The organism is Trinickia sp. NRRL B-1857, assembly GCF_050470685.1.
GTDB lineage: Bacteria > Pseudomonadota > Gammaproteobacteria > Burkholderiales > Burkholderiaceae > Trinickia.
Window position 1 is genome coordinate 2,868,685 of the sequence record NZ_JBFLUK010000001.1, and the last position, 461,373, is coordinate 3,330,057.

The 461,373-nt window shown below is 62.0% G+C and carries 395 protein-coding genes, 10 tRNA genes, 6 rRNA genes, 3 pseudogenes and 1 riboswitch (2 of these 415 cut by a window edge); of the genes and pseudogenes, 248 read left to right on the top strand and 166 right to left on the bottom strand.

Annotated elements, in window-relative coordinates; translation table 11 throughout:
• Positions 1-61, top strand: partial view of an NAD(P)H-dependent flavin oxidoreductase gene (locus tag AB1286_RS12805; protein ID WP_430363639.1) — the final stretch only. The gene continues 1,055 nt to the left of window position 1, outside the view; 61 of the gene's 1,116 nt are visible here — the last part of the coding sequence; its start codon lies beyond the left edge, outside the window; it ends in the stop codon at positions 59-61.
• Positions 62-518: 457 nt separating this feature from the next.
• A complete protein-coding gene (locus AB1286_RS12810; protein ID WP_430363640.1) occupies positions 519-1,667 on the top strand; it encodes a branched-chain amino acid ABC transporter substrate-binding protein in 1,149 nt (382 codons plus the stop codon).
• A gap of 134 nt (positions 1,668-1,801) precedes the next feature.
• On the opposite strand, the gene AB1286_RS12815 is transcribed toward AB1286_RS12810, so the two are convergent.
• A complete protein-coding gene (locus AB1286_RS12815; protein ID WP_430363642.1) occupies positions 1,802-3,004 on the bottom strand; it encodes an MFS transporter in 1,203 nt (400 codons plus the stop codon).
• A gap of 154 nt (positions 3,005-3,158) precedes the next feature.
• On the opposite strand from AB1286_RS12815, the gene AB1286_RS12820 reads away from it, so the two are divergent.
• The 3 genes from AB1286_RS12820 to AB1286_RS12830 all read left to right on the top strand — a co-directional run bounded on the left by AB1286_RS12820 (position 3,159) and on the right by AB1286_RS12830 (position 6,028).
• A complete protein-coding gene (locus AB1286_RS12820; protein WP_430363643.1) occupies positions 3,159-3,824 on the top strand; it encodes a HugZ family protein in 666 nt (221 codons plus the stop codon).
• Positions 3,825-4,230: 406 nt separating this feature from the next.
• Positions 4,231-4,530, top strand: coding sequence for an H-NS family nucleoid-associated regulatory protein (locus tag AB1286_RS12825; RefSeq protein ID WP_116138250.1), 300 nt, complete (start codon positions 4,231-4,233; stop codon positions 4,528-4,530).
• 307 nt (positions 4,531-4,837) lie between these two features.
• Positions 4,838-6,028 (top strand): cation diffusion facilitator family transporter, encoded by a 1,191-nt coding sequence (locus tag AB1286_RS12830; RefSeq protein ID WP_430363644.1) that lies wholly within the window; start codon positions 4,838-4,840, stop codon positions 6,026-6,028.
• 39 nt (positions 6,029-6,067) lie between these two features.
• Here the strand turns inward: AB1286_RS12830 and AB1286_RS12835 are convergent, their stop codons facing one another.
• From AB1286_RS12835 to AB1286_RS12845, 3 genes are all read right to left on the bottom strand, one after another.
• Positions 6,068-6,526: an Lrp/AsnC family transcriptional regulator gene (locus AB1286_RS12835; protein WP_102644038.1), complete on the bottom strand. Its 459-nt coding sequence runs from the start codon at positions 6,524-6,526 to the stop codon at positions 6,068-6,070.
• Between the two features lie 90 nt (positions 6,527-6,616).
• Positions 6,617-7,270 (bottom strand): exonuclease, encoded by a 654-nt coding sequence (locus tag AB1286_RS12840; protein ID WP_430363645.1) that lies wholly within the window; start codon positions 7,268-7,270, stop codon positions 6,617-6,619.
• Entirely contained in the window at positions 7,267-7,911 is a 645-nt protein-coding gene (locus AB1286_RS12845; RefSeq protein ID WP_430363646.1) for an MBL fold metallo-hydrolase, read from the bottom strand. The genes AB1286_RS12840 and AB1286_RS12845 overlap by 4 nt, the downstream gene beginning before the upstream one ends.
• A gap of 635 nt (positions 7,912-8,546) precedes the next feature.
• Here AB1286_RS12845 and AB1286_RS12850 point away from each other — a divergent pair.
• Positions 8,547-9,146 carry a septal ring lytic transglycosylase RlpA family protein gene (locus AB1286_RS12850; protein WP_430363647.1) on the top strand — a complete coding sequence of 200 codons (600 nt, stop codon included), beginning with the start codon at positions 8,547-8,549 and terminating at the stop codon, positions 9,144-9,146.
• Between the two features lie 152 nt (positions 9,147-9,298).
• Here AB1286_RS12850 and rsmI read toward each other — a convergent pair whose 3' ends face one another.
• Positions 9,299-10,180, bottom strand: coding sequence for a 16S rRNA (cytidine(1402)-2'-O)-methyltransferase (rsmI, locus tag AB1286_RS12855; RefSeq protein WP_430363648.1), 882 nt, complete (start codon positions 10,178-10,180; stop codon positions 9,299-9,301).
• Between rsmI and AB1286_RS12860 the strand changes: the two genes are divergently transcribed.
• The 9 genes from AB1286_RS12860 to AB1286_RS12900 all read left to right on the top strand — a co-directional run bounded on the left by AB1286_RS12860 (position 10,179) and on the right by AB1286_RS12900 (position 17,055).
• Positions 10,179-10,670: a YraN family protein gene (locus AB1286_RS12860; protein WP_430363649.1), complete on the top strand. Its 492-nt coding sequence runs from the start codon at positions 10,179-10,181 to the stop codon at positions 10,668-10,670. The two genes, rsmI and AB1286_RS12860, sit on opposite strands and share 2 nt — an antisense overlap.
• 87 nt (positions 10,671-10,757) lie before the next feature.
• Positions 10,758-11,345 (top strand): SIS domain-containing protein, encoded by a 588-nt coding sequence (locus AB1286_RS12865; RefSeq protein WP_430363650.1) that lies wholly within the window; start codon positions 10,758-10,760, stop codon positions 11,343-11,345.
• A 20-nt stretch (positions 11,346-11,365) separates the two neighbouring features.
• On the top strand, positions 11,366-12,166 hold the full coding sequence (locus AB1286_RS12870; protein ID WP_430363651.1) for a BON domain-containing protein: 801 nt from the start codon (positions 11,366-11,368) through the stop codon (positions 12,164-12,166).
• Complete coding sequence (locus AB1286_RS12875) at positions 12,166-12,528, top strand: c-type cytochrome (RefSeq protein ID WP_430365055.1); 363 nt, start codon at positions 12,166-12,168, stop codon at positions 12,526-12,528. The genes AB1286_RS12870 and AB1286_RS12875 overlap by 1 nt, the downstream gene beginning before the upstream one ends.
• Before the next feature lie 77 nt (positions 12,529-12,605).
• Positions 12,606-12,681, top strand: a tRNA-Ala gene (locus tag AB1286_RS12880).
• Between the two features lie 174 nt (positions 12,682-12,855).
• Positions 12,856-14,064, top strand: coding sequence for a tyrosine-type recombinase/integrase (locus AB1286_RS12885; protein ID WP_430363652.1), 1,209 nt, complete (start codon positions 12,856-12,858; stop codon positions 14,062-14,064).
• A 47-nt stretch (positions 14,065-14,111) separates the two neighbouring features.
• Positions 14,112-15,263, top strand: coding sequence for a hypothetical protein (locus tag AB1286_RS12890; protein ID WP_430363653.1), 1,152 nt, complete (start codon positions 14,112-14,114; stop codon positions 15,261-15,263).
• A 130-nt stretch (positions 15,264-15,393) separates the two neighbouring features.
• Positions 15,394-15,591, top strand: coding sequence for a helix-turn-helix transcriptional regulator (locus AB1286_RS12895; protein WP_430365056.1), 198 nt, complete (start codon positions 15,394-15,396; stop codon positions 15,589-15,591).
• Positions 15,592-15,930: 339 nt separating this feature from the next.
• A complete protein-coding gene (locus AB1286_RS12900; RefSeq protein ID WP_430363654.1) occupies positions 15,931-17,055 on the top strand; it encodes a hypothetical protein in 1,125 nt (374 codons plus the stop codon).
• 124 nt (positions 17,056-17,179) lie between these two features.
• Here AB1286_RS12900 and AB1286_RS12905 read toward each other — a convergent pair whose 3' ends face one another.
• A complete protein-coding gene (locus AB1286_RS12905; RefSeq protein ID WP_430363655.1) occupies positions 17,180-17,902 on the bottom strand; it encodes an HNH endonuclease in 723 nt (240 codons plus the stop codon).
• The gene (locus AB1286_RS12910; RefSeq protein WP_430363656.1) at positions 17,899-19,149 is read right to left on the bottom strand and encodes an AAA family ATPase; all 1,251 of its coding nucleotides are present in this window, start codon (positions 19,147-19,149) and stop codon (positions 17,899-17,901) included. The genes AB1286_RS12905 and AB1286_RS12910 overlap by 4 nt, the downstream gene beginning before the upstream one ends.
• Before the next feature lie 136 nt (positions 19,150-19,285).
• On the opposite strand from AB1286_RS12910, the pseudogene AB1286_RS12915 reads away from it, so the two are divergent.
• Positions 19,286-20,430 (top strand): annotated as a pseudogene (locus AB1286_RS12915) (IS3 family transposase); the annotation flags it as partial.
• Between the two features lie 288 nt (positions 20,431-20,718).
• Here AB1286_RS12915 and AB1286_RS12920 read toward each other — a convergent pair.
• From AB1286_RS12920 to AB1286_RS12940, 5 genes are all read right to left on the bottom strand, one after another.
• The gene (locus AB1286_RS12920) at positions 20,719-21,765 is read right to left on the bottom strand and encodes a hypothetical protein (protein WP_430363657.1); all 1,047 of its coding nucleotides are present in this window, start codon (positions 21,763-21,765) and stop codon (positions 20,719-20,721) included.
• A gap of 469 nt (positions 21,766-22,234) precedes the next feature.
• Positions 22,235-22,810 carry a hypothetical protein gene (locus AB1286_RS12925; protein WP_430363658.1) on the bottom strand — a complete coding sequence of 192 codons (576 nt, stop codon included), beginning with the start codon at positions 22,808-22,810 and terminating at the stop codon, positions 22,235-22,237.
• Between the two features lie 388 nt (positions 22,811-23,198).
• Positions 23,199-23,540: a hypothetical protein gene (locus tag AB1286_RS12930; RefSeq protein WP_430363659.1), complete on the bottom strand. Its 342-nt coding sequence runs from the start codon at positions 23,538-23,540 to the stop codon at positions 23,199-23,201.
• 14 nt (positions 23,541-23,554) lie between these two features.
• Entirely contained in the window at positions 23,555-23,869 is a 315-nt protein-coding gene (locus AB1286_RS12935; RefSeq protein WP_430363660.1) for a hypothetical protein, read from the bottom strand.
• 213 nt (positions 23,870-24,082) lie between these two features.
• A complete protein-coding gene (locus AB1286_RS12940; RefSeq protein ID WP_430365057.1) occupies positions 24,083-25,819 on the bottom strand; it encodes a hypothetical protein in 1,737 nt (578 codons plus the stop codon).
• Positions 25,820-26,125: 306 nt separating this feature from the next.
• Between AB1286_RS12940 and AB1286_RS12945 the strand changes: the two genes are divergently transcribed.
• The gene (locus tag AB1286_RS12945) at positions 26,126-26,494 is read left to right on the top strand and encodes a helix-turn-helix domain-containing protein (protein ID WP_430363661.1); all 369 of its coding nucleotides are present in this window, start codon (positions 26,126-26,128) and stop codon (positions 26,492-26,494) included.
• On the opposite strand, the gene AB1286_RS12950 is transcribed toward AB1286_RS12945, so the two are convergent.
• The 9 genes from AB1286_RS12950 to AB1286_RS12990 form a co-directional block, all read right to left on the bottom strand.
• A complete protein-coding gene (locus AB1286_RS12950; protein ID WP_430363662.1) occupies positions 26,491-26,808 on the bottom strand; it encodes a hypothetical protein in 318 nt (105 codons plus the stop codon). The two genes, AB1286_RS12945 and AB1286_RS12950, sit on opposite strands and share 4 nt — an antisense overlap.
• Before the next feature lie 34 nt (positions 26,809-26,842).
• Positions 26,843-27,142 carry a hypothetical protein gene (locus AB1286_RS12955; protein WP_430363663.1) on the bottom strand — a complete coding sequence of 100 codons (300 nt, stop codon included), beginning with the start codon at positions 27,140-27,142 and terminating at the stop codon, positions 26,843-26,845.
• Between the two features lie 126 nt (positions 27,143-27,268).
• Positions 27,269-28,078 carry a DUF4942 domain-containing protein gene (locus AB1286_RS12960; RefSeq protein ID WP_430363664.1) on the bottom strand — a complete coding sequence of 270 codons (810 nt, stop codon included), beginning with the start codon at positions 28,076-28,078 and terminating at the stop codon, positions 27,269-27,271.
• A 64-nt stretch (positions 28,079-28,142) separates the two neighbouring features.
• Positions 28,143-29,195 (bottom strand): hypothetical protein, encoded by a 1,053-nt coding sequence (locus tag AB1286_RS12965; protein WP_430363665.1) that lies wholly within the window; start codon positions 29,193-29,195, stop codon positions 28,143-28,145.
• Complete coding sequence (locus AB1286_RS12970) at positions 29,192-30,127, bottom strand: phage capsid protein (RefSeq protein WP_430363666.1); 936 nt, start codon at positions 30,125-30,127, stop codon at positions 29,192-29,194. Before AB1286_RS12970 ends, AB1286_RS12965 begins: the two co-directional genes overlap by 4 nt.
• A gap of 85 nt (positions 30,128-30,212) precedes the next feature.
• Positions 30,213-30,440 (bottom strand): hypothetical protein, encoded by a 228-nt coding sequence (locus AB1286_RS12975; RefSeq protein WP_430363667.1) that lies wholly within the window; start codon positions 30,438-30,440, stop codon positions 30,213-30,215.
• 12 nt (positions 30,441-30,452) lie between these two features.
• Entirely contained in the window at positions 30,453-31,448 is a 996-nt protein-coding gene (locus AB1286_RS12980) for a YqaJ viral recombinase family protein (protein ID WP_430363668.1), read from the bottom strand.
• 86 nt (positions 31,449-31,534) lie between these two features.
• Entirely contained in the window at positions 31,535-32,500 is a 966-nt protein-coding gene (locus AB1286_RS12985) for a DUF932 domain-containing protein (RefSeq protein WP_430363669.1), read from the bottom strand.
• Between the two features lie 117 nt (positions 32,501-32,617).
• Positions 32,618-33,391, bottom strand: a complete 774-nt coding sequence (locus AB1286_RS12990) for a hypothetical protein (RefSeq protein ID WP_430363670.1) — start codon at positions 33,389-33,391, stop codon at positions 32,618-32,620.
• A 376-nt stretch (positions 33,392-33,767) separates the two neighbouring features.
• On the opposite strand from AB1286_RS12990, the gene AB1286_RS12995 reads away from it, so the two are divergent.
• Both AB1286_RS12995 and AB1286_RS13000 read left to right on the top strand, forming a co-directional pair.
• Entirely contained in the window at positions 33,768-36,821 is a 3,054-nt protein-coding gene (locus AB1286_RS12995) for a UvrD-helicase domain-containing protein (protein ID WP_430363671.1), read from the top strand.
• Positions 36,822-37,370: 549 nt separating this feature from the next.
• Positions 37,371-38,162 (top strand): hypothetical protein, encoded by a 792-nt coding sequence (locus AB1286_RS13000; RefSeq protein WP_430363672.1) that lies wholly within the window; start codon positions 37,371-37,373, stop codon positions 38,160-38,162.
• Positions 38,163-38,382: 220 nt separating this feature from the next.
• On the opposite strand, the gene AB1286_RS13005 is transcribed toward AB1286_RS13000, so the two are convergent.
• From AB1286_RS13005 to AB1286_RS13015, 3 genes are read right to left on the bottom strand one after another with little or no spacing between them, the layout of a single operon-like run.
• Positions 38,383-39,498, bottom strand: a complete 1,116-nt coding sequence (locus tag AB1286_RS13005) for a type VI immunity family protein (protein WP_430363673.1) — start codon at positions 39,496-39,498, stop codon at positions 38,383-38,385.
• Between the two features lie 5 nt (positions 39,499-39,503).
• Positions 39,504-40,274, bottom strand: coding sequence for a nuclease (locus AB1286_RS13010; RefSeq protein WP_430363674.1), 771 nt, complete (start codon positions 40,272-40,274; stop codon positions 39,504-39,506).
• The gene (locus AB1286_RS13015) at positions 40,271-40,798 is read right to left on the bottom strand and encodes a PAAR domain-containing protein (RefSeq protein ID WP_430363675.1); all 528 of its coding nucleotides are present in this window, start codon (positions 40,796-40,798) and stop codon (positions 40,271-40,273) included. The genes AB1286_RS13010 and AB1286_RS13015 overlap by 4 nt, the downstream gene beginning before the upstream one ends.
• A gap of 197 nt (positions 40,799-40,995) precedes the next feature.
• Between AB1286_RS13015 and AB1286_RS13020 the strand changes: the two genes are divergently transcribed.
• The 6 genes from AB1286_RS13020 to AB1286_RS13045 all read left to right on the top strand — a co-directional run bounded on the left by AB1286_RS13020 (position 40,996) and on the right by AB1286_RS13045 (position 50,792).
• The gene (locus tag AB1286_RS13020) at positions 40,996-41,214 is read left to right on the top strand and encodes a hypothetical protein (RefSeq protein WP_124083985.1); all 219 of its coding nucleotides are present in this window, start codon (positions 40,996-40,998) and stop codon (positions 41,212-41,214) included.
• A complete protein-coding gene (locus AB1286_RS13025; RefSeq protein WP_430363676.1) occupies positions 41,211-42,116 on the top strand; it encodes a DUF4007 family protein in 906 nt (301 codons plus the stop codon). The genes AB1286_RS13020 and AB1286_RS13025 overlap by 4 nt, the downstream gene beginning before the upstream one ends.
• Positions 42,109-45,567 carry a hypothetical protein gene (locus AB1286_RS13030; RefSeq protein ID WP_430363677.1) on the top strand — a complete coding sequence of 1,153 codons (3,459 nt, stop codon included), beginning with the start codon at positions 42,109-42,111 and terminating at the stop codon, positions 45,565-45,567. Before AB1286_RS13025 ends, AB1286_RS13030 begins: the two co-directional genes overlap by 8 nt.
• A complete protein-coding gene (locus AB1286_RS13035; protein WP_430363678.1) occupies positions 45,545-46,372 on the top strand; it encodes a phosphoadenosine phosphosulfate reductase family protein in 828 nt (275 codons plus the stop codon). The genes AB1286_RS13030 and AB1286_RS13035 overlap by 23 nt, the downstream gene beginning before the upstream one ends.
• A gap of 111 nt (positions 46,373-46,483) precedes the next feature.
• Positions 46,484-48,844, top strand: coding sequence for an ATP-binding protein (locus AB1286_RS13040; RefSeq protein ID WP_430363679.1), 2,361 nt, complete (start codon positions 46,484-46,486; stop codon positions 48,842-48,844).
• The gene (locus AB1286_RS13045) at positions 48,831-50,792 is read left to right on the top strand and encodes a hypothetical protein (protein ID WP_430363680.1); all 1,962 of its coding nucleotides are present in this window, start codon (positions 48,831-48,833) and stop codon (positions 50,790-50,792) included. The genes AB1286_RS13040 and AB1286_RS13045 overlap by 14 nt, the downstream gene beginning before the upstream one ends.
• Before the next feature lie 776 nt (positions 50,793-51,568).
• Here the strand turns inward: AB1286_RS13045 and AB1286_RS13050 are convergent.
• From AB1286_RS13050 to AB1286_RS13090, 9 genes are all read right to left on the bottom strand, one after another.
• Entirely contained in the window at positions 51,569-52,552 is a 984-nt protein-coding gene (locus AB1286_RS13050; RefSeq protein ID WP_430363681.1) for a BsuBI/PstI family type II restriction endonuclease, read from the bottom strand.
• A gap of 6 nt (positions 52,553-52,558) precedes the next feature.
• The gene (locus AB1286_RS13055) at positions 52,559-53,599 is read right to left on the bottom strand and encodes a DNA cytosine methyltransferase (RefSeq protein ID WP_430363682.1); all 1,041 of its coding nucleotides are present in this window, start codon (positions 53,597-53,599) and stop codon (positions 52,559-52,561) included.
• A 337-nt stretch (positions 53,600-53,936) separates the two neighbouring features.
• Positions 53,937-55,073, bottom strand: a complete 1,137-nt coding sequence (pqqE, locus tag AB1286_RS13060) for a pyrroloquinoline quinone biosynthesis protein PqqE (RefSeq protein ID WP_430365058.1) — start codon at positions 55,071-55,073, stop codon at positions 53,937-53,939.
• Between the two features lies 1 nt (position 55,074).
• A complete protein-coding gene (gene pqqD / locus AB1286_RS13065) occupies positions 55,075-55,356 on the bottom strand; it encodes a pyrroloquinoline quinone biosynthesis peptide chaperone PqqD (protein ID WP_116138235.1) in 282 nt (93 codons plus the stop codon).
• The gene (gene pqqC, locus AB1286_RS13070; protein WP_430363683.1) at positions 55,353-56,078 is read right to left on the bottom strand and encodes a pyrroloquinoline-quinone synthase PqqC; all 726 of its coding nucleotides are present in this window, start codon (positions 56,076-56,078) and stop codon (positions 55,353-55,355) included. The genes pqqD and pqqC overlap by 4 nt, the downstream gene beginning before the upstream one ends.
• Positions 56,079-56,098: 20 nt before the next feature.
• Positions 56,099-57,028 carry a pyrroloquinoline quinone biosynthesis protein PqqB gene (gene pqqB, locus AB1286_RS13075; protein WP_430363684.1) on the bottom strand — a complete coding sequence of 310 codons (930 nt, stop codon included), beginning with the start codon at positions 57,026-57,028 and terminating at the stop codon, positions 56,099-56,101.
• Positions 57,029-57,096: 68 nt separating this feature from the next.
• Positions 57,097-57,171, bottom strand: coding sequence for a pyrroloquinoline quinone precursor peptide PqqA (gene pqqA, locus AB1286_RS13080; RefSeq protein WP_006410019.1), 75 nt, complete (start codon positions 57,169-57,171; stop codon positions 57,097-57,099).
• Between the two features lie 345 nt (positions 57,172-57,516).
• Complete coding sequence (locus AB1286_RS13085) at positions 57,517-59,505, bottom strand: sigma-54-dependent Fis family transcriptional regulator (protein WP_430363685.1); 1,989 nt, start codon at positions 59,503-59,505, stop codon at positions 57,517-57,519.
• A 206-nt stretch (positions 59,506-59,711) separates the two neighbouring features.
• Positions 59,712-62,057, bottom strand: coding sequence for a TonB-dependent receptor (locus AB1286_RS13090; RefSeq protein WP_430363686.1), 2,346 nt, complete (start codon positions 62,055-62,057; stop codon positions 59,712-59,714).
• Positions 62,058-62,571: 514 nt separating this feature from the next.
• On the opposite strand from AB1286_RS13090, the gene AB1286_RS13095 reads away from it, so the two are divergent.
• The 5 genes from AB1286_RS13095 (at position 62,572) to exaC (ending at position 69,759) form a co-directional block, all read left to right on the top strand.
• A complete protein-coding gene (locus AB1286_RS13095; protein WP_430363687.1) occupies positions 62,572-64,299 on the top strand; it encodes a methanol/ethanol family PQQ-dependent dehydrogenase in 1,728 nt (575 codons plus the stop codon).
• A gap of 101 nt (positions 64,300-64,400) precedes the next feature.
• Positions 64,401-65,696 carry a c-type cytochrome gene (locus AB1286_RS13100; protein WP_430363688.1) on the top strand — a complete coding sequence of 432 codons (1,296 nt, stop codon included), beginning with the start codon at positions 64,401-64,403 and terminating at the stop codon, positions 65,694-65,696.
• Between the two features lie 11 nt (positions 65,697-65,707).
• Complete coding sequence (locus tag AB1286_RS13105) at positions 65,708-67,102, top strand: sigma-70 family RNA polymerase sigma factor (protein ID WP_430363689.1); 1,395 nt, start codon at positions 65,708-65,710, stop codon at positions 67,100-67,102.
• 69 nt (positions 67,103-67,171) lie between these two features.
• On the top strand, positions 67,172-67,972 hold the full coding sequence (locus AB1286_RS13110; RefSeq protein ID WP_430363690.1) for an energy transducer TonB: 801 nt from the start codon (positions 67,172-67,174) through the stop codon (positions 67,970-67,972).
• Between the two features lie 260 nt (positions 67,973-68,232).
• Positions 68,233-69,759 (top strand): acetaldehyde dehydrogenase ExaC, encoded by a 1,527-nt coding sequence (gene exaC, locus AB1286_RS13115; RefSeq protein ID WP_430363691.1) that lies wholly within the window; start codon positions 68,233-68,235, stop codon positions 69,757-69,759.
• A gap of 62 nt (positions 69,760-69,821) precedes the next feature.
• Here the strand turns inward: exaC and AB1286_RS13120 are convergent, their stop codons facing one another.
• Together AB1286_RS13120 and acs are read right to left on the bottom strand one after the other, a co-directional pair.
• Entirely contained in the window at positions 69,822-70,895 is a 1,074-nt protein-coding gene (locus AB1286_RS13120) for a porin (protein ID WP_430363692.1), read from the bottom strand.
• A 246-nt stretch (positions 70,896-71,141) separates the two neighbouring features.
• Positions 71,142-73,145, bottom strand: a complete 2,004-nt coding sequence (gene acs, locus AB1286_RS13125) for an acetate--CoA ligase (protein ID WP_430363693.1) — start codon at positions 73,143-73,145, stop codon at positions 71,142-71,144.
• Positions 73,146-73,530: 385 nt separating this feature from the next.
• Between acs and AB1286_RS13130 the strand changes: the two genes are divergently transcribed.
• The 3 genes from AB1286_RS13130 to AB1286_RS13140 all read left to right on the top strand — a co-directional run bounded on the left by AB1286_RS13130 (position 73,531) and on the right by AB1286_RS13140 (position 75,622).
• Positions 73,531-73,956, top strand: a complete 426-nt coding sequence (locus AB1286_RS13130) for a TOBE domain-containing protein (protein ID WP_430363694.1) — start codon at positions 73,531-73,533, stop codon at positions 73,954-73,956.
• 214 nt (positions 73,957-74,170) lie between these two features.
• Entirely contained in the window at positions 74,171-74,440 is a 270-nt protein-coding gene (locus AB1286_RS13135; RefSeq protein WP_430363695.1) for a MoaD/ThiS family protein, read from the top strand.
• A gap of 42 nt (positions 74,441-74,482) precedes the next feature.
• Entirely contained in the window at positions 74,483-75,622 is a 1,140-nt protein-coding gene (locus AB1286_RS13140; RefSeq protein ID WP_430363696.1) for an exo-alpha-sialidase, read from the top strand.
• Positions 75,623-75,644: 22 nt separating this feature from the next.
• On the opposite strand, the gene AB1286_RS13145 is transcribed toward AB1286_RS13140, so the two are convergent.
• Complete coding sequence (locus AB1286_RS13145) at positions 75,645-76,073, bottom strand: GNAT family N-acetyltransferase (RefSeq protein WP_430363697.1); 429 nt, start codon at positions 76,071-76,073, stop codon at positions 75,645-75,647.
• Between the two features lie 459 nt (positions 76,074-76,532).
• Between AB1286_RS13145 and AB1286_RS13150 the strand changes: the two genes are divergently transcribed.
• Positions 76,533-82,118 carry a putative Ig domain-containing protein gene (locus AB1286_RS13150; protein WP_430363698.1) on the top strand — a complete coding sequence of 1,862 codons (5,586 nt, stop codon included), beginning with the start codon at positions 76,533-76,535 and terminating at the stop codon, positions 82,116-82,118.
• A gap of 63 nt (positions 82,119-82,181) precedes the next feature.
• On the opposite strand, the gene AB1286_RS13155 is transcribed toward AB1286_RS13150, so the two are convergent.
• Entirely contained in the window at positions 82,182-83,066 is an 885-nt protein-coding gene (locus AB1286_RS13155; protein WP_430363699.1) for a LysR family transcriptional regulator, read from the bottom strand.
• Positions 83,067-83,197: 131 nt separating this feature from the next.
• Between AB1286_RS13155 and argC (AB1286_RS13160) the strand changes: the two genes are divergently transcribed.
• Entirely contained in the window at positions 83,198-84,124 is a 927-nt protein-coding gene (gene argC, locus AB1286_RS13160) for an N-acetyl-gamma-glutamyl-phosphate reductase (RefSeq protein WP_430363700.1), read from the top strand.
• A gap of 83 nt (positions 84,125-84,207) precedes the next feature.
• On the opposite strand, the gene AB1286_RS13165 is transcribed toward argC (AB1286_RS13160), so the two are convergent.
• From AB1286_RS13165 to AB1286_RS13175, 3 genes are all read right to left on the bottom strand, one after another.
• Positions 84,208-85,464 carry an MFS transporter gene (locus tag AB1286_RS13165; RefSeq protein WP_430363701.1) on the bottom strand — a complete coding sequence of 419 codons (1,257 nt, stop codon included), beginning with the start codon at positions 85,462-85,464 and terminating at the stop codon, positions 84,208-84,210.
• A gap of 262 nt (positions 85,465-85,726) precedes the next feature.
• A complete protein-coding gene (locus AB1286_RS13170) occupies positions 85,727-87,091 on the bottom strand; it encodes a sigma-54-dependent transcriptional regulator (RefSeq protein WP_430363702.1) in 1,365 nt (454 codons plus the stop codon).
• Entirely contained in the window at positions 87,088-89,112 is a 2,025-nt protein-coding gene (locus AB1286_RS13175) for a sensor histidine kinase (RefSeq protein ID WP_430363703.1), read from the bottom strand. Before AB1286_RS13175 ends, AB1286_RS13170 begins: the two co-directional genes overlap by 4 nt.
• An 871-nt stretch (positions 89,113-89,983) precedes the next feature.
• On the opposite strand from AB1286_RS13175, the gene AB1286_RS13180 reads away from it, so the two are divergent.
• The 3 genes from AB1286_RS13180 (at position 89,984) to AB1286_RS13190 (ending at position 98,249) form a co-directional block, all read left to right on the top strand.
• A complete protein-coding gene (locus tag AB1286_RS13180) occupies positions 89,984-95,785 on the top strand; it encodes a YadA-like family protein (RefSeq protein ID WP_430363704.1) in 5,802 nt (1,933 codons plus the stop codon).
• 205 nt (positions 95,786-95,990) lie between these two features.
• A complete protein-coding gene (locus AB1286_RS13185) occupies positions 95,991-96,308 on the top strand; it encodes an outer membrane protein assembly factor BamE (protein WP_430363705.1) in 318 nt (105 codons plus the stop codon).
• Positions 96,309-96,365: 57 nt separating this feature from the next.
• Positions 96,366-98,249, top strand: coding sequence for a tetratricopeptide repeat protein (locus AB1286_RS13190; protein ID WP_430363706.1), 1,884 nt, complete (start codon positions 96,366-96,368; stop codon positions 98,247-98,249).
• On the opposite strand, the gene AB1286_RS13195 is transcribed toward AB1286_RS13190, so the two are convergent.
• Both AB1286_RS13195 and AB1286_RS13200 read right to left on the bottom strand, forming a co-directional pair.
• Positions 98,246-98,929: a DUF2182 domain-containing protein gene (locus tag AB1286_RS13195; protein WP_430363707.1), complete on the bottom strand. Its 684-nt coding sequence runs from the start codon at positions 98,927-98,929 to the stop codon at positions 98,246-98,248. The genes AB1286_RS13190 and AB1286_RS13195 overlap by 4 nt on opposite strands.
• A 124-nt stretch (positions 98,930-99,053) precedes the next feature.
• Positions 99,054-99,818, bottom strand: coding sequence for a DUF899 domain-containing protein (locus AB1286_RS13200; protein ID WP_430363708.1), 765 nt, complete (start codon positions 99,816-99,818; stop codon positions 99,054-99,056).
• A gap of 145 nt (positions 99,819-99,963) precedes the next feature.
• Here AB1286_RS13200 and AB1286_RS13205 point away from each other — a divergent pair, with 145 nt between their 5' ends.
• Positions 99,964-101,184, top strand: coding sequence for a helix-turn-helix domain-containing protein (locus AB1286_RS13205; RefSeq protein ID WP_430363709.1), 1,221 nt, complete (start codon positions 99,964-99,966; stop codon positions 101,182-101,184).
• A gap of 10 nt (positions 101,185-101,194) precedes the next feature.
• Positions 101,195-101,881 carry a glutamine cyclotransferase gene (locus AB1286_RS13210; RefSeq protein WP_430363710.1) on the top strand — a complete coding sequence of 229 codons (687 nt, stop codon included), beginning with the start codon at positions 101,195-101,197 and terminating at the stop codon, positions 101,879-101,881.
• A 41-nt stretch (positions 101,882-101,922) separates the two neighbouring features.
• Here AB1286_RS13210 and AB1286_RS13215 read toward each other — a convergent pair whose 3' ends face one another.
• Positions 101,923-103,623 (bottom strand): carboxylesterase/lipase family protein, encoded by a 1,701-nt coding sequence (locus tag AB1286_RS13215; protein WP_430363711.1) that lies wholly within the window; start codon positions 103,621-103,623, stop codon positions 101,923-101,925.
• Positions 103,624-103,762: 139 nt separating this feature from the next.
• On the bottom strand, positions 103,763-104,176 hold the full coding sequence (locus AB1286_RS13220; protein WP_430363712.1) for a winged helix-turn-helix transcriptional regulator: 414 nt from the start codon (positions 104,174-104,176) through the stop codon (positions 103,763-103,765).
• 129 nt (positions 104,177-104,305) lie between these two features.
• Between AB1286_RS13220 and AB1286_RS13225 the strand changes: the two genes are divergently transcribed.
• Positions 104,306-105,085, top strand: a complete 780-nt coding sequence (locus tag AB1286_RS13225) for an SDR family oxidoreductase (RefSeq protein ID WP_430363713.1) — start codon at positions 104,306-104,308, stop codon at positions 105,083-105,085.
• A gap of 39 nt (positions 105,086-105,124) precedes the next feature.
• Here the strand turns inward: AB1286_RS13225 and AB1286_RS13230 are convergent, their stop codons facing one another.
• Positions 105,125-105,889 (bottom strand): ArsR/SmtB family transcription factor, encoded by a 765-nt coding sequence (locus AB1286_RS13230; RefSeq protein WP_430363714.1) that lies wholly within the window; start codon positions 105,887-105,889, stop codon positions 105,125-105,127.
• A 185-nt stretch (positions 105,890-106,074) separates the two neighbouring features.
• Here AB1286_RS13230 and AB1286_RS13235 point away from each other — a divergent pair, with 185 nt between their 5' ends.
• The 3 genes from AB1286_RS13235 to nirK all read left to right on the top strand — a co-directional run bounded on the left by AB1286_RS13235 (position 106,075) and on the right by nirK (position 110,729).
• Positions 106,075-107,472 (top strand): MFS transporter, encoded by a 1,398-nt coding sequence (locus tag AB1286_RS13235; protein WP_430363715.1) that lies wholly within the window; start codon positions 106,075-106,077, stop codon positions 107,470-107,472.
• Between the two features lie 93 nt (positions 107,473-107,565).
• Positions 107,566-108,873, top strand: coding sequence for a DNA topoisomerase IB (locus AB1286_RS13240; protein WP_430363716.1), 1,308 nt, complete (start codon positions 107,566-107,568; stop codon positions 108,871-108,873).
• Between the two features lie 344 nt (positions 108,874-109,217).
• Complete coding sequence (nirK, locus tag AB1286_RS13245; protein ID WP_430363717.1) at positions 109,218-110,729, top strand: copper-containing nitrite reductase; 1,512 nt, start codon at positions 109,218-109,220, stop codon at positions 110,727-110,729.
• Between the two features lie 17 nt (positions 110,730-110,746).
• Here the strand turns inward: nirK and AB1286_RS13250 are convergent, their stop codons facing one another.
• The 3 genes and pseudogenes from AB1286_RS13250 to AB1286_RS13260 all read right to left on the bottom strand — a co-directional run bounded on the left by AB1286_RS13250 (position 110,747) and on the right by AB1286_RS13260 (position 113,825).
• The gene (locus AB1286_RS13250) at positions 110,747-112,054 is read right to left on the bottom strand and encodes an Nramp family divalent metal transporter (RefSeq protein WP_430363718.1); all 1,308 of its coding nucleotides are present in this window, start codon (positions 112,052-112,054) and stop codon (positions 110,747-110,749) included.
• 107 nt (positions 112,055-112,161) lie between these two features.
• Positions 112,162-113,154: pseudogene (locus AB1286_RS13255) on the bottom strand (pyridoxamine 5'-phosphate oxidase family protein); the annotation flags it as partial.
• 29 nt (positions 113,155-113,183) lie between these two features.
• Entirely contained in the window at positions 113,184-113,825 is a 642-nt protein-coding gene (locus tag AB1286_RS13260; RefSeq protein ID WP_430363719.1) for a glutathione S-transferase family protein, read from the bottom strand.
• 153 nt (positions 113,826-113,978) lie between these two features.
• On the opposite strand from AB1286_RS13260, the gene AB1286_RS13265 reads away from it, so the two are divergent.
• Positions 113,979-114,911, top strand: a complete 933-nt coding sequence (locus tag AB1286_RS13265) for a LysR family transcriptional regulator (RefSeq protein ID WP_430363720.1) — start codon at positions 113,979-113,981, stop codon at positions 114,909-114,911.
• Here AB1286_RS13265 and AB1286_RS13270 read toward each other — a convergent pair.
• Positions 114,884-115,816: a helix-turn-helix domain-containing protein gene (locus AB1286_RS13270; protein WP_430363721.1), complete on the bottom strand. Its 933-nt coding sequence runs from the start codon at positions 115,814-115,816 to the stop codon at positions 114,884-114,886. The two genes, AB1286_RS13265 and AB1286_RS13270, sit on opposite strands and share 28 nt — an antisense overlap.
• 177 nt (positions 115,817-115,993) lie before the next feature.
• Here AB1286_RS13270 and AB1286_RS13275 point away from each other — a divergent pair, with 177 nt between their 5' ends.
• From AB1286_RS13275 to AB1286_RS13285, 3 genes are all read left to right on the top strand, one after another.
• Complete coding sequence (locus AB1286_RS13275; protein WP_430363722.1) at positions 115,994-116,902, top strand: DMT family transporter; 909 nt, start codon at positions 115,994-115,996, stop codon at positions 116,900-116,902.
• 159 nt (positions 116,903-117,061) lie between these two features.
• The gene (locus AB1286_RS13280; RefSeq protein ID WP_430363723.1) at positions 117,062-117,796 is read left to right on the top strand and encodes an Hpt domain-containing response regulator; all 735 of its coding nucleotides are present in this window, start codon (positions 117,062-117,064) and stop codon (positions 117,794-117,796) included.
• Positions 117,797-117,977: 181 nt separating this feature from the next.
• On the top strand, positions 117,978-119,000 hold the full coding sequence (locus AB1286_RS13285) for a class I fructose-bisphosphate aldolase (RefSeq protein WP_430363724.1): 1,023 nt from the start codon (positions 117,978-117,980) through the stop codon (positions 118,998-119,000).
• Between the two features lie 47 nt (positions 119,001-119,047).
• Here AB1286_RS13285 and AB1286_RS13290 read toward each other — a convergent pair whose 3' ends face one another.
• The gene (locus AB1286_RS13290) at positions 119,048-120,694 is read right to left on the bottom strand and encodes an NRAMP family divalent metal transporter (RefSeq protein ID WP_430363725.1); all 1,647 of its coding nucleotides are present in this window, start codon (positions 120,692-120,694) and stop codon (positions 119,048-119,050) included.
• A 95-nt stretch (positions 120,695-120,789) separates the two neighbouring features.
• Positions 120,790-120,942, bottom strand: coding sequence for a hypothetical protein (locus AB1286_RS13295; protein ID WP_430363726.1), 153 nt, complete (start codon positions 120,940-120,942; stop codon positions 120,790-120,792).
• Positions 120,943-122,095: 1,153 nt separating this feature from the next.
• Between AB1286_RS13295 and AB1286_RS13300 the strand changes: the two genes are divergently transcribed.
• Positions 122,096-123,604 (top strand): carbohydrate porin, encoded by a 1,509-nt coding sequence (locus AB1286_RS13300; RefSeq protein ID WP_430363727.1) that lies wholly within the window; start codon positions 122,096-122,098, stop codon positions 123,602-123,604.
• On the opposite strand, the gene AB1286_RS13305 is transcribed toward AB1286_RS13300, so the two are convergent.
• Positions 123,582-124,391 carry a Mut7-C RNAse domain-containing protein gene (locus AB1286_RS13305; RefSeq protein ID WP_430363728.1) on the bottom strand — a complete coding sequence of 270 codons (810 nt, stop codon included), beginning with the start codon at positions 124,389-124,391 and terminating at the stop codon, positions 123,582-123,584. The genes AB1286_RS13300 and AB1286_RS13305 overlap by 23 nt on opposite strands.
• A 105-nt stretch (positions 124,392-124,496) precedes the next feature.
• Here AB1286_RS13305 and AB1286_RS13310 point away from each other — a divergent pair, with 105 nt between their 5' ends.
• Together AB1286_RS13310 and AB1286_RS13315 are read left to right on the top strand one after the other, a co-directional pair.
• Positions 124,497-125,366 carry an NAD(P)-dependent oxidoreductase gene (locus AB1286_RS13310; RefSeq protein WP_430363729.1) on the top strand — a complete coding sequence of 290 codons (870 nt, stop codon included), beginning with the start codon at positions 124,497-124,499 and terminating at the stop codon, positions 125,364-125,366.
• A gap of 149 nt (positions 125,367-125,515) precedes the next feature.
• Positions 125,516-126,151: a LysE family translocator gene (locus AB1286_RS13315; RefSeq protein ID WP_430363730.1), complete on the top strand. Its 636-nt coding sequence runs from the start codon at positions 125,516-125,518 to the stop codon at positions 126,149-126,151.
• Positions 126,152-126,272: 121 nt separating this feature from the next.
• On the opposite strand, the gene AB1286_RS13320 is transcribed toward AB1286_RS13315, so the two are convergent.
• Entirely contained in the window at positions 126,273-127,526 is a 1,254-nt protein-coding gene (locus tag AB1286_RS13320; RefSeq protein WP_430363731.1) for a DUF3443 domain-containing protein, read from the bottom strand.
• 13 nt (positions 127,527-127,539) lie between these two features.
• Positions 127,540-128,001 carry a DUF2844 domain-containing protein gene (locus AB1286_RS13325; RefSeq protein ID WP_430363732.1) on the bottom strand — a complete coding sequence of 154 codons (462 nt, stop codon included), beginning with the start codon at positions 127,999-128,001 and terminating at the stop codon, positions 127,540-127,542.
• 500 nt (positions 128,002-128,501) lie between these two features.
• Here AB1286_RS13325 and AB1286_RS13330 point away from each other — a divergent pair, with 500 nt between their 5' ends.
• Positions 128,502-128,993, top strand: coding sequence for a response regulator (locus tag AB1286_RS13330; protein WP_430363733.1), 492 nt, complete (start codon positions 128,502-128,504; stop codon positions 128,991-128,993).
• 164 nt (positions 128,994-129,157) lie between these two features.
• On the opposite strand, the gene AB1286_RS13335 is transcribed toward AB1286_RS13330, so the two are convergent.
• The 4 genes from AB1286_RS13335 to AB1286_RS13350 all read right to left on the bottom strand — a co-directional run bounded on the left by AB1286_RS13335 (position 129,158) and on the right by AB1286_RS13350 (position 133,676).
• Positions 129,158-129,994: an OmpW/AlkL family protein gene (locus AB1286_RS13335; protein ID WP_430363734.1), complete on the bottom strand. Its 837-nt coding sequence runs from the start codon at positions 129,992-129,994 to the stop codon at positions 129,158-129,160.
• Positions 129,995-130,111: 117 nt separating this feature from the next.
• Positions 130,112-131,350 carry a DUF2957 domain-containing protein gene (locus AB1286_RS13340; RefSeq protein WP_430363735.1) on the bottom strand — a complete coding sequence of 413 codons (1,239 nt, stop codon included), beginning with the start codon at positions 131,348-131,350 and terminating at the stop codon, positions 130,112-130,114.
• A gap of 664 nt (positions 131,351-132,014) precedes the next feature.
• The gene (gene argC, locus AB1286_RS13345; RefSeq protein WP_430363736.1) at positions 132,015-132,965 is read right to left on the bottom strand and encodes an N-acetyl-gamma-glutamyl-phosphate reductase; all 951 of its coding nucleotides are present in this window, start codon (positions 132,963-132,965) and stop codon (positions 132,015-132,017) included.
• Positions 132,966-133,106: 141 nt separating this feature from the next.
• The gene (locus AB1286_RS13350) at positions 133,107-133,676 is read right to left on the bottom strand and encodes a YbhB/YbcL family Raf kinase inhibitor-like protein (RefSeq protein WP_430365059.1); all 570 of its coding nucleotides are present in this window, start codon (positions 133,674-133,676) and stop codon (positions 133,107-133,109) included.
• A gap of 269 nt (positions 133,677-133,945) precedes the next feature.
• Between AB1286_RS13350 and AB1286_RS13355 the strand changes: the two genes are divergently transcribed.
• Complete coding sequence (locus AB1286_RS13355) at positions 133,946-134,710, top strand: response regulator (RefSeq protein WP_430363737.1); 765 nt, start codon at positions 133,946-133,948, stop codon at positions 134,708-134,710.
• A gap of 29 nt (positions 134,711-134,739) precedes the next feature.
• Here the strand turns inward: AB1286_RS13355 and AB1286_RS13360 are convergent, their stop codons facing one another.
• Complete coding sequence (locus AB1286_RS13360) at positions 134,740-135,426, bottom strand: orotate phosphoribosyltransferase (protein WP_430363738.1); 687 nt, start codon at positions 135,424-135,426, stop codon at positions 134,740-134,742.
• Positions 135,427-135,729: 303 nt separating this feature from the next.
• Between AB1286_RS13360 and AB1286_RS13365 the strand changes: the two genes are divergently transcribed.
• The 3 genes from AB1286_RS13365 to AB1286_RS13375 all read left to right on the top strand — a co-directional run bounded on the left by AB1286_RS13365 (position 135,730) and on the right by AB1286_RS13375 (position 142,694).
• Positions 135,730-138,000, top strand: a complete 2,271-nt coding sequence (locus AB1286_RS13365) for an NADP-dependent malic enzyme (RefSeq protein ID WP_430363739.1) — start codon at positions 135,730-135,732, stop codon at positions 137,998-138,000.
• Between the two features lie 205 nt (positions 138,001-138,205).
• A complete protein-coding gene (locus AB1286_RS13370) occupies positions 138,206-140,974 on the top strand; it encodes a TonB-dependent receptor (RefSeq protein WP_430363740.1) in 2,769 nt (922 codons plus the stop codon).
• A gap of 130 nt (positions 140,975-141,104) precedes the next feature.
• Complete coding sequence (locus tag AB1286_RS13375) at positions 141,105-142,694, top strand: thioredoxin family protein (protein ID WP_430363741.1); 1,590 nt, start codon at positions 141,105-141,107, stop codon at positions 142,692-142,694.
• A 165-nt stretch (positions 142,695-142,859) separates the two neighbouring features.
• Here the strand turns inward: AB1286_RS13375 and AB1286_RS13380 are convergent, their stop codons facing one another.
• Positions 142,860-146,447, bottom strand: a complete 3,588-nt coding sequence (locus AB1286_RS13380) for an indolepyruvate ferredoxin oxidoreductase family protein (RefSeq protein WP_430363742.1) — start codon at positions 146,445-146,447, stop codon at positions 142,860-142,862.
• Positions 146,448-146,815: 368 nt separating this feature from the next.
• Here AB1286_RS13380 and AB1286_RS13385 point away from each other — a divergent pair, with 368 nt between their 5' ends.
• Positions 146,816-147,115, top strand: a complete 300-nt coding sequence (locus AB1286_RS13385) for a hypothetical protein (protein ID WP_430363743.1) — start codon at positions 146,816-146,818, stop codon at positions 147,113-147,115.
• A gap of 63 nt (positions 147,116-147,178) precedes the next feature.
• Here the strand turns inward: AB1286_RS13385 and hppD are convergent, their stop codons facing one another.
• Positions 147,179-148,276 carry a 4-hydroxyphenylpyruvate dioxygenase gene (hppD, locus tag AB1286_RS13390; protein WP_430363744.1) on the bottom strand — a complete coding sequence of 366 codons (1,098 nt, stop codon included), beginning with the start codon at positions 148,274-148,276 and terminating at the stop codon, positions 147,179-147,181.
• A gap of 154 nt (positions 148,277-148,430) precedes the next feature.
• Between hppD and AB1286_RS13395 the strand changes: the two genes are divergently transcribed.
• Positions 148,431-148,922, top strand: a complete 492-nt coding sequence (locus tag AB1286_RS13395) for an Lrp/AsnC family transcriptional regulator (protein ID WP_430363745.1) — start codon at positions 148,431-148,433, stop codon at positions 148,920-148,922.
• A gap of 113 nt (positions 148,923-149,035) precedes the next feature.
• On the opposite strand, the gene AB1286_RS13400 is transcribed toward AB1286_RS13395, so the two are convergent.
• From AB1286_RS13400 to paaA, 7 genes are all read right to left on the bottom strand, one after another.
• Positions 149,036-149,707: a GNAT family N-acetyltransferase gene (locus AB1286_RS13400; protein ID WP_430363746.1), complete on the bottom strand. Its 672-nt coding sequence runs from the start codon at positions 149,705-149,707 to the stop codon at positions 149,036-149,038.
• 251 nt (positions 149,708-149,958) lie between these two features.
• Positions 149,959-150,558 (bottom strand): TetR/AcrR family transcriptional regulator, encoded by a 600-nt coding sequence (locus tag AB1286_RS13405; RefSeq protein ID WP_430363747.1) that lies wholly within the window; start codon positions 150,556-150,558, stop codon positions 149,959-149,961.
• Between the two features lie 156 nt (positions 150,559-150,714).
• Positions 150,715-151,803: a 1,2-phenylacetyl-CoA epoxidase subunit PaaE gene (paaE, locus tag AB1286_RS13410; protein ID WP_430363748.1), complete on the bottom strand. Its 1,089-nt coding sequence runs from the start codon at positions 151,801-151,803 to the stop codon at positions 150,715-150,717.
• Between the two features lie 2 nt (positions 151,804-151,805).
• Complete coding sequence (gene paaD, locus AB1286_RS13415) at positions 151,806-152,351, bottom strand: 1,2-phenylacetyl-CoA epoxidase subunit PaaD (protein ID WP_430363749.1); 546 nt, start codon at positions 152,349-152,351, stop codon at positions 151,806-151,808.
• A gap of 37 nt (positions 152,352-152,388) precedes the next feature.
• The gene (gene paaC / locus AB1286_RS13420; protein WP_430363750.1) at positions 152,389-153,192 is read right to left on the bottom strand and encodes a 1,2-phenylacetyl-CoA epoxidase subunit PaaC; all 804 of its coding nucleotides are present in this window, start codon (positions 153,190-153,192) and stop codon (positions 152,389-152,391) included.
• A 7-nt stretch (positions 153,193-153,199) separates the two neighbouring features.
• Positions 153,200-153,484 carry a 1,2-phenylacetyl-CoA epoxidase subunit PaaB gene (gene paaB / locus AB1286_RS13425; RefSeq protein WP_277431271.1) on the bottom strand — a complete coding sequence of 95 codons (285 nt, stop codon included), beginning with the start codon at positions 153,482-153,484 and terminating at the stop codon, positions 153,200-153,202.
• A gap of 67 nt (positions 153,485-153,551) precedes the next feature.
• Positions 153,552-154,550 (bottom strand): 1,2-phenylacetyl-CoA epoxidase subunit PaaA, encoded by a 999-nt coding sequence (gene paaA / locus AB1286_RS13430; RefSeq protein WP_430363751.1) that lies wholly within the window; start codon positions 154,548-154,550, stop codon positions 153,552-153,554.
• Positions 154,551-154,739: 189 nt separating this feature from the next.
• Here paaA and AB1286_RS13435 point away from each other — a divergent pair, with 189 nt between their 5' ends.
• Positions 154,740-154,922: a hypothetical protein gene (locus tag AB1286_RS13435; RefSeq protein ID WP_430363752.1), complete on the top strand. Its 183-nt coding sequence runs from the start codon at positions 154,740-154,742 to the stop codon at positions 154,920-154,922.
• A gap of 21 nt (positions 154,923-154,943) precedes the next feature.
• Here the strand turns inward: AB1286_RS13435 and AB1286_RS13440 are convergent, their stop codons facing one another.
• The 3 genes from AB1286_RS13440 to AB1286_RS13450 are packed head-to-tail and all read right to left on the bottom strand — an operon-like array spanning position 154,944 to position 156,278.
• Complete coding sequence (locus tag AB1286_RS13440) at positions 154,944-155,423, bottom strand: lytic transglycosylase domain-containing protein (protein ID WP_430363753.1); 480 nt, start codon at positions 155,421-155,423, stop codon at positions 154,944-154,946.
• 36 nt (positions 155,424-155,459) lie between these two features.
• A complete protein-coding gene (locus AB1286_RS13445; RefSeq protein WP_430363754.1) occupies positions 155,460-155,879 on the bottom strand; it encodes a hypothetical protein in 420 nt (139 codons plus the stop codon).
• Positions 155,880-155,894: 15 nt separating this feature from the next.
• Positions 155,895-156,278, bottom strand: coding sequence for a hypothetical protein (locus AB1286_RS13450; RefSeq protein WP_430363755.1), 384 nt, complete (start codon positions 156,276-156,278; stop codon positions 155,895-155,897).
• 252 nt (positions 156,279-156,530) lie between these two features.
• On the opposite strand from AB1286_RS13450, the gene AB1286_RS13455 reads away from it, so the two are divergent.
• The 59 genes from AB1286_RS13455 to dsbD all read left to right on the top strand — a co-directional run bounded on the left by AB1286_RS13455 (position 156,531) and on the right by dsbD (position 210,239).
• Complete coding sequence (locus AB1286_RS13455; RefSeq protein ID WP_430363756.1) at positions 156,531-157,823, top strand: SGNH/GDSL hydrolase family protein; 1,293 nt, start codon at positions 156,531-156,533, stop codon at positions 157,821-157,823.
• Positions 157,824-158,266: 443 nt separating this feature from the next.
• Positions 158,267-159,797 (top strand): 16S ribosomal RNA (locus tag AB1286_RS13460).
• Between the two features lie 65 nt (positions 159,798-159,862).
• Positions 159,863-159,939 (top strand) — tRNA-Ile (locus AB1286_RS13465).
• Positions 159,940-159,989: 50 nt separating this feature from the next.
• Positions 159,990-160,065 (top strand) — tRNA-Ala (locus tag AB1286_RS13470).
• Between the two features lie 289 nt (positions 160,066-160,354).
• A 23S ribosomal RNA gene (locus AB1286_RS13475) occupies positions 160,355-163,236 on the top strand.
• Between the two features lie 145 nt (positions 163,237-163,381).
• Positions 163,382-163,495 (top strand): 5S ribosomal RNA (gene rrf, locus AB1286_RS13480).
• Together the 16S, 23S and 5S rRNA genes with 5 tRNA genes alongside form the textbook arrangement of a ribosomal RNA operon.
• A gap of 156 nt (positions 163,496-163,651) precedes the next feature.
• Positions 163,652-163,737 (top strand) — tRNA-Tyr (locus tag AB1286_RS13485).
• A gap of 43 nt (positions 163,738-163,780) precedes the next feature.
• A tRNA-Gly gene (locus AB1286_RS13490) sits at positions 163,781-163,854 on the top strand.
• Between the two features lie 15 nt (positions 163,855-163,869).
• Positions 163,870-163,944 (top strand) — tRNA-Thr (locus tag AB1286_RS13495).
• A 62-nt stretch (positions 163,945-164,006) separates the two neighbouring features.
• The gene (tuf, locus tag AB1286_RS13500) at positions 164,007-165,197 is read left to right on the top strand and encodes an elongation factor Tu (RefSeq protein WP_430363757.1); all 1,191 of its coding nucleotides are present in this window, start codon (positions 164,007-164,009) and stop codon (positions 165,195-165,197) included.
• A gap of 63 nt (positions 165,198-165,260) precedes the next feature.
• A tRNA-Trp gene (locus AB1286_RS13505) sits at positions 165,261-165,336 on the top strand.
• A gap of 36 nt (positions 165,337-165,372) precedes the next feature.
• A complete protein-coding gene (gene secE, locus AB1286_RS13510; protein ID WP_430363758.1) occupies positions 165,373-165,753 on the top strand; it encodes a preprotein translocase subunit SecE in 381 nt (126 codons plus the stop codon).
• Position 165,754: 1 nt separating this feature from the next.
• Positions 165,755-166,312 carry a transcription termination/antitermination protein NusG gene (gene nusG, locus AB1286_RS13515; RefSeq protein ID WP_102611112.1) on the top strand — a complete coding sequence of 186 codons (558 nt, stop codon included), beginning with the start codon at positions 165,755-165,757 and terminating at the stop codon, positions 166,310-166,312.
• Positions 166,313-166,465: 153 nt separating this feature from the next.
• On the top strand, positions 166,466-166,897 hold the full coding sequence (gene rplK / locus AB1286_RS13520; protein WP_102611111.1) for a 50S ribosomal protein L11: 432 nt from the start codon (positions 166,466-166,468) through the stop codon (positions 166,895-166,897).
• Complete coding sequence (gene rplA / locus AB1286_RS13525) at positions 166,898-167,596, top strand: 50S ribosomal protein L1 (protein WP_430363759.1); 699 nt, start codon at positions 166,898-166,900, stop codon at positions 167,594-167,596.
• A gap of 302 nt (positions 167,597-167,898) precedes the next feature.
• Positions 167,899-168,396 (top strand): 50S ribosomal protein L10, encoded by a 498-nt coding sequence (rplJ, locus tag AB1286_RS13530; protein WP_116137223.1) that lies wholly within the window; start codon positions 167,899-167,901, stop codon positions 168,394-168,396.
• 78 nt (positions 168,397-168,474) lie between these two features.
• Positions 168,475-168,852: a 50S ribosomal protein L7/L12 gene (rplL, locus tag AB1286_RS13535; protein ID WP_205971632.1), complete on the top strand. Its 378-nt coding sequence runs from the start codon at positions 168,475-168,477 to the stop codon at positions 168,850-168,852.
• A gap of 383 nt (positions 168,853-169,235) precedes the next feature.
• Positions 169,236-173,342, top strand: coding sequence for a DNA-directed RNA polymerase subunit beta (rpoB, locus tag AB1286_RS13540; protein WP_430363760.1), 4,107 nt, complete (start codon positions 169,236-169,238; stop codon positions 173,340-173,342).
• Positions 173,343-173,363: 21 nt separating this feature from the next.
• A complete protein-coding gene (rpoC, locus tag AB1286_RS13545) occupies positions 173,364-177,623 on the top strand; it encodes a DNA-directed RNA polymerase subunit beta' (protein WP_430363761.1) in 4,260 nt (1,419 codons plus the stop codon).
• A 348-nt stretch (positions 177,624-177,971) separates the two neighbouring features.
• Complete coding sequence (locus AB1286_RS13550) at positions 177,972-180,296, top strand: filamentous hemagglutinin N-terminal domain-containing protein (RefSeq protein WP_430363762.1); 2,325 nt, start codon at positions 177,972-177,974, stop codon at positions 180,294-180,296.
• 181 nt (positions 180,297-180,477) lie between these two features.
• On the top strand, positions 180,478-182,025 hold the full coding sequence (locus AB1286_RS13555) for a methyl-accepting chemotaxis protein (protein WP_430363763.1): 1,548 nt from the start codon (positions 180,478-180,480) through the stop codon (positions 182,023-182,025).
• Between the two features lie 162 nt (positions 182,026-182,187).
• Complete coding sequence (locus AB1286_RS13560; protein ID WP_430363764.1) at positions 182,188-183,099, top strand: bestrophin family protein; 912 nt, start codon at positions 182,188-182,190, stop codon at positions 183,097-183,099.
• Between the two features lie 188 nt (positions 183,100-183,287).
• Positions 183,288-186,128, top strand: coding sequence for a hypothetical protein (locus tag AB1286_RS13565; RefSeq protein ID WP_430363765.1), 2,841 nt, complete (start codon positions 183,288-183,290; stop codon positions 186,126-186,128).
• Positions 186,129-186,256: 128 nt separating this feature from the next.
• Positions 186,257-188,104, top strand: coding sequence for a DNA helicase RecQ (gene recQ / locus AB1286_RS13570; RefSeq protein WP_430363766.1), 1,848 nt, complete (start codon positions 186,257-186,259; stop codon positions 188,102-188,104).
• 335 nt (positions 188,105-188,439) lie between these two features.
• Positions 188,440-188,820 carry a 30S ribosomal protein S12 gene (gene rpsL / locus AB1286_RS13575; protein ID WP_006998493.1) on the top strand — a complete coding sequence of 127 codons (381 nt, stop codon included), beginning with the start codon at positions 188,440-188,442 and terminating at the stop codon, positions 188,818-188,820.
• Positions 188,821-188,991: 171 nt separating this feature from the next.
• Positions 188,992-189,462, top strand: coding sequence for a 30S ribosomal protein S7 (gene rpsG / locus AB1286_RS13580; protein ID WP_008343817.1), 471 nt, complete (start codon positions 188,992-188,994; stop codon positions 189,460-189,462).
• 122 nt (positions 189,463-189,584) lie between these two features.
• On the top strand, positions 189,585-191,687 hold the full coding sequence (gene fusA / locus AB1286_RS13585; RefSeq protein ID WP_430363767.1) for an elongation factor G: 2,103 nt from the start codon (positions 189,585-189,587) through the stop codon (positions 191,685-191,687).
• Between the two features lie 44 nt (positions 191,688-191,731).
• Positions 191,732-192,922: an elongation factor Tu gene (tuf, locus tag AB1286_RS13590; protein WP_430363757.1), complete on the top strand. Its 1,191-nt coding sequence runs from the start codon at positions 191,732-191,734 to the stop codon at positions 192,920-192,922.
• A 187-nt stretch (positions 192,923-193,109) separates the two neighbouring features.
• Positions 193,110-193,421 (top strand): 30S ribosomal protein S10, encoded by a 312-nt coding sequence (rpsJ, locus tag AB1286_RS13595; RefSeq protein ID WP_006998489.1) that lies wholly within the window; start codon positions 193,110-193,112, stop codon positions 193,419-193,421.
• Between the two features lie 243 nt (positions 193,422-193,664).
• Positions 193,665-194,324 (top strand): 50S ribosomal protein L3, encoded by a 660-nt coding sequence (gene rplC / locus AB1286_RS13600; protein ID WP_430363768.1) that lies wholly within the window; start codon positions 193,665-193,667, stop codon positions 194,322-194,324.
• Positions 194,324-194,944 (top strand): 50S ribosomal protein L4, encoded by a 621-nt coding sequence (rplD, locus tag AB1286_RS13605; protein WP_430363769.1) that lies wholly within the window; start codon positions 194,324-194,326, stop codon positions 194,942-194,944. Before rplC ends, rplD begins: the two co-directional genes overlap by 1 nt.
• Positions 194,941-195,255: a 50S ribosomal protein L23 gene (gene rplW / locus AB1286_RS13610; RefSeq protein ID WP_207005393.1), complete on the top strand. Its 315-nt coding sequence runs from the start codon at positions 194,941-194,943 to the stop codon at positions 195,253-195,255. The genes rplD and rplW overlap by 4 nt, the downstream gene beginning before the upstream one ends.
• A gap of 2 nt (positions 195,256-195,257) precedes the next feature.
• A complete protein-coding gene (gene rplB, locus AB1286_RS13615) occupies positions 195,258-196,085 on the top strand; it encodes a 50S ribosomal protein L2 (protein ID WP_430363770.1) in 828 nt (275 codons plus the stop codon).
• Between the two features lie 10 nt (positions 196,086-196,095).
• Positions 196,096-196,371 carry a 30S ribosomal protein S19 gene (rpsS, locus tag AB1286_RS13620; RefSeq protein ID WP_004199273.1) on the top strand — a complete coding sequence of 92 codons (276 nt, stop codon included), beginning with the start codon at positions 196,096-196,098 and terminating at the stop codon, positions 196,369-196,371.
• A 12-nt stretch (positions 196,372-196,383) separates the two neighbouring features.
• Positions 196,384-196,713 (top strand): 50S ribosomal protein L22, encoded by a 330-nt coding sequence (gene rplV, locus AB1286_RS13625; RefSeq protein WP_004199272.1) that lies wholly within the window; start codon positions 196,384-196,386, stop codon positions 196,711-196,713.
• A gap of 11 nt (positions 196,714-196,724) precedes the next feature.
• Entirely contained in the window at positions 196,725-197,525 is an 801-nt protein-coding gene (gene rpsC / locus AB1286_RS13630) for a 30S ribosomal protein S3 (RefSeq protein WP_430363771.1), read from the top strand.
• A gap of 2 nt (positions 197,526-197,527) precedes the next feature.
• The gene (gene rplP, locus AB1286_RS13635) at positions 197,528-197,944 is read left to right on the top strand and encodes a 50S ribosomal protein L16 (RefSeq protein WP_102611091.1); all 417 of its coding nucleotides are present in this window, start codon (positions 197,528-197,530) and stop codon (positions 197,942-197,944) included.
• A gap of 10 nt (positions 197,945-197,954) precedes the next feature.
• Positions 197,955-198,149 carry a 50S ribosomal protein L29 gene (gene rpmC, locus AB1286_RS13640; RefSeq protein WP_102645110.1) on the top strand — a complete coding sequence of 65 codons (195 nt, stop codon included), beginning with the start codon at positions 197,955-197,957 and terminating at the stop codon, positions 198,147-198,149.
• Positions 198,146-198,418 (top strand): 30S ribosomal protein S17, encoded by a 273-nt coding sequence (gene rpsQ / locus AB1286_RS13645; RefSeq protein WP_102645111.1) that lies wholly within the window; start codon positions 198,146-198,148, stop codon positions 198,416-198,418. Before rpmC ends, rpsQ begins: the two co-directional genes overlap by 4 nt.
• 283 nt (positions 198,419-198,701) lie before the next feature.
• Positions 198,702-199,070, top strand: coding sequence for a 50S ribosomal protein L14 (rplN, locus tag AB1286_RS13650; RefSeq protein WP_102645112.1), 369 nt, complete (start codon positions 198,702-198,704; stop codon positions 199,068-199,070).
• A gap of 9 nt (positions 199,071-199,079) precedes the next feature.
• Positions 199,080-199,388 (top strand): 50S ribosomal protein L24, encoded by a 309-nt coding sequence (rplX, locus tag AB1286_RS13655; protein ID WP_430363772.1) that lies wholly within the window; start codon positions 199,080-199,082, stop codon positions 199,386-199,388.
• An 18-nt stretch (positions 199,389-199,406) separates the two neighbouring features.
• Positions 199,407-199,946 (top strand): 50S ribosomal protein L5, encoded by a 540-nt coding sequence (rplE, locus tag AB1286_RS13660; RefSeq protein WP_430363773.1) that lies wholly within the window; start codon positions 199,407-199,409, stop codon positions 199,944-199,946.
• Positions 199,947-199,953: 7 nt separating this feature from the next.
• Complete coding sequence (gene rpsN / locus AB1286_RS13665) at positions 199,954-200,259, top strand: 30S ribosomal protein S14 (protein ID WP_085228311.1); 306 nt, start codon at positions 199,954-199,956, stop codon at positions 200,257-200,259.
• Between the two features lie 14 nt (positions 200,260-200,273).
• Entirely contained in the window at positions 200,274-200,669 is a 396-nt protein-coding gene (rpsH, locus tag AB1286_RS13670; RefSeq protein WP_430363774.1) for a 30S ribosomal protein S8, read from the top strand.
• A 21-nt stretch (positions 200,670-200,690) separates the two neighbouring features.
• Positions 200,691-201,221 carry a 50S ribosomal protein L6 gene (rplF, locus tag AB1286_RS13675; RefSeq protein ID WP_430363775.1) on the top strand — a complete coding sequence of 177 codons (531 nt, stop codon included), beginning with the start codon at positions 200,691-200,693 and terminating at the stop codon, positions 201,219-201,221.
• Positions 201,222-201,233: 12 nt separating this feature from the next.
• Positions 201,234-201,599, top strand: a complete 366-nt coding sequence (gene rplR / locus AB1286_RS13680; protein ID WP_430363776.1) for a 50S ribosomal protein L18 — start codon at positions 201,234-201,236, stop codon at positions 201,597-201,599.
• A 15-nt stretch (positions 201,600-201,614) separates the two neighbouring features.
• On the top strand, positions 201,615-202,133 hold the full coding sequence (gene rpsE / locus AB1286_RS13685) for a 30S ribosomal protein S5 (RefSeq protein ID WP_430363777.1): 519 nt from the start codon (positions 201,615-201,617) through the stop codon (positions 202,131-202,133).
• 16 nt (positions 202,134-202,149) lie between these two features.
• A complete protein-coding gene (gene rpmD, locus AB1286_RS13690) occupies positions 202,150-202,332 on the top strand; it encodes a 50S ribosomal protein L30 (RefSeq protein WP_430363778.1) in 183 nt (60 codons plus the stop codon).
• Between the two features lie 29 nt (positions 202,333-202,361).
• Positions 202,362-202,796, top strand: coding sequence for a 50S ribosomal protein L15 (gene rplO / locus AB1286_RS13695; protein WP_102611082.1), 435 nt, complete (start codon positions 202,362-202,364; stop codon positions 202,794-202,796).
• 61 nt (positions 202,797-202,857) lie between these two features.
• A complete protein-coding gene (secY, locus tag AB1286_RS13700; protein ID WP_102645120.1) occupies positions 202,858-204,207 on the top strand; it encodes a preprotein translocase subunit SecY in 1,350 nt (449 codons plus the stop codon).
• An 8-nt stretch (positions 204,208-204,215) separates the two neighbouring features.
• Positions 204,216-204,434 carry a translation initiation factor IF-1 gene (gene infA, locus AB1286_RS13705; protein WP_004521905.1) on the top strand — a complete coding sequence of 73 codons (219 nt, stop codon included), beginning with the start codon at positions 204,216-204,218 and terminating at the stop codon, positions 204,432-204,434.
• A gap of 20 nt (positions 204,435-204,454) precedes the next feature.
• Positions 204,455-204,571 (top strand): 50S ribosomal protein L36, encoded by a 117-nt coding sequence (gene rpmJ / locus AB1286_RS13710; RefSeq protein WP_004199844.1) that lies wholly within the window; start codon positions 204,455-204,457, stop codon positions 204,569-204,571.
• Between the two features lie 41 nt (positions 204,572-204,612).
• Positions 204,613-204,978, top strand: coding sequence for a 30S ribosomal protein S13 (gene rpsM, locus AB1286_RS13715; RefSeq protein WP_430363779.1), 366 nt, complete (start codon positions 204,613-204,615; stop codon positions 204,976-204,978).
• 28 nt (positions 204,979-205,006) lie between these two features.
• Positions 205,007-205,411 (top strand): 30S ribosomal protein S11, encoded by a 405-nt coding sequence (gene rpsK, locus AB1286_RS13720; protein WP_006052224.1) that lies wholly within the window; start codon positions 205,007-205,009, stop codon positions 205,409-205,411.
• 162 nt (positions 205,412-205,573) lie between these two features.
• Entirely contained in the window at positions 205,574-206,197 is a 624-nt protein-coding gene (gene rpsD / locus AB1286_RS13725; RefSeq protein WP_430363780.1) for a 30S ribosomal protein S4, read from the top strand.
• A 124-nt stretch (positions 206,198-206,321) separates the two neighbouring features.
• Positions 206,322-207,299 (top strand): DNA-directed RNA polymerase subunit alpha, encoded by a 978-nt coding sequence (locus AB1286_RS13730; RefSeq protein WP_102645123.1) that lies wholly within the window; start codon positions 206,322-206,324, stop codon positions 207,297-207,299.
• Between the two features lie 162 nt (positions 207,300-207,461).
• Positions 207,462-207,857 (top strand): 50S ribosomal protein L17, encoded by a 396-nt coding sequence (gene rplQ / locus AB1286_RS13735; RefSeq protein ID WP_430363781.1) that lies wholly within the window; start codon positions 207,462-207,464, stop codon positions 207,855-207,857.
• A 212-nt stretch (positions 207,858-208,069) separates the two neighbouring features.
• Positions 208,070-208,396 carry a divalent-cation tolerance protein CutA gene (gene cutA, locus AB1286_RS13740; protein WP_430365060.1) on the top strand — a complete coding sequence of 109 codons (327 nt, stop codon included), beginning with the start codon at positions 208,070-208,072 and terminating at the stop codon, positions 208,394-208,396.
• 37 nt (positions 208,397-208,433) lie between these two features.
• Positions 208,434-210,239, top strand: a complete 1,806-nt coding sequence (gene dsbD, locus AB1286_RS13745; protein ID WP_430365061.1) for a protein-disulfide reductase DsbD — start codon at positions 208,434-208,436, stop codon at positions 210,237-210,239.
• A 109-nt stretch (positions 210,240-210,348) separates the two neighbouring features.
• On the opposite strand, the gene hemB is transcribed toward dsbD, so the two are convergent.
• Positions 210,349-211,347 carry a porphobilinogen synthase gene (gene hemB, locus AB1286_RS13750; protein ID WP_430363783.1) on the bottom strand — a complete coding sequence of 333 codons (999 nt, stop codon included), beginning with the start codon at positions 211,345-211,347 and terminating at the stop codon, positions 210,349-210,351.
• A 302-nt stretch (positions 211,348-211,649) separates the two neighbouring features.
• Positions 211,650-212,306 (bottom strand): ribosome biogenesis GTP-binding protein YihA/YsxC, encoded by a 657-nt coding sequence (yihA, locus tag AB1286_RS13755; protein WP_430363784.1) that lies wholly within the window; start codon positions 212,304-212,306, stop codon positions 211,650-211,652.
• A 319-nt stretch (positions 212,307-212,625) separates the two neighbouring features.
• Between yihA and AB1286_RS13760 the strand changes: the two genes are divergently transcribed.
• The 5 genes from AB1286_RS13760 to msrQ all read left to right on the top strand — a co-directional run bounded on the left by AB1286_RS13760 (position 212,626) and on the right by msrQ (position 218,833).
• Positions 212,626-213,285 carry a c-type cytochrome gene (locus AB1286_RS13760; RefSeq protein ID WP_430363785.1) on the top strand — a complete coding sequence of 220 codons (660 nt, stop codon included), beginning with the start codon at positions 212,626-212,628 and terminating at the stop codon, positions 213,283-213,285.
• A gap of 199 nt (positions 213,286-213,484) precedes the next feature.
• On the top strand, positions 213,485-215,710 hold the full coding sequence (locus AB1286_RS13765) for a cytochrome c biogenesis protein ResB (RefSeq protein WP_430363786.1): 2,226 nt from the start codon (positions 213,485-213,487) through the stop codon (positions 215,708-215,710).
• A gap of 15 nt (positions 215,711-215,725) precedes the next feature.
• Positions 215,726-216,907, top strand: a complete 1,182-nt coding sequence (gene ccsB, locus AB1286_RS13770) for a c-type cytochrome biogenesis protein CcsB (protein ID WP_430363787.1) — start codon at positions 215,726-215,728, stop codon at positions 216,905-216,907.
• Positions 216,908-217,099: 192 nt separating this feature from the next.
• Positions 217,100-218,104, top strand: coding sequence for a protein-methionine-sulfoxide reductase catalytic subunit MsrP (gene msrP, locus AB1286_RS13775; RefSeq protein WP_430363788.1), 1,005 nt, complete (start codon positions 217,100-217,102; stop codon positions 218,102-218,104).
• A gap of 18 nt (positions 218,105-218,122) precedes the next feature.
• Complete coding sequence (gene msrQ / locus AB1286_RS13780; RefSeq protein ID WP_430363789.1) at positions 218,123-218,833, top strand: protein-methionine-sulfoxide reductase heme-binding subunit MsrQ; 711 nt, start codon at positions 218,123-218,125, stop codon at positions 218,831-218,833.
• A 76-nt stretch (positions 218,834-218,909) separates the two neighbouring features.
• Here msrQ and lysA read toward each other — a convergent pair whose 3' ends face one another.
• Together lysA and lptM are read right to left on the bottom strand one after the other, a co-directional pair.
• Complete coding sequence (lysA, locus tag AB1286_RS13785; protein WP_430363790.1) at positions 218,910-220,172, bottom strand: diaminopimelate decarboxylase; 1,263 nt, start codon at positions 220,170-220,172, stop codon at positions 218,910-218,912.
• A 14-nt stretch (positions 220,173-220,186) separates the two neighbouring features.
• Positions 220,187-220,465, bottom strand: coding sequence for an LPS translocon maturation chaperone LptM (lptM, locus tag AB1286_RS13790; RefSeq protein WP_430363791.1), 279 nt, complete (start codon positions 220,463-220,465; stop codon positions 220,187-220,189).
• Between the two features lie 43 nt (positions 220,466-220,508).
• On the opposite strand from lptM, the gene cyaY reads away from it, so the two are divergent.
• Positions 220,509-220,826 (top strand): iron donor protein CyaY, encoded by a 318-nt coding sequence (cyaY, locus tag AB1286_RS13795; RefSeq protein ID WP_430363792.1) that lies wholly within the window; start codon positions 220,509-220,511, stop codon positions 220,824-220,826.
• A 16-nt stretch (positions 220,827-220,842) separates the two neighbouring features.
• On the opposite strand, the gene AB1286_RS13800 is transcribed toward cyaY, so the two are convergent.
• A complete protein-coding gene (locus AB1286_RS13800; RefSeq protein WP_430363793.1) occupies positions 220,843-223,275 on the bottom strand; it encodes a penicillin-binding protein 1A in 2,433 nt (810 codons plus the stop codon).
• 215 nt (positions 223,276-223,490) lie between these two features.
• Between AB1286_RS13800 and AB1286_RS13805 the strand changes: the two genes are divergently transcribed.
• From AB1286_RS13805 to ugpQ, 12 genes are all read left to right on the top strand, one after another.
• Positions 223,491-224,294: a hypothetical protein gene (locus AB1286_RS13805; protein WP_430363794.1), complete on the top strand. Its 804-nt coding sequence runs from the start codon at positions 223,491-223,493 to the stop codon at positions 224,292-224,294.
• Entirely contained in the window at positions 224,291-224,971 is a 681-nt protein-coding gene (locus AB1286_RS13810) for a hypothetical protein (RefSeq protein WP_430363795.1), read from the top strand. Before AB1286_RS13805 ends, AB1286_RS13810 begins: the two co-directional genes overlap by 4 nt.
• Before the next feature lie 113 nt (positions 224,972-225,084).
• Positions 225,085-225,873: a hypothetical protein gene (locus tag AB1286_RS13815; RefSeq protein WP_430363796.1), complete on the top strand. Its 789-nt coding sequence runs from the start codon at positions 225,085-225,087 to the stop codon at positions 225,871-225,873.
• Complete coding sequence (locus AB1286_RS13820) at positions 225,870-227,519, top strand: type IV pilus secretin PilQ (RefSeq protein ID WP_430363797.1); 1,650 nt, start codon at positions 225,870-225,872, stop codon at positions 227,517-227,519. Before AB1286_RS13815 ends, AB1286_RS13820 begins: the two co-directional genes overlap by 4 nt.
• 151 nt (positions 227,520-227,670) lie before the next feature.
• Positions 227,671-228,177 (top strand): shikimate kinase, encoded by a 507-nt coding sequence (locus tag AB1286_RS13825; RefSeq protein WP_430365062.1) that lies wholly within the window; start codon positions 227,671-227,673, stop codon positions 228,175-228,177.
• Positions 228,174-229,250, top strand: a complete 1,077-nt coding sequence (aroB, locus tag AB1286_RS13830) for a 3-dehydroquinate synthase (RefSeq protein WP_430363798.1) — start codon at positions 228,174-228,176, stop codon at positions 229,248-229,250. The genes AB1286_RS13825 and aroB overlap by 4 nt, the downstream gene beginning before the upstream one ends.
• A gap of 108 nt (positions 229,251-229,358) precedes the next feature.
• Positions 229,359-230,522: a deoxyguanosinetriphosphate triphosphohydrolase gene (locus tag AB1286_RS13835; RefSeq protein ID WP_430365063.1), complete on the top strand. Its 1,164-nt coding sequence runs from the start codon at positions 229,359-229,361 to the stop codon at positions 230,520-230,522.
• A gap of 88 nt (positions 230,523-230,610) precedes the next feature.
• On the top strand, positions 230,611-231,942 hold the full coding sequence (gene ugpB / locus AB1286_RS13840) for a sn-glycerol-3-phosphate ABC transporter substrate-binding protein UgpB (RefSeq protein WP_430363799.1): 1,332 nt from the start codon (positions 230,611-230,613) through the stop codon (positions 231,940-231,942).
• 230 nt (positions 231,943-232,172) lie between these two features.
• Positions 232,173-233,057 carry a sn-glycerol-3-phosphate ABC transporter permease UgpA gene (gene ugpA, locus AB1286_RS13845; RefSeq protein WP_430363800.1) on the top strand — a complete coding sequence of 295 codons (885 nt, stop codon included), beginning with the start codon at positions 232,173-232,175 and terminating at the stop codon, positions 233,055-233,057.
• Positions 233,054-233,899: a sn-glycerol-3-phosphate ABC transporter permease UgpE gene (gene ugpE, locus AB1286_RS13850; RefSeq protein WP_430363801.1), complete on the top strand. Its 846-nt coding sequence runs from the start codon at positions 233,054-233,056 to the stop codon at positions 233,897-233,899. The genes ugpA and ugpE overlap by 4 nt, the downstream gene beginning before the upstream one ends.
• Positions 233,900-233,918: 19 nt before the next feature.
• Positions 233,919-235,004 carry a sn-glycerol-3-phosphate import ATP-binding protein UgpC gene (locus tag AB1286_RS13855; RefSeq protein ID WP_430363802.1) on the top strand — a complete coding sequence of 362 codons (1,086 nt, stop codon included), beginning with the start codon at positions 233,919-233,921 and terminating at the stop codon, positions 235,002-235,004.
• A gap of 10 nt (positions 235,005-235,014) precedes the next feature.
• Positions 235,015-235,809: a glycerophosphodiester phosphodiesterase gene (ugpQ, locus tag AB1286_RS13860; protein WP_430363803.1), complete on the top strand. Its 795-nt coding sequence runs from the start codon at positions 235,015-235,017 to the stop codon at positions 235,807-235,809.
• A gap of 58 nt (positions 235,810-235,867) precedes the next feature.
• On the opposite strand, the gene AB1286_RS13865 is transcribed toward ugpQ, so the two are convergent.
• On the bottom strand, positions 235,868-236,245 hold the full coding sequence (locus tag AB1286_RS13865) for a DUF883 family protein (RefSeq protein ID WP_430363804.1): 378 nt from the start codon (positions 236,243-236,245) through the stop codon (positions 235,868-235,870).
• A 319-nt stretch (positions 236,246-236,564) separates the two neighbouring features.
• The gene (locus AB1286_RS13870; protein ID WP_430363805.1) at positions 236,565-237,287 is read right to left on the bottom strand and encodes an OmpW/AlkL family protein; all 723 of its coding nucleotides are present in this window, start codon (positions 237,285-237,287) and stop codon (positions 236,565-236,567) included.
• Between the two features lie 187 nt (positions 237,288-237,474).
• Here AB1286_RS13870 and AB1286_RS13875 point away from each other — a divergent pair, with 187 nt between their 5' ends.
• The 4 genes from AB1286_RS13875 to thpR all read left to right on the top strand — a co-directional run bounded on the left by AB1286_RS13875 (position 237,475) and on the right by thpR (position 245,463).
• Complete coding sequence (locus AB1286_RS13875; RefSeq protein ID WP_430363806.1) at positions 237,475-238,197, top strand: transposase; 723 nt, start codon at positions 237,475-237,477, stop codon at positions 238,195-238,197.
• A 369-nt stretch (positions 238,198-238,566) separates the two neighbouring features.
• A complete protein-coding gene (locus AB1286_RS13880) occupies positions 238,567-243,267 on the top strand; it encodes a glutamate synthase-related protein (protein ID WP_430363807.1) in 4,701 nt (1,566 codons plus the stop codon).
• Between the two features lie 158 nt (positions 243,268-243,425).
• Complete coding sequence (locus tag AB1286_RS13885) at positions 243,426-244,892, top strand: glutamate synthase subunit beta (protein WP_430363808.1); 1,467 nt, start codon at positions 243,426-243,428, stop codon at positions 244,890-244,892.
• Positions 244,893-244,896: 4 nt separating this feature from the next.
• Positions 244,897-245,463 carry an RNA 2',3'-cyclic phosphodiesterase gene (gene thpR, locus AB1286_RS13890; RefSeq protein ID WP_430363809.1) on the top strand — a complete coding sequence of 189 codons (567 nt, stop codon included), beginning with the start codon at positions 244,897-244,899 and terminating at the stop codon, positions 245,461-245,463.
• A 68-nt stretch (positions 245,464-245,531) separates the two neighbouring features.
• Here thpR and AB1286_RS13895 read toward each other — a convergent pair whose 3' ends face one another.
• A complete protein-coding gene (locus AB1286_RS13895; RefSeq protein ID WP_430363810.1) occupies positions 245,532-247,295 on the bottom strand; it encodes an ABC transporter ATP-binding protein/permease in 1,764 nt (587 codons plus the stop codon).
• Between the two features lie 325 nt (positions 247,296-247,620).
• A riboswitch (TPP riboswitch) is annotated at positions 247,621-247,753 on the top strand.
• Positions 247,754-247,889: 136 nt separating this feature from the next.
• Between AB1286_RS13895 and AB1286_RS13900 the strand changes: the two genes are divergently transcribed.
• From AB1286_RS13900 to tatC, 29 genes are all read left to right on the top strand, one after another.
• Entirely contained in the window at positions 247,890-249,062 is a 1,173-nt protein-coding gene (locus AB1286_RS13900) for an FAD-dependent oxidoreductase (protein WP_430363811.1), read from the top strand.
• Between the two features lie 37 nt (positions 249,063-249,099).
• Positions 249,100-249,297: a sulfur carrier protein ThiS gene (gene thiS / locus AB1286_RS13905; protein WP_430363812.1), complete on the top strand. Its 198-nt coding sequence runs from the start codon at positions 249,100-249,102 to the stop codon at positions 249,295-249,297.
• A 145-nt stretch (positions 249,298-249,442) separates the two neighbouring features.
• Positions 249,443-250,267 (top strand): thiazole synthase, encoded by an 825-nt coding sequence (locus AB1286_RS13910; RefSeq protein WP_430363813.1) that lies wholly within the window; start codon positions 249,443-249,445, stop codon positions 250,265-250,267.
• 79 nt (positions 250,268-250,346) lie between these two features.
• A complete protein-coding gene (thiE, locus tag AB1286_RS13915) occupies positions 250,347-251,447 on the top strand; it encodes a thiamine phosphate synthase (protein WP_430363814.1) in 1,101 nt (366 codons plus the stop codon).
• Positions 251,448-251,581: 134 nt separating this feature from the next.
• Positions 251,582-252,406, top strand: a complete 825-nt coding sequence (locus AB1286_RS13920; protein WP_430363815.1) for an ABC transporter ATP-binding protein — start codon at positions 251,582-251,584, stop codon at positions 252,404-252,406.
• Positions 252,403-253,170, top strand: a complete 768-nt coding sequence (gene mlaE / locus AB1286_RS13925; protein WP_430363816.1) for a lipid asymmetry maintenance ABC transporter permease subunit MlaE — start codon at positions 252,403-252,405, stop codon at positions 253,168-253,170. Before AB1286_RS13920 ends, mlaE begins: the two co-directional genes overlap by 4 nt.
• A 44-nt stretch (positions 253,171-253,214) precedes the next feature.
• Positions 253,215-253,778 (top strand): outer membrane lipid asymmetry maintenance protein MlaD, encoded by a 564-nt coding sequence (gene mlaD / locus AB1286_RS13930; RefSeq protein WP_430363817.1) that lies wholly within the window; start codon positions 253,215-253,217, stop codon positions 253,776-253,778.
• A 55-nt stretch (positions 253,779-253,833) separates the two neighbouring features.
• The gene (locus AB1286_RS13935; protein WP_430363818.1) at positions 253,834-254,733 is read left to right on the top strand and encodes an MlaA family lipoprotein; all 900 of its coding nucleotides are present in this window, start codon (positions 253,834-253,836) and stop codon (positions 254,731-254,733) included.
• 126 nt (positions 254,734-254,859) lie between these two features.
• On the top strand, positions 254,860-255,492 hold the full coding sequence (locus tag AB1286_RS13940; RefSeq protein WP_430363819.1) for an MlaC/ttg2D family ABC transporter substrate-binding protein: 633 nt from the start codon (positions 254,860-254,862) through the stop codon (positions 255,490-255,492).
• Positions 255,489-255,803 (top strand): STAS domain-containing protein, encoded by a 315-nt coding sequence (locus AB1286_RS13945; RefSeq protein ID WP_430363820.1) that lies wholly within the window; start codon positions 255,489-255,491, stop codon positions 255,801-255,803. The genes AB1286_RS13940 and AB1286_RS13945 overlap by 4 nt, the downstream gene beginning before the upstream one ends.
• 197 nt (positions 255,804-256,000) lie before the next feature.
• On the top strand, positions 256,001-256,927 hold the full coding sequence (locus AB1286_RS13950) for an ABC transporter ATP-binding protein (protein WP_430363821.1): 927 nt from the start codon (positions 256,001-256,003) through the stop codon (positions 256,925-256,927).
• Entirely contained in the window at positions 256,924-257,679 is a 756-nt protein-coding gene (locus AB1286_RS13955) for an ABC transporter permease (protein ID WP_430363822.1), read from the top strand. Before AB1286_RS13950 ends, AB1286_RS13955 begins: the two co-directional genes overlap by 4 nt.
• Positions 257,680-257,699: 20 nt before the next feature.
• Complete coding sequence (locus tag AB1286_RS13960; protein WP_430363823.1) at positions 257,700-257,939, top strand: BolA family protein; 240 nt, start codon at positions 257,700-257,702, stop codon at positions 257,937-257,939.
• A gap of 88 nt (positions 257,940-258,027) precedes the next feature.
• Complete coding sequence (murA, locus tag AB1286_RS13965; RefSeq protein ID WP_430363824.1) at positions 258,028-259,311, top strand: UDP-N-acetylglucosamine 1-carboxyvinyltransferase; 1,284 nt, start codon at positions 258,028-258,030, stop codon at positions 259,309-259,311.
• A complete protein-coding gene (gene hisG / locus AB1286_RS13970; protein WP_102645167.1) occupies positions 259,308-259,982 on the top strand; it encodes an ATP phosphoribosyltransferase in 675 nt (224 codons plus the stop codon). The genes murA and hisG overlap by 4 nt, the downstream gene beginning before the upstream one ends.
• A gap of 69 nt (positions 259,983-260,051) precedes the next feature.
• Positions 260,052-261,374: a histidinol dehydrogenase gene (hisD, locus tag AB1286_RS13975; RefSeq protein WP_430363825.1), complete on the top strand. Its 1,323-nt coding sequence runs from the start codon at positions 260,052-260,054 to the stop codon at positions 261,372-261,374.
• 2 nt (positions 261,375-261,376) lie between these two features.
• A complete protein-coding gene (hisC, locus tag AB1286_RS13980) occupies positions 261,377-262,450 on the top strand; it encodes a histidinol-phosphate transaminase (protein ID WP_430363827.1) in 1,074 nt (357 codons plus the stop codon).
• A gap of 20 nt (positions 262,451-262,470) precedes the next feature.
• Positions 262,471-263,058, top strand: coding sequence for an imidazoleglycerol-phosphate dehydratase HisB (gene hisB / locus AB1286_RS13985; RefSeq protein ID WP_430363828.1), 588 nt, complete (start codon positions 262,471-262,473; stop codon positions 263,056-263,058).
• A gap of 59 nt (positions 263,059-263,117) precedes the next feature.
• Positions 263,118-263,738 (top strand): MarC family protein, encoded by a 621-nt coding sequence (locus tag AB1286_RS13990; protein ID WP_430363829.1) that lies wholly within the window; start codon positions 263,118-263,120, stop codon positions 263,736-263,738.
• Between the two features lie 15 nt (positions 263,739-263,753).
• Positions 263,754-264,392, top strand: coding sequence for an imidazole glycerol phosphate synthase subunit HisH (hisH, locus tag AB1286_RS13995; protein ID WP_430363830.1), 639 nt, complete (start codon positions 263,754-263,756; stop codon positions 264,390-264,392).
• Positions 264,393-264,560: 168 nt separating this feature from the next.
• Entirely contained in the window at positions 264,561-265,313 is a 753-nt protein-coding gene (hisA, locus tag AB1286_RS14000; RefSeq protein ID WP_430363831.1) for a 1-(5-phosphoribosyl)-5-[(5-phosphoribosylamino)methylideneamino]imidazole-4-carboxamide isomerase, read from the top strand.
• A 120-nt stretch (positions 265,314-265,433) separates the two neighbouring features.
• Positions 265,434-266,207: an imidazole glycerol phosphate synthase subunit HisF gene (gene hisF, locus AB1286_RS14005; RefSeq protein ID WP_430363832.1), complete on the top strand. Its 774-nt coding sequence runs from the start codon at positions 265,434-265,436 to the stop codon at positions 266,205-266,207.
• Between the two features lie 2 nt (positions 266,208-266,209).
• Positions 266,210-266,620, top strand: coding sequence for a phosphoribosyl-AMP cyclohydrolase (hisI, locus tag AB1286_RS14010; RefSeq protein WP_430363833.1), 411 nt, complete (start codon positions 266,210-266,212; stop codon positions 266,618-266,620).
• The gene (locus AB1286_RS14015; RefSeq protein WP_430363834.1) at positions 266,617-267,012 is read left to right on the top strand and encodes a phosphoribosyl-ATP diphosphatase; all 396 of its coding nucleotides are present in this window, start codon (positions 266,617-266,619) and stop codon (positions 267,010-267,012) included. The genes hisI and AB1286_RS14015 overlap by 4 nt, the downstream gene beginning before the upstream one ends.
• A 47-nt stretch (positions 267,013-267,059) precedes the next feature.
• The gene (locus AB1286_RS14020; RefSeq protein WP_430363835.1) at positions 267,060-267,437 is read left to right on the top strand and encodes a DUF4870 family protein; all 378 of its coding nucleotides are present in this window, start codon (positions 267,060-267,062) and stop codon (positions 267,435-267,437) included.
• A 36-nt stretch (positions 267,438-267,473) separates the two neighbouring features.
• Positions 267,474-267,836 (top strand): histidine triad nucleotide-binding protein, encoded by a 363-nt coding sequence (locus tag AB1286_RS14025; RefSeq protein ID WP_430363836.1) that lies wholly within the window; start codon positions 267,474-267,476, stop codon positions 267,834-267,836.
• Positions 267,837-267,941: 105 nt separating this feature from the next.
• A complete protein-coding gene (gene tatA / locus AB1286_RS14030; RefSeq protein WP_430363837.1) occupies positions 267,942-268,190 on the top strand; it encodes a Sec-independent protein translocase subunit TatA in 249 nt (82 codons plus the stop codon).
• A gap of 97 nt (positions 268,191-268,287) precedes the next feature.
• Positions 268,288-268,836 carry a Sec-independent protein translocase protein TatB gene (tatB, locus tag AB1286_RS14035; RefSeq protein WP_430363838.1) on the top strand — a complete coding sequence of 183 codons (549 nt, stop codon included), beginning with the start codon at positions 268,288-268,290 and terminating at the stop codon, positions 268,834-268,836.
• Between the two features lie 99 nt (positions 268,837-268,935).
• Positions 268,936-269,715: a twin-arginine translocase subunit TatC gene (gene tatC / locus AB1286_RS14040; RefSeq protein ID WP_430363839.1), complete on the top strand. Its 780-nt coding sequence runs from the start codon at positions 268,936-268,938 to the stop codon at positions 269,713-269,715.
• A 130-nt stretch (positions 269,716-269,845) separates the two neighbouring features.
• On the opposite strand, the gene AB1286_RS14045 is transcribed toward tatC, so the two are convergent.
• A complete protein-coding gene (locus AB1286_RS14045; RefSeq protein ID WP_430363840.1) occupies positions 269,846-271,075 on the bottom strand; it encodes a Do family serine endopeptidase in 1,230 nt (409 codons plus the stop codon).
• A gap of 19 nt (positions 271,076-271,094) precedes the next feature.
• Here AB1286_RS14045 and AB1286_RS14050 point away from each other — a divergent pair, with 19 nt between their 5' ends.
• The 9 genes and pseudogenes from AB1286_RS14050 to AB1286_RS14090 all read left to right on the top strand — a co-directional run bounded on the left by AB1286_RS14050 (position 271,095) and on the right by AB1286_RS14090 (position 278,809).
• Complete coding sequence (locus tag AB1286_RS14050) at positions 271,095-271,841, top strand: Nif3-like dinuclear metal center hexameric protein (protein WP_430363841.1); 747 nt, start codon at positions 271,095-271,097, stop codon at positions 271,839-271,841.
• Positions 271,842-272,125: 284 nt separating this feature from the next.
• The gene (gene petA, locus AB1286_RS14055; protein ID WP_430365064.1) at positions 272,126-272,746 is read left to right on the top strand and encodes a ubiquinol-cytochrome c reductase iron-sulfur subunit; all 621 of its coding nucleotides are present in this window, start codon (positions 272,126-272,128) and stop codon (positions 272,744-272,746) included.
• Complete coding sequence (locus tag AB1286_RS14060; RefSeq protein WP_430363842.1) at positions 272,747-274,129, top strand: cytochrome b; 1,383 nt, start codon at positions 272,747-272,749, stop codon at positions 274,127-274,129.
• A 22-nt stretch (positions 274,130-274,151) separates the two neighbouring features.
• Complete coding sequence (locus tag AB1286_RS14065) at positions 274,152-274,919, top strand: cytochrome c1 (protein WP_430363843.1); 768 nt, start codon at positions 274,152-274,154, stop codon at positions 274,917-274,919.
• A gap of 101 nt (positions 274,920-275,020) precedes the next feature.
• A complete protein-coding gene (locus AB1286_RS14070) occupies positions 275,021-275,632 on the top strand; it encodes a glutathione S-transferase N-terminal domain-containing protein (RefSeq protein WP_006052302.1) in 612 nt (203 codons plus the stop codon).
• 79 nt (positions 275,633-275,711) lie between these two features.
• Positions 275,712-276,221, top strand: a complete 510-nt coding sequence (locus AB1286_RS14075; RefSeq protein WP_430363844.1) for a ClpXP protease specificity-enhancing factor — start codon at positions 275,712-275,714, stop codon at positions 276,219-276,221.
• Between the two features lie 19 nt (positions 276,222-276,240).
• Positions 276,241-276,316 (top strand) — tRNA-Thr (locus tag AB1286_RS14080).
• Between the two features lie 171 nt (positions 276,317-276,487).
• Positions 276,488-277,705: pseudogene (locus AB1286_RS14085) on the top strand (tyrosine-type recombinase/integrase).
• Between the two features lie 108 nt (positions 277,706-277,813).
• A complete protein-coding gene (locus AB1286_RS14090; protein WP_430363845.1) occupies positions 277,814-278,809 on the top strand; it encodes a helix-turn-helix transcriptional regulator in 996 nt (331 codons plus the stop codon).
• Between the two features lie 5 nt (positions 278,810-278,814).
• On the opposite strand, the gene AB1286_RS14095 is transcribed toward AB1286_RS14090, so the two are convergent.
• Positions 278,815-279,726: a hypothetical protein gene (locus tag AB1286_RS14095; RefSeq protein WP_430363846.1), complete on the bottom strand. Its 912-nt coding sequence runs from the start codon at positions 279,724-279,726 to the stop codon at positions 278,815-278,817.
• Between the two features lie 904 nt (positions 279,727-280,630).
• On the opposite strand from AB1286_RS14095, the gene AB1286_RS14100 reads away from it, so the two are divergent.
• A complete protein-coding gene (locus AB1286_RS14100) occupies positions 280,631-281,908 on the top strand; it encodes a hypothetical protein (RefSeq protein WP_430363847.1) in 1,278 nt (425 codons plus the stop codon).
• A 50-nt stretch (positions 281,909-281,958) separates the two neighbouring features.
• Here AB1286_RS14100 and AB1286_RS14105 read toward each other — a convergent pair whose 3' ends face one another.
• Complete coding sequence (locus AB1286_RS14105; RefSeq protein ID WP_430363848.1) at positions 281,959-282,855, bottom strand: hypothetical protein; 897 nt, start codon at positions 282,853-282,855, stop codon at positions 281,959-281,961.
• A 468-nt stretch (positions 282,856-283,323) separates the two neighbouring features.
• On the opposite strand from AB1286_RS14105, the gene AB1286_RS14110 reads away from it, so the two are divergent.
• The 3 genes from AB1286_RS14110 to AB1286_RS14120 are packed head-to-tail and all read left to right on the top strand — an operon-like array spanning position 283,324 to position 289,573.
• On the top strand, positions 283,324-284,721 hold the full coding sequence (locus AB1286_RS14110) for a hypothetical protein (protein WP_430363849.1): 1,398 nt from the start codon (positions 283,324-283,326) through the stop codon (positions 284,719-284,721).
• Positions 284,718-286,742 carry a hypothetical protein gene (locus AB1286_RS14115; protein WP_430363850.1) on the top strand — a complete coding sequence of 675 codons (2,025 nt, stop codon included), beginning with the start codon at positions 284,718-284,720 and terminating at the stop codon, positions 286,740-286,742. Before AB1286_RS14110 ends, AB1286_RS14115 begins: the two co-directional genes overlap by 4 nt.
• A complete protein-coding gene (locus AB1286_RS14120; RefSeq protein ID WP_430363851.1) occupies positions 286,739-289,573 on the top strand; it encodes a helicase-related protein in 2,835 nt (944 codons plus the stop codon). The genes AB1286_RS14115 and AB1286_RS14120 overlap by 4 nt, the downstream gene beginning before the upstream one ends.
• 369 nt (positions 289,574-289,942) lie before the next feature.
• Here AB1286_RS14120 and AB1286_RS14125 read toward each other — a convergent pair whose 3' ends face one another.
• The 3 genes from AB1286_RS14125 to AB1286_RS14135 form a co-directional block, all read right to left on the bottom strand.
• Positions 289,943-290,656, bottom strand: coding sequence for a hypothetical protein (locus tag AB1286_RS14125; RefSeq protein WP_430363852.1), 714 nt, complete (start codon positions 290,654-290,656; stop codon positions 289,943-289,945).
• A 139-nt stretch (positions 290,657-290,795) separates the two neighbouring features.
• Positions 290,796-292,637, bottom strand: coding sequence for a cell wall anchor protein (locus AB1286_RS14130; protein ID WP_430363853.1), 1,842 nt, complete (start codon positions 292,635-292,637; stop codon positions 290,796-290,798).
• Between the two features lie 239 nt (positions 292,638-292,876).
• The gene (locus AB1286_RS14135; protein WP_430363854.1) at positions 292,877-293,230 is read right to left on the bottom strand and encodes a hypothetical protein; all 354 of its coding nucleotides are present in this window, start codon (positions 293,228-293,230) and stop codon (positions 292,877-292,879) included.
• 65 nt (positions 293,231-293,295) lie between these two features.
• Between AB1286_RS14135 and AB1286_RS14140 the strand changes: the two genes are divergently transcribed.
• Positions 293,296-293,553 (top strand): helix-turn-helix domain-containing protein, encoded by a 258-nt coding sequence (locus tag AB1286_RS14140; RefSeq protein WP_430363855.1) that lies wholly within the window; start codon positions 293,296-293,298, stop codon positions 293,551-293,553.
• Positions 293,554-293,562: 9 nt separating this feature from the next.
• On the opposite strand, the gene AB1286_RS14145 is transcribed toward AB1286_RS14140, so the two are convergent.
• The 11 genes from AB1286_RS14145 to AB1286_RS14195 all read right to left on the bottom strand — a co-directional run bounded on the left by AB1286_RS14145 (position 293,563) and on the right by AB1286_RS14195 (position 303,133).
• Positions 293,563-293,859 (bottom strand): hypothetical protein, encoded by a 297-nt coding sequence (locus AB1286_RS14145; RefSeq protein WP_430363856.1) that lies wholly within the window; start codon positions 293,857-293,859, stop codon positions 293,563-293,565.
• Positions 293,860-294,262: 403 nt separating this feature from the next.
• The gene (locus AB1286_RS14150) at positions 294,263-295,066 is read right to left on the bottom strand and encodes a DUF4942 domain-containing protein (RefSeq protein ID WP_430363857.1); all 804 of its coding nucleotides are present in this window, start codon (positions 295,064-295,066) and stop codon (positions 294,263-294,265) included.
• A gap of 323 nt (positions 295,067-295,389) precedes the next feature.
• Positions 295,390-296,442, bottom strand: coding sequence for a hypothetical protein (locus tag AB1286_RS14155; protein ID WP_430363858.1), 1,053 nt, complete (start codon positions 296,440-296,442; stop codon positions 295,390-295,392).
• Entirely contained in the window at positions 296,439-297,362 is a 924-nt protein-coding gene (locus tag AB1286_RS14160) for a phage capsid protein (protein ID WP_430363859.1), read from the bottom strand. Before AB1286_RS14160 ends, AB1286_RS14155 begins: the two co-directional genes overlap by 4 nt.
• Before the next feature lie 34 nt (positions 297,363-297,396).
• Positions 297,397-298,392 carry a YqaJ viral recombinase family protein gene (locus AB1286_RS14165; protein WP_430363860.1) on the bottom strand — a complete coding sequence of 332 codons (996 nt, stop codon included), beginning with the start codon at positions 298,390-298,392 and terminating at the stop codon, positions 297,397-297,399.
• A 74-nt stretch (positions 298,393-298,466) separates the two neighbouring features.
• Positions 298,467-299,435, bottom strand: a complete 969-nt coding sequence (locus tag AB1286_RS14170) for a DUF932 domain-containing protein (protein WP_430363861.1) — start codon at positions 299,433-299,435, stop codon at positions 298,467-298,469.
• Between the two features lie 90 nt (positions 299,436-299,525).
• A complete protein-coding gene (locus AB1286_RS14175; RefSeq protein ID WP_430363862.1) occupies positions 299,526-299,819 on the bottom strand; it encodes a hypothetical protein in 294 nt (97 codons plus the stop codon).
• A gap of 160 nt (positions 299,820-299,979) precedes the next feature.
• Positions 299,980-300,147, bottom strand: a complete 168-nt coding sequence (locus tag AB1286_RS14180) for a hypothetical protein (RefSeq protein ID WP_430363863.1) — start codon at positions 300,145-300,147, stop codon at positions 299,980-299,982.
• A 186-nt stretch (positions 300,148-300,333) separates the two neighbouring features.
• Positions 300,334-300,663: a DUF6527 family protein gene (locus AB1286_RS14185; protein ID WP_430363864.1), complete on the bottom strand. Its 330-nt coding sequence runs from the start codon at positions 300,661-300,663 to the stop codon at positions 300,334-300,336.
• On the bottom strand, positions 300,663-302,054 hold the full coding sequence (locus AB1286_RS14190; protein ID WP_430363865.1) for a ThiF family adenylyltransferase: 1,392 nt from the start codon (positions 302,052-302,054) through the stop codon (positions 300,663-300,665). Before AB1286_RS14190 ends, AB1286_RS14185 begins: the two co-directional genes overlap by 1 nt.
• Positions 302,051-303,133 carry an E2/UBC family protein gene (locus tag AB1286_RS14195; protein WP_430363866.1) on the bottom strand — a complete coding sequence of 361 codons (1,083 nt, stop codon included), beginning with the start codon at positions 303,131-303,133 and terminating at the stop codon, positions 302,051-302,053. The genes AB1286_RS14190 and AB1286_RS14195 overlap by 4 nt, the downstream gene beginning before the upstream one ends.
• Positions 303,134-303,273: 140 nt before the next feature.
• Here AB1286_RS14195 and AB1286_RS14200 point away from each other — a divergent pair, with 140 nt between their 5' ends.
• From AB1286_RS14200 to AB1286_RS14220, 5 genes are all read left to right on the top strand, one after another.
• Positions 303,274-303,927: a hypothetical protein gene (locus AB1286_RS14200; RefSeq protein WP_430363867.1), complete on the top strand. Its 654-nt coding sequence runs from the start codon at positions 303,274-303,276 to the stop codon at positions 303,925-303,927.
• 4 nt (positions 303,928-303,931) lie between these two features.
• On the top strand, positions 303,932-304,450 hold the full coding sequence (locus AB1286_RS14205) for a hypothetical protein (RefSeq protein ID WP_430363868.1): 519 nt from the start codon (positions 303,932-303,934) through the stop codon (positions 304,448-304,450).
• Between the two features lie 2 nt (positions 304,451-304,452).
• On the top strand, positions 304,453-307,887 hold the full coding sequence (locus AB1286_RS14210) for an ATP-dependent helicase (protein WP_430363869.1): 3,435 nt from the start codon (positions 304,453-304,455) through the stop codon (positions 307,885-307,887).
• 115 nt (positions 307,888-308,002) lie between these two features.
• Positions 308,003-309,136 carry a metallophosphoesterase family protein gene (locus AB1286_RS14215; protein WP_430363870.1) on the top strand — a complete coding sequence of 378 codons (1,134 nt, stop codon included), beginning with the start codon at positions 308,003-308,005 and terminating at the stop codon, positions 309,134-309,136.
• Positions 309,133-311,775, top strand: coding sequence for an AAA family ATPase (locus tag AB1286_RS14220; protein WP_430363871.1), 2,643 nt, complete (start codon positions 309,133-309,135; stop codon positions 311,773-311,775). The genes AB1286_RS14215 and AB1286_RS14220 overlap by 4 nt, the downstream gene beginning before the upstream one ends.
• A gap of 299 nt (positions 311,776-312,074) precedes the next feature.
• Here AB1286_RS14220 and AB1286_RS14225 read toward each other — a convergent pair whose 3' ends face one another.
• A complete protein-coding gene (locus tag AB1286_RS14225; RefSeq protein ID WP_430363872.1) occupies positions 312,075-312,395 on the bottom strand; it encodes a type VI immunity family protein in 321 nt (106 codons plus the stop codon).
• Here AB1286_RS14225 and zorA point away from each other — a divergent pair.
• Genes zorA through AB1286_RS14245 form a run of 4 tightly spaced genes read left to right on the top strand, consistent with a single transcriptional unit; the run spans position 312,351 to position 320,495 of the window.
• Positions 312,351-314,363 (top strand): anti-phage ZorAB system protein ZorA, encoded by a 2,013-nt coding sequence (zorA, locus tag AB1286_RS14230; RefSeq protein ID WP_430363873.1) that lies wholly within the window; start codon positions 312,351-312,353, stop codon positions 314,361-314,363. The two genes, AB1286_RS14225 and zorA, sit on opposite strands and share 45 nt — an antisense overlap.
• A gap of 3 nt (positions 314,364-314,366) precedes the next feature.
• The gene (locus AB1286_RS14235) at positions 314,367-315,092 is read left to right on the top strand and encodes a flagellar motor protein MotB (RefSeq protein ID WP_430363874.1); all 726 of its coding nucleotides are present in this window, start codon (positions 314,367-314,369) and stop codon (positions 315,090-315,092) included.
• Positions 315,089-316,729 (top strand): EH signature domain-containing protein, encoded by a 1,641-nt coding sequence (locus tag AB1286_RS14240; protein WP_430363875.1) that lies wholly within the window; start codon positions 315,089-315,091, stop codon positions 316,727-316,729. Before AB1286_RS14235 ends, AB1286_RS14240 begins: the two co-directional genes overlap by 4 nt.
• Positions 316,730-316,733: 4 nt before the next feature.
• Positions 316,734-320,495 (top strand): SNF2-related protein, encoded by a 3,762-nt coding sequence (locus tag AB1286_RS14245; RefSeq protein ID WP_430363876.1) that lies wholly within the window; start codon positions 316,734-316,736, stop codon positions 320,493-320,495.
• A 106-nt stretch (positions 320,496-320,601) separates the two neighbouring features.
• Here the strand turns inward: AB1286_RS14245 and AB1286_RS14250 are convergent, their stop codons facing one another.
• From AB1286_RS14250 to AB1286_RS14270, 5 genes are all read right to left on the bottom strand, one after another.
• Entirely contained in the window at positions 320,602-321,816 is a 1,215-nt protein-coding gene (locus tag AB1286_RS14250; protein WP_430363877.1) for a DUF3396 domain-containing protein, read from the bottom strand.
• Between the two features lie 24 nt (positions 321,817-321,840).
• The gene (locus AB1286_RS14255; protein WP_430363878.1) at positions 321,841-322,599 is read right to left on the bottom strand and encodes a VRR-NUC domain-containing protein; all 759 of its coding nucleotides are present in this window, start codon (positions 322,597-322,599) and stop codon (positions 321,841-321,843) included.
• Positions 322,596-323,120, bottom strand: a complete 525-nt coding sequence (locus tag AB1286_RS14260) for a PAAR domain-containing protein (protein WP_430363879.1) — start codon at positions 323,118-323,120, stop codon at positions 322,596-322,598. The genes AB1286_RS14255 and AB1286_RS14260 overlap by 4 nt, the downstream gene beginning before the upstream one ends.
• Before the next feature lie 490 nt (positions 323,121-323,610).
• Positions 323,611-323,970: a type II toxin-antitoxin system HicB family antitoxin gene (locus AB1286_RS14265; RefSeq protein ID WP_430363880.1), complete on the bottom strand. Its 360-nt coding sequence runs from the start codon at positions 323,968-323,970 to the stop codon at positions 323,611-323,613.
• Positions 323,967-324,170 carry a type II toxin-antitoxin system HicA family toxin gene (locus AB1286_RS14270; protein WP_430363881.1) on the bottom strand — a complete coding sequence of 68 codons (204 nt, stop codon included), beginning with the start codon at positions 324,168-324,170 and terminating at the stop codon, positions 323,967-323,969. The genes AB1286_RS14265 and AB1286_RS14270 overlap by 4 nt, the downstream gene beginning before the upstream one ends.
• Before the next feature lie 382 nt (positions 324,171-324,552).
• On the opposite strand from AB1286_RS14270, the gene AB1286_RS14275 reads away from it, so the two are divergent.
• Entirely contained in the window at positions 324,553-326,388 is a 1,836-nt protein-coding gene (locus AB1286_RS14275; RefSeq protein ID WP_430365065.1) for an AMP-dependent synthetase/ligase, read from the top strand.
• Positions 326,389-326,473: 85 nt separating this feature from the next.
• On the opposite strand, the gene AB1286_RS14280 is transcribed toward AB1286_RS14275, so the two are convergent.
• The 6 genes from AB1286_RS14280 to AB1286_RS14305 all read right to left on the bottom strand — a co-directional run bounded on the left by AB1286_RS14280 (position 326,474) and on the right by AB1286_RS14305 (position 336,922).
• Complete coding sequence (locus AB1286_RS14280; RefSeq protein WP_430363882.1) at positions 326,474-327,067, bottom strand: rhomboid family intramembrane serine protease; 594 nt, start codon at positions 327,065-327,067, stop codon at positions 326,474-326,476.
• A 195-nt stretch (positions 327,068-327,262) separates the two neighbouring features.
• Positions 327,263-328,159: an oxidoreductase gene (locus tag AB1286_RS14285; RefSeq protein ID WP_430363883.1), complete on the bottom strand. Its 897-nt coding sequence runs from the start codon at positions 328,157-328,159 to the stop codon at positions 327,263-327,265.
• Between the two features lie 98 nt (positions 328,160-328,257).
• The gene (locus AB1286_RS14290) at positions 328,258-328,884 is read right to left on the bottom strand and encodes a LysE family translocator (RefSeq protein WP_430363884.1); all 627 of its coding nucleotides are present in this window, start codon (positions 328,882-328,884) and stop codon (positions 328,258-328,260) included.
• Positions 328,885-329,025: 141 nt separating this feature from the next.
• Entirely contained in the window at positions 329,026-331,527 is a 2,502-nt protein-coding gene (locus AB1286_RS14295) for a filamentous hemagglutinin N-terminal domain-containing protein (protein ID WP_430363885.1), read from the bottom strand.
• A gap of 303 nt (positions 331,528-331,830) precedes the next feature.
• Positions 331,831-334,314 carry a filamentous hemagglutinin N-terminal domain-containing protein gene (locus AB1286_RS14300; RefSeq protein ID WP_430363886.1) on the bottom strand — a complete coding sequence of 828 codons (2,484 nt, stop codon included), beginning with the start codon at positions 334,312-334,314 and terminating at the stop codon, positions 331,831-331,833.
• Between the two features lie 136 nt (positions 334,315-334,450).
• Positions 334,451-336,922 carry a filamentous hemagglutinin N-terminal domain-containing protein gene (locus AB1286_RS14305; RefSeq protein ID WP_430363887.1) on the bottom strand — a complete coding sequence of 824 codons (2,472 nt, stop codon included), beginning with the start codon at positions 336,920-336,922 and terminating at the stop codon, positions 334,451-334,453.
• A 316-nt stretch (positions 336,923-337,238) separates the two neighbouring features.
• Between AB1286_RS14305 and AB1286_RS14310 the strand changes: the two genes are divergently transcribed.
• Positions 337,239-339,707: a GcvT family protein gene (locus tag AB1286_RS14310; protein ID WP_430363888.1), complete on the top strand. Its 2,469-nt coding sequence runs from the start codon at positions 337,239-337,241 to the stop codon at positions 339,705-339,707.
• A gap of 153 nt (positions 339,708-339,860) precedes the next feature.
• Here AB1286_RS14310 and AB1286_RS14315 read toward each other — a convergent pair whose 3' ends face one another.
• From AB1286_RS14315 to AB1286_RS14335, 5 genes are all read right to left on the bottom strand, one after another.
• On the bottom strand, positions 339,861-340,898 hold the full coding sequence (locus tag AB1286_RS14315; RefSeq protein ID WP_430363889.1) for an extracellular solute-binding protein: 1,038 nt from the start codon (positions 340,896-340,898) through the stop codon (positions 339,861-339,863).
• A gap of 7 nt (positions 340,899-340,905) precedes the next feature.
• Positions 340,906-341,712 (bottom strand): ABC transporter permease, encoded by an 807-nt coding sequence (locus AB1286_RS14320; RefSeq protein WP_430363890.1) that lies wholly within the window; start codon positions 341,710-341,712, stop codon positions 340,906-340,908.
• Positions 341,699-342,598: an ABC transporter permease gene (locus AB1286_RS14325; protein WP_430363891.1), complete on the bottom strand. Its 900-nt coding sequence runs from the start codon at positions 342,596-342,598 to the stop codon at positions 341,699-341,701. The genes AB1286_RS14320 and AB1286_RS14325 overlap by 14 nt, the downstream gene beginning before the upstream one ends.
• Positions 342,599-342,782: 184 nt before the next feature.
• On the bottom strand, positions 342,783-343,772 hold the full coding sequence (locus AB1286_RS14330; protein WP_430363892.1) for an AraC family transcriptional regulator ligand-binding domain-containing protein: 990 nt from the start codon (positions 343,770-343,772) through the stop codon (positions 342,783-342,785).
• A gap of 19 nt (positions 343,773-343,791) precedes the next feature.
• Complete coding sequence (locus tag AB1286_RS14335) at positions 343,792-344,214, bottom strand: GNAT family N-acetyltransferase (RefSeq protein ID WP_430363893.1); 423 nt, start codon at positions 344,212-344,214, stop codon at positions 343,792-343,794.
• A 377-nt stretch (positions 344,215-344,591) separates the two neighbouring features.
• On the opposite strand from AB1286_RS14335, the gene AB1286_RS14340 reads away from it, so the two are divergent.
• Positions 344,592-345,521 carry a LysR family transcriptional regulator gene (locus AB1286_RS14340; protein ID WP_430363894.1) on the top strand — a complete coding sequence of 310 codons (930 nt, stop codon included), beginning with the start codon at positions 344,592-344,594 and terminating at the stop codon, positions 345,519-345,521.
• Between the two features lie 408 nt (positions 345,522-345,929).
• Complete coding sequence (locus tag AB1286_RS14345; RefSeq protein ID WP_430363895.1) at positions 345,930-346,169, top strand: response regulator transcription factor; 240 nt, start codon at positions 345,930-345,932, stop codon at positions 346,167-346,169.
• A 44-nt stretch (positions 346,170-346,213) separates the two neighbouring features.
• Here AB1286_RS14345 and AB1286_RS14350 read toward each other — a convergent pair whose 3' ends face one another.
• Complete coding sequence (locus AB1286_RS14350) at positions 346,214-346,639, bottom strand: acyl-CoA thioesterase (protein WP_430363896.1); 426 nt, start codon at positions 346,637-346,639, stop codon at positions 346,214-346,216.
• 203 nt (positions 346,640-346,842) lie between these two features.
• Between AB1286_RS14350 and AB1286_RS14355 the strand changes: the two genes are divergently transcribed.
• From AB1286_RS14355 to AB1286_RS14380, 6 genes are read left to right on the top strand one after another with little or no spacing between them, the layout of a single operon-like run.
• Positions 346,843-347,952 carry a 3-deoxy-7-phosphoheptulonate synthase gene (locus AB1286_RS14355; protein ID WP_430363897.1) on the top strand — a complete coding sequence of 370 codons (1,110 nt, stop codon included), beginning with the start codon at positions 346,843-346,845 and terminating at the stop codon, positions 347,950-347,952.
• Between the two features lie 11 nt (positions 347,953-347,963).
• Entirely contained in the window at positions 347,964-349,223 is a 1,260-nt protein-coding gene (locus AB1286_RS14360; RefSeq protein ID WP_430363898.1) for a Rieske 2Fe-2S domain-containing protein, read from the top strand.
• The gene (locus tag AB1286_RS14365; protein WP_430363899.1) at positions 349,224-349,751 is read left to right on the top strand and encodes an aromatic-ring-hydroxylating dioxygenase subunit beta; all 528 of its coding nucleotides are present in this window, start codon (positions 349,224-349,226) and stop codon (positions 349,749-349,751) included.
• A 12-nt stretch (positions 349,752-349,763) separates the two neighbouring features.
• Positions 349,764-350,114 carry a non-heme iron oxygenase ferredoxin subunit gene (locus AB1286_RS14370; RefSeq protein ID WP_430363900.1) on the top strand — a complete coding sequence of 117 codons (351 nt, stop codon included), beginning with the start codon at positions 349,764-349,766 and terminating at the stop codon, positions 350,112-350,114.
• Positions 350,111-350,398 carry a DUF1330 domain-containing protein gene (locus tag AB1286_RS14375; RefSeq protein WP_430363901.1) on the top strand — a complete coding sequence of 96 codons (288 nt, stop codon included), beginning with the start codon at positions 350,111-350,113 and terminating at the stop codon, positions 350,396-350,398. The genes AB1286_RS14370 and AB1286_RS14375 overlap by 4 nt, the downstream gene beginning before the upstream one ends.
• A gap of 36 nt (positions 350,399-350,434) precedes the next feature.
• Positions 350,435-350,764: a DUF1330 domain-containing protein gene (locus tag AB1286_RS14380; RefSeq protein ID WP_430363902.1), complete on the top strand. Its 330-nt coding sequence runs from the start codon at positions 350,435-350,437 to the stop codon at positions 350,762-350,764.
• Between the two features lie 110 nt (positions 350,765-350,874).
• Here AB1286_RS14380 and AB1286_RS14385 read toward each other — a convergent pair whose 3' ends face one another.
• From AB1286_RS14385 to AB1286_RS14425, 9 genes are all read right to left on the bottom strand, one after another.
• Positions 350,875-352,413: a DHA2 family efflux MFS transporter permease subunit gene (locus tag AB1286_RS14385; protein WP_430363903.1), complete on the bottom strand. Its 1,539-nt coding sequence runs from the start codon at positions 352,411-352,413 to the stop codon at positions 350,875-350,877.
• A 1-nt stretch (position 352,414) separates the two neighbouring features.
• Positions 352,415-353,629 (bottom strand): efflux RND transporter periplasmic adaptor subunit, encoded by a 1,215-nt coding sequence (locus AB1286_RS14390; protein WP_430363904.1) that lies wholly within the window; start codon positions 353,627-353,629, stop codon positions 352,415-352,417.
• Positions 353,626-355,077, bottom strand: coding sequence for an efflux transporter outer membrane subunit (locus AB1286_RS14395; RefSeq protein ID WP_430363905.1), 1,452 nt, complete (start codon positions 355,075-355,077; stop codon positions 353,626-353,628). The genes AB1286_RS14390 and AB1286_RS14395 overlap by 4 nt, the downstream gene beginning before the upstream one ends.
• A gap of 224 nt (positions 355,078-355,301) precedes the next feature.
• Positions 355,302-356,030 (bottom strand): hypothetical protein, encoded by a 729-nt coding sequence (locus AB1286_RS14400; RefSeq protein ID WP_430363906.1) that lies wholly within the window; start codon positions 356,028-356,030, stop codon positions 355,302-355,304.
• Between the two features lie 2 nt (positions 356,031-356,032).
• Positions 356,033-357,172, bottom strand: coding sequence for a bifunctional chorismate mutase/prephenate dehydratase (locus tag AB1286_RS14405; protein WP_430363907.1), 1,140 nt, complete (start codon positions 357,170-357,172; stop codon positions 356,033-356,035).
• Positions 357,173-357,231: 59 nt separating this feature from the next.
• Positions 357,232-358,224, bottom strand: a complete 993-nt coding sequence (locus AB1286_RS14410) for an NAD(P)H-dependent flavin oxidoreductase (protein WP_430363908.1) — start codon at positions 358,222-358,224, stop codon at positions 357,232-357,234.
• A gap of 15 nt (positions 358,225-358,239) precedes the next feature.
• Entirely contained in the window at positions 358,240-358,644 is a 405-nt protein-coding gene (locus AB1286_RS14415) for a thioesterase family protein (protein ID WP_430363909.1), read from the bottom strand.
• Positions 358,645-358,677: 33 nt separating this feature from the next.
• On the bottom strand, positions 358,678-359,823 hold the full coding sequence (locus AB1286_RS14420) for an acyl-CoA dehydrogenase family protein (protein WP_430363910.1): 1,146 nt from the start codon (positions 359,821-359,823) through the stop codon (positions 358,678-358,680).
• A 97-nt stretch (positions 359,824-359,920) separates the two neighbouring features.
• Positions 359,921-360,898, bottom strand: coding sequence for an NAD-dependent epimerase/dehydratase family protein (locus AB1286_RS14425; RefSeq protein ID WP_430363911.1), 978 nt, complete (start codon positions 360,896-360,898; stop codon positions 359,921-359,923).
• 100 nt (positions 360,899-360,998) lie between these two features.
• Here AB1286_RS14425 and AB1286_RS14430 point away from each other — a divergent pair, with 100 nt between their 5' ends.
• Positions 360,999-361,961 (top strand): LysR family transcriptional regulator, encoded by a 963-nt coding sequence (locus AB1286_RS14430; protein ID WP_430363912.1) that lies wholly within the window; start codon positions 360,999-361,001, stop codon positions 361,959-361,961.
• On the opposite strand, the gene AB1286_RS14435 is transcribed toward AB1286_RS14430, so the two are convergent.
• Positions 361,871-362,788, bottom strand: a complete 918-nt coding sequence (locus AB1286_RS14435) for a LysR substrate-binding domain-containing protein (RefSeq protein WP_430363913.1) — start codon at positions 362,786-362,788, stop codon at positions 361,871-361,873. The genes AB1286_RS14430 and AB1286_RS14435 overlap by 91 nt on opposite strands.
• Positions 362,789-362,955: 167 nt before the next feature.
• On the opposite strand from AB1286_RS14435, the gene AB1286_RS14440 reads away from it, so the two are divergent.
• Positions 362,956-364,524: an MFS transporter gene (locus AB1286_RS14440; RefSeq protein ID WP_430363914.1), complete on the top strand. Its 1,569-nt coding sequence runs from the start codon at positions 362,956-362,958 to the stop codon at positions 364,522-364,524.
• A gap of 221 nt (positions 364,525-364,745) precedes the next feature.
• Here the strand turns inward: AB1286_RS14440 and flhC are convergent, their stop codons facing one another.
• The 3 genes from flhC to glcC all read right to left on the bottom strand — a co-directional run bounded on the left by flhC (position 364,746) and on the right by glcC (position 366,627).
• Positions 364,746-365,270, bottom strand: a complete 525-nt coding sequence (flhC, locus tag AB1286_RS14445; protein ID WP_430363915.1) for a flagellar transcriptional regulator FlhC — start codon at positions 365,268-365,270, stop codon at positions 364,746-364,748.
• 13 nt (positions 365,271-365,283) lie between these two features.
• Complete coding sequence (flhD, locus tag AB1286_RS14450; protein ID WP_430363916.1) at positions 365,284-365,601, bottom strand: flagellar transcriptional regulator FlhD; 318 nt, start codon at positions 365,599-365,601, stop codon at positions 365,284-365,286.
• A gap of 258 nt (positions 365,602-365,859) precedes the next feature.
• Entirely contained in the window at positions 365,860-366,627 is a 768-nt protein-coding gene (glcC, locus tag AB1286_RS14455) for a transcriptional regulator GlcC (protein ID WP_430363917.1), read from the bottom strand.
• A gap of 217 nt (positions 366,628-366,844) precedes the next feature.
• On the opposite strand from glcC, the gene glcD reads away from it, so the two are divergent.
• The 6 genes from glcD (at position 366,845) to AB1286_RS14485 (ending at position 375,232) form a co-directional block, all read left to right on the top strand.
• Positions 366,845-368,344, top strand: coding sequence for a glycolate oxidase subunit GlcD (glcD, locus tag AB1286_RS14460; protein ID WP_430363918.1), 1,500 nt, complete (start codon positions 366,845-366,847; stop codon positions 368,342-368,344).
• Positions 368,344-369,411, top strand: coding sequence for a glycolate oxidase subunit GlcE (gene glcE / locus AB1286_RS14465; RefSeq protein ID WP_430363919.1), 1,068 nt, complete (start codon positions 368,344-368,346; stop codon positions 369,409-369,411). The genes glcD and glcE overlap by 1 nt, the downstream gene beginning before the upstream one ends.
• Before the next feature lie 20 nt (positions 369,412-369,431).
• Complete coding sequence (gene glcF / locus AB1286_RS14470; protein ID WP_430363920.1) at positions 369,432-370,664, top strand: glycolate oxidase subunit GlcF; 1,233 nt, start codon at positions 369,432-369,434, stop codon at positions 370,662-370,664.
• 35 nt (positions 370,665-370,699) lie between these two features.
• A complete protein-coding gene (locus AB1286_RS14475) occupies positions 370,700-371,104 on the top strand; it encodes a heme-binding protein (protein ID WP_430363921.1) in 405 nt (134 codons plus the stop codon).
• Positions 371,105-371,165: 61 nt separating this feature from the next.
• A complete protein-coding gene (locus tag AB1286_RS14480) occupies positions 371,166-373,340 on the top strand; it encodes a malate synthase G (RefSeq protein ID WP_430365066.1) in 2,175 nt (724 codons plus the stop codon).
• 239 nt (positions 373,341-373,579) lie between these two features.
• A complete protein-coding gene (locus AB1286_RS14485) occupies positions 373,580-375,232 on the top strand; it encodes an L-lactate permease (RefSeq protein WP_430363922.1) in 1,653 nt (550 codons plus the stop codon).
• Between the two features lie 106 nt (positions 375,233-375,338).
• Here AB1286_RS14485 and AB1286_RS14490 read toward each other — a convergent pair whose 3' ends face one another.
• The 3 genes from AB1286_RS14490 to AB1286_RS14500 form a co-directional block, all read right to left on the bottom strand.
• Positions 375,339-375,878, bottom strand: a complete 540-nt coding sequence (locus tag AB1286_RS14490) for a hypothetical protein (RefSeq protein ID WP_430363923.1) — start codon at positions 375,876-375,878, stop codon at positions 375,339-375,341.
• Between the two features lie 77 nt (positions 375,879-375,955).
• Positions 375,956-376,492, bottom strand: a complete 537-nt coding sequence (locus tag AB1286_RS14495) for a hypothetical protein (protein ID WP_430363924.1) — start codon at positions 376,490-376,492, stop codon at positions 375,956-375,958.
• A 34-nt stretch (positions 376,493-376,526) separates the two neighbouring features.
• Positions 376,527-377,024, bottom strand: coding sequence for a hypothetical protein (locus AB1286_RS14500; RefSeq protein ID WP_430363925.1), 498 nt, complete (start codon positions 377,022-377,024; stop codon positions 376,527-376,529).
• Between the two features lie 446 nt (positions 377,025-377,470).
• On the opposite strand from AB1286_RS14500, the gene AB1286_RS14505 reads away from it, so the two are divergent.
• Both AB1286_RS14505 and AB1286_RS14510 read left to right on the top strand, forming a co-directional pair.
• Entirely contained in the window at positions 377,471-379,303 is a 1,833-nt protein-coding gene (locus tag AB1286_RS14505; protein ID WP_430363926.1) for a putative bifunctional diguanylate cyclase/phosphodiesterase, read from the top strand.
• A gap of 266 nt (positions 379,304-379,569) precedes the next feature.
• On the top strand, positions 379,570-381,483 hold the full coding sequence (locus tag AB1286_RS14510) for a methyl-accepting chemotaxis protein (protein WP_430363927.1): 1,914 nt from the start codon (positions 379,570-379,572) through the stop codon (positions 381,481-381,483).
• 122 nt (positions 381,484-381,605) lie between these two features.
• On the opposite strand, the gene AB1286_RS14515 is transcribed toward AB1286_RS14510, so the two are convergent.
• Positions 381,606-382,190, bottom strand: coding sequence for a hypothetical protein (locus AB1286_RS14515; RefSeq protein WP_430363928.1), 585 nt, complete (start codon positions 382,188-382,190; stop codon positions 381,606-381,608).
• A gap of 193 nt (positions 382,191-382,383) precedes the next feature.
• Between AB1286_RS14515 and AB1286_RS14520 the strand changes: the two genes are divergently transcribed.
• Complete coding sequence (locus tag AB1286_RS14520) at positions 382,384-383,529, top strand: methyltransferase (protein WP_430365067.1); 1,146 nt, start codon at positions 382,384-382,386, stop codon at positions 383,527-383,529.
• Positions 383,530-383,602: 73 nt separating this feature from the next.
• On the opposite strand, the gene AB1286_RS14525 is transcribed toward AB1286_RS14520, so the two are convergent.
• A complete protein-coding gene (locus AB1286_RS14525) occupies positions 383,603-383,926 on the bottom strand; it encodes a DNA-binding protein (protein WP_116135361.1) in 324 nt (107 codons plus the stop codon).
• Positions 383,927-384,266: 340 nt separating this feature from the next.
• Here AB1286_RS14525 and AB1286_RS14530 point away from each other — a divergent pair, with 340 nt between their 5' ends.
• Positions 384,267-385,103 (top strand): class I SAM-dependent methyltransferase, encoded by an 837-nt coding sequence (locus AB1286_RS14530; protein WP_430363929.1) that lies wholly within the window; start codon positions 384,267-384,269, stop codon positions 385,101-385,103.
• Here AB1286_RS14530 and AB1286_RS14535 read toward each other — a convergent pair.
• Together AB1286_RS14535 and AB1286_RS14540 are read right to left on the bottom strand one after the other, a co-directional pair.
• Positions 385,100-385,714: a DUF1415 domain-containing protein gene (locus AB1286_RS14535; protein WP_430363930.1), complete on the bottom strand. Its 615-nt coding sequence runs from the start codon at positions 385,712-385,714 to the stop codon at positions 385,100-385,102. The two genes, AB1286_RS14530 and AB1286_RS14535, sit on opposite strands and share 4 nt — an antisense overlap.
• Positions 385,715-385,742: 28 nt before the next feature.
• Entirely contained in the window at positions 385,743-386,405 is a 663-nt protein-coding gene (locus AB1286_RS14540; protein WP_430363931.1) for a TetR/AcrR family transcriptional regulator, read from the bottom strand.
• A 248-nt stretch (positions 386,406-386,653) separates the two neighbouring features.
• Here AB1286_RS14540 and AB1286_RS14545 point away from each other — a divergent pair, with 248 nt between their 5' ends.
• Positions 386,654-387,949, top strand: coding sequence for an MFS transporter (locus AB1286_RS14545; protein WP_430363932.1), 1,296 nt, complete (start codon positions 386,654-386,656; stop codon positions 387,947-387,949).
• A 36-nt stretch (positions 387,950-387,985) separates the two neighbouring features.
• Here the strand turns inward: AB1286_RS14545 and AB1286_RS14550 are convergent, their stop codons facing one another.
• Positions 387,986-389,458 carry an MFS transporter gene (locus tag AB1286_RS14550; protein ID WP_430363933.1) on the bottom strand — a complete coding sequence of 491 codons (1,473 nt, stop codon included), beginning with the start codon at positions 389,456-389,458 and terminating at the stop codon, positions 387,986-387,988.
• 190 nt (positions 389,459-389,648) lie between these two features.
• On the opposite strand from AB1286_RS14550, the gene AB1286_RS14555 reads away from it, so the two are divergent.
• Positions 389,649-390,899: an Hsp70 family protein gene (locus AB1286_RS14555; RefSeq protein WP_430365068.1), complete on the top strand. Its 1,251-nt coding sequence runs from the start codon at positions 389,649-389,651 to the stop codon at positions 390,897-390,899.
• Between the two features lie 128 nt (positions 390,900-391,027).
• Here AB1286_RS14555 and AB1286_RS14560 read toward each other — a convergent pair whose 3' ends face one another.
• Positions 391,028-391,231 carry a cold-shock protein gene (locus AB1286_RS14560; RefSeq protein ID WP_430363934.1) on the bottom strand — a complete coding sequence of 68 codons (204 nt, stop codon included), beginning with the start codon at positions 391,229-391,231 and terminating at the stop codon, positions 391,028-391,030.
• A 441-nt stretch (positions 391,232-391,672) separates the two neighbouring features.
• Between AB1286_RS14560 and AB1286_RS14565 the strand changes: the two genes are divergently transcribed.
• On the top strand, positions 391,673-393,265 hold the full coding sequence (locus tag AB1286_RS14565; protein WP_430363935.1) for an APC family permease: 1,593 nt from the start codon (positions 391,673-391,675) through the stop codon (positions 393,263-393,265).
• Between the two features lie 136 nt (positions 393,266-393,401).
• Here AB1286_RS14565 and AB1286_RS14570 read toward each other — a convergent pair whose 3' ends face one another.
• From AB1286_RS14570 to hemA, 7 genes are all read right to left on the bottom strand, one after another.
• Positions 393,402-394,184 carry a DODA-type extradiol aromatic ring-opening family dioxygenase gene (locus tag AB1286_RS14570; protein ID WP_430365069.1) on the bottom strand — a complete coding sequence of 261 codons (783 nt, stop codon included), beginning with the start codon at positions 394,182-394,184 and terminating at the stop codon, positions 393,402-393,404.
• Between the two features lie 148 nt (positions 394,185-394,332).
• Positions 394,333-394,929, bottom strand: coding sequence for a UbiX family flavin prenyltransferase (locus tag AB1286_RS14575; RefSeq protein WP_430363936.1), 597 nt, complete (start codon positions 394,927-394,929; stop codon positions 394,333-394,335).
• 60 nt (positions 394,930-394,989) lie between these two features.
• Positions 394,990-395,301 (bottom strand): Grx4 family monothiol glutaredoxin, encoded by a 312-nt coding sequence (gene grxD, locus AB1286_RS14580; RefSeq protein WP_430363937.1) that lies wholly within the window; start codon positions 395,299-395,301, stop codon positions 394,990-394,992.
• Between the two features lie 86 nt (positions 395,302-395,387).
• Complete coding sequence (locus AB1286_RS14585; RefSeq protein WP_430363938.1) at positions 395,388-397,469, bottom strand: PAS domain-containing protein; 2,082 nt, start codon at positions 397,467-397,469, stop codon at positions 395,388-395,390.
• 166 nt (positions 397,470-397,635) lie between these two features.
• Positions 397,636-398,511: a peptide chain release factor N(5)-glutamine methyltransferase gene (gene prmC, locus AB1286_RS14590; RefSeq protein WP_430363939.1), complete on the bottom strand. Its 876-nt coding sequence runs from the start codon at positions 398,509-398,511 to the stop codon at positions 397,636-397,638.
• A gap of 10 nt (positions 398,512-398,521) precedes the next feature.
• Positions 398,522-399,604 (bottom strand): peptide chain release factor 1, encoded by a 1,083-nt coding sequence (gene prfA / locus AB1286_RS14595; RefSeq protein WP_430363940.1) that lies wholly within the window; start codon positions 399,602-399,604, stop codon positions 398,522-398,524.
• A gap of 84 nt (positions 399,605-399,688) precedes the next feature.
• Positions 399,689-400,984 carry a glutamyl-tRNA reductase gene (gene hemA, locus AB1286_RS14600; RefSeq protein ID WP_430363941.1) on the bottom strand — a complete coding sequence of 432 codons (1,296 nt, stop codon included), beginning with the start codon at positions 400,982-400,984 and terminating at the stop codon, positions 399,689-399,691.
• A gap of 379 nt (positions 400,985-401,363) precedes the next feature.
• On the opposite strand from hemA, the gene AB1286_RS14605 reads away from it, so the two are divergent.
• From AB1286_RS14605 to AB1286_RS14615, 3 genes are read left to right on the top strand one after another with little or no spacing between them, the layout of a single operon-like run.
• Positions 401,364-401,618: a hypothetical protein gene (locus AB1286_RS14605; protein ID WP_430363942.1), complete on the top strand. Its 255-nt coding sequence runs from the start codon at positions 401,364-401,366 to the stop codon at positions 401,616-401,618.
• 15 nt (positions 401,619-401,633) lie between these two features.
• The gene (locus AB1286_RS14610) at positions 401,634-403,469 is read left to right on the top strand and encodes a M24 family metallopeptidase (protein ID WP_430363943.1); all 1,836 of its coding nucleotides are present in this window, start codon (positions 401,634-401,636) and stop codon (positions 403,467-403,469) included.
• Positions 403,470-403,493: 24 nt separating this feature from the next.
• Positions 403,494-404,120, top strand: a complete 627-nt coding sequence (locus AB1286_RS14615) for an HAD family hydrolase (RefSeq protein WP_430363944.1) — start codon at positions 403,494-403,496, stop codon at positions 404,118-404,120.
• Between the two features lie 47 nt (positions 404,121-404,167).
• On the opposite strand, the gene ettA is transcribed toward AB1286_RS14615, so the two are convergent.
• The 5 genes from ettA to AB1286_RS14640 form a co-directional block, all read right to left on the bottom strand.
• The gene (gene ettA / locus AB1286_RS14620) at positions 404,168-405,835 is read right to left on the bottom strand and encodes an energy-dependent translational throttle protein EttA (RefSeq protein WP_430363945.1); all 1,668 of its coding nucleotides are present in this window, start codon (positions 405,833-405,835) and stop codon (positions 404,168-404,170) included.
• 258 nt (positions 405,836-406,093) lie between these two features.
• Complete coding sequence (locus AB1286_RS14625; RefSeq protein WP_430363946.1) at positions 406,094-406,315, bottom strand: hypothetical protein; 222 nt, start codon at positions 406,313-406,315, stop codon at positions 406,094-406,096.
• Positions 406,315-406,449, bottom strand: a complete 135-nt coding sequence (locus AB1286_RS14630; RefSeq protein WP_430363947.1) for a hypothetical protein — start codon at positions 406,447-406,449, stop codon at positions 406,315-406,317. The genes AB1286_RS14625 and AB1286_RS14630 overlap by 1 nt, the downstream gene beginning before the upstream one ends.
• Before the next feature lie 55 nt (positions 406,450-406,504).
• Positions 406,505-406,780 carry a hypothetical protein gene (locus AB1286_RS14635; protein WP_430363948.1) on the bottom strand — a complete coding sequence of 92 codons (276 nt, stop codon included), beginning with the start codon at positions 406,778-406,780 and terminating at the stop codon, positions 406,505-406,507.
• A 143-nt stretch (positions 406,781-406,923) separates the two neighbouring features.
• Positions 406,924-407,586, bottom strand: a complete 663-nt coding sequence (locus tag AB1286_RS14640) for a TetR/AcrR family transcriptional regulator (protein WP_430363949.1) — start codon at positions 407,584-407,586, stop codon at positions 406,924-406,926.
• Positions 407,587-407,684: 98 nt separating this feature from the next.
• Here AB1286_RS14640 and AB1286_RS14645 point away from each other — a divergent pair, with 98 nt between their 5' ends.
• On the top strand, positions 407,685-408,974 hold the full coding sequence (locus AB1286_RS14645) for a glycosyltransferase (protein WP_430363950.1): 1,290 nt from the start codon (positions 407,685-407,687) through the stop codon (positions 408,972-408,974).
• 85 nt (positions 408,975-409,059) lie between these two features.
• Here the strand turns inward: AB1286_RS14645 and AB1286_RS14650 are convergent, their stop codons facing one another.
• The 3 genes from AB1286_RS14650 to ychF all read right to left on the bottom strand — a co-directional run bounded on the left by AB1286_RS14650 (position 409,060) and on the right by ychF (position 411,192).
• Positions 409,060-409,569, bottom strand: a complete 510-nt coding sequence (locus tag AB1286_RS14650; protein WP_430363951.1) for a type II toxin-antitoxin system YhaV family toxin — start codon at positions 409,567-409,569, stop codon at positions 409,060-409,062.
• Positions 409,566-409,913: a type II toxin-antitoxin system PrlF family antitoxin gene (locus tag AB1286_RS14655; protein ID WP_430365070.1), complete on the bottom strand. Its 348-nt coding sequence runs from the start codon at positions 409,911-409,913 to the stop codon at positions 409,566-409,568. Before AB1286_RS14655 ends, AB1286_RS14650 begins: the two co-directional genes overlap by 4 nt.
• Positions 409,914-410,097: 184 nt before the next feature.
• Positions 410,098-411,192 (bottom strand): redox-regulated ATPase YchF, encoded by a 1,095-nt coding sequence (gene ychF, locus AB1286_RS14660; protein WP_430363952.1) that lies wholly within the window; start codon positions 411,190-411,192, stop codon positions 410,098-410,100.
• 518 nt (positions 411,193-411,710) lie between these two features.
• Between ychF and AB1286_RS14665 the strand changes: the two genes are divergently transcribed.
• Together AB1286_RS14665 and AB1286_RS14670 are read left to right on the top strand one after the other, a co-directional pair.
• Positions 411,711-413,219: a sensor domain-containing diguanylate cyclase gene (locus AB1286_RS14665; RefSeq protein ID WP_430365071.1), complete on the top strand. Its 1,509-nt coding sequence runs from the start codon at positions 411,711-411,713 to the stop codon at positions 413,217-413,219.
• 151 nt (positions 413,220-413,370) lie between these two features.
• Complete coding sequence (locus AB1286_RS14670; RefSeq protein ID WP_430363953.1) at positions 413,371-413,682, top strand: cupin; 312 nt, start codon at positions 413,371-413,373, stop codon at positions 413,680-413,682.
• Between the two features lie 72 nt (positions 413,683-413,754).
• Here the strand turns inward: AB1286_RS14670 and AB1286_RS14675 are convergent, their stop codons facing one another.
• A complete protein-coding gene (locus AB1286_RS14675; protein ID WP_430363954.1) occupies positions 413,755-417,126 on the bottom strand; it encodes a hypothetical protein in 3,372 nt (1,123 codons plus the stop codon).
• A gap of 278 nt (positions 417,127-417,404) precedes the next feature.
• On the opposite strand from AB1286_RS14675, the gene AB1286_RS14680 reads away from it, so the two are divergent.
• The 4 genes from AB1286_RS14680 (at position 417,405) to AB1286_RS14695 (ending at position 422,224) form a co-directional block, all read left to right on the top strand.
• Complete coding sequence (locus tag AB1286_RS14680) at positions 417,405-418,577, top strand: UbiH/UbiF family hydroxylase (RefSeq protein WP_430363955.1); 1,173 nt, start codon at positions 417,405-417,407, stop codon at positions 418,575-418,577.
• A gap of 128 nt (positions 418,578-418,705) precedes the next feature.
• Positions 418,706-419,434: a DsbC family protein gene (locus AB1286_RS14685; protein WP_430363956.1), complete on the top strand. Its 729-nt coding sequence runs from the start codon at positions 418,706-418,708 to the stop codon at positions 419,432-419,434.
• A 99-nt stretch (positions 419,435-419,533) separates the two neighbouring features.
• The gene (locus AB1286_RS14690; protein WP_430363957.1) at positions 419,534-421,381 is read left to right on the top strand and encodes a M61 family metallopeptidase; all 1,848 of its coding nucleotides are present in this window, start codon (positions 419,534-419,536) and stop codon (positions 421,379-421,381) included.
• A gap of 240 nt (positions 421,382-421,621) precedes the next feature.
• Positions 421,622-422,224: an FMN-dependent NADH-azoreductase gene (locus tag AB1286_RS14695; protein WP_430363958.1), complete on the top strand. Its 603-nt coding sequence runs from the start codon at positions 421,622-421,624 to the stop codon at positions 422,222-422,224.
• Between the two features lie 48 nt (positions 422,225-422,272).
• Here the strand turns inward: AB1286_RS14695 and AB1286_RS14700 are convergent, their stop codons facing one another.
• The 8 genes from AB1286_RS14700 to rpe all read right to left on the bottom strand — a co-directional run bounded on the left by AB1286_RS14700 (position 422,273) and on the right by rpe (position 429,542).
• A complete protein-coding gene (locus AB1286_RS14700) occupies positions 422,273-423,010 on the bottom strand; it encodes a uracil-DNA glycosylase (RefSeq protein ID WP_430365072.1) in 738 nt (245 codons plus the stop codon).
• An 86-nt stretch (positions 423,011-423,096) separates the two neighbouring features.
• Positions 423,097-423,723: a CYTH domain-containing protein gene (locus AB1286_RS14705; RefSeq protein ID WP_430363959.1), complete on the bottom strand. Its 627-nt coding sequence runs from the start codon at positions 423,721-423,723 to the stop codon at positions 423,097-423,099.
• A gap of 60 nt (positions 423,724-423,783) precedes the next feature.
• Positions 423,784-424,569, bottom strand: coding sequence for an indole-3-glycerol phosphate synthase TrpC (gene trpC / locus AB1286_RS14710; RefSeq protein WP_430363960.1), 786 nt, complete (start codon positions 424,567-424,569; stop codon positions 423,784-423,786).
• A 55-nt stretch (positions 424,570-424,624) separates the two neighbouring features.
• On the bottom strand, positions 424,625-425,656 hold the full coding sequence (trpD, locus tag AB1286_RS14715; protein ID WP_430363961.1) for an anthranilate phosphoribosyltransferase: 1,032 nt from the start codon (positions 425,654-425,656) through the stop codon (positions 424,625-424,627).
• A 67-nt stretch (positions 425,657-425,723) separates the two neighbouring features.
• A complete protein-coding gene (locus AB1286_RS14720; RefSeq protein ID WP_430363962.1) occupies positions 425,724-426,308 on the bottom strand; it encodes an anthranilate synthase component II in 585 nt (194 codons plus the stop codon).
• Between the two features lie 13 nt (positions 426,309-426,321).
• Positions 426,322-427,815 (bottom strand): anthranilate synthase component I, encoded by a 1,494-nt coding sequence (gene trpE / locus AB1286_RS14725; RefSeq protein WP_430363963.1) that lies wholly within the window; start codon positions 427,813-427,815, stop codon positions 426,322-426,324.
• A gap of 300 nt (positions 427,816-428,115) precedes the next feature.
• Positions 428,116-428,853, bottom strand: a complete 738-nt coding sequence (locus tag AB1286_RS14730) for a phosphoglycolate phosphatase (protein ID WP_430363964.1) — start codon at positions 428,851-428,853, stop codon at positions 428,116-428,118.
• On the bottom strand, positions 428,850-429,542 hold the full coding sequence (gene rpe, locus AB1286_RS14735) for a ribulose-phosphate 3-epimerase (RefSeq protein ID WP_430363965.1): 693 nt from the start codon (positions 429,540-429,542) through the stop codon (positions 428,850-428,852). Before rpe ends, AB1286_RS14730 begins: the two co-directional genes overlap by 4 nt.
• Before the next feature lie 226 nt (positions 429,543-429,768).
• Here rpe and apaG point away from each other — a divergent pair, with 226 nt between their 5' ends.
• Together apaG and mltA are read left to right on the top strand one after the other, a co-directional pair.
• Positions 429,769-430,143: a Co2+/Mg2+ efflux protein ApaG gene (apaG, locus tag AB1286_RS14740; protein ID WP_430363966.1), complete on the top strand. Its 375-nt coding sequence runs from the start codon at positions 429,769-429,771 to the stop codon at positions 430,141-430,143.
• 155 nt (positions 430,144-430,298) lie between these two features.
• Positions 430,299-431,477 carry a murein transglycosylase A gene (gene mltA / locus AB1286_RS14745; RefSeq protein ID WP_430365073.1) on the top strand — a complete coding sequence of 393 codons (1,179 nt, stop codon included), beginning with the start codon at positions 430,299-430,301 and terminating at the stop codon, positions 431,475-431,477.
• 124 nt (positions 431,478-431,601) lie between these two features.
• On the opposite strand, the gene paaK is transcribed toward mltA, so the two are convergent.
• The 5 genes from paaK to paaN all read right to left on the bottom strand — a co-directional run bounded on the left by paaK (position 431,602) and on the right by paaN (position 437,376).
• Positions 431,602-432,900, bottom strand: a complete 1,299-nt coding sequence (paaK, locus tag AB1286_RS14750; protein ID WP_430363967.1) for a phenylacetate--CoA ligase PaaK — start codon at positions 432,898-432,900, stop codon at positions 431,602-431,604.
• Positions 432,901-433,032: 132 nt separating this feature from the next.
• Positions 433,033-433,509, bottom strand: a complete 477-nt coding sequence (paaI, locus tag AB1286_RS14755; RefSeq protein ID WP_430363968.1) for a hydroxyphenylacetyl-CoA thioesterase PaaI — start codon at positions 433,507-433,509, stop codon at positions 433,033-433,035.
• A gap of 1 nt (position 433,510) precedes the next feature.
• Positions 433,511-434,302, bottom strand: coding sequence for a 2-(1,2-epoxy-1,2-dihydrophenyl)acetyl-CoA isomerase PaaG (gene paaG, locus AB1286_RS14760; protein ID WP_430363969.1), 792 nt, complete (start codon positions 434,300-434,302; stop codon positions 433,511-433,513).
• Between the two features lie 64 nt (positions 434,303-434,366).
• Complete coding sequence (gene pcaF, locus AB1286_RS14765; RefSeq protein ID WP_430363970.1) at positions 434,367-435,569, bottom strand: 3-oxoadipyl-CoA thiolase; 1,203 nt, start codon at positions 435,567-435,569, stop codon at positions 434,367-434,369.
• A 97-nt stretch (positions 435,570-435,666) separates the two neighbouring features.
• Positions 435,667-437,376, bottom strand: coding sequence for a phenylacetic acid degradation protein PaaN (gene paaN, locus AB1286_RS14770; protein WP_430363971.1), 1,710 nt, complete (start codon positions 437,374-437,376; stop codon positions 435,667-435,669).
• A gap of 162 nt (positions 437,377-437,538) precedes the next feature.
• On the opposite strand from paaN, the gene AB1286_RS14775 reads away from it, so the two are divergent.
• From AB1286_RS14775 to rrf (AB1286_RS14800), 6 genes are all read left to right on the top strand, one after another.
• The gene (locus AB1286_RS14775; RefSeq protein WP_430363972.1) at positions 437,539-438,315 is read left to right on the top strand and encodes an enoyl-CoA hydratase; all 777 of its coding nucleotides are present in this window, start codon (positions 437,539-437,541) and stop codon (positions 438,313-438,315) included.
• Positions 438,316-438,806: 491 nt separating this feature from the next.
• Positions 438,807-440,337: ribosomal RNA gene (locus tag AB1286_RS14780) — 16S ribosomal RNA — on the top strand.
• 65 nt (positions 440,338-440,402) lie between these two features.
• Positions 440,403-440,479 (top strand) — tRNA-Ile (locus AB1286_RS14785).
• A gap of 50 nt (positions 440,480-440,529) precedes the next feature.
• A tRNA-Ala gene (locus AB1286_RS14790) sits at positions 440,530-440,605 on the top strand.
• Positions 440,606-440,894: 289 nt separating this feature from the next.
• Positions 440,895-443,776, top strand: a 23S ribosomal RNA gene (locus AB1286_RS14795).
• 145 nt (positions 443,777-443,921) lie between these two features.
• Positions 443,922-444,035, top strand: a 5S ribosomal RNA gene (rrf, locus tag AB1286_RS14800).
• A 148-nt stretch (positions 444,036-444,183) separates the two neighbouring features.
• On the opposite strand, the gene AB1286_RS14805 is transcribed toward rrf (AB1286_RS14800), so the two are convergent.
• Positions 444,184-445,386: a M20 aminoacylase family protein gene (locus AB1286_RS14805; RefSeq protein WP_430363973.1), complete on the bottom strand. Its 1,203-nt coding sequence runs from the start codon at positions 445,384-445,386 to the stop codon at positions 444,184-444,186.
• A 164-nt stretch (positions 445,387-445,550) separates the two neighbouring features.
• Here AB1286_RS14805 and AB1286_RS14810 point away from each other — a divergent pair, with 164 nt between their 5' ends.
• From AB1286_RS14810 to murG, 13 genes are all read left to right on the top strand, one after another.
• Positions 445,551-447,635 carry a molybdopterin-containing oxidoreductase family protein gene (locus AB1286_RS14810; protein ID WP_430363974.1) on the top strand — a complete coding sequence of 695 codons (2,085 nt, stop codon included), beginning with the start codon at positions 445,551-445,553 and terminating at the stop codon, positions 447,633-447,635.
• Between the two features lie 121 nt (positions 447,636-447,756).
• Positions 447,757-449,469, top strand: a complete 1,713-nt coding sequence (locus AB1286_RS14815; protein WP_430363975.1) for a long-chain fatty acid--CoA ligase — start codon at positions 447,757-447,759, stop codon at positions 449,467-449,469.
• Positions 449,470-449,654: 185 nt separating this feature from the next.
• The gene (coq7, locus tag AB1286_RS14820; RefSeq protein WP_430363976.1) at positions 449,655-450,302 is read left to right on the top strand and encodes a 2-polyprenyl-3-methyl-6-methoxy-1,4-benzoquinone monooxygenase; all 648 of its coding nucleotides are present in this window, start codon (positions 449,655-449,657) and stop codon (positions 450,300-450,302) included.
• Between the two features lie 377 nt (positions 450,303-450,679).
• Positions 450,680-451,108 (top strand): division/cell wall cluster transcriptional repressor MraZ, encoded by a 429-nt coding sequence (gene mraZ / locus AB1286_RS14825; RefSeq protein ID WP_121277287.1) that lies wholly within the window; start codon positions 450,680-450,682, stop codon positions 451,106-451,108.
• A 25-nt stretch (positions 451,109-451,133) separates the two neighbouring features.
• Positions 451,134-452,075, top strand: a complete 942-nt coding sequence (gene rsmH, locus AB1286_RS14830; RefSeq protein ID WP_430363977.1) for a 16S rRNA (cytosine(1402)-N(4))-methyltransferase RsmH — start codon at positions 451,134-451,136, stop codon at positions 452,073-452,075.
• Positions 452,072-452,452, top strand: a complete 381-nt coding sequence (ftsL, locus tag AB1286_RS14835; protein ID WP_430363978.1) for a cell division protein FtsL — start codon at positions 452,072-452,074, stop codon at positions 452,450-452,452. Before rsmH ends, ftsL begins: the two co-directional genes overlap by 4 nt.
• Positions 452,449-454,314 carry a peptidoglycan D,D-transpeptidase FtsI family protein gene (locus AB1286_RS14840; protein WP_430363979.1) on the top strand — a complete coding sequence of 622 codons (1,866 nt, stop codon included), beginning with the start codon at positions 452,449-452,451 and terminating at the stop codon, positions 454,312-454,314. Before ftsL ends, AB1286_RS14840 begins: the two co-directional genes overlap by 4 nt.
• Positions 454,311-455,852 (top strand): UDP-N-acetylmuramoyl-L-alanyl-D-glutamate--2,6-diaminopimelate ligase, encoded by a 1,542-nt coding sequence (locus AB1286_RS14845; protein WP_430363980.1) that lies wholly within the window; start codon positions 454,311-454,313, stop codon positions 455,850-455,852. Before AB1286_RS14840 ends, AB1286_RS14845 begins: the two co-directional genes overlap by 4 nt.
• On the top strand, positions 455,849-457,297 hold the full coding sequence (locus AB1286_RS14850) for a UDP-N-acetylmuramoyl-tripeptide--D-alanyl-D-alanine ligase (protein WP_430363981.1): 1,449 nt from the start codon (positions 455,849-455,851) through the stop codon (positions 457,295-457,297). The genes AB1286_RS14845 and AB1286_RS14850 overlap by 4 nt, the downstream gene beginning before the upstream one ends.
• 15 nt (positions 457,298-457,312) lie before the next feature.
• Positions 457,313-458,482 (top strand): phospho-N-acetylmuramoyl-pentapeptide-transferase, encoded by a 1,170-nt coding sequence (gene mraY / locus AB1286_RS14855; RefSeq protein ID WP_430363982.1) that lies wholly within the window; start codon positions 457,313-457,315, stop codon positions 458,480-458,482.
• Positions 458,483-458,522: 40 nt separating this feature from the next.
• The gene (murD, locus tag AB1286_RS14860; RefSeq protein WP_430363983.1) at positions 458,523-460,058 is read left to right on the top strand and encodes a UDP-N-acetylmuramoyl-L-alanine--D-glutamate ligase; all 1,536 of its coding nucleotides are present in this window, start codon (positions 458,523-458,525) and stop codon (positions 460,056-460,058) included.
• Positions 460,055-461,335 (top strand): putative lipid II flippase FtsW, encoded by a 1,281-nt coding sequence (gene ftsW, locus AB1286_RS14865; protein ID WP_430363984.1) that lies wholly within the window; start codon positions 460,055-460,057, stop codon positions 461,333-461,335. Before murD ends, ftsW begins: the two co-directional genes overlap by 4 nt.
• Positions 461,332-461,373, top strand: partial view of an undecaprenyldiphospho-muramoylpentapeptide beta-N-acetylglucosaminyltransferase gene (murG, locus tag AB1286_RS14870; RefSeq protein WP_430363985.1) — the 5' portion only. It continues 1,065 nt past the right edge of the window; 42 of the gene's 1,107 nt are visible here — the first part of the coding sequence; it begins with the start codon at positions 461,332-461,334; the stop codon falls past the right edge of the window. The genes ftsW and murG overlap by 4 nt, the downstream gene beginning before the upstream one ends.

The following is a 461,373-nucleotide window of genomic DNA, read 5'->3' on the forward strand; positions in this document are numbered from 1 at the left end:
CCTCGACGCTGAATGGCGAGCTTGCGCGAATGCGGTTTCGCGTATCGGGATGACCGAATAAAGGCTCTACGGATCGACGTCGTATAAGCCGCTCGTCTACGGAACGACTGAATGGCGTTTGTATGTTTTCTTAAGCGGTTTTTTGATTCGGCTCAACCGCTTAGCCGGTCGAATTCTCAATTGAGCGCCGCACTGTTGCGCGGCCGCCGCACTGCCGACTGCTCGAAAACCCGCATGCTTAGTGGCTTTCCGGGCAGTCGGCTCGCTTTCCGCAAGCATATTTTGCGAAGCGCGCTATTAGTAGTCTTCCCACTTTCTCAAAAAAATCCCCAACTTTAATTTGTTGCCCTACACTTGCGCGCAGCACGCAGGCACGGCTTGTCACGAACTCGCCGGCTCACGTGCACCACCAAGTGCATGACGATGCATCCGACGTAATTGCCCCTTCGACAAAGACAAGAGGGAAGGCGGGGATTCGGGCGATCACGTCGTTTTTGGGACCGAAACCGGAGACTTACATGAATATCAAGATGCAAAAACTGTTGCCGATTACCGCGGCTGCAATGTTGTTCGCGACGATGGCAACGGGTGCCGTGGCAGACGAGATCGTCAAGATCGGTCACGTTGCGCCGCTGACGGGCCAAATCGCCCACCTCGGCAAGGACAACGAAAACGGCGCTCGTCTGGCTGTCGAAGAAATCAACAAGAAGGGTCTCGTCATCGGCGGCCAAAAGGTCACGCTGCAATTGGACGCGCAAGACGACGCGGCTGACCCGCGTACGGCTACGCAAGTTGCGCAGAAGCTCGTCGACGACAAGGTTGTCGCCGTGGTCGGCCACTTGAACTCCGGTACGTCGATTCCGGCATCGAAGATCTACAGCGATGCAGGCATCGTGCAAATCTCGCCGTCGGCAACGAACCCGCAATATACGCTGCAAGGCTTCAAGACGACGTTCCGCGTCGTGGCGACGGACGCGCAGCAAGGTCCCGCTCTCGCAAACTACGCAGCGAAGGATTTGAAGCTGAAGAAGGTCGCGATCGTCGACGACGCTACGGCATACGGCCAAGGCTTGGCGAACGAATTCGAAAAGACGGCGAAGTCGCTCGGCATGACGGTGCTCTCGCATGACGCGACGAACGATAAGGCTGTCGACTTCCGCGCGATTCTGACGAAGATCAAGGGCGAAGGCGCCGACGCGATCATGTACGGCGGTATGGACGCCACCGGCGGCCCGTTCGCCAAGCAAGCGAAGCAACTCGGCATCAAGGCGAAGATCCTGGCAGGCGACGGCGTCTGTACCGACCAGCTCGCCACGTTGGCCGGCGACGCGACCGACAACGTCGTGTGCTCGGAAGCGGGCCGCTCGCTCGAGAAGATGGGCAAGGCCGGCGAAGAGTTCCAGGCCAAGTTCAAGGCGCGTTTCGGTGTGCCGATCCAGATCTATGCACCGTTCACGTATGACGCGATCTACATCATCGTCGACGCGATGAAGCGCGCGAACTCGACCGATCCGGCGAAGATCCTCGCGGCGATGCCGGCGACGGACTACAAGGGTGTGATCGGCGAAACGCAATTCGACGCCCACGGCGACCTGAAGCACGGCGTGATCTCCTTGTATGACTACAAGGACGGCAAGAAGTCGCTGCTGAACGAAGTCAAGATGTAATCGACGCGAGCACGACCGATCGATGCAGGCAAACCGTTTCGGCGGTTTGCCCGGCGGAGAAAGGACGCGCGATCGACGGGCGTGTACGCGGTAGCGTATGCGCCCGTCGTGTTTTGGCGCGGGCGCTTTGCTGCTTAAACGCCGAGCCGTTTGAGCACGCGCGGGCCGATGAACGCGACGAGCGCCGCGCAGAGCGCCACGACGGAAAGACCGATCGATAGATTGGTCGCTTGCGCCACGCCGCCGATGAGCACGGGGCCGAACAGCAGGCCGACATAAGCGATGCTCGCCACGTGCGCGAGTCCTTCGGCCGCGTGAATCCCTTTTACGCGCATGGCGGCGGCGAACAGCACCGGCATCATGTTGGCCAGGCCAATGCCCATCATCGCGAACCCGACGAGCGCCGTCATCGAAAACGGCAGCACCAGCGCGCCGACCATCCCGGCGCAGGCCAGCGCTGCACTTACGAACACCAACTGCACGGCACCGAAGCGCGCGCGGACGGCGTCGCCCGCGAAACGCCCGGCCGCCATGGCGCCCGTGAACGCGGCATAGCCCGCACTGGCAAAGGCCGGCGTCGAGTGGACGATGTCGCGCATGTAGACGGCGGCCCAGTCGTACATGGCGCCCTCCGCGATCAACGCGATGAGCGCGACCGCACCGAGCGCCCATAGCACCGGCGAGCGCCAGCGGCTCGAGCGCGTCCCTTCGTGATGGCTCTCGCTATGCGGTACGTGCGGCAACACGACCGGGCACGCCACGGCGAGCACGCCGGCGCAAACGAGTCCTGCGAGCAGCATATGAACCGTACTCGGAACGCCGCGTCCGAGCGCGAGCCCGCCGACCCCGGCGCCGATCATGCCGCCGATGCTGAACATGCCGTGCAGCGAAGACATGATGGGCCGCCCCAGTGCTTGCTCCACCGCACTCGCTTCGGCGTTCATCGCAACGTCCATCGTTGCCATCCCCGCGCCGAACGCGGCGAGCACGGGTAACATCAGCGCATAGGTGGGCGCCACCAGAATGAGCGCCATGCTGACCGACATCACGAGGCCACCCACAAGGCATGCCCTGCGCGTACCGGCACGTGCGATCCATTTCGCATTGCCGACGGTGGCCGCGATCGAACCGCCCGTTAAGACGAACAGCGCGAGCGACAGCGTGGCCGGGTCGAGATTGAATTTGTCGCGTACGGTCGGAACATGCACGCCCCACGAGGCGTACGCCATGCCGGCGATGAAAAAGAGGGCCATCGTGGCGTACCGCGCGCGCTCGCGTGCGGCCGGAGCGAGATTGCGATGCGCGGCGGGAGCGGGCGAGGAAGTGGTTTGAGACACTTGTGCGAGACTAGAAAAAAGGGGCGTGAACGAGCGAAAATCCGGGCATCCGGATTCGCGCGCAAACGCTACGATGAATGGGAATCGCCGATTCTAACGGACGCCTTAACACCTCGCTCAGAGACCGAAGCGACCCGAAACCGGGCTAGACGCCATGAACATTTCCGCACACGCACCGCTGCATTTACTGCACCGCAAGCCCACTGGCGCATTGGCGAGCCATGCGCGCGAGCCGCTCGGCTACCCGTATCCGACGGCGTTGCCGTTCGCGCCCGATGCCCGACATCGGCCGGTCGTGCTGGTGAGTCGCTTGGCCGAGCATTCGCGCAACCTCGAGGCCGATGCGCGAGCGGGTTTTCTCGTGGTCGATACGCCGCCCAACGAGGACGTGCTGAACGGCGAGCGTTTGACCTTGCTGGGCCGTTTCGTACCGGGTGGACTCGAGCCGCCGCTCGTGCGGCGTTACTTACGCTATCACCCTGACGCGGAACGCTATCTCGCACTCGGCGATTTTTCGTTTCGCGTGCTTGAAATCGAGCGAATGCGATACATCGGGGGATTCGGTGCAATGGGCTGGCTCGACGCCGAGGAACTCGATCCGCTTGAACCGTTGACCGATGAAGACGAAACCGCGTTGATCGAATACTTCGATCGACACGTGAGCCGTCCCGCGGTAGTCCGTTTGGCAGGCGTGGATCGCTACGGGGCCGATTTGAAAGTGGACGGTCAGCGCCGGCGCTATGCATTCGATTCGGCAAAAGCAGATATGTCCTCGCTCGAACAAGCGCTCGCCCGCTGCATCGCCGATCACGCCGAATAGGTAGCGCGGCCGCGATGCGGTAATAGGGAAAATGCTGATAAGGCCAGTTGAAAACTGGCCGCCGATCGCCTCGAAAGCCGCGCCGGTGCATGATCCTATCATTCTATGAAAACTTTCTCCGGTATATGCCGAATCGATCTCATAATCTGAAAGTTATCAGGACGTTCAGTTCGCTCTAGCGTGGAAATATGAGATGAAAGTTGCATTGGGTAAATTGAGATCGACGCGCAGATGACGAATGAGTGAAACAATTCAATGAAGTTATTTTAAGCTGATGGTCTTTTCGGGCTTTTCGTTCGCTTGTCTTTTGTGCTAATCTCGCTTCCGAAATATCCGAGGCACCCAGCATTGAGGTGGCAAAACCGGCAAGAGATCGGCGCCATTTACTGAAACCACAAGGGAACATATGTCTTCTTACAAGGAACTTCTCGCCCAACGAGAGAAGCTGGAGAAGCAGATCGAAGAGGCGAAGGCGCGTGAATACGCCGAAGTGCTGAACGAGATCAAACAGAAAATGGCCGACTACGGCATTACGCTCGCAGAACTGGGCGGCGGCCGCGGCAAGCACGCCAAGGCTGGCCGTCCGCGTGCCGGCGTTGCGCCGAAATATCGTGATCCGGCAAGCGGCAATACGTGGTCGGGCCGTGGCAAGCCGCCCCGGTGGATTGCCGGTCAGGATCGCGATCAGTTCCTGATTCAAAAGTAATAGGCCTATCGGCGTAGCAGTCGGTCCGCCGACGCTATTGCGGGCAGCAGTCTAAATGAGAGCCGCGTAACCCAATGGGGTGCGCGGTTTTTATTTGTCTAATGAATGATTTCATTCGCCACGACATTGAGCCCTCGGACTCGGACGATTAAACCCGTCGCGAGACCTCGGAGCGAGACGCGAACAAGAATACGTCGCGTTCTCATAACCTCCTGATTGAAAAGGGAAAATCGCTGAAACTGTCACAGCGGCGCCGCGCCGTGCGCGATACAATTGAACGATAAACACCCGTCGCTGACCGTAGCCGATGCACTCTCACGCCCCCACCGAACTCCGATCCAGCGAAAAACAAGCCGTCGCGCGTAAAAGCACTTTTGCGAGCGTCGTGGTCAATATCGTTCTGATGAGCTTGCAGATCACGATAGGTTTTTTCGCTCATTCCCAGGCCTTGATCGCGGACGGGATTCATTCGCTGGCCGATCTGATCTCGGACTTCATCGTTCTGATCGCCAATCGGGCGAGCGCCGAGAAGCCCGACGCCGACCACAACTATGGCCATGCGCGCTACGAGACCGTCGCCTCGCTGTTTCTTGGTGCGCTGCTCGTGGCGGTCGGGGTGGGCATGCTATGGCGCGCCGGCACGCGGCTCGCCGATTTGGAGAACATTCCGGCGGTCCATGCCAGCGCGCTGATCGTGGCCGTCGTCGTATTGATTTCGAAGGAAGCCCTTTTTCGTTTCATGCTGCGCCAAGCCGAGCGCGTGCGTTCGGCGATGCTGATCGCGAACGCTTGGCATGCGCGCTCCGATGCGGCTTCGTCGCTCGTCGTCGCGGTCGGTATCGTCGGGAGCTTGTTCGGCGTTCGCCTGCTAGACCCGATCGCCGCCGCGATCGTCGGCTTCCTCGTGGCGCGGATGGGGTGGGTGTTCGGGTGGGATGCGCTCCAGGATCTCTCGGACCGTGCGCTGGACGAAGCGGCGACGGGCGACATCCGCAAGTTGCTGATGGCGACCCCCGGCGTGCGCGATGTGCACGAACTGCGTACGCGCAAGACCGGCGATCTCGCGTTGGTCGATGCGCACATTCTTGTCGACCCGCTGATCTCCGTCTCGGAGGGGCATTACATCGCCGAGTCCGCGCGAGCGCGCGTCATGATCGATAAGCGTGTGCTCGATGCGTTGATTCACGTCGATCCCGAGAACGACGCCGTGGCGCACCCACCGACGCGCCTGCCCGCGCGAGCCGCCGTGGCGACGCTCGTCGATGCGGAGTTGGCGAAGTACGGGCTGCGCGCTAGCGCGTTGAATGTGCACTATCTGAGCACCGGTCTCGATTTGGAAATCACGCTTGCGGCGGATCCGCTAAGCGGCCGCGAGCACGATGCCCAACTGGCGGATCGTGTGGACTTGAGCGCGTTGAAAGAGAAATTGGGGGCGCGCAATGTCACGCTTGCGCGCGAGATCGGAGCCGCGAAGGCGCGGGTGCCGGGGCACGCATAGCGGTGCGCCGCGCGGGCAAGCGAAGAGCGCTACGCCTCGTCAAAGCGGCAATTGCGTGTCGAATTTCACTTCACGCAGCACGACGCTCGTGCGGACTTGCGCGACAGCGGGGATCTTGAAGATCCGATCGTGCAGGAACGCGTCGTACGCTTTGATGTCGGGCGCGACGATTTTGAGGATGTAATCGGCTTCGCCTGTCGTGCTATAGCACTCGGTCACTTCGGGACAGGTGGAGATTTCGCGCTCGAACTGCTCGACGCCGCCTTCCGTATGCCGGGTCAAATGAATGTGCGCTAACGCGCAGACATGCAGCCCCAGCTTCTCGCGATCGAGCAGCGCCGTGTAGCGCTGAATGATGCCCGATTGCTCCATGTCCTTGATCCGTCGCCAGCAAGGCGTACTCGACAGCCCTACCTGATCGGAAATCTCCTGCACCGAACGTCGCGCGTCGAGCTGCAAAAGGCGCAGGATCCTTTGAGAAAACGTGTCGAGCGCCATCCGCGCCTCCATTACGACAGCCACTGCGTCCGATATTAGTGGCGGAAGAAACAAAAGGCAATCGAATGGCGGAAGGGCGAGGGATTTTCCCTAATTTGGCGGGCTCTCGGCGTCGTTTTGACCTACTCCCGTGGCGGCGACTTTCGCGTCGAGCGCTTTCGATTCGGCGACGTCGGCCGACGATTGCTGCATTACACGTAAATCTTTGAGCATGTTGCAAAAAAGCGCGCCTTGTTCGATCGCGTCGTCGAGCGCCACATGCGTGTGCGGGTGATCGTCGAACCAATGCTTGGGCATGCGCGGCTTGATGCATTTGCGATAGGGCAATCCCGTCATCGCAAAGGCCAGCGTCTTGATATCGAGCGCCGACCACGAGAACGGGCAGCGTCCGGCGAAGCGCATCATGTACCAGAACATGAACGAGAAATCGAAGCCGGCCGGCATGCCGACGAAGACGGGCTTGCCCGGCAGCGCCTCCACCCACTCTACATAGGCCACGAGCGCTTGCTCGGGGCGCCGCAAATCCGAGCGGCATGCCGCCCAAGCCTCGGGTTGCGTTTTCCACCAGGCTTCTTGCACGGGGTGGGCTTGCGCGCCGGGCAGCGTTTCGAGATTGGCCGAGAACGTGGCGATCAACTGCTTATCTTCGGTGTAGGCCGCCGATGCGAAACTGAGCATCGAATGGGGGCCGGGGATCGGGCCGTCGGCCTCGATATCGGTACTGACGTAGATTTCGGAACTCACGCGCTGACTCCATCGGCGACGTAGGGATTCGTGCGCCGCTCTTCGCCGAAGGTCGACGTGGGGCCGTGGCCGGGGACGAACGTGATGTCGTCGCCGAGCGGCCAGAGCTTCATGCGGATCGAGGCAATGAGATCGGCGTGGTTGCCGCGCGGGAAATCGGTTCGGCCGATCGAGCCCGCGAAGAGGACGTCGCCCACGAACGCAATGCGATGCCGGGTGCTGACGAACACGACGTGGCCCGGCGTATGGCCGGGGCAATGATAGACGTCCATCGTTTCTTCGCCGAATTGGACCGTGTCGCCGTCGTCGAGCCAGCGATCGGGCTCGAACGCTTGCGCGGCCGGAAAGCCGAAGCGCACGCTTTGATCGGGCAGTTTTTCGATCCAGAATCGCTCATCGCGATGCGGGCCCTCGATCGGCACCCCGTAGTGAGTGGCGAGCGTTTTCGCGCCGGCGCAATGATCGACGTGGCCGTGCGTGAGAAGGATCTTCTCGACGGTCGCGCCGTTTTCGGCCACGGCGCGTTGAATCAGTTCGAGGTCGCCGCCGGGATCGACGATGGCCGCACGGTTGGTCGCCTCGCAGATGACGAGCGAGCAGTTCTGCTGAAACGGCGTGACGGGAATGAGGAAGACCTTCATTGCGATGAGCCCGGACGGCAAAAAGAAGGATGGTACCAGCCGCGAGATGCCCGCGCTGCTTGGCCGAAAGACCGATACGCGATTTGTATTGTTACGGCCATAGGCAGAATCAATCGGGGGATCGAACCGTGCGCCCGGGATTGATCGATCTTTCTGCTATAATGCTTCAGCTTTCGCGCGAGGTATGCTCGCGCAGCTCTACCAGCGATCCGGCCCTTGTGTGAACTTACGCCCGCCGATCGCAGTCAATTGAAGTCCGAAGCCGTGGTGTAAGCGGCTTCTATCCGTGTCGACGAAGTTCGATGCACACGTCTTGTCCAGCCAGGCGCCGCGCGCCTGACACGGCCATCGGCCGTTACGCTGGGCAGGCCTACGCCGCCGTTCCTCGTGCCGTTAGGCGCGCAAGAACGTGGATGCCATGTTCGATGGCGGCGTTTGGGGTCTGGTCAAGCTGAAGGGGACAGCCGCGCCAGACGTGAATACCAACCGGGCTGAATGCGGCCGTATGTGGCCGCAGCCGAGTGTTTTGTCGCGCACACGCTTTGAGCGTGGGTGGCGTGTTGCACTCGATCGCCCGAGCCGTTCGTGCAGCGAAACGCTGGCTGCGTCGGCTCGACAGATTGGCTAAACGTCATATGAAACATCGATTTCGTCGATCGCTGGGGCTCCTTTTTGTCTTCGGCGCCTTCACGGGTTGCGCCATGCAACCGACGACCCAAACCGGGAGCGCAAGCCGCGTTCCCGCCGTCGCGCAGGGCGCGAACGCGCCGGTCGCGTTCGGTGCTGCCTCGGCGTTGCCGAATGCCGGCGACAAGTCCACGTCGCTGGCCGATGCCAAGCCGCTCGACGACGGCACGCCGGATATTTCCGACTTCAAGCAAGTCGGCCGCGCTTCGTGGTACGGCGGCCGCTTTGTCGGCCGTCGCACGGCGAGCGGCGAGCGGTTCAACACGCACGCCTTGACGGCTGCTCACAAGACGCTGCCTCTGGCCTCGTACGTGCGCGTGACGAATATGTCGAACCACAAGGTGGTCGTCGTGAAGATCAACGACCGCGGTCCGTATGTGCGCGGGCGCGTGATCGATTTGTCCTATGCGGCCGCCAAGGTGCTCGGATTGCAGCATGTCGGCACAGCGCGTGTGCAGATCGAAGGACTGTCGCAAGAAGAAGCGCGCGCCGAGCGTGCGGAAATGCTGGCGAGCAACAACACCGCGTCGAAGGGTGACGGTAACTAATCAGCGACTCGAAGTTTGAGCCGGAACGTTTAAGTCCGGCTGTGGACGGCGCCTTTAGGGCGCCGTTTTCGCATGAGTGAGGATATTCAGGATTACTAACTAATTTCCTGAAAATGGTGTGCGCCCGCGATCGATCGGGCGCCTGATTGGGCTTAGTCCTCGTGTTTTGAGAGCGTCAGGGCTCGTGCGTAAAGCGTATTGCGAGACGCCCCGGTTATCGAAGCCGCAAGCCGCGCCGCGGCGCTGACCGACACTTCCTCGAGCAGCATCGACAGCAATGCATCATGTGCCGATTCGTCTTGCTCGGCTTGTTCGGGTGCGCCTTGAACGACGAGTACGAATTCTCCGCGTTGCCGATTGGGATCTTCGGCCAGCCATGTTGGCCCTTCGGCCAAGGTGCAACGATGCACGGCCTCATGTAGCTTCGTCAGTTCCCGGGCAATCAGCAATTGCCGGCCGCCGCCGAGCGTATCGGCCAGCGCTTGCACGGTTTCGACGATGCGATGCGGCGCTTCGTAAAAGACCATCGCAAACGGGTGGCCAACCAGCGTTTGCAGATGGGCCGCGCGCTGTTTCGCTTTTGTGGGCAAGAAACCGACGAACGAAAACGCGCCGACGAAATCGCCGGCAGCGGAGACGGCTGTCGTCACCGCGCTCGCGCCCGGGAGCGGAACGACGGCGAGGCCTGCATTGCGCACGGCGTCGACGAGCTTCGCGCCGGGGTCCGAGATGCCGGGTGTGCCGGCGTCGGAGACATAGGCGACGCGCTCGCCGGCGCGCAGGCAATCGACGATCCGTTCGGCGGCTTCGCGTTCGTTGTGCTCGTGTACCGCAAGCAGCGGCTTCGAGACGCCGTAGAGCGCGAGCAGTTGGCCGGTGTTGCGCGTGTCCTCGGCTGCGATTCGGTCGACGAGGCCGAGCACGTGCAGCGCGCGCAGGGTGATGTCGGCGGCATTGCCGATCGGCGTCGCGATGACATACAGCGTGGCGGACGGGTACTGCTGCCGCTGCGCGAGATCGAGGAGGTTGGACATGAAGCGAGAGACGCGAACGAGCGAGGGAAGGCCGTCATTGTGCCACGCTCCGCCTGAGACGACGCCTGGGGCGGGGAGGCGTTCGATGCCGCAACAGCCGGGTGGCAAGGCGGCCGACAACTTTTCGGGGCGGCGCGAGTCGAAACGGATCGGTACCGCGTTCGAAGAGCAGGCGCTGACCTACCTGCGGCGGCAGCGTATGCGTCTCGTGGCGCGCAACGTGACGTGCCGAGGCGGCGAGATCGATCTCGTGATGCGCGACGTGGATGGCGTGCTGGTGTTCGTCGAAGTGCGGGCGCGGGCCGGGAGCCGCTATGGCGGCGCGGCGGCGAGCATCGGTCTGCACAAGCGGCAGCGCATTTTGTTCGCTGCGCGGTATTTTTTGTCGGTGCGGGGAGGAGCGGTTGGGCCTTGCCGGTTCGACGCCGTGGTATTCGAGGGGCGCAAGTTGGTTTGGCTGCGCGATGCCTTTCGAGAGGACGGTAGTTGAAACGTGCGGCTGGGTATGGCGAGTGCGTTAAACTTGCGCGCTGACGAAACGGCCGCGGATAGGCGGGGCCGGTAGAGCAGGGAAACGATGTCAGTCGAACGAATTCAACAGCATTTTCGCGAAAGCGCGGCATTGAAACTCGAGGCGCTCGACGCCCTATCCATGCCGATAGCGGCGGCCATCGATACGATGTTTGGCGCGCTTGCGAACGGCAACCGGATATTTGCGTGCGGCAATGGCGCGGGCGCCTCCGAGGCGCAGCGTCTTGTCGCGCATCTCACCGCGGGCTTCGAGCGCGAGCGACCTAGCTTGCCCGCTATCGCGTTGACTGCGGATAGCACCGTGCTGACGGCGCTGAGCGCGGGCGACGGTTTCGCTTCCGTCTACGCCAAGCAGCTTCGCGCGTTGGGACATGCGGGCGACGTGTTGATCGTCGTGGCTTCGATGGGCGATGCGGCCAACTTGGCTGAAGTGATCGCCGAGGCGCACGAACGAGAGATGTTCGTCGTTGCGCTGACGGGCAGCGGCGGCGGTAAGGTAGGCGAAGCGCTTGTTGAGACCGATATCCAGATTTGCGTGCCGTCGCAGCGGGCGGCGCGTATTCAAGAAGTGCACTTGTTGGCCATTCACTGCTTGTGCGACGGCATCGATGCCATGTTGCTCGGGGAAGATTGACTTCGAAGGGGAGTTCGTTGATGAGGGCAAATCGCGTCATGAAGACGCTTGTGCGAAGCACGCTGGCGGCGGCGACGGCGGCAGCATTGATCACGTCGTTGCAAGGGTGTGTGCTGGCGGTGGCCGGCGCGGCGGGCGGTGGGGCGCTGATGGCGACCGATCGACGCACCCTCGGCACGCAAACCGCCGACCGCGAGATTCAGGTGAAGGCGTACTCGCAGATCGCTAACCAGCTCGGCAATACGTCGCATGTCGATGTGACGGTGTTCAACCGGCGAGCGCTGCTGACGGGTGAAGTGCCCACCGATGCGGCGAAGCAGCAGGCGGAGCAGATTGCTCGCGGCGTGGGCGACGTCGAAGCGATCGTCAACGAGTTGAAGGTTGGGCCGATTACGGACTTTTCGGATCGGGCTAACGATTCGTATCTCGTCACGCGCGTGAAGACGATGCTGATCGCCGAGAAAGGGATTTCGGCGAACGACTTCAAGGTCGTGGGCGAGGCCGGGAACATCTATTTGATGGGGCTTGTGACGGAGCACGAGGGGAACCTTGGCGCGGCTGTCGCGGCGAACGTGCCCGGCGTGAAGAGTGTCGTGAAGGTGTTCCAGTACGTGCAGCCGGAGCAGGCGCAGGCGGTGTCGGCGACGGCTTCGCAGGCCGCCAGCGCGCCGAGTTCGGCGCAGTCGGCGGATGCTCAGCCTACGGTGGGGGCGGTGCCGATTGGTGGCGGAGTGACCGAACAGCCGCTCGATTCGCAGACGCCGGCGCCGGTGAGTAACTCCACGCAAGTGCATCCCGGTAGCAACGGGCAGGTGAAATGATGGTGGGTGCTCGTTGGCTGGGGATGGCGGCTGTCGTGGCGGTGGTTCTTGGCGCTGGTGTATGGTCGGAAGGGGCGTTGGCCGCTTCTTCGCCTGCCGGGTTTGACATCGCGACGAAGAACGCCTGCTTAGGGTGTCATGCCGTCGATCGGAAACTCGTCGGGCCGGCCTTTCGCGATATCGCCGCTAAGTACAAAGGTGACGCGCAAGCACAGGCTCGGCTCGAGAAGAAGGTGAGAGACGGCGGCTCCGGGGTTTGGGGCGTTATTCCTATGCCCTCGCACCCCAGAATGAGCGACGCCGATATCCATACGGTCGTTGGTTGGGTGCTTGCCGGTGCGCCCACCACCGCGGCTAAGTAGCTGCGACCGTTGGGGATTTTCATGCGGAAAGGGGCTTGTCAAACCCCTTAACCCCATGACAGAATTGCAGCTTCGTTGGGGCGGTAGCTCAGCTGGGAGAGCGTCGCGTTCGCAATGCGAAGGTCGGGAGTTCGATCCTCCTCCGCTCCACCAACAGAACATCCTAAGTTGTCCGAGAAGGTCCTGAAACCCCGCAGCCACAAAGGCTAGCGGGGTTTTTTATTTCCAACGACGTTCGATGACATCCATTGACATCCGGGGGCACCCGGGGGCATTTTAGGGGGCACTGTTGATGCCCCTAAAGGCGATGCCCCCACGGAGTCCCAAATGCCCCTTACCGACCTCGAAGTCCGGAACCTTCGCCCGCGAGATAAGGCGTACCGCCTTACCGACGGCTTGGGCATGTATCTCGAAGTGTCCCCGGCGGGTGGGAAGTATTGGCGGTTCAAATACCGCTTCGCTGGAAAGGAAAAGCGGTTGGCACTCGGCGTCTATCCGGAGATCGGTCCGAAAGAGGCGCGGTCTCGCCGTGATGAAGCCCGCCGACTGCTTGCCAACGGCATCGACCCCGGTATTGAGCGGAAAGTGCAGAAGGCCGCCAGCGTCGAACGTTCTTCGAACAGCTTCGAATCGGTTGCGCGCGAGTGGTTCGCTAGGCACGCGCCGGGGTGGGCGGCGAGTCATGCTGACAAAATCATGGCGCGTTTAGAGAATGATGTCTTCCCATGGTTGGGAGGTCGGTCGATCGCCGAGATCAAGGCACCCGAAGTGCTCGCGGTACTTCGACGTGTGGAGGCTAGAGGCGCACTTGATACGGCTCATCGCGTTCATCAGAACTGCGGCCAAGTTTTTCGCTATGCTGTTGCCACGGGGCGGGCGGAACGCGATGTTAGCTCCGACCTCAGAGGGGCACTCCCGGCAGCTCGTCATACGCATTTCGCATCCGTTACGGAGCCATCGGAGGTCGCGGCTCTTTTGCGGGCGCTAGACGGCTTTAAGGGAACATTCGTCGTTCAATGCGCCTTGCGCCTCGCGCCATTGCTGTTTGTTCGTCCGGGCGAACTCAGAACGGCTGAATGGGCGCAGTTCGACCTCGACAAACAGCAATGGCGTTACACCGTCTCGAAGACAAAAACCGAGCATCTGGTGCCGCTCGCAACCCAAGCTACAGCGATCCTGCGAGATCTACATGCGCTGACAGGTCGCCGGCAGTACGTGTTCCCAGGAAGAGACGTCAAGAAGCCAATGAGCGGCGCAGCAATCAACGCGGCTTTGAGGCGGCTCGGCTTTGATACGAAGACCGAAATCACTGGGCATGGATTTCGTGCAATGGCGCGTACGATCCTTCACGAGCAATTGCGCTTTCCGGCCGAAGTCATCGAGCACCAACTCGCACATAAGGTTCCGGACGCACTTGGCAATGCGTACAATCGAACGAAGTTTATTGACGACCGCGTTGCAATGATGCAGCAATGGGCTGATTACCTCGATAAGCTGAAGGCGGGGGCGGACGTTATTCGGATCGCCAATAAATAATTCAGTTCGACGACGTGCTTCTATCGGTGGGCGCCAAGGGGAACACAATGGCAAAACTCAAGAATTCTTCGGCAACAGCGGCAAAAAGCGCGCAGACCAGTGCGTCGGCGTCTTCCAAGCGCACAGATGCGGGATATACGTCGGCCACGCCAAATACCTCACGCCCATCGGTGGTGGAAAGCGAGTTTTTTACCAGCCAAGCGCCCTACTACCGTATCGATCAGGCAGCGGAACTACTTGGATGTTCCAGTGGTGAACTGCTGACCCTCGGGGCAACTGGGTATGTCGAAGTCATGGCTCCGATTCTCGGGGCGGTTTCGTTCGAACTTGGCCGAGCCCATTCGATCGCTCCATTTGTCGAGATTGACGAAATATTGCGAGCAGATTTTTTTTCATGGGATCGGGTGATAATCAGCCGCTTCGACCTCGCACACATTGAGGCTCTTGGTTGGGTCATTCCTACTTCATTTAGATGTCCGGGGAAAGCAGAGGACGTTATCCGGAAATGGCTATCAGAGCACGGTGAGCTTACGGACGACGAGCGCTACCGCGTGCTACAGGACCGCCTCGCCTCTCAAATTTGCGAGGCCCGAGAGGGTATGCAATTTCCGAAGGAAATAAGGTCAGTCGAGAATGCGCCCTCGCTTTTTACGGGAGAAAACGGGCAGGCACCCTCGGCGACTTATCCACCGTTCGACCCTTATGTCGGTATTCTACATGCGAAACGGGCGGCGTTGTATGGTTTATGGACGGTCGCAGAAAACGCTGTTGAGGAAATCGGGCGAGTAACAGAAAGCCATCTCTTCATTTCGCGTGCCGAAATTTGGCGGCTCTACTGTGGAGGCCAGTCCCAATCTCCAGCGTTGACACTCGACACAAAGCCTTTAGATCGAGCCTCGTTCCACGGCAACGAGTGGCGATTCTCCAATGAGCGCGAGGCAGTACTTCGTGTCGCCATTTATGCTGCTTCGCGAAATCCCCAGGTCATGGAGACCGCGACGAAATGGGCAGACGCGATTGAGCAGCGTTGGACGCAAGTATTCCGCGAGGAGGCTCCTCCCGAAGTGCATCCCGATGAGCTCCCTTACCAGCTTGACCTCAACGTGGCGCGCAGATGCCGAGAGGGCCCCATTCGGCAACGTGCCGGCATCGAAAAATTGTTACGAGAGGTGATGATGAGGAGAGCATCCGGAGAATAGTCGCTAGCAAGTAAATTTAGTCGGTCGAACTCACCCGCATCTGCCCGTTATCGTCTCAGCCATGCCGGTACGTCCCGGTGTGTGCTTAAGGAGAGCACCTATGGCTGAGCAAACCTCTTTTCCCATCGTTATGCTGCGTCGGTCCGACTTGTTGGCATGCACGGGGCTGTCGAAAGCTGCCGTGTACGACAAGATGAATCCGAGATCGCCTCGCTACGACCCGACGTTCCCTAAGCAAGTGAAGCTGGGTGCCAAATCTGTCGGTTGGCCACAGCACCTCGTGATGCAGTGGCTCCAGTCTCGCATCAACGCAAGTTGCGCCTCATAGCGACAGGCCGCCGGCGTCGTGTGAGCAAGTTCCATGACGCTCGCCACGCATACAAGATGAGGGGCAGCCACTACAAGTTAGCGGACGATTGTCCAACTAGGTCCCACTAGTTCGGGCCTTCGCGCCGCCGTGCCTTGCGGTCCCACGCAGTTCCCGTCTCTCGAGGCGGCGCGGGCCAGACCTTAGCTACCCCGGTAATTGTGTAAGTCGAAAAAGATGTTCGACGTCGGGAGTGAGCCGATAACCGGGATGTGTCGTCCATGGGGAGGCGTGGTGATCGCGTTGCGCGAATTATGGATTTTAATGTTATTAAGATAGATTAATTGAAATGAGAGTGATATGTCTGGGGATGATCTTGGTGAAATGAATGATGAGTTCGATGTGAATCATTTTGATGATTTCTCTGACTCGGCATTATTTGAGGCTATCGACTGTGACATGAATATGGCAAGTGAAGAGGTCGATGGCAAAGAGGTGATGATCTATGCTCTTGATTTTGCAAATGATCTCTTGGTCATAGAGGATTTCGTTCGTGATGCTGTTTTCACAACTGATGCTGCATTTGCGATAGATGAACATCGTAGTCGAAGAGTGGCAACGATCAACAAATGGTTTGATCGATACCATCGATCTTTGACGGCTTTATCATCCATTTGTCGCCCTCAGTATCAGTACAGCCCTAGAGTTGAACTTGTATTTTCTTTGGCGCGAGAGTTTGATTTCTTGAGTGATCTATCTCGCAATCCGAATGCTCTCGTGGGATGTGCGGAAGAGATTCTGAATGGATCTCGGACAATTGTTGCGGACTGCTACAATGACCTCATTGAAAGGCTCAGGGGTGAATACAAAAAAAGAAAGATTGGTCGAAAGATAAGTAAGAGAATTGAGAATGCGAAAAATAATTATGTTGATGCTTGTCACTATGTAGATTGGATCATGGCGCGTTTTGCACGAATCGCCGTGGTTCGTCTGGATGTTGGTTATCGTAAGGAGGATACCGTCGAGACGACGCTCGAGTGCGCTATGAACGACTACCGGAAGCTCATACAGAAACGTAGAGGAAAACAAAGTGTGTTCGGTGAGATGGTGGGCTACGTAGCGAAGTTGGAGTATTCAAGCGTTAAGGGGTATCACTTTCATTTCATGTTGTTCTTCAATGGAGCGAAGAAAAGAAATCATTCATACTTGGCAGAGCAGATTGGTACGTATTGGCGGGATGAGGTAACTTTGGGTGCGGGAACCTATTACAATTGCAATAGAAGTATGAACAAATATAAGCGCTGCGGTATCGGATTAGTGGACCATTGGGACGCTGCAAAACGCAGCAATTTGTTGTTTGCGCTTAGCTATCTAACGAAGAGCGAGCAGTACGTGCTTGTCAAAACAAAGTCGGGCCAGCGGACTTTCTTCAAGGGGCACAAGAGAAAACACTCGCAAAAAGGCGGGCGCCCAAGACGAAAATGAAGAACAGCCAGGGGCTGCGTTGCAATTGCAGGCCGAGGTCGGTCGGGGCCTTCGCTTTCGGTTTCTCTTCTACCATAGCGGGCGAGCGGAGCGTGCGCGATCTACGGCAGCTCAGCTTATACCGCTAGCCGAGGCGATAGATCCTGGATCTGAGTGTGCAAAGGAGGGCGCCTAGTTCACTCTCCGAATCACTGGCCTGTACGTTTGCGAGTGCGTCGTTCATTCGTCGATGGAGTGCCGCTAGATCGTCATTGACACTATCGATGATCGTCGATCGCTCGATGTCGGCAAACTGCAGCTTGTTGTACGTTGCCCGGCCGGTTTCGCTTGTCGGTCGGTATTTCACGAAGCAAATTTCCTCGGTCGCGAGGTGAACGAGGTTAATATGATCGCCATAGCGGAACCCATTCGCGACCGGGTCGATGATCGTTAGGCCCCCGGTGAGCGTCCCCCGATCGACGCGCGCAGCTTTCCATTGGTTGCAGTCGGTACAACCGATTGTGAGATTCCCTAAGGCAAAGGTGCGCTCAGGGTAGCTCGCCTTGGGATAGACGTGCTCGATGTGCCAGCCATATCCGTAATGCCCTACCGGGCGCTTGCAGTAAGCGCAAGCACGTCGGGCTTTGAACTCCAGATGATCGACGACTAGCTTTTTAAGTGACTTCAGCGCGGCTAGCTCGTTGGCATTAAAGACGACCGGTGGCTGGTTTTCGTCGTAGCGATACCTAGCGACGGGCGATGAAAAACAACGCCAAGCCGTGGTGCCTGTCAAAGGCCCATTTACGGCGAGTTGCGAAAGTCTGCGAAGTGCCGCTTTCTCAACTTCAGTTGTTGCCAAAGTCATCATTGTCTGTCTTCCTCCGTTCCAAACGCAGGCGCGTGGTTCCGAACAACCTTGACTGCGGCACGGATATTCCTCTTATCAGCGTTGGACAGTCCTTGCTTTCCGCTCATGGATTCGAGCCTAGCTACCACGTCGTCACTGGTACCAGGTTCTTCTATTGCATTGAGGACCGACTCAGCGATCTCGACGTCGACGGAAGTGGTGCGATAAGTTGCCGTATTAAAATCCCTGAGCACGAGCCGTTCGTGGCTGGCAATGTCGCCGAACTTGTGATGTCTAAATGTCAGGGGCTGCTTGTCTTCTAGCTGCCCTCGCTCCAGTACGACAACCATCGCGTCCGTGCTGTCTGCCTTTGTTCGCGCTCCTTCAGAAATGATGACGGGCGAGTGTGTCGCGACGACGACGTGATACCGCCTTTGTCCTTGCAAGAGGGCGCGAAGCGAACGATGGAAGTCTCTCTGCCAATGTAAATGAAGACTGATTTCAGGTTCATCGATAAGAATCAGCGCGCCCTCCTGTGCGACCGAAAGCACCTTGGCGTAAGTGAGGGCCCGGTTTTGCTCCCCAGTACTTAATTGGTCGAAATCGATCGTTGTGCGGATGCCATCGCGGCGACGAACGAAGATGTTGACCTCCGGATTGAGGCTCATAAACTTCTGAAGCGAGGTGGCTTGAGCAATCGATAAAGCGGAGAAGGATACGTGTCGCCCGAAAAGCTCCTTTACGGTGGCTTGTTCGGCTCGGTCCAGGGTAGACGAGATAGGGTCTCCCTTGAGCTTCCGGCGATCAACAAGTTTTTGGAGATCGATCTTGCCGCTTTCAGGACCACGCAGGGAGAACATGAAATTCATTTCGAGCGTCGCCTCTAGCCTGCGCACAGCGCTCCGGTTGCGAACAATTCCCTTCAATATAATTTTCGAGAGCTGACGATCGATTGCAGCATGAAATACTGCGTTGCCCGATGTGCGCGCGCCTAGGTACTCGATGCACCCCCGGTTCGTTAGAGTGAAGCGGTCGTACACGGCGTTTGAGATGCAGCCGACAATCTGAGGCGTGTCTTGTGAATCGGAAAAGTGGCTGGCGATCTTAGCGAGCTGACGGCTTTTGCCGGTGCCGTTGTTGCCGATGACGTACGTGTAGTGAGGGCCTTTGCCCGTCCTCAACGACGCCTCTATTCCTTCGAGTAAAAACCCGAACAGCTTGTCTTCCGGAGCTTGCGGTACATCCACGTCTGCGTTTGCTAGATCCATCTTGTCCCCGTTAACGGCTAGCGGCTTATTGGGCCCATAGTTCTTTCGCTGTACTCGCCAAGCGCTTCAGCGACAAGGATATTGAAGTTGACCCGCGAAAACGGACACCTATTCTTTTTGAAGAGGAGGTGCCGTTATGGGCAAGCATCGGAAGGCGTACCCGGCGGAGTTCCGGGCGCAGATGGTGGAGTTGGTGAAGGCGGGACGTACGCCTGAGGAATTGGCGCGCGAGTTCGAGCCGACGGCGCAAAGCATCATCAACTGGGTCGTGCAGGCCGATCGCGATTCGGGCGTGCGCCAGGACGGACTGACGACGGCCGAGCGGCAGGAATTGGCGCGGCTGCGTCGTAAGGTGCGCCAACTCGAGATGGAGCGCGACATACTCTCTCACGCGGCTGCCTGGTTCGCTCGGGAGACGGGGGCCGTACCGCCGAAGGGTACGGATTCATGAAAGCGAACCGGGCCCGCTGGCCCATTGCCACGATGGCGCGGCTGCTGCGAGTCTCCACCAGCGGCTACTACGCGTGGCTCGTGCGGGAACCCTCGAGGCAGGCATGCAGCGATGCGCAGTTGCTCTCGCGCATTCGCATGCTGCACGCCAGTTCGCGCGGCACCTATGGCGCGCCGCGTATCCATGCCCAGCTCAAACGCGAAGGCGTGCATGTCGGGCGCAAGCGCGTCGCGCGACTCATGCGTCTGGCCGGCCTGTGCGGGGCTAGTCGCAGGCAATGGAAATGCACTACGCGACAACGCGCGGGAGCACGGCGTGCCCCTGATCTGGTGCGTCGCCACTTCAGCGCCGCAGCGCCGAACGTGCTGTGGGTTGCAGACGCCACCTACATTCCAACCGGCGAGGGATTCCTGTATCTGGCCGTCGTGCTCGATGTGTTCAGCCGCCGCATCGTAGGCTGGGCAATGTCCAATCATCTGTACACGGAACTGATGCTGCGTGCGCTCGATATGGCGCTCGCGCAACGTCGAGCTCGCGGGGTCATTCTGCATTCCGATCAGGGCTGCCAATATACGTCGATTGCCTTCGGACGGCGCTGTCGTGAAGCCTGTGTGCAGCCTTCGATGGGTACGGCTGGCGACTGTTACGACAACGCGATGTGCGAATCCTTCTTCGGCACGCTCGAATCGGAACTGCTTATGCGCGAGCACTTCGATACGCACGAACAGGCGCGAGGACGTTTGTTCTGGTTCCTCGAGGGCTGGTACAACCTGCGCCGCCTGCACAGCAGCATCGGCTACCACTCGCCGCTCGAGTTCGAAGACGAGCACACAAAAAACGAAATCATGTCCCCGTGCGGGTTGCCCACCGCCGGGCGTCGTCGTGGTCGTGACAGGCGACCCGCCGCCCGTCCGTGGACAACCCGCGACTTACCGCTTAACGGAGGTTAAATCACATATCGATCGCTACTGCAAATCCGTCCGTAGAAGCGGGTCAACTTCATATTATCACTGGACTCTCCGCATCCAGGGGCTTGCAACCGGTGACACCAAACGTGGATGGAATGGATGCGTCCCAAGCATAGAGCCCGGTTGGGCCTTTCCTGGCCAGAAGCCCGTCTACGAACAAGAGAACACCTGCGGCGGGTGAGTGGTAGTGATTCCAAACCAACCACCAGGGCCAATGCCTTGTTTTGACATCTGCGCGAACACCAGTGCATCGAGTACGGCAAGGTTGGGGATGTCTGGGCGTAACGCGTGAACTCGAATGAGCGCCGATCGAAGGCAGTCTTCCACAGCGAGGTAGTGCGGAATGTACTGGAACGTGTATTTGTTCGTCACCAGTACCGTACCGAAGAATTTTTGCCAGCGGGAATCCAGCGGAACCACGTTGTGAGCCAAACCAGAATTCACCAAAATGTTCCGCACTTGCTTGTTTCCAATATGCGGAAAGGCCGAATGATCGATTGTTCGACTAAACGCCGCTGACGTGACTAATTCACGATCGTTGATGTCATTGCGAGCTAGGTCCCAGAACAGCTTCAACGCCCCTGGCTCTCTGCATAAGTCACGAAGCAAGTCAGTAGGACTGCCTGCTCTGTAAAAGTGCCCATATGACCCGATCACAAGGCCGATCTTGTTGCGCAGCTGCCGCTTCAGGTGCGCGCGGATTTGTTGGGTCACCCACGCCTCGTCGCAGCCGTTGGTCGTCACCTGTGTAAGGTCGAGCAGTGGGCTGTTTGCTGCGACGAATCTGCTGAGTGCGCTTCCCTCTTCACTGTCCTCTTGGCTCGAGAATCCGCAGATAATGAATTGCTGCCAAAGGTCCCCCAAGGTCCTTTTCGGATTCTTTTGCAGGTGAAGCCTCGCGATGGCGTTAGGCTCGCCAGTCGCTTCGGGAAGAGCGAGAATGGCGTTAGCTAAGACATCGATCGCGTTCTCGGGGATTGAGAACGCGCGCTTCTGCCGCTTGTTGCCGGTGATCCCGGACTGAGACTTTCGTGATGACCTCCCAGCGAGTCGGCGTTCTTCCTTGACCTGCTCACAGTTACACACGACATTTAGATTGTCCCGCGTTGCGGCGTTTTGCTGTAGCGTCGCCACTTCTTCCTCGGAGAGAAGACGGATTTTCTCAACGGTCCACTCGATCTTCGGCTTGTCGTTCATGGGGCATCATTTGTCGGTGACGAAATCCGTGCGGCCGCTCCCTGCGATGCTGATAGGGGGCTCGACTCGATAATTAGCTGCGTACCTTGCGGTCGCAGTTCGACGAAAGGGAGCGCGCGGGTATTTCAGAGAGATGTACATGGGTTCGGCGTTGTTTCGAGGAACTGAAATGGGCTAACCGTGCCGCGCGCGATGACATCACTCCGGCATCGTGGGTGCAAGCGATGCGAAGCGGTCCCTCGCAGCGAGAAATACTTGAACAGCTGGGCGCGCCCTATCTCGCGCTTGTAGGGTTGACAGGAGGGAGTCAACCCTCCATGCGACTCGGACGGGAGGTTTCGCCATGCTTTCGCCAGAGGAATTCGTATTCTAGGACGGCGGTGCACCGAATTGTCTCGAGTCTGATATCGGTCTTGGCAAGCGTGACCGGTGACCATGTCAGGACAATAGGGGCTACTTGTGGTCATGCTCACAGCTTCATAGTGAGTGTTGCAGTTTTTTTTTGCTCTTTCACCTCAGGTTTTGCTGCCAGCGCAAGTTGTAACTGAATGGGAAAGAATAAAAATAACAGACATAATTTTATTCTTTCCGGAGTTTTTTGATCCGAAATTCCGTGCAAAATTTCAGAATTGTTTTTTATGGTTACGTCGGATGGTGCGAAGGTTGATAGATCGGATATGAGATCCTTTAAGCTGCTGGATTTCCCATGTGGAATATCCCTGTAGTCAAAATTATGTGAAAATTCGTTTCTTAAATCATTGATTGATTTAAAAAACTTAAATGCCGGTATCGGAAGAGATAAATTTCTAGCAATGGCAAGTTTATTTGAAAATGTAAGCTTCAATTTGACTGGGCTATCGAAAAAATCAACTCTTTCGATGCTCGCGCAAACCCACGCCTCCAAAATGCTCTCGCACATGAGATGGACTCGCAGAACAACCAGCACATCATCTGCGGCATAATTAATTAATTTTTTTAGTTCCTCTTGGAGATTTATGCGTTTTATTTTTTCACTATATATAAAATCATTAAATTTTCCAACCATCAGTCAGCTCCGTTTTAAAAATCACAACCCGCAAACCTATTTTCGCACTCGCCCTCATATAAGCGGGATTGGCATCCATAATGCCATCTCTTGACGACCAACGACGCAGATCTAAGCGAATCGCCGGTCAACCTCAGCTATGGCCGATCGCTGAACCGTGAATGACGGCACGGAATGACCGTTTCGTTTTGATACCTGTCCCCGGAACTGCGGCGGGTCGACCGGCAGCTTCGGGTCGACTGCCGAAGTCCGTGCCTGTTGGAGATCGCTGACTCGGGTGAGGCTGACGATGGCATGTTTCTCGCACCTGATGGACGTGGGCGCGCGCAAAAAACCGGGCGCGACGGATGGTAGAAGCTCACCCGTCGACCGTCGAGGCTCATGGAATTTACTGGGGCGTTGAAGTCGCGACGCAGTTTCGATACGCGACAGCGTCAAAGTCATTCTTTTTGGCCCAGCCTGCGAACGAGTATGCCGGATTCTTTTCGTAGTAGCGTGGATCTGCGAGCTTGATGAAGCCGTTTTTTGTCGCGATCACGTAGTACGCACCGACGTCGGTTATCTGGTGGGATTCCGATTTCGCGTCCGGCTCTCGATAGACTGTAATCGGATGTGCGAGTGCGAGGTTGTAGTTCGGAAGTGTCTTCGTCTTCGTGTAGACGCAGGACAACCCGGCGTAGGCATTCGAGAGCGAACTTGCGGCGGCGAGCAGTACGAGGAAGCGCTTCATGGGAATGTCTCATTTCAAAACGTGAAGTTGAAGGTGCCGTCATCCGTTTCGACGGCGACTTTCGATACGTCGTCACAGTTGGCGCGCACGTCGACAGCCGTCGAGTTTCCGTGTCGAACCGTGCGAGGAAACCGCTCGGAACTGATGAGTTCGCAGTCACCGCCGTTGACTTGGACATTCTTGATCGTCACGTCCTGGCCAACGGCGGTGATGCGCAGTTGCGGAAACATGGGAAGGTATGCGTCACGTTGGAGCGTGAGCTTCAGATGGCTGTCTGAGCAGCCGACGAGCGCCAGCGTCGCGCACAATGAGGCAATGAGCGTTTTCATGGGGATGGGGCTTGAAGTGAAGAGCCGTCGAGGGCGGCTCGTGGAAGGAAAAAGACGCCGACCGGCGAACCGGTCGGCGCAAGGGTTCTGGCGATCCGAGGGCTGACTTGCATTGCCAGAACCAGATACAAATCGTCGTGGGCGATCAGCCGCAACATGTTTCGGCACTGCGTAAGATTGCAGTGGCGCCGATACGCGTGAGGCTACCGTGCGTTACGGGTTCTGCGTGAGGCCGATCTTCGCCGCCGCCGCGCGCATCGACGCCGCGATGGTATCGGTGACGGACGAAGGGAACTGTGCGACAGTCGCCAGCGCGTTGGCGGGCAGCATGAAGCCTCCCATCAGTTTGCCGTTCACCAGCCCTACAACGAGTGAGCCGCCCGCGTTGATGGTGTTCTTGATCGTGTCTTCGATCGGCACGTTGGCTGCACCGATCGCCTTCGGCAAGCTGATCCTGATGACGTTGGCATTGCGCGGGTAGACCGACCAGCTTCCCGTCACCGGGAATGAGAGCGGCTCGTTGGCGTAGTTGCATCCCAACTTTCCGCTTTCGACGATCTGAGCAACACCGCCGGTCTGGATGCTCAGCAGCAGGCAGCCGCCGGCGATGTCCGTCTGCGTCCCAACAGCCTGTTGCACCGACGTGTAAGTCGTGTTCGGATCCCCAAGGCTGTATAGCACGGAGCCATTGACGGTTGTCGACGAGTTCACGTCCGCGCCATTCACCCAAGCCTGACCGAGCCCCTGGTTCACGAGCATCAGTCGATCATTGGTATAGGCGGTTGTTGCAAGGTAGGCGGTAGTGCCTGAAGGAAATGTGCCGGTCATCGCACCTCGAACCGGATTGCGATAGTCGATCTGCAATGCCGAAGACAACGGCTGGCCGCTGACGTCCGTTGTCCGATACGAGACGGTGACCGTGTCGCCCGTGTTCGGATCGGTGCCGACAAAGTTCGTGCCGGCCGTCGACAGGCTATAGGACGGGTGCAGTTGCGCCGCCGTCAGCCAGTTCGTCCACGAGCCATCGGCCCTCATCTCGTACGCGCCCACGCCGCCATCGAGCGAAATCCAGGATCCGCTGAACCCCGCGTCGTAGCTACCGACGGGCGAGGCTGCGGACCAGTTTCCGCTTGACTGAATCTCTTGCGTGACCGACAGCGTCGAGCCATTGAGTGTGAAATTTTCACGAACAGGCGAGAGCGCTACGGAAAAGTTGCTGCTGCCGAAGATGAATTGCGTCAGGTCGCCGTCGACGGTATAGAGCGGATTGGCAAGTGCTGCGGTCGCGTCGATTGCTTTGCTGAAGGCTGGATTGGCGAGCTGCGAATCGACGTCCGATTGCTGGACGCCCGCGACATTGCCTTTGGCTGCGTAGGCATTCATCGTGGCTTGCACCTGCGCCCAGGAGATTGCACCTTGGCCGGCGAGTGCGGTCATGTGACTGACCATGCTTGCTGCGACCGAGGCGGTACCGCTGTCGCCGTTGGAAACGTAGTCTGCGTTGGGATCGACGCTGCTTCCGACAAGGTTTTGCACAGCCTGCTTAGCCTGGTCCGATGTGAGTCCGGCGTTGAGTTGCGAGACAACCATCGTCGTGAGCGGTGTGACGTTCTGCGAGGTCCCCGAGACGATGGCCGAAAGCGTGAAGGTCGACGTGAACGGTGTCGTGGGATTCGACAGGTCGGTTGTGCTCGGGGTAACGATGACGTCGATCTGCTTACCGGTAGCGTTTCCAGTGACCTTGAGGGTGTAATTGCCGCTCGCGTCGGTGGTCGTGGACGGCAGTGAGGTGTCGCATGCGCCTGCCCCGTTATCGAAGCACACCGTGGCGCCGGATAAGTATCCGTCGATCGCTTTGCCTGAGAGCTGCGAAGTCAATATCGGCGTGGACGTGGAGCTTGACGACGAACCGCCGCCTCCACCGCCGCATGCGGCCAGCGACACCGCCATGGAAGCGGCGATCGCAAGCTTCGTCAAACGTGCATTACGAATAGGTTTCAATTTTCAAGTCCTTTTCTTCAATGATTGCCCCTAAAAGTAGGGGCGTCCCTTTGCCCCGCAATTTTGCGGGGTGCTCAATGGCCGCTTGCCCCGCTCCCCAGCGCTAATCGTTGTCATGGCAGGTACCTCGTGCCCGCTAGCTATGGGCCGTCGATGAATATATCGGCAAATCGCCTAAAAAGTTGAATATCACCCCTAAAAGTCCTTCATGTCAAAAGGATGGTGCTCGACCATTCCAGTTGACCGGGAGAGACCATGCCGAAATCGGGCACTGAAGATCTAGCCGTGGCGGTGGGGCGAGCCATCGCGAAGCAGCGCGTTACGAGCGGATTGACGCAGGAACAAGTGGCGGAGCGTCTGGGCATTGGCCTGGAGGCCGTGTCGCGGATGGAACGAGGGACCGTCATCCCCACCGTAGTGCGCCTCTTCGAATTGGCGGACATCTTCGCCTGCGATGCGGCAGACCTTCTAACTGAGGCCAGCAGCCGATCGAGCGACCAGGCAAATCACCTGGATCGGTTAATGTCGCGGCTTTCTACGGCTGATCGAACAATGTTGCTGGAGGTCTTCGAACGCCTGTCAACGCGTTTAACTCGCCGCCAAGCGGATACGGGCCGTCGCTAACGGCCGTGTAGTGTGTCGCTCAAGGACCGCTCCAGCTTAGAATCCTCAGCCGGCAATAGGACGACAGTTGCTGACCGCCCGCCGGTTGTTTGGATCCAAACCTTTTGTCCGCTCGATAGGACGTAACTCGACAGCAGGTAGTCTCCGGTCGCGTAAGCCTTTTCGTTGCGCTGCCAGTCCTCGTCGCTCAATCTGCCCCAATCGCCGCGCATGTGGCGAATGAGGAAATGGACGAGCGGGACCTGGACGGCGTCCAGGGCCGTGAGCACGCCCAAAGAGACAAGGACGCAGCCGGGTTGGACGCGCGTCTGCATGCGGATCTTGGATGGGAGACGGTTGGCCGGCATTTCAATAGTCCCCCGGCAACAAGAAGGTGGTGGATGAGCGGTCCGCTTCCGTGACGAGCCATACTGTATGGCGGTTCACGAGGACGTAGCTCGACAAAATGCGGTTCCCGGTTGCAATTGCCAGTTCGTTTTGCGCCCGGTCGGACTCCGCGATCTCGCCGAAATCGCCTCGCAGGTGCCGAATCAGTAGGTCGACGATTGAGACGCCGGCATCGGCGATGATTTCCAGCGCACCGGGCGTGGCAAGGATGCGGCCGAGCTTGAAGCGCGGGCCGGCGTGACGAGTCGAAGGAACATTCAAGATAAATTTCTCCTGGAAACGGTCGAGCGCTGGCCTCCGGTCATGCCGGATGCGAGAGCGTTGAAACAATGGGAAAAGGACTGAGACGCGATGCGCGTCTGTGGACAGCGAGGGGAAGGGAGCGAGCTACCGGGTTTCTGCGGCGAGTGCGTTTGGGTAGTGCTTCGCGAGAATCAGGTTCATGCGCTCAACCAGATCGGCTCGCGCGAACGTCAGATGCCCGTTTCCGTTCTTGAACCAACGTAAATGGAAATAGGCGTGTTCGGCTTCGCTGTGTCGTGCTTGTCGAGCGTCCGAGACGAGGGCATAAGCCCCAAGCCGATGATCCGGCTCGGGCTTGCCGTCGAGTATGCAGAACGCACGCACGAGGTCGTCCAGTTCATTGGTGACGCGGTGATTCGTGCAGCCGTCCGACAGCAGGCGCTTGACGATGATTCGTTTGCCGAACTTGAAGGGCCGATTGGTCTTGTAATCCCACGACAGTCGCCGAAAACACTGGATCACGCCACGCTCGAACATATCCCCGCGTGCGCCGTAGAGTTGTGAGAACGTCGCTTCGATATTGGCCGCTGAGAGTTCGGGCACATCGCCTTCGGAGAGTTGCCGGTCCCATTGCTCTCGGGCTTGAGCATCCATGAAAGTGCGCAAGCCTGACTCGGAGAGCAGATAACTCCAGCCTCGAACGTCGATTACACGCACGATGGCGCCCTCAGCCTCGTCGCGTTTGGCGTATTCCCCGGTAACGCTCGGCCTGCCGCGACAGGCGTAAGCGTCGTCGAGCACGAGTCGCGGGAAGCCCAGATGGGCTGCCCTCGCGAGCTGTTCGGCTTCGTTGAGTAGATCGAGCGCGGCATGCACGCGTTCGACGACGGCGGCACGCTGGTTGGCGAGATTGGTAATGCTGACACTCTTGACGAGGTCGGTGGTCGTATCCATGACGTTGGGCGTGATAAAAGGTTAGAAAGGTTGGAAAGAAAACGCCGGGCGCGAGGCCCGGCGTCTATGCCGTTGCGTGATGTGCGGCGAGCTGGCGGCGGAGTGCGGCTGCCTTCGCCTGAGAGCATCCGAGATGACGACGGATCTCGGCGACGGTGGGACGCAGACGACCCGCAGCGATGTCGCGGAGCAGCCGGGCCACATCGTCACCGGAGGAGCCGACGTCCGGTAACGGCGTAAGCGGATCGTCACGCGGGGCGCGACTGGGAGTCGTGCTGTCGTGACTGGGCAATACGCCTTCGTGATTCGCGGTCTCGTCGACGTGACTTGCCGCAGCGCTCGTTACCACGGGTTCGGTCTCGGCAGTCACGGCCGCGACCGGTGCGACTCTGCTTGGCGTCGGCTCACTCACGACGGAGGCGGGCACCGGTAACGGCGACGCCTCCAGCGTGAGCATCCACAGTAGACAGGCCACGCCTTCCAGGACTGCGGCGAACATCAGTCCCGACAGTAGATCGATGCGCGGGGCAGTCGTACCGAGTAGCCCAGCGAGTCGCGACGTGACCGGGTCGGCGAGTAACGCGTCACGCTGCGCCGTGACTCGATCGGTGACTGCCTCCTGACGCCGGATCTCGCTGGCTTCGGCGTTGAGCGCATCGAGCCGTGCAGTGAGCGATGCGCGACGCACCCGCAGGCTTGGGCAGTCCCGCACGCAACGCCGAACATCGGCGGCCGTAAGCTGTGCGGTCACGATGGCACGCTCGTCCATGACGGCCGTGAGACTGCGGCCAGGCGACATGACAGGTGGCGGCACCGCCGCTGCGCGCCGTTCGCCCGCATGGGCTTGCGCAATGAGAAAGAAGACCGCATGGCCATAGACAGCCGCCCCCATGCAGCCCGCCCACAACCCGGCGGCAACGAGTTGTACCCGCAAGTTGGCCGAGCGCGCGAGTGCCGGTAGGAGGTGCGCGGTGACGACCAGCACGACGCCGATCGCGACCCACACCAGCCGCTCCGGCAATGTGCCGCCACGCTGCCAGCCAGATAGGACGGATAGCGTGACGGCCGTACTCGTGGCCGCGACTGCTAGGGCAAACGCCCCGCGTTGCGTTGTCATGCCGCCGCTCCCCCGAGCAGTACCGCTTGACGATCCAGCTTCTCGCGTAGCGTCGGACGTGTGACTGATCCGCTCTCAGTGGGATGCGGATTGCCATCCGATTTCGGCGGTTCCTTCTGCTGCTCCGACGGCGGATAGAATTCCTCCGCCACGGCTGCCTGCTCCTCAGCGCTGTCCTCGAATGCTCCATTGGCGAAGCCTAGCCGGGCGACGGCATCGAGCGCGGCTTGATCGAAACCAGCCGCCTTGCGCCGGGCGTCCAGTTCCCGCGCCTGCCCGAGCGCTTCTTCGAGCGTGCTACCCGCGCGTACCGATAGATCGACGTAGTAGATCGCCGAGCGGTAGCTTTGCGTCGTCGACTTGCCCCTGATGACTAGCTGAAGCGGTAGGCAAGCGAGAAGGTTGCCCGATACGGCGCTGAAATAGTGCAGGCGCGCAGCTAGCGTACGGATCGAGTTCCAGGATGTCGTGCGAAATATGAACGAGCCAAGCTCGTCTCCTCCTTCGTCACCAATAAGTACGTTTAGCCGTGCATACGGTTTGCAGCCGCCTTGCCGGCCGAACGTGCAGCCGTCAGGCGAGGCGCACGGCAGTGCCTCGATGCCTTTGTCAGTCGTACGCTTGCATGTCTGACCGTCGCCGACGCACACGGGACGGCCGGTGTCGCGATCGAACAGGCTGTAGTCGGCCCGTAGGTTCAGGTCCGGATCGTTGAAGAGCACACGCACCGGTATCGCGCGCAGCTTGCCCGACGTGGCTTTGCGTAGTTGTTCGTTGAGCGGGTGAAGCAACCATTCGCCGCGCTGCTGAACTTGGGTTGTCAATGTGAATTGGTCGTCCTTCTCGGGCAGACGCTTGCCGGCCTTCTCGACGATACGTCCGATGGCAATGCGCCCAACGACGGGCGGGGTAATGGCTAAACCTTTGAGCATGATGGTCCTCAAATTGGAAGGGAGTGCGGGGGACGAGGAGGGAGTCACCGCGCCTGGTTGTCGATGCAAATCGCTTGGCGGGCCGCTACTGAGCGAAGTGAGCCTCGAGCTTTTCGTGAATCTCTTTGGCGACGAGCTGCCAAGCGTTGGCGCCGATCATCGGGTGATCGCCGAATTTCTCCTCCAACTGTTCAAGCGGCATCTGCGCGATGTGCTCGGCGTGCTTGCTCAGTGCGTCCATGACGAACGCTTGCGCGAGCGCGCCGTACTGAGAAAAAGTCATAATCTGCGCGAGGCATTCGAGATTCGTCACGGCCCACTCCGATCAGGTGGAAATGAGAAAGCGGCGCGAACCGGGTTTCGACCCGGCGTATTGCTGTTCCAACTCGGGGTGATCGGCGAGCAGCCGAGCCAGGTCGACGGTGGATGAATCTCGGCTGCGCTTGAACGAGACTTGCCCCGTCTCGAACACCGCACGCGTTGCCTCGCCCATCGCCTGCTGGATCGTTTGCTTTAACTGTGCTTCGATCGCTTGCTGCGTTTCGATCTGCGCGCGCACGGCAACGAGGTCGGCAAACACCGACGAGAGCTGCCGGTCGTCCGTAAAGTCCACGGCGCCGCCGTTACCGGGATAGAGATGCCGCAAAGCACGGTCTGCCGATTCGGAGCCGTCCGCAGGCGGCGGCGTATCGGATTCGACGTAATGCCAAAATCGCGCTTCGAGTTCGACGAGCCGGCCGATCAGTGCGTCGTCTCGTTCGATGCGATAGATCTCTAGCGCCTGCCCACACAGTAAGACGGCAACATGTGCTGCCTGCTTGCCGGTGACCGCGAGCTGATGCTGTACCTGTAACTCGACGTATTCGGGCACGCCCGCTCGCCACAGACGCGCGCCGAACTCGCCCGCCGTTTTGCACTCCAGAAGTTGAACATCGCAGCAGCCCACCACTTCACGGTCGACGTTGGCGAGCATGAAGGGGATCGTGGGGTGACGCAGAACGGCGTTGACCCGTCGAACCCTATTGCCGGTTTGCTTGGTATAGGACGCCGCGACGATGGGTTCGAGCAGCGTCCCCCAGTAGGTGGGCGATGTCGTATCGTCGGGAGCCGGGCGGGGCATGCCTTCGGCTCGTCCCGTTTTGTCGAGCCAAAGCTCTAAGGCGCTCATGTACGGATTGAGTCCCACGGCAGCGGCGGCGTCTGATCCGCCGATACCAGTGCGGCGCACGGCGAGCCAATCTTCGCGGCTCAGTTCTTGTGTCTTGACGAGCTTTAGTGCAGGCCGACGACGGCTCGGTCGGTCGGGTTGAATGGCACTCATACGACCTCCAGAAATGAGGTGGCCCGGCGAGCAGATGTTCGGCAGGGCCCAAAATGGAGAAAGATGGAGCGGAGAAGGACGGTGATCTACACCACGAGCTTGAGTGCTTCGTCCCACGCCTTTTGCTTGAGCAGCGCACCTTGGCCGAACCAAGCGGCATCGCGTCGATGATCGTCGCTTCGCGCCCGACGATGAAAATCCACATACTCCGTAACGGCGTTCACCAAACCCCAGGCGGTGCCCGATGCGGACGCCATGTCCGACCCCTTGCCTCGTCCGGCATAGAGCTCGCCAACGGCCTTGATGGCGCGCTCGTTCACGGCAAGCGTTGAGCGATCGGTGAGATGCGTGGCGGGATACGTCAGAACGCGCCGCAAGAACGCTTCGGCTGTCGAGTCGGACACCTTTCGATCGGCGAGCGCCTTCGTACGCACCATGAATGCATCCCACGACGATATTGCGATGCCAAGTTGGCGCTTGACCGCCTGCGGATCGAATTGCGAGCGATGGGGGACCTTGACCGCGCCGGTGCTGTCGCCCAGCGCGATTTGCAAGGTGTTATTGCAGACGACGCGCACGGACGTGAACTGCGCGGTGGTGGCGAGCGTGCCGTCGCACGCGGTAGCGAGCAACAGATAGCCGCTCACCTTGTCTTTGCCCTTCAATAGCCCGGATTGCCCGGTCTTGGCCAACGCCCAGAACTTGCGACCTTCCTTGAGCACGCCAGCGGTCTCCAGTTCGAAGCCGCCGACTTCGGTTAGGTCCCGATAGAACTCCAGAATCTCCCGAGGTTGAACGATCTGATAGCGGGCGGAGACGACGGAGAGCGGCGCTTTCGTGTCGGACCGATAAAGCACTTTCTGATCGGCGAACGCGTGAATCGCGCCGATTCCGGAGGAGCCGGTCACGTATCGGACTTCCGATGCCTCGATGGTCCAGTTCATGCCCGCGCGATCGGCCCAGACTTCGATAGGCTGCTTGGGGGCGAGCTTGTTGCCGAGGCCATGCCACGGTTCTTGGCCGACGTAGGCCATGGATTGGACGAGATGCACTGAATACTCCTGTTCGATAGAGAAGGCATAACGCCCGGCACATGCCGGGCAGCTTGGTGGAGATGAAAGGCAGTCTGAGAAGACGCAAGGTCAGGACGAGTGTCGCGAGAGCGACGATCAAATGTGTTGTGCGCCGAACGACGAGCCGCACGATAGGCACCGGTAGTTGTCGAGGATGTTGTCGTCGATGACCGCACCTACAGCAGAGCCGGCTGCCGATCCGGCTGCACTGCCGAGGAGGCCGGCGATCACGGCACCTGCTATTCCGCCGAAGATCGAGCCGACCGGCCCTCCGATCGCACCGACTGTGGCGCCGGTTTCTGCTCCCGACAGCGCCATCGCTACGCAACTGGTTGCGCCGGCCACGCTGCCGATCGTGCTGCCTGCTTTGCGGCCAACATTTAGCGTGTCTATGCGAGCGGATTGACAATGCGGACACTGAAGCGGTGAATCTCTGCTCGGGAGAGCTTCGGCCGTCCACCCCGGCGAGAACGGGAAAAACGAGGAATGGTCCGGTTCAGATTCGGTGACCACAGGCGCTCGATGACGAGGGGTGGACGGATTGCCGGGTTCGTGTGCCTCGCCCGCGCCGGCCGTTGAGAGTTCGGATGACCGGTAGTGCGAGTCGATTTCCGATGGATGGCGCGAAAGCGATAAGGGACTGTGAATCGCGTCCAGTGCATGAGCCGGATAGGGGGCGTGCGCTTCCCACTCGCCGTCGAACGGATCCCACGAAGCGGCACTCGATGCGGACGCTGCTGCGGCCGAGACGGGTGGAAACGACGGCGAAGTCGGCACTACCTGCCGCCTGCGCCAGATCAAGAATGCGATGCCTGTTGCGACAACAATAACCGCTGTATTGACTGCGGCGAAGATGACGGTGGGGGACATGAAACCTCCTGAGCGACGTGCGCCGAAGCGAGATTGCGTCGACGGAGCAGCCGTAGCTGGGCGTGCTCAAGGAAGTGATATAGGTTCGAAAAGATCTGGAATCAGTGCGATGCCGGGGCCGGCGAGCAGGTGCGACCGACTTGGTGCCAAGTTCGATACCCTGTCATGTTTGACAGTTACATCCTGGTCGCATTCGGGCACTGTTTCGCTCTGGCGGGACCCCTGTTGGCAGCCGCAATGAAAACGATATAGGAAAAGGCAGGCGGATCGGACCGGCGGTGGCCGAATTGCTCCGGATGAGGCGTGGCCGGGTGACACGCGGGTTTCCAGAATAAAAAATTGATTGAATTAGTAAGCTTTGCGACAGGAAGTGAAGTTGAAAATAGAAAATCGTATTCGTTCCCAACGTTTTGCGGAAAATTGGTGGCACGCGCTCTTGTGTGGTCGTCGCCCAACGGAGCTAATCGTACAGCTTTCGTCTCCGTACCACCTGGTCGGTGTGCAGTCCGAATCAATCTCCTTGGAGAAGGTCGTTTCTGCGGAGATCGTTGGTGGGCCCTTCTGGCTTCGCTGGCTGGGGCTGGAGAAGTTGGACCTGACGGTGCAGCGCACCGAGCGCCAAGTATTTCCGAACGCTTATATTGCCCGGGGGTCGGTAGTACGCGAACTGCGTAAGAGCATTGTCGCAGCGATCGAAGCAGCTCTGACGGACGAGCGGATTCGGATCGATGAGGCGTTGACCAAGTTTGACGAAGAGAGGAATGCGCTCTTTGACGCATCGCGCTATGTGCGCTACAGCGGGGTCGAGCAACTAGTTGCTACCCATGCCGACTTGAACTCGAAGGCAACCCGTGATCGATTCAACGCGTGGAGCGGGCATCCGTTCCTTACGCCAGCGCCTGTCAATGAGGCGTTGAGGCAGCGCTTTGATGCGGTCAAACTGTTCTTCACGAAGCCGCACGAAGCGCGCGCCAAGCACAACGAGGAATTCGTCTTACGCGAGTCAAAAGCGCAGGCTGCGTACTTTTCTCACATCGAAGCGACCGCTTTGACCGGCGAGCAGGTGGACGCCTCGTTGCGCTTCGACGATGCCAACGTCACCGTCGCGGCGGCTGGGTCAGGGAAAACATCTGTCATGGTCAGCAAAGTGGGGTATGCGCTCAAGGCGGGCCACTTTGCCGATGACGAGATTTTGGTGCTCGCGTACAACAAAGCAGCAGCCAAGGAGCTTCGTGAACGGATCGAGGAGAACGTTGGTCGCGAGCTCGATCGCCCGATTCATGTGGAGGCGCGGACCTTCCATTCGCTTGGCCTGAAGCTGTGGATGCAGAAGCAGCGCGAGCGCGGTAAGTCGAGTCGGCCGCGAGTGATTGACTTTGCGGGCTCTGCGGGAAAGAGGCTGTTGCGATCGATACTGCTCGATCTTGTACAGGCCAACGATAGCTCTGGGTTTGCCGATGCCCTCTTGAACTGGGCGGGCGCCTATCGCTTCCCCGTTCCAGAGCTTGAACCGTTCGATGAGGCTTCGCTCGCCGAACGCGAATCCCGCTACGAGGCGATGTGCAAACGTATCGCACGCAACGCACGGCGCGATGCCAAGCCATTCGAGGCCACTGTGCCGACCTTTGTGCCTGACCTCTATGTGCGCTCTAGCGAAGAGGCGCGAATCGTCAATTGGTTGCATTTGCGCGGGGTCGATTTCCAGTACGAGCAGCCAGCGCCGGCTTGGATCACCGAGGAAATTAACCGTGATCTGCCGGAGGATGAACAGGTTCGTGTCTATCGGCCGGACTTTTCGTATGCCAACCCCGTTGACCCGAGCCGGCGAATCATTCACGAACACTTCGGGCTGGACGCGCAAGGGCGTGCTCCCGCGTTCCTTGGAGCATCCTACGAGGCACGAGCCAGGCACAAGCGGGGGGTGCTCCAACGTATTTCTCTGGGGGGGAGAGGGACCGTTTCTCGATTTTTTGAGACACGGAGCGGGCAATTCACCGACGGCAGCCTTTTTGCCAATCTCGAACGAGAGCTAGTCGCTAGGGGCATTTCGATTCCGGCCGTGGACCAGAGTCGCCGTGTGCGAGCTTTGCTCGAACTGGCACAGGAGGACTCGATCATCGATCTCATTTCCGATTTCGTGTCGAGGTTCCGGGATTCCGGCCTAACCTTTGAAGACATTCAGGCTCGCGCGGATCGCCTTGACGACGCCAATCGAGTGCGCGCGATGTCTTTTCTTAGTTGGATGCGCGAGTTACTTCGCGCGCTCGATCTTCGAATGGAGGAGTCTGAGCGCGAGGGCAAAAGGCCGCTCATCGACTACGCCGGAATGATCAGCGGAGCGGTTGCCGCCCTGTGCGCTGCCACGAAGCCTTTGACCTCGTACAAGCTCATTCTTGTGGACGAATTTCAAGATATCTCGCGCCTGCGAGCACAATTCGTACAGGGCTTGCTCGATCAACATGCCAAAGACTCGGTGCTGTTCTGTGTCGGCGACGACTGGCAGTCGATTAACCGCTTTGCCGGTTCAGACGTGGGAATCTTCCGCAGTACGTACGATGGCCTTGCGAGGACGCTTGCGGCTGCTGGTGCTTCGCCATTACGGCCCAGATGGACGGCCCCTTCCATGCTGAAGAAGACGTTCCGCTGCGCACAAGGCATCGCCGATGTCGCCCGCTGGTTTGTTATGCGCAGCGGTCCAGGCGCGCTGATTGATAAGCCGGTGCAAGCGAATAACCCCTCGAAGGAGTCGGTGGTGCGAGTGGTTGAGCACGCGGATTCAGCGGTCGCGCGCATGGCTGCGTTAGAGCAGGAATTAGAGCGCATTGCAAAGATCAACGCCGCTCGCGGCGAGCCGGCGACGGTCTTTATTCTGACGCGCAATCGGCAGAAAAAGCATCTTCCCGAAGGACTGACACAAGCCGTGCTTGACGACTTGACGGCGAGGTTCGAGCCACGCGGTTTGTTGCTTTCGCACCATTCTCTACATGGCTCGAAGGGGCTTGGTGCCGACTTCGTTGTCATGGTAGGGCTTGACGCGGGGAAGGGGGGCTATCCACGCGATGGTGTTCCCGAGCCGTTAACTGAACTGCTATTGCCGACGCAGAAGAATCGGCACGAAGAAGAGCGCCGGCTGTTCTATGTGGGGCTTACACGGGCCAAGCGTCAAGTGACTTTGTTGTGTGTGGGCGCGCGTCCGAGCATGTTTGTTCATGAGTTGGAGCAGTATCCGGTGCGAGGCGTCGTGCAGTTCGAGCGGATGACCGGCGTCGTGCGGCATCTTTGCCCGCATTGCAGGTTCGGGTGGCTTCGTCGGCGCAGAAACAGGTTGAACAAGGTCGCTTGTTCTCGCGCGCCGTACTGCGGTTTTGTGGGGGAAGAAAACCGTTTTCCGGGATTGGCTCTGCCAGATGAGGAGGCGGCCATCGCATAGCTATTCGGCGTCGGGTGAAGCGCGATGGATCGGCCTTGGCGGGTGGGACGGACGAAAACGAGAGCTGCTGTGGTCTGTAGTGGAGTACGGCAGTCGCATCCCAAGGCGAGGCCCCACGATAGTTGCGACGATTACCAACTCGGCATTGGGATCAGGCTGCGTCCTGGATCCTTTCTCGATCACAGTGATGTGTGCAATTGCTTTGGCGCTCGCTCGGGGACTGCTAGCAATGCAAGATCGATCGCACGGTGACCGCCACTCTACAAGTGACGAGATCAACTGCCTCCGGTTGCGAATTGAGGCAGGTGTATAAATTTTCGGGGGAACGTGTACGTGTCACATTTTGGTTGGATCAACTGGAATCGACTCCACGCAAGTTATAAGGCCGGCGTTTTGCCGCATGGGCTGGAAAGAGAAGCCTTGAAGTATCTTCACCGGAAATCGTCACTTCGCCTACTCGCTCGGCGAATCGCGTCAGCCTGTCCGGGGTTAGCTGTGCGCGTTGAGTCGATATGGATTGACGGAACTCCGCAGGCGACGTTCACCGACATGACGGGCCAGATCGCCAACTGCGAGCTCGCTGATCTGCTGCTCATCGTTAGGAAGGAACTACCGACCGGCCATTTGATCGACGAGAATGCTCTGCTTTTACAAGCCAAGGTTACACCGAAGTACAACCGACTAACGAGCGGGTCGTCCACGAAACTTGAGCGGCGATTGCTTGAAAACGTCAATAGAACGTTGCACATCCATCTCCATCGGGACACGCAAAAAACAAATCTCATCAACTCTTATGTGCTTGGCCCAGGTGCGTATGGCGCAATTGGTCTGAAAGACTGTGCCCGCTATCTGCTCGCGCCTAAAGGAGCTGCGTGGGCTAACGCGGCATTCTCGTTTCCACCGTATCAGGTTGGTTGGCCACGTTCGATGCCGGGCCCTTTTCTGACTAAGCCAAGCGGTTTTGTCGACGCCGTGTTGGGTGTTGGTGTGAAAGGTACTTTGGGGCGTCTGGTCACCACCCCGCCAGGGAACGTCTGGTCCCAGATGGTATCTGACCTACGTGGCGCGTACGTTGGCGTTGTGATGCCGGGGTACGGTCAAGATCGGATTCACATCGGGGCCGCATTCATGACTGCTGCCGGCCCGACATCGATTACCAGCACGCTTCCGTTTGTCGGGCCGAGGCGGGCTTTCATGTCACGTGGTGATTTGCCGCCACTGGATATTGCGCATCTGGCAGATCGACCGCCAGCGATTCCGATAGTCGTTGTCACGTTGTCGGGCGACGAGGAGTCGTTTGGCGTGGCCAGAACATCGGTTTCGCGACGCGAGGAGGGATAATCGGGCGCACGACCGGCGTCGCCGACTATACAAGTTCGCAACCCATCTGGATCCTAGGTCTAGACAGCCGTCTACCATGAGCAACGATTTCAAGAGTTCGGCGATGAGCGGAGCCCACATCGATCTCTGGCCCGAAGCGGCGTGCGTAGAAATGCTCGCGCCGCTTCGCTGAGCTAGCGGAGGTCATTGACCACGCGTTATCGTTGAGTTTGAGTTGCACTTACGATGACGGCGAGAGCCTTGGCGTTTTATGCAACTCGACCCAGTACCCGTTGATCTCATCGTCAGGTACGTTGAAGCGCCGCAACCATGCCTCGCTCGCAATCGTGGTGCTTAGAAGCGGTGCTGTACTTTTGATCGTGCCATCTTGCAGGCTGTCGATAGTGTCGGCAACGATCGCACGCAGCGCGTGATTCAATAGCACATATGTGACTGGCGGTCTTGGCGATTGTCCCTTGCCCATTGAGACACCTGTTTGCGGTTCCGCCCCCGCTTGAATGACCACACGGCCCCCAGCAAGCGGCGTTTTGTTGAACCAATCGGGGGGGAGCATCAGGTCATATGGCCAGCCCACGCGGCGAGCTAGGTCGGCATCGATTGCCACCAGCCAATCGACGGTCTTGATTCGGTCTACTAGACCACGTACGCAGGTGCGTCTTGGGCTACCAACGTCGAGACCGGGGCCGTACAGCCGCGCCCAAAAATATTCGCTTGCCTCATTCGGTTCTCGGCCCATTGGAGGCAGGTTGACCGCGTAGCCGGCATGTCCATGAACCGTCGGAAGTGACGCTGCAAAGTCGGCGAACAACTTCTCGAAGGTCCCAGGGCACCGTTGAAGGAAGCCGCGCGGAGCGCTGAATGTCATGACATCGAGACTGCGGCCAGCATCAGCCTCCCAGTCCTCTAGGCAGAATACCGAGAAGTCGTAGAAACCAGCCGCGAGCTTATGGTCGGCACTGGTCGTGCTCGAAACAAGCGCCGCGCTACTAGGAAGCCGCTTTGCAAGGCCGGGGAAGCCGGCAGATTTTTCGAACGCGACCGGGTTTTCTCCCTCCGCGTAAAACCAGTGCATTGGGCTGGTTTTCAGCGACTCGCGGCCTTCGATTTCTGTTACGGCCACCTCGTATGCTTCGATCGCCGCCATGTAGCGGTCGTAGCATTGCGCAAGTGTTTGGCGCACGGGGGCCGAGTGGCCGTTCTTGAAGTACAGCACGCCCCGCACTACAAGGGCAGCACCGACGATCCCTTTTTGATAGGGAGGCTCGAACAGCCCGAAAGGCAATGTATCTTGGCGTCGCGGGTCGTTGGCCCAAGCTGCCAGTTCGTCTTTTGTCATGATGTTCAGGGAATAGCGTAGCCGGGAAACACTACGGGACCGTTCGGCGGCTGAGGGGGAAGCGCCTGATTCGCTCCGCCGGAGCCTAGGCCGAAGATTTCTTCCGCGTCGGACTGTGTTTGCGTTGACTGTGCGGGCTTCTCGTCTGGATCCTCGTTGCGGCACCCACAGTCTGCCGGTCGCAGTGTCACTACCTTTTTATCGCCCCCGGCGATGCGGACGTAAGCATCCCTTTGTCGATCACGATATTCGTCTTCGAACTTCATTTCGACAACGGTCTTGATATTTGACTGCACGGGCGGCTGAGTAGGGTCTTGCACAATGACGACGTCGGGACGGCGAATTTGTTCGAGTCCGGCGTCCTTCCCCGCACGGTAGCCTTTCATTCCGCCTGGCCAGTTGTCGATAATCCAACGCACCATCGAATTGTGCGGGGCTAACGAATCTTCCTCCGACATGATCGGGACCGGTGGCGCTGGCGGCTTTGGGCTCATGTCGTAAGCAACTTCCGGACGGTATTCCGTCGGTGCTCCGAACTGCGCAATGGATGATTCGTTCATTGCATTCAACCGTTGTTCGACGCATTTCTGCCTCATGATTCGCGCGCCGTCGCGCATTGGGCGCGTCGCAACACCGATTCGACTGCACGGGCACATGACACCGCAAAGCACTTCCTCGTCCTTGCCGGACAACCGGCTGTTGAGGCCGACGACGGTCGTGTGTCCTTCGCCGCTACTCATGTTGCCGGGTGCTGAGCTGCCAGAGTAACCGCTCATCCCTTGCTCGCCCCGGCCGTCCCTGGTTGGTTAAACATGAGCGATGATGCCTGAGAATTGTCCAGCCAATCCGTATACCCGCTGTCGTCGGTCACGCCTTCGATCGTTTGACCGTCTGCGGAGGTGACGGTGTAGGGATGGCCTGCGACGGGTTTGCGTGTTACATCGTCCAGCACCTGGAAACGCCCGCGATATGGCGTTTGCGGGTTCGTCTCGGATAGCACGCTCTTCCCGCCGCCTACGGAGCTGCCGCTGGTAGGCTCAGCCGTCGTATTGTTTTGCGATGCGATGAGCGTGGCGCCACATGCCGTTGTATCGCCTTCGGAGGCGACGGGCCGACCATCGAACGTCACACCGAGGTTCTTGACCCCGACGATCGGGTAGATCCCACCACACTTGGGGCACGACACTTTGTCGCCCAAGAGCGCGAGGGGGACGCCGTCCGACTTATTCTCCGGCGAACACGCAAGCACTCGACCACCGTGCGACGTCGTGTCGCCTTCGCGAATGAAAGAAAAACCCATAACGCATGCCCTCTCTTTTTTTTTTTGACCGCGCGAATGTAGCACAGAGGGTTTTCCCGAGGCCATCCTGTCAATGTTGGCAGGGCGGGCGGCGTACGGATGTCCCTCACTCGCGGCAGGAAACACACCTGATGATGACTTTATTAAGTTAAGATGTACCCAAATTTCAGACTAGGTTTCGCTTCGATGGGTACTTTATGAAGGTTCATTTTGGTACAAAAAAAGTACAGAAAATGGGGCGAGTCGCGCTGACAGAGGCGTTGCTGCGTAACGCTGGAATCCAGGAAGGCGACTCAGTCGATCTGTACTTCGATGCGACCACCAAGGTCATCATTATCGAGCGCACGCCGACATCCAGCGATGTGGAGTTGCCCACAAAGGCAAAGCGCGCAACAAGCAAATCGCGAGCGTCATGAACATCACAGATCGTTTTTCCGGGCACGAGTCCTTCGTCTGTCGATATGGCTGGTTGCCTAAGGCATATCAAGCAGTGTCAACGGATCCTGATCTCCTTCGGGACGAAGCGCGCGCAATGCATACGCTTGGCATCGGCCGCAACATGGTCAGGTCGATACAATTTTGGTGCGAGGCTACTGGGGTGTTGGTGCCTATATCTGGCCAAGGTCACCGTCCTGGGCCTATCGGGCGCAAACTGCTTGATCCCGCCGACGGTTGGGATCCTCATCTGGAGTCGCTGGAGTCGTTGTGGCTGCTGCACTGGCGATTGTGTACGTCCGCGGCGCTTGCTGCTTGGTCTGCCGTATTCGGCGATGGCCGGCTAATGCGCTTCGATCGCCAGCGGCTGATAGCTGCGCTGGCGGAGCGCGCCGAGGGCGCTGCTAGGCCGCTAGCGGCCAGTACGCTGGAGCAGCACGCTTCAATTTTCCTGCAGACTTACTACCAGCCGGAACGCAATGGCGACGATACGTCCTGGTGTCCGCTTCAAGACCTTTCACTGCTGCGCGCGACAAAGGAAGAGGATGGTCGCATGGTCTTCAATACTGACCTTCGAGCGCCCGTCGGGTTGAGCTTGAGAGTGTTTGCTATCGCACTCGTGGAGTACGTGGCTTCTGGCGAAGGCGGCTCGTCGTCGGTTGATTTCCAGCGCCTTCTTAAAGGTGCAAACAGCCCCGGCGTCGCATTTCGTTTGGATGAGCACCAACTGCGCACGTTTGTCGAGAATCTTGCGCAAGGGCCCTTGCACGGGGCGCTGCGCTTCGTGGATACATCCGATACCCAGAGCGTTGTACTCGATCGAAATCGAGTCGACCAGCTCTACCTGCTGACGGCAGACCAGGAGGCTTCCGCACATGCTTGAACGAATCATCGACGGCCTGGAGCTGCGCGCGCAGCATACGCGGTCGATCTCCCTAAGCCGCGACCTTTACGACGAAGCGGCGATCGCTAGCTACTTGCCTACGCCCAACGCGATCCAGGCGCTTAAGCAGATCGGGACAGCGTTTGCGAACGAGCATGTCCAGCGCGCATGGAAGGTGGTTGGTCCATACGGGAGCGGGAAGTCTGCCCTGGGCATCGTGCTTGCCCAGTTGCTTAGCGGGCCCGGTGCCTATCCCGCAGTGCACGAAATGCTGCGCGCTGCCTCGGGGTCGGTTGCGGGACTATTCGCGGCATCCAATCGTTTCGCGATGGCCATCGTGGGTGCCCGGCTATCTATCGGCCTGGCGCTAGAGGCGGAAATCCATCGCGCGCTCGTCCGCTGGCCTCACGCCAAAGGCGTGAACGCGGTCAAGAAGCACCTGTCTGAACCCGGCTACTATAAGGGCCGCCCGATCAACTCGGTGGCTGGCGAGTTGATGCGAGATTTCTGTTCTATTGCTCGCGCCCAGGGGTTTGCAGGCGTGGTGCTGTTCATCGACGAAGTGGGAAAGTTCGTTGAGCATGCGGCGATGCATCCAGAGGCCGGAGATTTGATTGCCCTGCAGCAGTTGGCCGAAGATGCTTGCCGACAGTCTGACGACTCCCTCGCGGTAGTCGTAATGCAGCATCAGCATTTCGCAAGTTACGCCGCCGGCATCGGGCGTGCGCTGGATGACGAATGGCACAAGGTTGCGTCGCGGTTTGAGGAAATTCCATTTGATGAACCCGTCGAGCGCTATGTCCATTTTGCGGCTCATGCGCTCGGTGTGAAACCGGCTTTAAGCCGCGATGCGACGCTCATCGAATCGGCGCGGGCGCTTTTCGATACGGCACTCGAGCGAGCCGTTCTCCGTGCCCCCACGGCGATCGACCGGCGCTTATTCCTGCACCCTGAGAAGCTGTATCCCCTCCACCCGCTAACACTCGCAGCGCTGGCAATCATTTCCAAGCGCTACGGTCAGAGCGAGCGCTCGTTCCACGCTTTCCTCAACAGCAACGAGCCAGCAGCACTGCGAGATTTCGCGCAGGTCACGGCTATGGAGGGGCTTCCTTGGTATCGCTTGACCGAAGTCTTCGATTACTTGGCCTCGGGCCACGGGTTGCGCTTTCGTGACTTGGCTGCTGAGCGTCGTTGGGCGTTCGCAGTAACAAGTATCGAGCGGCAGGCGGATGACGCGGACGCGCTGGTGGCGATGAAGACGATCGCCGTCATGGAACTCGTTCAAGCGCCCTTAAGGTTGCAAATCACGCCGGAACTGATTGCGTATGCGCGAGGGGAGCAAGAGGTAGCAAAGGTAAGGGAGCTGCTTGATCGCTTGGTAACTCGGGGACTGTTGATTCGTCGCCACAATCGCTCGGAGTATGGTTTTGCGGTGTCCGACGCGGTCAATATCGAAGCACTGTATGAGCATGCGGCGCAAACCAGCGAGTCCGAACTCGTAGTCCGAGGTGCCGCGCATGCACTTGGAAGTCGGTTCGTCATAGCGAACAAGCACTATGACCGACGCGGCACAATTCGGACCTTGGTAATCGAAGTTGGAACTATTTCCGCTTGGCCCGGTGAAACTGTCAAGAAGAAGGACAGCGATGGACAAGCCGACGGGCGGCTTCGTTTGATCCTGACGATGGCCGGTTCAAAGGAAGAGCGTTTGGCGTTGGAGCGGATTCGCGGCCTTGATGATCCGTTAAGCGTTTACGGTTGTCTCACACTGTCTACGCAGGGGCGTGCTGCACTCGCCGAGTTGGCGATATGGCTAGCTGTGCGACAGGACGTGACCAGCAAGCGGCTCGATCCATGGACTAGCCAATATGTCGATAGTCGCCTTCTCCAAGCCAAGGAGGACGTTGACGCCTTAGTATTGTCCGCGCTCGCGCCGAGCCCCGGTATCTCCGGTCCGATGTATTGGCACCAAGGGGCGATCGTGCCGGGTGGGGAATCCATGAACGTCAATCAGGTGGCGTCCTGGCTTTTTGAAAAGGTGTTTTCGCACGCGCCATGCATCGTGAACGAGCTCATCAATAAGGACCGTCCGGCGTCTGCGATCGTGCTCGCTCGGCAGCGACTATTGGACATCTTGCTGGCAGGCCCCACTGACGCACCGATCTTTGGCGAGAATGAGTACCCGCCAGAGCGACTAATCCACGCTACTCTCTTGCGGGACACCGGTATTTGGGAGGCTGATGGCAATGACTGGCGTTTGGTTCGCCCGAAAGAAGGCGCTCCCGTCGATATTAGTGCGGTTTGGACGGAAATTTCGCGCGTCTTGATGTGCGAAGAGCCTCCTACGTTCGAGCAAGTCTTGCAAGCGCTTGCCGCACCTCCTTTGGGGATTCGCAACGGGCCTGCGAGTGTCTGGGTAACGCTATATCTGCTGATTCATCGCAGTCGGTGCGCCCTGTTTGAGCGGGGGACGCTTGTTTTGGAGGTGACGAGCGAATACCTCCAGCGCATGTTCAAGAATCCACACACGTTCCAGTTGCGCGAATTGCCGCAGGAGCAAGGAAGTGTTGACTTACTGCGCGACTACAGCAATGTCCTTGCGTCTCTTGGAGCATTGCCTGGCGGTGAGACAACCTATCTGGGGCTCGCACGCTCTGTCTATCGTTGGTTCACTCGGCTGTCGGACTTCGCAAGACAGACGGGGCATGTCGGCAAAGATGCTGTGTTGGTCCGCACAAGTTTGGCGAAGGCGCAAGATCCGATCGAACTGTTGGCTGCCACACTTCCAAAAGCACATTTGCAAAGCAAGACGACGTCGTCATTCGTGGACTGGCTGGCTGCGGCTCTGACGGACTTGGGTATGAGCCAGCGCAAGCTACAAGAGACCGTTGCGGTCGAGCTTGGACGAATCTTTGGAATTGCAGGTCCACTTAGTCGTATTCGCAGCCAATTGCAGACCGAATGTGCGGGCGCTGCAACCGGTCTGGCCGATGCGCGGCTTAAGAGTTTTATTCTGCGTTGCACGGACCTTACGCTTACCGACGAGAAGTGGCTCGATTCTATCGCGAGCCTGTTGGTGCAGCGGCCACTCGATACTTGGACGGACGAGATGATTGAACGCTTTGCGCAAGCAGCTACAGAGATAGGTGGGCACTATCGACGCTGGCTGCGCTTGGTCATGCAGCGTAAGGGTGCTCCCCGCGCGGCCGAACGTTTTGTGAGCCTTACCTTAACGAGTGCAGCAGGGCAGGAGTCTGCGCTGTTTGTTGCCAAGACCGATCAGTCCACCAGACTAGCTCGGAGCGTGCTGGATCTGCTTGTCCAGCAGTCTGCCGACGACCCGCAAACGGCCGCGGCCGCCTTGGCGCAGGCGCTGCAAGAATTGGATGTGATGCAGGCGCAGTTGACCCCGACTAAGGAGAAAAATCATGGCGAGCGGGAAGCGGGTTAGGCACATTCTCAGCTTGTCCGGCGGGAAGGACAGTGCTGCGCTGGCCATTTATCTTCGCGACCGGATCCCTGAGATGGAGTACATCTTCAGTGATACGGGGAAGGAGTTGCCCGAAACTTACGAATACCTTCAGCGTATTTCGGATTACCTTGGCAAGGGCGTGACCCGCCTTAACGCCGATGTAGGTTTCGACCATTGGTACGAGATGTACGGTGGCATGATTCCATCCAATCACAGGCGTTGGTGTACACGGGCACTGAAGCTGAAGCCTTTCGAACAGTACTGCGGCGACGACGACGTTGTGAATTATGTTGGCTTGCGTGCCGACGAAGACCGTAGCGGATATATCAGCCACAAGCCGAACATCGAAGCCGTCTATCCGTTCCGCGAGGACGGCTTGGTGCTGCGCGACATTGAGGAGATCCTCCGCAACTCAGGCGTGGGCATGCCCCCGTACACGCGTTGGGGCCGTACACGGTCAGGCTGCTACTTCTGCTTCTATCAGCAGAAGATTGAATGGGTGAGGCTTAAAGAAACGCACCCGGACTTATTCGAAAAGGCGAAGGCGTACGAAAAACCTTACGAGAAAACCGGGAATTTCTTCACCTGGAGCCAGGGTGAAAGTCTTGCTGAGCTCGAACAGCCCCAGCGCATGGACCAAATCAAGCGTGAGCATGTGATTCGCATCGAACGCAAAGCACAACGCCGCGAAAACGTCACCTTGTTGGAAGTCTTTGCCCAAGCGGACTCTGCCGAGATTCCGGAGGAGGATGACGACCAAGGGTGCCTCGTATGCCAGTTGTAGCTGGTGGTGGACATCTAGTTGTCTTATCGGTTAACGTCTGTATCTCATTTTTCAGCTTTTAGCGCCACCGATAGGTGATTGTCTGTGGGAATAACAGTTAAGGCCCGCGTCTTGCTCGAACTTGGCGCGGAGCTAATCAGCTCGGACCAGATCGCCATCTATGAGTTGGTGAAGAACTCATTGGATGCGCGCGCAACGCGCATTGAGGTGCATGTTCGTGTCGTGCTGCCGCGCAGTGAATACCTAAGTATTCGTCAAAAGCTTGAGCGGTCAGATCAGAAGAAGGGTGAAAGTATCTCTCCAGATACGGTTCGGCAAATGCTTGAGGCGGGCATGGAGCCCACGGCGTCTCAGGTGAACCGAGACGCGTTCCTAAAGATGGCGTTGTCATCATCGAATGGAGATTACATCCATTCGTTGGACGATGCCTATATCCAATGCAACTGCGTCGAGATTGTGGATGACGGTGGCGGTATGTCGTTCGAAGATCTAAGTGGCGTCTACCTGACGATTGGCACCACGCACCGTCTGGACGACAGGCAGCGGGGTGGCACCCACACGGTACTTGGAGAAAAAGGCATCGGCCGGCTTTCTGCTGTTCGTCTTGGCGATCAGCTTCACGTCTTAACGTCAAAGAAGGGTGACAAAGCGCTACACGAGCTCAAGATCGATTGGTCTGCGATCAAGCGCAATCCGCACATGAACCTTGACGACTTCCCGGCAGCTCCTAACGTTGGGTCGAAGAAGAACAAGGCGTCCGACCAAGGCACGATCATTCGGATGTCCAATCTGACAAGCGAGTGGACGATCGATAAGATGGAGTCTCTTGCGAAGACGGATTTCGCAAAATTGGTGGACCCGTTTCTCAATACATTTAGTCGTCCTAATGTACGACTGTATTTTAACGAGCAGCCTGTTGACATTCCATCGTTTCAGATGCGTCAGCTTGCGTACGCGCATGCCCGATGTTCTGCGAGTTTTACACTTGATGCTGATGGCCAGCCTGTCCTGTCGGGCGAGGTGACGTACAAGTCTTATGGCCAAAGCAAGACCTTCAGGTTGGAAGGAATGCACCTTCTGAGCGCGCTGACCCTGAAAGGCAAGCGTCCAAAGACGGGCGAGGTGTTCCGGCCTGCGGGCACGCTGATGCAGGGGCTTTCAAGCCTTGGTCCCTTCGAGATGGAGGCACACTGGTTCAATCGACAGAAGCTGCGCCTAGACAAGCCGGACGGCTACGAGGCGGCTCTCCAATGGCTGACGCACTGGGGGGGAGGGCTATTGCTCTATCGCGACCACTACCGCGTATATCCATACGCCGAGCCGCGCGACGATTGGCTCGACCTGGACGGCATTGCGTTGGCTACGCAGGGCTACAAGATGAATCGGAAGCAATTGGTAGGTGCCGTCCGCATCTCCAGCCGTGGCAATCCTCATCTACAGGACCAGACCAATCGGGAAGGCTTGCGCGACTCAGAAGAGAAGGCTGCGCTGATCGCACTCCTGCGCCACATATTGGTGGTCGAGTTCAAGAGCTACCTAAACGCGGTTGAGGGAGCGCAGGACGAGTCCGCGGCGAAGGAGTTTCCGAAGTTGGAGAAGCGTCTAGAAGAGGCTCAGAAACAGGCCCTCAAGCAGGTCCAACATCTGCGGACTAAGGTGACCGCTCCAGAGGACGTATCCGCGATCAACACCCTACTCGCGCGAATGACGGACATGTCCGAAGCTTGGGAGCGTTCAAAGATGGCGGTACGCGCCTACGAGGAGGACATCGACAAGTACGTCCATCTCGCAGGCGTCGGCTTGATGACGGAATTCATCTTCCATGAATTGGCGCGGCTTTCGGCGAATGCCTTGAAACTGCTCCAGACCTACAAGCCAAGCAGCGCGACCGAGAACCGCCAGATTCGGAACTTGCGAGATCAGTTGGGCACTCTGGAAAGGAGGATCCGGGTCCTCGATCCGTTGTCGACGCCGGGGCGTCAGCGAAAGGAGTCGTTTGATCTAGTCCAGATGCTGAGGGACGTTGTTGAGATGCATGGGCCGCAGTTTGAGCGTCATAAGGTCCGCGTCGACACGGCCGGTCTAGGCAATGCATCTGTGCTAATTCATGCGGTCCGCGGACAGGTTCTGCAGATCGTGGAAAACTTTGTTTCCAACTCGGTCTACTGGCTTAAGCTGTTGGCAACGACGAAAAACATTGTGCCAGTCATAAGCTTCAGTATCGACAAGGCGGCCAATACGTTCACTGTCTTGGACAACGGCCCTGGAATATCGGAAGACCGCGGAGACGAAGTCTTCAATGCTTTCTTTACGACCAAGCCTTCCGGTGAAGGTCGAGGGATGGGCTTGTATATCGCTAGAAAGCTTGCGGAAGGCAATGCGATGGAAATCGCACTTGCGGAAGCGGATGAAGATCGGATCCACCATGGATTCGTCGTGAACTACACGGGGGCAAGGAATGGAGGCTCTTGAAGAGACGTTAGCCAAGCAGTTGAAGAAAGTGGTCGTAATCGATGATGCGTATGCACCGGCTGACCCGGCCGACATCGATGGCGACGCAGTATCTCGCTTTCGCGATGCTTTACTCGACGTTCCCAAGCGGCTATCGCAGATCAAAAGGGAGTTTCGACGTGAAGTACTCGATCCGTCGATCCCGCAGCATCTCGAAGAACTCCTTCAAGACGCTGCTACTGTGGGCCGGCTATGGGCGTTGCGAGAGAGGCAGGCTTGGTCATGGTTAATCGATACGTTGTTTCGCGCATACGTCGAGGACGTAGAAGAGAAGCGAGAGGCGCTCACGGGCCTTGAGGGTTTCTTGGATTCGCAGAAATGGCGTGTCACTCGGATTCCGAAGTTCGACCCCGCGACACTCGACGTGACCGGATGCCAAGTCATATTTCTGGACTTCTATTTGAAAGGCGAGACTGGCTCGGAGCGCTCATTGAAAAGAGCCGCAGAGCTTGCGCACCTCATCATTGAGGCACGACAACAAGGTACTCTCAAGCAGTACCCGCTGATTATCCTGATGTCGTCGAGACCGGGCGCGACGGAGCAGCAGGGGACTTTCAAGGAGCGAACGGGGCTTCGCGCGGACTTCTTCTGCTTCGTTGAAAAGAAGGAGATCGCCCAACAACTTGCTCCGAAGCTTAAGCGCATGCTTGAAGGGTATCAGGGTAAGCAGTCATGGGCGCACATGTTGGACGAGTTCTGGCTTGGCGCAATTCGCGCAGCCACAATGCTGCGACACAACCTGTCGAAGATTGAGCCTTCGGAAATTGCGTTGCTTCACGAGGCGGAACTTGCAGTCGAAGAGGCTAGGTTGCCTGACTACCTGTCATGGCTAGTTTCAGAGTCGCTGGCGAGCGCATTGCTTGAGGATGCGGGCGTCCGCGCATTGGGAATACAATTGCCAGATTTGATCGGGCACAGTGCGTTTCCTGGGACGGTCCCTCCGAGCAGTCGGCTGGCCGAAATGCACGTTCGATCAGTTATGCGGCCCGACATTACCGATGACGTTCCGGAGACCAAGGATTCGCCGGTGCAGTTGGGGGATCTCTTTGCCAGACTGAATGCGGACGGTACTCCGAAGGAGTTCCTTCTCGTGGTCGATCAGAGCTGCGATCTTGCAAGGCCGCACTCTAGCAAGAAGACGGCGGTGCTTTGTTTGCGTTGCGCACCGCAAGAAATCAGCGACGTGGCCCTCGCGTTCTATCGGACCGCATACGGGGCGGTTGATCTGGTCGGCATGACCTTTGGCGAAGTGCGCAGATATTACTTAGCAGCCTGGGATCTCGTGAACCCCACCACGCCGGATCTCGCGGAGTTATCGCAGCGCGATGCTCGCATTAAGCGGCTGGCTCGATTGAAACCCGTTGCGGCACTAGCACGCCAAGAGGACCTGACTCAACGCGTTGGCCGGATTGGTCAGCCCGTTGCGCCTCCTTCGGTGACGGCGTATCGCGCGAAGCTGGTCCTGATCGGGAAGGACGGGTTCCAGAAGGAATTTGACGCCACCAAGGAGTCTTGGGCTGCCGTGATAATTGTGCAAGGCCGTCATATGCCCAAGCCAGATCCCGCAGAAGCAGCTGCACCATCGAAGAAGAAGCCGCAAACAACGACGACCTTGAGCCTAACCTCGGACTTTGCTGAATGGCTCGCGGGTAAGCTCGAACGGGCGCAGTTGCCCGACGCCCAGGCGGCCGGTCAAGCCAAACTGCTGAAAGAACATTTGGCGGCAGGCACGGTACAGCGGGTAGGCTTTGAGGCCGCACAGCAGATAGCCGCGAGTCTGGGGCAGCTTTGGAGAAAGGCGACCCTTAAGAAGCCGCAGGCCGCTCTTCATTGCGTCTTTGACAAGGCCATACCAAGCGATTTAACCGACGCAATGATCGTGTTGCTCTTGACCCCTTACGAGCACTAAGTCCGAAAAAACGTCTCTGCTGATGCGGCGGGGACCATCGCCGTAAGGGTGAAGTGGAGGAGGCTGGCGATGCACCCCGCCGGCCTATCGCCGTGGTGATAGGATTGCACGGCCTGAGTAGCTGCTAGGGGTGTTGTTTTTCTGCAACTTCAGTATACTGCCGTCTGTGCATTGCTCAGCAAAGTTTGAAACCGGCTAAGCATGTTGGAGCTGGGGGCATATTTGGGGGCATGTTTCTATGTGAGCTTCTTCAGAGCCTTTTCCTGCGGGAGATTCACGGGATTGTTTGATAGTCCTCCGCCCACCAACGGATATCTAAGCAGGTCGATAGTATTGTGCAAACCCCGCGTGGCTTAAGGCTCGCGGGGTTTTTGCTTTGGTGTTGTGAACTTGGTTTCCGTTCATAGCCGGTCTACACCGTCTTTCTCGCCGCACGGGAAGCCACAGCAGCTCGGCGCGCGGTTCAATCGATCCGCGCCGGCGTCAAATGTGCTCGTTCGTCAGCCTTGCGTCGGATACCCAGCTGACACATCTCCATTCGGTTTTTTCGCGAATGGCTGGTCGACTTCGGCGACACGGCTTATTCGGCTATGTGCCGCGTCCATGACGAAGGCGTGACGATTTTAACCATCAGACATCAACGTGAAGAACGGACATTGAAACGGGGCGAGTCGTCGCGACCGCAGTCCTTCATTCTTGAGACCGCCCCACCTTCGTCGGCGACCAGCGAAAGCTTCTTTGCAAACACCGTTGCCATCTGCGGTCGGCTTCGATTTTCAACTATGAGGCCCCAAGAATTTGTCCCCATTGAAATGGATCATGTGATCCGGATTGTCCGCGATCCAGACCTCGCTTTCCCATGCAATATCTTTTGCAAATTTGCGGAATGTGGTTCTGTCGAGAAAAGCTGTTATAAAAACAATTCCAGCGGTACACGGACGAGTCAGTTGCTCTAGAGTTCTTTTCCTAATTTCAGTAATTGGATTGGCGGAATCAACCGCTTCAATAAGATAAATCCAATCCTTTGATTCGGAAAAGGCGATGACATCCGGCAATTTTCCATGAGCTAAGTCAAAAAAATTCAATTTCTTAAGGCCGGCAGTATCCTTGTACAGATCCTTGTCAGCCGTGTCCCCGACATACAACACTTTCGCCCCAAAACCGAACCGTGGCAGGAAAAGTTCGATGATCGCTTTTTGGAGTCGATTGTGGGCGCCCGGGCTGAAAACTATTTCTTTTCCTTCAATACTGACAGGAATCATTGAAAGCGCTCGACGTTTTGCCAACTCGTCGCGCAGGGTTTGCTTTCCTTCCATGAATCCTGGCAGTGATGCGTCCCAATCTGGGGTGCCGAACTTGCGCATTTGGGCTGCATATTGCGGGTGGATTGCGTAGCTACGGGTGCCGTCGTTCGTTTTTGCATCATCCTTGCCGGCACTCTTCAAAATCATACCCGCCTCTACTGGGTAGATCAGATCCTTACGGCGAATGTCATCGTACGAACCCGGGGAAATATTTTCGCCGAGGTAGGCGTTTAGCCATTCAATGATTTCGCGAGTTCTCAACGGGCGAACGTCGCCATTGCCTTTGACGCTGTCCCACGATTTTCCGGGTCTCAAACCAGCCACTGCGAGTAAAACTTTGGCAGCCCGAATGCGACGATGCGCGGTTAGCTCTTGCAGCGGAATTCCAAAAGCATCGAGTATGTCTAACGCTTCGCGTGTCAGCTGCTCTACTTGTTTTTGCTCTTCGCTTGTCATTATCGACTAGGCCGTTTCGGTGAAGGAAAGTTGCTGTTGAATTGCGCTGCTTCGCGCACTCTCCTCTGCTTCCCGAACATCTCCCGTCAGGTATTTGCAGACAGCTTGGGCGAGCTGAAAAGCAAGCATCGGCGGCACGGCATTGCCGACTTGATTATATTGACTCGTCTCCGTGCCATTAAACGTAAACCAATCCGGGAAACTTTGCAGCCTAGCACCCTCGCGCACGGTTAGCCGCCGACGCCGGCCGTCCGGCAACTTCACGCGCAGCATATCGCCGGTGGCTCCCGCTAGGTTACGACAAGTCAAGGTGCGTGCAGGACGATCTAAGTGAAGGTCGCGCGGCGTGATGCATTTCGATGCGATCTCATATTTTCGAATGTAGGCATCCATACTGGGCGTCAGGTACTTCCCATCCGCCGGCGTCTGGCGGGCGAGTTCGCCCAACGCATCCCCCGCGGTTACCGTGTAGGGCAGTTCGCTTGGGAAGTTGAAGTCGCCGTCGTGTCCGAACACAATGAGCCGCTCGCGGTTTTGAGGCACACCATAGTGTGAAGCCTTCAACAAACGGGCGTCGACGACGTAGCCCAGAGACTCCAGACGTTCGATAACTTGGTCAAGATACCAACGATTGCGATACATCAGCCCACGGACGTTTTCGAACATCCACAGTTTGGGCCTTAGTTGCTCCACCGCTGAAATGAAAACTGGGAAACCATCGCGCGAGTCTTGAAGGCCGTGCTGGTTGCCACCGACACTGAATGGCTGGCAAGGCGGTCCGCCGATCACGATTTCGGCCTTTGGAAATCGGTATTCGGGAGTGAGGAAAACCTCGTGGCATTCCCCTCTCAAATTCTGACGATAGGTAGCGCAGCAATCAGCATCATGTTCGAATCCGATGGTTCGAATGCCAGCGGCTTCGAAGCCCAATGCCAAGCCTCCGCATCCGGCAAACAGGTCCAACGCCGTGGCGGTATCTGTAGCAGCGGGGCGCAGCATTTCGTTGAGCTGTTCGGGATAGTCACCTATGGAGCTGTTTCGGGACATTTCTCAATTTTCAAAGCTGCGGCCAATGTTCGCACGAGCGGTCTTAACGGCCGCATCGGCACGAGACATATTAGTAACTTGGGAACGTGAACTGAAGGACGCCGCTGAACTTCCGGGCGGGTGCAGTGGCGTCGGTGCGATTATAGAACGAATCCGGGCCCACAGCGGCCCTGGCCGCTGGCGGCTCCCGGTAGCGCAAGCACCCGTTCGTCCTGAGAATTTCAGTCCTACTTTTATGAGGCGTGGATCCGGCGAGGAGCACCTTTGACGGCGGTTGTAGTTCACACCGGCCCGCCGCTCAGTAAAGACATCGCAGCGCAGCATCGCTCACCGCGACTCACCCCCGCTTCATACTCCGAAACACCAACGGCCGTTCCTCACGCACCCCAGCATCCCGCGCGAACGCCACAACCTTTTCCACCTCCGCATGATGCGGCGATTTCCCACAAACCGGATCCGCCGCCCTAGCATCCCCCGTCAGTGCATAAGCCTGACACCGGCATCCGCCATGGTCCTTCGAACGCTCATCGCAGCTTCGACAAGGCTCCTGCATCCAAGCCTCACCGCGAAACGCATTAAACGCATCGCTCCGATACCAAACGTCGGAAAGCGACATCTCCCGCACATTCGGCAGCACCAACCCGGGCAGCGACCGCGCAGCATGACAAGGCAACGCCGCCCCGTCCGGCGCAACGCCAAGGAACACCGACCCCCAGCCATTCATACAGGCTTTAGGCCGCGTCTCGAAGTAGTCCGGCACAACGAACAAAATCTTGCACCGCTCCCCAACCATCGCCCGATACCGATTAACCGTATCTTCTGCTTCGCGTAGGGCCTCTTGCGTAGGCATCAACTGCTCGCGGTTGAGCATCGCCCACCCGTAGTACTGCGTATTCGCCAGCTCGAGGTACTCAGCGCCGATATCGAGCGCCATCTCAATGATCTGCCCGACATGCGGCAAGTTGTATCGATGCAAGACGCAGTTGAGCACCATCGGATACCCATGCGCCTTGATCAACCGAGCGACCTTCCGCTTAAGCTCAAACGTCCGGGTACTCGAAAGGAAGTCATTCAACTCCCGCGACGAGTCCTGAAACGAGAGTTGAATATGATCGAGCCCAGCGAGCTTCAGCGCTGCGATCCGCGTCTCCGTCAGCCCGACTCCGGACGTAATCAGGTTCGTATAAAACCCGAGCCCTCGAGCATGCGCGACAAGCACTTCCAAATCATCGCGCACGAGCGGCTCCCCGCCGGAAAACCCGATCTGCACAGCGCCCAACGCACGCGCTTCGCTAATGACTCGCAGCCAATCCTCGGTATCGAGTTCAGGCCCATGGCTTGCGAAATCCACCGGGTTATAGCAAAACGCACAATGAAGCGGACAGCGGTACGTCAGCTCGGCCAGCAGCCAAAGCGGCGGCGACCCCGATGCTGCTTCGGCGCTCGATTCGGCACCCTGAACACGAGCATCCATCTCAAGCCACCCACCCGCGCTGCCGCGCATGATCCAAGAACCGATAAACATCGGCAGCCAGGTCCTGCGCATTGAACAACTCCTCGAGCTCGCTGATGATGTCATCGAGCTCCCGAGTCCCATCGCACCGCACGAGTATCTGCCCGGCGCTAGGATTGAGCTTCACCATTCCCTCGGGATAAAGCAGAACATAAGCGTCCTGCTCGGTTTCCCATTGCAGCCTGAACATCGGCAAGAGCCGAGGCCGTAGCGGCGCCCCGCTCGTGGCGTTGGCGTAGGTCATCGCGTGGTTGCCTTTTCGACGGCGTCGAGCATCGACCACAAAATGTCGAGCTTGAACTTGAGGATGTCGAGCGCACGCTGTTGCATCGCGCTCGTCTTGAAGTAATCGAGCGTGACGGCGAGTCCATGTTCGACATCGCGCGTCGCCAGCGGAATGCGGCTTCGGAAATAATTCAGCCCTTGCGGATCGATCCAAGGATAAAGAGAAGGCCATCCCGAGAGCCGGTCCTTGTGTATCTGCGGGGCGAACATCTCGGTCAGCGACGAGCAAACGGCCTCTTGCCAAGGCACGCGACGTGCGAAATTCACATAAGCGTCGACAGCGAACCGAACCCCAGGCACCACGTGTTCGAGCGACCAAAGTTCATCGCGCGACAAGCCCACCGCATCGGCGAGGCAAGCCCAAGCTTCGATGCCGCCGGGATCGTCGCCGTAGCCGTCGTGATCGAGAATGCGTTGCACCCATAGGCGCCTAGTTTCGCGATCGTCGCAATTGGACAAGATCGCCGCATCCTTCAACGGGATATTGATTTGGTAGTAAAAGCGGTTTGCCACCCAGCCACGAATTTCATCGGGCGAACACTGGCCGCTATTGAGACGTACGTTGAACGGATGATGAATGTGATAGCGCACGCCGAGCCCGCGCAATTGCGCCTCGAACGCCTCGCGTGTCCATGGCGCGTCGTCCTTGCGCATCGAAGGCTCAGCTTGCGTGGCCGCCATGGCCTGTTCCTGTATCGCGCTCAAGGCTTCACCTGTAATTGCATTCCGTCTTCGGCGATCTCGATGCCGTGTTCGTGCAACGTGGCACGGGCGTCGGAGCTGGGATCGAGAATCGGGTTCGTGTTGTTGATATGAATGAGTACTTTGCGCGTCGTATTCGGCAGCGTATCGAGCAGCGCCACCATTCCGGCGTTGCCGTTCGCAGGGCATTGCGCCAGATGACCCATGTCGGTTGCGCGCTTCTTAGAAAGACCGAGATCGATCATCTCGGTGTCGGTCCAAAACGTGCCGTCGACGAGGACGAGTTGCGCCGAACGCATCGCCCAAACGACCTCATCCGACGCGTGAGCGAGGCCCGGCGCATAAAACGCACGCGCACCCGTCTTCACGCTTTCGATCAGCAGTGCGATGTTGTCGCCGGGAACGGGTGCGTTCCGATGCGGCGAATAGGGCGGCGCGGCACTATCGATGGCAATCGCCGTGAACCGCACACCGGCCAGCGCCTTGATGATGAACGGCTCATCCAGCACGATCGGATGCTGCTCGACACCGCAGTAATGGCCAAGCAATGGAATCAGCGGAAAGGCACTCGACAAATCGTCGAGCACGGGACGCGTTGCGTAAAGCGGCAACGGACTTGTGCGTTCGCGCAGCATCAGCAATCCGGTCACATGATCGATCTGCGCATCGCACAGCATGACCGCGGCAATGCCGCTGTCGCGCAATGCGCGGGCAGGTTGCAGTTCGGGATGCGCGCGTAGCTGAGTCAGCAAGTCGGGCGATGCATTGATGAGCAACCAATCTTCGCCGTTCTCGCTCACCGCTATCGATGATTGAGTGCGAGGTTTGAAGCCGCTTGTCAATGCGCGCGTTCGCGTGCAATTCGCGCAATTGCAGTTCCATTGCGGCAGGCCGCCGCCTGCACCGGAGCCGAGAACCTTGATCAACATGGCAATGCCTTTGGAAGCGGCCGCGCACGAGGAGAGTCGGCCTCGCGCACGGCGTGCTCACCTACCCCTTAGCGGTTGGCGATATACATCGTGATTTCAAAACCGAAACGCAGGTCGGTATAGGCGGGCGTGGTCCATTGCATGGCTGTCTCCTTGATTGAGTTGAAACATCGTTGAAGCTGCGTAACCGCGTCGTTCGATAGGCGGTCGAATCTTTAAAGCAAGGGCTGTGCCGATAGCAACGCGTAGACCGCTGGCTCATCACGCAGCGAAAACGAGGGCACCGGTGAGAGGGAGAGGGGAATAAGCCGATCCGCGATCGATGCGCGATCAGCGAGCAAACTGAATCGATGAAGTCACGCGCAAGTCAGCGCGGACACAATCGTGCGACAGGGGGTGTCTTAATCGGCGACACCTCTGTCGCAAAATGCGACAGAGGTTGAAGCAAGGCGGGATACGGCAGTGGGGGACAGGTGTGCGAGCGGATCTCAGTCCTCGTCGTCGCTCTTCGTCGGGGCGACGGCGGGCATCTTGCGGTAGAGCGTTGCACGCGAAACGCCGAGTGCGCGGGCGGCTGCCGAGACGTTGCCGCCATGCAGAGCGAGCGTGGCGGCGATGGCTTGGGCCTCGACGTCCTGTAGTCGCGTGCCTTGCTGCACGGGCATTTCCGCAGGGACAGCCGTCACGGCGGGCTGCTCGTCGATCTTTTGCAGATCGTCGAAGAAATCGTCGGGCAGGTGTTCGCGGCGTATTTCGCCGTCATCGTCCACCATTGCGGCGGCGGTGCGCAGCAAGTTGCCGAGTTGCCTAAAGTTGCCGGGCCACGTGCAGTGTTCGAACAGCGTCATCACTTCGCGCGCGACCGACAGGTGCTGGCCCGCGCCGCCTCGAAGCGCCTCCCGCTCGAGCATCTTGCCGATGACGACCGCAAGATCCTTGCGCTCGCGTAGCGGCGGCAGCTTCACGACGAGCCCGTTGAGCCGGTAGTACAAGTCCTCGCGGAAGCGGTTTTGCGCAATCATCTCGCGCAAATCGCGGTGGGTGGCGCAGACAATGGCGATATCGACGGGAATGGTCTTCGTCGAGCCGAGCGGGTTCACGATGCGCTCTTGCAGCACGCGCAACAGCCGCACTTGCAAGGGGTAGGGCATATCGCCGATTTCGTCGAGGAAGAGCGTACCGCCGTGCGCTTGCACGATTTTGCCGACCGCGCCTTTGCGGCGCGCACCGGTGAAGGCCCCTTCCTCATAGCCGAATAACTCCGATTCGATCAGCGTCTCGGGGATCGACGCGCAGTTGACGGCGACAAAAGGCCCGGAGCGTCGAGGCGATTCGTTGTGAATCGCCTGGGCAAGCAACTCTTTGCCGGTGCCGGTTTCGCCCGTGATCAAGAGCGGAATGTCTTTGCCGATTACCTTGCGCACCTTCGCAATCACCGTCGACACTTGCGGATCGCCCGTATCGAGCTGATCGAGTCTCAACGTGCGCAGGGTCGTCCGCACGGTCGATACCGTGCTCGTCGGCGCTTGGCCGCTCGTTTCGCGGCGGGCGTCGGTCGGCCAGGTACCGGCCGTCTGCAACGCGCGCCGGAACGTGACGCTCGCGCAGACGGTCGCGCCGGTGTAAAGGTTCAGCGACAGGATCGGCTCGCGGCTCGCGCGCAGGCGATCGACGAGTTCGGCGCTCGTGAGGCCAAACAGCGACGAGAGCGTATGTGCGCGCAGCGCGGACAGCGGCAAGCCGAGCTGGAATTGAGCGCTGCGATTCGCGGAGAGAAAGCGTCCGTCGCCCGTGAAGGCGGCAATGCCTTCCATCAACGTGCCCAGAAACTCGGGGCGGGAATGGAAACCCACCTGCAAAGTGTCGCGAAACGTCGATGAAAACAGATGATTCTCGATCATCTGTACGGACATCTTCGCGAGCGCCATCGTGTGCTGATGGTAGCTGCGGTAGTCGCCGGTCACGTCGAGCACGCCGATTACGTCGCCGTACGGATCGAGAATCGGCACGCTCGAGCAGGTCAGAAAGCGATTGGCTTCGAGAAAATGCTGGTCGCCGTGCACGACGGTCGCGCTACGCTCGGCCAGCGCCGTTCCGATCGCGTTGGTGCCTTGCCGGTCCTCCGACCATTGCGCGCCGGGCCGCAGCGCGACTTTCTCGGCGCGGGCGAGGAAATCGTCGTCGCCGATCGAATGCAAGATCAACCCCTGCGCATCGGTCAATACGACCATGCTTTCGGTGTTGACGATCTGATCGCGCAGCGTTTCCATGACCGGCATCGCATGCGCGCAAAGGATGCGGTTTTGCTCGACCTTCAGGGCGAGCTCGGATGTGGGCAGAATGTCGTAGTCGGGACGCGCGCCCGTCAGCAGGCCGTATCCCTGCGAGCGTTCATGTGCCTTCTGGATGCACGGCGTGGGCCAACTCGACTCGCCACCTGCCACGGCGCGCCCGGGGCGATGAACGACGTTGCGCATTGTCTCCTCCTGATCGAGCGTCGGCTGCCGCCAAAACGCTTTTGACTCCGACAAGAGCAAAAAATGCGCCAGCTTGCAGCCGCGTGCGATACCGTGCTGTCAAAGCGCAATCGTCCGGCATCGATCCAATACGATGACGTTCGATGGCGCAAAGGCATATGAGGGATATCCCGATCCCTCTCATGGAAACAATGATTGTGTCGCGGCTAATCCCACGCGTAGCGAATGCCTATCCACGCTCCTCTCGGCGCTCCTGGCCCGACGAATTGCTCGTTGACGGGCGCCTGGCCGTCAAACGTATGATTCGGACCATTGAAAAAGTTTTGGCCGAGCACGCCGTAGCTCGCGTAGCGCTTGTTCAATAGATTCGTTACGGTCGCGAATATACGCAGGCGTTTCGTCACGTCGTAGGCGGTATCGAGATCGATCAAGATATAGCCGGGAATCTTGCCGTTCACATCTTCGTTGTTTTGGTCGCCCTGCGCATAGACGCCGTCGCGGTAAGTCAGGTTCGTTCCGATGGACCACTTCGCCGTTGCCGCGTAATCGAGCCGAAGCTTGACGGTATTGGCCGGAATGCCGGGAATGCGATTGCCGGGCCGAACCGTGATATTGCCGCTCGCGTTCGCACTCGAGTTGCTTGGACTGTTGGCGGTCCATGTCGAGCGATAGGTCGCATCGGTGTAGCTATAGCTCGCGGTCACGCCGAGTTTGCCCAACTGCGTATGGCCCGATAGCTCGACGCCTTGACGGCGCGTCTTGCCGACGTTCTGAAAGAATCCTTGCGCCGAGGTGGGCGCGCTAATGAATTCGATGTCGTCGTAAAGCGTCGTGCGATAGACGGCCGCACTCCAAGTCGTATTGCCGCCAATCTTTCCCCGCGCGCCGGCTTCGAGCGTCTTCGAGACGACTTTCGCGAGCTCGGGATCGGAGACGAAATCGTTGGGCAGCGAGCAGGGCGCGGACGGATCGGCACAGGTGAGCTCGATGGCGGTCGGCGTGCGCATCCCTTCGTTGTAGCTGGCGTAAGCGGTGAAGCTCGGCGTAGGGTTCCACGTGAGACCGATCGCCGGATTCAGTCGCGAGAACACATGGTTGCCGTCCAGTTGCGGCTGCACGCCGCTCTCGTCGCCGATCGTGGCCTTCGCCCAGTCGTAGCGGCCCGACAGCGTCAACGTCCATTGTTTCGTCAGCGAAAGCGTGTCTTGCAGATAGGCGGCGAGATTGGCATCGCGCGTTTTCGCATTGACCTGCTGTCTGTAGTCGCCGATGCCGATCGTCGCCCGCGAATCCGTGAAAAAGGCGTCCTGGGTCGATTCGGTGTAGTGCGAGTTGGCAAAATCGGCCGCCACGCCTGCCACGAATTGGTTTTGCATGCCTCCGAGCTTGCCGAGCAGCGTCAATTGCAGGCTCGCGCCGTAGCTGTCGGTGCCGACCATCGACTTCACGTTACTGCCTTGGAGCGTATCGACCGAGCCGTCGGCGCTCACCGTTCCGTAATCGGTGTTGTTGTTGCTGCTGAAATTTCTGCTGACGAATCGGCGAAAGTAGACGTTGCCGCTCAACTCGGTGTTGTCGTTGAAATAATGCTGGCCCGAAAGCGTGGCGTAGCCGGCGCTGTTCAAGTTCCGATCGGGGTAGGTGTAGGCCTGCCGGAAGTCGTTTAGAAACGAGCGCGGGATTGTCTGCGTGCCTTGCAAATCGTTGTCGGCACCGCCCACCGAAAAGGCAAGGGTGGTGTCGGCATCGGTATAGCGCAGCTTGCCGAAGGCCTGGCGCACGCGGCTCGAATTGTGGCTGGCCCAGCCGCCGTCGTTCGCGACGTTGCCGGTCACGTAGTAGTCGAGGTTTTGACCGATCGTGCCGCCTTGCTCGATCTGCGCGGTCTTGCGGCCCCATGCGCCGCCCGAAATGTCGATGTCGCCGCCCGGGTGCGTCTTGCCGTCTTTCGTCGAAATCGCCAATGCGCCGCCAAGCGTGTTCAAGCCGAACGTCGGGCTCGAGCCGGGAACGAGTTCGATCGTATCGATCGCTTGTTGCGGGACCCAGTCCCAGTTCACGACATTGCCGAACGGTTCGTTGATGCGCACGCCGTCCATGAAAACCGAGAGGCCTTCGGGCGTCCCGAGCAACGGCGAAGCCGTGAAGCCGCGATAGTTGACGTTGGCCTGATACGGGTTGCCTTGCGCATCGTTGATGTCGACGCTCGGCAGATTCTTCTCGAAGTAGTCGGTCAGCGTCTCGCGATGCTGCGCCTCGAGTTGCCGTGCATGGACGACCTGGACGTTGGCCGCTACCTGCTTCAGAGGCAAGCCGATGCCGACGAGTGGCGTCGTCCCGATGACGAGCACGGGCTCGAGCGTCGCGACGACGGTCGGGGGGGCCGCGGGCGCAGCGGGCAGCGGCCGCTCGGGCGCGGTCTGCGCGCTTGCGGGAAGTGCGCAGACCGCAGCGGCGATCGCGACGCCGTACCACGCGAAGCGCGCGAACTGTTTCCAAGGATACAGGCGATAGGGCTGCGTTCGATTGACATGAGTAGGACTCCTAATCATTCGGCTACCCGCCGCACGTACTGGTCCGTCGTCTTCGACCGTTTCATTGTCTCCTCCATTTGGGCCCTCCTTTTTGTCGTTCACAGCGTGGATCCCTTCAAGGCGAGAAGCGTGCCAATACTTGTTCGGTGAAGCACGCGCGGGCGTGCCGCCTCCCTGCGACACGATGTCCGTAAGAGGGCACGCCGCGTGGCAGGTGTCTCACCGAGCGGGCGGTGTCTCGTTTCGCGACACTCGCGCCCTCGAAGGTGTTTCAGTTTTTGACGGACGGGGTGCGCGGACACCTTGGCGCCCATGCTCGATGAATGCAGGCGGCAAACGGCCATGCGCGCTTGGCGCGGCGCCGGTACGACGATGGCACACCATTTGCGTTCAGCGTGGCCCGCGGCCATTCGTCGCGCGTCGAGTCTCCACACTCGACACCGTCGCGCCGCGATAAATCGACGAACCTAGCTTGGCATGGGACCGGCATTGGGCACTGACGCGCCCAGGCCGGCCGACATAGGAGACACACATGAATCGAAGGTCCTCTTCGGCCATTTGGCGGAAGGCGCTCGCAGCTTGCGCACTCACCGCCATCGGCCTCGCCCCGCAACTCTCGCACGCGGCCGACGACTATCCCGCGGTCACCTACGACCGCTTGACGAACGCGCAGAGCGATCCGGGTTGGCTCACCTACTATCGCAGCTACGACGGGCAGTCTCATTCCCCGGCAAAGCAGATCGATACGTCGAACGTGAAGAAGCTCGGGCTCGCATGGAGCTACAAGTTCCCGGCCGATTTGCAGCAGGGTTTCGAGGCGACGCCGATCGTCAACGGCCGCTACATGTTCGTGACGACGCCGAAGGACAACGTCTATGCATTCGATGCGATCACGGGCAAGCAGCTTTGGAAGTACGAGCCGAACCTAGGCCCCGAGGCGTTCAAGAACGCATGCTGCGATGTCGTGAATCGCGGTGTCGCGCTGTACGGCAAGAACGCCTATATCGCGATGCTCGACGGCGAGATCGTCGCGCTCGACGCCCAATCGGGCGCGGTCGCATGGAAGAAGCGGATGTTCGATCCGGGCACGGGCTACGCCTTCTCGCTCGCGCCGCTGGCGATCGACGGTGCGATCGTCGTCGGCAATTCGGGCGGCGAATACGGCGCGCGCGGCTTCATCGCCGCGCTCGACCCCGAAAACGGCAACGTGCTTTGGAAGCGCACGACGATCCCCGGCGCGAAGGAGAAAGGCGGCGATACGTGGCCCGACGGCATGCAGGAGCATGGCGGCGGCGCCTCGTGGCTGACGGGCACGTTCGATCCGGCCACGAAGACGTTGTTCTGGGGTGTCGGCAATCCGGGACCGTGGCTCGCGTCGCTGCGTCCGGGCAGCAACCTCTATAGCGACTCGTTGCTCGCGCTCGATCCGAAAAACGGCGAGATCAAATGGCACTACCAATACACGCGTAACGACACGTGGGACTACGACGGCGTGAACACGCCGATCCTCGCGAAGATCGAGCACGGCGGCAAGGACTACGACGCGATCATCCACGCCGATCGCAACGGCTTCTTCCACGCGATCGATCGCTCGACGGGCAAGCTGATTTATGCGAGCCCGTTCGTGAAAGCCACCTCGGTCACGGGTTACACGGCCGACGGCGAGCCGATTGAGGATCGCTCGAAGTTCCCCAATGTCGGCACGACGATCGATACCTGCCCGAGCTTCTTGGGCGGCAAGAACTGGTGGTCGGTTTCCTACGATCCGGAGAAGCACCTGGCGTTCGTGCCTTCGCTGCATGCGTGCATGAGCTTGTCGGGTAAGTCGGTGAGCTACATGGAAGGGCTGCCCTATCTCGGCGAAGGCTTCGAAATCAAGCCGGAACCGGGCAGCAAGGGCTATGGCGAGCTGCAAGCGATCGACGTGAACACGGGCAAGAAGGTGTGGAGCCACTGGAGCAAGATGCCCTGGAACGGCGGCGTGGCCAGCACGGCCGGCGGACTGGCCTTCAGCGGTTCGCTCGACGGTCACCTCTACGCATTCGACGCGGCGACGGGCAAGGTCCTCTGGCAGAGCCCGAAACTCGCGAGCGGCATCATCGCCCAGCCGTCGGTCTTCGAAGCGGACGGGCAAGAGTATGTCGCCGTGCTCGCCGGCTACGGCGGCGCGAACCCGATCTGGGGAGGCCCGATGGCGAAGACGGCGGACAAGGTCCCGCGCGGCGGCACGCTCTATGTGTTCGCATTGCATCACGGCTAATGGGCTCGGCCTCGGTTAGCTAGCCTTATCCAAAGCGCTCGATGTCGCGGCCGCTTGCTTGGCGCGGCGGCCGCGATGCAGCACTCATCGGAAGTACGATCATGAAAACGCATCTTCATCAGTTTGCGGCGGCGGCGATGACCGTTGCCGGTCTCGCTATCGTTTCGTCGCCGGCCGTGGCGGCTACGCCGATTCGCATTTGCACGTTCCCCGGTAGCCCCTCGGCGGCGCTCGACAAAGCCGTCGCCCAAGACGCGTTCAAGACGGCGGGTATCGCCGCCACGCTGGTCGAGAACGGCATCGGCGGCGACGATGACGACGGTGTCTCGTTGAAGGAATTGCACCGTACGCTCGGACACGGCTGCGATGTCATCGCGGGCTTCCCTCGTTCGTCGGTCGCCGACGGTTCGGGCAATGCGATGCGGTTCTCTCGCGGTTACTTGCAGGCGAACTATGTCAGTGTCGCTGCGAGTTCGCGCACGCAAGCAGCTACGGCGGATCAAGTGGTCGCGGCCACCTATGGCAGCCCCTCGCAGTTGATCGCGGTGCAAGAGAAACATGTTCATTTCGATCTCGAGAACACGCCCGAGTTGACGGTCGACGCCGTGGCGAGCGGCCGTGCGGTCCGCGCCATCGTGTGGTATCCGGCTGTCGTCGCCTATCGGCAAGCGCATGGCGCGCAGCAGAAATTCGATGTGACCAAGACGCGCTCGCCGTATTCGGACTGGCAGCTTGTCTTCGCTTTCGATGCCAGTGCGGCGGCGTTGCAGCGCAAGCTCGACGACGCGCTTAATGCGATGGCGGCCGATGGACGACTCGCCGCGCTGACGCAAGCATGGACGCTGCCCGCATCGAGCGAAGCCGCGCAGGCGAGCAAGCCCGCGTTTGCTTATCTCGACGGGCCCGTCCCGGCCAAAGGCCACGGCATGTTGCGCAACGCGGGTTATACGGCGGGCAATACAGGGCATATGGTCAAGATATCGGCCGAGGCGGCCGAACCTTCGGTCGCGAGCGCACCGTCGTTCGACCGCGTACAGGTTGCGCACGGTAAGAGCCTTTACGGTAGCGCCTGCGCCAAATGCCATGGCGCGAACTTGCAGGGGATCACGGCGCCGGCGCTAAGTGGGCCCGCGTTTGCACCGGTGTCGGGGTCGCATCTGACGATCGGCGGCATCTACAGTTATTTGTCGACGAACATGCCGGCCGATCGCCCCGGCAAGCTCAAGGATGCAGAGTATGCCGACATCATGGCGTACTTGCTGAGCGAAAACGGCTACGGCCCGGGCAAAGCGAAAATGACGGCCGACGTTGCGCGCGCTTCGACGACGCTGCTCAACGCGGGTCCGCTCGGCGCGGCTCACGCGGCGGGCGGCACCTCCACCGCATCGGCGAAGTGAGCATGTGACCGATGGGCATCCTGGCAAACGAGCAACAAGCGGGGCGCTCGACGCTGAACGATACCGTCGCGCTCTATCTGCGCGAGATGGCCGCCACGCCGCTGCTCACGCGCGACGAGGAGCTTGCCTTCGCGCGTCGAATCGAAGCCGCGCGCGTTGCCGGCATGATGCAGTTCACGCGTCATCCGGCGGCGCTAGGTGAGTTGGCGTTCATTCGACGCGAGATCGTCGACGGTAAAGTGCCCTTGAGCAGCTACGTCTTCGGCTTCTGTATGGATGAGCCGGATCCGGCGTTCGGCGACGGTGCGGCGGGATCCGGCGAGGGCGAAGCGGAGGACTCGCCCGAGCGGCGCGCGGCGCTCGTCGCGCAATTGGCGAGCATCGAGCAAAGCGCCGGAACACTGCGAGAGGCCATAGAAGGCGCCGGATACGGTTCGGCACCCTATCGGCGTGCGCGGCGCGAATTGCGTAAGCAAATGGCGGCGCTGCGTTTCACGGGACGAGCGATCGAGCGCATGGCCCAAGCATGCGTGCAGCGCCATGCCGGTTCGCCCGAGCCTAGGTCGCAGGAACAGACACCGGCGCGAGCCGCTCCGCTTCCCGCGGAGACGATCCTTCCGAGGCTGGCGCGTCGTATCGATGACAGGCTGCAAGCCATCGATCGCGGCGCACAGCAAGCACGCGTGGGTTTGCTGAAGGGCAATTTGCGCTTAGTCGTCTCGATCGCCAGGCGATATACGGAGCGAGGGCTGGCGCTCGCCGATCTCGTGCAGGAAGGCAACATCGGACTCATGAAGGCAATCGAGCGATACGATGCCGGGCGGGGCTTCAAGTTTTCCACGTACGCGACGTGGTGGATACGCCAGTCCGTGCTCTATGCGCTCGGCGATCAGGCGAGGATGATTCGTGTGCCCGTGCATACGGCCGATACGCTGAGCAAGTTGAGCCGCGTGACGCTCGATCACGTGCACCGTGTCGGCGGCGTGCCGACCCATGCGGCGTTGGCGAAGAAGATGGGTATGCCGCTCGATAAAGTGCGTGAGCTGACGAACATCGTGCGCGATCCCGTTTCGATGGAGTCGCTAGCCGCGCCGGGAAGCGATGCGACGATCGGCGACTTCATCGCCGACGACGCCATGCCGACACCCGAAGAAGTCGTGACGGCGCATCGTATGCGCCGCGCGGTGACGGCCGCGATCGATCAATTGCCGCCGCGCGAGGCGGATGTACTGCGGTTGCGTTTCGGCATCGGCGTCGCGGACGAACATTCGCTGCGCGAAGTCGGCCGGCAATTGAACTTGTCGGCAGAGCGGGTGCGGCAGATCGAGGTCAGGGCGTTCGAGCGGTTAAAGGGCGAGCCGGGTTTTGCGCGGCTGAAGGCGTACGTGACGGCGCGCGGGCATTGATGGAGGCGCCGAGTGTCGCGAGAATCGATTGGCATGGCGGTCTGCGAACGCGAAGCGTCCGGGTGCGCTATGGCCATACCGGCACCGGCGATCTGTGAACGAGGCGAGCGCAGACGGCTTAGCGCGATCGCCTTGGTCGTGCTGGCGCTGCACGGCGTCGTTGCGATGTCGCTTTACCATCGCGGCTTCGATCCCGCCGACGTGACCGTGCCGCATCGCGTCCCCATCGTCATCCACCTCATGCCGGTGACGGACATATCGCCCGCCAAAGCCTCGTCTCCGATGACCGCGATTAGCGCACCCAAGCGCACGGCACATCGTCGGGAGGACGCCGCGAAGCACAGCGTGGCTCACGTCGATGCGGTCGACCGCCATGCGGCGCTCGACCGCACCGTGCAACCGAAACGCGAGTCGGCGCCGAGGAGACCGTCTTCTGAGCCTACGCGGATGCAGAGCGAACAAGCGACGCCGACGGAGCGCGCGGCGCAGCCTGTATCGAGTACGCCCACGGCCTCATCGGTAACGCAAGGACGCGGCGAAGACGGCCAGCAGGCTCACCCATCCGCGCAGCGGCAGGCGCACGATGCCGATACCGCACCGCTGTTCGACGCCGCCTACCTACACAACCCCGCTCCCGACTACCCGCCGATGGCGCTCCAGCGTGGGTGGGAGGGACGAGTGCTACTGAACGTGCACGTTCTCGCGAGCGGCAGCGCGCGGGAGGTGACGGTGGTCGCCTCGAGCGGTCACGAGTCGCTGGACGACGCGGCGCGTCAGGCCGTTGCCGACTGGCGTTTCGTGCCCGCGCGCCGAGCGGGGCAAGCGGTCGACGCTTGGGTGCACGTACCTGTCATATTCAAGGCCGCCTGAGCCTTGCGAACGCGCTGCGCGTCGACGGAAGCGATCTGGTGCGAACGCTTAGTTAAATCACAGCCCTGTCTAAATTTGAAACACGTCGAGCGCCCGACTATGGTTGTTGTGCCGAATTGAAACACCGCGATGCGATCGAGCCATCCCGGCTTGCCGGTTTTCAATGCTTCGTCTTTGGCATGCTTGTTGCCTAATCTTGCCGACAGCCGATTGGCGCTGTGATTCCCATTTCAGAGAACGCAATCGAAAGGAGACACACGATGGACCTGTTTGATCTGAAACAACTCGGCCTGGACGTCGAATACCCGTTCCGCAAGCAATACGACAACTACATCGGCGGCAAGTGGGTTGCCCCCGTCAGCGGCGAATACTTCGAGAACGTGTCCCCGATCAACGGCAAGCCGTTCTGCCGCATTCCGCGCTCGAGCGCCGAAGACATCGAACTCGCGATCGATGCCGCGCATGCTGCGCGTCGCAAATGGGCCAAGACGTCGACTACCGAACGAGGCAATCTGTTGCTCGCGGTCGCCGATCGGATGGAAAAGAATCTGAAGCTGCTCGCCGTGGCCGAGACGATCGACAACGGCAAGCCGCTGCGCGAGACGATGGCTGCCGATCTGCCGCTGGCCGTCGATCACTTCCGCTATTTCGCCGGTTGCATTCGCGCACAGGAAGGCGCGATCTCCGAGATCGACGACAACACGGTGGCCTACCACTTCCATGAGCCGATGGGCGTCGTCGGTCAAATCATTCCGTGGAACTTCCCGCTGCTGATGGCGGCGTGGAAGTTGGCCCCTGCGCTTGCGGCCGGCTGCTGCGTCGTGATGAAACCGGCCGAACAAACGCCGGCTTCCGTGCTCGTGTTGATGGAAATCATCGGCGATCTGTTCCCCGCCGGCGTCATCAACATCGTGAACGGCTTCGGTAAGGAAGCGGGCGAGGCTTTGGCGACGAGCAAGCGTATCGCGAAGATCGCCTTCACGGGCTCGACGCCGGTCGGCAAGCACATCCTGCGTTCGGCGGCCGATAACCTGATTCCGTCGACGGTCGAACTCGGGGGCAAGAGCCCGAACATTTTCTTCGCCGACGTCCTCGATCAGGACGATGCGTTCCTCGATAAAGCGCTCGAAGGCCTCGCGATGTTCGCGCTGAACCAAGGCGAAGTCTGCACGTGTCCGTCGCGTGTGCTGATTCAAGAATCGATCTACGAGCGCTTCATCGAAAAGGCGATCGGGCGCGTCGGCAAGATCAAGGCCGGTCACCCGCTCGATATGCAAACGATGATCGGAGCGCAAGCGTCGCAGCAACAGCTCGACAAGATCTTGTCGTATATCGACATCGGTCGCGGCGAGGGCGCGCAATGCCTGACGGGCGGCAGCCGCACGGCGCCGCTGGCCGAACTCGGCGACGGCTTCTACATCCAGCCGACGATGCTGCTCGGTAACAACAAGATGCGCGTCTTCCAGGAAGAAATCTTCGGGCCCGTGGCCTCGGTGATGACGTTCAAGGACGAGCAAGAGGCGATCGAGCTGGCCAACGACACGTTCTACGGCCTCGGCGCCGGCGTGTGGACCCGCAACGGTACGCGCGCGTATCGCATGGGCCGCGAGATCGAGGCGGGCCGCGTGTGGACCAACTGCTATCACCTGTATCCGGCGCACGCGGCGTTCGGCGGCTACAAGCAGTCGGGTATCGGCCGCGAAACCCATAAGAAGGCACTCGAGAACTACCAGCAAACGAAGTGCTTGCTGGTGAGCTATCAAGCGGAAGCGCTCGGCTTCTTCTAATCGTCGATCGGTATTCGCTCGAGTGCCGTGGCTGCAACGGGCACTCGAGCGAAGCGCTACGGCTAGAACGTGTGACGCACGCCGATATCGACACCGACCGTCGTTCCCGACAATTCGTATAGCGTGTTATCGCTGAGGCCGAACCCGGTGTTCATCGCGCCGTGGTTATTGACCACCGCGGCTTGCGCATAGAGCTGCGTCGCTTTCGACAGGCTATAAACGCCGCCGAGCGCACCGAGTATCGAGTGGTTCTTCGTATCGTTGCGATCGCTCGTGAACCAGACGCCTGCGTTCAAATCGAGCGCCGGCCCGGCTTGATAATCTACCCCGCCGTTATAGACGTTGTTGCTGAACGATCCCGCCACCTTGTAGCTCGTTACGGACGCCTTCGCCGTGAGCGCCCCGAGTTGATAGGCGGCGCCGAGCGTGCGGCCCACGAATGCGACCGTGCTTGAGAGCGGCGTGATTGCCGTGCCGCCGCTATTGCCGTCATAGAACGCGGCATTGAGCATCAAGCCGCCGTTCTGATAGCTCAGGCTGCCGGAGTATTGGCGTCCCGCCTGAAAATTGCCCGCCTGCCCGCCGAGCGCGATCATCGCGCTGCCCGTCAGGCCCGCGAACGTCGGGCTCGTGTAGGAAATCGCATTCGAGTTGAACAGGCCCGTGGCGAGCACATTGTCGACATAGGTAATCAGTCCGCTACCGAAGTGCGCGAAGTTGCGTGGGTCCGAGTTGTCGATCGCGAGCAGAAACGGCGAGAACTGCACGCCCGCTTTCGCCTCGCCGAACGCGCTGTCGAGTGCGACCCAAGCTTGCCGTCCCCAGTAGTTGCCGTTCGAATGGCTGAGCGCGCCGTTGGCCACGCTGATGCCGCTCTCGAGTTGGAATTTCGCTTTCATGCCGCCGCCCAAATCTTCGGTGCCCATCAACCCGATCGCCGTGGGCGTCAGGCCCGTATCCATGAACGAAAACTGGCGCCCGGCGTTTTGGCCGGGGTTCGCACCCGGCGTGCGGTTCGTGTAGACGAGGCCCGCGTCCAGATCGCCGTAAAGCGTGACGCTGCTTTGCGCGAAGCTCGGTGCGCTGGCCACGGCGCCGAGCAAGGCTGCCGACCACATCATCTTCTTGCTGCTCATTTGTCTACCTCCAAGAGTTGGTATCGATTCGTCGAACGAAACATTCGATCGATTAAATAGGATTACTAATTAAGTGATTGAGACTTCGGCAAAGCGAAGGCGCGACGAGGGTGGGTCGGGCGCTCGCGCGGCCGGTCATCGCCGGTGGGCGATGCGTTCTGGAGAGTCCTCGGCACGCGGGCCGAGGATCGGCTGAGATGCCGATATCCGCGGGTGGCGGGTATCGGCTTGAAGGCGCGGGCGGTGTTAGACGGCCCGGCCGAGTTGATCGAGGATGTCGGGGTTTTCGAGCGTGGAAGTGTCCTGCGCGATCGCATCGCCTTTCGCGAGCGAGCGCAACAGGCGGCGCATGATCTTGCCCGAGCGCGTCTTCGGAAGGTTGTCGCCGAAGCGGATTTCCTTGGGTTTCGCGATGGGGCCGATCTCCTTGCCGACCCAGTCGCGCAACGCCTTGGCGAGTTGCGCGGCTTCGTCGCCTTCGGGGCGCGTGCGTTTTAGCGTGACGAAGGCCACGACGGCTTCGCCCGTCGTCGCGTCGGGCCGGCCGACGACGGCCGCTTCCGCGACGAGTTCATGTGCGACGAGGGCCGATTCGATTTCCATCGTCCCGAGCCGGTGGCCCGAGACATTGAGCACGTCGTCGATCCGGCCCGTGATCGTGAAGTACCCGGTTTCTAGATCGCGCACGGCGCCGTCTCCGGCGAGATAGAGCTCGCCGCCGAGTTCTTGCGGGTAGTAGCTGGCTTTGAACCGCTCGGGATCGCCCCAGATGGTCCGAACCATCGACGGCCATGGCCGCTTCACGACGAGTATTCCGCCCTGACCGTCAGGTACGTCCTGGCCCGTTTCGTCGACGACGGCGGCCATGATGCCCGGCAGCGGCAACGTGCACGAGCCGGGTACCGTCGGCGTTGCGCCGGGCAGCGGCGCGATCATGTGTCCTCCGGTTTCCGTCTGCCACCACGTATCGACGACGGGGCAGCGTTCGCCTCCGACATGCTTGCGATACCACAACCACGCCTCGGGATTGATCGGCTCGCCGACGGTGCCGATGATGCGCAAGCTCGTCAGGTCGTAGCGCGCGGGGTGGACGCTCTCGTCGGCATCGGCGGCCTTGATGAGCGAGCGGATCGCGGTCGGTGCCGTGTAGAAGAGCGAGACGCGATGGTCGGCGATCATTTTCCAAAAGCGCCCGGCATTCGGATAGGTGGGGACGCCCTCGAACACGAGTTGCGTCGCCCCCAGTGCGAGCGGCCCGTAGGCGATATACGTGTGGCCTGTGATCCAGCCGATATCGGCCGTGCACCAGAAGACGTCTTCGGGCTTCCAGTCGAACGTCCACTTCATGGTTTGCGCGGCCCAGAGCAGGTAGCCGCCCGTGCTGTGCTGCACGCCCTTCGGCTTGCCGGTCGAGCCGGAGGTATAGAGGATGAAGAGTGGGTGCTCTGCGCCGACCCATTCGGGCTCGCAGGCGTCGGGCTCGTTCGCGACGACGTCATGCATCCAGCAGTCGCGGCTCGCGTTCCAGGCAATCTCGCCCCCTGTGCGGCGATAGACGATGACCGTGCGTACCGCGTCGCAGTTTCCCATGGCGAGCGCCTCGTCGGCGATCTGCTTTAGCGGCAGCGTCTTGCCGCCGCGCACTTGTTCGTCGGCGGTGACGAGCGCTACGGCGCCCACGTCGACAAGACGCTCGTGCAACGATTTTGCGGAGAAGCCGCCGAAGACGACCGAGTGCGTGGCGCCGATGCGGGCGCACGCCTGCATGGCGACGATGCCCTCGATCGACATCGGCATGTAGATGACGACTCGGTCCCCGCGTTTGATGCCGCGGCGTTTCAATGCATTGGCGAAGCGCGCGACGCGTGCGAGCATCTGTGCGTAGGTCACGCGTGTGACCGTGCTGTCGTCGGCCTCGAAGACGATTGCGACGCGCTCGCCATGGCCCGCGGCGACATGACGATCGAGGCAGTTGTACGAGGCGTTCAGCTCGCCGTCGTCGAACCAGGTGAAAAAAGGCGCTTTCGACTCGTCGAGTAGGGTGGAGAACGGCTTGTGCCATTCGATCGTCTCGCGAGCAAGGCTGCCCCAGAATCCTTCGTAATCGCGCACGGCGTCGGCCATCAAGGCGCGATACGCATTCATGCCGGCGACATTCGCGGCGCTTTCGAGGGCGGCCGGCGCTTCGAAGCTTCGCTGCTTTTGAGGAATCGATTCGGTCGTGGTCACTGGTGTCTCCGCTAATGTCATGCTGTGTCGATGCGGCGCCACGGACGCAACATGTATGCCAGTCATCGGAATTGCGCGACGGTGCGCGTGACCATAGGTCGCAGCGTGGACAACGGACGCCGACTTGATCGAGACTGCCTCAGAATGCGACGAAGAGGTGTTTCAGGCCGCGACAGTGACGTGCGCGCCAGCCGTCCGGCGTTGACGCATCTGCCGATCGCTGAAGGACAAGTCCGTATTCATCGCTATATAGTTTTCGCTATAACGATTTTCCGGAAATAATGCCTGGTCGCCATTCCGAGTATTGGCAATTTGCGCGATACATCCGTGCCGATCGCAGTACACTTTGCGCGGCCCCGGGTTTTTAAATCCTATCGGGGAATGCAAAACATTTCGGAGAAAAATTATGCGAACCAGTGCGCGCAATCATTTCGTCGGTAAAGTCACTGCGGTCAAAGCCGGCGCGGTCAACGACGAAATCACACTGCGTACTCAAGACGGACTTGAACTTGCGGCGATCATCACGCACGCAAGCGCCGCATCGCTCGGCCTCGAAGCCGGCGTCGAGGCGTTTGCGTTGGTCAAGTCGTCATCGGTGATTGTGATGGTGGATGCGGACCCGAGTAAGGTCTCCGCGCGCAATTGCGTTGCGGGCACGGTGACTTCGGTCGAAAAGGGCGCAGTCAACGCGGAGGTCGTAATCGAAGCCGCGGGAGGAGCGCAGATCGTCTCGATCGTCACGAACGATAGCGTCGATCGCCTCGGGCTCGTCGTCGGCGCTCGCGCGTCGGCCATTTTCAAGGCATCGAGCGTAATCGTCGGCGTGAATTAATCGTTCACGGCCGCAGTCGAAAAAAGTGACTTCGTGCCGTCGATGGCGCCGCGAGAGTAGGGCAGTTTCGTAAGCGCTGGGGCCATCGACGTCGAACATTTCAGCCTGCCGCCGAAAAGTGCGAATAGTTTGCGCATCGGCGCCCGCGCGAGAAAAATCCATCCTATCGGGTTCGACTACACTTAAACACCTCAGCCGAAACGCCCGACCCGTTATGGCGCATCTGTTTTTCGCTGCCTCGATTCAACGGCACATCGCCATGCCCGAACGCGATGTCAGCGCGCGCTCGGTCGACGAGGCGCTATCCCTCGTTTTTGCCGACGAACCGCGTTTGCGCGGCTACATCCTCGACGATCAAGGCGGATTGCGCCGGCACTTGTCCGTATTCGTCGACGGTAGACCGCTGCGCGATCGCCGCCGTTTATCGGATCCGGTCGGAGTCGACTCGCGAATCTATGTGGTGCAAGCCCTCTCGGGCGGCTAATCGCGAGCGGGCCATTATGACAACGCAGACGGAGACATGACCGTGAACGACGACCGCTTGATCGTGGGGACCCGCAAAGGGCTGTTCGTGTTCGAGCGGGACGATGGGAACGAACGCCGGTGGACGCAAGCGGCACTGCATTTCATCGGCGAGCCGGTCACCTCGGCGCTTGCCGATCCACGCGACGGCACGCTATATGCCGCGCTCAATCTCGGTCACTTCGGCGTGAAGCTGCATCGTCTGCGCGCGGGCGCGAGCGATTGGGAGCCATGCACGACGCCGGCTTACCCGCCGCAGCCGGAGGGGCAGGAGGCGGTCGACGCCGTCGCCGCCGGCGGTGAGGGCGCACCGGCAAGTGAACCGCTCTGGTCGCTCGAACAGATTTGGACGCTCGAGACGGGCGGCGCGGACGAACCGGGCACGCTGTGGGCGGGCACGATTCCGGGCGGACTATTTCGGTCGGACGATAGCGGCGCGACGTGGGCGTTGAACCGTTCGTTATGGGATCGTCCCGAGCGCCGCGAGTGGGGTGGGGGCGGTTATGACCATGCGGGTATTCATTCGGTATTGGTCGATCCGCGCGATAGCCGCCATGTGACGATCGGCGTCTCGTCCGGGGGTGTCTGGCAAACCCACGATGGCGGGGCGACATGGCGTCCGTCGTCGAAAGGCATGCAGGCCGACTACATGCCGCCCGAGCGGCGCGAGGAAGAAAACGCGCAAGACCCGCACCGTGTCGTTCAATGCCCTGCTGCCCCCGAAGTGCTCTGGACGCAACACCATTGCGCGATCTTCCGCTCGACCGACGGTGGCGAGCGTTGGACGCGCGTGGAAGCGAAGCCGTCGAACTTCGGTTTCGCCGCGGCCGTTCATCCGAGTGACCCCGACACCGCGTGGTTCGTACCGGCGGTCAAGGATGCCTGCCGACTTCCTGTCGACGGCAAGTTCGTCGTCACGCGCACCCGCGACGGGGGGCGTACGTTCGAGGCGTTCTCCGAAGGCCTGCCGGCGGCACCCGCCTACGATTTGGTCTATCGCCACGCGCTGGCCGTGGATGCGACCGGTACCCGCCTGGCCATGGGTTCGACGACGGGCGGTTTTTGGACCTCCGACGATGCGGGGGAACACTGGCGCGAAGTATCGGCGCATCTGCCGCCGATTTATCACGTGAGCTTCGCGTGAATGCGCGTGACAGGGGCGATTGCTACGCGAGGGGGCGCTCCATGACAATGAGTTCGCCGAGGAATCTCTCATTGTTGACTCGGTAGAGCGTTTCGAACCCTTCTCGTTGCCAAAACGAAAACGCTCTCCGATTGCTGGAAACGACAGCGAGCCGCATTCGCGTACAACCCCATCGCCGCACCATCTCGTCGATCAGACCAAGTGCGGCCTTGCCGTAGCCACGGCCTTGGTGCGTTTCCGCGAAAAGTAGCAATCCGATGAACGCACATGCGCTGTCGGGGTAGGCGCGGATCACGTCGGCGCATCCGACGATATCGTCATCCGCGAATAGCCCAATCGTGAATTTGTCGACGGCGGTTTTTCCCGGCGGCATCCCTTCGAAAAAATCGTCGACGTCGAAGCCCGACGGAGCGCGTCCTTCCACCAACTGTATATAAGAAGCGGCTTGCATGAAGACGCTTAGGACCTGAGCCGCATCGCTTGCCGAATCGCGGGATAGTAGGCGAGGGGTGAGCATAAGTTATCTCTGCACAAACTGTAAAAAACGCATTCGTTAAATAAGCTAAATTGCGCCGGCGTCGCGCATCGGATTCGATGCGGGGCGAGGCGCGTCGGCGGAAAAATCGCCTGTGCGTGCTCCCGTTCCGAGGGCGACGTATTCAATCTATCCACGTCGCCACGGTACGTCATTGGGTTTGGCACCTAGCGCAGCCCATCTTTCTCAAGCGAAGGACATTGCCTGCTTTTCGGAAAACGAGAATGCGGGCAGGGCGGCGCTTTGCCTCGCGATCGGTTATGGCGAATGACATACGGCGCACATCAACACAGACCGATCAGAGCGCGCGATACGAATTGTCTGACATTAAATAAACCGGGCAAAGCAGTCCGATAAGAAGACGGGTAGGGGTGTATGCGGAAATTGCGTGGATGGGAATGGCCGGTCTTCGGCCGCATGGTCCGCCTAAAAACCGGATGGCTCTCGGCTCTGCTGTTGGTCTGCCTGGGCTTGGCGGCGGGGCGAGCCCAGGCAGACACTTGCCAAACCAACTTCACGGTGATGTCCGGCGCCAGCTTCAGCTACGACACCTCGACATGTACCTACAACCAGGGTGCAACAACCGTGAACAATGTGCCGGACCCGGGAACGGGCGCTGGGATTACGGCCTCGACGGTGCACGGTACCGTCACGGCCAACGGTCAGTTCGCCGACACGACTTTGACCTATACGAACAACGGTGACGGTTACTCCTCGGATAACTTCTATTGGACCGATGCTTACACGGGGACAGGGCATGTCGTCATCATTACGGTCCTTCAGCCGCTATCGATTACGACGAACACCGTGGCGAACACCGCGATCGGGGGCACGTACTCGCAGACAATCGGTGCCCGCGGCGGCACGCCGCCCTATCGGTTCGCGGTCTCGTCGGGGGCGTTGCCGGCGGGACTCGGTCTCTCAAGCGGAGGTCTTCTCTCGGGCACGCCTACCGCGGCGGGGACATTTTCGTTCACGGTGTCGGTCACGGATGCGGCCAATACCGTCGTCACCAAAACGTACTCGGGATTTTCGGTCGCGGCGCCCACGCTGACGCTAACGCCCGCATCCCTGCCGAGCGGCACGCAAAACAGTGGTTATAGTCAGTCGCTTTCGGCCAGCGGCGGCACGGCCCCTTACACGTATGCGGTCACGAGCGGCGCGTTACCGAGCGGTATGACGCTCAGCGGCGGCCTGCTTGCGGGTACGCCCACCGCATACGGCACGTTCAATTTCACGGTCAAAGCGACGGATAGCACTACCGGTACAGGCCCCTTCTCGACGAGCACGAGCTATACGCTGTCGCTTACTCCCGCCACGCCGGTGATTACGACGAGTTCGCTGTCGAGCGCGACAGTGGGCGCGAGCTATAACCAGGCGATCGCTGCAAGTGGCGGCAACGCGCCCTATACGTTTGCGGTCGTGTCGGGCAACTGGCCGCCGGGTCTAAGTCTGAGCAGCGGCGGCGTGATATCGGGCACGCCCACATCGAGCGGCAGCTACGCGTTCACGATCAAGCTCACGGACGCGGCCGGCACGATCGTGACGCAAACCTACTATTCCGGCATCGTCGTCGGTGCACCTTCGATCGCCGTCACGCCTTCATCGCTGCCCGGTGCCACGCAAGGTTCCAGCTATAGCAGGACGATCGCCGCCAGCGGCGGCACTGCGCCTTACACCTATGCGATCACGGGCGGCAGCCTGCCCAGCGGCCTTGCCTTGTCGAGCGCTGGCTTACTGAGCGGCACGCCGACGGTGTCCGGCAACTTCAGTTTCACCGTTACCGCCACCGATAGCAGCGGCGGCAGCGGGCCATATACGGGAACTGCCACCTACTCGCTCAGCGTGGCCGCCAATATGCCTTCGATTTCCACGAGCACGCTCGCGAACGGCGAGATCGGCGCGACCTATAACCAGACGATCACCGCGGGCGGCAGCACGGGCCCTTATACGTTCAGCGTCGTGTCGGGCAGCTTGCCGGCTGGCGTCACGTTGACGAGCGGCGGTACGCTTTCGGGGATCCCGACGGCGAGCGGCAGTTCGAACTTCACCGTGCAAGTCAGGGATGGGAACAACAATACGGCGACGCAAGGTTTCGCGTTGACCATCGCGGCGGCACCCGCGATCGGAACCGTCACGTTGGCAGCAGCCGAGGTCGGCGCTGCCTATAACCAAACGATCAACGCGAGCGGCGGCGTCGCGCCCTATACGTTCAGTCTGTCGTCGGGCAGTCTGCCGTCGGGCGTAACTTTATCGAGCGCCGGCGTCTTGTCTGGCACGCCGAGCGCAGGCGGCAATGTCACGTTCTCCGTTCAGCTCAAGGACGCGAACAACGTGACAGCGACGCAAAGCTATACCGTCGCGGTCGGCGCCGGACCGAGTATCGCGACGGCGAGCCTGCCCGGCGGTGAAGTCGGCGTGGCCTACAGTCAGACGCTCAGCGTGAGCGGCGGCGCGGCGCCGTACACGTTTGCCGTATCGTCCGGTACGCTGCCGGCCGGCTTGTCGCTCGCGAGCGGCGGCACATTGTCGGGCACGCCGAGCGCAAGCGGGAACGCCGCTTTCACGGTGCACGTACGCGATGCGAACGGTGCGACGGCGACGCAAAGCTACACCATCTCGATGGTCGCCGGTCCTGTCGTCAGCCCCACCACGTTGCCTGCCGCCGAAGTCGGCGTGAGCTACAGCCAAACGATCGGCGCGAACGGGGGCACCGGGCCCTACGCCTTCACAGTCTCGTCGGGCGCGTTGCCGGCGGGGCTCTCGATGTCGAGCGGCGGCGCGCTCTCCGGCACGCCGCTGACGAACGGAAGCGCGTCGTTCACGGTGCAAGTTAAGGATGCCAACAACAACACGGCAATACAGAGCTACACCATTTCCGTAACGGCAGGGCCGATCATCGGCACCACGACGTTACCCGGTGGCGAAGTCGGCGTCGGCTATAGCCAGACGCTCAGCGCTAGTGCCGGCGTAGCGCCCTACACGTTCAGCGTGTCGTCGGGCAGTTTGCCGGCGGGGCTATCGCTTGCAAGCGGCGGCGCGCTTACCGGCACGCCGACGGCAGCCGGCAGCGCGACATTCGCGGTCCAACTCAAGGATGCGAACGGAGCCACGGCGACGCAAAGCTACACGATCGCGGTCCGCGCTGCGCCGACCATCGGCGTGACGAGCTTGCCCGGCGGCGAGATCGGCATTGCCTACAGCGCGACGCTCAGCGTAAGCGGCGGCTTAGCGCCGTATGTATTCAGCCTGTCGTCGGGCGTGCTGCCGGCCGGCTTGTCCCTGACAACCGGCGGTGCATTGACGGGCACGCCGACGTCAAGCGGCAACGCCGCTTTCACGGTCCAAGTGCGCGATGCGAACGGTGCGACGGCAACGCAAAGCTATGCGGTCTCCGTGGTCGCAGGGCCGGTCATCGGTACGTCCAGCTTGCCTTCGGGCGAAGTCGGCGTCGGCTACAGCCAAACGCTCGCCGTGAGCGGCGGGACGGCGCCGTATCGGTTCGGCATCTCATCGGGTGCCTTGCCGGCAGGTTTATCGATAACAAGTGCGGGCACGATTTCGGGCACGCCGACGACGAGCGGCAGCGCGACTTTCACCGTACAGGTCAACGATGCGAGCAACAACAGCGCGACGCAAAGCTACACGGTCGCGGTAACGGCAGGACCTGTCATCGGTACGAGGACGTTACCGGGCGGCGAAGTGGGTGTCGGATATAGCCAAACGCTCACTGCGAGCGCCGGCGCGGCGCCGTACACGTTCAGCGTGTCGTCGGGCAGTTTGCCGGCGGGCTTGTCGCTGACGAGCGGCGGGACCCTTTCGGGTACGCCGACGACGGGCGGCAACGCGGCATTCGCGGTGCAAGTCAAAGATGCAAACGGTGCCACCTCGTCGCTAAGCTACACCGTTGTGATCGCGGGCGGTCCGGTCATCGGCATCACCGGCTTGCCCAACGCGGAAGTCGGCGTCGCTTATAGCCAGACGATCGTTGCAAGCGGCGGCTCGGCGCCATACACGTTCAGCGTAGCTTCGGGCACGTTGCCCTCGGGCCTCTCGCTGACGAGCGGCGGCGTGCTGTCGGGTATGCCTGCAACGAGCGGCAGCACGGCGTTCACCGTGCAAGTCAAAGATGCGAATGCGATGACGGCGATGCAGCGCTACACCGTGACGGTTGCCGGGACGCTCGTCATCGGCACGGCGACACTGCCGGACGGCGTGGTAGGCGCAGCCTATAGTCAAACGCTGACCGCGAACGCGGGGGTAGCACCGTACACGTTTGCGTTGTCTTCGGGCTCGCTGCCAGCAGGGCTAGCACTTGCTTCGAGCGGTGCATTGACGGGCAAGCCGACTGCGTCCGGCAGCACCACCTTCACACTGCGCGTGACGGATGCCAATAACGCGAGCGCCACGCAAAGCTATACGGTGACAATGAAGGTGGCGCTGCCCGCGGTGCCGCCGCAGCGCCAGGTGAACGTCGCGGCTGCCACCACCGCCACGGTCGATATCACCGATGGCGCGTCGGGCGGGCCGTTCACCGGGGCGGTGATCGTCTCGGTCACGCCGGCATCGGCGGGTGTCGCAACGATTGTCTCGGCACCCGCGGCGACCGTCGTTTCGGCCTCTGCCGTCATGCAGGCCAACGCGGCGCTGGTCTCGGGCAGTACCTATAGCGTCCGCTTCGTGCCGGCGGCGTCGTTCGCGGGCACGGCGGTCATCGCCTATACGTTGAGCAACGCATCGGGCAGTTCCAACCCCGCCGTCCTCGACGTTGCGATTGCGCCGCGCGCCGATCCGTCGAGCGACCCCGACGTTGTGGGCCTCATCAACGCGCAGGTCGAGGCGGCGCGCCGCTTCGCGGATGCGCAGATCGCCAACTACAGCGCGCGCCTCGAAAGTCTTCACGGCAGCGGACGCTCGCGATTGTCGACGGGCATTTCCGTAGCAACGGCGGCCCGCCCGGCCGGCACGTCGCCGCTTCCCTGCCCGAGCGCGCTCGCGACGGCGTCCGGGTGTATCTCGCCGGACACGCTTCGAAGCGGTGCCGTCCGGGCGTCGGACACGCAAACCGGTGCGAGCGGCGCGGCCGGCGGCGCACCAGCGTACGACGCGACGACAACGAATACCGACGCGCCCGCGTTGGCATTCTGGAACGCAGGCACGGTCGATTTCGGTTTCGCCAATCCGGGTGCCCAGCGTTCGGGATTCCGCTTTACGACGGGAGGGATTACGCTCGGCGCGGACTATCGCCTATCGGAGCATTTCACGTTCGGGGCGGGGATCGGCTACGGACACGATCGCAGCGATATCGGCAGCGACGGTACGACTAGCACGGGCGACGCCATAAGCATCGCACTCTATGCAAGCTATCGTCCGCTACCGACGTTGTTCGTCGATGGCGTTGCCGGCTACGGCACGCTCAATTTCGATTCGCAGCGCTGGGTGGGCGATATGAACGCGTTTGCGGTCGGTAAGCGCAGCGGCAACGAAATGTTCGCCTCGCTGACGGCCGGCTATGAGCATCGCACGAGCGCTTGGCTCGTCTCACCCTACGGCCGCATCGCCGGTACGAGAGCGACGCTGCACGCATTCACCGAAAACGGCGCGGGCATCGACGCGCTGACCTATTTCGGTCAAACGGTCGATACGGTCTCGGGCACGTTAGGCCTGCGCACCGAGTACGCTCGACCGACGAGATGGGGTGTGCTCCTGCCGTACGCGCGGATCGAGTTCCAACATGATTTCGCGCGACAAAGCACGGCGGGTCTCGCCTATGCGGATCTGGCATCCGCAGGTCCCGCCTATTACGTGACCGGAACGCCGTTCGGTAGCAATCGGACTCAGGTCGGTGTCGGGGCGAAGTTTGCGGCGGGCACGACGCTGTTCGGGCTCGGGTACGACGCGCTATTCGGCGCGCACAGTCTCGACCAGGGCGTGCGCGTCTGGTTCTCGTCCGCGTTCTAAGCGCCGATGGGCGCCGCAGGCGATGGCGGGGCGAACGCCCCCGCGTCCCCGCGCCCGCAAGCACTAACGCGCCTTGAGCGCCCACAAGGCATCGAGCACGTGGCCGGTCGCGCGCTCGACGTCGCCTGCTCTGTGCGCGATCCCGAGTTCGCGCCATAGCGCGGGACGCAGCGGTCGCATCGCGATGCGCGCATCCGAGGGCGGCGCACCGGCCTCGTGCGGCAGCAGCGTCGCACCATAGCCGGCGGCGACCAAGCTCTTGATCGCGTCGTTGTAATTCAATTCGATCCGCGCTGTGGGCCGATACCCGCCGAGCGCGAACCATTCCGACGTCAGCCTCGATAGCCGCGTATTCGCATCGTTCAAGATCAGCGGCCGGGTGGCGAGCCAAGCGGGCGTGACGCGGGCCGGCAAGGGCCAATCAGCGGGTAAGAACGCGATGACCGGATCGCGCCGCCACGGCCGTATCGCGAGCCCCGCGACCGTCGATTGCGGCAAGGCGACGATGCCGACATCGAGCGTACCTTGGGCCAAGCGCGCCAGCGTCTCTTGCGAGGTAAGCACGACGATCTGTACGTCGATGGCCGGATGATGCTCGCGCAGATGCGCAATCGCTTGCGGCAATAGATGCGCGATCGCGCCCGTCGAGGCACCTAAACGCACGCGGCCCGCGAGGCCCTGCACTTGCCGGCTCACATCGTCGAGCGTCGCTTCGACTTCGGCGAGCAGCCGCCGCGCACGTTCGACGAGGACCTCGCCGGTCGGCGACGGGCGTACGTTGCCGCGCTTGCGCGAGAGCAGCGGCGTGCCGATACGGCTTTCGAGTTCGGCGATGTGCAGGCTCACCGTCGGCGGCGCGAGATGGAGCACGTTCGCAGCGGCCGCGAACGAACCATGGTCCGCGATTGCGACGAGCGTACGCAAACGGTCCAAGCTGATCTCTCGCATTGCTTTCTCCGTAGTCGCAAGATTCAGAAATCATGAATCACGGCGTCATGAAACTCAACTTTTCATACGATGGGTGCGGGCGCACGATACGGGCTCCATTTCCGCAAATCGAATTCGAGGAGGGCGATCGCATGCGTATTCCGACGGTTTTCATCGATGGCGACCAGGGCACGACCGGGTTGCAAATCCACGAGCGCCTGCGTGGCCGAACCGATATACGTCTGGCGACGCTGCCGGCCGACGAGCGCAAGAACCCGGATCGCCGGCAAGCGGCCATCAACGATTGCGATATCGCCATTCTGTGTCTGCCCGACGCGGCTGCGCGTGAAGCCGTCGGTTATATCCGCAATCCCGAGGTGCGCGCGATCGATGCGAGTTCGGCGCACCGCACGCAGCCGCAATGGGTGTATGGGTTACCCGAATTGGACGAAGGACAGGCGCAGCGGATCGCGCGCGCGAAACGTGTGACGAACCCCGGCTGTTATCCGACGGGGGCGATTGCGCTGCTACGTCCGCTGATCGACGAGGGTTGGTTGCCGCGCGACTATCCGGTGACGATTCATGCGATCTCCGGGTATTCGGGCGGAGGGCGCGCGGCGATCGACGAATACGAAGCAAACGACGCGCCGATTGCGACACCGTTCAAGGTGTACGGTCTTGGGCTCGAACACAAGCACACGCCCGAGATCGAATTGCATACGGGCCTCGCGCATCGTCCGTTTTTCGTGCCGGCCTACGGGGCGTACCGGCAAGGCATCGTTCTGACGATCCCCATCGCATTGCGTTTGCTCTCGCCGGGCACGGATGGCGAGCGGCTGCATGCGTGTCTTGCGCAACGCTACTCGGGCACGAGCCACGTTAAGGTCATGCCGCTGGCCGATGCCCGTGCGATGGCGCATCTCGATCCGCAGGCGTTGAACGGGACGAACGACATGCGGCTGGGCGTCTTCGTCAACGCGGAGCGCGGGCAGGTTTTGCTGTCCGCGGTCTTCGACAATCTGGGTAAAGGTGCGTCCGGCGCGGCCGTGCAGAATCTTGATTTGATGTTGGCGGCTTAACGCGAGCGGCGCGAAAAAAAGGCGGCAACGCATCCATGCGATTGCCGCCTCTGCGCTATATCGTGCGCCTAGCGAATCGCTCGTTAGTGGGCCGCACCTGCGATTTTCGTATGGCCGAGTCCGGCATCCGCTGCGTTTGCTTCACCCGCATCGATCTGCACGCCACGATGCTCGCGTCCCAGGCTGATCAGAACCGAAATCACCACGGCGACGGTGCCGGCGACGATCGCCATCGCCATCCCGTAGTTATCGCCGTTGCGGTGTGCGATGCTAGCCTGAATCGTGGCGTTCGCCGATGCGAGCAGATTGCCGAGTTGATAGACGAGCCCCGGGAACGTAGCGCGCACTTCGGGCGGCGACATCTCGTTCAAGTGCGCCGGGATGACGCCCCAGGCACCCTGTACCGAAATCTGCATGAGGAACGCGCCGATCGCGAGCGCTACGCTGCCGCTCGCGAAAGCCCACAGCGGCAGCACCGGCAGCGCGATGAGCGCGGCGATCGCGATCGCCTTGCGTCGCCCGATCTTCTCCGACAGCGAACCGAACACGATGCCGCCGATGATCGCGCCGATGTTGTAGACGATCGCGATCACGCTAACCGTGTGCGTCGTGAACTTGTGCTGGACGAGCAGGAACGTCGGGTACATGTCCTGCGTGCCATGGCTGAAGAAGTTGAACGCCGTCATCAAGACGATCATGTAGACGGCCAACTTCCATTCCCGTGCCAACACGGCGAGGATGCTCGGGCGGTTGCCGGCGCGCTGCCCGCGTTCCCAACTCGGCGATTCGGGCACGTTGCGGCGGATGAAGAGCACGAGCAGCGCGGGCAGCACGCCGATCATGAACATGCCGCGCCAGCCGATCGAGTCGTGCAGCAGGCCGAACACGACCGATGCAAGCAGATAGCCCGACGGGTAGCCGGCCTGCAAGATCCCCGACATGATGCCGCGCGATTTCGGCGGAATCGACTCCATGGTCAGCGCCGAGCCGACGCCCCACTCGCCGCCCATGGCGACGCCGAACAAGCTCCGCAGCACGAGCAGCATCGTGAGGCTCGTGGCAAAGCCGGAAGCGAGATCGAGCAGTGAGAACAGCACGATGTTCGCCATCAATACCGGGCGGCGCCCGTAACGGTCGGCCAGCCGGCCGAAGATGAGTGCGCCGAGCGGGCGCAAGGCAAGCGTCAAGGTGATCGCGACCGTGACGCTCGTCATCTCGGCGCCGAACGCTTTGGCGATGTCCTTGAGCACGAACACCATGAGGAAGAAGTCGAATGCGTCGAGTGTCCAGCCTAGGTAGCTGGCGAAGGCGACGCTACGCTGCTGCTTGGTCCAAGCCATGAATCTGTCTCCTGTCGATTGATCGTAGTCGTGGCGATGGGCGAGGCATTTCGCCTTCGCCGTGGCGCTCGATAACGCAGGAGCCGTGCCAATCGTTAGTCGTGGCTAATGCCTTGATTTAACGAGGCTCGCAGGGCGCGATGTTGGACGCTTGCGCGGAAAACCGCCCGGCGCAGGCCAATCGCTGTGCGGAAATCGTGACGTGCGGCGTGCGCGTAAACCCTAGAGGGTGCAGATGGGTGAGCCGGCTCGCGCCTTCGCTTCAACGAAAATCGTCGGACATGATCGAGAGTCGGCGCATCTTGTCGTAGAGCGTTTTCTTTGGCAGACCTAAACGTTCGCAAGCGAGCGAGGCCCGGCCTTGGCAGGCCCGCAGCGCTTCTTCGATCAGATGCCGCTCGAACCGGTTCACTTGTTCCTCGAGCGTACGCGGGGCGGCGCCGATCGAATCGTCGGCGTCGTTCAGATCGGCAAGCAAGCCCAGCGTGAAACGCTCGGCGACGTTGCGCAACTCGCGCACGTTGCCGGGCCACGGTCGCGACATCAACGTATGCATCTGCTCGGGGCTCGGCGCCTCGGGCACCGGGCGGCCGTAGCGGGCCGACGCCTGCAAGACGAAATGCTCGAATAGCAGCGGAATGTCCTCGCGGCGCTCGCGCAGCGGCGGCACTTCGAGTACGACGACACCGAGCCGGTAGTAGAGGTCGTCGCGAAACCGCTGCTCGCGCGCCAACGCCAACAAGTCGGCTTTCGTGCCGGCGACGATCCGGCAATTCATCGGCAGCAACTCGTTCGATCCCACGCGTTCGAACGCGCGCTCTTGCAAGACGCGCAGAAACTTCGCCTGCAACGACATCTGCATCGTCTCGATTTCGTCGAGAAAGAGCGTACCGCCGTCCGTGTATTCGAGTTTGCCGATGCGCCGCTTCATCGCGCCCGTGAAGGAGCCCGCTTCGTGGCCGAACACCTCGCTCTCGAACAGCATCTCGGGGATGCCCGCGCAATTGATCGCGGCGAAGTTCGCGTTGCGCCGGCGGCCGGCTTCGTGCAGGGCGCGCGCGACGACCTCCTTGCCGGCGCCGGTTTCGCCGAGCACGAGCACGTTCGTGTCCGTATCTGCGAGATCGAGAATGACGCGGTGCAATTGCTTGATCGCCGGCGATTGGCCCAGGATCTTCGCCTCGATCCGATCGCGGGCGCTGACTTGGCGCCGCAGCGTATCGAGTTCGAGCGTGAGGTGGCGTTTATCGAGCGCGCGCTGCGCGACGTCCGCCAAATGCTCCGACGAAAACGGCTTTTCGATGAAATCGTAGGCGCCGCGCTTCATCGCTTCGACGGCCATGGAGATATCGCCGTGGCCCGTCACGAGGATGACGGGCAAATCGGCATCGATCGCCCGCACCTGTTCGAGCAGCGCGAATCCGTCGATACCCGGTAACCGCACGTCGGTGACGACGATCCCCGGAAAGCCGAGGCGAATCTGCCGCAGCGCGTGCTCGGCGCGCTCGAACGCCTGTACGTCGATACCGCGCAGCTGCAAGGCCTGAACGCCGCCGAGCCTGACGGCCGGCTCGTCCTCGACGAGCAAGACCTTGAGCCCATCGTGTTCGCTGTGCGCGTGCGTCATCTCGGTTCCTCGTAGGCGGCGCCATGACCGGCGCGGTTCGTATCGGATTGGGGGTGTTCGGCGCTCGTCTCGCCCGGGGCGCGACGTAGACGCAATATGAACGACGCGCCGCCGGCCGCGGCGGGGGCATCCGCTTTCAGCGTGCCGCCGAGCTCGCGCATGATGCCCGCGGAGATGGCCAGGCCAAGCCCCAGGCCGGCCCCAGGCGGCTTGGTCGTGAAAAACGGCTCGAACAGCCGTTCGCGCGCGGCCTCTAGGATGCCTGCGCCGGTATCGGAGACGACGATTTCGACCCACGTATCGTCCTCGGCATCGGCTCGCACGGCGATCGAGAGTTTCCGCACCGGGCACCCAAGCATCGCATCGAGCGCATTGGTCAGGAGGTTCACGAGTACTTGTTCGAGACGGTTCGCATCGGCGAGGACGATGAGCGCCGTCTGCGCGCGCCCCGAGTCGTCTCGGTCGCGCACGACCTCGACCTCTTCCTTTCGTAACCGCGGTTCGACGAGAAACAATGCATTGGCGAGCGTGCGTTCGACTGCCACCGGCACGCGTTCGGCCGGCGCCTTGCGCGAAAAGCGCCGCAATTGCGCCGTGATCTTCCCCATGCGCTCGATGAGCCCGGCGATCACGCGCAAGTTGTCCTCGGCCTCGTGTTGCCGCCCCCGTTGCAGAAACAGCAGCGCATTGTCCGATAGCGTGCGCAGCGCGGCGAGCGGTTGATTGAGTTCGTGTGTGATGCCGGCGGACATTTGACCGATCAGCGCCATCTTGCCCGCTTGCACGAGTTCTTCGAGTGTCGCCTTCAGCGTGGCTTCGGTGCGTTTGTGCTGCACGATCTCGTTGCGCAGGTTCTTGTTGGCCCGCGCGAGCGCCCCTGTGCGCCGCGCTACCTTGCGCTCGAGTTCGTCGTTCATCCGCTCCAGCGTTTCGCGCATCGCAAGCCGCTGTGCGATCGCACGGCGCCGCTGCAACACGTAGAGCGTGCCGATCATGGCCAGCGAGAGGCCGAGCGCCGCGACGAGCGCCGCGTAGCGCGCGCTCTTGCGGGCCGGCGCGATATCGGTCAACGACATGATGCGCCAATCGGTGCCCGCCACGGTCCGGCTCACGACGACGAAATCGATCGCGCGCTGCTCGTGCGCGGTGCCGCCGAGCAGCGAGTTGGGCGGCGATACGCAATCGATTTCTGCGTTTGACGTGAGCCGGCGGCGCGATACGAGCCCAATGTCCGCGAGTGCGCCGGGGCCGCCGTACTGGCGTTTTGCATCGATGCGCGCACGAGCGGCGGCGGAAAGCGGGTGCAACGTGCGGTATTTCCAGCCGGCGAAGGACGACAGAAACACGACGCCGTTGGCATCGGCGACGAGCACCGTTTCGTCGCCGCGTTTCCAGAGCGCTTCCATCGAGTCCAAGCTGATCTTGGTGGCCACGACGCCGAGCTCGCGCCCGCCCGCGCCGATACGCGCGGCGTAGAAGTAGCCGGGCAGACGGCTCGTCGATCCGAGGCCGTAGAAACGGCCGGTGCCGTTGTGCAGGGCGTCGATGAAATACGGACGATACGAAAAATTCTGCCCGACGAAACTCACGGGCTGATCCCAGTTGCTAGCCGCAAGCGTGGTGCCGCTTAGGTCGAGCACATAGATCGCGGCGGCCTGCGAATCGGTCGTGACGTCCGCGAGATAGCGATTGACGCGGGCGGTCAGCACCGGATCGGTGGGATGGCGAAGCAGGTCCGCGATGTCGGGGTTCAGACTCAGCAAAGCCGGCAGGTAGTCGTAGCGCGTGAGCTCGCCTCTGAGCGTGCTTTCGTCGACATCGAGCCGATGCGCCGCGCGTTCGATGATCGCGCCGATTTCGGCGCGCTGTGCGTAGCGATACGCCGTCCAAGCACCGGCCGCGACGAGCGCGGCGAACGCGAGCGCCTTCACCGTTTGGGAAGGAGTCGGGAGGTGCGAGACGATGCGCAACGGCCAACGCAGCGGTCGCGGCGAGGGCGCGCCGGGCCTGACTGAAGTCATGGAAAAGCGCTTCGGGCTAAGAGGCTACTGCCGGAAGCGCGCAGTTTAACGAATCCGGTGCGACTCGGCGATGAGGGTAAGCAGGGGCGGCTGGAAGTGCGTATCCGATGGGCACCCCTTGGAAGCCGTACGGCGTTTCGGCCGTCAAGCTAGGCTCGATTTAGTCGGCTTGATCGGCCATTGCGTCTTGGACGCGATGACGCTTATCGATCAATTCATAACCTTTCAAAAACTCTCAACAATTGCAAAAACCCCATTTAGTGGGATTTTTCAGACAAAAGATTGCCAGTATTTGATTGATCAACGAGAATCCCACGAAAGCTGCCGGTATCGGTACCAGTCTCACAGTTACAGATGGTGCTCGTACCTCGAGAATGCCGCGCAGCGATATGGGCCGGGCCGCCCATGACTAAGATCCCGGAAGGTACATCCCGCACTTGTCGAGGCACGATAACGATGGACAGCTCGATTTACGGAATTTACGGAAGTAGGCAAACGTTTGACTTGTCCTGCACAGGGTGTGGGCGGTGCCCTGTCGCTGGTGCTCAAGGCGCCGTCGACGAGCGATAGGCGGGGCGTTCGGGCCGGTTTTTCTGTTGTTCTTGTAGTGCGTTTAGTGCGTCCGGGGCGCTAGCCTCAACTGAACAAGCTCGATTTCCGATCGGATAGTTAGTTCTACTAACTAGATGAGGGCGGCTTTTTGTTCGAAATCGTCTAAGCAAGGTCGATTCCCATTCGAATTTCAATCGTCATCGATTGAATGACGTTGGGATGACGAGGCTTGCGTGAATGGTTTTGGGCGGCATCGCCGGCGGTTGCGACCGCGTTCTTTGCGCTTGTTCGAATTCAATGACAATCGTGTGGAACAAAAATGAACAAGTCATTTAAAACGATCTGGAACGAAGCGCTCGGCGCCTGGGTGGCGGCATCCGAGCTGGACCGGGCAATGGGCAAGCGTGGAACCGCCGCGGTACGCGCGCTTGCTCCTCGAGCCGACGGCCGGACCGGCGCCGGCAGGTCCATGACGCTGATCGCCGCCGCCGTGGCGCTTTGGGGCGCCGCTGCCCCTGAGCACGCGCATGCGCAATACAACGCCGGTACCGGCTCCGTTGCCAGCGCGGGCAACGCCGCTGCGGTCGGTATTTCGGCGACGGCCTCGGCGGTCAACGCATCGGCGTTCGGCAACTTCGTTACCGCAAGCGGAACAAGCTCTGTTGCGATCGGCGCCTTTAGCGGTGCGGGAAATTATGCCGTCGCGATCGGTAATTCGGCACAGGCGACGCAAAGCGGGGCGGTGGCAATGGGAAGCGGGGCGAGCGCGACCGGCGTCAGCGCTACCGCGATCGCCAATGGCTCCACGGCGTCGGGTCAGCAATCGGCGGCCTACGGTTGGGGATCTCTTGCCTCCGGGGCGTTCGCGACCGCGCTGGGCAATCAAGCGACGGCAAGCAATACTGCCGCAGTGGCTTTCGGTAATTTATCGACGAGTTCGGCCGCCGCCGCGGTGGCGTTGGGAAGCGGCGCCTTTTCAAGCGGAGTGTCTGCCATTGCGCTGGGTGTGAATAGCGGCGCGGCAGGCTTGGCCTCCATCGCCATCGGCGCGGGGGGAACGGCCGGCGTTCCGGGATCGGGGACTCAAGCTTCGGGTGACAAATCCATCGCGCTCGGGTTCAACACCATCGCCAGCGGTATCTATGCCGCTGCGTTGGGGCAGTTGGCAACGGCTTCCGGCACAAGTTCGGTGTCCATCGGCGTTAACTCGACGGCATCGGCGCAGTTCGGTGTTGCCCTGGGCAATCTTGCACAGGCGACCAACACCTCCTCGACGGCGTTGGGTGCCGGCGCGACAGCCTCGGGTAGCGGCTCGGCCGCGCTCGGCATCAACGCCGCGGCAACAGCGGGCGATGCGCTTGCCGCAGGGGCAAGTGCCGCCGCGTCGGCGAACCAGGCCGTCGCGCTCGGTGCGGCCAGCACGGCAAGCGGCATCGACGGCGTCGCCCTTGGCGTGTCCTCCACGGCGAGTGCGCTCAATGCAATAGCACTTGGGCCTACGTCCACGGCCTCGGGCACCGGATCGACCGCGATCGGAAACGCATCCAAGGCGCTGGCCGCCTCGACGCTCGCGATCGGAGACGCGAACACCGTCGCCGCGGCCGCGGGAACGGGTTCCATCGCAGGCGGGCACGGCTCGCAAGTGACGAGCGGCACGGGCGCCGTCGCCCTTGGCCAGGCCCAAACCGCAAGCGGCAACGGCGCGGTCGCGATCGGCGATCCTGGCTCGGCGATCGGTACGGGTGCCGTCGAATTAGGCTCGAACAATATCGCCAACGGCAACGGTACGGTCGCCATCGGCAATAGCAACAACGCGCAGGGTCAAGGTTCGGTTGCGCTGGGCAACGCTTCGAGCGCGGCAGCGGCCGGAGGTATCGCGCTCGGGGCGAGCGCGCTTGCAAGCGCGGGTAACGGCGTCGCACTCGGTTCAGGCGCCGTGGCAACGAACGCTAACGACGTCGCATTGGGCGCCGGTTCGACGACGGCAGCCGCGAACCCGACGCCTACGGGCTCCGTCGCCGGCAGCACGGTCAACTTCGCCGGCGGCAATCCGACAAGCGTCGTCAGCGTGGGCACGAGTACCGCGCCGAGGCAGGTCACCAACGTAGCCGCGGGGCAGATCAACGGTTCGAGCTTGGACGCGATCAATGGGTCGCAGCTTTTTGCGACCAATCAAGCGGTCACCACGGTCTCGACCGCGCTGACCGGCTTGACGACTTCGTTCAATACGCTTAACAGCGACGCGGTCAAATACGACATGACCGGCGGCACGGTCAATTACAACAGCGTCACGCTGAATCCGGGCGGTTCGTCCACGCAAATTCACAACCTTGCGCCGGGCGCACTGACGTCGACGAGTACCGATGCGATCAACGGATCGCAACTGTTTGCGACGAATCAAAACGTCACGAACCTCGCGACGACAGTCAATAACATCCAGAACGGCGCGGGCATTAAATACTTCCATGCCGATTCCACTGCCGCCGATAGCCAAGCAACGGGTACCGATAGCGTTGCGATCGGCCCGCTTGCGGTGGCAAGCGGCACCGATAGTCTTGCCGCAGGCAACGCTGCGCAAGCGTCCGGGGCGGGCGCGCTAGCGTTGGGCAACAACGCGCGTGCGAGCGCGGCGAACTCGATCGCACTTGGTGCGAACGCAACGACGACGGCCAGCCTTGGGCAGGCCGCTTACAACCCGGGTACGGCTGCCTTGGCAGGTACCGCCCCGGTGGGGGAACTATCCGTCGGCTCGGCCGGAAACGAGCGGCGCGTGACGAATGTCGCCGCGGGCGCCGCGCCGACCGATGCGGTCAACGTGAGTCAATTGCAATCGCTGCAATCGCAACTGACTCAAACGCAAAGCGATGCACTGCTGTGGGATCCCGCCGCCAACGGCGGGACCGGTGCGTACAACGCCAATCACGCGGGAAGCGGGCCGAACAAAATCACAAACGTTGGACCGGGCGCGTTGACGTCGACGAGTACCGATGCGGTCAACGGCTCGCAACTGTTCGCGACGAATCAAAACGTCACGAATCTGACGACCGCCTTGGGTACGACGAACCAGAACGTCACGAATTTGACGACCGCCTTGGGCACGACGAACCAGAACGTCACGAATCTGACGACCGCCCTAGGTACGACGAATCAAAACGTCACGAATCTTGCGACCACCGTCAACAACATCGAGAGCGGCGCCGGCATCAAGTACTTCCACGCCGATTCGACAGCCGCCGACAGTCAGGCCACCGGGACCGACAGCGTAGCGATCGGCCCGCTGGCTGTCGCGAGTGGGACAGATAGTCTCGCGGCGGCGAACGGTGCCCAAGCGCAAGCCGCGAATGCGACGGCTCTCGGCTCGCTCTCGACCGTTTCGGTCGCGGGCGGGGTCGCCATCGGCTCAGGGTCGATCTCGAACCGGACGGTGGCTTCCTCGCAGGGTTCGATCGCGGCGGGGAGCCACTCGATTCCGTTCAACACGACCGATGCCACGTTGCTCGGGGCGGTCTCCTTCGGCAATTCGGCGGCGGGCAGTCAAAGCTATCGGCAATTGACCAACGTAGCGGACGGCACTGGGCAGAGCGACGCCGTAACGGTGCGGCAGCTTGCCGGTGCGCTTCAGGCCTTCTCGGCTACGCCGACCGCATACTTTCACGCGAATTCGGCGGCAGCCGATTCGCTCGCGGTCGGTTCGCAATCGATCGCCGTAGGCCCGACGACCGTGGTCAACGGCGACAACGGCGTCGGCATCGGCAACGGAGCGATCGTCAGTATCGGTGCGCCCGGCGGCGTGGCCATCGGTGAAGCCGCGAATTCGGGCCAAGCGGATGCGATCGCGCTAGGCAGCGGATCAAAGGCGAACGGCGCACAGTCGATCGCACAAGGAGCGAACGCGAACGCCGTACTGGCAGGTGCTGTCGCGATCGGCTCCGGCGCAACGAGCAGCGCGGTGGACGCGATCGCGTTCGGCGCGGGGGCAAACGCCACCAATGCCGACGCCCTCGCGCTCGGCAGCAATGCGCACGCGAGCGCGGCGAACTCCGTGGCGCTCGGCGCAAACGCGACAACTATGGCGAACCTCGGGCAGGCTGCGTACAACCCCGGTACGGCTGCCTTGTCAGGCACGACGCCGGTCGGCGAAGTGTCCGTCGGTTCGGCCGGCAACGAGCGGCGCGTGACCAATGTCGCCGCAGGCGCCGCGCCGACAGATGCCGTCAACGTGAGCCAATTGCAATCGGTCGAGACCCAAGTCACCCAGGTACGAAACGACGCGCTATCGTGGGATCCGACCGCCAATGGCGGGACCGGTGCATACAACGCCGATCACGGGGGAAGCGGCCCGAACAAAATCACGAACGTAGCGCCGGGCGCCCTAAGCGCGACGAGTACCGATGCGGTCAACGGTTCGCAACTTTTCGTGACGAACCAAAACGTCAGCAATCTTGCGACCTCGTTGACCGACATTCAGAACGGCGCGGGTATCAAGTACTTCCACGCAGACTCGATCGCGGCCGATAGCCAGGCCACAGGGACCGACAGCGTGGCGATCGGCCCGCTGGCCGTGGCAAGTGGCGCGGACAGCCTGGCGGCCGCGAACGGCGCGCAGGCTCAAGCCGCAAATGCGATAGCCCTCGGCTCGCTCTCGACGGTGTCGGTCGCGGGCGGCGTGGCGATCGGTTCGGGCTCGATCTCGAACCGGACGGTGGCCTCCTCGCAGGGTTCGATCGCGGCCGGCAGCCACGCGATTCCGTTCAACACGACCGATGCCACGTTGCTCGGCGCGGTCTCTTTCGGCAATTCGGCGGCCGGCAGCCAAACCTATCGACAATTGACCAACGTAGCCGACGGCACCGGACAGAACGATGCGGTAACCGTGCGGCAGTTGTCCGGCGCGCTTCAATCGTTCTCGGTCACGCCGACGATGTACTTTCATGCGAACTCGACGGCGGCGGACTCGCTGGCCGTGGGATCGCAATCGATCGCCGTGGGACCGACGACGGTCGTCAACGGCGACGACGGTGTCGGCATCGGCAACGGCGCCATCGTCGGGCAAAACGCGCCCGGCGGGATAGCGATCGGCGAGGGCGCGAATTCGGGACAGGCCGACGCGCTCGCGTTAGGGAGCGGATCGAAGGCGAACGGCGCGCAGTCGATCGCGCAAGGAGCGAACGCGAGCGCGGCGCTTGCCGGCGGCATCGCGATCGGCTCCGGGGCGGCAAGCACGGCCGTCGATGCACTTGCCCTGGGCGCGGGGGCGAGCGCAACGTTCGCGAACAGCGTCGCACTAGGCGCGGGTTCGTCGACGACGATCGGCGCATTGACCAATTACATCGCATACGGATTGAGTAGCCCGCAAACGTCGATGGGCGAGGTCAACGTCGGCGGACGCCAGATTACCGGCCTGGCCGCGGGGCGCCTCGGTACCGATGCGGTCAACGTCTCGCAGCTACAGGCGGTTCAGCAGCAGTTGACCGCATTGATCGGCAAGGGGGGAACCTTTACTTCGAGCACGGGCACCGCGCCGCCATCGCCGACCGGCTCGAACTCTTCCGCGGGCGGCACCGGCGCGGTGGCCTCGGGCTCCAGCAGCACCGCCATCGGCAACAACTCGCAGGCGAGCGGTACCGGCACGACTGCGCTTGGCGTCGGCGCGAGCGCGACCGGCAGCGGGTCGACGGCAATCGGCTCCGGCAGCAACGACGGAGGACGTTCGGACGTCGTGGCCGTGGGCTCGAATACGTCCACCCGGCAAATCATCAACGTTCAAGCCGGTACTGCGGCCAACGATGCCGTCAACGTGCAGCAGTTGAACAACACGTTGACGCAAGCGAACAGCTACACCGATAACCAGATCGCCGGACTGCGCGGCAATCTCGATTCGTACCGGCACGATGCCGACGGAGGCGTTGCGACCGCGATGGCGGTCGCGGGCTTGCCTCAGCCGACGGGGCCGGGCCGGAGCATGGTGGCGATCGCGGGCAGCGTCTATCGCGGGCAGTCGGGGCAGGCGCTCGGCGTCTCGACGATCTCGGAGAACGATCACTGGGTGTACAAGGCGGCCGTGTCGACGAATACGCGCGGCAGCTACGGCGCCGTGGTTGGAGCGGGATACCAATGGTGATGCGCGAGCGGCGATGGAGCCGCTGGGCGGACCGGGTGATCAGTCGCGTGCGTCCCCGTCGCCCTTGCGATACGACGTCAATCAATTCGAGGTCCTAAACACTATGAACAAGCGATTTGCCACGACTTGCCTCGTTGCGTTGTCATGCATGACCGGCCTCGCGGCGTGCGTCGGTCCGACCGATACTTCGTTTCCGCGGAAAGATATGGCCACGACATCCGCGGGCTCGTTCCCGAACGTGGAGAACTTGCGGACGATCGATCTCGGCATGACCAAGAATCAGGTTTATCCGTTGATCGGTGCGCCGCATTTTCATGAGAGCGTCTTTCGTGTGCGCGTCTGGAACTACCTGTTTCACTTCCGCTCCGGCAACGACACGGTGACGTGCGAATACCAGATCCAGTTCGACGATAGCGGCCGCATTGCGCGTACGCGTTGGGACGATCCGGCGTGCGAGCGGTTCGCGCCTGCTAAGATCGCAGCCGACGCCGAGACGGCCGGCACCACGGAGAAGCTTCAATGAAGGGAATGGCAGGTACATGTCGGCTGGCCGCGAACGATCTCTGCCGATCTTCCGTCCGTGTCCGGTGAACGAGACGAAGCCGTGCCGTCGGGGCAAGTCCGCGTGAGTCCGGCAACGGTCGATGCTTGTGCGCAATGGACGGCATTTCGCGACTACGCGGATGCCGGGGCGTTGATCGAAGCATTCGAGCTCGTCGCCGGCTGGTTGGCGCAGTCGCCGGACGATGTCGATGCCGCCACGGCCCAAGCCGAATTGCTGCGCTTGTGCGGACGCTACGAGCAGGCGCAAGCGTGGCTCGATCGCGCAATCTTGGCGGCGCCCGCACATGCCCCGGCTTGGGTTGAGGCGGCGCGCGTGGCGATGCGAATGGGCGCAACGGAACGTGCGCTCGAGTGCTTCGAGCGTGCGCATCGCGCGGCTCCGCATAGTACGGACGGGCTCGCGGAGTGGGCGGCGCTCGCGCACTCGATCGCGCGCGTGGACATCGGCGTCGCCGTGGCGACGCGATGGTGCGAGCTCGCGCCGGCGCATGCGGATGCCTGGTTCTCGCTCGGTCTCGCTCAACAGCAGGCCGGCGCGCTTGATGCGGCGCTCAACGCGTATGAGCGGGCCGTGTCGATCGATACCGATTTGCCGATGCTGCGCAATAACCTCGCTGCGCTGCATTACAACCGGGGCGACTATCGGGCGGCGTTGGCGCTGGGTATGCAGGCGCTGCGGGCCGAGCCCGATCATCACCTGGCATGGACGAATCTCGCTAACGTATGGCTCAGATTGCACGAGCCGGACAAAGCGTTGATCGCCGCGCGGCGGGCCTGCACCTTGGCGCCGGAATTCGGCCTCGCGCAACTCGCATTGAGCAATGCAGCTCGCGAATCGCAGCAATGGAGCGAGGCATTCGATGCCGTCGTGCGGGCCGCGAAGTTGCCGGGCGCCGAGCCGAAAATCCAGTTCTCCGTCGCAATGCTGCAATTGATGCAAGGCGACTGGCGCAACGGGTGGATCAATTTCGAAGCACGCTGGCGTGGTTCGCCGGAACTCGACCACGTCCAGGGCTTTTGCCCAGAACGGCGTTGGCACGGCGAAGCGCTTGCCGGAAAAACGCTGCTTGTATGGGGCGAACAAGGGCACGGCGACGCGATTCAATTCGTTCGTTTTTTGCCGCAGCTCATCGAGCAAGTCCGCAGTGCCGGGGGCAAGCTCATCTGCTGTTGCTTCCCCCCGCTCTACACGCTGTTCAAGCGGAGCCTGGCATCGTATGAGATCGAGGTTTTGCCGAGCGACGTGCCGCGTTTGCCGCCGTTCGACTATCAGCTACCGCTGGCGAGCCTGCCGTTGGCGCTCGGGGTCACGCTCGAATCGCTTGCGGCGCCGGCGTTCTACCTGATCGCGGATGCGGCTAGCGTTGCACGCTGGCGCGACGAGACGCATCGAGGCGAGCGACTCAAAGTGGGGCTGGTATGGACCGGCAGCCGGAACCATCAACGCAATCCGTTGCGGGCGATCGAACCCGAGCGTTATGCCGAAGTCCTGCGGACGATTCCGGGTATCGATTGGTACAGTTTGCAGCCGGGCGCTGGCGAGGACGTCGAGCGCATTACGCGTGCGGGTTTGCCGATTATCGATCGAACGAGCGAGTTGACGAGTTTCGACGATACGGCCGCGCTCGTTTGTGCGCTCGATGTGGTCGTGACCGTGTGCACGTCCGTGGCGCATTTGGCGGCCGCATTGGGTAAGCCCACTTGGTTGCTGCTCGACGTGAATCCGCACTGGGTGTGGATGACCGCGCGCGCGGATAGCCCGTGGTATCCAAGCGTGAGGCTCTATCGTCAGCATCGCCATCGAGATTGGACGACGCCGCTCGATGCGGTGGCCACGGACCTGCGGCAGGCGGCGGCATGTATGAGCGGCGCGCGGCGGGTCGACGATCCGGCGAGTTAGCGAAACGCCGTTGCAACCGCCCGCGCGACGATGAGCATGCCTATCGCCATGATCGCGGCTCCCACGCCGCGTGCCGTGCGTCCATCCGCGGGCACGAGGCGCTCGACGGTCATAGCTACCGTCGCCGCGGCCATCGCCATCCAATCCATGATGCCGATCGCCAGTACGACGGCCATGAGGTTGGCGCAGCAATAGCCTTCGTGCAGGGCCAGCCGGAGCCCGAACTGACATGCGGCTCGAATGGTGCGGATTGGGCCGAGGTCATCGAGCCGCACCGCGGGCCGGCACTTCACGCGACGCCGGCTCGACGCCGCGCACTGGGCGACGCCCGCGACGACGAGTGCGATGCCCGACGATAGGGGCACCGCGCGTGCCAGCGCGCCTGCGTACGGCAGCTCGATTTCTAGCGCATTGCCTACGCAAAACACGAGCGTGCCGGCGAGCGCCCACGCCGATAGATAACAGGTACCGGCGAGCAGCGACGGCCACGCAAGACGCACCATTCGGCATGCCAGCCAGCACCGCCGCCATTGCGGTGTCGACGAAGGCAGCATCATCGTAACCATCATCACGGTCCACATCTGCGCGAATGCCGCGGCGGCGGCAAGCCATGTCTGCCCGCACATCGGCGCCCAGACCGACGACATCGACCATCCGCCCGGCATCGGCGTCTCGCCCATCGCGGCCATCGATCGGCATGACGCTATCGTTGCGGCAGCGGTCACACTGAATAGGAAGCCGAGCAGGGCGTCGAATCTTGCGCTCGCGTCGGGCCACGCTCGCGAGCACCGCGGCGCGCCAATCTCAGTCGTGCCCATACTCGTCGTGCCGTTTCCACCACACGCCGGTCTCGTTGCGGCCGAGCGGCGCGCGATCGAGCCATGCATACATGCCCCACATCGCATCGAGGCCGCGGGCATAGGTCGAGTACGTGTGATAGACCACGCCGTCCTCAAGGACGAACGCACTCATCCCAGGTCTGTCTCTCGCGTAGGTTTTCGCATCCGTTCCGCAGCTACGAGCGAATTGTTCGACCGGGGCCGGTGCCGGGTCGGCGTCCATGGCGTGGCTGCCGCGCTGATAGTTGTATTCGACCTCGCCGTCGCGCTGCTGCATCGGCGTGAACGATACGTTGAAGTCGAAATTGAAATCGTTGTCTCCGGAACTGGCCCACGGAAACGTCCATCCCATGCGCCGCTTATACGATTGCAGCTTTTCGAGCGAGGCGCGCGAGACGGCCGTCAGCGTCACGTCGTGCTGCGCCAAATGCACGCTAAAGCCGTTGAACGAATCGGCGATCGACGAGCACGAAGGGCATCCCGCTTGGTAGTCGGGGCCGAACATGAAGTGATAGACGATCAGTTGCGAACGTCCGTCGAATAGATCGGCGAGCGACGCGGGGCCTCGCTCCGTGTCGAACCGATAGGCTTTGTCCACGCGCACCCAAGGCAAGGCTTGCCGCTGCCGGGCGAGTTCGTCGCCGCGTCGCGTGAGCGCCTTCTCGGCTTGCAGCAATTGAAGGCGTGCGTCCAGCCATTGCTCGCGCGTTCCTGTTGCATGTGTCGTCATCGTTTTCTCCGTTGAATGAGGGGTAGCAACGGCTGCGCATCGGTTGATGCGATCCCGCCTTGCCATCCGCATGTCTCGAGATGGCACGTGCTAGATTAGTGACCGGCACCCATCCGGGGGGAGTGACAAATATGGCGGGATTCGCATGGATGCGTTGATTGCGTCCGCCGCGCGCGCCCTTGCGATGGGCGATGCACTCGGCGCCTTGAATCGCATTGCGCTGCGCGAGGACCCGCCGGCGCTGGCGTTGCGCGGCATTGCGATGGCGCAGCTTGGCGAACTGGTGCGCGCGAAGGTATTGCTGCGCCGCGCCGCGCGCGCATTCGGGAGCGACGATCCGCTGGCGCGTGCGCGCTGCGTCGTGGCCGAAGCCGAAGTGGCGTTGGCCGCTCGCGATTTGAACGGGCCTCGAAAATCGCTCGGCGCGGCTCACGCGGCACTCGACGCAGCCGGCGATCGAATCAACGCCGCGCATGCGCGTTGCCTAGAGGCGCGATGTCTACTGTTGATGGGATTGCCCGACCAAGCGCAACAGACACTGGCGATCGATGCGGCGGCCACTCTGCCTGCGGCGCTGCGAGCGGCGCGCGCCCTGGTGGCGGCGGGCATCGCGCTGCGCCGTCTGCACGCCGCGCAAGCGCGCGCCGCGTTGCGCCGTGCCGAGCAAGCCGCGCGCGAATCGGGCATCGCCGCCCTGATCGCCGAGGTGGACCGGGCGACGCATTCGCTCGCGGCGCCGGCCGCACGCGTGATCGCCCGAGGTCGTGCACGCCCCGTGACGCTCGAGCAAGCGCAAGCGCTGTCGTCGCCCCATCGATTGATCGTCGACGGATGTCGCTACGCTGTCCGCGTGGCCGACACGAGCATTTCTCTCGCCTCGCGTCCGGTGTTGTTTACGCTCGCCTGCCTGCTGGGCGAGGCGTGGCCCGAGGATGTGCCGAGACAGGCGCTAATCGCCGGCGCCTTCCGCGCCAAAGCGATCGACGAGTCGCATCGCGCGCGCCTGCGCGTCGAGATCGGCCGCTTGCGCGCACAGCTACGCCCGATGGCCGACGTCACGGCGACGAAGCGCGGATTCGCATTGATGCCGACGCTCGCATCCGAAGTCATCGTGCTCGCACGGCCGGTCGACGAGAAACACGCGGCCGTGCTGGCGCTGCTCGACGACGGCGAGTCGTGGTCGAGTTCGGCGCTTGCGCTCGCGTTGGGGGCGAGTCAACGCTCGGTGCAGCGCGCGCTCGATGCGCTGGCCTCGGCCGGCAAGATCCAATCGGTGGGGGCGGGGCGTACGCGGCGCTGGATGCTGCCGGCCGTCATCGGTTTCGCGACGACATTGTTACTCCCCACGCCGTGGACAAACGAATAGGATGGCCGTCATGAAGCGATCGAATGCCGAAATCCTGAATGAGTTCGGGCCGCTGCCGGGCGTCGGTAACGTGGCCGGCGTGACCTATGACGGTGAGCAAGTCTGGTGTGCCGCCGGCGATAAGCTGTGCTCGCTCGATCCCGCGAGCGGTCAATTGGGGCGCTCGCTCGACGTTCCCGCGTCGGCGGGTACTGCCTTCGACGGCAAGCACTTGTTTCAGCTTGCCGGCGACGTCATTCGTCGGATCGATGCTGCGACGGGACAGGTGCTTGCGACGATAGCGACGCCGCCCGGCGGCGGGTTTTCGGGGCTCGCCTGGGCCGAAGGATTCTTGTGGATCGCGCAGTACGGCACGCGCAAGATCCACCAGCTCGATCCGCAAACCGGTGCCGCGCTGCGCACGATCGAATCGAACCGGTTCGTGACGGGCGTCACTTGGGTGGACGGCGAATTGTGGCACGGCACGTGGGAAGACGACCGTAGCGAAATCCGGCACGTGGATCCGCGATCGGGCGAGGTGATCGAAGCGCTCATCATGCCGGACGGCATGATCGTGTCGGGGCTAGAGTCGGACGGCGGCGATCGCTTCTTCTGCGGTGGCGGCACGAGCGCGAAGGTGAGAACGGTGCGCCGTCCGGCGCGCCGGGCCAAAGCCGAGGGTGCGTCGCCGGTTGCGAGCGACGCACCGAACGAGTGATCGGTGGGCCGCGTGCCGGAGCGCCTATCTAGGGCTCCTAACTAGTTTTGACCTCGCCCGCTCATGATCCGCTGGATGAGCGCTTGGCGCTCTGCACCCGGATCCTCGATCGTATGCGTGTCCAGCGCGATCACTTGGCGGGTGATCCCATCGCGACCGAGCTGCACGGCGGGCCAATTCGGCGCCGTCTGCCGATTCGTCGAACGCCAAACCTTGGTGAAGTTCGCCTGCTTATCGATGTGGCCGTTAGGATTGCCGGTTTTGACGAACTGTTCGATGTACCCGGAGAAGATCCGCGCGACCGCGTGATCGTCGTTCGTCCATGGGTAGCGCCCGTCTTGATCGAGATTGCCGAGCGCATAGACGATTTCCGATCGATGCGGCGCGCCGGTGCTCGCGGCAGGCTCGTACTCGGCATCCTTGGCCGCGCGGACAATGGGCGGCGGACGGCGATGCGTGAACAAATAGAAGTAGACGGGCGCGCGACCCGTCTGCCGATGCAGGTCCATCCAACGCCAAGTGCTGTGGCCCATCGTCAGGTCGTTCGCAAGCACGGACGCCGACCGGGTGATTCCTTCCGCATCGCTGCCCGGGTAGAACTTGCGGGCTTCGGACGTGTCGTTGCCGAAGACCGCTTGCAAGATGACCGACCAGTTTTCCTCCGTCAACTCGAACGGCCCCGATACGGTTCGGAAGTGACTTTCCTGGGAGTTCGAGCCGACGAGCAGCGGCACCGGCGTTTGACCGCCCGCTCCGAAGATCGCCTCGGGCGTATCGGTTAAGAAATGGCCGTCGATCGTGGGCCAGAAGATCAACGCGGGTTGGTTTGGGCGCTCCGTCGCTTGTTGCAGTTTTTCGGCGGGCATCGCACGCAACGCCTGGAGCGAATCCGCCCCGGCCTGTTCCGAGAACGTTCGCGCAACGCGCTCCGCTTTCTCGCGTCGCCAAAAGGCATTGGGTGTGAACGCGCCGCCGCTTTCGCCGATCGCGCGAGCAAAGAGACCGCGCGAGGTCGGCGAGGCCATATGTGCGCTGACGGCCATTGCGCCCGTCGTCTCGCCGCCGATCGTCACCTGCTCGGGGTTGCCGCCGAAGCGTGCGATGTTCTCGCGCACCCAGCGCAAGGCCGCTTGCTGATCGAGCAGCCCATAGTTGCCCGTGGCGCCGGCGCCGCCCTCAATCCTCGCGTCGGGGTGCATCATGAATCCGAATGCGCCGAGCCGATAGTTGATCGTCACGACGATCATCCTGCGCGCCGCGAGGTGCGCGCCGTCGTAGCGCGGCTCCGATCCGTCGCCGAACGCAAAGCCGCCGCCGTGGAAATACACGAGCACGGGAAGCTTGCCGTCCGCGCTCGTAGCCGGCGCCCAGACGTTCAGATACAGACAGTCCTCGCTCATCCGCTGCGAGCGGAACGTGAGGCCGGGCATCTCCCCTTGCATGCAACGGGGCGCGAAGTGCTTAGCCGTGCGCACGCCGCTCCAGCGAGCCAGCGGTTGCGGCGCGTGCCAGCGAAGCGGGCCGACCGGCGGCGCGGCGTACGGGATGCCGCGAAAGACGTTCAGTTGATGGATGCCGCTCATGGCGCGATCGCCGGCGACGGTGCCTTGGGCGAGTTCGACTTGCGGCGGCTGCATGACCGGCGCCGTGGCGGCGGCGATCGGGAACGAGCACAGCAGCGTCAGAGCCGATGCCGCGACGCGCGTTCGCGATGATGGCCTGATCGTGAATGATCGGTTCATGGTTTGCCCCTTTTGGGTTGATCGATACGGACTAGCGGTTGTCCACCGGACGGTGGGCCAGTCGATCTTCGTCCCAGGTCGGGGATCGCGCGCCGCGTCGGCTAAAAAGCCGGACGCATTGCCGTGCGCGACGCCGCTGTTATGCCGATACGTCTCGCTGCCGCAGCGACGCCAACTGCGTATAGTGCTTTTCGGCCCAGAGCCATACGCCGCAAAACGCGGCGCATAGGCTGTGGCCGAGTTCGGTCAGTTGATATTCGACGCGCGGCGGCACTTCGGGATAGACGGTGCGCGTCACGAACCCGTCCTCTTCGAGCTGACGCAACGTCTTCGTCAGCATGCGCTGGCTAATGCCGCCGACGAGCTCGCCGATCCGCGTAAAACGCAGCACGCCGTTTTGCGCGAGCACTTCGAGTACGCACATCGTCCACTTGTCGGCAATACGACCGATCACTTCCATGACGACGTTGTCGAGCTCCGGGGTGGAGCGTTCGCCCGTCGGCGATTCGAAAACGACCGCGCGCCCGGCAACGGGAGGTTTTGCTTTGGGCATATCCTTGATCCGATCCAATACTTACTTAGATGTGCGTACAGCACATTATGGTGCCTACTTCCTAACTGAGAGTATTGTGATTACTCTTGCTTCCGTCAATCGAAAATCGTCAACGGAAGGAGAAAGATCATGCAAGTGACTGGAAACACGATTCTCATCACGGGCGGGGGCTCCGGCATCGGGCGTGCGTTGGCCGAGGCATTTCACCGTCGCGGCAACGAGGTCATCGTAGCGGGGCGTCGAGAGCAAGCGCTGCGTGAGGTGGCCGATGCGAATCCGGGAATGAAGACCGCGGTCCTCGACGTGCAAGACGCGAAGAGCATCGAAGCGTTTGCCGCGCGTATGGCCGAGCAATTCCCGACGCTCAATGTCGTCATCAACAACGCCGGCATCATGCAACTCGAAAACTGGCGAGCCGACCACGTCGATCTCACGACTGCCGAGGCGACGATCACGACGAACCTGCTTGCGCCGATTCGCTTGTCCGCGGCGTTGCTGCCGCAGCTCAAGCGTCAGGCGCGCTCGACCATCGTGACGGTCACGTCGGGCTTGGCGTTTCTGACGCTCGCGCATACGCCGGCTTACAGCGCGACGAAGGCGGCCATCCATGCGTTCAGCGACGCACTGCGCTACCAACTGCGCGACACGAACGTCGGCGTGGTCGAGATCGCGCCACCCTATGTGCAGACGGAACTCATGGGCGAGCAGCAAGCGAGCGATCCGCAAGCCATGCCGCTGGCCGAATTCATCGACGAGGTGATGCACATTCTCGAGACCCAGCCCGAGGCGCGCGAGGCGCTCGTTGGGCGCGTGCATCCGCTACGGTTTGCCGCCGAGCAAGGTTACGAGAAGTACACGGCGCAGTTTCACGCGTTCAACGACCACTTCGGCGCGGCGCTCGAAGGCTGACGTCGCTTCCCGTTGTCGTTGTCGCTGTCGTCATCGTCGTTACGATGCGCAAGCTCGGTCGGCCGCGACAGGGGTGTCGCTACGATGCTCGGCGGCCGACGCGCGCATGACGGCGATGGCGTCGATGCCAAGCATTTCGCGCAGCAATGCCGCGCCTTTCGGCGTCACCTGGACGGCGCGCGATGCCTTGGATCGAATCAGCCAGCCTTGTTCGCAAAGCAATCCGAGCAGGCGTGTGCCGAGCGGTCCGGCGACATGGTGTTCGCGCTCGGTCCAATCGAGGCACTGACGCGCGATGCCGGCGCGTCCCGGTTTGATCGAGGCGGTATCGAGTCCTAGCCGCGCGAACCAATCGGCGCCGGCGGCCGTCACCTCGAAGCGTTTATCGGTTCCGTCGTGCAGATAGCCGCGTGCGACGAGCGCTTGTGTCATCGCGACGCCTAGGCTGCCTGCTAGATGGTCGTAGCAGCACCGCGCGAACCGTAGCCGCTCGGCGCTCGCGCCAAGCGGGCGCCGCTGCACCTGCGGTTCGGGGCCGATCGAGGCGAGAATTTCGAGGGCATGCGCCACATGCTCGCCGGCCAATCGGTAGTAGCGGTGCCGACCTTCGGTCTCGACGGTCAAAAGCCCGCCCGCCAGCAGCTTCGCGAGGTGGGAGCTGGCCGTTTGCGCCGTGATACCGGCAGCGTAGGCTAGTTCGCCGGCGGGGCGTGCGCGTCCGTCGACGAGACTCATCAGCATGGCCGAGCGGGCGGGATCGGCGATCAAAAAGGCGGCGGAGGTGAGATTCAGCTGCAAGGGCATGCGGCGCTCTCCATCGGATGCGAGCGGGGACGAGAACTACGATAGCAGCAATCGCGCAGGCATGATTCGACCGGCGTCGAAGCATGAACGCGCACCGCGCGCCTAGACTCGCCTTCATCACATGGACGATGGAGGCTGGCGATGAACGATCGACAAACAAGCGGTGACGTCGCGAGGGATCGGCGATGACCGCCGACATTTCCTTGCAGCGCCGGCGCGTGCTCGCGGCCACCAGCATCAGCTACTTCATCGTTATTCTCGATACGTCGATCGTCAACGTCGCGCTCGAGCGGATCGCGACGGCGCTGTCGATGCAGATCGACGGACTGCAATGGGTGACCAACGCTTATACGCTCGTTTTCGCGGCGTTGCTGCTGACGGGCGGTACGCTCGGCGACCGCGTCGGCGCGCGCAACGTCTACCTGGCTGGCCTCAGTGTCTTCACGCTGGCCTCGGCGGCCTGCGCGCTGTCCGGCGCGCTGCCGATGCTCGTTGCGGCGCGCGCGGTGCAGGGCGTCGGCGCGGCGATGCTCGTGCCTTGCTCGCTCAAACTCATCAATCAAGCATGCCCCGAGCCGGAGGCGCGCGCCCGCGCGATCGGACTTTGGGTCGGATGCGGCGGCGTGGCGATGGCGGCCGGCCCCATCGTCGGGGGAGCGCTGATCCATTGGGTCGGCTGGCGCAGCATCTTTTTCGTAAACGTGCCCGTCGGCATCGTCGGCGTGGCCTTGACGCGCCGCTTAGCGCGCGACGTGCGCGCTGCGGCGGCGCGCCGCTTCGACCCGCTCGGGCAACTCGCGGCCATCTTGGCGCTCGCGTCGCTGATCGGCGTGCTGATCGAGGGCGCCCCGCTCGGGTGGGGCTCGCCCGCGATCGTCGCGGGCGCGGTCACCGCGCTATTTGCGTGGGCGGCGTTCCTCTTCGTGGAGTCGCGCAGCAAGGACGCAATGCTGCCGATGGCCCTTTTTCGCAGCGGTGTTTTCTCCGGCTCGACGCTCGTTTCGATGGCATCCGCGTTCGTGTTCTACGGCTTGCTGTTCGTCGCGAGCTTGTACTACCAACGCGTACGCGCGTACTCGCCGCTCGCGACGGGCTTGGCTTTGTTGCCGATGACGACGATGGTGGCCATCGGCGGCGTGTTGTCCAATCGACTGTCGCGCTTCAAAGGCTCGCGTGCCTCGATGTGCATTGCGTTCGGGCTCTATGCGGCCGGCGCGCTCGCGCTCCTTGTCCTGCTGTTGGGGGCGCCGGCATGGACGGCCGTCGTGCCGCTTGTAGCCATCGGCCTTGCCGCCGGCTACGTGACGCCCGCCGCGACGGCGCCCGCGCTCGCGACAGTCGACGAGCGGCATGCCGGCGTGGCGGCCGGGGTGCTCAATTCGGCGCGGCAGTCGGGCTCCGCGCTTGGGGTGGCCGTATTCGGTTCGGTAATCGGTTCGGGCATGCCGTTCGTTGCTGCCATGCGGATCGTTCTATGCGCGGCCGCAGTTGTGGCGCTCGCCGCGGCGCTCGTATGGTGGCGCGCGAACGGCATCGCGACGCGCCGCGATGTGCGCCCGCGTGCCGATTCCTCTTACGGCTGACGCGAGCGCGCAGGCTTGAATCTCAGGCGTCGTGGCACAGCGCTTGCATCGTTGCAGCGAACTGCATCGTCGCGGCTTGTGTCCGTTTCTCCTATGTCTACTCCTCGTCGAGCGAAGCGTGCGCAACCGGGCAAGGCGGGCGCGGACGCCGAATCGGGCGCCCAGCCGCAGCCGCGGGCAATCCCTATCGATTTGCCCAAGGACCTTCGCTATGTCGACGACCGCCGGCCCGGCATCACACGCAAGTTGGTACGAGGGCGGTTCGTCTACTTCGATCCGAGCGGCCGGCGCATCAGCGACGACGACGACCTAGCTCGCATCCGCGCGCTCGCGGTTCCGCCGGCCTATTCCGACGTATGGATCTGCCCCGATCCGCTAGGCCATTTGCAGGCCACCGGCCGAGACGCGCGCCGCCGCAAGCAGTACCGCTATCACGTCCGTTGGCGCGAGATACGCGATGCGACGAAGTACGAGCGGATGGCCGAATTCGGCAACGCGCTACCGAAGATCCGTGCGCGCGTCGCGCGGGATCTACGCGCGCCGGGCATGCCATGGGAAAAAGTCGCGGCAACGGTCGTCCGCTTGCTCGATCTCACGCTCGTGCGCGTCGGTAGTGCCGAGTACGCACGCGAGAACGGCTCGTTCGGGCTCACGACGCTGCGCAAGCGGCACGCGGCGGTGCGGGGGACGCATCTGCGTTTTCGCTTTCGCGGCAAGAGCGGGATCGAACACGATGTCGACGTCGACGATCCGCGGATCGCCCGCATCGTGCGCCAGTGCATGGATTTGCCGGGACGCGAACTCTTTCAATATGTCGACGACGAAGGCGAACACCGTCCCGTGGGCTCCTCGGACATCAACGAATACTTGCGCGAGGCCAGCGGCGCCGATTTCACGGCCAAGGACTATCGGACGTGGGCGGGCAGCGTGTTCGCTTTGGCAGCGCTTAGACGGGTCGAGCCGCGCAGCGCCGCCGAGGGGCGCAAGCATCTACTGCAAACCGTGAAAAGCGTTGCATCGACGCTGCGCAATACGCCTGCCGTATGCCGTCGCTGCTACATCCATCCGGTCGTCGTCGAGGCATTCGAAGCCGGCGCGCTAGGCGATTTACCGAAGGGCGGATCTCGCCGGGGATTGAAAGCCGACGAGGCGGCTTTCGCAACGCTGCTTGCGCGCGAAGCGAGGCGGGTCAAACGCGAGGCCAAGCGCAGCGAAGCCGTGGCGAAACAAGCGGAGCGCACGCACAAAAATGCGAACGGAAAATCGCGCGCGACCGCTCGATCGCCCGATATGCCCGAGGTGCCTCGCGAAGACACTCGTCTCGTGCGCTTGCTGGCGAAATCGAGGCGTGTGGCAAAACCGCACGGTGTAAAGGTACGGCCCGCGTCCCGCAACGCCTGACCCGAATTAGGTAAAGAGGTTGTCGATAGCCGGGGCATCAACGTGCGCGGCCGTCGCCGCCGATCGAGCAGTCGCGCCCATATCGATTCGCGGCTACCGGAAATGGCAGCTTGCGAATGCGGTCCGATCAGAGTCGAATTTGATCTGTTTTTTTGCTTGATAACTGTCAATTTAATTAATCGAGGCGCCCTGTACGATCCATTGCGTATACATAAACATCGCAATGCATTGAACGCGGCGCGTGCGATGGGTTCGCATTCCTTGCCGTTAAGGCAATACGCAATTTAGTTAGGAATCCAAATCGATTTAGCCGCGGAAAACTCAATTCGGCTATGGAGCACAGCATGTGCAAGTTCCGTATCACCGCCCCGATTTATCTCGCCGTCGCGCTACTGGCGGCGGGCGGTACCAGCGTCGGCTTTGCCGCCAATTCATCCGCCGCATCGGCGCACGCGGTTCAAACAGCCGCGGCCACCGGTCACGTTCGCCACTTCGTATTGAAGACGAATATTGCGGACGGCAAGCTCGTCTATGAAGACGAACATGGGAATACCGATCCCGATCTCAAAGTTCAATTGGGCGATACGGTGGAGATTTCGATTGTCAGCAGCGAAGGCGCGGAACATGACATTACGTTCCCGGATTTGAAAGTCGAATCGAAACGCTTCAGCGGTGCGACCGGTGGGACGACGCTACGCTTCGTCGCATCACGTGCGGGCGAGTTCAACTATTTTTGCAGCGTACCGGGTCATCGCGAAGCGGGCATGGAAGGCAAGCTGATCGTAACCGGTACGAGCGCGTCGCCCGTTGCCGCGCACCATGACATCGGCGGTGTGGGCGGGGTCGAACCGGCAGCGGCCGCAGGCGGTATGGACGGCCATGCGATGCCGATGCCAACGGTGCAAGCGCCGGCAGCCGCTGCGTTGCCGGCCGACCCGAATGCGGTCAGCGTCGCGGGCGATCCCGCTGCGGTGCCGCCGCCGGTCGGCGCTCGGGCGCCGGAGACGATCAAGTACCGGATCGAAACCGACGAAGTGACAGGCAAGCTCGACAACGGCACGAGCTTTACGTACTGGACTTTCGATAAAAAAGTGCCGGGACCGATGTTGCGCGCGCGCGTGGGCGATACGATCGAGCTGACGCTTTCGAACGCCGCCACGAGCAAGATGACGCATTCGATCGACTTGCACGCCGTAACCGGCGGGATGGGCGGCGGCGCCGACACGCAGGTCGCGCCGGGCCAACAAAAGACCTTCACGTTCAAGGCGTTGCATCCGGGCCTGTTCGTCTATCACTGCGCGACGCCGCTCGTGCCCGAGCACATCGCCGCGGGCATGTACGGCATGATCTTGATCGAGCCGGCGGGCGGCCTGCCGAAGGTCGATAAGGAGTACTACGTGATGCAAGGCGAGATGTACACGAGCCAACCGTTCGGTGCGCACGTTCACCAGCAAGTCGATATGGCGAAACTGTCTGCCGAGCAACCCGAGTATTACGTGTTCAACGGCGCCGTGGGCTCATTGACGAAGACGCACGAGTTGACTGCCGACGTGGGGCAAACCGTGCGCATCTACTTCGGCGTGGGCGGGCCCAACAAGATATCGTCGTTCCATATCATCGGCGGGGTATTCGATACGGTCTATGAGGACGGTTCGCTGAGCGGCGTGATGCACGACGTGCAAACGACGCTCGTGCCGCCGGGGGCCGCCGCGATCGTCGAGATGAAGATGCAATACCCGGGCAAGTACATGCTCGTCGATCATGCGCTGACGCGCGCCGGAAAAGGGCTCGTGGGCGTGTTGGACGTTCGCGGCAACGCCGATCCGACGGTGTACCACGTCGGATCGGCGCAATAGCCGAAGCATACGGCGCGTCAGTGCATGAGCCCCAGGCTCTGCAATACGAGCACGACGTTCAGGGCGAGGATCACGAGCGTCGCCGCCGCGGCGGCGACCGTGACGCGCCGGCTGTTGGCGAAGGCGCCCATGATCTCGCGCCGGCTCGTGACGATCACGAGCGCGATCATCGGCACGGGCAGGGCGAAGCTCAGTGCGACTTGGCTATAGAGCAACGCGTCGGTCGCATTCACGCCGAGCGCCACGACGATGAAGGCCGGCACCATCGTCAGCAACCGGCGCGCGCCGACGGGGATGCGAAAACCGACGAAGCCTTGCATGACCATTTGTCCGGCCATCGTGCCGACGACCGAGCTGGAAATACCCGAGGCCAGCAGCGACACGAGGAACACGGCTGCCGCGCCCGCGCCGAGCAGCGGCGTCAGGCTGCGATAGGCCGTTTCGATTTCGGCGACGTCGGCATGGCCGGCGTGAAAAGCGCCGCTCGCCATGATGACCATCGCCACGTTGACGAGGCCCGCGACCGACAGCGCGACGACGACCTCGCGATTGGAAAAGCGCAGCAGCTTACGGCGCCCGGTATCGTCGATCGCCGGCGCGCGGTTTTGCGTCAAGCCGGAATGCAGATAAATCGCGTGCGGCATGACCGTGGCGCCGAGAATCCCGACGGCGACGGAAAGCGCGCCCGGGCCTTGCAACTGCGGCACGACGGCGCCGTAGGCCGCGGCGGACCAATCGACGTCGACGAGCATCAGTTCGACGACATAGGCAAGCGCCACGGTGCCGATCAAGGAGCCGACGATGAGCTCGAGCGGACGAAAGCCCTGACGCTCGGCGGCGAGGATCGCGTAGGTGACGATCCCCGTCAAACCCATGCCGACGAGCAGGGGCACATGGAGCAGCAGCGACAAGCCGAGGGCGCCACCGAGGAATTCGGCGAGGTCGGTCGCCATCGCGGCGACTTCGCTGATCCCCCACATCGCATATACGACAGGCAACGGGAAGTGGGCGCGGCTCACTTCGGCGAGATTGCGGTTCGTGACGATCCCGAGCTTCGCGGAGAGGCCTTGGAACAGCATCGCGATGACGTTCGCGGCCACCACGACCCACAGCAGCGAATAGCCGTACTTGGCGCCGGCCTGCAAATTCGTGGCGAAGTTGCCGGGATCGACGTAGGCAATGGAGGCGATCACCGCCGGCCCCGCGAAAAGCAGCGCCGAGCGGGCACGCGCGAGCGGGCCGCGTCCGCCCCGGCCGGCGAGGGCGTCGCCGATCGCGAGCGTCGTGCGTTCGCTCAAGCCCAATTGCATCTGCGCAGTCGTCATGGCGCACCTCGTCAGTCTTTGTTCTTGGTGTCCATGATAAAAGCTATCGATATGAGAATGATAATTGTTTTTATAAATCGACGCGATGCGGTGTCTTACTCGGCGTTCATTGCCCGCCATTGCGGCGCGTAGTCGACCTCGGACCAGCGAAACGGCAGCGCAACTGGGCTGCGGCGGATCTCGTCGACCTCGAATCGCACGAGCCGTTCGGCGCCGGGAAACGCTTGGCGCGCGGCTTCGTCCCAGACGATCTCCGCGTGGGCGGCAACGTAGAGCAAGTCGCCTCGCTCGAAGTCGATGAACACGAGACCGGCGCGCGCGTCGACGGCGAGATTGCCCAGTGTGTTGAAGAATAGGTTGCCGCGGTAATCGGGCGCGACGAAGGTGCGGTCGTTTTCGACGCGAACGAACCCGGGCAATCCGCCGCGGTGGGAGACGTCCACGCCCCCGGCCGCGCCGTCTTCGCCAAGGCTGCTCCGCGTGGCAATGAAGTAGGTATCGCTGCGCTCGATCAACGCGCGGTCCGCGGCATCGAGCGCCGTAGCTCGCTCCGGCCGCGGCGCCGATGCGGCGGCAGGGTTCGATCCATCGATGCGCGTGGGCGTGCGGCTTTGAATGTACTTCGCGCAGTTGCCGAAGCTTTGACGCACCGCGACCGTCATCGCATCGCCCTCGATGCGCACGACGGTGCCGTTGACGCGATTGCGCCGGCGCGTCGGCAACTCGATGCCGAGCCCGCCGAGCGCCGAGCCGGCTTGCCAAGCGTCCGCGAGCGGATCGCCGGGCAACGCCTCGCCGGCAATGAGCAGCGTTCTCGCGTCGGGCGAGGAAACGAATCCCGGCTCTCCGATGCGCAGCGTTGCCCACGGTTGCCCGTGCGCGTCGATCCCTCCAAGGACGATGAACGGCAGTTGCCCGAAGAACTGGCGGTGCTGCTCGGGCATGAAGCGCCGGATGCCGCGCCGTCCGCCGACCTCGGCCTTCGCCTGAACGCCCGCCCGCGTTTGCACGGCGATTTCACCGGCATGGAACGGGGTTTCGTCGAGATCCCAGCCGGAGACCGGCGCTTGGGCGATGAGTGAGTGGGGCGCGGTGCTCATGTCGTGCGTCCGTCCTAGTAGGAGAAGCGTTACTGCGCGTTGGCGGGAATCGCGGACGCCGGCATGGCGACGAAACCCGGTAGCGCTTCGATGCGCGCGAGCCAGGCGCGAATGTTCGGATAGGGGGCGAGCGAGACGCCGCCCTCCGGAGCATGGGCGATATAGCTATAGGCGGCGACGTCGGCGATCGTCGGTTGCTCGCCCACGGCGAACGGCTGTTTGCCGAGTTCCGGTTCGATGGCCTCGAAGAACCGCGCGGCGATACGAACGGCCACGTCATGATCGAGCTTCGCGCCGAACACTTTCACGAGGCGCGCCGCACACGGGCCGTATGCGATGGGGCCGGAGGCCATCGACAGCCACTGCTGCACGCGCGCCGCGCCGATCGCATCTTCGGGCAGCCACGACGGATCGCCGTAACGCTTCGCCAGATAAACGAGGATGGCCGTCGAATCGAAAATCACCGTGTCGCCGTCTTCGAGCACCGGCACTTGACCGAACGGGCTCATCGCCAAGAATGCCGGACGTTTTTGTTCGCCGGCCGCGAGATCGACCTCGATCGTGTCGAACGGCAGGCCGAGCAGGCTTAGGAACAGCGCGGCGCGGTGCGTATGGCCGGAAAGACGCATTCCATGCAGGCGAATGGGCTGGTCTGGGCGGGAAAGCGGCATGGCTCGTTCCTTATGGCGGTGGCGTTGAGAGGGACCTCGGCGCGGCGGGAAACCCATACTCCGCCAGGTTCGAAGGAAGTCTATCGCTGCACGATTGAATAGATAAGATGGATAATCGGGCAATCACAGTCCACTCTTAATGAACAATCGACCATGCCCGATTTGCGCGACGTGAACCTGAATCGTCTTGTGGTTTTCGCCGCTGTCGTGGAGGCGGGATCGCTCAGTGCGGCCGCCGAGCGGCTCGGACTCGCCAAAACGATGGTCAGCGCCCACATTCAGCGGCTGGAAGCGGAAGTCGGCGTGACACTGATCGTGCGAACGACGCGCCGTTCGAACTTGACCGAGGCCGGACGGACCCTCTATGAAGCGAGCCGGGCGTGTCTACGCACGGCCGCCGACGCGCTCGAGACGATCGCCTCCACTTCGGGCCCACTGCGTGGCGCCGTTCGCGTGGCCTCTCCCGTCGATTACGGGGAGTTGGTCGTCGCGCCGGCTCTGGCCGCGCTCCAGCGCGACCATCCGGACTTGGGCGTGGAATTGATCTGCGGCGAAGGCTATGTCGATCTCGTCGCCGAGCGCATCGACGTGGCCGTGCGCTTGGGCAATTTGAAGGATTCGAGCTATCGATCGGCGCGGCTCGGTCAGTACTTGCGCTGGATCGTCGCGAGTCCCGCCTTTCTCGAAGGCCGGCGCCCGCCGAAGTCGCCGAGCGAGCTCGCCGAGCTGCCGTTCGTCGGGCTATCGACGCTCGGTCACCCTGACACGCTGACGCTGCGCGATGCGAGCGGACGGCGCGCGACCGTCCGCTGCAACCGCGCGTTCATGTCGAACACGGCCAGCGCAGGGCGCGCCGCCACGTTGGCGGGGGCGGGGTTCGGGCTTCTGACGGACTTTTCGATCGGCGAGGACTTGGCGGCGGGGCGCCTCGTGCGGCTGCTTCCCGAATGGGCCGGCGAGCCGGCCGCCATTCAAGCGATTTTCCCCTCGACGCGCCAGCCGTCCGCGAAGGTCGCGGCCGTGATCGACGCATTGCGCGCGCATTTGGCGCGCACGGATCACGCGGGCATGAGCGCTCGGCGATAGGCGAGCGGCGACGCACCGACGGCGGCCCGGAAGCGATGACCGAAGTGGCTTGCGTTGGCGTAGCCGGTGCGCGCGGCGATCTGATCGAGCGGCAGCGTCGTCGTGCGCAGCAATTCGCGCGCGAGGTCGGCACGCCGTTCGGCGATCCAAGCATGGGGCGCCATGCCGAACGAGGCGCGAAACATCCGCGACAGATGAAATTCCGACAGACAAGCCACATCGGACAGATCGCCCAGCGTGACCTTATCGGCCAAATGCGTATCGATGTAATCGCGCAGTCGCCGTCTGACGACCGGTGCCAGACCGCCTTTCAACGACGCATCGTCGCGTCGCGCGGCTTGGCTGCGCAGCAGCAGACTCAGAATCTCATGGGCCGCTTCGTTCGCGCGCAACCGGTCGTCCGGCCCCTCCCACGGCAGCGCCGCGAGCGAGCGGCATAGGGCGGCCATATGGGCGTCTTCGAAATACGTGCGGTCGGCGAGCGTCAGTTCGCGCGGCTCGCGATCGAGCTCGTGCACGGCGCGCCGGGTGAAGTGCTCCGGCAGAAAGTAAAGATGCAAGAAGTGCATGTGGCCGCGCACCCACCAGCGCGATTCGTGATCGCCCGGCAGCGCGCATAGCCGCTGCGGCGCGCCGTACTGCCCCGGCAGCTTTTGCCGCTCGGTGCGGTAGCCGCCGTTCAAGTAGCACGAGAGCGTGTGGTGGCCCGGCTGGTCGTACGCCGTCTCGTCTTCGACGATGTCGCGCCGCCAGACAGCCGCTGCGAGCCGGTCGCCCAGCCAGGCGAAGCGTTCGAGCGTCGCATTCGCGTTGGCGAGCGTCACGCCCACCGACTGCATGCCGAACGGCGGTGGGTCGGCGCGCGAGGCGTCGGTGATAGCAGGGGCGAAAGGGCTCGCGTTCACGGCGGGGGCGATGCGAATCGGGTCATGACGGGATGAGTATAGAGAAAGTGGCCGCGGCACGCCCGGCACGCCCGAATAAAACCGCAAAGTTAGACAACGCGGCAGGCGAGGGGCGGCGGCATAGTGGCGGGACCGGGGGAGCCGTGTCGGCTCGCTCAACGCCGTTCGAGTGCCGTCATGAACTTAGCGCTTTATTTCGCCACCGTGCTCATTTGGGGCACGACCTGGATCGCCATCAAATGGCAGACCGGCGTCGTCGCGCCGCCCGTCTCGATCGCTTTCCGTTTCATCCTCGCGTCGATCGTCATGCTCGCGCTCGTGCGGCTTATGCGCCGCCCGATGCGGCCGCCGCGCGCCGCTTGGCCGCTGCTTTTCGGGCAGGGTCTTGCGCTCTTTTGCTGCAACTTTCTGTGCTTCTATTACGCCGAGCAAATCGTGCCGAGCGGGCTCGTCGCGGTCGTCTTCTCCACGGCGCCGCTGTTCAATGCCGTCAACGGCCGCATTTTCATGGGGCGGGCATTGCAGCCGAGCGCGATCGTCGGCGCGGTGCTGGGACTGATCGGCATCTTGTGCCTGTTCGCGCCGCAAATGGCCGAGCACGCCGGCGACCGGACGATGTGGGTCGGTTTGGGCATCACGCTCGTCGGCACGATGTGCTTTTCGATCGGCAATCTGCTCTCGAGCCGGATGCAATCGATGGGTCTGCATCCCACGGTCACGAACGGGTGGGCGATGTTGATCGGCGCTTGCGTGCTGACGGTGGGTAGCCTCGCGGCCGGATTCTCGTTCCAGCCCGAATGGACGCCGCGCTATATCGGCGCGCTGCTTTACCTGGCCGTGCCCGGTTCCGTGATCGGCTTCACGACTTACCTCATGCTCGTCGGCCGCATCGGCCCCGAACGCGCCGCGTATTGCACGGTGCTGTTTCCGTTCGTGGCGCTGGCCGTGTCGACCGTCTTCGAGGGATATCGATGGTCGGTGCCGGCGGGAGCGGGCTTGGCCCTCGTCGTGCTCGGCAACCTCGTCGCATTCAAGGTGTTTCGGCAATTGCCGATGTTCCGTACGCGTGAACGGGCGCTGAGATAAGTTTCGGTCCTGTCCGCGGATCGGCTCGCGCTGTCGACGGCCGGCCCGCGGTCCTTTTTTTTCGCATGGCAGCGCGGCGGCGCGAATCGAGCGTTACCTTCGTCGATCGTTCGCGGCGAGCGTGTCGAAGCAGGGCGCGGCGCACGCACGGAGGCCGCCATGCTCGAGAGACACGATTCGACCGAAATCGACGCACTTTCCGACGCGCGCATTCTCGTCGTCGACGACGATGCGCTCGCGCGTTTCATCCTCGCCGACCAATTGGATGCGCTCGGCTGCCGCGGCGTCGATACCGCATCGGACGGCGTGGATGCGCTCACTCGCGCCCTCAGCCGTCGCTACCACCTTGTCATCACCGATCTGTGCATGCCCAAGATGGATGGCCAAGCGCTATTGACGGCGATGCGGGCCCACGGGTTGTCGATGCCCGTCATTGCGGGAACGGCGTGGCGCGAGCCGATATCGGCCGGCGCCCAAGCAGGCGGCTTGCCGTTCGCGACGGAGCCGCCTTGCGGCTTTGCCGCCGTGCTGCGCAAACCGTTTTCGATGACGCAATTGCGCGGCTTGCTGCATACGCACATCGGCCGCGCGCCGGACGATACGCTCGCGGCTCGCGCCGCCCAGCGCGCGCTCCAAGAAGCGTTCGCCGCTACTTGGCCCGACGACGAACGCGCGCTACATGCCGCGCTTGCCGCGGCGGACCCCCAGGCATTGCTTGCGCGGCTCCATCGGCTGCACGGCGTGCTTGCCATGATCGGAGCGGCGCGTGCGCGCGAGGCTTGCGCCCAATTGCAGCGCCATCTGCATGGCGAGGGTGTCGAGTCAAACGCGCGGCGAATCGCGCGCTTTTTGCAGCTTTGCGCCCGAGTCGGGCGGCGCACGAGGCGCGCTTGACCTATCGAGGCCGGGCGCGTCGGCGCTTCGTATCGGCGGCACGCCGCTTGCGTGCCTAGCCTTTCGTACTGAGCGGTCGAACGCACAGCGGCGGCGGCGCCGTGCCGCGCACACTGAATCCGAGCATGTCGAGTGCGCGCGCGTCTCGCGCCGCGCGCCCTTTTGCTTAAGGAGCCAGACGATGCAAAACGAGAGCGCATTGCAATCCACCATCGACGCCATCGTCCAAGATGGCAAGGGCCTGCTGGCCGCCGACGAAAGCGGCGGCACGATCGCCAAGCGATTCAAGACGATCGACGTCGAATCCACCGAGGAGAATCGCCGCGCTTGGCGCGCGCTTCTGCTGTCCACGCCGGGCCTCGGCCAATACGTGAGCGGCGTCATTCTGTACGAGGAAACGCTGGGGCAGCATGCCGACGACGGCGAAGCGCTACCGAGCTTGGCTGCGCGGCAGGGCATCGTGCCGGGTATCAAGGTCGATACGGGCAAAATCGCGCTCGCGCATGCAAGCGGCGATGAAATCACGCAGGGGCTCGACGGCCTTGCCGCGCGCCTCGAGAAATACAAAGCGCAAGGGGCCCGTTTTGCGAAGTGGCGCGCCGTCTACAACGTGTCCGAGACTTTGCCGAGCCGGCTCGCCATGCAGGCGAATGCCGAATCGCTCGCGCGCTATGCCGCGATTTGCCAGGAAGCGGGCGTGGTGCCGATCGTCGAGCCGGAGGTGCTGATGGACGGGGGACACTCGATCGACCGCTGTGCGGAGGTGACCGAACGCGTATTGCACGAGGTGTTTCATGCGTTGCACCGTCATGCGGTCGTGCTCGAGCATATGCTGCTTAAGCCCAGCATGGTCCTTGCCGGCAAGGACCACGAGCGGAAAGCGAGGGTCGACGAAGTGGCCGCGCGTACCGTCGCGATCCTCGGCAGGACGGTCCCGCCGGCCGTCGCCGGGATCTATTTCTTATCGGGTGGGCAAACGCCGCAAGAAGCGAGCGCTAACCTCAATGCGATCAACCGCACCGGGCGGCGCCCATGGCCGCTCAGCTTTTCTTACGGACGCGCATTGCAAGAGCCCCCGCTTGCCGCATGGCGGGGTAAGTCCGAAAAGGTGAAGGCCGCCCAACAGGCGCTGCTCGAACGCGCGCGCTTGAATGGCGCGGCTGCGCGCGGACGCTATGACGCGAAGGAAGAAGGCCGCGCGTGACCTGTGGCGAGGACGGCGCCGGACGAAGCCGGCACCGTCGCCATTGCTCAATGCATCGCCAGTTGCACGACTTTGACGATGACGAGTCCCACCGCGATCACGAGGTAACCGCGCAGCGCACCCATCCACAGCCGGGTCGCGAACGTGAGCTTCGGTGCCGCCAATTCGTCGAGAGGCGGCATCCGCCATGTGTCGCGCAATGCGCGCTTCGCCCCATCGGACATTTCATCGGCCGGGCCCGCGCTGTCCTGGCGCCGAAGCCATTGCGAACCGAGATAGGCGAGTACGAAAAATCCGATGCCGCCGATGAGGATCTCGACGATCGCCGTGCCGGAAATATCGGGAAACACGGTCGCGGCCGTCAGGATGATCGAGAGCACGACGAGGACGGCGATGACCGCGCCCGTGAAGAGGTTCAAGCGCTTGGAGTTGACCCAAGGTCCGAGCACGGCTTTATCGTTGCACAGCAGCAGCAAGAATACCGTGGCGCTCGGCAGCAAGACGCCGGCGAGCGTTTGCACAGCTTCGGTCAAGAGGCCGAGCGGGCTGCCCGGCATCAGCACGAGCGCGGCGGCGAGCGCCACGATACCGAAGTAGACGAGGTAAAAGCCTTTGGCGTCGAGCACGCTACGATGCAGCGAATGACGGATGCCGAACACGTCGCCGATCGCATAGGCGGTCGACAACGAGACGGCGGCCGCGCCGATGATCGACGCATCGAGCAATGCCACCGCGAAGATCGTGGCCGAGGTCTCGCCGACGTATCGATGCAGGCCCGAGATGACGGCGCGCGCATCGGTGAATTGACCGAACTCGGCGCGGCCGTGGAACAGCGCGGCCGTGAAAGCCATCATGGCCACGGCGCCGACGATGACGAAGCCGATCCCGAGCCACAGGTCGATCTTTTCGTACTTCATGAAGCGCGGCGTAATGCGCTTATCGATGACGTAGCTTTGCTGGAAGAACAACTGCCACGGCGCGACCGTCGTGCCGACGATGCCGATGACGAGCAGCATGACGTCGGAAAGCTTCGAATGCGCGGGCCAGCTCGGCACGGCGAAGTCGCGAGCAATCACTGCGACCGGCGGGTGCACGGAGACGAGCACCGGCACGAGCAAGAGGCTCAACAAGCAGAGCACGATCGCAAAGCGCTCGAAGCGCCGGAAGTCGCCCGTGCTGACAGCAGCCATCGTCAATACCGCCGCGATGCACACGCCGAGCACCTTCGATACGCCGAGGAAGTCGAGTGCGAACGTGATGCCGATGAATTCGGTGACGATCGTCAGCGCGTTCAGCAGGAATAGATCGATGACGCTGAAAGCGCCCCAGAACTTGCCGAAACGCTGAAAGATCAGCCGCGCATGGCCAACACCCGTCACGGCGCCTAAACGCAGCACCATTTCTTGGTTGACGTAGAGCACGGGGATCAACAGCGCGAGCGTCCATAAGAGCGTCGTGCCGTAGTTTTGGCCTGCTTGCGTGTAGGTGCCGAAGGCGCCGGCGTCGTTATCGCCGACCATGACGATGAGCCCCGGGCCAAGAATGGCGAGCAGGGTGCGCAGGCGCGCCGACCAATTGCGGCGGGGGGCCGTGTCGTGATGGGCGATCGTGCCGAAGGCCCCTTTGATGTCGCCGATGTGGGCGTCGTCGAGCACGGCGCTACGTGCGGACGAGACGTTTGCTGGCGTGGACATAGGTCTTTATTCCTTAGCGATGCTTTTTTTGTATTCGTCGTGCGGCTCGGGCCGCCGGCCATCGGCCGGTCGAACCCGTGCTCTCGAGGGCGTCGTCAGTGCGCGCGCATGCGCATCGGCAGCGTGCGAAGCCAGGCGAGGCAGCGCGCTGCGCCCGAGAGGCGCGTTGCCCGCGCAAGCGGGTCGGGATAGTGGCCGCGCGCGTCGTTCAAATGCGGCAGTTGCGAGACGAGGAGGGCGAAGTGCATGGCGATTCCTTCCATTTGCATCGTTGAAACCGGATCGAGGCGGCCTGATCGCTTGCTGCCGTGCCGGTTTCCGCTCGCCTGCGCCGTTATCGGCAGGATCAGGCGGGAAGGAACGCAGGTGGCCGCGGTTCAGGCGGTGCGTGCGGCGTGCGTGGCACGCCTTGTCGTAGATCGACTAGGGTCGGGGTCGGTCATCGAGGACTCCTTTCTCGCAAGGTCCGCACGCGAGGCGCGTACGAACGTGTTCATCGGCACGGCCGGCGCATGGCTTTAGGCCATGCACGCGGCCGGTGCTTTAGTGAGGCGTCGCGCGCAAACGCGGCGCGCGGCGACGAACCGTCGGCGGCCCGCTGTGCGCGAAAACGAACGCAAAGCGGCAACCGAACGGCACGGTGGCCATTCGAAATCGATGCGCGAAAAAGCTAGGAAGTGACTGCGATGCGCACCGTCTGCCTATTGGCTGGACGGCGGCTAAAGGAAGAATTCAGCTGACGTCGTGCCGATCAGGCGGAAACACTGTTCGAAGGTCGACTACTGCAACTGTCCAAGGCATATGCCCCACTTGTGGAATTGATGAAATTTTAGTTGTCGCGTCTGACGGGCGTCAACCCGCGATTTTGATCCAAGTAAAAATATTTGCGCTCGTCCGTGGGCTAGCGTGCACCTCGCTCGCGATTCCTTGGGGCAGGGGGCATCGCCGCATCGGCCTGCTGCCGCCAAGTGTCAGATGGGCGCAACAACATCGGCGCATGATGCGGGCCATCGCGTTCGACGGGCGGCACATTTCGCGAATCGGAGGTCCCGTTTCGCTCGGACGTGAATGAGATTGCGCTTGCATCGCCAAAATAGGTGCGCATAGAATCCGCCCTGTTTTAGTTCTGAGGAGAGTCCCTCGTGGACGCAGGCTCTTGTAGTCGATCTCGTTCGCCGGCCCATGCCGGCAACACATTCGCAATCGCGCGTTAGCCACGCCGGATCTCCCGTGCCGCTGACTCGCATTGCCGGGTCAGCGCGCTTTCAATCGGACCGTCCCTAGGACGTTCCGTCGGTCGCACGCTCCAATCGTTACGAATGACCGCCGCGCTTGTACGAGCGCGAGCTTGATGTCGTTCATATAGCTCGTCCGGCGCGAATCCGGACGAACGGGGGCTTTATGGATATCGATCGTTTCTTGCGCGTGTCGCGCGCCTATCTCGGCCTACCGGCCGATCTTCAATCGTCGGACGATGCGGCGGCGTTTTCGCCGCGCGCCATCCACCCTGCCACGGCCATGCTCGCCGCGCTTGCGATCGCGGGCGGTGCCTCTGCGCAGGCAAACGCGCAAGCGGCGCCCGCCGAGGGCGCGAGCGCACTGAGCGATGCGGCGCCGACAGGACTATGGGACCGCCCGACCCTGCTGGGCGGCATAGGCGGCGTGCGGCCTTGGCTAGACGATCACGGCATCACGTTCACCTTGCAGGAGACGAGCGAGCTGATGGGCAACGTCTCCGGCGGAACGCGGCGCGGCCTCGCCTACGATGGCGCGACGCAGTTCGGTTTGAGCGTCGATATGGGCAAGGCGCTTGGGCTGTCGGGCGGGCAGTTTTTCGTCGATGCCTTGCAGATTCACGGGCGAGGGATCACGGCGTCGCATTTGTCGACGCTGCAAAGCGCAAGCGGCGTCGAAGCCGAGGCGACCACGCGACTCTGGGAGCTCTGGTACCGGCAGTCGTTCGGCGATGCGTGGGACGTCAAGGTCGGCCAGCAAAGTCTCGATCAGGAGTTCATCGTCAGCCAGTACGCGAACACGTTCTTGAATGCGACGTTCGGCTGGCCTGTGCTGCCTGCCGCCGATCTACCGGCGGGCGGGCCGGCGTATCCGCTTTCGTCGCTGGGCGTGCGCGCCCGCTACAAGCTCGGCGATGCGGTGACGATCCTCGGCGGCGTCTTCGACAGCAATCCCGCACCCGGCAACGGCGATCCGCAGCGGTTGAACGGTAGCGGCACGCGCTTCAACGTGCACGACGGGCTACTCGCTATCGGCGAAATGCAGTATGAGATCGGCCAACAGCCGGCGGCCGGGGCGCCATCTGCCGCCGGGGTGTTGCCGGGTACCTACAAGATCGGCTTTTGGTACAGCAACGCGCGCTTCGCCGATCAGCGCGAAGGCACGGACGGCCTGTCGCTCGCCGATCCGGCGTCGAACGGCCAGCCGCGCATGCGGCACGGCAATTTCAGCCTTTATGCCGTAGCGGATCAAATGGTTTGGCGACCGAACCCCGACTCGGCACGCTCGATCGGTGTGTTCGCGCGCTTGATGGGGGCACCGGGCGATCGCAACGCCGTGGATTTCAGCGCCAATGCGGGCGTGGTTCTAAAGGCGCCGTTCGCTGGCCGCGACAACGACTCCGTAGGGCTTGCGCTCGGCTATGCCGACGTCGGCTCTCATGCGAGCGCCTTCGATCGCGACACGGCGGCCGCCGGGACGCCGGGCTATCCCGTGCGTACCGCCGAAACGGTCTTGGAGGCGACCTATCAATACCAGGTCGCGCCCTGGTGGGTCGTGCAGGCGGATCTACAGTATTTCTTCCGCCCGGGCGGCGGCGTGCCCAATCCGAGCGCGGGTGGCGCGCGTATCGGCAATGAAGCCGTGGGTGGCGTTAGGACGGTTTTGACGTTCTGACGTCGGGGTCTTCTTGTCGCGGCTCGGTGTCGCGCGCGCGATGTTCGGGGACCAGCGAATCGATCAACGTGCGCATGCGTCTCCAGTGCGAGCCTTCCCAAAAGACGCGCCGGCAAACGTCGCAGGTGACGAACTGCGAGTGGCGCTCGAGTACGCCTTCGGGCGCGCGACCGAGCGCTTGCGCTTTGTCGATGCGCCGCAGCGGGGCGTTACATGACAGGCACAGCCGGAACGCATGGATGGCGCCGGCCAAATCGAGCCGATCGATGATCTCGCGCAACTGCGCCTGCGGCTTGAGCGCTCTGACGTAGCAGCCGTGCGTGATCGTCCGGCGTTTGAGCAGCTCGCGATCGCGCGTGAGAACGATGCGCGCTTGCTCCATCGCGAGCGCCTCGATTTCGGCGTCGGCGAAATGATTGTCGTACAGCGTATCGAAGCCGGCCAGGCGCAGCAGTTGCGCGAGTCCGCCAAGATGGGCGTCGGCGATGAATTTCACGGTACGCAGCGGACGCTCGCGCACGCGTAGCAGCGGCGAGATATCGAGCGCTTCGAATTTCGGATAGACGGCGACGCGATCGCCGTCTTCGAGCACGCGGTCGAAGCCGACCGATTCGCCGTTGACGACGATGAGTTCGACCTCGGTGTGCGGCACGCCGAGCGCCTCGATCATGTGTTTGGTCGTGGCGCTGTGCGCGCAGGCGCAATCGAAGGCGCGAGCGCGGAGCGGCCGGGCGAGAAAATCGTTCAGCTCTTCGTAAAACCGGAACGTGGCGGTGACGGTCGGCATGACGCGAGTATGGCACCGCAGGCGGTAAAGCGTGCGTGGCTGCCGGCACGTTCTTTTCACTCGTGCTCTACTTCCGACTTTTGAGCGAAGCGAAGGAGCGAGTCAATGGATATCGGCTTTATCGGCCTTGGCAATATGGGCCATGCGATCGTCGAAAACATGCTGAAAGCCGGACATGGGGTGCGCGTGTGGAACCGCACGCGCGAGCGCGCGCAGCCGCTCGCATCGCTCGGAGCAACCATCGTCGACGAGCCCTCGGCCGCGTTCGCCGGCGATGCCGTTTTCTCGATGCTGGCGGACGATGCCGCCATGACGCGCGTCATCGATGCGGCGCTGCTCGATTCGGCGCCGCGCGGCCTAGTGCACGTGAACATGGCGACCGTCTCGGTGGCGTTGGCCGAGACGATGGCACGCGAGCACGCCTCGCGCGGGATTCATTACGTCGCCGCGCCCGTCATGGGCCGGCCCGACGTGGCCGCGGCCGGCAAGCTGACGATCATGGCCGCCGGCCCAGCGGAGGCTATCGACCGCGTTCAGCCCATCTTCGATGTGATCGGACAAAAGACTTGCCGGATCGGCTCGCTTGCCCAGCATGCGAACGTGATCAAGCTGGCGGCGAATTTCACGCTCGCATCGGCGATCGAGGCGTTGGGCGAGGCGTCGTCGCTGTTGGCCGCTTATGGCGTTGCGATGACCGACTATCTCGACGTCATTACCTCGAGCGCATTCCCTGGCCCCGTTTATGCCGGGTACGGCAAGCTGATCGCCGAGCGGCGCTATGAACCCGCGCTGTTCAAAGCCTCGCTCGGGCTCAAGGATGTCCGGCTGGCCATGGCGGCGGCGGAGGCCGTATCGACGCCGATGCCGCTCGCGAGCCTCGTGCGAGACAATCTCGTCGAGGTCATGGCTCGCGGCGAGGGCGAGAAGGACTTCGCCGTGCTCGGCGAAGTCGCGGCGCGACGCGCGGGGCGCTGACGACGGTTCGTCGGCTGCACGGTCGAAGGGCCGACGGGTATGCAGCTACGAATCTTCGTAGAAAATGCACGGCAAATGCCAACGGCATACGTGAGTCGGCGATCGAGCGCATAATCGCCGACTCACGTCTTTACCGGAGGCTTTGCGTCATGAATCTGCATACGTGGTGGCTGTTCGTCGCTACCGTCTTCGTCGTCTGCGCCATTCCCGGTCCGAACATGCTCGTCGTGATGACGGCTAGCGCACAGCATACGATTCGCCGTGCCAGCGCCACGATGGCCGGCTGTTTGTCGGCGCTCGTCTTGATGCTCTCGATCTCCGCCGCGGGGCTGGGCGTATTTCTGAAGGCGTGGCCGACGATGTTCGACGCTTTGCGACTGATTGGCGCGGCGTACCTGATTTATCTTGGCGTGAAGTCTTGGCGAGCCAAAGTCGACGATGGCGCGAACGCGGCGGCGCAAGAGCCGTCGACCCGGCCGGCGCGTTCGCTCGGCGCGCTTTATCGCAACGGCTTTCTCGTCGCGAGCAGCAATCCGAAGGCGATCCTGTTCGCCGCAGCGCTGTTGCCCCAATTCATCGATGCATCCAAGGCGACGCTGCCGCAATTCGGCGTCCTCGTCGTGACGTTCGCCGTGATCGAGGTGAGTTGGTATCTCGTCTACGCGATTTGCGGGGCGCGGATCGGCTCGACGCTCAAAAGCGGGCGCGTCGCACGCGCATTCAATCGGTTGACGGGCGGCGTGTTCGTCGGGTTCGGCGCGATGATGGCGCTCGTGCGGCACTGAACGCCGGTTGTTGCAGGCTAAATAAGAAGGGGGCGACGCAGCCGATGCGTCGCCCCCTTTTTTCGTGCGGCCGAGATTCGTTAGGACACCCAATCGTCGTAGCGAACCCGGTGCCGTCCGATCAATACGCGAAGTAGGGGCCGGCGCCGCCCGGGGTGGACTGCTGCTCAATGGCCGTGTAGACGTTGCGGCCGTAGAAGAACGGCAATCCCCAGTCGAAATCTTGCGAGCCGACGAACGCGGGACCGGCGAATAAGGGCATCGCCGCGCCGCCGCCCGATGCCTGCCAAATCTGCGCGGCGTTGCCGACGCTGAAGCTGACGGTGCTGGTCTGACCGTTACTGCCGGTGTTGACGGCGCTCAATTGCTCGGTGCCGCTCGGACAGTAGTACGCCTGGTCGGGGCTCGCGCATGCCGACATCAAATTGGTGTCGAAAAACAGCCCCGTCGAGCCGCTGTCGATGAAACCGCGCGTGTAAGTCGTGCCGTTTTGCGTCGTCGTGAACACGCCGCGGATGGGATCGACGGCGACGACCTGCGCCGTCGCGAGCCCATTGTTGCTCTGCGTGCCGATCCCGAAAATGAGCTGTCCGCTTACGCTCGCCGCGCTGCCGCCCGGTACGGCGGGCAAGCTGACGATGACGCCGTTGCCGTCCGTCCCGAAATAAGGCACCGGATTGGCGACTTGCAATGATTCGGCCACGGCCGTCGATGTGCAGTTCGTGCCGGAGCAAGTGTAATAAGTGCCGGCGATCGGTTGTGTTGCGCACGCGGCCCCGCAGTCGTGCTTGAACACGCCGATGCCGAGGATGCCGTTGGCGGCGAGCGCGCTCGCCGTGTTGCGGGGGGCGCCCACATTGGCGCAGGTGCCCGGTACGGCTGCGTAGTTCGGATCGATGACTTGAATCGGCAGCGATTGCGCGCGCTCGCCGCCGATTTGAACGTCGGCTTGGCGCACCGAGCCCCAGGTGTAGCCGTCGTAGAACTGCATGCATTCCGCGAGGGCGCCGCCGTTGCCGTTCGTTTGCTGCGGGAGGGCCACCGAGGCGGGCAGTTGCGACGCGAATACGCGCAGGCCCCACGAGCCCGTGTCGACGAGGACATGGTCGATCGTTTGGCAATTGCCGGTGCCGGGTGCGCAGACCGTCACGCTCACGAACGGCATGTTGGGTACGCCCGATACGCCCTGGTCGACGGTGATCGTCGCGACATTGGCGGCCGGCGCCGGCGCTGCCGACGGAGAGGCGGACGTGTTGCTGATCGAGCCGGACGCGGAGTCGGAACCCCCACCGCCCCCGCCGCATGCGGCGATTGAACAGGCGATGAACCAGGCTGTGGCCAGCTTGACGATTCTTGACGTGCTCAAGCGAATCATCGTTCGTCCCCCCTTAGCGCACCGCACCGGCATCGACGCCGGCGGGCAGAGCGTGAGGTAGGTAGGCCCGCCCGGAGAAGGCGCGCAGATGTCCGCCCGAGTAGACGACGAGGTCGTCGGCCGACACCGCGAGCGGACCGCCGCCGCGCGTCGGATTCGCGCCGGCGAAGCGATCGAACGCGGTGCCCAGCGTCGTTTTTAGATCCGGGAGCGTAGGCCCTTCCCAGGCGACGCCGAAGACGATGCCGTCCGCCCCGACGTACTCGCGCACGACGGTGCCCGAAGGCAGCGTGATGGTGTGGACGGTGTAGGGGCCTTGCACGATGCTTGCGTGGGCTACTGCCGTGAGACGCGTGGCGTCCGTGGCGACACTGGCGACGTGCTGGCCGAGCGTGGCCAGGGCGTCGGGGGCGGCGATCAGGCTTGCCGCGGCGAGCGCGGCAGCCATTGCGCTCGAGAAGAGATGCGATTTCACTGCGTTTCCTTCGTTCTAGATGCACCGGCGAGACGGCCTCGAGGGGGCGTCGCACCGACGGGCAGTGGCCCGCCCAGCCGGCGTCGCGCGAGCAATGCCGTAACCAGTGCGTTGAACGGACGCGCGGCGCCGAACTTTAGGCCTCGGTCATTGCTTTTCGCGGAGGGCTAGGCGGCGGTGAGGGCAATGTGAGGACGCGAGCGTAGCGACGTCGCGTTTCAATGAGGGAGCGAAGGCCGCATGGGATAAGGCTGAGGCCGTTGTCGAGCGGCGTTGGCGCGTTTAAATCGGACGGATGACGCGACGCCTTGTCGCGTTGCTGAAAAAAATTTTGCGTATGTCAGCAGAAACCCTTATTTTTAATCGAGTGCTGAAGTTGGTCTCCAAACGCTCGTTTAACTGGGATGTGACGATATCCGTGTCAACGCGAAAGATCATAGGCAGTTCGAGCCGGGTGCGCCCGGCGGGCTCGATAGGCACTGTGCAACGAGGATGAAGCAATGAAATCCGATGGGTACGGCGCGCAAGGGACGGTCGCGAACGAAACGGACGAACGCGGCGGAGCAACCGGATGGCACGATCATGCGGGCGGTCGCGACGCGTGCGCGGCGCCCGCTGCGGCTTGTCATCGCAAGAAGGTGCTCATCGCGGATCGCGACGACACCGCTCGCCGAATGCTGGTCAATCTGGTCGAAAGTCTGGGCTACGAAGCCGTCGCGGCGAAGGGCGTCGAGGAAGCACTCGAGTTGGCCCGCCGGCTGCCGCCCGATGCGGCCTTGATCGACGTCGGCGCGCCGATGCTCGACGGCTTGTCCGCGGCACGCGCGTTGCGTGAGTTGGGTGGACAATCCGCATTGCTACTGATTGCGCTCACCGGATGGGGCCAGCCGCAGTATCGCGACATGGCGCTGGCCGCCGGCTTCGATGTACACCTGGTGAAGCCGGTCGGCGTCGATCAATTGGGCTTTTTGCTTTCGTTGACGCTCGTATGACGGAACGGTCTTTTAGCGCAAACGTGTTGCGTGTAGGCAACGCGGTCGAGGCGGGTCAATAGGGTCTGTTGCATCGCATCAAACGGTTTGCTAGAGTGAAAGTGTCTCCTCCATGTCTCCTCTGATATGGATTCAGCCCGCCCTTTAGGCGGGCTTTTTTTTGCCTAGAACTTGTACGACACCGCCACGTAGGTGATGAGCGGATCGGCCGTCAGTTGCGCTTTCGTCGTGCCGAGCAATGTGCCGTCGGCGGCACGCACGTAGACGGTCGACATCGTCTTGAGCGGAATGTAGGTGAGCGACGCGTTTACGCCCCAGTGTTGCGTGAAGTCGTAGGACGCACCGACATTGAATACGGGTGCCCATGAGGGCGACGCCTTGGCCGATACGCTCGTCACGCCGGGCCGCGCCGCGCCCGCGGCGAGCACCGAACCGAGATTGTTCTGAGTCGAGGTGACGAAGTTCGGATTGAGTTCGATGTTCGTGAAGAAGTTGTACGACACCCCCACGCCGACGAACGGCCGAAACTTCGCCGTCGGCGCGTTGAAGTAGTACTGGATCATCATCGCCGGACTCCATTGGCGCACGCTCTTCACGATCGGTTCGTTAGCGGGATCGTCGAGATTCTCGGTGCCGAGCGCCCCGGCGGGCCCCGGCGGCACGATCGCGCCGCGCCCTTTTAGCTTGAAAGTCGGCGGCACGCCGGCAACGGTCGTCAGTGCGATGTGGTCGGTCAGAAAGTGACTGATGACGAGCCCAAGGGTGTCGGCGTTCGTCGTCGACAGTCCGGTACCTTCCGAGGTGAACGCGCTCGGCAGCCGTAGCGGCGTATCGATCGGCTGCGGCGTGACGTAAGTCGTCATGGGCGTGCTCGAGTCTTGCGGCATGACGTGAAACCAGCCGAGCGTGACGACGTTATCGCCCGCGTGCTGAGCGTGCGCGCTGCCGGCGAACGCGAGCGATAACGCCGCGCACGCGGCGGCACGTGTTTTCTTATCCATGTTTCCTCCCTGTCTGCCTTTTTTTGTGCGATCGCGCGCTTGTCCCTGCTTGCCTCGCCTGAGTCGGCAAGGAGGGACAAGACGATGCGAGCGTCGATGCGAAGCCGTGCGCGTGCGTTATTGGACGAACGCGTTGATCGTGAAATAAGGCGATGAATTCTCGTTGTAGAGATAGCCGAACACGCCACCGGTGAAGACGAGCTTGCCCGTCGCCGTGTTCGACGACGCGTCATGGACGGCCGAGGTGACCACGCCCGGCACGGCGTTCGCGAAGCTCAGATCGAGCGGTGTCGCAAGTGAGGCATTGGACGGCTGATACGGGTCGAGCATCGTCGCTTCGGTTCCTTCGAGGGCAGTTGCCCGGTAGGCGAACTGGCTATCGACGCCGATGTATTGGCCGTTTTGCGTATCGACGGCGATCGGCGTTTGCGGCCCGAGAATGGAGATGCCGGACTCGTCGTCGGCCTGGAACGTCGAAGGATTCGCATAGCCGGTACGGATCAGGATCGGTACCAACTGATTGCGCAGCTTGCCGACGATCATGAAGCCCTTGCCGGCGGGCGCGACCGCGTTGGTCGGCTTGGCCTGGCTTTGGAACGAATCGGTTTCGAAGGCCCCGCTGCCGTCGCTGGACTGCACCCAGTTGGTCCCCGCTTGCTGCGTCTTGCCGGCGTTGACGCCGACGTTGTCCGTCTCGCTCCAGGTGCCGTCCGCATGGATCGCGATGGTGGCGTCGACGGGCACCGTCGCGTAGTTCTGCGACGGAATGATGTGATAGCCGATCTGGTTGTAGGTACCGGCCACATTGGCGAGGTTCGTCTCGAGCGACGAGAAGCCGATGAACGGGAAGTACGGAAACTTATTGTCGGGCACGGCGCCGAATCCGGCGATGCCGTTGTACTGAATCTCCTTGCCCGGGATCGTGCCGCCGAGCACGCCTTCACCGACAAAGATGCGGGCCGGCTTGTTCGGATCGAGGCTCGCGCCTTGCAGGTAGTACGCGCATTCGTTCTGCTTTTGCGTCGGCAGCAGCGTTTCGGGCGCGAGCGTACCGCTTTGGGTAGTACCCGCGCGCGAGGGGGTGACGGTACCGGTGCTTGCGGGGATGGCCGATTCGACGTATGTCACTTGCCACGTCATCTTCGTCGTGTCGATCTGCATCTTCGCGAGTTCGCCGTCGCCGCCGCCGCCCGTGAAGACGGTGCCGTAATCGAGCGAGGCGGGGCAGAGCCGATCGACGGCTGCGGCCGAATTACCGGCGGCGCCGCCACCGCCGCCACCGCCGCCGCCGCCACCACCGCATGCGGATAAGAATGGCGCAACGAGCGCCAGCGCAAAAAGGGCGTTCCGGGTCATGACGTTCCTCCATTGGCTTTATCGTTATCGGGCTGCCGGCTCCCTGTCGGCTGCCGCTTGATTTAGTTCGTTGTACTAACCGATTGTTTGTTAGGCGTTCTCCTGCGGGATGGGGGTGGGACATAAGCATGCACATTTGAGGACGGCGCGCATGCGGCGTATCGAACGACAGCGATCGATCGGGGAGAGGGCTAGCGGCGCGCCGGCATACGGCGGCCGAGCTTGGGCGCGGGTCGAACCCAGGCGCGCAGGCGGCAATAGCGCGTCGGCGGCAGTCGCGTCGCGCGCGATGGAACGGCGTCGAGTGCGCCGTCCGTCTCCCTGATCCATCTAGTTATGCGGACTAATTTCGTCTCGCATTTTTCGGCTGTCAATTGACAAAGCCGTCTAAAAAGCTCGATTCAAAAATCGCGATTGCAATGAGAATGAGGCCTGAAAAGGCCAGCGAGGCGACATTGAAACAAAAAACGCGTTTCAAGCGCTCGCCTGCAAAGTGCCGCTTCGCGCGAGCCTGCACGATGTTTGCAAGGCGGCGCGCAGGGCGTTTATGGCGGCTCGATCGGCGTTTGATCGGATGATTGCGGCAGCAATTGCCGCGTATAAGAAAAAAGCCGGCTTCAAAAGCCGGCTTTCATTTTGCATTCGATTTACGATGCAAGGCGTATCAGCGTTGCAATCCCGTCTGCTCATCGGCACCGATGGCGAGATTCATACATTGGATGGCCGCGCCCGATGCGCCCTTGCCGAGATTGTCGAGCCGCGCAACCGTCACGAAACGCTCCTCGCTGCCGAAGACGAACAAGTCCACACGATTCGTATCGTTGTTCGCTTGGACGTCGAAGAAGCCGTCGTCGAGATTGTCTTGTTCGTCGAACGGCGCTACGCGCACGAACGCTTCGCCCTCGTAGTACTCGGCGAAAAGCGCCTGTACGTCGCGCGGGCCCACGCGCTTGCCGAGTTGCTCGGGCGTGAAGTAGGTCGTGACGGCCAGCCCCTTGTAGAACGGGCCGACGATCGGCGTGAAGATGGGGGCGCGCGCAAGTCCCGTGTGCGCCGCCATTTCGGGCAGATGCTTGTGGCCGAGCGCGAGCGCATAGGCACGCGGGCTTTGGAGTTTGGGATTGGGCTGAGCGGCCTCGTAATCGGCGATCATCTTCTTGCCGCCGCCGCTGTACCCGGTGATCGAGTAGGCGTGGGCTGCGAAATCGGGCGTGACGAAGCCGGCCTCGACGAGCGGGCGCATGGCCAGCACGAAGGCCGACGCATGGCAGCCCGGCACGGCGATTCGCTTGGCCGTGCGCAGCCGTTCGCGCTGCGCGCCCATGAGCTCGGGCAGGCCGTAGGCCCAATCGGCGTGGGTGCGAAAGGCCGTGCTTGCGTCGATCAGCACCGTGTGGCCGTTTTCGACGAGGCCGGCCGATTCGCGCGAGGCGACATCGGGCAGGCAGAGGAACGTGACGTCCGACGCGTTGATCAACCGGCGGCGCTCGTCCAAGTCCTTGCGCTTCGCCTCCTCGATCCGGAGCACTTCGACGTCGGTCCGGCGCGACAGGTACTCGAAAATCTTCAGACCCGTGGTGCCTTCCTGTCCGTCGACAAAAACCTTCGTGCTCATTTCGATCTCGCTATGTGGCCGGTGAAAGAGCGCCGCAGCAACGGCGCCAAAGCCATGATTTTACGGGTTGTTAATCGACATTGCTGTGAAAATTCGTTGCGACGCCGTACGTTGCCGGAAGAAGCGGCCGGCGCTCGGCGCTCAGCGTTGATAGGTGACGGTCAAGCTGGCTTTCGCGAGGAGAGCCGTATTGATCTCGTGATCGAACATGAGTGCGTGTCGCCCCGTCGCGAGCCGCAGATCGGCCGTGTTCAGCGCGAATACGGTCACGATGTAGCGATGCGGCTTGCCGGGCGGCGGGCAAGGACCGCCGTACCCGACGTCGCCCCAGTCGTTGCGCGCTTGCATCGCCCCGATCGTGTCGAGGTAGCCCGAGCCGCTCGCGTTCGCCGGTAGCGCCGTCACGTTCGGCGGAATGCCGGCTACGGCCCAGTGCCACCAGCCGGGGCCCGGGGCGTCGACGTCGAAGATCGTGACGGCGAAACTCTTCGTGCCGGCCGGCGCGTTGCGCCACGACAGCTGCGGCGAGGTATTGCCGCCCTTGCATTCGCCGTGGTCATAGACCTGGGCTTTGCCGATCGCGGCGCCGTCGTGCAAGTCGCTGCTCGTCACGGAGAAAGCCCCTTGCGCCGCGGCTTGACCCGCGTTCGCGGTGAGCCAAACGGCGAAAAGGGCGGCGATGGCCAGCGCCACACCCTTGGACGAGCACATGAGCAAAACGGATCCGACGAGTTCGCGATAGCTGCGCATGAACCGATCTCTTCTCCGGGAGGGACCTCGTTACGGCCGAATATTTGCCGACATCGCGTCGCGTTGCGTAAGTCAGTCTAACATCGGCCGCTACGCCACCGTTGCGGCCGAAAGCCCGACGCCGTTACGCGGCATGCGGCGCTCGGTGTGCGGACAAACCACGCTTCGTGCATTCACGGCCGGTGGGCAATCGGCCGAATGCATCGATATTTCGCATCGGTACCTGCCTTATGAGCTCAATCGTTTCGCGTTTTCCCACGGGCTGCGCGCCGCCGCTGCGCCGCACCCGCGTCGTCGCCGCCGACGATCATCCTGTCATCTTGCTCGGCGTGCGCCATGCGCTCGAGGCGTTCAACGATATCGCGTTGCTCGCCCAAGCTAGGCAATCGACCGAACTCGTCGAGTCGCTCCAGCGCGTGCAGGCCGACGTGATCGTGACCGACCTGTCGATGCCATCCGGCCAGTACGGCGACGGCCTCGCGCTGATTGGATACTTGCGGCGGCACTTTCCGACGGTTCGCATCGTCGTTCTGACGATGCTCGGCAACGGCGCGCTATTGCGGAGATTATTCGAGGCGGGCGTCTCGGCTGTCGTCGGCAAAGGCGACGATCTGGCCCATATCGGACTCGCCGTGCGCCATGCCATGCGCGACGTTCGCTACGTGAGTCCTTCGTTGCGCGCGGTGCTCGAGCATAGCGGCGCGCGCGATGGCCGGGCCACGGGAGCGCCTCTATTGTCGCCGCGCGAGATCGAGGTGCTGCGGCTGTTCGCGTCGGGCTTGAGCGTCAGCGAAATCGGCACGCGGCTCAATCGCAGCGTGAAGACGGTCAGCTCGCACAAGGTGGCGGCGCTGCGAAAGCTCGGTGTCGCGGGCGACGCCGAGTTGATCGAGTATGCGCGTGCGAACGGTCTCGCGCATAGGGCGATGACCTATGCAGAGGCGCCGGAGGAAGTCGCGGGATGCGCGGGCTTAACGCCCGCGCATCCGCGCTAGGACTGCGTTGTTGCGGCGTTGTTGCAGCGTTATTGCGGCGTGGACGTCGCGCCGCCGTGCGCGGCCGACCATTCGGCCGGCGCGTGCAGGAATTTCTCGACTTCGTCGAGGGTCTTCGTGTCGAAGTAGCCCGATGCCTTGGCGACGCGCAGCACATCCCACCAGGTCGCGAGCGCGTGCAGATCGACGTCGATGTCTTTCAGCACCGACACGCTTTCCTTGAAGATGTTGTAGTGGAACAGCACGAAGCAGTGGTTCACGCTCGCGCCGGCCGTACGCAGGGCATTGATGAAGTTGATCTTGCTGCGGCTGTCGGTCGTCAAGTCTTCGACGAGCAGCACGCGCGAGCCTTCTTCGAGATGACCCTCGATCTGCGCGTTGCGGCCGAAACCCTTCGGCTTTTTGCGCACGTATTGCATCGGCAGCATCATGCGGTCGGCGATCCAGGCCGCGAACGGAATGCCGGCCGTTTCTCCGCCGGCGACGGCGTCGATCTGCTCGAAGCCGACGTCGCGCAGGATCGTCGTTTCGGCCATCTCCATCAGGCCGCGGCGCACGCGCGGGTACGAAATGAGCTTGCGGCAGTCGATGTAGACCGGGCTTGCCCAGCCGGACGTGAAGATGAACGGCTTTTCGGCGTTGAAGTGCACCGCCTGCACTTCGAGCAGGATCTTGGCGGTCGTATCGGAGATCGTTTGACGATCGAAGCCTGTCATGGGCAAATCCTTGGATGTAAAGCGGGAGATGGGCGGGTTCGCCCTCGGGCGGCAGGCTGGGCTGCTGCGCGCGTAGGCGGGTATTTTACCCGAGTTCCGCGCCCGCCCCTCTGGAATCGCGGTTTAGGGGGTGTACACTAGTCGCCCCGCAAATCGCTCACGCGCCGTCCAGCCCCCGGCGCCGCGCCTACCCGGCGCGTAGTCCGGCCGCCGCAGTCGCTACCTCGCCGACTTGCAAGCGTGGCGCCCGGCGCGAGCGTGTCGGCCCAAATTCAATATCAATAACGTCTCGCAGGCTCACTCATGGACGAACAACTCAAGCAAAGCGCTCTCGCCTACCATCAAAACCCGCGACCCGGGAAGATTTCGGTCACGCCCACGAAGCCGCTGTCGAACCAACTCGACCTGTCGTTGGCCTATTCGCCGGGCGTCGCCGCCGCGTGCGAGGCGATTCACGCCGATCCGCTCGATGCGCAAAAGTACACGTCGCGCGGCAATCTCGTCGGCGTCGTGACGAACGGCACCGCCGTGCTCGGCCTCGGCAACATCGGCCCGCTCGCCGCCAAGCCCGTGATGGAGGGCAAGGGGTGCCTGTTCAAGAAGTTCGCCGGCATCGACGTGTTCGACATCGAACTGTCCGAGTCCGACCCCGATAAGCTCGTCGAAGCCATTGCCATGCTCGAGCCGACGCTCGGCGGCATCAACCTCGAGGACATCAAGGCGCCCGAGTGCTTCTACATCGAGCAAAAGCTGCGCGAACGTATGAAGATCCCCGTCTTCCACGACGATCAGCACGGTACCGCCATCATCGCCTCGGCGGCCATCCTGAACGGCCTGAAGGTCGTCGGCAAGGAGCTCGGCAAGGTTAAGCTCGTTTGCTCGGGCGCCGGCGCGGCCGCCATCGCGTGCCTCGATTTGCTCGTCAAACTCGGTTTGTCGAAGCAAAACGTCCTCGTGGCCGATTCGAAGGGCGTCATCTATGAAGGGCGCGGCAACCTCGATCCGTCCAAGGCCCGTTACGCCGCCGTCACCGACGCGCGCACGCTCGCCGACGCGATCAAGTCGGCCGACGTATTCCTCGGCTGCTCGAGCGCCGGCGTGCTCAAGCCCGAGATGGTCAAGGACATGGGCGACAAGCCGCTGATCCTCGCGCTGGCCAATCCCGAACCCGAGATCCGCCCCGAGGATGCGAAAGCCGCACGCCCCGATGCGATCATCGCCACGGGCCGCTCGGACTACCCGAACCAGGTCAACAACGTTCTGTGCTTCCCGTTCATCTTCCGCGGCGCGCTCGACGTCGGCGCGACGACGATCACGGAAGAAATGAAACTCGCCTGCGTGCGTGCGATCGCCGAACTCGCCGAAGAGACCGATCAAGGCGACGAAGTGGCGAAGGCCTATGAAGGGCACTCGCTCGAATTCGGTCCCGAGTACTTGATTCCGAAGCCGTTCGATCCGCGCCTGATCATCAAGATCGCGCCGGCCGTCGCCCAAGCGGCGATGGATTCGGGCGTCGCGACGCGTCCGATCGAGGACATGGATGCGTACCGCGAGCAACTGGGCGCAACCGTGTATCGCACGGGCATGGTCATGCGCCCGGTGTTTGCATCGGCCAAGCAAAAGGCGGCGCGCATCGTGTTCGCCGAGGGTGAAGACGAGCGCGTGTTGCGTGCCGCGCAGTTCGTGCTGATGGAGAAAATCGCCAAGCCGATCATCGTCGGGCGTCCGTCCGTCGTCGAAATGCGACTGAAGAAGATGGGCTCGAAGCTGCGTGTGGGCGAGGACTTCGAAATCGTCAATCCCGAAGACGATCCGCGCTTCACGCAGAGCTGGCAGCTCTATCACGAGATCGGTGCGCGCGACGGCGTGACGCCCGAGATCGCGAAGGCCGCGATGCGTAAGTTCAATACGCTGATCGGCGCGATTCTGATTCGCCTGGGCCATGCCGACGGCATGATCTGCGGCATGATCGACACGTACCACAGCCATCTGAAGTACATCGAACAGGTGCTCGGCCGCGCGCCGCAAGCCGAACACTACGCGGCGATGAACTTGCTGATGCTGCCGGGCCGCAACCTGTTCATTTGCGATACGTACGTGAACGAAGTGCCGAGCGCCGAGCAACTGGCCGACATGGCGATCTTGGCCGCACGCGAGATCGAGCGTTTCGGCATCGTGCCGAAGGTTGCGCTGCTTTCGAACTCGAACTTCGGTAGCGCGCCGTCGGCGTCGTCGCAGCGTATGGCTGCCGCGCGCAAGCTGATCAACGAGCGCGCGCCGCAACTCGAAGTCGACGGCGAAATGCACGGCGACGCGGCGCTTTCCGAAGTCATCCGCAAGCAGTCGTTCCCCGGCACGACGCTCACGGGCGAAGCGAATCTGCTGTTGATGCCGAACGTCGAGGCCGCGAACATCGCGTACAACCTGCTCAAGATGGTCGGCGGGGAAGGCGTGACCGTGGGTCCGTTCCTGCTCGGCGCGGACAAGCCCGTGCACATCCTCACCCCCGCGGCGACGGTGCGACGCATCATCAACATGACGGCCGTCGCGGCGGCGAACGCTCGCGCGGAGTAAGGCGCGGCGCGGTTCATCCGCAGGCGCTGCCCTCGCAATGAGGGCAGCGCGATCTGATTGCTCTTTATCGCAGCGAATAAATCGTCACATCGATATGAAGAACGATCGTTGGACGCTTGGTCGCCGTGGCTCTTACATTCGGTTTTCCGCACACGCATGCTGAACCGAATGAAAAGCGGAATTCGAACTCCGCACGATAAAAACGATGAGCCTCGAGATAAAGACTATTCGCGCCGTCTTAAAGGCGCTTGCATGGGTTGTTTTTGGTGGTGCGTTCGCGATCTTCGCGACTCCCGTATCGGCCGAACAGGCTGCCGAAGGCATTGCGGCAGCCCCGTCCGATGCGAGCGCGCCGGTGGGCCTTAAGAAAGTCGTCGTTACGGGGTCGCGCATTCCTCGCTCCGAAAAAGAAGGCACGACAAGCGTCACCGTCATTACGAGTAAAGATATCGAGGCGAAAGGCTATCGCAACGTCTTCGATGCGATCAGTCAACAAACGCAAAACACCGGCTTTACTCAAGGCGCCGATTACGGCAATACAGCTACCCCCGCCGCGAATGCCATCAGCTTGCGAGGTCTGGGGCCGAACCATACGCTGGTATTGGTGGACGGCAGACGGGTGGCCGACTATCCGATGGCTTACGACGGCAACGTCAACTTCGTCAATCTGGCGAATGTGCCGTCGGCCATGATCGATCGGATCGAGATATTGAACGGGCCAGGGTCGGCCGTATACGGTTCCGATGCGATCGCCGGCGTCGTCAACATCATCACGAAGAAGCACATCGACGGCGTTGAGGTGAACGTCAAGGGCGGGACGACCTCCGACGGCGGTGGGGCCAACGGCCGCCTCCAGATCACAGGCGGCAAAGAGATCGGCAATCTGAGCGCGGTGTTCGGCATCGAGCTCAGCAAGACCAATCCCATCTGGTCGGATCAGCGCGACTTCATGTCGTCGACGACGCTCGAAGGCGAAGCGCCCACTTCGATTTGGGCCCGCCGCAATCTCGATACGGGCAGCTACCTCGGCGGCTCCGGTGCGTGCGGCTCGCTCTCCGGCATCGGCGCATTCGGCGGGACGGTGTCCGCGGTGGATACGGGCCATGGCGCCTATTGCGGAAGCGGGAAGGCCAAACCGACGTTTTGGACCACGCAAACGAACAACGCCAGCGAGAACCTTTACGGCGGCGTCGAATATCGCTTGAGCGACAAGACGACGTTGTTCGGATCCGTTTGGGCATCGTGGGATCAGACGAAGAACAATACGCGCGGGCCGAGCTGGACTTCGGCGGCGGCAAGCACGAACTTCTTCTTCAACCAGACGACGGGCGCCGACGAGCAATGGAGCAAGCGCTTCTCGCCCGAGGAGATCGGCGGCGCCTCCGCGTGGGACAAGCAGTGGAACGACGCATTCGGCAACATCACGCTGGGTGCGCGCGGGACGATCGGCGATAGCAGTTGGCATTACGAAGCGGCATATAACGCATCGGGCTATGAAAGCCGCGCAACGACGCCGCGCTTGCTCTCGAGCATCGATAGCTACTACCTCGGCCCCCAACTGGGCGTCACCGCGGGCGGCACGCCGATCTACGCGCCGAATCCCGCACGCTTCGCCACGCCGCTCACGCCGGCGCAATTCGCGGCGATGTACGGTCAATCGGCGAACCAAAACGACACTTGGACGCAGAACGTCACCCTGAGCGCAAACGGCGATCTGTTTCGATTGCCTGCGGGCATGGTCAAGGCTGCCGGCACGCTCGAGTTCGGTATGCAAGGCTTTAGGAACGCGCCCGACCCGGCGATCGATCAAGGCGCTTACTACAACCCGAGCAATGGGGAAACGGCCGGCGGCACGCGCAAACGCTATGCGGCCGCGCTCGAATTCGAGGTGCCGATCTTTCGCCAACTGAATGCGACGCTCGCGGGCCGTTACGACGACTACGCTTTCAGCGGCAAGAACGCGGCGCAGTTCACCTATAACCTAGGTCTCGAATACCGCCCGCTCAGGAGTTTGCTCGCACGCGGTTATTACGGCACGAGCTTTCGCGCGCCGGATATGAACTACCTGTACCAGTCGAAGACGAAGGGCTACTTCGAGCAAACGACGGACTACTATCGATGCGGCCAGGAAGGGCTGCCGCTGGGCGATTGCCCCTACGCCAACGTGTCGCCGGGTTCGACCTACGTGCAAACGGGTAACGATGCGCTCAAACCGGAGAACGCGAAATCGTGGGGCTACGGCTTTGTGTTCTCGCCCACGGCCGACCTCGATGTGTCGGCGGACTACTACGACATCCGCATCGACAACCTCGTCACAGTGATCGATCCGGACAACCTGTTGCATACCGAAGCGGCATGCCGTACGGGCCAACTCGATGCGAACTCGCCCGATTGCCAAGACGCCTTGCGCCGCGTCTTGCGCAACCCGATGACGGCAGCGCTCGATCCGGGTGCGATCAATACGATTTTCGTGAACCCGATCAATGCGGCCATGGAGCACACGAGCGGTTTCGATGTCGGCGGCAAATGGCGCTGGCGCACGCACGGATTCGGTTCGTTTCTGTGGACCGTCAACTATACGAAGGTACTGAGCCACAAGTATCAGCAATTCGCGAACGGTCCCGTGCAGGATTTGCTCCACTCGTTGCAAAATCCGACGGGCAATCCGGAGTGGCCCGATAAGCTCGCCGTTAGTTTGACCTGGTCGATTCCGCGATGGACGTCTACGCTACAAGTCGAACGTTACGGCAAAGTGCCGAACTCGGCGCAAACGGCGTATTTGTCGCCGACCGCGCTCGCTAATTTGAGCGTGTCGCACCAGTTCACGAAGCACTCGTCGCTGACGCTCGTCGTCAACAACGTCATGAATACGATCAAGCACGACGACTCCGCAGGCTGGCCTTACTACACGGTCGGATACTACATGCCGTACGGCCGCACGTTCTGGCTCGAGTTCGATCATCGCTTCGAGTGAAGCATCGCAGTCCGGCATCAAAATCAAAGACGAATCGATGCAAAAGGAACTGGCAGGAACAAGCGAATCGATATCGTCTCCCTCCATCAACGTCGATCGTTCTCGATCGAGTCATTGAGAGCATGACACCATGAAGATGCGATCTCAGACCTATGCGCGGTTTCTATCGATCTCACGTTCGGCACTTGTCGCCGCCGTCGTCGGCGTATTGCCCGTGATGGCAACGGCTGCGCCGGACGCGCACTTGCCGCCCGGTATCGCCTGGCAGCAAGGCGACGTCAATGCCGCGTTCGCGCTGGCGAAATCGTCGAACAAGCCGTTGTTGCTTTACTGGGGGGCCGTTTGGTGCCCGTCGTGCAATCAGGTGAAGGCGACCGTCTTCAGCCGCCAGGCCTTCAAGGAACGTTCGTCGTTGTTCGTACCGGTCTATCTCGATGGCGATACGGCAAACGCTCAGCAGATCGGCGAGCGCTTCAAGGTGCACGGCTATCCCACGATGATCCTGTTTCGTCCGGACGGGACGGAGATTACGCGATTGCCCGGCGAAGCCGACGCCGACCGGTATCTGCAAGCGCTCTCGCTCGGCTTGAGTGCGACTCATCCGGTCAGGCAGACGATGACGAGTGCGCTGAACGGCGAGGGGCGCCTGAATCACGACGAATGGCGCATGTTGGCCGATTACTCGTGGGATACCGACGGCGATCTGCCCGTGGCGAGCGATCGCATCGGCCAGACGTTGGAGAGGCTGGCGACGCGTGCGCAAGCCGAGCATGCAAGCGACGAATCGCTGCGGCTCGAATTGAAGGCACTCGTGGTCGAGGTGGCGAACGATCCCAAGCAAAGCGGCCAGCTCGAGAAGCCGAAAGCGACGGCGGCGCTGATCCAAGTCTTGCACGACGCAAAGCGCAGCCGTGCGTACGCCGACCTGCTTGTCGCCGATCCCGCGAGCGCGACGGCTTACTTGGCCGCGCCCGGTACCCACGAGCGTAAGCGTTTGAGCGACGACTATAGCGCGGCCCTGGCGCGGCTCGAGCAAGATGGGTCGCTGTCGACCATCGATCGACTGGCGGCGTTGCAGGGTAGGGTCGATCTAGCCAAGCTCGATACGCCGGCGGGCGCGCCGCTACCGAAGCCGCTCGTCGAAGACGTTCGCCGTGCGGTGACCGATGCGCAGCAAGCGGCGAGCAATCCGTTCGAGCGGCAGGTCGTCGTGACCGAAGGCGCCGAGTTGCTGACCGATGCGGGACTTGTCGACGAATCCGATGCGCTGTTGAAGGCGTCGCTGGCAAGTTCGCCGACGCCTTACTACCTCATGTCGAAACTCGCGCTCAATGCAAAGTCGCGCGGCGACAAGACCGGCGCGCTGGGTTGGTACAAGCAGGCCTACGATGCATCGACGGGGCCGGCCTCGCGGTTACGTTGGGGCGCGTCGTATGTGAGCGGTGTCATCGACTTGGCGCCGAACGATGCGGCCCGCGTGCAAGACATCGCATCGAAGGTGCTTGCGCAAGCGGCGCAAACGCCCAACGCGTTTTACGGCGCCAATCGGCGCGCGTTGAACAAGGTCGTGACGCGCCTCGCGCAATGGAACAAGGATGGCGCGCACGGTCCGGCGGTCAAGGCGCTCGCTCGCCAACTGGAGCAGACCTGCGAAAAGCTGCCCGTCGGCGATCCCCAGACGTCCACCTGCAAGGCGCTCGTCCAGCCGATCGGCGTTTGATCCGCGTTTGATCCGCGTTTGATCAGTCTTCGATCGGCGATCGATCGACGGCCCAGCGGCACCAAAAACAAAACCCCACGCCAAGAAAAAGCGTGGGGTTTTTGATTGGGCGAGGGCGATGCTCAAGGCGTCGGCCCTCGCCAGGCGGTCTCGGTCTACCGCGCGTTACGCCGCGTGCCGCGTGGCGCCGCCGGGCGTGCGCCACTTCGCCAGCAACTCGTTCCACTTCACACGCACGGCCTTCAGATTGTTTTCCTTCACGTGGCCGTAGCCGCGGATGCCGTCCGGCAGGTTCGCGAGTTGGACCGCGAGCTGCACATTGCCGGCATTCAGGCCCGACACCACTTCACGCACGAGCCCTTCGTACTCGCCGATCAACGCACGCTCGGTACGGCGCTCTTCGGTTTTGCCGAACAAGTCGAAGGCCGACCCACGCAGGAACTTCATCTTCGCGAGCAGCTTGAACGCCGATAGCATCCAAGGTCCGTACTGCTTCTTCACGAGATGGCCCTTCGCGTCCTTCTTCGCGGTGAGCGGCGGCGCGAGGTGGTAGTTCAGCTTCCAATCGCCTTCGAACTGCTCGCGCAGCTTGGCGAGGAACGCCGGATCCGTTTGCAGGCGCGCGACTTCGTACTCGTCCTTGTACGCCATCAGCTTGTACAGATTGCGTGCGACGGCTTCCGTCAGCGGCTCGCTGACGGCGCCGCCTTCGGCGAGGGCGCGTTCTGCACTGCGTACCTGCGAGACTAGCGTTTCATAGCGCTTGGCATAAGCCGCGTCTTGGTAAGCCGTCAGCAATTCGACGCGTTTGGCGATCAGCGCATCGATCGACTTCTTCGTATGCAGCGAGATCACCGTCGCGCCGGCGTCTTGCGCGGGCGTGGCAGGCTTGGCCGCGGCCTCGACGCTCGCGAGATCGTGAGCGGCTCTACGGCCCCATTCGAACGCGGCGAGGTTCTTCTCGATTTGCACGCCGTTCAACTCGATCGCCCGCACGAGCGAACGATGCTCGAGCGGCAGCCACCCGCGTTGCCATGCGTAGCCGAGCACGAACGGATTCGTGAAGATGGCGTCGCCGAGCAGTGCGACGGTCAGGCGGTTCGCATCGACGAGATCCACGTGCTCGCCGGCGGCGGCACGCACGTCTTGCTCGGTGCTCGTGCCGGGGAACGTCCAGTTCGGGTTCTTGATGAACTCGGCGGTCGGCGTCTTCGAGCTATTGATGACGACCCGCGTCTGGCCCGCCTTCATGCGCGACGTGCATTCGTCGCCGGCGGTCACGATCGCATCGCAGCCGATGACGAGATTGGCTTCGCCCATCGCGATACGCGTCGCATGAATATCGGTCGGCGCGTTCGCGATCTGCACGTGGCTCATCACGGCGCCGCCCTTTTGGGCCAAGCCGGTCACGTCGAGCACGGTCACGCCCTTTTGCTCGAGGTGCGCGGCCATGCCGAGCAGCGCGCCGATCGTCACGACGCCCGTGCCGCCCACACCCGTGACGAGCACGCCATAGGGACGCTGGATCTCGGGCAGAGCCGGCTCGGGGATCGAGGGCAGCGTGTCGCTCGACTTCGCGCTGAGCGGCTTCGGCTTGCGCAGTTGGCCGCCTTCGACGGTGACGAAGCTCGGGCAGAAGCCCTTCAAGCACGAGAAGTCTTTGTTGCAGCTCGATTGGTTGATCTGACGCTTCGTGCCGAACTCGGTTTCCAGCGGCTCGACCGACAGACAATTCGACTGGACCGAGCAATCGCCGCAACCTTCGCAGACCGCTTCGTTGATCACGACGCGGCGGGCCGGATCGGGGAATTCGCCTTTCTTGCGGCGCCGGCGCTTTTCGGTCGCGCACGTTTGATCGTAGATGAGGATCGTCGTGCCTTCGATTTCGCGCAACTCGCGTTGCACGTCGTCGAGCTGGTCGCGATGGTGAATCGTCACGCCCGGTGCGAGCAGCGTCGTGCCGCTGTATTTTTGCGGCTCATCGGTAACGATGACGATCTTCTTCGCGCCCTCGGCCGCGAGCTGATGGGTGATTTGCGGCACCGTCAGCACGCCGTCGACGGGTTGGCCGCCCGTCATCGCCACGGCGTCGTTGTACAGAATCTTGTACGTGATGTTCGCTTTCGCCGCGATGGCCGCGCGAATAGCGAGCAAGCCCGAGTGGAAGTAGGTGCCGTCGCCGAGGTTCGCGAATACGTGCTTTTCGTTCGTGAACGGCGCTTGCCCCGTCCAGGCCACGCCTTCGCCGCCCATCTGGCTGAACGTGCTGGTGTTGCGGTCCATCCAGACCGTCATATAGTGGCAGCCGATGCCGGCCATCGCGCGCGAGCCGTCGGGCACGTTCGTCGAGGTATTGTGCGGGCAGCCCGAGCAGAACCAGGGTTTGCGCTCGGCCGTGACGCGCGGCTTGGCGAGGGCCTTCTCCTTCGCTTCGATCACGGCGATGCGTGCGGCGATGCGCTCGCGCACGTCGGACGGCAATTCGAACTTCTCGAGCCGCGTCGCGATTGCCTTGGCGATCAGCGCCGGCGAGAGTTCGTAGTGCGCGGGCAGCAGCCAGTTGCCCATCGGCACCGACCATTCGCCGCCGGCGCCGTCCTTTTCGTCGAACTTGCCGAACACACGCGGACGCTGCCCGTCGGGCCAGTTGTACAGCTCTTCCTTGATCGCGTATTCGAGGATCTGACGCTTTTCCTCCACCACGAGAATTTCGTCGAGGCCCCGCGCGAACGCCTGGGCGCCTTGCGCTTCGAGCGGCCAGACGCAGCCCACTTTATAAAGACGAATGCCGATGCGCGAGCACGTTTCGTCGTCGAGTCCCAGATCGACGAGCGCCTGACGCACGTCGAGGTAGGCCTTGCCGCCGGTGATGATGCCGAAGCGCGCATGGGGCGAATCGATTTCTACGCGGTCGAGCTTGTTGGCGCGCACGTAGGCGAGCGCCGCGTACCACTTGTAGTCGAGCAGACGCGCTTCCTGCACGAGCGGCGGATCGGGCCAGCGGATGTTCAGGCCGCCCTCGGGCATCGCGAAGTCGCTCGGGAGCACGATCTGCGTGCGGTGCGGATCGATATCGACGGAAGCCGACGATTCCACGACGTCGGTCACGCACTTCATTGCGACCCACAAGCCCGAGTAACGGCTCATCGCCCAGCCGTGCAGGCCGAAGTCGAGGTATTCCTGGACGTTCGACGGGAAGAGGACGGGCAGGCCGCAGGCCTTGAAGATGTGTTCGGATTGATGCGCGAGCGTGGACGACTTGCAGGCATGGTCGTCGCCGGCGAGCACGAGTACGCCGCCGTGCGTGGACGAGCCGGCCGAGTTGCCGTGCTTCAGCACGTCGCCCGAGCGATCGACGCCCGGCCCCTTGCCGTACCACATCGAAAACACCCCGTCGTGCTTGGCGCCGGGGTAAAGATTGACTTGCTGGGTGCCCCAAACGGCCGTGGCGGCGAGATCTTCGTTGATCCCGGGCTGGAACACGACTTGATTCGAGGCGAGGTGCTTCTTGGCTTTCCAAAGAGCGAGGTCGAGTCCGCCGAGGGGGGAGCCGCGATAGCCGGAGATGAAACCGGCCGTATTGAGCCCGGCGGCTTGATCGCGCGCGTGTTGGAGCATCGGCAGGCGCACCAGCGCCTGGATGCCGCTCATATAAGCGCGGCCGCGTTCGAGCGTGTATTTGTCGTCGAGCGTGACGGACGATAGCGCAGCTTCCAGCGAGGCTCGCTGACCTGCGTCTAGCGGGGCATTCATTATGTTGACTCCTCAACCCTGTTTGGGATCACCAAAACGTCTCAGCCTCGAGCATCTTGTGGATGCTTCGGCCGGGGCCGCCATATTGACGGTTTTTTTGGGATGGTAGCACTGGTGAAAACCCGCCGCAGATGTCAAAAATAGTGCCATCGCAGGTTGAATAAGGCTGAGCCGGTCCCACCTTGTCTCGGATTGGCACGCTCGTATCCGTCTGTAACGGCCGTAACGTGTTGTTTTAAGGCTGGAACGCGAGGAGTCGGCCTGGTCTAATCTCCGGACCGTTCAGCTTCACGGGCTCGCCGCCCGGTGCGACGCCGGTACGTCTGAGAGCGTGAAGCGCCAGTGAGCGCGCAATATAAGGAGTACAAATGGAAAAGCGACACATTCAAACCTTTTTGACGGTTTCTGCCGCATTTTTCGCGATGAGCTTGCCCGTGCGCCAGGCGCAGGCGGGCATGGTTGCGACGGCGGTGTCCCGCACGATCGCGAAGGCCGGTATCGGTGCCGGTCCGGCCGAATTGTGGGCTGCATCGATGGGCGATGCGCCGGCTCGGCGTACGCCGATCGCTCACGCGAGCCGAAAGCACGTCGCGACGATCGAAACGGCGTCGACGAAAGCTGCGCAAACGCGCGACGACGAGGACGCTGAGCCGTTCTCGCTGATGTAACCGAAAGTCCTACGAGGCGGGCGCGGCCCGAAAGAAAGACCGCGTCCTCGCCTCGATCCCGCGTCAGGCCTTGTCCTGCACGACCCCGCGACGGATCTGATCGAGTTCGATCGATTCGAACAGCGCCTTGAAGTTGCCTTCGCCGAAACCCTGGTTGCCCTTACGCTGGATGATCTCGAAGAAGATCGGGCCGATTTGGTTTTCGGTGAAAATTTGCAGCAGCAGATCGTCCTTCGCGCCGTCGATGAGGATCTTGCGCTTCTTCAGTTCGTCGAGCGGTTCGCTGTGTCCGGGGATACGGCGGTCGACGAGTTCGTAATAGGTGTCGATCGTATCGAGCAGCTTAATGCCCGAGGCGCGTAGACCGTCCACGGTGCTGTAGACGTCGGTCGAGCCGAGCGCGATGTGCTGAATGCCTTCGCCGCGATAGGCGTCGAGATATTCCTGGATCTGGCCGGCCGTCTCCGATCCTTCCTCGTTGATCGGAATACGGATCTTGCCGCACGGCGAGGTCATGGCCTTCGACTTGACGCCCGTCACCTTGCCTTCGATGTCGAAGTAGCGAACTTCCCGGAAATTGAACAGGCGCTCGTAGAACGCGGCCCATTCTTGCATGCGGCCGCGGTGGACGTTGTGCGTCAGATGGTCGATATAGGTGAGGCCATGGCCGACCGGATGCGGTTCGGCGCCGGGAATCGGCTCGAAGTCGACGTCGTAAATGTCGATGTCGCCCACGCTGCCGGGTTGCGCGCCGTTCTTGCCGCGCCAGCGATCGACGAAATAGATGAGCGAATCGCCGATGCCCTTGATGGCCGGGATGTTCAGCTCCATCGGGCCGTTTTTGTTATCGAAACCCCAAGCGCCTAGGTCGAGCGCATGTTTGTATGCCTTGGCTGCATCTTGCACGCGGAATGCGATCGCGCAGATCGACGGACCGTGCAAGCGCGCGAACCGTTGCGCAAACGAGTCGGGCTCGCCGTTGACGATGAAGTTGATCTCGCCTTGACGGTAGAGGGTGACGTCTTTGTGGCGGTGACGTGCGATCGCGGTGAAACCCATCTGCTCGAACAGCTTGCCGAGGGCCTTCGGATCGGGTGCCGTGTACTCGATGAATTCGAAGCCGTCGGTGCCGACGGGGTTATCCCACGTTTGAACCTGCATTTCTGTCTCCTGTCGATATACCGCGGCCAAGCGCCGCACGTCGCGAATAGACGCAAGTGTATAGCGGCAGTGCAGGCGAAAATTTGCGAACTTTGTCGGTTGGCACTACGATTGCGCAATTTTGTGTCTCTTGCGACCCGGAGGGAGTGAGAATATGGCCGATATCGAACTCGATGCCGTCGACAGACGCATCCTCGCTTTTTTGCAGGAGAACGGCCGCGCGTCGAACCAGGACATCGCGGAGCGCGTGAATCTATCGCCCAGCCCTTGCCTGAGGCGCATCCGGCGGCTCGAGGAGATGGGCATCATCCGCGGTTACGTGGCGCTGCTCGACCCGCAAAAGCTGGGCCTTGGCCTATTGGCCTACGTCAACGTTCGACTGGAAAAGCGCGGCGGGGCGACGGGCCATGCGGGGACCACTCATGCGGAGCTGTTTCGTGCCGCGGTGCAGTCGTGGCCGGAGGTCGTCGCCTGCCATGCAATGACGGGCGAGATGGATTACCTGCTGCGCGTGCAGGTCAAAGACATGGTGCACTTCTCTCGGTTCGTGCAGGATCAGTTGCTGCACCATCCGTCGGTCGTCGACGTGAAAACGAGCTTCGCGCTCGAGTCGTTCAAGGAGACGACGGCGCTTCCGATTCTTTGAAACGGTTCTTTGAGTGCGCGCACCGGTTGCACAAAAGAGACGAGGCGGCTTAAAGCCGCCTCGTCGCGCGTGCCGCACAGGGGAGAGCGGCGCGCGGGGGGGGACCGGAGAAGTCAGGCCAGCGCTGGCGCCGGAATCATGGCTTCGATGATGCGCGCCGAGTTGCGCGCTTGGCGCTTGATTGCGTAATCGAACACCGCGGCTTGTTCTTGCAGCATTTCGTCGATGATGCTCGCTTGATCGGCGGGGGGCAGCGTCAGGTACGCATCGGCGCTGCCGTACGTGTACGCGATCTTCATGCCGGCTTTCTTGGCGATGTGCATCATCGTCGTGTTGCGCGAGAGGCAGTACATATACAGCGTCGTCACGCGCGTATTGCGGCTATGGATGGCGGCGCGTTCGAACAGCCTCGAGCCCACGCCCATACCGCGCGAACGCTCGAGCACCGATACGCCCAGCTCGGCCGTCCGTCCGTTGCCGTCGGCCGGCAGGTAAGCGAGATGCCCCACGCCAACCAGATCGAGCTCGTGATCGAAAACGCCGAAAACCTTATCGCGCGTGAAATCGAGCGAACGGACGTAGTTTTCGATCACGTGATCGGGCGCCGCTTGGCCGAATCGCAGGAGACGATCGTCCGCGCCGAGCGCGAGAAAGTGCGTGAGAAGCTGATCGCGGTCGCCGGCCGTCAGCTCGCGCACGAGAATCGGGCCACGATATGCCGTCTGCGAAGCGCGCTCGTAAAGCTCGATCGAGGCGGCGGCGCCAGTAGGGGCAAATGCATTCATCGTGGGTTCTCCTTTCGTCATGCGCACTTGTTGCAGCGCAATGCGAATTCTACCCGATAGGCATATGCCCTAATAGGGAAAACCCTGGTGCAACCTCGAAGAACGACTCTATTGTTGCTGGAGATCGACGCAAGTGACTGATTTAAAGGAAAAATGTCACTGTTGTAGAAGTGCACTGCGTCACTTTGACCGATCAGACATTCGTCTGCCTCATGCTGCGGCGCGGCGATTGCAACCGGTCGTCGCCAAATTCAGTCTGCGAGGCCCTTCTCGAGCACCTCGATCACTTCGTCGGCGAATTCCCGGTAGCCGAGGCGGCCACCGGGCTTGAGCCAGGTGAACGTCCAGTTGATCATCCCGAACACCATCATCGTGAGGGCGGTCTGCTTTTCCTTCGAGACGCGGCCGGGATAGGCCCGGGCCAGCTGCCGCGCGAAAGCCGCGACGATGTCGCGCTGGCGATCGAGGATCACCTCGCGCTGCGTTTCGACGAGGTATTTGACGTCGTTCAGTAGGGCAACGTGCCGGCTATGCGACGTTTCGTACTCGGCGAGGAATGCACGAACGAGCTCGGCGAAGGTCTCTCGCTCGGTCAGCCCGCGTCGCTGGCTCGAGCCTTCGACTTCCGCGATGATCAGCATCAACCGCTTCGTGTAGCGATCGAGCAGATCGAACAGGATCGCTTCCTTGCTTTCGTAATAGTGATAGAGGCGCGCTTTGGAGGTGCCGCTCGCGCTGGCGAGTTCGGCCATCGACGTGCTCGGGTAGCTCGTTTGCGCGAAGGCGGCGGCCGCGAGCTCGAGGATTTGCTCGCGTTGGGTTTCGTGATCGGGTGCTCGGGTACGGGCCATGATGTCGTCTTCGTTTCGGGCCGGCTCAGGCGCGAGCGATCGACGCAGTCATGATCATCGCTATCGCACGCCTCGCGAGCGGATGTCCGCTCGCGAGGCGTGCCGTGCGCCGTGGCCGTCGCGGCGCTAGTGTAAGCGAAACGCGGCCCGGCTCGATCAGCGTTCGTCGTAGCTGACGACGACCCGCTCGCTGACCGGATGGCATTGGCAGGTCAAGACGAAGCCGTCGGCAATCTCCTGCGGCTCGAGCGTGTAGTTCTTGTCCATCTTCACTTCGCCCTCGAGCACCTTGGCGCGGCACGTGCAGCACACACCGCCCTTACAGGCATAAGGCAGGGCGAGACCGGCGTGCAAGCCGACGTCGAGCAGGCTGGCGCCTTCATAGGGCAGGCGCATTTTGCGGCGATTGCCGTCGATGATGATTTCGAGATCCGCGGCCGGCGTCTCGTCGGTGATGTCGACGACGGGGGCGCCCGCTTGCGGCAACGGCGTGCCGAAGCGTTCGACGTGAACCTTCGAATCGTCGACGCCGGCTGCTTTGAGTGCCGCTTCCGCTGCGTCCATCATCGGCGCGGGGCCGCAGATGAAGGCCTCGTCGACCGAATCCGCCGGCACCAAGGCGTCGAGGAAGGCGGCGCATTTGTCGCGATCGAGCACGCCGTTGAACAGATCGACGTCCTGCATGTCGTCGGACAGCACGTTGTACAGAACGAACCGGTTCATGTAGCGGTTCTTCAGGTCCTCGAGTTCCTCGGCGAACATGATCGCATCGACGCTGCGATTGCCGTACACCAGGGTGAACGTGCTGCGCGGTTCGAGTTCGAGCGTCGTCTTGACAATGGCCAGCACCGGCGTGATGCCCGAGCCGCCGGCAAAGGCGACGTATTGCTTGCCTTGCTCCGCATTCAAGTGCGTGAAAAAGCGCCCGTCGGGGGTCATGACTTCGATCGAGTGGCCGGCTTGCAGCGTATCGAACGCGAAGTTGGAGAACCGGCCGCCGCGTACGCGCTTGATGCCGATGCGCAACTCGCCGTCGCGATCGTAGTCGGTCACGCCGACGCAGATCGAATAGGAGCGGCGCGTCTCCTCGCCGTCGACGTGAGCCTTCAACGTCACGAATTGTCCTTGCGTGAAACGATATTGCTCACGCAGCTCGGGCGGGACTTCGAACGAAACGGAAACCGCGTCGGCGGTTTCGGGCCGCACCTCGCGGATGCGCAGCGAATGAAATTGCGGGGTCGCCATGGTCAATAGGGTTTGAAGTAGTCGAAGGGTTCGCGGCAATCCACGCATCGGTAGAGCGCTTTGCACGCCGTGGAGCCGAATTGCGATAAGCGCTCGGTGTGCGTCGAGCCGCAGTGCGGGCAAGCCGGGGCAGCCGCCGCGCGCGGCACGAAGCGGATCGCCTGCTCGCCGGTGCCGGCCGGCGCGCTCGCACAACGCCCGCCGGGCGGCGCGATGCCGTAAGCGCGCAGTTTCTCGCGCGCTTCGTCGGTGATCCAGTCCGTGGTCCATGCGGGCGCCAGGACCGTTTTGATCCGATGCGGCGTCAAGCCGGCGCGCTCGAGCGCATCCGCGATGTCCTCGGCGATGTGCGCCATGGCCGGACACCCCGAGTAGGTGGGCGTGATCACGACTTCGAGCGTGCCGTCTGCGGCTTGCTCGACGCCGCGCAAGATGCCGAGTTCTCGAATCGACACGACCGGGATTTCCGGATCGGGTACCGACTCGAGTGCCGCCCACGCGCGGGCGAGCGCATCGGCGTCTTGTGCGAAGTGAGAGGCGCTGGACATGACGAAATCTGGAGCGAGGGGTAAGGGCGCGTAGCGATTACCAGCTTGCGCCGGGATGCTGACGGGCGAGGCTTTGCATTTCCGCGAGCAAGAAGCCCATGTGTTCCGAGTGCTCGCCGTACTTGCCCGTCGTCACATAAGCGACGGGGGCGGGCAACGACAGCGTGGCTTCGGCCAATGCCGCTTGGACGTCAAAGAGCCAAGCCGCTTCGAAATCGGCCGTGCGCACGCCGATACCGGCGGTCGTCACCGCATCTTCGAGCGCATCGGGCGCGAACCATTCGCGCGTGTAGGGCATCAAGAAATCGACCGCGGCTTGCATGCGCCGATGCGACTCTTCGGTGCCGTCGCCCAAACGCACGAGCCAATCGCGCGCGTGTTGCAACTGATAGCGCGTTTCCTTGATCGACTTCGAGGCGATGGCGGCCAGTTGCGCATCCTTCGAGCCTTCGAGCGCCGTCCACAGATGAGTCATCAACGCCGTATAGAGAAAATTGCGAACGGTAGTGACCGCGTAGTCGCGATCGCCGCGCGCGGTACCGCAAAGCGGGCCGCCGTGCGGCAGCTCGGTCAGCGTGTAGTTCGCGAATTCGCGCTCCGTGCGGAAATACGCGTAGTCGTCTTCGGTCTTGTTGGCGCCGGTCAGCGCGTGCTCGAGCGTCGCCGCGTGCGAGTAGAGCATGCGCGCTTGGCCGATGAGATCGAGGCTCATGTTCGCGAGCGCGATGTCCTCTTCGAGCACCGGGCCGTGACCGCACCATTCCGCGTTGCGCTGACCGAGGATCAGCGCGTTATCCGCGAGACGCAGCACGTACGAAAGATGTTCAGGCGTAGTCGTCATGACACTCTTACATGTGGTTGACTGCGTCGGGCAGCGTATAGAACGTCGGGTGGCGATAGATCTTGTCGCCGGCCGGCTCGAACAGGTCCGCCTTCTCGCTCGGGTCCGAGGCCGTAATCGCCGCCGCGGGGACGACCCAAATGCTGACGCCTTCCTGGCGCCGCGTGTACACGTCGCGCGCCATGCGCAGCGCCATCGACGCGTCGGCCGCGTGCAAGCTGCCGCAATGCTTATGGTCGAGCCCCTGCTTGCTGCGCACGAACACTTCCCAAATCGGCCATTCCTTGTTCATGAACTCACTCCTGAATGCGTGGCGATGCCAAATGCTGACTAATAGGTGACGGGATCGAAGCGAGCGGTCAAGCCGCTTCTTGCTGTGCGCGCAGGCGCACTTTTTCGGCGTGGGCGAGGGCCGCTTCGCGCACCCAGGCGCCGTCCTCATGCGCCTTCACGCGCGTGGCGAGGCGTTCCTTGTTGCAGGGGCCGTCGCCGTTCACGACGCGCCAAAACTCGTCCCAGTCGATCGAGCCGTAGTCGTAATGGCCGCGCGCTTCGTTCCACTTCAGATCGGGATCGGGCAGCGTCACGCCCAGCACCTTCGCTTGCTCGACAGTGGCGTCGACGAATTTTTGGCGCAGATCGTCGTTCGAGATTCGCTTGATGCCCCACTTGGCCGATTGGTTGCTGTGGACGGAATCCTTATCGCTCGGGCCGAACATCATCAAGACCGGCCACCACCAGCGATCGACCGCTTGCTGCACCAGCGCGCGCTGCGCCTCGGTGCCCTTCATCATCGCCAACAGTGCATCGAAGCCTTGGCGTTGATGGAACGACTCTTCCTTGCAGATGCGAATCATCGCGCGTGCATAGGGCCCATAGGTGCAACGGCACAGCGGGATTTGATTCATGATCGCGGCGCCGTCCACGAGCCAGCCGATCACGCCCACGTCGGCCCAAGTCGGCGTCGGGTAGTTGAAGATGCTCGAATACTTGGCTCGGCCGCTATGGAGCGCATCGATCAGATCGTCGCGCGAGACGCCGAGCGTTTCCGCGGCGCTGTACAGATAGAGCCCGTGGCCGCCTTCGTCTTGCACCTTGGCGAGCAAGATGGCTTTGCGCTTCAAGCTGGGGGCGCGAGAAATCCAGTTGCCCTCGGGCAGCATGCCGACGATTTCCGAATGCGCGTGCTGCGAAATCTGCCGCACGAGCGTCTTCCGGTAAGCGTCCGGCATCCAGTCTTGCGGTTCGACCTTGCCGTCCGCCTCGATGACTGCGTCGAAGCGACCCTGCTCGGGCGTTTGAGCGGCGGCGTCGAGCGCCGCGACGTTGCCGGGGATATCCAGGGATTGCGTATACATGGGGAACGATCTCGTCCTGGGTTGTACGTTGCCGCGAGTATAAACCAACCGACCGGTCGGTTAATAAATAAATTTATAAGGGCACGCTACTTGGCGAGCGCGGCACCGAGGGGAGGGAAAAAGGGCGGCTTCCGGCGTCGCGGCGGGCTGCTAGACTGAAAACATCGTCTTTTGCCCCGCACCGCGATCATGACGACCGTCTATTTCGTGAAAACCGGCGAGCAGTACCTTTGCCCGGGAGAGGATGGCGACGTCGGGTTGACGCCGTCGTTCGAGGAAGCCGAGCACTTCCTGTCGTACGAGGAAGCCGAGCGCGCCGCGCGCAGCAACGCCGACCCGGACTATCAGATCATTGCCCGGCAGCGAGGATGATGCGCGCGCCGGCAGGCGCGCCTACCGGTCCATGCCCCACGACACGAGCACGCCGTGGATGCTGCGCGCGTATTTATCGCGTAGCGAGGGCGTCTCCGAGTGGTAGGCGCCGATCGCGTGCCAAGTGTTGCCGTAGCGGATCATCTTCTGCTTGAGCATCCAGGCCGCGACATAAGTATTGACGCACGCATCCTTGAGCGCGCCGGGTGGCACGCCATAGCGGCGCAACTCGGCGAAATGAATCGAATTGATCTGAGCTTGGCCGACGTCGATGCTGCCGTCGGCGTTACGGTGGACCGCGTTCGGGTCGCCTTTCGATTCGTACCAGGCGATTGCGCGCAGGATCATCGGATTGACGCCTTGATAAGCACCGGCGCGCGCGAAGCAATCGTCGTCGGCGCGCGCGCTGCCCGAGCTACAAAATAGGCACGCGGCCGCGATCAGCGCGGCGCAAAAGCCGGTAGTCGCGGCGCGAGCGTTCGGGATAGCGGATACCGTCATTGCCGAGCCTCCAATGGTTGTATGCTGCCGCCGGCGTTATCGGCTCCAGGCCACGGAGACCGCATCGGCCCCGCCGTGGGCCGCGTGGGCGGGCGCGTGCAAGAGCTCGTCAAGCTTGCGATCGGCTTGCGTCAGATAGGCTTGCGACTCTTCGCTGACCACCATCCGGACCGTCGGTTCGGCAACGGTTTTGCGCCAAACCGCCTTGCGGCCCTTCTTGCCGGTCCTGTGTCCGTTACCGGCCGGTGCGACGTCCTCCACTTGCTCGGCCGCCGAAGGCGGTAGCGAAGCGAGCGAGGGCAGCGGCGGGAACAGCTGGCTCGGGCCCGCGCCTTCGCCGGGCGGCTTGGCGGCGAGCGCGGACGAGCCGTTCAATGCATTCGTTTCGGCGCGGGCCGGCAATGCCGCGACGAAAACAAGCGCGCCGGTCAGCGCGAGAGCGGAACGAGAAATCATGATCGTCTCCGGTGGCTATTCGGTGGGTACGACTTGGATGCTGTAGGGATGGCAACTGCCTACCGTGACGTTTTCGATCTGGACCGAACCGGCGTGGACCGATCCGATGCCGCGCTTGACCGATTGATTCAGGTAGGGAAAGTCCTGCGGGAGCGCGGCGATGACGATTCGGCTCGGCTGCTGCTTGGCGGCGACGGTGCCTACCTTGATGAGCACTTCAGTGAGGTGGGGATCGCGCGCGCCGAGCGCATCCGCGGGAATCGCGATGTCCACAAGCTTCGCGGGTCCTTGCCCGCTCGAGGACGAAGCCGATTGTTGACCGTCGTTCGAGCGCAGGGCTTGCATCTGCGCGCAGCCGGTGAGGCCGGCGGCGATAAGAAGGCTGATGAGGACTTTCACGGTTATCTCCAACGCTGAGAAGTGCGTTATCGGCAGCAAGGGCCCGATGATTAAAACCGACGAAAACAAAACGCGGGAAAACGTGTATGAACCGGGGACCATCGTGCCGGGCGATCGGCGATCGGCGATTGGCGATTGGCGATTGGCGATTGGCGATTGGCGATTGGCGACTGCCGGCCTCGGTCGGTCGGCGGGCTGAAGGCACTTGAGGCACAATCGCCGCTTGTCTCGTCTGCTTCGATTCCGATATCCATGTTTTCCCGTTCCATCTCGTCGACGTTGCGCGTAGCGATGGCTGCTGCACTCGTCGTCGCGGCCAGCGCGGCGGCCGCCGCGCCCGTCGCCGCCCAGAGCGCGACAGAGTCCGGTTGGGTCAGTGCTTGGGCTACCGCGCTTCAATCGATTCCCGACTTGGCCGATCCGCCTCCGCTGTATCGCACCCCGGAAGTAGCTGGGCGCACGGTCCGGCAGATCGTGTATCCGACGCTCTCGGGGCGCGGCGCGCGCATACGTATTAGCAATGCTTACGGACGAGGGCCCTTGGCGTTGACCGACGTCGTGCTGGCCCGCTCGGCCGGCGGCGCGGACACGCAGCCGGGCACGTCCGTGCGCGTGACCTTCGCCGGCAAGAACGCGGTCACATTGCAACCGGGCCAGGAGATCGACAGCGATCCGGTCCAGACTGCCGTGGTCGCGGGCGAGCCGTACGCGATCAGTCTGGTCGCGGGGCCGCGCCAGACGCTGACCGCTTGGCATCGCGTGGCGAACCAGGTGAACTATGTTTCGACGCCGGGCGATCACGCGGCCGACGTCGCGTCAAACGCGTTCGTGCGCAAGTTCACCGAATCGGCGTGGGTGAGCGCCCTCGACGTACGCGCGCCCGACGCATCGGCAATCGCGGCGATCGGCGATTCCATCACCGACGGCTTACGCTCGAGCTTGAATCGAAACCGCCGCTGGCCCGACGCTTTCGCGCGCCGGCTCGACGAGGGCGGCGCGGCCCACTGGTCGGTTCTCAATCTCGGCATCAGCGGCAATCGTCTGCTCAGTGCTTCTTCTTGTTACGGTGAAGCGCTCGAGCGTCGGTTCGACCGTGACGCGCTTGCGCATCCCGGCGTCCGTGCCGTGATCGTGATGATCGGTATCAACGACATCAACTTCGCCGCGATGCCGCCGCGCGCGGGCTTGGATTGCGACTTCCCGCATACGCCCGTGACGGCGCGCGATCTGATCGACGGCTACCGGCGCCTCATCGAACGCGCGCATCGAAGCGGGGTGCGTATCTATGGTGCGACGCTCACGCCCGCGTCGCTCCCGCCGGCGCGCGAAGCGATGCGCGCATCGGTCAACGAATGGATTCGGACGAGCGGCGTGTTCGACGGCGTGATCGACTTCGATGCGGCCTTGCGCGACGGCGCGCACCCGGTCCAACTACAGCGCCGTTTCGACAGCGGCGACCACATTCACCCGAACGACGACGGTTATGCGGCCATGGCCGAGGCGGTCCCGCTTGCGACGATTGCGGGGCTCGCACACAAGCAGTGAAAAAAAAGTGCGTCACACCCTTGTCATGGGGTGTGTGTTTGACCTACTATTCGCATCCTCATTTGATGAGCGGCGATGAAACGGCGCCGGCGCCAACAAGTTTTTAAACGATGTACGAAAAAAACTGTTGACGAGATGCAAAAGGTTCTGCATAATCTCGTTTCTCTGCTGCTGACGCAGCAACGCAAGACGGGCGGTGCTGAGAAGAAGGTGTTCCGGTGCTGCTGACGGTTAAGCGACGCGATCTTTAAAAATTTACAGCCGATAAGTGTGGGCGCTTGATGGCGACGCAAGACGGATTCTTCGGGATCTGTCGAAAGCGAAAGTATCAAGTCTCACACAGTATTAGAGGAAGGTTTATCTGTCGAAAGACGGATTAATCATCGTCAGTACGTTGAGTGAGCGACCGGTTGGTAACACAACCGAAAACAGTAACAGGTATTGAACTGAAGAGTTTGATCCTGGCTCAGATTGAACGCTGGCGGCATGCCTTACACATGCAAGTCGAACGGCAGCACGGGGGCAACCCTGGTGGCGAGTGGCGAACGGGTGAGTAATACATCGGAACGTGTCCTAGAGTGGGGGATAGCCCGGCGAAAGCCGGATTAATACCGCATACGCTCGAGAGAGGAAAGCGGGGGATCTTCGGACCTCGCGCTCAAGGGGCGGCCGATGGCGGATTAGCTAGTTGGTGGGGTAAAGGCCTACCAAGGCGACGATCCGTAGCTGGTCTGAGAGGACGACCAGCCACACTGGGACTGAGACACGGCCCAGACTCCTACGGGAGGCAGCAGTGGGGAATTTTGGACAATGGGGGCAACCCTGATCCAGCAATGCCGCGTGTGTGAAGAAGGCCTTCGGGTTGTAAAGCACTTTTGTCCGGAAAGAAATCCTCTGGGTTAATACCTCGGGGGGATGACGGTACCGGAAGAATAAGCACCGGCTAACTACGTGCCAGCAGCCGCGGTAATACGTAGGGTGCGAGCGTTAATCGGAATTACTGGGCGTAAAGCGTGCGCAGGCGGTTCGCTAAGACCGATGTGAAATCCCCGGGCTTAACCTGGGAACTGCATTGGTGACTGGCGAGCTAGAGTGTGGCAGAGGGGGGTAGAATTCCACGTGTAGCAGTGAAATGCGTAGAGATGTGGAGGAATACCGATGGCGAAGGCAGCCCCCTGGGCTAACACTGACGCTCATGCACGAAAGCGTGGGGAGCAAACAGGATTAGATACCCTGGTAGTCCACGCCCTAAACGATGTCAACTAGTTGTTGGGGATTCATTTCCTTAGTAACGTAGCTAACGCGTGAAGTTGACCGCCTGGGGAGTACGGTCGCAAGATTAAAACTCAAAGGAATTGACGGGGACCCGCACAAGCGGTGGATGATGTGGATTAATTCGATGCAACGCGAAAAACCTTACCTACCCTTGACATGGACGGAATCTTGCTGAGAGGTGAGAGTGCTCGAAAGAGAACCGTCGCACAGGTGCTGCATGGCTGTCGTCAGCTCGTGTCGTGAGATGTTGGGTTAAGTCCCGCAACGAGCGCAACCCTTGTCTCTAGTTGCTACGAAAGGGCACTCTAGAGAGACTGCCGGTGACAAACCGGAGGAAGGTGGGGATGACGTCAAGTCCTCATGGCCCTTATGGGTAGGGCTTCACACGTCATACAATGGTCGGAACAGAGGGTTGCCAACCCGCGAGGGGGAGCTAATCCCAGAAAACCGATCGTAGTCCGGATTGCACTCTGCAACTCGAGTGCATGAAGCTGGAATCGCTAGTAATCGCGGATCAGCATGCCGCGGTGAATACGTTCCCGGGTCTTGTACACACCGCCCGTCACACCATGGGAGTGGGTTTTACCAGAAGTGGCTAGTCTAACCGCAAGGAGGACGGTCACCACGGTAGGATTCATGACTGGGGTGAAGTCGTAACAAGGTAGCCGTATCGGAAGGTGCGGCTGGATCACCTCCTTTCTCGAGCTTAAGCGTCACAAGTTAAGCGTCCACAACTTATCGGCTGTAGATCAAGACAGACTCAGGGGTCTGTAGCTCAGTCGGTTAGAGCACCGTCTTGATAAGGCGGGGGTCGTTGGTTCGAATCCAACCAGACCCACCATTGTCTGCGGTGTGAGCGAACAAGCCCTAGAGTCTCATAAGTCTGTGCCTGGGGGCATAGCTCAGCTGGGAGAGCACCTGCTTTGCAAGCAGGGGGTCGTCGGTTCGATCCCGTCTGCCTCCACCAATCACTAATGACAAGTGTTCGATCTTGTATCGAGTTTTTGTCATTGGCGATTGAGCCAGTCAGAGCGACTGAAGGTATGAGTCGGCTGTCGATCTTTAACAATCTGGAAGAAGTAGTAATGGATATTGGAAGCGTCTATGAGATGGACGTGGAAGATATCATGGGTAGTGATTGTATCAATGTATTTAAAGTGATCGAAAGATGACTTGGAATACGGCACAACGCGAGAACTCAAACCTGTAGTGCGAGTGTCTAGCTTCTTCGGAAGCGTAAGACGCTCTCGTTATAGGGTCAAGCGAACAAGTGCATGTGGTGGATGCCTTGGCGATCACAGGCGATGAAGGACGCGGTAGCCTGCGAAAAGCCCCGGGGAGCTGGCAAACGAGCTTTGATCCGGGGATGTCCGAATGGGGAAACCCACTCCGAATGGAGTATCCATAGCTGAATACATAGGCTATGCGAAGCGAACGCGGTGAACTGAAACATCTAAGTAACCGCAGGAAAAGAAATCAACCGAGATTCCCAAAGTAGTGGCGAGCGAAATGGGAAGAGCCTGTACGTGTTATCTGTGTTGTTAGCTGAACGCTCTGGAAAGTGCGGCCATAGCAGGTGATAGCCCTGTAAGCGAAAACAGCGTGGAAGAACTAGGCGTACGACAAGTAGGGCGGGACACGTGAAATCCTGTCTGAAGATGGGGGGACCATCCTCCAAGGCTAAATACTCGTGATCGACCGATAGTGAACCAGTACCGTGAGGGAAAGGCGAAAAGAACCCCGGGAGGGGAGTGAAATAGATCCTGAAACCGCATGCATACAAACAGTCGGAGCCTCGTAAGGGGTGACGGCGTACCTTTTGTATAATGGGTCAGCGACTTACGTTCAGTAGCAAGCTTAACTGATTAAGGCAGGCGTAGCGAAAGCGAGTCCGAATAGGGCGTTCAGTTGCTGGGCGTAGACCCGAAACCAAGTGATCTATCCATGGCCAGGTTGAAGGTGCGGTAACACGTACTGGAGGACCGAACCCACTAACGTTGAAAAGTTAGGGGATGAGCTGTGGATAGGGGTGAAAGGCTAAACAAACTTGGAAATAGCTGGTTCTCTCCGAAAACTATTTAGGTAGTGCCTCGTGTATCACCTTCGGGGGTAGAGCACTGTCATGGTTGAAGGGTCCATTGCGGATTACTTCGCCATAGCAAACTCCGAATACCGAAGAGTGCAATCACGGGAGACAGACATCGGGTGCTAACGTCCGGTGTCAAGAGGGAAACAACCCAGACCGCCAGCTAAGGTCCCCAAATATAGCTAAGTGGGAAACGAAGTGGGAAGGCTAAAACAGTCAGGAGGTTGGCTTAGAAGCAGCCACCCTTTAAAGAAAGCGTAATAGCTCACTGATCGAGTCGTCCTGCGCGGAAGATGTAACGGGGCTAAGCTATATACCGAAGCTGCGGATGCGTGCTTGCACGCATGGTAGGAGAGCGTTCCGTAAGCCTGCGAAGGTGCATTGTAAAGTGTGCTGGAGGTATCGGAAGTGCGAATGCTGACATGAGTAGCGATAAAGGGGGTGAAAGGCCCCCTCGCCGTAAGCCCAAGGTTTCCTACGCAACGTTCATCGGCGTAGGGTGAGTCGGCCCCTAAGGCGAGGCAGAAATGCGTAGCTGATGGGAAGCAGGTCAATATTCCTGCACCATTGTTAGATGCGATGGGGGGACGGATCGCGGAAGGTTGTCCGGGTGTTGGAAGTCCCGGTCGCTGCATTGGAGAAGGTGCTTAGGCAAATCCGGGCACGTAATTCAAGGGTGTGGCGCGAGCGGCTTTAAGCTGCGAAGCAATCGGAAGTGGTTCCAAGAAAAGCCTCTAAGCTTCAGTCTAACAGTGACCGTACCGCAAACCGACACAGGTGGGCGAGATGAGTATTCTAAGGCGCTTGAGAGAACTCGGGAGAAGGAACTCGGCAAATTGGTACCGTAACTTCGGGATAAGGTACGCCCTTGTAGCTTAACTGGCCTGCGCCAGAAGGGTGAAAGGGTTGCAATAAACTGGTGGCTGCGACTGTTTAATAAAAACACAGCACTCTGCAAACACGAAAGTGGACGTATAGGGTGTGACGCCTGCCCGGTGCCGGAAGATTAAATGATGGGGTGCAAGCTCTTGATTGAAGTCCCGGTAAACGGCGGCCGTAACTATAACGGTCCTAAGGTAGCGAAATTCCTTGTCGGGTAAGTTCCGACCTGCACGAATGGCGTAACGATGGCCACACTGTCTCCTCCCGAGACTCAGCGAAGTTGAAGTGTTTGTGATGATGCAATCTCCCCGCGGCTAGACGGAAAGACCCCATGAACCTTTACTGTAGCTTTGCATTGGACTTTGAACCGATCTGTGTAGGATAGGTGGGAGGCTATGAAACCGGAACGCTAGTTTCGGTGGAGCCGTCCTTGAAATACCACCCTGGTTTGTTTGAGGTTCTAACCTTGGCCCGTAATCCGGGTCGGGGACAGTGCATGGTAGGCAGTTTGACTGGGGCGGTCTCCTCCCAAAGTGTAACGGAGGAGTACGAAGGTACGCTAGGTACGGTCGGAAATCGTGCTGATAGTGCAATGGCATAAGCGTGCTTAACTGCGAGACCGACAAGTCGAGCAGGTGCGAAAGCAGGTCATAGTGATCCGGTGGTTCTGTATGGAAGGGCCATCGCTCAACGGATAAAAGGTACTCTGGGGATAACAGGCTGATACCGCCCAAGAGTTCATATCGACGGCGGTGTTTGGCACCTCGATGTCGGCTCATCTCATCCTGGGGCTGTAGCCGGTCCCAAGGGTATGGCTGTTCGCCATTTAAAGAGGTACGTGAGCTGGGTTTAAAACGTCGTGAGACAGTTTGGTCCCTATCTGCCGTGGGCGTTGGATATTTGAAGGGGGCTGCTCCTAGTACGAGAGGACCGGAGTGGACGAACCTCTGGTGTACCGGTTGTCACGCCAGTGGCATCGCCGGGTAGCTATGTTCGGAAGAGATAACCGCTGAAAGCATCTAAGCGGGAAACTCGCCTTAAGATGAGATATCCCCGGGGACGCCGATCCCCTTGAAGGGTCGTTCGAGACCAGGACGTTGATAGGTCGGGTGTGTACATGCAGTAATGCATTTAGCTAACCGATACTAATTGCCCGTACGGCTTGATCCTATAACAAGTGCGTTTTGCGATTCGCACAGGTTTGAGCGCGTAGTGCCACACAATCGCTGCCCAAGCGACATTACACCGAGCCCACCGCTCGATACTTCTTCCCAGATTGGCTGTGGCGCCCTGCGCGACACAGCAACAAGTCATGCCTGATGACCATAGCGAGTTGGTACCACCCCTTCCCATCCCGAACAGGACCGTGAAACGACTCCACGCCGATGATAGTGCGGATTGCCCGTGTGAAAGTAGGTAATCGTCAGGCTGTTCTATTGAAAAACCCCCGATAGCACACCGCTGTCGGGGGTTTTTGCTTTGCGCGGCGGAAAATTTTACCTATAAGTGAGAGCGTCGAACAATGAAGCGCGCGCGAAAAGCTTGACACAGCGCGCCTTTGTCTTCATAATTGTCCGTTCTCTGCGGAGGGGTGCCCGAGTGGCTAAAGGGGGCAGACTGTAAATCTGTTGGCTTACGCCTACGTTGGTTCGAATCCAACCTCCTCCACCAGAATATGCAAGCCGTGGTGCGGCAGGGAATCGCGAAGGCCCTAGCGGGTGTAGCTCAATGGTAGAGCAGAAGCCTTCCAAGCTTATGACGAGGGTTCGATTCCCTTCACCCGCTCCAATGCCAAGAAGTACTGCCCATGTGGCTCAGTGGTAGAGCACTCCCTTGGTAAGGGAGAGGTCGGCAGTTCGATCCTGCCCATGGGCACCAGTAGCTGTCTTTGATTGTTTGCGTGCGGCGCAACATACGGAAAATCCTCTTAGGAGTCGGAAATGGCCAAGGGTAAGTTTGAGCGGACCAAGCCGCACGTGAACGTCGGCACGATCGGTCACGTTGACCACGGTAAGACGACGCTGACGGCAGCTATCGCAACGGTGTTGTCGGCGAAGTTCGGCGGCGAAGCGAAGAAATACGACGAAATCGACGCGGCGCCGGAAGAAAAGGCACGTGGCATCACGATCAACACGGCACACATCGAGTACGAAACGGCGAACCGCCACTACGCACACGTTGACTGCCCGGGCCACGCCGACTACGTGAAGAACATGATCACGGGCGCGGCGCAGATGGACGGCGCAATCCTGGTGTGCTCGGCCGCTGACGGCCCGATGCCGCAAACGCGTGAACACATCCTGTTGGCACGTCAGGTTGGCGTTCCGTACATCATCGTGTTCCTGAACAAGTGCGACATGGTGGACGACGCCGAACTGCTCGAGCTCGTCGAAATGGAAGTGCGCGAACTGCTCTCGAAGTACGACTTCCCGGGCGACGACACGCCGATCATCAAGGGTTCGGCCAAGCTGGCGCTGGAAGGCGACAAGGGCGAACTCGGTGAAGTGGCGATCATGAACCTGGCCGACGCGCTGGACACGTACATCCCGACGCCGGAGCGCGCGATCGACGGTGCGTTCCTGATGCCGGTGGAAGACGTGTTCTCGATCTCGGGTCGCGGCACGGTGGTGACGGGCCGCGTGGAGCGTGGCGTGGTGAAGGTCGGCGAAGAAATCGAAATCGTCGGTATCAAGCCGACGGTGAAGACGACCTGCACGGGCGTGGAAATGTTCCGCAAGCTGCTGGACCAAGGTCAAGCAGGCGACAACGTCGGTATCTTGCTGCGCGGCACGAAGCGCGAAGACGTGGAGCGCGGCCAAGTGTTGGCCAAGCCGGGTTCGATCACGCCGCACACGCACTTCACGGCTGAGGTGTACGTGCTGAGCAAGGACGAAGGCGGTCGTCACACGCCGTTCTTCAACAACTACCGTCCGCAGTTCTACTTCCGTACGACGGACGTGACGGGCTCGATCGAGTTGCCGAAGGACAAGGAAATGGTGATGCCGGGCGACAACGTGTCGATCACGGTGAAGCTGATCGCCCCGATCGCCATGGAAGAAGGTCTGCGCTTCGCTATCCGCGAAGGTGGCCGTACCGTCGGTGCAGGTGTCGTTGCGAAGATCATCGAGTAAGCCAGCTAGTTCTCGTTGATCAGTGGTTTCGGGGTTGGCTGAAGGGTCAACCCCAAATGGTTTAGGGGTATAGCTCAACTGGCAGAGCGTCGGTCTCCAAAACCGAAGGTTGGGGGTTCGATTCCCTCTGCCCCTGCCAAAATTCTGCGCCGAAGTCGGCGCGCGTTAGGGTGTTATGGCGAATCCTTCCGTCGAAGCTGTGGATACTTCCAGCGACAAGTTGATGGTAATCGCGGGTGTACTGCTGGTCTTGGCCGGGTTCGTGGGGTTCTTCTGGCTGAGCGGCCAGGAATGGTATGTTCGCGGCGCGGCGCTCATTGTCGGTGTCGCGGCCGGTGTAGTGGTTGGTCTCCTCTCCTCCCCCGGTAAGAGCTTTATCGCTTTCGCCAAGGACTCCTATAAGGAAGTCCGCAAAGTTGTTTGGCCGACTCGCAAGGAAGCAACGCAAACCACGCTCGTAGTCTTCGGCTTTGTGCTGGTGATGGCGGTGCTGCTGTGGATCAGCGATAAATCCATCGAATGGGTCATTTTCTCGGCGATTCTGGGTTGGAAATGATATGAGCGATACTCCGGCATCTCCGAGTGGTAAACGTTGGTACGTCGTGCATGCGTACTCCGGCATGGAGAAAAGCGTGCAGCGAGCGCTCCAAGAGCGCATCGAGCGCGCCGGCATGCAAGACAAGTTCGGTCAGATTCTCGTGCCGACGGAAGAAGTCGTGGAAGTGAAAGGCGGTCATAAGTCTGTGACCGAGCGTCGTTTCTTCCCCGGCTACGTTCTCGTCGAAATGGAAATGACCGACGAGACGTGGCACCTCGTCAAGAACACGGCGAAGGTGACGGGCTTCATCGGCGGCACACGCAATAAGCCGAGCCCGATTTCCCCGCGGGAAGTCGAAAAGATCATGTCGCAGATGCAAGAAGGCGTCGAGAAGCCGCGGCCGAAGACGCTGTTCGAAGTAGGCGAAATGGTCCGCGTCAAGGAAGGTCCGTTCACGGACTTCAATGGCAGCGTCGAGGAAGTGAACTACGAGAAATCGCGCGTACGCGTCTCGGTCACCATCTTCGGTCGCGCCACGCCTGTCGAGCTGGAATTCGGGCAGGTCGAGAAGCTGTAAATCATTCCAACGGGTCGCCCGGAAGCGGGCGGTCCGTTTTCGCGCTTACGGTCCGCGTTATGGCCGTTGAGGAGCGTCAGTAATCGCGAGCAATCGCGATGAGCACGCGCTACTACTCACCGAACGCTCACGCGTTCCAACGAGGTTTTCGACATGGCAAAGAAAATCATCGGCTTTATCAAGCTGCAGATCCCTGCAGGTAAAGCCAATCCGTCGCCGCCGGTTGGTCCGGCACTGGGCCAGCGCGGCCTGAACATCATGGAGTTCTGCAAGGCGTTCAACGCGCAGACTCAAGCGATGGAACCGGGCCTGCCCGTTCCCGTCGTGATCACGGCATTCGCCGACAAGAGCTTCACGTTCGTTCTGAAGACGCCTCCGGCCACCGTGCTGATCAAGAAGGCTGCGAAGATCGACAAGGGTTCGAGCAAGCCCCACACCGACAAGGTCGGCAAGATCACGCGCGCACAAGCCGAAGATATCGCCAAGGCGAAGATGCCCGACCTCACGGCTGCCGATTTGGACGCCGCGGTCCGCACGATCGCTGGCAGCGCCCGCTCGATGGGCATCACCGTGGAGGGCGTGTAAATGGCTAAGGTTTCCAAGCGTCTGAAAGCGTTCGAAAACAAGATCGATCGCCAAAAGCTGTACCCGATCGACGAAGCGCTGTCGCTCGTGAAGGGATGCGCCACGGCGAAGTTCGACGAGTCCATCGACGTTGCCGTTCAGCTCGGCATCGATGCGAAGAAGTCGGACCAAGTGGTTCGCGGCTCGGTCGTGTTGCCCGCCGGTACCGGTAAGTCGGTTCGCGTGGCTGTGTTTGCTCAAGGCGACAAGGCCGAGCAAGCACGTGCCGCCGGCGCCGAAATCGTCGGCATGGAAGATCTGGCCGAGCAAATCAAGGGCGGCAATCTGAATTTCGACGTCGTGATCGCTTCGCCGGACACGATGCGTATCGTCGGTACGCTGGGTCAGATCCTCGGCCCGCGCGGCCTGATGCCGAACCCGAAGGTCGGCACGGTTACGCCCGACGTCGCCACGGCAGTGAAGAACGCCAAGGCCGGTCAGGTCCAATTCCGCGTCGACAAGGCCGGGATCATCCACGCAACGATCGGTCGTGCATCGTTCGAACCGGCTGCACTGCGTTCGAACCTGTCGGCACTCGTCGAAGCGCTGCAAAAGGCAAAGCCGGCGACGAGCAAGGGCGTGTACCTGCGCAAGATCGCTCTGTCGAGCACGATGGGCGTTGGCGTGCGTGTCGACCAAGGCACGCTGGCTGCACAGTAAAGAATCGATCGCGTTCGGCATTGCCGGACGCGGTATTTAAGGGCTTTGGGCGGTCGTGAGAGGGCAGTTTCGCTTCGCACGACCGGTTGTCAAAGACCGTTGGCGGGGACGCAGCAGGTAGGCGGCTCCTTAATATCAGCCAACGCAGATGGCGAACCCGAATAAGTTTTGCAGTGATTGAGCCCGTGGGCCCGCGCAGCGATGCGTGAAGCCGGCGGGTGAAATACTCCTAACCCTCGGACGCCGTTGTTGAACGCGGTGTATCGGGCAAAAGCCCGGCGCACCGAATCTGGAGGTTAACCGTGCCACTGAACAAAGAAGATAAGCAGGCCGTCGTGGCTGAGGTTTCCGCGCAAGTCGCGAAGGCTCAGACCATCGTGCTGGCCGAGTATCGTGGAATCGCGGTTGGCGATCTGACGAAGCTGCGCGCGAAAGCGCGTGAGCAGAAGGTGTACCTGCGCGTGTTGAAGAACACGTTGGCGCGTCGCGCTGTCGAGGGTACCCCGTTTGCTCCGTTGGCCGAGCAGATGACCGGTCCTCTGATCTACGGCATCTCTGAAGATGCTATTGCCGCTGCCAAGGTCGTCAACGACTTCGGCAAGAGCAATGACAAGTTGATCATCAAGGCCGGCTCTTACGAAGGCAAGGTGATGGATAAGGCAGGCGTGCAAGCGCTGGCCAGCATCCCGAGCCGCGAAGAGCTTCTGTCCAAGCTGTTGTTCGTCATGCAAGCGCCTGTTTCGGGCTTTGCGCGCGCACTCGCTGCGCTCGCCGAGAAGAAGCAGGGCGAAGCCGCGTAAACACGCGGCGCATGGCGCACTCAAGACGAGCGTAACTGATCGCTGGCTGTATCCGAATTCAATTTAGGAGTATTTCACATGGCAATCGCAAAAGAAGACATCCTCGAAGCCGTAGGCTCGATGTCGGTTCTGGAACTGAACGAACTGGTCAAGGCGTTCGAAGAGAAGTTCGGCGTGTCGGCAGCTGCAGTCGCAGTGGCAGGCCCCGCAGGTGCTGGCGGCGGTGCCGCTGCTGCCGAAGAGCAAACGGAATTCACGGTCATCCTGACCGAAACGGGCGCCAACAAGGTTTCCGTCATTAAGGCTGTTCGCGAACTGACGGGCCTGGGCCTGAAGGAAGCGAAGGACCTGGTCGACGGTGCACCGAAGCCCGTGAAGGAAGCGGTGCCCAAGGCTGCTGCCGAAGAAGCGAAGAAGAAGCTGGAAGAAGCTGGCGCGAAGGCCGAAATCAAGTAAGGCCCCTCGCGTTGTGCGAAGGCTGGCGGTTATTTCACCGCCGGCCTTTTTGTGCTTTGTGGGGACTATGTTTTGCTGGGGCTTCGTCCCGGTGGCGCATAGCCCCAGAGGCCAAAGAAAATTGTCTTTCGCGCGTCCCAGGACGCAAGCCGACCGGCATTTTTCTTTGTCTTCTGAAGCGACTGCAGAAGGCAAGTTTGGTCGGGCAGCGGGCAACATAGGCATCCGCTGCCGTCAGCCAGCGGTTGGTAGCGGCCAACCACCAAGCTTCTAGGCTCGTTCAAGCCTCAGGACGGCCATCGGGTCTCAGTCGGTGAACACTCGGGTTGTCTCATCTGGCGACTATAGCCTCGACAACATGCCCGCCGTGATTCGGAGATCGTATGCAATATTCCTTCACCGAGAAGAAGCGCATTCGTAAGAGTTTTGCGAAGCGCCCCATCGTTCACCAAGTACCTTTCCTGCTGGCCACCCAGCTTGAATCATTCAGCACGTTTCTGCAAGCCGATGTGCTCGCGAATGCTCGCAAACCCGAGGGTTTGCAGGCCGCGTTCACGTCCGTTTTCCCGATCGTCTCGCACAACGGTTTCGCGCGCCTCGAGTTCGTGAGCTACGCGTTGTCGCCGCCGGCATTCAACATCAAGGAATGTCAGCAGCGCGGTCTCACCTATTGCTCGGCCTTGCGCGCCAAGGTTCGCCTGGTTCTGCTCGATAAAGAGTCGCCGAGCAAGCCCGTCGTCAAGGAAGTGAAGGAGCAGGAAGTGTACATGGGCGAAATTCCGCTCATGACGCCTACTGGCTCGTTCGTGATCAACGGCACCGAGCGTGTCATCGTTTCGCAGTTGCACCGTTCGCCCGGCGTGTTCTTCGAACACGACAAGGGTAAGACGCACAGCTCGGGCAAGCTGCTGTTCTCGGCACGGATCATTCCGTACCGCGGCTCCTGGCTCGACTTCGAATTCGATCCGAAGGACGTCCTGTATTTCCGCGTCGACCGTCGCCGTAAGATGCCGGTCACGATCTTGCTGAAGGCCATCGGCCTGTCGCCCGAACAGATCCTCGCGAACTTCTTCGTCTTCGACAACTTCACGCTGATGGGTGAAGGCGCGCAGATGGAATTCGTGCCCGAGCGTCTGCGCGGCGAAGTCGCGCGCTTCGACATCACCGACCGCGACGGCAACGTCATCGTCCAAAAGGACAAGCGGATCAACGCGAAGCACATCCGCGACCTCGACAACGCGAAGACGAAGTTCATCTCGGTGCCCGAGGACTACCTGCTCGGCCGCGTGCTGGCGAAGAACGTCATCGACGGCGACACGGGTGAAGTCATCGCGAACGCGAACGACGAAATCACGGAAAGCACGCTCGAGAAGCTGCGCGAAGCGAAGGTGAAGGACATCCAGACGCTCTACACGAACGATCTGGACCAAGGCCCGTACATCTCGTCCACGCTCCGTATCGACGAAACGACCGACAAGACGGCCGCGCGTATCGCGATCTACCGCATGATGCGCCCGGGCGAACCGCCGACCGAAGAAGCGGTCGAGGCGCTGTTCAATCGTTTGTTCTACAGCGAAGATGCGTACGACCTCTCGAAGGTCGGCCGTATGAAGTTCAATCGCCGCGTCGGGCGTGACGAAATCACGGGCCCGATGACGCTGCAAGACGACGACATCCTCGCGACGATCAAGATCCTCGTCGAGCTGCGCAACGGCAAGGGCGAAGTGGACGATATCGACCACCTCGGCAATCGTCGTGTGCGTTGCGTCGGCGAACTCGCGGAAAACCAATTCCGCGCGGGTCTCGTGCGCGTCGAGCGCGCGGTGAAGGAACGCCTCGGCCAAGCCGAAAGCGAAAACCTGATGCCGCACGACTTGATCAACTCGAAGCCGATTTCGTCGGCGATTCGCGAGTTCTTCGGCTCGTCGCAGCTGTCGCAGTTTATGGACCAGACCAACCCGCTGTCGGAAATCACGCACAAGCGCCGTGTTTCCGCACTGGGCCCGGGCGGTCTAACGCGTGAGCGCGCAGGCTTCGAAGTGCGTGACGTGCACCCGACCCACTATGGCCGCGTCTGCCCGATCGAAACGCCGGAAGGTCCGAACATCGGTCTGATCAACTCGCTCGCGCTTTACGCGCACCTGAACGAGTACGGCTTCCTCGAAACGCCGTACCGCAAGGTCGTGGACAGCAAGGTCACGGACCAGATCGATTACCTGTCGGCGATCGAAGAAGGCCGTTACGTGATCGCTCAGGCGAATGCGGCGGTGGCCGAAGACGGCACGCTGACCGACGAACTGGTTTCGTCGCGCGAAGCCGGCGAAACGCTGATGGTTACGCCGGACCGCATCCAGTACATGGACGTGGCGCCGTCGCAGATCGTCTCGGTCGCAGCCTCGCTGATTCCGTTCCTCGAGCACGATGACGCGAACCGTGCATTGATGGGTTCGAACATGCAGCGTCAGGCCGTGCCGTGTCTGCGTCCGGAAAAGCCGGTCGTCGGTACGGGCATCGAGCGTACGGTGGCCGTCGACTCGGGCACCACGGTGCAAGCGCTGCGCGGCGGTGTGGTGGATTACGTCGACGCGGGCCGTATCGTCATTCGTGTGAACGACGACGAAGCCGTGGCCGGTGAAGTTGGCGTGGACATCTACAACCTGATCAAGTACACGCGTTCGAACCAGAACACGAACATCAACCAGCGTCCGATCGTGAAGGTCGGCGATATGGTGTCGCGCGGCGACGTCCTGGCGGACGGCGCGTCGACCGACCTGGGCGAGCTCGCGCTCGGCCAGAACATGCTCGTGGCGTTCATGCCGTGGAACGGCTACAACTTCGAAGATTCGATCTTGATCTCCGAGAAGGTGGTGGCCGACGATCGCTACACGTCGATCCACATCGAAGAGCTGAACGTGGTCGCTCGCGACACGAAGCTCGGACCTGAGGAAATCACGCGCGACATCTCGAACTTGGCGGAAGTCCAACTCGGCCGTCTGGACGAGTCGGGCATCGTCTACATCGGCGCCGAAGTCGAAGCGGGCGACGTGCTCGTCGGCAAGGTCACGCCGAAGGGCGAAACCCAGCTTACGCCGGAAGAAAAGCTGCTGCGCGCGATCTTCGGCGAGAAAGCGTCCGACGTGAAGGACACGTCGCTGCGCGTGCCCTCGGGCATGAGCGGCACCGTCATCGACGTGCAAGTGTTCACGCGCGAAGGCATCCAGCGCGACAAGCGCGCGCAACAGATCATCGACGATGAACTGAAGCGCTACCGCCTCGACTTGAACGACCAGCTGCGTATCGTGGAAGGCGATGCGTTCCAGCGTCTGGCGCGTATGCTCGACGGCAAGGTGGCGAACGGCGGTCCGAAGAAGCTCGCGAAGGGCACGAAGATCGACCAGGCGTACCTGTCGGATCTCGACCACTACCACTGGTTCGATATCCGTTTGGCCGACGAAGAGGCTGCCGCTCAGCTCGAAGCGATCAAGAACTCGATCGAAGAAAAGCGTCACCAATTCGATCTCGCTTTCGAAGAAAAGCGCAAGAAGCTCACGCAAGGCGACGAGCTGCCCCCGGGCGTGCTCAAGATGGTCAAGGTGTACCTGGCCGTCAAGCGCCGTTTGCAGCCTGGCGACAAGATGGCAGGCCGTCACGGTAACAAGGGTGTCGTGTCGAAGATCGTTCCGATCGAAGACATGCCGTACATGGCCGACGGCCGTCCGGCCGACGTCGTGCTGAACCCGCTCGGCGTGCCGTCGCGGATGAACGTGGGTCAGGTGCTCGAAGTGCACCTCGGCTGGGCCGCGAAGGGTCTCGGCTGGCGTATCGGCGAAATGCTGCAACGCCAGGCCAAGGTCGAAGAGTTGCGCGTGTTCCTGACGAAGCTGTACAACGAGTCGGGCCGCGCCGAAGAGCTGGAAAGCTTCTCGGACGACGACATCGTCGAGTTGGCGAAGAACCTGCGCGAAGGCGTGCCGTTCGCGACGCCGGTGTTCGACGGTGCCACGGAAGAAGAAATGTCGAAGATGCTCGACCTCGCCTTCCCGGACGATATCGCGCAAAACCTCGGCATGACGAAGTCCAAGAATCAAGTGCGTCTGTGCGACGGCCGCACGGGTGAGCCATTCGAGCGCACGGTTACCGTGGGTTACATGCACTACCTGAAGCTGCACCACTTGGTGGACGACAAGATGCACGCGCGCTCGACGGGTCCGTACTCGCTCGTGACGCAGCAGCCGCTCGGTGGTAAGGCGCAATTCGGTGGTCAGCGCTTCGGTGAAATGGAAGTGTGGGCGCTCGAAGCGTACGGCGCTTCGTATGTGCTGCAAGAAATGTTGACGGTGAAGTCCGATGACGTGACGGGCCGGACGAAGGTGTACGAAAACCTCGTCAAGGGCGACCACGTGATCGACGCGGGCATGCCGGAATCCTTCAACGTGCTGGTGAAGGAAATCCGCTCGCTCGGCATCGACATCGACCTCGACCGCAACTAATCGGACTACGGAGAGAAGGCAATGAAAGCTCTGCTCGATCTATTCAAGCAAGTCCAACAAGAAGAAGTGTTCGACGCGATCAAGATCGGTCTGGCCTCGCCCGACAAGATCCGCTCGTGGTCGTTCGGTGAAGTCAAGAAGCCCGAAACGATCAACTATCGTACGTTCAAGCCCGAGCGCGACGGCTTGTTCTGCGCGAAGATTTTCGGGCCGATCAAAGACTACGAATGCTTGTGCGGCAAGTACAAGCGCCTCAAGCATCGTGGCGTGATCTGCGAGAAGTGCGGCGTCGAAGTGACGCTCGCCAAGGTGCGTCGCGAGCGCATGGGCCACATCGAACTGGCCTCGCCCGTCGCGCATATTTGGTTCTTGAAGTCGCTGCCGTCGCGTCTGGGCATGGTGCTCGACATGACGCTGCGCGACATCGAGCGCGTGCTGTACTTCGAAGCGTACGTGGTGATCGATCCGGGTATGACGCCGCTGAAGGCGCGTCAGATCATGACGGAAGAGGATTACTACAACAAGGTCGAAGAGTACGGCGACGAGTTCCGCGCCGAGATGGGCGCGGAAGGCGTGCGCGAGCTGCTGCGTGCGATCAACATCGACGAACAAGTCGAGACGCTGCGTACCGAGCTCAAGAACACCGGCTCGGAGGCGAAGATCAAGAAGTACGCGAAGCGCCTGAAGGTGCTCGAGGCATTCCAACGTTCGGGCATCAAGCCCGAATGGATGGTCCTCGAAGTGCTGCCGGTGCTGCCGCCCGAGTTGCGTCCGCTCGTGCCGCTCGACGGTGGCCGTTTCGCCACGTCGGACCTGAACGACCTCTATCGCCGCGTCATCAACCGTAACAACCGGTTGAAGCGTCTGCTCGAGCTGAAGGCGCCGGAAATCATCGTCCGCAACGAAAAGCGGATGCTGCAAGAAGCCGTCGATTCGCTGCTCGACAACGGCCGTCGCGGTAAGGCGATGACGGGTGCGAACAAGCGTCCGCTGAAGTCGCTCGCCGACATGATCAAGGGTAAGGGCGGCCGCTTCCGTCAGAACTTGCTCGGTAAGCGTGTCGACTACTCGGGCCGTTCGGTCATCGTGGTGGGTCCGACGCTGAAGCTGCACCAGTGCGGTCTGCCCAAGCTGATGGCGCTGGAGCTGTTCAAGCCGTTCATCTTCAACAAGCTTGAAGTGATGGGCGTTGCAACGACCATCAAGGCGGCGAAGAAGGAAGTCGAGAACCAAACCGCGGTGGTGTGGGACATCCTCGAAGAGGTGATCCGCGAACATCCGGTGATGCTGAACCGCGCGCCGACGCTGCACCGTCTCGGGATTCAAGCGTTCGAGCCCGTGCTGATCGAAGGTAAGGCGATCCAGCTGCACCCGCTCGTTTGCGCGGCGTTCAACGCCGACTTCGACGGTGACCAGATGGCCGTGCACGTGCCACTGTCGCTCGAAGCGCAGATGGAAGCGCGTACGCTCATGCTGGCGTCGAACAACATCCTCTTCCCGGCCAACGGCGATCCGTCGATCGTGCCGTCGCAGGATATCGTGCTCGGCCTGTACTACGCGACGCGCGAAGCGGTGAACGGCAAGGGCGAAGGCCTGTCGTTCACGGGCGTGTCGGAAGCGCTGCGTGCGTACGAGAACAAGGAAGTCGAGCTGGCTTCGCGCGTGAACGTGCGGATCACCGAAATGGTAGTGAACGAGGATAAATCGGAAGGCGCGCCGCAGTTCGTGCCGAAGATCTCGCTCTATGCCACGACGGTCGGCCGTGCGATCTTGTCGGAAATTCTGCCGCCGGGCCTGCCGTTCACGGTGCTGAACAAGCCGCTCAAGAAGAAGGAAATCTCGCGCCTCATCAACACGTCGTTCCGCAAGTGCGGTCTGCGTGCGACGGTGGTGTTCGCCGATCAGCTGATGCAGTCGGGCTTCCGCCTCGCAACGCGCGCCGGTATCTCGATCTGCGTGGACGACATGCTCGTGCCGACGCAGAAGGAAGAGATCGTCGGCGACGCGGCGAAGAAGGTGAAGGAGTACGACCGTCAGTACATGTCGGGTCTCGTCACCGCGCAAGAGCGCTACAACAACGTGGTCGACATTTGGTCGGCAACGTCGGAAGCGGTCGGCAAGGCGATGATGGAGCAGCTCTCGACCGAGCCCGTGATCGATCGCGACGGCAAGGAAGTGCGTCAAGAGTCGTTCAACTCCATCTACATGATGGCCGACTCGGGCGCTCGGGGTTCCGCGGTTCAGATTCGTCAGCTCGCCGGTATGCGGGGCCTGATGGCCAAGCCGGACGGCTCGATCATCGAGACGCCGATTACGGCGAACTTCCGCGAAGGCCTGAACGTGTTGCAGTACTTCATCTCGACCCACGGTGCACGTAAGGGTCTGGCCGATACGGCACTGAAGACGGCGAACTCGGGTTACCTCACGCGTCGTCTCGTGGACGTGACGCAAGATTTGGTCGTGACCGAAGACGATTGCGGCACGAGCAACGGCGTGGCGATGAAGGCGCTCGTCGAAGGCGGTGAAGTCGTCGAAGCGTTGCGCGACCGGATTCTCGGCCGCGTGGCCGTGGCTGACGTCGTCAACCCCGAGTCGCAAGAAACGCTGTACGAATCGGGCACGCTGCTCGATGAAACGGCGGTCGACGAAATCGAACGCCTCGGCATCGACGAAGTGCGCGTGCGTACGCCGCTGACCTGCGAAACGCGTTACGGCTTGTGCGCCGCGTGCTACGGCCGCGACCTGGGCCGCGGCTCGCTCGTCAACGTCGGCGAAGCGGTCGGCGTGATCGCGGCGCAGTCGATCGGCGAACCGGGCACGCAGCTGACGATGCGTACGTTCCACATCGGTGGTGCGGCATCGCGTGCGGCAGTGGCGTCGTCGGTCGAAGCGAAGAGCAACGGCACGGTGCGTTTCACGGCAACGATGCGCTACGTCACGAATGCGAAGGGCGAGCAAATCGTCATCTCGCGTTCGGGCGAAGCGATGATCACGGACGATCACGGCCGCGAGCGCGAGCGTCACAAGGTGCCGTACGGCGCCACGCTGTTGCAACTCGACGGCGCGCAGATCAAGGCGGGCACGCAACTGGCCACGTGGGATCCGCTGACGCGTCCGATCATCACCGAGTACGGCGGTACGGTGAAGTTCGAAAACGTCGAAGAAGGCGTGACGGTTGCCAAGCAGATCGACGACGTGACGGGTCTTTCGACGCTCGTCGTGATCGACGTGAAGCGCCGTGGTTCGCAAGCGGCGAAGAGCGTTCGTCCGCAGGTGAAACTGCTCGACGCAAGCGGCGAGGAAGTAAAGATCCCCGGTACCGAGCACTCGGTGCAGATCGGCTTCCAAGTCGGCGCACTGATCACGGTGAAGGACGGTCAGCAAGTGCAGGTCGGTGAAGTGCTCGCACGTATCCCGACCGAAGCGCAGAAGACGCGTGACATTACCGGTGGTCTGCCGCGGGTGGCCGAGCTGTTCGAAGCGCGTTCGCCGAAGGACGCCGGCATTCTGGCGGAAGTCACGGGTACGACGTCGTTCGGTAAGGACACGAAGGGCAAGCAACGTCTCGTTATCACGGACCTCGAAGGCAACCAGCACGAGTTCCTGATCGCGAAGGAAAAGCAGGTCCTCGTCCACGACGGTCAGGTCGTCAACAAGGGCGAAATGATCGTGGACGGTCCGGCCGATCCGCACGACATCCTGCGCTTGCAGGGTATCGAGGCGTTGTCGCGCTACATCGTCGACGAAGTGCAGGACGTGTACCGTCTGCAAGGCGTGAAGATCAACGACAAGCACATTGAAGTGATCGTGCGTCAGATGCTGCGCCGCGTGCAGATCACCGACAACGGCGATACGCGCTTCATCCCGGGCGAACAAGTCGAGCGGTCGGACATGCTCGACGAGAACGATCGGATGATTGCGGAAGACAAGCGTCCGGCGTCGTACGACAACGTGCTGCTCGGTATCACGAAGGCGTCGCTGTCGACCGACTCGTTCATCTCGGCGGCATCGTTCCAGGAAACGACGCGCGTGCTGACCGAGGCTGCGATCATGGGCAAGCGCGACGATCTGCGCGGTCTGAAGGAAAACGTGATCGTCGGCCGTTTGATCCCGGCCGGTACGGGTCTCGCGTTCCACAAGGCACGCAAGGCGAAGGAATCGTCGGATCGCGAGCGTTTCGATCAGATCGCCGCGGAAGAGGCGTTCGAGTTCGGTCCGCCCGCTTCGTCGTCCGCCGACACGCCGGCAGACGAGCCGCACCAGCAACATCCGGCGGAGTAAGGGCCACGCGGCGCATCGCGCCGCTTGCCCCCGCACCGCATCACGCCTATGGCGTAAGAACCGCTCAGTCCCAGGACTGGGCGGTTTTTTTTTACCTTCGACGCGGGGCGGGACGTGCGAGCCGACCTTGCCTTCAGCCCATCATGTTTCGGGCGTTGGCCGAAAAAGCCGAATACCTGTCCGAATCCGACCGTCGCGGAAAAATCGGATTTAAGCCAATAATCGCCCAGACCGTAACGGCGGCAATGGCTCCGATCCTTCGTATCCCGCGTTTCCCGAGCGTCTTCGAAGATCCGCAAAGCCCGGCGGAGAGAGGCACTCACATATCGAAGGGACTCGGGAGGCGGCATGCACATCATTTCAACCCGTCGGGGCATCATCCGCCCAACGCGCCTGGCGATGCTCGCCGGCGCCACGGCCGCGGCCGCGGCATTGGCCAGCGTTTCGTTCGAAGTTCATGCCGGCACGCTGCCGACGAACGGCCAGTTCGTTGCGGGAAGCGGGTCGATTTCCAGCGGCAACGCCTCGCTCACGATCGATCAAAGATCGGCACGCGGCGTCATCGATTGGACGAGTTTTTCGATCGGCGCGGGGCAACGCGTCACGTTCGATAACGGCGCCGGCGCCACGCTCAACCGCGTCACCGGGACCAACGTATCCTCGATTTTCGGTACGTTGTCCGCCACGGGCAGCGTCTATCTGATCGATCCGCACGGCATCGTGGTCGGGCCGACCGGCGTTGTCTCCACGGGCGGACGTTTCCTCGCCTCAACACTCGATATCGACAACGGCGCGTTCATGAACGCAGGCCCGCTTACGCTCGTGGGTGCCGCGAAGGGCACGGTGGTGAACCTCGGGCGGATCGGATCGACGAATGGCGACGTCATGTTGATCGCGACCGGCAGCGTCGAAAATCTCGGCACGCTTACGGCGCCCCAGGGCACGGTCGAACTCGCCGCCGGGAAGACGGTGTTGCTGGAGGATTCATCGAGCGATCGTCAGATATTCGTCCAAGCCGGTAGCGGCGGTGCGGTCGTCAACACGGGACGGATCGCGGCTGCGCAGGCGAGCTTGCAAGCGGCCGACGGCAACATCTTCGCGCTGTCGGGCAACCATGAAGCGATTCGCGCAACCGGCACGGCCACGCGCAACGGCCATGTCTGGCTCGTCGCCGATACGGGAACGATCTCGTCGATCGGCGATGTCGCAGCGAAAACTGCCGACGGCGGCGGCGGTGAGGTCGATACGACCGCGCGCACCATCGGTTTCGATTCGCTCGGGACGACGGTGAAGGCCGATCGTTGGAATGTCACGATGCCCGGCTTCACGCTCGGCGGCGAGGCCGCGGACACGTTCGCACGAGCGCTCTCGGCCGGAACGTCGGTGGCGGTGCAGACGACGGGCACCGGCGGTAACGGCGGAGATATCGCGGTGGCCTCGAATCTGAGCTGGACCGGCGTTGCCTCGCTGTCGCTTGCGGCCTACCGCAACTTACATGTGGCAACAGGCGTCGCGATCGAGAACCAGGGCTCGGGCAACCTGACGCTGCGTGGGGATGCCGCCGCGATCGACAACGGCGGCGGCCTGGTCAACGATGGCACGATCGATTGGTCGCACAGCACCGGACACGTCGATCTTTATCGCGACATGGCCGGTGCGTATTCGGCAGGCACGCTGCTCGGCAATCCCGCATGGACGCCGTCCACCGACGAGGGAATCGTTCGGCAGATCAGTGCGTACAAACTCGTCAATGCTTTATCCGACCTCGAAAACGTATCGCAGGACCTTAACGGCAACTATGCGCTCGGACGCGACATCGCATTCGACGGCGCATACATCGATCAGATCGCCGGCGCCGCGCCGTTCGTCGGTCAATTCGATGGGTTGGGACATACGCTGACCGGCGTCTCGATCAAGTCCGGCTACGACGGCGCCTACTTCGGTTGGGGCGGGCCGCTGTTCGGTGTGATCGGCGCCGGCGGCGTGGTGCGTAACCTCGGCATATCGAACGGCGATGGCGGCGTCGGCCATTGCTACGGTTCGTCCTGCTACCTCGGCGTGCTGGCGTCGGAAAACGATGGACTCATCGCGCGCACGTATTCGAGCGGGCGTTTCTACTTCAACGATTTCGGACCGGGAACCGGGTACTCGATCGGCGGGCTCGTCGGACTCAATACGGGAACGATCGTGCAATCGTGGAGCGGCGCCTCGGTGTCGGGCATCCCGGATTTCAGCGGCGGCCCCGGTAACGGGGCGCTCGGCGGCTTAGTCGCAAACAACACCGGCACGATTCGAGAGTCGTACGTCACCGGCTCCGTGAGCGGCGGCAGCTGGGCGTTTGTGGGTGGCTTGGCCGGTACGAGCAGCGGCACGATCGCGCAGTCGTTCGCGACCGGGGCGGTGTCTGGGGGCGGCGGCTCTCCTTGGTTCGGTCCTGGCGGAGGCGCGGGTGGTTTGATCGGGGCCGGCAGCGGCGGCGACGGCAGCGATTACTGGAACGCGCAGAGCTCGGGCATGCCCGCCGATGGCGGCGGCGTGCCGGCAAAGAACGGACTCACGACGGCTCAAATGCGCGATGCCGCCAACTTTACCGGATGGGATTTCGGTCCGAGCGGCGCTTGGACGATGCCGGCGGGGAGCGAACATCCGGTGCTGAGCTGGCAGATGCCTTAGCGCGCGCACCAAGATGATGCGCGTCGACGGCCGCTCGGTAGCCGCGACGCGCAAATCGAAAGCAAATTGCAATTCGACCCTCAAGAACAACGAAAGCTCGCCGTAATTCTAGGTCGGGGTCGAAGAAGCGCGAGCAACCTGCATTCGCAGCCCGAGGCCCCTCCAAGGAGGTGGACCCGTCATGAAGTTGTCGTTCTCGCAGAAGCTTTGGCTACCGCTCGTGCTGAGCCTGATTTGTTTCGTCGGATTGACCGCGCTGGATGCCTATCGCACCCGCGAAATTCGCCTTGAGGAGCGCAAAGCCGACCTGACGCATGCGACCGAGCTCGCGATGTCGCTCGTGAAGACATACGCCGATCAGGCGACGGCGGGCAAGCTGTCCGTCGACGATGCGAAGAAAGATGCGCTGGAAGCCATCCGCAACATGCGCTACGGCGGCTCGGGCGGCTACTTCACGATCCTCGATTCGCAACGCGTCGTGCTCATGCATCCGATCAAGCGAGAGCTCGAAGGCAAGGACATGAGCGAGTTCAAGGATCCGAACGGCATCGCGCTGTACCGCGACGTGGTCGATCAAATCAAGCGAGAAGGCCACGGCTTCACGTACTACTCGTTCGCGAAGCCGAATGCGCCAGGCCCGTTCCCCAAGATTTCCTACAACGACAGCTACGCGCCCTGGGATTGGATTTTCATGACGGGCGTGTATATCGACGACATCGATGCCGCATTTCATGCGACGCTTCTTCAAAGCTTAGGCGTCTTGGCCGTGCTCGGCACGCTGCTGAGTGCGGTGGTGGTTGTGCTCAATCGCGGGATTTTGCGCTCGCTCGGCGGCGAGCCGGCCTACGCGGCCGAGATTGCCGAGCGCATCGCCGACAACGATTTGACCGTCGTCGTGCGCACCGCGCCGAACGACCGCACGAGCCTGCTCTATTCGATGAAGCGCATGAAAGAGCAGCTTGCCGGCACGATCGGGTCGATCAAGGGGGCTGCCGAGTCGATCGCTTCGGCGACGAGCCAAATCGCCGCTGGAAATCAGGATCTCTCGCAGCGCACGGAGGAGCAAGCCGCGTCCTTGCAGGAAACCGCCTCAAGCATGGAGGAGCTCACCTCGACGGTCAATCAGAATGCCGACAACGCGCGGCAAGCGAGCCAGGTTGCGGCGCAGGCCGTACAAGTGGCCGAACGAGGTAGCAGCGTGGTTGCGCAAGTCGTGGACACGATGAACGGCATCCATGCAAGCTCGGACAAGATCGCCGACATCGTCGGCATCATTGAAGGCATCGCGTTCCAGACGAACATCCTCGCGCTGAACGCGGCGGTCGAGGCGGCGCGCGCGGGCGAGCAGGGCCGCGGCTTCGCCGTGGTGGCCTCGGAAGTGCGCTCGCTCGCGCAGCGCTCGTCGTCGGCGTCTAAGGAGATCAAGACGCTCATTCAAGATTCGGTCGATCGTGCGCGCGCCGGCGCGGAGTATGTCAACGTAGCGGGCACGACGATGGGCGAGATCATGCAATCGGTACAGCGCGTCACCGACATCATGGGCGAGATAGCCGCGGCGTCGGCCGAGCAGAGCAAGGGGATCGGCCAAGTCGGCCAAGCCGTCACGCAAATGGACTCGGTCACGCAGCAAAACGCGGCGCTCGTGGAACAGGCCGCGGCAGCCGCGAGTTCGCTCGAATCTCAAGCCGACGATTTGAAGCGATCGGTATCGATGTTTCGCGTAGCGTGATCGACGGCGAGGGCGAGTCGTAACGAGCGTTAGCGTTCGCGAAGCGTAAGGGCATACACTGCCTCCGTCGGCGCATCGACCCTCGGGGAATGGGATTCCAAGGGCTTAGCGAAGTGCATTCGCGCGCGCCGATGCCCTGAACCATCCATCGATTGGCTCGCAATGATCGTTCGCCCTTACTCGAATTGGCTGCGCATGATGTTCGTCATGCGCGGCTCCGTTATTCTCGACATCCTCCCGCAACTCGTGCTGACGATCGGTCTTGCGACCGTCGTGACGATCTTTCGCAACTCGATCGTCGTCGGGGTCGTTCATTTGACCTTCGTGCCGTTCTCGCTGATCGGCCTTACGCTCGCCATCTTCCTCGGGTTTCGCAACAATACGAGCTACGCGCGCTACTGGGAGGCTCGCATGCTATGGGGCTCGGTGCTCAACGATACGCGCACGCTCGCACGCCAAGCGCTGACGCTCGTCGAGTCCGACTCGGACGCACCGGCCTTCGTCAACCGATTGATTGCGTTCGCTCATACGTTGCGCCACCAGCTGCGCGGCACCGACCCGAGCGCCGATCTGGAGCGCTTGCTTTCGCACGAGGACTGTGCGCGGCTGCGGGGACGGCGATATGTGCCGGCGATGCTGCTCGTGATGACGGCGGAGTGGCTGCGCGAGCGGCGACGCGGCGGCGCGCTTAGCGATCCGCTCGCGCAAGCCATCGAAGTGCCGATGGGCCGGCTCTGCGACGCGCTCGGCGGCTGCGAGCGCATTGCGAACACCCCGATCCCGTTCACCTACGCGGTCATCATTCACCGCACCGTGTACCTCTACTGTCTGCTCCTGCCGTTTGGACTCGCGCTCTCCGTCGGTGCGATGACGCCCGTCGTGGTCGGCTTCGTCGCGTACACGTTCTTTGCGCTCGAGGCGTTGAGCGCCGAGATCGAAGATCCGTTCGGCACCCAACCGAACGATCTACCGCTCGATGCGCTGTGCCAGGGTATCGAGGCGACGTTGCTCGAAACGCTCGGCCGTCGCGATTTGCCCCCGGTCCCTCAACCGGTGGATTACCTGCTCCGTTAGGGCCTTGCCGGCACCGCAGATAGCGGCCGGTATCGGATGACATCGGCATGTCGATCGTCGTCCGCGTGTTTGCCGCGTTCGTTTTGCGACGCGCCGCTTCGGGTTTTTCAGGCGATGCCGATTTTCGTGGCCAATCATAAAAGCCAACCTATTGGCAAAGACACGAAGCCCGAAGGAGGCGTAAGACGATGAGCGAAATCAATGGCGTACCCACAGGGGCGACGGACGGCTCCCACGAACTGGAAACACCGCAGACAACTAACCTACCGACATCGCAGGCTCCGACTTCGTCGACCCGCCCGCAAAGCCATCCGTTGAGCAATGTCTTGTCTTCTCGCGGGTCCGCACAAGTGAGCGCGAACGCCAGCGGCACCGTGCGGCGAGGGACAGGGGTGCCGCTGAGCAATACGCTGGCGGTGCCGCAAAGGCATGCGCCGTCGATGTCGACGACGCCGGGCATCCAAACGCAGTCGGACGGCGAGATCCGGGTCGCCGTGGAGAGCTTTATGGCGTCGATCGGCGAAGAGGCACCGATCGATGCGACCGATCCGACGCAAAACTTGCAGCAGCATTTTCACCGTGTGAATGCGACGATGCAAGGCGTCCGGCAGGTATTCGAAGCCGCCGCGCGAGCCTCCTCATCGAGCAGCGATCGTATCGAGATCTTGCAGGATGTGCCGGACACCGAGGAGATTCAAAATGCCCGCGCGCATTTGTCGGAGAAATCGCGCGTCGCCGAAGACCTGCATGCGCAAGCCGGCACGAAGAGAACGAATGCCGAAGAACTGAAAGGGGCCGCTTCCGAGGCGAACGAACAAGCGCGTGTCGCCGCGGAGCGGACGGACGTGGCGCAGCGCGAGGTCGCCGCCTGCGAAAGCCGATTCAACGACGCGGACTCGGCGGCGCGCGGGGCCGACCGTCTGGCTTCGCAGAAAGAGACCGCTGCAACCGACGCCGAGGCGGATGCCGGGGCTGCGCGAAAGCAGGCGCAAGTGAAAGGCGACGAAGCGAAACAGGCCGACGAAGCGGCCACCGTTGCGCAATTGGCAGCAACTCGGAAGGAAGGCGAGGCGGACGGCGCCGAGAGCCACGCGGACGAGGCACAGCAGAACGCAACCGCAAAAGCACGTGCTGCGGATGACGCGCGAGACGAGGCAAAGACACTGCGCGCGGATGCAGATGGTCTCGCCCAGGCGGAGGCCAAAGCGTCGGAGAAAGACAAGCCTGCCGCGCAGCTCGCGGCGCGGCAAGCGCAGGAGCGCGCATCCAAGGCGGAAACGGCGGCTCAGGAGGCGAAGGCGGCCGCCGAAGCCGCGGCCAAGCAAGCCCAGACCTTTAAGGCCGACGCGCAAACCCAGCGCGCCGAGGCGGAGGACCTGCGTGCCAAGGCAAACGCGGCCGGCGATCACGCGAGGACCGCGAACGAGGCAGCGGGCAGTGCGAAAACGAGCGCCGACGCGTTGGAGAAAACGGCCAGCTCGATTCGCGGTGAGGCCACGGCGGCGCGGGCGCAAGCGCAAAAGCTCGCGCAAGACGTCGTGCCGTTGCGCGCCGCGCTGAACGCGGCGAAAGGCAAAGCGCAAGATGCCGTGACGAAGCAAGGCGAAGCGCAGAACAAAGCCCGTACGGCGAACGAGGATGCAACCCGGGCCGAACTGGAAGCGAGCCAAGCGGAAGATGCGCTGCGTATCGCAAGAAGCGAAGAACACGAGGCCGGCGTTGCCTTGCGCGACGTGATCGCTCGGACCCCAGTGCCGACGACGGAGGAAACCCGCATCGATGTGCACGATGGAAGCGAATCGGTGCACAACGCTATCGAGCAAAGCGGCGGCGACGATACGCCGGGCACGGTCATCGGGGCCGAAACGCGCGGAACGCCAGTCTCCGGCACACAAAGATCGAGTCTCGAGACGTGGGGGCGCAACGTGCTGAAAACAGGCGGGCAGCAATTCGTTGCGGTTGCGCTGACGACAGCGCTGCGTGAAGCGGTCGGTGCGGGCGTCGAAGCATTGCTGACGGCGACGCACGCCAGCCCCGAGGCGAAGACGGCGATCGCGGGCAGTTTGTATGGGGCGGTGATTCTAGCCAACGTGATGTCGATGCTGTACCAACATCAACAGGGCGTTGCAACACCGATGACCTACGGCGGCGGCGCATTGAATGTCGTGGCGCTGACGGCCGCCGTTGCGACGGCGGCATCGACGGGCACGCTTAAGGATCTGGTCCCGAGCCTTGTGAAGACCTTCGCTTATTCGGGCGGACGCGATACGGTCAATCTCTTGATGCCGCTTAGCGACAATGCTCCGAAAGACAAAGCGAATCCGCTTGCCGTGCAAGCCGTCGATTCCATGTTCTACGCCGCCAACCAGATGCTCGTGAACAGCATCCAAAGTTTTACGGGTCTGTCCGGGGCGGGGTTGGTCGACGCGATGCACAACAACAGCACCGATCCGAACACGAAGGAGGCGGTTACGCTGCATAGCGGCTTCGCCTCGCTTGCCTCCTATGTGACTGCCAATTTCGCCGGCGAATTCGCGGATCAGTTCACGAACCGCGTATTGAACAACGCGATGAGCGGCGGCAAGCTGGCGGATCTGGACATCTCGCTCGGCCCGATCGGGTGGCCCGGTGGGGGCAAAGCACTGGAAACGTTCGCGACGGAAGGGGTGCCGCGTACGTCGATCTTCTATTCGGTGTACGGCCTCACGGCAGGTGCCGACCCGGCGATCAAGCCGTCGCACTTGGGTGAGACGGGCGCATCGTGGATGCAAAACTTTGTAGGCGGTGGGCTGATCGCGCTGCTGTGCCTGCCGGCGGTGATGTTCTTGATGAAGGGAAAGAGGGAGGGCAGCCGAACCAGCAGCAATCGAGGCAGCGGTGATGTGGAGCGAGGCGGCGACACACCGTTCACCGCGTTGACTACGCCCACCAACGCCGCATCGAACGAGAACGCCGCCCCCGTCCCTTTGCGTACCCTCTCGCGCGCCAATCGCGGTAACGGGCGCGAATCGACGGGCGATGCCGTCTGAGCCATCCGGGCCGCGGCGCACGGCTCACGGCTCGGCAGAATGGCCAACGTAGCGGGAAGAAGGCGCGGTAACGGCGGAGGGGTTGGTAGAATTGCGACCATCCGCCGTTCGCCCTCCTGATCGCCTACATGTCGCGTGCTCTAGAAATTCTCAACGAAGTTTTTGGCTACCCTGCGTTTAGAGGGCAGCAACGCGACATTGTCGAACACGTCGCCGGCGGCGGCGATTGCTTGGTGCTCATGCCAACGGGCGGCGGCAAATCGCTGTGCTACCAGATTCCTTCGTTGGTTCGGCGCGAGGCGGGGCTGGGCGCGGGTATCGTAGTGTCGCCGCTGATCGCGCTCATGCAAGATCAGGTCGCCGCCATGACCGAGCTCGGCGTGCGCGCCGCGTATTTAAACTCGACCCTCACGGGTGCGGAGGCGGCGGCGACCGAGCGCGCGCTGCGCAACGGCGAACTCGATCTACTGTATGTCGCGCCAGAGCGTTTGATGACGCCGCGCTTCCTCGATTTGCTCGAGCGCGCGCCGATCGGGCTATTTGCGATCGACGAGGCGCATTGCGTATCGCAATGGGGCCACGATTTTCGCCCGGAATACATTCAGCTGTCGGTGTTGCACGAACGCTTTCCGGCGGTGCCGCGTATTGCCCTCACGGCGACCGCCGATGCGATCACGCGCGACGAGATCGTCCATCGGCTCGCGCTCGACGAAGCGCGCGTATTCGTGTCGAGCTTCGACCGGCCGAACATACGCTATCGCATCGTCGAGAAAGACAATGCGCGCGCGCAATTGCTCGACTTCATCCGCTCCGAACATACGAACGACGACGGTACGACCGATGCCGGCGTCATTTATTGTCTTTCTCGCCGCAAGGTCGAGGAGACGGCCGATTGGCTGAAGGCGCAGGGGCTACGAGCGCTGCCCTATCACGCCGGAATGGATTTCGAAACGCGGCAGCGCCACCAAGAAATCTTTCAGCGCGAAGAGGGTATCGTCATTTGCGCGACGATTGCGTTCGGCATGGGCATCGACAAGCCCGATGTGCGCTTCGTCGCGCACCTCGATTTGCCCAAGAGCGTCGAGGGCTATTACCAGGAGACGGGGCGCGCGGGCCGCGACGGCTTGCCCGCGAACGCTTGGATGGCCTATGGCCTTGGCGACGTCGTGCAGCAGCGCAAGATGATCGACGAATCGGAAGCGGACGAAACGCACAAGCGCGTGCAGACGAGCAAGCTCGATGCGCTCCTCGGCTTGTGCGAGACGGCCGCGTGCCGGCGCGTGCGTCTGCTTTCTTATTTCGGCGAAACGAGCACGGCTTGCGGCAATTGCGACACCTGTTTGGAGCCGCCCGAGACCTGGGATGCGACGCGCGAGGCGCAGATGGCGCTTTCTTGCGTTTTCCGTGCGCATCGGGCGAGCGGCTTCCATTTCGGGGCCGGGCATCTGATCGACATCCTGCGCGGCAATCGAACCGAGAAAGTGCGCGAGCGAGGTCACGATACGTTGAGCACGTTCGCGATCGGCGCGAGCCTCTCGGAGCCCGAGTGGCGCGGCGTATTTCGTCAACTGGTCGCCTACGGTTATCTGACGGTGGATCACGACGGCTATGGGGCATTCGTGCTGACCGAGGCCAGCAAACCGGTGCTCAAGGGGGAGCAAAACGTCACGTTGCGCCGGTACGTGAAGCCCACGCGTTCTCGCCAAGCCTCGTCACGCACGGGTGAGCGAGCCGACCCGACGCTCGGCATGGGTCCGCGCGAGCGTGCGCGCTGGGATCGGCTGCGCGCATGGCGCACCGATACGGCCAAGAGCGATGGCGTACCGGCTTATGTGATTTTTCACGACGCCACGCTAGCCGAGATCGCGCGGTCGGCACCCGATACGATCGACGATCTGCGGCATATACCAGGTATCGGGGCCCGTAAGCTCGAACGGTTCGGGGATGAACTGCTCGAGGTGGTTGGGGCGGACTGATTCCGCCTTCAACTGACGTCGACGCAACGTCTGCTAGTGGCCGGTGTCCGCCCGCGTCCCGTATCCCTACCCTTTTATCACGCGATACGCCGGGAGCCCGTCCGTAGAGGCGGGCCGCGCACCATCTGCGCCGATCCGCGCAACCTATTGACGCTCTTGACCTTTTTGCAATATCATGCCGGGTTCCTGTTCTTGGCTCTTTGGCCGGGGGTGCGCTTACGTGTGTCACATGTGAACGAACCCAGCCGAAGGTCGGGCAGGAATGCTTGACACGCACCGCGGGCCGCTTTGCCCGGCAGGCGGTGCGGCGTTTTTATCAATTTCGGGAATACACAATGCCAACCATCAATCAACTGGTTCGCAAAGGCCGCGCGTCGGAAACGACGAAGAGCAAGAGCCCGGCCTTGCAGGACTGCCCCCAGCGTCGCGGCGTGTGCACGCGTGTGTACACGACGACGCCTAAGAAGCCTAACTCGGCACTCCGTAAGGTTGCCAAGGTTCGTCTGACGAACGGCTTCGAAGTTATTTCGTACATCGGTGGTGAAGGCCACAACCTGCAAGAGCACTCGGTCGTGCTGATTCGCGGCGGCCGTGTGAAGGACTTGCCGGGTGTGCGTTACCACATGGTCCGCGGCTCGCTGGATACGCAAGGCGTCAAGGATCGTAAGCAAGCTCGCTCGAAGTACGGTGCGAAGCGCGCTAAGGCGGGTAAGTAAGCAGACGACTCGTTCGTCTGTGCAGGTAGTTTAGGCGGTGGTGCCGGAATCACCGGTGCTGTCGAGTAAGTGGTCACCCGGCCAAGCTGGTTAGTCGTCAAGATGGATCGGGTTAGTTGGTGGCCGCGGGGCTCCTGATCGAGCTCCAACTGAAAAGTCAAAGGAAGAAACATGCCGCGTCGTCGCGAAGTTCCCAAGCGGGAAGTGTTGCCGGATCCGAAGTTCGGTAACGTTGATGTAGCTAAGTTCATGAACGTGCTGATGCTCTCGGGCAAGAAGTCGGTGGCCGAGCGTATCGTTTATGGCGCTTTCGAACAGATCCAGACCAAGGGTGGCAAGGACCCGCTGGAAGTGTTCACGGTGGCCCTCAACAACGTCAAGCCGGTGGTGGAAGTGAAGAGCCGCCGTGTTGGTGGGGCGAACTACCAGGTTCCGGTTGAAGTGCGTCCGTCGCGTCGTATGGCATTGGCGATGCGTTGGTTGCGCGAGGCCGCGAAGAAGCGCAGCGAGAAGTCGATGGCTCTGCGTCTGGCCGGTGAGTTGCAAGAAGCCGCGGAAGGCCGCGGCGGCGCGATGAAGAAGCGCGACGAAGTGCACCGGATGGCGGAAGCCAACAAGGCGTTCTCGCATTTCCGTTTCTAAGCCTAGATTTAGGGCTGTAGCGGAAAAAATTCCGGGCGGGTGCGCTTATAAAGCGCCTCGCCCGTTTGTGTTAGAGCGCGAAGACAATCGAAACCTTCGTGCTATCCCCATAGAGGATCAAAGTGGCTCGTAAGACACCTATCGAGCGCTACCGCAACATCGGTATTAGCGCTCACATCGACGCCGGCAAAACGACGACGACCGAGCGCATCCTGTTCTATACCGGTGTGAACCATAAGATCGGCGAAGTGCACGACGGTGCAGCGACGATGGACTGGATGGAGCAAGAGCAAGAGCGCGGCATTACCATTACGTCGGCTGCCACGACGGCCTTCTGGAAGGGCATGGGCGGCAACTATCCGGAACACCGCATCAACATCATCGACACGCCGGGCCACGTCGACTTCACGATCGAAGTCGAGCGCTCGATGCGCGTGCTCGACGGCGCGTGCATGGTCTACTGCGCCGTGGGCGGCGTGCAGCCGCAGTCGGAAACGGTGTGGCGCCAAGCGAACAAGTACAAGGTGCCCCGTCTCGCGTTCGTCAACAAGATGGACCGTACCGGCGCGAACTTCTTCAAGGTCTACGACCAGCTGAAGACGCGTCTGAAGGCGAACCCGGTGCCCGTCGTGGTGCCGATCGGCTCGGAAGAGACCTTCAAGGGCGTCGTCGATCTGCTGAAGATGAAGGCGATCATTTGGGACGAAGCGTCGCAAGGCACGAAGTTCGACTACGTCGACATCCCCGCTGAACTCGTGGATACGTGCAACGAGTGGCGCGAGAAGATGATCGAGTCGGCTGCCGAAGCCAGCGAAGAGTTGATGGAAAAGTACCTCGGCGGCGAAGAGCTGTCCGAAGCGGAAATCGTCAAGGCGCTGCGCGACCGTACGATCGCTTGCGAAATCCAGCCGATGCTGTGCGGCACCGCGTTCAAGAACAAGGGCGTGCAGCGTATGCTCGACGCCGTGATCGACTTCTTGCCGTCGCCGGTGGACATCCCCCCGGTCAAGGGCGAGTTGGAAAACGGCGAATCGGCCGAGCGCAAGGCGTCGGACGAAGAGAAGTTCGCGGCACTCGCGTTCAAGATCATGACGGATCCGTTCGTCGGTCAGTTGATCTTCTTCCGCGTCTATTCGGGCGTGGTCAATTCGGGTGACACCGTTTTGAACTCGACGAAGGACAAGAAGGAGCGTCTGGGCCGTATTCTCCAGATGCACGCGAACCAGCGCGAAGAAATCAAGGAAGTGCGCGCGGGTGACATCGCCGCTGCCGTGGGCCTGAAGGAAGCGACGACGGGCGACACGCTGTGCGATCCGCAGAACCCGATCGTGCTCGAGCGCATGATTTTCCCGGAGCCGGTGATTTCGCAGGCCGTCGAGCCGAAGACGAAGCCGGACCAGGAAAAGATGGGCCTCGCGCTCAATCGTCTGGCCCAGGAAGATCCGTCGTTCCGCGTTCAAACGGACGAAGAATCGGGTCAAACCATCATCTCGGGCATGGGTGAGCTGCACCTCGAAATTCTGGTCGATCGCATGAAGCGCGAATTCGGCGTGGAGGCGACGGTCGGCAAGCCGCAAGTCGCGTATCGCGAAACGATCCGCGCGAAGGCTGTCGATGTCGAAGGCAAGTTCGTCAAGCAGTCGGGCGGTCGCGGCCAATACGGTCACGCGGTCATCACGCTCGAGCCGAACGAGCAAGGCAAGGGCTACGAGTTCCTCGACGAGATCAAGGGCGGTGTCATTCCTCGCGAATACATCCCGGCGGTCGACAAGGGTATCGCGGACACGCTCAAGAGCGGTGTTCTGGCAGGCTTCCCGGTCGTGGACGTGAAGGTGCACCTGACGTTCGGTTCGTACCACGATGTGGACTCGAACGAAAACGCGTTCCGTATGGCCGGTTCGATGGCCTTTAAGGAAGCAATGCGCCGTGCGAGCCCGGTCATCCTCGAACCGATGATGGCCGTGGAAGTGGAAACGCCGGAAGACTACATGGGCAACGTGATGGGCGACTTGTCGGGCCGTCGCGGTATCGTCCAGGGCATGGAAGACATGGTCGGCGGCGGCAAGATCGTTCGCGCCGAAGTGCCGCTGTCGGAAATGTTCGGCTACTCCACGTCGCTGCGTTCGCTCTCGCAAGGCCGTGCGACGTACACGATGGAGTTCAAGCATTACGCCGAAGCGCCGCGCAATGTCGCGGATGCGATCATCAGCGCGAAAGCGAAGTAAGCCACCCGGCTTTTTCATCGACTACTTTTTGAAAGAAGAGAATCATGGCTAAAGGTAAATTCGAACGGACTAAGCCGCACGTGAACGTCGGCACGATCGGTCACGTTGACCACGGCAAGACGACGCTGACGGCAGCTATCGCAACGGTGTTGTCGGCGAAGTTCGGCGGCGAAGCGAAGAAGTACGACGAAATCGACGCGGCGCCGGAAGAAAAGGCACGTGGCATCACGATCAACACGGCACACATCGAGTACGAAACGGCGAACCGCCACTACGCACACGTTGACTGCCCGGGCCACGCCGACTACGTGAAGAACATGATCACGGGCGCGGCGCAGATGGACGGCGCAATCCTGGTGTGCTCGGCCGCTGACGGCCCGATGCCGCAAACGCGTGAGCACATCCTGTTGGCACGTCAGGTTGGCGTTCCGTACATCATCGTGTTCCTGAACAAGTGCGACATGGTGGACGACGCCGAACTGCTCGAGCTCGTCGAAATGGAAGTGCGCGAACTGCTCTCGAAGTACGACTTCCCGGGCGACGACACGCCGATCATCAAGGGTTCGGCCAAGCTGGCGCTGGAAGGCGACAAGGGCGAACTCGGTGAAGTGGCGATCATGAACCTGGCCGACGCGCTGGACACGTACATCCCGACGCCGGAGCGCGCGATCGACGGTGCGTTCCTGATGCCGGTGGAAGACGTGTTCTCGATCTCGGGTCGCGGCACGGTGGTGACGGGCCGCGTGGAGCGTGGCGTGGTGAAGGTCGGCGAAGAAATCGAAATCGTCGGTATCAAGCCGACGGTGAAGACGACCTGCACGGGCGTGGAAATGTTCCGCAAGCTGCTGGACCAAGGTCAAGCAGGCGACAACGTCGGTATCTTGCTGCGCGGCACGAAGCGCGAAGACGTGGAGCGCGGCCAAGTGTTGGCCAAGCCGGGTTCGATCACGCCGCACACGCACTTCACGGCTGAAGTGTACGTGCTGAGCAAGGACGAAGGCGGTCGTCACACGCCGTTCTTCAACAACTACCGTCCGCAGTTCTACTTCCGTACGACGGACGTGACGGGCTCGATCGAGTTGCCGAAGGACAAGGAAATGGTGATGCCGGGCGACAACGTGTCGATCACGGTGAAGCTGATCGCCCCGATCGCCATGGAAGAAGGTCTGCGCTTCGCTATCCGCGAAGGCGGCCGTACCGTCGGCGCAGGTGTCGTTGCGAAGATCATCGAGTAAAATAGATGGTTTCGCGGCTCGCGCGGCCTTGGTCGCCGCGAGCCGCGTGTGCAGCACCGCAGCACCGCAGTACCGCAGTAAAACGTGCCCGGGTTCGCGCGCACCGTCCCTTGGCGGGGTACTCGAATCCACGTTCTTTTCCTAATTCGGCGGCGCAAAGCTGCCTCGCTCTTTCGAAGGAATCGTCATGCAAAACCAGAAAATCCGCATTCGCCTCAAAGCATTCGACTATCGTCTGATCGATCAATCGGCAGCCGAAATCGTCGACACGGCGAAGCGGACTGGTGCGATCGTTCGCGGTCCGGTACCCCTGCCGACCCGCATTCAACGCTTCGACATCCTGCGTTCGCCGCACGTCAACAAGACGTCGCGCGATCAGCTCGAAATCCGTACGCACCAACGCCTGATGGACATCGTCGACCCGACGGATAAGACCGTCGACGCGCTGATGAAGCTGGATCTTCCGGCCGGCGTGGACGTGGAAATCAAGCTGCAATAAGGTTTGCGCCGCCACGGCCTCCGGGGCGTGGCGGTAAGTCTTTGATTGCTTGCGAAAAACGGAAAGCCTCGCTATAATGCAAGGCTTTTCGCGTATTTGCGTAAAAAGTCGGTGTCAGTTCGTGCGCGGCGATGCGGCACAAACGGCCGTAAAAAGCCTAGCGGCACGTTGCGAAACGAGCCTCCTGGTACCGGCATTTTGTAAATTAGCCCCGGCCAATCGCAGTCGGGAATGGAGAAAACGATGAGCCTTGGACTCGTAGGTCGCAAGGTTGGCATGACCCGTATCTTCACGGCGGATGGGGACTCGATTCCCGTTACCGTGCTGGACGTGTCCGACAACCGCGTGGCGCAGATCAAGACCGTTGAAACGGATGGCTACACCGCCGTTCAGGTGGCATTCGGTACGCGCCGTCCCTCGCGCGTGACGAAGCCGCTGGCAGGTCACCTCGCCAAAGCCGGCGTACAAGCCGGTGAAATTCTCAAGGAATTCAAGATCGATGCCGCAAAGGCTGCCGAGCTGTCCGCCGGCGCCGTGATCGGTGTCGACCTGTTCGAAGTCGGCCAAAAGATTGACGTGCAAGGCGTGTCGATCGGTAAGGGCTACGCCGGCACGATCAAGCGCTACAACTTCAGCTCGGGCCGTGCCTCGCACGGTAACTCGCGTTCGCACAACGTCCCGGGTTCGATCGGTATGGCGCAAGATCCGGGTCGCGTGTTCCCCGGCAAGCGCATGACGGGTCACATGGGTGACGAGACCGTCACGGTGCAAAACCTCGAAATCGCTCGTATCGACGCCGATCGCAAGCTGCTGCTCGTTAAGGGTGCAGTGCCTGGCGCGAAGGGTGGCAAAGTTTTCGTGACGCCGGCAGTGAAGACGCGTGCCGCGAAAGGAGCGAAATAATGGAACTGAAGCTCCTCAATGCTAACGGTCAAGAAGGCGCAGGCGTCAACGCGTCGGACGTCGTGTTCGGCCGTGATTACAACGAAGCGCTGATTCACCAAGTCGTGGTGGCTTATCAAGCCAATGCCCGTAGCGGCAACCGCGCACAAAAGGATCGCGAGCAAGTCAAGCACACGACGAAGAAGCCGTGGCGTCAGAAGGGTACGGGCCGCGCTCGTGCCGGTATGTCGTCCAGCCCGTTGTGGCGTGGCGGTGGTCGGATTTTCCCGAACTCGCCCGAAGAGAACTTCTCGCACAAGGTCAACAAGAAGATGCATCGCGCAGGCCTCTGCTCGATCTTCTCGCAGCTCGCCCGTGAAGGCCGTCTGTCGGTTGTCGATGACATCGTTCTCGAAGCGCCGAAGACGAAGCTGTTGGCTGAAAAATTCAAGGCCATGGGCCTCGACTCCGTGCTGGTGATTACCGATACGGTCGACGAGAACCTGTACCTCGCGTCGCGCAACCTGGCCCATGTGGCCGTTGTCGAGCCGCGTTACGCCGATCCGTTGTCGCTGATCTACTTCAAGAAAGTGCTGATCACGAAGGCAGCGGTCGCCCAGATCGAGGAGTTGCTGTCATGAGCGAGATTCGCAAAAACGATCATCGTTTGATGCAGGTCCTGCTCGCGCCGGTGATCTCCGAAAAGGCGACGCTGGTGGCCGACAAGAACGAGCAGGTCGTGTTCGAAGTCGCCCCGGATGCGACGAAGCAGGAAGTGAAGGCCGCCGTTGAGCTGCTGTTCAAGGTGGAAGTCGATTCCGTCAACGTGCTGAACATGAAGGGCAAGGCAAAGCGCTTTGGCCGTTTCATGGGCAAGCGCAAGGACGTGAAGAAGGCGTACGTCTGCTTGAAGCCCGGCCAGGAAATCAACTTTGAAGCGGAGGCCAAGTAATCATGGCAATCGTGAAAGTTAAACCGACCTCGCCGGGTCGCCGCGCGATGGTCAAGGTGGTCAACAAGGATCTGCATAAGGGCAAGCCGCACGCAGCGCTGCTCGAGCCGCAGAGCAAGGCCGCCGGCCGTAACAACAACGGTCACGTCACCACGCGCCATCAAGGCGGTGGTCACAAGCAACACTATCGCGTCATCGATTTCCGTCGTACGAAGGACGGCATTCCGGCGAAGGTCGAGCGTCTCGAGTACGACCCGAACCGTAGCGCCAACATCGCGCTGGTGCTGTACGCAGACGGCGAACGTCGCTACATCATCGCGTCGAAGGGCATGACGGTCGGTCAAACGCTGATGTCGGGTTCCGAAGCGCCGATTCGCGCAGGCAACACGCTGCCGATCCGCAACATCCCGGTCGGTACGACGATCCACTGCATCGAGATGTTGCCGGGCAAGGGCGCGCAAATGGCGCGTTCGGCCGGTACGTCGGCCATGCTGCTGGCACGTGAAGGCACGTACGCGCAGGTTCGTCTGCGTTCGGGCGAAATCCGCCGCGTGCATATCGAGTGCCGCGCGACGATCGGCGAAGTGGGCAACGAAGAACACAGCCTGCGCCAAATCGGTAAGGCCGGTGCGAACCGCTGGCGCGGTATCCGCCCGACGGTGCGTGGTGTGGCGATGAACCCGGTCGATCACCCGCACGGTGGTGGTGAAGGCCGTACTGCTGCCGGTCGCCATCCGGTGAGCCCGTGGGGCCAGCAGACGAAGGGCTATCGCACCCGTCGCAACAAGCGCACGACGACGATGATCGTCCAGCGCCGTCACAAGCGTTAAGGAGTAGGCAATGGCACGTTCTGTTAAAAAAGGTCCGTTCTGCGACGCCCATTTGCTGAAGAAAGTTGAGGCGGCTGCAGCTTCGCGCGACAAAAAGCCGATCAAGACCTGGTCGCGTCGCTCGACGATCCTCCCGGATTTCATCGGCCTGACGATCGCCGTTCACAACGGCCGTCAACACGTTCCGGTGTACATCTCGGAAAACATGGTCGGCCACAAGCTTGGCGAGTTCGCATTGACCCGTACGTTCAAGGGTCACGCGGCCGACAAGAAGGCCAAGAAATAAGGGGCTATCAAGATGGAAGTGAAAGCAATTCATCGCGGTGCCCGCATCTCGGCGCAGAAAACGCGCCTTGTGGCTGACCAGATCCGCGGTTTGCCGGTCGACAAGGCGCTGAACGTCCTGACGTTCTCGCCGAAGAAAGCGGCTGGCATCGTGAAGAAGGTCGTGCTGTCGGCGATCGCGAATGCGGAGCACAACGAGGGCGCCGACATCGACGAGCTCAAGATCAAGAGCATCTATGTCGACAAGGCTGCCTCGCTGAAGCGGTTCACCGCGCGCGCTAAGGGCCGCGGCAACCGCATCGAGAAGCAATCCTGTCACATCACTGTGACGGTCGGGAATTAAGGGGTCATACGATGGGACAGAAAATTCATCCGACTGGCTTCCGTCTGGCCGTCAGCCGCAATTGGGCTTCGCGTTGGTACGCAAGCAACAACAATTTCGCGGCGATGCTCCAGGAAGACATCGGTGTTCGTGAATACCTGAAGAAGAAGCTGAAGAACGCTTCGGTCGGCCGCGTCGTTATCGAGCGTCCGGCGAAAAACGCGCGCATCACGATTTACAGCTCGCGTCCTGGTGTCGTGATCGGCAAGAAGGGCGAGGACATCGAACTCCTGAAGTCCGAGTTGCAAAAGCGCATGGGCGTGCCCGTGCACGTGAACATCGAGGAAATCCGCAAGCCGGAAACCGATGCGCAACTGATCGCCGATTCGATCACGCAACAGCTCGAGCGCCGGATCATGTTCCGCCGCGCGATGAAGCGTGCAATGCAAAACGCGATGCGTCTGGGCGCGCAAGGCATCAAGATCATGAGCGCCGGCCGTTTGAACGGTATCGAGATCGCACGTACGGAGTGGTATCGCGAAGGTCGCGTGCCCCTTCACACGCTGCGTGCCGATATTGACTACGCAACGTCGGAAGCGAAGACGACGTACGGCATCATCGGCGTGAAGGTGTGGGTCTACAAGGGCGACACGCTGGGCCGCAACGATGCGCCGGTCGTCGAAGAAGCGCCGGAAGAAAAGCGTCCGCGCCGCAACGCGCGCCCGGGCGATCGCCGTCCCCGTCGCGACGGTGAAGGTGGTGCGCCCGCAGGTGCTCGCCGTGGTGCACCGCGTCGCGGTGGCGCCGGCGGTGACGGCAAGACTGGAGAATAACGATGCTGCAACCGAAACGCAGGAAGTATCGCAAAGAGCAGAAGGGTCGTAACACCGGTATCGCGACGCGCGGCAACGCAGTGTCGTTCGGTGAATTCGGCCTGAAGGCTATCGGTCGCGGCCGTTTGACCGCGCGTCAAATCGAAGCGGCGCGTCGTGCAATGACGCGTCACATCAAGCGCGGTGGCCGCATCTGGATTCGCATTTTCCCGGACAAGCCGATCTCGCAAAAGCCGGCTGAAGTGCGGATGGGTAACGGTAAGGGTAATCCCGAGTACTACGTCGCCGAGATCCAGCCGGGCAAGATGCTGTACGAAATGGATGGCGTATCCGAAGAACTGGCACGTGAAGCGTTCCGTCTGGCAGCTGCTAAGCTGCCGCTGAAGACGACGTTCATCGTTCGTCAGCTCGGCGCTTAAGGAGCAAACGATGAAGGCGTCTGAACTTCACCAAAAAGACACGGCCGCGCTCAACAAAGAGCTGACGGACCTGTTGAAAGCGCAATTCGGCCTGCGCATGCAACTCGCGACGCAGCAGCTCACGAACACGAGCCAGCTGAAGAAGGTTCGTCGCGACATCGCTCGTGTGCGGACCGTCCTGACTGAGAAGGCGAACCAGAAATGAACGATAGCGTAAAAACCTCGCTCAAGCGGACGCTGATCGGCAAGGTCGTCAGCAACAAGATGGACAAGACGGTTACCGTGCTCGTCGAGCATCGCGTGAAGCACCCGATCTACGGCAAGTACGTCGTACGTTCGAAGAAGTACCACGCGCATGACGACGCGAACACGTACAACGAGGGCGACCTCGTCGAAATCCAGGAAACGCGTCCGATCTCGAAGACGAAAGCCTGGACCGTGTCCCGCCTTGTCGAAGCTGCGCGTGTGATCTAACTGCGTAGCGTAGTAGAAGTCGTTGAAATCGCTGTAGATTTCGCTTGCAAGACCGAGGTTATTTGATATAATCTCGGTCTTCCCTCTTTATGGGATCCGTTTCGGAGCATCATAGAGGGGAAGCGGAAGGGCGCCAGCTCGCTCCGTAGGAATCACTCGATTGCGATGGCGGTTTCGTTGCCGTCGCTGCTGTTCTAACCCAAGCAGCCGATTGGCTGACGGGACCAAGACTGACCGGCTGAACCATGGTGGTGCAGGCGGATTAAGTTGGGAAAGATAAACCATGATCCAGACCGAATCTCGGCTTGAAGTGGCCGACAACACGGGTGCACGTGAAGTCATGTGCATCAAGGTGCTCGGCGGCTCGAAGCGTCGTTATGCCAACATCGGCGACATCATCAAGGTGAGCGTCAAAGAGGCAACGCCGCGCGGGCGCGTGAAGAAAGGCGAAATCTACAACGCCGTGGTGGTTCGCACCGCCAAGGGCGTTCGTCGCCAAGACGGCTCGCTGATCAAGTTCGACGGCAATGCAGCCGTCTTGTTGAATACCAAGCTCGAGCCCATCGGCACCCGCATCTTCGGGCCGGTCACGCGTGAGTTGCGTAGCGAACGGTTCATGAAGATCGTTTCGCTCGCGCCGGAAGTGCTGTAAGGAGTCGCGATGAATAAGATTCGCAAGGGTGACGAAGTCGTCGTCATCACCGGCAAGGATAAGGGCAAGCGTGGTGTGGTGCTGGCCGTCGGTGAAGATCGAGTGACGGTGGAAGGCATCAACCTCGTTAAGAAGCACGTCAAGCCGAACCCGATGAAGGGTACGACGGGTGGCGTGGAAGCGAAGACGATGCCGCTGCACATTTCGAACGTCGCGGTCGTCGACGCGAACGGCAAAGCCTCGCGTGTGGGCATTAAGGTCGAGGACGGCAAGAAGGTGCGCTTCCTGAAGACGACCGGTGCCGTGCTGAGCGCCTGACGCTGCGGAGTATAAAAAATGGCTCGTTTGCAAGAGTTTTACAAAGAGAAGGTCGTTCCTGGCCTTATCGAGAAGTTTGGCTACAAGTCGGTCATGGAAGTGCCGCGCATCACCAAGATCACCCTGAACATGGGTCTTGGCGAAGCCGTCGCTGACAAGAAGATCATCGAAAACGCCGTGGGCGATCTGACGAAGATCGCGGGTCAAAAGCCGGTCGTGACGAAGGCTCGCAAGGCAATCGCGGGCTTCAAGATCCGTCAAGGCTACCCGATCGGTGCGATGGTCACGCTGCGTGGTCAAGCGATGTACGAATTCCTGGATCGTTTCGTGACGGTGGCTTTGCCGCGCGTGCGTGACTTCCGTGGTGTGTCGGGTCGGGCGTTCGACGGTCGCGGCAACTACAACATCGGTGTGAAAGAGCAGATCATTTTCCCCGAAATCGACTACGACAAAATCGACGCGCTGCGTGGGCTGAACATCAGCATCACGACGACCGCGAAGAGCGACGAAGAAGCCAAGGCACTGCTCGCCAGCTTCAAGTTCCCGTTCAGAAACTGAGGTTACCGTGGCTAAACTGGCACTGATCGAACGTGAAAAGAAGCGCGCCCGCCTGGCGGCGAAGTTCGCCCCGAAGCGTGAAGCGCTGAAGGCGATCATCGACGACCAATCGAAGTCGGAAGAAGAGCGCTATGCAGCTCGCCTCGAGCTGCAACAACTGCCCCGTAACGCAAACCCGACCCGCAAGCGTAACCGCTGTGCAATCACGGGTCGTCCGCGTGGCACGTTCCGCAAGTTCGGACTTGCGCGTAACAAGATTCGCGAAATCGCATTCCGCGGCGAGATCCCCGGCCTGACCAAGGCGAGCTGGTAATAGGAGAAACATAAATGAGCATGAGTGATCCTATCGCCGATATGCTGACTCGCATCCGCAACGCGCAGATGGTCGAGAAGGTTACGGTGGCGATGCCCTCGTCCAAGGTCAAGGTTGCGATTGCGCAGGTCCTGAAGGATGAAGGTTATATCGACGACTTCGCAGTGAAGTCGGAAGGCGCGAAGTCGGAATTGAACATCGCGTTGAAGTACTACGCTGGCCGTCCGGTCATCGAGCGCCTCGAGCGCGTTTCGAAGCCGGGTCTGCGCGTGTACCGCGGTCGCAACGACATCCCGCAGGTCATGAATGGCCTCGGCGTCGCGATCGTTTCGACGCCCAAGGGTGTGATGACCGACCGCAAGGCCCGCGCCAATGGCGTCGGCGGCGAAGTCATCTGCTACGTCGCTTAACGCCGAAAGAGGAGAAGAAACATGTCTCGAGTAGGTAAAAGCCCGGTCGCGCTTTCCGGCGCCGAAGTGAAGGTCGATGGCGGCCTGATCACGGTGAAGGGCTCGCTCGGCACGATTTCGCAGCCGCTGAACAAGCTGGTGAACATCGTTGTCGACGGTGCCGTCCTGAAGTTCGAGCCGGTAGACGAAAGCCGCGAAGCGAATGCGATGTCGGGCACGATGCGCGCGATCGTCGCGAACATGGTGCACGGCGCGACGAAGGGTTTCGAGCGCAAGCTCACCCTCGTCGGCGTGGGTTATCGTGCGCAAGCGCAAGGCGACAAGCTGAACCTGTCGCTGGGTTTCTCGCACCCTGTGGTGCACCAGATGCCGGAAGGCGTGAAGGCTGAAACCCCGTCGCAAACGGAAATCGTGATCAAGGGGATCGACAAGCAGAAAGTCGGCCAAGTCGCTGCCGAAGTGCGCGGCTATCGCCCGCCTGAGCCCTATAAGGGCAAGGGTGTGCGCTACGCCGACGAGGTGGTGATCCTCAAAGAAACGAAGAAGAAGTAAGGGTGCGCAAACATGGATAAGACTCAATCTCGCCTGCGCCGCGCTCGTCAGACGCGTATCAAGATCGCCGAATTGCAGGTCGCGCGCCTTGCTGTGCATCGCACGAACACGCATATCTATGCACAAGTGTTCTCGCCCTGCGGCACCAAGGTGCTCGCCAGCGCGTCGACGCTCGAACCTGAAGTGCGTGCGCAACTGGCCGACCAATCGGGCAAGGGTGGCAACATCGCTGCCGCCACGCTGATCGGCAAGCGTATCGCTGAAAAAGCCAAGGCTGCCGGCGTCGAATCCGTCGCCTTCGATCGCTCGGGCTTTCGCTACCACGGCCGCGTGAAAGCGCTGGCCGATGCGGCGCGCGAAGCCGGGCTCAAGTTCTAAGGGAAGGAATTCGTCATGGCAAAGATGCAAGCGAAAGTTCAGGCTGACGAACGCGACGACGGCCTTCGCGAAAAAATGATCTCGGTCAACCGCGTGACCAAGGTGGTGAAGGGTGGCCGGATTCTCGGCTTCGCCGCACTCACCGTGGTTGGCGATGGTGACGGCCGCGTCGGCATGGGCAAGGGCAAAGCGAAGGAAGTGCCCGTTGCCGTGCAAAAGGCAATGGAACAAGCCCGCCGCAACATGTTCAAGGTGCCGCTCAAGAACGGTACGTTGCAGCACGAAGTGCACGGCAAGCATGGCGCGTCGGTTGTTATGCTGGCTCCGGCTAAGGACGGTACCGGCGTGATCGCCGGCGGCCCGATGCGCGCGGTGTTCGACGTGATGGGCGTGCAAAACGTCGTTGCGAAGAGCCACGGTTCGACGAACCCGTACAACCTCGTGCGTGCCACGCTCGACGGTCTGCGCAAGCAGTCGACGCCCGGCGACATCGCAGCGAAGCGCGGCAAGTCGGTCGAAGAAATTTTGGGCTAATGCCTAGGTGGTCACCATGTCTGATAAAACTGTCAAGGTTCAGCTCGTCAAGAGCCTGATTGGGACCCGCGAATCGCACCGTGCCACGGTGCGTGGCCTGGGCCTGCGCCGACTCAACTCGGTCAGCGAACTGCAAGACACGCCTGCCGTGCGCGGCATGATCAACAAGGTTTCGTACCTTGTTAAGGTCGTCGGCTAATCGCGGACCAGGGACTCGAGGAGTTGAATATGGAATTGAACAATCTGAAGCCCGCCGCGGGCGCCAAGCACGCTAAGCGTCGCGTCGGCCGCGGTATCGGCTCCGGCCTCGGTAAGACCGCCGGCCGTGGTCACAAGGGTCAGAAATCGCGTTCGGGCGGCTTTCACAAGGTCGGCTTCGAAGGCGGTCAAATGCCGCTGCAACGTCGCCTGCCGAAGCGCGGCTTCACGTCGCTGACGAAGGAATTCGTCGGTGAAGTGCGCCTGGGCGACCTGCAAGCCCTGCCCGTCGACGAAATCGACTTGCTCGCTTTGAAGCAAGCCGGCCTCGTCGGTGAACTGACGAAGAGCGCTAAGATCATCGCCACCGGCGAAATCTCGCGCAAGATCGTCGTGAAGGGCCTGGGTGCGACGAAGGGTGCTCGCGCCGCGATTGAAGCGGCCGGCGGCTCGTTCGCCGAGTAATTGGCTTTCGATCGCGTGAAAAGCCGATTGCCGTCAATGGCATTTGCATCGGAGAAGGTACTTGGCTAACAGCCCGAGTCTCGCAAAAACCGGTCGAAGCACGGCGAAGTTCGGCGATCTGCGCCGGCGGGCAATGTTCTTGCTCCTGGCGCTGATCGTCTATCGCATCGGCGCGCATATTCCGGTGCCGGGGATTGACCCGGATCAGTTGGCGAAGCTGTTTCAGAGCCAGTCGGGCGGCATCCTGGGCATGTTCAACATGTTCTCGGGTGGTGCGCTGTCGCGGTTCACGATTTTCGCGTTGGGGATCATGCCGTACATCTCCTCGTCGATCATCATGCAACTGCTCGCGATCGTGTCGCCTCAGCTCGAAGCGCTGAAGAAAGAAGGCCAGGCAGGGCAGCGCAAGATCACGCAGTACACGCGGATCTTCACTGTGGTGCTGGCGACGTTCCAAGCGTTCGGTATCGCCGTGGCGCTCGAGAACCAGCCGGGTCTCGTGATCGATCCGGGCATGGTGTTTCGCTTGACGACGGTCGTGACGCTCGTGACGGGCACGATGTTCCTGATGTGGCTCGGTGAGCAGATCACGGAACGCGGTCTCGGTAACGGGATTTCGATCATCATCTTCGGCGGCATCGCAGCGGGCTTTCCGAATGCGGTGGGCGGGCTCGTCTCGCTCGTGCAGTCGGGTTCGATGCACCCGTTCACGGCGATTGTCGTGGTGGCGTTGATCGGTGCCGTGACCTATCTCGTGGTGTTTATCGAGCGTGGTCAGCGCAAGATTCTCGTGAACTACGCGAAGCGCCAGGTCGGTAACAAGATTTACGGCGGGCAGTCGTCGCATTTGCCGCTCAAGCTGAACATGTCGGGCGTGATTCCGCCGATCTTCGCATCGTCGATCATCCTGTTCCCGGCAACGATCCTGAATTGGTTCAGCTCGGGCACGCGCGGCAGCTGGCTCACCGATACGCTGCACAACGTCGCCGAAGCGCTCAAGCCCGGTCAGCCTGTGTACGTATTGCTGTACGCGTTGGCGATCGTGTTCTTCTGCTTCTTCTACACCGCGCTGGTGTTCAACAGCAGAGAGACGGCCGACAACTTGAAGAAGAGCGGCGCGTTCGTTCCGGGTATCCGTCCGGGCGATCAGACCGCACGGTATATCGACCGCATCCTCACGCGTCTGACGCTGGCCGGTGCGATCTACATCGTGTTCGTCTGCTTGCTGCCTGAGTTCCTGGTGCTGCGCTGGAACGTACCGTTTTATTTTGGTGGAACGTCGCTGCTGATCATTGTTGTCGTCACGATGGACTTCATGGCGCAGGTGCAGTCGTACGTTATGTCGCAACAGTATGAGTCGTTGCTCAAGAAGGCTAACTTCAAGGGCGGCGGCAACATCCCGATGCGTTGAAAGGACTTATGGCCAAAGACGATGTAATCCAGATGCAGGGCGAGGTCATCGAAAACCTGCCCAATGCTACCTTCCGGGTGAAGCTGGAAAACGGTCATGTCGTGTTGGGGCATATTTCCGGGAAGATGCGGATGCACTACATCCGTATTCTTCCGGGCGACAAGGTGACGGTTGAGTTGACGCCTTACGATCTGTCGCGTGCGCGGATCGTGTTCCGGGCGAAGTGATTTGAAAAAAGGGTAATATCATGAAAGTGATGGCATCGGTTAAGCGCATTTGCCGCAATTGCAAGATCATCAAGCGCAAAGGTGTCGTGCGCGTGATTTGCAGCTCTGATCCGCGCCACAAACAGCGCCAAGGCTGAACGCCGCGCTTTTGCTTGCGCTTTTTGTTTGAGGAAAAACAATGGCTCGTATTGCAGGGGTGAACATCCCGAACCACCAGCACACCGTGATCGGCCTGACGGCGATCTACGGGATCGGCCGCACGCGTTCGCAAAAAATTTGCGAAACGACTGGCGTCGCAGTGAACAAGAAGGTCAAGGACCTGACGGACGCTGATCTCGAAAAGCTGCGTGAAGAAGTCGGCAAGTTTGTCGTCGAAGGCGATCTGCGCCGTGAAGTGACGATGAACATCAAGCGTCTGATGGACCTCGGTTGCTACCGTGGCGTCCGTCACCGCAAGGGTCTGCCCCTGCGTGGCCAACGTACGCGCACGAACGCCCGTACGCGCAAGGGTCCGCGCCGCGCTGCCCAATCGCTGAAGAAATAAGCGCGACTGACAGTTACAGGAAAACGTAATGGCTAAGGCTTCGAACAACTCCGCGGCGCAACGCGTTCGCAAGAAGGTCAAGAAGAACGTCGCCGAGGGCGTGGTTCACGTTCACGCGTCGTTCAACAACACCATCATCACGATCACCGATCGTCAAGGCAATGCTCTTGCCTGGGCAACGTCGGGCGGCCAAGGCTTCAAGGGTTCGCGCAAATCGACGCCGTTCGCGGCGCAGGTTGCGGCTGAATCGGCTGGTCGCGTGGCGATGGAATACGGCGTCAAGAACCTCGAAGTGCGGATCAAGGGCCCCGGCCCCGGCCGCGAATCGGCGGTGCGCGCCCTGCATGGTCTTGGCATCAAGATCACGGCGATCTCCGACGTTACGCCCGTTCCGCACAACGGCTGCCGTCCGCCGAAGCGCCGTCGTATCTAAGACGCGCGCCTGTACGACGCCTGTTGGCGCTCACCAGCGCCAACAGGCTATTTGCGCATTGTTTGCGCGTAGTTCGTTTGACTAAGCCCACCGTTCGCCCCCGCACCGGGAGCGGACTAGCGCAGACGCAAGTTTGCGTGACTAAACCAGAAGGAAAGCAAAGTGGCACGCTATACCGGCCCTAAAGCCAAGTTGTCTCGCCGTGAAGGCACTGACCTGTTCCTGAAGAGCGCGCGCCGCTCGCTCGCCGACAAGTGCAAGCTCGATAGCAAGCCGGGCCAGCACGGCCGCACGTCGGGCGCTCGTACGTCTGACTACGGCACGCAGCTTCGCGAGAAGCAAAAAGTGAAGCGCATCTACGGTGTGCTCGAGCGCCAATTCCGCCGTTACTTCGCCGAAGCCGACCGCCGCAAGGGCAACACGGGTGAAAACCTGCTGCAATTGCTCGAGTCGCGTCTCGACAACGTCGTCTATCGCATGGGCTTCGGCTCGACGCGCGCTGAAGCACGTCAGCTCGTGAGCCACAAGGCGATCACGGTGAACGGCGTCGTCTCGAACATCCCGTCGTTGCAAGTGAAGGCAGGCGACGTCGTGGCCATTCGCGAGCAAGCCAAGAAGCAAGCCCGTATTCTCGAAGCGCTCTCGCTTGCCGAGCAAAGCGGCATTGCGAGCTGGGTTGCGGTCGATGCGAAGAAATTCGAAGGTACGTTCAAGCAGATGCCGGAACGTAGCGATATCGCCGGCGACATCAACGAAAGCCTGATCGTCGAATTGTATTCGCGCTAATCGGATTTACGGCCGGGGTACCTCGATTGCCTTGCGCAAGGGGGAGCCTCGGCTGTTTATTTTCAGGGTGTTACCGGTCAGCCTTATCGGTGTAACGAGCCGAGGGTATTGAAAAGGAAAACCTATGCAAACCAGTTTGTTGAAGCCCAAAATCATCGCTGTGGAATCGCTGGGCGAGAGCCACGCGAAAGTGGTCATGGAACCGTTCGAACGCGGTTACGGCCACACGTTGGGCAACGCGCTTCGGCGCGTGCTGCTGTCGTCGATGGTCGGCTATGCGCCGACGGAAGTCACGATCGCAGGCGTTGTGCACGAGTACTCGACGATCGACGGCGTGCAAGAAGACGTCGTCAACCTGCTCCTCAATATGAAGGGCATCGTCTTCAAGCTCCATAACCGTGACGAAGTGACGGTTACGCTGCGCAAGGAAGGCGAAGGCGTTGTGACGGCTCGCGACATCGAGCTGCCGCACGATTGCGAAGTGATCAATCCCGATCACGTTGTGGCCCATCTGTCGAAGGGCGGCAAGCTCGACGTGCAAATCAAGGTCGAGAAGGGTCGTGGCTATGTGCCCGGCAACGTTCGCCGCTACGGCGAAGAAACGGCCAAGATCATCGGCCGTATCGTGCTGGACGCGTCGTTCTCGCCGGTTCGCCGCGTGAGCTACGCCGTGGAAAGCGCACGTGTCGAGCAGCGTACCGACCTCGATAAGCTCGTGATGAACATCGAAACCAACGGCGTGATTTCGCCCGAGGAAGCGATTCGTCAGTCGGCTCGTATCCTCGTCGACCAGCTCGCCGTGTTCGCGGCGCTGGAAGGCACGGAAGCAGCCGCGGAAGCTCCGTCGCGCGCGCCGCAGATCGATCCGATCCTGCTGCGTCCGGTGGACGATCTCGAGTTGACGGTGCGTTCGGCCAACTGCTTGAAGGCCGAGAACATCTACTACATCGGCGATCTGATCCAACGCACGGAAAACGAGCTGCTCAAGACGCCGAATCTGGGCCGCAAGTCGCTGAACGAGATCAAGGAAGTACTCGCTTCGCGCGGTTTGACGCTCGGCATGAAGCTCGAAAACTGGCCGCCGGCTGGTCTCGACAAGTAATGCAGCGGGGCGCTTGCGCCCCAACGGTCTGGCAAGGACGCGGATTTTCCTTTAAAATCCGCGTCTTGTCTTTTTTCTTACCGGCCCGTGTCCTCATCGCTCGCAACGTGCGAACAAGGACGATAGAAGAGCTGGACCAAAACTTCGAATCAAGGAACTGAAATGCGTCACCGTCATGGTCTGCGGAAACTGAACCGCACGAGCAGCCACCGTCTGGCAATGCTCCGTAACATGTCCAACTCGCTGATCGAGCACGAAGTCATCAAGACGACGCTGCCGAAGGCGAAGGAACTCCGTAAAGTTGTCGAGCCCCTCATCACGCTCGGCAAGAAGCCGTCGCTCGCGAACCGTCGTCTGGCGTTCAACCGTCTGCGCGATCGCGATTCCGTTGCCAAGCTGTTCGACGTGCTCGGTCCGCGTTTCGCGAACCGTCCGGGTGGCTACCTGCGTATCCTGAAGTTCGGTTTCCGCGTGGGCGACAATGCTCCGATGGCGCTGGTCGAACTGCTCGATCGCCCGGAACCGGTGGAAGCCGAGGAAGTGCAAGACGCGGAATAAGTGCTTGGGCAGGCCTGTGAGGTCCGCCCCAGTGTTATTCGGCACAAAGGGTCAAGCGCGAGCTTGGCCCTTTTTGTTTGCGCCGCCCGGGCGCATGGCGTCGCGCGACAATATGGCGCGGGCCCCGGGGGCGGGGGGCTCAGGAGGGAGAAATCGCCGGCGGTGATACGATAGCGGCGTGTTGGATCGCATCAAGGAAAGACGCCGTGCCCCTGCCCGTGGTTCTCGTGCTCACGACCGTGCCCGATGAGGAATCGGCGGAAAAGCTCGCGCAAGGCGCGCTCGACGCACGCCTTGCCGCGTGCGTGACCGAACTCGGCAAGGTGCGCTCGCGTTATCGCTGGAAGGGCGCGGTGGAAACTGCGCAAGAGATCCAATTGCTGTTCAAAACGACCGTCGCGCGCGCGCTCGAACTCGAGCGATACATTGCGGCCCACCACCCTTACGAAACCCCGGAGCTGCTTGCTTGGCAGGCCAACGCATCGAATGCGTACGGGCAGTGGGTGGACACCGAAACACAACGACCAACCCATGTCTAAGCCGCTTCCCAATTTCTCCCGCGTGCTTGCACGTGTCATGATGCTTTTCATCGCGTGTGCCGCGCTTGGGACGGGGCTCGTGCGTGTTGCGCATGCGGACGACTTTCTCGATCCGTCGGTGGCGTTCCGCTTCAGCGCGGACGAACGGCCGAAGGAAGTCGACGTGCATTTTAAAGTCGCCGACGGCTATTACCTCTATCGCGAGCGCTTCCAGTTCGCGGTGAAAAACGGGACCGCCACGCTCGGCGCCGCGCAGCTGCCGCAGGGGCACGTCAAGTTCGATCCGACGTTTCAAAAGAACGTCGAGACGTACCGCGGCGACTTGACGATTCCCGTGCCGGTTCGATCGGCATCGGGCCCGTTCGATCTCGTCGTGACCTCGCAGGGATGCGCCGACGCCGGTATCTGCTATCCGCCCGCCGAACACGTCTATCACGTCGAAGGGGCTGCGTTGAGCGTCGCGGGCGATGCCGAGCAGGCGGGTGGCGCGTCGACACAGCGCGCCTCCTGGTACGAACGGGCGACCAGTGCCGATTACGCGCAGTCGTTGTTGCAGGGCGGCAGCTTCGCCGCCACGGTCGGCCTGTATTTCTTGGCGGGCCTCGTCTTGAGCCTGCTGCCATGCTCCTATCCGATGATCCCGATCGTGTCGGCGATTATCATCGGCCAAGGGACGCAAGTCACCCGTGCGCGCGGCTTCGCACTGTCGCTCGCCTATGTCGTCGGGATGTCGCTCGTCTATACGGCGCTCGGGATCGCAGCCGCCCTCGTCGGGCAATCGCTCGGCGCGTGGCTGCAAAATCCCTGGGTCCTCGGCGTATTCGCGGTGTTGCTCACCGCATTCGCGCTGACGCTGATCGCCGGCGTCGATCTCGTGCTGCCGCAGCGCTGGCAAGACGGCGTCTCGCAGGCGTCGAGCCGCCGCAGCGGGGGCACGTTCGCAGCCGTCGCGGTCATGGGCGCATTGTCGGCCCTCGTCGTCGGGGCTTGCATGACCGCGCCGCTTTTCGCCGTGCTCGCCTTTATCGCGCATACCGGCAATGCGCTGCTCGGCGGTACCGCACTGTTTTCGATGGGGCTGGGGCTCGGCGTCCCGTTGCTCATCATCGGTTTGGGCGCGGGAACATTGTTGCCGCGCGCCGGCGCCTGGATGGACGGCGTGAAGGTCTTTTTCGGCGTGGTGCTGCTCGCCGCGGCGCTTTGGATCGTATGGCCCGTGTTGTCTTCGACGGCGCAGATGCTGCTCGCCGCGCTGTGGCTCTTGATCGCGGCAGCGGCGTTGGGGCTGTTCACGCCGAATGCCGGGGGCCCCTCCGTCTGGCGCCGTCTGGGGCGCGGTCTCGGCGCTGGACTTGCGATCTGGGCGGCGGCCTTGCTCGTGGGGCTCGCCGCGGGGTCGGGCGATCCGGTGCGCCCGCTCGAAGTGCTTGCCGCTCGCGGGACAGGTGCAGCCGGAGCGCCGGCCGCTGCGACACGGTCGGAAGCGGCATTCGCGCCGGTTCAATCCAGTGCCAAGCTCGACGTGGTGCTCAAGACAGATGCGCGGCCCGCGATGCTCGATTTTTATGCGGACTGGTGCGTGAGCTGCAAGGAGATGGAGCGCTTCACTTTCACCGACAAGCGCGTGCAGGCACGACTCGCGGCGTTACAGTTGCTGCGGGCGGACGTGACGGCAAACAATGCCGACGATCAGGTCTTGCTCAAACGCTTCGATTTGTTCGGTCCGCCGGGGATCATCTTCTTCGACCGGACGGGGAAGGAAGTGCTGCGCGTCGTCGGTTATGAGTCGGCCGATACCTTCCTGCGTAGTTTGGATCGCGTCGCGCCCGCGTTGCAGTCGTGATGCAAAGGGCGCCTGGCGCGCCCGTTATCGAGCTATCGATCCGTCTCGACGAAGCCCCTGCGGCCCATACTTGCGGCCGCGAGGGATCGTTCCGAGGACTCCCGAGCCGTTATTTCTGTGCCCGCAGAAGGCGGGCCGCATCGAGCGCGAAGTAGGTGAGCACGCCATCCGCACCCGCCCGTTTGAACGCGAGCAGCGACTCCATCATCACTTTGTCGTGATCGAGCCAGCCGTTCTGTGCAGCGGCCTTGAGCATCGCGTATTCGCCGCTCACTTGATAGACGTAGGTCGGAAAGCGGAACTCGTCCTTCACGCGTCGCACGATATCGAGGTACGGCATGCCGGGCTTGACCATGACCATGTCGGCGCCCTCGTCGATATCGAGGCGCACTTCGCGCAGCGCTTCGTCCGAGTTCGCGGGATCCATCTGGTAGGTCATCTTGTTGCTCTTGCCCAGATTCGTTGCCGAACCCACGGCATCGCGGAACGGGCCGTAGAACGCCGAGGCGTACTTGGCCGCATACGCCATGATGCGCGTGTAGATATGGCCTTCGCTCTCGAGCATTTCGCGCAGCGCGCCGATCCGGCCGTCCATCATGTCCGACGGCGCGACGATATCGACGCCGGCCTCGGCCTGAGCACGCGCTTGCTCGACGAGGATTTCGACCGTTTCGTCGTTCATCACGTAGCCGGCTTCGTCGAGTACCCCGTCTTGCCCGTGGCTCGTATAGGGATCGAGCGCGACGTCGGTCAACACACCGAGGTCGGGAAACCGTTTTTTCAACTCGCGCACCGCACGCGGAATCAATCCTTCCGGGTTCGCCGCTTCGCGGCCGTCCGGAGTTTTCAGCGCGGGCTCGATCGCGGGAAAGAGCGAGAGCACCGGCACGCCCAGTTCGACGCATTGCTCGGCGACGCCCATCAGCAGATCGACCGACACGCGCTCGACGCCCGGCATCGACGCAACGGGTTGGCGGACGTTGTCGCCGTCGACGATGAACACGGGGTAGATGAGATCGTTCGTCGTCAGCGTGTTTTCACGCATGAGACGGCGAGAGAAATCGTCACGACGCATGCGGCGAGGGCGGTGATGCGGATAGAAGCTCATAGGGGGCGAAGTCGCTATCGGGTGAGGAAGAGAGCCGGTCCGGCCGGCACAAAAACTTTTGCAAACAATGGTATATGATAGCGATCGAGCGAAGCCCGTGCCTTCAAACGAACGCATGGCGTGGATCTCCCCGCTTCTCCTCCCTGAGCGGGTGCCTGTCGTTTTTTCGATTAGGCTGTTCAACCCGCCGACATTCGGCGGGTTTTTTTATGGCGATTCTGCGTAGTTTCGATTGATCGCCGCCGCGACCCCATGTCGCATGAGTTGCATGCACGGAACGCGCTCGTATCCCCCGCGATACGTTACTTCGCGACGCCGCCGTCCGTTTTGCCCGCATCGCCGGCGAGCCAGCCTTCAAGGCGGACATGCGCTTCGTCCAACCCGATGCGTTTCAGGGCGGAGAACAATTGCGCCGACAGCTCCCCGGTAAAACCGGCGGCTCGATATTCGGCGAAGCCCTTTTCCGTCGCGCGCAGCGCATTCACGCTCTCTTGGCGCGTCAGTTTGTCGCACTTGGTCAGTAGCGTATGGATCGGCTTACCGGTCGGGGCGAACCACTCGATCATGCGCCGGTCGAGTTCCGTCAACGGGCGGCGCGAATCCATCATGAGCACCATCCCGCGAAGCTGGGCGCGGCTTTGCAGGTAGGACGACAGCAGCGCTTCCCAGTGCGCCTTCGCCGCGCCCGGGACTTCCGCGTAGCCGTAGCCGGGCAGATCGACGAGGTAGCCGGCAGGCTCGTCCTCGGGCCCGACGCTGAAGTAATTGATATGCTGCGTGCGGCCTGGCGTTTTACTCGCGAAAGCGAGCCGCTTTTGGTTGCACAAAATGTTGATGGCCGTCGATTTGCCCGCGTTCGAGCGGCCCGCGAAGGCGATCTCGGGCTGGACCGTGGCAGGCAGGTCGCGCAGGTGATTGACGGTCGTGTAGAAACGAGCTTGGTGCAACAAGAAGGCCATGGCGAAACGGGAAGGAGAGTGCGGGAATGCGCCAAAGTCATGGCGCGGACGAGGCGGGGGGGCTTGCCCGACTGGCGTCTTGGCGAATAGCGAGTTATTGTACAATACGACGGTTTACTGGAGACCGATCGAAGTGTTTGTCAAGCGCTTCGTCACTTTTAGCCGTGCGACTTTTGGCGGTAATCGGTTGCTGTCGTTTTTGCATTAACCTCTCGGGAAACCACCAGGCCGCTTGGTGATCCCGCCGTCCGCGAGGACGACGTCCGGATTCGGGCGCTGGAGGACACTCTATTCTCACAAGACGAAACCGGGTGTGCGAATGAATCGACTGTGCAAGTCTTTGAAGGTGCTTGAAGTCGTAGCAGCAGCGGGTTTGTTAAGTTTGGCGGCACAAACGAAAGCGGCGGATTCTCCGAAGCCGGATGTCAATCGAGGTCAAGCGATCGCCACGCAGGTGTGCGCCGCTTGCCATGGGGCGGACGGCAACAGTGCGACCGGATCGTTTCCTAAATTGGCGGGGCAGCAGCAAGCTTACATCGTCAAGCAGTTGAAAGATTTCAAAGTGCAACCGGGTGCGAAAGCGGCCGCGCGCAAGAACGACATCATGGCCGGTATGGCGGGCGCGCTCTCCGACCAGGACATGATTAACGTGGCCGCGTATTTCGCGAGCCAAACGCCGAAGCCGGGATTCGCGCACGATCCGGCCACGGTGCAGGAAGGGCAGAAAATTTATCGTGGCGGCATCGCCGAGAAGAACGTGCCGGCATGCGCGGCCTGCCATGGGCCGACAGGCATGGGTATTCCCGTGCAGTATCCGCGCTTGTCGTGGCAGTGGGCCGATTACACGGTTACGCAGCTCCATGCGTTCCAACAGGGCGCCGGTGCGCGTAACAACAGCGATGTGATGCACGGCATCGCCGGGCGTCTCTCGGACAACGAGATCAAGGCAGTTGCCGACTACATCGCCGGCCTGCACTGAGCACCACCGGTAAAGAACGGTTAGCCGGGTTTTCCGGCGAGAAGAAGAAGGGTGGGAGCGCCACCGCCGCAGGCGTTGGCCCTCACCCTTTTTTGCTGTAATGAGATCTGGGGCCATCGCCGACACGTGGGGCCGGCCGATCGCGAAGGATAAGGCTGGGGCGGCGAATAAGCGCTTGCTTCGGTCGACGGGAGTTTGAATGAGCGTTAGTACGTCTGGTTATGAGTTGAAGTCGGACCGCCGGGTCCTCAAGCACGCGATCGAGCTGCTCAGTTCGATGCGTTTCGCTATCGCGCTGCTCGTCATATTGGCGATCGCGAGTATCGTCGGGACCGTGCTGACGCAAGACGACCCGTATCCCAACTACGTCAATCAATTCGGTCCGTTCTGGGCCGACATCTTCCGCGCCGCCGGTTTGTTTACGGTCTACAGCGCGTGGTGGTTCATGCTGATCCTCGGCTTCTTGATCGTGTCGATCTCGCTTTGCGTGATCCGCAACTCGCCGAAGATGATCGCCGACATGAAAAGCTGGAAGGACAAAGTGCGCGAGGGCAGTTTGCGCGCCTTCCACCATAAGGCGGAGTACGCCGCGGGCGCGTCGCGCGCCGAGACGGCGCAGCGCCTGTCGGCGCTCACGGGCAAGCTCGGCTACCGGTACGTCGTGCGCGAATCGGACGGCGCGACGCTCGTGGCCGCGAAACGCGGGGCGCTGTCGAAGATCGGCTACATCTTTGCGCACCTGGCGATCGTCGTCATCTGTATCGGCGGCTTGATGGACAGCAATCTGCCGATCAAATTCCAGATGTGGCTGTTCGGCAAATCGCCGATCTCGACGAGCGCCGTCATCAACGACATTTCCGACGCGCATCGGCTCGCCCCTTCCAATCCCACCTTCCGCGGCTACGCGTGGGTACCCGAGGGGCAGCACGTCTCCACCGCCATCTTGAACCAGCCGACCGGCTCGTTGATTCAGGATCTGCCGTTTTCGATCGAGCTCAAGAAGTTCATTGTCGACTACTACTCGACGGGCATGCCGAAGCTGTTCGCGAGCGATATCGTCGTTATCGATCATCAAACGGGTAAGCGCACTCCGGCACGCGTCGAAGTGAACAAGCCGTTCGAATACGACGGCGTGTCGATCTATCAATCGAGCTTCCAAGACGGCGGCTCGCAGATGTCGATGACCGCTTGGCCGATGACGGGCGACGCGACGAAGACGATGCCCGTGAGCGGCGCGATCGGCACGTCCGCACCGCTGTCGGCTTCGATGCCCGGCGTGAACGGTCAAACGGTCGAATTCGCCGATTTTCGTGCGATTAACGTCGAAAACGTCACGAACGGCAGCGGGCAGACCGACGCACGCGGGGTCGTCGTCCACCATTCGGTCGAACAGATGCTCGATGCAAGGCTGGGTTCGGGGGCAAAGTCGTCGAAGCAGATGGACCTGCAAAACGTCGGTCCGTCCGTCCAGTACAAGATTCGCGGCACCGACGGGCAAGCGCGCGAATTCAACAACTATATGTTGCCGGTCGAGGTCGACGGTGCGCGCTACTTCCTCGCGGGGATGCGCACTACACCGAACGATCCGTTCCGCTATCTGCGCATTCCGGCCGACGATCAAGGCGGCGTGACGCAATGGATGCAACTTCGTGCCGCACTCGCCAATCCTGATTTGCGCACGCAGGCGGCCCACCGGTTCGCCGAGCGTTCGGTCGCCGATTCGAATCCGGAGCTCCGCACGCACCTCGAGGAGAGCGCCGCACGCGTGCTGAATCTATTCGCGGGCGCCGACGAGAGCGCGACGAAAATGGCGCCGGGTATGGCGCCCGGCGGCTTCCAGTCGATCGCCACGTTCATCGATCATTCGGTGCCCAAGGGCGAGCAAGAAAAGGCGGCTTCGTTGCTGCTGCGTATGCTCGAAGGCTCGACCTGGGATCTGTGGCAGCTCGCGCGCGAGCGCGCCGGCGAGCCCGATGCCAAGGCGACGGCTAATGCGAGTCGCTTCGTGCAAGATTCGATCAACGCGCTTTCCGATAGCTTCTTGTACGGATCTCCCGTCTTCTTGCAGCTTGATTCGTTTAAACAGGTGCAGGCGTCCGTGTTCCAGCTCACGCGGGCACCGGGCACGAAAGTGGTGTATCTTGGCAGCTTGCTGCTCGTGGCGGGCATCTTCTCGATGTTCTACGTACGCGAGCGGCGGCTCTGGTTCTGGCTCAAAGACGCGGCGGCGGGTACGACCGTCGTCATGGCGATGTCGACGGCTCGCAAGACGCTCGACTTCGACAAGGAATTCGCGACGGTGCGCGACGCGGTCGGCGCCTCGCTCGGTGCGGCGGCGCACGATGCTCCGGCGTCGCTTCATTCCGGCGCGCAGGACGGCGCCAAGCTGCCGGCGCTCGAATCGTCCTCCGGCTCGCAAGACTGATACTCGGTATTCACTATGGACCTGACCCACGTTTCTCGATCCAGCCCGGACGCCAATGTAGTCGCCGGCGCGCTGGACGAACGATCGTTCCTGCGCCGCCTCGGCGTCTTCGATTGGCTGTTCGCGGTGCTCGTGGCTGGCGGCGCCGGCTTCGCGCTGTCCCGCTATCACGCGTACATGAACTACTACGACAAGCTCGTGCTCGTGTGCACGGTGCCCGCGCTCGTCGTGCTCGGCTGGCGCTGGAAGCCGGCACGTGCGCTCGCCGTCGGTATCGCGGCGCTGTCGCTGCTCTCGCTACAGATCTATCACGGCGATCTGGCGCGCGCCGATTCGGCCTTCTTCCTCAAGTACTTCCTCTCGAGCCAGTCGGCGATTCTTTGGATGAGCGCATTGTTCGTCCTCGCCACGCTGTTCTACTGGATCGGGCTGCTGTCGCGCTCGCCCTCGGGGGCTGCGATCGGTTCCTCGCTGACGTGGTTCGCCGTGCTGATGGGCTTCACGGGAATGATGGTGCGCTGGTACGAGTCGTACCTGATCGGCACCGACGTCGGCCATATTCCCATCTCGAACCTTTACGAAGTGTTCGTGCTGTTTTGCTTGATCACCGCGCTGTTTTACCTGTACTACGAGCGCCATTACGCCACGCGTTCGTTGGGCGCATTCGTGCTGCTCATCATCAGCGCGGCGGTGGGCTTCCTGATGTGGTACTCCGTTGCGCGCGACGCGCAACAGATCCAGCCGCTCGTGCCGGCCTTGCAAAGCTGGTGGATGAAGATTCACGTTCCGGCGAACTTCATCGGTTACGGCTCGTTTGCGCTGTCGGCCATGGTCGGCGTCGCGTATTTGCTCAGCGAGCGCGGCATCTTGACCGACCGCCTGCCGTCGCTCGTCGTCCTCGACGACGTCATGTACAAGTCGATCGCAGTAGGCTTCGCCTTCTTCACGGTGGCGACGATTCTCGGCGCGCTCTGGGCCGCGCAGGCCTGGGGCGGTTATTGGAGCTGGGACCCGAAGGAAACATGGGCGCTGATCGTATGGCTCAACTATGCGGCTTGGCTGCATATGCGTCTAATGAAAGGCTTGCGCGGCACGGCCGCGGCCTGGTGGGCGCTGACGGGCCTGCTCGTGACGACGTTCGCGTTCCTCGGTGTGAACATGTTCCTGTCGGGGTTGCATAGCTACGGCAAGCTGTAACGCGTCACCCTGCGCCGATTTCGATCGCGCCCCATCTGATGAAACCGCCGCACGGTTGCTCCTGCGGCGGTTTTTTTTCGTCAGTCGAGGGAATTCGATGCATCCAAACGGTGTTGGCGCCGGTATATACGGCAATGGGCTTGCCATGACGAGCGAATCGGCGGCCCGGTTTCTTTCTTCGGGAGCAGCATCGTGTTGATCAAACGAGAGCAGCGCATCTTATTGGCCGGCGACGACATCGCCGCAAGCGAAATTACCCCGCGCGCGGTGTTCGAGAACCGGCGGCGCGTCTTGCAAGCGGCGGGCGCCGCGAGTTTGGCCGTTGCCGGAGGCGCGCTCGGATTCAGCCGCGCCGCATTCGGCGAATATGCGTCGCCCAACCCCAAAGCGCAAAAGCTCGCCGCCGCGACGAACGCCAAGTTCGTCGTGCCGGAGAAGGTGACGTCGTACCAGGACATCACGACCTACAACAACTTCTACGAGTTCGGCACAGGCAAGAGCGACCCCTCCGAGAACGCCGGTACGCTGCGGCCTCACCCTTGGCGTGTCAGTGTCGAAGGCGAGGTTAAGAACCCGAAGGTGTACGACATCGACGAGTTGCTCAAGCTCGCCCCGCTGGAGGAGCGCGTGTACCGGCATCGCTGCGTGGAAGGGTGGTCGATGGTCATTCCGTGGGTCGGCTACCCGCTTGCGGAACTGATCAAGCACGTGCAGCCCACGAGCAACGCCAAGTTCGTGCAATTCATTACGCTTGCGGACCCGTCGCAGATGCCGGGGATCGCCGATCCGATCCTCAATTGGCCGTATTCCGAAGGGCTGCGCATGGACGAAGCCGTCAATCCGCTCACGCTGCTGACGATGGGCGTGTATGGCCAGGTGTTGCCGAATCAAAACGGTGCCCCGATTCGGGTCGTCTTGCCGTGGAAGTACGGGTTCAAAAGCGCGAAATCGATCGTCAAGATCCGCTTCGTCGATAAGCAGCCGCCGACCAGTTGGAACACCTACGCACCGAACGAGTACGGGTTTTATTCGAACGTGAACCCGAACGTCGATCATCCGCGCTGGAGCCAAGCTACCGAACGGCGGATCGGCGAGGACGGTTTTTTCCAACCGAAGCGCAAAACGTTGATGTTCAACGGATACGGCAGCCTCGTTGCCTCGATGTATCAGGGCATGGACCTGCGTAAATACTTCTAAGCGGAAAAGGAGCGCTTCATGGCAGTCGATACCCAGACGCTGATGGGCGACGAATCGCGTAACGCGCGTGTCGCACCGGGCACTCGCGCGGCCGGGGCCGCCGCGCGTCGAACCGGTGCGCAGCGCTGGATCGGGCCGGCCAAGATCGGCGTATTCGTTGCCGCTTTATATCCGCTCGCCCGCATCGTGCTGTTCGGTTTGACCGGTCGTCTCGGGGCGAATCCGATCGAGTTCATCACACGCTCGACCGGACTTTGGACGCTCGTTTTCCTATGCATCACGTTGGCCGTTACGCCGGTGCGCCGGCTCACGGGCATCAACGCTTTGCTTCGATTCCGGCGAATGCTCGGCCTCTATGCTTTCTTCTACGCGGTGCTGCATCTGACGACGTACGTGTGGTTCGATAAATGGTTCGACGTTGCCGAGATGCTCAAGGACATCGGAAAGCGTCCGTTCATCACGGTCGGATTCATGGCGTTCGTGCTGCTGATCCCGCTGGCCGCGACGTCGCCGCGTGCGGCTGCGCGTAAGCTGGGCCGGCATTGGCAGACACTGCATCGCGCCATCTATCCGATTGCCGCGCTCGCCGTCTTGCATTTCTGGTGGATGCGGGCCGGCAAGCACGATTTGATTTTGCCGAAGACCTATGGCGCGATCGTTCTCGCGCTGCTCGGCTGGCGCGTGATGATGTGGGGCATGGCCAGATTCGATGCGCGCAAGCGCGCTTGATTTGCCGCCCATAAGACAAAGGGCCGTCGCGTCGCGACGGCCCTTCTTATCAGTGCGGTGAGCGCGGTCGGTGCGATCAGCGCGGCAGGATCGATTCGCCGGCAAACAGTTCGGGCACGGTCTCGCGTGCGCGAACCAGATGGACGTCGTTGCCGTCGACCATGATCTCGGCGGCACGCGGCCGTGTGTTGTAGTTCGAGCTCATGGCGAACGAGTAGGCACCGGCCGAGCGAATCGCAAGCAAGTCGCCGGGCTCGATCGCAAGGGAGCGTTCGCGGCCGAGCCAATCGCCGCTCTCGCAGACAGGACCCACGACGTCGTAGACTTGCGGCGCGGTTTCGCGCGGCACGACGGCATCGATCGCGTGATAGGCGTGGTACATGGCGGGGCGCGCGAGATCGTTCATGGCGGCGTCGACGATCGCGAAATTCTTTTCGGCACCCGGCTTCAGGAATTCGACCCGCGTCAGCAAAATGCCGGCGTTGCCTGTCACCGAACGACCGGGCTCGAAGAACACGTCGCGGTGGCCGTGGCCGCGCGCTTCGATACGTTCGAGCAGCGTGCGCACGAACAGACCCGTGTCGGGCGGCGTTTCGTTCGAGTACGTAATGCCCAGTCCGCCGCCGACATCGATATGACGAATTTGCACGCCGTCCGCTTCGATTTGCTCCACCAGATCGAGCAGTTTGTCGAGCGCGTCGATATACGGGGCGATCTCGGTGATTTGCGAGCCGATGTGGCAGTCGATCCCCACTACCTCCAGGTGCTCGAGTGCCGCCGCCGTACGATAAGCCGACCGCGCTTCATCGAACGCCACGCCGAACTTGTTCGCTTTGAGCCCGGTTGAAATGTACGGGTGCGTTTTCGGATCGACGTCAGGATTGACGCGCAGCGAGATCGGCGCTTTTTTGCCGAGTTCGCCGGCGACCTGATTGAGCCGGTCGAGCTCGGCGATCGACTCGACGTTGAAGCACTTTACGCCGGCTTGCAGCGCCTGGCGCATCTCGTCCGCGCTCTTGCCGACGCCCGAAAACACGATGTCCTTCGCTTGACCGCCCGCCGCGAGCACACGTGCCAACTCGCCGCCGGAGACGATATCGAAGCCGGCGCCCAGGCGCGCGAAAACGTTCAGCACGGCTAGATTGCCGTTGGCTTTGACGGCGACGTGCACGTGGGCTCGATGTCCCTCGCATGCTTTCGCATAGGCTTCATACGCCTCGGTCAAAGCGGCCCGCGAGTAGACGAAAAGCGGTGTGCCGAAACGTTCGGCAAGCGTAACGGCGCTGACGCCTTCGGCGTGCAGCACGCCGTCGACATAGGCGAAGGCGGAGTGAGACATGCGAAAGTCCTGCGTTATTGATCGGAAGCGGGGCTCGATGCTGCGGCCGGCGCGGCCGTGTTGCCCGTAGCGGGCGCGGTGCCGAGCGAATCGGCGGGTGCGAGCGTGAGCGGCGCCTGCGAACCGTTGCCTACCGCCGGTGCCTCGGGCACGGTGCGAACGCCGGGTTTCTCAGGCAGGGGCGGAACGCTCGGCAGGTAAAGCGGTCCGCGTTGACCGCATCCGGTCAGCGCCGCGCTTGTCGCAACGGCCAAAGCCGCTACAATCGCGCTCATCCTGAAAACGACTCGCATGACTGTGTCTAATGAGCTGTGAGTTCAACCGGCGGAGTTTAGCATGACCGACAGCGACTACCTTTCCCGTGCGGAAGCCGTACTCTCGAGTATCGAGGCGGCCGTCGACGATAACGACGCCGACATCGAACTCGAGCGCAGCGGCAACGTACTGACGCTCGAGTTCGAGAACGGCTCGAAGATCATCGTCAATCTTCAGCCCCCGATGCAGGAAATCTGGATCGCCGCGAAGGCGGGCGGCTTCCATTTCCGATACGTCGACGGACATTGGACCGATACGCGCAGCGGCCGCGAGTTCTTCGAGGCGCTGTCCGACTACGCCACGCAGCAAGCCGGCGAGCGCGTGACGTTTTCCGCTTGACCGCCCGCGTGGCGTTTCACTGAGCGGCGCTCGGCTGCGAGGGGCTGGGCGGTTCTTCGTAGTGGCCCGCTGCGGCGGGTTCCGCGGTTTCCGCTTCGCCGTCCGAGCCGCTATGTGCCGCTCCCGCATGCAAGGCGGCTTCGCTGATGCCGACCGTCGACACGAAACCTTGCCCCGGCAAGAACGAATCGAAGTACAGTTCGCCGCCGATCGTTGCGACATCCGACGGCATCGGCATCTGATACTCGGGTACGCCTTTCAACGCTTGGCGCATGTAGTCCATCCATACCGGCAATGCCACGCCCCCGCCGGTCTCGCGATCGCCGAGACTGCGCGGCGCGTCATAGCCGATCCACGCGATCGCCGTGAGCGTGTGCTGAAAGCCCGCGAACCAGGCGTCGCGCGAATCGTTCGTCGTCCCAGTCTTGCCGGATAAGTCCTTTCGTCCAAGCTCGTTCGATTTCGCGCCGGTGCCGCGTTGCGCGACGCTTTGCAGCAAGCTCGTCATTACATAGTCGTTGCGTGCATCGATGGCCCGCGGGGCATCACGCTCGGCTACGATCGGTTGGGCACGCGCGAGGACGACGCCGTCCAGATCGGTCACTTCCGAGATTAGATAAGGATTGACGCGATACCCTCCGTTCGCGAATACGGAGTAGGCGCCGGCCATCTGCAACGGTGTGACGAGGCCCGCGCCGAGCGCCATCGGCAGATAAGGCGGATGCTTGTCGGCGTCGAACCCGAAGCGCGTGATGTACTGCTGGGCGTAATGCGTGCCGATATGCGACAAGATCCGAATCGAAACCAAATTACGCGACTTTTGCAGCGCCGTGCGCATCGTCATGGGGCCGTCGAACCGGCCGCCGTAGTTCTTGGGCTCCCACGGACGTCCCCCCGTTTCCGCCGCGCTGAAAAAGAGCGGCGCGTCGTTGATGATCGTAGCCGGCCCGAGCCCTTTCTCGAGCGAGGCCGAATAGATGAACGGCTTGAAGCTCGATCCGGGTTGGCGCCAGGCTTGCGTGACGTGATTGAACTTGTTTTTGCCGAAGTCGAATCCCCCGACGAGTGCGCGAATGGCGCCGTCGCGCGGCACCATCGAAACGAATGCGCCTTCGACTTGCGGCAACTGGACGATCGACCACGCGCCGGCTTCGCTTTTTGCGAGGCGTACGATCGCGCCCGGACGCATGCTGCTGCCGGTTTTGGCCCGCGCGCCTAGCGAGGGCGCCGCGAAGCGCAAGCCTTCGCCGCTGACGCTCGCCTGCGTGCCGTCCGCTAGGACTGCTCGTACCTCGCGTGCATCCGCCGCGACGACGACGCCGGCGACGATCTCTCCGTCGTCGGGGTATTTTTCGAGCGCGGAGGCGATGGCGTCGGCGCGTTTTTCCGTATCGTTCGGGAGCGCTATATAGGCCTCGGGGCCGCGATAGCCATGCCGCGCGTCGTAGCCCATTAGGCCGGCGCGCAGCGCACGGTAGGCGCTGTCTTGATCGCCCGAATCGATTGTCGTGACGACGCTGAGGCCTCGGGTGTACGCCTCGTCGCGATATTGCGCGACCATTGCTTGCCGGACCATCTCGGCGACGTACTCGGCATGCACGCTGAATTGTTGCGCGGGCGCGGCCGCGACCGTCAACGGTTCGGCGACGGCATCGTCGTACTGTGCGCGCGTGATGTCGTGCAACGCCAGCATGCGCTGCAAGATGTATTGCTGGCGCAGCTTCGCGCGCGCCGGATTGACGACGGGATTGTAGGCCGACGGCGCTTTCGGCAGGCCGGCCAGCATCGCGGCCTGCGCGAGCGTGATGTGTGCGATGTCCTTGCCGAAGTAGACCCGCGCGGCCGATGCAAAGCCATAAGCGCGCTGCCCGAGATAGATCTGGTTCATGTAGACCTCCAGAATCTGATCCTTCGTCAACTCGCGTTCGATCTTGTACGCGAGCAGCATCTCGTAGATCTTTCGCGTGTAGGTCTTCTCGCTCGACAAAAAGAAGTTGCGGGCGACTTGCATCGTGATCGTGCTCGCGCCCTGAGTGGCATGACCGTTGGTCAGCGCCGCGACCCCGGCCCGCACGACGCCGGCTAAATCCACCCCGCCGTGATCGTAGAAGCGGGCGTCTTCGATCGCGAGGATCGCTTGCTTCAGATAGGCCGGGACGTCATCGATATGCACCACGTCGCGTCGTTCTTCGCCGAACTCACCGATGAGGACGTGATCGGCCGTATAGATACGCATCGGCACCTTCGGCCGATAGTCGGTCAGCGCATTGAGCGCGGGCAGCCGCGGCGTCACGACGATCAGTGCATAAAGCAACACGAGTGCGCACGAGACGGACGCGAACGCGACGGTGCCGAGACCCCAGAGCAAAAGTCTCGTAAACCAGCGGCGACGCCGGGCAGGCGTGGGCGGCGGGGGCGACGGCGGGAGGGGAAGCGGCTGCGAATCCATAGCGAAACTGACGTGCGATGGCCGCGATTATAGCGGTGCGAGGTGAAGCTTTCGATTGGCTTAACGGCAGATGGGCTTCGGGGTGTCGCACAAGGCATCGCGATCGCGTTGGCCATCCGGCCGAATTTTCCCCCGGCACGGCGCTGCGCACAATGGCTCGCCATCGGCCGTTGCCGCCGCTCATCTCGAGCGTCCGGCCGTTGCGAGGAAATGCCATGCTGATGAGAAATATCGCGCCCTCTCCCATGCGCCGCTTCGCGGCCGGCATCGACGTCGGTCCGCTCGAAGTGCGCCTAGTCATCGCCAGTCGCGCTCGCCGAGGCAGGCGGCCGATCGCCGTCGAATGGATCGCGTTCGCCCCGCTGGCACCGGGTAGCGTGTCCGGAGCCGATCTCGTCGATCGCGCGGCGGTCTCGCAGGCGTTGTCCTCGCTTTGCGCTCGGTGGCCGCGTCGCCGCGCCATGCGCGGTATGCCGTGCGCCATGGCGATTCCGGCCCGGGCCATGGTGGAGTCGGCCCAGGCGGTGAACCCGCAATTGGAAGCACGCGTCGAGGCCGCCTCAGCCGCAGGCATTGCGCTCGCGGCCGTCGATTGCGAGCCGTCGGCTGCGTTGCGCGCACTCGTCTATGCGGCTCGCTGCATTCTGCGCCCGGGTGCAAGATTCGTCGCGCTGTGGGCGGGGTACGACGGTGTGCACGGCTGGCGCGTGGCCGACGGTGCGGTACGCGCGAACGTGCGCTTTCCCGGCGGCGAGCACGGCGATCTCGAGTCGGCGCTGCGTGCGCTGGCGGATAACGAGGTGCTCGATCGGGCGCTGGTCGGCGGCGATATTCATTTGTTTGAGCGCGTCGGTCTTGCCTTGGCGGATATCGGCGAGTGTGTCGGCTGTACCGCGGTTCCGTTCGAGTGCGCCTCGTTCGGCATCGGAGGCCGCACGTCCGGTTGCCATGCCGATTGGCGCCGCGCCGCCGGGTTGGCCGTGGCTTTCGGGATGGCACTCGGTGGAGTGTCCGAATGAGTACGATTTCCATCGAACAGGCAGCCTGGGCGGATGCAGCTGGGCCGGATGCGCTTAGCGGGTTCCATGCGCCGCCGCCCCGCACCGCGGTTGCGCGCCTCGCATCGCATCGATATCTGATCGACTGCGCGGTCGCGACAATGGTCGGCGTATCCGCGGCAATCGGCTGCGCCACGCTCGGCACGACCGGCGAGCATGCGAGCGCACGGCGCGCGACGCTTGAGCGGGAACTCGCCGAACTGTCGTCGCCGCTCGCCGAACTGGCGCGTTTGGAGCGAGCGGGCGAAGCTTCGCGCGCGAGCGCTGCTTTAGCCGCGGCGCAGGCGCGGCCCTACGTCGAATTACGTGCATTGCTCGAGACGCTGAGCCGCGAAGCGCACGCGGACGTGACCGTCACGCGCCTGCGGCAAACGCCGGAAGGCATCGAGTTGCGGATCCTGGGCGCGAACAGCGCCGCCTGCGCGTCGTGGGTCGGCGGTCTCGCGCGCACGCGGCAGTGGCAGAAGGCGGAGATCGTCGAGTTGAAGTTCGTCGCCGCGCCCATCCATGCGCATTCCGGTCGGACGGTCGAAGCCACCGTACGCTTGCCCACGGGCGCGTCGTCTCCTTCATCCCCCGTTGCGCAAAGACGGATGGCACGTGGCGTGGATGAGCGCGATGTTCGGAGCCGACCATGACCTTTATCGCGGTTCATCGAGCGGTTCGCCGAATCCGGTACGCCTTCTCGTATGGGCGCCGGACGCGTCGCCTGCGGTGTCCGCCCCGGCGATGGGGCGCAAGGCGGCGGTTGATGGCGTGCACGGCGGTGGCATCGGGCTCGTTCGCGCTCGTTACGTATGCCTGGCGCGCATTCGATGCGGATCGCCGGGCAACGGAGGCGTCGGCGCTCGAGGCGCTGGAGCTGCGCTTGCAGGAGAGCCGAACCAAGCTTGTTCGCTTGCCGGCGATGCGCCGCAGCGTGAACGAGCAGCCCGCGGCGGCTCGGGAGCCGACCCGCGCGATCGGCGCCGAATGGCATGCCCTCGCCGAGCTGGCGTCTCAAGCAGGCGTATCGCTGCGTACGCTCGCGCCCGCGGCGGCGGGAGAGGCCGCGCGCGCGGCGAAGACGAGCGGCGCGGTGCGGACGTTGCGCGTCGACGGCCAAGCCGATTTCGCGGGGTTGTACGCGTTTTTCATGGGGCTGTCGTCACTGCCGATGCTCGTTGTGCCCGAGGCCGTCGATATCAAGCATGACAAAGGCAGCCTTGCGTTGGGCGCAACGCTGGGCGTATTCGATATGCCGCCGTCGGCGGCCCCGAAATCCACACTTGCGCAAGCGAGCCGGCCGATCGCGGACCCGTTCACGGGGGGGGACTCCGCCATCGGCTCTGCTGTATCCGCTGGGCGGTTGGTCGGCATCGTGCGCGACGACAGGCGAGCGCTGGCGCTGTTCGAGGCGGCAAGCGGGGCTGACGCGATCGCCGCGGTGCCGGGGCAGACGGTTGGAGCCGACCGGCTCGTGTCGATCGATACGATGGGTGTCACGGTAGCGAGCAACGGGCAAACGCGTCGAGTCGCCATGTCGAGGGACGGGCGATGAACCGGTATTGCAAAACCGCCCGCGCGTGCTTTGTCGTTGCGCTTTCGTCGGCGTTGCTTGCGGCCTCGCTTTGGGCGGCGAATGCGTTGGCGGACGTCGCTCCGCTACCGCCGTTGCCGGCCGCGATGGACGAGATCCGAGCCTCCGGTCTCGCGGCATCGTCTTGGCCGAGCGTCGGCGAGCCGCCGCTGGATCCTGACATGATGCCGGGGCAGTTGGACGAGAACGATGAGCCGTTTGACGGCGGCGATTCGACGGCCGGGCCCGCGATCGGCGCGCTTGCGGAAACTGCGGGCGAGCGAAGCGTGCCGCCGAGCCGGGCATCCGATCCGGGGCCGACGCTCGAGGGCCCGCCCGTGCCGCTGGCCCCGGCGCAACGAATGAGCGACGGCGCACGCGAGCGCGGGGCCGAGAAAGCGGAGGACGACAAGCCGATCTCGATGCGCTTCAAGCATGCGGAGGTCGCGGATGTGCTCGACGCGTTTTCGCGTTTCACGGGTTTGAACATCGTCGCGAGCGAGCGTGTACGCGGGCGCGTTTCGCTGAGCTTAACCGAGGTGCCTTGGCGCGCCGCCTTCGATACGCTGCTCGACGCGCAGGGTCTGGCGATGTCGCGGCGAGGCAACGTCATCTGGGTGGCGCCGCTTGCCGAACTCGCCGCGCGCGAGCGGCAACGCTTCGAGACGCACGCCCGCGCGGCGGATCTCGAGCCGCTCGCGAGCCGAACGTTCGCGCTCAGCTACCCCCGCGCCGACGAGGTGCAGCGGCTGCTGACGGCGCCGGGCACGCAGCGCGTGTTGTCCAAGCGGGGCGTGGCGATGGCCGATGCGCGCACGAATCTGCTGTTCGTGACCGATTTGAAGGCACGGTTGGAGCAAGTTGCCGAACTGATCGATACGATCGATCAGCCGAACCGCCAGGTGCTGATCGAAGCGCGCATCGTGGAAGGCGAGCGCGGCTTTTCTCGCGAGTTGGGCGCGCGCCTATCGCTGCGCTCGGCCGCGGGCGACGCGTCCGATGCGGGGGCGATGGCGCGAGGGCTCGCGGCCGGTGCCGAAGGCCGAATCCACGATCTGGCGGCCCGGGCGATCGCCGGTTTCGAAGCCGCCACGGCCGGGCTCACGTTGTTTGCGGCGGGGGCGACGCGCCTAGTCACGGCCGAGTTGTCCGCGCTCGAGGCGCAAGGGCGCGGCCAGATCGTGTCAAGCCCGCGCGTGGTCACCGCCGATCGGACGAAAGCGCTCGTCGAACAGGGGACCGAGCTTCCTTATCAGGCGAAGGTGCGCAACGGCGTTACGGGCGTGCAGTTTCGCCGCGCGAGCCTGAAGCTGGAGGTCGAGCCTCGCATCACGCCGCGCGGGCGCGTGATCCTCGATCTCGATATTGCCAAAGATAGCGTCGGCAAAGCGACCGCCGGTGGGCCCGCGATCGATACGAAGCATGTGCGCACGCGCGTGGAGGTGGAGGACGGCGGGACGGTCTCGATCGGCGGCATTTACGAGAGCCAGGATCGCGACGATGTGACGCGCGTTCCACTGTTGGGCAAAATACCGCTAATCGGGGCGCTTTTTCGTCACCGGGCGGTGCGCGAGCAACGCAGCGAACTCGTCGTTTTCATTACCCCGAGGATTGTGCCGATCGATTGAACGGCACGCCTGGCGAGGCCGCGCGCCCCGGCTGCCGGGCTCGACAAGGCGGCGGCTTTGCCAGTAAGCTGCGCCACGAACCATAGCCGATTGAACAGAGGATACCTTGCAAGAGCGGGGCGCCAACACCAACATATTTTTCGTGGGGCTCATGGGAGCGGGTAAGACGACCGTCGGCCGCGCCGTGGCTCGCCGGCTGGGTAGGCCGTTCTTCGATAGCGATCACGAAATCGAGGCGCGTACGGGCGCCCGCATCCCCGTCATCTTCGAACTCGAAGGCGAGGCCGGGTTTCGCGAGCGCGAGGCGCAAGTCATCGCCGAACTTGCCACGCGCGACGCGATCGTGCTCGCAACAGGCGGCGGCGCGGTGTTGCGTCCGGAAAATCGCACGATTTTGCGCGAACACGGTCTCGTCATTTACCTTCGAGCCAATCCGCACGACCTCTGGCTGCGCACGCGCAAGGACAAGAACCGGCCGCTGCTGCAAACCGAGGATCCGAAGGCCAAGCTCGAGGCGCTGTACAACGAGCGCGATCCGCTCTATCGCGAATGCGCGCATTTCATCGTCGAAACCGGGCGGCCGTCCGTCAATGGGCTCGTCAACATGGTGCTCATGCAACTCGAGCTGGCCGGCATCACCAAACAGACACAGTCATGATTACCGTCAACGTCGAACTCGGCGACCGTTCCTACCCGATTCGCATCGGTGCCGATTTGATCGGTCAAACCGAGTTGTTCGCGCCGCATATCGCCGGCTCCTCGATTACGATCGTGACCAACGAAACGGTCGAGCCGCTCTACGGCGAGGCACTGCGCACCGCGCTCGCCCCGCTCGGCAAGCAAGTCTCGACCGTGGTCTTGCCTGATGGCGAAGCATTCAAGAATTGGGAAACGCTGAACGCCATTTTCGACGCGTTGCTCGGCGGGCAAGCCGATCGAAAGACGACGCTGATTGCACTGGGCGGCGGCGTGATCGGCGACATGACGGGGTTCGCGGCGGCCTCTTACATGCGCGGGGTGCCTTTCATTCAAGTTCCTACGACGCTGCTTTCGCAGGTGGATTCGTCGGTGGGCGGCAAGACGGGCATCAATCACCCGCTCGGCAAGAATATGATCGGCGCGTTTTACCAACCGCAAGCCGTGATCGCCGATATCGCGACGATGCGTACGCTGCCCGAGCGTGAACTCGCCGCCGGCCTCGCCGAGATCATCAAGACGGCGGCGATCGCGGATGCCGCGTTCTTCGAGTGGCTCGAACACAACATCGAGGCGCTCAATCGCCGCGAACCGGCCGCGCTCATGCATGCCGTTAAGCGCTCATGCGAAGTGAAGGCGTCGGTTGTCGCGGCCGACGAACGCGAGGGCGGTCTGCGGGCGATTCTCAACTTCGGCCATACGTTCGGTCATGCGATCGAAGCGGGGCTCGGATACGGCGAATGGCTGCACGGCGAGGCGGTCGGATGCGGCATGGTCATGGCGGCCGATCTGTCGGTCCGCCTCGGGCTGCTCGACGAAGCGGTGCGCGGGCGGCTCGTCTCGGTCATCGGCGCGGCACGTTTGCCCACGCGCGCACCTGCGCTCGGCGATACGCGCTATATCGAGCTGATGAAGGTCGATAAGAAGGCCGAAGCGGGCACGATCAAGTTCATCTTGCTCAAAAAGCTCGGCGAAACGCTCATCACCGATGTGCCCGAGCCGGCATTGCGGGCGACGCTCGCCGCATGCCTTTGAGCCACGAGTTGCCGACGCGCTGCTTAGCGTGCATGCGGGAGGGAAACGATGAGCGCAGGGGCTGACCGGACACGACCATCTGCGGCGCGCGACGCGTCGGACGGCGAGGTGCGCTCCGCACTCGCCGAGCCGCCGACACTTGCGATGCTCGAGGCGCATCTTGCGCCCTATGCCGCGCATTCGGCCACGTCGCGCGGGCGTCGATTCCCGGAACCGCCGCCCTCGGCACGCACCGAATTTCAACGCGACCGCGATCGGATCGTCCATTCGACGGCTTTTAGGCGGCTCGAATACAAGACGCAGGTATTCGTCAATCACGAAGGCGATCTGTTTCGCACGCGCCTCACGCATAGCCTCGAGGTTGCACAGATCGCCCGATCGGTGGCGCGCAATCTGCGCTTGAACGAAGATCTCGTCGAAGCCATTTCGCTTGCGCACGATTTAGGCCATACGCCGTTCGGTCATGCCGGGCAGGATGCGCTGAACGAATGCATGCGCGGGCACGGCGGCTTCGAACACAATTTGCAAAGCCTTGCCGTCGTCGACGAACTCGAGGAACACTACGGCGGCTTCAATGGGCTGAACCTCTGCTTCGAAACGCGCGAGGGCATCTTGAAGCACTGCTCGCGCGAGAACGCACTGAAGCTCGGCGATCTCGGCGAGCGCTTCCTGTCGGGCAAACGCCCGTCGCTCGAGGCGCAAATCGCCAACATCGCGGACGAAATCGCCTATAACAATCACGATGTCGACGACGGGCTGCGCTCCGGCCTATTGACGATCGAGCAACTCGCCGGGGTCGAGTTGTGGCAGACCCATTACGAGCAGGCTCAGCGCGAGTACACACGGCTCGACGGGCGCCGAATGGTCCACGAGACGGTACGCCGGATGATCAATACGCTGATCGTCGATCTGATCGAAACGACACGGGGTAACCTAGCGGCCCACACCCCGGCATCGCTCGATGCGGTGCGATCGGCGCCGCTGCTCGTGGCGCACAGCAGCCCGATTGCGGCGCAGGCGACCGAACTTAAGCAATTTTTGCTCAAGAACCTGTACCGGCATTACCGGGTGATGCGCATGGCGAGCAAGGCCCAGCGCGTCATTCGCGGATTGTTCGATGCGTTTAGCGAGGATCCGCGCCTGCTGCCTCCGGCGTACTTCGCTCGCGACGAGGCGGCGCAGCCGCGCCTGATCGCCCATTACATCGCGGGCATGACGGATCGCTACGCGCTCAAAGAGTATCAACGATTGTTTGTCATCAACGATAACTAGAATGACGCCCGGCCGGGGCGCGCGATGCTGCGCGTCCCGCGTTCGGGGCGATGATTGGTTTGGCGAGGGTTTACCTTAGGAGAACTAAATGAAAAAGGGTTGCAAGACGGTGGTTCGTTCGCTCGTGCTCGGCGCAGCGCTGCTTGCCGGGGTGAGTCATGCGGCATTGGCCGCGACGGAAATCCAATTCTGGCACGCGATGGAGGCCGCGCTCGGCGAGCGTTTGACCGACATCGCCAACGATTTCAACAAGTCGCAAAGCGACTACAAGATCGTCCCGGTCTTCAAGGGATCGTACGATCAAACGCTTGCGGCCGGTATCGCAGCGTATCGCAGCGGCAATGCGCCCGCGATCTTGCAAGTCTACGAAGTGGGCACGGCCACGATGATGGCGGCAAAGAAGGCGGTCCTGCCCGTGACGGACGTATTCAAACAGGCGGGCGTGCCGCTCGATCAAAAGGCATTCGTGCCGACCATCGCGAGCTACTACACCGATGCGAAAACCGGTGAACTCGTGGCCATGCCGTTCAATAGTTCCACGCCTGTTTTGTACTACAACAAGGATGCCTTCAAGAAGGCGGGCCTCGATCCCAATCAGCCCCCGAAGACCTGGGCCGAGGTGCACGCCGATGCGGTCAAGCTCAAGGCCTCGGGCCTGTCCTGCGGTTTCACCACGGGCTGGCAAGGGTGGATTCAGCTCGAAAACTACAGCGCCTGGCACGGGCTGCCGTTCGCGACGGAAAACAACGGATTCGATGGCCTCGATGCGAAGCTCGAATTCAATCAACCGCAGCAGATCGCCCATATCCAATTCCTGCAAGATATGGCTAAGGACGGTTCCTTCACCTACGTCGGTCGTAAGGATGAGGCGGTCTCGAAGTTCTATAGCGGCGACTGCGGAATCTTGACGAACTCGTCGGGCTCGCTGGCTACGATCCGGAAATACGCGAAGTTCGATTTCGGCACCGGCGTGATGCCGTACGACGCGAGCGTGAAGGGCGCGCCGCAAAACGCGATCATCGGCGGCGCGAGCTTGTGGGTGCTCTCGGGCAAGGATCCGAACGTCTACAAGGGTGTCGCCAAGTTCCTTTCTTACGTCACGTCGCCGGCCGTGGCCGCTAAGTGGCACGAGGATACGGGTTACTTGCCCGTGACGACGGCGGCGTACGACCTCGCGCGCAGCCAAGGCTTCTATGCGAAGAACCCGGGCGCGGATACGGCGATCAAGCAGATGATGAACAAGCCGCCGCTGCCGTACACGAAGGGCCTGCGCTTGGGCAACATGCCGCAGATTCGAACGGTAGTCGATGAGGAACTGGAGCAGGTCTGGGCGAGCAAGAAGACGCCGAAAGCTGCGCTCGATTCGGCCGTCGACCGCGGCAACGAACTCTTGCGACGCTTCCAGCAATCGGCCCAGTGACGGATGAGCGCGCGGGCCGGGTATATCAGCCGAGCGTTGCAATGCCCTGCGTTGCTACGCCCGGCGTAGTGATGCTCGGCGTAGCAACGCCAGCGGCATCGGCGCGGCCGGCGCGATTGACATCGGTCTAATTTTTTCGATCTGCCGCCTCGCCGTTTTCGGGGGCTTCGCCGTCGCTTGCATTGGGTCATGCGATGGCGCGAGCCGCGGCACCGACTGACTCATCGTCCATGCACGAACGTTCCCGTTTCGCTCCGAGCGCATTGCCTTATCTGCTCGTTGCGCCGCAACTCGCCATCACCGGGTTGTTCTTTCTTTGGCCCGCCGGGGTCGCGCTTTGGCAATCGACGCAAACTCAAGATGCGTTCGGTACCTCGAGCGACTTCGTCGGATTCGCGAATTTCGCCCATCTGTTTGCCGATCCGCTGTATTTGGACTCGTTCAAGACGACGCTCGTCTTTAGCGCGCTCGTGACGGTCTGCGGCCTCGTGGTCGCACTGCTGCTGGCCGGATGCGCCGATCGCGTGACGAGAGGCGCGAAGCTTTATCGCACGCTCTTGATTTGGCCATATGCGGTCGCGCCCGCGATCGCAGCGGTCCTTTGGTCGTTTCTGTTCAATCCGAGTATCGGCATCGTGACGTATGCGCTCGCGAAGGGCGGCATCGTTTGGAACCATGCGCTGAACGGCACGCAGGCGATGACGCTCGTCGTGCTCGCCTCGGTCTGGAAGCAGGTCAGCTACAACTTTCTGTTCTTCTACGCCGGGTTGCAGGCGATTCCGCGTTCGTTGATCGAGGCCGCGGCCATCGACGGCGCGGGGCCCGTGCGGCGCTTCTTCGGTATCGCGTTGCCGCTGCTGTCGCCGACCACCTTCTTCTTGCTCGTCGTCAACGTGGTCTATGCATTCTTCGATACGTTTCCCGTCATCGATGCTGCGACGGGCGGCGGGCCGGCGCAAGCCACGAAGACGTTGATCTATAAGATTTTCGCGGAAGGCTTTCAAGGCCTCGACATCGGTAGCTCGGGCGCGCAATCGGTCGTGCTGATGCTGATCGTCGTGGGCTTGACGGTGGTTCAGTTCCGCTTCATCGAACGCAAGGTGCAATACTCATGATCGAAAATCGTAGGGGCTTCGATCTCTTTTGCCATGCCGTATTGATCGCGGGCGTGGCGCTCGTGGCGTTTCCCGTCTATGTCGCGTTTTGCGCCGCGACGATGAGCGAGCACGAAGTCTTCACCGTACCGCTCTCCCTCGTGCCGAGCACGCATTTGCTCGACAACGTCGCCGCCGTCTGGTCGCATGGCTCGGGCAACGCGGCGAGTCCGTTCGGCCGCATGCTGCTGAACAGCCTCGTGATGGCGCTCGCGATCTCCGTCGGCAAGATCGCGGTCTCGATCATCTCGGCCTACGCCATCGTGTTTTTTCGCTTCCCGTTGCGCAACACGGCGTTCTGGCTGATTTTCATCACGCTGATGTTGCCTGTGGAAGTGCGGATCTTCCCGACTGTGCAGGTCGTATCGTCGATGCATCTGACCAACACCTATGCGGGGCTGACGCTGCCGCTGATCGCCTCGGCGACGGCGACGTTCTTGTTTCGGCAGTTCTTCATGACGCTTCCCGACGAACTCGTGGAAGCCGCGCGCATCGACGGCGCGGGCGCGTTGCGCTTTTTCTACGACATCGTGCTGCCGTTGTCGAAGACGAACATCGCAGCGCTTTTCGTCATTACGTTCATCTACGGCTGGAATCAGTATTTGTGGCCGATCCTGATCACGAACGAGCAGTCGCTCACGACGGCCGTGGTCGGTATCAAGACGATGATCGCAAGCGGGGATACCGCAACCGAATGGCACCTCGTCATGGCGGCGACGCTGCTCGCCATGCTGCCGCCGCTCGTCGTCGTGCTGGCGATGCAGCGTTGGTTCGTGCGCGGGCTCGTGGACGCGGAAAAATAATTTTGAGGGATCATTGAGTATGTCAGGCTTGACTCTACGGGCCGTGCGCAAGACGTACGACGGCAAGCAATTCGTGTTGCATGGGATCGACGTCGACGTGCGCGACGGTGAGTTCGTCGTGCTGGTCGGGCCGTCCGGATGCGGGAAGTCGACGCTGTTGCGGATGGTCGCCGGGCTCGAAAGCGTCTCGGAAGGCGAGATCGAGATCGGCGGGCGCGTCGTCAACCGGCTTGAGCCGAAGGACCGCGATATCGCGATGGTGTTTCAAAACTACGCGCTCTATCCGCATATGAGCGTGAAGGAAAACATGTCTTACGGGCTGAAGATCCGCGGCATCGCTCGGGAGACGATCGAGACGCGCGTAGCGGCAGCCGCGAAGATTCTCGAGTTGGAGCCGTTGCTCGCGCGCCGGCCGCGCGAGCTCTCGGGCGGTCAGCGCCAGCGGGTGGCGATGGGACGCGCGATCGTGCGTGAGCCGTCCGTGTTTTTGTTCGACGAGCCGCTTTCGAATCTCGATGCGAAACTGCGCGTGCAGATGCGGCTGGAAATCGCGCGGCTGCATGCCCGGCTTGGGACGACCAGCCTTTACGTGACGCACGATCAGATCGAAGCAATGACGTTGGCCCAACGCGTGATCGTCATGAATCGCGGATACGCCGAACAGATCGGCGCGCCGACCGAAGTCTACGAACGGCCGGCTACGGTCTTCGTCGCGAGCTTCATCGGCTCGCCCGCGATGAATCTGCTCTCCGGCACACTGAGCGCGGACGGCACAACCTTCGACGTGGCCGGCGGCGGTCCCAGCCTTTCGGTCGCGGGCGCGCCCGGGGTGGGCCGCGAGATCGCCGGTGGGCGCGAATGGATCCTCGGTATCCGCCCCGAGCATATGACGCCTCGAACCGGTTGCGCGCGGGAGCCGCTCGTTGCCGAATCGTGCGAATTGCTCGGCGCGGATAATCTCGTTCATGGCCGCTGGGGTTCGCACGACGTCACCGTGCGCCTGGCGCACGCCGATCGACCGCGGAGCGGCGAGGTGGTGCAGGCCGCATTGCCGCTCGAACATTTGCATTTTTTCGACCCGGCTTCGGGCAAACGGGCGTTTTGAACGGAAGAACATGACCATAAGGCACGACAACCCGATCTCGGCAGCTCGTCTCTCGAACTGGCCGTACCCACGCATCGTTGCTCATCGCGGCGGCGGTTCGCTCGCGCCCGAGAATACGCTTGCGGCCATCGATACCGGTGCGGCGTTAGGACTCCAAATGATCGAGTTCGATGCGAAGCTGTCGAGCGACGACGTTGTGTTCTTGCTACACGACGATACGGTCGAGCGCACCTCGAACGGACGTGGGGCGGCGGCGAACATGCCTTACGCGGAACTTGCGGCGCTCGACGCCGGAAGCTGGTTCGATGGGCGTTTCGGCGGCGAGCGCATGCCGACGCTCGCGCAAGTGTATGAGCGGTGCATGGCGCACGGTCTGGCTGCCAATATCGAAATCAAGCCTTGCCCGGGCCGTGAGACGCCGACAGGAAGGCTCGTGGCGCAAGAAGCCGCTCGCTTGTGGGCGAACTGCGATGCGGCGCAATCGCCATTGCCGCTCTTGTCCTCGTTCTCGTTCGACGCCCTTCAAGCCGCGCGCGATGCGCAGCCTGAACTGCCGCGTGGTCTACTCTTCGGCGCGGTGCCGGCGGATTGGCGCGCACAGACCGACGCGCTTGCCTGCGTGTCGCTGCATGCGAATCATCGTGGCCTCGACGCGCAGCTCGTTGGCGAGATCAAAGCGGCGGGCCTGTTCATCCTGGCGTACACCGTGAACGACCCCGAACGCGCACGAACGCTCGCGCAATGGGGCGTCGACGCAATCTGTACCGACCGCATCGATCTCATCGGGCCTAACTTTTTGGCATGACCGGCGCGGCGCGCCCGCCTTCACAGGCGTGGCCGCTTGTGCCTCGCGCCGGCCGCGATCAGCGGCTGCGCGCGAGCAGCCAACCCGTCAGCAGCGCAACGCCGCCGACGACGGCCATCGTCTCCCATGGGTTCTCGCGAATGTAGCCTTGCGCGTCGCTTAGCGTAGCCGCCGCACGATCGCGCAACGTATCGCGCGCACCGTCGAGCCTTGCGCGCGCCGCGTCGAGGCGTTTTCTCATCTGCTCGCGCAAGACGGCGGCATCGGCTTGGGTGCCGTCGCCGAGCGTTTGTTCCAACTCCGAGAGCAGCTCGCGCATCTCGACGCCGATATCCTCGGCTGCGTGCCGGCTGTGCCTTGCGATCCGGCGTGCATGCCGGCCAGCACTATTCCATGATGTTTCGAGTGCGTCTCGCGTATTCGGTAGGGCGGTCATGGTCGCTCCGTCAGTGATTAATAACGGGATGAACGAACCCGCGAATCCGATGCGGGGAAGGCTTACCGAGCCGCAACTTCGGTGCCTGATCGTATTGGAGCGCGTATCCGAGCGGCCCGCGCCGTCGGACCGGCAGCGCCGACGCGTGCCGAGTTACCGGTCTGCAACGACCTGTGGGCGCGATGCGCGAGATCGATCCGATAGATGGGACGAGACACGGACAGAAGTGGTAGCGGCGCGCTTTTGTAATGGTTGAAATTACAACGCCGCCCTATCGGGGCGGCGTCGGATAGGCGCGCAGCGAATTTCGTCCTAGGCTTTAGAAGGCGTAGCCGACCTTCGCGAACGTCACGATCGGGTTGAGCCTGATCTTTGCTTGCGTGTGATCTGACAAGCCGAACGGACCGATGTTCGTCGTCGAGAAGTCGGCCGTCACGCTCACCGGGATGTAGGAAATCGACAGGCCGGCGAACCAATGTTTGTTGAACGAATAGTTGAAACCGGCGTTGAATACAGGCGCCCAGGAACGATCCGTCGAAACGGAGGTCGGACCATGCAGTTCGTTTTGGACGAAGTCGCCGTTGGTGATCTGGGCATTCGTGAACCACACGCGCGTCACGCCAAGGCCGACATACGGGCGGAACTTGTCCGTGGGCTTCATGAAGTTCCACTTGAACAACAGAGCCGGGCTCCACAGCTTGGCGCTGCCGAGTTTGCCGTATTGGCCGAATCTGTCGGCGCCATCGATGTCGAACTTCGGCGGGATCCCGAGTTCCAACTCCGTGGAGATGTGGTCGGTGATGAAGTAGCCGACGCTCAGGCCGAGCGTGTCGGAGTTGTCGATTCTCGCGCCGGTGTTCGGCTGATACTGGTTGACGGTCTGGCCGGCGAAGCTCATCAGCTCGAGGTTATCGCTACCGCTTTGAGGCGCGAAGTGAAACCACCCGGACGTCACGTAAAAAGTCCCGGCCGTTTGGGCATGTGCTGCTTGTGCGCAAGCAAGCGCCACCACGGCCCCTGTAATGGCCTGTTTTAATTTCATCTATGTGCTCCTCCATGAAAGGCCCGCCTATTATGAGTAGAAGGTTTGAAACAAACCAAGCGCGCATGCTAGAGCATTCTCCCTAAGCTGCGCATATGTTCTGTCGAAGCCGCGCGCGTCTTCGCAAACGCTCGAAGAATCGCAATGTCTCTTCGGGTAATTACCAACGTACTAAACGGAATCCAGCATGGCACGGCTCGCACGTCTTTACGTTCCGAAACAGCCGCAGCACGTCATCCTGCGCGGACTCGATCAGCAGCCCGCCTTCGTCGACGAGCAGGATTACGAGCTTTTCGTCGATTGCTTGAAAGCCGCCTCGCGCGATCACCACCTCGACATTCACGCCTATGTCCTCATGCCGGGCGCGGTGCAGCTACTCGTCACGCCCAGCGACGAGACGAGCTTGCCGAAAGCGATGCAGGCGGTGGGTAGACGCTACGTCGCTCACTTCAATCGCCGGTATGCGCGGCGCGGCACGCTCTGGGAAGGGCGCTACCGCGCAACCGTCATCGAGGGCGAACGCTATTTTCTGCTCGCGAGCCGGGTCATTGAGCTATGCCCGGTGAGGGCGCAACTCGTCGGCGCCGCCGAGGACTACCGGTGGTCGAGCTATCGACATCACATCGGGCTGACCGTCGATAGCCTCGTGACCGATCATCCGCTTTATTGGTCGCTCGGCAACACGCCGTTCGAACGCCAGCGTGCATACAAGGAGCTGTGCGAGCAGCCCCTCGACGAGCGCGAAGCCAACGAATTGCAGCAGGCCACGCTCAAAGGGTGGGTACTCGGCGGCGACTCGTACCGAGAATGGGCAGCGCGGGCGGCGAACCGTCGCGTTTCGCCTTTGCCGCGAGGCCGGCCCAAGAAGGTGCGGGAAAACCCGCAAACGCCGCAAACGTCGCAACAGTAGCGCGGCGGCGCGAGGCCGGAGGAGTCCCTCTCCGGCCAGCAGCGCTCGGGCGGTGCAAGACGACACCCCAGGGTGTCGTTTTTGTTTGCCCCATTTTGATACGGCCCTAATAAATAGGCACCAATTCGATGCATCTGTTTTATTGGTGTCAGATCATCATGTTTTGTTTGCTATTCAATTGATTCGTCGCGTATATTCCGATTTCCGGCGAGTCTCCTGTCATAAGCAGAACCCGCCACGCGGCGCCTCCCCACCCCCGGTCCTCCGCGACAAGTGCAGCGTTTCACGCCACCGGCGCCAGCCGGGTGGCGAATCCGCACGAATCCCCATGCGAACGGCCGCTATGGCCTCTGATAGACGGTGTCCCCCATGAACGACCAACAACCGATCCGATCGGTCCCCGCCGCCCAAGGTCTGTATGACCCGAGCAACGAACACGACGCCTGCGGCGTCGGTTTTGTCGCTCACATAAAGGGCCAGAAGAGCCACGACATCGTTCAACAAGGCTTGAAGATTCTGGAGAACCTCGACCACCGGGGCGCCGTCGGTGCCGATCCGTTGATGGGCGATGGCGCCGGTATCTTGATTCAGATTCCGGACGCGTTCTATCGCGAGGAAATGGCGCGCCAAGGGGTGACGCTGCCGCCGTCCGGCGAGTACGGCGTGGGGATGATCTTCCTGCCCAAGGAACATGCGTCGCGCCTGGCCTGCGAGCAGGAACTCGAGCGCACGGTCAAGGCAGAAGGGCAGGTGGTGCTCGGTTGGCGCGATGTGCCCGTCGACCATGCGATGCCGATTTCCCCGGCCGTGAAGGCCACGGAGCCCGTGATCCGCCAGATCTTCATCGGCCGCGGGCGCGACATCATGGTGACCGATGCGCTGGAACGCAAGCTGTACGTTATCCGCAAGACGGCGAGCCACCGGATCCAGGCGCTGAAGCTCAAGCACGGCAAGGAGTACTTCGTGCCGTCGATGTCGGCGCGTACGGTCGTCTACAAGGGGCTGCTCTTGGCCGGGCAAGTGGGCGTGTACTACCGCGACTTGCAAGACGAACGCGTGGTGTCGGCGCTCGCGCTCGTGCACCAGCGTTTCTCGACGAACACGTTCCCCGCCTGGGAACTGGCTCACCCGTACCGGATGATCGCTCACAACGGCGAAATCAACACGGTGAAGGGCAACGTCAATTGGCTGAACGCGCGCACCGGTGCGATCGCGAGCGCCGTGCTCGGCGAGGATCTGCCGAAGCTGTGGCCGCTGATCTATCCGGGCCAATCCGATACGGCTTCGTTCGACAACTGCCTCGAGCTGCTCGTGATGGCGGGCTACCCGCTCGTGCACGCGGTCATGATGATGATTCCCGAAGCGTGGGAGCAGCACACGCTGATGGACGAGAACCGCCGCGCGTTTTACGAATACCACGCCGCGATGATGGAGCCGTGGGACGGCCCCGCCGCGATCGCCTTCACCGACGGCCGTCAGATCGGCGCGACGCTCGACCGTAACGGACTGCGTCCCGCACGCTACATCATCACCGACGACGACCTCGTCATCATGGCGTCGGAATCCGGCGTGCTGCCGATTCCCGAGTCGAAGATCGTCAAGAAGTGGCGCTTGCAGCCGGGCAAGATGTTCCTCATCGATATGGAACACGGCCGCATCATCGGCGACAAGGAACTGAAGGACAATCTCGCCAACGCGAAGCCGTACAAGAGCTGGATCGACGCCGTGCGCATCAAGCTCGACGAGATCGAGCCGAACGCGCAAGACGTCGCGACGGAGCGGCGCGAGGCCGCGGCCTTGCTCGATCGCCAGCAGGCGTTCGGCTATACGCAGGAAGACCTCAAGTTCTTGATGGCGCCGATGGCGCTGCAAGGCGAGGAAGCGATCGGCTCGATGGGCAACGATTCGCCGCTCGCCGTCATGTCGAACAAGAACAAGACGCTCTATCACTACTTCAAGCAGCTTTTCGCGCAGGTCACGAACCCGCCGATCGATCCGATCCGCGAGAACATGGTGATGTCGCTCGTTTCGTTCGTCGGCCCGAAGCCGAACCTGCTCGACACGAACAACATCAACCCGCCGATGCGGCTCGAAGTGTCGCAGCCGGTGCTCGATTTCAAGGACATCGCGAAAATCCGCGCCATCGATCAGTACACGGGCGGCAAGTTCAGCTCTTATGAGCTCAACATCTGCTATCCGGTGGCTTGGGGCAAGGAAGGGATCGAGGCGCGGCTCGCGTCGCTGTGCGCCGAAGCCGTCGATGCGGTCAAGTCCGGCTACAACATGCTGATCGTGTCCGATCGTCGCACGGATCGCGATAACGTCGCCATTCCGGCGCTGCTCGCCACCGCCGCGATCCACACGCATCTCGTGTCGCAAGGGCTGCGCACGAGCACGGGTCTCGTCGTCGAGACGGGGTCGGCGCGCGAGGTGCATCACTTCGCTTTGCTGGCCGGCTACGGCGCCGAAGCCGTCCATCCGTATCTCGCGATGGAAACGCTTGCGCAGATGGCGCAGGGCTTGAAGGGTGACCTCTCGTCCGAGAAGGCCGTCTACAACTTCACGAAGGCGGTCGGCAAGGGGCTGCAAAAGGTCATGTCCAAGATGGGCATCTCGACCTACATGTCCTACACGGGCGCGCAGATTTTCGAAGCGGTCGGCCTGGCCGGCGATTTGGTCGAAAAGTACTTCAAGGGCACCGCGTCCAAGGTCGGTGGCATCGGCCTGTTCGACGTGGCCGAAGAGGCGATTCGCCTGCATCGCGAGGCGTTCGGCGATAACCCGGTCCTCGCGAACATGCTCGACGCGGGCGGCGAGTACGCCTATCGCGTGCGCGGCGAAGACCATATGTGGACGCCCGACGCGATCGCCAAGCTGCAACATTCGACGCGCAGCAACTCGTATCAGACGTACAAGGAGTACGCGCATCTGATCAACGACCAGACGCGCCGTCATATGACGTTCCGCGGACTGTTCGAGTTCAAGGTCGAACCGACGAAGGCCATCCCGCTCGACGAAGTCGAGTCGGCCAAGGACATCGTGAAGCGTTTCGCGACCGGGGCGATGTCACTCGGCTCGATCAGCACCGAAGCGCATGCCACGCTTGCGATCGCGATGAACCGGATCGGCGGCAAGTCGAACACGGGCGAGGGCGGCGAGGACGAAATGCGCTATCGCAACGAGTTGCGCGGCATCCCGATCAAGAACGGCGACACGCTCGCCTCCGTGATCGGCAGCGAAGTCGTGCGCGACATTGCGCTGAAAGACGGCGATTCGCTGCGCTCGAAGATCAAGCAGGTTGCATCGGGCCGCTTCGGCGTGACGGCCGAGTATCTGGCGTCGGCCGATCAGATCCAGATCAAGATGGCGCAAGGCGCGAAGCCCGGCGAAGGCGGGCAACTGCCTGGGCATAAGGTGTCCGAATACATCGGCAAGCTGCGTTACTCGGTGCCCGGCGTGGGCCTCATTTCGCCGCCGCCGCACCACGACATCTATTCGATCGAGGACTTGGCGCAGCTCATTCACGATCTGAAGAACGTCAACCCGGTATCGAGCATCTCCGTGAAGCTCGTGTCGGAAGTCGGCGTCGGTACGGTGGCCGCGGGTGTCGCGAAGGCCAAGGCCGATCACGTCGTGATCGCCGGCCATGACGGCGGCACCGGCGCATCGCCGCTGTCGTCGGTCAAGCATGCGGGCACGCCGTGGGAACTCGGCCTGGCCGAAACCCAGCAAACGCTCGTGCTGAACCGCCTGCGCGGCCGTATTCGCGTGCAAGCCGACGGTCAAATGAAGACGGGCCGCGACGTCGTGATCGGCGCGCTGCTCGGCGCCGACGAGTTCGGCTTCGCGACGGCGCCGCTCGTCGTCGAAGGCTGCATCATGATGCGCAAGTGCCATCTGAATACGTGCCCGGTCGGCGTCGCCACGCAAGATCCGGTGCTGCGCGCGAAGTTCCAAGGCCAGCCCGAGCACGTGGTCAACTACTTCTTCTTCGTCGCCGAGGAAGTGCGCGAAATCATGGCGCAACTCGGCATCCGCAAGTTCGAGGATCTCATCGGCCGTTCGGATCTGCTCGATATGAAGAAGGGAGTCGAGCATTGGAAGGCGAAGGGGCTCGATTTCACGAACATTTTCTACCAGCCGAAGGTCGCGAGCGAAGTCGCGCGCAAGCATGTCGAAGAGCAGGACCACGGTCTTGCCCGGGCGCTCGATCACACGCTGATCGAAAAAGCGCGCGCGGCAATCGAAAGCGGCGAGCACGTCTCGTTCATTCAGCCGGTGCGCAACGTGAACCGCAGCGTGGGCGCGATGCTCTCGGGCGTGATCGCGAAGAAGCACGGCCACGACGGGCTGCCCGACGACTCGATCCACATCCAGCTGAAGGGAACGGCGGGCCAGAGCTTCGGCGCATTCCTCGCGCGCGGCGTGACGCTCGATCTCGTCGGCGACGGCAACGACTATGTCGGCAAGGGGCTCTCGGGCGGACGCATCATCATTCGCCCGACGAACGACTTCCGCGGCAAGTCGGAGGAAAACATCATCTGCGGCAATACGGTGATGTACGGGGCGCTCGAAGGCGAAGCGTATCTGCGCGGCGTGGCCGGCGAACGCTTCTGCGTGCGTAACTCGGGGGCGAGCGCCGTCGTCGAGGGTACGGGCGATCACGGCTGCGAGTACATGACGGGCGGTACCGTCGTCGTGCTCGGCGAGACCGGCCGCAACTTCGCCGCGGGCATGTCGGGCGGCGTCGCCTTCATCTACGACGCCGACGGCACGTTCGCGAGCAAGTGCAACAAGGCGATGGTTGCGCTCGAGCCGGTGCTGCAACAGGCCGAGCAGGAACGCACGATCGATCGCGGGCTGTGGCACGCGGGCGAGACCGACGAAGCGTTGCTCAAGGGTCTCGTCGAGCGGCACTTCCAGTTCACCGGTTCGCCGCGCGCGAAAGCGTTGCTCGAGAACTGGGATGCGTCGCGCCGTCAGTTCGTCAAGGTCTTCCCGACCGAGTACAAGCGCGCGCTCGGCGAGCTAGCCGCGAAAAAGGCGGCCAAGGAGGCGATGGCCGCGTGAGCGACCGACGCACTCGATACGGGCGCATTTAGCGTGCGCCCCCAATAAGACCCGAGCGGCCGGCGAAGACGGCCGCGCGCCTCGATCCCGATCGAGCCGAGCGCGCGGCCCTCGCCGGCCCACCCCGATACCGACGATTTTGGAAAGAAGAGCACCCTATGGGCAAGGCAACCGGTTTTCTCGAGTTTGAGCGCCGCCACGAGCAATACGAAGCCCCGCTTGCGCGCGTGAAGCACTACAAGGAGTTCGTGCTCGCACTCTCCGACGACGACGCGAAAGTGCAAGGCGCGCGTTGTATGGATTGCGGCATCCCGTTTTGCAACAACGGCTGCCCCGTCAACAACATCATTCCCGATTTCAACGACCTCGTTTATCACCAAGATTGGCAGCGTGCGATCGAGGTCCTGCATTCGACGAACAACTTCCCCGAATTCACGGGCCGCATTTGCCCCGCGCCGTGCGAGGCGGCTTGTACGCTGGGGATCAACGCGGAGCCGGTCGGCATCAAATCGATCGAGCACGCGATCATCGATAAGGCGTGGAGTCAAGGCTGGGTGCTGCCCCAGCCGCCCAAGAAGAAAACGGGCAAGAAGGTCGCCGTGGTCGGCTCCGGTCCCGCGGGTCTCGCGGCCGCGCAGCAACTTGCGCGCGCCGGTCACGAGGTGACGGTGTTCGAGAAGAACGACCGCGTCGGCGGGCTGTTGCGTTACGGCATCCCCGACTTCAAGCTCGAAAAGTGGCTGATCGATCGCCGCATGCGCCAGATGGAGGCCGAGGGCGTCACGTTCCGCACGAACGTCTTCATCGGTCAGGAACCGCTTGCTGCCCATATCGGCAACACGGCCAAGGAAACGATCACGCCCGAGACGCTCAAGGAGCAATTCGACGCGGTGGTGATCGCGGGCGGCGCCGAGACGCCGCGCGATCTGCCGGTGCCCGGGCGCGATCTGGCCGGCGTGCATTACGCCATGGAGTTCTTGCCGCAACAGAACAAGGTGAATGCCGGCGATAAGCTCGCCGATCAGATGCTTGCGAAGGGCAAGCACGTCATCGTGATCGGCGGCGGCGATACCGGGTCCGATTGCGTGGGGACGTCCAACCGGCACGGCGCCAAGAGCGTGACGCAGTTCGAGCTCTTGCCCCAGCCGCCCGAAGAAGAGAACAAGCCGCTCGTCTGGCCGTACTGGCCGGTCAAGCTGCGGACGTCTTCCTCGCACGAGGAAGGGTGCAGCCGCGATTGGTCGGTCGCGACCAAGCGCTTCGAAGGCAAGAACGGCAAGGTCGAGAAGCTGATCGCGGCGCGCGTCGAATGGAAGGACGGCAAGATGCAGGAAGTACCGGGTTCGGAGTTCGAGATGAAGGCCGACCTCGTGCTGCTGGCGATGGGCTTCACGCAGCCGGCCGCACCGGTGCTCGACGCGTTCCGCGTCGACAAGGATGCGCGCGGCAACGTGCGGGCATCGACGGAAGGCGAGCGCGCCTATTACACGTCGGTCGACAAGGTGTTCGCGGCGGGCGATATGCGCCGCGGCCAATCGCTTGTCGTTTGGGCGATCCGAGAAGGCCGTCAATGCGCACGCACCGTCGATGCGTACTTGATGGGTAGCTCGGAGTTGCCGCGCTGATCGTATGATGGAGCGCGAGGCCGTCGATGACGATTGGCATCGCTGCTTCATCGCGCTCGTGCCCGATGCGGCCACGCGCGATGCGCTGGCCGCGTTGCCGATCGGCGCAGGCGCGCGGCGTGTGCCGCTCGATCAGCTCCATATGACGTTGGCGTTTCTCGGCAGCGTCGCGCCGAAACAGGGCGCAGCGCTCGCCCGCGACTTAAGTTCGGTCGTGGCGCCGCTGCCGCGACAGCGTGCCGAACCGAGCGAGTATTGGCCTAACGCCGCGCATCCGCGGCTCGTCGTCGTGCCGTTCGGCGCCGAGAACGGGTTGGCCGGCTTCGAGGCGCGCGTACGCGAACTCCTCGCCGGGCTCGGTTTGCCGGTCGACACCCATCGCCCTTTTCGTCCTCACATCACGCTTGCCCGTTTCGCGCGCTCGGTCCGGCCGGCGCGCGAAAGCGTCGTCGGCGGCGCCATGCTCGAGGCCACTCCCCGTTTCGACACGCTCACGCTCTACTCGAGCACGCTCGCTCGGCACGGCGCGCGCTATCGCTCGCTTGCCTGCGCGGCCGTGCCGCCGGCCTGAAGCGCGGCACGGTCTTTCCATTGCGGTGCATGGCACTCTCGAGCCGCGCGGCCCGGATGGCGTGTTCCCTAGGCGGCTGCGCGCTCGTCCGCTCGCGAGATGTCGAGCACATGCTCGTGCATCGCGGCCACCGATTCGCGGTGAGCGACGCTCACGAGCGCCGTGTTCGGCAGACGATCGGCCAGCAACCGATAGATGTGCGATTCGTTGCCCGGATCGAGGGCGCTCGTCGCTTCGTCGAGGAATAGCAGGTCGGGCTTGTGCAGCAGCACGCGCGCGGCGGCCAATCGCTGTTGCTCGCCCGGCGAGAGCACGCGCGTCCAATGCGCCGATTCGGCCAGACGCTGGACGTAGCCCTCGAGCCGGCATGCGCGCAACGCGTCCGCACAGGCTTCGTCGGTAAACGTATCGGCCGGCGATGGGTAAGTGAGGGCCGCCTTGAGCGTGCCGATCGGCAGATAGCTTTGCTGAGGGACGAACATCGTGCGGGCGCCGACGGGCGCATCGATCGCGCCGTCGCCGAACGGCCACAAGCCGGCGAACGCGCGCAGCAGCGTGCTCTTGCCCGCGCCCGACGCGCCGCGTATGAGCCAGCGCGATCCCGGTTTGACGGTGATGTCGGGGATCGAGGCGAGGGGGGTACCGTTGGGTAGCGCCAAGCGCAAGCCGCGCGTCGTCAGCGTTTCCGCATCGACGTAATGTAAGTTGAGGCCGCCGTGCTCGGTGGCCGGCGATACCGATTCGCGCAGATGCGTGCTGTGGATTACGCGGCTGAATTCGCGCAGACGGTTGACCGTAGCGCGCCATTCGACGAGCGACGAGTAATTGTTGATGAACCAGGAGAATGAGCCGCTGACGGTGCCGAACGCATCGGCGATCTGCATCAATACGCCGAACGTGAAGGCGCCGGCGAAATAGCGCGGAGAGGCCACGAGCGTCGGAAAGATGATCGCCGCCTGGCCGTAAAAGATCGATGCGAAATTCAGGCGGCGGGTGTACTTCATCACGCGCCACCAGTTATCGCGAATCCGCGCGAAGACGCCGAGCGCATTGCCTTCTTCGGTCCGCATACCGTCGTACAGTGCGATCTGCTCGGCATTTTCGCGCAGGCGGATCAGCCCGAAACGGAAATCGGCCTCGACGCGCTGTTGCTGGTAGGTGATCGAAACGAGCGGGTGGCCCACCTTGTGAATCAGGTACGAGCCGCCGATCGCGTAGATCGCCGCCGCCCAGACCATGTAGCCCGGAATGTTCCAGGTCGATCCGCCAAGGTGGAGCGTCAGGGGACCGGCGATGCGCCATAGGATCAGGATGAACGAGAACAGCGTGACGACCGTCGATAGGATGCCGAGCGAGAGTGCGAGCGTGTTCGAGGCGAACGATTGCAGATCGTCGGTAATCCGTTGGTCGGGGTTGTCGGCCAGCCGGTCGCGTTCGATGCGATAAAAGGCGCGTTCGCCGAGCCACTCGCGCAAGAACCGGTTCGTCAGCCACTGGCGCCAGCGAAACTCGAGCATCTGCCGTAGATAGACGCGGTAGACGGCCAGCGAGACGAATACGAAGGCCACAACCGTGAACAAAATGATCTGACGCCAGAACTGCGGGACGTCCTTGGATACGAGCGCGTTGTTGAATGTCGCCGACCACTGGTTGAACCAGACGTTGATCCCGACGATGATCAGATTGATCGCGACGATCGACAGCAGCAGGCCCCAGGCCGCTTTCCAATCCTCCGATACCCAGTACGGCTTGATGAGTCCCCAGGCCGTGGCGGACACCGGGGTTGCGGACGAATCTTCACGCTCGGGGACGGGAGTGAGGGACGCAGTCATATGTATTCCGAACGGTGTTTCCGAATCAGTTGCGCGGCTTCACGGCGCTCGCTTTGCCTCTTGCAATGCCACGCGGGGCGTATCGCCGCGGATTGTTGCGCCGGCCTCTTAAACGAGACTTAACGGGCGCAGCCGGCATCGGCCTGCGCGCAAACGAGCAGACCGTATGCCGGGGCGGCTTCGCATGCCGCGCCGGCCATTGTGCCAGAGCGCGCCGAGGCGATCTTTACCGCGCGGCCGAAGCCGTGAAAAAAAGGGAGCGTTCATGCGGCTGCGTCACTGTGTCCGGTTTGCTGGGGCTTAGGCTTTTATGGTCTAATTGCCCACGACGAAACAGGGGTGCTTTGCGCGTTTCAGGTGGTGAGTGCGGCAGGTTTGCCGTACGTGCGCGAGGCTGAGAGAGACCCTTCGCACCCGATCCGGATAATACCGGCGCGGGAAGTTTCGGGAACGCTTTGCGTGGGACGCCGCTTGCCGGCCGTCCATCCCCGCCGGGCCGCGTCCGCTTTGCGTGAGCGCTGCGCCCGGCCGGCCCCACCGGCCGGTTTCGTCCTGATGTACGCGCGTTTTGCGCCGTACGCAAAGGATGATCCGATGATCGCTCAATCTTCAGTCGTTTCGGCGGGCACGTTGCCCGATTTCGCCGTGCTCGGCGGCGGCCTATGCGGCCGGCTCGTCGCTTGGCAACTCGCCGGCGCGGGCCACAGCGTGGCGCTCTACGAGCGCGGTGACGCGGCCGGCTCGTCTTCCGCGGCCTGGGTTGCGGCTGCCATGCTCGCTCCGCTCGCCGAAGCGGCCGTCGCCGAACCGCTCATCGTCGAGTTGGGCGCCGCTTCGCTCGAAGCGTGGCCTCAGATCATTGCCCAACTGCCCAAACCCGTTTTCTTCCAACGCAACGGCACGCTCGTCGTTTGGCACCATGGCGATCGCGCGGAGGCCTCGCTGTTCGAGCGGCGCGTGCGCGCCAACGCCCCAGCCGCGCTGCTGGCCGATGGCGGCCTCGAACGTATCGACGGCGCGGCGCTCTCGGCCGCCGAGCCGGCGCTGGCCGGACGCTTCGCGACCGGTTGGCTGATGCCGCGCGAGGGGCAACTCGACAACCGCCAAGTGTTGCGGGCGCTTGCGGCCGGCCTTGCCGAGCGGGGCGTGGCGACGCATTGGATGACCGCCGTCGCCGACGATGCGCGTCCGCGCGCCCGTGTGACGATCGACTGCCGCGGACTTGGCGCCAAACCGGTCCTGCCTTCGCTGCGCGGCATTCGCGGCGAGGTGGCGCGCGTGAAGGCGCCCGGCATCGGGCTTACGCGTCCCGTGCGGCTGCTTCATCCGCGCTATCCGATCTATTTGGCGCCGAAAGAGGACGACGTGTATGTCGTGGGCGCGACGGAAATCGAGGGCGAGGATATGTCCCCCGTCAGCGTGCGTTCGGCGCTCGAATTGCTGAGTGCCGCGTTTGCCGTTCATCCCGGGTTCGGCGAAGCGCGGATCCTCGAGCTGGGCACGCAGTGCCGTCCGACGCTGCCCGACCATCGCCCCTCCATTTCGTGGGACGGCGCGCAAACGCTAACCGTGAATGGGTTGTACCGTCATGGTTATATGATTGCGCCCGAAGTTTCGCGCTGCGCCGCGGACCTCGCTTGCGCACTGCTCACGGGGCAGGTGGCGGATATCGACGCTTTCGGCGCCCTGCGCGATGCCTCCCGGTGGGGGCCGATGCTCCATTGCCCCGAGCCGCACGCGCCTCATGCACCGGTCGTCGGCGCGTGAAGAAACGATCTCCGACTCGCTAATCGTATTGCTGATCATGGATATACAAGTGAACCAAGTACCGCTGTCGCTGCCCGAGCGCTCGACGCTCGCCGACGCCTTGTCGCTGTTCGGCGCGCGCCCGCCGTTCGCCGTCGCGGTGAACGGCGAGTTCGTCGCGCGCGGTCAACACGCGGCGCGCGCCTTGCAAGCGGGCGACAAGATCGACGTCGTCCAACCCGTGGCAGGCGGTTGAGCGCTGCCGCTATCTCGGGCCGGCGGGCGCTCGTCTTGCTCGCCCTATCGCGCGAACGCTTCGAACCGACGCTTCGGCGATGCAAGCCGCTCGACGCCCCCGAGCCCTTCGAGTCATTTCGCCTCCGAGCCTTTCAGGACACCCGATGAACTCCGCTTCCGAACCCGTCTCCCGCGCCGCCGACGCGCTCACGCTGTACGGCGCCACTTTCGCGAGCCGCGTGCTGCTCGGTACGTCGCGCTATCCCTCGTTGCAGTCGCTGGCCGACTCGATCGATGCCGCCCGCCCCGGGATGGTGACCGTCGCGCTGCGCCGGCAGATGAATGCGCAGACGGCCGAAGCGGGTTTCTTCGATTTGCTCAAGGCGCGAGGCGTGCCGCTGCTGCCTAATACGGCAGGCTGCCAGAGCGTAGCCGAAGCGGTGACGACGGCGCACATGGCCCGCGAAATCTTCGAAACGGATTGGATCAAGCTCGAGCTGATCGGCGACGACTATACGTTGCAGCCCGATCCGATCGGCCTTACCGAGGCCGCCGAGCGGCTCGTGAAGGACGGTTTCAAGGTCCTGCCGTATTGCACCGAGGATCTCGTCATCGGGCGCAGACTGCTCGATGCCGGCTGCGAGGCGTTGATGCCGTGGGGCGCGCCGATCGGCACGGGCAAAGGCGTGGTGAACCCCTATGGCTTGCGCGTGCTGCGCGAGCGCCTGCCCGACGTGCCGCTGATCGTCGATGCGGGGCTCGGCGTGCCGTCTCACGCCTGTCAGGTCATGGAGTGGGGATTCGACGGGGTACTGCTGAACACCGCGGTTTCGCAGGCGACGCATCCCCCTGTGATGGCGCGTGCTTTCGCGATGGCCGTCGAAGCCGGCCGCGATGCGTACGTGGCCGGGCCGATGGCCGAACGCGACAGCGCGCAGGCGAGCACGCCGGTGGTCGGCATGCCGTTCTGGCATCAGGACAAGGCATGAACTCGGCGCGCGCGGCGATCGGGAGCGGCTGTGCGCTCATGCCGCTCGCGCCGGCGATTCGCGCCGTAGGGAGTCGCGTATGGAAACGCTGAAGCTAACGGATCGCGGCTGGTTCTGGCCGCCCGCCGACGAGTTGATCGAGGCGGCCGAGCGGATTCGCGCGCGGCTTGGCGACTGGCCGAGCGCGGCGCGCGCATGGCGCATTTGCCTCGCCGCTCCCGAAGCCGTCGGCCCGAACGACTTGATCGTCGTGATCGGCCGCGAGGTGCCGCGCGACGATGCGATCGCGTGGCGCGAACGCGGGGCGGCGATCGTCGAGGCCGGCGCGGACGGGGCGGCATTGACGATGCGAAGCGGCGAGCGCTTTGCGCTCGAAGGCACGCTTGCCGAAGACTGGCTCGCAGCGTTCGCGGCGTTTCTCGACTGCGGTTTCGAGCCGCACGACGCGCTCGTCCTCGCATTGGCTTGGCGCGACGGCGACGAGCGGCGAAGCGACGACGCTTGGCCCGTCGACTTATCGCGCTTTGCCCGCATTGCGGGCTTGCCGCCGGCGCCCAGGCAGCCGTTCCCAGCCTGTCCGCTGCGGCTTGGCCTTTATCCCGTCGTACCCAGCGCACAATGGGTCGAGCGGTTGCTGGCGCTCGGTGTGAAGACGGTGCAACTGCGCATGAAGGACGCGACGCCCGAGCAACTCGAGATGCAAATCGCGCAAGCCGTGGCCGCCGGCCGCCGTCATGACGCGCGTGTATTCATCAACGACTACTGGCGCGAGGCCGCCCGCGCCGGTGCGTACGGCGTGCATTTGGGGCAGGAAGACCTCGACACCGCCGATCTGGATGCGATAGCGCAGGCGGGCCTGCGCCTGGGCCTGTCGACGCACGGTTACTACGAGATGCTGCGGGCGCTGCATTACCGGCCGAGCTATCTGGCGTTCGGCGCGGTTTTTCCGACGGGGACCAAAACGGTGGCTACCGCGCCCCAAGGGCTCGCGCGGCTCGAGCGTTACGTTCGGCTGCTCGGCTCGCACATTCCGCTCGTCGCGATCGGCGGAATCGACGCGTCGCGCCTGTCCGCCGTGCTAGAGACCGGCGTGGGCAGCGTCGCGCTCGTGAGCGCGATCACGGCGGCGGCGGATCCCGAGCAGGCCGTCGCGCAATTACAACAGGCGTTCACACAATAGGACATTCGTAGGCGGCAAGCGGGAGCGAGCCTTACCGGCAACGCACCGTTGCGGAGACGGCAATGGTCGTGTCAACACAGGGTAATCGCTGAGGCCCTATAATTCGCCTTCCGCGTAATAGGAAAGTCCGCTTCGTGCCGCCTTCATCCTCAGAGCCTATTCTCGAACTTCGCAACGTCGACTTCGGCTACGACGAAGACCGTCTCGTTCTCTCGAACCTGAACATGCGCTTCGGGCGCGGCCAGGTCGTGGCCGTCATGGGCGGCTCCGGCGGCGGCAAGACGACGGTGCTGCGCCTGATCGGCGGTCTCGAGCGGGCGCGCCGCGGCGAAGTGCTGTTCCAAGGGCGCGACGTCGGCAAGCAAACGCGCGAGGGCCTGTACGCGCTGCGCCGCAAGATGGGGATGCTGTTCCAATTCGGGGCGCTATTCACCGATATGTCGGTGTTCGAGAACGTCGCCTTTGCGCTGCGCGAGCATACCGATTTGCCCGAGGCCCTGATTCGCGACCTCGTTTTGATGAAATTGAACGCCGTGGGGCTGCGCGGCGCGCGCGACCTCGCGCCGTCGCAGATTTCGGGCGGTATGGCGCGGCGCGTGGCGTTGGCACGCGCCATCGCGCTCGATCCCGAATTGATGATGTACGACGAGCCGTTCGCGGGGCTCGACCCGATTTCGCTCGGCATTACGGCCAACTTGATTCGGACGCTGAACCAAGCGCTCGGCGCCACCTCGATCCTCGTGACGCACGATGTGCCCGAATCGTTCGCGATCGCCGATTACGTCTACTTCCTCGCGAACGGGACGGTCCTGGCCCACGGTACGCCCGCGCAATTGCGCGAATCGGTGGATCCGACCGTGCGCCAGTTCATCGACGGCGCGCCCGACGGGCCTTTCCGTTTCCACTACCCGACGCAAGCGACGCTCGCGGCGGATTTCGGCTTGGGGGAGCGGGCATGATCAGCGCACTCGGAAATTGGGTGATCGGCCGCATCGTGCGTATCGGCTACGCGGCGCGGCTGTTCCTGCGTATCGTGCTCGAAGGGCTGCGGCTAGTGCGGCGGCCTGGGCTCGTCATCAAGCAAATTTTCTTCGTCGGCAACTACTCGTTCATCATCATCGCGGTGTCGGGCTTGTTCGTCGGCTTCGTGCTCGGCTTGCAGGGCTACTACACGTTGAACCGCTACGGCTCCGAGCAGGCGCTCGGGCTGCTCGTCGCGCTGTCGCTCGTGCGCGAGTTGGGGCCGGTCGTGACGGCATTGCTGTTCGCCGGCCGCGCCGGTACGTCGCTCACGGCCGAAATCGGTTTGATGAAAGCGGGGGAGCAGTTGACCGCCCTCGAAATGATGGCCGTCGATCCCGTGGCGACCGTGCTCGCGCCGCGCATGTGGGCCGGGATCATCTCGATGCCCGTGCTCGCGGCGATTTTCAGTGCGGTGGGGGTCCTCGGGGGCTACGTCGTCGGCGTATTGCTGATCGGCGTCGATTCCGGTGCGTTCTGGTCGCAGATGCAAGGCGGTGTCGACGTCTGGCGCGATGTCGGCAACGGCGTCATCAAAAGTATCGTGTTCGGCTTCGCAGTGACGTTTATCGCCCTGTTCCAAGGCTACGAAGCCAAGGCGACGCCCGAAGGGGTGTCGCTCGCGACGACGCGCACGGTCGTCTATGCGTCGCTTGGCGTGCTCGGGCTCGATTTCCTACTGACGGCGTTGATGTTTAGCTGACGCGCCGCGTCATTTGCCGCTTAAGCCAATTTCTCTTTGTTGGAATGACGATGAAAAAGACTGTTCTCGACTTTTGGGTCGGCTTGTTCGTGCTGCTGGGCTTGGTCGCCGTGTTCTTTCTGGCGCTCAAGGTCGGCAACATGAGCTCGCTGTCGTTCGAGGCGACCTATCCCGTCAAGCTCAAGTTCGACAACATCGGCGGCCTGAAAGTGCGCGCCCCCGTGAAAAGCGCAGGGGTCGTCGTCGGCCGCGTGAGCTCGATCGGCTTCGATACGAACACCTACCAGGCCACGGTCACGATCGATATCGACAAGCAGTATCCGTTTCCGAAGGATACGTCGGCGAAGATCTTGACCTCGGGACTGCTCGGCGAGCAATACATCGGGCTCGAGCCGGGCGGCGACTCCGAGATGCTGAAGGCCGGCGATACCATTTCGATGACCCAATCGGCCATCGTGCTTGAAAACCTGATTAGCCAATTCCTTTACAGCAAAGCCGCCGACGCGGGCGGCGCGAAAGCCGCGCCTGCTTCCGCACCCGCGCCGAGCACCCCGGCCGCGACGAGTGCGCCGGCGGCCGCCAGCGCGCCGGCTGCGAGCGGCGGGTAATTGAAGCGGACCGATCGATCGAATCACAGATAGTGTGAGCTAACGGAGAACAATAATGCAAACCACGCGCGCGAAGAACGTGACGCTTGCTTTGACCGTCGCGGCATTGGCCGGCTGCGCGTCCGTCCAAACGCCGACACCGGGCGATCCGCTCGAGGGGTTGAACCGGACCGTCTTCAAATTCAACGATACGGTCGACACCTACGCGCTCAAGCCCGTCGCCAAGGGCTATAAATGGGCGGTGCCGCAGCCGGTGCGCTCGAGCGTCACGAATTTCTTCTCGAATATCGGCGATGTCTATGTCGCCGCGAACGAGTTGGTCGAGCTGAAGATTGCCGACGGCGTGGGCGACATCATGCGCGTCGTCATCAACACCGTATTCGGCGTGGGCGGCCTGTTCGACGTCGCGACGGCGGCCAAGCTGCCCAAGCACTCGGCCGACTTCGGCATAACGCTCGGCCATTACGGCGTGCCCTCGGGCCCGTACCTCGTGCTGCCGCTCCTCGGACCGAGCACGGTGCGCGATGCGGCGGGTCTGGTCGTCGATTACTACGGCAACCCGCTTAGCTATGTCCATCCGAACGGCGTGAGCTGGGCGCTGTACGGCGTCAATCTCGTCAATACGCGTGCCAACTTGTTGACGACGGTCGACGTGCTCTCGGCGGCGGCGATCGATAAGTATTCGTTCATACGAAATGCGTATTTGCAGCGTCGCCAGTTCCTGATCACGGGCGGCGACGGTGCGGACAGCGTGCCGAATTACGACGACTCGCTGCCTAAGTACGACGACGGTTCCGCGCAACCGGCCGGCGCATCGGGCGCCGAGGCGGCGTCCGCGCCCGCAGCGCCCGCGAGCGGTGCAAGCGATACGAGCGGCGACGGACAAACGGTGCCGGGCCAGCAGTACGTGCCGCCTCCGCACAACGGGCTGCCGGGGATTCATTTGCCGCGCTAAGCAGCGTGGGGGGGGGCGGGCGGTAACGATTCGAAACGAATGTTGCCGCCCGATGTTGGACCGGCCTCGAACTTGCATGGCATGGTGAGCCCCGAACTCCGGTTCCTCGACACTCAAGGATCGACAATGAAAAAATTTCTCTGGTTTGCTTTGTTTTCCACGTTGCTGGCGTTCAGCAGCGGTGGCTTTGCTCAAACGGTCGACACCAATTCGCCCGATGGCATGATCAAAACGGTCACGGGCCAGGTGCTCGACCAGATCAAGTCCGATGCGAGCATCAAGAGCGGCGACATCAACAAGATCACGCAGATCGTCAACCAAAAGATCTTGCCGTACACGGATTTCCGTCGTACGACGCAACTGGCGATGGGCCGCGCATGGCGCCAAGCTTCGCCCCAGCAGCAAGACCAAATGGTCGAGCAATTCAAGATGCTGCTGATTCGTACGTATTCGGGCGCGTTGTCGCAAGTGCGTGACCAAACCGTGCAGTTCAAGCCGTTCCGCGCGGACCCGGGCTCGACCGACGTCGTCGTGCGCTCGACCGTCATGAACAACGGCCAGCCCGTGGAACTCGACTACCGCCTGTACAAGACGCAGCAGGGTTGGCGCGTCTATGACCTGAACGTTGCGGGCGCATGGCTGATCCAGGCGTATCAGCAACAATTCGCCGAGAAGATCAATCAGGGCGGCGTCGACGGTCTGCTGCAATTCCTGACGCAGCGCAACGAGCAACTCGCCGCGGGCAAGCAACCGTCATGAGCGCCGATACGGGCCGCTTCGCCACGGGCGCAACGCTCACGCACGCGAGCGCCAAAAGCGCGCTCGCGGCCGGCCTGGCCCGAATCGAGGCCGGCGCGACGGCCGTCGATTGCGCCCAATTGACCCAATTCGACTCGTCGGCGCTTGCGGTGCTGCTGGCTTGGCACCGCGCCGCGCAGGCGAAGGGCAAGGCGCTCGACGTCCTCAACGTCCCGAGCGGACTCGCGAGTCTCGCGCAGGTCTACGGCATCGATACCTTGTTCGCCTCGCCACACCATCCGTCCGCCGCCCACGCCTCCTCGGCGCTCTGATCGGGCGGCGGCGCCTGCGCCGGCGGCGCCCGATGGGCGACCCGGACTTAGCCTATAATCAACCGTTTTTCGGGCAGCCGATCGGCATTGCGTCGCGCCGTCGGCGTGGGCGCCGGCCGCGAACCCGTCCGTGCCGCGAGCCGGGCACGAATCACGTCTAAACAAAGGCGCGCCGCCTATAAAGGCCGCGCACACCCATGTCAGCGATAGAAATCCGCAACGTCAAGAAGCGCTATAAAGCGCTGCAAGCGCTCAAGGGCGTCAGCTTGACGGTCGAGGAAGGCGAGTTTTTCGGCCTGCTCGGCCCGAACGGCGCGGGCAAGACGACCCTCATCAGCATCCTCGCGGGACTCGCTCGCGCCGATGAGGGCAGCGTCCTCGTGCGGGGGCATGACGTCGTCGCCGACTTCCGGCAGGCGAGGCGTGCCCTCGGCGTCGTGCCGCAAGAACTCGTATTCGATCCGTTCTTCTCGGTACGCGAAACGCTGCGCATTCAATCGGGCTATTACGGGCTGCATCGCAACGACGATTGGATCGACGAAGTGATGGCCAACCTCGATCTGACCGAGAAGGCCGATGCGAATATGCGCGCGCTTTCGGGCGGGATGAAGCGGCGAGTGCTGGTCGCGCAGGCGCTGGTCCATCGCCCGCCCGTGATCGTGCTCGACGAGCCGACGGCCGGCGTCGATGTCGAATTGCGGCAAACCTTGTGGAAGTTCATTTCGCGGCTCAATCGCGAAGGCCATACGATCGTGTTGACGACGCACTATCTCGAAGAAGCCGAGTCGCTTTGCGACCGCATTGCGATGCTGCGGCGAGGCGAGGTGGTGGCGCTGGACCGTACGAGCGCGTTGCTGCAACGCTTCGCCGGCATGCAATTGGCCGTGCGTTTCGCCGAGGGCGTGTTGCCCACGCCGTTGCGGGGGCTCGAGATCGAGCCGGCCGAACCCGGTGCGCGCCAGCATTTGCTGCGCCTATCGAGCTACGACGACGTCGAGCCGATTCTTGCGCAATGCCGGGCGGCCGGCTGCACGTTCGAGGAGATCGACGTGCGCAAGGCCGATCTCGAAGACGTCTTCGTTCAATTGATGAACACGCCCGAACTCGTCGAGGGCCTGGCATGAGTGGCTTCCGCACGCTGTTCTATAAAGAAATTCTGCGCTTTTGGAAGGTGTCGTTCCAAACGGTGCTGGCGCCCGTCATCACGGCGCTGCTGTACCTGACGATCTTCGGCCATGCGCTGCGCGGACACGTCGAGGTCTATCCCGGCGTGGAGTACACGAGCTTTTTGATTCCCGGTCTCGTGATGATGAGCGTATTGCAGAACTCGTTCGCGAATAGCTCGTCGTCGCTGATCCAATCGAAGATCACGGGCAACCTCGTGTTCGTTTTGCTGCCGCCGCTGACGTATTGGGAGATGTTCGGCGCCTACGTGCTCGCCTCGGTCGTGCGCGGGCTGGCGGTCGGGCTCGGCGTCTTCGTCGTCACGATTTGGTTCATCCCGGTGAAGTTCGCGGCGCCTCTTTATATCGTCGCCTTCGCGGTGCTCGGTTCGGCGATTCTCGGCACGCTGGGTCTCATCGCGGGCATCTTGGCCGAGAAGTTCGATCAGCTCGCGGCGTTTCAGAACTTTTTGATCATGCCGCTCACGTTCCTCTCGGGCGTGTTCTATTCGACGCATACGCTGCCGACGATCTGGCGCCAGGTGTCCCGGCTGAACCCGTTTTTTTACATGATCGATGGCTTTCGCTACGGCTTTTTCGGCTTGTCCGATATCGACCCGCTTGCGAGCCTGGCCATCGTCGGCGCATTTTTCGCACTGATCGCCGCGATCGCGATGCGTTTGCTCGCGTCCGGCTACAAGCTGCGTTATTGAATCGAAAAGGAGCGAGCACCATGTTGCCGACCCCAGATCAAGTCAAGCAATACATCGAAGCGGGCCTCGCCTGCCGGCATCTCGAGGTGGAAGGCGACGGACAGCATTTCTTTGCGACGATCGTCTCCGATGCCTTCGAGGGCAAGCGCTTGATCGCGCGACACCAACTCGTTTATGCGGCGCTCGGCGAGCGCATGCGGCAGGAAATCCACGCGCTGAGCATGAAGACGCTCACGCCCGCGGAATGGCAGAACGGATAACGAGAGATACCTGAGAGTGCGCATTACACAAGATTCACGCGACGCCGGAAGCGGCGCCGCAACGGAGGCCCGAACGGGGCAAATCAGTATGGACAAGCTCGTGATCGAAGGCGGCCGGCCGCTCGCCGGCGAAGTCGGCATTTCAGGGGCGAAGAACGCGGCACTGCCGATTCTTTGCGCCAGCCTCTTGACGGCCGATCCGCTGCATCTCGAGAACGTGCCCGACTTGCAGGACGTGCGCACCACGCTCAAGTTGCTCGCTCAGATGGGCGTGCGCGAGACGCGTAGCGCGGGCGGGCTCACGCTCGATGCCGCGGGCGTCGACAATCCCGTGGCGCCGTACGAGCTCGTGAAGACGATGCGCGCGTCGATTCTCGTGCTGGGCCCGCTCGTTGCGCGTTTCGGGCATGCGAAGGTGTCGTTGCCGGGCGGCTGCGCGATCGGCGCACGTCCGGTCGATCAGCACATCAAGGGCTTGCAGGCGATGGGCGCCGAGATCAGCATCGAGCACGGCTATATCGAAGCGCGCGCGAAGCGCCTCAAGGGCGCGCGCATCATGACGGATATGATCACCGTCACCGGCACCGAGAACTTGCTGATGGCGGCCGTACTGGCCGACGGCGAGACGGTGCTCGAGAACGCGGCGCGCGAGCCCGAGGTGGGCGATCTCGCGCAATTGCTCGTCAACATGGGTGCCAAAATCGAAGGCATCGGCACCGATCGCCTTGTGATCCAAGGCGTTCAGACGCTGCATGGCGCGCATCATTCGGTGATCCCCGATCGCATCGAAGCCGGCACGTTCTTGTGTGCGGTGGCGGCGGCGGGCGGCGACGTCACGCTGCGCCGCGTGCGTCCGATCACCCTCGAAGCCGTGACCATGAAGCTGCGCGAGGCCGGCGTGACGATCGAGGAAGGCGACGATTGGATTCGCGTGCGGATGGCGCAGCGGCCGAAAGCCGTTTCGTTTAGGACGTCCGAGTACCCCGCGTTCCCGACCGATATGCAGGCGCAGTTCATGGCATTGAACGCAATCGCCGAGGGCACGTCGCAAGTCGTCGAAACGATTTTCGAAAACCGTTTCATGCACGTGCAGGAATTGAATCGGCTCGGCGCCAGTATCACGATCGACGGCAACACGGCGCTCGTGACGGGCGTGCCGCGCTTGTCGGGTGCGACGGTGATGGCGACCGATCTGCGCGCGTCGGCGAGCCTCGTCATCGCCGGGCTGACGGCCGAAGGCGAAACGCTCGTCGATCGCATCTATCACTTGGATCGCGGTTACGACCGCATGGAAGCTAAGCTGACGGCGATCGGCGCGCGCGTGCGTCGCGTGTCGGACCGGCCCGCGCCCGCATCGGAGAATCACGCATGAGTACGCTCGACACCACGCCTCTGACGCTTGCGCTGTCCAAGGGCCGGATCTTCGAAGAGACGATGCCGCTCTTGGCGGCGGCCGGCGTGCACGTGACCGAAGATCCGGAAACGTCGCGCAAGCTGATCCTTCCGACGAGCGCGCCGAACTTGCGCGTCATCATCGTGCGAGCGACCGACGTGCCCACCTACGTCGAATACGGTGCGGCCGATTTCGGCGTGGCGGGCAAGGACGTGCTGCTCGAGCACGGCGGCTCGGGCTTGTATCAGCCGATCGATTTGGATATCGCGCGCTGCCGGATGTCGGTGGCCGTGAAGTCGGGCTTCGACTACGCCAACGCGGTCCGGCAAGGCGCGCGTTTGCGCGTCGCGACGAAGTACGTGCAGACCGCGCGCGAGCATTTCGCGGCCAAGGGCGTGCACGTCGACTTGATCAAGCTGTACGGCTCGATGGAGCTCGCGCCGCTCGTCGGCTTGGCCGATGCGATCGTCGACTTGGTCAGCTCGGGCGGCACGCTGCGCGCGAACGATCTTGTGGAGGTGGAGGAAATCATGCAGATTTCCTCGCGCCTCGTCGTGAACCAGGCGGCGCTGAAATTGAAACGCGCGGCGCTGGCGCCTTTGCTCGATGCATTCGGGCAGGCGTCGCGGCGCGCGCAAGCTAGCGCCTGACGCGCTCCGGGCTCACCGCGCGCAGCGCGCGTTCGGCCCGAGAGGCGCATTACCGAAACGGATACCAGCATGTCACTGACGATTCGCAAACTCGATTCGAGCGCCGAGGGTTTCGCGGCTAAGCTCGCTGCCGTGCTCGCCTTCGAGGCGAGCGAGGACGAAGCGATCGAACGCTCGGTCGCGCAGATCCTGGCCGACGTGAAAGCGCGCGGCGATGCGGCCGTCCTCGAATACACGAACCGCTTCGATCGCGTGTCGGCACAGAGCGTCGCGTCGCTCGAGTTGCCGGCGAGCGAGCTCGAGGCCGCGCTAGATGGGCTCGAGCCGAAGCGCCGTGCGGCGCTCGAAGCCGCGGCGGCGCGCGTGCGCGCCTATCACGAGAAGCAAAAGATCGAATGCGGCAGCCATAGCTGGCAGTACACGGAATCCGACGGCACCGTGCTCGGCCAAAAGGTGACGCCGCTCGATCGCGCCGGCATCTATGTGCCGGGCGGCAAGGCGGCGTATCCGTCGTCGGTGCTCATGAACGCCATTCCGGCGCGGGTAGCCGGCGTGCGCGAGATCGTGATGGTCGTGCCGACGCCCGACGGCGTGCGCAATCCGCTCGTGCTCGCCGCGGCCTTGCTGGGCGGCGTCGATCGCGTTTTCACGATCGGCGGCGCGCAGGCGGTCGGTGCGCTCGCGTACGGCACGCAAACGCTGCCGGCCGTCGATAAGATCTGCGGCCCGGGCAATGCCTACGTGGCGGCAGCTAAGCGGCGCGTATTCGGGACGGTCGGCATCGACATGATCGCCGGCCCCTCGGAAATTCTCGTGCTCTGCGACGGTACGACCGACCCGCGTTGGGTTGCGATGGATCTGTTCTCGCAGGCCGAGCACGACGAGCTGGCCCAATCGATTCTGCTGTGTCCGGACGAGGCGTTCATCGCGCGTGTGCACGATGCGATCAACGAGCTGTTGCCGACGATGCCGCGACGCGACGTGATCGAGCGCTCGCTCGTGGATCGCGGCGCGCTCGTCAAGGTGCGCGACATGGCCGAAGCCTGCGCGATCGCGAACCAGATCGCGCCCGAGCACTTGGAGATTTCGGCGCTCGACCCGCATCACTGGGCGAAGGAAATTCGTCATGCGGGCGCGATCTTCTTGGGGCGCTATACGAGCGAGAGCCTCGGCGACTACTGCGCCGGGCCCAATCACGTGTTGCCGACGTCGCGGACGGCACGCTTTTCGTCGCCGCTCGGCGTCTACGACTTCTTCAAGCGTTCGAGCGTGATCGAAGTGAGTGCCGAGGGCGCGCAAACGCTCGGCGAGATCGCGGCCGAGCTCGCGTACGGCGAAGGCCTGCCGGCGCATGCGCGCAGTGCCGAATACCGGATGAAACAAGGCGGCTGATCATGACGACGAAACCGGAAGACATCATTCGTTCCGACGTCCTGTCGATGACGACCTATGCGGTTGCCGACGCGACGGGCTTCGTGAAGCTGGACGCGATGGAGAACCCGTACCCGCTGCCCGAGCCGCTGGCGGCGCAGTTGGGCGAGGTCCTCGCCGGGGTTGCGCTCAATCGCTACCCCGAGCCGCGCCCGGCTGTGCTCATCGACAAGCTGAAGGCGATCATGGGCGTGCCGGCCGGCGCGGACGTGCTGCTCGGCAACGGTTCGGACGAGCTCATCAGCATGATCGCCGTGGCTTGCGCGAAGCCGGGCGCCAAGCTGCTCGCGCCCGTGCCGGGCTTCGTCATGTATCAAATGTCGGCGAAGTTCGCGCAGCTCGAATTCGTCGGCGTGCCGCATCGCGCCGATCTGACACTCGATATCGAGGCGATGCTCGCCGCCATTGCCGAGCACAAGCCGGCGATCATTTACCTTGCCTACCCGAACAACCCTACGGGCACGCTGTATCCGGACGCAGACATCGAACGGGTGATCGAGCAGGCGAAGGGCAGTCTCGTCGTGATCGACGAGGCCTATCAGCCCTTCGCTCAAAAGAGCTGGATCGGGCGCGTGCTCCAATACGAGAACGTCGTCGTCATGCGTACGGTCTCGAAGCTCGGCCTGGCCGGGATCCGGCTCGGCTACCTCGTCGGCGCGCCCGCGTGGCTCAAGGAGTTCGACAAGGTTCGCCCGCCGTACAACACTAACGTCCTCACGCAGGCGGCAGCCGAATTCATGCTCGATCATGTCGACGTGCTGGAAGGGCAGGCCGCCGAATTGCGGGCCGAACGCGCTAAATTGGCGTCGAGCCTGGCCGCCTTGCCGGGCACGTCGGTGTTTCCGAGTGCGGCCAATTTCCTGCTCGTGCGCGTGCCGGATTCGGACGCGGCGTTCGCCGCGCTACTGAAGGCGAAGGTTTTGGTCAAAAACGTGGGTAAAATGCACCCATTGCTGGCCAATTGTCTGCGTTTGACGGTCGGCGCGCCGAACGAGAACGCGCAAATGCTCGCGGCGCTCGAGCAGGCGCTGAAATAAAAGTTACTTAGAGGTTTTCCATGCGCGTAGCGGAAGTGTTTCGCGATACCAGCGAAACGAAGATCCGTGTCAAGATCGATCTGGACGGCACCGGCCGGCAAAAGCTGGCCACGGGCGTGCCGTTTCTCGACCACATGCTCGATCAGATCGCCCGTCATGGGCTGATCGACCTCGATATCGAGGCGCATGGCGATTTGCACATCGACGACCACCATACCGTCGAAGATACCGGCATCACGCTCGGGATGGCGGTGGCCAAGGCGATCGGGGACAAGAAAGGCATTCGCCGCTACGGCCACGCTTACGTCCCGCTCGACGAGGCGCTCTCGCGCGTCGTCGTCGATTTCTCGGGGCGCCCCGGGCTCGAATTCCACGTGCCGTTCACACGGGCGCGGATCGGCACGTTCGACGTGGACTTGTCGATCGAGTTTTTCCGCGGCTTCGTGAATCACGCGGGCGTGACGCTGCACATCGATAATTTGCGCGGTCTGAACGCGCACCATCAGCTGGAAACGGTGTTCAAGGCATTCGGCCGTGCGTTGCGCATGGCCGTGGAGCTCGACGAGCGCGCGGCGGGGCAGATTCCGTCGACGAAAGGCAGTCTCTAACGCAGGCCCTTCACCGACGGACCGGTTGCCGCGCCTAAAAGACGCGGCGCCGGCTTGCGATGGATCTTCTCAAATCGTTTATTTCACTGCTGGCGCTGATCAATCCCGTCGGCGCCGTGCCGTTCTTCTTGAGCCTCACATCGGAGCACTCCGAGGGGGAGCGGCGGCGCACGATCCGCATTGCATCGATTTCGGTGTTTTGCGTGATCGCGATCACGACGTTGCTCGGCCAGCAGATCATCAGCTTTTTCGGGATTTCGGTCGGTTCGCTCGAGGTCGGCGGCGGCATCATCATGCTGCTGATGGCCGTGAACATGCTGAATGCCCAGATCGGCAACACGCGCGCGACCGCCGAGGAGCGCGACGAGGCCGAATCGAAGAACAGCATCGCGGTGGTGCCGCTCGCGATTCCGCTGCTAACGGGCCCCGGCACGATCAGCACGGTCATCGTCTATTCGGCGAGCGCGTTGCACTGGTACGACCGGATCGGGCTCGTGGCGATCGGCGCGGCGATCGCGGTCATTTGTTTCGGCGCGCTGAGCTTGGCCGATCCGATTGCCCGCTGGGTCGGCCAGACGGGGATCAACATCGGTACGCGTCTCATGGGTTTGATGTTGTCGGCGCTGGCGGTGGAGTTCATCGTCGACGGATTGAAGGCATTGCTGCCTAACTTGCGCTGAAAGGCGCTGCTTGCGATGAAAAAGATAGCGATTGTGGATTACGGGATGGGCAACTTGCGCTCGGTGTACCAAGCGCTGAAGAAGGCCGCACCCGAAACGGACGTGGCGATCGTCGATCGTCCGGAAGGTATTGCCGCGGCCGAGCGCATCGTGCTGCCCGGTCAAGGGGCGATGCCCGACTGCATGCGCTGTCTCGGCGAATCCGGCTTGCAGGACGCCGTACTCGAAGCATCGCGGACGAAGCCGCTCATGGGCGTGTGCGTCGGCGAGCAAATGCTGTTCGACTGGAGCGAAGAAGGCTCGACGCCGGGGCTCGGCTTGCTGCCGGGCAAGGTGATGCGTTTTGCGCTGGAAGGCCAGTTGCAAGACGACGGCTCGCGTTTCAAAGTGCCGCAGATGGGCTGGAATCGCGTGCGCCAAACGCGCGCTCACCCGCTGTGGGCCGGCGTGCCCGACGGTGCGTTCTTCTACTTCGTCCATAGCTACTACGTCGTGCCGGAGCGGCGCGAGGACACGGTGGGCGAGACCGACTACGGCACGACGTTCACGTCGGCCGTTGCGCGCGAAAACATCTTCGCGACTCAGTTTCACCCTGAAAAGAGCGCCGATACCGGGCTGCGCGTCTACCGCAATTTCGTCGACTGGAACCCATGAACGCGATGCGGCCGCCTGCGTGCCATTGTCCTATCCGGGCGGCATACGGGCGGAGCCCCGAAAGACTTGTACTAAACTAAGCGACACGGCTTTTCGACGTCGGGGGCAATAATGCGCCCGGCGCCGGCTGCCGCCGACATTCAACCTCCCAGACTTCACGCGATTGCTATGCTGCTGATTCCCGCCATCGACCTCAAGGACGGTCAGTGTGTGCGCCTTAAACAAGGCGATATGGACCAGGCGACGATATTTTCCGAGGACCCCGCGGCAATGGCCCGGCATTGGGTCGAACGCGGCGCGCGTCGGCTGCACCTCGTCGACTTGAACGGGGCGTTCGCCGGTAAGCCGAGGAACGAAGACGCGATCCGCGCCATCATCGAGGAAGTCGGCAACGAAATCCCCGTGCAGCTCGGCGGCGGTATCCGCGATCTGGAAACGATCGAACGCTACCTGGACGACGGCCTGTCCTACGTCATCATCGGCACCGCCGCGGTGAAGAACCCGGGCTTCTTGCAAGATGCCTGTACGGCGTTCGGCGGCCATATCATCGTCGGACTCGATGCGAAGGACGGCAAGGTGGCGACGGATGGCTGGAGCAAGCTGACGGGCCACGAAGTCGTCGATTTGGCCCAAAAGTTCGAGGACTATGGCTGCGAGTCGATCATCTACACCGACATCGGCCGCGACGGCATGTTGCAGGGCATCAATATCGAGGCGACCGTGCGCCTGGCTCGCGCGGTGAAGATTCCCGTGATCGCGAGCGGCGGTCTGTCCAATTTGGCCGATATCGATGCGCTTTGCGAGGTGGAAGGCGAAGGCATCGAGGGGGTCATCTGCGGTCGTGCGATCTACTCGGGCGATCTCGATTTCGCTGCGGCGCAAACGCGCGCCGATGCCCTTCGCGAATCGGACGACGCCTAAGCCTTAAGTCTCGCGCTCGGCCGCTCCGGCGCCGCCGGCCAGACGGCCGAGGGCGCCTGCCACGGCATTATGCTGGCTGCGTAGCAAGCAGACAGCTCACTTAGCGGCATTTGCACCATCATGGCTCTAGCTAAACGCATCATCCCCTGTCTGGACGTGACCGCCGGGCGCGTCGTCAAAGGCGTCAACTTCGTGGAGTTGCGCGATGCGGGCGATCCCGTCGAGATCGCACGCCGCTACGACGAGCAAGGTGCCGACGAACTGACGTTTCTCGATATCACGGCCACCTCCGACCAGCGCGACCTGATTTTGCCGATCATCGAGGCGGTTGCCGCGCAAGTGTTCATTCCGTTGACGGTGGGCGGCGGCGTACGCGCCCCCGAAGACGTGCGGCGGCTGCTCAATGCGGGCGCGGATAAGGTCAGCATGAACTCGTCGGCCGTCGCGCGGCCCGAACTCGTGCGCGAAGCCTCGCAGCGCTACGGCTCGCAGTGCATCGTCGTCGCGATCGACGCCAAGCGCGTCTCCGCCGAGGGCGAGCCGGCGCGCTGGGAAGTGTTCACGCACGGCGGACGTAAGGCGACCGGGCTCGATGCGGTGCAGTGGGCCAAGCAGATGGCCGAGTACGGCGCGGGCGAAATCTTGCTGACGAGTATGGATCGCGACGGCACGAAAAGCGGGTTCGATCTCGCGCTCACGCGCGCGGTGTCCGATGCCGTTCCCGTGCCCGTGATCGCCTCCGGCGGCGTCGGTTCGCTCAAGGACCTGGCCGACGGCATTGTCGAAGGCCACGCCGATGCCGTATTGGCCGCGAGCATTTTCCACTACGGCGAGCATACGGTCGGCGAAGCCAAGCGCTTCATGGCCGAGCGCGGCATCTCGGTAAGGCAATGAACATGAACGCTCCGGCGGAACAACCCTGGCTCGACAAGGTTCAGTGGGACGCGAATGGGCTTGTGCCCGTCATCGCGCAGGAAGCGACCACGGGCGACGTGCTGATGTTCGCCTGGATGAATCGCGAGGCGTTGGCCAAGACGATCGAGACGGGCCGCGCCGTGTATTTTTCGCGCTCGCGCCAGCGCTTGTGGTTCAAGGGCGAGGAGTCCGGCCACGTGCAGCATGTGCGCGAAGTGCGGCTCGACTGCGACGAGGACGTCGTCCTGCTCAAGATCGAGCAAGTGTCGGGTATCGCCTGCCATACCGGGCGCCACTCCTGTTTTTTCCAGAAATTCGAAGGCACGGTGGACGAGGGCGACTGGGTTGCCGTCGAGCCCGTGTTGAAAGACCCTGAGCAGATCTACCGATGACGCAATCCAGCCAAACCACGCAAACGACGGCCGTAACGACGCAAGACACGCTGCTGCGCTTGGCCGCCGTAATCGACGGCCGCAAAGGCGGCGATCCCGAGGTTTCGTACGTCTCGCGCCTTTTTCATAAGGGCGACGACGCGATTTTGAAAAAGATCGGCGAAGAGGCGACGGAAGTGGTCCTCGCGGCGAAGGACGTGCGGCAAGGCGGCGCGCCGTCCGCGCTCGTCGGCGAAGTGGCCGATCTGTGGTTTCACTGCCTCGTCATGCTGTCGCACTACGATCTGAGCCCCGCCGACGTGATCGGCGAACTCGAACGGCGCGAAGGGCTGTCGGGCATCGAGGAAAAGGCGATGCGCAAGCGTCGCGAGCGCGAGGAAAACGGCGGCTGAAAACGTCGCCGCGCGCGAGTATTGCACGCAAGCCAAGGAGAGTGCCGATGGAAGACCGACCGGGAAGCCCCGTCCTTTACCCGACCCCCGAGGCGGGGCGGGATTTGCGTACGCTCACTCACATCCTTTATGGGCTCTTCGCGCTGCACTGGTTCACGGGCGGCATCTCGATCGTCGTCGCGATCATCCTCGCCTATCTGAAACGGGACGACGCGGTGGGCACGCCGTACGAGACGCATATCACCTGGCTCATTCGCTCGTTTTGGACGGGCTTGGTCGGCTACGCGATCGGTGTGCCGCTCGTATTCGTCGGCATCGGTTTCGTCGTGTTGGCGGCAGTCAGTATTTGGATGCTGTACCGTATCGTGAAGGGCTGGCTGTACCTGTATGAAAACAAGCCGCTCGAGCCGCGTGCGTGGTTTTGACGCACGCCGCGCATTCGCATCGTCACCAGGAATACCATGAGTCACGACAACTGCATTTTTTGCAAGATTGCCTCGGGCGACATCCCGAGCACCAAGGTTCACGAGGATGAGGACTTCGTCGCGTTCAAGGATATTCACCCGGCGGCGGACACGCACGTCCTCGTCATTCCCCGAAAACACGTCGAAACGCTCTCCAATTGCACCGAAAGCGATGCGCCGCTGCTTGGTAAAATGATGGTACTAGTGGCGCGCCTGGCCGATGAGCTCGGTTGCGCTTACACCGGCGGCGATACGGGGTTTCGCACGGTCATCAATACGGGGCCGGGCGGAGGGCAAGAGGTCTATCACTTGCATGCGCACATCCTTGCCGGTCCGCGTCCTTGGAAGCGGATGGGATAAGCGCAGCCGTATCGATCGACAGGGAGCGTTCGCGCTCCAATTACGGTCGCAAGGCCGGTATTGTTGCCGTCGCATAGCGCGCCGGCGAGGCTCTGGAGATTTCTCATGGGTTCATTCAGCATTTGGCACTGGTTGATCGTGCTTCTGATCGTGGCGCTCGTATTCGGTACGAAGCGTCTGCGCAGTATCGGCAGCGACCTCGGCAGCGCGGTTAAAGGCTTCAAAGAGGGCATGAAAGACGCCGATTCGCCGTCCGCTCCGGCGTCCAACGAATCCGATCGGCGCGAATTGCCGCGCGCCAACACGATCGACGTCGAAGCGAAGGAAAAGACGCGCTCGAACGACTACCGCTAAAGGCAGGTTGCGCGGCACGCCCGAGGCTGCCGCGGCGTTTGCTGCCGCCCCCATCCCCTTGCACAAACCAACGATAACGGACGACTAGGCCACCTCCATGCTCGATCTCGGACTCACGAAGATGGCGCTGATCGGCGTGGTGGCGCTGGTCGTGCTCGGCCCCGAACGCTTGCCGCGCGTCGCCCGTACGGCGGGCGCGTTGTTCGGCCGTGCCCAGCGCTATATCAATGACGTGAAGGCGGAAGTGACGCGGGAGATCGAACTCGACGAACTGCGCCGGATGAAGACCGAGTTCGAATCGGCCGCGCGCAACGTCGAAACCTCGATTCACGACAATCTGCGCAAGCACGAAACCGAGTTGAACGACGCTTTCAGGGCCGGTACGTCCGTCTCGCCGAGCATCGCCGGTTCGGGGGCGGCCGAGGATGCCGCGTCGAGCGCAACCGGCGCGTCCTCGGGGACGAGTTCCCCCTGGCGTACGACGGCTCCCCCCATGGTCAAACGCGTGAGCTGGCGGACGAAGCGCTCGGCCGCGCCGGTCTGGTACAAGCGATCCGTGGGGCGTCGCACGCACGTGCAATCGGGTGCGGCCCGCGTGGCACGGCATACGCCCGCGAGCCTGCGTAAGCAGCGGCGCTTTCTTTGACGCCGTCCATGAGAGTGCACAGTTCGGCGCTGATCATCGACGGCTTCCCACTTCCGATTATTCGACGCTACGCGCGTCGATCTCCTTAAGAGGGCCGGTGTGAGCGACCCCCAGCAAACGCAAGACGAAGGCACCGAAGAGTCGTTCATCTCGCATCTCGTCGAGTTGCGCGATCGGATCATCAAGGCGGGTTCGGCCGTCATCATCGTTTTTCTCGGCCTGGTCTATTGGGCAACCGACATCTTCAGGGTGCTCGCGCGCCCGTTGATGGAGAACTTGCCGAAAGGCGGGCGGATGATCGTCACGGACGTCACCGGCTCCTTTTTCGTGCCCGTGAAGGTGACGATGCTCGTGGCGCTCGTGATTGCGCTGCCGTTCGTGCTTTACCAAATCTGGGCGTTCGTCGCCCCGGGGCTCTATCAGCACGAGAAAAAGCTCGTCGCGCCGCTCGTCGGCAGCAGCTACGTCCTATTCCTGTGCGGGATGTCCTTCGCGTATTTCGTGGTGTTTCCGACGATCTTTCGCGTGATGGCGCACTACAACGCGCCGTTGAACGTCCAGATGTCCACCGACATCGATAACTACTTAAGTTTCGTCCTATCGATGTTCCTCGCGTTCGGCGTGACGTTCGAGGTGCCGATCATCGTGGTCTTGCTCGTGCGAATGGGCGTGGTGACGCTCAAGAAGCTGCGCAGCATTCGACCGTACATCGTGGTCGGCGCGTTCGTGGTGGCGGCTGTCGTCACGCCGCCAGACGTCTTTTCGCAGCTCATTCTCGCGCTGCCGCTGATCATTCTCTACGAAGCCGGAATCATCGCGGCGCGACTGATCGTGGGCAAGGATCGCCCCGTGATCGAGGAAGAGGGCGCGGCGGGCTAAGGCCCCTAAAGCCCCTAAAGCCCCTAAGGCCCCTAAGGCCCCTAAGGCCCGGCCCCAAAACCCCGCGTCTGCCGGCCCGGCGCGAAGTCGTTCGCGCCGGCGCCTCTCGTTTCCTCCGCTATCCCTGCTGCTATTCCTGCTGCTGCGAGTCGCTGCCGTCGTCCTGGTTGTTGTCGGGCTGCTTCGGCGGCGGCGGCCGCTTGCCGATCGTCACGACGACATCCATCTCCTTTTTCTTGCGCATCAGCGTCACCTTGGCTTGCGTGCCGGGTTTGATCTGCGCGATGACGTTCAAGAGCCGCGTCGTATCTGTAATGTCCTCGCCGTTCACGTCGAGCAAGACGTCGCCGGGCTTGATGCCCGCCTTGTCGGCCGGGCCGCCTTGCAAGACGCCCGCGACGATCGTGCCGCGCTGTTCGAGCCCGAACGACTGGGCGATCGCGGGCGTGATGTCTTGCGGTTCCACGCCGATCCAGCCGCGTGTGACCGAGCCCGTCGTGATGATGCTTTCGAGGACGCTGCGCGCCGTCGATACCGGGATCGCGAAGCCGATGCCGAGCGAGCCGCCCGAGCGCGAATAGATGGCCGTATTGATCCCGAGCAGATTGCCGTTGACGTCCACGAGTGCGCCGCCCGAATTGCCGGGGTTGATCGGCGCGTCCGTTTGGATGAAGTTCTCGAACGTGTTGATACCGAGGTGATTGCGCCCCAGCGCGCTAATGATGCCCATGGTGACCGTTTGGCCTACGCCGAACGGGTTGCCGATGGCGAGCACGATATCGCCCACGCGGACTTGGTCCATGCGGCCGAGCGTGATCGAGGGCAGGCTCGTCATGTTGATCTTGAGCACGGCCAGATCGGTTTCGGGATCGACGCCGATCACCTTCGCGTTCGTGCGGCGGCCGTCCGCCAGGGCGACCTCGATTTCATCCGCCCCGTCCACGACATGTTCGTTCGTTAGAATGTAGCCCTCTGGGCTCACGATCACGCCCGAGCCGAGGTTCGTCGCGGTTTCGTCCTCGGGCTGTTGTCCCTGCTGCTGATTCTTGGGATTGCCGAAGAAGTAACGAAACAGCGGATCTTTCGCATGCGGGTTGGGCGGCGTTGCGCCCGCCTTGCCGGAGAACACGTTCACGACGGCCGGCATGGCTTTTTGCGCAGCATCGGCGTACGAGGTGGTGGCCGGCCCCGAACCTGCGCCCGGTGCGACCTCGCGCAGAGCAACGATCGGAGAGGCGAGCTGTTTGCCGAACTGCCCTTGATGCTGTAGCCATTGCGGCTTGAGCGTCACCACGATGAACAGAACCGCGAGCAGAACCGTCACCGCTTGGGCGAAGAGCAACCAGAAGCGTCTAAGCATTTGAAGAATCGAGGTTTCTATGGATCGGATCGAACTTGAATTGTACTTGAACGACATGCTCGACATTGGTCGGTTCAAGGACTACAGCCCGAACGGCTTGCAAGTGGAGGGCCGGCGGCGCATCGAAAAGATAGCGACAGGCGTCACTGCGTCGCTCGCTTTTCTGCAAGCGGCTACCGATTGGGGGGCCGATGCCGTCCTCGTCCATCACGGCTACTTCTGGCGTAACGAGGCGCCGCAGATCACGGGCCGCAAATTTCGGCGGATCAAGCAACTCGTCGATCACGAGATCAACCTGTTCGCCTACCACCTGCCGCTCGACGATCACCCCGAAGTCGGCAACAACGCGCAGCTCGGGGCACGGCTCGGCCTGATCGGCGATGCGCGGTTCGGGCCCGATTCCTTGGGCTGGATGACGACGCTGCCGATGCCGGTCACGCTCGCGCACTTCGCGGCCCAGGTGGAGCAAACGCTGGGGCGCACCCCGCTCATCCTCGGCGATCCCGATGTCGAGTTGCGGCGTATCGCCTGGTGCACGGGCGGAGCGCAAGGCTGGTTCGAGGCCGCGATCGATGCCGGCGCCGACGTGTACTTGACGGGCGAGATCTCCGAGCAGACGACGCATATCGCGGCCGAAAGCGGCGTGGCTTACCTTGCTGCGGGGCATCATGCGACGGAGCGATACGGGGTCCAGGCGCTGGGTACCCACCTGTCGGAGCGCTTCGATATTGAGCATTTATTTATCGATATCGATAATCCGGTGTGACGCAGTGCCGCAATTATCGGAAATGGCGCGGCAATTGCGCGACCGCTTTTTGCGTTTTGAATGACGCAGATCATGGGTAACGCAATAAGCATGCCGATAAATGAAATGCTTAACGAGGAAAAAGACTGGAAATACCGGTCTGGGATGCGGGGAAACCCTTAAGAATCAACGCTTCGCACGGTTTTTGTCGGACGGCTCTTGTAAATGCCGACTCCATTCGCGCAAACTAGCGGCGGTGGCAAAAAGCGGTGACGGAAAAATCCAACTTAGAAGTGGGGCGTGTGATGCGAGATAAAGAAGAGGAACGCGTCGACGGCAGCCGCCGTACCTGGCTGATTGCGACGACCGTAATGGGCGGCGTGGGAGGGGTTGCCGCGGTAGTACCTTTCGTGGACTCCTTAGAGCCATCGGCGAAAGCTAAAGCGGCCGGCGCGCCGGTCGAAGTGGATATCAGCGGATTGCAGCCGGGACAGCTGATGACGGTGGCCTGGCGCGGCAAGCCGGTTTGGATTCTGAACCGCACGCCGGACATGATGGCCGACGTGAAGAAGGCCGATCCCGATGTCGTCGATCCGCAGTCGAAGAATCCGTTTTCGATGCCGATGCCGAAGTACTGCCAGAACGAGTATCGGTCGCGCGCGGATCATCAGAACATTCTTGTCGTCGTCGCGGTGTGCACGCACCTGGGCTGCACGCCGACGCCGCGGTTCACCCCCGGCCCTCAAGCCAACCTTCCCGATAGCTGGCCTGGCGGCTTCCTATGCCCCTGCCACGGCTCGACCTACGATCTCGACGGCCGCGTCTTCAAGGACAAGCCCGCGCCGCAGAACCTCGACGTTCCCCGCTACATGTTCACCTCGTCGACGACGATCGTGATCGGCAAAGACGAAGAAGGAGAGGCGTAAATGGCGACAACGGAAAAGCAGGTGGAAACGACGGGGCTAGCCGGGTGGATCGACCGGCGCTTCCCGATGACGTCGACGTGGAAGGCGCATCTGTCGGAGTATTACGCTCCGAAGAACTTCAACTTCTGGTACTTCTTCGGTTCGCTCGCGCTGCTCGTGCTTGTGAACCAAATCGTCACGGGCATCTTCCTGACGATGAACTACAAGCCCGACTCGCAGCTTGCGTTCGCGTCGGTCGAGTACATCATGCGCGAGGTGCCGTGGGGCTGGCTGATTCGCTACATGCACTCCACGGGCGCGTCGATGTTTTTCGTCGTCGTGTATCTGCATATGTTCCGCGGCCTCATGTACGGCTCGTATCGCAAGCCGCGCGAGCTCGTTTGGATCTTCGGCTGCGCGATCTTTCTGTGCTTGATGGCCGAAGCGTTCTTCGGCTACCTGTTGCCTTGGGGCCAGATGTCGTACTGGGGCGCGCAGGTGATCGTGAATTTGTTCTCGGCAATCCCGTTCGTCGGCCCGGATCTGTCGCTGTGGATTCGCGGCGACTACGTGGTTTCGGACATCACGCTCAATCGCTTCTTCGCGTTCCACGTGATCGCCATTCCGCTTGTACTGCTGGGGCTCGTCTTCGTGCACTTGATCGCGCTGCACGAAGTGGGATCGAACAACCCCGACGGTATCGAGATCAAGGCCAAGAAGGACGCGAACGGCAAGCCGCTCGACGGCATTCCGTTCCATCCGTATTACTCGGTGCACGACTTTTTCGGCGTGTCGATTTTCTTGATGGTGTTTGCCGCGATTCTGTTCTTCGCACCGGAGATGGGCGGTTACTTCCTCGAGCAGAACAACTTCGTCCCGGCCAACCCGTTGCAGACGCCGCCCGAAATTGCGCCCGTGTGGTACTTCACGGCCTTCTACGCGATGCTGCGCGCGACGACCGACCCGTTCAAGATCGTGCTGATGATCGTCGTCGGCTTGCTGGGGTTGCTCGCGCTCGCCCGGGCGCGTGGCAAGTGGCGGATCGGATTGCCGGTCCTGGCTGCGTTGCTGATCGTGTTCATGGCGGTCACCGAAGCGAAGTTCTGGGGCGTCGTGGTGATGGGCTCGGCGGTGATTTCGCTGTTCTTCTTGCCGTGGCTCGATCGGAGCCCGGTGAAGTCGATTCGCTACCGGCCGTTCTTCCATAAGGTGCTCTACGCGATCTTCGTACTGGCGTTCTTGACGCTGGCGTTTTTGGGGACAAAGCCGCCCTCGCCGGCGGCGACGCTGATTGCTCAGATCTGCGCGTTGATCTACTTCGCGTTCTTCCTGGGCATGCCGTTCTGGACCCGGCTGGGGACGTTCAAACAGCCGCCCGAGCGTGTTCGGTACAAGCCCCATTAACCGCGAGCGAGGACACTAGAATATGAAAACTTGGCTGAGCAAGCTCGCGCGTATCGGCGGTGCGAGCGTGGCGCTGACGTTGGCCGTGGCGATGGGGCCGGCCCATGCGGAAGAGGGTTTTGCGCTCGATCGTGCGCCCAATAACACGCACGACATCGCATCGTTGCAGCATGGCGCCCAATTGTTTGTAAACTATTGCTTGAACTGCCACAGCGCGAACCTCGTGCGGTACAGCTCGCTGGAGCAGATCGGCATTTCCCAAAAGGAAATCGAGCAGAATCTGCTGTTCACCACCGACAAAGTGGGCAATACGATGACGGTGGCGATGCGCCCGGACGACGCAAAGACGTGGTTCGGCGTGACGCCGCCGGATTTGTCGGTGGAGGCGAGGGCGCGCGGAAGCGATTGGTTGTATACGTACTTGCGTAGCTTCTACCGCGACGATACGCGGCCGACGGGTTGGAACAATATGGTGTTCAACAACGTCGGCATGCCGAACGTGCTGTGGCAATTGCAGGGTATGCGTACGGCCAAATTCGACGACGTGAAGGACCCCGAGACGGGACAGACGACGCACGAGTTTCAGGGCTTCGAAATCGTAAAACCGGGGACGATGTCTCGGGTAGATTATGATTCTGCCGTGGCGGATCTGGTCGCGTACCTGACTTGGATGTCCGAGCCGACCCAGCAGACGCGCCGACAGCTCGGTGTGTTCGTGCTGATCTTCCTGGGCGTACTGACGTTTTTCGCCTGGCGGCTCAACGCGGCTTACTGGAAAGACGTCCAATAAACACGCCGTAACACGGTGTGGGGCCGGCGCAAGGGAGCGCCCGCTTGACGAGCGGGCGCTCCGGCGCGCTGGCCCTTCAGCTTTTTGAGGAAACTTTAGACATGATGGTTTTGTATTCCGGCACAACTTGCCCGTTTTCCCAGCGTTGCCGGCTGGTGTTGTTCGAAAAGGGCATGGACTTCGAGATTCGCGACGTCGACCTGTTCAACAAGCCGGAAGACATCGCCGTAATGAATCCGTACGGTCAGGTGCCGATCTTGGTCGAGCGCGATCTGATCTTGTACGAATCGAACATCATCAACGAGTACATCGACGAGCGCTTCCCGCATCCGCAGTTGATGCCGGCCGATCCGGTGCAGCGTGCGCGTGCGCGTTTGTTCTTGCTGAACTTCGAGAAGGAGCTGTTCGTTCACGTCGGCACGCTCGAGAACGAGAAGGGTAAGGCTGCCGAGAAGAATCACGAGAAGGCGCGTTTGGCGATTCGCGATCGCTTGACGCAATTGGCGCCGATCTTCTTGAAGAACAAGTACATGCTCGGCGAAGAGTTCTCGATGCTCGACGTGGCGATCGCGCCGCTGTTGTGGCGTCTGGATCACTACGGCATCGAGTTGTCGAAAAATGCGGCGCCGCTGATGAAGTACGCCGAGCGTATCTTCAGCCGGCCGGCGTATATCGAGGCGCTGACGCCCTCGGAAAAGGTCATGCGTCGGTAAGTCGAGTCCTGGCGTGCCGCTCGCTTGCCTGATCGCCAGGTGTATGAGCGGCGTGCCGGACCTCGTATGAGGACAGTTGATGCAAGAAATTTCGACTAAGCCTTATCTGCTACGTGCGTTGTACGAGTGGTGCACGGACAACGGCTACACGCCGCACATTGCCGTGCGCGTGGACCAGAGCACGCGCGTGCCGCGTCAGTTCGTGCACAACGACGAGATCGTGCTCAACATCAGCTTCGAGGCGACGAGCCAGTTGCAGATGGGCAATGAGTGGATCGAGTTCAGCGCGCGGTTCTCGGGCAAGGTGCATAAGATCGAAGTGCAGGTAGCGAATGTGCTGGCGATCTATGCGCGCGAGAACGGGCAGGGCATGGCGTTCCCGGTTGAGCCTGCGACGGGTGCCGCGCAAAGCGGGCCGGTGGCGAGCAGCGAAGTGTTGGAGGCTGGCGAGGCGCCGGGCGATACGGTTGCGCGCGATAGCGGCCCGCGTGCTGCGCCTGAGGTATCGGGCGAGGGCGGACGCCCGCGTACAGATGACGACGGCGGCAAAGGCGGCGGCGGTAAAGGCCACCTCAAAGTTGTGAAATGAAGTACAATCGCGGCCTCACGCCGGCTTAGCTCATCTGGTAGAGCAGTTGATTTGTAATCATCAGGTGGCGGGTTCGAGTCCTGCAGCCGGCACCATATGCTTCTCCGACGACCTCCGCAGTCGTCCGAAAACCCCGCTAGAGTCCTTGATTCTGCGGGGTTTTTTGTTGTCCTACGCCGTTTAGGGTCCGAAGGAATCCAATTAAGTCCGAAAGGCTTGCTGGTATATTCGTTGGTATCTTGCTGATCCCTGTTGGTACTAACGAAATGAACCTTTCAGACCTCGCGATTCGCAACGCCAAGCCTCAAGACAAGCCGTACAAGCTGACGGACGGCGATGGCATGTTCCTGTTGGTCCAGCCGAACGGCGGGAAGTATTGGCGGCTCGCTTACCGCTATCTGGGAAAGCAGAAAACCTTGGCCTTGGGCGTCTACCCCGAGGTTAGTCTCGCCCTCGCCCGTCAGCGGCGAGCAGAGGCGCGCGAGCAGTTGGCAAAGGGATCAGATCCGGGCGAGGCGAAGAAGGCCGATAGGCGAGCAGCGCATTTGGCGGCTGACAATTCATTCGAAGTTGTGGCGCTGGCTTGGTTGGAGGAGCGCCGACCGTACGTTGAGGCTCGGCAGCATGAGCGGACGTTGGTGCGGTTGCAGAGCGACGTGTTCCCTTGGCTCGGGAAGCGTCCGATTGCGGAGATTGATGCGCCCGAAATTCTGGCTGTGCTGAAACGCATCGATAGCCGTGGCGCTCGATTTACTGCACACCGTGTTCGCAGCGAAATCGGCCGGGTCTTCGTCTACGGAATCAAGGAAGGGCATTGCAAGGGTAACCCTGCGGCGAGCCTTGTGAAGGCCATCCCTCCAGCGCAGACGACCCACTTCGCGTCGATTACAGATCCGGCAAGGGTGGGAGAAATGTTGCGGGCATTCGACGGCTTTTCCGGCACGTTCACCGTGCTCTGTGCGCTCAAGCTTGCGCCGATGCTGTTCGTGCGCCCTGGGGAGCTACGCAAGGCGGAATGGGCCCAGTTCGATCTTGAGAAAGCGGAATGGCGTTATCTGGTGACGAAGACCAAGACGGAGCACTTGGTGCCGCTGGCCACACAGGCCGTCAAGATTCTGAAGGAACTGTAGGCCGTGACCGGCAGCGGCCAGTACGTGTTTCCGGGCGCTCGTTCCCGGCAGCGTCCGATGAGCGATGCTGCGATCAACGCTGCGCTGCGTCGCTTGGGTTACGACACACGCACGGAGATCACTGGGCACGGGTTTCGTGCAATGGCCCGGACGATTTTGCACGAAGAGCTGGAGCAGAAGCCGGAAGTGATCGAGCACCAGCTAGCGCATACGGTACCCGACACGCTGGGCAGAGCTTACAACCGGACGAAGTTCATCAAAGAACGATGTACGATGATGCAGAAATGGGCCGACTATCTGGACCAGCTCAAGATTGGCGCGAAGGTCATTCCGATGGTGGCCGCAATCGGCTAAGTTCGAGATAGAAGGCTTCAGGGACGTGCGGTTCTTGCCGATACAGGATAGATTGCGCTCTCGATCTTGAGATGCGTTTTATCTACCGTGACACATGGCCATTCCCGCATGATTGCGCATATCGACCTGCCGCTTGACGACCCGATTGACTGTTGGCTACTCGTGCGCGAGATTGCCCGCGCCGCAGTGCCGGACCTCAATCCACGGGCCGCTGGCATGGAATGCATCGTCGCAAAGAAGCCGTTGGCCCTAGGCGTAGTAGGTATCGGTGACTTGCAGTTTGTTGAGCGGGGGTTGACCGATGACGATCGTGCGTATCTCCTGCGCGTCCTGCCGGGCCTACCTGCGCTCCAGATCCCGTACTCGGGCGACGTTGCCGAAGTGTTTCTACAGGCATTCCGAGCGCTGCCGGATCGCCCCGCCTGGGAGCCAGTGCTGCTAGATGAGTCTCGGTACCTCCGAGAGCACGACAGGATCATCACCGAACGGTGGACCGTGGCCAGCGAACATCTGCGCGTACTTCAGAATTGGCTTGATACAGGTCGCATCAGAGCGTTTCGCGGAAAGCATCTGCCGGCTAGCGAAATGCTCGTTGGCACGCTGATTCCGCGTCGGGACGTCCTCGTATATCTGAACTACTGGGACATCGCCTACTCCGCAAAAGAACCGGTCGAAGCTTCAACTGTGTACGAAGCTGTACCGACCAAAGGCGTTGCCGCGAGCGAAATGGAGACGCCGGCGGACGTGACCGTCGCTGATGCCAAACCGGCGTCGCGATCAACTCGAACAGCCCGCCGGGTTCCAGCACAATCGGAAGTAGTCGAGGAAGTGCCTGTTGAGCAAGCCGTTACCCCAGCCCAGGCGATCCCAGCCGGCCCGCTACTCAGCATCAAAGATGTTAGTGAGCGCACCGGGATCCGCGAATCGATGCTGCACGAGCGCATGCGTTCTGGATCCAAATATTACGATCCGACGTTCCCGAGGAAGATCAAGCTCGGCGAAAAGACCGTTCGCTATTCTGAAGCGGAACTCAACGCCTGGCTTCAGGCGCGTTTGTCTGCGACCTCGGGCAAGTCCCTATCGGCCTCCCTCGGAGCGGCTTGACGCTGTTAAGACGGCTGCTGGAACTCCCGTTTCGGGATACCTTGGGCGCCGGGAGGGGGGACGGGTGATTGCTCTGCTGGCATGCCATATTTGTCCGCGAAGTAGATCAATTGTTCCAGAACTTTTGTGCGCGACAGGCCGGCCTTTTTCGCCACGTTCTCCAAGCTTTTGATCGTTGTCTCAGGCAGGACGAAATTTCGTTGGCGAACTTTCGCCTTTTCCAATCTCTTTCGATATACCTTCTGGCTCCAGAGTTTCTTGACGTGATCAATATGGCTCTTTTTTTCGTAGCTTGATATCTGGAGAAAATCGAAGTAAGACTTGATTTCAGTGCCGCTGGAGAACTTGTCCGGGCCAAATCCGAGGTATCCCATCATGCGAGGGGCGAGACTTTGAAAGGCGAATTCGCAGCGTTCGAATTCTTCGTCGTCAAACCAGTTCAAGTATGAAGTGGTTTTAAGGTTTTCCAGCCAAATTCTACGAAGTTGTTCGAGATACCCTTTTTTGACGTGCAAGGGAACTGTGGCGACATCAAGTAAGCAAATAAAATAATCCCGATCTCCAAGTCTGGCGCGCGCATCTGGAATTCCGAAATTCAATGCTCGTTGAATTTGTTCGATTAGCCAACGCAGTTGGCGAATATCGTTTTCAATCCACGCAAAATCATCTTGTGAATTAAAGATCTTCTCTATCTTGAGTGGGTTGATAGCTGCATTGTTCCTCGATAGCAGCTGATACATTTCGCCAAATTGACCTTCTTCCGTAAATGAGGATGGCGTTATTGACATGGGCACGACTCGTTCGCCCGGATACGTGTCCAGTCGGTTAGGCCTAACGGTCGGAAAGAACTTCAGGCATATCCAAAGCCAATTACGCTCGCGCGGCGAGAGGTGTCCTTGCCAGAGCTTTTCAACCACGTCCCATGACTCGTCCCTAACCATAGTTCAATCCTATCGATGATCGTTTGATGATCTGCAAGCTGAAGCACCAGTAGCTTCCTAGAGGTATTTTAGAACATTTCAGGATGCGATACAGAGGCGTTGATGATCATCTCTAGAGGTATTGAAGCTCATGGGATGAGCTGATAACCGTGATTTCATGGCTTGGTTGGCCCGTATGTCGGGTGAGGGGCATGTGTGTACGAACCAACATCGGGATGAAGCGGAGCGGATGCTGCCCCAAGCGACGGTCTAGGTATGACGCAGGCGAGATCGGCACCGACTGGCCGACTCTGGGTACGGAGATTCCCGTTGTGCTGCCGCGATCCGATCTTTAGGCTCTTGCGATCTCCGAGCTTTCCTCTTATCCGTCAGCGGTCCCGATCCTTCGGCCATCGATCAATGTTCGTACTCTGCATGAAAGTCCGGAATCCGCCTGTTGGTATTACGCCGGTGTGATTGATATGCCGGATAAGTCCGTAATCTCGTATGGTGGAATTGCGTGATCATTAGGTGTTTTCTCCCGAAAAGGTGGCGAATCTTCCGGTTCGGTCCGCTGTTTTTGGGTATTGAAAGACCCGTTGCGCCCTATACTAAGATAGTCTTTTGAAGGGGATAAATAACCAGTAAAGAAGAATGGATGAGAGAGGCATCAAACATCAGGTCACTCAAGTGATCTGATTGTAAATAAATAAGCAAACAACAATACACAGACAAACAGCATGGATGGTCATATGTCAGGGATGACATATCGAGGCGGTGGTATGCGATAAGCGGACCATTTGGTGCAATCTGCCTTATGCGAGAAGTGCTGATTGTAAGAATGAAGAGGGTTTAAATTACATTGTCCGTTTATCCCTTGAGTACAACGAAAGGGATCGTGATGAACAAGATTTTAAATGGCCAGAATATCAACTGCATAGGAGTTTCGGAGGGCATCGGCGGCGACCGGTATGCCGGTTTCTCCGATCCCCTGAGCGCATGCTGGCAGCTAGGTCCGGATTCGTACCGGGTCGCGTTTGGTGATCTGGTCGCGTTTATGAACGGTGTGCTGTATACCGATCAATTGCCATTCCGGATTGATGTTGAGAGTGGCCGAAAGGAAGCAATACCGGTGGTAGTCGAGGGCAGGCGGGGCTTGGCAGGGTTCTTTCAGGACTTTACTCTGCTGATGCGCGTGTACTACCCCGAGTGGACCTATAGTCCGGACCTCGCCCTGTTCTTCGACTGCTACCTGCGCCATCCGGAGTTCGGGGACTGGCCTTCGTGCTTCCCGAAGCGCGGGCTTGCCAATGAGAAGATCGCAGCAGAGGCTTATAACGAGTTCATAGCCGAGTTGCGGTATGAGGCGAGGAGCCGCAAGGTTCGACGCAAGCTGAAGAAGTGGAAGAATGGGTTAGTAGCCCAGGAGAGGTCAATCCGCAAGAAGCTCTATCTGGCGACACAGGGACAAGGGCGGTTGATTCCCCTTCGTATGGAATTCTTCTACGCGGAGTCAGCAGCGGTGATCGAGGACGCACTGCCTCGTTTCAATTGGCACCCGGAACCGCACGGCACGTGGTCCCGTGTGCCTTATCGTTTCGGGAGTGATGTATGGGCGCCCGAAGCCCGGCCGAGGATCGATGCGGGGCTAGCCATGCAACACCGGGAACGGTTCTTCGACAATCAGCGTGGCGTCGATGCTACGCTGTTCGACGCAATGGTCGTTTATATCACCAAGATGGAGAACGGTGGTCAGCATCGCGCTAACCATTTTCATGTGCTGTTTTTGTTCGAAGCCCAGAGACTGAAGAAATCGGACCTCGATCGCCTGAGAAATCTTGCCGCTGACCGATGGCGGCGTGTCACGGGCGGTCTGGGCCTTTCGTTTGACTGTCGTGACCGCAGTGACGTGGAGCAACTTCGACGTCAGCGCAAATGGGCGCTAGATCCTCTTGATTGCTCCGATGAGCAGCAGTTCAACAGGCTCGTGGAATACGTCGTCGGCTACTTTGCGAAGGACGAAGATCAAATGGTGCGCACCAAGCCAACAAAGCGCGCCCGCACACTGACGATGGGCGTGCGCAAGCCCGAGGTACTGTCGTCCACCTCCCAGACGGATGAAGGAATATGGACAGGCAGTCCAGCGGTTCCTGCAAAGCCTGCGAGTTTATCGATATAGCTAAGCGCTGCCTGCACTAAATGCTAGAACGTAGTTCCAACTGGCATACCTCAAGGTTCTTCGTTCTTTGGTTGTAGGGTAGCAGCTTGCGCTTCGATCTCCTGCTTCGTACGGTCGATGTCGCGCTGCATTCTGCGAAATACATGCTCGACATCGCCGTGTCCAATTGGCCTCATGCTGTACGTCGATGCGTTGAACAGCAGGCTATAGCGATTCAGGATGGTTTGGGCGCGATCTAGCAGTCGTTCGATCTGTTCGGTATCGAGTTGAGGCTGTTCGGCGGCTGATCCCTGCTTGGCGAGCTTTGCACCTCTATGCGCAAGTACGTTGCTACGGAACTGGAACAACGCTCTGACGTCCGGATCGTATTTCGAGCATGATTGGATATCTGACAAGAGCGCTTCCATATCCAATTCCTTCACGTCTTCCAGTAGCCATTTGGCAAACGGGTCGTCGGAAAGCCGGCGTGTAAAGGCATCTACGGTGAACAAGTGGCGGTGCTCTCCGATGGTGACGAGCCAGTTCTTCAAATGCAGTGAACGCTGTTCCTGGTCGAAAGCTCGCGCCAGACTGGCCAGGGCAGTTCGAAGGTGTGCCGAGCGGGTGTAATGCCAGAACGTAGATGCTTCGACTTGAACGTCAGCCCATTGGGGTACCAGGTCAGTCAGGGATTTCCACATGTTCCAGTGAATGTGGGCATCCACGATGTCTTGGGCGAGGCCTTCGAGTAGCGAACGAAATTCCAACTCATCCGTAATCTTGATAGGGCTCGTAGTGAGGCCAGGTCCATGCTGCGCGAGCTTATCTTCGATAGCCTCTGCTTGCATCCTGGCTAGGAAGGTAGATTGCCGGGGTTCAGGAATCTCCTCTTTTCTCCGCCCTGCTGCGGCGTCGGCGAGTTCCCTCGCGATTTTCTCGCGAAATTCGTCAATTACCAATTTCAGCATGACTGGACCTCTTTCAATTCGTGGTGGCGACTTCGCGGATTTCAATGGGGTAGCCTGTGGTTGTCGTTATGTGGCAGGCTATAGACGCATCGCAAGGAATATACCGGATTGGAACAAGAGCATCAGGTAGCTGTTGCCGATGCGACGGGTACGCAACGCACAGCGAGCCTTGTACGCCGACTGTCAGCGGAAGCTTGACGGCGTGAGTGCTGGGGCAAGAGTAGGAAGGCTCCCGTCGTGTCTCTGAGGGCACGATAACATTCAAGGTTCGATCGCGCGTGTCGTTATGAAGGTCAAGGCAACGATCGGCATCTCACGTTGAATCGGATTGTGTTCGTCGAAGTGACGGGCATCAGGGGCGAACGGCCTTGAAGAACTTGATCTTCCAAGCGTGATGCAGATGCAGCAGGCCATACGAGTTCGATCAATCAAAAAAATGAAGGGCGTATCGCGAGTCGGGGTGATTCATTGACGACAATGACGTGGGGATTGCTTGGTCCCGATGTGCTGGGGGAGGAGCGGCGGACCCGCACGCTCGGTTTGGGTCGCGCTGTACGGTCGTTTAACGAACTTGCCGTTCCGGGGCTGGGCGGCGTATGGCTCGGCAAGCATCTATTTCTTTCCACTTTGGGTGTCCGGGTGGCGCAAGAAGCGCGGCTTCGACGCAAGCAGGTGACGAACATCGAGGTCGCCAATGCCATCGAGGCGTTGGCGTGCTGGTATGGTCTGCGCAGTATCAGGGAGCTTAAGCCGGATCCACGTCTTCGTGGGTTTCGCAAGCTGGCGGGTAAAGAGGATGTCGCCTTCGCGAAGGTGCGGGCGGCGGGGTTTTATGTATCGCAGCCGATGCGCATGTCGGTCGGTCAGGCGCTGCCGTCGCTCGGTCTTGTCGATGCAGGCAGTAGCCGCTTCAACACCTTTTCGTGTACCCCGGCCGGAGAGGCGTTGATCGCCACGCAGACAGCGCCGTACAACCCGTGTTACTTCAAGCGCGATGTAGTCGACTATTTGACTGACTGGGTATGCGGCGATGTGACGCAGCCGACAAAAAACCTGGCCCCCGCATTGTCACCGTCGGTGTCTTTGTCTGGCGATGCCCGTGCGGTCGTGTTCGAGCGGCTCCGTGTGGGCGGTTCAAATGAAAGCGCGCAGGAAACACAGCGGCGGCGGGCGGCGCTCGCGTGGGTCGAATCGCTGCGCGAGAGTGACGCGCCTGGGTTTTCCTGGGCTGATCTGCCGGACAAAATCGGCGATCTCGCGCATTGGCAGGATCTTGAGGCCGGCGCATTGTTCTTTCAGACACGCGATGCGGCGCTCGCCGTACTGGATGCGCTCGAGCGACACATCGGGGAATCTGGGAGCAGGCCTCGATATTCGCTGCATGGTGAAGTGCCTGCCGGCGTGGCGCCACAGCTCGTTCGACTTCGCCGCGCCGCGCACGACTATCTGGATCTCGATGTGCCGCGTGCGGCAGCCAAGGACGACTCATTGCGTCTCCAGCATGCCGACGCAATGGCCGACGCGTCTGCGTTTTGCCGCGAGTGTCTCGAGCCCAAAGACAGCGTGGTGTTGCGCAAGCTAGTCGAGCGCGATGAACGCGTGCTTCACCTGAAAGGTTGGGACGTCGTGCCGGGGCCGGCGTTCAACAGGGGCAATGGCGGCCAGGGTCGCGACGACGAGGGAAATGTCGGCGCTGATACGGATGAGGAGGCAGAAGTCACAAGCTCCACGCCATCCACTCGTGCCCCTGAATGGCCCGACGGGCTTTCGTATCGCGTGCGGAATCTATTCCTGTTGAACGCCGATCTCCTAGACGAATTCGATCAGTGGAGCGATAGGGCGAAGGAAAATGGAGAAAACCTGTGAGCAAGCGAAACCGCAAAACGACCAGCGTATCGCTCATCCAGCATTTCGATCCGCTGCCAGGGTACGTCGGCAGCTTCGGTTGGGTGTGCGGCTATTCGGCTGATGCCGACTTCCTGGACACGGCCGCCGAACGCTTCACGGGGCTCGCGCGCGGACAACGCGCGCACGCCGGGCGGATCGCACTGGCGGTGATGCTCGACCCCGGAAATCCGCTGATCGCACCGATTGATGCGCCTGGCGTCGCGCATCTGCTGGTCGAGTCAAACAAAGCACTTCCATTCGCGTTGTTGCATGCAAAAGTGGCGCTGCTCGGATTCCGCGATTCGCACGAGCCGACGCGTTGGGTCGTGCGTCTCCTCGTGTCGACTGGCAACTGGACACGTCAAACGCTCGAGGAGAGTCTCGATCTGGTGTGGCGTATCGACGTGAGCAGCGAAGCGCTCGAGGCGCCGGATTCAGAGACGCGACAGGCATGTAGCGATATCGATGCGGCGCGCGATCTGATGACGTACGTAGCGGAGTATTTTGACCAACGGCTGCTCGACGTGCATGTCAATGGTCATCCCGGAGACACAGCACAGGCGCGAAGTCAGCTCGACGCTCGGCTGGATCGTATTGCCGCACAGAAGAAGGGTTACCCGCGTTTCTTCGATAATCGCAATCATTCGTTACTTGCACAATTGCCCAAACGAATCGAGCGCGCAGGGATCAACGCGGCCTGTCACTATTTCGCGATGGGTTCGGGCTTCTATGAGCCCACCAAGGTCGCGGGCGCGATCCCCAAGGTGTTGAGCAAGATTGTCACGACGTTGAAGGACAAGAGGTGGCTGACCAACAGCTGCGAGATCGACGTGTTCGTCAACCCGCGCGGTTGCCAGGCCGTCGCGTCGTCGGTGACGGCGCTTGCGGAGAACGGTTTTACCGTCCGTCCCGCCCGGTCATCTCCATACGTCTTTCCGGATGGAAATGACCGGACGTTGCACGCCAAATTCCTGTTTGCCGCGAACAAGCGTGAACGCTTCAACAACTGCACCAGCGCATGGATTTACCTCGGCTCCGGCAATTTGACCGGACCGGGTTTCGACCTGAAGGCGGGCTTGGGTAGCGGGAATCTGGAAGCTGGTGTTGTGTTCGCCTCTGATGGATTGTGCTGGTATCAGAAGCACGGCGCCGCGCCCGCTCAGGTGGTCACGAATCTGCTGCCGATGCAATGGAAGGAACGTTACATCAACCCCATTGACCTGATCGCGGGCGGAGATATGCCGGCCCGCCCGGACACGTGCGTTGCGGCGCCTGTGGCATGGTTGAAATGGATCGAGAACGCCACCGCAACGCAATGTAAAGGGCGCCTGAGCCTGCCCCAACCACTGCCTGTTGCCACCGTGTTCGAAGTGCTCGACGAAGCGGGCCACGCATGCGAACTAGCCGATGGCGATTTCGTATGGCGAGGTGAGCGTCCGCGCCAGGCGGCAGTGCGCTGGACCGAGGAAGGCGGCGCGAAGCACGAAGGCCTGTTGCCGGTACTTGACGAATTCGGCCGTGTCGCAGCAACCGGACTGTCGTCGCTTGATCTCGACGAGGTGGCGTGGCAACTCGCGCACTTTCCGTCTACGCCGGACGACGAGGGGAGTGACAGGGAAGGCCTGCCCGACGAGCCTGTTACCGGAGTTCAGCAGCCGCCGCCGAGGACTGCGCCGATGAGCGCAGATTACGCCATCCGGCAGATGATGGAATTGGTCGAGAACATCGCGGCGCGGCAGACCGCGGTGGTCGAAGCCGACTGGTTTGCGTGGTGCAACCGTCTTGAGCAGACGCTGATTCGCGCGAGTAACAGTGTTGGTGTGGAGAGCTTCATCGAACTGGAGATCAATCCTTTGAGTCCGCTGCGCGCGGTACCGTTTCGTCCAGCATTCGCGGAAACCGACAACTCCGAGGCCGGCGAGCGGTATCTCGAATCGCTGCGGCGCATTGCGAAGGCGTGGAGGGTGGATAGCCTAAAGGACATCGAGGGGGCACAATGAACCACCGTTTTAAGGGATGGGCAGCGGTCGGCGCGCGTTTGTGCGATGTCGCGAACAAACCGCAGGAAGTGGGTGCAAGGCAGCTTAATGACGGCCAACGGGCGAGCTTACGTGCGCTCGCAAAGCGGTTGCCGGACAACGGTGTCGTGATTGCCGATGAGGTTGGCATGGGCAAGACCCGGATCGCCACGGAGGTGACGCGCTGTGTCACCGAATGCGGTGGTCGGGTGGCAATTCTGGTGCCGCCTGGGCTCGGGTTTCAATGGCAAGCCGAATTGCGCGCCAGCGGCGCGTTCGTGCCACCGCTGCTACGTAGTGTCTGGCAGTACCTCGAAGCGTGGAGCGACGGCGATCAGAGACTGGCGAAGCGCGCCAAACCTGCCGCGCAAGTCGGGCCAGTCAACGGTGCAACGGTCTCGTGGTTCGATCAGCCGGTAGTAATGCTGTCGCATGCGTTTACTAACTGGAAGCTGGGAGCGAGGAGCGCGCCGTGGCGATGGGCGCTCCTGCCGGAAATCTTCGCCGCTTGGCGCAAGGACACGACCAACCGCGTGCCGCGCGGATATCTCGACGACGACAACCGTGACAAGCTCGGCGACGAGTGGGTGCGACGGGCGGCGCAAAGCATCGTGCAGATAACTGGAACACTTCCCGCGGGCAGCGCCGCGCGGGTACAGCTCGATGAACTGGTGAAGCGCACCCCGTGGCCCGGCGCGCTGGATGCCGGCGCATATAGCCGTGGCGAGACGCTACGCATTTGTCTCGAACAGGCGGTTGGTTTGGGTTTGGGCATGTTCGATCTGGTTATCATTGACGAGGCCCACAAGAGCCGCGGCAGCGACAGCGGCCTGACGCGGCTGCTTGAGCATGTTGTGCTGACGCATGACTCAGGTCGCAGGCTCGCAATGACCGCGACGCCAGTCGAACTCGATACCTCGCAGTGGGAGCAGATCCTGACGCGGATTGGAGCGGACCCGTCGCTAGTGAAAGGAACGATTGGCAACTACGCGCGTGCTGTTGAGCGCGTCCGACAATGCGTAAGCAATGCCGATGCGCGCGTATCGTACGCAGTTGCCGCGCAGCAGTTCGAAACGGCGTTGTCGCGGTGGCTGCTGCGGCGCGACAAGCGCGAGGATCAGTTGGTGCAGCAGTTCGCGCGCGCGACCGGCGAATCAATGCATGCGTATCGCCAACCAGAAGACATTCTGATCAAAACCACGGAGCTCCCCGAGCACTGGCGGCGCGCAGTGTGCGCCGCGGAGGCGTTGTCGCTGGTGACCTACGGCGCTGAGGACAGGCGAGCGAAGCGATTGCGTTTGACGCTTGGCAACGGTCACGGTATCGCGACGCTGCTTGACGAAGGGCAGCGCGATCAAGACGACGACCGCAAGCAGAACGCGGTTGACGAGATTGCGAGTTCTGACGAAGTCGCCGCCGATTTTGCTGTTGCTAAAAAAGAACCCGACGCCGATCCGAAGCGCCGCGCACGTACCGAATGGTGGATGAGCGTGATGCGCAACGCGCTCGATCGTAGTGACCGGGATCTGTTCGATCATCCTGCAGTCGTCGCGGCGGTCCATGCGATTGAGCAGTCGACGCGCACTGGCGAGAAGGTGCTGGTCTTCGGGCGTTTCACATCGCCGCTGCAGAAGGTGGTGGACCTGCTCAATGCGCGGCAGATGCTTCTCTGCATCGAGCAGAAGCAGCCTTGGCCACAATCGAAGGTGCACGATGGTGGCTGGGAGGCCGTCGAGGCTGCGCACCGGCAACTGTATCCATCGAGCGCGCTCGATCGTGCGTTGTTGGATCGCACGCTTGAAGCGCAGTACAGCAGACTGGAGAACCAGCGCGAGGTGTTTCGCCAACACCTGATTGAGCGGATCGAAGCCGGTTTCAGGGAAGAAAGGCCAGCCCCACGGCTGATGCGATTGTTTGATGCCTTCCGTCATTCAGCCAGCGAGTGGGCTAAAGCTGGCACCTCGGGCAAACCTGGCCCGTTGGCAATTGTCGCGAGGGCACTGCAGGAGCTGCTGGCACCACAGGCCGAGCCATTGGACTTCGCACGCGCTTTCATTGAGCTGATCGATGCCACGAGCGACCGAGATGCAGGCTCGAGTGATGTCAGCGACGACAACGAAGAGCCTGCCGACGATCGTGTTGCCGACGATGGCCTCGCCGCTGTCGCGCAATGGCAGATTCTCGAAAAGCGCCTTACGGATGAATACAGCCGCTCCGAGGGCGGGTTCGCGAGACTGATGTACGGCAAAACAGAACCTGATACGCGGCGTCTTTTGCAGCTCGCGTTCAATCGCGCGAATAGCCATCCGCGTGTGCTCGTCGCACAATCGCTGGTCGGCCGCGAAGGGCTGAATTTACACAAGGCGTGCCGCACCGTCGTGCTACTTCATCCGGAGTGGAATCCGGGTGTGGTTGAGCAGCAGATCGGCCGTGTCGACCGGCTCGGTAGTCTGTGGGAGCAGCAGCTACTGCAGGCGATTCGCGATGGCGTGTCGGCCAAAGAGTTTCCACGTATTCGCGTGCGCCCGGTTGTATTTCGCGGTACCTACGACGAGAAAAATTGGGAAGTGCTGCGCACGCGCTGGGACGACTTGCGCGCCCAACTGCACGGTGTCGTGATCTCGCCTCAAATCGCGGCCGACTATCCGGACCTCGCGGAAGCGATCGAGGATATCAACCGCAGTGCGCCGAACTTTTCTCCGCTCGCGGCGGAGCTGGGCGGGAATATGGATGGAGTCGGAGAACCCGATCCACAGCGACATCGGCGTCCTGATTTTAGCGACTCGCAGGCAATGGAGTCGATTGGACGATGAATCCGTGCGCGGCAATTCTTGGTGCCCACTGCGTGGATGGCAACGGTGATCGACGTCTGGATATGTGGGTGAGCACGGAGGCGTATCTTGCTCTGGCGCGGTTAGCTCGCCGTTACTCGGTAACGAAGCGCCAGGTGCTAGAACGACTGATCGTGCGGGCGGACGACCTCTCCCGTCTGGTTCTGCATCATAGAGTCCTCGCATTAGATTGTCGGGTGAGCAATCCAGTTTCCGATTGAAAGGGTATTGTCGTCGACATCGGACGCGGTGACAAAAAAAGAGGAACCCGCGGGCAGCTAGGGTTCCTCGCGCCTACAGCCCGGCGTGACTGGCCTCCAGCCTTTCCTTCTTTACCTCCATCCAGCGTGTTCAATACATCCAGTCGCCACTGTCTATCTTCGACGCGAGAATGCTTTCGGTGAGTTGACGTGATGCCGCCGTTCCGTAAGTCGCTGGATCAGTCTGCGGAGTCCAAAACAGCTTCGCGACGATGCCTGCACCCTTCAGGTTCGGGCAAACCTCATGCAGCGCGCCGGCTGCAACCTGCCACGGCGCAGCGCCGAGCTTGCTTGCATCGTCAGCGGCTTGTTGTGCCGCTTGGTCTGCTGCTTGTGCTGCGGCGACTTGATCCGGATGCGCGGCAAGGTAGTCGTTTGCTGCCGACGAGCCGTCCGGGTGATAACCAGCGGCTAGTTCACCGGCCTCGATAATCTGCTGTTTCGCATCGGCATCCGCGCGAAGTGCCTTTGCCTTGCTGGTGAGGTCGATGTAGTGGGCGACAGCCGTTTTTACGTCGGGAATGTCGTCGAGCGAGATGGTGTAGCTGACCTTGACGCGGTCCTGCGACCAGTCGCGGTCCACGGTGCTCCCGTTAAGGTCCGTGCCCTTCTGTACCCAGTGCTTCGGTTCATCGCCTTCGCGGGTGAAGTCGTTCAGGTGGACGTAGTCGCAGCCAGCGAGATTGGCATCGAACCGCGCCTTGACGTCGCTAGTCGATGGACCATCATTGCCGCATGCTGCGAGGAGGGTGGTAAGCGAAGCGCATAGCGCGAGACATGCGCATTTCATTGAAACTGTCTTCATGGATTGGGTCTCCTTGGTCGTGAAGAGAAGGCCGGCTGCGCTTGGGCAGTCGAGTGTCAATTGGGGGAATACAAAGAAAGAGGGATTCGCAGGTGACCACGAATCCCTCCAAGGCGACTACGGCTGCGAGACCGACTGCTTACGGATTGCCGTACTGCCAGGTATTGACGTAATACTCGCCGCCTGCCTGCCATCCGAGCTGGACTTGCACCGCCTGCTCGGCAGATGAGTTCGCGGTGGAAGTCAGCACATCGACGAATGGCGCGTTGAACGTGAACGGCGACGGCGTATTGCCCGTGCTCGATCCCCACACGGTCGCGTCGTAGGTCGTGGCCGGTATGCTGGTCTGAGCAACCCCGAGCGAATTGATTGATGCCCAGAAGTTCGGATAGAACGAACTTGCCGGCGTCGTCCAGTCGAGCGTGGCCGATGTACCCGGTGCGGTTTGGGTACCGGAACCGCCCGGCGTCAGGTAATTCGCGATCACGTCATTGCCGAGTGTTTGCCATGCCACCGTGCTACCCGCGGCTGCTGCATAATTGCGCGCGATGTTCTGGATCTGCTCCGCACGGATCTCGGTGCCGGTCGTGTCGTACAGCGTGACCGTGTAGACGCCGAAGTTCTGGATCGCCGACACGTCTTGAGACGTCGATGCATATTCCGGTCGGCCGTTCGGCGAGAACGACGTCGTGCTACCCGAGATCGGGGCCCATGCCCACTTGTATGCCCTGGACATGCCGCCATTCACGCGGTTGCTGATGCTTGTCAGCGGCGCGGTGAGCGTGCCCGTCGGGATTTCCAGAAAGCCCGCACCGGTGCCATTGCCGGCGGTCTGCAACCACAGACCGCTAGCAGGCAGGCCCGGCCCTGTCACTACGGCGGAGCCGACGCCCGTGGCGGTGCCGTTGACCTTCACCGAAGACGGAATCTGAATGTTGAGGCCCGACTCGTAGTGGGCATTCGCAGCATCGGCCGAATCCGTGTACTGGACGCGGCCGAGGAACGATGCAATCGAGGTGCTGTCCTGCAACTGGTTGCCGATGATGTCCCACTGGCCATTCGGCAACTGCTGCACGTAATCCATGCCGAAGTCGGGCGTGCCGTCCGGATCGGTCATTAGCAGATAGACGAGCGCAGCCGGATTGCTGATGCCGGGAAGTGTGCCGGCGGGCACGAAAGCCACAGTCTTGATGCCAGTCAGCACCGTGCCCTTGGTAAAGAGCGTGTGACGCTTCGCGAAGCCGGCGACGCCATTGCCGACGCCGTTGTTGAGGTAGCTCCCGTCGATTGCGGACGTGCAGTTGCTGTCCGAGGTGTCCGTGGCACCGCCTTGGACCTCCGATGCACAGGCGGTCAGCGCGGCTTGCAGGTTCGCCAGATAGTTGGCGGGATGGGCGGGAGCCGCAAGCGCGGTCGATACGCTCGTGCCGGAATTGAGCGCGATCGCGGTATCGGGGTTGGCGAGACTCGCGATCTGTAGGCCGGTTCCGGACGCTGAAGGCGTGACCGCAACGGAATCGATCACGGCATCCGCGCCTGTCTGATTGGGCGAGAAAGCTGTCGCAATGGGATCGAGAGTCGAAGCTACCCCGTTGGCCGAGAGAATCGGTGTGATCGCGGCATCGAGGGTGGCTTCCGCCGTAGTGATGGCAGACGACGTGATAGCCGAGGCGTTCCCGATCAGTGCCGCCGGATCGCCCGACGAAGTCATGAGTGCGGCAACGGCTGTCGTCAGCGGAGTGACGTTCGCAGTCACCGCGGCACCGTTGGTTGTGTTGACGCTGGCGACCACCGAATACAGCGTGCTCGACACGCCAGATGGATCGGTTGCGGTAATCACGAGCGGCGCGGTCAGTCCGGTCAGGGAGACGCTATATGTACCGTTGGACCCCGACGTGGCCGAAGCCGTCTTGCCATTCGCGTCAGCCACGGTGACTGTTGCGCCGGTCAGCGCGGTACCGATTGCGACGGTGCCGGTCATCGAACTGGCGGCTGTCGTTGTGGGCTGGCTTGATGACGAAGCGTTGGAACTGCTTCCGCCTCCACCTCCGCACGCGGTAAGTGCTGCCCCGATCGCTGCGGCTATTGCCAGTCGTGTGAACCCCTTGGTGTGATTCATTCTCACTTTTTCGTTTCCTTCTAACGATGCTCCACTAAAGCGGGAGCTTTGCTTTCAACATCCGATCGACGTACAGACCGCGCACGAACGCGCTCCCTCGACTATCGATCGTGCCTGCCGGCTGTTTTCTCGTCGGCCAGCAGCTCGTCCCAACAGGCCAAGAACACGCGCCTGCCGATCACGCCCGTATGACGCAGAGCCAAGAGACGCTGCCGCCGTACGTGGACTGGTTGCGAGCGATCTCCTGCCGCCTGCCAGACCGCGTCGACGAGCGCCCTCCAAGCGATGCGCCGCTGATACAGGTAGGCGCCGCCGACGAGCGGGCCAGCAACGGCGCACGCCACGGCCCACCCGGTGCGGGACATCCCAACTCGGTGGACGCGCAAGCGCTGCATGTCTAGCGCAATGCCCGACGCCGTGGCGGCCGCCGCCGCGAACCAAAGACTTACGAACATGTTTTCTCCTGAAATATAACGTATACGAATCTGGAATATTCTGAATGCGGATTTAGAATTTTTCGATGGCCCATCCCATTCACGAACCCCGCTACCAACGCATCGCGGCGCTGCTGACGGAGCTACGCAAAGCGCGCGGACTGCTTCAACAGGACGTAGCCGACCGGCTGGGCCGCCCGCAGGGATTTGTCTCGAAGGTGGAAAGCGGCAGTCGTCGCTTGGACGTAATTGAGTTACTCGATTTCTTGGGCGCCCTCGAAGCGGATCCGCACGAATTCATTGACAGGCTGCTTGAACAGCCGATGTCCTCGCTGCCGCGTTGAGCTGCACCGTTAGTACTCGTCGGGCAGTAGCAGCGTTGTCGAGGAGCGATCGGCTTCGGTGACGATCCAAATCCTTGCGGTTCCCACCGGGTAACTCGACAGCAGTCGTGCTCCACCCGCCAGCGCGAGCTCGTTTTGCTGCCTGTCCGGTTCCGGTAGATCGCCCCAGTCTCCGCGCATGTGGCGGATGAGCAGGTCGACGATTGATGTCGCGGTGCGATCCAGAGCGTCTACAGCTGCGGGAGTGGCAAAGATCCGGCCGAGCTTGAAGCGCGGGCCGGCGCGTTGTGGCATAGGTAAATTCATAACAAACCTTTCCTGGCGGGGGACGAGCGCGATGCTCCGGCAAATCCGGATTCGCGCGGTCGAATTGCGGAAACGCCGGCCAGCGGAGCCGGCGCAGTCGGGCGGAGTGTTACGGCGTGTCGGGGCGCACGCCGGGCGCACACGCGGCAAACCAGCGAGGTGGAACGCACTCGCGTTGGCGTCGTCGTCGGTGGCGGTATGCGACGACAAGCATGCTGATCGCGGCGACGCCGGCCACGGCGCCTAGCTGGCAGAGCAGCGAGTCTCGTCGTGGCGGGACGTGAATGATGGGGATTGCAGACACGAAGTCTCCTAAAGAAAAGGGGCGAGCACGAGCCTCCGGCGTTGCCGGCTAGCCGCGTACAGACGGAAATGAGAAAGGTGTGACGGGTCCGGGGGACTACTACGCGTCGGACGCGAGTGCGTTCGGGTAGTGCTTGGCGAGAATGCGGTTCATCTGTTCGACCAGATCGGCCCGCTTGAAGGTCAAATGCCCGTTGCCGTTTTTAAACCAACGTAGGTAGAGGTAGTCATTTTCGGCTTCCGTCCGTTGATTTTGACGGTCTCCGACTACGAGCGCATGGGCGCCGTGCCGATGATCGGGCTCGGGCTTGCCGTCCAGCACGAAGAAGACGCGAATCAGGTCGTCCAGCTTGTCCGTTGCCCGATAGTTGAGAAAGCCATCCCTGAATAGGTACTTCAGGATGATCTTCCTCCCGAACTTGAACGGCTCGTTTGTCTTGTAGTTCCACGATAGCTGCCGGAAACATTCGAGCACGCCGCGTTCGAACATATCGCCGCGTGCACCGTAAAGCTGGGTGAACGTGGCTTCGATGTTGGCGGCGGTGAGCTCGGGCACGTCGCCTTCGGCAATCTGGCTGCTCCATTGCTCACGGGCTTTCGCGTCCATGAAGGTTCGCAGGCCCGACTCCGCCAGCAAGTAGTCCCAGCCGCGTATGTCGATGATGCGCACGATGGCGGTTTCAGCCTCGTCGCGTTTTGCGTACTCGCCCGTGATCGATGGTCGACCGCGACAACCATAGCTTTCGTCGAGTACGAGCCGAGGAAATCCGAGGTGGGCCGCCTTTGCGAGTTGTTGGGCTTCGCCGAGCAGATCCAGCGCGGCGCGCACACGTTCGACGACGGCGACGCGCTGATTGGCGAGATTGGTGATGCTGACGCTCTTAACAAGATCGGTGGTGTCCATAGGTCGGTGAGAAAGAAGTCCGTGGGAGCCGGCGCAGAATCCGTGGGGTCAACTAGGTTGGGACTGGCTGCTCGTGCCGAAGGCTGCACGGTCGGCGATTCGATGACCGGAGGTGAGCGCGCAGCGCCTCGGTCCAACGGGCTGCACGAACGCCGATCGGTCGTTCTGGGACGGTTTGATGGAGCCGCCTAGCAAGTAAGGCACGGGGCGAATCGAGGAAGCATTCACGGGGGTTTTCCAGTAATAGGCGTGCGACGGCCTCCGGGGGAGCCCGATGAGCGACGCGCGAAGGGAAAGTGAACTCGCCGGGCGGGTGCCCGGCCTTATGCCGTCGAGGCGAGGTTGACGATCTGGCGGCGCAGCGCAGCGGCCCTTGCTTGTGAGCAGCCGAGATGACGGCGAATATCGGCCACGGTCGGGCGCACGCGACCGGCCGCGACATCGCGAATGAGTATCGCCACGTCATCATCAACCGGCGACGACTCCGGTAACGGCGCATCGGTCGAGTCACGGGGAGCATGACTGCCGACGACTCCACCACGACGATGAATCGCGTTGCCGTTGCTAGAAATTGCCTCGTCGCGACCGGTCGTGACTGGCGTTACTGCGAGGGGAGTCACGGCGGTCACGTCTGAGGCTTCGGTGATCGATGGCGGTGTGGGCACAGTCACGGCTGCGACTGCGGCCGGTGCGGCGGGTGGGCGAAGGGACACTGACCATAGGAGGCATGCGACGCCTTCCAGGACCGCCGCGAACATCAGGCTCGACAGCAGATCGACTCGCGCTGGGGGTATCGAGAGTAACGTCGCAATCCGTGACGTGACCGGATCGGAAAGTGATGCGTCACGCTGCGCGACGATTCGGTCCTGCTCCTCATTGATGCGTCGGACTTCGTCGGCTTCGGCGTTCAGCGCGTCGAGCTTCGCGGCGAGCGTTGTGCGACGTGCCCGTGTGGCTGGGCAGTCACGCATGCAACGATAAAGCTCGACGGCGGCCAGTTGTGCAGTCACGGCGGCGCGCTCGTCCATGATCGCCGCGAGGCTGACACCAGAGGGCATGGTCAACGACGGCACCGCCGCCGCGCGTCCTTCTCCAGCGTGGGCTTGCGCAAGGAGAAAAAACGTCGAATGCCCATAGACGGCCGCTCCCATGCAACCGAGCCATAGGACTGCCGCGACGCATCGCACGATCAAACTGGCCGAGCGCACGAGCGCGGGGAGCAGATGTGCGCTCGCGACCAGCACCATTCCTATTGCGACCCAGACGAGTCGTTCCGACATTGAGCCGCCGCGTTGCCATCCTGATAGAACTGACAGGGTGATCGCTGTGCCGGTCGCTGCGACTGCAAGGGCAAACGTCCAGCGCCGGGTCGTCATGCGGCAGCTCCTCCCAAGAGTGCCGCTTGGCGGTCCAGCTTTTCACGTAGCGAGGACTTGGTCGGCGATAGTGGTTCGCTGAGCGTCGGATCGACGTTGGATGGCCCGGTTCCTGCGGCGGGGTAGAACTCCTCGGCTACAGCTGCCTGCTCGTCAGGACTGTCTTCGAACGCGCCGTTGGCAAAGCCCAGACGTGCAGCCGCGTCGAGCGCGGCCTGATCGAACCCGGCCAACTTGCGTCGCGCATCGAGTTCCTGAGCCTGTGTCAAGGCCTCCTCGAGTGTGCTGCCGGACCGCACGGTCAGATCGACGTAGTAGATCGGCGCTCTGTAACTTTGCGTCGTGCTCTTACCTCGCAGCTTCAGTTCGAGTGGCAAACAGGCGAGGAGATTGCCGGACATGGCTCGGAAGTAGTGCAGTCTCGCGGCTAAGGTCCGTATCGAATTGAACGACGTCGTGCGCAGAACAAAGGATCCCATCTCGTCTTCGTCGCCGATAACGACGTTCAGACGCGCATAGGGCTTGCAGCCGGCTTGCTGGCCGAACGCGCAACCGTCCGGGGACGGACAGGGCAGCGTTTCGATCCCGCTGCCGTCCTTTCCGATGCGCCGGCAGGTATCGCCGTTTCCGACACACACGGGACGGCCGGAATCGCGATCGAACAACGAGAAGTCGGCGCGCAGATTCAAGTCCGGGTCGGCGAAGAGCATTCGCACTGGAATGGAACGAAGCTTCCCAGGCGTTCCCTTGCGCAAGACCTCCTGCATGGGGTGCAAAAGCCATTCCCCTCGCTGCTGAACTTGCGTCGTCAGCGTGAATTGGTCGTCCTTTTCAGGCAGCCGTTTGCCGTTGCGTTCGACGATTCTGCCAATTGAAATTCGCCCGACGACTGGCGGCGTGATAGCTAAGCCCTTGAGCATGTGGATCTCCCATTTAGATTGAAAAAAGCGAGAATCAGTTGGAAACGAGAAAGCGCCGAGAGCCGGATTTCTGGATGGCGTATTGCGCTTCGAGTTCAGGGTGATCGGCGAGCAGCCGTTGAAGATCGACGGCGGATGAATCGCGACTACGCTTGAACGAGACCGCGCCAGTCTCAAATACAGCACGCGTGGCGTCCCCCATCGCTTGCTGGATCGTCTGCTTCAACTGCGCCTCGGTCGCTTGACGGGTTTCGATCTCTCGGCGCACGGCAACGAGATCCGCGAATGCGGACGACAGACGCCTGTCGTCCGTGAAATCCACCGTACCGCCGTTGCCTGGGTAAAGATGCCGAAGCGCTCGATCGGCCGACTCCGAGCCATCCGCGGGCGGTGGCCTATCGCATTCGACGTACTGCCAGAACCGTGCTTCGAGTTCTATCAGCCGTCCGATCAGTGCGTCGTCACGCTCGACTCGAAATACCTCCAAGGCTTGTCCGCACAACAAGACTGCGACGTGTGCCGCCGACTTGCCGGTTACTGCGAGCTGGTGTTGCACTTGGATCTGCGCATATTCCGGGACACCTTCTCGCCAGAGCCGTGCGCCGAATTCACCGGCGGTCTTGCATTCGAGAATCGAGACATCGCGTGCGCCAACGACTTCCCGATCGATGTTGGCGAGCATCCAAGGGATGGTCGGATGGCGCAGAACGGCGTTGACACGTCGAACACGATTTCCGGTTTGCTTTGTGTACGACGCCGCAACGATGGGCTCAAGCAGCGTCCCCCAATACGTCGGGGACGTCGTATCGTCAGGAGCGGGGCGGGGCATGCCTTCGCCGCGCCCGGTTTTGTCGAGCCAGAGCTCCAAGGCGCTCATGTACGGGTTTAGTCCCACGGCTGCGGCCGCATCGGATCCGCCAATACCGGTGCGTCGCACCGCAAGCCAGTCATCGCGGCTCAATTCGTGCGTCTTGACGAGCTTGAGTGCCGCGCGGCGCGGGCTCGGTCCATCGGGTTGAGCTGCGCTCATGATTCCTCCATAAATGAAGAAAGCCCGGCAGGCGAACCTGACCGGGCCGAAGACGGATAAGAACAACAGCTGGCTCAAAGAACGAGCTTGAGCGCTTCATCCCACGCCCGTTCCTTGAGGACGGCGCCCGAGCCAAACCACGCGGCGTCGCGTCGGTGGTCGTCGCTGCGGGCGCGTCGGCAGTGATCCACATATTCGGTGACGGCGTTGAGCAGCCCCCACGCGGTTCCCGACGCTGAGGCGAGATCCGCACCCCTGCCGCGTCCAGCATAGAGCTGGCCCACTGCCTTGATCGCGCGCTCGTTAACGGCGAGCGCATCGCGGTCCGCGACGTTGGTGGTCGGATACGTGAGCACGCGCCGCAAGAACTTCTCTGCCGCGGCGTCGGACACCTTGCGCTCCGATAGCGCCTTCATGCGGACCATGAAGGCATCCCACGAGGAGATAGCGATGCCGAGCTGGCGCTTCACGGCCTGTGCATCGAACTGCGAGCGATGCTGGACCTTAATTGCTCCGGCACTGTCGCCGAGTGCGATCTGTAAGGTGTTGTTGCAAACAACACGAATCGACGTGTGCTGCGCGGTGGTCGCCAGCGTGCCGTCGCAGGCTGTCGCGAGCAATAAATAGCCCTTGACTTGATCCTTGCCCTTGAGCGTAGCTGCCTGTCCCGTGCGGGCGAGAGCCCAGATTTTGCGTCCCTCCTTTAGCACGCCTGCCGTCTCGAGCTCGAAACCGCTGGTCTCGGTCAGATCGCGATAGAACTCGAGGATTTCTTGAGGTTGGACGACTTGATAGCGGGAGGACACGACCGAAAGGGCTTGCTTCGTGTCGGAGCGGTACAGGACCTTTTGTTCGGGAAACGCGTGAATCGAGCCGAGCGCTTTGTCGTGCGCAGCGACGTAGCGGACCTCAGCGGATTCGATCCGCCAGTCCATCCCCGCCGCCTTGGCCCACACTTCGAGCGGTTGCTTCGGCGCAAGCTTTTGGCCGAGACCATGCCACGGTGTCTCGTTGACGTAAGCCATCGATTGAACGAGATGCATTGGAAACTCCTTTGGAAAGACGAGTGCATACAGCTCGGCACGTGGCCGAGCAGATTTTTCAAGAAAGGGGTGGTGACGCTGTGAAACCCGTCAGGCCGGGCGAACCGTAAAGGCCCGCCCGCAGGCAAGGCATCGCCAGTTGTTGAGCACTTTCACGTCGATTGCTTCGCCGAACGCGGCGCCTGTGGCGCAGCCAGCGGCACCGGCTACGAGCCCCGCGAGAATCGCGCCGGCAAAGCTTCCACATGCCGCGCCAAGCGGGCCGCCGACTACGCCAATGGTCGCTCCCACTTCGGCGCCGGAGAGTGCTGCGGCGATTGCGCCCGTCGCGCCAGCCGCAGCGCCCACAGCGCCGAAGATTCGCCGCGCGATGTGACGGGGCACCGTTTGCGTCGAGTTGCACTGCGGACAGGGCGAGCATTCGCGCTTGGCCTGGTCGGCAGCGTCGGAACGAAAGCGAGGTGGTTCGTTGGCTGCCTCCGGTCGAGTTTGTCCCGGTAGCCAAGCGTCTTCATCATCATCGAAGGGAAGGAAGGGCGGGCGGTCATGCATGCGCGCTCGCCTCCTTGCGGACACTGTTGATGTACTTGCCGAGACAGATGGAGGAGAGCACGCCGCCAAGAAATGCGAGCGCGAAAGCGGTCAGGTAATCAAGAGGGGAGGGATACGGCATCGCGAATTCCTTGATGGGTACGCCGATGCGGAACTGCATCGGGAAGCCGCGATCATGGTCGGGCTCGAGGCAGTTATATGTGTCTCAGATTCTTTTAAATCGTTGTAGTGATGTGCATACCCCCTTTGCGTTCCGTTGCCGGTACCAACGGTCTGATCCGCTCTGAATCCAATGAGGTTTTACCTGAGGCGACACGAGGAGAACTCGATTTGGCGAGTAGTGGCTCTAAGCCCATTGCACCTTGCCCCGGCGCAAGAAAAAGTGCGAACGACAGCTGTCGCGCAGCCATACAGAGGGCGCAAGTGAGGGCCTGCCGTCTGCGTCTACCTGAAGGTCCCAGCGAGGCGTTGCCTCCAGTATGAGCGGGAGTTCTAGCTTCTGCCCGCAACCGCACGGGCACCGCATTGCGATAGACCAGTCTTCCCCGTCATCACGAAGCAGCACTAAGCCGCGCCTCGGTAGGCGTGATGGCAACTCGTCTCCGTTGACGATCGTCAGTTTGCGAGCCGGCATCAGCCATTCCAATGTATTCCGTAACCATACGGGTCGCCGCATTACGCCTTCCTCCTTTTCGCGAGAACTGGTAATCCGAGGAGGGGCTCGAGATCGCCGGAAGCCAACCCCGACCAGACCCTTGCCTCGAATTCGTTCTCGGCGGTGAATTCTTCGATGCCCTCGGCGAGCATGAACCTCGTACGCGTATATCGCGTATTGCTCTCATGGCGAAACGGATAGGCTCGGGCGATGAATTCCATCACGCATGAGCTTGCTGCTCGCATGTTCAACGTGATGACGGAGGGAGCCTGTTCCGGTACGTCCTCAATATAACCACGCTTCACCTGATCCGCATGTGCTTCGGGATTGGTCTCCGCCAGGTCCTCAGCTTGCAAAGTTGCTGCCGTGTAGACCCCGCGATCGAACAGACTGCTTCCACCAGGATAGACGTAGTCAATACGGCCGGTTGCTTCGTCGATAGCTTTCGTGCCGTCTCCGATATCCCGAGTGGGTATGGCGACGCCGACATCGAATAGGGGCAGCAGGAAGGCTGCTGAAAGTCGATCTGCGACGCTACGTCCGCGATGGGTGTCCACGCAGCAGAAAAGGACGTCGGACTGCGCGGCTGAAATGACAGCTTGCCGCGTCAGCACATTCGCCTCTACTGGAACGGCATATGGCTCCTGGCGATAGGCGTTCACACGGTCTGCGAACACCTCGACCTTGGAGCGCTGACCGTCAGCATCTGCCTTGACGGTGTTCAAGATGCGGTTTAAATTTTTGCCTTCGACCTTGTCGTGATCGATGAGTATCACCTTGCCGAATCCGAGCCGGCACAGCTGCTCTGCGACGATGGAGCCGGTTCCGGAGGCGCCGATGACGCATGCCGCTAGGCGACCGAGTTCGTTCGTCATCGCGCTAGTGAAGGCCATTGGCCGGGCGATATTCCGTTCGTCATCGTGCGACCACCAGTAGTGAAGATCAGGCCCTACGACGGAAACTAGTTCTATCGGGGTCACGACCAGTTGCTGCGTATACACGCGGCCAAACATCGCGCCGGTAGGCAGCATCACGGCTGTACCATGAAGCTGTCCGCACGCCTCGAAAATACAAGGCATGACCTCGCGGTCGCTGCGGTCGTCGATGTCGGAAAATGCCGGATACCCGCTTGGGTGCGAGTGAACGAGGACGACACTCAATTGTCGGCGAGCAGCGAGATCGATCGCATTTTCGATGTACTCGGACGGCCACGATAAGGAGACCTCGTCTCTTCTGCTACAGCGCTCGTGCGGGACGAAGACGACGTCTTGTGCAAGCAATCGCAGTCGTTCGCCCGGAACCTTGGAACAAACAAGGATGGCGGCGGCTTCCTTCCCGTCGCCCGGGAAAAGATGGCGCTTCAATCGGGCGTGAAGCTCTTCTGCAAGCGTTAGCGTGGATGCGGGCATCATTCGCCGAACTCCCGAACGAGGCTGTATTCGACCAGCGCCAAGTGACTGGCCACGTTGTCCGTCTGCGGGTCCCATGGGTTGAGGGAGTTTCGATGCCGGGACCAGCGCTGAAATGTCAGCCCGTCAATCGAGGCGGTAGCTTCCGTGTTCGGAATTGCTTTTCCATCGCAACGCGACACGGCCGGCGCAAAATAAAACATGTCGATTTGCGCGGTCGGGTAGTCTTTGGGGACGTTCAGAGCCAAGGTGCTGGCCGCCAGCGTGAAGCCCGAAGGCAACTCGTACCCGTTAATGATCAGCCAGCGTTGACTGTCGGACAACGTTGTTTCCCAGCGAAGGCCCGTGCTGTTCAGGTAATGTTCGTCTACCTCCAGGAGATCGAACTCGCGGCGCAGCTCGGGCTGCTGGCCGTCGCCGTTATCCACATTGCGAGGAATCAGGCGGATCTTTTCTATTCCTGGCGTGCACAGGTCCACGATATAGTTGACGTCGATGGGCTTCTTCGGTTGGCCAGCAACAATCAAGAAGATGTTCCACGCCTTAGTCGGATCGAAGCCCGCCCTGCGCATCGCGTCGGCGACCTTTACTCGAGGCACGTCGTAAGTCAGAGTCACGCCCTGCACGCGAAGCTTCCACTCGCGTCGTCTGGTCCTGATGCGCTTGATACATTCGTCTTCGAGATCGATCAGTCTCGTCGACTCAATGACTATCGCTTCCCCACCTTCGATCTCGCACAGCAAGTCGACGTCGTCCGCGATATCGGCCAGAGTGCGCATGACCGCACCGGAAATATGACGACTGGTCCATTCCAGCTGTCGTTCGTCGACGGCGAACGGGAATGGGCGGCTACCTTCGCTCACCACGAATTCGAGATCGACTGCCAAGTTCGGGATATCCCCGGGGCCAACACGGATCAGCTCTCCAGATGCCCGTATCTGAAAAAGTACGGTGTCCGAGTGCGACGCTCCCGCCGCCTCGAGAATATGGGCGCCTGTAGGCGTGGGATGAGCGACGTGGACGTCGCGATAGCTGAGATTTTTGTCGGCGATCCGCAGCACGTGGTTATCATTGGGTTTCATTGGTTTCCTCATCGGGGGAACAGCCCCCTTCACTACCCAATGCTTCGTTTCACGCTCGATTTGCCATAGGGCCGTCAATTTAGAGTAAATACTCTAAACTTCGGCAAAAGCCTCAAAAAAAGAGCATAGGAGGATGCAAGGTGCTTACGGACGACAGCGATGACGAGTTGCTCTTGCCGGGAGACGTACTGGCAACGGCGGAAGAGATTTATCAAGCGGTAGTTAATGCGCGAAGCGACCCCCACATAAACACGAGACTGTTGGCCGCTGCTAAGTTCATCTTGGCTTCGACCAGCAAGTTAAAGAGAACGTGCGAGCCGGAGGACTTGCTTCAAGATGCCATCGAAGTGGTTCTCACCGGTAGACGAAAATGGCCCAAGAACCGCGTTGACTTTAAAGGGCTATTGGTCGGCGTCATGCGCAGCATAGCTTGGAGCCGCGACAACACCCAGACGAAGACGACGCCCGATTTGACGATGGAGCACGAGTTGCCGCTGGTTGGCGACGCACAAGAACCGCCGAGCTTGGAAAGTGTCGCCGCAGACCCGGAGACGACCGAGGAGAAAGTGCTTCGGCACGAGCAGCACGCATTGGAGGAAACGAAGCTTGCGATTCTGCGTGCGAACTATGCCCCTGACGCCTTGCACGGCCAGATACTAGACAAGGTGCGAGAAGGTTTCGCCAGCCACCTCGAAGTCCGAGAAGCACTTGGCATCGACGATAGCGTGTATTGGAATGCTTGGAAAGCTTTGATGCGCGCTGCGGAGAAACTGAACTCAAATGCCAAGGAGTAGCCTCATGAATGCCAAAAAGACCCCTGACGACAATCTGCTCGATGCGCAACTGGACTTCATTATGAATGCTCCTCAAGCACAGTTTGACGAGTACTTGGCCGAATCCGGAATCGATATCAATGACTTTAGCCGCAGGTCTACGTTAGCTTTCGATCAAGCGCTTAAAACGCACGCAAGCGCGAGCCAGGCTATAGAAGCGCTGGCTAACCTTAGTCCGGCTCAGCAGAAAGCGCTTGCAGAGAGCCTTCGAATTCGCCGAAGTGTACTGGCCGCGCTCCGGGAACACAGGGTCATCGTCGCTTCGATTCCAAAGCGGTTTTTGTCCCGACTGGCGGATCTGCTCGGTCAGACGATCGGAGCCGTGACGGCAGCTCTTGCAGTACCAGCGCCGCGACTGGCGGGGCAATACAAGTCTGATGACAAACCGGACGCAGCGACCGCACGCGTAACGTTCGAGCAGCTCCTGAGGGATGCGGCCATGAGCGAAGAGGAAATCGAGGCGCTTATGCGCGACGGTGATTAAAAATGGACGCCGTCGAAATCGCCCGACAAACTGCGGCGCAACTTCACCTTGAAGCTGTAGCCCGCGGTCTTGATCCATGGCAGGCATACGACTTCGTGGTCGCTGAGGCAAACCACCATAACTACACGGTGGAGGACATGCTTCCGGGAGCCGCGATGCTCGACGGGGGGCGAGCTAAGCTGCTTCCCAGCGAAGAACTGATCCTTCACGAAAGGAAAGGCACGCCATTCGAGCAGGCGCTGCTTATCGCACACGAAATCGGTCATGCCATGCTTGGCGACGCGGACGATTCGACGCCGGCGAAAGATATAGACTTCGCGCGTTCAGCTGAGCGCTCCCCGGTCGGAGAGGAGCGTGTTGTTGACTACGGACGCAAGCAGCGGCGTGAGGTCCAGATGGATCTTTTCGCAAGGGAACTGCTGTTGCCGAGGCCAGTGGTTCGCCGATTGCATCTGCAGGACGGGCTGACGGCCAGTGATATTGCCGAGAAGCTCAAAGCTCCGTTCGACGTCGTAGCGCAGCAACTGTTGGATGCGCTACTGCTTCCCGACATGCAGATCACGTCTGAAGAAGCGCGACGCGAACATCCGCTCAACGCTTGCCAAAAAAAGGCCGTCGACCACCGGGGCCGCGCTTTCCTCTTAGGCGCTGGTCCCGGCACCGGCAAGACACAGACTCTGGTCGCTCGCGTCGAAGGACTTCTTGATGAAGGGGTGGACCCGCGCAGCATACTTTTGCTGACGTTCTCTAACCGAGCTGCGGGAGAAATGGCGGAGCGTATCGGACAAAAGCGACAGGAGGCTGCTGCTGCGCTTTGGGTCGGGACCTTCCATGCATTTGGACTGGATTTGGTGCGTCGATTTCACGCAGAGCTGGGGCTTGCCAGTGACCCGCGGATGATTGATCGCACCGAGGCGGTGGAACTGCTGGAGGAGGAGTTTCCAAGGCTGGGCTTGGTGCACTATCAAGACCTCTACGATCCGACGCAGGTCATCTATGACCTCTTGGCGGCCATCTCCCGAGCAAAAGACGAGGTGATTGGGCCGCAGGAGTACGAGCGCCTAGGCGAGGATATGCTCCGAAAGGCATCGTCCCATGGGGAGGTCGAATCTGCTAAGAAAGTACTAGAGGTAGCGCGAGTCTACGCGACCTACGAGGCTTTGAAGCGGCAGCGGAACTTGGTGGATTTCGGGGACCTCGTCTGGTTGCCTGTTAAGTTGCTGGAAAGTGACGAAAAGATTCGGCAGCACCTTGCGAGTACATATAGCCACGTGCTCGTAGATGAGTACCAAGACGTGAATCGAAGTAGTGTCCGGTTGCTCACCGCGCTTTGCGGTAGCGGGGACAACTTGTGGGTCGTAGGCGATGCAAAGCAGTCGATCTATCGCTTTCGCGGCGCGTCTTCCTTCAACGTTTCCCGCTTCGGCAAAAAGGACTTCCCTCTTGGTATCGCGGACAGGTTGACAGACAATTATCGATCTCTCAAGCCCATCGTCGACGCATACTCCGAGTTTGCGAAGGGGATGAAAGTCGGGGGGGTGGATAGCGTGCTTGAACCCGTTCGCAAGGAACCAGGAGAGCCGCCAGAGCTCATTGTTGCGACAGGTGCCGACGAACAAACGGTGGCGCTTGCCGATAGTATCGAGGCGATGAAGGAGGCGGGTTTCCGCTACAGCGACCAGGCTGTCCTTTGCACCGGGAACGACAAACTCTCCGATCTGGGCCAAGATCTGGAGCGACTTGGAATTCCGGTGCTTTTCCTCGGTAGTCTGTTTGAACGCCCCGAAGTGAAGGATCTTCTTTCGCTTTTGTCGTTGCTCATTGACCCAAGGGCTATGGGACTAGTTCGCGTTGCTTGCTTGTCGCAATTCGAAATGTCGCTTTCAGATGTGTCGGCCGTCCTCACGTACCTACGGCAGGTGGATTTGCCGCCGCTGGCTTTTATCGACGCGCTTGATATTCCCGGGCTTAGTGCGGACGGTTCCTTGGCATTGAAGCGTATACGAGTGGTGTTCGACGGGTTCAGCAGCGATGCCCGGCCATGGGATGTCGTTTCGACTATGCTGCTCGACCGCACCCGCCTCGCTGCGGACATCTGCGGTGCAAGCAGCGTCAGCAGTCGAGCGCAAGGAATTGCGATTTGGCAGTTTATGAACTTTCTCCGCACTCAACCAGCTGGTGCGGGTCTGCCGATCTCTCGCCTTTTGGATCGAATTCGAAGGCTACTGCGTCTCGGCGATGACCGAGACCTCAGGCAACTGCCCGCAGCCGCTCGGGGGATTGACGCCGTTCGCCTTATGACGATCCACGGCTCCAAGGGGCTTGAGTTTGACGTTGTTCACGTGCCGGGTTTGAACGAGGATACATTACCTGGATACCGAAAGCCGGCTCCAGCTTGCCCGCCTCCCGAAGGGATGATTGAAGGGGCGACGGGGCCCACGGAGACGGTCTTGGACGAGACGCGAAGCGAAGAGCAGGAGTGTTTGTTCTATGTAGCGCAATCTCGCGCTCGTGATCGTCTTTTCCTATACGCCGCATCGATGAATCGTGGCGGCAAGTCTCGCAAGCTTTCAGAGAACTTCCTGCGACGAATGGGGCAGGGCCTCAAGCGACAAACGGTGAATCCTTCCCGAGCGCTGCCGCCTGCGCCAGCATCAGCGGACGTTCCTATGTCATTCACGGGGGGGATCCGATTCGACGCGCATCAAGTTGAGTTGTACGAACGGTGTCCTCGGCGATTTTTCTATACCCATGTCCTGCAGACCGGCGGCCGGCGCAAGACCACGCCGTTTATGCAAATGCACGAGGCGGTTAGGAAGGTCTTAAAGGAAATCGTAAGCGCTGTGGATGGTGGGGGCCGAGTCGCTTTGGGCTCGAAAGTCGAGGAAGCACTCGCGGCGGAAGGGCTTGCGACTCATGGCTACTACATTCATTACCGTGACTTCGCGCTAGCCATGATTCGGTACTTCGCCAAGGGGCGAGAGAACTGCACACCGGAAAAGCCGACCGCTCTGCGCGTGGACTATGGTGAAGAAGAAATCCTGGTCACTCCAGACGACGTCCTGATCACTCGCGATGGGACAAAGATATTGCGTAGGGTCATGACTGGTCATGGCCGAAAAGACGACGAGAAGACAATTGGCGCGGCCACGTTCCTTACGGCGGCAACGGAGGCATTTCCCGGTGCGCACGTGGAACTCGTCTACTTGGCGGACCAGGAGACGCGTCCCGTTACGCTCAAGCCAAACGAGTTGCGGACACGCAAAGAACATATGCTCGAACACCTAGGACAAATTCGCGCAGGGCACTTCCCTCAAAAAGCGTCCTCTCGGACCTGTCCGAACTGCCCTGCATTCTTCATCTGTGGCCCTGTTCCCCGCGGATCATTCGTTCCAGCTTTCAGGGTCCCGAACGCGCCGCGTGAAGACAAGGGCTAACCAGGAGTCGGGGAAGCGGGCCTGGGTGACCGAGTATTGGTAGCATCGGCATGGAGATGTACAAGTCCGATGCGTGGTTTCGAGCTACGACCAACAATCGAATACGGGGGCGCGAATGGTGAAGTTGTTGCATACAGCCGACTGGCAAATCGGCAAGCGCTACGGGCAATTCAATCTGGAAGAGGCGGCTTTGCTCGCAGAGGCACGTTTCGACGTCGTCTCGCGCATCGCTGCACTCGCCACTTCTCAACGCGCCGATCTGGTTCTCGTAGCCGGCGACGTTTTCGATGCACAGGGCGTATCCGATCGAACGGTCCTACGTCTGTTCCAGTTGATGGCCGGTTTCGCGGGTCCTTGGGTCATGATTCCCGGCAATCACGATGCAGGTCTCGCCGAGTCGGTCTGGACTCGCGCTATTCGGCTCGGGGCTATCCCGCCAAACGTTCATGTTTGCGTGCGTCCCGAGCCGCTAATTCTGGGCGACTTAGGCGTCGCGATCTTGCCGGCGCCGCTGACGCAGCGCCACGCGTACGAAGATCTCACGCGTTGGTTCGACTCGGCGCCCACGGCGGAAGGGCTAATGCGAATCGGTCTGGCCCACGGTAGCGTGCAGGGCATTCTCGCGGAAGATATCGACGCGACTAACCCGATAGCGCCGGAGCGCACTGCGCTCGCGCAGCTCGACTATTTGGCCCTCGGCGATTGGCACGGCACCAAGCAGATCGACGCGAAGGCGTGGTACAGCGGTACGCCAGAGACCGATCGCTTCCGCAATAACGAGTCCGGTCAAGTCTTGCTGGTCGAAATTGCAGCACCCGGCAATATGCCTTTCGTCACGCCGATACGCATTGGACGATATCGTTGGCGCAATATCGAGCGCGAGTTACAGCTTGCGAGCGACGTACCTGCGCTCGTGCAAGAACTCGAGACGTTCGATTCGGACGACGTTGTTCAACTCAAGCTATACGGGCAGGTCGATTTGGAGGGCCATCTTGCTGTTAGCCGGGCAGTGAGCCAAACCCAGGCCCGCACCCGCAGCTTGGTCGTCGACTTGGCAGAACTGCGCATACTGCCGACCGACGACGATTTGCGAGCGCTGCATGCCGACGGCTACCTCGGCGAAGTCATCACGGAATTGCGCGCACAGGAGGACGGCGACAACGCCGAACTCGCGCGCGACGCACTGGCGCTACTTGCCGGAATCCTCGACGAAACGCGTGCGACGACCGCAAATGGGGGCCAACCATGAAGCTATCTCGTCTGCGTATAGAGCAATTGCGCAAGTTTCGCCAACTCACGGAGATTGCGGACCTTGCTGACGGCATCAACCTATTCGTCGGCCCGAACGAGGTGGGCAAAAGCACGATCGCGGCAGCAATTCGCGCTGCGTTTTTCGAGCGGCATCGTTCGAGCAGTGTCGAGCACCTTCGTCCGTGGGACGATGGCGCAGCGTCGCCGTCGATCGACATCGAATTCACCTTGGGAGGTCGTCCCGCGCGTTTGCGAAAGAGTTTCCTGCAGCGCAAGCGCTGCGAACTGGAGATCGACGGCCAGCGCCTAGAAGGCGCGCAAGCGGAAGACCACCTTTCCGAGCTACTCGGTTTCGGATTCGCCGGCCGCGGCCCGAGCGGCCCAGAGCATTGGGGTATCCCGGGGCTTTTGTGGATCGAGCAGGGCGCAGCCCAAGAGATCGACAAGCCGGTCGCGCATGCGGCGGAACATTTGCAGCGTGCGCTCGGCGCCTCGCTCGGTGAGGTTGCCAGTAGTTCGGGCGACGCGGTGCTGGACCGTGTGGAAAGCGCGCGAAACGAATTGCTTACGCCGGCCACCGGACAGCCCCGCGGAGACTACGCCGACGCTCGCAAAAGAGAATCGTGCTTGGCAGCAGAACTGGAGAACCTAGAGGGCCAAGTAGCGACCTATCGTAGCAAAGTCGATCAACTGGCGACGTTACGCAGGGAGCACTCGAAGGACAGTACCGAGCAGCCGTGGCAGGCATTGCGCGCGGACGAACGCGCGGCGCAGGCCAAACTTGACGAAGTAGGAGCCGTCCAAAAGTCTTTGCAGGCGATTCGCGAGAAAGTCGAGCAGACCGCCCAGCGACAAGCACTCCTAGTCGCGAATCTCGAGACCTTCGATCAGCAGGAGCGCGACTTCGCTGCCCGCGAGAAAGACCGCGACGAGGCGCAAATGCGAGTGACGGCAGCGGAAGCAGCACATGCATCGTCCAAAGCCCGCAGCGAGCAGGCGCAGGCTAGTTTTGAGGTCGCGCGTAAGGTGTTGAGTCTCGCTCGCCAAGAGGAAAATCGGCGTAGCCAAGCTGCCCGAGTCGATGAACTTCGCACCCAAATCGCGACTGCGGAGAAGAAGTTAGAAGAGGCCGGCATCGAGCAGGAAGCGTTGCTTGCCGCGCGTCGGGCGGCTGCGGCGACCGAACTAGGGGACGACGATCTGAAAGCGCTGCGCAAACAGGCGACGCAATTGCGCGAGTTGGAGATCCGGCAGGCCGCTGTGGCGACGCGGCTGCGATACGGCCTGGAGCCGGGGCGCGAATTGCGTACCGGGAGCGCAGTGTGGATTGGCGATGGCGAAGCATTAATCACCGAGCCGACGACCCTTGATTTGCCCGGCATCGGCAGCCTCGAAATCATTCCGGGCGGTTCGGATCTTGCCGAGGTTGCGCGTGAACTTCATTCTGTGGCCGAGCGTCAGGTGGCGATGCTCGAACGCCTCGGGTTGTCCTCGCTAGAGGCGGCAGAGACCCGCCGCGAGACGCATCGCGGACACGAAGTCGAGGCCAAGACGCGCGAGGCGACGCTCAAGATCCTGGCACCGGCCGGCGTCGACGCACTGCGCAGTGAGCTAGTAGCGCTGAGAACGCGGTTGGAAGAGTGCGAGAAGCGTCTCGCGGAACTGCCGGCTCAGCCGGGTGATGCGGATCGTTTGCCGTCCGTGGATGAAGCAGAGGCGGCCCAAGAAAGTGCTCGGCGCGATCTCGAACGGCGAAGCGAAGAGCTGAATCAAGCGCATATCGCGGCAGCGAACGCACAGAGTGCATTCGAAGCAGCGCAGCGAGAAGTTCAGGCCGCTCAAGCAAAACTCGAAGCACCGGATCGCGCAGAACGCCTAGGCAAATCGCAGGCGGACCTCCTTGAGGCCAGAGCTGAGAGCGCGCGCTATGCCGGTGAAATCGAAATATTGGAAGCGAAGATCAGCGCGGCGCGCCCGGATCTGCTGCTTCAGGACATCAAGCGCTGGCGCGCAAGTGCTGAGGCGCTCGAACGGGCCAACGACGATCGCCGCGTACGCATCGAGCGTCTGGAAGCCGAACTGCAAGCCCTCGGCGCGCAGGGTCTTGAGGAAAAGCGTGCCGACGTCGCACGCGAACTGGAACAAACGCGCAGGCGCGTCGCGGAAATGCAGCGTCGAGCGAATGCACTCGATTTTTTGCTCGAACTGCTACGACGCAAGCGAGCCGCAGTGACCCAGCGCCTGCATGCACCACTGCAGCGACATTTGAACCACTACATACAGCTGCTGTTCCCACAAGCGACGCTTGAGCTTGGTGAGGACTTTACGCCGCGTATGCTGAATCGGCCTGGGGCCGACGTGGGCGACTTCCACGACATGAGCTTCGGCGCACGCGAGCAGTTGGGGGTGATTAGTCGACTTGCCTACGCTGACCTTCTAAAGGAGGCTGGTCGCCCGACGCTGATAATCCTCGATGATGCACTGGTGCATAGCGACGACGGACGCCTCGGACAGATGAAGCGCGTACTGTTCGACGCCGCCACCCGACACCAGATCTTGCTGTTCTCCTGCCATCCGGAGAAATGGCGCGATTTGGGCGTTGGAGCCCGGTCGGTCGAAGCGCTGTTAGGCGGCTAATTTGAGGGGTGTAAAAGCAAGGGGAGGGGGCGGAATCGAAACGTAGTCGCCTGCCGGGGCCACGCGGCCCCGCTTTCGCTCAAGCTCAATCTCCTCGTTCATCAACTTGACGATCACAATGTGTGGTCCCGAATGTTACCAACGCTGGCTTTATACGCTGGTCGCTTACCCGGCAAGAATCTGCTGATCCAGCGGCGGAGGTTGCGCCGTGCTTATGACGAGGGAAGGAGTATTGGCGTCTTTTGCGACTCGACCCAGTATCCGTTGAGTTCGTCGCCTGGCGCGTTGAAGCGCCGCAATCATGCCTCGATTGCGACGGTCGTGTTCAGCAAAGGTGCGGCGCTGTTGATCGTACCAAGCTGTAAGATGCCGCTCTTATCGGCTACGATCGGACGCAGCGCATGGTTCAGCAGAATGTATGCGACTCGCGCCCCAGGCCGAATTCCGTTGCCAATCGGCGCGGCAGCAACCGGTTCAATGCCGGCTTGGAAGATCAGGCCGCCGCGATCGAGTGGCAGACTGCGCCGGAGCCGCCAATCTGAATTAACCAAGAATTGCACGGGGAAGAAGACCAAATGCCAGGCATGAATCTGGGCGAGCTTGTATCGCAGTATTGGCACATCGGCGTGGTCGCACTGATCTCAGCCGGTCTATCACTGGACTTCCTAAGAAGGTTCTTCATCCGATCGTTCAAGCTAAGGCGCGATCTCGATGAAGCCATCGCGGCGTTGCAGGTGATTCGTGATGAGAAGAAGGGGGATCTTGTCGAGCTCTCTGCGGTCGAGACCGGGGCGATGAAGTCCGAAGCTCTGTCAAACCTGTGGACAGAATATGCCAAGACTCTCCACAAGCAGCTTGGCGATGAGGACGAGCTGGGGCAGCAGCGCATCAGGTGCTGGCGCTCGACAGCGCTGGCCGAGACTTTTTTCACGGATCAAGCAATCGTCGACAATCGCTTGAAGACCGACTTCTTCAAGCATCTTCCCGGGGTGCTCACGGGCCTTGGGATCATCGGAACCTTTCTCGGCCTCATCAAGGGTCTCGTGCATTTTGATGTGAGTGTGGACCCAGCGGCGGCCCAAGTTCAGCTTCAAGGATTGGTGAGCTCCGTGGGACATGCTTTTTATGTCTCGGCATTCGCCATCGGCCTGGCTATGCTGACTACTTGGCTCGAGAAGACGATCGTCACGGTCTGTTACGGCCAAGTCGAGGACATTCGCGAGCTGGTCGATAGCATGTTCCGGGGCGGGGCGGGAGAGGAATACCTGCAACAGCTTGCTAGGTCGTCCCAAGACGCGGCGACCCAAGCCCAGCAGATGCGCGACTCGCTGGTGGTCGATCTCAAAGAGATCCTCACGACATTGACCGAACGGCAGATTGCGGCTCAAGCCCAATACACCGGCCAGATGTCCGTCGACGTGGCTAAAGTCATTTCCGAATCGCTGGCCAGTCCGATGTCCGCGATGGCCGAGGCCGTCCAGAAGGTCAGCGGCAGTCAGGGAGAGGCTGTCAACAAGCTGTTGACCGACGTTTTGTCGAGCTTCTCTGCGCAAATGCAGGAGATGTTCGGCGGCCAGATGCGCGGCATGAGCGATCTGTTGCAAAAGGCGAGTGAATCGATGCAGGCCACGGCGCTTCAATTCGGACAGCTCGCCGCGAACATGGACGCCGCCGGTACTAATACGGTGGACTCGATGGGCGAAAAGCTCGCTCAGGCGCTCGATGCCATGGATGCCCGGCAGTCGGCGATGAACGCCCGGATGGGAGAGTTCGTCGAGCAGATTCGCTCGTTGGTCGCGCAGTCCCAGTCCGAGACCGGCGAAAAGCTACGAGAGGCATTGGCGGCGGTCGGGACTCAGGTCGCAGGTGTGGTCGAGACGCTGCGAAAGCAGGCCGAGGATGCCGCTGAGTCGCAAGGCCAACGCGCCCAGCGGTTTGAGGAGTCCACTGGCCAAGCGATAAATTCGCTCTCCGGCCAAATCGAGCAACTGCTCTCGCAGTCCATGGAGACCAACAAGTCCTTGCAGACCTCTGTGTCGGCTTTGGCCGGCGCGACAGACCGGGCGATGGCTAGCCTCAATTCGGGGGTGGAAACACTCTATGTTGCGGCCAGCGACTTCGCGAAGGCCGGCTCAGGCGTGTCCGAAACGATGCGGTCGGCCTCCACGGCCACGGATTCGATCAAGACGGCCTCCGCGCAGCTCTCGATGGCCACCGACAATGCCAAGGGGATCTTCGCCGACTACGCTCGCACGCGCGACACATTCGCCACAATGATCGCCGAGCTGCGGCAGACCTTCGAGTCGGCCAAGAAGGATGCTTCAATGACTTCGGAGCTCGTCGGCAAGATTCAGACGGCGGCTCGCGAACTGGCAGCGGCTCAGCAGCAGTCGGAGGACTATCTCAAAGGCGTCACCGAAGTCCTCGTGGGTGCACACGAATCATTCCGCGACAATATCGACAGGACTCTGGGTGAGGGCAATCGCAAGTTTCAGTCTGAGCTATCGAACGCCGTCAATCTCCTATCCGGTGCGATTAAGAATCTGGGCGACGCGGTTGATGAGATCCCGGCCGGTCGAGGGCGATAAGCGATGTTTGGTCCGAAATCATCCCGGCGGCGCAATGGTAGGGACGAAGGGGAGAAGCCATTCTGGATCTCCTTTTCCGATTTGATGACGGCGCTTATGGTGCTGTTTCTCGTGTCGATGGCTGTCGCCCTGATCGCCATCACGCAGAAGCAAAAGGTCATTGACGATACGATCGAATTGCGCAAGAAGACCATCGCGCACTGCCTGACCGAAGTCGAAGATGTTACCAAGCGCCCCGAGTTCAAGGGGGTGACGGTGCATGGCAACTCGATCGACTTCGGCACAGTCGTTCTGTTCGCCGATCAACACCACTCGTTTGAGAAGCCGGCCGATGAGCGCTTCATTCGCAGCTTCGTCCCTGAGGTGTTGAAGGTGGCTCGCGCAAAGAGCTGCGAAACTTGGCTTAAGCGTGTTGTAGTCGAAGGCTTCGCGAGTCGTACCGGCAACTATCTCTACAATCTGAATCTAAGCTACCTGCGATCTCAGCGAGTCTTGTGCGCGTTGCTGAACACGCAAGTTCCCGACGCGCTCTCCGAAGCCGATCGAAGGCAGATTCAGACGCTCTTCTTGGTCGGCGGCTCGTCCTTCAACACTGCATCCAATGATGGTCCGGCACGAATGCGACGGGTCGAGATCAGGTTAGAGTTCCGCGACTTTGGATCGGCGGCTGAGCCGGCGCCAGACATTCCACTTGACCCGGGCAAGTCTTGTCCGAACGACCTGCGATGAACGAAGCGCTGACATTGCTGCGATCCGGCTTGGCCCGCTCGTTCTCGCAAGCGGCGAAGAATCCCGACCTATGGCTAGACGCGAGATCGATGGAGCGCGCGAAGGAGCGCGTGATTCGCGATCATGGCGGAGCAGCAATCAAGGTGGATAGCCGGACCATTTGGGCTTCGATCGAGGACTTCCGACGGCTTGGCCATGCCGCGAACTTCCGCGAGCTCAAATACGTTTGCCTGGGCGTTTCCGCCATGGATGCCAAGGGCTGGTGCATCCTCGCTGAGGAAATATTGCGTGAGCAGGTGGGCAAGCAGGTGGAGGAACAAGTGGCCATCCATCGCAAGCTACGCTGTTTTCAAGCCTTGCTGGCCTCTTACTTTTCATTTTCGCTCGGAGCGTCCAATCTTGACCCAAAGGCGGTGAGGGGTTGGACGACGCTTCGGACTTGGCTCCAACGCCAGCAGCAGCAATTGGCCATTGCCTTGGACCACGTTCCGCCTTGGTTCGAAGCTTTGGACCGACATTCTGAACTTCTGACCGGGCGGCCCTGCGACAAGTTCGTCCCCGACTTAATGCGCGGCGACGCGTCCTCGCTCGAAGAAGCGATGGACAGCCTAGGTATCGATCGCGATTCCTGGGTCATGGAGGCCGCTGTCTTCGCCCAGATGGAGGCAGCGGAGAAGCTTGACGATGTTCGATTCAAGGCGGCATTACCTGATCTGCTGCGCATGGCAATGGGCGAGGCGGGCACGAGGGTTGGTGAACGGCTTCGGGTTCGCAGCATCGCGTTACTGGTTTCTCGATACGCGCGTTGCTCCGCAATGCCAGAGCACCCTGGCCTGCGCGATGCGGCAGTCGGCGTTATTGGTAACCCTTGGTTGCGCAGAGCGAGTTGGGATGCGCACGTCATAGACGCGGCCAAGCAGCCGGACACGCGAGCGAGGGAGATGGTTTTCGGGTGGCTCAAAGGCCGGCTCATCCAGGATTTCTTTGAGTTGCTCAGCGCCGAAGATACTGGCGATACGCGGCGCCTCGTCTATTGGCTGCGTTTCGCGCCCTTCGTCGACGATATGTGGTTCGCTCTTGGCCCCACAGCCCAATACCGAAGCGATCGGCTTTTCAAGGAGTTTCGCGAGCGTGCGAAGGGGCGGCTCCTTGACCTTGAAGGCGCATCGGGCGACAACAACGCGTTCGTGATGAGGATTGGTGCCCATGTCGCCATTGAGTTCGGTGCCACGGGCAACGCGTTCTATCTGCTGCGCTGGGACACCTTGCCGCCAGCCGTGTCCGGGGCGCTGACTTCGGGGAAAGCGAAGGACTATCTGACGCTCGGTCAACTGAAGCCGGGACTCCACGAATGGAAGCAGAGCCATCGAGATGCGACCGTCGCTCTTAGAAGTTGGGAACAGAAGTTCGACGACGAACTTTTGCCGCGATTGGGCGTGGCACCGAAAGCGCGGCCCGTATGCGTGCCGGCTCTCGAAAAGCTGTTGGAAGGTCGTAATGTCACTGTGACGGATAACAGGGCCAAGGGGGGCGCGCTTCGGATTGGTCCGGATGACGAACTGGCCGGCGTAGCTCGCGAGCTTTCGGCCTTGGGTATGCAGCAGCCGCGGCGCGGCCGCGGCTGGATCAAGGAGTGAGGAGATGATCCGATTGTTCGGTTCGAAGGGAGTTGGCGAGCAGGCCGAAGTCCGTCCCCCTTCGAAGGTCGATGTGTCTTGGGGGCGCCATGGCGTAGCATTTGTTCCGGATCCTGCTGGTGAGGCGTGGCTTGATGAACCCAGTGCGTTCGGCGCCGACTCCGAACTAGTGTTATTGCTTCGGCAGTTAGAGGAGGAGGGCTACATCGAGGTGCGGCCGTCCGGCGCGTCGATGGACTGGGAGTCCTATTATCGCCTTGAAGCAGCGGAAGGTTACTCCGCTTCGCTTCATCTGTTGAAGCTGCCCACAAGGCGGGGCTGGCGCCCGATGTTGTCCAGCCGCGGTGGGCTCTCGGATACGAACTTCGCCATCGGCATTTCGGGCTGGCGCGACCCTTCTGGCGCGCAGCCGGGCGGCAACGTGGAGATCCAGGGGGCGATCCTCTCCGCCGATGGCAAGCAATCGCTGCTCTCCGAGTCTGCGTGGCGCGTAGTCCAGGCCATTGCAGAGCGGCGCGCTCGTTCTGCCGAGGGATACAGTCCCGAAGACAATAAACTCGATTGGGCCAGAATCAGACGGCATGCCATCGACGCGAAGGCCGATCTTGCCGATTTCCTCGCCAAGACAATCGTGCTCACTCCCGAACGGATCGACATCCAAATGCGTAAGGGCGGTGAGGGCGCACAAGACATGGTGGAGATCATGCCCGGCTTCGACGGTGCTCCGAGCCGATGGCTGGAAGTCTTCGATCGATTCGAAGTAGTCCCGGAGCGCTACGAGATACCGGACGGCTCGGGTCTGGTGCACGTCCTGATGTCGGAGGACGCGCGCGCGGTCCTGTCGGAGATTCGGCGCATGCCTGGGCGCCGGGTGGCTGGCGCCCGTGCGGAGGCATTCCTGCGTAACCCGTTTGCGACGCTTGGTCCGTCGGCCGCAGTCACGATCGACCCGGACCAGTTCGAGCGAGCGCGTGAGGATGCTGGAATCGTTTTCGCAAGGTTCTCCGCGTGCGTCATCGAGGACCAATCTGGCTATCCGTGCGACGTGGGCTTACTCATCGAGCAGGTCTTCGAAGGCAAACTGGTGGCGGAGGAGTCCAAGTTCGAGTCCGCCTCCGAACTCGAATCCTTCATCGCGAAGATGGAAGGGCGCTTCGCCACTGGTGCGCAGTGCTGTCATTGGAAGGGATTCGACCTAGAAATCCTTGGTGATTCGCCCAATCAGATCGAAAAGCTGCGCTCGGTGTTGGCCAAGCTTGCCCTTCCGCGCAAGATTAAAGCGTCCGACATCTTTGACCTCTCACTTTATTCCGAGCGCATTGAGGGTTTCGGGGTCGAGAAGCCCTATTACTCTCCCTTTATTGCCAAGAAGGGCGACGGTGGTTGGGTGCCGGAGAACATCGACCTTGGCCTGTGGTTCACCGACTCCAAGGGCGAGACGGTGGCGATACCGCTCGATGGACGCAATCTGAACAAGTTTCGCAAGGAAGTCGAGGAGGCTGAGCACGAGAAGCGGGAGAGTTTTTCTTTCCCTGGGTGTCCGAAGCCGGTACCGACGCGTTGGGCCAAGGAGGCCCTCGAAACCCTTGGTAAGGTCAAGGAAGAAGTCAAAGGCGGCAACTACGATCCCGGCAAGGACAAGTCGGGTCGCAAGGCGGTCCAGCGTAAGGGCCTGGTCGTCAAGCCCAACGTAGCGGGACTTGATTACGAGGAACTGCGCGGAGAACTGTCAGCGGACAACGCGCCACCCACGATGCCATTGAGCCTACGCGGGAATATTGAACTCAAAGACCATCAACGAGATGGTATAGCTTGGCTGCAAAAAATATGGCGCCATTCGCCGTCGGCATGCCGTGGCGCGCTCCTGGCGGACGACATGGGCTTGGGCAAGACCATCCAGCTGTTGGCGTTCATGGCCTCGCTGATTGAGCTCGAGCCCCGAATCGATCCATTCTTGGTCGTCGCGCCCGTTTCGCTGCTGGATAACTGGAAGGCCGAAATCGAGAAATTCTTCGTCGACGGGGCGATGGACGTCCTCACGCTGTATGGCTCGAACCTCGCGGTTAAGCGCGTACCGAAGTCCGCGCTTGATGACGGGTTGATTGAGTCGGGTTCGCCGAAGCTTCTCGCGTCGGACTGGCTGGGTTCGGCAAAGGTGGTGCTGACGACATACGAAACATTGCGCGACCTGGAATTCTCCTTGGCTGCGCAGAAGTGGTCGGTCATGGTTTGCGACGAGGCCCAAAAGATCAAGAACCCCAATGCGATGGTGACTCGGGCGGCGAAGAAGCAAAACGCCAGGCTGAAGATCGCGTGCACTGGCACGCCCGTCGAGAACACTTTGGCAGACCTGTGGTGCCTATTCGACTTTGTACAGCCCGGTTTGCTCGGGTCGTTGAAGGAATTCGGCAGCAAATACCGCAGGCCCATTGAGGCAGCGACCAACGACGAGAATGCGCGCATTGAAGAACTGCGGGGCCTTATCGAGCCTCAGAAGCTGCGTCGCACCAAAGCCGAGGTCGCGAAGGACTTGCCGAAGAAGGTCGTGCATCAGGGGTGTCGCAAGCTGCCGCTTTCCACTCGCCAGCGGGCGCTTTACGCGGATGCGGTGGCTCAGTTCAAGTCACGCGGGCAAGGGCAGGGTAGTGGACTGCAATCACCTTTGGGCCTTCTGCAATACCTGCGTCGCCTTTGCTCCGATCCGCGGCCTCCGGGTCATATTGCCACCAGCGATGAATCCGTCGAGACCATCAAGAAGGTGTCGCCTAAGATGGACTGGATGCTGCTGCAGCTCAGGGAAATCGAGGCGTCAGGATCTGGCGACAAGGTCATCGTGTTCTGCGAGTTCCGGGACTTACAGCGCGTTATCCAACGCGCCATATCCGAGGTGTTTGGATTCGTGCCTGACGTGATCAACGGTGATACCTCCACCGAATCCGGGGCCGCCAGCAGTCGCCAAGCCCGCATAACGGCTTACCAGCAAAATCCTGGTTTCGGCGTGATCATTCTTTCTCCCCTCGCAGTCGGCTTCGGCGTCAACATCCAGGCCGCGAACCATGTCATTCACTATACCCGCACATGGAACCCGGCCAAGGAAGACCAGGCCACCGACCGCGCGTATCGAATTGGGCAGCAAAAGGATGTGTACGTCTACTACCCGGTTGTGGTTGGCGGCGACTTCGTGACTTTCGACGAGAAGCTGGACCTGCTGCTTGAGCGCAAGCGCACGTTGTCCTATGACATGCTCAATGGCGCCGGCGATGTAACCCCATCTGACTTCGCTGACATCGAAGCACCGGGCGGTGGGTCGCCATTTGGTGAAGATCCCTTCGATCCTGCAGATGTCGGACGCTTGGGACCGGATGCATTCGAGTCCTTCTGCGCGCTGCTGTGGAGCAAGCAAGGTTACGCGCGGACGATCAAGACGCCCAAGACGGGGGATGGTGGTGTGGACATCGTTGCAATCAACGGTGACCGCGGCGCGCTCATCCAATGCAAGAGCTCTGGTGTCGAGGGCAAGGAGATGGGCTGGGAGGCTGTCAAGGATGTCGCGGCCGGTTCGGCGGCCTATGCCGCGCGCTATCCGGGAGTTGAGTTCCAGCTTTTTGCGGCCACCAATCGCCGGTTTAATCAATCGGCCCGACAGCAAGCGTCGCTGCTGAATGTGACGTTGATCGAAGGGCGCGATCTGATCGATCTGCTTTCCAAGCACCCAACCAAGCGCGGCGAGCTCGATCGCTTCGCAATGGCTGGGTGGTCGCGGTGAGGATCTGCGCCACCTGACCAGTCGGTGCTCAGATCGCGGGCTCGGAGGGCCGCGCACATGACAACGGGGCCTCGCGGCCCCGTTTCTGTGTTGCTCAAAACGTTCGTTAGCCCGGCGAGCCACCGTCGTATCCGAACCCATTCGACGGCGCGGGTTCGGGCAGTCCCATGGCCTTCCGAAGCCGCAAGAGGTTGGCGGCGACAGCCGCTTTGCCGCTGCCGACCGTCGGTGCTTTGTGCAGCTCACGCCATTGTTCGGTCATCTGGTCGGGCGGCACGTCGAAACGCTTCAGCCAGGCTTCGGTCGCGATGGTCGTGTTGAGCATCGGCGCCGTGCTGTCGAGCGTGCCGCTTTGCAGGATGTCCATCGCTTCGGCGATGATCGGGCGCAGCGCGGCGTCGAGCAGCACATACGCCGGCGGGGGAAGAGGAGGCTTTCCCGGACCAGCAGACACACCCGATTGCGGCGCGGCGCCGGCTTGAATGATCAAGCCACCATCTCTCAACGGCTGGCGCACATACCAGTCTGGCGGCAGTGTGAGCGACGCTGCTCCCCCGGCTGTGCGCACGAGGTCCCCGTCCAGCGCGACGAGCCAATCGACCGTTTTAATCTTTCCGACCAAGTCGATGGTGCTCACTCCCATCGGGTCGCCGACGTCGATCCCCGGACCGTAGCGGCGCGCGTAAAAATACTCGCTCGCTTCGTTAGGCTCCCGTCCCATAGGCGGCACGTTGACAGCAAATCCCGCGTGACCGGAGACCGTGGGCAGGGCTTCGCAGAACGCGGCGAACAGCGCCTGAAACACGCCGGGACGCTGTTCGAGGAAGGCGCGCGGGACCGTGAAGTCGATCACGTCCATTCCGCGTCCGAGTTTCGCTTGCCAATCGGCGATCGTAAAAACGGCGAACTCGTAGAACCCCGTCGCGAGCTTGTGCTCAGCACTCGTGACCTGCACGACCAGCGCTTCGTCGGCGGGAACGGTCTTCGCCAGGTTCGCAAGACCGGGCGCTTTGTCGAGCGGCATGGGCTGCTCGCCCTCCGTGTAGAACCAGCGCAGCGGACCGTCCTTCGACGGCGTTTCTCCGAGAGCGCGGGCCAGCGCTTGGGTGTACTCCTCGATCGTCGCGCGGTACTGCTCAAAGCACTTGACGATCGCGGCACGCACGGCGGGCGAGTGGCCGTCACGGAAATACACGACACCGCGCACCACCAGCGCGGCACCGGTGATCGCTTTCTGGTATGCGGGCTCGTACACCCCGAACGGCAGCGTGTCGGCGCGGCGCTCGTCTGCGATCCACGCCTTGATTTCGGATTCAGTCATTTGGGTGTTCCATCACATGCCACATCACGGGATCAGCGGAGGGAGTCGGCCAGGCGTTGGAGGCAGTCCGCCACCACCCGGGATGTTCGGAAAGACGCTCCCGCTCTTCCCACCCCCACCAAGCAGTTCATCCATGTCGGACGACGATGAAGTCTTGGGCTGACTCTGCGTGGACGTCTCGCCGTCTTGCTTGTCATCACCGCATCCGCACTCTGCGGGGCCTAGCGAAACGAACTTCGAACGGCCGCCTGCAATGCGGATGTAGTCCCGCTCTTGATTCCGACCATAGTCGTCCGGCGGAAACTTGAACTCTACAACCTGCTTGATGTTGCTTTGAACGGGCGGTTGTTCGGGATCGTTCACGATCACGACGTCCGGCCGTCGCAAGTTACCGTTCCCGGCTTTATACGTCTTGCGCCCGCCGGGCCAAAAGTCCTCGATCCATTGGCGAATGTCCAGATTCGGGCGCAACGGATCGTCCGGGTCCGTCACCGGCTCCGGCGGGACCGCTTTCATGTTGTACGTCTGCTCCGGTTTGTAGACCGTCGGCGCACCCGTTTCGACGCGCGACAGTCCGTTCGCAAAATCGAGGCGCTGCTGGACGCATTTTTGGCGCTGGATTCGACCGTTGCGCGTCGCTACACCGATGTTTTTGCACTTGCAAAGAACGGTGCAAAGGACGGCGCGGTCCTTTGCCGAAAGGCGACCGTTGACCCCGACTTGATTCGTTTGCCCCTCGGGCGAGACCCCGCCTGTCGAGGATCCCGGACCGTAGTCGCTCATGCGGACGTGCTCCCCGGATGCTCGAACGTCAAGGACGAGGCGTCATGGTTGTCGAGCCAATCTGTAAACCCATTGGCGTCCGTATTCCCTTGAATCACGCGTCCGTCGGCGGCGCGCACGGTATACGGGTGGCCGGCGACCGGCTGGCGCGTGACGTCGTCGAGCACCTGGAATCTTCCCCGGTATGGCGTTTGCCGGTTGGTCTCAGACACAACGCTTTTCCCACCGCCGACAGCACCTCCGGGACCGGACGTCGGCTCGGCGGTCGTGTTGTTCTGCGACGCGATAAGCATTGCGCCACATGCGGTCGTATCGCCTTCGGAGACGACGGGCCGACCGTCGAACGTTACGCCGAGATTTTTGACCCCGACGATCGGATAGATCCCACCACACTTGGGACACGACACCTTGTCACCCAAGAGTGCGAGGGGGACGCCGTCTGACTTGTTCTCCGGCGAACAGGCAAGCACGCGCCCGCCGTGGGAGGTCGTGTCGCCCTCGCGGATAAATGCAAAACCCATAATGCATGCCCTCTCTTTTTTAGTCGGAGGAATGTAGCACAGCGGGTTTTCCCGAGGCCACCCTGTCAACATTGGCGGGTTTCGCATGCCGCGCTCGGGGGCGCCGCTCTAAAGCGTGACGGTGCCAGAACGCTGCGTAAACGAAGTCAAGGCGCTGCACACGCGAGATACGAGGCCCTTAATAACGCGGCCTAACGGGCAAGAAGCGGCGGCGCGCACCTTTCTTCTTCCGGCGGGGCCGCGCGGTACAATGCGTCGACCTTTCCGGCGAAGCTAGAAGAGCCTGTAGGCATCGAACCGGAGTGGCAGAGATTTTTGTTGGTACTTTTGTTGGTACAATTTTGGCCCGGTACGAAGTGAAGCCCCGTAGCTGCAAGGGATTGGATGACTAATCGAGTCCTGCAGCCGCACCAAACAAGACAAGGGGTTACGTGATGTTTGCGTAACCCCTTCGCGTTTCCAATGTTCGCAAAGCAATGTTGAACGATCGTCACGCATGAGTGGCGTGTTCCAGCACTTCGCGGGCGGCGCGCTCCAACACTTCTTCCGACCACTGGTTGATGCTTTCGCCGGACACCGCGGCGGCGATTCCGACGCGTGCGTGAACGTCTGGATCGATGCGCAACATCAATTTTCCTGACGCCGGTTTTTGAGGCTTGCGTCCAGCCTGTTCGCAGTCGCTCAGATAGTGATCCACGGCCGCATGGAAATCCTCGGCCAACTCGGTGACCGTCTCCCCGTGAAAGCTAATCCTATCGTCCACGCCGAGTACGTGGCCGACGAAAATGTTATCTCGCCCATCGAAATCGATGCGGGCGAAATACCCCTTGTAGTTCATGGCATTGGTCATGGCCTGATCCCCATTTCGATAAACCAGTCGCGCAAATCTTCCACCTGATACCGCTTTGCCTCTTTGCCCGGGTGTGGGCGGTGGTGATAGCGGCGCTGGCCATTCAACTCGAAGGCGATGCGCGACCCTGCGCCTTCGTGGATTGCGCCGCCCAAGGCGACGACGAGCGATTCGATTTCGGAGAACACGATGCCGCCCAAAGTCGGTTTCGTGAAGACTGCGGCAAGGGTGCGGGCGTGCTTCGATTCCATGCTTGGACGATAGCAAAAAATGATATCTATGTGCAATCAAAAAATGATATCTCGAAGCGCAAGAGGTGTCGCGAGACCGGCGGGATTTTCCGGCCGATAGGCTTGACGGAATCCTCGGAAATTCAGAAACCCGTGATGGCACAAGCCTTCGCGGGTTTTTTTATTTCGATGTCGTCCAACATTGCCCACCCGAATCCGGGCCGCGGCTAGGGATGAGCGGCGGCAATTTCGTAACTCTCGCCACCCGGCATCGACGATCCTTGATTTAAGGCAGAAGGCCGATCCCATCGGCGATTCGATAATGCCAATAGACTCGACTCTGTCATTGGCCATGTCATCCGAACTTTCCGGCATATCATCAGAAGCCCTTTCGTCGATACAGACCCTGCCCGAACTCTTTGCGTGGAGGGTCAGCCGCACGCCGTCTGGTGACGCGTATCGGTACTTCGACGGCGCTTCCGCCAAGTGGATGACCTTCACATGGCAGCAATCGGCACGACATGTGGCACGGTGCGCGCAGGCATTGAACGCGGCCGGATTGCCGGAAGGCGCGCGTGTCGCCCTCCTTCTTCCCAATGGGCCGCAGACGGTCTTCCTCGATCAAGCCGTGCTGGCGCGTGGCTGCGTGCCGGTGCCCATGCATGCGCTGGACAATTCCGCCAGCATTGCTTACATCCTGAGTGACAGCGACGCATCGCTACTGATCGCGCAGAACGAGAAGCAGTGGCAGGACATTGTCGCGACGGGCGTGCCGCTGCCGGCACTAAAAAATGTCGTGGTGATGGAAAAGGGGGAGGCACGCCCGGCGACCAGCGGGCCGCTCGTGTGGACCTACGACGAATGGTTGTCGGCGGCAGCGGGGGACGATCGGCCGATGTCCGTCCGGCCGCCCAAGCCGAGCGATCTCGCCGCCCTGGTCTACACCTCGGGAACGACGGGAAAGCCGAAGGGCGTCATGCTGACCCACGAGAATGTCGTGTCGAACGTGAAGGCGGTCATGCAGCGCGTCGCGGCCGACAAAACGGACGTGTTTCTTTCGTTCCTGCCGTTGTCGCACACTTTCGAGCGCACTGCCGGCTATTACCTGCCGGTCGCGGCGGGCGCCTGTGTCGCATTTGCCCGCTCGACGAAGCTGCTGCTTCAGGATTTCCAGATGGTCCGGCCGACGGTACTGATATCGGTCCCGAGAATCTACGAGCGGATTTATGCCGGCGTCGAAGCGGCACTCTCGACTTCGACGCTGAAACTGCGGCTCTTTCGCCTGGCGCAGGCGGTGGGCTGGCGCCGATTCTGTCGCGCTCACGGCTTGTCGGCGGATGACCGGCTCATCGAGCGCGTAGGGGACGCGTTCGCATGGCCCGCGCTTGGCCGTCCGGCCTCGCGCGTGCTGGTGCGGCAGTTTGGCGGGCGCTTGCGCCTGGCGGTAAGTGGCGGCGCGCCGCTGTCTCCCGCAGTCGCCCATTGCTTTCTAGGCCTCGGGGTGCCGATTGCACAAGGCTATGGCATGACCGAGGCGTCACCCGTCGTCGCGGTGAATACGCGGGACGACAACGATCCGTCGACCGTCGGCCGCCCGTTGCAGGGCATCGAGATCAGGATATCGGACGATGGCGAGCTGCTCGTCCGCGGACCGAACGTCATGCGCGGCTATTGGAAACGAGACGCGGATACGGCCTCGGCCATTGTCGATGGGTGGTTGCGTACCGGCGATCGAGCGGAAATGGTGTCCGGACGCATCCGCATCGTCGGGCGAGCGAAAGAGATCATCGTGACGTCGACGGGCGAGAAAATCGCGCCGGCGGATCTCGAACTGGCAATCACCGCCGATCCGGCATTTGAACAGGCCTATGTGGTGGGTGACAATCGATCGTTCATTGCCTGCGTTGTCGTGCTGGGACGCGCATATTGGAACGAATTGGCGATGTCGCACGGCCTGGACCCGCTTGCCCCGGAAAGCCTGAAATCGCAGAAGGCGGCCGAAACGGCCATCCGGAGAATACGCGAGCTGACGCGCAACTTCCCTTACTACGCGCAGCCTAGGGCGGTCGTGCTGACGTCCGAGCCATGGACGATCGAAAATACGCTCATGACGCCCACGCTCAAGCTCAAACGGAACAATCTCGCCGCGCATTTTGCACGGGATATCGACAGGATTTACCAGAAGTAGACGCACCGTCGGCGATACGGCTCCAGCCGTCCTGCCTTCCCGCGTGTGCCCGGCCCGCCCGGGGATTCGCCGCGCTGGAGGACGCCTATTGCACGCGTCTTGCGTCGTGGGCCCAGAAGTAGAGACAGACGATCGCGCCGAGCATCCCGCCGAGATGCGCGAAATGCGCGATGCCGCTCGTGTCGCCGCTGACGCCCGACAGCAACTCGATCAATGCATATGCCGAGGCAAACAACCACGCCGGCATCGGGATCGGCGGAAACAGCAGCACGACGCGCCGCTTCGGGAATAGCACCGCGTAGCCGACGAGCACACCGAATACGCCGGCCGACGCGCCGACGGTCGGCATGCCGGACGGCTGTGACGCTAGAAGCACTGCGGTCTGCGTGGCGCCTCCCGCGAGCAGGCTTGCCAGGTACAGCACGAGAAAGCGCATGCGTCCGAGCACGCGCTCGACATCGCGCCCGAACATGTACAGGCCGAACATGTTGAAGGCGATGTGCGCGACGCTCGCGTGCAGCACGCCGTACGTCAGCAGTTGCCACACGTGAAAAGGCGGTGTTTCAGGCGCGCCCGATTGCACCGGCGGCCAAAGCGCGAATAGATCGATGAGCGGCGTCGAGTCGGTCGACTCGACGAGAAAGACCGCGATATTCAGCAGGATGAGCGCGAAAGTCATGGCAAAGCAACGGATTGCGAAAGCAGCAAGGGCGTGTGTCGGACCCTGGCGCGAGTGCGCCGGGCCCCGCGTCGTGCTACTACGTTACGCATGTTGCGCGGCGGTATCTTGACCTGGCTCAGAGGCACGGGTGGCGAAATGTAAGCGGGTAGCACGGACGGGTTCGCAGACTGTTTGAAGTCGCGATATCCCGTCCTAGCCCGGGCCGTCGCTCGCGGCGGCTAAGAGCGGCACGACCAAATCGCTAATCGGTGTAGGAATGCCGTGGGATCGACCCAACCGCTGCACGACTCCATTGCGGATGTCCCATTCGAGCGGGCGGCCAGCCTGCCGGTCGGCAAGGATCGAGGTGCCGAGGTCTGCCGGATAACTGCGGAACGCATCCAGAATCTCTTGGGGGACTTCATCGCCCAGCGTCGCACCGTCGGCTCGTGCAACCGCAAGACATTCCCGCAAATAAGCCAGAGCCAGCTCGGCAATGTCGGCTCGAGCGTACATACCGGCGCGGCGACCGGTCAGAACCATCAAACCCGCGACTGCGTTCTGCAAGAGCTTGCGCCAAGCGACCGACGTGAAATCTACCGCCGCGTCGACCGAACATCGTGTACCGCTCAAAGCAGCGACGACCATGCCGGTCTCCGGCGTGTCCGGTAGGGTAAGACGCGGTTTGCCTCGTAACTGGACCGAGCCGTCGGGTTCGCGCTGCGCAGGAAACCAAACGACCGAGGGTAGGACGGTGCCCCCCGGTACGTACGGCGCGAACTGAGCCTTCTGCTCGACGCCGTTTTGCAGTACGCAAACCACCGTTCGTTCGTCGCACAATGCGCGAAGCCAGGTTGCCGCCGTATCCACCTGTGTCGCCTTCACTGCGACAAAAACCAAGTCAAACGCGCTTTCAACCTTGGAAGGATCGGTTCTTACGGGTCCCGGCACTACGACTTCACCGCCTTCGAAGCGAAGGACCAAACGCTCGTGCGCGGAGCGGCCGAAGATCGTCGGCGTACGGCCGACTTCGTGGAGCGCCGCCGCCACCGTTGTGCCGATAGCGCCGGGTCCAATGAGGGCAATGGTCGGGTTTTCTATCATCGTCATCCTGATTGACTCGTCTCAACAGTGCTCATGGCTCATGGCTCATGGCTCATGGCGAACGTCGAAGCAGCCGGCGATCGCTGACGACGCGTGGTCCAACATCACCGATGCTGAGTGGCCACCTTCAAACCGAGCGAAATGAAAATCGTGCCGATGATCTTGCTTTGCCAGCGGCTAATCCACGACAAGCGCTTGACCACTCGCCCCAGCGGCCGAATCGATAGCACGATGAGCGTCGTATAAATCGAGCTGAGCCCAACAAAGATCAGCCCGAGCGTCGTGAATTGCACGAACGTGGACCCATGTTCGGGATGGACGAACTGCGGCATGAACGCGAGGAAAAACAGCGCCGTCTTCGGATTAAGCACTTCGGCGGGAATAGCCTGAAAGAACGCCTTCGCAGGCGTGACGGAGGCAATCTTAGGTAACGACGGGTCGCTCGGCTTCTCCATCAAGGCGCGTACGCCGAGGTAGACGAGATAGACGGCGCCTACGATCTTGACCACATTGAAGGCAAGCGCCGACGTCATCAACAATGCCGACAACCCGACCGATGCGAACAACGTGTGCACGAAATCGCCGGTCGCGACGCCGAGTCCCGTGAGGATGCCGGTCTTGCGCCCGCCTTGCACCGTTCGGCTCAGCACCAGCAGTACGGCAGGCCCGGGGATGAGAAACAGGCCGAGGACCACAGCGACGAACGTGGTCAACGTGGAAAGATCGAACATGGGGGACTCCGGTGGTCGGAACGGCGAACGGCGCCCCTAGAGCGGGGCGCCGGGCCATTCTAAACCCATGAATCGGTGTCCCGCTCTGCACGATGCACCGCTCGGCAGCATCGAATTCGACCGAAATCCGTAGGAGACCTCTCAACCGCCGTTTCCGGGCGCCAATTGCCATTGGAGGACGGGATGACTCCCATTGGCCGGTATAGCCCAAACACCGTTCTGTCCAAAGTCGTAACCGGCGAACGAAGCGGCGTTGCTCAGCTGGGCGGTCGTTAGGCCGTTGGAGGCCGGAACCGGCGTACCGCTTCCGACGCCTGGAATGAATTGGTTGGCGTCCGCGTTCCAATATACGTCACCGCCGATCGTCCCGGCGTTGGACGAAGCGAGGGTGAAGATCCCGCCAAAAGGCCCGGACACCGCACCGGTTTCGAACGACTGACGGATCGTCCCGGAATTGGAGGCCACGAGCCCGCCGGCGTTGCCGCAACCGCCGAAAGGCCCACCCGTACATCCGCTCGTCACCGTGCCGGTCTCATACGATTGGGTGATCGTCCCACTGTTGCTGTTGACGAGCCCGCCCGCCGCGCCGCAACTGAATTCGTCGCAACCGGCCGTCACGGCTCCCGTTGCATACGATTGGCTGATCGTGCCGTTGTTGGTGCTGACGAGACCGCCCGAGCTTCCCGTGGTGTTGCGCCCGCCCGCCGCATTGACTTGTCCCGATGCAAACGATCGATCGATGACGCCATCGTTCTCACCGACGAGGCCACCCACCGTCCCTGAAGTGACATTCGCCGCGCTGCTCGAGTATTCGATGTTGCCGCGATTGATGCCCACGAGGCCGCCGGCCGTCACGACGTTGCTCATGCCGAATTGATCGTTGACGCTACCGGAGGTGTTGACGTGTACGATCGTCCCATCGTTCTCGGCCGCCAAGATTCCTTCGACGCCAGCGGCCTGATTGAAATCGTCTTGTTGCATCGAGACGCTGCCGTTCACGTTCAGGTCGCGCACGACCGCGCTCTTGCCCAGCAAAGCGAACATCCCTAGCGATGCGTCCGTCCCTTGCAGCGTCAGCGAATTGATCGTGTGGCCCTCACCGTCGAATTGACCGGTGAATGCCGAGCTGGTGGTGCCGAGCTGCACGTATGAGCCATTGCTCGTGGCGCTCGCATCGATGTCTTTCCCGAGGGCATAGTTGCCCGCGAGATCGGTATTGACCTTTTCTAGATCGGCCAATGAGTTGACGAGCTTATAGCCGGTGATTTGCGTGACGAGGCCGCTGTAGGTCGGGGCGGTCCACGTTTTATTGGCGACGAGCTTGCCGGGTGTGTAGGAGCCGTTCATGTCATAGAACGCACTGACGATGCCGCGGCTTGTCGACCAATCGATCGTGCCGTAGTTTGTGACGCTACCGCCGTTGTCGAGTCCTTGCGCGTCGGCGCGCAGCGTCAAATTACCGGCGCCGCAGTTCTTCAAGTAGGCGGCCGCTTCGATCGTCAACGAGTGATAGGCGCCGAGCGTGAGCGATGCGGCGCCGACCCAGTGAATACTGGCGGCGACATCGAGTTCGCCGCTCGTGCCGTTTGTTCCCGTCGTTTGTAGGTTGATCGAAGTGCCTCGATCGAGGTTGCTTTGGAAGACAGGGGCAGCCAAGCCATCGATCGTGAAGCTAGGCGTAGTGATATTCCATTGGCTTGCTTTCACGGTCGGGCCGCCCGCGATCCGCAGCCTATCGGCAACGGTATCGACGATGCCGCCACTGCCGTCGGCGTTGTGCGCTTCGACGGTTCCATCCATCCAGACGCGGCCGGTATCGGCTACGAGCCAGACATGGCCGCTTCGCGTGGAAGTGCCGGTCGCACGGAGCACCGAATGGTTTCCGGCCAGCGCATAGATATTGCCGTCGGCGGCTTGCAGACTGATCTGCGCCGCTTCGATGTCGCCGCGATTGACGACCTTGCCGCCGCTGCCGCTTTCCACGAAGACTTGCCGGCTTGCCGCCGAGTCTTGCAACAGCACGTGGTCCCCGGCGGCAAGCTCCGTCGTGCCGTTCGGCGTGCTGATCGTGCCGACGTTATCGACTTCGTTGCTCGCGATGAGGAATACGTCGCCGCCGCTTGACGAGATCTTCCCGAGGTTGACGACGGCGCCGCTCAGCGTACCCGGCGCGTTAGAAAACGTGAGGGCATCGCCATTCATAAACGCGTCGTTATTCACGTCGAGCGTGGATGCAACGAAACGCCCGCCCGTGGAAACGACACCGCTACGACCGATGACTATGCCTTGGGGATTGATCAAATACACGCTGCCGGTGGATGAAAGCGTGCCGAGAATCGAGGAGAGGGCGCCACCCGTTACGCGGTTCAACGTCGCGCCGTTACCGTTATTGATATTGACTTGATTGCCGCTGCCGATTGAAAAGCTATTCCAATCGATGACGCCGCGAGTCGATGTTTGATTAACGGTAAGCGACGTCGCGTTGCCGTTGATCGAACCCGAACCGGCAACGAATTGCCCGCCGATCGGTAGCGGACCCGCTGCTTGAGCAAATCCCGGTACGGCAAGCGACAGTGTGACGAAGAGTGGCGCAAGCGCCGGTTGCGCCCGGCGTGAGCGCTCTTTTCTTGCTGCTTGAAGCATCGCGGTTACCCCAATTTTTTAGAAGAACGAGCGCATGCTTTTAGGCGAGAGCCCGTCAACCACTCGGCGAGTGGAATGGGCACTAGTCTATTTGTCGTATGAATTTCTTCTACCAACGGTGCCGCCAACACGGCAGTCGTTTCCGCCAAGCTGAAGTGATGAAAGCGAATCGTCGGACTGCGAAAGCAGTGGTTTAGAAATGCAAAGGGTTACGCGAGATTTGCGTAACCCTGTTCATCCATTTCTAATAATCGCGAGACGCTGCCGGTTCACCGGACGGTCGTCACGCGCTTAACGCTACGATCACCCTCCGGTCGCGGGTGCCAATTGCCATTGCAACACCGGATGAGTCGCGCCCGCCGGCATTGCCCAGACGCCGTTCTTACCGAAGTCGTAGCCGACGTACGACGAGGCCGTGCTCATCTGACTGGCGGAGAGTCCGTTCGAAGCCGGCACCGCGGTGCCGGAGCCTACGCCGCTCGTCGTGCCCGTCGTGTCCTTGTTCCAGTAGACGTCGCTCGCGATCGTGCCGCTATTCGTTACCGCGATCCCATACGCCGTCAAGAAACCGGAGGACGGCCCGGGTCCGGCCCCCGCCGCGAACGACTGGGTGATCGTCCCGTTGTTCGCGTAGACGAGTGCCCCGGCGCTGCAACTCTGATTCAAACAAGGGTTCGATACTGAACTCGTGGCGTACGACTGGGTGATCAACCCGTTGTTGGTGCCGACGAGCGCACCTGGACTCGCCTCCGTGTACCCCTTGTCTTGGCCGGGGCCGTTGCCGATTTCGAATCCTTGTACCGGGCCCGATGCATACGACTGGGAAATGAGGCCGTCGTTTTCGCCGACGAGTCCACCCAACGTTGCGCCTGTTGTAACGGTTGCGCTGCTCGACGAGCGCTCGATCGTGCCATGGTTCTGACCTACGAGGCCGCCAGCCTGCGTGTTGTCGAAGAAGATGTTGCTCGATATTATGCCGCCGATATTGCTGACGCTCCCGGACGTGCTGACGCCTACGACGGTTCCGTAGTTGTAGGCCGCCAAGATGCCTTCCACGCCGGACGCGGTACTGACGAAGTCGTAGCTCGATATGGACGTATTTGCGTTGACGTTCAAATTACGCACCACGGAGCCGGTGCCGAGCGTGTCGAATAGTCCCATCGCCAAAGGCGACCCATCCGAACCCGTGCCGAGCAGTGCTTGGATGGACAGCGAGCTGATCGTATGGCCCTCTCCGTCGAACTGCCCCGTGAATGACGAGCCTTTGCCGATTGGGACAAAGGAGCCGTCGCTCGTTGCGCTCGCATCGATATCTTTGCCGAGTGCGTAGTTGCCTGCGAGATCGGCGCCGACGTTTTCTAGATCCGACAGCGAATTGACGAGTTTATAGCCGGTGATTTGCGTCACGAGGCCGCTGTATGCCGGAGACGTCCATGAGGTATTCGCCAACATCTTGCCTGGCGTATAAGTGCCGTTCATATCGTAGAACGCACCGACGATACCGCGACTCGTCGTCCAATCGATCGTGCCGTTGTTCGTGACGCTGCCGCCGTTGTCCGTCCCTTGCGCATCGGCGCGCAGCGTTAGATTGCCGGTGCCGCAGTTCTTCAAGTAGGCGGCCGCTTCGATCGTCAACGAGTGATAGGCGCCGAGCGTAAGCGATGCCGCGCCGACCCAGTGAATGCTCGACGCCACATCGATATCGCCGCTCGCACCGCCTGCACCCGTTGTTTGTAAATTGATCGAAGTGCCTCGATCGAGGTTGCTTTGAAAGACGGGGGCGACTAAGCCATCTATCGTGAAGCTCGGCGTGGTGATGTTCCATTGGCCGGCTTTCACGCGCGGGCCGCCTGCGATCCGCAACGTAGCGGCATTCGTGTCGACGATGCCGCCGCTACCGTCGGCGTTATGGGCCTCGACCTTGCCATCCATCCAGACTCGGCCGGTATCGGCCACGAGCCAGACGTGGCCGTCTCGTGTCTTGGTGCCCGTTGCACGCAGCACCGAATGATTGCCGGCCAACGCATAGACATTCCCGTCGGCAGCTTGCAGGCTGATCTGAGCGGCTTTGATCGTGCCGCGATTGACGACCGTCCCGCCGCTGCCGCTTTGAACGAATACTTGCTGGCTGTCGGTCGAATCGTGCAAGAGCACCGTTTGTCCCGCGGCAAGTTCCGTAGTCCCGTTCGGTGTGCGAATACTGCCGACGTTATCGACTTCCTTGCTTGCGATGAGGAACACGTCGCCGCCGCTTGACCGAATTTTGCCGAGGTTGACGACGGTGCTGTTTGACGCAGCCGGAGCGCCCGAAAACGTGAGGGCATCGCCGTTCATAAAGGCATCGTTACCCACATCTAGGGTCGATGCGACGAAGCGGCCGCCGGTGGACACGATGCCGCTTCGACCGATGACGATGCCCTGCGGATTGATCAAGTAGACGCTGCCGGTGGAAGAGAGCGAACCTAAGATCGATGAAGGGTCGCTGCCTGTGACGCGATTCAACGTCGCGCCGGCGCCGTTATTAATATCGACGTGATTGCCGCTGCCGATCGAAAAGCTATTCCAATCGATGATGCCGCGAGTCGACGTTTGATTGACGGTGAGCGACGTCGCATTGCCGTTAATCGAACCCGTGCCGGCAACGAACTGGCCGCCGGTCGGTAGCGGCCCGGCCGCGTGAGCCGACACCGAGATCGCGAGCGCTGCGGCAAGCGCGAGCGGCGTCAGTGCAGGTAGAGCCTGAAAGCGTGAGCGATTCGAACGTCTAAGTCGAGCGGTCTCGAACATCGCGGTTACCCCATTTTTTGGACATGTACGAACGCCTGCCTGCCGGCATCGACGTTGCGGGCCACTCGACGAGTGGATGGGGCAAGTCTATTTATCGTATGAATTTTTACTACAGGCAGCGCCGCCAAAACGGCAGTCATTCCCGCCAAGCTGTCATCGGATCGAGCTGCCATCGCAGAATCGGGTGTCTGCCACCTGCCGGCATCGCCCACGCCCCGGTGGAGGTGAAATTCCAACCGGAGAATCGTTTTGGATCGGCCATTTGGGCGTTTGTCAGGCCGTTGGCGGAGGAGATCGCTGCGCCCGATCCGACGCCGATCGCAGTGGCGGTGGTGTCCTTGTTCCAGTACACGTCTTGAGCAATCGTGCCGTCGTTTACAGCCGCAATGCCGTAGTTCTCCGGTCCGATCGGCACGCCATCGGAATCGATGGCTTGTCCGCCCGTGACCGCGCCGGTCGAGAACGATTCACTGATCGTTCCATGGTTGACGTTCACGAGTCCCGCCGCACTGCAAGACGCGAGCATGCATGCGTTCGAGACCGCGCCCGTCGCGTACGACTGCTCGATGGTCCCGTTGTTGACCCCGACGAGACCGCCCGGGCTTCCATCGGAAGTCGGGCCGCCGGAGCCGGCGTCCTCTGCGGTTCGGACCGTGCCCGATGCATACGATTGGGCAATGAGGCCGTCGTTCTCGCCCACGAGGCCGCCGAGCATCCCGCCCGTGTTGCCGGAAGCGCTGCTCGACGAACGCTCGATCGTTCCGTGATTGACCCCGACGAGTCCGCCTGCGGTGGTGGAGTCGCCCCCGTAAATGTAGGCGTTCGCGACGACCGTGCCGGACGTGTTCACATGCAAGATCGTTCCGTAGTTATCGGCGGCCAGTATCGCCTCGATGCCGGCTGCGTTAAGCGTCGAGATATCGGCCGTGATCGATACGTTTGCGTTGACGTTCAGATCGCGCACCACCGCGCCCGCTCCCAGCGTTCCAAAAAGACCTTCGTTCACCGGCCCGGCTTCGCCGCTGATTCCCGCCACTGTCAACGCGTCGATCGTGTGGCCGTCTCCATCGAACTGTCCCGTGAACGCCGAGTTGCTGCCGATGGGGATGTATGAACCGTCGCTCGTGGCGCTCGCGTCGATGTCCCGACCGAGAGCATAGTTGCCCGAGAGATCGGTATTGACCTTTTCTAGATCGGCCAATGAGTTGACGAGCTTATAGCCTGTGATTTGCGTGATGAGGCCGCTGTAGGCCGGGGCGGTCCACGTTTTATTGGCGAGGAGCTTGCCGGGTTTGTAGCCGCCGTTCATGTCATAAAACGCACCGACGATGCCGCGACTCGCCGACCAATCGATGACGCCGTAGTTCGTCACGCTGCCGCCGTTATCGATCCCTTGCGCATCGGCACGCAGCGTCAGATTACCGGTGCCGCAGTTCTTCAAGTAGGCGGCCGCTTCGATCGTCAACGAGTGATAGGCGCCGAGCGTGAGCGATGCGGCGCCGACCCAGTGAATACTGGCGGCGACATCGATATCGCCAGTGGTGCCGCCTGCTCCGGTTGTTTGCAGACTAATTGAGGTGCCTCGATCGAGGTTGTTTTGAAAGACCGGTGCGGCCAAGCCATCGATCGTGAAGCTCGGTGTGGTGATATTCCATTGGCTTGCTTTCACGGTTGGACCACCCGCGATGCGCAACCTCGCGGCGTTGGTGTCGACTACGCCGCCGCTGCCGTCAGCGTTGTGCGCCTCGATGGTCCCGTCCATCCATACTCGGCCCGTACCGGCGACGAGCCAGACGTGGCCATCCCTCGTTTTGGTGCCCATAGCGCGCAATACGGAGTGATTGCCGGCCAATGCATAGACGTTTCCGTCGGCGGCTTGCAGACCGATCTGAGCCGCTTCGATGTCGCCGCGATTGACGACCTTGCCGCCGCTGCCGTTCTGAACGAATACTTGCTCGCTGTCGGTGGAATCGTGCAAGAGCACGGTGTGTCCTGCGGCAAGTTCCGCGGTGCCGTTCGGCGTGCTGATCGTGCCGACGTTATCGACTTCGTTGCTCGCGATGAGGAATACGTCGCCGCCGCTAGACGCAATCTTGCCGAGATTGACGACGGTGCCGTTCGATGTGCCCGAGAAGGTGAGTGCATCGCCATTCATGAACGCGTCGTTGCCGATATCGAGCGTCGATGCGACGAAGCGGCCACCAGTAGATACGACACCGCTGCGACTGATGACGATGCCCTGCGGATTGATCAAGTAGACGCTACCGGTGGAAGAAAGCGTGCCGAGAATCGAGGAGAGGGCCCCACCGGTCAGGCGGTTCAACGTCGCGCCGTTACCGTTATTGATGCTGACTTGATTACCGCTGCCGATCGAAAAGCTATTCCAATCGATGACGCCGCGACTCGACGTTTGATTGATCGTGAGTGATGTCGCATTGCGGTTGATCGAACCGGCACCGGCAACGAATTGCCCGCCGGTTGGTAGCGGACCCGCGGCATGGGCGGTCGCTGCAATGGCAACCGGCAGGACCATGACGATCGACAGTCGGACTGCAACAGCGGCGCGCGGTGAGCGGCTCGGCCGCGCGTTCCAGGAGTAACGAAGCATCGGAGCTTTCCCCCGTTTCGTAAGCGAGCCGACGTCCTCGCGCGTGAACTCGACAGGGCCACTGGACCCGTGGCATCGCTCCATTAGTCTATTGGTCAGATCAAATTTCGCTACCGTTGGCGCTGCCAACGGCGCAGTCGTTCCCGCCAACTTGCTCTTGTGAAAGGCAATCGTGGGGTGACCCGATTCGGTTGCTGGTTCGCTGTCGGATGACGCGGTTGATTTGGCATTTTGTGGCATTTAGTGGCATTATGAGTTTTCGCATCGTTCGTACCGATATTCGGCCGATTGATTCTTCCCTGCGTCCGTTCACGTCATGACCTCCATCCCCTCGCATTCGCGCGTCGTCGTCATCGGCGGCGGCATCATCGGTTGTTCGGTTGCTTACCATCTTGCGAAAGCGGGCTGGACCGACGTGACACTGCTCGAACAAGGACAGCTTTCGTGCGGCACGACCTGGCACGCGGCCGGGCTCGTCGGCCAATTGCGTGCGCAAGAAAGCATGACGAAACTGATCCGCTATTCGACACAGCTCTACGCGCAGCTCGAATCGGAGACGGGGCTCGCAACGGGCTGGAAGCAATGCGGATCGCTTTCGGTCGCGCGTACTGCGCAGCGGATGACGCAACTCGAGCGCACGGCGGCAACGGCTCGCGCCTATGGCGTCGCTTGCGAGATCGTCTCGCCCGCTCAGGCCGGCGAGCTTTGGCCGCCGATGCGTACCGACGATCTACGCGGCGCTGTCTGGCTCCCGGGAGACGGTAAAGCGAATCCCACCGATCTCACCCAGTCGCTTGCTCGCGGCGCTCGCATGCGAGGGGCGCGGATCGTAGAAAACGTGCGGGTCACAGGTATCCGTACCGACGCGGGCCGTCGGGCAACGGGCGTCTCCTGGCGCGCGAAGGACGGCACGGCCGGCATGATCGGCGCCGATATCGTCGTCAATTGCGGCGGCCAATGGGCTAAAGCGATCGGCCGGTTATGCGGCGTGACGGTGCCGCTTTTCTCGGCGGAGCATTACTATATCGTGACGGGGGCGGTACCCGGCGTGCATCCCGATCTGCCGGTCATGCGCGATCCGGACGGATTCATCTATTTCAAGGAGGAGGTCGGCGGCCTCGTGATGGGCGGCTTCGAGCCCAACGCGAAACCGTGGGGCATGGACGGCATCCCCGACGATTTCGAATTCCAATTGCTGCCCGACGATTGGGATCAGTTCGAGATCTTGATGACTCATGCACTTACGCGCGTGCCGGCGCTCGAATCGGCCGGCGTACGCAAGTTCTACAACGGCCCCGAGTCGTTCACGCCCGACAATCATTTCATCCTCGGCGAAGCGCCCGAGTTGAAGAACTTCTACGTGGGCGCGGGCTTCAATTCGATGGGCATCGCATCGGCCGGCGGCGCGGGAATGGCGCTTGCCGAATGGATCATGGCGGGGGAGCCGACGATGGATCTATGGCCCGTGGATATCCGCCGGTTCGCGCGTTTCAACGGCAACGATGCTTGGCTGCACGATCGCGTCAAGGAGACGCTTGGCCTGCACTATGCGATGCCGTGGCCGAACCGAGAGCTCGAAACGGCTCGGCCGTTGCGCCGATCGCCGCTTTACGCCGCGCTGCGAGAGCGCAATGCATGCTTCGGCGCGAAGTTCGGATGGGAGCGAGCGAATGTCTTCGCGCCGGCCGGCACAGCGCCCACCATCGAATACGACTTCGGCCAACAAAACTGGCACGCATGGAGCGGAGCCGAGCATCGCGCTTGCCGAGAACGCGTCGCGCTGTTCGATCTCACGTCGTTCGGCAAGCTCTTGATCAAGGGGCGCGACGCACAGGCGGCGCTCCAATACTTGGCCGCGAACGACGTCGCGGTGCCAGCGGGCTCGTCCGTCTATACGCCCCTGCTCAACGAACGCGGCGGGTACGAATCGGACGTCACGCTCATGCGTCTTGCCGAGGACCAGTATCTCCTTGTTACAGGATCGGCACAGGTAACGCGCGATCTCGCTTTCGTCGAGCGTCATTTGCCTCGTGAGATGCATTGCGTCGCCGTCGACGTGACGGGTCAATATGCCGTGTTGGCGGTCATGGGGCCGCACGCGCGCGCGTTGCTGCAATCCGTATCGCGCAGCGATTTTTCCGACGAAGCGTTTGTATTCGGCGCATGCAAGGAAATCGACTTAGGCTATGCCACGGTCCTTGCCGTGCGGCGCAGCTATGTGGGCGAGCTTGGCTGGGAGCTGTACGTTCCGGTCGAATTCGCGGTCGGCGTCTATGAAACGCTGCACGATGCCGGCGCGCCGTTCGGTCTCATCGATGCCGGTTACTACGCGCTGGAGTCGCTGCGTATCGAAAAGGGCTACCGGGCTTGGGGCCGAGAGCTGACGCCGGAGCGCGATCCCTTCGAAGCCGGTTTGGGATTCGCCTGTAAGCTCGATAAAGACATTGCGTTTCGTGGACGCGACGCGCTGCTCGCCAAGCGTAACCAGCCGCCTTTAAGGCGCCTAGCCGCGTTCAGTCTCGATGGCTACACCGACAAGATGCTGTGGGGAGGAGAGGCGATTTTGCGCGACGGCACGCCGGTCGGTTCGGTGACATCGGCCGCGTTCGGCCACTCGTTGGGGTGTCCCGTCGCGCTCGGCTATGTCGGCGCGCAGGGCGATCCGGTGGATAGCGCCTATCTCGCGAGTGGTTGTTATCAGATCGATGTGGCCGGAGTGCGGCTCGATGCGACGCTACATCTTAAGGCGCCTTATGAGTCGCTCGCTCGGCGCACCGAATCTTAGCGCCCGCGGGGGATAAAAAGGCCGCACCCGTCCGATGAGGGCGGAGGGGTGCGGCGAAGACACCCACGTCCGGCGTTCGAGGGCTGGGGCCGGACGCGGGCAGGGCATGGTTCGTCAGAACCTTGCCGCGAGAGACGATGCGTTTCGTTCGGGCTATCCCTTGAGCTTGACCCAAACCTTGTTGCGCAAGTCGAGCGCTTGCGGCGAGCACGCACGATAGGGACGCAGCCGCGCCTTTTGATCGGCGGGCACAGTGACGGCCGGGTCATGGATCAGCGCGGCGTTCATGAACCGCTCGGACCCGGCTATCTCGTTGTTATATCGCAGCGCATTCGATGCCTGCGCGATGATCTCAGGCCGCATCATCCAATTCACGAACCGATAGGCGGCCGCCAAGTTGTTCGCCTTCGCGGGGATGACGAGATTGTCCTGAAGCATGCGTGCGCCTTCCTTGGGGATGACGAACTTCACGGAAGACAATTGCTCGGTTGCGCGGACCGATGCGCCGTTCCAATTGTGCTGAACGATGACCTGCTTCGAGACGATGCGGTCGATCGGACCGTCGTCGCTGTAGGTCTTCACAAACGGTTTCTGCTTTTCGAGTACATCTAGCACGCGCTTCGCGTCCGCGGGTTTTTCGCTGCACTCGTCTTGGCCGAGATACCAACTCGCCGCCATATACAACTCTTCCTCGGCATCCAAATCGGCGATTTGCCCTTGCACCGCGGCCGGCGGATCGAAGAACGTCTTCCAACTATCGTCGATGCGTCCGCCCGGCACGCGCGCGCTGTCGTAGCTATAGCCCGTGATCACGATCATGTACGGCATCGCGTAGTTGCGCTGCGGATCGAACGAGGGATGACGGTATTCGGCCTTGATGTTCGCCTCGTTCGGCAGCTTCGATTTGTCGAGCTTGGTCAACAGTCCCGCGCGTGCGAGGATCGGGACGTAGTAGTCGCCGGTGATCGCCACATCGTATCCGCCCGAGCCCGCTTGCAGCTTCTGCATGAGCGACGCGTCGCTGTCGTAGACGTCGACCACGGCCTTGATCCCGGTTTCCTTTTGGAATTGCGCGAGCAGCGCAGGCGGCATGTAGTCGGGCCAGTTGCCGATATGCAGCTCGCCGGCGGCAAATGCGCGAGTGGCAGCAATCAAGCCCAATATCGCGCACAGGTATCTTTTCTTCGTCATGGAAGTTCTAGGTCTTCAAAGGGGTTTGCGGATGTCTGTCGCGGCGCACGAGCGACACGCCTGCGAGTTGCAACATCGCCACGCCGACGATGGCCGTGGATATCGCATTGATCTTTGGCGTGAGCCCAAGCTTGAGCGCGCTGAAGATGTACATCGGCAGCGTCGTCAACCCGGCGCCCGCGAGGAAATAGCTCGTGAGGTAGTCGTTCATCGAGGCAACGAAGGCCAGCATCGCTCCCGCCACGATGCCCGGCGCGGCGAGCGGCAGCGTGATCTGACGAAACGCCGACCAAGGCGTCGCCGAAAGATCGGCCGCGGCTTCCAGCAGATGCCGATCGATGCCGGCGAGTCGCGCACGGATCGGTAGATAGGCGAACGGCAAGCAGAAAACCACGTGCGCGAACAGCACCGTGATGAAACCTGGCTCGATCGAGAGCGCCGAGAAAAGCAGGAGCGTGCCTAGTGCAAGCACGATTTCGGGGACGACGAGCGGCACCGCGATCCATACGGTGAGTGCGGTGGATTTGGCGGCTCGCGAATGCCAACTCGCAACGGCGGCCGGCAAGGCCAATAACGTCGATACGAGCGTCGATGCGGCCGCCAGCAACAGCGATGCGACGCTTGCCCGCTGGAGCGTCGTATCGTTAGCCGCATCGAAATAGCCGTGAATGCCCCAGCCTTGCCAAGCCAATGCAGAGGGGCCGGCGTTGAAACTCATCCAGACAAGCGCGGCAAGCGGCAAGTACAAAAATAGCAGCACGGCCCACGCGACCGCGCCGGCCGGCATAAGCCTATGGCGCTCACGCGAATTCATAGCGAGCTCCCACTCGGCCGCGCATGCTCAGCACGATGCGCCTCGCGACGAGACCAGCCAGCATCGCGCCGAGCAGCGCGAACGCCATGGCCGCGCCGAGTGGCCAGTTGCGTCCGTCCGCGAATTGAAACGCGACTAGATTGCCGAGCATCATCGAACGATTGCCGCCTAGCAAATCGGAGACGACGCAGGTACCCAGCGCGGGGACGAAGACGAGGCCGACTCCGGCTGCGATGCCGGCGCGGCAACATGGCACGACGACGTCGCGCAAGGCGATGAGGCCCGTTGCGCCGAGGTCCAACGCGGCTTCGACGATATGCCAGTCGAGATCTTCGAGCGCTGCGTAGATCGGCAAAATCATGAACGGCACGAACGTATAGATAAGGCCGAGTAGCGTTGCGCCGTCGGTGTAGAGCACGCCGAGCGGCCCACGCGTCACGCCAATCTTATCGAGCCACTGATTCAGAAGTCCGTTGTCGGCGAGCAGCGTGATCCAGCCGTACATTTGCACGACCACGCATGTCCAGAAAGGCACGGTGACGAGCAAGAGCAAGATCGCCTTGCGGCGAGGAGGGCTGCATGCGATATGAAGCGCGACGGGGAGCGCGAGCAACAAGCAGATCGCGGTCGCCGCGCCGGCGAGTGCGACGGAATGCGCGAACACGCGCAGGTAGTCCAACTGGAACAGCCGCGTGCCGTCGAAATCGTGCGTATAGACGAGCGATGCGTAAGCGTCGAGGGAAAAGCTGCCCCAAGCGACGCCGCCAAATGGCAGCCGCGCGGTCAGCGAAACGACCGCGAGAACGGCGAGCGGCGCGGCGACACCGGCAAGGAGCACAGCCGCGATGGGCAAAACACCGCCCTCTAGTTTGGTGAATGCGCGCATTGTTCGTTTGGCGATCGGTGGGATCTCGGGGGAGTTTAATGGGGCATGCCCGTCTCGGAAATTGAATCGCGCGTCAATTTATCCTGTTTTCGCGTCAAAGATGCTTAATGAATTAGTGATGTCGATGTCGTAAATCCGATCGGCGCGAAACGCGCAACGATCTCGATCGAATTTTGCACGACGCTCAAGATTCGTCGGCGAGCAAGCGGTTTAAAGATTCGGTGCGCCGGAAACCGATTTTCGAGGCGACTTTCTTGGCGCTGTAATGTTTATCGCTTGTATAGCGCGAAGCGAGGTCTCGCCGCACGATCGCCCGCATTTCGCTCAGCGAGGTACCGACCGCTCGCAGCCGTCGTTGCAGCGTGCTGAGCGATAGCCCGAGTCGATCGTAGTCCTTTCGTCCGGGATTCTCGTAGAGCCAGGCGAGCAATCGTCCCACGATGTCGCCGGGCATCCATCGCGCCAGCTCGGCTTCTTTACGCTCGCATTGTTGCCGGGCGATTTCGAATGCGTGGGGATGTGCAAGGGGCAGCCGGCTGCCGAGTTCGGTCGCCGAAAAATACAGGGCGGTGTCGGCCGCATCGAACTCGATCGGGCAGCCGAACAGTTCGCCGTAGCTTGCGGCGTGGGCAGGGGCGGGAAATGCCAGCGTCACGCGTGAAAGCGCGATTTCACGTCCGAGGGCACCGAAGATTTCACGGCGTATCGCGGCGAGGCAAACGTCGCTATTGAGCACGAGCAAGTCCGGCCGATAGGCGTAGTTGCCGATGACCGCACGCGCTTCGGTCTCGCACACTTGCAGCGCGACGTCGAAATAGCAGATGGCGAGCAGCGGGTAGGAAAACGCGAGCCGCAGTGCGACCTCGAGCGTGGGACTCGTCAGCATCGCCATGCCGCGGTAGCCGTAGGCCGTAACGGGAATCGCATCGCCGATGGCGAGCCCGATGCCCGAATCGCCCGATGCCAGCCGCGCATTGGCGAATACGATGATTTCTTGCGCCTGGCTGATCACCGTATCGGGCTGTTCCAAGTCTGCCGGCACGATGCCCGTTCCCTGCAATAGCGCTTCGAGCGGTATGCCGTGCCGCTTGAGAAGTTGCACGGCGATGATCACCGTATGAAGGGTGGCAGGCCGTTGCGTGCTGAGCAGGTGACCCGCGGTGTCGCTCGACATGGGCAAGGCTCCCGCTGGCTCAACCGCGTGTGAGGTCTAGCGTGAATACGACCTGGCATCCGTACTCGTCGAGTCCATGCCGCTGCCAGCCCAGATGCTGATAGAAGCCGTCGGCACGCGAGCCGGGATCGGTGATCAATTGCACCGAGCGAGCGCCTTCATTGCGCAGCCAGCGCACCGAGCGGGCGAGCAATTCGCGGCCGATGCCGTGCGCATGACACGACGGCCGCACGAACAACGCTGAAATGAACGGCTTTTCCGTCATCACGGGCAAGCAAATGCCCACCGCTTCCGTACCGCGCTCGCAGACCCATCCGCCGCCCTGGCGAATCTGCTCGACCAGCTTGTCGCGATCGAGCAGATTCACTTGATGCGGATGAATCCGATTTTCTTTGACCGAGAACCGCACATCGTAAAACGCACCGGTATCGTCTGTGCTCATCGGCCTATATGCGAGAGTGATAGCGTCCGCAGTCAACGTGATTCTCCATTGCGATATTGGGTCGGTCGTATCCTATCACCGTATCGGCAGATTCAAGAATGGGTGCCGATGAATAGGGATTTTCTGATTTGATGCCGAAATAGACGTAACAGTACTTCTATTTTGGCATTGTTTTATGTTTGGCTTCTTTGAGTTTCTTTGTAAAAGCCGAATAGGCAAGGCTTGCGTAATCAACGGCTGAAAGTTAGTGTTGCACAAGACTGCCGCTCGTCGGCGGCGAGTCCTGCGAATCGATGGGCCGAGGCGTTGAGATCCCAGCGGCAACGCGAGCCGGCTCGAGATGAAATACATGGCCATTCGAAACTTATGGCACAACGATGGTGAGCCCCGATTTCAATTTGCTAGTCGTCTTGGACGCGTTACTGTCCGAAAACAGCGTGCTGCGTGCCGCCGATACGCTGGGGCTCAGTCCGTCGGCATTGAGTCGTTCGCTGGCGCGGTTGCGTCTCATGACGGGCGATCTTTTGCTCGTACGAGCAGGGCGCGATCTCGTGCCCACGCCGCGCGCGATCGAGTTGCGTGCACGCGTTAGAGCCGTCGTCGAGGAAGCGCAAGCCGTTCTATGCCCCGGCGAGCATGTCGACTTGCGCACGCTGAAGAGAACGTTTTCGATTCGGGCCAACGATGGCTTCGTCGAAACGTTCTCCGCACAGTTGCTCGCGCAACTATCTCGAACGGCGCCGCAAGTGCGGCTCCGATTCGCGCCGAAGCACGATAAGCACGTCGATGCGTTGCGCAGCGGCGAGCTCGACCTCGAGGTCGGCGTGATCGGTCATTCTGGCCCGGAGCTGCGCGTTCAAGCGCTGTTTCGCGATCGATTCATTAGCGTCGTACGCGCGGGCCACCCGCTATCGCAAGGCGAAGTCACCGCGGAACGCTATGCTTCGTTCGGCCATATCAGCGTGTCTCGACGTGGTCTGCCGAAGGGCGCCATCGACGAACAACTCAGCGCCCTAGGGCTTGAGCGCGCCGTCGTGACCGTCGTGTCGAGTTTTCCTTCGGCGCTCACCCTGGCCCGGGAGTCCGATCTGATTGCAAACGTGCCGGAGCGCCAAACCGAAAAGTCGCGAAGCGGGATGGTCAGTTTTCCGGTACCGGTGCCGACCAATTGCCTGACCGTCTCGCAGATCTGGCACCCGCGCTTCGATCGCGATCCGGCGCATCGATGGTTGCGCGAGTCCATGCGGCGCGTCTGTGCGCCGGCGGATGGACACGCGATCGAGCCCGAAGTCTGCGACGTATCGTGATGGGGCGTGGGGCTCGTTAGGCGTGCATGCGCCGGCGCAGCTTGTCGGGTCCGCTCCATCGAGGTGAACTTGCGTCGTACTCAAGGATATATTGCGTTTCGCGCTCTTCCGAAGGAAATACCGCTTCGGTATGCTGGATGCGTGACGTTGCAGTGCGGCATCAAAATCGGATTGTTAATGCCGGGCAGCGCCCGAGCAATTGATCGATGTTCGCGCAATTGTCGCATTCCTACTCGTCTATCCAATCGTTGAACGACCGGTTCCGCTTGCGCGGGATGCGTTCTCTTGCGGTTGCCGGTTAATATAATTTCAATTATTAGCATTCGAGGGCCTCATGAAACCATGGTTTGCGATCCAATACCTCCATTTTTTGGTAGTTTTTCTGGATGAAAATGGCCGGAGACTCAAATGATTTCGAATGCACTGGAAGCGTCTTTTGTTAAAAAGACCGTATTGAGCAATCGTGAATGCGAGGTTCTGCGCTGGGCGGCGGAAGGTAAGACGTCCTACGAGATTGGTATGATTCTCGGATTGACGGAGCGTACTATTAATTTTCATATTGCCCGTTCGATCGTGAAGCTCGGGGCCTCGAATAAGACGAATGCCGTCGTTAAGGCCATGCAACGAGGCTTGATCGAATTCGCGTAGTGCGCGGATGGCGGGGCGCCGGGCGGCGCCCCTGTCGGACGGCGTCAAATCGCGCCCTGGAACGACAGGACCCGAGATTTGAATTCTTCGGGAACGGCCTGGGTCGAGTGATTTTCGTAGTCGTACATGACGTGCGTCGAATAGGCCCGCGCGACGACCGCGTCGTCGTCTTGCTCGGCACCGTCGCGCACCATCAAATGCTCCAACTCGAAGCTTTTCGAGCCGAATCGCGTCACGCTGCTGCGCACCGTAATGGTGTCGCCATATTGAGCAGGCTTCAAATACTCGCACGAGGTCTTCACCATGATGTGCGGCAGTTTCGCGGAGTGCGGCAGCTTGAGCAGATCGTGCATGAAGGTGAGATAGGCGTGCTGTAAATAGTCGTAATAAACCGGGCTGCTGACATGGCCGGTCGCATCCGTCTCCCGATACTTCACGGCGATATTCGTCTCGAAACATTTCTTCGTCATGGCTCACTCCCTTGGTGGTGAGGTCGATGTCGACCCGAGGTGCGAAGAATTTAATATCAATTTTTCAAGTGCGAAACTGTTGGAAATGGCAGATGCGAGGGGAATATCGTAGGTCTGATATAAATGACAGTATCAAGTTGCCGTTTATCAAGTTCTAATTGCCGCCGTAAATCGGCTATGCGAAACGAGAGCGGAGCGTCAACATGGATAGATCGGTTCAGGCAACGTCGGCGAGCGGGCCGGCGGTCGTCGGCGCGGGTCGGTTGCGCAGCGAACTGCCGCGCGATGCACTGTCGGCACGACTCGTCGACGATACACGGCACGCGCTCGCACGCATCCTCGCGGGCGACGACGATCGTTTAGCTGTCATCGTCGGCCCGTGTTCGATCCACGATCCCGAGGCGGCATTCGAATTCGCTCGGCGGCTGGCACCGCTGCGTGCCAAGCATGCAGATACGCTCGAAATCGTCATGCGTGTGTACTTCGAAAAGCCGCGCACGCGAGGCGGGTGGAAGGGCTTGATCAACGATCCCGGGTTGGACGACAGCTTCCGCATCGAGCAAGGGTTGCGCATGGCGCGCGGCATCTTGCTCGGCGTCAACGCGATGGACGTGCCGGCGGCGACGGAGTTTCTCGATCCGATCGTCACGCCCTATCTCGAGGATCTCGTTTCTTGGGGAGCCATCGGCGCACGCACGACCGAATCGCAGATCCATCGGCAAACGGCCTCCGGAGTGGGCGCGCCGATCGGTTTCAAGAACGGATCGGACGGAAACGTGAAGGTCGCTATCGACGGCGCGCTGGCCTCGCGTACGGGGCACCGGTATTTGCGGCCGGCGGAGCGCGGCGGGATCGAAATCGTCGCGACGACCGGCAACCCCCATACGCACGTCGTCTTGCGCGGCGGCAAGACCCCGAACTACGACGCGCAAAGCGTCGCCAGCGCCTGCGTGGCGCTGAGCGAGGCACGCCTGCCGCCGTTCGTCGTCGTCGACGCCAGTCACGGCAATAGCGGCAAGCAAACGCGCGCGCAACTCGATGTCTGCGAAAACTTGGCGCTGCAATTGGAAGAAGGCCAACGAGCGATTGCGGGCGTGATGATCGAGTCGTTCCTCGTGGAGGGGCGGCAAGACATCGTGCGGGGCCGCCCGCTCGTGTTCGGTCAAAGCGTAACGGACGCGTGTCTCGGTTGGAGCGACACCGCGCAAGTCATCGAGCAGCTTTCCGCCGCGATCGCGGCACGCCGGCGGTCGCATGCCGGCTTCGTCGCACGGCGCATCCCCGGCATCGAAATCGACGCTGTGTCTTACTAAAAGGAGTTGTCTTGAACGCACCGAACGATATCGCGCACACCCTCGACTGGAAGGGGGAAGGCGCCAGCAGAACGCCGTATGCGGCCTATACGAGCGATGAGCTTTATCAACGAGAGCTGGAGCGGCTGTTCTACTCGAAGCACTGGTGCTATATCGGCCTCGAAGCCGAGGTGCCGTCGCCCGGCGATTTCCAACGCACCGAGGTGGGCGAACGTTCGGTCATCATGACGCGAACCGAGGACGGCGAAGTCGCTGTCTTCGAAAATGCCTGCGCCCATCGCGGCATGCAGTTTTGCCGCGAGCGAGCCGGCAAGGCGAAGGACTTCCACTGCCCCTATCACCAGTGGAACTACGATTTGAAGGGCAACTTGATCGGCGTGCCGTTTCGGCGCGGCGTGCGTCAAGCGGGCAAGATCAACGGCGGCATGCCGGCCGAGTTCGATCCGAGCCAGCATTCGTTGCGTCGCCTGCGCGTATCGACGCGCGGCGGTGCGGTGTTTGCGTCGTTCGACCAAAACGTGGAGTCGTTCGAGGACTTTCTCGGTCCGAAGATCCTTCATTACTACGACCGCCTCTTTCACGGCCCGAAGCTCACGCTGCTCGGCTACACGCGCCAACGCGTGCCGAGCAACTGGAAGCTGATGGTCGAGAACATCAAGGACCCCTATCACGCCGGTCTGCTGCATACGTGGTTCGTCAACTTCGGCTTGTGGCGCGCGGACAATCCGGCCGAGCTCGTGACCGATGCGCATCATCGGCACGGCGCGATGATTTCGATCCGCAGCGGCGGTGGCGGCGGCGAGGTCACGCATAACGTGACGAGCTTCAAGGAGCGCATGACGCTGCACGACGATCGTTTCCTCGATGTCGTTCACGAGCCGTGGTGGGGCGACCCGACGGTCGTCATGCTGACCTTGATGCCGAGCGTGATCATCCAGCAGCAGGTCAATGCGCTTTCGACGCGGCGCATCCGACCCGTGAGCCCCGGCGTGTTCGACTACGTATGGACGCACTTCGGCTTCGAGACCGACGACGAGGAAATGACGCGCCGGCGTTTGCGTCAGGCGAATCTGTTCGGCCCGGCCGGCTTCGTGTCTGCCGACGACGGCGAAGTGATCGAGTGCGTGCAACAGAACTTCGACACGATCCCGGAAGGCAACGTCTACAACGAACTCGGCGGACGCGGGGTGGACGATCACACCGATCACATGGTCAGCGAGACCCTCGTGCGCGGTATGTACGAATATTGGCGCAAAGTGATGGAGGCCTGAATGACGACGATCGCCACCTTGACTCAAGCTCAGGCGCCGGCGCCGCGAGCGACGGACGTGACCTTCGCCGATTACTACGCACTCGTCGAGATGAACGCGCGCTATGCGTCGGTGCTCGATACCGGCGATTGGGACGCGTGGCCCGAGTTTTTCGAAGAGGCGTGCCGCTACGAGCTCGTGCCGCGCGAGAATCATGAGCGGCGCCTGCCGCTTGCGCTGCTCGCTTTCGAAAGCAAGGGCATGCTGAAGGACCGGGTCTACGGCATCAAGGAAACGCTTTTCTACGATCCGTACTACCAGCGGCACATCATCGGCACGCCGCTCATTACCTATATCGACGAATCGATCATCGAGGCGCGCACGAACTACGCGGTGCTGCGCACCAAGTCGGAACAGGCGACGGACGTCTACAACGCGGGCTTTTACATCGACCGTATCCGTCGCAACGAGGACGGGTTGCGGTTCGAATCGCGGATCTGCGTCTACGACAGCGAAATGGTTCCGAACTCGATCATCTATCCGATCTGACAGGAGCGCGTTATGAGCAACGAGTGGATCGATGCCGTCGACCCGGAGGTCGTGCGTGCCGAGGGTCTTGCGGGCGTGCACGTGGCAGGGCGCGACATCGCGCTGTTCGCGGTCGGCGATGAAATCTTCGCGACGGATAACCTGTGCACCCACGGCGAGGCACGTCTGACCGACGGCTTCTTGCTCGACGACGAGATCGAGTGTCCGCTTCACCAGGGCCGCTTCAGCGTGCGTACCGGCAAGGCGATGTGCGCGCCGGTGGAGGGCTGCATCCGCACCTATCCCGTGAAGATCGAGAACGGTCGGATATTGCTGCAACTCGAGACGGACGAAGTCTCGTCGCAACCGGGAGAGCAAGGATGAGCGCCTACGTAGTGGTGGATGTCGACGTGCTCGACCCCGAGGGCCTGGCGGCCTATCGCCAAGTGGGCCTGCCGACGATCGCGGCGCACGGCGGCCGCGTGCTGGCCCGCAGCGACGATGTCGTGGTGCTGGAAGGCGAGTGGAAGCCCAGGCGCGTGGTCGTGCTCGAGTTCGACGATATCGAGACGGTGCATCGCTGGCATGCCTCGCCCGAGTATCAGCGCGCGCGGCAACTGCGTCTCGAGGCGGCGCGGACGCAATCGATCGCGTTGCCCGGCGTATAGCGCTCGGTCCGCTCATCCCACATCACAGGAGAAAACATGTCCGCATTCGTGATTTTCGACATCGACGTGCACGATCCCGAAGCCTACGAGGGATATCGTCGAATCGGCGCACCGACGGTGGCCGCATTCGGTGGGCGCTTTCTCGTGCGCGGCGGCGAAACCGAAACGCTCGAAGGCGATTGGTCGCCGAAGCGCATGGTCGTACTCGAGTTCGAATCGGCCGAGCGCGCACGTGCTTGGTATCGCTCGAGCTCGTATCAGGAAGCCAAACGGCTGCGCGAAGGGGCCGCGCATACGATCGGGATCTTGGCCGACGGCTACGCGCCCGCGCCGGTCGCGGCCGATGCATCGACGGTGACGCCGTAACACGGATTGAAGTGGCGGTTCTTGCGGCGGTGTCGCGATCTGCGGCGCCGCCGCTTTTTTTGGGGGAAGGAGATCGAACGTCGATCACGTGCGATAGGGGGCGGTACGGTTCAGGCTCTGCGGTAGCGGATGGACCACACGAGCGCGAGCGTGGCGACGAAGAGCAAGACGGAGCCGAACGAGAAATCGATCAATGCCAGCATATGCGCTTGAATCTCGATCGAATGGGCAACCGATGCAAGCGCCCCAGCCGGCGACATGCCGCTATGTTCGAGTTTGGCGAGCCAGTCGCTCGTGCCCGGATCGAACAATGTGATGCGATCGACGAGATAGGTCCGATGTACGCGGGCACGGCGTTCGAAGTAGGTCGGCGCGATCGACGTCGCCATACTCGTACCGAGCCGGCGCAAAGCGTTTTGCAGACCTGACGCTGCCGGTAGCCGATCGCGCGGCAGACCCGCGATCGAGAGCGATACGAGCGGTGTGATGAAGAACGCGGTGGCCGCGCCCATCAGCAACGAATTGGCCGCGATGTCGCCGATCGTCACGTCGGTATTGAAGCCCATTCTCCAAAACGACGCGGCGCCCCAGCCGATCAGCGCGATCGTCGCGAGCCGCCGTGGGTCGGAGCGGCCCTGGAAGCGGCCGATAAGCGGTGCGATGACGATGCCGGCGATGCCGAGCGGCGCGGTGGCGATGCCGGCCCATGTGGCGGTGTACTCCTGCTGTGTCTGCAACCAGAGCGGCACGAGCACGAGCGCGCCGTAGTAGACGCCGAATCCGACCATGACCGCGAGCGTGCCGGCCGTAAATTCGCGATTGGCGAAGAGCCGTAGATCGACGATCGGATGGGCTTCCGTCATTTCCCAGAGAATGAGCGCGCAAAAGGAAACGACGCAGACGACGGCAAGCATGCGAATCTCGACCGACGCGAACCAGTCCAGGTTTTCTCCTCGATCGAGCAACAACTGGAGCGATCCGAAACTCGCGGCTAGCAGCGCGAGACCGACCATGTCGACGGGAAGGCGTCGCGTGGGATTGTCGCGTCCATCCAGAAAGCGCATCAAAACAAGGAGGACGATCGCACCCGTGGGCACGTTCACATAGAAGATGTACGGCCACGTCAGATTGTCGGTGATCCAGCCGCCGATGATCGGGCCGAGCACCGGAGCGACGAACGTCGTGGTCTGCCAGACGGCCAACGCGACGTTGCGGCGCGCCGGTGGAAAGACGGCCATCAACAGCGCTTGCGAAAGCGCGGTGATCGGCCCCGACGCCGCGCCCTGTAGTGCACGGAAGATCAGCAGCGACTCGAAGTTGGGCGCGAGGCCGCACAAAATCGAGGTGACCACGAACAGCACCAGCGACACGCGAAACAGCAGCACCTGCCCGAAGCGCTGAGCGAGCCACCCCGTGAGCGGCAGCGTGATTGCGAGCGGCGTCGCGAACGACGTCAGCATCCACGTGCCCATGTCGGGCGCGACGCCGAGGTCCCCCGCGATCGTGGGCACCGCGACGTTCGCGATCGTCAAATCGAGCGTCTGCATGAAGTTCGCCACGCTGATGGCGATCGCGACGAATACGAGCGCCGTGCCCGTCATCGGTTCGAGCGGCTGTTTAGGCGCCGGGTGAGATTTCGTCCACGCCATCTCACGCTCCCGGCTCATGTGCACCGGCGCCGCTATTGGCGCGGATCGTTTCGTTCACGAGCGCATTGCCCGCATCGTCGTCGCCGCGATAGACCGTGGTTTGGTCGATCGCACCGGGCGAGCCGCCGACCTCCGGCAGCGTCGATGCCGACACGGCGCCCGCGGATTGCTTGACCGGCACCGACGCGGTCATCGACAAACCGATGCGCAGCGGATGCGCACGCAACTCCGCCGGGTCGAGCGCGATCCGCACCGGCACGCGTTGTACGACCTTGATCCAGTTGCCGGTCGCGTTTTGCGCAGGCACGGATGCGAACGCTGCGCCCGTGCCGGCTTCGATGCCGGCAATGCGGCCGTGAAATACGACATCGGGGCCGTAAAGGTCGGAGCGCAGATCGACGGCTTGATCCGTGCGCATCTCGCGCAACTGCGATTCCTTGAAGTTCGCTTCGACCCAGACTCGATCGAGCGGTACGAGCGCCATCGCGATCGCGCCGGGCGCGACGTGCTGGCCCACTTGGACGACGCGGTGCGTGATGAGCCCGCCGATCGGCGCACGGGTTTCGGCGCGCCGCAGCGCCAGCGCCGCGCTGCGTACGCGGGCGGCCGCTTCGCGCACGAGCGGATTCGATTCGATCGACGTGCTGTCGATTTTCGCGAGCGCCGCCTCGTAGGCGGCTTGCTGCGCACTGAGCGATGCCGACGCGCTCGTCATGGCATCGCGTGCATGACGGATATCCTCGCGCGAGACGCCGCCGTCTTGCGCGAGACTCTCGCGCCGCCGCAGATCGTCGCTGGCTTTCGCAAGCGTGGATCGTTGCAGTTCGACCTCGGCGTTCTCGCGCGATACGTCGGCACGCGCGGTCCGGTACGCGCGCACCGCGTGCGCGAGTTGTGCGACGGCCGCATTCAGGGCGAGGCGCGCGTCCGTGCTGTCGACGCGAAACAGCGGATCGCCCGCGTGCACCCACTGAGCGTTTTCCACCATCACGGCATCGACGGTACCGTTCACGAGCGAGGAGACTTGGACGACGTCGCCGGCCACGTAAGCGTCGTCCGTGGTTTCGATGCCGCGCGTCGCCCCCCAGTAGGCGAAACCGGCGCCTGCCGTGACGGCAAGCGCGACGAAAAACAAGCGAAAGCGGCGCCGCCGGGCGGCGCGCATGCGTGCGGCGAGCGCTTCTTGCTCGACCGCTTGAGGATCGGAATTCGTCATCGTAAGGCTCCAACGGGGGTGCTGGCGCCGCCGAGCGCGGCGATCAGCCGGACATGCTCGATGGCGAAAGAGGCATCCGCTTGCGCAGCGGACGTACGGTCTTCTAACAAGCGGCCCTGCGCGAGCAGGACGTCCAGATAGCCGGCGATGCCTTTGGCGTAGCGGCGTGTCTCGACGTCGTAGGCTTGTTGCGCTCGCTCGAGCGCTTGCCGATGCAAGCTGCGCTCGCGCGAAAGCGCGTCGATTTCGGTAAGCGCATCGCTAACCTGTGCCAGCGCATTGACGACGGTGTCGTCGTAAGCCGCGACGGCCGCGTTGTAGGCCGATCGCTGGGCGCGCAGCTCGGCCTGCAAACGGCCGCCCTCGAAGATCGGCAGCGTGAGCGCCGGGCCGGCGCCGAGCGTGCCGCTACTGCCGTGCAGCAGTGCGCGAAAGCCGTAGCTCTGCACGCCGGCGAACGCGAGCAGGTTGATGTCGGGATAGAACGCGGCGTGCGCCGCATCGATGCCGGCGGATTGCGCTTCGACGTTGTAGCGCGCCGCGAGCACGTCCGGGCGCGTGCCGACGAGCGAAGCGGGGAGTACCGCGGGAAGCGGCAGCGGCACGGCGAGGACGCCGGCCGACGCGACGAGCGTATCGGCGTAGCCGGGGCCCTTGCCGACGAGCGCGGCGAGCCGGTGTTGCAGTTGAGCGACGGCGGCGTTGTGCCGCTCGATACTCGCCTGCGCGAGCGGCACGGGCTCGCCGGCGCGTAGCGCCGCGACTTGCATGTCGATGCCGGCGTCGACGCGCGCAGTCGTCAGCCGCAATAGGTGCTCGTGCTGCGTGAGCGTGTCGTGTGCGATGGCCAGCAACTGCTGCTCGAGCGCGAGCTGCAAATACGTCTCGACGATCGCGGCTTCGAGCGACACCTTGGCGGCGTCTTCGAGCGAGCGCTGCCGATCGGCGCGCAAGCGCGCGGCGCGGCTCATCGCTCGGAGGCGCCCCGCCAAGTCGAGATCCCACGACGCCGTGAGAAGCGCCTGCGCATCGACTTGCCAATGCCCGGCCGCGGGCGGCGGCGTTCGATAGCTGCTCGATAGGCGCTGCGGGAGGGCGTCGGCCTCGGCATCGAGCTTCGGCAACTCGGCGGCGTGTTCGATGCGCGCCTCGGCGAGCGCTTGCTCGACGCGCTCGTGTTGCACGCGCAGCGACGGCGCGCCGGCCAGCGCGTCGTCCAAGATGCGATCGAGCTGAGCATCGCCCAATGCGCGCCACCATCGGGGGACAGGCGGCTCGCCTGTCGAAGCAGCGCGAATGGCGGCGCCGGCGTCCCACTGGTCGATGGGCGTGACCGTGGCGGTGGGCGGCTGCTGGCCGAACGGCGCGCAGCCTTGCAGCGCCACGGCCGAGAGCGCGGCGGCGAAGAGCGCGCTCCGTGTTCGCACGCTTAGTGTTGTTTTGGGCATGGTCCGTTAATTCCGCTACCCCGCTGGGTGATTGTCTTAAAATATATCTTTAGACAATCTGACGGACTCGGCAACTGGCAGAAATGTCAGTCGCCCGCTTACGGAGGGCAAATCGAAACAAGGATCGGAAGTAGGGAATCCGGCCGGATGACGTGCGGGCGGTGTCGCGCTCGTTTCTGCCGGTGCATCGGCCATACATGTGGGGCGCGGCCGGCGACCTCGCGTTAGAGCCTGCTTCGCAGCGACGGTGCTCGGCGGGTGAACGCCGCGATACGGCGGGCGCGCACGCCGTTGGCCAACCGGTCGAGCGCATTCGCGAGATCGGTGCGCGAGGGACAAGTCGCGGCCGCCCCGCCAAGCATCGCATTGAGCGATACGCCGGCGATCTCGATGTCGCCTCCGATGAACGCATCGGCGAGGCTCGCGATGGATGCGCCGATATGGGCGGACACCTCGAGCACGATCTGTCTGCATAGATCATCGGAAGCGGCCAGGCGAGCGTCCGTGGTGGGCCACGCAGCGAGCAGCCCGCTGGCTCTCGGCCGCAACGCGTCCGGCGCGCTACGGATGTTGTCGTGTTCGCACAGGGTCCAGCGGTCCGTGTCCAGCGGGGCCAACTGCGCGCGCCAGCGTCCATAGGCGGTCGCCGAAGATTCGACGATAACGGCGGCCGGCATCCTTAGCCGGACCAGGCGCCGCAGCAACGCATCGATTTTGGCGTTGTCCGGTAGCCGGCCGATTCCGTTTTCGTCGCGCGTGCCATGCAAGAACGGAAGCAGTTCGAGCTCGTCCTCGTACTCGTTGCGTAGCGCGCGCAGCCATTTGCCCGCCGCGAGCGGCAACGCCCAAGGCGCGGCGATGCCGCATAGGACGAGCAATCGATCGTCTCGTCCTTCATGGATCGCGCAGACTCGCTTCGCGACGATCGAAACATCCGGTGTGAGCGTCTGCATGGTCAATGTCCCGGCGAAGGCGCGCAAGCGGCGTCGTTCAGCCGCCCGCGCGGATAGGCACCCAATACGCGCAGGCCCGAAAGCGCAGGTGCGAGATCGTCGAGCGCCGCGCGCACGCGTGCGTCATGGGCGTGGCCGCTCAGATCGGCGAAGTAGCGATAGGGCGAGCCCGGGGCGCGGCCCGGGCGTACGGCGAGCCATAGCATGCCGATCTGACGCTGCGCGAGCACGCCGAACAGGTGGGCGAGTTCGTCGGTCCCGTCGTTCGGGGTGAACGAAAGGCTCGTGCGATCGTCGCCGGTCGGTTCGGGCGAGGGGCCGCCCAGCACCAGAAAGCGCGTGCGATTGTTCGGATCGTCTTGAATTGCGCGCGCGACGATCAGCAACTGATAGCGCAGCGCGGCGGGTTCGCCCGCGATCGCCGCGCAATGCGCTTGCTCGGCCGCTTGGCGTGCCGCTGCGCCGTTGCTCGAGACCGCGATGCGCTGCAAGTGAGGCGCATGGGTGTCGAGCCACGTACGGCATTGCGCGAGCGCCTGTTCGTGGCCCAAGACACAGTCGACGCCTTCGAGCGAGCCGCCGGCGCTCAGCAGGCAATGCACCACCGTCTGCTCGATCTCGCCCGTAATCGGCGGCGCATGATGCGCGAGCAAATCGACGGTACGGGTGACGGTACCCTCCGTCGAGTTCTCGATGGGGACGACCGCGAAGTCGGTCTCGCCTTGGCTAAGCGCGGTGAACACGCCGTCGAGCGTATCGCGCGCATCGGTTCTTACCGCATCGCCGAAGTATTGCCGCGCCGCGGCTTCCGTGAAGGTGCCGGCAGGACCGAGAAACGCCACGGAAGGCGCGCCTTGCAGCTCGCGGCTGGCGGTAAAGAGCGCGCCCCAAATAGAAGCCACGTGATCGTCGCGCAATGCGCCGCGCGCGCGGGCGCAGAGATTGGCGACGATCGCACGCTCGCGCGCCGGATGATAGACCGGCAAGCCGCCGCGTCGCTTTAGGCGGCCGATCTCGGTCGCGCATTCGACGCGTTTGACGATCAGTGCGAGCAGATCGGTATCGATCGAGTCGATGCGCGTGCGGCAGGCGGCGATGGCATCGTCGATCGTGGGCGGCGGCGCAAGTTCGAGAGGCGTCATGACAATGCGGTCCGTGGCGAGCAGTGCGTAAGGTGCGATCGGTGCTGCGGCAACTACGTTCAGTGCGGCGCGGCCGTGGCAGGCGCCACACGGACGCGCGGCTCGATGCGAGCGAGGGCCGCGCGGTATTCCGCGTCGAGCCGTTCGACGATTTCGGCCACGCTCAACACGGCATCCATCGACCCGACGCCTTGGCCCGCTCCCCAGATGTCGCGCCATTGTTTGGCCCCCGATTCCGGCGAGAAGTCCATCCGCGCGCCTTCGACGCGGGTCAATTTATTGACGTCGATCCCGGCGGCCTCGATGCTTTGGCGCAGATAGTTGCCGTGCACGCCCGTGAACGCGTCGGTATAAACGATGTCGGCGGCCGTCGCCTCGACGATGGTGTCCTTGTAGCCGGTCACCACGTTCGCTTCGCGCGATGCAATGAAGCGCGTGCCGATATAGGCGCAATCGGCGCCGAGCGTGCACGCGGCGGCGATCGCGTCGCCCGTCGCGATCGAGCCGGCCAGTGCCACGAAGCCCGAGTAAAAGCGCCGCACTTCGGGCACCAGTGCGAACGGCGACAGCGTCCCCGCATGACCGCCGGCGCCGGCCGCCACGAGAATCAATCCGTCCACGCCGGCTTCGAGCGCCTTTTGCGCGTGACGAATCGTCGTGACGTCATGGAGCAAAATGCCGCCGTACCGATGCACCTCGTCGACGACCTCGCGCGCCGGTGCGCGCAAGCTGGTGATCATGACCGGCACGCGCCGATCGATCGCGATGCGCAGATCGGCCTCGAGCCGGGTGTTCGACGGATGGCAGATATGGTTGAGCGCATAGGGGCCGACGTTCGAATCCGGAAACGCCGTGCGATGCGTGTGCAGTTCGGCATCGATCATGCCGAGCCAATCGTCCAGTTGCGAGCTCGAGCGCGCGTTCAGCGCGGGGAACGAGCCGACGATGCCGCTCTTGCATTGAGCCAGCACCATCTCGGGATAGCTCGCGATCAGCATCGGCGACGCGATCACCGGCAGCCGGAGCGATTGAAGGAGAGCGGGCGTCGCCATCGATGCCTCCGGTCCTTATTGGGCGATCGCGGCGCTGTCGCGTCGCTCGGCGAGCCGCTTGTGAAAGCCCGAGCGGCTGACCGCGCAGCGCGTATGGATGCCTTCGCCGACCACGCCCACGGCGTCGCGCACCGAGACGCGATAGGTCATCATGCGGCCGTCGACTTCGATCAGCTCGGCGTCCACGGTGACTTCCCACTCGGGCGGCGTCGGTGCGAGATGCTTGATCTCGAAGTTGTAGCCGACCGTCATTTGATCCTCTGGCAGCAGATGATCGGTGGCTTTCATGCACGTCTGCTCGATGAAAATGATCATGATCGGGCTTGCAAGCGCGTGCGCTTCTCCCCCCCATTGATCGGCGAGGGAAATGGTATCGACGCGATGCGTCGCTTGGGCGCTCAGCCCTGGCTGGATAGTCAACGTAGACTCCTTGATCGGGTAGAAAAACGAGGTTCAGCGAACGCCGGCCGTGTGGGCCGCGCGTTGCATTTGGCTGAAGATGTTGCGGCTGTGCATCTCTTCGGTGCCGCCCGCGGATCCCATCGCCAGCGCATCGGCGACGAACGTGGCGAGCGCGCCGCGGCGATAGCCGTCGCTGCCGTGAATCGCGAGCAGATGCAACGCCGCTTGTGCGAGATCGCGCGCACCGCCGAGCTTGGCGATCGAACAATTGGCCAAGGCGGCTGGGTGATGCGAGAGCAACTGTTCGAGTGCCGCGAGCGCCATCCAGCGCGTGCGCTGCATGCCGATCTCGATTTCGACGAGTCGCCGCTGCACGTGCTGGTGTTTGTCGAGCGTGGCGCCGAGCGTGGCGCGCGAGCCGACGTACTCGAGCGCATCGGTGAGGAACGGCCTCACGACGTCCGCGCACAGCAGACCGAATAGCGCACGGTTCATCGACGCGATGTCCATCAATAAGCGTAGGCCCGCGGCCGGCTCGCCGAGCAGATCGTGTTCGCCGATGCTGACATTCGCGAGCGTGATGTCGCCGATCGGAAGATCGGCAACGCCGAACGTCTCCTGCGGCACCGTGCGGCTGACGCCGTCGCGCGTGGGGTCGAGCAACACGAGTGCGGTGGCGGGCTTGTCCTCGCTCGTATAGGCGGCGACGACCAGCACCAACTGCGCATCGGGCGCATGACTGATGTTGTACTTGTGTCCGTCGAGCCGATAGCCGTTGCCCTCGCGCGTCAGGCGCGTTTCGAGCGCGCGCACCTCGGTGCCGGTGCCTTTCTCGGAAATGGCCGTTGCGCCGGCGGCGCCGGTGAGCAAACGCGGAAGATGACGATCGAGTTGCGCGGGCGTGCCGTGCGCGAGGAGGGCGCGGATCAACGTCGCCTGATTCGCGAGCGCCATGGCGAAGCCGACCGACCGCAGCGTCGCGACGATCGCCTCGAATGCATCGACGAACTGCGTCCACGATCCGCCGGTACCGCCGAGTTTTTCGGGGACGGGTAGCCGCCATAAACCGGCATCGGACAATGCCTGCCACGTGTCCCATGCGAAGGCGCCGCGAGGCGTGCGATGGCGAAACGATTCGGCAATGCCGCGAAATTTAGCCGCGACATCCGGTGAAGAAACGTTGGCTGCAAGGTTCATTGTCGTCGCGCGTCACGTTTGGATGTGGCGCTAATCTAAACAAATCAGCGTAGGGGAGAAACTGTCATTTCTCTCATACGCGCGACGGCAAGCGTGCTTACGATAGGCAACCGATACCGCTCAGCGTGGCTTCGACGGCGGCCTCCAGCGGCGTATGCGGCTCGTCGCCCAGCGTCGCGCTGAGCCGCGCATTGCTCATTTTCACCGGCACCTGCCACAGGTAGCGCATTTCGAGCAATTCACGCAGTGTCGTAGTGAACGGCGCGGCGAGTCGAACGAGCCACCAAGGAAAGCGGCCCACTCGCGGATGCATGCCGCGGCGTCGAGCGACTGCCGAAATCGCCGCGGCCATACGTGTGCCGTCCTCGTCCCAATGACCTGTCATGTGGAACGTCGAGAAAGGTTCGAGCGTCGCACGACGTTCGATGAGCAGACACATCGTGCGAGCCACGTCGGGCACGTAGGACCATGAGTGACCCACGCCCTCACGTCCGGGAAGACGCACGACGTCGAGCGGACTTCCACCCTTGACCAGCCCCTGCGAAAACCAGCTATTGCCGACGTGCGGACCGAAGAAGTCGCCAGCGCGAACGACGATCGTGCGCACGCCATGCTCGCTTGCGGCGAGGAGCCTGCGCTCGAGTTCGACGCGGATTGCGCCTTTGCGCGTCGCGGGGCGTTGCGGCGAGTCTTCCGTCAGCAACGGAAACGCGTCGGGGCCGTAGTTATAGACGGTGCCCGGGAGCACGATCGTCGCCCCGGTCATACGCGCCGCGGCGATCGTGTTGTCGATCATCGGCAGCACGAGTTCGGACCAGCGCCGATATCCCGGCGGATTCACTGCATGCACGATTACGCTACAGCCGCGCGCCGCCGCCGACACGGATTCGCGATCCATCGCATCGCCCCGTATCCAGCGGATGCCCGCGCGCTCGCCTTCGATATTCGGGCGCCGCGTCAGCGCATTCACCTCCCAGCCTGCGTCCAGCAGTTGGCGCGCGAGCTCGCCGCCGATCCCGCCCGTCGCGCCCAGCACGAGCGCGCGTCGATCATGCATTTTTTGTGTCGTTTCCATCGTCGCTCTCCGTCATAGGACCGTATCGATGGAGACATTCTCGGCCACTGCCGGATATAAAGGAATTGGCGAGAATGTGCTATTGGCTATACATTTATGTATGACCTCGAATCTCAGTTGGGAGCTTTACCGAACCTTTCTCGCCGTGCTGACGGAGGGTTCGCTGTCGGGCGCCGCCCGCGCGCTCGGCATCACGCAGCCCACGGTGGGCCGTCACGTCGCGGCGCTGGAGACCGCGTTCGGCCAGACCCTGTTTACGCGTTCGCAATCGGGGCTCCTGCCGACGGATGCCGCCCTCGCACTGCGCGGATATGCGGCGACGCTGCGCAGCACGGCCGCTGCGCTTGAGCGCGCGGCGGCGAGTCAGGGGCCCGGTGTGGCCGGTGTCGTGCGCGTCTCCGCGAGCGACATCATCGGCGTCGAGGTGTTGCCGTCCGTCATCGCCGAGTTGCGCCGGTCGCATCCGGAGCTAGTCGTCGAACTTGTGACCACCAACCGGCTTCAAGACGTATTGCAGCGCGAAGTCGATATCGCTATTCGAATGGCGCAGCCATCTCAGGATGCGCTCATCGCGCGCCGAATCGGCGATGTCGAGCTAGGGCTCTATGCGCGAGCCGATTATGTCGAGCGTCACGGCACGCCCGCCACGCTCGCCGAACTCGCGGGGCACGCATTGATCGGCTTCGATCAATTGACGCCGTTTCTGCGCGAAGCCGGCAAAGCGTTGCCCGTCTGGAAGCGTGAAGCGTTCGCGTTGCGCGCGGATAGCGACCTGGCGCAGCTCGCATTGCTGCGCGCGGGCTGCGGCATCGGCTTCTGTCAAACGGCGATCGCGCGGCGCGATGCACTCGTGCGGGTCTTGCCCAAGGCCGTTTCGCTGAAATTGCAAACGTGGGTGGTCATGCACGAAGACTTGCGCGGCAGCCTGCGATGCACCGCCACGTTCGACGCGTTGGCGCGGGCGTTGAAGGCCTATGCCGGCGGCGCCGATGTGATGCGTGCGTCACCGCCTAGCCGCTCGGCCAAGAAGTCGACGAACACGCGCAGTCGCGGCGGCATGTGACGATTCGTCGGCCATAGCGCGCGAAAGACGCCTTGCAGTGTCGGCGAAGCGTCGAAGACCGTTTCCAATTGACCTTGTGCAAGGGCTTGGCGTACCAGAAAGTCGGGCAGGTACGCGATCCCGACGCCTTCGATTGCGGCCGCCAGTACCGCTTCGGCGTTATTGAGCACGAATGGTGCGCCGGCAGCGGCGCCGGCCGGCGCGGGCTCGCCGTCGATGAGCCAATCCTGCACTTTGCCGCTCGATTGGTACTTGAAACGCAGACATGCGTGATCGGCCAGGTCGTTTGCCTCGCGCGGAACGCCATGGCGCGCGAAATACGCGGGCGATGCGCAGACGACGAACCGATACGGCGCGAGCGGTCTCGCTTTGAGCCGCGAATCGGCCGGCTCGCCGCCGCGAATGACGGCGTCGAATCCTTCTTCGATCACGTCGACATGCCGATCGCTGAAATCGAGATCGAGTTCCACCTGCGGATAGCGCGTTCGAAATTCCGCGATGACGGGCAGCACCAAGCGATAGCCGATCGTGGGCATGCTGATGCGCAACCGTCCGCGCGGTGCACCGGTGGCCTGCGATAGCTGTGCTTGCGCGTCTGAAATTTCCTGCAATGCGCTGCGGCAGCGCTCGAAAAAAACCGCGCCCTCGTCGGTGAGCGTAATGCTCCGCGTGGTGCGGTGAAACAGCCGCACGCCCAGGCTTTGTTCGAGTTTCGCGACGCTTTTGCCCACCGCCGAGGCCGAAATGCCGAGTGCGCGGCCCGCCGTCACGAAGCTGCGCATTTCGGCGGCGCGGACGAAGACGGCGAGTCCACTAAGCGTATCCATCGATGGCCGATTAAGGAAAAGTTGTCCTGATAGTTCGGAAAGCGGGCCCATTTAATCACGATTGCGCGCCCTCTACTATCTCGGCCGGTGCCGATTGAACCGCCTGCTTTCGTGCCCGGAAGCAGGCCGTCGGCGATAAGAACATCCATACTTCGTCCGAGGATTGCATGAGCTCGAGTTTGCGCGGCTTCGACGCCGCGACACAACATACAGTCGAAAAGCGGTTGATTCTCTCGGCCGTCTGCTTGGCGGGACTATCGATGCCGCTGAGCTTCACGGGGCCGGCGTTGGCCCTGCCGGCGATCGCCGCCGCGCTCGGCGGTTCACCGCTGGCGCTCGCTTGGGTGACGAACGCCTTCATGCTTGCGTTCGGGAGCTGTCTGCTCGTTGCCGGGACACTCGCCGATCGTTATGGACGCAAGCGTGTTTTCCTATGCGGCACGGTGGGCTTCGCGCTCTCGTCGATACTCGCGGCGCTCGCGCCGAGCTTGTTCGCGGTCGATGTCGCGCGGGCGTTGCAGGGGATGGCCGGGGCGGCCGCGCTGTCGGCCGGCGCCGCGGCGCTCGCGCAAGAGTTCGAGGGCGATGCCCGCACACGGGCCTTTAGCCTGCTCGGCACGACCTTCGGCGTGGGTCTCGCGTTCGGACCCGTTATGGCCGGTGCGTCGGTCGCACATTTCGGCTGGCGCTCGGTGTTTGCGATCGTGACCGTCGTCACGACGATCGCCTCCGTGCTCGGCATGAAATGCATGCGAGAGACGCGCGATCCGCTCGCGAACGAGGTGGATTGGTGCGGTGCCGCCACGTTCACCTGCGCCCTGGCGCTCTTTACCTACGCGGTGCTGCGCGTGCCGGACGGTGGCTGGACAAGCCGGCCCGTGCTCGGCTTGCTGGCCGCCTCCGCTGTCGCCGCGGCGGTGTTCGTCGTCGTCGAGCTGCGCGTCGCGCGCCCGATGCTCGAGCTGACATTGCTGCGCTATCCGCGTTTTGTCGGCGTGCAGTTTCTGGCAGCCGCACCGGCCTATTCGTACGTCGTGCTGCTTGTGCTTTTGCCTGTACGCCTCATCGGCATCGAAGGGTTCGATAGCGTGGCCGCGGGCCGCATGATGTTCGCGCTGTCGGCGCCCATGCTCGTGGTTCCGCTGATCGCCGCCCGGCTTGCACGTACGATCGCGCCGGGCATCATCGCAGGCGTGGGCTTGTTGCTTTGCGCCTGCGGGCATCTATGGCTCGCCCAATGTGCGCCGGGGCAGCCGGTGGGCAACATGCTGATGGCGATGCTCGTCATCGGCACCGGCGTGGGTTTGCCTTGGGGGCTCATGGATGCGCTCGCGGTGAGCGTCGTGCCGAAAGAGCGCGCCGGCATGGCGGCCGGCATTTTCAATACGACGCGTGTGGCCGGCGAAGGCATCGCACTGGCTGTCGTCGGGGCACTGCTCGCGAGCCTGACCGAATCCAGCTTGCGCGGCGCCTCCCTGCTCGGTGCCGGCGGTGCGGCGCTCGAGCATGCCGCCAACCGTCTCGCGATGGGAGACGTGCCCGCCGCGGCCGCTTGGATTCGGGGCGCAAGAAGCAGCGACTTGATTCACCTCTACGGCATGGCGTTTCACTCGCTGCTATACGTACTCGCCGCGATCACCGTACTTTCGGCGCTGCTGGTATTCGGCTTTCTCAGCCGTACGGCCGAGCACGAGGATCAAGAACGAACGAAGTCCCAGATGCCGGCGTGCAACTGATCCATGTGCGTATAGCGCAGGCCGTGCTGCGCGCCGGGATAGACCTTGCGTTGCGCGTCGAAAATCGATTGCAGCCGAGGTCAAGGGGGCAAAAGCGGACCGAGACGATGGCGGGGGAGTGTGGTCGGCGGGAGACGCGACGGATGGGCGATTTCGACGAGCGAAGCCGGCAAGCGTTGCCGGCACGTAAGTGTGCCCGGCAGCGCTCACGATGTCCCCGATTAATTGAGGGTCTTGGCTTTCTTGCCGGCGCGGGAGGGCGGCTGGCACATGACGCACGCCTTAGCGCGGGGCAGATCGTGCTTGTACGAAACGAATTTGCCCTTGCAGCGGCAGCACTGGTGCATCTCGAGGATGCCGCCGTTGAAGAAGCGCACGAGCGTCCAGGCGCGCGTCAAGTCCAGGTGAGCTTCCTGGCCGCCGTTCGCGCAATGCTCGCGATAGAGGCGGTAACCCTTCGTCAGCGCGTCGACGTGCGAGCAGCGCGCTTCCTGTTTGAGGAACGAGTACGTGTGATAGAACAGCGACGCATGAATGTTGGCTTGCCACGTCATGTACCAATCGGCCGACGAGGGCAGCATGCCTTTGGGCGGCGATTCCGATTTGACTTCGCGATACAGGCGAATCAGACGTTCACGCGAGAGCGAGAGTTCCGACTCGAGCACCTGCATGCGGGCACCCAGCTCGATCAGCGCGACGGCGCGCGACACCTCGTTGGCTTCTTCGATCAGGCTCGTCTTCGGCATGGCTGGCTCCCTCTTAAGCGAATTGGCGTGCAGGCTGGGCGGCAAGCAAGATCGCCGCGTGCGTGGCGGTGGCATCGAGCCCCTTCTCGAGGGTCGTCAGCGCCGCGACCATCGCCGCGTCGTTGAAACGGAAGTCGCAGACGATGTCTTCCGACTGGGCCAGCTTGATGGTTTGCGCCGGCGAGAGCATATGGATCAAGTCGGCCATTTGCGCCGACAACCCGAGCTTGAACAGCCCTTCGGCGTAGTCCTCGTTGAGCATGTGCTGCGCAAGCATCAGATACGACAAGTTGATTTCGCGTATCGATTCGAGCACTTCACGATTGTCCAAGTTACGCCTCCGCTGGGGTGATGACGGGGTCGCATGCTTCGCCGGTCGAACCGCTTATCGCGCTGCGCGGCGTGGTGCATGCGTCTGATGAAAGTATTGATCAGATTGTTGTCCGCACCAATCAGCGGCGGCGGAACATGATGTCGTCCGCGCCGATGCGTTTGTCAGTGTTTTCCTACGTGAGCGGGCATAGGTTTTGAGCATCGCGGCTGCGCCGTCAGCCGCATGGCTGCTGCAAACGCGCGTTTTAGACGATCGTTACGCCCAGCCCTCGAGACGCAACGTCGAACGCACGAGCCGTTGCTCGTCCAATTCGATTTCGCGCAGCCCTTCCACATTGCTGCGGATGTGTTCCGTGGCCGCGCGCCGGGCCTGATCGGGCAGCCGTCCCACGACGGCGTTGTACAGCCGCGCGTGCTGCCGATCGATCTGGCGCTTTTGCGCCGCGCGGTGATAAAGGTTGTTGACCGACGCGAAGACCGAACTCAGCAGCAAATCCGTCAGCGAGGTCAACGTGTGAACGAGCACCGGATTATGCGAAGCCTCGCAGATGGCGAGGTGAAATGCGTAATCGAGCCGCGCGAGCGCTTCCGGATCGGTGTTTTCGGCCTCCGCCCGAATCATTTCCTCGTAGCGCCGGGTGATCAGCACGAAGTCGGCGGGCGTTCCGCGCTGCGCGGCTAGACGCGCCGACTCGCCCTCGAGCATCTGCCGCACTTCGAATAGGTCGTAAAGCGTACGCGGCTGCGAGGCGAGCAAGTGGAGCATCGGCATCGTTTGCTCGCGCCGCGTGAGTTCGGCCACGAACGAGCCGCGTCCATGCTGCGTATCGATGATGCCGCGCGCGCGCAGCAGCTTGAGCCCTTCACGCAATGCGGCTCGCGACACACCGAGCTTTTCCGTAAGGCGGCGCTCCGAGGGCAGCGCTTGACCCTGCTTGAACACCCCATCGACGATCAGCCCCTCGATTCGTTCCGCCACCACATCCGCAACATGTCTTGCCGATGTCGAAATTCCTTCATTCATAGTGGTCTGACCACCTGCAAAAGCTACCGGATGCGGACAGCATACCTTGTCCGGGCAAGCATTGTCAGTCGTAGCGGGAGGGAGGGTAGAAACCCTAATTAAAAAGTGGTCTGACCTGCGGGAAAGCGAATAGACAGCGCCGCGCCGGCCGGTGAACAATCCCGGCAGCCGTGAGCGTGCCGCCGTACGCCGGCGGTGCAATCCACAGGACTCTCGAATGAGCTTCACCTACGACGAAAAGGTCGACGGCGCCCTGCCTTCGGTCGATCGCAATACGCTAATTGCGGCGCTGCGCGCCGTCTCTCCGGATCTGGAAGTGCTACACGAAGCGGAGGAGTTGCGTCCCTTCGAATGCGACGGGCTGGCCGCCTACCGCAGCGTGCCGCTTTGCGTCGTGTTGCCGAGCACGGTCGAACAAGCGGCCGGCGTGTTGCGCGTGGCCGCGGCGCACGGCGTCCCGGTGGTTCCGCGCGGAGCCGGTACGGGTCTATCGGGCGGGGCGATGCCGATCGCGAAGGGCATCTTGCTCGTGATGGCGAAATTCAACCGGATCGTCGCACTCGATCCCGTCGCCGGAACGGCACGTGTGCAGCCGGGTGTGCGCAATCTCGCGATCTCGCAGGCGGCGGCGCCGTACGGGCTTTATTACGCTCCCGATCCGTCGTCGCAGATCGCTTGTTCGATCGGAGGCAACGTCGCCGAGAATGCGGGCGGCGTTCATTGCCTCAAATACGGTCTGACCGTCCATAACGTCCTGAAAGTGGACGTGCTGACGATTGACGGTGAGCTTGTGACGCTCGGTGCCGAGTCCCTCGATAGCCCGGGGTTCGATCTACTGGCGCTATTTACGGGCTCCGAGGGCATGCTCGGCATTGTCGTGGAAGTGACCGTCAAACTGCTGCCGAAGCCGCAATGCGCGAAAGTTTTGATGGCAAGTTTCGACGACGTCGAACAAGCCGGGCAAGCCGTGGCCGACATCATCGGCGCAGGCATTATCCCGGGCGGCCTCGAAATGATGGATAACCTCGCCATTCGCGCGGCCGAGGACTTCATTCACGCGGGGTACCCCGTCGACGCGCAGGCGATTCTGCTCTGCGAACTCGACGGGGTCGAAAGCGACGTCGACGAAGACATCGAGCGCGTGCAGACACTGCTTACGCGCTCGGGCTGCAATAACGTGCGCGTGGCGCACGACGAGGCCGAGCGGCTGCGCTTGTGGGCCGGCCGCAAGAACGCTTTTCCTGCCGTGGGCCGTATCTCCCCCGATTACTACTGCATGGACGGCACCATTCCGCGCCGCGAACTCGCGCGCGTGCTGCGGGGAATCGCGGCGCTCGGCGAACAATACGGATTGCTCGTCGCGAACGTGTTTCATGCGGGCGACGGCAACATGCATCCGCTGATCCTGTTCGATGCGAACCGGCCGGGCGAGCTCGATCGCGCCGAGGCGCTGGGCGGAAAGATCCTCGAGCTGTGCGTGCAGGTAGGCGGCAGCATCACGGGCGAGCACGGCGTCGGCCGAGAAAAGATCAATCAGATGTGCGTGCAGTTCACGAGCGACGAAATCACGTTCTTCCATGCGGTGAAGGCTGCATTCGACCCGTCGGGCTTGCTCAATCCGGGCAAGAACATTCCGACGCTGCACCGCTGCGCCGAATTCGGCGCGATGCATATTCACCACGGCCAATTGCCGTTTGCGCACCTGGAGCGCTTCTGATGCAACGTGATTTCGAGGCGGCCGACCATAGCGCCGCACTGATCGAACAAGTGCAAGCCGCCATCGAGGCGCGCACGCCGCTGCGCATTCGCGGCGCGGATACCAAGGCGACGCTTGGGCGGCCCGTGCAGGGACGCGAGCTCGATATGCGCGCCCATCGCGGCATCGTCAGCTACGACCCGACCGAACTCGTCGTCACGGCAAGGGCCGGAACGACGCTTGGCGAGCTCGAAGCCGTGCTCGACGAGGCGGGTCAGATGCTGCCCTGCGAACCTCCTTCGTTTGGGGGGCACGCCACGGTCGGCGGCATGGTCGCGGCCGGGCTGTCCGGGCCGCGTCGGCCGTGGTCGGGTGCCGTGCGCGATTTCGTGCTCGGCTGCCGCGTCGTCACCGGGCACGGCAAGCATCTGCGATTCGGGGGCGAGGTCATGAAGAACGTCGCCGGTTACGATGTCTCTCGATTGCTCGCGGGGAGCTTCGGCTGCCTGGGACTCGTCACTGAGGTGTCGCTCAAAGTGTTGCCGAAGCCGCGCGCCGTGCTCGATACGGCGCTCGAGATGCCTGCGCAAGACATGCAAGGCAGGCTCAGGCACTGGCGCGACGCCGGCTTGCCCATTACGGGTGCCTGTCATGCGCAAGGCGTGTTGCACCTGCGGCTCGAGGGCGGGGAAGGATCCATTCGCGCGGCGGCGGCCACGCTCGGCGGCGAGCGCGGCGACGGCGCCTTCTGGCTCGCGTTGCGCGAAGCGACGCTGCCTTTCTTTGCCGACCCCCGAGCGCTATGGCGTATCTCCGCGGCTGTCGGTGCACCGCTCTCGGCGTTGCCGGGCGAGACGCTGCTCGATTGGGGCGGCGCCCAACGTTGGCTCAAGACCGATGCGAGCGCCGAAACGGTTCGCGAGATCGCCGCGCGTCTCGATGGCCATGCCACGTGCTTTACGCCTGGCGCTGCGGCGGACCCGTTCCATCCGCTATCCGACGGCTTGCTGCGTATCCATCGGCAACTTAAGGCGCAACTGGATCCGCACGGCATTTTTAACCCCGGCCGCCTTTACGCGACGATTTAGGCGCTGCGAGTACTCGATCGATGCAAACCTCTCTTAGCGAACAAGCGCGCGCATTGCCGCGCGCGGACGAAGCCGAGTCGATTCTGCGCACCTGCGTGCACTGCGGATTTTGCAATGCGACGTGCCCGACGTATCAGCTGCTCGGCAACGAACTCGACGGCCCGCGCGGGCGCATCTACTTGATCAAGCAAGTGCTCGAAGGGGCTCCGGTGACCGAGAAGACGCAAATGCACTTGGATCGGTGCTTGACGTGCCGTAGTTGCGAAACGACGTGCCCCTCGGGCGTGCGGTATCACTCGCTCCTCGACATCGGGCGCGCCGAGGTGGAGCGGCGTGCAACCCGGCCGCTCGGGCAACGTATGGTGCGCGCCGCTTTGCGCCGCGTCGTCCCCGAGCCCGCTCTATTCGGCCCGCTTCTGAAGACGGGGCGCGCACTGCGGCCGCTGCTGCCGCGGGCCTTGCGCGAAAAGATTCCCCCCGTGATGCCTACGCAAGCGGGCGGGGCCGACGCGCGTCCGCCCGTGCGGCATGCGCGACGCGTGCTCATGCTCGAAGGATGCGTCTTGCCCGAGCTTTCGCCCAATACGAACGCCGCGGCCGCGCGCGTGCTCGATCGCCTAGGGATCAGTGTCATGCCCGCGAGGGAAGCCGGCTGTTGCGGCGCGACGCAGTATCACTTGAATGCGCAAGACGACGGACTCGACCGGGCGCGCCGAAACATCGACGCGTGGTGGCCGGCGATCGAGGCCGGCGTGGAAGCGGTCGTGCTGACCGCGAGCGGTTGCGGCGCTTTCGTGAAGGAATATGGGCATCTGCTGCGGCAGGACCCCCAATACGCCGAAAAAGCGAAGCGGATCAGCGAACTCGCGCTCGATCTAGTGGAAGTACTCGGCCGCGAACCCCTTGACGCGCTGCACAAAGGCGAATCTCAGCGCATCGCCGTTCATTGTCCTTGCACATTGCAGCACGCCCAAAAGCTCGGCGGCGCGGTCGAATCACTGATGCTGCGCATTGGGTTTGACCTTACCCCGGTTGCCGATTCGCATCTATGCTGTGGTTCGGCGGGGACGTATTCCATTACCGAGCCGGCGCTTGCTCGGAAGTTGCGCGCAAACAAGCTGGACGCGCTGGAGGCTGGACGTCCCGACGCCATCGTCACCGCCAATGTCGGTTGCCAGACGCACCTGAACGGCGCGGGACGTACGCCGGTGAGCCATTGGATCGAGCTCGTCGACGCGCTCCACGGCGCTTGACGCCGCCACCACCTTTGACCTTGGGAGTTCCCACGATGCAAACGAAATCCGTACTCGGGCTGACCGAAATCGACGCCATCATGGCCGCGGCGCGCGCCGAAGCGATCAAGCACGGCTGGGCGGTCGCGATCGCGCTCGTCGACGACGGCGGCCACGCGCTCGCCCTGGTGCGCCTGGACGGCGCTTCCCCCGCGAGCGCGGCGATTGCGATGGAGAAAGCGCGCACGTCTGCGCTGGGTCGGCGCGAGTCGAAGGCATACGAGGATATGATCAACGGTGGCCGCACCGCTTTTCTGAGTGCGCCGTTGGCTGGCACACTGGAAGGCGGCGTGCCTGTCATCGTCGACGGGCAGGTCGTCGGCGCGGTGGGCGTGTCCGGCGTCAAGTCGGAGCAGGACGCGCAAGTCGCCAAAGCCGGGATCCATAGCGTCACAGCCTGAGCTCGCGTGCCGCGGGCCGGGGGCCCATTTCCCACGCAACGATACTTCTCGCATCATGAACATGACCGACCACTACGGGCTGCGCGTCGACGCGGCGCTCAGCCAATTCATCGAGCGTGAGGCGCTGCCGGGTACCGGCATCGACGCCGACGCATTCTGGCAAGGTTTTGCCGCCCTCGTGCACGAGCTCGCCCCGCGCAACCGTGCACTCCTCGCCGAACGCGACCGGCTGCAAACCGCGCTCGATGAATGGCACCGGGCCCATCCGGGTCCGGTGCGCGATCTGCGCGCCTATCGCGCGTTCTTGGAAGAAATCGGCTATCTCGTCGCGGCGCCGGCCAAGGTAGAGGTCGGTACCGCCAACGTCGATACCGAGATTGCCGAGCAAGCCGGACCGCAACTCGTCGTGCCGTTGTCGAACGCACGCTATGCGCTCAATGCCGCGAACGCGCGCTGGGGCAGCTTGTACGATGCCCTGTACGGCACCGATGCGCTCCCCGAAGACGGCGGTGCGACGCGCGGCGGCGGCTACAACGCCGTGCGCGGCGCGCGCGTCATCGAATACGCGCGTGCATTCCTCGACCGGTCCGCCCCGCTTTCGGGTGCGTCGCACCGCGATACCACGGGCTATGCCGTACGCGACGGCCGCTTGATCGCACGTACCGCGGCGGGCGAGGCGAGCTTGGCGGCGCCCGACCAGTTCGTCGGCTATCAAGGCGAGCCCGAGGCGCCCTCGGTGCTTTTGCTGAAACATAACGGTCTGCACATCGAAATTCGAATCGACGCCAATGCGCCGATCGGCAAGACCGATCCGGCGCACGTGAACGACGTCGTGCTCGAAGCGGCGGTCACGACGATCATCGACTGCGAGGATTCGGTCGCGGCCGTCGATGCGCAGGACAAGGTCGCGCTTTATCGCAACTGGCTCGGGCTCATGCAGGGGACGCTGACCGAGGAGGTGGCCAAAGACGGCAAGACGTTCGTGCGACGTTTGAACGAGGATCGGACCTATCACGCGGCGGCGGGCGGCACGCTGACGCTGCACGGCCGCTCGCTGCTGTTCGTGCGCAACGTCGGACATCTGATGACGACGGGCGCCGTGCTGGCGCGCGACGCGAGCGAAATACCCGAGGGCATCCTCGACGCCGTCGTGACCACCTTGTGCGCGTTGCATGATCGGCAAAACCACCGCAACTCGCGCACGGGGGCGATCTATATCGTCAAGCCGAAAATGCACGGGCCGGCCGAAGCGGCGTTTGCCGACGAGCTCTTCACACGCGTCGAAGCGCTTTACGGGTTGCCCGCGAACACGATCAAGATCGGGATCATGGACGAGGAACGCCGCACGAGCGTCAACCTCGCCGCCTCGATCGCCGCGGCCGGCGCCCGCGTCGCGTTTATCAACACGGGCTTTCTCGATCGTACCGGCGACGAAATGCACTCGGCCATGGAAGCCGGCCCGATGCTGCGCAAGGGCGACATGAAAGCGTCGGCGTGGATCGCGGCCTACGAGCGTAACAACGTCCTCGTCGGCCTCGCCTGCGGCCTGCGCGGTCGTGCGCAGATCGGCAAGGGTATGTGGGCGATGCCCGACCTCATGCACGCGATGCTCGAGCAGAAGGGCGCGCAACTGCGCGCCGGCGCCAACACGGCTTGGGTGCCGTCGCCTACGGCGGCGACGCTGCACGCGCTTCACTATCACGAAGTGGACGTGCAAGCCGTGCAGCGCTCGCTCGAACAGATCGACTACGCGAGCGAACGCGATGCGCTGCTCGACGCTCTGTTGACCGTGCCTGTCGTCGAGCGGGCGCAATGGACGGATGACGAGATCCGAAGCGAAGTCGAAAACAACGCGCAAGGCATCCTCGGTTACGTCGTGCGCTGGATCGATCAGGGCGTCGGTTGCTCGAAGGTGCCCGACATTCACAACGTCGGCCTGATGGAAGACCGCGCGACGCTGCGCATCTCCAGCCAACATATCGCGAATTGGTTGCGCCACGGAGTCGTCACGCCCGAGTACGTGTCGGAGACGTTCGAGCGGATGGCGATCGTCGTCGACAAGCAAAATGCCGGCGATCCGAATTACCGGCCGATGGCGCCGAATTACGCGGCATCGCTTGCGTTCAAGGCGGCCTGCGCGCTGGCATTCGAAGGCCGGACGCAGCCGAGCGGGTACACGGAGCCGTTGCTCCATCGATTCCGGCTGGAGTGCAAGCACCAGTCGCTAGGCGAGTAGTCGTGAAGCCGATGCGTCGTCTCCCGGGGCGGCGGCGCATCGGTGCGCGAGGCACGCATCTCGTGCGATGCAAAAGTGGTTTGCCCCACAGACGAAGCGACGTCAAGCGTGCTTTCAATTCGTCAGTAGTCCTACCTATCTTTTAGGAAGAGAGGTTGGTTTAGGCCTTATTGCGTTGAAGCGAAAGCTCGGCATCGATCGAGCGCCGTTCGTCTTACAACTATTATCTAGGAGACACGATGAATCCCACTGTGGCGCTTCCGCCCGGAACGCTGTACGCACAACCGCTTACACCTGTCGGGCATTCTTTATTGCTATCGTTCCTCGTGGCGGCCGTGCCGATCGCCGTTGCGCTGGTCATGCTCGGCGTCTTGCGCCGGCCGGCCTGGCAGGCATCGCTTGCCGGCTTGGCGGCGGGGCTCGTCATCGCGATCGGGCTTTGGGGCATGCCGGCCGGCCTCGCGTTCGACGCCGTCGGCGCCGGGATGGCGCTCGCACTCGTGCCGGTCATGTGGATCGTCTTCAACGCGCTGCTGCTCTACAACATCGCGGTGAAGACGGGGCGGTTCGATCAGTTCCGCCAGTGGATGCTCGATAACCTGCCCGACGACCGACGGCTCGTCTTGCTCGTCGTCGCGTTCTCGTTCGGCTGCTTGCTGGAGGGGATTTCGGGCTTTGGCACGCCCGTGGCGATCACGAGTGCGCTTTTGATCGCGCTCGGCTTTCCCGCGCTCGAGGCGCTCACCTTTACACTGATCTTCAATACGGCGCCTGTCGCGTTCGGCGCGCTGGGTGTGCCGATCACGGTGCTCGGCGCCGTGACATCACTGCATCCGGCCACGCTCGGTGCGATGGTCGGCCGTCAGTTGCCGTTCTTTGCGCTCTTGCTGCCGTTCTACGTCGTGGGCGTCTACGGCGGCCTGCGCTCGATCGGCAAGCTTTGGCCGGCGTTGCTGGTGTCGGGCGGCAGCTTCGCGCTCGCGCAGTTCGTCACGTCGAACTACCTCAGCTATCAGCTAACCGATGTGTTGTCCTCGCTGAGCTCCCTCATCGTGACGATCGCGTTCTTGAAAGTGTGGCGGCCCGAGCCCGATCCGCAGTTTGCGATCGCGCGTAGCGGCGACACGCTCGTCGGCGTAGGCGCCGCGCAAAAGCGGGGCGGCTGGGGCGGGTGGCTACCGTGGATCGTCGTATCGGTCATCGTGATCTTCTGGGTCCACGCCAATGTCGCCATGATCGGCGACGTGAAGATCAAGTGGCCCGGGCTGCATAACGCCGTGTTCGTCTCGCTGTACAACAAGCCCTATGCGGCGATTTGGGACTTTCAGCCGCTCGGAACCGGCACGGCGATCTTGCTGGCCGCGATCGTGACGGCGGCGATGTCGCGGATGCGCGTGAGCGAGTTTTTCTCGTGCATCGGTGCGACGTGGCGGCAGACGCGTATCGCGATCGTCACGGTGATGATGATCGTCGGTCTGGCGTACCTGCTGAACTACTCGGGCATGAGCTACACCCTCGGCACAGGCGTGGCGTCGACCGGTGCGCTGTTTCCGCTCGTATCGGCTTCGCTCGGTTGGATCGCCGTGTTCTTGTCGGGCAGCGACACGTCGGGTAACGCGTTGTTCGGCAACCTGCAAGTGGTGGCGGCTCGGCAACTGGGCTTGGACCCGGTGCTGATGGCGGCGACGAATTCGTCGGGCGGCGTCATGGGCAAAATGATTTCGCCGCAAAACATCGCGACGGGTGTCTCGACAACCGACCTCAAGGGCCAAGAAGGCGTGGTGTTCGCGCGTACGTTTTGGCACAGCGTGTTCTTGACGCTGTTGCTCGGTGTGCTCGTGTTCCTGCAACAACACGTGCTGACTTGGATGATTCCGGCTCTACAGCAATAGAGAACCGGCACGGCGTCGCGCTCGCTCGTGAGAGCCCATGCAAGAGCGCGACGCCGGCATGCGCTCGATGTGGCTCAAGCTCCACAACATGATGGCGTCGGCGCGGTCAGCTTCTTTTGGTAACGTCGTCGTCTTCGATGATCGGTACGGTCCGAACCGCCACCGCACGGCCGCGGATGTCTTTAAAGTTGCTTTCGATGTGGGCGCCGCCGAAGTTGCGGCCCCAAGCCAGCAAACGCGTCTGCTCGGTACTGGACCAATACCAGGCGGTTTCCTCGAACGTGTCGTTGATCGTTTTGTAGGCGATGTCGAGTTCGCTCCTAGACGGCAAATGGAAATCCTTATGGCCGTCTCTTTCATAGTGGGCGGCGTAACGTGCGGCGTCGTGAGCGTGCGAGAGCTTGCGGCAACCGACGAGATCTTGGGTATTCGACCGCCCGTTGCTTCTGTCGTGCGCGCCGTCCTCCGTTTCGCCGGCGCCGCCCCAGGCGACATCGACGGCCTCATGCTCGCTAACGATCAGCACTCGCGGGTGATGGCCCTCGTAGTCGGGAATCACGCCCGCATAGAGGCCGCCTTGGCCGGTCCAGTATTCGCCGAGCGGGGGAGCGTCGGCGAGCCGAACGCCGACAGGGGGTTCAATCACAGTCTTTCCTTTTTGATGAGTCGATCGCCCGCGGCTCTGGCGCGGGCGTGGTTGGCGGGCTAAGCGATGGGAGATTCTTAGCTTTCGGCCGGTTCGGCGGCGGCTACCGGGAACGAGCGCATGGGCCGGGCGCGGCCGTCGATGTGCTTGAGCAGCGATGTCAGCTCCAAATCGCCGAAGTTACGTCCGTACGCGGCCACCCTCGATTGATCGGTGCTCGACCAATACCAATCGGTCGCGTCGAACGTATCGCGAATCGTTTCATACGCAAGATCGAGTTCGCGCCGGGACGGTAGATAAAAGTCGTCGTGCCCATCCTTCTCGTAGGTCGCCGCGAAACGCGCAGCTTCGTGCGAGTGCGAGCGTTGACGGCATTCGGCCAACTGTTCGGTGTTTCCCCAGCCGTGATCGTGATTGCGTGCTCGCGGCTCCTCGGCGGCTAGGCCACCCCACTGCGTATTGCCGGCTTCGTCGGTGGCAAAGATCAAAAAGCGCGGCTGCGTCCCTTCGTAGTCGGGCATGATGCCGGCGTAGATGCCGCCTTGGCCTTTCCAATACTGGCCAATCGCCGGTGCGTCGGCGAGCGTCAAACCTTGAGTCGTCGTTTCGGTCATGGTGATGATTCCTCTAAGCCAATGCAATCGATCGTTAGATGAAAATTCGCCTTACCGCGCGAGCTCGGCCGGCGAACGACTTGAACAGCGTGCCTAGGTCCATCCCGTTGAAATTGGCGCCCTGCGCATCGCGGGCCGTGTCCTCGGTGCTGGACCAGTACCACTCGGAGCGAGAGAACCGATCGGGCACCGAAGCGGCCGCCATTTTCAGTTCACGGTGTGCGGGCAAATAGAAATCGTCATGCCCATCCTTCCGGTATTCGGCCGCCCACCGCGCGGCCTCGTGACGGTGGTGGCAGCGGTTGAGCGCCGAGGTATTCGCATGCCCGTCTTGCGTGCTTCTCGCGCCGTCCTCCGGTACGCCGTATGGACCCCATTTCACGTCCACAGCCTCCTCCGTCGACACGATGAGGTGATAGGGCGAGGTGCCGACGTAGTCGGGCATGATGCCTGCGTAGATTCCACCTTGCCCCTCCCAGTATTCGCCCACGGCCGGCGGAGCGGCGAGCGTGTGCCGCGCGAACTCGATCATGATTCGTACTCCTTACTTTTTACGGTTCGAAGAGAGCGTCGACCGATCGAGTAGGAAATTCCTTCCGATGACGAGGAGGCTAAGTGGAAACCCAACGCATTTCCGCGAGAGAACGCGACCTCCCTTTCGTCGCTGCGAGACGTCGATGGTGGACATGCACCTTCGTTCGCCGACGGTGCGCCGCGTATCCGGAATCGTTTCGACGAGTCCCTTGTACGTGGTGCGCCGCGCATCATGCGCGCGTAGGCGACCGACCGATCTTTTGTCTAAACTTTTAAGACGAACGGCCGTTAGCACGTACACAGAGCACGTTGTTCCAATATCACGGCGCTCATCAAGGGCGCTCAACGCGCTGCATCATCCTCGACATGCACTATCAGTCGCCTCGCTCGACCGTAGCTCCCATCGCTTTACGCGCGGATACGCCACGCCCGGGTGCCGGCTTCGTGCGCCGCATCTACGTGTTGCGCCTGTTCGGATTTGGGGTGGGCTTTTTTCCGCTACTGATTTTGCTGCACTCGCAGCATGCGCCGATTTGGGTCGCCGCCGCTATCGCGACGGTCTGCTTCATCTGGCCCCATGCGGCCTTTTTGCGTGTGCGCAACGCGCCCGCGCCGCTCGTGCGCGAGCGCTGGAATTTCATGGTCGATTCGATCGCGGGCGGATGGTTCGTCGCCGCCGTGCATTTCGCGCCGATCGCAAGCGTCGTCGTCTTCCTTATGTTCGCCATCGACAACATGGCGGCGGGCGGCTGGCGCCTTTTCGGTTGCGGCCTGCTCGCAATGGCATTCGGCACGGGGACCGGCCTGCTCGTTTTCGGCGCGCAGGTGCAGCATGGCATGGATTTGCACGCGGCGCTGGCGTGGGTGCCCGTCATCATCGGCTATCCGCTCGTATTGGCGAAAACGACGTACGACGTCTATAGGAAGCTGTCCGAGCGCTCGCAGCGTCTGCGCGAACTGAGCGAGCGCGACAGTCTCACGGGATTGGCCAACCGCTTGACGATCACAGCCAAGCTTCAGGCAAGGATCGCGCGGGCCGAACAGGTGCATGTCCTGTTTATCGACCTCGATGCCTTCAAGACCGTGAACGATGCGCTGGGCCACAACATCGGCGACCAACTCCTCGTGCAAGTGGCCGGACGGCTCACGGCCTGTTCGGGGCCGGGCGATCTCGTCGGGCGCTACGGCGGCGACGAATTCGTCGTCGTCAGCGAGTCGTGTGAGGACGAGGCCCTTGCCGGCGCGGTGCTGCGCGCGCTCGCGGAGCCGATTGTCGTAGCGGGGCACGAACTGGTCGTGGGCGCGAGCATCGGTATTAGCGCCTTTCCCGAGGACGGTGCCGATGCGGAATCGCTGATACGTGCGGCCGATATGGCGATGTATGTGGCCAAGGGCCGCGGCCGCAACTGTTTCGAGTTCTACCGTCATCGGATGCGCAGCGATGCCGACGCGCGCCTCAAATTGTCAGGACGCCTAAGAAAAGCGATCGAAGGCGGAAAGCTGCACTTGAATTACCAGCCGCAAGTGGATATGCGTACCGGCAAGGTGCGCGGGCTCGAAGCGCTCGTGCGCTGGCGCGACGACGAGCAGGGCATCGTCAGTCCCGTCGATTTCGTGGCCGTGGCCGAAGCATCGGGGCTCGTGTCGGCGCTTGGGGAGTGGGTGCTGCGCGCGGCGTGCGAGCAGGCGGCGATATGGCGTGAACTGCAAGTGGGGCCGGTGCCGATCTCCGTCAACGTCTCGCCGCTCCAATTGCAACGCGCGGACATCGTATCGACGTTCCAGCGTGTCTTGCTCGAGACAGGGACTGATCCTTCGCTACTCGAACTCGAGGTCACGGAGACGGCGCTGATGAACAACCCGGAGGCGTCGGCGCGTCGACTCGCGGAATTCCGCCGCCTCGGCATGCGGGTCGCGATCGACGATTTCGGCATGGGCTATTCGAGCTTGAGCCAGTTGCGCACATTGCCGGTCGATCGCATCAAGATCGATCGCGCGTTCGTGCGCGGAATCGGCGCGGGCGACTCGGGCGCCATTGCGACCGCGGTGGTGACGCTCGCCAATGCGTTCGAGCTCGCCGTCATCGCGGAAGGGGTGGAAACACAGGCGCAACGCGCGTTTCTCGTCGGCCTCGGTTGCGTCGACGCGCAGGGATTTCTCTTCAGCAAGCCGCTCGATGCCGACGCCGCCACGCGTTTATTGTTGCAAGGCGCGATGTTGCCCGTCGCCGCCTATGCCGAGTCTCGCGGCCAGCGGCGCAACGTAGCGGCGATATGAAGCGAGGCCGCTCGTCGTGCGGCATGCCGCGCGTGACGTGAAGCAATGGTGCGGTGCGGGGAACCCGTGCCGACGATGTGCCCCATGCTCGACGCATGGCTTTTGCGCCGCAACAGCAAACGATCCGCATTGCGTTGCAACATGCGCATTCGGTCGTTTCTTCGAATGCTGCTTCTACTGTCCCCCTATTTTTATCTTCAAGAGGCGCGATTCATCTGCCGATAGACAGGCTGCATTCCTTGATTACCCTATCCGACAACAACTAGATGAAAGCACCCGCGTCCACTCAGACCCGCTTTACCATCGTCGCCTGCGTCGCTTTCGCTGCTTTGCTGATCGCAACGTTCGCCGTGATCCGCCTATTCGTGACGCCTAAGCTCGCGACGCTCGAAGGCAAGGTCATCGCCGCCAAGGTCGACCAAATCTCCGTGCGCATCAGCGAGCAGTTGCGGCAAGTCGAAGCGCAACAGCGCAGCATTACACAAACCGTCGCGCAGCTCGACAGCGATCAGATCGATAAGTTGCTGCCGGCGCTCGTCGATCAATACGGCGATCAAAACGTCTTCGGCGGCGGCATTTGGCCGCTGCCCAACAAGCGCGAAGCCGGCCGCGACAAGTTCAGCACGTTCTTCGCGCGCGACGCTCAATCGGGACAGCTCGCGGTGAACACGCATTGGAATTCGCCGGAATCGCTGAACTACTGGGAACAGCCCTGGTACGAGAACGGCAAGACGGCCCCGAAGGGCCATTGCAAATGGGCCAAGGCCTACCAAGACGACGCGAGCCCGCAGCCGCGCACGAACTGCGCGATGGCGATCTACAAGGGCGACGAGTTGTATGGCGTCGCCACGATCGATGTGACGCTCGGCTTCTTCAACCATCTCGTGGCCGACATGGAGGAGAAGATTCACGGTCAGATCCTGATCGTCGAAGGCGATGGAAAGATCGTTAGCAACAGCACGAAGATCCAAGGCAATATCGTCTTGAAGAACGTGTCGGACATCGCGCAAAGTTCGCCGATGGCGGCCGAGATTCAAAAGCTGCTGCCCGAGGTGCAATCGGGCGGCGAAGCAACCGGCAGCTTCGATGCGGCGGACGGTGAAGAGACGCTTTTTCTGACGCCGATCCCCGGTAGCCCGTGGTTCATCGCGACCGCCGTTCCGTCCTCGATGTTGATGGCCAACAGCAATCGCATCTTGGCCGGGTTGGCTTCAGTGCAAGTGCCGATGGCGATTCTGTTGCTGGTCGTCATGATCGGCGGGATTCGCGCATTCATGGGACGGCTTGCCGCGCTCAAACGCAATATCGACGAATTGTCGGCCGGCGAGGCGGACCTCACGCGCCGTCTGCCCGAAACGGGCGGCAAGGAGTTCGCTTCGGTGGCGCGCAGCCTGAATCGATTCGTCGCTCGTCTGCAAGGTGTCGTGCAGGAAGTCGTGACAGGTGCGGCCTCGCTATCGGCCGCGTCGCGTGAAATCTCGAGCGGCAATCAAGACCTGTCGGCGCGCACCGAAGCGCAAGCCGCTTCGCTGCAAGAGACGGCGGCTTCGATGGAAGAGATTACGGGCACGGTCAAGCAAAACGCCGATAACGCGAACGAAGCCAACACGCTCGCGACCGCGGCGTCCACGGCGGCTACGCGCGGCGGCGAGGTCATCGACGAGTTCGTCAAGACGATGAGCTCGATCAACGAGTCGTCGCAAAAGGTCGTGGCGATCATCGGCGTGATCGACAGCATCGCGTTCCAGACCAACATCCTCGCGCTCAACGCTGCCGTGGAAGCGGCGCGCGCCGGCGAGCAAGGTCGCGGGTTTGCGGTCGTCGCAAGCGAAGTGCGCAATCTGGCTCAGCGCGCGGCCGCTTCGGCCAAGGACATCAAGGCGCTGATCGCCGATTCGGCCGACAAGATCGAATCGGGTAGCGCGCTCGTCGGGCAAGCAGGTCAGACGATGAGCGACATCATCACGGCTACGACGAACGTCGCCGCCATCATGAGCGAAATCATGACGGCGAGCGGGGAGCAAAGCCGCGGAATCGAGCAGGTCAATCAAGCGATCGCGCAGCTCGATACGACCACGCAGCAAAACGCCGCGCTCGTCGAGCAGGTCGCGGCCTCGGCCCGATCGATGCAAGATCAGACCGGGTCGTTGTCGGGCGTCGTGGGCGCATTCAAGGTTTAACGCCTCATGCGGTAAAGGTCGATGCCGTCCGGATCCCCGGCGGCATCGACCGCTTTTGTGGGGAGCGCTGGGCGCTGCCCGGCGCGTGCTCGCCACCAAGCGCAACCCCCGCTCGATACGATTTAAGCGAAGCGTGCCGCGGCCGGTGCGCAGGACACGGGCTCCGCGAGCGGGGCAGGTGCGGGTAGCGGCATATCGTATTCGGGCGCCGGAATCGTCCGCGCGGCGCGCACGTTGCCCGTGAATACCTTGTAAAACGACTCGTTCTCCACGCCTGCGAAGTTCTCGCCGTACGCCTCGTTGTACGAGTGTTCGGTGCTCGTCCAATACCACGTGTTGTTCGAGAATTGGCTCGGGATCTTTGCGGCAGCGACGTCCCATTCTTCCCGCGACGGCAGATGAAAGTCATGGTGGCCGTCTTTCTCGTATGCGTGCGCCCATTTCGCGGCCGGGTAGTCTCCCGCAGCCTCGATCAGCGTTTCCGTGTTCGCCGCGCCGTCGAAGGTGCTCCTGGCGGCGAACTGATCCACGCTCGTGTCGCTCCATTTGAGTTCGACGCCCTCATCTGTCGAAAAGACCAAGTGCTGTGCGCCATGTTCGGCATTGCCCGGTAACACGCCGGCATAGATGCCGCCTTGGCCGGCCCAATACTGTCCGGGTTCGGGGACGGTGACGGGTGCAGGGGTGGTCGCTTGAGTGACATTCATTGGCTTCGCTCCTTACGGTGGATGGGACGGATCGATTAGATCGCACGCCGATCTCGCGCGGTACACGTCGGCCCCAAAGTCGGACTAAAGAGAGGCGCGCGAGCGGTCGGCGCGGGGCGTCGTTGCAAAAGCGCGGTATCGTGTCGGCTTGTACGCTTTGTCGTTTCTCGTTTTTCCCTACCTCTTTCGTTTAGTGACCACCGATCCGACCTTTCCCGTCATCCAATGGACCGACGGTGCCGTAGCCCACAGCGCGCGCTGGCGCTCCGAAGCCGGCGTCGCGCCGCCGCGGCGCGTCGTACTCGCCGACGACCTCATGACCGCCGACGCGGCTTTTCGCCAAGCCAGCGAAGGCGTCGCGCTGCTCTGGCGCGGCGATTTTCAAAACGCGCGGCAACTCGTGCAGGCCATGGCGCGGCGCATCGAGCGCAAGCCCCGCAAGCCCGCGGCGACGCCCCTCGACGCGTTCAACGCCCATCGGCAAGCGCAGGCGCAACGCGCGCGCACGCTCGGCATGGTCTTGATTCCGCTCGACGCCGACTATTCGATTCCGCTGCGACGCGCGCCCGACGTCGGCGAGGCGTGCCGCGAGGTGTACGGCGAGGCGCGCGAGCAAGGCGGCGAGCCGTCGGTCGTCTCGCTGCGGGAATTGCTCGGATTGATCGGCGCGCATGAGTGGCGCAAGAAGGGCGTGGAAATCGCGGCGCTCGGCGCGCGTATTCATCCGTACTACGGCGTGTTCTCGCCGGTGCGCGGCGAATATATCGAACTCATCGCGCGTGCCCCGCTGCCCTCGTGCTCGCTCGCGTTCGATATCGGCACGGGCACGGGCGTACTTGCCGCGGTGCTCGCCAAGCGAGGCGTTGCCCGTATCGTCGCCACCGATGCCGATGCACGTGCGCTCGCTTGCGCCCGCGAAAACGTCGAGCGTCTGGGCTTGGGCGAACAGGTGCAGGTCTGCGAGGCGGATCTTTTCCCGGACGGGCGCGCGCCGCTGATCGTCTGCAATCCGCCCTGGCTGCCCGCGCGGCCGAGTTCTCCGGTTGAGCGCGCGGTCTACGATCCGGACAGCCGCATGCTACGCGGGTTCTTGGACGGTCTGACGGCGCACTTGGAGCCGGGCGGGGAAGGGTGGCTGATTTTGTCCGATTTCGCCGAGCATCTCGGGTTGCGCACGCGCGAGGCGTTGCTGGAGATGATCGACTCGGCCGGCTTGCGCGTGATCGGTCGCGACGACATCCGGCCGGTTCACCCCAAGGCGACGGATCCCTCGGATCCGCTTTATCGTGCGCGGGCGGCCGAGGTGACGTCGCTTTGGCGGCTCGCGGCGAAGTCTTGAACGGACAAGGAAAAAACGAACGAGCCTTGCGCACCGGCCGGCGCGCAAGGCTCGAGTCGTTGGATGCGACGGTTCAGCCCGGGTAGGCTTCGTCGACTTTCAATCCCGCGAGCTTGAAAATGACGCGCAGCGTCTGCGGGCGGATATCGCGTCTCGATGCGAGCGTGGTCAAGATGAAATCGACGACCTTCGCATACTTGAGCAGCGTGAGCAGGGCCTCGAGTCCGGGATCGGAGTCGCGCATCGACTCTGCAAGGCGCAGCATTTCGACGGAAATGTCGCGAGCCATCTCGAGTTCGAGCTGCTGCTTTTCCGACCAGCCCGAGGGCGGCGTAAGGAGGTTGGCGAGCATCGCTTGAAACTTCTGCTCCGCGTCTCCGTTGGGTATCGTAGCCATTGCTGTCGTCCTTTGTTCAACGTGACCTGCTCGCCTAGGGCAGTCAGGCCGGCCGCGCTCGGCGCCGCCTTTGCGACGTAACCGTTACGTAACGCTTAAGCGGGCGTATCTTCGCGCGGCCGTCGCCCCGGGCTTCGCCGCCCTTGTCGTGGCGGGGCTACTGCGTGAGTTGCGCCTCGCTTCGCCGGAATGGAAAAAAATGCGTCTGCGCGTCGATGCATAAACCGTTCCAGCCCGCTTTCGAGCGTCTTGCGCGCTTTTCGGTAAACTGACGCGATTGTTTTTGCGTTTCTGTAGGCTGTCGCACGCTCGCGGCGACTTGCACGAGCGCGGTGCCACTATGTCGACCAAAACCTACGAAATTCGCCCCGACCAATCCGTCGAACTGCTTAAGGAACTCCATATCCTGACGCGCGACGGCAAGATGAACCAAGACAGCCGGCGCAAGCTGAAGCAGGTTTATCACCTGTTCCAATTCATCGAGCCGTTGCTCGCGCGCGCGGTGCAAGAGCGCGGCGCCGTGACGCTCGTCGATCACGGCGCGGGCAAGTCTTATCTTGGTTTTATTCTCTACGATCTTTTTTTCAAGTCCTTGCCGCCCGGCACGGGCTCGCGGATCTACGGGATCGAGACGCGCGCCGAACTGGTCGAGAAGTCGACCGAGCTGGCTGCCCGGCTCGGCTTCGAGGCGATGTCGTTTTTGAACGTATCGGTGGCCGATTCGATCGCTTCGTCGGGGCTGCCGGAGACGATCGACGTCGTCACGGCGCTGCATGCCTGCGATACGGCAACCGACGATGCGATTCGCTTCGCGCTGGAAAAGCACGCGCACGACATCGTGCTCGTGCCGTGCTGCCAAGCCGAGGTGGCCGGGGTGCTTCGGCGCAACAAGGGCAAATCGCTGAGCCACGCGCTCACTGAGATTTATCGCCATCCCTTGCATACGCGGGAATTCGGCAGCCAGATCACGAACGTCTTGCGATGCCTGCAACTCGAGGCGCACGGCTATCAAGTGTCGGTCACGGAACTCGTGGGCTGGGAGCATTCGATGAAGAACGAACTCATCGTCGCCCAATACAAGGACTTGCCGCGGCGCCGGCCGTCCGAGCGTCTGAATGAAGTGCTCGATACGTTCGGCCTCGATTCGTTGCGCGAGCGTTTTTTTTCGCCGGCTTAGTCGGCGGGGGCCTTCGGTGCGCCCGACGGCGTAGCGGCAGCGGCCCCCGCGGGTTCGTCCATCCAGCGGCGCCAGCCTTCGTGGCCTAGGCGGCGCATCGTTTCTTGATTGCGCTCGTAAATATCGGCGGCATCGGGGAAGGCCTCGGCCGAGCGCGCGACGCTCGCTTCGCGCAGCAGATGCAAGATCGGGTAGGGTGCCCGATTCGTGTAGTTCTCGATGTCCTCGGGCTCGGTGCCCTCGAATTGATAGTGTGGATGGAAGCTCGCGATCTGGAGCTCGCCGTCGAGCCGCAGCTGCCCGAGCAGCCGCTCGGCGAAGAAGAGCGCGTCGTTGAATTCGAGGAAATCGGCGAAGGCATGCGGAAAGATCAGCAGCGTCGTGTCGATGCGTTCGGGATCGGCCTCGGCCAAGGCGGTGAGTTCGGCCTCCAACACGGTCAACATGCCTTCCAGCTCGTTCGCCTCGCTCACCACGTAGCGAATCTGTTGCTTCGTATGCACGCCCTTGGCGAAGGGGCACAGATTGAGACCGATCACGGCCCTCACGAGCCAATGCCGCGTGGCGGCAAGCACTTCGTCGGCGGCGGGGAGAGCGGTGAGGGTCGACATGTCGGTTCCGGTGCCAAAACTCGGCATTTTACGCACCGACGCGCCGGGCGCAGGCCGCCGCGACGAGTTGCGCCGCGACGCGCGGCGCCGCGGTGATGGGTCCGCATCCGGGACCGAACGTTTGACTGGCCGCGTAGACGCCTTCGACGAGCAGCGCTAGCGCGTCGGCGAGGCCGGCGGGATCGTCGGCGCCCGCGGCCGTCGTCAGTTCGGTGAGGCGCTCGATCAACTGCGCCTTGTTACGCGCAACGATTTCCCGCGCCGGGTGAGCCGGATCGGGGAATTCGGCGGCGACGTTGACGAACGGGCAGCCGCGGTAGCCTTCGCGCGACGCGCGCCAGGCCAGATCCTCGAAATATTGGGCGATCTGCCGGACGGGCTCGCCCGGGTGCATGCCGATGCTTTTGTCGAAATGGCCGAAAAAGCAGTCGTTCGCATCTTCGAGATAGGCCGCGACCAAATCGTCTTTCGAGGCGAATTGGCGGTACAGGCTCATCTTGTTGACGCCGGCGCGCTCGACCACGGCATCGACGCCGACCGCGCGTACGCCTTCTTGATAGAAAAGCTCGCTGGCCGCGCGCAGCAACAGCTGCTGCGCCGTGGCGCCGTCGGTGTGCGGGCGCGTACGGCCGGCGGCCGTCTTGGCCACCGATGCGCGCGGGCGGGAGCCCTCGGCGTGTCTGTCTTTCATTGAGAACCATCCGGTTGGAGCGACCGCGATTGTCGCGTTTCTCGCTCGATCGTGCATGACTACGAATTTGACCCGCTTGACATGTTACTGACCGGTCACTACGATGGCAACTCTCAGTTGTGACAGGTCTGTAACAAACGTGATGGGCGGTCCTCCGGGATGCGATACGGGGACGTCCGAACGCAGCATGCTAACTCAGCGCAACGGCCCGCCCAGCGGGGCGCCGGCGCACATCGACGGGAATGCCGATGAACTGGATTGCAAGAAAAATGAACGGCCGCGCGCACTACGGCTGGGTGGTGGCAGCCGTGGTGTTCCTGGTGCTGCTCGCCGCCGCCGGCACCCGCGCCACCCCAAGCGTCATGATGGTGCCGCTGGAGCATCAGTTCGGTTGGAGCCGGGCGACGATCTCGCTCGCCATCTCCGTCAACATCGCACTCTATGGGCTCACCGGACCGTTCGCCGCCGCATCGATGCAGCGCTTCGGGGTGCGGCCCACCTTGATGACGGCGCTCGTGGTAATGGCGGGCGGCGTCGCGCTGTCGTCGATGATGACGGCGCCTTGGCAAATGATCCTCATCTGGGGCGTGATGGTCGGTAGCGCGACGGGTGTCGCGGCGCTGACGTTGTCGGCCACCGTCGTCAATCGCTGGTTCGTGCAGCGTCGCGGGCTCGTGATGGGCGTGCTTACCGCAAGCTCCGCCACCGGCCAGCTCGTATTCTTGCCGATGCTCGCCGCCGTGGCCGAGCATCACGGCTGGCGGCCCGTCGTCATGATCGTGGCCATCGTCGCCGCGCTGGTGCTGCCGCTCGTTGCGTTCTTGCTGCCCGAGCGTCCGACGAGTGTCGGTCTACGCCCCTATGGTGAGCCGCACGATGCGCCGCGCACCGACGCCCACTCGGCGCAAAACCCGCTCGCGATCGCGTTCGGGACCCTCGCCTCGGCCAGCAAGTCGCGCGATTTCTGGTTGCTATTTTTTAGCTTCTTCATTTGCGGCGCCAGCACGAACGGCTATGTCGGCACTCACCTGATCGCCATGTGCGGCGACTATGGATTCAGCGAAGTGCAGGGCGCGTCGCTGCTCGCGGCGATGGGCATCTTCGATCTGTTCGGCACGACGCTCTCGGGCTGGCTCTCCGATCGGTTCAACAGCCGCGTGCTGCTGTTTTGGTATTACGGATTGCGCGGGCTCTCGTTGATCTATCTCCCCTACGCATTCGGCATCGACTTTTTCGGGCTGCCGGTGTTCGCGGCATTCTACGGGTTGGATTGGATCGCGACGGTGCCGCCGACGGTGCGTTTGACGAACGATGCGTTCGGCAAGGAGTCGGCGCCTGTCGTGTTCGGCTGGGTCGTGGCGGGCCATCAATTGGGCGCGGCGTTCGCCGCCTACGGCGCGGGCGTGCTGCGCTCGAGCCTCGGCACGTACACCGTGGCCTCGATGATCTCTGGCGGGCTTTGTTTGATTGCGTCGATTCTCGTGCTGCGCATTCACCGCCACGGCGCCGCGCGCCCCGTCGGCGCGACGGCAACGGCCGCTTAACGCTCCACGGACAAGTGCCGGGGCGGTGCTAATCGCTCAAGGTGCGTCACGCAACGCGGAGAGGGGCGTCGCGACGTGCTCGAGCGGTTTTCGCTCGGCGTCGACCCCCCATATCGCGGCGATGACCGCGGCGGCCAGCATCAACGCCGATCCGACCAGATAGCCCTCGAACACGGCGCCGCGTTGCTGCGTATCGATGAGCCGCCCGAAAACGGCGGGGCCCGCGATACCGCCGAGCGCCGTGCCGAATGCATAAAACACGGCGATCGCGAGCGCGCGGATCTCGAGCGGAAACGATTCGCTGACGGTGAGGTAGGCCGAACTCGCCGCCGCGGACGCGAAAAAGAAAATCACCATCCACGCGATCGTTTGTTCACGAACGGTGAGCACGCCGCGCGCGAATAGATAGCCGCTGCCGATCAGCAGGAGACCCGATACCGCATAGGTGAACGCGATCATGGTGCGCCGCCCGATCGCGTCGAATGCGTGGCCCAACACGATCGGGCCGAGGAAATTGCCGAGCGCGAACGGCAGCAGATACCAACCGACCTCACCGGCCGGTACGCCGTAGAAATCGGTGAGCACGAGCGCGTAGGTGAAGAAAATTGCGTTGTAGAAGAACGCTTGCGCCGTCATGAGCGCGAGGGCGACGAGCGAGCGGCGCCGATGCGTGACGAAGAGCGCTTCAAACACCTCGGCGAACGGCGTACTATCGCGCCGGGCGAAACGCAGCGTGCGCAATTCGTCCGAAAGCGGTCGCCGGCCGAGGCGGCGAAAGCGCGCCTCGATCTGCTCGACGATCTCAATCGCGTACACCGGTTGATTGTGCGTCAGCAGCCAGCGGGGGCTTTCGGGCACCCACATACGCATGAAGACGATGACGAGTGCGAGCGCCGCGCCAATGAAAAAGCATGCGCGCCAGCCCCAATCGCCCGGTATGAGATGCGGATCGAGCAGTACGAGCGAGCCGCCGGCCCCGAGTGCCGCGCCCACCCAGAATGTTCCGTTGATGCCGAGGTCGGTCCACCCGCGCACGCGCGCGGGCGTGAACTCTTGAATCGTCGAATTGATCGCGGCGTACTCGCCGCCGATTCCGGCGCCCGTCAAAAAGCGTAACGCCGCGAAGCTCGCGAAGTTCCATGAGAGCGCCGTCGCGGCGGTGGCGGCGAGATACAGGCCGAGCGTCATGAAAAACAGCTTGCGCCGGCCGAGCCGGTCGGTGAGCCAGCCGAAGCCGAGGGCGCCGAGCACGGCGCCGGCAATGTAACTACTACCGGCCAGACCGATATCGCCATCGGTCAAATGAAGAATCGGACTGGCTTTCAACGCCCCTGCAACGGCGCCGGCCAACGTGACCTCGAGCCCGTCGAGCAGCCAGGTGACGCCGAGCGCGACGACAATCAACGTATGAAAGCGCCCCCAGGGCAGCCGATCGAGCCGGGAGGGCAGGTCGGTTTCGATTACGTCGGTGCGCGAGGCGGGAATAGGCGCCGCTGTCTCCAGGCTCATCGTGGACATTCTCCTGATGGATGCGGTGGCGGCCGGCCGTGCGGGCGATGCCGGGCCGTTCGCCTGCGCCGCATATCGCATGCCCGGCGGCGAAAGGCGCCGCTCGAGTGGCGCACGGATTGCTCGCATTCGGAGTTCGTGATAAAAAGCGCCTCCTTCTGTTCGCATAAAGCGAGTTGCGATGCAAGCGATGCCCTATTGTGCGATCGACTTCGGCACGTCCAACTCCGCCGTGGCCTTGCCGCGCGGCGAGACGATGATGCTTGCGCCCGTCGAGGGCGCGCATACGACGTTGCCCACAGCCGTCTTTTTCAATACCGATGAACATAGGCGCGTTTATGGCCGCGCCGCCCTGGCCGAGTACATCGACGGCTTCGACGGCCGCTTGATGCGCTCGCTGAAGAGCATCCTCGGTTCGTCGCTTGCCGAGACCGCGACCGATCTCGGCGACGGCAGCGCGATCAAGTACACGGAGATCATCGCGATTTTCGTGGCGTTCCTGAAGCGGCAGGCCGAAACCTGCGCGGGCGAATCGATCGAGCGGGCCGTGTTGGGTCGCCCGGTGTTTTTCGTCGACGAAGATCCGCGCGCCGATCAACTGGCCCAGCAGCAGCTCGAAAACGCCGCGCGCTCGGCCGGTTTGAAAGAAATTCACTTTCAATACGAGCCGATCGCCGCCGCCTTCGACTACGAATCGCGCTTGCAGGAAGAAGCGTTGGTGCTCGTTGCCGACATCGGCGGCGGTACCTCGGACTTCTCGCTCGTACGCGTCGGGCCGCAGCGTATGGGCCGGATCGAGCGTAAGGACGACGTGCTTGCGCATCACGGCGTACACGTGGCCGGGACCGACTTCGACCGGCGCGTCGAGCTCGAGACGATTTTGCCCGAGCTCGGCTACCGGTCGCTCGATGCCGAGGGGCGCGAAGTGCCGAATCGAATCTATTTCGACCTCGCCACCTGGCACCTCATCAATACGATCTATTCGGGCAAGCGTGTGGGCGAACTGGCATTGATGCGCCACCTCTATCGCGACGTGCGGCATCACGAGCGGCTCATGCGCGTCGTCGAACGCCGTCTTGGGCATTCGCTTGCGGCGCGTGCCGAAGAAGCCAAGATCGGCGTGTCGGCGGGCGGGGAAACGTCGATCGATCTGGACGACGTGGAAGCCGATCTGAGGATTGCCTTCGACGAGGCTCAACTGATCGCGGCCGGCAAGGAGGAGGCGCAACGGATCGCGCAGGCGGCGCGGGAGACGGTGAAGGCGGCGGGTGTGGCGCTCGGCGAAGTCGACGCGCTCTACTTCACGGGCGGCACGACGGGCCTGCACTTCCTGACGAATGCGCTATGTGCGGCGTTTCCGGAGGCGAAGCCCGTTTTCGGCGATCGGCTCGCGAGTGTGGCGGCCGGGCTCGGCATTCACGCCCAGCGCATCTTTGCCTAGCGCGTCGCGTCGATTTGCCAAAAATAAAAACCCCGCTAAATGCGGGGTTTTTATTCGCGAAGCGCTGAGCGCTTACGCTGCATGTCGCTGCTCTAACGCGACCGAGCGCATTAGAGCAGCCAAGCGCTTTACACCGGCTTGATGTTAGCAGCTTGCTTGCCCTTGGGGCCCGTCTTCACTTCGAACGACACTTTTTGGTTTTCTTGGAGCGTCTTGAAGCCGTCGACGCGGATTTCCGAGAAGTGCGCGAAGAGGTCTTCGCCGCCGCCATCCGGGGTGATGAAGCCAAAGCCCTTAGCGTCGTTGAACCACTTAACGGTACCGGTTTCCATATTACGTATTCCTAAATTGGGTAAAAAAGGCCAAAGCCTGGGGGTGCACGAAAATCAAGGAAGGGTAATAGGACAACCGGAGTACCTGATGGGGGCGAACTACGAAAGACCAATCAACACTCGCCACTTGAAATCCTGCCTCATCTTTATACGGCGAAATGGCGCCGAGGTCAATACAATTTCGCGACGCAGCATCGGGATTCGTCTGCACAGGCCCCGAATCCTCTTACAAACCTTTCATTTCATGATCTTTTTTTGCTGGTGACGGATCATTTTGCACCAATTAAGTGATTGCAACCGGTAAACTACGCGCCGCGCGATGTGGTTGCGCCAAGTTGCGGTTCCCCCCTCGCCGCACAGCCCGCATCGGTTGCACGTTTCTTGCAGATTGGCGCGTGTCCCCCCACCCGCGCGCGATTCGTATATCCCCAAGGAGAGGTTGTGAAAAGTTCTATTCAACGGAACATCGGGCCATTTGCGCTGATGCTTACCGGCCTAGGCTCGATCATCGGGTCCGGCTGGCTGTTCGGTGCGTGGAAGGCGGCAAAGATCGCGGGACCGGCGGCTCTGTGCGCATGGATCATCGGCGCGGTAGTGATCCTTGCGATCGCGCTGACGTATGCAGAACTCGGGGCGATGTTCCCGGAATCGGGCGGCATGGTGCGCTACGCGCGCTATTCGCACGGCGCGCTTGTGGGCTTCATCAGCGCATGGGCGAACTGGATCGCCATCGTCTCTGTGATCCCGATCGAGGCCGAAGCGTCGATCCAGTACATGAGCACGTGGCCTTATCCTTGGGCGCACAATCTGTTCGTGAACGGCTCGCTGACGGCGCCGGGTTTGTTCTTGTCGGCGCTGCTCGTGATCGTCTACTTCATGCTCAACTACTGGGGCGTGAAAGTGTTCGCACGGGCGAATACGACTATTACCGTCTTCAAGTTCATCATCCCCGGTCTCACGATCCTCGGTCTGTTGCTCTCCGGCTTCCATAGCGAGAACTTCGGCAGCACGGGCTCGTTCGCGCCGTACGGCTGGTCGGCGGTGTTCACGGCGGTGGCCACGAGCGGCATCGTGTTCAGCTTCAACGGTTTCCAAAGCCCGGTGAATCTTGCCGGTGAAGCGCGCAACCCGTCCAAGAGCGTTCCGTTTGCCGTCATCGGCTCGATTCTGCTCGCGCTCGTGATCTACGTGCTGTTGCAAATCGCGTATATCGGCGCGGTCAACCCGGCCGACGTCGCGAAGGGCTGGAGCCACTTCAACTTCGCCTCGCCGTTCGCGGAACTCGCGATTGCGTTGAACCTGAACTGGCTCGCGATCTTGCTGTACGTCGACGCGTTCGTGAGCCCGAGCGGTACGGGCACGACCTACATGGCGACGACGACCCGCATGATCTACGCGATGGAGCGCAACAACACGCTGCCGAAGATGTTCGGCAACGTGCACCCGTTCTATGGCGTGCCGCGCAACGCGATGTGGTTCAACCTCGCCGTCTCGTTCGTCTTCATGTTCTTCTTCCGCGGCTGGAGCTCGCTCGCCGCCGTCATCTCGGTCGCGACCGTGATCTCGTATCTGACGGGTCCGATCAGCCTGATGGCGCTGCGCCGCACGGCCGTCGAGGTCGAGCGTCCGCTGAAGCTGCCGCTCATGAACGTCATCGCGCCGTTCGCGTTCGTCTGCGCGTCGCTGGTGCTGTATTGGGCGAAGTGGCCGCTCACGGGCGAGATCATCTTGCTGATGGTCGTCGCGCTGCCGATTTACTTCTACTACCAGAGCAAGTCCGGCTTTAGCGGCTGGGGCGCCGACCTGAAAGCGGCCTGGTGGCTCGTCGCGTATCTGCCGACGATGGCCGTCCTGTCGATCTTCGGCAGCAAGGAATTCGGCGGGATGGGCTACCTCCCGTACGGTTGGGACATGCTCGTCGTCGCGGTGATCGCGCTCGGCTTCTACTTCTGGGGCGTGAACACGGGCTACCGTACGCGGTATCTCGACGAGCGCGAGTCCGAGGAAGACATTCTCGAAGGCGTCGGCGTCTAATCGATCGCGCCTATCGCGCCGCCCGCGCCTTGTGCGCGGGTGAGTCGTGACTTGAGGTCAAACACAAAGGCCCGTCTGATCGTCAGACGGGCCTTTGTGTTTGGGCGGTGCCGGCGGCTTACAACTGCCGCGCGTATTACCCGGCGAAGACGTAGTTCGTCATCGCCAACGCCCGCTGATACGTCCCGAGCGATTGAATGTCGAGCGTGTAGTCGTCGCTTGCCGCGCCGAGCGCGGCGAACACGGGCAGCAAATGCTCGTCGGTCGGATGCATGAATGCGGCATGCGGCGCTTGCGACCGGTATTCCAACAACGCGCGCACGTCGCGCTCGGCCAGCCGCGACTCGAACCAGTCGGTGAACTGCGCGACGCGCGGGTCGGCGTCGCCCGGTTTCGCCCCAAAATCGGCCGCACGCAGGTTGTGGGTGATTTGCCCCGAGCCTACGATCAAGATGCCGTCCGCGGCCAGGGGGCGCAGGGCCCGCCCCAGTGCATAGTGATGCGCCGGATCGCGGTGCGGCTGAATCGAGAGTTGCGCAACGGGGATGTCGGCCTGCGGATACATCAGCAGCAGCGGGACCCAGGCGCCGTGATCGAGGCCGTGCGGCTCGGTTTGCGCCGCCATACCGGCAGCATCGAGCAGCGCCGCCGCCGCGCGCGCCACGTCGGGCGCGCCCGGCGCCGGGTATTGCAACTCGTAAAGGGCGCGTGGAAAGCCGTAGAAATCGTGGATCGTTTCGGGGCGCTCGGCCGTGCTGGCGATCGGGGTATTCGTGCCCCAATGCGCCGACAGCATCAAGATCGCGCGCGGACGGGGCAAGCGCTCGCCGAGCGTTGCAAACTCGCCCGAAGGCATCGAGGGGTCGATCGGTAGCGTGGGCGCACCGTGGGATAGGAAGAGAGACGGCAAACGTGACATGGATGGCATAGCGGCGCGGGAGGCCCGGCCGACGATCGTTAGTGGGTCTTAGACGACTATATGCCCGAGACCCAAGCGGAGAAACCCGCTTTCGCGAAACGAATCGTGTCGTGAGAGTTGCGGATCGACTCAGCCGAACGGCCTCGGATTACGCGTCGCCGCGCAGCCCCGTCCAGGCCGCGGCGAGCGCCGGACCCAGCGAAAACATATCGAGCACGCGCGCGACGGTGTCGTCGACCATCTCGTCGATCGATGCCGGCCGGTTATAGAACGCGGGTAGAGGCGGGAAGATGACGCCGCCCATCTCGGTCACGGCCGTCATATTGCGTAGATGGGCGAGATTCAGCGGCGTCTCGCGTGCGAGCAGCACAAGGCGCCGGCGCTCCTTGAGCGTCACATCCGCGGCCCGCGCGATGAGATTGTCGGAGAGGCCGTGAGCGATGCTCGCGAGGGTTTTCATCGAACAGGGCGCGACGATCATGCCGTCGGTCGCGAAGGAGCCCGAGGCGATACTCGCGCCGACGTCGCGCACGCTATGCGCGACATCGGCCAGCGAATGGACGTCGTCCTTCGTCAAGCCGAGTTCGTGCTGAAGATTGAGCCAGCCTGCGCTGGAGACGACGAGGTGGGTCTCCAGTCCTTCGATACGCCGCATCGTTTCGAGCAGGCGTACGCCGTAGACGGCGCCCGTGGCGCCCGTGATCGCGACGATCAGCCGGCGCGTCCGTACACTGGAGCAAGACATGGCTAAAGCGTGGGGTAACCGATGTGGCCGGCGCTCGGCGGGCCGAGGCGCCGTATCGGCTTACGCCGCGGCGAACAGTTGTTGCAGCTCGCCCGACTGATACATCTCCATCATGATGTCCGAGCCGCCGACGAATTCGCCCTTCACATACAGTTGGGGGATCGTCGGCCAGTTCGAGAATTCCTTGATGCCCTGACGGACTTCTTCGTCCTCGAGCACGTTGACCGTCTTGAACTGATCGACGCCGCACGCCTTCAGAATTTGGACGGCGCGGCCGGAAAAGCCGCACATCGGAAATTGCGCGTTGCCCTTCATGAAAAGGACTACAGCGTTTTCGTCGACGATTTGCTTGATGCGTTGTTGCGTATCCATGACTGACCTTGGCTTAGCGCGCAGGAAAAAGTTAGGGGCCAATGATAGCGGATTTCGGCCTCGCGAGCCGACCGGGCCTAGTGCGCCTAGTGCCTCACACCGGGCGCGCCGGTGAGCATGCTGCTCAGCTTGTCCGCCAGCTCGGCATAGGTAAAAGGCTTCGACAGCAGGTTGATCCCGGCGTCGAGCCGGCCGTGATGCACGATCGCATTGCGTGCGTAGCCGGTCGTGAACAGCACCGGCAGCTCGGGGCGGTTCGCCCTGACCGCGTCGGCCAATTCGCGCCCGTTCATGCCGCCGGGCAGCCCGACGTCCGTAAACAGTAGCCGGATCTCGGGCCGCTCGGCAACGAGGCGCAGGGCACTGGGACCATCGGCCGCTACCACGACCCGGTAACCGAGCTCGCGCAACATATCGCTCGTCGCCGTTCGCACGTTTTCGTCGTCCTCGACGACGAGGATCGTTTCGCCGACGCGGCTACCCCGCACGGGCCGGTGCTCGTGCAGTTCGTCGACGGACGTCTCGCCGGCGAGCTGCGGGAGGAACAGCTTGACGGTCGTGCCTTGCTCAAGCTCGCTGTAAATGCGCACGTGGCCGCCCGATTGTTTGACGAAACCGTAGACCTGGCTGAGCCCGAGCCCGGTTCCGTGGCCGACTTCCTTCGTCGTGAAAAACGGCTCCATGGCTCGCTCGAGCACGTCTTTGGTCATCCCCGTGCCCGTGTCGCTCACGGCGATCATGACATACGCCCCTGCTTCGAGTCCCTCGAAGCGCGAGACATACGACTTGTCGAGCATGCAATTGGCCGTTTCGATCGTGAGCTTGCCGCCGCCGGGCATCGCATCGCGTGCATTGACGGCGAGATTGAGCAGCGCGCTTTCGAGCTGGTTCGCGTCGACCGATACGCGCCGGAGCTCGGCGGCATTCACGGTTTCGATCGAGATGGCTTCGCCGAGCGTGCGCCGAAGCAAGTCGGACATACCGGTGACGAGCTTGCCGACATCGGTCGGCTTGGCGTCGAGCGTCTGGCGGCGCGAAAAAGCCAGCAAACGCCGCGTTAGGTTCGCGGCACGATCTGCGCCTCGCAGCGCGTTCTCGACGAAGCGCGTCATGTCCGTGCCTTGCTGCGTTTGTCCGAAACTGCCGACGCGCCGCTGGAGACCTTCCAGGCTGCCGATCACGACCTGGAGCAGATTGTTGAAGTCGTGCGCGATGCCGCCTGTGAGCTGCCCGATCGCTTCCATCTTCTGCGACTGCCGCAACTGCGCCTCGATATTGCGCTTTTCCGTGAGGTCGCGCGTGACCTTGGCAAAGCCGATCACCTCGCCGCCCGGGCCGATGATGGCATCGAGCAGCACGTTCGCCCAAAAGTGCGTGCCGTCTTTGCGTACGCGCCAGCCTTCGCCCTCGAACTTGCCGGTGCTCGCCGCCTGCGCGAGCACCGCGGCCGGCACGTCGTTGCGCCGGTCTTCTTCCGTATAAAAACGCGAGAAATGTTGACCGATGATTTCGTCGGCTTGATAGCCTTTGATCCGCTGGGCCCCCGCGTTCCAGCTTGTGACGTAGCCCTCGCGATCGAGCATGAAGATCGCGTAATCGACGACGCTGTCGACGAGCAAGCGGAATCGTTGCTCGGTTTCTTGCAGGCGCGCCGATGCCTCATGCCCTCGATGCGCTTCCGCGCGGCTCGCGCGAAGGGCCGCTTCGTTGCTTCGCTGCTGCGTGGCCTCGCGCGCTTCCATCAGCACGAACGCTATGTCGCCCGCGTCGTCGCGCACGGGACGCAGCGTCGAGGCGAGCAGCGCGGACGGTTTGCCGGGCGCGGCGGGTATCGCGGGCAGATCGAGCCGGACCGTTTCTCCGGCCGCCGCGCGCGCAAGTGCTCGCCGCAACGCTTCCCGCGCGTCGTTATGCGGCGCCGCGTGCGGGAAGACCTCGACGAGCGGGCGGCCGATCAACTCGATTTGCGCGGGGAAGAGCGTGCCACGGCCGTGGTGATTGCAATGGAGCACCATCCCGGACGGGCTGAGCAAAGCTACGAATGCGGAGATTTCGTTCAGGATGACGTGAGCGAGCTTGTTCTGCGTGAGCTCGGCCGGCTCGTCCGGGCTAAGCGCTGTACCGCGAACAGTCACGTGTTCGCCGCAATACGGCAAGGGAGACTTCACCGTTGGCTCCGCTGGAAGTTCGATTGAAACGCGTCCGCGGCAAGTCCGTCTCCCGCGCGCGAGCGAAGGTAAATCATATCAGTGCGGAGGATGCATCAATTTATCTTAGATGGCGATCGGACGATTGGGAATGCACGGCCCAATATTTGATGCGGCCGCGCACCGCTTAAATGCGTTGTCCGCCCGTGGTGCGTTCGATACCGGCCAAATCTTGGAGCGAACGGATATGCTCGAAGCCGGCCGCCTCGAATAAAGCACGGACCTGCGCGGCTTGATCGTAGCCATGCTCGATCAGCAAATGTGCGCCTTTAGCTAAAAACGAGCCTGATCCGACCACGATGGCGCGGATAGCAGTCAATCCGTCCGATTCGTCCGTCAATGCGCCCCGCGGTTCGAAGCGCAGATCGCCGGTTTCGAGGTGAGGATCGCCTGCCGCGATATAGGGTGGATTGCTGACGATCGCGTCGAATTCGAATGCGGATGCCGGCATCGAACTGTCTTCGAGCGCGCCATACCAATCGCCTTGCAAGAACGCGATTGGGCCTCCTGGGCGGTGTGCGTCGAGCAGCTTCGCCGCGTTGCGCGTCGCGACGGCGATGGCTGTTGCGGAACGATCGACGGCCCACACGCGTGCATCGGGCCGGACCGATGCGATTGCCACGGCGATCGCGCCGCTGCCCGTCCCTAGATCGAGTACGCGGGCCCGCGGAATCGATTCGATCGCCGCGAGCGCCGTTTCCACCAGCAATTCGGTGTCGGGGCGCGGGATTAGCACGTCGGGCGTGACCTCGAAATCGAGGCCATAGAACTCGCGGACGCCGACGATTTGGGCAATCGGCTCGCCGGCGATTCGCTTTGCCTCGAGCGTACGAAATGCGGCCACGGCCCGCGGATCGAGCGGTTCGTCCGCCCGCGTGATGAGTTCGGTCCGCCGCCAGCCGAGCGCATGTCCGAGCAAGACACGCGCGTCGAGCGCCGCGAGCGGCGAGGCGCGCAGCAAGGAGGTGACGGTGAGCGCGGTCGGCGCTGAGCCCGATGTCATGGCGCCCGCGTTAGTCGGCGTCGCCGAGCGAGGCGAGCAGTTCGGCTTGATGCTCGCTGACGAGGGCGGCAATCAGTTCGTCGAGATCGCCGTCCATGATCGCGTCGAGCTTATAGAGCGTTAGATTGATCCGATGATCGGTCAATCGCCCTTGCGGGAAGTTGTACGTACGGATCCGCTCCGAGCGGTCTCCCGAGCCGACGAGACTCTTGCGCGTGGCTGCTTCCTTGGCGTGCTGCTCTTGGTGCTGCTTGTCCTTAATGCGCGCGGCGAGCACCTTCAGCGCCTTGTCCTTATTCTTGTGCTGCGAACGGTCGTCTTGGCACTCGACGACGATGCCGGTGGGCAAGTGCGTCACACGCACGGCCGAATCGGTCTTGTTGATGTGCTGGCCGCCCGCACCGGACGCTCGGAAGGTATCGATCCGCAAATCCGCCGGGTTGATTTCCACCTCGCCGATTTCATCGGCTTCGGGCATGACGGCCACGGTACAGGCCGAGGTATGGATCCGGCCTTGCGTCTCGGTGGCCGGTACGCGTTGCACGCGGTGCCCACCCGATTCGAACTTCAGTCGCGAATAGGCGCCTTGGCCCGCTACGCGCACGATCACTTCCTTGTAGCCGCCGAGGTCCGACACGCTCTCCGACATCATCTCGACCTGCCAGCGCTGACGCTCGGCATAGCGCAGGTACATCCGCAGCAGATCGCCGGCGAACAGCGCCGATTCGTCGCCGCCCGTGCCCGCGCGGATTTCCAGGAAGATGTTGCGCTCGTCGTTCGGGTCTTTGGGCAGTAGCATTTTGCGCAGATCGTCCTCGAGCTGCGTCATTCGGTCGCGAGCGGCCCGCACCTCTTCCTCGGCGAACTCGCGCATCGAGGCATCGGAGAGCAATTCCTGCGCGGTCGCCGCGTCCTGGTTGGCCTGGCGCCAAAGGGCGTAATGCTCGACGACGGGGCCGATTTCGGCGTGCTCGCGCGTGAGCTTGCGGTACTGCTCGAGCTTCGCGGTCACGTCCGCACGGCTCAGGAGGTCGTTCAGCTCGGCCAGCCGTGTCGTAAGCTGGTCGAGCTTATGTTGCATGCTCGTTTTCATGTGTGGAGCGAGGCTCCCCGGAAAGAATGTGGAAAAGGCAGGCGGGGGGATGCGCGCGTCGCGCGTCCCGAGCGGGAAGCGCCGCTAATGTTCCGACGAATCGGGGCGCTTGGCGTGCTCGTAGAAGCCGCCGAGCAGCTCTACGAGCGTCGCCCGCTCGCCGCTGCTCGCGCGATTGAGCGCATGCGTCGGGCCGTGAATCAGCTTGTTCGTCAGCGCTTGCGAGAGTGCTTCGAGGACGGCGGCGGGATCGTCGCCGCGCGAGAGCATCTTCATCGCGCGCTCGAGTTCGGCGCGGCGCAGCAGGTCCGCTTGCGTGTGCATGTGCCGGATCACTGGGACGACGCTGCGTGCGTCGAGCCACTGCATGAAGCCCTGCACCCGCGTTTCGATGATGGCTTCGGCCTGCGCGACGGCGGCTTGGCGCGACGCATTGCCTTCGCGCACGATCGCGCCGAGGTCGTCGACTGTATAGAGGAAAACGTCTTGCAGTTCGGCGACTTCGGGTTCGATGTCGCGCGGCACGGCCAAATCGACCATGAAAATCGGGCGGCGACGACGCGCCTTCACCGCACGCTCGACGGCGCCGAGGCCGATGATGGGAAGCGTCGAGGCCGTACACGAGACGATGATGTCGAACTCGTGCATGCGCGCGGGTAGGTCGGCCAGCGGCATCGCTTGACCGCCTAAGCGCTCGGCGAGTTTGGCGCCGCGTTCCATCGTGCGGTTGGCGACCACGAGTTGTCGCGGATCTTGCGCGGCGAAGTGCGTCGCGCAAAGCTCGATCATCTCGCCCGCGCCGATGAACAGCACGCGCTGATTCGAGATCTTGTCGAAGATACGCTGGGCGAGCCGGACGGCCGCCGCCGCCATCGAGACCGATTGCGCGCCGACGGCGGTATTGCCGCGAACTTCCTTCGCGACCGCGAAAGTACGCTGGAACAGCTGGTTCAGATACGTGCCCAGCGCGCCCGCCTCGGATGCCGATCGTACGGCGTTTTTCATCTGCCCGAGGATCTGCGTTTCGCCGAGCACCATCGAATCGAGACCCGAGGCGACCCGGAAGGCGTGCCGGACGGCTTCCGATTGCGGGAGCGCATAGACATGAGGCGCCAGCTCGTCCACCGATAGACCGTGATAGCTCGACAGCCACTGGAGGGCGGCTTCGCGCGCGGCGCGGTCGTCGGTGGCGCAATAAAGCTCGGTCCGGTTGCAGGTGGACAGGATCGCGGCTTCCGGGGAGGCGAGCGACGAGCGCGTGCGCCACAGGCCCTGGAAGGCGTCGAGCGCCGGCTTCAATTGCTCGAGCGGAAACGCCACGCGCTCGCGCAATGCGACAGGCGCTGTGTGGTGATTGATTCCGATCGTGAGCAGTTGCATACGTGGGGTGCCGTGTCCGCCCTCGGTAGCGGGGCGGCGCTGATATTTCAGCCGGTTATTATAGCGGCTCCGCCCAAAGGCTCGCTGAGCGAACGCGCAGCTTCGCTCGCTTGCGAACCGCCGCGAAGCCGGCGACACGCACGAGTTGCATCGCGCGGGTTGCGCCTCTACACTCGGCCGCTTCGCCCGTGCGGTGGGCGTTGACGGCCGCGCGAAGGCACGGGGCGGCGCTTGAAGCATGTGGCCCCAATAGCCGATAAGCGGCGTCCCGTTGGATCTCCTTAAATAGACACAATAAGAGACGCACCATGCGATTTGGCGGTTTCCTGCGGGGCTTCGGGCCCGACATCGACGTGACGCGCGGCGTGGGCGAGCGCTGATGGGCTGGCCAGGCATTGTTGTCCTAGGCCTTGCCGTGGGGGTGGGCGGATGGTGGTTGCATCCGCTGCGCCGCTCGAGCCGCGCGGGCTTGGCCGTCGCATCGATCGTGGGCGTCGCCGCGGCTGCGGCCGCCAAAATGTTCGGCGACGTCTCGGGTCTTTTTCATGACGGCGAAACGCTGCAATGGCCCGTTTGCATGGGACTCGCGCTCGTCGCCGTCGCCTTGGCGGTGGGCTTGGGGTCTCGCCGATGAACTCAGGTGTACTACATGAACGATCGTCTCTCTCATGACGCCCCGCTGGGCGGATCCGATGCGCCCAGCGCTGGCCGGCTGGCTCGGTTGCGCGAGGCGATGGCGGCGGCGCGACTGGCCGCTTATATCGTGCCGTCCTCGGACCCGCATCTGTCCGAGTATTTGCCCAAGCGCTGGCAAGCGCGTCAATGGCTATCGGGTTTCACCGGCTCGGCCGGTACGCTTGTAGTCACCGCCGATTTCGCCGGCGTGTGGGCCGATAGTCGTTACTGGGTCCAAGCGCAAACGCAGCTCGCAGGAACCGGCGTCGAGCTCGTCAAGATGTCGGGCGGCGCGCAAGGGCAAGCGCATGTGGACTGGCTAGCGAAGCGGCTTGCCCCGGGCGAGCGGGTCGGCGTGGACGGCGCGGTGCTCGGCCTTGCCCCCGCGCGCACGCTGCGCGAGGCGCTCGATGCGCGCGCGATCGCACTCGTCACCGATCTGGACCTGCTCGATGCCGTGTGGACCGATCGTCCGGCGCTACCGGCGAGTCCCGTGTTCGAACATGCGACGGCGCACGCCTGCGCGACACGCGCGGAAAAGCTGACGCTCGTGCGAGGTGCGATGCGCGAATACGCGGCGCAGTGGCATTGGATCTCGACGCTGGACGACGTGGCCTGGCTCACGAACTTGCGCGGGGCCGATGTCAATTTCAACCCGGTCTTCGTTGCGCATATGCTCGTCGGTCTCGACGAGGCGACGCTTTTCGTCGGAGCGGGCAAGGTATCGCCCGAGATCGCCGAGGCGCTTGGCCGGGACGGCATCCGTGTCGCCCCGTACGAGCAAGCGCGCGCGGCACTCGCGACGCTCCCCGAAGGATCGACGCTCTTGCTCGATCCGCGCCGCGTGACGCTCGGGTCGCGCGAGGCGGTGCCCGCCACCGTCCGCATCGTCGAGGCCGTCAATCCTTCGACGTTCGCGAAATCGCGTAAGACGGACGAGCAGGCGGTGCACGTGCGCCGGACGATGGAGGAAGACGGTGCGGCGCTGGCAGAATTCTTCACGTGGCTCGAAGATGCGCTCGGTCGGGAGACCATTACCGAACTGACGATCGACGAGCGGCTGACAGCCGAGCGCGCATGCCGGCCCGGGTTTATCTCACCGAGCTTCGCGACGATCGCCGGCTTCAACGGCAACGGCGCCATGCCGCATTACCGTGCGACGCCGGCCGAGCACGCGCGTATCGAAGGGGATGGTTTGCTCCTTATCGATTCCGGCGGGCAATACGTAACCGGCACGACGGACATTACCCGTGTCGTTCCGGTCGGGACGATCACCGAGGCACAGCGGCGCGATTTCACGATCGTGCTCAAGGGCATGATTGCGTTATCGCGGGCGCGTTTTCCGCGCGGTATCCGCAGCCCGATGCTCGATGCGATCGCGCGGGCGCCGATTTGGGAGGCGGGCATCGACTACGGCCACGGCACCGGCCACGGCGTGGGCTATTTCTTGAACGTGCATGAAGGACCGCAGGTGATTTCCCACTATGCGCAGCCTGAAGCGCACACGGCGATGGAAGCGGGCATGATTACGTCCGTCGAGCCCGGTGTCTACCGGCCGGGCCGATGGGGCGTGAGAATCGAGAACCTCGTGCTGAGCCGTGCCGACGGCGAGACCGAGTTCGGTGCATTCCTCGCCTTCGAAACCTTGACGCTGTGCCCGATCGATACGCGTTGCGTGACGGTATCGCTGCTGCGCGACGACGAACGGGAATGGCTCAACGCGTATCACGAGATGGTGCGTTCGCGCGTGTCGCCCTTGGTGGGCGAGCGCGCGCAGGCGTGGCTGCACGCGCGTACGCAACCGATTTGAAGCCATAACGACAAAGGAGTTCGCATGAAACCGAAGGTCGTCGTCTTCGATTTCGGCGGGGTGCTTATCGATTGGAACCCCGATTACCTGTATCGCAAGCTGATTCCCGACGCGGATGAGCGTCGCCGCTTCCTCACCGAAGTTTGCACGATGGATTGGGTGATGCGGCAAGACTGCGGTTATTCGATCGCGTCGGGGACTCAGGAGCTCATCGAGCGTTTTCCGCACGAAGCCGAGCGTATTCGCGCGTTTTACGACCGGTGGCAAGAAATGATCGCGGGGGTGTTTGTCGACAGCGTCGCGCTCGTCGATAAGCTAGAGGCGGCCGGTGTACCGCTGTTCGCGCTCACGAATTGGTCGGACGAGACGTTTCCCTATGCGTGGGAGCGCTACGATGTGTTGCGGCGGTTTCGCGACGTGGTCGTATCGGGGCGCGTGAAGCTCGTCAAACCCGATCCGCGGATATATGCCGAAGCGTTTTCTCGGATCGATCGTCAATTGCCGGGCGTGGCGCCGGGCGAGATCGTCTTTATCGACGACAACCTCCATAACGCGCACGCCGCCGCGGTTGCGGGCTGGCATGGCATTCACCACACGAGCGCCGCGGCGACCGAAGCGAGGCTGCGGGAACTGGGCTTTGCGTTCGGCTAGTAAGCCGTATCGGCAGCGACACCGTTGCCGGTGCCGCTGCCCGTCGATCAGCGCGTGATCGGCTTGTAGCGCAGACGCTTGGGCTTGGCGCCTTCTTCGCCCAGGCGTTTGCGCTTATCCGCCTCGTATTCCTGGTAGTTGCCGTCGAAGAAGACGGCTTGCGAATCGCCCTCGAACGCGAGGATGTGCGTCGCGATCCGATCGAGGAACCAGCGATCGTGCGAGATCACCATCACCGAGCCCGCGAATTCGAGCAGAGCGTCTTCGAGCGCGCGCAGCGTTTCGACGTCGAGGTCGTTCGACGGCTCATCCAGTAGCAGCACGTTACCGCCGGCGATCAGCGTCTTGGCCAGATGCAAGCGGCCGCGTTCGCCGCCCGACAGGTTGCCGACGTTCTTTTGCTGATCCGCGCCCTTGAAGTTGAAGCGGCCGATATAGGCGCGCGACGGCGTTTCGTACTTACCGACGGTGAGGACGTCGGCGCCGCCCGAAATTTCCTCGAACACGCTCTTCGTGCCGTCCAGCGCATCGCGGCTTTGATCGACATAGGCGAGCTTGACCGTCGGTCCCATTTCGATCGTGCCCGAATCGGGCGTTTCGCGCCCCGTGAGCATGCGGAACAGCGTCGACTTGCCCGCGCCGTTCGGGCCGATGATGCCGACGATCGCGCCGGCCGGCACCTTGAAACTGAGATTGTCGAGGAGCAGCCGATCGCCGTATGCCTTGCTGACGTTCTTGAACTCGATGACCTCGTTGCCGAGCCGATCGCCGACCGGGATGAAGATTTCCTGCGTCTCGTTGCGCTTTTGGTAGTCCTGGCTCGACAGCTCCTCGAAGCGGGCGATCCGCGCCTTCGATTTCGCTTGGCGTCCCTTCGGGTTTTGGCGGACCCACTCCAATTCCTTCTTGATCGCCTTTTGGCGCGCCGATTCGGCGGCTTCTTCTTGCTTCAGGCGGTCTTCTTTTTGATCCAGCCAGCTGCTGTAGTTGCCCTTCCAAGGGATGCCGTGTCCGCGATCGAGTTCGAGAATCCACTCGGCCGCGTTGTCGAGGAAGTAGCGATCGTGGGTGACGGCGACGACCGTGCCCGGGAAGCGCGTCAGGAATTGTTCGAGCCATTCGACCGATTCGGCGTCGAGGTGGTTGGTCGGCTCGTCGAGCAGCAGCATGTCGGGTTTTTCGAGCAAGAGCTTGCACAGCGCGACGCGGCGTTTTTCACCGCCCGACAGGTGTGCGACCTTCGCGTCCCAGGCGGGCAGGCGCAGCGCGTCGGCGGCGACCTCGAGCTGCTGCTCGGGGCTACCGCCGTCGCTGGCCGCGAGAATGGCCTCGTACTTCGCTTGCTCGGCGGCGAGCGCGTCGAAATCGGCGTCGGGTTCCGCGTAGGCCGCGTAGATTTCATCGAGCTTCTTCTGGGCTTGGAACACGTCGCCGAGCCCGTCTTCGACAGCCTCGCGCACGGTCTTTTCGGGATCGAGCTGCGGTTCTTGGGGCAAGTAGCCGATGTTCAGGTTCGGCATCGGCGTCGCTTCGCCTTCGATGTCGCGATCGACACCGGCCATGATGCGAATGAGGGTCGACTTGCCCGAGCCGTTGAGGCCGAGCACGCCGATTTTTGCGCCGGGGAAGAAAGACAGGGAGATGTCTTTCAGGATCTGACGCTTGGGCGGCACGATTTTGCCGACCCGGTTCATGGTGAAGACGTATTGGGCCATGTGCTTGAATAAACGAAACGGGCCGCCGCCTTCGATAAGCGAGGCGGCACGCGGGTGAATGGAGAGGAAACGCGGACGCTCGTCAGCGCTTGCAACGCGTCATTTTATCAATCGGGACGCCGGAGCCAGTTGCAAATTGCGAGCGCGGCGTCGATCCGCCGCCGCACATTGATCTGGCGCTCATTGTGCTCGGCAAGCGCGCTGCTTTCGAGGCCTTCGGCGGTATACCGCCGTCGCCGCGGCGGGCTGGGCTCGTGCTTATCGCTCGAGCTTCGTGCGTCCCTCGTCCGGGTCGATGCCATGTTGACGCAATAGTTTGGTGAGGCGGGCTACCCGGAACCAAAGCGCGACGGCAGTCATCGTGACGACGATCGAATATACATTGTCGTTGCCAATCCATCGCGATAGAAAGATCACGCCGCCGACAAATGCTACTGAACATAACAGTAGGAGTCCGCGATCGATGAGCCATGCTTTCATCACTTCAATCCTGTTCCCGCGCGTGCCCGCATCCCGTATGTCTTGCGCTGCGGATACGACGAATCGAACAATTCAGGATGGTGTAGCAAGAATATCTGCATCGGCGCCGACAGCGCGATACCGGATGCGAACATCGCTCGATGCATCCGTGAGGCAGCGCCTGGGCCCGCTTTGCACGCATAAAAAGCGTCACCGGCCACTGCTAGGCATGCCGATCATGCCGCCCAGGTAGTAGGCTCCGTAAAGGGCGCCGACGTACGCGAGCTTTTCGACGGCCTGACCGGCGCCGATCAGTTCCGGAAGCGTCACCTTCATGCCCATTGTCTTTACGATCGCGGCGAGTTGCCCAATCGCGCCAAGCGCGCTCGTTTGTGTCGCGAAAAGGTTCGATGGTGCGGTCAGCCCGATCGCTTCCATATTTTCTTTAAAGACCGGATAAAAGCCGGTTTTACAGATTTGGCCCATATGCTCTCTCTCGTATTTTTGTGAGTGACGCCATCGATGGCCCGTAGGGGCAATACCGCGCGACCGTGAGCATATCACTGAGAAAGAGGAGCATGACGGTGCAGTCCGGTTGTTGGGCGAAGCGCTACGCACCGCGCGCATGCTCAATGCATGCCGCCGCGGGAACCGCTCGACGCGGATGCGGCGTGCTCGCCCGCTCCATCCATGAAAAGCCCGACCATTTGCGCGAACTCCTCTTGCAGCCCGAGCTTCGGCTGCATGAGCCAGCGCATCAACGTTCCTAGATACAAATGGTGAAACCAAGTCGTTAGCTGCGTCGTAGAGAAACGTTTCGTCACTTCTCCGGCCGCCTGTGCCTCCGCAATCAACGTATGCCATAGCTGCGTGATGTCGCCGCGGTCGGGATCGGCGCGCGCCGGCGTTTGGGAGGGCGCTTCGCCGAGCGACAAGAAGCGATGGCGCAGATAAGCGGCGAGGTGAGCTGGGTGTCGCGCGCACCAATCGGCTGAAGCATCGAGTTCGGCCGATATACGAGAGACGAAGCCGCGCCGTCGCTGCAACTCGGGCGCCAACCGTTCCAAATCGCGCTTCAGTTCGACCTCGAGCCAATGCGCGAGCAATGCTTCCTTGGTCGGGAAGTGGTTGTAGAGCGTGCGTTTGGCCACATCGGCCTCCTGCGCGATCTGCTCCATCGTGACCGTGCCATACGGCTGGCTCTCGAATAGGCGTCCGGCTACCCCGACCAGATGGGCGACCATCTGCAAGCGCTTGCGCTCCCGGCGTCCCGTGTCCTCGACAGTTGTCATGCGTGATATTCTCTGAAAAAATGCACGACGTGCATTAATATACATCGTATTCTTTTAATCCGCGGCGCGGTCCGCGACAAGCGGGGCGACGACAAACCATGAAATTTACCGTAGCAACGTATGGCACAGAAGGCGATACGCGGCCGCTCGCGGCACTTTGCCGAGGATTGATCGACGCGGGACACGAGGCTTGCATCTTGGCGGACGGCGCGACCTTGCACTCGGCTGACGCGCTCGGCGTGCCGTCCAAGGCGCTTTCGGGCGACATCAGGCAAGCGTTGATGCCGGGCGAAACGTTGGGTTCGATCGTCGGCAGGCGCAGCGGCGCGCAGGCCACGGCGAAAGCGCTTGCGGTAATCGCGAACGCCAATACGGCGGCTTGGATGCGCGAGGTCAAGGAGGCGGCGCAAGGTAGCGATGCGATCGTCATGTCCGCGCTTGCATCGTTTGTCGGCTTATCCGTCGCCGAGTATTTGAGGATTCCGGCGATCGGCGCGTCGATGATACCGATCACCCCGACTCGCGCGTTCGCTTCGCCGTTTTTGCGGCCCGGGGCGGTGCCCGGTTTCATGCATCGCATGAGCCATACTTTCGTCAACGGCATGATTTGGCGCGCCTTTCGCCGGGCAACGAATGCAGCGCGCGTCGACGTGTGCTCGCTCGCGCCGCGCCGCCACAATTGGACCGATCATCCGATCTTGTACGGCGTGTCGCGCACGTTGCTGCCGCAACCGGCCGATTGGCCGTCTCAGGCGATGGTCTGCGGACAATGGGCTGCATCGCTGGATGATGGCGCGAGGTGGTCGCCCCCCGATGCGTTGTCTTCATTTTTAGAGGCCGGAGAGCCGCCGATCTATATCGGGTTCGGCAGCATGGCCGGGTTCGATCGGGAGCGATTGATGTCGGCGTTGATCGAGGCGATCGGCGGGCGCCGCGCGTTGTTCTACCCGGGGTGGAGCGGTATCGATGCTACGCGGCTGCCCGCTAACTTTTTTGTCGTCGGCCAGACGTCGCATGCTTGGTTGTTTCCACGTGTGGCGCTCGTGATGCATCACGGCGGCGCGGGTACGACGCATTCGGCGACGCGCTCAGGCAAACCGTCTGTCGTAGTACCGTTTGCGGGCGATCAATGCTTTTGGGCGGATCGATTGCATCGGCTCGGCGCGGCGGCCCCGGCGGTCGACGGCAATGCGCCTACGGCGTCGGCGTTCGAACGTGCTATCGGCTTCGGCTTGCTGAACTCGACGCAGGCGCGTGCGCGCGAGTTGGGGGAGGCGATGCGGCAAGAAGACGGCGTGCGTACGGCGGTTGCGGCGATCGAGCGGTTGGCGGCTGCTGGGCAAGAGCTCAGGAGCGTGGGGATTTGCCCCGTCAATGCGCATGCGTAGTGTCGGTATTCTCGGCGCTTGCCGGTACCGCAGGGACCAACGCGATGTGGCTGACCAGACTTTCTTTCGTCGAGGCGGGCACGCTCTATTCCGTCGCTGCGCCTACTGCTCGCGCGAGCCGTCCTGACGCTCTAATCGCCTCGCTCAAAAGCGTTTGCCAATCGTCCGGCGGGCGCTTGTTATCGAGCATCTTACTGAACATCTTGTAGGCATCGCTAGCAGAGCCATATGCCCGCTTCGTCTGATCATCGTTGACCCAACCGAAGACGATGATTCGACTTGGCTTGTGATAACGGAAAAACAAACGATATTGCTGGAAAAATTTGGCGCGGAACCAATGTTTTCTGTCATCGCCTCGTGTCCCGCCTTGCCGGTAGCCCTCATTTTCCGGATCTTGTGGAATGACAGTGAACGTTAGCTTTTCGATAGCCGCTAGCCGTTTCGCCGCATTCCTTTGGGAATACTCTCGCGGAAACTTTTCTTTCAGCGCTTCGACTTCGTTGTAGAGCGATTCGAACTGGTCCAGAAAGCAGGGATGAGCATAGATGCTCCACCCGTTCGCATTCACTTCAAACGTCTCGGCCGTCTTCGTCATTCATCGTCCGGCGAAAGCGGGGCGTCAAGGTCGATCTCAACGTCTTTGGTCAATGCTCGCACGCGCCGCACGAACTCAGCGGGAAACGAGCGAAGCGTTTCGGGGTGCGCTTCCATATCTCGAGCAAGAAAGGCCAGGAACGGGCCGAATGCCGGATCCTCCTCCTCGGCGGAAGCTCGCTCCATGATCACTTCACCGGTCGGTTTGATCCGGTAATGGATCTTATCCCTCTTATCCAGCCTGAGAAATCGCCGGACGATTTCCGGCACCGTCGTTTGGTAGCGGTCTGTCAGCGAAGACTCGGCTTCGAAGAAATCGGCGTCGTCCGGGAGCGCGTAAGACATGTCCCTCTCCTTCGTGTAGAGGCAAACATGGTAATGCAATCGCATTGTTTGGTCAATGCGATTGCATTACCTGGTCTGGATGGTCGAAAAATGCAAAAACCCCGCATGGCGCGGGGTTTGGCATGACGTCGATTCTTCCGAACCGGCGCGGTGCAAGGCGAGGGTGATTCCCCTCGCCCCGTACTTAGACGTTGAACAAGAAGTTCATTACGTCGCCGTCGTGCACCACATACTCCTTGCCTTCGGCGCGCATCTTGCCGGCTTCCTTCGCGCCTTGCTCACCCTTGTAGGTGACGAAATCGTCGAACGAGATCGTCTGGGCCCGAATGAAGCCGCGCTCGAAATCGGTGTGGATGACGCCGGCCGCTTGCGGTGCGGTATCGCCGATATGAATCGTCCACGCGCGCACTTCCTTCACGCCGGCCGTGAAATAGGTTTGCAGGCCGAGCAGCTTGAAGCCCGCGCGGATCACGCGGTTCAGGCCCGGTTCGTCCATGCCCATATCGGCCAGGAAGACTTCCTTATCTTCGTCCGCGAGGTCGGCGATTTCCGCCTCGATCGCTGCGCACACGGCGACGACCGGCGATTTCTCGGCTTCGGCGTATTTGCGTACGGCGTCGAGATGCGGATTGTTTTCGAACCCGTCTTCCTTGACGTTCGCCACGTACATCGTCGGCTTGGCCGTGATGAGGCAGAACGGTTTGAGGAGCGCGGCTTCCTCGTCGGACAGGTCGAGCGCACGAATGGGCTTGGCGCCATCCAGTTGGGCGCGTGCCTTTTCGAGCACGGCGGCCAGTTTGACCGCCTCCTTGTCGTTGCCCGACTTCGCGGCCTTGGCGTAACGCGTGAGCGACTTCTCGACCGTCGCCAGATCGGCGAGCGCCAGTTCGGTGTTGATGACTTCGATATCCGACAGCGGATCGACCTTACCGGCGACGTGGATCACGTTTTCGTCTTCGAAGCAGCGGACGACGTGCGTGATCGCATCGGTTTCGCGAATGTTCGCCAGGAATTGGTTGCCGAGCCCTTCACCCTTGCTCGCGCCGGCGACGAGACCGGCGATGTCGACGAACTCGACGACGGCCGGCAAGATCCGCTCGGGTTTGACGATGTCGGCGAGTGCCTTCAGTCGCGCGTCGGGCACTTCGACCACGCCGACGTTCGGCTCGATCGTGCAGAAGGGATAGTTTTCAGCGGCGATGCCCGCTTTGGTCAAGGCGTTGAACAGGGTGGACTTGCCGACGTTGGGCAAGCCGACGATGCCGCATTTGAGGCTCATGCAAAGACCTTGTATATCGACGGTTTGCGGCTAGGCGTCGGGTCTGTTGATCTCCGGCTGGGATCGGAGAGCGACGGCCGCAAGGTGAATTCGGGGACGAGACAAACGGGATGACCGGCGCGTTCGCGCGACGACCCTATACCCGGATGTACTCCATAAGCCGCAATTGTAACGCGTTCGCAGGCCCGGAACGGCAGGAGGTCCCGGCCGCGTCTTGCGGGTAGGGCGCAGTTCACGTCAGAGCAAGCATCGTCGATACCTAGGCATTCCACCCGACGCAACGGCGGACCCATCGGAGTGCTGCGCCTTGTTCGTGCTTGGCCGGCACCGATCGCATGGAAGTCGGCTTCAAACCGGTGCGGCGCTTGCTCCTTAGCGAAGTTCTCGATGCTAAACTTGACCACATGCGCGCGCAGATGCACCGACAGTCGTCTTTCGATCATGGGGCCGGCATGCAAGGAACTGGCGAGGATCTTCGGACCGCACAAGCTAGCCCAGGTCGTTTTTTCTGGCGTCGGCTGCGGTTCAATCCGCTCGCGCCGCCCGCCGTCGTCGTCGGTGCGCTGATCACCGCGTGCTTCATGGTCACGCTGTGCGGCGTGGCGCTCTACCAATCGCGCGACGACGCCTTTGCACGCGCGAGCGAGACATCGCGCAATGTCGCTGTGATCGCCGAGCGCGACATCCTGCGAAACTTCGAGCTTTATTCGCTTTCGTTGCAAGCGGTTATCGACGGCGTGCGCGATCCCGAAATCATGGCGCTGCCTGCCCGCGTGCGCCGAGAGGTGCTGTTCGATCGAGCAGCGTCCGCCAGCTACCTCGGTTCTATGCTGGTGCTCGATTCGACCGGACGCATTGCGCTCGACTCGCTAAGCGATACGCCGCCCTCCTTAAGCTTTGGCGACCGGCGCTACTTCACTATTCAACGAGACAACCCGAATGTCGGGCTCTATGTCAGCGATCCGTACACGTCTCGGCTGCGCAGCGGCTCGCCCAGTATCGCCTTGAGCCGTCGTATCTCGGCGCGCGACGGTTCGTTCGAAGGCATCGCGATGGTGGCGATACAGCTTGCCTACTTTCACGACTTATTCTCGGGGCTGCAACTCGGCGGCCAGGGCTCGATAGCGTTGATTCGCGACGACGGGATGATGGTGATGCGTCAGCCCTTCGATCCGGAGATCATCGGACGCAATATCGGCAAGGCCAGCACTTTCCGAAAATTTCTCTCCGCGCGCGAGGGCACGTTTTCCGACACGTCGACGATCGACGGCGTTCGTCGGCTCTATTACTTCAAGCACCTGAACGGTCTGCCGCTCATCATCATGGTGGCGCAGGGCGAGTCGGACATCTATGCGGCTTGGACGCGTCGCGCCCTCATCATCGGATCGCTGATGGCGACGTTCGCTGTCGCCTTCGTCGTGCTGGCCGCGGTGTTGGCCGCGCAGCTACGCCGCCGGATGAGGGCCGAAAGCGAATTGGCGTTGCTGGCGCGCATCGACGGACTCACCGGATTGAACAACCGTCGCACGCTCGGCGAGATTCTCGATGCCGAGTGGCGCCGGGCCCGGCGCACGCGCAACGTCTTTTCCTTGCTGTTCGTCGATGTCGATCGCTTCAAGGCCTACAACGATGCCTATGGCCACCAGGCCGGCGACGACGCCCTGGCCGCGGTCGCGCGATGCATCGGCGACAACATTCGCCGGCCGGCCGACAGCGCCGCGCGCTACGGCGGCGAGGAGTTTCTCGTCGTGCTGCCCGATACGGCCCCGCAAGGGGCGCTCGCCATTGCCGAAAACATTCGAGCCGCGATCAGCAATCTCGGTATCGAACATGCGGCCAGCGAGCACGGGCGCGTTACGGCGAGTATCGGCGCGGCAGCGTGGACGCCCGAAACCGATGACGACGTCACCGAGGTCATACGCGCCGCGGATCGCGCGCTATACGACGCAAAGGCGACCGGGCGCAACAAGGTCTCCGTGTGCGACGTGCATCTGGCGCTCGCCTCGGCCGCCGGGGTCCAGGAGTAGCGGCTACATCGCGAGAGGCGCGGCGTATCTGTTCCATGACGGCAGGATTTGATTTCGAATTGTCCTGAAAGGCGATTTCGGCATGCGGCCGCTTATCCGACAATAAGCATCCGGCAACGGCCGTCATATTCGCATCTACGAAGGACAACCGATGAACGTCATAGAAAGCCGCCGATTCACGGCGCAGCGCGCCTGGGGCGCGCTCGACATCGCCACCATGGGCGAAATCTCAGTGCGCTTGCATTGGACCGACAAGCCCTACGAATGGCATGTCAACGACGGAGAGGAAGTGTTTGCCGTCATGGACGGGCAAGTGCGCATGGATTTCCGCGAAGGCGAAGAAGTGCGGTCGGTCCTCATGAACGTCGGCGATATCTTTTTCGCATCGGTGGGCACCGAGCACGTGGCGCATCCGGTCGGCGAGGCGCGCGTGCTGGTCATCGAGAAGCAAGGCAGCGTTTGAGTCCGACGGGGCCCCGCACCGATCGCTCGGAGCGAGGCCCGCGGCAGCGGGAGTCAGCCGCCTGACGAGACGTCAGTGACCGCCCGCGACGGTGATGCCGGGCGGGGGCTTGATGCCGAAGTCTTGGAGCGTGCTGGTGAAGAACTGGATGGCATAGTCCTGATCGCTCTTATCGGTCGGCCATTTCTGCTCGAAGTCCTTCAACTGAGTCGCCATGATGTCGGCTTGATGCGGCGTGAGCGTATTGAGCCAGGAGACCATGTCTGAGTCGGACAGGTGCGCGTTCTTGAAATAGCCGGCCAAGAACGGGCCCGCGCTCGGTGCGTTCGTACTGAACGAAAACGAGTGCTTGGCCAATTGCTCGGCGACGTCCGAATGCACGCCCATCGCTTCGAGCAGCGCCTGATCGCTGCCGTCGAACTTGTGCGAATGCGATTCGGCGTTGCCGATCGTGTAGATCCCGGCCCCGACGAGCATCAGCGCAGCCCCGACGCCGGTCCACCCGAGCGCGCCGGCCCCCAAGCCGAGGAACGCGCCGTCCACGCCGACCACGCCCGCATCGACGGCTGCGCCCGTGAGAAACGCGGCATCGCCGAGCGCGCTGACCGTATCGCCCGTGCCGCGCAGGTAATTCGCGGCGGAGCCTCCTTGCGTGTAGTAATAGATGGCGTTCGAGGTATCGACGCCCAGGTACAAGCCATCGACCGTATCTTTCGCCATCGTACCGAGCACGCCGTTCAACGCGGTCTTCATCGTGTCGTTCAAGCCCGATGCCAGCACGCGGTCCTGCTGTTGCGAAATGAGCTTCTGGAGCGCCGTGTTGCCCGAGTAGGGGCGCACGGTGTCGAGGTTGCTCGGCAATACCGCGTTCAGCGATTGCGTTGCGCCGAAGAACAAGTGCGGACCGACATAGCTGCCGTCTTGAATGAGGTTGCCGATGTTGTGCGGCTCACCGGCGAACGCCTGCATCAGAAACTGACCGTTGGCGAGGAATAAGCTGCCGCTGACGCCCTTGTTGAAGCGCTCGGCCAGGTTCACCACCCAGCTTTGTGCCGCAGCTCCGTCGCTCGTGAAGAGCTTCGACTTGATGGCATCGGGGATCAGATTGCTCTTGCTCAGATTGCTGATCGTATTCGGATTGAGCTCTAGATATGCCTTGCTCGCTTGATAGGCGGCGTTGCGCGTCGAGCGCATGAGCCAGAGCATGTTCGTCGGCGGCGCATTGCCCGAGGTCTGCGCCGTGCCCGCACTCGTGGTCGATTGCATTTGCGGCGAGCTGTCGAGCGCCGAAAGGACGCTTTTCGACGACGTATGAAGCGTCGGATTCGTATAACGACCGTTGCTGACGTTCACGTTGAAGCCTTCGACGCCATTCAAGTCGGGCGAGAATGCAGCGATCGCCGTGCGCATGCCGTTCAGGCTTTCTTGCTGGGCCAAATCGGCGAGGCCGTCGTCGTTGAGCGTCTTCGCTTGCGTCGGGTTGTCCTGAAGCATCTTTTGCAGATACTTGCTTTGCTCGGCCGGCGAGCTGTTGCCGCCGAAGTCGTGAAAGCCGTAGGCGAAGAACGCGGCGTCCTGATCGGTTTTGCTCGTGAGGTCCTTGCTGTGGGCCGAAAACTGATCCATCCCGATGCGGGTGCCGTCGATCGCCGCGGATTGCACCTCGGGACGATTCGCTGTGCCGGCCTGGGCTGCGACGGCCAATCCCAGTGCGATGTTGCCGCTCGATGCCGCGCCCGTGAAGATCTTCGTCGCCGCCGAAGGATCCTCCATCAATTGCGGCTGCTGGTTCATCTTGTCGTAGACGGAGATGACCGAGTCGGCGATCGATTTGACGGCTTGGGTCCCCGAGCCGACCGTTCCCGAGTCGGCCTCGACGCTGTGCTGGCACGCCGCGGCGAGGTCGTTCATCATCTGCTTGGACGAATCGTCCTCCCAATTCGCTTGTTGCAGGCTCTGTTTGACGTCCGCCTGGATCGTCTTGTCCGACATGATTTGCGCGACCTGGCCCGGCAATGCCGTGGCCGGATCCGTGATCTTGTTCAGCAGCGCCATCGCCGCTGCGCCGCCGTGCTGCTTGAGGGCGGCGTCCACCTGATTGACGGGATCGGTAACGAGAACTTGCTGCTCGGCCTGTACGACGCCCGCGCGCACGGCTTGCGCGAACTTCGGGTCTCCGCCCGCGTAGGTGGCATAGACAGTGCCACGGGCCATCATGTCGCCGAGCGCATTCGAACCGGTGTCTTTGCCCACCGTCGCGGCAACTTGCTGTGCGGTGAGCTGTTGCACAGTCGACCAATCGCCTCTGGCGGCCGCTTGCTGAATCTTGCCGATTTGGTCGGCGGTGCGTCCTTGCGCGTCCAGCCTAGCGCTGTAAAGCGCCGTGGCCGTTTGCACGGCGCTCTGGAAATCTTTGTCGTCGGGCGCCCGCGCCGAAATCGACTGCGCAAGCGCTTTCACGTCGGGCACCGCTTGTTGCGTCCCCGCGTAATCGAGTTCGTCCTCGATCGTGCCGGCGAGCGCGACGGTCTTGTTCGCCTTGTCGTCCGCGCTGCTGGCGTGCTCCACATCGGACAGTTGAGTGCGTTCTTTCTCGAGATCGTCCAATCGGGTCGAGTCGAGAATCGTGACCTGCTGCCCGTTCGGGATCTTATAGACCGCGTCCTGCGGATTGGCCGGGCGCGTGCCGAACGCTTTTCGGTCCAGATATGGCGTCGCGGCCAAATTCTGATCGAGCGTGCCGGGCAGCCCCGTTACGCCGTTCTGCTCATAAATGCTCCATGCCGAGCCCGTCGAAGATTCGGGACAGTGGATGGTGTACGTCTTCAAGCCGAGTTCGGGTGAGCCGGGTGCGAACGTGACGGCCGGCGTGTTGACGGTCGGGATCGACGAGGCCTGCGTGGCGCCGTTCTGCCCGACGATATCCACGGGCAGCGCCGCCGTGTTCGAACTCCAGACCGGTGCCGTTTTCGACGTTTTGCCTTGGTCGACGGTCTGCGCACCCAGTACGAGGTTGCCGTCGTCTTGCATGACGAGCGAAGGATTTACGCGTCCGCTGGTTTTCGTTTCCCAGACGACGTCATTGCCCTTCATGACCTGCAAGTCGCCGCCGGCGTCTAGCCGGACGGCCTGCGCGCCGCTGCCGGACGTATTGGACGACCAGAGCGAGTTGCCGTTTGCTACGTCGTACAGCACGAGATTGCCGTCTTTCTGCATCTCGAGTTCGTACTGGCCGTTGGCCGAACGGATCGCCTCACCGGCCTTTAGCGTCTGGCCGGCGGCGAGTTGCGCGGCGATGACTTTGGCGTCGGGTATCGCGGGCTTGCTTGGGGTGGTGCTCGGCTGAGCGGTCGTCTGCGGTTTGGGCGTCGCCCCCGGCGGTTGTGGGACAGGCCCCGGCGCAGGGCTCGGGGTAGGGGTCGGATAGTCCACCGGAAAGACCATTGTGCCTCCGAATACGGCTCGATACCGCGCCGCGGGTCGTTTAAGGGGGCGGATCGAGCAGGTTGACGGGAGTTTCGGGTTTATCCATAACTATCCGACATTGAAAGCCTTCGTAAGCAAGCGTGTTTCGTAGTCGGTCCGCGCTGGCGGCGCGCGACGGTGCGCTGGTCCTACGGGGAGGTGCAGCCCGAGGCGTATCGTCGCAGCGCGGCCTCGGCGGATGCCGGCGCGTGCCATACGAGGCGGCGGTTTGCGGCGCGCGGCTATAATTGCCCCCCATGACCGCCCATCATCAGACGTTCCATGTTGCCGTCGTCGGCGGCGGCCTCGTCGGCAAAAGCGCCGCGCTGGCGCTCGCTCAAGCGGGGCTGCGCGTTGCGCTAGTCGCGCAGCCGGCTGCGCCGCGCCCGGCCGACGTCCCGTTCGACGCCCGCATCTACGCGCTTTCCGCTAGCTCTCAGGCGCTGCTCGAGCGGCTGCGCATCTGGCAAGCACTCGACCATGACCGGCTCGCTCCTGTCTACGACATGCGCGTCTTCGGCGACGCGCTCTCAGAGCTGCATTTCTCGGCGTTCCAATCGGCCGTGCCCCAACTCGCCTGGATCGCCGAGTCTTCGCTGATCGAGCACGCGCTCGACGCCGCGTTGCGTTTCCAGCCGCAGGTGAGCTGGCTCGATACACGGGCGCAAGGCCTCGACGTCAAGCCCGACGTGGCCTGCCTCGCGCTCGCGAACGGCCGGGTCCTCGAGGCCGATCTCGTCGTCGGCGCGGACGGCGCACATTCTTGGGTGCGCGCGCAGATCGGCGCGCACGTGACGCGCCGCGATTACCGGCAAACGGGTGTCGTCGCCAATTTCAAGGCCGAGAAGCCACATGGTGAGACGGCATATCAATGGTTCGTCGGCGGCGAGATCGTCGCGCTGTTGCCGCTGCCCGACGCTCATGTATCGTTAGTGTGGTCGGCGCAAACCGATCACGCCCGCGAGCTGCTTGCGCTTGCCCCCGCACAACTCGAGGCGGCCGTCGAGCAAGCCACGCATGGCCGGCTCGGCGCCCTCGATTGCGTCGGGCCCGCGCACGGATTTCCGCTCGCGCGCCAGTCGGTCGATCGGTTGATCGCGCCGCGCGTCGCGCTCGTCGGCGATGCCGCGCATTTGATCCATCCGCTCGCCGGCCAAGGGATGAACCTCGGCTTGCGCGACGTCGCGGCGCTGGCCGAAGTGATCGCGAAGAAGGAAGCCTTCCGCGATCTCGGCGATCCGGTGCTGCTGCGTCGCTATGAGCGCGCGCGGCGGGAGGACATCGGAGCGCTGACCGTCGCAACCGACGGCTTGCAGCGCTTGTTTTCCGTACCGGGCGTGCTGGCGCGGTCGGTGCGCAACGCGGGGATGTCTTTCGTCGGCGCGCAACCGCTCGTCAAGCGCTGGCTCGTCTCGGCTGCGCTCGGATAATAGGAAGGACGTGCCCCGGCGCCGATGTGCCGGGCGCAACACGCCGCAACCGCGTACCTTATCGATTCACTCATGCGCCGCCGCTTGTGCGCGGCCCTGGAACCCAACGACACCGCAAGGACACTGTCATGCCCAACGTCATGCGAATCGCAGCCGGCGCGGCGTTTGCCGCCGCCGTCTTGCTTGGCTGCACGGCCCACGCCGATCAAACGACCGACAAGCTCAAGTCGACGCTGCAAGCGCGTTTGCCCGAAGTACAGATCAAGAGCATCACGAAGGCCCCGATTCCGGGGCTATATGAAGTCAATCTGGGCAGCCAGATGATCTACTCGGATGCGTCCGGCGATTACGTGATCGCGGGCGAGCTCGTCGACACGAAAACGCGCGCCAATTTGAGCGAAGCGCGTCTGTCCGAATTGAACAAGATCGACTTCGCGAGCCTCCCGCTCGATCGCGCGGTCAAGGTCGTGAAAGGCAACGGCAGCCGCCGCATCGCCGTGTTCTCCGATCCGAACTGCCCGTATTGCAAACAGTTGGAAACGACGTTGAAGTCGGTCGACAACGTCACCGTCTATACGTTCCTGTATCCGGTCCTGTCGCCCGATTCGCTCGTCAAGTCCAAGGCGATCTGGTGCTCGGGCGATCGCGCGAAGGCCTGGGAGGCTTGGATGCTCAATCGCCAAGCGCCCGCCAGCGCCGCTGCGAATTGCGACACGTCCGTACTCGATAAGAACCTCGCGCTGGGGCACGGGCTGAACGTGACCGGCACGCCGACGATCATCTTGTCCGACGGACGCCGGTTGCCCGGTGCCGTATCGGCCGGCGACCTCAACGATGCGCTGACGAGCGCGCACTGAGCGCGAGGCACGCCTCGGCCAAGCAAAAGGCACTAAGCACCTAGGCACCCAGGCTCTATTTTTATTCCAACAACCCTGCTCGAGACTACGCGCCACCTGATGAAGCCCACCCGCTACGCCATCGTTCCCAAGCACCCCGCCGCTCATTTGTTCGAAGTCACGCTGACGCTGGCCGATCCCGATCCGGCCGGTCAGCGTTTCACGTTGCCGACGTGGATTCCGGGCAGTTATTTGGTGCGCGAGTTCGCGCGCAATATCGTGACGCTTGCCGCGTTCAACGAGGCGGGTCGCAAGGTACGCATCGAAAAGACCGATAAGCAGACCTGGCAAGCCGCGCCCGTCAAAGGCGGCGTGCTGACGCTGCGTTACGAGGTCTATGCCTGGGATTTATCGGTGCGCACCGCGCACTTGGACGATACGACGGGGTTCTTCAACGGCTCGAGCGTGTTCTTGTTGCCGGCCGGTAGGGAAGAGGCGCCTTGCGTCGTCGATATTCAAAAGCCGGCGGGCGCGGCCTACGGCGATTGGCGCGTAGCGACGGCGCTTCCCGAGGCGCGCGGCACGAAGCGTTACGGCTTCGGCGAATACCGCGCGAACGACTATGACGAGCTCGTCGATCATCCCGTGACGCTCGGGCGATTCGCGCTCACAACGTTCAAAGCGCACGGCGTACCGCACGACATCGTCATCGCCGGCCGCACGGTGTCCGTCGATATGGATCGTCTTGCGGCCGATCTGAAGCGCATTTGCGAAGCACAGATCGCCTTGTTCGAGCCGCGTTCGAAAAAGGCTCCCGTCGATCGATACGTGTTCATGACTCAGGCGGTCAGCGAAGGCTATGGCGGGCTCGAGCACCGCGCATCGACGGCGCTCATCTGCAATCGCACCGATTTGCCCGTCCTCGGGCGGCCTGAAATGTCGGAAGGCTATCGAACGTATCTCGGCCTGTGCAGCCACGAGTATTTCCATACTTGGAACGTCAAGCGCATCAAGCCGGCGGCATTTGCCCCGTACGATCTTTCGCGCGAAAACTACACGTCGCTGCTCTGGCTGTTCGAGGGTTTCACGTCGTATTACGACGACTTGATGCTCGTGCGTAGCGGCGCGATCACCGAAGCGGACTATTACACGCTCGTCGGCAAGACTGTCGGCGGCGTGCTGCGCGGCAGCGGTCGCCTGAAGCAAACCGTCGCCGAAAGCTCGTTCGACGCTTGGATCAAGTATTACCGCCAGGACGAGAATGCGCCGAACGCGATCGTCAGCTATTACCAGAAGGGCTCGCTCGTGGCGTTGGCCTTCGATCTCGCCATTCGTGCGCGTACCGATCACCGCAAGTCGCTCGACGACGTCATGCGCTTGCTCTGGCAGCGTTATGGCCGCTCGTTCTACAGCGGCAAGATGGCCGGCGTCGGCGAGGACGAGGTGGAGTCGCTGATCGCCGAGGCGACCGGCGTCGAGCTGGGCGCTCTGTTCCAAGAAGCGGTCCACGGTACCCGCGATTTGCCGCTCGAGGCGTTGCTGGCGCCGTTCGGCGCGACGCTCGAGCCGCAATGGGGCAATGCGAACGGCAACGGTCGGAACGGGCAGGGCGCAGCCGATCCGAAGCGCGGCGGCAAGCCTTCCCTGGGCGTGCGCCTGCGGCCCGGCGCGGAGTGCGCGCTGGCGGCGGTGCATGACGGCAGCGCGGCGCAGAAAGCAGGCTTGTCGGCTGGCGACGTGCTGATTGCCGTCGATGGCCTGCGCGTGACCGGCTCGAACCTCGATACGCTGCTCTCGCGCTACTTGCCCGGGGCGACCGTCGAAGTCCATGCCTTCCGGCGCGACGAGTTGCGCACGGCGCGCGTCAAGCTCGATGGGCCGGAGGTGACGCGCTACAAGCTGGCCGCCGCCGAGGAAAAACGCGGTGCGCCGACGCGGCGCGCGCGGGAGCGTTGGCTGCACGGCTAACGGCCAAGGCTGGAAGCCCCGCCCTTGGCCTTCAGCCGGGGCGGGCGACGATCGTCGGCGGTTCGGCCCGCAAACCGAGGCCGGTTGAACGAGGGCGGCGGGGCGAAGCCGAGAGATGGGCGGACCGATCGTTCTATCGCTGCAACAATCCGTCCTTTTTACCCCACTTTTTCCATGTCGAGTCAATCGCGACAATGGCTTCACTCGCGCAACGCTGCGCAACCCACTTGGAGCCCCGACATGACGACCATCCTTCAACTGAATTCCGCCGCTCGTTCGCAAGGCGCAAACTCGACGCTGCTGGCCAACGAACTGGCCGCCAAGCTGCAACAAGCCAACGAGGGCTCGAAGCTGGTCCGCCGGGACCTCTTGGCCGACGCATTGCCCCACCTCGACGACACCGTGCTCGGCGCCTTCTTCACCCCGGCCGATCAACGTACGCCGGGACAAGCGGCGATCGTCGCGCGCAGCGATGCACTGATCGACGAACTGCAAGCGGCCGATGTGGTCATCATCGGCGCGCCGATGTACAACTTCGGGATTTCGTCGCAACTGAAGACGTATTTCGACTGGATCGCTCGCGCCGGCGTGACGTTCCGCTACACGGCAAACGGCCCCGAAGGGCTCGTGAAGGGCAAGAAGGCGTATATCGTCTCGGCTCGCGGCGGCAAGTACGCCGGCACGCCGAACGACAGCCAAACGCCCCACATCAAGGCGTTCCTCGGCTTGATCGGTATTACCGACGTCGAATTCATCTACGCCGAAGGCTTGAACCTCGGACCCGATGCGGCCAATGCCGCGCTGTCGTCGGCGCGTGAGGCCATCGAGGCCGCCACGGTATAAGCGCCGCGCGCAGCGGCCGACTGGAGAGCGCGACGGCGCGACCGCGCGTCAGCCGTCGACGGTCTCCGGCAGCCGCCAATCGATCGGCGCGCGGCCGTTCGCGACGAGATAGTCGTTGGCGAGCATAAAGTGCCGGCAGCCGAGAAAGCCGCGGTGCGCAGACAGGGGCGACGGATGCGGCGCCTCGAGAACGCAGTGCGGCCGCGCATCGAGTAAAGCGCGCTTGGCCTGAGCATGGGCACCCCAGAGCATGAACACGAGATGCTCGTGCCGATGGGCGAGTTCGCGGATCAACGTGTCGGTGCACGCTTCCCAGCCGCGCTTGGCGTGGCTGGCCGCCTTGCCCTGCTCGACCGTCAATACCGTATTGAGCAGTAGCACCCCTTGCCGGGCCCAGGCGTCGAGACATCCGTGCGCCGGCATCACGTGGCCGAACTCGGCCGCGATTTCCTTGAAGATATTGCGCAGCGAAGGCGGCGGCCTGACCGGCGAAGGCACCGAAAACGCGAGACCGTGCGCTTGCGGGTGGCCTTTGTCGTCGCCGTGGTAAGGATCTTGGCCGACGATGACGACTTTGACGTCGTCGGGACTAGTCAGCCGCAGTGCGCGAAAGACTTCGGCGGGGTAAATCGTTTTGCCTGCCGCGATCTGCTCGTCGACGAATGTACAAAGCGGCCGATAGGCGTCGCTCTCGATGAAGCTGCCCAGGTGCGTGCGCCATTCGGCCGGCAACGCGTCGAATTGCGATTCCAGCGGGGCGCAAAGTCCTTTGGGACCATCGCACAACGGCTCGGTCGACGTTTCGGGCGCCGCGTCGAACAGCGAACGCTGTGCCGAATCGTTGCCGCTGGCCGCGGGCAGGGCATTCCCGCTTACTTTGCGCACAGTCGATAACCTCGCTGAGCCTTGTTGACGTTTTCGGGCGCGAGGCCCGCCACCGCGGCCGACAACTTGCCCGCCAACGCATGCAGCGCGCGCTCGTCGCCTTGCAGCAGTTCCAATTCGATTTCGCTGATGGCGTCGCGGCGAGTTTGCCCGTCCACCGTTGCGGTGACTTCGCCGCGATCGATGGCCGCTTCGATGCGCGCGCCGTCGAATTCGAAACGCCAAAGGCGCCGCGTGAAGCGCGTACGGAATCGCTCGCCAAGCTCGGTCGCCGCAGCGCGCAAAGCGGCGAGCGCTGGCGGGTCGTCGCATACGGCGGCGAGCGCGTCGAACTCGAGCGCTTCACCGGCGACGGCCGTCTCCCATTCGTGTCGGCTGTGCATGCCCCCTTCAGCGGTGCCGGCCGCCTTGAGCGTTTGCAACCAGCCGTCGGGCGTCTTGCGAAGGCGCAGTGCGATCTTCGCGTGGGTCAGCGCAAGCGACGCCGTATCGAAGTAAATATTGTCGAGCGGCACATCGCGCCCCGGCTCGCCGGCGAGGCCGGCGAAGAAGCGGTCGGCCGCATCGGCTTGGTCGGGCGGGAGCGCCAGTTTGATTTCGCGTTCGATGCTCATGCTTCGGTGCGGGGTGGGTAGTCGAGTGCCTGATGCGAGCGCGGATGCGGGCGCGGGCGCTTAGGCGAACATCTGCGCCAGCGCGGCGCCCGGATCGTCGGCCCGCATGAACGCTTCGCCGACGAGGAACGTGTGAACGCCGTTCGCGCGCATGCGTTCGACGTCGGCACGTGCCAAGATACCCGACTCGGTGACGACGATGCGATCGTCGGGCAACGCGTCGAGCATGCCGAGCGTCGTGTCGAGCGACGTCTCGAACGTGCGCAGATTGCGATTGTTGATGCCGATCAGCGGCGTCTTGAGCGTCAGCGCTTGCGTAAGCTCCTCACGATCGTGCACTTCGACGAGCACGGCCAAGCCGAGCGAGTGCGCAAAGGCCTCGAGTTCTTGCATCTGCGTGACGGAGAGGGCGGCGGCGATGAGCAAAATCGCATCGGCGCCCATCGCACGGGCTTCGACGATCTGATACGGATCGATGATGAAGTCCTTGCGCAACACGGGCAGATTGCAGGCCTCGCGGGCTGCTTCGAGATAAGCCGCGCTGCCTTGGAAGAACTGCACGTCGGTGAGCACCGACAAGCATGCGGCGCCGCCGCGCTCGTACGAACGCGCGATCTCGGCGGGCACGAAGTGTTCGCGCAGGACGCCTTTGGACGGGCTCGCTTTCTTGACTTCGGCGATGACGGCGGCCGCGCCCGCTTCGTGCTTGGCGCGCAGCGCGCCGACGAAATCGCGCAAGTCGCGCGACGATGCTTCGAGGCGCAGCTCTTCGAGCGGCGCGCTCAACTCGGCCGCGCGTACTTCCTCGCGCTTGACTGCGATGATCCGTTCGAGAATGTCGCTCATGGAACAAGCCCTTCTAGCTGATCGATAGTGGATGGCGCCGATGCCCGCGACGGCATCAATGCGTGAATTGTTGCGTGAAGCGGACGAGTTCGTCGATCTTCGCGCGCGCCTTGCCCGTCGCGATGGCTTCCCGGGCGATTTCGATGCCGTCGGCGATCGAGGCGACGACGTTCGCCGCATAGAGCGCCGTGCCCGCGTTCAGCGTCACGATTTCGCGCGCCACGCCGGGACGGTTCTCCAGCGCTTGGAGCAGCATCGTCTTCGATTCGTTCGCATCGTTTACCTTCAGCGAACGGTTCGACACCATTTGCAGCCCGAAATCCTCGGGATGGATCTCATACTCGTGCACCTGGCCATCGCGCAATTCGCCGACGAGCGTCGCGGCGCCGAGGGACACCTCGTCCATCCCGTCCTTGCCGTAGACGACGAGCACATGCCTCGCGCCGAGCCGCTGCATGACGCGCACTTGGATCCCGACGAGATCCGGATGAAACACGCCCATCAACTGATTGGGCGCACCGGCGGGATTGGTCAACGGGCCGAGGATGTTGAAGATCGTCCGTACGCCGAGTTCACGGCGCACCGGTGCGATGTTCTTCATCGCCGGATGGTGATTCGGTGCGAACATGAAACCCATGCCCGTTTCGGCGATCGATGCCGCCACCTGTTCCGGTTGCAGATCGATGTTGACCCCGAGTGCCTCGAGTACGTCGGCGCTGCCCGATTTGCTCGATACGCCGCGCCCGCCGTGCTTGGCCACCTTCGCACCTGCCGCCGCGGCGACGAACATTGTCGCCGTGGAGATGTTGAAGGTATTCGCGCCGTCGCCGCCCGTGCCGACGATGTCGACGAAATTGGCGTTATCGGGCACTTCGACGTGACGCGCGAACTCGCGCATGACGGTCGCCGCGGCCGCGATTTCGCCGATCGTTTCCTTCTTCACGCGCAAACCGGTGATGATCGCCGCGGCCATGACGGGCGACATGTCGCCGCGCATGATGAGCCGCATGAGATGCAGCATCTCATCGTGAAAGATCTCGCGGTGTTCGATCGTGCGCTGCAATGCTTCTTGCGGTGTGATGGTCATGGTGCACCCCTGAATCGTTCTGTCGAGCTCGCGACGCACGCGGGTTATGCGCTCGCCGTGCGTGGCGTCAAGCCGCTTGTACCGCCTTCGATGCCTTCAAGAAGTTCTCGAGCAGTGCGTGACCGTGCTCCGAGAGGATCGATTCGGGGTGGAACTGCACGCCTTCGACGGCGAGCGTCTTATGGCGCACTCCCATGATTTCGCCGTCCTCGGTCCATGCCGAGATTTCCAAGCAATCGGGCAGCGACTCGCGCTCGATGGCGAGCGAGTGATAGCGCGTGACGTCGAAGTGCTTGGGCAGATTCGCGAATACGCCTTTGCCGTCGGTTTCGATGCTGCTCACTTTGCCGTGCATGATCGTGCGTGCGCGCACGACGCGCCCGCCGAACGCCTCGCCGATCGCCTGATGTCCGAGGCAGACGCCAAGGATCGGGATCCGACCGGCGAAGTGCCGCAGCACGTCGAGCGTGATGCCCGCGTTTTGCGGATTGCTCGGGCCCGGCGAAAGGCAGATGTGATCGGGTTTCATCGCCGCGATTTCATCGAGCGTGATCTCGTCGTTGCGAAAGGTGCGCACCTCCTCGCCGAGTTCGCCGAAATACTGCACGAGGTTGTAGGTGAACGAATCGTAGTTGTCGATCATCAGCAACATGATGTTTCTCCGCTCAGAAGTCGCTGTCGAGGCCGTCTTGCACTTGTTCGGCTGCGCGCAACACGGCGCGCGCCTTGTTCTCGGTTTCCTGCCATTCGGATTCGGGCACCGAGTCGGCGACGACGCCCGCCGCCGCCTGCACGTACAGATTGCCGTTGTGAATTAGGCCCGTGCGAATCGCGATGGCCAAATCCATCTCGCCCGTGAACGACAAGTAGCCGACCGCGCCGCCGTACAGGCCGCGCTTGACGGGTTCGAGTTCGTCGATCAATTCCATCGCACGCACCTTGGGCGCGCCCGACAAGGTGCCGGCCGGGAACGTCGCGCGCAGGACGTCGAAGTTCGTCATCCCCGGCTTGAGCTTGCCTTCGACCGAACTCACGATGTGCTGCACATGCGAGTACTTCTCGATGATCATCTTGTCGGTGACGGCAACCGAGCCCGTTTGCGCGATGCGGCCCACGTCGTTGCGTGCCAAGTCGATCAGCATCACGTGCTCGGCGATTTCCTTCGGATCGTTCAACAGTTCGGTGGCGAGTTCCGCATCGCGCTCGGGCGTGTTGCCCCGGGGGCGCGTACCGGCCAGCGGGCGGATCGTGACGATGCGATCGTCGCCGCGCTTTTCCTGACGCACGAGAATTTCGGGCGATGCGCCCACTACGTGGAATTCGCCGAAGTTGTAGTAATACATGTACGGCGACGGATTGAGCGAGCGTAGCGCTCGATACAGCGAAAGCGGATTGTCGCGATACGGCTTGATCAGACGCTGGCCGACCTGCACCTGCATGAGCTCGCCGGCGGCGATGTATTCCTTCGCGCGGCGCACCGCGTTCAGGTAGTCCTCGCGCGCGAATTCTCGGTAGGTCTCGGTGCGAACGCTCGGCGACGTAACGGGCGGCTGCACCGTCGAGCGCAGGCGTTGGCGCAACTCGCGAAGACGCTGCTTGGCGCGCGCATAGGCTTCGGGCACTTGCGGGTCGGCGTACACGATCAAATAGAGCTTGCCGGCCAAATTGTCGATGACGGCAACTTCCTCGGTCAGCAGCAATTGAATATCGGGCAGCTCGAGATCGTCGGGCGGCGCGCTATGTGCGAGCTTCTTTTCGATATAGCGGACCGCGTCGTATCCGAAGTATCCGGCCAGACCGCCGCAAAAACGCGGCAATCCCGCGCGCTGGGCGACTTTGAAGCGGGCTTGGAATTGAGCGATGAACTCGAACGGATCGCCCTCGTGCGTCTCGACGACTTGACCGTCGCGCACGACTTCGTTGACGCCGCCTTTCGTGCGCACGAGCGTGCGCGCCGGCAGCCCGATGAACGAATAGCGGCCGAAACGCTCGCCGCCGACGACCGATTCGAGCAGAAACGAGTTCGCGCCGCCGCGTTCGGGCTGCGCGAGCTTGAGATAGAGCGATAGCGGCGTTTCGAGATCGGCGAGCGCTTCGGCGATCAGCGGGATGCGGTTGTAACCCTCGCTGGCGAGGGACTGGAATTCGAGTTCGGTCATGTTCTGATCCTGTACGAACAGCCGACGCATGCGTTGCTCATCGGCGAGCGAAGCGAAGCGGACGGCGAGCCGTGAGCGCACGGGCGCAGCGACGGTCAACAAACGGCGCGTGCGAGTGTTTCGACGATACGGCGAATAGTGCGCGAATGCGCGGCGAAATCAAAAAACGACGCCAAAGACGAGCTTCAGCGTACCTCGAAAGAGGTTAGCGTGACGAGCGACGCCAGGGCCAGGCTCCCCGGTCTATGCTGCTCGGACTCCGTTTTTTGTTCAGAAACATGAGGTGAATGACTTAGGTCGTCAGCGATTGAGCATTGCGCTGGAGCCGGAAGGAGGATTCGCGATGAACCTCGCGGCTTCGAGCAACGTGGCGACTATACCATCCGAATTTATCGTTTGTATAGCTTTGCCGTGGTTGTAGCCATACGGGACCGTCAAGGTCGCCATACCGGCTGCGCGGCCCGCAAGCGCGTCGTTCTCCGAGTCGCCGATCGCCACGGCTTCGCTCGGCGCGACGCCCATGGCATCGCAAGCCGTGAGCATCGGCAGCGGATCCGGCTTTTTGCGCGGTACGCTGTCGCCGCCGAGTACAACCGAAAAGTAGCGGGCGAGCCCGTACTTTTCGAGCAGCGCAACGGCGAAGCGATGCGGTTTGTTCGTCACGCAGGCGAGTTGAACGCCCGCTTGCGCCAGCGCCGCGAGCCCCGGCTCGACGCCGGGATAAAGCCGCGTGTGGCGGCCGTTCACTTCGGCATAGTGCGCCTGATAGCGATCGAGCGCCGCAGCGAAGCGATCTTCGGTTTCTTCAGGGGAAAACCGCGCGGACAGCACGGTGCGGATCAAGTGCTCCGAGCCCTTTCCGATATAGCCGATTACCTCGTCACGCGAGATCGGCCGCGCGTTAAGTTCGGCCAGCATGCCGTTCAGGCTTGCCGTGAAGTCGTCGACGGTATCGACCATCGTGCCGTCCAGATCGACGACGGCCGCTTTCAGACGGCGCGCGGCGAGGCTTGCGCCGGCATTCGACTCGCCGCTCATGCGCGGGTGTTGCCGACGGCGGCCAGTTCGCGACGCATTTCATCGATCACGGTGCGATAGTCGGGCTTGCCGAAAATCGCCGAGCCGGCCACGAAGGTATCGGCGCCGGCCGCGGCGATCTGAGCGATGTTCTCGACCTTCACGCCGCCATCGACCTCCAGATGGATCTCGCGGCCCGTGCGGGCTTGGTAGGCATCGATCCGCGCGCGTGCATCACGAAGCTTGTTGAGTGCTTCGGGAATGAACGATTGACCGCCGAATCCGGGATTGACCGACATGATCAGGATCAGATCGACGCGATCCATGACGTGATCCAAATAATTGAGCGGCGTCGCCGGATTGAACACGAGGCCCGCCTTGCAGCCGTGATCGCGGATCAGCGATAGCGTCCGATCGATATGGTCCGATCCTTCCGGATGGAAACTGATGAGATTCGCGCCGGCCTTGGCGAAATCGGGCACGATCCGATCGACCGGGCGGACCATCAAATGGACGTCGATGGGGGCCGTCACATGCGGACGGATCGCTTCGCATACCAGCGGGCCGATCGTCAGGTTCGGGACGTAATGGTTATCCATCACGTCGAAATGAATCCAGTCGGCGCCCGCGTCGATGACGTTGCGGACTTCCTCCCCGAGCTTCGCGAAGTCGGCGGAGAGAATGCTGGGAGCGATGCGAAATTGCGTCATGGCGTCAAATGCGAGAGGGCCGGGTGGCCGAGTAGGGCGCCGGGTACGGCGGATGGATGGCCGAGGCGCGAAAACCGCTATTTTACCGCGTCGCGCCGGCTCGGCGGGCCCCGTGCCCGGCGGTTGCGGCGCGGGGCTGCATCGATCAGAATGCGAAACCGGGGCTGCGGCCAAGCGAGCGCCTTGTGGCTTGGCCGGCCTCGATTCTCGAGAGAACGAAATAACGATGAGTCAGTATGAATTCAGCGTGTCCGCGCAGACGCGCTATTTGCCGGAGCAGTCCGACCCCGAGCGCCGGCAGTATGCATTCGCTTATACGTTGACGATCCGCAACACGGGCCAAGTGGCCGCGCAATTGATTGCGCGCCATTGGATCATCACCGACAGCGAGGACCATGTCCAAGAGGTGAAGGGCCTGGGCGTGGTCGGGCATCAGCCGCTGTTGCAGCCCGGCGAACAGTTCGAGTACACGAGTTGGGCCGTGATCGCCACGCCGGTCGGAACAATGCGCGGCGCTTACTTTTGTGTGGCCGACGATGGGGAACGATTCGACGCGCCCGTGCCTGAATTTGCGTTGCAGATGCCGCGCACGCTGCATTGAGCGCTGTGGGCGCCGGGCAGGCCAGGCGGTGAAGGGGCGCTTGCGTGGTGCAGGGCGGGCGTCGCTAGCCGTTTTTCTTTCTGCCGGACATCGTCCAGACGACGATGATCACGAGCAACGCGAGCGCGGCCAGCGCTTCCAGCGCGAAGATCAGCATCGGGTATTCGTCGAATAGTTCGGACATGGCGATTTCCATCAAGAGCGAACATTGTATGCGTATTTATTCGTCCTTCCTTGGCCCGGCGGCGGCGCTCTTGGCCGCGGCCTTGCTCGCCGCGTGCGGCTCAGGTGCCATTGTGCGGCCGGTGGCGCCGACGGGTGCCGGCGCGCCGGCACTGACCGGGGTACTGACACCGGGGCGGCTGACGCCCGTGGCCTGGCAGCAGGTACCGGGCTGGCAAGACGATTCGCTGATCGGCGCGGCCGCCGCGCTGCGCGAAAACTGTTTGCGTGTCGCGCAGCTGGTTACTTGGCGGCGCGCGTGCGCTGCTGCTTCGCATCTGGACGATCTCGATGCCGGCGCCACGCGTTCGTTCTTCGAAACCTATTTCACGCCGTTTCAACTCGCCAATGGCGACGGTTCGGTCGATGGGCTCGTCACGGGCTACTACGAGCCGCTGCTGCATGGCGCGCGAACCCGGGGCGGTCCTTATCAATTTCCGCTTTACCGTTGGCCGACTCGCTATCGCGCGGGCACGGCGCTGCCGCCGCGTGCCGATCTCGAGCGCTCGGGCGCGCTCGACGGTAACGAACTCGTTTGGGTAGACGATCCGATCGAGGCGTTTTTCTTGCAGGTGCAGGGTTCGGGGCGGATCGTGCTCGATGACGGCACGATGATGCGCGTCGGTTTCGGCGGGTCCAACAATCAGCCTTATCGATCGATCGGCCGCTGGCTGCTCGATCATGGCGAGATCACGCCGGCTCAGGCCACGATGCAAGGCATCAAGGCATGGGCACGCGCGAATCCGACGCGTGTGACGAGCTTGCTCGATACCAACCCGCGCTTTGTCTTTTTCCGCGATATGACGTCCACGCAGACCGTGTCGGCGGGCGGCGACGGTCCGATCGGCGCCTTGGGCGTACCGCTGACGCCGGAGCGTTCGATCGCGGTCGATCCCGCATCGATTCCGCTCGGCTCGGCCGTGTTCTTATCGACGACCCGGCCATTTTCGAACACCCCGATGAATCGCGTTGTCTTCGCTCAGGATACGGGCAGCGCGATTCGCGGCGGCGTGCGGGCCGATTACTTCTGGGGACTCGGCGACGATGCCGGCGATCTGGCCGGGAAGATGAAGCAGGGCGGGCGTATGTGGCTGCTGTTGCCTAATTCTTGATGCCGACGGGGGTCGACGGAAGCACCGGCGCCGGCTGACGCCTTCGCGCTCGGTACGCGCAAATCTGGCGAGGGGGAACGGCGACAGGCCGGCGTTGACCGGCCTTGCCGTTTTCCTCGGACGGTTAGATCGAACGCTTGTCGATAATCCGCTTGGCTTTGCCGACCGAGCGCTCGATGCCGTTCATCTCCAAAACGTTCACGATGGCCGTTACGCCGATCAGCGCTTTGATGTCGTAAGCCAACGCCGCTTTCGCAGCCGCGAGCGCCGCATTGTCGGCTCGTGTGTCGGGGCACGGTTCGACGTTTAGCGTCATGACGTCGAGCGGACCTTCCTTCGTGAGTACGATTTGATAGTGCGGTGCGAGCGCCGGCTGCTTGAGCAGCAACTCCTCGATCTGAGTCGGGAAGACGTTGACGCCGCGCACGATCATCATGTCGTCCGAGCGCCCCGTGATCTTTTCCATTCGCCGCATCGTGCGGGCTGTGCCGGGCAGCAGACGCGTGAGATCGCGCGTGCGATAGCGGATGATCGGCAGCGCCTCCTTGGTCAGCGAGGTGAATACAAGTTCGCCGAACTCGCCGTCAGGCAGTACTTCACCGGTGACCGGATCGATGATTTCGGGATAAAAGTGGTCTTCCCAAATCGTCGGGCCGTCCTTGGTCTCGACGCATTCGCAGGCCACGCCGGGGCCGATGACTTCCGATAGACCGTAGATATCGACCGCATCGATGCCCATGCGAGCCTCGATCGCGCGGCGCATGTCGTTCGTCCAAGGTTCCGCGCCGAAGATGCCTATACGCAGCGAGCTGCGGGCCGGATCGACGCCTTGGCGTTCGAGTTCGTCTGCAATCGACAGCATGTAGCTCGGCGTCACCATGATGATGTCGGGCTTGAAATCCTGGATCAATTGCACCTGCTTTTCCGTCTGACCGCCGCCGAACGGGATGACGGTCAGGCCCGCGCGCTCCGCGCCGTAGTGAGCGCCCAAGCCCCCCGTGAACAGCCCGTAGCCGTAGCTGATATGCACTTTGTCGCCGCGCCGCGCGCCGGCCGCGCGGATCGAACGCGCCACTAGATTGGCCCACGTGTCGATGTCGCGCGCGGTATAGCCGACGACGGTCGGCTTGCCGGTCGTGCCCGACGATGCGTGGATGCGCGAGATCCGCTCTTGCGGCACGGCGAACATCCCGAACGGATAGTTATCGCGCAGATCGCTTTTCGTCGTGAACGGAAAGCGCGAGAGATCCGCGAGCGTTTTGAGGTCGTCGGGGTGTACGCCCGCTTCGTCGAACTTGCGTCGATAGACGATCGAGTTCTCGTAAGCGTGCTTGAGCGTCCATTTCAGCCGTTCGAGCTGTAGGGCGGCGAGCTCGTCTCGGCTCGCGGTCTCGATCGGATCGAGCGGCAGCGCAGTGTTCATCGCATGTCTCCTCTGTCATAAAAAAATAGCTGCCCGCGGGCATGCGCAAAAGGCTGCCCGTTGCGTACGACACATGGCGTTTTCGCGAGCCGCCGTTCTCGCCGGCCGATGCCGGCGAGAACGGGCTCGGCGTTACGCTAGCGGAATCACGTGACCCTTGATGTGGGCGGATTTGCCGCGAAACAGGGCGACGGTTTCGCCCGCGCGGTTCGTGACGCGAATGTCGTAGATGCCGGTACGCCCGCTGACCGTTTGCTCGACGGCTTCGGCCGTGAGAACGTCGTCACCGTGTACGGGGCGCAAGAATTCGATCGAGCAGCCCGACGCCACGGTATTCACGTTATACGAGTTGCAGGCGAAAGCGAAGGTGGAGTCCGCGAGCGTGAAAATCAGCCCGCCGTGACAGATGCCGTGTCCGTTCAGGAAGTCCGGCCGCACGTTGGCGCGCATGCACGCGTAACCGGGCCTGACTTCGACAAGCTCGAAGCCGTGCGCGCGGCTACAGGCATCGGCCTCGTACATGGCGTGTCCGACCGCGCGAGCCAATTCGTCAGGAGATAGATGCTGCGATGCGGCTTGCTGGGGTGTAGCGTGTGAATCCGACGGCATATCAACGTCCCTCGAAACGCGGGGCGCGCTTTTGGATGAAGGCTTGGACGCCCTCGGCATAATCGAGCGAATTGCCGAGTTCGCGCTGAAGGTCGCGCTCGAGATCGAGCTGCTGATCGAGCGTGTGCGTCGTGCTGGCGCGCATGGCGCGCTTGATGGCGGCAATGGCTCGAGTCGGTTGTTGCGCCAACTTGGCCGCAAGGTCGGTCGCGCTAGCGAGCAGTTCGGCGTCGTCGACGACTTGCCAGATGAGTCCCCAGCGTTCGGCTTGCTCGGCGCCGATCTTGTCGCCGGTGATGGCAAGCCCGAGCGCACGGGCCATGCCCACGCGCTGCGGCAGGAACGCCGTGCCGCCGGAGTCGGGCACGAGGCCGATTTTGACGAACGATTGCGCGAAGCTGGCCGAGCGTCCTGCGATCGCAATGTCGCAGGCGAGGGCGAGGTTTGCGCCGGCGCCGGCCGCAATGCCGTTGACGGCTGCGATGACCGGCAGGGGCAATGCCTGGAGTCGGCGTACGAGCGGGTTGAATTGCTCCTCGATCACCGACCCGAGGTCGGTGATCGAGCCCGGTTCGAAATTCAGGTCGGCCAGATCCTGGCCCGCGCAAAAACCGCGTCCGGCGCCGGTGAGCACCAAGGCACGCACGCCGGCGCCGAGCGCCTCGTCGAGTCCCGCGTGCAGTTGCTCGTGCATGGCGCGCGTGAAGCTATTGAGCTTCTCGGGCCGGTTCAGCGTTATCGTGGCGAGATGCGCCGCTGCGTCGATTTCGACGCGAATCGCTTCGTATTGCATCGATCGTCTCCTCATTCGCTCCGATTCGCGGCCGGCCGTTGCATGGTCGACCGCGTCATGTCGATTACACGCGTTCGATGGCGAGGGCGATGCCCTGACCCACGCCGATGCACATCGTGCATAGCGCGTAGCGGCCACCGATGCGCTCGAGCTGGTGAAGCGCCGTGGTGATGAGCCGCGCGCCCGATGCGCCCAGCGGATGGCCGAGCGCGATCGCGCCGCCGTTCGGGTTGACGCGGGGATCGTCGTCGGCGACGCCGAGCATGCGCAGCACGGCCAGGCCTTGGGAGGCGAACGCCTCGTTCAACTCGATGACGTCGAATTGCGATAGCGACATCTCGAGCCGCTGCAACAGTTTTTGCGTGGCGGGTGCCGGTCCGATCCCCATGATGCGAGGTTCCACGCCGGCCGTTGCCATACCCAGCACGCGAGCGCGCCGGCGCAGTCCATATTGGGACGCGGCTTGCTCATTGGCGAGCAGCAGCGCGCACGCACCGTCGTTGACGCCCGATGCGTTTCCTGCCGTCACGGTGCCGTCGGGGCGCACGATGGCTTTCAGCTTGGCCAGCGCTTCGAGCGACGTTTCGCGCGGATGCTCGTCGCGCGTGACCAGCAACGGGTCGCCCTTCTTTTGCGCGATTTCGACGGGGACGATCTCTTGCCCCAGCGTGCCGTCTTGCTGTGCGCGAGCCGCTTTTTGCTGGCTGCGCAGCGCGAAGGCGTCTTGATCCGTGCGGCTGACGGAAAACTGGTCGGCGACGTTTTCGCCCGTCTCCGGCATCGAGTCGATGCCGTATTGCGCTTTTAGACGCGAATTGACGAAACGCCAGCCGATCGTCGTGTCGAAGATTTCGGCTTGCCGCGCGAATGCACTCGCCGCCTTACCCATGACAAAAGGCGCACGCGTCATGCTTTCGACGCCGCCCGCGATCATGAGCCTTGCTTCGCCGGATTTGAGCGCGCGCGCCGCGGAGCCGACGGCATCCATGCCCGAGCCGCAAAGACGGTTGAGCGTCGTGCCCGGCGCGTCGGTCGGCAACCCGGCCAACAGTGCGGCCATGCGCGCGACGTTGCGATTGTCTTCGCCCGCTTGATTCGCGCACCCGTAAATGATGTCGTCCAGCGCGCGCCAGTCGACGCCAGGGTTGCGCTCGATCAGCGCTTTAATCGGTACGGCGGCGAGATCGTCGGCGCGAACATCTTTCAGTGCGCCGCCGTAGCGGCCGATCGGGGTGCGAATGGCATCGCAAATATAAGCATCGGTCATTGGATGGCTTCCAGCGAACGGGGTCCCGTCACTGCGACGGGACCGATCGACTTGATATTAGTGCGAGCCGGTGCGCGGCTCTATTCGGCGGGGTGGACTATGCCGTTCGGCCGACTTCCGCGGGCAACTCGCGAGGTGCAACATGGATCCTGCTCTGAACCACGCGGAAGCGATTCGCCACGAACGCGGCGTCGGTCAGTGCTGCATTCGCGGCCGGATTGGCGCCGGTGCCGTGGAAGTCGGAGAACGCGGCCGATTGATTCACGAACACGCCGCCCGTGAGGTTGATCGACAGTGCGACGCCGCCCTCGATCGCCGCATCGTGCGCCGCTTCGATGGTCGCCTCGTCGGTGCTGTAGACGGATAGCGTCAGCGCACCGTGCTGGGCCGCGAGCGACCCGGCCAGCTCGAGCGATTGGCGCGTCGAATCCGTCGCGATGACGAACGAGATCGGGCCGAACCACTCGCCGCTGAACTTGGCCACGTCCTTGGCTGCATCTAGTTGGAGCAGCAGCGGCGTGCGTACGCGCGCGTTCGGGAACGCCGGATGTTCGAGCGTTTGGCTATCGGCCAGCACGCGCCCGAGCGAGCGCGCTTCATCGATCCGGTGCGCGACGCCTTCGTTCTGAATGGCGCCGATAAGTTCGACCGCGCGGGCCGGATCGCCGACGAGCTTTTGCACCGCGCCGGCGAGCGCTGCGGCCACTTCGTCGAAGCTGACGTGGCCTTCGGCGGTCTCGATACCGTCGCGCGGCACATAGATGTTCTGCGGAGCCGTGCACATTTGGCCCGAATACAGCGCAAGCGAGAAGGCAATGTTGCGCACCGCGGCTTTCAAATCGTCGACGGAATCGATGACGATTTGGTTCACGCCGGCCTTTTCGGTAAACACATGTGCCTGATGCGCGTGGTGTTCGAGCCAGGTGCCGTTTTGCGAGCTGCCCGTGAAGTCGATGAGCTTGATTTCGGGGCGTACGGCGAGATCTTGCACGAGCGCGCCGTCGTTCGGGTCGGTGGCGAGTAGCGTCACCACGTTGGGATCGAAGCCGGCTTCGCGCAGCACCTCTCGTGCGATCCGAACGGTGACGGCGAGCGGCAGGATCGCGCCCGGATGCGGCTTGACGATCACGGCGTTGCCCGTGGCCAGGTCGGCGAAGAGCCCCGGGTAGCCGTTCCAGGTCGGGAACGTGCAGCAACCGAGTACGAGGCCGATCCCACGCGGTACGACCGTATAGCGCTTATGCATGGCCAGCGGCGGGTTCTTGCCTTGAGGCTTTTCCCAGTGCGCGTCGGTCGGCACTCGGCGCAATTCGTTCCAGGCATAAGCGACGGCTTCGAGCGCACGGTCCTGCGCATGCGGGCCGCCGGCTTGGAAGGCCATCATGAATGCCTGGCCGGTGGTGTGCATGACGCTGTAGGCGATTTCGAAGCTCGCCCGGTTCAGTCGCGAAAGGATTTCGAGGCTCACGCCTACCCACGCTTCGGGGCCGGCTTTGCGCCAGCTTTGTTCGGCGGTGGTGGCGGCGGCAATCAGCGCATCGACGTCGACCTTAGGGTAGCGGACGCCAAGTGCGAAGCCGAACGGCGATTGCTCGGCGCCGACCCATTCGCCGGTGCTCGGTTGATCGAGCGCGAACGAGTGGTCGAGATGCGCTTTGAAGGCCTCTTCTCCGTCCGCGTTGCCGGTTTCCCCGTACACTTTGGGGCTCGGCATTTCCGCGAAAGGGCTCCAGTAGCCGCGCGAGCCGATGGCTTCGAGGGCGTGCTTCAGCGTGTCTTCGTGCTTCGCAAATAGAGGATGGGTCATAGCGAGACAGGGGGCAGGCCAGACGTTGGTGGGAGAGGGCCGGCAATTAAAAGAATCGTATCAATTAACCGACCGACCGGTTGGTTGGCGAATGTTAGCATTGTTTCCCGGCAGGCGCGAAAGCTTTTCTCGCCTGATCAATACCTAAGAGTAGGAGGATGAATGAGCTACGAAAACATTTTGGTCGAGACGCGCGGGCGCGTGGGTTTGGTGACTTTGAATCGCCCGAAGGCGTTGAACGCGCTGAACGATGCGTTGATGGACGAGCTGGGCGAGGCGCTCAAGGCGTTCGACGCCGACGACAACATCGGTGCGATCGTCGTGACCGGCAGCGAAAAGGCGTTCGCGGCGGGCGCCGATATCGGCATGATGGCCACCTATACATACATGGACGTGTACAAGGGCGACTACATCACCCGCAATTGGGAGACGATGCGCTCCATCCGTAAGCCGATCATTGCGGCGGTGGCGGGCTTCGCGCTCGGCGGCGGTTGTGAATTGGCCATGATGTGCGACATCGTCATTGCAGCCGACACGGCGAAATTCGGACAACCTGAAATCAAGCTCGGCGTGATGCCTGGTGCCGGCGGCACGCAGCGCCTGCCGCGCGCCGTGTCGAAAGCGAAGGCGATGGATATGTGTTTGACGGCGCGCTTCATGGATGCGGCCGAGGCGGAGCGAGCCGGGCTCGTCTCGCGCATCGTTCCGGCGGCCTCGCTGCTCGACGAGGCGTTGGCCGCGGCAAGCACGATCGCTGAGTTCCCCTTGCCTGCGGTCATGATGGTGAAGGAGTCGGTGAACAGCGCTTACGAAACGACGCTGGCCGAAGGCATCCGTTTCGAGCGGCGATTGTTCCACTCGTTGTTCGCGACGGAGGATCAGAAAGAGGGGATGGCTGCGTTCCTAGAGAAGCGCAAACCCGCGTTCAAAAATCGTTGACACAATTTCTTCAAAAACCGCTTGCGCGGTTCGGATAAGCCGCCTAGAATTGCGCCCTTTCGTGCAGTCAGTGTGACTGAACGAAGAGAAGCGAGGCCTTGTGGGGTGCGGTTTTCCGCGAGGTCGTCGTCAATAGTTCTTCAGCAAGCAGATGCAAGCGACGCGAAAAAAACTGTTGACGAGATGCAAAAGGTTCTGCATAATCTCGTTTCTCTGCTGCTGACGCAGCAACGCAAGACGGGCGGTACTGAGAAGAAGGTGTTCCGGTGCTGCTGACGGTTAAGCGACGCGATCTTTAAAAATTTACAGCCGATAAGTGTGGGCGCTTGATGGCGACGCAAGACGGATTCTTCGGGATCTGTCGAAAGCGAAAGTATCAAGTCTCACACAGTATTAGAGGAAGGTTTATCTGTCGAAAGACGGATTAATCATCGTCAGTACGTTGAGTGAGCGACCGGTTGGTAACACAACCGAAAACAGTAACAGGTATTGAACTGAAGAGTTTGATCCTGGCTCAGATTGAACGCTGGCGGCATGCCTTACACATGCAAGTCGAACGGCAGCACGGGGGCAACCCTGGTGGCGAGTGGCGAACGGGTGAGTAATACATCGGAACGTGTCCTAGAGTGGGGGATAGCCCGGCGAAAGCCGGATTAATACCGCATACGCTCGAGAGAGGAAAGCGGGGGATCTTCGGACCTCGCGCTCAAGGGGCGGCCGATGGCGGATTAGCTAGTTGGTGGGGTAAAGGCCTACCAAGGCGACGATCCGTAGCTGGTCTGAGAGGACGACCAGCCACACTGGGACTGAGACACGGCCCAGACTCCTACGGGAGGCAGCAGTGGGGAATTTTGGACAATGGGGGCAACCCTGATCCAGCAATGCCGCGTGTGTGAAGAAGGCCTTCGGGTTGTAAAGCACTTTTGTCCGGAAAGAAATCCTCTGGGTTAATACCTCGGGGGGATGACGGTACCGGAAGAATAAGCACCGGCTAACTACGTGCCAGCAGCCGCGGTAATACGTAGGGTGCGAGCGTTAATCGGAATTACTGGGCGTAAAGCGTGCGCAGGCGGTTCGCTAAGACCGATGTGAAATCCCCGGGCTTAACCTGGGAACTGCATTGGTGACTGGCGAGCTAGAGTGTGGCAGAGGGGGGTAGAATTCCACGTGTAGCAGTGAAATGCGTAGAGATGTGGAGGAATACCGATGGCGAAGGCAGCCCCCTGGGCTAACACTGACGCTCATGCACGAAAGCGTGGGGAGCAAACAGGATTAGATACCCTGGTAGTCCACGCCCTAAACGATGTCAACTAGTTGTTGGGGATTCATTTCCTTAGTAACGTAGCTAACGCGTGAAGTTGACCGCCTGGGGAGTACGGTCGCAAGATTAAAACTCAAAGGAATTGACGGGGACCCGCACAAGCGGTGGATGATGTGGATTAATTCGATGCAACGCGAAAAACCTTACCTACCCTTGACATGGACGGAATCTTGCTGAGAGGTGAGAGTGCTCGAAAGAGAACCGTCGCACAGGTGCTGCATGGCTGTCGTCAGCTCGTGTCGTGAGATGTTGGGTTAAGTCCCGCAACGAGCGCAACCCTTGTCTCTAGTTGCTACGAAAGGGCACTCTAGAGAGACTGCCGGTGACAAACCGGAGGAAGGTGGGGATGACGTCAAGTCCTCATGGCCCTTATGGGTAGGGCTTCACACGTCATACAATGGTCGGAACAGAGGGTTGCCAACCCGCGAGGGGGAGCTAATCCCAGAAAACCGATCGTAGTCCGGATTGCACTCTGCAACTCGAGTGCATGAAGCTGGAATCGCTAGTAATCGCGGATCAGCATGCCGCGGTGAATACGTTCCCGGGTCTTGTACACACCGCCCGTCACACCATGGGAGTGGGTTTTACCAGAAGTGGCTAGTCTAACCGCAAGGAGGACGGTCACCACGGTAGGATTCATGACTGGGGTGAAGTCGTAACAAGGTAGCCGTATCGGAAGGTGCGGCTGGATCACCTCCTTTCTCGAGCTTAAGCGTCACAAGTTAAGCGTCCACAACTTATCGGCTGTAGATCAAGACAGACTCAGGGGTCTGTAGCTCAGTCGGTTAGAGCACCGTCTTGATAAGGCGGGGGTCGTTGGTTCGAATCCAACCAGACCCACCATTGTCTGCGGTGTGAGCGAACAAGCCCTAGAGTCTCATAAGTCTGTGCCTGGGGGCATAGCTCAGCTGGGAGAGCACCTGCTTTGCAAGCAGGGGGTCGTCGGTTCGATCCCGTCTGCCTCCACCAATCACTAATGACAAGTGTTCGATCTTGTATCGAGTTTTTGTCATTGGCGATTGAGCCAGTCAGAGCGACTGAAGGTATGAGTCGGCTGTCGATCTTTAACAATCTGGAAGAAGTAGTAATGGATATTGGAAGCGTCTATGAGATGGACGTGGAAGATATCATGGGTAGTGATTGTATCAATGTATTTAAAGTGATCGAAAGATGACTTGGAATACGGCACAACGCGAGAACTCAAACCTGTAGTGCGAGTGTCTAGCTTCTTCGGAAGCGTAAGACGCTCTCGTTATAGGGTCAAGCGAACAAGTGCATGTGGTGGATGCCTTGGCGATCACAGGCGATGAAGGACGCGGTAGCCTGCGAAAAGCCCCGGGGAGCTGGCAAACGAGCTTTGATCCGGGGATGTCCGAATGGGGAAACCCACTCCGAATGGAGTATCCATAGCTGAATACATAGGCTATGCGAAGCGAACGCGGTGAACTGAAACATCTAAGTAACCGCAGGAAAAGAAATCAACCGAGATTCCCAAAGTAGTGGCGAGCGAAATGGGAAGAGCCTGTACGTGTTATCTGTGTTGTTAGCTGAACGCTCTGGAAAGTGCGGCCATAGCAGGTGATAGCCCTGTAAGCGAAAACAGCGTGGAAGAACTAGGCGTACGACAAGTAGGGCGGGACACGTGAAATCCTGTCTGAAGATGGGGGGACCATCCTCCAAGGCTAAATACTCGTGATCGACCGATAGTGAACCAGTACCGTGAGGGAAAGGCGAAAAGAACCCCGGGAGGGGAGTGAAATAGATCCTGAAACCGCATGCATACAAACAGTCGGAGCCTCGTAAGGGGTGACGGCGTACCTTTTGTATAATGGGTCAGCGACTTACGTTCAGTAGCAAGCTTAACTGATTAAGGCAGGCGTAGCGAAAGCGAGTCCGAATAGGGCGTTCAGTTGCTGGGCGTAGACCCGAAACCAAGTGATCTATCCATGGCCAGGTTGAAGGTGCGGTAACACGTACTGGAGGACCGAACCCACTAACGTTGAAAAGTTAGGGGATGAGCTGTGGATAGGGGTGAAAGGCTAAACAAACTTGGAAATAGCTGGTTCTCTCCGAAAACTATTTAGGTAGTGCCTCGTGTATCACCTTCGGGGGTAGAGCACTGTCATGGTTGAAGGGTCCATTGCGGATTACTTCGCCATAGCAAACTCCGAATACCGAAGAGTGCAATCACGGGAGACAGACATCGGGTGCTAACGTCCGGTGTCAAGAGGGAAACAACCCAGACCGCCAGCTAAGGTCCCCAAATATAGCTAAGTGGGAAACGAAGTGGGAAGGCTAAAACAGTCAGGAGGTTGGCTTAGAAGCAGCCACCCTTTAAAGAAAGCGTAATAGCTCACTGATCGAGTCGTCCTGCGCGGAAGATGTAACGGGGCTAAGCTATATACCGAAGCTGCGGATGCGTGCTTGCACGCATGGTAGGAGAGCGTTCCGTAAGCCTGCGAAGGTGCATTGTAAAGTGTGCTGGAGGTATCGGAAGTGCGAATGCTGACATGAGTAGCGATAAAGGGGGTGAAAGGCCCCCTCGCCGTAAGCCCAAGGTTTCCTACGCAACGTTCATCGGCGTAGGGTGAGTCGGCCCCTAAGGCGAGGCAGAAATGCGTAGCTGATGGGAAGCAGGTCAATATTCCTGCACCATTGTTAGATGCGATGGGGGGACGGATCGCGGAAGGTTGTCCGGGTGTTGGAAGTCCCGGTCGCTGCATTGGAGAAGGTGCTTAGGCAAATCCGGGCACGTAATTCAAGGGTGTGGCGCGAGCGGCTTTAAGCTGCGAAGCAATCGGAAGTGGTTCCAAGAAAAGCCTCTAAGCTTCAGTCTAACAGTGACCGTACCGCAAACCGACACAGGTGGGCGAGATGAGTATTCTAAGGCGCTTGAGAGAACTCGGGAGAAGGAACTCGGCAAATTGGTACCGTAACTTCGGGATAAGGTACGCCCTTGTAGCTTAACTGGCCTGCGCCAGAAGGGTGAAAGGGTTGCAATAAACTGGTGGCTGCGACTGTTTAATAAAAACACAGCACTCTGCAAACACGAAAGTGGACGTATAGGGTGTGACGCCTGCCCGGTGCCGGAAGATTAAATGATGGGGTGCAAGCTCTTGATTGAAGTCCCGGTAAACGGCGGCCGTAACTATAACGGTCCTAAGGTAGCGAAATTCCTTGTCGGGTAAGTTCCGACCTGCACGAATGGCGTAACGATGGCCACACTGTCTCCTCCCGAGACTCAGCGAAGTTGAAGTGTTTGTGATGATGCAATCTCCCCGCGGCTAGACGGAAAGACCCCATGAACCTTTACTGTAGCTTTGCATTGGACTTTGAACCGATCTGTGTAGGATAGGTGGGAGGCTATGAAACCGGAACGCTAGTTTCGGTGGAGCCGTCCTTGAAATACCACCCTGGTTTGTTTGAGGTTCTAACCTTGGCCCGTAATCCGGGTCGGGGACAGTGCATGGTAGGCAGTTTGACTGGGGCGGTCTCCTCCCAAAGTGTAACGGAGGAGTACGAAGGTACGCTAGGTACGGTCGGAAATCGTGCTGATAGTGCAATGGCATAAGCGTGCTTAACTGCGAGACCGACAAGTCGAGCAGGTGCGAAAGCAGGTCATAGTGATCCGGTGGTTCTGTATGGAAGGGCCATCGCTCAACGGATAAAAGGTACTCTGGGGATAACAGGCTGATACCGCCCAAGAGTTCATATCGACGGCGGTGTTTGGCACCTCGATGTCGGCTCATCTCATCCTGGGGCTGTAGCCGGTCCCAAGGGTATGGCTGTTCGCCATTTAAAGAGGTACGTGAGCTGGGTTTAAAACGTCGTGAGACAGTTTGGTCCCTATCTGCCGTGGGCGTTGGATATTTGAAGGGGGCTGCTCCTAGTACGAGAGGACCGGAGTGGACGAACCTCTGGTGTACCGGTTGTCACGCCAGTGGCATCGCCGGGTAGCTATGTTCGGAAGAGATAACCGCTGAAAGCATCTAAGCGGGAAACTCGCCTTAAGATGAGATATCCCCGGGGACGCCGATCCCCTTGAAGGGTCGTTCGAGACCAGGACGTTGATAGGTCGGGTGTGTACATGCAGTAATGCATTTAGCTAACCGATACTAATTGCCCGTACGGCTTGATCCTATAACAAGTGCGTTTTGCGATTCGCACAGGTTTGAGCGCGTAGTGCCACACAATCGCTGCCCAAGCGACATTACACCGAGCCCACCGCTCGATACTTCTTCCCAGATTGGCTGTGGCGCCCTGCGCGACACAGCAACAAGTCATGCCTGATGACCATAGCGAGTTGGTACCACCCCTTCCCATCCCGAACAGGACCGTGAAACGACTCCACGCCGATGATAGTGCGGATTGCCCGTGTGAAAGTAGGTAATCGTCAGGCTGTTCTATTGAAAAACCCCCGATAGCACACCGCTGTCGGGGGTTTTTGCTTTGCGCGGCGAATTTGCGTCGCAAGTCAGCTTCGAAACGACTAGTTGCTCCCCGCGAACCGCGCTCACCAGTTCTGCACCGGCGAGCGCCCATCCTGTTTACCGCGTGATCCCTTCCGCGAGATACCGCTCGGCGAGTCTTACCCAGTACGTCGTGCCGATGGGCAGCAATTCGTCGTTGAAATCGTAGCTGGCGTTATGCAGCATGCACGGACCAGCGCCATGGCCCGCATCGCGATGTCGGCCGTCCCCATTCCCGAGGAATGCATAGCAACCGGGTTTGGCCTGCAACATGAAGGCAAAGTCTTCGGCACCCATCGTCGGTTCTGTATGCGCTTCGACATTCTGCGCACCGGCGATTTCGCGCATTACCTCGACGGCGAAACGCGTTTCGTCGCTGCTGTTGATCGTCGGCGGGTAATTGCGATTGAACGTGACCGTGGCCGAGCAATCGAACGCGGACGCCGTCACTTCGGCCACTTTGGACATTCTCGATTCGATCAGATCTAGGGTTTCGGTCGTGAATGTGCGCACGGTGCCGGCGAGCCATGCATCGCTCGGGATCACGTTGACCGCGTCGCCCGCGTGGATTTGCGTGATCGAAAGCACGGCGGTATCGATCGGTTTCTTGTTTCGCGTGATGATGCTTTGCAGCGCGTTGCCGATCTGGATGGCAGCGAATACGGGATCGCAACCGTTATGCGGCATCGCCGCGTGCGCGCCGACGCCTTTCACATCGATGCGAAATTCGTTGCTCGACGCCATGATCGGACCTTCGGTTACCCCAAAGGTACCCGCCGGCATCCCCGGCCAATTGTGAATGCCGAACACCGCATCGACGGGAAATTGCTCGAATAGGCCGTCTTCGATCATGGCGCGAGCGCCCGCGCCACCTTCTTCCGCCGGCTGAAAAATGAACACGATCGTGCCGTCGAATTGACCGTGCATCGCCAAATAGCGAGCCGCGCCAAGCAGCATGGCCGTGTGCCCGTCGTGCCCGCAGGCGTGCATCTTTCCGGGTGCCTGCGATCGATGTTCGAACGTGTTGATCTCTTGAATGGGCAAGGCGTCCATGTCGGCCCGCAATCCGATCGAGCGTGTACCGGTTCCTCGCTGAAGCACGCCTACGACACCGGTCTTACCCAACCCGCGCCGGACCCGTAACCCCCATTTTTCGAGCGACTGAGCAACGAGTTCTGCGGTGCGCGTCTCTTCATAGCGCAACTCGGGATGGGCGTGGATGCTTCGTCGCAGCGATTGGATTTCGTCTCGCGCGGCCAGGACTTCAGGAATGAGTTTCATGATGCGTTCGACAGTGGGATGGGGTTCTAGAACTAAAATAGGCATAGGTATCGAACGATCCATTCTACGCTCAACGCCGTCACGACAATTTGGTAGGGGTTCCTGACGCGAACGTAATAGAATCACCGGCCTACCGCAGCACCCTCCCTTAACGGAACGCAGTGATGAATGCGCCCACCGAATTTGCCCGCGCTGTTTGCCCCCACGATTGTCCCGATACTTGCGTGATGCGGGTCACCGTCGCCGATGGCAAGGCCATCAAGGTCACAGGCGACCCCGATCACCCGCCTACTCAGGGCGTGCTCTGTACAAAAGTAAGCCGCTACGCCGAGCGGACCCACCATGCGCAGCGCTTGACCACGCCGCTGAAACGTATCGGCCGCAAGGGCGAGGGCCGTTTCGAGCCGATCAGCTGGGACGAGGCACTCGACCTCGCGGCGGGGCGGCTATCCGAAATCGTTAGCCGCGAGCCGCAGGCGCTCCTGCCATATAGCTACGCGGGCACCATGGGGCTCGTTCAAGGCGAAAGCATCGCACAGCGCTTCTTTCACAAGCTGGGCGCATCGCGGCTCGATCGCGCGATCTGTTCGGCCGCCGGCATGGCGGGACTCAAATATACCTATGGCGCGTCATTGGGGATGCATCTCGAATTCTTCGAGGAAAGCGAGCTGATCCTTATATGGGGTGCCAATCCCATCGCTTCGAGTCTGCATTTTTGGACGCGCGCCCAGGAGGCCAAGCGGCGCGGCGCCCGCCTTATCGCCATCGACCCATATCGCTCGCTGACGGCCGAAAAGTGTCATCAGCACATCGCGTTGCGTCCCGGTACCGACGGTGCGTTCGCGCTAGGAATGATGCACGTGCTGATCGCGGAGGATCTGGTCGATCACGAATACGTCGCCGCGCATACGGTGGGATTCGAGGCGCTGAAGGAACGTGCGTCCGCCTATTCGCCGGCGCGCGTCGCGCAAATTTGCGGCGTCGACGAACAAGAGCTCATCGAGCTTGCTCGGCTCTACGGCAAGACGCGTAAAGCGTCCATTCGTGTGAACTACGGTATGCAGCGAGTGCGCGGTGGAGGCAACGCCACGCGCGCGATCGCCTGTTTGCCGTCGTTGACCGGGGCTTGGCGCGACCGAGCCGGTGGCTTGTTGATGTCGACGTCGGGGTGGGTGCCCTTCGATAACGCGGCGTTGCAGCGTCCCGATTTGATGCCGGGTTGGCCCACGCAGTTGCCTCGCGTCATCAACATGAATGCGATCGGCGATGCGTTGCTTCATGAGGGAGACGCCTCATTCGGTCCGAAAATCGAGGCCCTGATCGTCTATAACTCGAATCCCGTCGCCGTGGCGCCGGATTCGGCACGCGTCGCCGCGGGCTTTGCACGCGAGGACTTGTTCACCATCGTTCTCGAGCACTTTCAGACGGATACCGCCGATTACGCGGACCTCGTGTTGCCCGCTACGACGCAGCTCGAGCATTTCGATGTTCACCGGGCATACGGCCATACCTATGTCATGGTCAATCAACCGGCGATCGAGCCGGTCGGCCAAGCGCGTCCGAACACCGAGATTTTCAGGGGACTCGCACGCCGCATGGGGCTCGACGACCCTGCGCTGTTCGAGAGCGACGAGGCAGTCGGGCGGGCAGCCCTGCGCTGGGACGATCCCACGCTCGAGGGCGTCGATTGGGCGAAGCTGAACGAAGAGGGTTGGGCCAAGCTGAAACTTCCCGATGCACCGTTCGCGGAAGGCGGCTTTAGAACGCCATCGGGCAAGTGCGAATTCGCCAGTTCGGTGCTGGCCGCCGAAGGCAAAGATCCGCTCCCGGATTACTTGCCGCCGTATGAGTCCCGTGACGGTTCGCCCGAGCTTGCAGCGCGCTATCCGCTCGCGATGATTTCGCCGCCCGCCCGCAATTTTCTGAACAGCACGTTCGTCAACGTCGACAGCCTGCGCGAAGTCGAGCGTGAGCCGCATCTGGACATTCATCCGACGGATGCGGCCGAACGCGGGATCCGCGACGGAGACGACGTTCGTATTCGAAACGACCGCGGCGCATTCGTCGCGCGCGCCCGCGTGACCGCTCGCGCGCGCGAGGGAGTCGTCGTCGGATTGTCGATTTGGTGGAAGAAGCTTGCACCGGATGGGTGCAATGCGAACCAAGTGACGAGCCAAGCGTTGACCGACCTCGGCGGCTCAGCGACCTTTTACGATTGCCTTGTCGAAGTAGAACGCCTTGATGTCTGAATGTTGCGCAAGCGGTTTTCTCGAAGTTCGAATTCGATATCTAATCCGGTTGTTTCGAGAGAGGCGACCGGCTAGGATTCATTTTTTAGCACGACCATTCGAAAAGTAAGGGAGACGCCGCATGGAAAAAGTTTGGTTGAAGTCGTACCCGCCCGGCGTCCCCGCCGAGATCGACCCGTCCGCTTATGCGTCGGTCGGTGAATTGTTGGAAGAAAGTTTCCGGCAATACCGCACGTCGCCGGCGTTTGCCTGTATGGGCAAGTCGATTACGTACGGCGAGCTCGACACGCTTTCGCACAAAGTCGCCGCATGGCTCCAGTCGAAGGGGCTCGCTCGCGGGGCGCGCGTCGCGATCATGATGCCGAATGTCCTGCAATATCCGGTCGTGCTGGCTGCCGTATTGCGCGCGGGCTATGTCGTAGTCAACGTCAATCCGCTTTACACGCCGCGCGAGCTCGAACATCAGCTCAAGGACAGCGGCGCCGAGGCCATCGTATTGCTCGAGAATTTCGCGGTAACGCTGCAAGCCGTCGTGCGCAGCACCGCGATCAAGCATGTGGTCGTCGCGTCGATGGGCGACTTGATGGGCGCCAAGGGTTTGATCGTCAACTTCGTGGTCCGGCGCGTGAAGAAGATGGTGCCGGCTTGGAGTCTTCCCGGTCACGTCAAATTCAACGATATCGTCGCAGAGGGCGGCCGTTTGTCTTTCACGGCGGCCGAATTGACGCGAAACGACGTCGCATTCCTTCAGTACACCGGCGGTACGACAGGCGTCGCGAAAGGCGCGACGCTGACTCACGGCAATATCGTCGCGAACGTCCTGCAATCCGCGGCATGGCATGAGCCGGCCCACGCGCTGCATGCCGACGTTAAGCAAATCGTCAATGTCATTGCCCTCCCGCTTTATCACATCTATGCGCTTACGGTTTGCGCATTGCTGACCATTCGCACGGGGGGCCTCGGCGTGTTGATCCCCAATCCGCGCGACATCGGCGGCATGATCAAGCAGCTTCAAGGCTACGCGATCAATACGTTCCCGGCGGTCAATACCCTGTACAACGCGATGCTCAACCATCCGGACTTCGGCAAGCTCGATTTTTCGAAGCTGCTGGTGGCCAATGCCGGCGGGATGGCGTTGCAAGAAGCGGTGGCCAAGCGTTGGTACGAGCGCACGCATGTGCCCGTGATCGAAGGGTACGGTTTGTCGGAAACCTCGCCGAGCGCGTGCTGCAATCCCGTCACGGCAACGGAGTTCAGCGGCACGATCGGCTTGCCGATCCCCTCGACCGAACTTTCGATTCGCGACGACGACGGCAACGAAATGCCCATCGGTCAGCCCGGCGAAATCTGCATCCGCGGTCCGCAGGTGATGGCCGGCTATTGGAATCGCCCGGACGAAACGGCCAAGGTGATGACGGCCGACGGCTTCTTCAAAACGGGCGACGTCGGCATCATGGACGAGCGCGGGTATTTCAAGATCATCGATCGCAAGAAGGACATGATTCTCGTCTCGGGATTCAACGTCTATCCGAACGAAATCGAAGACGTCGTGGCCAAGCATCCGGGCGTGCTGGAAGTCGCCGCCGTGGGCGTGCCCGACGAGCACTCGGGGGAGGCGGTCAAGCTCGTCATCGTGAAACGGGACCCCGCGCTCACGCAGGCCGATGTCGTCGCGTTTTGCAAGGAGCAGCTGACGGGCTATAAGCGGCCGAAGATCGTCGAGTTCCGCACCGAACTGCCTAAGACGAACGTCGGCAAGATCTTGCGCCGCGAATTGCGCGATGCCCCCGTGGCTCGCCCGGCCGCGGCGGTGGCTCAAGAACGTAGCGCGTAGGTGCCGCGGCGCGGCAAAAGCGCCCATGCTATATGCATTGCGCAACATCGTCTAAAATGCACGATTGACTGCGGTTTTGCTCTGAACTAATCATTTGCCATCTCGTTGGCACGAGCAACCGCAGGAAGGTGCCGCAGGGCGTGCCTCTCCCGGCCGCCCGATTGCTGCACCGCATGGAGAGTGCAATGACGTTGGACGAGTTGATCACCGAGTTTGACCGTGGGCTGCGTTCTATCGCGGGCGTGAGCCGTATGAGCCGGCCTGTTCCGCAGCCCCCATCCGAGCCGCTCGATACGGCCGCCGCTCCGGCGCCCGAAATGACCCTCGCCGAACGCGCGCATTCGGCAGGACTCATGCGCGTGAACCACGTCGGGGAAATTTGCGCGCAGGCGCTGTATCAGGCGCAGAAACTCGCCACGCGTACCCCCACGCTGAAAACGGCGTTCGAGCACGCGGCCCAAGAGGAAGAAGACCACCTCGCATGGACGGCGTCGCGACTGCGCGAACTCGATTCGCGTCCCAGTCTGCTCAATCCTCTTTGGTATACGGGGGCGCTTGCGATCGGTTTCGCGGCCGGATGCTTCGGCGACAAGGCGAGCTTGGGTTTCATGGCCGAAACCGAACGCCAGGTCGAACGGCACTTGGAGGGGCATTTGAGCACGTTGCCCGAAGGCGATCGCCATTCGCGCGCGATCGTCTCGCAAATGCGCGACGACGAACGTTCGCACGGTCAATCGGCCACGGACGCCGGCGGTGTGGAACTGCCGATGCCGGTGCGGTCATTGATGCGCGCCGCGTCCAAAGTCATGACGCAAACGGCTTACTATATTTAACCGCGCAGTGGGAGCGGCGCGCTCGCGCCGCTCGTCGATTCAACCCGATCCAATCCGCTTTCTCATCCCGCCCTTGATCGCACCGAGTGCTTGCCGCGCCGGTGTGCGCCGCGAGCTTTTCACGTATCACATTCACAAAATGCAGTAGTTCATTCTTTTATAACGTTTTTCGGTTTCTCACCTTGCATGAAGGGCCTCACGTAAGTCCTTGTTCTTACAAACAAAATTCACCGAAAAAACGGCTTTCTCCCTTGACCGCCTTGGGGCCTTACTCTAAAGTGGGAGACAGTGTGAGAAAGTGTATTTTTGTGGATTGTTCGGATCATTCCGGACCGTTTTCGAGGGATGGGGCGTAGGGCTCCGAAGGGGAGAGAAGGGTGTTTCAAGGGGCGTCGGCGCTGACGCTCGATGCGAAGGGGCGGATGTCCGTGCCCTCTCGGTATCGCGAGGCGCTGCAAGGCGAGGCACAAGGACGGGTGACGCTCACGAAGCACCCGGACGGCTGCCTATTGCTGTTCCCCCGTCCCGAATGGGAAATCTTCCGCACCAAGATCGCTGCGTTGCCGATGGATGCACATTGGTGGCGGCGCATTTTTCTCGGTAACGCCTCCGACGTCGATCTCGATAGCGCGGGACGCATTCTCGTCTCGCCGGAATTGCGCATGGCCGCAGGGCTGGAAAAGGAAATCATGTTGCTCGGCATGGGAAGCCACTTCGAACTGTGGGATGCGCAGACCTACGCCGCCAAGGAACAGGCGGCCATGGCGCAAGGGATGCCCGACGCGCTGAAGAATTTCACGTTTTGATCGCGGGTTGAAATAGGGCGCTGCGATGGGAAACGAATTGCAGCATCGCACGGTGCTGCTGGAAGAAGCGGTGGATGCGTTGGTTACGCGCGTGGACGGCGTCTATGTGGACGGTACGTTCGGTCGCGGTGGCCATAGCCGGGCGGTGCTCGCGAAATTGGGCGAGGCCGGGCGGCTCATCGCATTCGACAAGGATCCGCAAGCGATCGCGACGGCACGCGCGATCGGCGATCCGCGTTTCGAAATCGTGCACGAAAGTTTTGCGTCGTTGGCGCCGGCGCTGGCGACGCGAGGTATCGAGCGTGTCGCCGGCGTATTGCTGGACCTGGGGGTATCGTCGCCGCAATTGGACGATCCCGCGCGCGGCTTCAGCTTCCGCGCGGACGGTCCGCTCGATATGCGGATGGACCCGACGCGCGGCGAGTCCGCAGCCGAGTGGCTCGCGCGGGCGAGCCAGCAGGAACTGACGGAGGTCATTCGAGATTATGGGGAAGAACGGTTTGCTGTTCAGATTGCAAAGGCGCTTGTTGCTCGCCGGGCAGAGTCCGACCGTCTTGGGCCTCTCTCAACCACGGGCGAGCTTGCCGAAATCGTGGCTCGCGCAGTCAAGACCCGTGAGAAGGGCAAGGATCCGGCCACCCGCACCTTTCAGGCTATACGGATTCACGTCAATCAAGAGCTTGCGGAGCTGCAAGTCGTTTTAGAGGCGGCGTTCGCGTCGTTGGAGCAAGGGGGGCGGCTGGTGGTGATCAGCTTTCATTCGCTCGAAGATCGAATCGTGAAGCGATTCATGCAGGCTCATGCGAGTGGGCCTGCGATCGACCGTCGCTTGCCGATTCGCGCTGTCGATCTACCCGCCGCTCCGTTGAAAATCATCGGCCGCGTGTTCGCCGGCGCCGCCGAACTCGAGGCTAATCCGCGTGCCCGCTCGGCGGTCATGCGCGTCGCGGAGCGCGTCGCGCCATGAGCCGCCTCAATATTTTTCTGCTCATCGTCGTTCTTGGTTGCGCACTTTCCGTCGTCAATGCCACGAACCAGCAGCGGCAGCTGTTCGTGCAGCTCGAGCGCGCCCAATCGGAAGAGCATCAATTGCAGCAGGACTACGCGCAGCTCCAATATCAGCAAAGCGCGCTCTCCAAGACCTCGCGTATCGAGCAACTCGCCACCGACACGTTGAAGATGCAGCCCGCCTCGACAGGCGAAACGCAATTCTTGACGCTCGCACCCGGTGCGAACCAAGCGGAGAATGCGCCGATCCCGACGCTCCCTGCCAGCGCGCCGCTGTCGAACACGCGCGCGGGTAACGCCGCGGGCCGGGCCGCCCATCGAGGAGGCGCGCGATGAAACACGCGGCCAAGACGAAGGGCGTCACGTTTTCCTCGAGCCCGGTGCTTTCGGTGCGTTTGCCGATGTGGCGCTCGAAGCTCGTCGTCTTCTTGCTGTTCACGGCTTTCGTGGCGCTCGCGGCGCGCGCGTTTTGGATTCAAGGTCCCGGCAACGCTTTCTATCAGAAGCAAGGCGAAAGCCGTTACGAGCGAACGATCGAGCTGGCCGCTACGCGCGGCAAGATCGTCGATCGCAATGGCCTCGTCCTCGCCACGAGTTTGCCCGTGCGCGCCATTTGGGCGATTCCCGAGTCGGTGCCGGACGATCTCGATCAGTCCAAACTTGCCGCACTCGGCGGTTTGCTCGGCATGACGCAAAAGGAGTTGCGCGCGAAGTTCTCCGAAGACAAGACGTTCGTCTACGTGAAGCGTCAAGTGCCCGTCGATGTCGCCGCCAAGGTCGAGGCCCTGAAGATTCCCGGTATCTATCAGCGTACCGAGTACAAGCGCTTTTATCCCGAAGGCGAAATCACGGCTCACTTGGTCGGGTTCACGAACATCGAGGACGAGGGCCAGGAAGGGGTAGAGCTCTCCGATCAGAAGCTGCTCTCCGGTACGCCCGGGATGCGCCGCGTCATCAAGGACCGGATGGGCCACATCATTGAGGACGTCGACGAGCAAGTCGTGCCGCATGACGGCAAAGACGTCGAACTGTCGATCGACAGCAAGATTCAGTACATCGCATATTCGGATCTGAAGGCGGCCGTCGAGAAGACGAAGGCGAAGGCCGGCGCGGCAATGGTCATCGATGTGCGTACGGGGAACGTGCTCGCGCTCGTCAACTACCCGACCTACAACCCCAACGACCGCTCGCACTTGACCGGCGAGCAACTGCGCAACCGCGCGCTCACCGACGTGTTCGAGCCGGGCTCGATCATGAAGCCGTTTACGGTGTCGCTCGCGCTCGATTTGCATCGGGTGACGCCGAACACGCTCGTCGATACAGGTAACGGCCGCTTCGTCCTCGATGGCGCGCCGATCACCGACGATAGCGCTAACGGTGTGCTGACGATCGGCGGCGTGCTCCAAAAGTCGAGCAACATCGGGGCGACGAAGATTGCGATGACGCTCAAGCCCGAAGAGATGTGGAATATGTATACAAGCATCGGGCTCGGGCAAGCGCCGAAGGTGGGTTTTCCCGGCGCGGCTGCCGGCCGGTTGCGGCCTTGGAAGAGTTGGCGCCGTATCGAGCAGGCGACGATGTCGTACGGCTACGGGCTGTCGGTCTCGCTGTTCCAGCTCGCGCGCGCCTATACGGCGATCGCGCACGACGGTCAGATCATGCCCGTATCGATTTTTAAGACGGACCCGAGCCAAGTCGTGACGGGCCCGCAGATTTTCTCGCCGACGACGGCGCGCGAAGTGCGCACGATGCTCGAGTCGGTCGTGACGGCGGCGGGTACGTCGCCCGAGGCGGCCGTGCCCGGATATCGCGTCGGCGGCAAGAGCGGCACCGCCTACGTGCATTCCGGACGCGGCTATGACCGCTCGAAGTACCGCGCTTCGTTCGTCGGGATGGCGCCGATGCCGAACCCGCGCATCGTCGTCGCCGTCTCGATCGATCAGCCCACTGCTGGCAGCCACTTCGGCGGCTACGTGTCCGGCCCCGTATTTTCCGGCATCGTCGGCGATACGCTGCGCGCGCTGAACGTGCCGCCCGACATGCCGGTCAAGCAATTGGTCGTCTTGGGCGATCCGGTCAACGTCAAAGCCAAGGACGAGACCCCTGCCGCGCCTAAAGGGCGTATTGCGGGGTTCGCGCCGGCCCGTCCGATGACGGTGTCGGCTGCAACACATGCTCACCCGGGAGTCGTTCGATGAGTGCGCCCGAGAACCAGGACGCCATGCACCGGGACATCGCCGATGCGCTCGACTGGCTGCGCGCGCACGCGGCAGCCGGCGCTCAACTGCATGCCGACACGCGTACGCTCGCGGCCGGCGACGTATTCTTCGCGTACGCCGTGGACGGCGCCGACAGCCGCGCGCACATCGCGAGCGCTTTGGAGCGCGGCGCGGCGGCGGTGCTGTTTCAGCCCGAAGGCTTTTCGGGGCATGTCGATGCCGCGCGTGCACGCGCGGTGCCGCACCTCGATCGTCTGGCCGGCGAGATCGCCAGCCACTGGTATGGCGCGCCGAGCGAGTCGATGCGTACGATCGGCGTGACGGGCACCAACGGCAAGACCTCGTGCTCGCAATGGATCGCCGCGGCGTTGACCGCGCTCGGCGAACCGTGCGCCGTGATCGGCACGCTCGGAACCGGCATGTGGGGGCATCTCGTTCACACCGGCTTCACGACGCCCGATGCGCCCCAGATGCAGCGATCGCTCGCGCAATTGGCGGCGGCGGGTGCGCGTGCCGTTTCGATGGAGGTGTCGTCGCACGCGCTGCATCAAGGCCGCGTCAACGGCACGGCCTTCGATATCGCGGTGTTCACCAATCTCACGCAAGATCACCTCGACTATCACCATACCTTTGAAGCCTACGAGGCGGCTAAGGCGAAACTGTTCGATTGGCCCACGCTGAAGGCGGCGGTCATCAATCGCGACGATGCTGCGGGGCGCCGGCTGATCGAGCGGACGCAGCCGCGTATGCCGACGATCGTCTACGGTATCGGCGCGACGAGCGACGCGCCGAGCGCGCATGCCGCCCTGGTGGCGACGAACGTGCGCGCCACCGCAACGGGCACGGCGTTCCATCTGTCGTCGGATTGGGGCTCGGCCGAAGTCGAAGTGGGCACGCTCGGCGAATTCAACGTCAGCAATCTGCTTGGCGTGCTCGGCGCATTGCTCGCCGCCGACGTTCCGCTCAGCGACGCGTTGGCGCAGCTTGCCAAGCTCGAGCCGGTCAACGGCCGCATGCAGCGCCTAGGCGGGCGGATCGCCAACGACGAGCCGCTTGTCGTCGTCGACTATGCGCATACGCCCGACGCGCTCGAAAAGACGCTCGCCGCGTTGCGCCCGATGGCGCAAGCGCGTGGCGGGCAGCTCGTCTGCATGTTCGGTTGCGGCGGCGATCGCGATGCGACCAAGCGGCCACTGATGGGCGCGATCGCGCAGCGGCTCGCGGATGCCGTCGTCGTCACGAGCGACAACCCGCGCAGCGAAGATCCGGCATCGATCATCGACCAGATCGTCGCGGGCATGACGCAGCCGGACCAAGCGCGCCGCATCGAGGATCGCGCGAACGCCATTTTGCAAGCGGTGCGCGGCGCGGCCCGCGAGGATGTCGTGCTGCTGGCCGGCAAGGGCCACGAAGCCACTCAGGAAATCATGGGCAAAAAGCGGGTTTTTTCGGATCAGGATCACGCCCGTCTGGCATTGGCGGCGCGCGCGACGCATCCGCGCGGAGGCGAGCAATGACGATGCTTTCGCTGAACGAAGCCGCGCAGCTTATCCCGGGAGCGACCGTCCACGGCGACGGTGCAACCGTCTTCGAGCGGATCGGTACCGATAGCCGCACGACGGGACCGGGCGAGCTGTTCGTCGCGCTCAAGGGCGACCGTTTCGATGCCCACGACTTTTTGTCGGACGTTCGCGCACGAGGCGCGAGCGCGGTGCTTGCCTCCCGGTTGCCCGACGATTGGCAGGGGCCGGCGCTGCTCGTGCCCGATACGCGCGCGGCGCTCGGCGCGCTGGCACGCGGCTGGCGCCGCCGCTTCCCGCTGCCGCTCGTCGCCGTGACGGGCAGCAACGGCAAGACGACCGTCAAAGAGATGATCGCGTCGATCTTCGCGCAGGCGGTCGGCGAATCGGCGCGGCTGGCCACGGCCGGCAACTTCAATAACGATGTGGGACTGCCGCTGACGTTGCTGCGCTTGAACGCGGCGCATCGGCTGGCGGTCATCGAAGTGGGTATGAATCACCCTGGCGAAACCGATCTGCTCGCGAAGATCGTGCTGCCGACGGTCGCCCTCGTGAACAACGCGCAGCGCGAGCACCAGGAATTCATGGCGACGGTCGAAGCCGTCGCGCTCGAGCACGCAAGCGTGATCCACGCGCTGCCGGCCGACGGTGTCGCCGTGTTCCCGGCCGACGACGCCTACTCCGCGATCTGGCGCATCGCCGCGACGGGGAACCGAATCGTCGACTTCGCGCTCGAAGACGCTTCGCGGAGCGAGGCTGTCTCGGCTACGGTGGTGACCGGCGTGCTCGAAGGCAACCGTTTGCGTGCCCGTACGCCGGCGGGCAGCTTCGAGGCGACGCTCAACGTACTCGGCGAGCACAACGCGCGCAACGCATTGGCGGCTACGGCCGCGGCCGTGGCCGCGAACGTGCCGCTCGATGCGATCGTGCACGGCCTCGAAGCGTTCTCGGCGGTCAAGGGCAGGCTGCAAACGAAGCGCGCGGTCGCGGGGCCGCTTGCGGGCGCGACCGTCATCGACGACACCTACAACGCGAATCCCGATTCGATGCGCGCGGCGATCGACGTGCTGGCCGCATGCGCCGCGCCGCGTGTGCTCGTGATGGGCGACATGGGTGAAGTGGGCGACAACGGTGCTCAATTCCATCGCGAAGTCGGCGCGTATGCGCGCGAACGCGGTATCGATGCGCTCGCCACCCTCGGCGACGCCACGCGCGAATCGTGCGGGGCGTTCGATGCGGCGGCGCAAGGCGCGGGCCACGGCGCCGCCCGTCATTTCGACGACGTGACGGCACTCGTCGAGTACTTGCTGCAAGCGGGTTTTGGATCGAGCGCGACGCTGCTCGTGAAGGGCTCGCGTTTTATGCGAATGGAGCGCGTCGTCGAGGCGCTCACCGTTCAACCGTCACCCCTCGTGCCGGGCGCTGCGCCCGGTGCGCATTGAAAGAGAAGGACAAGCATGCTGCTGGTGCTGGCGCAATGGTTGCAAAACGACGCAAGTTTCTTGCGCGTTTTCAGCTATCTGACGTTTCGCGCGGTGATGGCGACCATCACCGCGCTCGTGATTGGGCTCGTTTGCGGGCCGTGGGTGATCCGCAAGTTGACGGAAATGAAGGTGGGGCAGGCCGTCCGCACCGACGGACCGAAGACGCACCTCGTCAAATCGGGCACGCCGACGATGGGCGGCGTGCTGATTCTGATCGGCATCGCCGTTTCGACGCTGCTGTGGGCCGATCTGACCAATCGCTTCATTTGGATCGTGATCCTTGTGACGTTCGGCTTCGGCGTGATCGGTTGGGTCGACGATTATCGCAAGGTCGTCTACAAGGACCCGCGCGGCATGTCGTCGCGGGAAAAGTATTTCTGGCAGTCGGTGATCGGCCTGTTCGCCGCGGTCTATCTCGCTTTCAGCGTGTCCGAGGCGAGCAACGTGCGCGTGTTCGATCTGTTCATGGCGTGGGTGCGCAGCGGTTTGTCGATGGGGCTGCCCGCGCGTGCAGACTTGATGCTGCCGTTCTTGAAATCGATCAGCTATCCGCTCGGCGTTTGGGGCTTCATCGCGCTGACTTACCTCGTCATCGTCGGCGCGAGCAATGCGGTCAACCTGACCGACGGCCTGGACGGCCTCGTGATCATGCCCGTCGTGCTTGTCGGTGCGTCGCTCGGCGTGTTCGCCTATGTGATGGGCAGTTCGGTCTATTCGAAGTACCTGCTCTTTCCGCATATTCCCGGCGCGGGCGAGCTCTTGATCTTCTGCTCGGCAATGGGCGGGGCCGGGCTCGCATTCCTTTGGTATAACACGCACCCCGCGCAGGTGTTCATGGGCGACGTAGGCGCGCTCGCGCTCGGCGGCGCGCTGGGCACGATCGCCGTGATCGTCCGGCAAGAGATCGTGCTGTTCATTATGGGTGGCATTTTCGTGGCCGAGACGCTGTCGGTCATGCTGCAAGTGGTGTGGTTCAAGTACACGAAGAAACGCTACGGCGAAGGGCGGCGCATCTTCAAGATGGCGCCGCTGCATCACCACTTCGAGTTGTCGGGCTGGAAAGAGACGCAGGTCGTCGTTCGGTTCTGGATCATCACGTTGATGCTCTGCCTGTTCGGGCTATCGACGTTGAAGCTGCGCTAACGCCCGCGCGGCGAATGTAAAGGAAAAGGGAAAGCAAGCGATGTTCGGTGAGATGTTTCGCGATCGGCAAAGGCCGACGGTACTCGTGCTGGGGCTCGGTGAGTCGGGCCTTGCGATGGCGCGCTGGTGTTCGCGCCAGGGGTGCCGTTTGCGCGTCGCCGATACGCGCGAGGCGCCGCCGAATCTGCCGGCGCTGGCACAGCACGACATCGACGCTCAATTCGTCGGCGGCGCTTTTTCGCCTGCGCTGCTCGATGACGGGATCGAACTCGTCGCCGTGAGCCCGGGACTGTCGCCGCTGGCTCAGGACCTCGCCCCGCTCATCGCGAGCGCGCGCGAACGCGGTATTCCGGTATGGGGCGAGCTCGAATTTTTCGCGCAGGCGCTCGCGCATCTGGGCGAGTCCGGCTACGCGCCGAAGGTCGTCGCGATCACCGGCACGAACGGCAAGACGACCACGACGAGCATGACGGGGCTGCTGTGCGAACGGGCCGGGAAGAAGGTGGCCGTTGCCGGCAACATCAGCCCGTCGCTGCTCGACCGTTTGATGGATGCGATCGACGCGGCGGCCTTGCCCGACGTTTGGGTGCTCGAGCTCTCGAGCTTCCAACTGGAAACCGCGCATTCGTTCGCGCCCGATGCGGCGACGGTGCTCAACATCACGCAAGATCATCTCGACTGGCACGGCGGACTCGACGCCTATGCCGCCGCGAAAGGACGTATTTTCGGACCCGATACGGTGCGCGTGCTGAATCGAGACGACGCACGGACGATGGCGTTCGCGCCGCGCCCCGATTCGACCGGACAAGCGCAACCGCAGCCGCCGTGCATCACGTTCGGCTTGAACGAGCCCGCTCGTTTGGGCGACTACGGACTCGTGCTCGAAAACGGCATCAATTGGCTCGCGCAAGCGCGCGAGCGCGAGCCGTTGGACGAAACGACGAGTCCGCGCCGACGCAAGCAAGAGGCGGCCGCGCCCGCGGATCTCGCGATGACGCGCCTCATGCCTGCCGACGCGTTGCGCGTGCGCGGCTTGCACAATGCCGCCAACGCGCTGGCCGCGTTTGCGCTGGCGCGCGCGATCGGCCTGCCGGCCGCGCCGCTGCTGCACGCATTGCGCGAATATCGCGGCGAGCCGCATCGCGTCGAGTTGATCGCGTCGATCGACGGAATCGATTTCGTCGACGACAGCAAGGGCACGAATGTCGGCGCGACCGTCGCCGCACTGGACGGACTGGCGCAGCGCGTCGTGCTGATCGCCGGGGGCGACGGCAAGGGACAGGATTTCGGGCCGCTCGCGCGACCGGTGGCGCGTTGGTGCCGTGCCGTCATGCTGATCGGACGCGACGCGCCGCATATTCGCGAAGCGCTAGCCGAGACGGGCGTCGCGCTCGCCGAGCATCCCACGCTCGAGGCGGCGACGCACGCGGCCTGTGGGCTCGCCGAACCGGGCGATGCCGTACTGCTTTCGCCGGCCTGCGCAAGCCTCGATATGTTCACCAACTATGCGCATCGCGCGGCCGTGTTCCGTGACACGGTCGAGGAAATTGCAGCGCAGCGGGGGACCATGCTATGAGCTGGCTCGATCGCTTCGGCTCCGGTCTCGGAGGACAACGCGATACGGCGGACGGCGCCAAACCGGCGAAGTTCGCCGCCGCCGTATCGCCCATGGGCGGGCTCGCTAGCGTGGTCAGCGGCATGCGGCCGGTGCGCTCGCGCATGCTCGATTACGATCACGCGCTGCTGTGGGTCGTCATCGCGCTCCTTGGGCTCGGCGTCGTGATGGTCTACTCGGCCTCGATCGCGATGCCCGATTCGCCGAAGTACGCGGCCTATCACACCTATGCATTCTTGATGCGCCATGTGATTTCGCTGGCGCTCGCCTCGGTGATCGCGATCATTACGTTCAAGATTCCGATCTCGGTCTGGGACAAGTACGCGCCCAAGCTTTTCTTGCTCGCGCTCGCGGCGCTCGTGATCGTGCTCATTCCGCACATCGGCAAGGGCGTGAACGGCGCACGGCGTTGGATTCCGCTTGGCCTGATGAACATGCAGCCGTCGGAAATCATGAAGCTCGCCGTCACGATCTACGCGGCGAACTACACGGTGCGCAAGCAAGAGCACATGCACAGTTTTGCCAAGGGCTTCTTGCCGATGGGCTTCGCCGTCGGCGTCGTCGGCGCGCTGCTGCTGCTCGAGCCCGACATGGGCGCCTTCATGGTCGTCGCCGCGATCGCGATGGGCGTGCTCTTTCTCGGCGGCGTGAACGGCAAGCTGTTCGGCGGTCTCGTCGCGACGGCCGTGGGGACGTTCTCGATTCTGGTGTGGGCGTCTCCGTGGCGCCGCGAGCGGATCTTCGCCTACCTCGACCCGTGGGACGATCGCTACGCGCAAGGCAAGGCCTATCAATTGACGCACTCGCTGATCGCATTCGGCCGCGGCGAGTGGTTCGGCGTCGGTCTGGGCGGCAGCGTCGAAAAACTCAACTATCTGCCCGAGGCGCACACCGACTTCATTCTCGCCGTGATCGGCGAGGAATTCGGATTCATCGGCGTGCTGGTTGTCATCTTGCTGTTCTATTGGATCGTGCGCCGCGCGTTCGAGATCGGCAGGCAGGCGCTCGCGCTCGACCGCACCTTCGCAGGGCTGATGGCCAAGGGCATCGGCATATGGTTCGGCGCCCAAACGTTCATCAATATGGGCGTGAATCTCGGCCTGCTGCCGACGAAGGGGCTCACGCTGCCGCTCGTCAGCTACGGCGGCTCGGGTATCGTGCTCAACTGTGTCGCGCTGGCGGTGTTGATGCGGGTGGACTACGAGAACCGCGTCCTGATGCGTGGGGGGAAGGTATGAGCACCACGCCGCAACACACGCTATTGGTCATGGCCGGC

Bases quoted from the DNA above. Each gene is read 5' to 3' on its own strand.
- AB1286_RS12810 (WP_430363640.1), top strand. From the start codon at position 519: ATGAATATCAAGATGCAAAAACTGTTGCCGATTACCGCGGCTGCAATG.
- AB1286_RS12820 (WP_430363643.1), top strand. From the start codon at position 3,159: ATGAACATTTCCGCACACGCACCGCTGCATTTACTGCACCGCAAGCCC.
- AB1286_RS12825 (WP_116138250.1), top strand. From the start codon at position 4,231: ATGTCTTCTTACAAGGAACTTCTCGCCCAACGAGAGAAGCTGGAGAAG.
- AB1286_RS12830 (WP_430363644.1), top strand. From the start codon at position 4,838: ATGCACTCTCACGCCCCCACCGAACTCCGATCCAGCGAAAAACAAGCC.
- AB1286_RS12835 (WP_102644038.1), bottom strand. From the start codon at position 6,526: ATGGCGCTCGACACGTTTTCTCAAAGGATCCTGCGCCTTTTGCAGCTC.
- AB1286_RS12845 (WP_430363646.1), bottom strand. From the start codon at position 7,911: ATGAAGGTCTTCCTCATTCCCGTCACGCCGTTTCAGCAGAACTGCTCG.
- AB1286_RS12850 (WP_430363647.1), top strand. From the start codon at position 8,547: ATGAAACATCGATTTCGTCGATCGCTGGGGCTCCTTTTTGTCTTCGGC.
- AB1286_RS12860 (WP_430363649.1), top strand. From the start codon at position 10,179: ATGAAGCGAGAGACGCGAACGAGCGAGGGAAGGCCGTCATTGTGCCAC.
- rsmI (WP_430363648.1), bottom strand. From the start codon at position 10,180: ATGTCCAACCTCCTCGATCTCGCGCAGCGGCAGCAGTACCCGTCCGCC.
- AB1286_RS12865 (WP_430363650.1), top strand. From the start codon at position 10,758: ATGTCAGTCGAACGAATTCAACAGCATTTTCGCGAAAGCGCGGCATTG.
- AB1286_RS12870 (WP_430363651.1), top strand. From the start codon at position 11,366: ATGAGGGCAAATCGCGTCATGAAGACGCTTGTGCGAAGCACGCTGGCG.
- AB1286_RS12875 (WP_430365055.1), top strand. From the start codon at position 12,166: ATGGTGGGTGCTCGTTGGCTGGGGATGGCGGCTGTCGTGGCGGTGGTT.
- AB1286_RS12885 (WP_430363652.1), top strand. From the start codon at position 12,856: ATGCCCCTTACCGACCTCGAAGTCCGGAACCTTCGCCCGCGAGATAAG.
- AB1286_RS12890 (WP_430363653.1), top strand. From the start codon at position 14,112: ATGGCAAAACTCAAGAATTCTTCGGCAACAGCGGCAAAAAGCGCGCAG.
- AB1286_RS12895 (WP_430365056.1), top strand. From the start codon at position 15,394: ATGCTGCGTCGGTCCGACTTGTTGGCATGCACGGGGCTGTCGAAAGCT.
- AB1286_RS12900 (WP_430363654.1), top strand. From the start codon at position 15,931: ATGTCTGGGGATGATCTTGGTGAAATGAATGATGAGTTCGATGTGAAT.
- AB1286_RS12905 (WP_430363655.1), bottom strand. From the start codon at position 17,902: ATGATGACTTTGGCAACAACTGAAGTTGAGAAAGCGGCACTTCGCAGA.
- AB1286_RS12910 (WP_430363656.1), bottom strand. From the start codon at position 19,149: ATGGATCTAGCAAACGCAGACGTGGATGTACCGCAAGCTCCGGAAGAC.
- AB1286_RS12920 (WP_430363657.1), bottom strand. From the start codon at position 21,765: ATGAACGACAAGCCGAAGATCGAGTGGACCGTTGAGAAAATCCGTCTT.
- AB1286_RS12925 (WP_430363658.1), bottom strand. From the start codon at position 22,810: ATGGTTGGAAAATTTAATGATTTTATATATAGTGAAAAAATAAAACGC.
- AB1286_RS12930 (WP_430363659.1), bottom strand. From the start codon at position 23,540: ATGAAGCGCTTCCTCGTACTGCTCGCCGCCGCAAGTTCGCTCTCGAAT.
- AB1286_RS12935 (WP_430363660.1), bottom strand. From the start codon at position 23,869: ATGAAAACGCTCATTGCCTCATTGTGCGCGACGCTGGCGCTCGTCGGC.
- AB1286_RS12940 (WP_430365057.1), bottom strand. From the start codon at position 25,819: ATGGCGGTGTCGCTGGCCGCATGCGGCGGTGGAGGCGGCGGTTCGTCG.
- AB1286_RS12945 (WP_430363661.1), top strand. From the start codon at position 26,126: ATGCCGAAATCGGGCACTGAAGATCTAGCCGTGGCGGTGGGGCGAGCC.
- AB1286_RS12950 (WP_430363662.1), bottom strand. From the start codon at position 26,808: ATGCAGACGCGCGTCCAACCCGGCTGCGTCCTTGTCTCTTTGGGCGTG.
- AB1286_RS12960 (WP_430363664.1), bottom strand. From the start codon at position 28,078: ATGGATACGACCACCGACCTCGTCAAGAGTGTCAGCATTACCAATCTC.
- AB1286_RS12965 (WP_430363665.1), bottom strand. From the start codon at position 29,195: ATGACAACGCAACGCGGGGCGTTTGCCCTAGCAGTCGCGGCCACGAGT.
- AB1286_RS12970 (WP_430363666.1), bottom strand. From the start codon at position 30,127: ATGCTCAAAGGTTTAGCCATTACCCCGCCCGTCGTTGGGCGCATTGCC.
- AB1286_RS12980 (WP_430363668.1), bottom strand. From the start codon at position 31,448: ATGAGTGCCATTCAACCCGACCGACCGAGCCGTCGTCGGCCTGCACTA.
- AB1286_RS12990 (WP_430363670.1), bottom strand. From the start codon at position 33,391: ATGTCCCCCACCGTCATCTTCGCCGCAGTCAATACAGCGGTTATTGTT.
- AB1286_RS13000 (WP_430363672.1), top strand. From the start codon at position 37,371: ATGACGGGCCAGATCGCCAACTGCGAGCTCGCTGATCTGCTGCTCATC.
- AB1286_RS13005 (WP_430363673.1), bottom strand. From the start codon at position 39,498: ATGACAAAAGACGAACTGGCAGCTTGGGCCAACGACCCGCGACGCCAA.
- AB1286_RS13010 (WP_430363674.1), bottom strand. From the start codon at position 40,274: ATGAGCGGTTACTCTGGCAGCTCAGCACCCGGCAACATGAGTAGCGGC.
- AB1286_RS13015 (WP_430363675.1), bottom strand. From the start codon at position 40,798: ATGGGTTTTTCTTTCATTCGCGAAGGCGACACGACGTCGCACGGTGGT.
- AB1286_RS13020 (WP_124083985.1), top strand. From the start codon at position 40,996: ATGAAGGTTCATTTTGGTACAAAAAAAGTACAGAAAATGGGGCGAGTC.
- AB1286_RS13025 (WP_430363676.1), top strand. From the start codon at position 41,211: ATGAACATCACAGATCGTTTTTCCGGGCACGAGTCCTTCGTCTGTCGA.
- AB1286_RS13030 (WP_430363677.1), top strand. From the start codon at position 42,109: ATGCTTGAACGAATCATCGACGGCCTGGAGCTGCGCGCGCAGCATACG.
- AB1286_RS13035 (WP_430363678.1), top strand. From the start codon at position 45,545: ATGGCGAGCGGGAAGCGGGTTAGGCACATTCTCAGCTTGTCCGGCGGG.
- AB1286_RS13045 (WP_430363680.1), top strand. From the start codon at position 48,831: ATGGAGGCTCTTGAAGAGACGTTAGCCAAGCAGTTGAAGAAAGTGGTC.
- AB1286_RS13050 (WP_430363681.1), bottom strand. From the start codon at position 52,552: ATGACAAGCGAAGAGCAAAAACAAGTAGAGCAGCTGACACGCGAAGCG.
- AB1286_RS13055 (WP_430363682.1), bottom strand. From the start codon at position 53,599: ATGTCCCGAAACAGCTCCATAGGTGACTATCCCGAACAGCTCAACGAA.
- pqqE (WP_430365058.1), bottom strand. From the start codon at position 55,073: ATGGATGCTCGTGTTCAGGGTGCCGAATCGAGCGCCGAAGCAGCATCG.
- pqqD (WP_116138235.1), bottom strand. From the start codon at position 55,356: ATGACCTACGCCAACGCCACGAGCGGGGCGCCGCTACGGCCTCGGCTC.
- pqqC (WP_430363683.1), bottom strand. From the start codon at position 56,078: ATGGCGGCCACGCAAGCTGAGCCTTCGATGCGCAAGGACGACGCGCCA.
- pqqB (WP_430363684.1), bottom strand. From the start codon at position 57,028: ATGTTGATCAAGGTTCTCGGCTCCGGTGCAGGCGGCGGCCTGCCGCAA.
- AB1286_RS13085 (WP_430363685.1), bottom strand. From the start codon at position 59,505: ATGCGCAACGTCGTTCATCGCCCCGGGCGCGCCGTGGCAGGTGGCGAG.
- AB1286_RS13090 (WP_430363686.1), bottom strand. From the start codon at position 62,057: ATGATTAGGAGTCCTACTCATGTCAATCGAACGCAGCCCTATCGCCTG.
- AB1286_RS13095 (WP_430363687.1), top strand. From the start codon at position 62,572: ATGAATCGAAGGTCCTCTTCGGCCATTTGGCGGAAGGCGCTCGCAGCT.
- AB1286_RS13100 (WP_430363688.1), top strand. From the start codon at position 64,401: ATGAAAACGCATCTTCATCAGTTTGCGGCGGCGGCGATGACCGTTGCC.
- AB1286_RS13105 (WP_430363689.1), top strand. From the start codon at position 65,708: ATGGGCATCCTGGCAAACGAGCAACAAGCGGGGCGCTCGACGCTGAAC.
- AB1286_RS13110 (WP_430363690.1), top strand. From the start codon at position 67,172: ATGGCCATACCGGCACCGGCGATCTGTGAACGAGGCGAGCGCAGACGG.
- exaC (WP_430363691.1), top strand. From the start codon at position 68,233: ATGGACCTGTTTGATCTGAAACAACTCGGCCTGGACGTCGAATACCCG.
- AB1286_RS13120 (WP_430363692.1), bottom strand. From the start codon at position 70,895: ATGAGCAGCAAGAAGATGATGTGGTCGGCAGCCTTGCTCGGCGCCGTG.
- acs (WP_430363693.1), bottom strand. From the start codon at position 73,145: ATGACATTAGCGGAGACACCAGTGACCACGACCGAATCGATTCCTCAA.
- AB1286_RS13130 (WP_430363694.1), top strand. From the start codon at position 73,531: ATGCGAACCAGTGCGCGCAATCATTTCGTCGGTAAAGTCACTGCGGTC.
- AB1286_RS13135 (WP_430363695.1), top strand. From the start codon at position 74,171: ATGGCGCATCTGTTTTTCGCTGCCTCGATTCAACGGCACATCGCCATG.
- AB1286_RS13145 (WP_430363697.1), bottom strand. From the start codon at position 76,073: ATGCAAGCCGCTTCTTATATACAGTTGGTGGAAGGACGCGCTCCGTCG.
- AB1286_RS13150 (WP_430363698.1), top strand. From the start codon at position 76,533: ATGCGGAAATTGCGTGGATGGGAATGGCCGGTCTTCGGCCGCATGGTC.
- AB1286_RS13155 (WP_430363699.1), bottom strand. From the start codon at position 83,066: ATGCGAGAGATCAGCTTGGACCGTTTGCGTACGCTCGTCGCAATCGCG.
- argC (WP_430363700.1), top strand. From the start codon at position 83,198: ATGCGTATTCCGACGGTTTTCATCGATGGCGACCAGGGCACGACCGGG.
- AB1286_RS13165 (WP_430363701.1), bottom strand. From the start codon at position 85,464: ATGGCTTGGACCAAGCAGCAGCGTAGCGTCGCCTTCGCCAGCTACCTA.
- AB1286_RS13170 (WP_430363702.1), bottom strand. From the start codon at position 87,091: ATGACGCACGCGCACAGCGAACACGATGGGCTCAAGGTCTTGCTCGTC.
- AB1286_RS13175 (WP_430363703.1), bottom strand. From the start codon at position 89,112: ATGACTTCAGTCAGGCCCGGCGCGCCCTCGCCGCGACCGCTGCGTTGG.
- AB1286_RS13180 (WP_430363704.1), top strand. From the start codon at position 89,984: ATGAACAAGTCATTTAAAACGATCTGGAACGAAGCGCTCGGCGCCTGG.
- AB1286_RS13185 (WP_430363705.1), top strand. From the start codon at position 95,991: ATGGCCACGACATCCGCGGGCTCGTTCCCGAACGTGGAGAACTTGCGG.
- AB1286_RS13195 (WP_430363707.1), bottom strand. From the start codon at position 98,929: ATGGGCGAGACGCCGATGCCGGGCGGATGGTCGATGTCGTCGGTCTGG.
- AB1286_RS13200 (WP_430363708.1), bottom strand. From the start codon at position 99,818: ATGACGACACATGCAACAGGAACGCGCGAGCAATGGCTGGACGCACGC.
- AB1286_RS13205 (WP_430363709.1), top strand. From the start codon at position 99,964: ATGGATGCGTTGATTGCGTCCGCCGCGCGCGCCCTTGCGATGGGCGAT.
- AB1286_RS13210 (WP_430363710.1), top strand. From the start codon at position 101,195: ATGAAGCGATCGAATGCCGAAATCCTGAATGAGTTCGGGCCGCTGCCG.
- AB1286_RS13215 (WP_430363711.1), bottom strand. From the start codon at position 103,623: ATGAACCGATCATTCACGATCAGGCCATCATCGCGAACGCGCGTCGCG.
- AB1286_RS13220 (WP_430363712.1), bottom strand. From the start codon at position 104,176: ATGCCCAAAGCAAAACCTCCCGTTGCCGGGCGCGCGGTCGTTTTCGAA.
- AB1286_RS13225 (WP_430363713.1), top strand. From the start codon at position 104,306: ATGCAAGTGACTGGAAACACGATTCTCATCACGGGCGGGGGCTCCGGC.
- AB1286_RS13230 (WP_430363714.1), bottom strand. From the start codon at position 105,889: ATGCCCTTGCAGCTGAATCTCACCTCCGCCGCCTTTTTGATCGCCGAT.
- AB1286_RS13235 (WP_430363715.1), top strand. From the start codon at position 106,075: ATGACCGCCGACATTTCCTTGCAGCGCCGGCGCGTGCTCGCGGCCACC.
- AB1286_RS13240 (WP_430363716.1), top strand. From the start codon at position 107,566: ATGTCTACTCCTCGTCGAGCGAAGCGTGCGCAACCGGGCAAGGCGGGC.
- nirK (WP_430363717.1), top strand. From the start codon at position 109,218: ATGTGCAAGTTCCGTATCACCGCCCCGATTTATCTCGCCGTCGCGCTA.
- AB1286_RS13250 (WP_430363718.1), bottom strand. From the start codon at position 112,054: ATGACGACTGCGCAGATGCAATTGGGCTTGAGCGAACGCACGACGCTC.
- AB1286_RS13260 (WP_430363719.1), bottom strand. From the start codon at position 113,825: ATGCCGCTTTCCCGCCCAGACCAGCCCATTCGCCTGCATGGAATGCGT.
- AB1286_RS13265 (WP_430363720.1), top strand. From the start codon at position 113,979: ATGCCCGATTTGCGCGACGTGAACCTGAATCGTCTTGTGGTTTTCGCC.
- AB1286_RS13275 (WP_430363722.1), top strand. From the start codon at position 115,994: ATGAACTTAGCGCTTTATTTCGCCACCGTGCTCATTTGGGGCACGACC.
- AB1286_RS13280 (WP_430363723.1), top strand. From the start codon at position 117,062: ATGCTCGAGAGACACGATTCGACCGAAATCGACGCACTTTCCGACGCG.
- AB1286_RS13285 (WP_430363724.1), top strand. From the start codon at position 117,978: ATGCAAAACGAGAGCGCATTGCAATCCACCATCGACGCCATCGTCCAA.
- AB1286_RS13290 (WP_430363725.1), bottom strand. From the start codon at position 120,694: ATGTCCACGCCAGCAAACGTCTCGTCCGCACGTAGCGCCGTGCTCGAC.
- AB1286_RS13295 (WP_430363726.1), bottom strand. From the start codon at position 120,942: ATGCACTTCGCCCTCCTCGTCTCGCAACTGCCGCATTTGAACGACGCG.
- AB1286_RS13300 (WP_430363727.1), top strand. From the start codon at position 122,096: ATGGATATCGATCGTTTCTTGCGCGTGTCGCGCGCCTATCTCGGCCTA.
- AB1286_RS13305 (WP_430363728.1), bottom strand. From the start codon at position 124,391: ATGCCGACCGTCACCGCCACGTTCCGGTTTTACGAAGAGCTGAACGAT.
- AB1286_RS13310 (WP_430363729.1), top strand. From the start codon at position 124,497: ATGGATATCGGCTTTATCGGCCTTGGCAATATGGGCCATGCGATCGTC.
- AB1286_RS13315 (WP_430363730.1), top strand. From the start codon at position 125,516: ATGAATCTGCATACGTGGTGGCTGTTCGTCGCTACCGTCTTCGTCGTC.
- AB1286_RS13320 (WP_430363731.1), bottom strand. From the start codon at position 127,526: ATGATTCGCTTGAGCACGTCAAGAATCGTCAAGCTGGCCACAGCCTGG.
- AB1286_RS13330 (WP_430363733.1), top strand. From the start codon at position 128,502: ATGAAATCCGATGGGTACGGCGCGCAAGGGACGGTCGCGAACGAAACG.
- AB1286_RS13335 (WP_430363734.1), bottom strand. From the start codon at position 129,994: ATGGATAAGAAAACACGTGCCGCCGCGTGCGCGGCGTTATCGCTCGCG.
- AB1286_RS13340 (WP_430363735.1), bottom strand. From the start codon at position 131,350: ATGACCCGGAACGCCCTTTTTGCGCTGGCGCTCGTTGCGCCATTCTTA.
- argC (WP_430363736.1), bottom strand. From the start codon at position 132,965: ATGAGCACGAAGGTTTTTGTCGACGGACAGGAAGGCACCACGGGTCTG.
- AB1286_RS13350 (WP_430365059.1), bottom strand. From the start codon at position 133,676: ATGTGCTCGTCCAAGGGTGTGGCGCTGGCCATCGCCGCCCTTTTCGCC.
- AB1286_RS13355 (WP_430363737.1), top strand. From the start codon at position 133,946: ATGAGCTCAATCGTTTCGCGTTTTCCCACGGGCTGCGCGCCGCCGCTG.
- AB1286_RS13360 (WP_430363738.1), bottom strand. From the start codon at position 135,426: ATGACAGGCTTCGATCGTCAAACGATCTCCGATACGACCGCCAAGATC.
- AB1286_RS13365 (WP_430363739.1), top strand. From the start codon at position 135,730: ATGGACGAACAACTCAAGCAAAGCGCTCTCGCCTACCATCAAAACCCG.
- AB1286_RS13370 (WP_430363740.1), top strand. From the start codon at position 138,206: ATGAGCCTCGAGATAAAGACTATTCGCGCCGTCTTAAAGGCGCTTGCA.
- AB1286_RS13375 (WP_430363741.1), top strand. From the start codon at position 141,105: ATGAAGATGCGATCTCAGACCTATGCGCGGTTTCTATCGATCTCACGT.
- AB1286_RS13380 (WP_430363742.1), bottom strand. From the start codon at position 146,447: ATGAATGCCCCGCTAGACGCAGGTCAGCGAGCCTCGCTGGAAGCTGCG.
- AB1286_RS13385 (WP_430363743.1), top strand. From the start codon at position 146,816: ATGGAAAAGCGACACATTCAAACCTTTTTGACGGTTTCTGCCGCATTT.
- hppD (WP_430363744.1), bottom strand. From the start codon at position 148,276: ATGCAGGTTCAAACGTGGGATAACCCCGTCGGCACCGACGGCTTCGAA.
- AB1286_RS13395 (WP_430363745.1), top strand. From the start codon at position 148,431: ATGGCCGATATCGAACTCGATGCCGTCGACAGACGCATCCTCGCTTTT.
- AB1286_RS13400 (WP_430363746.1), bottom strand. From the start codon at position 149,707: ATGAATGCATTTGCCCCTACTGGCGCCGCCGCCTCGATCGAGCTTTAC.
- AB1286_RS13405 (WP_430363747.1), bottom strand. From the start codon at position 150,558: ATGGCCCGTACCCGAGCACCCGATCACGAAACCCAACGCGAGCAAATC.
- paaE (WP_430363748.1), bottom strand. From the start codon at position 151,803: ATGGCGACCCCGCAATTTCATTCGCTGCGCATCCGCGAGGTGCGGCCC.
- paaD (WP_430363749.1), bottom strand. From the start codon at position 152,351: ATGTCCAGCGCCTCTCACTTCGCACAAGACGCCGATGCGCTCGCCCGC.
- paaC (WP_430363750.1), bottom strand. From the start codon at position 153,192: ATGACGACTACGCCTGAACATCTTTCGTACGTGCTGCGTCTCGCGGAT.
- paaB (WP_277431271.1), bottom strand. From the start codon at position 153,484: ATGAACAAGGAATGGCCGATTTGGGAAGTGTTCGTGCGCAGCAAGCAG.
- paaA (WP_430363751.1), bottom strand. From the start codon at position 154,550: ATGTATACGCAATCCCTGGATATCCCCGGCAACGTCGCGGCGCTCGAC.
- AB1286_RS13435 (WP_430363752.1), top strand. From the start codon at position 154,740: ATGACGACCGTCTATTTCGTGAAAACCGGCGAGCAGTACCTTTGCCCG.
- AB1286_RS13440 (WP_430363753.1), bottom strand. From the start codon at position 155,423: ATGACGGTATCCGCTATCCCGAACGCTCGCGCCGCGACTACCGGCTTT.
- AB1286_RS13445 (WP_430363754.1), bottom strand. From the start codon at position 155,879: ATGATTTCTCGTTCCGCTCTCGCGCTGACCGGCGCGCTTGTTTTCGTC.
- AB1286_RS13455 (WP_430363756.1), top strand. From the start codon at position 156,531: ATGTTTTCCCGTTCCATCTCGTCGACGTTGCGCGTAGCGATGGCTGCT.
- tuf (WP_430363757.1), top strand. From the start codon at position 164,007: ATGGCCAAGGGTAAGTTTGAGCGGACCAAGCCGCACGTGAACGTCGGC.
- secE (WP_430363758.1), top strand. From the start codon at position 165,373: ATGGCGAATCCTTCCGTCGAAGCTGTGGATACTTCCAGCGACAAGTTG.
- nusG (WP_102611112.1), top strand. From the start codon at position 165,755: ATGAGCGATACTCCGGCATCTCCGAGTGGTAAACGTTGGTACGTCGTG.
- rplK (WP_102611111.1), top strand. From the start codon at position 166,466: ATGGCAAAGAAAATCATCGGCTTTATCAAGCTGCAGATCCCTGCAGGT.
- rplA (WP_430363759.1), top strand. From the start codon at position 166,898: ATGGCTAAGGTTTCCAAGCGTCTGAAAGCGTTCGAAAACAAGATCGAT.
- rplL (WP_205971632.1), top strand. From the start codon at position 168,475: ATGGCAATCGCAAAAGAAGACATCCTCGAAGCCGTAGGCTCGATGTCG.
- rpoB (WP_430363760.1), top strand. From the start codon at position 169,236: ATGCAATATTCCTTCACCGAGAAGAAGCGCATTCGTAAGAGTTTTGCG.
- rpoC (WP_430363761.1), top strand. From the start codon at position 173,364: ATGAAAGCTCTGCTCGATCTATTCAAGCAAGTCCAACAAGAAGAAGTG.
- AB1286_RS13550 (WP_430363762.1), top strand. From the start codon at position 177,972: ATGCACATCATTTCAACCCGTCGGGGCATCATCCGCCCAACGCGCCTG.
- AB1286_RS13555 (WP_430363763.1), top strand. From the start codon at position 180,478: ATGAAGTTGTCGTTCTCGCAGAAGCTTTGGCTACCGCTCGTGCTGAGC.
- AB1286_RS13560 (WP_430363764.1), top strand. From the start codon at position 182,188: ATGATCGTTCGCCCTTACTCGAATTGGCTGCGCATGATGTTCGTCATG.
- AB1286_RS13565 (WP_430363765.1), top strand. From the start codon at position 183,288: ATGAGCGAAATCAATGGCGTACCCACAGGGGCGACGGACGGCTCCCAC.
- recQ (WP_430363766.1), top strand. From the start codon at position 186,257: ATGTCGCGTGCTCTAGAAATTCTCAACGAAGTTTTTGGCTACCCTGCG.
- rpsL (WP_006998493.1), top strand. From the start codon at position 188,440: ATGCCAACCATCAATCAACTGGTTCGCAAAGGCCGCGCGTCGGAAACG.
- rpsG (WP_008343817.1), top strand. From the start codon at position 188,992: ATGCCGCGTCGTCGCGAAGTTCCCAAGCGGGAAGTGTTGCCGGATCCG.
- tuf (WP_430363757.1), top strand. From the start codon at position 191,732: ATGGCTAAAGGTAAATTCGAACGGACTAAGCCGCACGTGAACGTCGGC.
- rpsJ (WP_006998489.1), top strand. From the start codon at position 193,110: ATGCAAAACCAGAAAATCCGCATTCGCCTCAAAGCATTCGACTATCGT.
- rplC (WP_430363768.1), top strand. From the start codon at position 193,665: ATGAGCCTTGGACTCGTAGGTCGCAAGGTTGGCATGACCCGTATCTTC.
- rplD (WP_430363769.1), top strand. From the start codon at position 194,324: ATGGAACTGAAGCTCCTCAATGCTAACGGTCAAGAAGGCGCAGGCGTC.
- rplW (WP_207005393.1), top strand. From the start codon at position 194,941: ATGAGCGAGATTCGCAAAAACGATCATCGTTTGATGCAGGTCCTGCTC.
- rplB (WP_430363770.1), top strand. From the start codon at position 195,258: ATGGCAATCGTGAAAGTTAAACCGACCTCGCCGGGTCGCCGCGCGATG.
- rpsS (WP_004199273.1), top strand. From the start codon at position 196,096: ATGGCACGTTCTGTTAAAAAAGGTCCGTTCTGCGACGCCCATTTGCTG.
- rplV (WP_004199272.1), top strand. From the start codon at position 196,384: ATGGAAGTGAAAGCAATTCATCGCGGTGCCCGCATCTCGGCGCAGAAA.
- rpsC (WP_430363771.1), top strand. From the start codon at position 196,725: ATGGGACAGAAAATTCATCCGACTGGCTTCCGTCTGGCCGTCAGCCGC.
- rplP (WP_102611091.1), top strand. From the start codon at position 197,528: ATGCTGCAACCGAAACGCAGGAAGTATCGCAAAGAGCAGAAGGGTCGT.
- rpmC (WP_102645110.1), top strand. From the start codon at position 197,955: ATGAAGGCGTCTGAACTTCACCAAAAAGACACGGCCGCGCTCAACAAA.
- rpsQ (WP_102645111.1), top strand. From the start codon at position 198,146: ATGAACGATAGCGTAAAAACCTCGCTCAAGCGGACGCTGATCGGCAAG.
- rplN (WP_102645112.1), top strand. From the start codon at position 198,702: ATGATCCAGACCGAATCTCGGCTTGAAGTGGCCGACAACACGGGTGCA.
- rplX (WP_430363772.1), top strand. From the start codon at position 199,080: ATGAATAAGATTCGCAAGGGTGACGAAGTCGTCGTCATCACCGGCAAG.
- rplE (WP_430363773.1), top strand. From the start codon at position 199,407: ATGGCTCGTTTGCAAGAGTTTTACAAAGAGAAGGTCGTTCCTGGCCTT.
- rpsH (WP_430363774.1), top strand. From the start codon at position 200,274: ATGAGCATGAGTGATCCTATCGCCGATATGCTGACTCGCATCCGCAAC.
- rplF (WP_430363775.1), top strand. From the start codon at position 200,691: ATGTCTCGAGTAGGTAAAAGCCCGGTCGCGCTTTCCGGCGCCGAAGTG.
- rplR (WP_430363776.1), top strand. From the start codon at position 201,234: ATGGATAAGACTCAATCTCGCCTGCGCCGCGCTCGTCAGACGCGTATC.
- rpsE (WP_430363777.1), top strand. From the start codon at position 201,615: ATGGCAAAGATGCAAGCGAAAGTTCAGGCTGACGAACGCGACGACGGC.
- rpmD (WP_430363778.1), top strand. From the start codon at position 202,150: ATGTCTGATAAAACTGTCAAGGTTCAGCTCGTCAAGAGCCTGATTGGG.
- rplO (WP_102611082.1), top strand. From the start codon at position 202,362: ATGGAATTGAACAATCTGAAGCCCGCCGCGGGCGCCAAGCACGCTAAG.
- infA (WP_004521905.1), top strand. From the start codon at position 204,216: ATGGCCAAAGACGATGTAATCCAGATGCAGGGCGAGGTCATCGAAAAC.
- rpmJ (WP_004199844.1), top strand. From the start codon at position 204,455: ATGAAAGTGATGGCATCGGTTAAGCGCATTTGCCGCAATTGCAAGATC.
- rpsM (WP_430363779.1), top strand. From the start codon at position 204,613: ATGGCTCGTATTGCAGGGGTGAACATCCCGAACCACCAGCACACCGTG.
- rpsK (WP_006052224.1), top strand. From the start codon at position 205,007: ATGGCTAAGGCTTCGAACAACTCCGCGGCGCAACGCGTTCGCAAGAAG.
- AB1286_RS13730 (WP_102645123.1), top strand. From the start codon at position 206,322: ATGCAAACCAGTTTGTTGAAGCCCAAAATCATCGCTGTGGAATCGCTG.
- rplQ (WP_430363781.1), top strand. From the start codon at position 207,462: ATGCGTCACCGTCATGGTCTGCGGAAACTGAACCGCACGAGCAGCCAC.
- dsbD (WP_430365061.1), top strand. From the start codon at position 208,434: ATGATGCTTTTCATCGCGTGTGCCGCGCTTGGGACGGGGCTCGTGCGT.
- hemB (WP_430363783.1), bottom strand. From the start codon at position 211,347: ATGAGCTTCTATCCGCATCACCGCCCTCGCCGCATGCGTCGTGACGAT.
- yihA (WP_430363784.1), bottom strand. From the start codon at position 212,306: ATGGCCTTCTTGTTGCACCAAGCTCGTTTCTACACGACCGTCAATCAC.
- AB1286_RS13760 (WP_430363785.1), top strand. From the start codon at position 212,626: ATGAATCGACTGTGCAAGTCTTTGAAGGTGCTTGAAGTCGTAGCAGCA.
- AB1286_RS13765 (WP_430363786.1), top strand. From the start codon at position 213,485: ATGAGCGTTAGTACGTCTGGTTATGAGTTGAAGTCGGACCGCCGGGTC.
- ccsB (WP_430363787.1), top strand. From the start codon at position 215,726: ATGGACCTGACCCACGTTTCTCGATCCAGCCCGGACGCCAATGTAGTC.
- msrQ (WP_430363789.1), top strand. From the start codon at position 218,123: ATGGCAGTCGATACCCAGACGCTGATGGGCGACGAATCGCGTAACGCG.
- lysA (WP_430363790.1), bottom strand. From the start codon at position 220,172: ATGTCTCACTCCGCCTTCGCCTATGTCGACGGCGTGCTGCACGCCGAA.
- lptM (WP_430363791.1), bottom strand. From the start codon at position 220,465: ATGCGAGTCGTTTTCAGGATGAGCGCGATTGTAGCGGCTTTGGCCGTT.
- cyaY (WP_430363792.1), top strand. From the start codon at position 220,509: ATGACCGACAGCGACTACCTTTCCCGTGCGGAAGCCGTACTCTCGAGT.
- AB1286_RS13800 (WP_430363793.1), bottom strand. From the start codon at position 223,275: ATGGATTCGCAGCCGCTTCCCCTCCCGCCGTCGCCCCCGCCGCCCACG.
- AB1286_RS13805 (WP_430363794.1), top strand. From the start codon at position 223,491: ATGCTGATGAGAAATATCGCGCCCTCTCCCATGCGCCGCTTCGCGGCC.
- AB1286_RS13810 (WP_430363795.1), top strand. From the start codon at position 224,291: ATGAGTACGATTTCCATCGAACAGGCAGCCTGGGCGGATGCAGCTGGG.
- AB1286_RS13815 (WP_430363796.1), top strand. From the start codon at position 225,085: ATGGCGTGCACGGCGGTGGCATCGGGCTCGTTCGCGCTCGTTACGTAT.
- AB1286_RS13820 (WP_430363797.1), top strand. From the start codon at position 225,870: ATGAACCGGTATTGCAAAACCGCCCGCGCGTGCTTTGTCGTTGCGCTT.
- AB1286_RS13825 (WP_430365062.1), top strand. From the start codon at position 227,671: ATGGGAGCGGGTAAGACGACCGTCGGCCGCGCCGTGGCTCGCCGGCTG.
- aroB (WP_430363798.1), top strand. From the start codon at position 228,174: ATGATTACCGTCAACGTCGAACTCGGCGACCGTTCCTACCCGATTCGC.
- ugpB (WP_430363799.1), top strand. From the start codon at position 230,611: ATGAAAAAGGGTTGCAAGACGGTGGTTCGTTCGCTCGTGCTCGGCGCA.
- ugpA (WP_430363800.1), top strand. From the start codon at position 232,173: ATGCACGAACGTTCCCGTTTCGCTCCGAGCGCATTGCCTTATCTGCTC.
- ugpE (WP_430363801.1), top strand. From the start codon at position 233,054: ATGATCGAAAATCGTAGGGGCTTCGATCTCTTTTGCCATGCCGTATTG.
- AB1286_RS13855 (WP_430363802.1), top strand. From the start codon at position 233,919: ATGTCAGGCTTGACTCTACGGGCCGTGCGCAAGACGTACGACGGCAAG.
- ugpQ (WP_430363803.1), top strand. From the start codon at position 235,015: ATGACCATAAGGCACGACAACCCGATCTCGGCAGCTCGTCTCTCGAAC.
- AB1286_RS13865 (WP_430363804.1), bottom strand. From the start codon at position 236,245: ATGACCGCCCTACCGAATACGCGAGACGCACTCGAAACATCATGGAAT.
- AB1286_RS13870 (WP_430363805.1), bottom strand. From the start codon at position 237,287: ATGAAATTAAAACAGGCCATTACAGGGGCCGTGGTGGCGCTTGCTTGC.
- AB1286_RS13875 (WP_430363806.1), top strand. From the start codon at position 237,475: ATGGCACGGCTCGCACGTCTTTACGTTCCGAAACAGCCGCAGCACGTC.
- AB1286_RS13880 (WP_430363807.1), top strand. From the start codon at position 238,567: ATGAACGACCAACAACCGATCCGATCGGTCCCCGCCGCCCAAGGTCTG.
- AB1286_RS13885 (WP_430363808.1), top strand. From the start codon at position 243,426: ATGGGCAAGGCAACCGGTTTTCTCGAGTTTGAGCGCCGCCACGAGCAA.
- thpR (WP_430363809.1), top strand. From the start codon at position 244,897: ATGATGGAGCGCGAGGCCGTCGATGACGATTGGCATCGCTGCTTCATC.
- AB1286_RS13895 (WP_430363810.1), bottom strand. From the start codon at position 247,295: ATGACTGCGTCCCTCACTCCCGTCCCCGAGCGTGAAGATTCGTCCGCA.
- AB1286_RS13900 (WP_430363811.1), top strand. From the start codon at position 247,890: ATGATCGCTCAATCTTCAGTCGTTTCGGCGGGCACGTTGCCCGATTTC.
- thiS (WP_430363812.1), top strand. From the start codon at position 249,100: ATGGATATACAAGTGAACCAAGTACCGCTGTCGCTGCCCGAGCGCTCG.
- AB1286_RS13910 (WP_430363813.1), top strand. From the start codon at position 249,443: ATGAACTCCGCTTCCGAACCCGTCTCCCGCGCCGCCGACGCGCTCACG.
- thiE (WP_430363814.1), top strand. From the start codon at position 250,347: ATGGAAACGCTGAAGCTAACGGATCGCGGCTGGTTCTGGCCGCCCGCC.
- mlaE (WP_430363816.1), top strand. From the start codon at position 252,403: ATGATCAGCGCACTCGGAAATTGGGTGATCGGCCGCATCGTGCGTATC.
- mlaD (WP_430363817.1), top strand. From the start codon at position 253,215: ATGACGATGAAAAAGACTGTTCTCGACTTTTGGGTCGGCTTGTTCGTG.
- AB1286_RS13935 (WP_430363818.1), top strand. From the start codon at position 253,834: ATGCAAACCACGCGCGCGAAGAACGTGACGCTTGCTTTGACCGTCGCG.
- AB1286_RS13940 (WP_430363819.1), top strand. From the start codon at position 254,860: ATGAAAAAATTTCTCTGGTTTGCTTTGTTTTCCACGTTGCTGGCGTTC.
- AB1286_RS13945 (WP_430363820.1), top strand. From the start codon at position 255,489: ATGAGCGCCGATACGGGCCGCTTCGCCACGGGCGCAACGCTCACGCAC.
- AB1286_RS13950 (WP_430363821.1), top strand. From the start codon at position 256,001: ATGTCAGCGATAGAAATCCGCAACGTCAAGAAGCGCTATAAAGCGCTG.
- AB1286_RS13955 (WP_430363822.1), top strand. From the start codon at position 256,924: ATGAGTGGCTTCCGCACGCTGTTCTATAAAGAAATTCTGCGCTTTTGG.
- AB1286_RS13960 (WP_430363823.1), top strand. From the start codon at position 257,700: ATGTTGCCGACCCCAGATCAAGTCAAGCAATACATCGAAGCGGGCCTC.
- murA (WP_430363824.1), top strand. From the start codon at position 258,028: ATGGACAAGCTCGTGATCGAAGGCGGCCGGCCGCTCGCCGGCGAAGTC.
- hisG (WP_102645167.1), top strand. From the start codon at position 259,308: ATGAGTACGCTCGACACCACGCCTCTGACGCTTGCGCTGTCCAAGGGC.
- hisD (WP_430363825.1), top strand. From the start codon at position 260,052: ATGTCACTGACGATTCGCAAACTCGATTCGAGCGCCGAGGGTTTCGCG.
- hisC (WP_430363827.1), top strand. From the start codon at position 261,377: ATGACGACGAAACCGGAAGACATCATTCGTTCCGACGTCCTGTCGATG.
- hisB (WP_430363828.1), top strand. From the start codon at position 262,471: ATGCGCGTAGCGGAAGTGTTTCGCGATACCAGCGAAACGAAGATCCGT.
- AB1286_RS13990 (WP_430363829.1), top strand. From the start codon at position 263,118: ATGGATCTTCTCAAATCGTTTATTTCACTGCTGGCGCTGATCAATCCC.
- hisH (WP_430363830.1), top strand. From the start codon at position 263,754: ATGAAAAAGATAGCGATTGTGGATTACGGGATGGGCAACTTGCGCTCG.
- hisA (WP_430363831.1), top strand. From the start codon at position 264,561: ATGCTGCTGATTCCCGCCATCGACCTCAAGGACGGTCAGTGTGTGCGC.
- hisF (WP_430363832.1), top strand. From the start codon at position 265,434: ATGGCTCTAGCTAAACGCATCATCCCCTGTCTGGACGTGACCGCCGGG.
- hisI (WP_430363833.1), top strand. From the start codon at position 266,210: ATGAACGCTCCGGCGGAACAACCCTGGCTCGACAAGGTTCAGTGGGAC.
- AB1286_RS14015 (WP_430363834.1), top strand. From the start codon at position 266,617: ATGACGCAATCCAGCCAAACCACGCAAACGACGGCCGTAACGACGCAA.
- AB1286_RS14020 (WP_430363835.1), top strand. From the start codon at position 267,060: ATGGAAGACCGACCGGGAAGCCCCGTCCTTTACCCGACCCCCGAGGCG.
- AB1286_RS14025 (WP_430363836.1), top strand. From the start codon at position 267,474: ATGAGTCACGACAACTGCATTTTTTGCAAGATTGCCTCGGGCGACATC.
- tatA (WP_430363837.1), top strand. From the start codon at position 267,942: ATGGGTTCATTCAGCATTTGGCACTGGTTGATCGTGCTTCTGATCGTG.
- tatB (WP_430363838.1), top strand. From the start codon at position 268,288: ATGCTCGATCTCGGACTCACGAAGATGGCGCTGATCGGCGTGGTGGCG.
- AB1286_RS14045 (WP_430363840.1), bottom strand. From the start codon at position 271,075: ATGCTTAGACGCTTCTGGTTGCTCTTCGCCCAAGCGGTGACGGTTCTG.
- AB1286_RS14050 (WP_430363841.1), top strand. From the start codon at position 271,095: ATGGATCGGATCGAACTTGAATTGTACTTGAACGACATGCTCGACATT.
- petA (WP_430365064.1), top strand. From the start codon at position 272,126: ATGCGAGATAAAGAAGAGGAACGCGTCGACGGCAGCCGCCGTACCTGG.
- AB1286_RS14060 (WP_430363842.1), top strand. From the start codon at position 272,747: ATGGCGACAACGGAAAAGCAGGTGGAAACGACGGGGCTAGCCGGGTGG.
- AB1286_RS14065 (WP_430363843.1), top strand. From the start codon at position 274,152: ATGAAAACTTGGCTGAGCAAGCTCGCGCGTATCGGCGGTGCGAGCGTG.
- AB1286_RS14070 (WP_006052302.1), top strand. From the start codon at position 275,021: ATGATGGTTTTGTATTCCGGCACAACTTGCCCGTTTTCCCAGCGTTGC.
- AB1286_RS14075 (WP_430363844.1), top strand. From the start codon at position 275,712: ATGCAAGAAATTTCGACTAAGCCTTATCTGCTACGTGCGTTGTACGAG.
- AB1286_RS14090 (WP_430363845.1), top strand. From the start codon at position 277,814: ATGATTGCGCATATCGACCTGCCGCTTGACGACCCGATTGACTGTTGG.
- AB1286_RS14100 (WP_430363847.1), top strand. From the start codon at position 280,631: ATGAACAAGATTTTAAATGGCCAGAATATCAACTGCATAGGAGTTTCG.
- AB1286_RS14105 (WP_430363848.1), bottom strand. From the start codon at position 282,855: ATGCTGAAATTGGTAATTGACGAATTTCGCGAGAAAATCGCGAGGGAA.
- AB1286_RS14120 (WP_430363851.1), top strand. From the start codon at position 286,739: ATGAACCACCGTTTTAAGGGATGGGCAGCGGTCGGCGCGCGTTTGTGC.
- AB1286_RS14125 (WP_430363852.1), bottom strand. From the start codon at position 290,656: ATGAAGACAGTTTCAATGAAATGCGCATGTCTCGCGCTATGCGCTTCG.
- AB1286_RS14130 (WP_430363853.1), bottom strand. From the start codon at position 292,637: ATGACCGGCACCGTCGCAATCGGTACCGCGCTGACCGGCGCAACAGTC.
- AB1286_RS14135 (WP_430363854.1), bottom strand. From the start codon at position 293,230: ATGTTCGTAAGTCTTTGGTTCGCGGCGGCGGCCGCCACGGCGTCGGGC.
- AB1286_RS14140 (WP_430363855.1), top strand. From the start codon at position 293,296: ATGGCCCATCCCATTCACGAACCCCGCTACCAACGCATCGCGGCGCTG.
- AB1286_RS14145 (WP_430363856.1), bottom strand. From the start codon at position 293,859: ATGAATTTACCTATGCCACAACGCGCCGGCCCGCGCTTCAAGCTCGGC.
- AB1286_RS14150 (WP_430363857.1), bottom strand. From the start codon at position 295,066: ATGGACACCACCGATCTTGTTAAGAGCGTCAGCATCACCAATCTCGCC.
- AB1286_RS14155 (WP_430363858.1), bottom strand. From the start codon at position 296,442: ATGACGACCCGGCGCTGGACGTTTGCCCTTGCAGTCGCAGCGACCGGC.
- AB1286_RS14160 (WP_430363859.1), bottom strand. From the start codon at position 297,362: ATGCTCAAGGGCTTAGCTATCACGCCGCCAGTCGTCGGGCGAATTTCA.
- AB1286_RS14165 (WP_430363860.1), bottom strand. From the start codon at position 298,392: ATGAGCGCAGCTCAACCCGATGGACCGAGCCCGCGCCGCGCGGCACTC.
- AB1286_RS14170 (WP_430363861.1), bottom strand. From the start codon at position 299,435: ATGCATCTCGTTCAATCGATGGCTTACGTCAACGAGACACCGTGGCAT.
- AB1286_RS14180 (WP_430363863.1), bottom strand. From the start codon at position 300,147: ATGCAGTTCCGCATCGGCGTACCCATCAAGGAATTCGCGATGCCGTAT.
- AB1286_RS14185 (WP_430363864.1), bottom strand. From the start codon at position 300,663: ATGCGGCGACCCGTATGGTTACGGAATACATTGGAATGGCTGATGCCG.
- AB1286_RS14190 (WP_430363865.1), bottom strand. From the start codon at position 302,054: ATGATGCCCGCATCCACGCTAACGCTTGCAGAAGAGCTTCACGCCCGA.
- AB1286_RS14195 (WP_430363866.1), bottom strand. From the start codon at position 303,133: ATGAAACCCAATGATAACCACGTGCTGCGGATCGCCGACAAAAATCTC.
- AB1286_RS14205 (WP_430363868.1), top strand. From the start codon at position 303,932: ATGAATGCCAAAAAGACCCCTGACGACAATCTGCTCGATGCGCAACTG.
- AB1286_RS14210 (WP_430363869.1), top strand. From the start codon at position 304,453: ATGGACGCCGTCGAAATCGCCCGACAAACTGCGGCGCAACTTCACCTT.
- AB1286_RS14215 (WP_430363870.1), top strand. From the start codon at position 308,003: ATGGTGAAGTTGTTGCATACAGCCGACTGGCAAATCGGCAAGCGCTAC.
- AB1286_RS14220 (WP_430363871.1), top strand. From the start codon at position 309,133: ATGAAGCTATCTCGTCTGCGTATAGAGCAATTGCGCAAGTTTCGCCAA.
- zorA (WP_430363873.1), top strand. From the start codon at position 312,351: ATGCCAGGCATGAATCTGGGCGAGCTTGTATCGCAGTATTGGCACATC.
- AB1286_RS14235 (WP_430363874.1), top strand. From the start codon at position 314,367: ATGTTTGGTCCGAAATCATCCCGGCGGCGCAATGGTAGGGACGAAGGG.
- AB1286_RS14240 (WP_430363875.1), top strand. From the start codon at position 315,089: ATGAACGAAGCGCTGACATTGCTGCGATCCGGCTTGGCCCGCTCGTTC.
- AB1286_RS14245 (WP_430363876.1), top strand. From the start codon at position 316,734: ATGATCCGATTGTTCGGTTCGAAGGGAGTTGGCGAGCAGGCCGAAGTC.
- AB1286_RS14250 (WP_430363877.1), bottom strand. From the start codon at position 321,816: ATGACTGAATCCGAAATCAAGGCGTGGATCGCAGACGAGCGCCGCGCC.
- AB1286_RS14255 (WP_430363878.1), bottom strand. From the start codon at position 322,599: ATGAGCGACTACGGTCCGGGATCCTCGACAGGCGGGGTCTCGCCCGAG.
- AB1286_RS14260 (WP_430363879.1), bottom strand. From the start codon at position 323,120: ATGGGTTTTGCATTTATCCGCGAGGGCGACACGACCTCCCACGGCGGG.
- AB1286_RS14265 (WP_430363880.1), bottom strand. From the start codon at position 323,970: ATGACCAATGCCATGAACTACAAGGGGTATTTCGCCCGCATCGATTTC.
- AB1286_RS14275 (WP_430365065.1), top strand. From the start codon at position 324,553: ATGTCATCCGAACTTTCCGGCATATCATCAGAAGCCCTTTCGTCGATA.
- AB1286_RS14280 (WP_430363882.1), bottom strand. From the start codon at position 327,067: ATGACTTTCGCGCTCATCCTGCTGAATATCGCGGTCTTTCTCGTCGAG.
- AB1286_RS14285 (WP_430363883.1), bottom strand. From the start codon at position 328,159: ATGACGATGATAGAAAACCCGACCATTGCCCTCATTGGACCCGGCGCT.
- AB1286_RS14290 (WP_430363884.1), bottom strand. From the start codon at position 328,884: ATGTTCGATCTTTCCACGTTGACCACGTTCGTCGCTGTGGTCCTCGGC.
- AB1286_RS14295 (WP_430363885.1), bottom strand. From the start codon at position 331,527: ATGCTTCAAGCAGCAAGAAAAGAGCGCTCACGCCGGGCGCAACCGGCG.
- AB1286_RS14300 (WP_430363886.1), bottom strand. From the start codon at position 334,314: ATGTTCGAGACCGCTCGACTTAGACGTTCGAATCGCTCACGCTTTCAG.
- AB1286_RS14305 (WP_430363887.1), bottom strand. From the start codon at position 336,922: ATGCTTCGTTACTCCTGGAACGCGCGGCCGAGCCGCTCACCGCGCGCC.
- AB1286_RS14310 (WP_430363888.1), top strand. From the start codon at position 337,239: ATGACCTCCATCCCCTCGCATTCGCGCGTCGTCGTCATCGGCGGCGGC.
- AB1286_RS14315 (WP_430363889.1), bottom strand. From the start codon at position 340,898: ATGACGAAGAAAAGATACCTGTGCGCGATATTGGGCTTGATTGCTGCC.
- AB1286_RS14320 (WP_430363890.1), bottom strand. From the start codon at position 341,712: ATGAATTCGCGTGAGCGCCATAGGCTTATGCCGGCCGGCGCGGTCGCG.
- AB1286_RS14325 (WP_430363891.1), bottom strand. From the start codon at position 342,598: ATGCGCGCATTCACCAAACTAGAGGGCGGTGTTTTGCCCATCGCGGCT.
- AB1286_RS14330 (WP_430363892.1), bottom strand. From the start codon at position 343,772: ATGTCGAGCGACACCGCGGGTCACCTGCTCAGCACGCAACGGCCTGCC.
- AB1286_RS14335 (WP_430363893.1), bottom strand. From the start codon at position 344,214: ATGAGCACAGACGATACCGGTGCGTTTTACGATGTGCGGTTCTCGGTC.
- AB1286_RS14340 (WP_430363894.1), top strand. From the start codon at position 344,592: ATGGTGAGCCCCGATTTCAATTTGCTAGTCGTCTTGGACGCGTTACTG.
- AB1286_RS14345 (WP_430363895.1), top strand. From the start codon at position 345,930: ATGATTTCGAATGCACTGGAAGCGTCTTTTGTTAAAAAGACCGTATTG.
- AB1286_RS14350 (WP_430363896.1), bottom strand. From the start codon at position 346,639: ATGACGAAGAAATGTTTCGAGACGAATATCGCCGTGAAGTATCGGGAG.
- AB1286_RS14355 (WP_430363897.1), top strand. From the start codon at position 346,843: ATGGATAGATCGGTTCAGGCAACGTCGGCGAGCGGGCCGGCGGTCGTC.
- AB1286_RS14365 (WP_430363899.1), top strand. From the start codon at position 349,224: ATGACGACGATCGCCACCTTGACTCAAGCTCAGGCGCCGGCGCCGCGA.
- AB1286_RS14370 (WP_430363900.1), top strand. From the start codon at position 349,764: ATGAGCAACGAGTGGATCGATGCCGTCGACCCGGAGGTCGTGCGTGCC.
- AB1286_RS14375 (WP_430363901.1), top strand. From the start codon at position 350,111: ATGAGCGCCTACGTAGTGGTGGATGTCGACGTGCTCGACCCCGAGGGC.
- AB1286_RS14380 (WP_430363902.1), top strand. From the start codon at position 350,435: ATGTCCGCATTCGTGATTTTCGACATCGACGTGCACGATCCCGAAGCC.
- AB1286_RS14385 (WP_430363903.1), bottom strand. From the start codon at position 352,413: ATGGCGTGGACGAAATCTCACCCGGCGCCTAAACAGCCGCTCGAACCG.
- AB1286_RS14390 (WP_430363904.1), bottom strand. From the start codon at position 353,629: ATGACGAATTCCGATCCTCAAGCGGTCGAGCAAGAAGCGCTCGCCGCA.
- AB1286_RS14395 (WP_430363905.1), bottom strand. From the start codon at position 355,077: ATGCCCAAAACAACACTAAGCGTGCGAACACGGAGCGCGCTCTTCGCC.
- AB1286_RS14400 (WP_430363906.1), bottom strand. From the start codon at position 356,030: ATGCAGACGCTCACACCGGATGTTTCGATCGTCGCGAAGCGAGTCTGC.
- AB1286_RS14405 (WP_430363907.1), bottom strand. From the start codon at position 357,172: ATGACGCCTCTCGAACTTGCGCCGCCGCCCACGATCGACGATGCCATC.
- AB1286_RS14410 (WP_430363908.1), bottom strand. From the start codon at position 358,224: ATGGCGACGCCCGCTCTCCTTCAATCGCTCCGGCTGCCGGTGATCGCG.
- AB1286_RS14420 (WP_430363910.1), bottom strand. From the start codon at position 359,823: ATGAACCTTGCAGCCAACGTTTCTTCACCGGATGTCGCGGCTAAATTT.
- AB1286_RS14425 (WP_430363911.1), bottom strand. From the start codon at position 360,898: ATGGAAACGACACAAAAAATGCATGATCGACGCGCGCTCGTGCTGGGC.
- AB1286_RS14430 (WP_430363912.1), top strand. From the start codon at position 360,999: ATGACCTCGAATCTCAGTTGGGAGCTTTACCGAACCTTTCTCGCCGTG.
- AB1286_RS14435 (WP_430363913.1), bottom strand. From the start codon at position 362,788: ATGGATACGCTTAGTGGACTCGCCGTCTTCGTCCGCGCCGCCGAAATG.
- AB1286_RS14440 (WP_430363914.1), top strand. From the start codon at position 362,956: ATGAGCTCGAGTTTGCGCGGCTTCGACGCCGCGACACAACATACAGTC.
- flhC (WP_430363915.1), bottom strand. From the start codon at position 365,270: ATGCCGAAGACGAGCCTGATCGAAGAAGCCAACGAGGTGTCGCGCGCC.
- glcC (WP_430363917.1), bottom strand. From the start codon at position 366,627: ATGAATGAAGGAATTTCGACATCGGCAAGACATGTTGCGGATGTGGTG.
- glcD (WP_430363918.1), top strand. From the start codon at position 366,845: ATGAGCTTCACCTACGACGAAAAGGTCGACGGCGCCCTGCCTTCGGTC.
- glcE (WP_430363919.1), top strand. From the start codon at position 368,344: ATGCAACGTGATTTCGAGGCGGCCGACCATAGCGCCGCACTGATCGAA.
- glcF (WP_430363920.1), top strand. From the start codon at position 369,432: ATGCAAACCTCTCTTAGCGAACAAGCGCGCGCATTGCCGCGCGCGGAC.
- AB1286_RS14475 (WP_430363921.1), top strand. From the start codon at position 370,700: ATGCAAACGAAATCCGTACTCGGGCTGACCGAAATCGACGCCATCATG.
- AB1286_RS14480 (WP_430365066.1), top strand. From the start codon at position 371,166: ATGACCGACCACTACGGGCTGCGCGTCGACGCGGCGCTCAGCCAATTC.
- AB1286_RS14485 (WP_430363922.1), top strand. From the start codon at position 373,580: ATGAATCCCACTGTGGCGCTTCCGCCCGGAACGCTGTACGCACAACCG.
- AB1286_RS14495 (WP_430363924.1), bottom strand. From the start codon at position 376,492: ATGACCGAAACGACGACTCAAGGTTTGACGCTCGCCGACGCACCGGCG.
- AB1286_RS14500 (WP_430363925.1), bottom strand. From the start codon at position 377,024: ATGATCGAGTTCGCGCGGCACACGCTCGCCGCTCCGCCGGCCGTGGGC.
- AB1286_RS14510 (WP_430363927.1), top strand. From the start codon at position 379,570: ATGAAAGCACCCGCGTCCACTCAGACCCGCTTTACCATCGTCGCCTGC.
- AB1286_RS14515 (WP_430363928.1), bottom strand. From the start codon at position 382,190: ATGAATGTCACTCAAGCGACCACCCCTGCACCCGTCACCGTCCCCGAA.
- AB1286_RS14525 (WP_116135361.1), bottom strand. From the start codon at position 383,926: ATGGCTACGATACCCAACGGAGACGCGGAGCAGAAGTTTCAAGCGATG.
- AB1286_RS14530 (WP_430363929.1), top strand. From the start codon at position 384,267: ATGTCGACCAAAACCTACGAAATTCGCCCCGACCAATCCGTCGAACTG.
- AB1286_RS14535 (WP_430363930.1), bottom strand. From the start codon at position 385,714: ATGTCGACCCTCACCGCTCTCCCCGCCGCCGACGAAGTGCTTGCCGCC.
- AB1286_RS14540 (WP_430363931.1), bottom strand. From the start codon at position 386,405: ATGAAAGACAGACACGCCGAGGGCTCCCGCCCGCGCGCATCGGTGGCC.
- AB1286_RS14545 (WP_430363932.1), top strand. From the start codon at position 386,654: ATGAACTGGATTGCAAGAAAAATGAACGGCCGCGCGCACTACGGCTGG.
- AB1286_RS14550 (WP_430363933.1), bottom strand. From the start codon at position 389,458: ATGAGCCTGGAGACAGCGGCGCCTATTCCCGCCTCGCGCACCGACGTA.
- AB1286_RS14555 (WP_430365068.1), top strand. From the start codon at position 389,649: ATGCCCTATTGTGCGATCGACTTCGGCACGTCCAACTCCGCCGTGGCC.
- AB1286_RS14560 (WP_430363934.1), bottom strand. From the start codon at position 391,231: ATGGAAACCGGTACCGTTAAGTGGTTCAACGACGCTAAGGGCTTTGGC.
- AB1286_RS14570 (WP_430365069.1), bottom strand. From the start codon at position 394,184: ATGTCACGTTTGCCGTCTCTCTTCCTATCCCACGGTGCGCCCACGCTA.
- AB1286_RS14575 (WP_430363936.1), bottom strand. From the start codon at position 394,929: ATGTCTTGCTCCAGTGTACGGACGCGCCGGCTGATCGTCGCGATCACG.
- grxD (WP_430363937.1), bottom strand. From the start codon at position 395,301: ATGGATACGCAACAACGCATCAAGCAAATCGTCGACGAAAACGCTGTA.
- prmC (WP_430363939.1), bottom strand. From the start codon at position 398,511: ATGACATCGGGCTCAGCGCCGACCGCGCTCACCGTCACCTCCTTGCTG.
- prfA (WP_430363940.1), bottom strand. From the start codon at position 399,604: ATGAAAACGAGCATGCAACATAAGCTCGACCAGCTTACGACACGGCTG.
- hemA (WP_430363941.1), bottom strand. From the start codon at position 400,984: ATGCAACTGCTCACGATCGGAATCAATCACCACACAGCGCCTGTCGCA.
- AB1286_RS14605 (WP_430363942.1), top strand. From the start codon at position 401,364: ATGGGCTGGCCAGGCATTGTTGTCCTAGGCCTTGCCGTGGGGGTGGGC.
- AB1286_RS14610 (WP_430363943.1), top strand. From the start codon at position 401,634: ATGAACGATCGTCTCTCTCATGACGCCCCGCTGGGCGGATCCGATGCG.
- AB1286_RS14615 (WP_430363944.1), top strand. From the start codon at position 403,494: ATGAAACCGAAGGTCGTCGTCTTCGATTTCGGCGGGGTGCTTATCGAT.
- ettA (WP_430363945.1), bottom strand. From the start codon at position 405,835: ATGGCCCAATACGTCTTCACCATGAACCGGGTCGGCAAAATCGTGCCG.
- AB1286_RS14625 (WP_430363946.1), bottom strand. From the start codon at position 406,315: ATGAAAGCATGGCTCATCGATCGCGGACTCCTACTGTTATGTTCAGTA.
- AB1286_RS14630 (WP_430363947.1), bottom strand. From the start codon at position 406,449: ATGTTCGCATCCGGTATCGCGCTGTCGGCGCCGATGCAGATATTCTTG.
- AB1286_RS14635 (WP_430363948.1), bottom strand. From the start codon at position 406,780: ATGGGCCAAATCTGTAAAACCGGCTTTTATCCGGTCTTTAAAGAAAAT.
- AB1286_RS14640 (WP_430363949.1), bottom strand. From the start codon at position 407,586: ATGACAACTGTCGAGGACACGGGACGCCGGGAGCGCAAGCGCTTGCAG.
- AB1286_RS14645 (WP_430363950.1), top strand. From the start codon at position 407,685: ATGAAATTTACCGTAGCAACGTATGGCACAGAAGGCGATACGCGGCCG.
- AB1286_RS14650 (WP_430363951.1), bottom strand. From the start codon at position 409,569: ATGACGAAGACGGCCGAGACGTTTGAAGTGAATGCGAACGGGTGGAGC.
- AB1286_RS14655 (WP_430365070.1), bottom strand. From the start codon at position 409,913: ATGTCTTACGCGCTCCCGGACGACGCCGATTTCTTCGAAGCCGAGTCT.
- ychF (WP_430363952.1), bottom strand. From the start codon at position 411,192: ATGAGCCTCAAATGCGGCATCGTCGGCTTGCCCAACGTCGGCAAGTCC.
- AB1286_RS14670 (WP_430363953.1), top strand. From the start codon at position 413,371: ATGAACGTCATAGAAAGCCGCCGATTCACGGCGCAGCGCGCCTGGGGC.
- AB1286_RS14675 (WP_430363954.1), bottom strand. From the start codon at position 417,126: ATGGTCTTTCCGGTGGACTATCCGACCCCTACCCCGAGCCCTGCGCCG.
- AB1286_RS14680 (WP_430363955.1), top strand. From the start codon at position 417,405: ATGACCGCCCATCATCAGACGTTCCATGTTGCCGTCGTCGGCGGCGGC.
- AB1286_RS14685 (WP_430363956.1), top strand. From the start codon at position 418,706: ATGCCCAACGTCATGCGAATCGCAGCCGGCGCGGCGTTTGCCGCCGCC.
- AB1286_RS14690 (WP_430363957.1), top strand. From the start codon at position 419,534: ATGAAGCCCACCCGCTACGCCATCGTTCCCAAGCACCCCGCCGCTCAT.
- AB1286_RS14695 (WP_430363958.1), top strand. From the start codon at position 421,622: ATGACGACCATCCTTCAACTGAATTCCGCCGCTCGTTCGCAAGGCGCA.
- AB1286_RS14705 (WP_430363959.1), bottom strand. From the start codon at position 423,723: ATGAGCATCGAACGCGAAATCAAACTGGCGCTCCCGCCCGACCAAGCC.
- trpC (WP_430363960.1), bottom strand. From the start codon at position 424,569: ATGAGCGACATTCTCGAACGGATCATCGCAGTCAAGCGCGAGGAAGTA.
- trpD (WP_430363961.1), bottom strand. From the start codon at position 425,656: ATGACCATCACACCGCAAGAAGCATTGCAGCGCACGATCGAACACCGC.
- AB1286_RS14720 (WP_430363962.1), bottom strand. From the start codon at position 426,308: ATGTTGCTGATGATCGACAACTACGATTCGTTCACCTACAACCTCGTG.
- trpE (WP_430363963.1), bottom strand. From the start codon at position 427,815: ATGACCGAACTCGAATTCCAGTCCCTCGCCAGCGAGGGTTACAACCGC.
- AB1286_RS14730 (WP_430363964.1), bottom strand. From the start codon at position 428,853: ATGAGCGGCGAGTCGAATGCCGGCGCAAGCCTCGCCGCGCGCCGTCTG.
- rpe (WP_430363965.1), bottom strand. From the start codon at position 429,542: ATGACGCAATTTCGCATCGCTCCCAGCATTCTCTCCGCCGACTTCGCG.
- apaG (WP_430363966.1), top strand. From the start codon at position 429,769: ATGAGTCAGTATGAATTCAGCGTGTCCGCGCAGACGCGCTATTTGCCG.
- paaK (WP_430363967.1), bottom strand. From the start codon at position 432,900: ATGAACACTGCGCTGCCGCTCGATCCGATCGAGACCGCGAGCCGAGAC.
- paaI (WP_430363968.1), bottom strand. From the start codon at position 433,509: ATGCCGTCGGATTCACACGCTACACCCCAGCAAGCCGCATCGCAGCAT.
- paaG (WP_430363969.1), bottom strand. From the start codon at position 434,302: ATGCAATACGAAGCGATTCGCGTCGAAATCGACGCAGCGGCGCATCTC.
- pcaF (WP_430363970.1), bottom strand. From the start codon at position 435,569: ATGACCGATGCTTATATTTGCGATGCCATTCGCACCCCGATCGGCCGC.
- paaN (WP_430363971.1), bottom strand. From the start codon at position 437,376: ATGACCCATCCTCTATTTGCGAAGCACGAAGACACGCTGAAGCACGCC.
- AB1286_RS14775 (WP_430363972.1), top strand. From the start codon at position 437,539: ATGAGCTACGAAAACATTTTGGTCGAGACGCGCGGGCGCGTGGGTTTG.
- AB1286_RS14805 (WP_430363973.1), bottom strand. From the start codon at position 445,386: ATGAAACTCATTCCTGAAGTCCTGGCCGCGCGAGACGAAATCCAATCG.
- AB1286_RS14810 (WP_430363974.1), top strand. From the start codon at position 445,551: ATGAATGCGCCCACCGAATTTGCCCGCGCTGTTTGCCCCCACGATTGT.
- AB1286_RS14815 (WP_430363975.1), top strand. From the start codon at position 447,757: ATGGAAAAAGTTTGGTTGAAGTCGTACCCGCCCGGCGTCCCCGCCGAG.
- coq7 (WP_430363976.1), top strand. From the start codon at position 449,655: ATGACGTTGGACGAGTTGATCACCGAGTTTGACCGTGGGCTGCGTTCT.
- rsmH (WP_430363977.1), top strand. From the start codon at position 451,134: ATGGGAAACGAATTGCAGCATCGCACGGTGCTGCTGGAAGAAGCGGTG.
- ftsL (WP_430363978.1), top strand. From the start codon at position 452,072: ATGAGCCGCCTCAATATTTTTCTGCTCATCGTCGTTCTTGGTTGCGCA.
- AB1286_RS14840 (WP_430363979.1), top strand. From the start codon at position 452,449: ATGAAACACGCGGCCAAGACGAAGGGCGTCACGTTTTCCTCGAGCCCG.
- AB1286_RS14845 (WP_430363980.1), top strand. From the start codon at position 454,311: ATGAGTGCGCCCGAGAACCAGGACGCCATGCACCGGGACATCGCCGAT.
- AB1286_RS14850 (WP_430363981.1), top strand. From the start codon at position 455,849: ATGACGATGCTTTCGCTGAACGAAGCCGCGCAGCTTATCCCGGGAGCG.
- mraY (WP_430363982.1), top strand. From the start codon at position 457,313: ATGCTGCTGGTGCTGGCGCAATGGTTGCAAAACGACGCAAGTTTCTTG.
- murD (WP_430363983.1), top strand. From the start codon at position 458,523: ATGTTCGGTGAGATGTTTCGCGATCGGCAAAGGCCGACGGTACTCGTG.
- ftsW (WP_430363984.1), top strand. From the start codon at position 460,055: ATGAGCTGGCTCGATCGCTTCGGCTCCGGTCTCGGAGGACAACGCGAT.